Below are 459288 nucleotides of genomic sequence, written 5' to 3'. Positions count from 1 at the left end.
CTTCACCGCGTGTGCCTCCCGCTCGCCCCGCTTGCACGGGCTTCTGACGCAGTACCTGTCGCATCGACATGACGCTGGACACTCCTTCCCGTTTGGCCCTTCGTCACCAGCTTCGGACTCATCGACCTGTCCTGTGACTACTACGGCCTCTGCTGACTCCTCGCTCCGGCTCGACGCCGTCACCCTTTCAGGCATGAGGCGAGGCCTCCCCAGGTAAGAACGCACTCCTTCATCGCACAACCGCCGCATCTACGCCACTTCACCTTGGTCACGAGAGCTTCGCGGTTTTTCGCCCGCTCGCCCTGCTCGGCAGCGCCTTCTATACGGTTCTTGTTCATCGGCTCGCGATTTACGCTCCACGCTTCCTCCCCACATCCGGTCGCCCTCGTGCAGTTGCGCTTCACTTCATTCGCTGTGACCAGCTTATGGCGGGACTTACACCCGCAGGAATGCGCCCATGCTGGGCGCACGAAACAGAAGAGGCATGGCCGCGACTCGCGGCCATGCCTCTTTTTCATCGCGCTACGCGTGCGAAGCGCACCTCAGTGCATGAAGGTCAGCGCCACCGTATCCGGCCCGCTCGGCCGGCCAAGCAGGTTCAGCAGGCCGGCGAGGTTGTCATGCTGTTCCGGCGCGGCGCTCGCCGTGCCACGAAACGACGTCGATGCGGCCGACACCGTGCCGCTGCCGGTCAGCGTCAACGGGCCCTTGATCGTACTCAGATCGAGCGCCGACGACTTGCCCTGCGCCTGAAACCTGACCCGGTACGACCCGAGCGGCTTCACGAGCGACACACGCGAGCTGACGTCGGCGAGCGTCATCGTCAGTTGGCCGAACGCTTCGCCGTTGAAGCTGCGCCAGTCGGTCCACGACAGCTGCACATTGCCCTGCAGATCGAGCGTGTTGAATGGCGCGCCCAGCCCCGCGAGCAGCGACGCCGGCACTGCGAGCACGCCCGGCGTGACGGTTGCGCCGCGCGGCGTCACATCGACCGTGATCGGGTCGGGCATTGCGTCGCTATGGCGCATGACCATGCGCACGCGGCCGGTGAAAAGCGGCCAGAACGCGGTGCGCCACTCGATCCGCCCAGGCAGCAGCGTCGCCGCGCTCAAATCGGAGCCGGCGGCCAGCATCAGCGTCGCCGAGCCGTGCCACAGCGAGCCCTCGGCGTCGACGAGATTGACGTGTCCATGCGTTTGCCGCGCGAATTGCGGCGTAATCCAGGCGGCCGGCAGCAACGCGAGCGTCACGGCCGCCGCCGACAAAACGGCGACCACCAGCCACGGCAGCGCCCTACGCAGGCGCCACATCCAGTAATTCATGCGAGATCCTGTACCGAGCGGCGCGTCGTTATTTCGCGGTCGACGGTTGCAGCGCGACCGTCAGATCCACCTGGCCGTCGTCTTTCAGCGCGGTGATGTGCGCCTCGGAGACCTGCACCTTGAACTGCTTGCGAACGTCATCGACCCACGCGGTCCAGGCCGGGAACGCGACGTTTTTCATCTGCACCTGCACCGCGTTGCCGACGAACTGCACCTGCGTCGCGGCGAGGCCGTGTTCGCCGAGCGACGCGGAGAGCGCGTCCTTCAGCGCCGCGCCGGTCGGTGCGACACCTTGCGCGGCCGCCGACAGCGATCGCGCCTCGTTCGCTTGCGCGGTCATCTGCGCGAGCTGCCGCTGCAGGCTGGGCAGCGATTGACGCAGATGCGCGCGGCCTTCCTGCGCGGGCGCCCACAGCACCGACCACGCGATCGCCACCGCGAGCGCGGCACCGCCCCAGGTCAGCAGCGCCTTTTCGCGATCGGTGCGCTGGTCCCAGAAGCCAGCCCATGTTTGAGCGAGTTCAGCTTTCATTGTCCGTTCCTGATGGTCCACTTGCCGGTGCTGCTGTCGATCGCGCCGGTCAGGCCGTTGCGCGCGAGGCGCTTGGCGAAGTCGGGGTCGACCTTGATCGCGGGTTTGAAGGTCACGTCGAGGCGGTGCTCGTGGTAGTCCAGCGCGGCGATGCCGTTGACCGGTAGCGGCGCCAACGAGCGCGCGAGGCCGTCGGCAAGCGACAGGAAATCCTCCGGCGACAGTTCGCCCGCCGCGACGCGCAGCTGTTGCAACTGACGCGCCATCTGATCGGGCGCATCGAGCACGACGGTCGTCTTCGGGAATGTGTTGAGCAGCAGCTCCGTCATCTGCTGGTTGATCGCGTCGCGCTGACGCGCGAGCAGCAGCCACTGCACGTTCGCGCCGATGATCGCGACGACCAGCGCGGCGACCGCGAGCAGGATCGGCAGACGTAGACGCCGCAGCGTCGCGCGATCGAGGCGCCACGGCTGCGACGCGAATTCGAACTGGCACAGGTCGAAGCGGCATTCGAGCGCGCGCCGAGCGAGCTGCTCGAACGGCAGCGGACTCGCGCCGTGGATATGCGAGGCGAGCCGCGCGGGACTCGTCGTCGGGTGGCTGGGCTCGTTACCCGGCACTTCGGTCAGCATGTACAGCGACACCGGCGCCGCCCCTGCCAGCGCGGAGAGCGTCGCGTTCACCGCATTGGCCGGGGCCGCGAGACCCTCGCCCTGCACGCCGCGCGCAATCGCCAGTTCGACGCGCGGCACGCCGCTGTCGACCGCGCCTTCAACCAGCAGCGCGGGCGCGGTCTGCACGACCGCACCGAGCACCGCGGCCACCATCGGCACGATGGACGGCGCTTCGGGCGCGACCACCGGCGCGACGCCCGGCAGCGACGTCGCGACGCTCGCCGCGCCAGCCAGCACCGGCTCGCGCGCCTCGGCGGTTTCGTCGACGTTCGCGGCGGCTTCGGTCACCGGCGCCGGCGGCAGGCAACGCGTGACCGGCACCGCGCGCAGGCTGCGATGACCGGCCGCCGTGAACGCCTCGCAGATGAAACGGAACCAGCCGCGATCGATGATCGCGAGCAGGTGCCGGCCTTCCCCAAGCCCCTGCGGATCGACCGCGATATGACAGGTCTGCGGGTCCTGGATCAGTTGATCCTCGACGATATTGGGCAGCGCCTGGCGCAGCTTCGGGCCGCGCAGCGGCGGCAGCGTCGCGGGCATCAGCAGCAGGTCGCGCGCGGCGACCATCAGCACCGTCGTGTTCGCGCGCGGCAGCAGCGCGAGCGCCGAGCGGCCGGCGCGCTGCGTGCGCCCGGCCTTATCGAGCAGCACGAACGGTAGCTCGGGCAGTTGCCACTCCTGCGAGGGCACCGCCGGATCACGCGGCGGCAATAGGACGATCAGCGTGCTCAAAGGCCACTCTCTCTGTGGATTGCGTTATTCATAGTTGGTCTTGTACCCGCACGATACGCGTAGTGTGAGTCAGCGGATCGCGATAGACGAGCGTCGTGCGATCCACTTCGGCGCGCTCGTGCTGCACACTGCCGTGGACTAAAAAGTAGCTCGAATTGACGTCGAACTGATTCGGATCGATCGACGCCGATTGCACGCCGGCGGCGGTCAGCGCGAGCTGCACGTCGCCGGCGTTGCGGAAAAACACGGTCTGGCGCCGCGCGACCAACGCCTGCGCCTGCGACACGGTCATGCCCGGCACCACCGCCGCGATCACTTCGGCCGACGCGGTGTTCATGTTGATCGCGGTGACGGTCGGCAGCACGGTGACGAACGGCCGCAGCTTTGCGACGATCTCCGGCGTGTAGCCCGGAATGTCGAGCAGCGAATCGACGCCCGTCATTAGCAGCGGCGCGACCGCCACGTTGTCCTCGCCGTCCTCGATGCCGGGCTGGTTCGTGAAGTTGCCACCCGTCATACCGCCGCCGCCGACCTGCGGCGAGCTGCTGATCGACGTGCCGGTCTGAAAGCGCGTCGCCGATTGCGACAGTCCCGCGCGCACATGCAGCGCGGTCACTTTGGCGAGCTGCCCGCTCAGGCCGAGCGACACCAGCAGGCGCTGATACGCGGCCATCTGCTCGGCGCTGATTTGCGTCACGCCGGGCGCCGGACTCGCGACCAGATTGCGCAGATTGAATCTCGACTGGGCGTCCTCGATCGAGCCCGACAGGTACGTGGCCGCGCCTTGCTCAGCGCGCACCTCGCCGATCTGGCCGAGAAAATCCGACAGCCGCGTTTTCGCGATCGGCACGCCCCACAAGCCGCCCAGATACGTGATGCCCGCCGACGTATCGCCCTCGGAGCGCAGGATCAGCCGGGTCCAGTCGAGCGCGCCGCGCGCGACCCATTGCGCCTGCGACAGCAGCCGCTGATTCTCGATGCGGCGGATCTGCACCTGCTGGCGCCACAACATGCCGGACACGAGGATCGCCGACAACGCGACGACCAGCAGCGCGCTGATGATGGCCGCGCCCCGCTCGCGTGCACGTGCGCGCGAAGCGGATGCGGACTTCTTCGGCCATGAGGAGGAGAACGTCATGTCATTCTCCGACCAGAAAAACACGCGTGATCGGCCGTGCGAGCGACGTCGCGCCGATGCTGACCTGGAGCCCTGTCACCGAGCGCGGCATCGGCGCGTTGCCGAGCTGCGGCACCTTCAGATTGTTGACGGCCTGGTTCATCGCGGTTTGCACGTCGTTCATCTGGATGGTCCAGCCGAGCTTTGGCACGTACATGCGCGCCGAGATGGAGCCGACGCCGCCCATCAGCGGCACCGCGCTCCAGCCTTCGTCGCTGCCGTGCAATGCGCGCCGCAAGTCGCCGACGTTGCCGATCGGCGGCGACGCATAGCGCACCACGCGGCCGTTCGAGATCTGATAGCGCACCACCTGCAGACGCGGCGCGGCGCCCGGCAGCACCATGTGCCGCACGATCTGCAGCGTGTTGCCCGACACCGAGACCGCGGTCTGGCTGGCTTCGTCGTCGCTGGCGGCCTGCCGCGCGTCGATGCGCATCTGATCGAACAGCTGCGCGAACACCCGCTCGTCTTCCATCGCGTTCGTGATCGTCGTGCGGGCGCGGATGATCTGATCGAGCCCGCGCCACGACAGCACGGCGATCACCGCGAGGATCGCGATCGCGACCAGCAGTTCGATCAGCGTGAAGCCGCGCGCGCCGTAACGGCGGCGGCGCTCACAGCGAGCGGTTGGCTTCATTCGCGACCACCGTGACCATCTGGGCGAGATTGCCGGATTGCCCCGGCATCGTCACCATCACTTCGACACGGCGAAACACCGGATTCGGCGTCGCCGTCACATGCTCGGTACAGCGCAATTGCAGATTGCCTTGCGAGCAATCGAAGCTCGTCGAGCCAATGTTCGGCCATGCATGCTTCAGATGCAGGTCCGCGAGCGCGTTGTCCGCGCTCCAGCCGGCGAGCAGACGCCGATGCAGATCGGCTTCGCCGCTCGCCAGACTGCCGACCGCGCGCAGCGACGCGGCAAGCGCGACCGCGATGATCGCGAGCGCGACCAGCACCTCGATCATCGTGAAGCCGCGCTGGTTGTGGCACGCGATAGCGCGCATGTTGAAGAGAGAAGAGGCATGGGCGGGCCTGCCATAACGACGCATCCGCATGTCAGCGCACCTCGTAGCGGCCATTGCCGGTACTGACGATCGTCGCCTGTCCGGCCGCCGAAAACAGCGTGACCTGCACCGGCACGTCGATCGCCTCGGTACCGAACACGATGCGATCGGCATGTGAATCCGAGCCCGGGTAACTGATCGCGACACTGGTCACGCCGCCTTCCCACTTACGCGGCCCGAGCAGATCGTCACGCAGCGGACGCCAGCCGTCCTGGGTGCGCTGATCGAAACGGAAGCCGCCCTCGAACGGCTGCCACGCGATCGGCCGCGCGCGCACTTGCGCTTCGTCGCCAGCCGATTCGAACAGCAGCGCGAGACGCTGCGCTTCTTCGTTCAGATCGGTGCGCGGATTGCGGGTCATCGTAAGCGCGGTCAGCGACACGAGCAGGCCCGCGATCACGAGCACGACCATCATTTCGAGCAGCGTGAAGCCAGCCGCGCGGCCGCGGCGTTGCCGGTAGCGCGGCCGCGAAGCCGTACACGGGGTGTCCACGGGGGACTTGCAAGCGGACGTGCGCATAGTGCCGGCCATCGACGATCAACGAATATTCAAACAGCAATGCATCGGTGAAACACGCGCGCTTCGTCGCGCCATGCAAATTGCGGCGTGGCGGGCAGGGCGCCCGGTGAGACCAGCGGCCAACCCTGTGCCAACGAGGGTGCGTGCGTGAACATCATCGAGCCTGGCGGATGCTCTGTTCAGCGTGCTTATTGCCAGGACCCGACGTCGGAATCGTTGCCTTCGCCGCCCGGTTTGCCATCGGCGCCATAGCTAAATACATCGATCTCACCGTGCACGCCCGGATTCAGATACTGATACGCGTTGCCCCACGGATCGTTCGGCAGACGCTCGAGATAGCCGCCGTCCTTCCAGTTGTTCGGCACCGGGTCGGTGGACGGTTTTTCGATGAGCGCGCGCAGGCCTTGCTCCTGGGTCGGATAGCGGCCGTTGTCGAGACGATAGAGCTTCAACGCCTGCATCACGGTGCCGATATCCTGCTTCGCGGCGACGCGCCGCGCTTCGTCCGGACGGCTCATGATCTTCGGCACGATCAGCGCGGCGAGAATGCCGAGAATCGCGATCACGACCATGATTTCGATCAGCGTGAAACCGCGTTGACGGCGGCCGCGTGAACCCGCGTTGTCAGCGCGGCGAATGGTCGACAGTTGCATAGCTTGCTACCTCTTTTCAGATGAAATTTTTGGCTCGGGTTGTCAGATTGAATACGCCGGGCCGGTCATTTTAATGTCATGTAGTTGAAGGCTTTCAACCCACCGCAATTTTCACAATAGTCCGTACAATGTGCGCATGAACGCCATCCAAATCCGCCTCCTGTCGCTCGCGCTGTTCGCCGTTTTCTGCGCGACGCTCACGTACTGGGTCATCACGCTCACCACGATGTCCGGCGCGCCGCTACCGGCTGCCGCCGCACACGCGCAGGTCTCGACCGAGCAGGCCGCGACGCTGTTCGGCGGACAGCTCACGCGCAACGTCAATCAGGACATCCATCTGTTCGGCATCCTCGCGTTGAGCGAAGGCGCCGCGGCGATCGTCAGCGTCGGTGGCGAGCCGCCGCACGCGGTGTCGCTCGGCAGCACGCTGATGCAAGGCACCAGGCTCTCCGAAGTTCGCGCCCGCTCGATCATCATCGACCGCAACGGCGCCCACTCGGAAATCTTCCTGCCCGCCAACTCCAGCGGTCCCACCATTTACGTGCGCTGAAACCTGAAGCGGTTGCGCGGCTGATACGGCATGCCGCGCAAATCCTTTCTTTTCCTTCCTCGCGGTACGGCCACCGCTACTGCACGAGGTTGTTCAGTTCGATGATCGGCAGCATCACCGCAAGCACGATCACGAGCACCACACCCCCCATCGCCAGAATCAGCAGCGGCTCGAGCAGGCTCGTCAGGAACATCGTGCGGCGCTCCAGCTCGCGCGCTTCGCCGTCGGCTGCGCGATCGAGCATCGTCGTCACGTCGCCGGTCGCTTCACCCGAGCGGATCAGGTGCACGAGCACCGGCGGAAACGTCTTCGTGTTGCCGAGCGCGCGCGACAGCGACGTGCCTTCGCGCACCCGCACGATCGCATCGTCGATGTTCTCGCGCATTGCGTTGTTGCTGAGCGTATCGGCTGCGGCCTGCAACGCGCGCAGAATCGGCACGCCCGCCGCGGTCAGAATGCCGAGCGTGCTGGCGAAGCGCACGGTGTTATAGCCGCGCACCAGCTTGCCGAGCAGCGGCGCGGTCAGCAGCCAGCGGTCGAAGGCGAGACGCGGCCCCGGTTGCCGGAGCGTCGCGCGCACCAGATAGACGACCACGATCACGCCGATCAGCATCGCCCACCACCAGTGGCGCACGAAACCGGACAGCGCCATCATCACGATCGTCAGAAACGGCAGTTGCTGCTTGGTGCTCGCGAACACGTTGACCACCTGCGGCACCACATAGCTGAGCAGGAACGTGACGATGCCGAACGCGATGATCGTGACGATCGTCGGATACGTGAACGCCAGCACGATTTTCTGCTTCAAAGCATTGCGCTGCTCGATGTAATCGGCGAGCCGCGACAGCACCAGGCCGAGCTTGCCCGTGTGTTCGCCGGCCGCGACGAGCGCCCGGTAGATCTCGGGGAAATCCTTCGGATGCTGCTGCAGCGCGTTGGCAAGCGAATGACCGCCGAGCACTTCGGCGCGAATCGCCGCCATCAGCTCGCGGATGTAGTCGCGCTCCGACTGCTCGGTCAGCACCGAGAGCGCTTCGTCGAGCGGCAGGCCCGCGATCAGCAGACTCGCGAGCTGCCGCGTCAGAATGGCCTGCTCGCGCTGCGACAGACGACGCCCGAGCGCGAGCCGCTGATTGCGCTCGCCGCGCGTGCGCGACGCCGCCGGTTCGACGACCAGCGGCGTGAGTCCCTGCGAGCGCAGGTTGGTGCGCGCGCCGCGTGCACTGTCGGCGTCGAGCACCCCTTTTTGTGCCTTGCCCGCCGCGTCGATCGCTTCAAAACGGAATGCCGGCATGCGCTTATGCTCCGCCCGTCACGCGAATCACTTCTTCGAGGGACGTCAGTCCCGATGCGAGCCAGCGCTCCGAATCCTCGCGCAGCGTGCGCATGCCCTGGGCGCGGCCCGCTTCGAGAATTTCGGCATCGGCCGCGTTGCGGTGGATCAGCGAGCGGATCGTTTCGTCGATCAGCAGCAGCTCGTAGACGCCGCGCCGTCCCGCGTAACCGGATTGCCCACAACGGTCGCAGCCGACCGGATGCCAGCGCTTGCTACCGTCTTCCTCGGTGCGCTCTTCGCGGCACACCGGGCACAGTCGCCGCACCAGCCGCTGCGCGAGCACGCCGAGCAGCGACGAGGCGAGCAGATACGGCTCGACGCCCATGTCGGTCAGACGCGTGACGGCCGATGCCGCGTCGTTCGTGTGCAGCGTCGCGAGCACCAAGTGGCCGGTCAGCGACGCCTGCACCGCGATTTGCGCGGTTTCGAGGTCGCGGATTTCACCGATCATGATGATGTCCGGGTCCTGACGCAGAATCGAGCGCAATGCGCGCGCGAAGCTCATGCCGATCCGCTCGTTGACCTGGGTCTGGCCGATGCCGGACAGGTCGTATTCGATCGGGTCTTCCACCGTCATGATGTTGGTGGTTGCCGTCTCCAGTCGCGACATCGACGCATACAGCGTCGTCGTCTTGCCTGAGCCGGTCGGACCCGTCACGAGCACGATGCCGTGCGGCTTGCCGATCAGCTTGTCGAACTGGCGGAGCGTGTCGGATGCCATGCCGAGCGCTTCGAGATTGAGCCGCGCCGCGTCTTTTTCGAGCAGACGAAGCACCGCGCGCTCGCCGTGGCCGGTGGGCAGCGTCGATACCCGCACGTCGACCGGACGACCGCCGACGCGCAGCGTAATGCGGCCGTCCTGCGGCAAACGTTTTTCCGCGATGTCGAGCTGCGCCATGATCTTGATCCGCGAGATCAGCGCGCCGTGCAGCGCTTTTTTAGGCCGCACCACGTCGCGCAGCGTGCCGTCGACGCGAAAACGCACCACCGACGCATTCTCGAACGGCTCGATATGAATATCCGATGCCTGCTCGCGTGCGGCTTGCGTGAGCAGCGCGTTGATCATACGGATGATCGGCGCGTCGTCTTCCGATTCGAGCAGATCCTCGACCTCGGGGATGTCCTGCATCAGCCGCGACAGATCGACTGCGCCTTCGACTTCGCCGACCACCTGCGCGGCGCTGCCGTCCTGGCGCGCATAGGCCTGGTTGATCGCCTGCGCGAGATCGTCGGCGGGCACGCGCACGACCGACACCACGCCGTAGTTGCGTGCGATTTCGGCAAGCGCGGCTTCGCTCGTGCGCTCGCTGATCCAGACTTCGAGGCTATCGGCATGCTGATGCGCGACCAGGATCTGGCCGCTGCGCGCAAAACCGTATGGCACGAGCCGGGCGGCAAGCGGGGACGGTGCCGCGCGCTCGCCGGCCGCGGCATCGCCGTTCAGCGGACGTTGCGAAGGCGCGGTTTGCGCGGGCATCTGCGTCACGGACGCGCTCCCGGCGACACCGTGCTCGACACCGGGCCGCTTGCCGGCTCGACGACGGCCGGTTGCGGCATGGTTTGCGGCATCGTCTGCGGCACGGGTTGGATCGTGGTCTGCGCGCCAGCTTGCGGCACGGCCTGCGGCGGTACCTGTTGAGGAACCTGTTGCGGTGCCTGCTGCGGCATCATCTGCTGGCGGCGCATCTGGTTCAGGTCGAACAGGTTCATCGCCGGCACCCCGCCCTGGCTCGGGCCGAGCGGCATCGGCGGCACGACCGGATCGTCGCGATCCCTCATGATGTTGTTGTCCTGACGGTACGCGCCCTGCACACCCTGGATGTAGTCGTAGCGGTTTGCCGTGACGGCCTGCGTGGTGTCGCGGTCGGCGAGAATGACCGGGCGCAGGAACACCATCAGGTTAGTCTTGTTGCGCGTCTTCTGCTCGGAGCGGAACAGCTGGCCCAGCCAGGGAATGTCGCCAAGCAGCGGCACCTTGCTGTTGCTGACCTGGTAGTTGTCCTGCATCAGGCCGCCGAGCACGATGATCTCGCCGTTATCGCACAGCACGGTCGACTGGATCGAACGCTTCGTGAATTCCGGGCCCGCCGGGTTCGTCGCCGCGTTGTTCGTGCCGTTCACGATCGCCGAATCTTCCGTGTAGAGCAGCAGCTTCAGGATGCCGCCGTCGGTAATCTGCGGCTTCACGTGCAGCGTCAGACCGACGTCGACCCGGTCGAACGTGTTGAACGCCGCGCTCGTCGTGCCGCTCGTCAGGTTCGAGTACGAACCGGTCTGGATCGGCACGTTGGTACCGACGATGATCTTCGCCTCTTCGTTGTCGAGCGTGATCAGGTTCGGCGTGGACAGCACGTTCGCGTCTGCGGTCTGCGACAGCGCCTGCAGCAGTGCGCCGAGACCCTGCACGCCGAAGATGTTGTGGATCCAGCCGACGTTCAAGCCTTGTTGCAGGGCCTGGCTGCCTAGCGCCGTCGCGAGACCGCCGGTCGAACCAGCCGCGGCCGCCGCGGCCGTCAGGTTGATGATGCTGTTGCCCGAGCCAGTCGCCAGGTTGGTACCGGCAAACAGGTTGCCGTTCGCGACCTGCCACTGAATGCCGAGGTTGCCGCTCGTATTCGAGTTCAACTCGACGATCAGTGCCTCGATATACACCTGCGCGCGACGCGCATCGAGCTGGTCGATCACCGCGCGCAAGTTGCGGTACGTCGCTTCGGGCGCGGTGATGATCAGCGAGTTGGTCGCGGGATCGGCGGTAATCATGCCGCCGCCCTGATCCTCGCTCTTTTCCTTGTCGCCGCCGAGAAAGCCGCCGGTATTACTGTTCGAGCCCGAAGCGCCGCCGCCCATCGGCGAGTTCATCGAGCCGCCGCCGAGGCCGCCCGACGGCAACGGCGGCGTACCCGACGAGCCCGTCGAATAGCCGCTGTTCGACAGACCGCCACCGCCACCACCACCGCCGCCGCCGCTCGTGTTCTGGTTGAACGAGTTGGCCTCGTTCGCGCCGCCTGACGAACCCTCGCCGCCGCCCTTGCCGAGCATGCTGCGCAGCGTGCGCGCGAGCTTCGTCGCGTCGGCATTGCGTAGCGGCACGACGTGGATGTTGCCCGGCATCGTGGTCGGCATGTCGAGCTGCTTCGCGAGTTCCTTGGCCGCCGCGAGGCGTGCTGTGTTCGACGCGCGCATCAGCAGCGAGTTGGTGCGCGGATCGGACGAGATCGACACCTTGAGCGTCGCGTCCGTGCTGCCGATCGAGCCCGGATCGAGCATCTTGTTCATCTGCTGCGCGATGTCGATCGCATTCGCGTTCTTCAGCGGCACGACTGCAACCGCCTGGCCGGCCGCGCTATCGACACCCGCGATGATCTGGGCGATGCGCCGCACGTTGTCTGCGTAGTCGGTGACGACGATCGTATTGTTGGAGGGGTAGGCCGCGACCGTGTTGTTCGGCGAGATCAGCGGACGCAGTACCGGCAGCAAATTGTTGGCCGACTCATTCCTCAGCGTGAAGACCTGCGTGATGACCTGGTCGCCGCGCGCCGTCGGCGCGTTGCCGACGTAGGTCGGCACGCCTTGCAGCTTGGCGTCGGCCTCGGGCACCACTTTCAGCACGCCATGATCCTGCACGAGCGCGAAACCCTGCATGCGCAGCGCGGACTGCAGGGTTTTGAGCGCCTGATCCTGAGGCACCGAATTTTCGGACACGAGGTTCAGTTGCCCCTTCACCCGCGGATCGACGATGATCGTCTTGCCGGTCGCCGCGCCGATCGCCTTCGCGACCTGGTCGATGTCGGCGTTGACGAAGTTGAGTGTCACCTGCGCGTGTGCAGTTTGCGCGGTGATCAGTCCAGCCACCAGCAGCGCCGTTGCCACCCGACGCAAAGCCATACAATTTCTTCTCATGGGATGTGATATCGATGCCGGCAGCCTCTGCCACCGACGGTCATGCGATGCGGACCCGGCGGCAAGCTACCGCCCGGTCGGTTTGTGAGCCGGCCCTAAAAGCGAGTTTCGCTTCGAGTTCCGGCGTCCCGAGGTCCGAAAAAATCGAACAGTAACAGCTTTTCATGTCGGAATTGAAACAAAACAAGGGGCCCCATGCGAATTCATGAAGATCGCAGAGCGGTTATTAAAATGAAAGCTAGCCAGCACCGTACACTCGCGCCATTACCCGGCTTTGTACGGTCTTATGTCGGTTAGCCAACTTGACGAAGGTCGGACTGCCGGTATGATACGAGCCGTTCGACCCACTGTTATGTGTTTGCTGACGCGGGTTTTCCCCGATGCTCGACAAACGCCCGGCCAGCTTGCCGTTGCGGCCGAAACGCGGCCGGCGAACTGCCTTACCGATTCTTACCCCAGGTTTGCTTAGTCCTATTGACCGATGAAACGTCCGCTCGTCACCGTTGCCGCCACGCTCGCGCTGCTCGCCGCGGCCGGCTCCGCGCGCGCCGACTGCTTCGATGAAGCGGCGAAGTATCAGAAGGTCAATCCGCTGATCTTACGGGCTATTGCGTGGCAGGAGTCGCACAACCGGCCGGATGCCCAGCACAAGAACGCGAATGGCTCGACCGACTACGGTGTGATGCAGATCAATTCGGTGCATCTGCCGGTGCTCGCCCAGTACGGGATCTCGCAGGGCACGCTGATGGAGCCGTGCAAGAACGTTTACATCGCGGCGTGGCATCTGCGCCGGCAGATGAACAAGTACGGCAATACCTGGCAGGCGGTCGGAGCATACCACTCGGAGACGCCCACGTTGCGGGACAAATACGCGCAACAGATCGCTGCGATTCTGCGCAGCTGGAAGTTGATGCCCGCGCAGTAAGCCATTCCAACGCTGTCGCTCGCACGAGCCGCACGCATTTTAATGCACAATGCGACTTCGTGCTTTTGTCGCGCCGTCGCAGCGACGACGACGATTTGACCCCGCGCGCGGCACGCCTTCCAATCTTCCCGTATTCGTACCGCGATGAACCAGCCGCTATTGCCCATCACCGTGCTCTCCGGTTTTCTGGGCGCCGGCAAGACCACGCTCCTGAAGCACATCCTCGCGAACCGCGCCGGTTTGCGCGTCGCCGTGATCGTCGACGATCTGGGCGACGCCAATATCGACCCGACGCTCATGCGTAATGCGGCCGAACTGTCGGGCGTCGACGAGCAGATCGTCGAACTCAAGAATGGCTGCATCTGCTGCACGCTGCGCGACGATCTGCAAAGCGAAATCCGTCGCCTCGCCGGCGAAAAGCGCTTCGACGCGCTCGTGATCGAATCGAGTGGCATCGCCGAGCCTATGTCGATTGCCGAAACCATCACATTCGATGGCGACGACCGCCTCTCGCCCGGCGAAGTCGCCCGGCTCGATACAATGGTCACGATCGTCGATGCGTTCAACTTCCTGCGCGATTACGCGTCCGCCGATGCGCTCTCCGAACGCGGCGTCAGGGTCGACGAAGACGACGACCGCATGATCGTGGAATTGCTGATCGAGCAGATCGAGTTTTGTGACGTGCTCGTCGTGAACAAGATTGATCTCGTCAGCGCGGACGAACTCGCGCGTTTGCAGCGCATCCTCGCGCGCCTGAACCCGCGTGCGGTGCAGCTCGTGAGCCGCTTTGCCGAAGTGCCGCTCGATCAGGTGCTGAACACCGGACGCTTCGATTTCGACGAAGCGTCGAATGCGCAGGGCTGGCTCGCGGCGCTCGAGCACAAGCACGAGAATCAGCACGGCGATCAAGATGGCCACGTGCATCACAGCGAAGCCGACGAATACGGCGTCGGCTATTTCGTCTATCGCGCACGCCGGCCGTTTCATCCGCAGCGACTGTGGGAGCTGCTGCATCAGGAGTGGAAGGGTGTACTGCGCAGCAAGGGATTCTTCTGGCTCGCGACCCGCAACGATATCGGCGGTTCGCTATCGCAGGCCGGTGGCGCTTGCCGGCACGGCCCCGCGGGCATGTGGTGGGCCGCGCAGGATCGCAGCGAGTGGCCGGAAGGCGACGACGAGTTGGCCGCCGAAATCGCCGCCGACTGGTACGGTGCGCCGGCCGATATGAGCATCGGCGATCGTCGTCAGGAGTTCGTGCTGATCGGCGTCGACATCGACCCCGCCCTCTGGCGCGCGAGGTTCGACGCCTGTCTGCTCACCGACGACGAATACGCGCTCGGGCCGCAAGCCTGGCAGCAGTTCCCCGATCCGTTCCCTGCATGGGAGTTCGACGACCACGATCATGACGACGAGCATGATCACCACCATCATCACGGGCACGGCGACGACTGCGAGCATTGCGGACATGACCACGGCAAGAATGCGCATCGTCATGACTGAACGAAGCACGCCTCGCATTTGAGCCGCACGCATGGACGAAAAAAACCCGCCACTGGCGGGTTTTTCTCACGGGTGTCAACTGCCCGGCAGCAATCTGCTTAGCGCTTGTTGACTGCGTCCTTGAACGCCTTGCCTGCCGTGAACTTGACGGTCTTGGCAGCCGGGATCTTGATGGTTTCGCCGGTCTTCGGATTACGCCCCGTACGCGCTGCGCGCTTGCCCGAACCAAAGCTACCGAAGCCGATCAACTGGACCGCCTCACCCTTCGACACAGACTTCTTGATCACTTCAAGCAACGTGTCCAGCGTTTCACCGGTTTGAGCCTTGCTGGCGCCCGTCTGTCCTGCGACAGCGTCGATCAGTTCCTGTTTGTTCATTAAGGTTCCTTTCTGAGTTTAGGTTGATACGAACAGCGCGACCGCGCCGATTATACGTGCGCGCACCGCGCCGTCGAGCAGCTGCGGCCCCGATCCTGAAGATCTCCCACGCCGGACAGGACACTGTTCGGCGGCCGTGCTGCCGCTCCCTTCGCGGCGCTTGCTATGATAGCGCAGCGCAAACCCAATCAGGATAAGGGTTTCGAGGAATTGCACGGTTTTCGGGCCGTTCTTGCAAGGAAATCGAAAATTCGCCCCTCAACACCCCTAAACGAGGGCTGAAACCCAGTCCTGGCGGGGGTTAGCGTTGGTTTTTGCCAACGCAGCAAAGCGTCTGAAAGCGTCCTGATGGGTCTTTTGCGGCGACTCGCGCGCGGCGCGCGCCGACTCCAACCATCGAACCCGCTCTTTCGAGCGATCTTTTGAGCGTGTTTTCCCGTCGCGCATGACCGATCCGTTGATCCCCGCCGTCCTCGCTTTCCGCGACAACGGCAGCCCCTTCTCACCGCACTACGACGACATCTATCACAGCGCCGTCGGCGCGCTCGAGCAGGCTCACTACGTCTTTTTGCGCGGCAACGAATTGCCCGAAAGATGGCAGAGCCGTCGAACCTTCACCGTCCTCGAGACCGGCTTTGGCATCGGCATCAACTTTCTCGTCACTTGGGCCGCGTGGCGCGCCGATCCTGCACGCTGCGAGCGGCTGCATTTCGTGTCGACCGAGAAGCATCCGTTTAGCGCCGCCGATCTGCGCCGCGTCCACGCATCGACGATCTCCGATCCGCTGATCGCCCAACTCGCGGACACGCTCGCGAACGCATGGCCGATGCTTGTGCCCGGTACGCACCGGCTGGAATTCGAAGGCGGCCGCGTCGTGCTGACGTTGATCTTCGCCGATGCGCTCGAGAGCCTGCCCGCATTGCGGCTGCGTGCCGATGCGTTTTATCTCGACGGTTTCGCGCCCGCGAAAAATCCCGAGCTGTGGAGCCCGGCGATCTTCAAGGCGCTCGCGCGGGTCGCCGGCGATGACGCGACCTTCTCCACCTATAGCAGCGCAGGCGACGTCAAACGCGCGTTGACGCAATGCGGCTTCGAGTATCGCAAGGTCGACGGCTTCGGCTGGAAACGCGCGATGCTGGTCGGCCGCTTCGCGCCGCGCTGGCGTGTGCGCCGTTATGAACCGCCCGCGCCGTACGGGCACGATGAACGACACGCTGTCGTGATCGGTGCGGGGCTGGCCGGCTGCGCAGTGATCGAGCGGCTTGCGGCACGCGGGTGGCGCGTGACTTCGCTCGAGCGGCATGGGTCGGTTGCACAGGATGCGTCAGGCAATCCGGCCGGCGTATTTCACCCAATGATTTCGCGCGACGACAGCGTTGCGTCGCGCGTCACGCGAGCGGGCTTTCTGTACGCGCTCAATCGTTGGACCGCACTCGAAGACGCAGGGCATCGACTGGCCCGCGGCGATCGTGGCCTGCTCCAGATCGCCGCGGACGACGACGAAGCGCGCGCGATCGGCGACGCTATCGCCACGTTTCGCTATCCGTCCGACTACGTGACGCCGGTCTCCGCGGCCGATGCAGCACAACTCGCCGGCATGCCGCTCGCGCGTGGCGGCTGGTTCTTTCCGCGCGGCGGCTGGATCGATCCCGCCTCTCTTTGCGCGGCGCAATTCGCATCGGCAGGCGGCTTGCTCGAACGACGCTTCGGCGTCGACGTCGCGCGGCTCGAACGTTGCGGCGATCAGTGGACCGTCTTCGATATCGAGGGAAAGGAGGTCGCGCGAGCGCCGGTCGTAATCGTCGCCGGCGCCCATGAAGCTGCGCGCATCGCTGGCTTGCGTCATGCGCCGACCCGTAGCATTCGCGGCCAGTTGAGCTTGCTGCCGGCGGGCACCGTCGCAGCGCTTGCGCTGCCGGTGATCGGCGAGGGCTATGCCGTGCCACTTGCGAACGGCGTCACGCTGACAGGCGCGACCTATGAACTAGACGACCACGACACGTCGCTGCGCGCGGATGGTCATCGCGAGAATCTCGAGCGCGTCGCGCAGATGCTGCCATCGTTCGCAAGCGCGCTCGATGACGCGTCGCTGACCTCGCTCAGCGGACGCGTTGCGTTTCGCTGCGTGACCTCGGACCGCATGCCGATGATCGGCCAGTTCGCCGACGAAGCCGCTGCCGCACGAGATGCAGCTCGCCTGCGCGGCGCATGGCCGCTCGATCTGCCGCGCGTCGACGGTCTATACGGCGCATTCGCTTATGGTTCTCGCGGGCTGGTATGGGCCGCGCTCGGCGCTGAATTGATCGCGTCACAGATCGAAGGCGAACCGTGGCCGCTCGAACGCGGTCTCGCCGAAGACATCGACCCCGCACGTTTTCTGCTGCGGTCGTTGCGGCAGGGGACGATCGGTTAACCGGCTTCGACCATTGCGGCGTTAACGCCCGGCAGGTTAACTCCGCCCGCGCTGTAAACCACGTTAACCGACACGCCCGCTTATCCACCGCACCCTGTGGATAACCGCGCAGTTAACCGGCGCAAGTCGTGTGGAGCCGTTGTGGACGTAAACGGGGTAACTGGGACATCGCGAAAAAGTCCGAAAAGTTGCTCGCGTATACCGGCCGCCGCCGCACATGCTGTACATCCGGTTATGCGGCCGACAACTCGATGATTCATTTCGGTAAACACGGGTTATCCACAGAAAACGAGGCAGCTTGTTAACTGTTACTACGTATACATACGGTAAACCAGTAAACAGCAAAGACGGCAGCTAACGCCCCGCCTATCGGGCTAGAAGATTTCGTTCGAGCTCGCGTAAACGGATCACTCGATGCGCTCCGTTAACCCGGGGGAGAGCACCAAAAAACGCGGACGAAACCGCACACCAAAGTCACACACGCGAACGTAACGCAAGGGAGCGGATTCGCCGTTCGCGACGTTGTCGAAATTGACGCGATACCTCGAAAAAAGGTCGCTTTTTCCGTTCAGTATAAAAATAACGTACTTTTTTACCGTTTTGCCAGCGAGTTAACGTCTTTTCGGTTAACGCGGAACAAGCTATGGCACAATCCCGGTTCTTTTCCGCGTCGTGCCACCGCATCTGACGGCACGCGCAGCAATGGAACGGTGCCGGTCAAACAGAATCTGATTCAAGGTCGACGGCGTTCCTTCACCGTGCCTGTTGCTACTGCCGCATCCCGTGAATGTGCCCGACTCCGTGCGGTTTTTTGCGGCCGCGGCGCATTCCGATCATCCGATCATTGAAACCTCGCAACGCTGACCTCGCGAAGCGCTTGCGACAACGAGCGCTCTCGGTTCGCTCGTGCCACGGCGTGCGTGTGCGCCGGTTCGTGTCGTCTGCCGTTGCTGCCAAGGAGAACCCATTACGATGAATTCGGCGTTTTCGTTTCTGCCAGCGTGGCCGCTTTCACCCGACGCCATTTTTTGGGCAGGTCTCGCATTGCTTGTCGCTGGTCTGTGCGGAGAGCTTTGCTTTCGCGCGTGGCGCTTACCGCGCATTTCCGGCTATGCGGTGATCGGCCTCATAGCGGGCGGGGCCGGCTTTGGCGTGATCGATGCGGATTCCGCGAGCGCCGCGCGGCCGCTGCTCGACGTCGCGCTAGGCCTGTTGCTGTTCGAACTGGGCAGCCGGCTCGATCTGCGCTGGATCCGCCGTAATCCGTGGCTGATTCTGTCGAGCGTCGCCGAAGCCACGCTGACTTTCGTGCTGGTGCTGCCGGTGCTGCTATTCCTGCACGTGCCGCTGATGGTCGCGACCGTACTCGCTGCGATCGCGATGGCGACATCGCCCGCGATGGTGATCCAGCTCAAGACCGAACTGCGCGCCGAAGGCCAGGTCACGCAGCGTCTTCTGACCTTGACCGCGCTGAACAGCATGTACGCGGTCGTGATCGAAAAGCTCGTATCGAGCTGGCTGCATCAGGAGGTATACGGCAACGTGTTCGCAACGATCCTGCAGCCGTTGTACCTGCTGGTCGGCTCGCTCGTGCTCGCATATCTGCTCGCGCGCACCTGCACGTTCTTCTACCGGCGCCTGAACATGCACGACGAGCATTCGTTCGTCGCGCTGTTCGGTCTCGTGCTGCTCGCGATCGCGGTCGCGCATCTGTTCAAGCTATCGACGATTCTCGCGCTGCTCGCCGCGGGCATCATCGTGAAGAATCACGAAGCGCGTCCGCAGTTGTGGCCGCAGCATTTCGGCACCGCGGGCTGGCTGCTGACGGTGATTCTGTTCGTGCTGACGCTGACGTCGTTCGAATGGAGGCACATTGCGTTGGGCGGAGTCGCGGCGCTGGGCCTGATCGTTGCTCGCCTCGTCGCGAAACTGGTCGGCGTGCTGGCTTTCGCGAAGCCGAGCGGCCTGAACCTGAAGCAGGGCATCGCACTCGGCCTGTCGTTGTCACCGATGTCGGCGCTCGCGTACCTGCTCGTCGACGACACGTACAACCTGTATCCGAGCTTCGATCCGCAACTGCGCGCGATCGTCATGTGTTCGATTTTCGTGCTGCAGATCCTCGGGCCGTGGCTCGTCTATCGCAGCCTCGCGCTCGTCGCCGAGCGGCGCGAGGGGTGAGCGTGAAACGCGCGTGGTCTGCCAGGCGCGTTTCACGAACCCGACTTTTCAAAACCTTCGCCTCAAACGACCTGACTCAGGGGACGCCATGTCACTCGAACCCTTCATCGATTCGAAACCGTTCACCTTCGGTATCGAGCTCGAAATGCAGATCGTCAATACGCACGACTATGATCTGACCAAAGCCGGCACGGATCTGCTGCGCCTTATCAAGGATGAAAAAATCCCCGGCAATATCACGCCGGAAATCACCGAAAGCATGATCGAGCTGTCGACCGGCATCTGCACGTCGCACGAACAGGCGGTCGCCGATCTGCGCAAGATTCGTGACACGCTGGTATCCGCGGCCGACCATCTGAACGTCGGTCTGTGCGGCGGCGGAACGCATCCCTTCCAGCAATGGAGCGAGCGGCAGATCGTCGATACGCCGCGCTTTCAGTATCTTTCCGAGCTGTACGGCTATCTCGCGAAGCAGTTCACGGTGTTCGGCCAGCACGTGCACATCGGTTGCCCGAATCCGAACAGCGCGCTGTATCTGCTGCATTCGATGTCGCGCTTCATCCCGCATTTCATTGCGCTGTCCGCGTCGTCGCCTTTCGTACAGGGTGTCGATACCGGATTTCATTCGGCACGACTGAATTCCGTGTTCGCCTTTCCGCTGTCGGGCCGCGCGCCGTTCGTGCTGACGTGGGACAGCTTCGAGGAGTATTTCTCGAAGATGGTCCACACGGGCGTGGTCAACAGCATGAAGGATTTCTACTGGGATATCCGTCCGAAGCCGGGGTTCGGCACGATCGAGGTTCGAGTGATGGATACGCCGTTTTCGGTGGATCGCGCCGCGGCGATCGCCTGCTACATCCAGACGCTGGCTCGCCATCTGCTGCTCGACAAGCCCATCACGCCGCAGGAAGACGACTATCTGGTCTACACGTTCAACCGTTTCGAAGCCTGCCGTTTCGGACTCGGCGGCACCTGCATCAATCCGCAAACCGGTGAACGAAAGACGATTTCCGAAGATATCCTCGAAACGCTCGAACAGATCGGATCGCATGCGGAAGCGCTCGGCTCGGTCAATGCGCTGGCCGAAGTCGGCGCGATCGCGCGTGGCCAGGTCAACGACGCGACGTGGCTGCGCAGCGTGTTCGCGCAGGAAAAGTCCTTGCACGAAGCGGTCCGGCAGCAGTGTTTGCAGTGGCGCGCCTAGTCGCGAAGATCTCATGAAAGCGTTTGCGTGCGCCTAGGTACGCGACGTTCGGACGAAAACCCGCCATGCGCGGGTTTTTTTTCGTAAAAAAATTTTTAGGACTTTTCGTCCGCGCAACCCTTCAGGTTTGTCGAAAGTTTACGTATACCAGCCTAGGAGCAGTGAGCAGGCGTTGCCGAAGTCTGTGGACAACTGAATAAATACCTGCAAAGTCAATGCTCTGGGGAATTGATAACCGGGTCGATAAAAGACGCTCCGGCCACGCCTGGCAGGCGCAACCGAGGAAACGCTCGACACGCTGCAAGTGCTTGTTGCAAAACGGTACACAGGCTGTCCAAACGTTTTCCCCTGCTTATCCACAGCTCGCGCTGGATAAGTTAGCTGTACGATTTGCAGGTCTCGCATAGAATGTCGTTTTTTTGCCGCCTTCGGCTTCAAAGGCGGTGTATTTTTGAGATAGTACAAACGGCTTCATCTGCGGTTGGACGAAGCTACCCACACACGCAACGGGCGTACCCCGGCAGACAACGGCCGGCATCGCACCCCAGCGGTAAATAAACGAATCGAAGATTATGAGCGAAGGCGTATACGGAGAACAGGCAAACGGGCGAGTGACCCACAGCCTCTTGCGATTGAGCACGGCGATGCGAAGCCAGGCTTGGGAATGGGCGGAAGGCGCGGGCCTGACGCCGACCCAGGGCGAAATCCTCGTGCTGTTGATGCAACGCAAGGGGCCGATGCGTCTCGGCGAGATCGCGCGCGAAACGGCGCTGACCGCCGCGACCACTAGCGATGCGGTCAGCACGCTCGAGACCAAGGGTCTCGTCGAAAAGCGTCGCGCACTCGACGACGGTCGCGCGCTCGCGGTACGCCTGACCTCGCGTGGCCGCACCGCTGCCAAACGCGCGGCGCAATGGCCGGACTTCCTGTCCAAGGCGGTCGGCACGCTGCGCGAGGACGAACAGTCGGTGTTCTATCGCACGCTGCTCAAGACCATCTATCAGCTCGAAGCGCAAAACACGATTCCGTCGCATCGCATGTGCCTGAGCTGCACGCATTTCCAGGCAAGCAAGAATCCGAAGAAGACGCCGCATCACTGCGCGCTGCTCGACCTGAACATGTCGGATACCGATGTGCGTCTCGACTGCTCCGTGCATGAAACGGCGGACGTCGCCACCCAGAAGAAGACCTGGAAGATCTTCGCCCAATAACCGGCGTCTTCCGGAACAATCCGCTAACATGACCTGGCCGGCCAAGGCGGGCGGTGTACGCCGCCTGCTTGCCGGCTGGTGCCGTGCAAGGACAAAGTCGTTGGCGGCAAGTCGTTAGTCAACCTGAAGATAGGGCAGGCCGATGAATCGGGAAGTACTCGCCATCCGCCATGTGCACTTCGAGGATCTGGGCAGTCTCGAGCTCGTGCTCGGCGAGCGCGGGCGTCCGGTCCGCTATCTCGATGTCGGCGTCGCCCGTATCGAGGCCCCCAATCCGGTTGCCGCGTCGCTGATGGTCGTGCTGGGCGGCCCCATCAGTGCCACCGACGACGCGCTGTATCCCACGCTCGCGCCGCTGCTGTCGTTGATCGAGAAGCGCATCGCGGCCGGTTTGCCGACACTTGGTATCTGCCTTGGCGCACAGCTGATCGCCCGGGCGCTCGGTGCGCGCGTCTACCCCGCGGCTCAGGCCGAACTTGGCTGGGCACCGCTTACGCTGACCGATGCGGGCCGCGCCTCGCCACTGCGTCATCTCGATGGCGCTCATACGTCGATGCTGCATTGGCACGGCGACACCTTCGATCTGCCCGCCAACGCGACCCGTCTGGCATCGACTCCGGCCTGCGAGAATCAAGCCTTCGCATGGGGAGATCACGTGCTGGGCTTGCAGTGTCATCCTGAGATCCGCACCGATCGGTTCGAACCTTGGCTGATTGGCAATGCCAATGAACTGTCGGGTCACGGCATCGACGCGCGTCAGTTGCGCGCCGACACCGCACGATACGGTCCCGCGCTCGAAGCCGCCGGGTGCCGCATGTTCGGCGAATGGCTCGATCAGGTCGAGACGAAAGTCTGAATGGCTCGCCGAATGGCGACGTAAGTGGCCAGCGAGGTGCCCCCGTTTCTGCAGCAAACCGCGCGCGGTGCTATGCTCGATCGCTCTCGGGCTTTCACTGGACGTAATCCATGAGCGCGCTTTTTTCTCCGCTCACGCTGCGTAGCGTGACGCTTCCCAACCGTATCGTCGTCTCCCCGATGTGCCAGTACTCCGCCGAACGCGGCGAAGCGAGCGCATGGCACATGATTCACCTCGGCGGTCTCGCGCTGTCCGGCGCGGGCATGCTGTGCATCGAAGCGACCGCCGTCGAGCCGGATGGCCGCATCACCCCCGGCGATCTCGGTTTGTGGGACGACGCGACCGAAGAGGCGCTCGTGCCAGTGCTGGCCGCAATCCGCAAGCATTCGCACATCAACGTGACGATGCAACTGGCACATGCGGGGCGCAAGGCATCGAGCCATGTGCCGTGGGAGGGCGGCCAGCTGATTCCGGTGTCGCAAGGCGGGTGGCTGCCGCATGCGCCGTCGGCGCTGCCGCACAAGCCGGGCGAGGAGCCGCCGCTTGCGCTCGATGTCGCCGGCCTGCACCGGATTCGCGAGGCGTTCGCCGCGTCCGCGCGGCGCGCCGCGCGTCTCGGCATCGATGCGCTCGAAGTGCATGCCGCGCATGGCTATCTGCTGCATCAGTTCCTGTCGCCGATCGCGAATCAGCGGACCGACGACTATGGCGGCTCGCTGGAAAACCGCATGCGTTTCCCGCTCGAAATCTTCGACATCGTGCGGGCCGCATTCCCTGCCGACAAACCGGTCGGCGTGCGAGTGTCGGCGACCGACTGGGTCGAAGGCGGCTGGACGCTGGAAGACACGATCGCGTTTGCGCACGAGCTGGAAAGGCGCGGCTGCGACTGGATCGACGTGTCGTCGGGCGGTGTGTCGCCGCTGCAGAAAATCCCGCTGGAGCCGGGCTATCAGATTCCGTTCGCGAAGGCGGTCAAGCACGCAACCGGTCTGGCGACGATCGGCGTCGGGCTCATCACCGATCCGCTGCACGCCGAGCAGCTGATCGAAGCGGGCGATGCCGACCTGATCGCGCTGGCTCGCGCGCTGCTCTATAACCCGCGCTGGCCGTGGCATGCCGCCGCCAACCTCGGCGCGACCGTCGAAGCGCCGCCGCAGTACTGGCGTTCACAGCCGCGCGACCAGAAAGCGCTGTTCGGCGACATTACGTTCGGTCAACGGTGACGCTCGTCGCACGTTGAACACACGCATCGGCTGACGGTTGAAGGAAGCCGTCCACAGCGTGTAGGATGCCGGTTGTGGCGCGATGCGCGTCGCAAGTCGACGCGGCGCTCGCAGGGCGCCGCGTTTGCTATTCGCGTCAGAAAAAGCCGCGCGCGAGACGCGCCTGACGATTGCCAGACTTGATTCTCCAGTTCTTCACAAGGATTCATTCAATGAATTCACGCAGGATCGCCGTGCGCCGTTCGGGTGTGCACGGCAAAGGCGTGTTTGCTCTCGAACCGATCGCGGCGGGCGAACGACTGATCGAATACAAGGGCGAGCGGATTACCTGGAAAGAAGCGTTGCGCCGTCATCCGCATAATCCGGCTGAACCGAATCACACGTTTTATTTCGCGCTGGATAACGGCAAGGTTATCGACGGCAAGGTGAACGGCAATAGCGCGCGCTGGATCAATCATTCATGCGCGCCGAACTGCGAAGCCGAGGAAATCGACGGACACGTGTACGTGCATGCGCTGCGCGATATTGCGGAGGGCGAGGAAGTCTTTTACGACTATGGCCTCGTGATCGACGCGCGGCAGACGAAGAAGCTGAAAAAGGAATACGAATGCCGTTGCGGCGCGCGTAAGTGCCGCGGCACGATGCTGGCGCCGCCGCAAAAGGGCAAGGGCGGCGGCAAGTCGGCAAAAGGTGCCGACAAGCCGGAAAAGTCCAGCAAATCTGCGAAGAAATCAAAGAAGAAATGAGCCAGAAATGAGCCACGCGCCGGCGCGCGGCGTTAGCTGTCTGCGCTGATCGAAGCGCCAAGGCGAACGCTGCCGCGGCAGCCCGGCAAACCTTCTACAAATCGACCGGCGCCGAGTGCGCCGGTTTTTTCGTGGCGCGTCGCTCGTTGGCATCGCTGGCGGTGGCTGCGTCTGCCGACGCACTGGGCGGCAGCAACGGAATCCGCACGATAAAGCGTGCGCCACCCTCCGGCGCGTCCTCGTAATGCACGCTGCCGTGATGCAGCACCATGATGTCGTGGACGATCGCAAGGCCCAGACCCGCGCCGCTGTCGACCCCCGCCTCGGCCTGCCCGTCGCCGCGGAAGAACCGCTTGAACAGGTCCGCCTGCTGCGAACGCGGCACGCCAGGCCCGTTGTCTTCGACGATGATCTCGGCCATGCGCAGATCGTCGATCAGGGTCTGCGAAACCGTCACCGTGATGCGTCCGCCGTCGGCCCGCGAAGGTGGCACATATTTCAGCGCGTTATCGAGCAGATTTGCGATCACTTCGTGCAGCAGTACCGGGTTGCCGCGCGCCATCAACGGGTCGTCGTTCGACGGATCGTCGAGGCGCTGGAAGCCGAGGTCCACGTGTACCGCTAGCGCGCGCGGCACCCATTCGGCGCCCGTGTCGAAGGCGAGCGCGGCCATGTCGACATTGACGAAGCGGGCCGCCTGTTCGCCCGGCTCGGCGCGCGCGAGCGACAGCAATTGATTCGACAGCCGCACCGCGCGATCGGCCGCGGCGCGCAGTTCGTGCACGGCGGCGAGCGTCTGCTGCGGATCACGCGCGACGACCGCCTGCTCCGCATGCAGCTTCACCGCGGTGAGCGGCGTGCGCAGCTGATGCGCGGCATCGGCGATGAATTTGCGTTGCGCATCGAGGGCGGCTTTCAGACGATCGAGCAGCGCGTTCAGCGCGCCGGTCAGCGGACGGATCTCGACCGGCACATAGGTTTCGTCGACCGGCTCGAGCGACGTGTGCGTTTGCCGGTTCAGCGAATCGGCGAGCGCGGTCAGCGGATTGAGCTGCTGATTGACGACGCGCCACACGATCACCCAGCCGGCAAGCAGCAGTAGCAGCAACGGCATCATGATCGCGATCAGGAACTCCGCGGCGATGCGGTAGCGGTGATGCACGGGCTGCCCGACTTCGACGACGATCGGATTGCCGCTCGGCTGGTCGACGCGCACCTGAGCGACCCGCACGGTCACGCCTTCGTGCTGCGTCTCGAATACGTACGCGTAATGCATGCGGCGCACGTTGGTGCCTTGCAGCGGCAGATTATGGTCGCCGGCGATTTCGCTGTCACCGGTGCTGATCCGGTAGACCAGATGTTCGACCGGGTCGGAGAACATCGCTTGCGCGAGCGGCGGCACCGTGATCGGCGCTTCCGGTCCGGCAATCTGGATCTGTTTGGAGATCGCGGTCGCGAGGTCCGCGAGCGAACGATCGACCACGTGCTGCGTGTACTGCCAGGCGAGCCAGTAGGCGATCAGGCCGCTCATCAGCGCGAGCAACGACAGGGGAGCAGCGAGGCGCCGCAGCAGCGTGCGGCGCAGACTATTGGCGGCCGGCTGGTGCATGATCGTAGGCGCGGGAAAGTTGTGACTGCGGTGGAAACTGCGGTAGCAACGGCGCGAAGCGCCTTGAGACAGTCCGAGGTCCGGCCCGACGCGCAGCGGGCACAGCCGATGCGCGGCGCCGGCGCGGCGCCGTTAGGCCGCGACGCAATGCGCGGCCTTCACGACGGTCATGCGGCCTGGCGGATTTCCTGCAACAGATAGCCAAAGCCACGCACGGTGACGATTTCGACACGGCAGTTCTCGAGCTTCTTGCGCACACGGTGCACGTAGACTTCGATCGCGGTATCGCCGAGATCGCCGCCGAAGTGCGTCAGGTGATCCTGCAGTTGCGCCTTGCTGACGACGCGGCCATGACGCAGCAGCAGCATTTCGAGCACTGCGAATTCGCGCGGCGACAGTTCGAGCGGTTTGTCGTCGTTGAAGATGCGGCGGTCGACGCCCGACAGCCGCACACCGCCCAGTGACACTTCCGGACGCGGCATGTCGCCGTGCGGACCGCTGCGGCGCATCACCGCGCGAATGCGCGCTTCGAGCTCAGCCGGTTCGAACGGTTTCAGCATGTAGTCGTCCGCGCCCGAGTTCAGGCCTTGCACGCGGTCGTTCAATTCGTCGCGCGCGGTCAGGATGATCACCGGCGTGTGACGGTTGCTCTGGCGGAAACGCGACAGCAGTGTCATGCCGTCGATGCCCGGCAGACCCAGATCGAGGATCACGAGTTCGTGGCGGTTTTGCGTGAGGGCCTGTTCGGCAAAGATGCCGTCATGGACCATGTCGACGGTGAAGCCGGCTTGTTCGAGACTGCTTTGGATGCCGCGTGCGATGGGGCGGTCATCTTCGATCAGAAGGAGTCGCATGGATTTCGCTCAAGTACAATGGGTTTAGGCGTTTTGGCAAGCGGTTCGCCGGGGCGCCTGCAACACAGCCAGCGTGCGACGCGGCGGCAGAGGCCCCGCGAAGCAGCTGTCGAGCCGACTCGAAGCGCCGTGCCAGTCATCACGAAGTCATGTCCGAGATCAGCATTCACGAACTGGAAGCCGCGATCAACTTCTGGCGCGCCCGCTCACCTTCGAGCGGCGACGAACACGTTCTGTGCAAGGAGGCAAGCGCGCTCTCCAAGCCGTATGCGCTGCTGATTGTACAGCGTCAGCAGTCGCTATCACTCGATCGTTTTGACCCGATTGCAAGGCAGGCCTGGGAAGCTTACGTTCAACTTAAGAATAGCCTGTAGAACTGAAGGTTTGCCTAGGGTATTGCCTGCATTGTCCTTTCATTGTGGACCGATTACGCGGCGAGTTGTATATAAACGCGCGTCAGGGCCCGTAATTATTTGTATACGTAGTAACACTGTCGATGAATGTCGCAAGCGCGATGTCGCGTTCGGTCACGCCGTTCGCTTCATGGGTGGACAGCGTGATATCGACCTTGTTGTACACGTTGAACCACTCCGGGTGATGATCCATTTCCTGCGCCTTGATCGCCACGCGTGTCATGAAGCCGAACGCCTCGTTGAAGTCGGCGAATTCAAAGGTGCGGCGAATCGCGTCACGCTGCGCCACGCTTTCCCAGCGAGGCAGTTTCGCCAGTTGCTGGGTGCGCTCGGCGGAAGTCAGTTTCTGAATCATGGTGTTACCTCGTTGGTCGAACACGCTCGCCGGCGGGCGGGCGAAGCCGTTATTTTTTCACGGTTGCGCAACGCTCGCCGCGCGCCGGGCGAGGGCGGGTCGGTCTAAGGCGGCTTGGCGTTCAAACGTCGCCGCTGGTTTGCCATCCCTCGCGGGTTCCGCGCGAGATCACGCGGTCGCCATCGAGTACGTCGCCCGCTGCGTAGGCCGGTGCATTGGCGAGCTTCGTCAGCAGCGGCGCGAAGTCGGTTTGTGCGACGCGGAACAGTTGCGCGAAGTCATCGATGACGAAGTAGGTTTGCTGGAATGTATCGATGCGGTAACGCGTGCTCAGCACGCGTTCCAGCGCGAAGCCAAGCCGGTTCGGCGCAGCGCTTTGCTGGCTGTATACCGTCTCGGCCTTGCTCGAGACGATGCCGGCACCGTAGATCTTCACGCCGTTCGGACTCGCGGCATCGCGGATCAGCCCGAACTCCACTGTGTACCAATAGAGCCGCGCGAGCAGCGGCAGTGCGCCCGCTTCGTTGGCAGCGAGCGCGGCGCGGCCGTACGCGTGCATGTAGTCAGCAAACACCGGGTTGATCAATAGCGGCACATGGCCGAACAGATCGTGAAAGCAGTCGGGCTCCTGCAGATAGTCGAGCTGGTCGGGGCGGCGCATCCACCACGTGACTGGGAAGCGGCGATTCGCCAGGTGCTCGAAAAACGCCTGATCCGGCACAAGGCCGGGCACGGCGACGATGCGCCAGCCGGTTGCCGGCGTGAGCGTCGCGTTGACGTCGTCGAAAGACGGCACGCGCTCGGACGGCAAGCCGATACGTTCGACGCCCGCGAGGAATTCATCGCAGGCACGGCCTTCGAGCAAGGCGGTTTGGCGCGCGTACAGCTGTTGCCAGACCGCATGGTCGACCGTGCCGTAGCGCTCGAGCGGCTGGTCGATCGTAAAGTCGGCGTGGGTCTCGAGACCTGCGTCGAACTGTTCTTTGAGTTTGGCGGTGCTGGCGGCGGACATGGCGAGCTTTAATAGAGGAAAGCGCAGCAAATCGATATATGCGAGTGTAGAGCGGAGCGGACGCGGAAGGGGCGCAAGATGGGCGTGAAAACGCAGGCCTATGCCATAATCGTGCATTAACTGGCCAATTGATGCGGGATATCACCATGCTTGAACTCGACCACTTCGATCTCGCACTGCTCGACGTGCTGCAGCGCTTTGCCCGTGCCACGCATCAGCAACTGGCAGAGCAGGTGCCGCTGTCGCCGTCGCAGATCGGGCGACGCCTGCAGCGGCTGGAACAGGTCGGCGTGGTGGATGGCTATCGCGTCGTGCTGCGGCCCGAAAAGCTCGGCCTCGGCGTCACCGCTTTCACGAGCCTGAAGCTGAAGCATCACGGCGATTCGATCATCGAGCAGTTTCAGCAGCAGATCGACGTGCTGCCCGAAGTGCTGGAATGTCACGCGGTCGTCGGCGATGCGGACTATCTGCTGCGCATCGTCGCGCCGGATCTGAATTACCTGTCGACTTTCGTGATGAAGAAGCTGATGCGCGTGCCGGGTGTCGATAGCGTGCGCTCGAATATCGTGCTGACCACGTTCAAACGCAACGGGCCGTTGCCGCTGGGGCATCTGGCGCCGGGGGCGGCACCGGTTTGAAGGTTTGAGGCGGTTGCCGGCGGTGTCGACCGGCAGGAAGAGGGAGCCGCGCGTGTCGCGCCGCGGCCCCTACAGAAACGCGATCTTTATGCTGCTCGCTTAGGCTCGTCGTCGGCATTCAGCAGATCGACATACGCGACCGGCACCAGATCCGCTTCGGATACGCCGAGGCTCTTGAACAGCGCTTCCGCTTCGGCGTGGCCGCCTTCGTCGTCGTCGTCCTGCGCGAGCACCACTTCGAGTTCGATGAAATCGCCGAGACCGTCGACGCGATCGAGATGAATCCGAGTGCGCCCGCTCAGATACACGTGACGCTCTTTCGAGACGATGCCGCGGGTGGTCAGCGCGGTCGCGAGCAGCGCATGCATCGCTTCGGGATTCGTGACCGGACTGCGCGTGTAGTACGACGCCTTCGGGCCGTCGCGGTCGTCGCGCTGGTAGAAGATCAACTCGGCTGGCGTGCCGTCGTCGAACTGGCGCAGCTTCAGGCGGCCGCGCGGCACGTCGTAGAAAAAGTCCTGCTGGCGAAAGATCAGCGGCGCGTCCGTCGCGAGCTGCGCGGCGCGCTCGCGAAGTTGGTCGAAATGCTGGGCGCGGGCTTTGATTTCGATGTTGCGTGCCATGTGGGCTCCTGTGAATGGGCGGAGTGATCGATGGATTCCGGGGCTGCTGCTGGTGTTGCCGGGGAGAAGCCGCGGGGAAGTACGAAGTCAGACGGAACGGAAAGCGATACGAGGGCGCTGCGCGAGCGCAAACCGACAATCTAGCAAAAACTCCGTGACGGAGTGCTTTCAGCCCGGGCGCTAGGTGGGAGAAGGAGGGGCATTAGCGGGACTCATATCGCAGCGCGTCAGATCGTCCTCGCTCAAATCGTCCACTGCTGTTCGATAAGCTTCAAGGCCGCCGCGATCGCCGGTTCGTCCTTGCGCTCGTCGAGCGTGATGAAGCTCAGCTGCGTCGGCACGGTGATGCCATCGACGATCGTCAGCGCGTGCGCATGCGCCTCGGCGATTGCGGTTGCGTCGCGCGCGAGCGTGAGACCGACGCCCGACTTGACCAGATCGAGCATCGACGGCTCCTGGTCAACTTCTGCCACCTTGACCGGTTTCACGCCCGCCTCGCCGAAACAGCGCGACAGCAGCCGGTTGTGCGCGGACGCCGGCGGCGTCCAGATCCACGGCAGCGCCGCGAGCGAGCGCCAGTCCCGCGCACCCTTCACGCGATCTTTCCAGCCCGCAGGAGCGAGCACGCGATACTGGAAGTGGGTGAGCGTGACCGCGTGAAACGTGGCGCCGTCGCGGGTGTCGTCGTCGGAGGGCAGGCCGATGTAATAGCCGACGTCGAGTTCGCCTGCGCGAATCTGTTCGCGCACCCAGCCCGACATGCCGTGGCGCAGCGCGGTTTCGATCTGCGGCCAGGTCTCGACGAGCTGCTTCAGGAAGCCGCCGAGACGCAAAAACTCGGGGTCGAGAATGGTGCCGATGCGCAGGCGCCCGCGCACTTCCTGGCGCAGCGATTGCGCCGCGCGCTTTACGTCGGCCGCCGCGCCCAGCGCGCGTTCAGCGTGCGGCAGCAGCGCCTGGCCGTCGCGCGTCAGCGCGAGCCCGTGGGAAGTCCGCGTGAACAGCGTCACGCCGAGCGTCTCCTGCAAGTGTTTGACTTGCAGGCTGACGGCGGGTTGGGTCAGGTGCAGCTGCACCGCGGCACGCGTGAGGTTGCCCTCGCGTGCGACGGTGACGAAAGCCCTAAGCAGAGTCAGATCCATATCCTGATATTAGCGCGGCTTATAGCGCAGTTGAGCATTACTCATTGGATTTGTCGCTCGTAGACGCCGTACGCTGAGCGTTGAGCATGCTTCGGCGCGCGGTATCGAGCGCGAAGCGGAAGATTTCACAGCAAAGAGGAACGAGATGAGCGAGACATATTCCGACGCAACCGCGCAGGACGACACCGCACGCAGCGCGGCGGGCGCACACGCGCTGAGCCATTTCATCAACGGCAAGACCGTCGAAGGCACGAGCGGGCGCTTCGGCGACGTCTTTAATCCGGCGCTCGGCAGCGTCAGCGCACGCGTGCCGCTCGCGAGCGTCGCCGAGGTGGACGCTGCTGTTGCCGCGGCCAGAGGCGCGTTTCCCGCCTGGAGCGAAACCGCGCCGATCAAGCGCGCGCGGGTGCTGTTCAAGTTCAAGGAACTGCTCGACCGCCATCACGACGAACTCGCGGAACTGATCACGCGCGAGCACGGCAAGGTGTTTTCCGACGCCAAAGGCGAAGTGATGCGCGGCATCGAGATCGTCGAATTCGCGTGCGGCATCCCGAATCTGCTGAAAACTGATTTCACCGATCAGATCGGCGGCGGCATCGACAACTGGAATCTGCGGCAGCCGCTCGGCGTGGTCGCCGGCATCACGCCGTTCAATTTCCCGATGATGGTGCCGTGCTGGATGTTCCCGGTCGCGCTCGCGTGCGGCAACACCTTCGTGCTCAAGCCGTCCGAACGCGATCCGTCCGCATCGATCCGGCTCGCCGAACTTCTCAAGGAAGCGGGCCTGCCGGACGGCGTGTTCAACGTCGTGCACGGCGACAAGGTCGCGGTGGATGCGCTGCTCGCGCATCCCGAGGTGAGCGCACTGTCGTTCGTCGGTTCGACCCCGATCGCCGAATACATCTACACGGAAGGCACGAAGCACGGCAAGCGCGTGCAGGCGTTGGGCGGGGCCAAGAATCACCTCGTCGTGATGCCCGACGCCGATCTCGATCAGGCCGTCGACGCACTGATCGGCGCCGCCTACGGTTCGGCCGGCGAGCGTTGCATGGCGATTTCGGTGGCGGTCGCGGTGGGTCATATCGCCGATGAGCTGATCGAGCGTCTGACGCCGCGCGTGAAGAACCTGAAGATCCTCAACGGCATGGAAGCGGCGGCCGAGATGGGGCCGCTCGTCACCGGCGCGCATCGCGACAAGGTGGTCGGCTATATCGACGCTGGCGTCGCCGCGGGCGCGAAGCTCGTCGTCGATGGACGCTCTCATCAGGTCGTGGGACACGAGAAGGGCTTCTTCCTCGGCGGCACGCTGTTCGACGACGTGTCGCCCGACATGAAGATCTACCGCGAGGAAATCTTCGGGCCGGTACTGTGCGTCGTGCGCGTGCCAGACTTTGCCTCGGCGGTCGAGCTGATCAACGCGAATCAGTTTGCGAACGGCGTGTCGCTGTTCACGTCCGACGGCGGCATCGCGCGCGCGTTTTCCCGGCAGATCGAGATCGGCATGGTCGGCATCAACGTGCCGATTCCGGTGCCGATGGCCTGGCATTCGTTCGGCGGCTGGAAGAAGTCGCTGTTCGGCGATCATCACGCGTACGGTGAGGAAGGCGTGCGGTTCTACACCCGCTACAAGAGCATCATGCAGCGTTGGCCCGACAGCATTGCGAAGGGCGCCGAATTCACGATGCCGGTCGCCAAATAAGCTGGCGGCTTTGCGCCGCGTCAAGTCGGCGAACGCGCGAACAAAAGAGTAAAAGCGAATAAAAGCGCGTCGCGGCGTAAGCGTGGAGGCGATCGAGCTTCCACGCCTGCGCTGCGAAAAATGCTTAGGAGACTGAACGATGGGTCATACCGACAGTACGCCTCGCGCCGCACGGCGGCTCGAAGGCGAGTTCGACTACATCATTGTCGGTGCGGGCACTGCGGGCTGCGTGCTGGCGAACCGGCTCACCGAAGATCCCGACATCCGCGTGCTGCTGCTGGAAGCCGGCGGGAAAGACGACTATCACTGGATTCATGTGCCGGTCGGCTACCTGTATTGCATCGGCAATCCGCGCACGGACTGGCTGTACAAGACTCAGGCAGAGCCGGGTCTGAACGGCCGCGCGCTGTCCTACCCACGCGGGCGTGTGCTCGGCGGGAGTTCGTCGATCAACGGCATGATCTATATGCGCGGTCAGCGTGAAGACTACGACGAATGGGCCCGTGTGACGAACGACAGCACGTGGTCATGGAACGCGGTGCTGCCGGTCTTCAGGCGCAGCGAGGATCATCACGGCGGCGCCAACGAAGCGCACGGGGCAGGCGGACCCTGGCGCGTCGAGAAGCAGCGGCTCAAATGGAAGATCCTCGAAGAGTTCGCGCAAGCCGCGCAGCAAACCGGCATTCCCGCCACCGACGATTTCAATCGCGGCGACAATACCGGCGTCGGCTACTTCGACGTCAACCAGAAGCGCGGCATTCGCTGGAATGCGTCGAAGGCGTTTTTGCGGCCCGCGTTGAAGCGGGGGAACCTCACGGTTATTACCGGTGCGCACACGCAGCGCGTCGTGTTCGACGGCCGCCGCTGCAGGGGAGTCGAATATCGTGGCGGCGACGTCGAGTATCTCGCCAAAGCGCGTTGCGAAGTGATCCTTTCGGCCGGCGCGGTCAACTCGCCGCAACTGCTCGAATTGTCCGGCGTCGGCAATGGTGCGCGTCTGCAGAATCTCGGCATCGAGATCGTTCAGGATCTGCGCGGCGTCGGCGAAAATCTGCAGGACCATCTGCAACTGCGCATGGCGTATCAGGTGCAGGGCGTGCGCACGTTGAATACGATGTCCGCGCACTGGTGGGGCAAGCTGATGATCGGCATGCAGTACGCGTTGTTTCAGAGCGGACCGATGTCGATGTCGCCGTCGCAACTCGGCGCGTTCGCGAAGTCCGATGCCGACGATCGCTCGCTGTCGCGACCCGATCTCGAGTATCACGTGCAGCCTTTGTCGCTCGACCGCTTTGGCGAACCGTTGCATCGCTTCAATGCGTTCACGGCGTCGGTGTGTCAGCTGCGCCCGACGTCGCGCGGCAGCATTCATATTGCGTCGGCCGATTCTTCCGCGCCACCGTTGATCGCGCCGAACTATCTGTCGACCGACTATGACCGCCACGTCGCCGCGAACGCGCTACGTCTGACGCGCCGCATCGTCGCGGCGCCCGCGCTCGCGCGCTATCAGCCGCGGGAGATTCTGCCGGGCCTGCAGTATCAGAGTGAAGAAGAATTGCAGCAGGCCGCGGGCGCGGTCGGCACGACGATCTTCCATCCGGTCGGCACCTGCCGCATGGGCACGACCGACGATCCCGCCGCGGTCGTCGACAACCGGCTACGGGTTATCGGAGTCGAGGGCTTGCGTGTCGTCGATGCATCGGTGATGCCCAACATCACGTCGGGCAACACCAATTCGCCGACGCTGATGATCGCAGAACGCGCGAGCGACATGATCCGCGAGGATCGTCGCGCGCGCGTGAGCGGCAGCATCGCAGCGCAAATGGGTGTGGCTGCGTCGATGTCGCCTGTGTGACATTCAACGGGCGATGGAAACTGAGCGGATCGGTCATGTTTTCCGCCGCATTCATGAAACATGCTAACCGCGTGCCAGGTGCGCACGGCGCGGGCCTCGTTCACTAAGTGCAAATCCCAATGAATGCGCTGCATCATTGGGGCGACAATGGCAGCCATGCTGCGTGCCGCGCCATGGATCACCGTCCGGATTGGTGCAGCACGCCAACGAGCGGCCAGGGGTGCCGCCAACATAACAAGTCGCGCAGAACTTCGCGCGGAAAGATCGTAGTGCTTCGCCTTACTCCGTATGGAAGGGAACATGATTCTCGGCGATACGATTCTCGAAACGCGCGGCCTCACCCGCGAGTTCAAAGGCTTTGTCGCCGTGAACGGCGTGAACCTGCGTGTGCGCCGTGGCTCGATCCATGCGCTGATCGGGCCCAATGGAGCGGGCAAGACCACCTGCTTCAATCTGCTCACCAAATTTCTTGAACCCACCGCGGGTCAGATCGTTTTCAACGGGGTCGATATCACCGGCGAACGTCCGGCGCAGATCGCGCGGCGCGGCATCATCCGTTCGTTCCAGATTTCCGCGGTATTTCCGCATCTGACGGCATTGCAGAACGTGCGCATCGGGTTGCAGCGCTCGCTCGGCACCGCGTTTCACTTCTGGAAGAGTGAGCGTACGCTGCGGCGTCTGAACGATCGCGCGATGGATCTGCTGACTCAGGTCGGCCTGACCGATTTCGCCGATGTGTTGACGGTCGAGCTCGCCTACGGCCGCAAGCGCGCGCTCGAAATCGCGACCACGCTCGCAATGGAGCCGGAACTGATGCTGCTCGACGAGCCGACGCAAGGCATGGGTCATGAGGACGTCGATCGCGTGACCGCGTTGATCAAAAAAGTATCGGCGGGCCGCACGATCCTGATGGTCGAACACAACATGAATGTGATCGCCGGTATCTCCGACACGATCACCGTGCTGCAACGGGGTGAAGTGCTCGCCGAGGGCAGCTACGCGGAAGTGTCGAAGAATCCGCTCGTGATGCAAGCCTACATGGGCAGCGCCGACGCGGCGCTCGCCGGAGCCCACGCATGAATACGACGGTCGAGCGCGAAGGCCTCGAAGCGAACGAAACAAAAAGCGGCGCGCCCGCGCTGGAAATCGCGGGACTGCAAGCCTGGTACGGGGAATCCCATATTCTGCACGGCGTCGATCTGTCGGTCGGCCGTGGCGAGGTCGTGACGCTGCTCGGGCGCAATGGCGCGGGCCGCACCACGACGCTGCGCGCAATCATGGGCCTGACGGGCCGCCGTACCGGCTCGATCCGGATCGGCGGACGCGAAACGATCGGCCTGCCCACGCATCGCATCGCGCATTGCGGCATCGGCTATTGCCCCGAAGAGCGCGGCATTTTTTCGAGCCTGTCGTGCGAGGAAAATCTGCTGCTGCCGCCGCCCGTTGGCGATAAGGCGCACATGATGTCGCTCGAGGAAATCTACGCGATGTTCCCGAATCTGCACGAGCGGCGCATGAGCCAGGGCACGCGGCTCTCGGGCGGCGAACAGCAGATGCTCGCGGTCGCGCGAATTCTGCGTACCGGCGCGAATCTGCTGCTGCTCGACGAAATCTCGGAAGGGCTCGCGCCCGTGATCGTGCAGGCGCTCGCGCGGATGATCATCACGTTGAAGGCGCGCGGCTACACGATCGTGATGGTCGAGCAGAACTTCCGCTTCGCCGCGCCGCTCGCGGATCGTTTCTATGTGATGGAGCACGGCATGATCGTCGAGCATTTCGGGGCTGGCGAGCTCGAAGGCAAGATGCCGGTGCTGCACGATTTACTGGGCGTATAGAGAAGGGACACACACGCGCCCGACTGCCTCTGATAACCACAAGCGAAGAACCAGGAGACATGCATGAAAAAGAATCCACTCGCGCGAATCGCCTCACTCTGTTTCGCGGTCGCCGCCGGCACCGCACTGACGCTGGGCAACGCGCAAGCGGCCGACGATGCCGTGAAGATCGGCTTCATCACGGATCTGTCGGGACTGTACGCGGATATCGACGGGCAGGGCGGTCTTGAAGCGATCCGGATGGCAGTCGCCGACTTCGGCGGCAAGGTCAACGGCAAGCCGATCACGGTGCTGTACGCGGATCACCAGAACAAGGCGGACATCGCGGCGTCGCGCGCTCGCGAATGGTTCGACCGCGATGGCGTCGACGTGGTGATCGGCGGCACCAACTCGGCGACCGCTCTGTCGACGAACACCGTCGCGGGCGAGAAGCACAAGGTCTACATCAACGTCGGCGCGGGCGCCGATACGCTGACCAACGAGCAATGCACGCCTTACACGATCCACTACGCATACGACACTACCGCGCTCGCAAACGGCACGGGCTCGGCGGTTACAAAGCAGGGTGGCAAGACGTGGTACTTCCTGACCGCCGACTACGCGTTCGGGAAGGCGCTCGAAAAAGCGACCTCGGACGTCGTGAAGGCGAATGGCGGTCAGGTGCTCGGCTCGGTGCGTCATCCGCTGTCGGCGTCGGACTTCTCGTCGTTCCTGTTGCAGGCGCAGGCGTCGAAGGCGCAGATCCTCGGCCTCGCGAATGCGGGCGGGGACACGATCAACTCGATCAAGGCCGCGAAGGAATTCGGCATCACGAAGACGATGAAGCTCGCTGCGCTGCTGATGTTCATCAATGACGTGCACAGCCTCGGTCTCGAAACGACGCAGGGTCTCGTGCTGACCGACAGCTGGTACTGGAACAAGGACGCCGACACCCGCAAGTGGTCGCAGCGCTACTTCGAGAAGATGAAGAAGATGCCGTCGAGCCTGCAGGCCGCCGATTACTCGGCCGCGATGAACTATCTGAAGGCGGTGCAGGCAGTCGGCTCGACCGATCCGGACAAGGTGATGGCGCAGCTGCGCAAGACCAAGATCGACGACTTCTACGCGAAGGGCTACATCCGTCAGGACGGCAGCATGATCCACGATATGTACCTGATGCAGGTGAAGACGCCGGCCGAATCTAAGGAGCCGTGGGACTACTACAAGATCATGGCGACGATTCCGGGCGATCAGGCGTTCACGACCAAGGCGCAGACTCGCTGCGCGCTGTGGAAGTAATAGCGGACGGGCGGGATGCGGTCGAGGACCGCGCCGACCTGAGAGAACCGCCGGCGCTGCAGCGATACGCGCTGGCGGGTAACCGTTTCAGATGCCGCACGCGATGGGCAGTGTCGCCGCTCGCCGCGTGCCGGCCGGATCGTGCGTTACCGATCTCACCTTGACGATGGCTTGAAGGGCTAAGGGCTTCAATGGACATCTTTGGCGTTCCGCTGCCGGCGATGCTGAGCCAGCTTCTGCTCGGGCTCGTGAACGGCTCGTTCTACGCGATTCTGAGCCTCGGGCTGGCTGTGATTTTTGGCCTGCTCAACGTGATTAACTTCGCGCATGGCGCACTATTCATGCTCGGCGCGATGCTCGCGTGGATGGGGCTTTCGTATTTCAATTTGCCGTACTGGGTGATGCTCGTGCTCGCGCCGCTGATCGTCGGACTCGTCGGCGTCGCGATCGAGCGGTCGATGCTGCGCTGGCTTTACAAGCTCGATCATCTGTATGGCCTGTTGCTGACGTTCGGCCTCACGCTCGTGATCGAAGGCGTGTTCCATTCGATCTACGGCTCGTCGGGCCAGCCGTACGACGTGCCGTCGGCGCTGTCGGGCGCGACCAATCTCGGCTTCATGTATCTGCCGAACTATCGCGCGTGGGTGGTCGTCGCGTCGCTGATCGTGTGCTTCGTGACATGGTTCGTGATCGAGAAGACACGGCTTGGCGCGTATCTGCGAGCGGGTACCGAAAACCCGAAGCTCGTCGAGGCATTCGGCATCAACGTGCCGCTGATGATCACGCTGACCTACGGCTTCGGCGTCGCGCTCGCGGCGTTTGCCGGCGTGCTCGCCGCACCGGTGATTCAGGTCTCGCCGCTGATGGGCCAGCCGATGATCATCACTGTATTCGCGGTGGTCGTGATCGGCGGCATGGGCTCGATCATGGGCTCGATTCTGACCGGGCTGATGCTCGGCGTAATCGAAGGACTCACGCGTGTGTACTACCCCGAGGCGTCGGCGACCGTCGTCTTCGTGATCATGGCGCTCGTGTTGCTCGTGCGTCCGGCGGGTCTTTTCGGCAGGGAAAAATGATGCAGAGAAAAGTGCTCTACGGTCTGCTGCTGATCGTGCTGCTCGCGGTGCCGGTGCTCGGCATCTATCCGCTCTTCGTGATGAAGGTGCTGTGCTTCGCGCTGTTCGCGGCCGCCTTCAATCTGCTGATCGGCTATACGGGCTTGCTGTCCTTCGGCCATGCGATGTTTCTCGCGTCGGCCGGTTACGTGACCGGCTATGCGATGCAGACGCTCGGCTTTTCGCCTGAGCTCGGCGTGCTGAGCGGCACTGCGGCGGCGACGCTGCTTGGCCTCGTCGTCGGCTTCTTCGCGATTCGCCGTCAAGGCATCTACTTTGCGATGGTGACGCTCGCGCTCGCGCAGATGGTTTACTTCGTGTTCCTGCAGGCGCCGTTCACGCACGGCGAAGACGGTCTGCAAGGCGTGCCGCGCGGGAATCTGTTCGGTGTGTTGAGTCTGTCGTCGGATGTCGCGCTGTATTTCGTCGTGCTCGCGGTGATCGTCCTGGCATTCCTGCTGATCGTGCGGATCGTGCATTCGCCGTTCGGCCAGGTGCTCGTCGCGATCAAGGAAAACGAGCCGCGTGCGGTGTCGCTCGGCTATGATACCGACCGTTTCAAGCTGCTCGCCTTCATTCTGTCGGCCGGCATCGCGGGTCTCGCGGGTTCGCTGAAGGTACTCGTGCAAGGCTTCGAAACGCTGAGCGATGCCTATTGGACGATGTCCGGCCTCGTGATCCTTATGACGCTGGTGGGCGGCATGGGCACGTTGTTCGGGCCGCTGCTCGGCGCCGCACTGATCGTGTCGCTCGAAGACAGGCTCGGCGATATCGGCTCGGCGCTCGCGTCGATGACCGGCATCGACTGGTTCCGCTCGCTCGGCGAATCGGTGACGATCGTCACGGGGCTGATTTTCATCGCGTGTGTGCTGGCGTTCCGGCGCGGCATCGTCGGCGAGATCGTCGCGCGCGTGCGACCGTTACGGGCTTGAGATTGACTGTATGATGCCGGCCGGGAGGGCGCATGCTTGATGCAGTGCGATACGCGATTGCTTCGACGTCCGATGTAATCGCGGCTTGGGCTGAAGGTCCGGTGGATCGGGGACTGGAGCGAACCTGCGGCAAACCGTGTGACGAAATGCGCGCAGCGCGCCCCAATCCGGTGCCGCAGTGCACCACTAGGGTAATTGCTAGTTGTGACTGCAGGGGTGGTCGTTTAATCTTCATCCAGTTCTGATGCACCACGAATTTGCAGGTGGAGAACGAGGAGACAATTGAGGCACTAAGTGCCCAGAAGAAAGCGCTGTTGGATTGATATCCAACAGCGCTTTTTTATTTGTGTTTTTCGAATTTCTTGATGCGATCTCCTGCTTATTTCGCGCGGTATTTTTTATTCCTCGGCAGCCGCAGCAGCTAAACATCACAAGCCTTCGAAACGCTTGCAGCACGGCGCTTGCGTCCGCTAAACTCGCTATTCACCGACCACTGGGTTGGCAATTAAATCCGTGGATTTAATTGCAATTGAACAACGGGTTTAATAGAGGAGCAGGATGAAGTCGGCATTGCGTTGGATCAGCGCGGCATTGGTCGCCACAGGGGTTTCGGCTGCATGGAGCGGCCATGCATTTGCGGATGTGAAAATCGGCGTCACCGTGTCGGCAACAGGGCCGGCCGCATCGCTTGGTATTCCGGAAAAGAACACGATTGCGCTGCTGCCGGAGGAAGTAGCGGGCCAGAAGATCGACTACATCGTTCTTGACGACGCAACCGATTCCACTCAGGCGGTCAAGAACGCCCGCAAGCTCACTAGTGAAGACCACGTCGATGCATTGATCGGCTCGACCGTCGTGCCGAACTCGCTCGCCATGATCGACATTGCGTCAGAAACCTCCACGCCGATGATCTCCCTGGCCGCGGCTGCGGGCATCGTCGAACCGATGGACGCGAAGCGCGCATGGGTCTTCAAGACGCCGCAAAACGACATTCTGATGGCCACGGCGATCGCGCAGCACATGGCCAATCACGGCGTGAAAACGGTCGCGTTCATTGGTTTTTCCGACGCGTACGGCGAGAGCTGGTTCAAGGAATTCAGCAAGGCCGCTGACCTCGCGAAGATCAGGATCGTCGCGAATGAGCGCTTCGCGCGCAACGACGCGTCGGTCACGGGTCAGGTGCTGAAGATGATGTCGCAGAACCCGGACGCGGTGCTGATCGCCGGTGCGGGCACGCCGGCCGCATTGCCGCAGAAAACGCTGAAGGAGCGCGGCTACAAGGGCAAGTACTATCAGACGCACGGCGTCGCGAACAACGACTTCCTGCGCGTGTGCGGCAAGGATTGCGAAGGCACGTGGCTGCCCGCCGGCCCGCTACTGATCGCCGAGCAACTACCCGAGACGAATCCGGTGAAGAAGAGCGCGCTCGCGTACAAGCATGCATATGAAACGGCGTACGGCGCGGGTTCGGTGTCGACGTTCGGCGGTCATGCGTGGGACGCGGGTTTGCTGCTGCAGCGTGCGATCCCGCTCGCGTTGAAGAAGGGTCAACCAGGCACGCTGGCATTCCGCGACGCGCTGCGTGCCGCAGTCGAAGGCACGAAAGATTTGCCCGCGTCACACGGCATCTTCAACATGAGCGCGAACGACCACGCCGGTCTCGATCAGCGGGCGCGCGTGATGGTGCAGATCGTCGACGGCAAGTGGAAGCTCGCCGGCGACTGAGCGAAGGCTCTGCGCCACGGGACCTCATCGAAAAGACGCGTGCAGTTGACGCGTCTTTTTTATTACCCGGGCCAGGTGTCTGCAGCGCGCAAAAGTGTGGTTTCGGTGCTTCAGGACAAACCCGCATTTAGCAAACGCTCTCTTGACCGTCGATAATGCAGAACGCAAGCTACTAACATATTAGTGGTTTGTGAAGGTCCGGTTGGAAATAAAGCCGCGGCAAACAAACGCGGCGTACGACGCGAATGCGCACTCGCGCGACGCGAGAGGAGCGGTAGCCGACAAAGCGGGGAAGGTGTGCGCGCCGAGCAGGGAAAACCATGCTTGGCACACCTGAACTCGCTCACTAGATTCAGACACCCGGCCATGCAAGCCGGTTTATAGATAGGCGCTTTTGAAGGCGTTTGGAGACTCGCAATGAAAAAGACAAGGCATTGGGTACGCACCGGCATCGCGATGGCGCTGATGTGCGGCGCGGGGGCGGCATTCGCGCAGGTGAAGATCGGCGTCACGTTGTCGACGACGGGGCCGGCAGCGTCGCTCGGAATTCCTGAGAAGAACACGATCGCGTTGTTGCCGAAGGAGATCGGTGGCAAGAGCGTGCAGTACATCATCCTCGACGACGGTTCGGACACCAGCAAGGCCGTGCAGAACACGCGCAAGCTGATCGACGAAGACCACGTCGACGCGATCATCGGCTCGACCGTCACGCCGAATTCGCTCGCGATGCTCGATCCGGCTGCTGAGGGCAAGACGCCGGTGATCTCGCTCGCGGCGTCGGCAGCGATCATTCAGCCGATGGATGCGAAGCGCGCATGGGCGTTCAAACCGCCTCAGAACGACAGCCTGATGGCCGACGCGATCGCCGATTACATGCAGCACCACGGCGTGAAGACGGTCGGCTTCATCGGTTTCTCGGACGCCTATGGCGACAGCTGGAATACGACGTTCGATGCCGTGGCTAAAGCGCACAACCTGAAGATCGTGTCGAACGAGCGCTTTAACCGCACCGACGCTTCGGTGACGGGCCAGGTGCTGAAGACAATGGGCGCGAATCCCGACGCGGTGCTGATCGCGGGCTCGGGCACGCCGTCGGCGCTGCCGGCCAAGACGCTCAAGGAGCGTGGCTACAAGGGCAAGATCTATCAGACGCACGGGGTCGCGAACAACGACTTCCTGCGGGTATGCGGCAAGGATTGCGAAGGCGAACTGCTGCCGGCTGGTCCGATCCTCGTCGTCGATCAATTGCCGGATTCGAACCCGGTGAAGAAGTCGTCGGAAGCCTATAAGAACGCCTATGAGAAGGCTTATGGCGTGGGTTCGGTGGCGACCTTCGGCGGTCACGCATGGGATGCCGGCCAGATGTTGCAGGCTGCGATTCCGGTCGCGCTGAAGACCGCACAGCCAGGCACGCCCGAGTTCCGCGTGGCGCTGCGCAACGCGCTCGAAAACATCAAGGAACTGCCGGTGTCGCACGGCATCATGAACACCACCGCGAACGACCACAACGGCCTCGACCAACGCGCGCGCGTCATCGTGCAGATCGTCGACGGCAAGTGGAAGCTGCAGAACGACTAAGACGATCTACAAAAACAACTAGCGGTACGCGCCTCTCGCGCAAACTGCGGCGTATGACGCCGCATTGCCATTGTGTTCGACGAGAATGGCATCGACCGCCGCGCCGTGACCCGGCGCGGCGGTCGTCTTTTCAGACATTGCTGATCGATGGCCGGCTACGCGCCGCGCCGTCACGACTGTTTCCCGGTTTTTCGATTTCGACGCTTCAGGACGAGGAAGTATGGATCTATCAATTGCGGCGATCCTCGCGCAAGACGGCATCACGACCGGCGCGATCTACGCGCTGCTCGCGCTTGCGCTGGTGCTGGTGTTCTCCGTCACGCGGGTGATCTTCATCCCGCAAGGAGAGTTCGTTTCGTACGGCGCGTTGACGCTCGCCGCACTGCAGACGCAGAAGTTTCCTGCCACGTGCTGGCTGTTGATGGCGATGGGCGCAGCATGCTTCGTCGTCGAGACGGTGGCCGTTTTGCGGCATGCCGAGCGGCGTCGTCATGCGGCGCGCACGCTGCCTGTGCTGGCAGGGAAGTATCTGCTGTTTCCGATCGCGGTCTACGCGCTCACGCGCGGCATTTTTTTGCAGCCGCTGCCGATGATCGTGCAGATCGCGCTGACACTGCTGATCGTGATTCCGATGGGTCCGTTCGTTTATCGCCTTGCCTATGAGCCGATCGCGGAGGCGGCCACGCTGCTGCTGCTGATCGTCGCGGTGGCCGTGCATTTCGCGATGGTCGGTCTCGGCCTCGTGATGTTCGGCGCCGAAGGCTCACGCACCAACGCGTTTTCCGATGCGACATTCAACGTGGGCACGTTGTCGATCTCCGGACAGAGCCTGTGGGTGATCGGCACCGCGGTCGTGCTGATCGGTGCGCTGTATCTGTATTTCGATCGCTCGATCTCGGGCAAGGCGCTGCGCGCGACGTCCGTGAACCGGGTCGGCGCACGGCTCGTCGGCATCGGCACGACGCAGGCGGGACGCCTCGCGTTCACGCTTGCAGCGGGCCTCGGCGCGCTGTGCGGCATCCTCGTCGCGCCGCTCACGACGATCTACTACGACTCGGGCTTTCTGATCGGTTTGAAGGGCTTCGTGGGCGCGATCATCGGCGGTCTGGTCAGCTATCCGCTCGCGGCGGCCGGCTCGATTCTGGTCGGTCTGCTGGAGTCGTATTCGTCGTTCTGGGCCAGTGCTTACAAGGAAGTGATCGTGTTCACGCTGATCATCCCGGTGCTGCTGTGGCGCAGTCTTGCGAGCCCGCATGCCGAAGAGGAAGAGGAGTGACACGATGAAACGGATCATGCAAAAGAAGTTCTTCTGGTTGTTCCTCGTGGTGCTGTTCGCTTTGCCGGTTCTGCCGCATCCGATTCATGTGCCGGAGTACTGGGTCACGCTGCTGAACTACATCGGTCTCTATTCGATCGTTGCGATCGGCCTCGTGCTGTTGACCGGTATCGGCGGCATGACGAGCTTCGGGCAGGCCGCGTTCGTCGGCATCGGCGCTTATGCAACGGCGTATCTGACGACGAACTTCGGCGTGTCGCCGTGGCTCGCACTGATCGCCGGCGTAATCGTGACAGCGCTGATCGCGCTGATGCTCGGTCTGGTGACGATGCGCCTGTCCGGCCACTTCCTGCCGCTCGGCACGATCGCGTGGGGGCTCGCGCTGTTCTACCTGTTCGGCAATCTGGAAATGCTCGGCAAGTACGACGGCATCAACGGCATCCCGGTGCTGAATGTTTTTGGGATCAACCTCGAGTCCGGCCGCCATATCTACTACCTGATCTGGGTGGTCGTGCTCGGGGCGGTCGTTTCTGTTCAGAATCTGCTTAATAGCCGTCCGGGTCGCGCAATTCGTGCGCTGCGGGGCGGCGGGCTGATGGCGGAGGCAATGGGCGTCAACACCGGCTGGATGCGCGTCGTGATCTTCGTCTATGCGGCGGTGCTGGCGTCGGTGTCGGGCTTTCTGTACGCGCACCTGCAGCGCGCGGTGAATCCGACGCCGTTCGGGCTGAATCACGGCATCGAGTTTCTGTTCATGGCGGTGGTGGGCGGCGTCTCGCACGTGTGGGGCGCGGTGCTCGGCGCGGCGATCCTGACGGTGCTGCAGGATTATCTGCAGACGCTGCTGCCGAAACTGCTCGGCGAGAATGGCAACTTCGAAGTGATCGTGTTCGGCATCATCATGGTGCTGTTGCTGCAGTATGCGCGGCAGGGCGTCTGGCCGTTCGTCGCGCGCTTCTTCCCGCGGGGCCCGCGGGCGCATCTCGCGGATCACGCGGACCCTCTGCCGCAGCGGAACAAGCCGCAAGCCGGCGAAGACCTCCTGACGGTGAACAAGGCACGCAAGCAGTTCGGCGGCCTCGTTGCGGTGAACGATGTGAGCTTCGAAGTCAAAGCGGGGCAGATCATCGGGCTGATCGGACCGAACGGCGCGGGTAAGTCGACCACGTTCAATCTGGTGACCGGCGTGCTGCAGGCGACGAGCGGCGAGATCACGTTCCGCGGCGAGCGCATCGATGCGCTCAGTTCACGTGAAATCGTCAAGCGTGGTATCGGCCGGACCTTCCAGCATGTAAAGCTGCTGCCGGGTATGACCGTGCTCGAGAACGTCGCAATTGGCGCGCATCTGCGTGGCCATGCGGGTGTGTGGCGCAGTGTCGTGCGGTTGAACAGCTCGGAAGAGGCGCGGTTGATGGCCGAAGCCGCTCGGCAGATTCGGCGGGTCGGCCTCGAACAGCATATGTATGACGAAGCGGGCAGCCTCGCGCTGGGTCAACAGCGGATTCTCGAAATTGCACGCGCGCTGTGTTGCGATCCGACTCTGCTATTGCTCGACGAACCGGCCGCTGGTCTGCGCTATCAGGAAAAGCTGCAGCTCGCCGATCTGCTGCGCAAGCTGAAGGCGGAAGGGATGAGTGTGCTGCTCGTCGAGCACGACATGGATTTCGTGATGAATCTGACGGACCGGCTCGTAGTGATGGAGTTTGGCACGCGAATCGCTGAAGGCCTGCCGCAAGAAGTGCAGCAGGATCCGGCGGTGCTCGAAGCGTATCTGGGTGGGGTGGAATGATGGACAACACGACAACGACCGGCGTGGCGGCAGCGGGACCGATTCTCGAAGTGGACCGTCTGTCGGTCCGTTACGGCAAGGTCGAGGCGCTGCACAATGCGGCGATCAAGGTGCGGGCGGGGCAGATCGTCTCCGTGATCGGTCCGAACGGAGCGGGGAAGTCGACGCTGCTGAATGCGACCATGGGCGCGCTGCCGACGTCTGGTCATGCGAAAGGCGCGGTTTTCTATCAGGGAGAGGACGTCAGCGCGATACCGGTGGAAAGGCGGGTCGCACTTGGTATGTGCCTGGTGCCGGAAAAGCGCGAGTTGTTCGCGTCGATGAGCGTTGAGGACAATCTCCTGCTTGGCGCCTACCGACGCAAGCGGGCAGGGGAGCGCAACTTTCTCGATCAACTGGAACCGGTGTTCGAACTGTTCCCGCGGCTGAAGGAGCGGCGCAAACAGGCGGCGGGCACGCTTTCGGGCGGCGAACGGCAGATGCTCGCGGTCGGCCGCGCGCTGATGGGCAAGCCCGATCTGCTGATGCTGGACGAGCCGAGCCTCGGTCTTGCGCCGTTGATCGTGAAGGAAATCTTCCACATCATCAGCGCGTTGCGGCAGACGGGCGTCGCGACGCTGCTGATCGAGCAGAATGCGCGGGCTGCGTTGCAAATCTCGGACTACGGCTACGTGCTGGAAACCGGAGAGCTGGCGCTGGAAGGGCCGGCGACCGACCTCGCGCAAAATCCTCGGGTGATCGAAACCTATCTCGGCTTGGCTAAAAAAGTCGCATAAGCGCGCACCGTTTTCGGCGATCGCTGTCTTTCGAAGCGGTGTGTTTCACGTGAAACACACCGCTTTTTTCTTGTTTCACCATTCGGACGAAATTCGGGCCGAAACTTAACCCGTTATAATTCGCCCATACATTTTCCTTTGAAGGCTCACGCGACGATCTGGCGTGAGATCCCGCGATGCTTTTTCCCACAGAATTTGACGTAATCGTCGTCGGCGGCGGTCATGCCGGCACCGAAGCCGCTTTGGCGTCGGCGCGCATGGGCAATAAAACGCTGCTTTTGACCCATAACATCGAGACCCTCGGTCAGATGAGCTGCAATCCGTCGATTGGCGGCATCGGCAAAGGCCATCTGGTCAAGGAAGTCGATGCGCTTGGCGGCGCCATGGCGGCTGCCACCGACGAAAGCGGCATCCAGTTCCGCATCCTGAATTCGTCGAAAGGGCCGGCGGTGCGCGCGACGCGCGCTCAGGCCGACCGCGTGCTGTACAAGGCGGCGATCCGCCATCGCCTCGAGAATCAGCCGAATCTGTGGCTGTTCCAGCAGGCCGTCGACGATCTGATCGTCGAGGGCGACGGCGTAGTCGGCGCCGTCACGCAAGTCGGCATTCGTTTCCGGTCGCGCGCGGTGGTGCTTACGGCAGGCACGTTCCTCGACGGCAAGATTCACGTCGGCTTGAATAACTACACCGGCGGCCGCGCGGGGGACCCCGCCGCGGTCTCGCTGTCGGCTCGGCTGAAAGAGCTGAAGCTGCCGCAGGGCCGGCTGAAGACGGGTACGCCCCCGCGGATCGATGGCCGCACGATCGACTATTCGCAGCTCGAAGAGCAGCCGGGCGATCTGGACCCGGTGCCCGTGTTCTCGTTCCTCGGGCGGGTCGAGCAGCACCCACGCCAGGTGCCGTGCTGGGTCACGCATACGAATCAACGGACACATGACATCATTCGCGGCGGTCTCGACCGTTCGCCGATGTACACGGGCGTGATCGAGGGAGTGGGGCCGCGCTATTGTCCGTCGATCGAGGACAAGATTCACCGGTTTGCGTCGAAGGAATCGCATCAGATCTATCTCGAGCCCGAAGGTCTGACCACTAACGAGTTCTATCCCAACGGGATTTCCACGAGCCTGCCGTTCGACGTGCAGCTCGAACTGGTCCGATCGATGCGCGGTCTGGAGCATGCGCATATCCTGCGGCCCGGCTATGCGATCGAGTACGACTATTTCGATCCGCGTGGGCTGAAGGCATCGCTGGAAACGAAGGTGATCAGTGGCCTGTTCTTCGCGGGGCAGATCAACGGTACCACTGGCTACGAAGAGGCGGCAGCGCAGGGCGTTCTGGCCGGCATCAATGCCGGTCTGTTCGTGCAAGGCAAGGAAGCATGGTGCCCGCGTCGCGACCAGGCTTACCTCGGCGTGCTCGTCGACGATCTGGTCACGCGCGGGGTGTCCGAGCCGTACCGGATGTTTACTAGCCGTGCGGAGTACCGTCTGAGCTTGCGCGAAGACAATGCGGACATGCGGCTGACGGAGATCGGGCGCGAACTGGGTGTGGTCGATGACACCCGCTGGGACGCCTTCAGTCGCAAACGTGACGCTGTTTCACGTGAAACACAGCGCTTGCGTTCAACGTGGGTCAATCCTAAGACGTTGCCTGCGGAAGAAGCGACCGCATTGCTCGGCAAGCCCATTGATCACGAATACAGTCTCGCGGACCTGCTGCGTCGTCCGGGTGTCAGCTACGACGGCGTCTGCGCGCTGCGTGACGGCACTTGTGGCGCGCCCCAAGCACTGGCGGAAGACCCGGTGCTGCTCGCGCAGATCAAGGAACAGATCGAAATCGGCGTCAAATATCAGGGCTACATCGACCGACAGGCCGGCGAGATTGAACGCAACGAGGCCCAAGAGAACACCCGTCTGCCAGAAGGGCTGGACTATACCGAGGTGCGTGGACTGTCGTTCGAAGCTCGCCAGAAGTTGATGCAGTTCCTGCCGGAGACGATCGGCCAGGCGTCGCGTATTTCGGGCATCACGCCTGCCGCGATCTCGCTGTTGATGGTCCATCTGAAGCGCGGCCTCGGGCGTCGCGCGTCGAAACCCGCCGAACCCGGCGCCGACAGCACGCCGGTGGTGCAATGACGGCAGCGCAAAGGGGAAGCGATCAGCAGGCGTTGGTATCATTGCTGGCGGACGGCGTCCGTGAACTCGGGCTCGAACTCAGCGACGCGCAGCAGCGCAAGCTACTCGATTACGTCGCGCTGCTCGCGAAGTGGAACAACGTCTACAACCTGACGGCAATCCGCGATCCACGGCAGATGCTGATTCAGCACATCCTCGATTCGCTGTCGATCGTGCCGCACCTGGCGCCGCGTGGACCGTCGTCGGTGCTCGACGTGGGCTCGGGCGGGGGCATGCCGGGCATCTTGCTCGCGATCGTGCTGCCCGATTGGACCGTCACGACGAACGACATCGTCCATAAGAAGACGGCATTTCAAGCGCAGGCGAAGGCCGAACTGGGTCTCGCGAACCTGTCGGTCGTGACCGGCCGGGTGGAGACGCTGCAGCCTGGCGCCGAAGTACCGGCAAAGTTCGACGTAATCGTCTCGCGCGCATTCGCAGACCTCACGGATTTCGTTACACTGGCCCGTCATCTGGTTGCGGAGCAGGGCGCGATCTGGGCGATGAAGGGCGTGCGACCGGATGCCGAAATCGCGCGTCTACCAGCGGGTGCCCACGTGGAACAGATCATCCGGCTGAATGTGCCGTTGCTCGACGCCGAGCGGCATGTGATCGAGGTGCGAGTGGACACCGAAAGCTAACGGCCGTCGCGGCCTCTAAGCAATCTCAACGATTTTCACTTCATCCAAGCAGCAAAAGGGACACACCAACGATGGCAAAAATCTTCTGCGTTGCGAACCAGAAGGGCGGTGTCGGCAAGACGACCACCGCAGTCAATCTGGCCGCGAGCCTGGCAGCGCAGGGACAGCGAGTCCTTCTCATCGATCTGGACCCGCAAGGCAACGCCACGATGGGCAGCGGTATCGACAAAGCCGAATGTACGAACACGGTCTATGAGGTCCTCGTGGACAGCGTGTCCGTGGCCGATGCGCGCGTGCGACCCGAGGCGGTCGGATACGACGTGCTGCCCGCGAACCGTGAGCTCGCGGGCGCCGAGGTCGAGCTCGTCAGCATGCAGAATCGCGAGCGTCAACTTAGGACGGCGCTCGCCGTGGTCGAGGGCGAGTACGATTTCGTGCTGATCGATTGCCCGCCGGCTCTGTCGTTGCTGACGCTCAACGGACTATGCGCCGCGCACGGCGTCGTCATTCCGATGCAGTGCGAATACTTCGCGCTCGAAGGGCTGTCCGACCTCGTCAACACGATCAAGCAGGTGCACGCGAACCTGAATCGCGACCTCAAGGTGATCGGTCTGCTGCGCGTGATGTTCGATCCGCGCATCACGTTGCAACAGCAAGTCTCGGATCAATTGAAAGAGCACTTCGGCGACAAGGTGTTCGACGCAGTGATTCCACGCAACGTGCGATTGGCCGAGGCGCCCAGCTACGGGCTGCCCGGTGTGGTGTTCGACAGGGCGTCGCGAGGCGCGCAGGCGTACGTGCAGTTCGGCGTCGAAATGATTGAGCGGGTGCGCGCGCTGAATGACGCGCCCCAGGCATCCTAAGCGGATCGAGGAAGCACGATGAACGCAGTAGCAAGAAAGAAGGGACTTGGCCGCGGTCTGGAGGCATTGCTCGGCGGCACCGCGGATATCACTGAAGCAGCGGTGATCGACGGCGCGCCGAATGTACTGCCGCTCGGCAAGATGCAGGCCGGCAAATACCAGCCGCGTACGCGCATGGACGAAGGCGCGCTGCAGGAGCTCGCGGCGAGCATCCGCGCGCAAGGGCTGATGCAACCGATTCTCGTGCGTCCGATCGCGGCGGATCGCTACGAGATCATCGCGGGCGAGCGGCGTTTTCGCGCGGCGCGACTCGCGGGCCTCGATGAGGTGCCGGTGCTTGTGAAGGACGTGCCCGATCAGGCCGCCGCGGCGATGGCGCTGATCGAAAACATCCAGCGCGAGGATCTGAATCCGCTCGAAGAGGCGCAGGGCATCCAGCGCCTGCTCGACGAATTCAATTTCACGCATGAGCAGGCGGCAGAGTCGGTGGGTCGTTCGCGCAGCGCGGTGTCGAACCTGCTGCGGCTGCTGAATCTCGCGACGCCGGTACAGACGATGTTGCTTGCCGGCGATCTGGACATGGGTCACGCTCGTGCGCTGCTCGCGGTCGATGCCGCGACGCAGATCACGCTGGCCAATCAGGTAGTCAACAAGCGCCTGTCTGTGCGCGAGACCGAAAAGCTGGTCGCGATGACCACGAAGGTGACGCCGGCGGTCAAGGCGCGCGCGAACCCGGATGGCGGCCGTGACACTCGGCGGCTAGAAGAGGAACTGTCGGACCTGTTGTCGGCGACAGTGAAAATCAAGCTCGGCCGACGCGGTCGCGGCCAGGTGCTGGTGGATTTTGGCGATCTCGATGCGTTGGAAGGCATTCTTGTCCGCTTGCGCGGGAACGCGAACGTCTGAGTGCAGAATGGCGCTCGAAGGGGGAAACGGCTGGCGGCCTGTGCATGAGCACTGCCGCGAGTTGGATTACTCAGTGCCAGCAACTATCGTGGATTCCAAAACAACCGATGCAAAAATAATCAGTAATCCTAGTTTCAAACCTTCGACGTCGACGCGGTAATCATCCTTACGAGCCGCTATCGCAAAGCGGCTGATCATCATGAAAGCCGCGGCGAGAATGGCTCAGTTCAATTGAAGAGCCGTTCCGTTTAGCCCTTAAAAAAGCGGCATTTGTTGCATTTTCGAGACGTCCGTCAGAGCGTCGAAACGTCCTGCCAAAGAGCTTCGATCCACGCGACTACCCACTCGGGTTTCGCGGTCCCCCGTCCACCTTACATTTGACGTGATTCGTGTCGTTAGCATACGTTTTACCGCATCGTGAAGGCACGTTTCACGCAGTTATAGGTTGGCCTAAAGTCTTGAATTGCCTGCAACTATCGCTTACAATCGCCCGGATTTAATTGCACGGCAACCCCGTAAGCGCTGCGTAAACTCGCGGGCTGAACGAGACTTTCGGAACATTGCGATGGCGGTTAAAACGTCGAATCTGTCGCCGGAAAATGGTGACGACAGACACCGCGCTGAACGCTCCGCACCCGAGACATCCGCCAGTCGGCAGTTCGATCCGGCCGAAGCGTGGGATGACGCGCAGGAAGATAACAATATCGTTCCGCTCACGCGGGCCGAGGCGGAAAAGCTGTTTGGTCCCGGCGTGGGTCGTCCATCGCGCGTGACGCCGTTCAGGGTCGTCGCAGCGCAAATGGTTTTGTCCCTGGTTGCAACGCTGTTGTGGTGGCTGTTCTATAAGCCGCCGGGCGCTGCTGCGCTGTCAGCGTTCATGGGGGGAGCGATCTGCTGGGTGCCGGGTGCATTGTTCGCGGCGCGATTGAAAAAGCTGGGCGGCGCCGAGACCGTGACGAGCTGGATGATCGGTGAAGCACTAAAGATGGGGACAACGATTGCGATGTTTGTCGCAATCGCCTTCTGGTATCACGACGTACGTTGGATTCCGCTGCTGGTGACCTACCTCATCGCGTTGAAGACTTACTGGATCGCCTTGGCGTGGCGCTAAGGTAGCAGCACAAAAAATAGCAGCAAAAAGAATTTAAGGCCGGCGCCTAGCGCTGGCACGGGTGTGCGGACGAGACAGGGCCTGCACCCGGCGCGTTCCCGCAATACGGCGGGAACGGCCTCGAACGATTTTCGACAATTTGGGTGGCTTTAACGATATGGCAGCTAGCGAAGGCACGCGCGCAATGGATCCGTCCGAGTACATCGCGCACCACTTGCAGAACTTTTCCACCGCACACCAGACGTCGATTTTCGACATCCATGTGTGGAATCTCGACACCCTTTTCTGGTCGATCGTGTGCGGTCTCGTCACGATCCTCGTGCTGCATCTGGCAGCCCGCAAGGCAACGTCCGGCGTGCCGGGCCGCTTCCAATGCGCGATCGAAATGCTGGTCGAGATGGTCGAGGATCAATCGAAGGCCATGATCCACGGCTCACGCACCTTCATCGCGCCGCTTGCGCTGACGGTGTTCGTCTGGGTCGCGCTGATGAACTCGCTCGACTTCATTCCCGTCGACCTGCCGGGCCGCTTGATCGGCTGGCTTGGCCTCTCCGAAGTCATTCCGCACCACCGCCTCGTACCGACCGCCGACCTGAACGGCACGATCGGCATCGCCCTCGGCGTGTTCGTGCTGATGATTTACTACAACTTCAAGATCAAGGGCGCGGGCGGCTTCGTGCATGAACTGCTGTCCGCTCCGTTCGGCGCGCATCCGCTGCTGTGGATCCCGAACCTGGCACTGAACATCATCGAGTTCGTCGCGAAGACGGTCTCGCTCGGCATGCGGCTCTTCGGCAACATGTACGCGGGCGAACTGTTGTTCCTGCTGATTGCCCTGCTCGGCAGCATCTGGAGCTTCGGCGCGGACACGACGGTGCTTGGCTTCATCGGCCACGTGGTCGCCGGCACAGTGTGGTCAATCTTCCACATCCTGATCGTTCTGCTGCAGGCGTTCATTTTCATGATGCTGACGCTGGTGTACATCGGCCAGGCACACGACGCGCACTAACCTGCGTTGTCGGCAAAGAATCGTAGTTTTTTAAATCCCAGTTCCAACCAGTTCTAAAAGACTTTTCACAAAGGAGTGATCATGCAAGCTTTCATCGCCAACATCCAGGGTCTGACCGCCATCGGTATCGGCATCATCATCGGCCTGGGTGCTATCGGCGCCTGTATCGGTATCGGTCTGATGGGCGGCAAGTACATCGAAGCATGTGCCCGTCAGCCGGAACTGATGAACCCGCTGCAAACCAAGATGTTCCTGCTGGCTGGTCTGATCGATGCGGCGTTCCTGATTGGCGTTGGTGTGGCAATGCTGTTTGCGTTCGCGAACCCGCTGCTCTCGAAGCTGGCAGGCTGAGGTTCCTCGGAGGTTTGCGCCTGAGCTATAACAGGTAAAGGCGCAGGGCGGAACGGGTACTGGGGCGCTGATCGAGCAGAATCGATGAGCGCCTTGCCGTTTCACTTTCCGAACAAGCAACGTTTAAGGAAACACCGTGAATCTCAACGCAACCCTGTTTGCGCAAATGGTCGTGTTCCTGATCCTCGCGTGGTTCACGATGAAATTCGTGTGGCCGCCGCTGATCAACGCCCTCGACGAGCGCGCGAAGAAGATCGCCGACGGTCTGTCCGCCGCGGAAAAGGGCAAGCAGGAACTCGAAGCCGCTCATAAGCGCGTCGACCAGGAATTGGCTCAGGCTCGCAACGATGGCCAGCAACGCATCGCGGACGCTGAAAAGCGCGCTGTCGCAGTCGCCGACGAAATCAAGGCTCAGGCTCAGGTGGAAGCCGCCCGCATCATCGCGCAGGCGAAGGCCGACGCGGAGCAGCAAGTCGTGAAGGCGCGCGAAGCGCTGCGTGGCGAAGTCGCTGCACTCGCTGTGAAGGGCGCTGAACAGATCCTGAAGCGCGAAGTCGACCAGGCAGCCCACGCTGACCTGCTGAATCAACTGAAAGCCGAGCTCTGATCATGGCCGAACTTGCAACCATCGCCCGTCCGTACGCGGAAGCGCTGTTTGGCGTGGCCGAAGCTGGTGACATCGCCGCCTGGTCCACGCTCGTGCAGGAGCTGGCACAGGTTGCGCGTCTGCCCGATGTGCTGTCGATCGCCTCCAGCCCGAAAGTGAGCCGCGCCCAGGTTAGCGATCTGCTGCTGGCCGCGGTCAAGTCGCCGCTCAAGGACAACGCGCAAGCGAAGAATCTGGTGCAGATGCTGGTGGACAACCATCGCCTGCAGCTGCTGCCGGAAATCGCCTCGCAGTTCGAAGAGTTGAAGAACGCCCGCGAAGGAGCGGCGGATATGCTGGTCGTCAGCGCATTCCCGCTCGAAGGTGCGCAGTTGAACGAACTCGTCGCAAGCCTCGAACGCAAGTTCAAGCGCAAGCTGAAGCCGACGGTCGAAGTCGATCAGTCGCTGATCGGCGGCGTACGCGTGACGGTCGGCGACGAAGTGCTCGATACCTCGGTCCGCGCGCGGCTCGCCAGGATGCAAACGGCCCTGACGGCCTGAAGCGCTTCGCGCTTTAGCGGCTGGCACGCAACAGAATTGACTATCAGGAGCGAATAATGCAACTCAATCCCTCTGAGATCAGCGAGCTGATCAAGAGCCGGATCCAGGGCCTTGAAGCGAGCGCAGACGTTCGCAACCAGGGCACCGTGATCTCCGTGACCGACGGTATCGTGCGTATTCACGGTCTGTCGGAAGTGATGCAGGGCGAAATGCTCGAATTCCCGGGCAATACCTTCGGTCTGGCACTGAACCTCGAGCGCGACTCGGTCGGCGCCGTGATTCTGGGTGAATACGAACACATTTCGGAAGGCGACATCGTCAAGACGACGGGCCGCATTCTCGAAGTGCCGGTTGGTCCGGAACTGCTCGGCCGTGTGGTCGACGCGCTCGGCAACCCGATCGACGGCAAGGGCCCGCTCAATGCGAAGATGACCGACGCAATCGAAAAGATTGCACCGGGCGTGATTTGGCGTAAGTCGGTTTCGGAACCGGTCCAAACCGGTTTGAAGTCGATCGACTCGATGGTGCCGATCGGCCGTGGCCAGCGTGAGCTGATCATCGGCGACCGTCAGTGCGGCAAGACCGCAGTCGCCGTCGACGCGATCATCAACCAGAAGGGCAAGAACCTCGTTTGTATCTACGTCGCGATCGGCCAGAAGGCTTCGTCGATCATGAACGTGGTGCGCAAGCTCGAAGAATCGGGCGCGCTCGAATATACGATCGTCGTCGCCGCTTCGGCTTCGGATTCGGCCGCGATGCAATACCTCGCGCCGTACGCCGGCTGCACGATGGGCGAGTACTTCCGCGATCGCGGCCAGGACGCGCTGATCGTTTACGACGACTTGACCAAGCAGGCTTGGGCATACCGTCAGATCTCCCTGCTGCTGCGCCGCCCGCCGGGCCGTGAAGCTTACCCGGGTGACGTGTTCTATCTGCACTCGCGTCTGCTCGAGCGTGCTGCTCGCGTCTCGGAAGAGTACGTCGAGAAGTTCACCAACGGCGAAGTGAAGGGCAAGAGCGGTTCGCTGACGGCGCTGCCAGTCATCGAAACGCAGGCAGGCGACGTGACCGCATTCGTTCCGACGAACGTGATCTCGATTACGGACGGCCAGATCTTCCTTGAAACCGACCTCTTCAACGCAGGTATCCGTCCGGCAATTAACGCTGGCGTGTCGGTGTCGCGCGTGGGTGGCGCGGCTCAGACGAAGGTCGTGAAGAAGCTGTCGGGCGGTATCCGTACCGACCTCGCGCAGTACCGTGAACTCGCAGCGTTCGCGCAGTTCGCATCGGACCTCGATGAAGCGACCCGCAAGCAGCTCGAGCGCGGCCGCCGCGTGACCGAACTGCTGAAGCAGCCGCAGTATCAGCCGCTGCAAGTGTGGGAACTGGCTGTATCGCTGTTCGCGGCGAACAACGGCTATCTCGACGACCTCGAAGTTGCTCAAGTCCTGCCGTTCGAGAAGGGCCTGCGCGATCACCTGAAGTCGAGCCATGCTGACCTGGTCAAGCGTATCGAAGATACCAAGGAACTCTCGAAGGACGACGAAGGCCTGCTGCACACGGCCGTCAAAGACTTCAAGAAGTCCGGCGCTTATTGATCCGCGAGTGATCCGCAAGGCATAAACGGACCTTGAAGCGGCGCGGGCCGCATGCGAATGCTCCCGCGCTGCTTCGATCAAGGAGCAAGCAATGGCTGGAATGAAGGAAATTCGCGGCAAGATCAAGAGCGTGCAAAACACGCGCAAGATCACAAAAGCGATGGAGATGGTGGCCGCATCGAAGATGCGCCGCGCTCAGGAGCGCATGCGCGCTGCTCGCCCGTATGCCGACAAGGTCCGCGACATCGCCGCGCACATGAGCCGTGCGAACCCGGAGTATCGTCACCCGTTCATGGTGTCGAACGAAGGCGCGAAGGCGGCCGGCATCATCCTCGTCACGACCGATAAAGGTCTGTGCGGCGGGATGAACACCAACGTGCTGCGCGCGTCGCTGCAGAAGTTCAAGGAACTGGAAAGCCAGGGCAAGACGATCGAGGCAACCGCGATTGGCAGCAAGGGTCTGGGCTTCCTGAACCGTCTGCAGGCGAAGGTCGTGTCGAACGTCGTGCAACTGGGTGATACGCCGCATCTGGAAAAGCTGATCGGCGCGGTGAAGGTCCAGCTCGACCTGTTCTCGGAAGGCAAGATTTCGGCGGTGTACCTCGCGTACACGCGCTTCGTCAACACGATGAAGCAGGAGCCGGTGATCGAGCAGCTGCTGCCGTTGTCGGCGGACCAGTTCGAGCGCACAGAAGAAGACGGTACGACGCCGAGCACGCAGTGGGACTACATCTACGAGCCGGATGCGCAAGCAGTGGTGGACGAACTGCTGGTGCGTTATGTCGAAGCGCTGGTCTATCAGGCCGTCGCTGAAAACATGGCATCGGAGCAGTCGGCCCGCATGGTCGCGATGAAAGCCGCTTCGGACAACGCCAAGACGGTCATCAGCGATCTGCAGCTCGTCTACAACAAGAGCCGTCAGGCCGCGATCACGAAAGAACTGTCGGAAATCGTCGGTGGAGCGGCGGCCGTCTGACCTCGGTCAGACAGGTCGTTGCGTGTGCGCCCGAGTGGCGCACCCATCGGAGAAACTGCGCCTTTGCGCGAGTGAAGAATTGAGTATCTAAAGGAAAAGCGATGAGTACTACTGCTTTGGTAGAAGGCAAGATCGTACAGTGCATCGGCGCGGTGATCGACGTGGAATTTCCGCGTGAATCCATGCCGAAGATCTACGACGCGCTCATTCTCGAAGGTTCGGAGCTGACGCTCGAAGTCCAGCAGCAGCTGGGCGACGGCGTGGTCCGTACCATCTGTCTGGGTGCATCGGACGGTCTGCGCCGCGGCACGATCGTCAAGAACACGGGTAATCCGATCAGCGTGCCGGTCGGTAAGCCGACGCTCGGCCGTATCATGGACGTGTTGGGCCGTCCGATCGACGAAGCCGGCCCGATCTCGAGCGAAACCACGCGTGCGATCCACCAGAAGGCTCCGGCGTTCGACCAACTGTCGCCGTCGACCGAGCTGCTTGAAACCGGCATCAAGGTTATCGACCTGATCTGCCCTTTCGCGAAGGGCGGTAAGGTCGGTCTGTTCGGTGGCGCCGGCGTGGGCAAGACCGTGAACATGATGGAACTGATCAACAACATCGCGAAGGAACACGGCGGTTACTCCGTGTTCGCCGGTGTGGGCGAGCGTACCCGCGAAGGGAACGACTTCTATCATGAAATGAAGGACTCGAACGTTCTCGACAAGGTCGCGCTGGTGTACGGCCAGATGAACGAGCCGCCGGGCAACCGTCTGCGCGTCGCGCTGACCGGTCTGACGATGGCCGAGCACTTCCGTGACGAAGGCCTCGACGTGCTGTTCTTCGTCGACAACATCTACCGTTTCACACTGGCCGGTACCGAAGTGTCGGCACTGCTCGGCCGTATGCCGTCGGCAGTGGGCTATCAGCCGACGCTGGCTGAAGAAATGGGTAAGCTGCAAGAGCGCATTACGTCGACCAAGACTGGCTCGATCACGTCGGTTCAGGCCGTGTACGTCCCTGCGGACGACTTGACCGACCCGTCGCCGGCGACGACCTTTGGCCACCTGGACGCAACCGTCGTGCTGTCGCGTGACATCGCTTCGCTCGGTATCTACCCCGCGGTGGACCCGCTCGATTCGACCTCGCGTCAGATCGACCCGCACGTGATCGGCGAAGAGCACTACTCGATCACGCGCGGCGTGCAGCAAACGCTGCAGCGCTACAAGGAACTGCGCGACATCATCGCGATTCTGGGCATGGACGAACTCGCGCCGGAAGACAAGCTCGCTGTGGCGCGCGCTCGTAAGATCCAGCGTTTCCTGTCGCAGCCGTTCCACGTCGCGGAGGTGTTCACGGGTTCGCCGGGCAAGTACGTGCCGCTGAAGGAAACGATCCGCGGCTTCAAGATGATCGTTGAAGGCGAGTGCGATCACCTGCCGGAGCAAGCGTTCTACATGGTCGGCACGATCGACGAAGCCTTCGAAAAGGCCAAGAAGATCCAGTAAAGGTCGGGTGTAACGAAGCAGGCGCGGGCCTCGCGCATCACAACTACCAAGACGGTGGTGTTGCGCAAAGCCGGCGTCTCTGATTACGCTCAACCTGCCTTGCATGGGACGGGAGTCAGCACTAAAGCGCTAACTCTCGTCGACAGGAGTCGACACATATGGCAACCATTAAAGTAGACGTCGTCAGCGCGGAAGAGGAAATCTTCTCGGGCCAGGCGAAGTTCGTCGCGCTGCCAGGCGAAGCGGGTGAACTCGGCATTCTGCCGGGCCACACGCCGCTCATCACGCGGATCCGTCCGGGTGCGGTGCGCATCGAAGTTGAAAATGGCGAAGAAGAGTTTGTCTTCGTCGCCGGCGGCATCCTCGAAGTTCAGCCGGGCGCAGTGACGGTTCTCGCCGACACCGCGATCCGCGGCAAGGATCTCGACGAAGCTAAGGCCGAAGACGCACGCAAGCGTGCGGAAGAGGCGCTGCAGAACACGGGCTCCAACCTCGAGTACGCGACCGCACAGGCGGAGCTCGCATACGCGACGGCGCAGCTCGCGGCAATCCAGCGTCTGCGCAAGCTGCGCGGCCAGCACTAAAGCAGCACGTAGAAGAAGAAAGCAGCCCGCGCGGCTGCTTTTTTTTGATATCTGGTTGACGTTTACGTAAAGGTCGGCAAAATCCACGAGGTTGGAGACATAGGTGCCGGTCGGCGCGCTGCGGTGCGGGTAAGACTTGATGCCGGCCCGGTACTCGCGGGTGCACAATCGATTTCAAATTCATTTCAATAGAGCGCGCTTGCGCTCACGGAGACAACACCATGGCAACGCATAGCTCGGGTGAAGGTGCGCTCATCGAACCCGCGGATGGACTGTCGTATGTGCGCGGGTCGACTGAAAATCCGTTGAGCGAAGCGACCGTCGGCGAGTTTCTGCGCGACACCGCCGCGCGCTTTCCCGATCGACCGGCCGTGGTGTTTCGCGAGCAGCGCATTCGCTGGACATGGAGCGAATTCGCGCAAGAAGTGGACGTGCTGGCGTCCGGGCTGCTTGCGCTCGGAATCGCGAAGGGCGATCGTGTCGGCATCTGGTCACCGAACCGCGTCGAGTGGCTGCTGACGCAGTTCGCGACCGCGCGTATCGGCGCGATCCTCGTCAATATCAATCCGGCGTACCGGCTCGCGGAGCTCGAATATGCGCTGAACAAGGTCGGTTGCAAGGCAATCATCACCGCCGAGCGCTTCAAGACGTCGATGTACCTCGAGATGCTGCAGGAACTTGCGCCCGAACTCGCGACGCAGCCGCCGGGCGAATTGCATGCCGCGCGGCTGCCGGAGCTGCGCTACGTGATCCGCATGTGCGACACGGAGACGCCAGGCATGCTGAGCTTTTCCGACGTGATCGAGCGTGGCCGTGCGTCGTTCGACGCCGCCCGGCTCGATGCGATCGGCGTGACGCTGTCGTGCCGTGAACCAATCAACATCCAATTCACCAGCGGCACGACGGGCAATCCGAAAGGCGCGACGCTGACGCATCGCAACGTCGTGAACAACGCGCGCTATATCGCGATGGCGATGCGGCTCAGCGAGCAGGACGGCCTGTGCATTCCAGTGCCGTTGTACCACTGCTTCGGGATGGTGCTGGCGGTGCTCGCATGCGTGTCGGTCGGGGCGAACATGGTGTTCCCGGGCGAGGGCTTCGATCCGGCCGCGACGCTTGCCGCGACTGCCGAGGAAAAATGCACCGCGCTGCACGGCGTGCCGACGATGTTCATCGCCGAACTCGACCATCCGACCTTCGCCTCGTACGACTTCTCGCGGCTCCGCACCGGCATCATGGCGGGCTCGCCGTGTCCGATCGAGACGATGAAGAAGGTCGTCTCGAAGATGCACCTGAGCGAGATCACCATCGCCTATGGCATGACGGAAACCAGCCCGGTCTCGTTCCAAAGCTCGACGACCGATCCGCTCGACAAGCGCACGACGACGGTCGGGCGCATCCAGCCGCACCTCGAAGTGAAAATCGTCGATCCGCTCGGCAATATCGTCCCGGTTGGCGAAACCGGCGAGCTATGCACGCGCGGCTACTCGGTGATGCTCGGTTACTGGGGCGACGAAGCGAAGACGCATGAGAGCATCGTCGACGGATGGATGCATACGGGCGACCTGGCGACGCTCGACGCGGAAGGCTATTGCAACATCGTCGGCCGGCTGAAGGACATGCTGATTCGCGGCGGCGAAAACATCTATCCGCGCGAGATCGAGGAGTTTCTGTTCCGCCACCCGAAGATCCAGAGCGTGCAGGTCTTCGGCGTGCCCGATACCAGGTATGGCGAAGAAGTATGCGCGTGGATCGTGCTGCGGACGGGCGAACAGGCAACGGCGGAAGAGATCCAGCAGTTCTGCCAGGGACAGATTGCGCACTACAAGGTGCCGCGCTATATCCGCTTCGTCGACGAACTGCCCATGACCGTGACCGGCAAAGTACAAAAATTCGTGATGCGTGAAAGCATGATCAGCGAATTGAAACTCAGGGAGGACAAGACGGCATGACGCTGCCGCGGCACTCTTCGCAGCCAACACCAGCAACAGGTGAGGAGTAGGACTGTGGTTGCGCGGCGAGGATTCGTCGCGCGCAAACGTTTGAGCAGACGAAAAAAAAGCGGGCCTGGAGCCCGCTAAAAACCACACGCTACGGGGTTAGCGCGAGGAGACCAATGATGGGACGGTCATGCCGACGACCCTGCGTCGGTTACGGCCCCAGCAGGGATGCCCCCTTCACAGGGCTTCGGCAACCGCCGACCGGCAAGTGCATCGTATCCGCTCACACCACGCACACAGCCACATCCGTGTTGAAACCGTTGAGGGCATTGTGGGCGAATTAACTTACGAAGGCGGTAACAAAGTGTTTCAGGTTGTAACGCCCGCCGGATAAGGCGTTGCGGGATTTATTGCCAAAACAAAGCGGTTGAAAGGTAATTTTTACCGATACCTGCGACGCAATTCAAGCCGCAGGTTTGATGCCACTCGTGGCGTACATTGCAGTAAAAATCCGGTCACTCATCCGCGGGAAATGGTTGCATCTGCAGCTTTTGACCGACGGACTTCTTGTGAAACAGGTACTACGACCCTGCCCCGAAATATCTCGCAAGTCGGCGAAAATCAACGCTGCAATGCAGCGACGCGATGGCGCTTGCGCCACTAATAAAAAGGGGCGCATGTCAGCCTTATAGCGCTGATCCGGCAGTTATTACAGCCGCACAACGTCGCCCCTCGTTACATCCTCGCCGATGCGACACCTTCAGCCCTGCACAAGCCGCCCTTGCCGCAACCAGTTAGCAGTTGACGGCTTGCCACGGACACGGTCGGCTTACTTCAACCACTTGTCCGCAATGGCCTGATACTCGCCGGTCGCTCGAGCGAGGTGCAGCCATTGATCGACGTATTGCTGGAACGCGACGTCGCCGCGCGGCACCAGCCATGCCTTCTCGCCGTACTGGAACGGCTTGTCCGGATGCACCGAGCATAGGCCGGGATTGAGCTTCTGCTGCAGCAGCGTTTCCGACGCATCCGTTACCATCACGTCCGCTTTGCCGGCGAGAATCTGCTTGAAGATCGTCACGTTGTCCGGATAAACGGTCAGGTTCGCGTGCGTGAAGTATTGCTTCGCGAACTTCTCGTTGGTGCCACCCGGGTTGACGATCACTCGCGTGGACGGTTGATCGATCTGCGCGACCGTCTGATATTTGTTGACATCGTCGCAACGGACGATCGGCGTCTTGCCGTCGATCATGTAAGCCTGAGTGAAGAACGCATGCTTCTGGCGCTCGAGCGTCGGCGACACGCCGCCGATGCCGATGTCGCACTTCGCGACGAAGTCGTTCATCAGGTTTGACCACGACGTCTTGACGAACTCGACCTTCACGCCGAGCGACTTCGCAAGCGACTCAGCCATGTCGATATCGATGCCCTCGAACTGGCCATCGCCTTTGTAGAACGAGTACGGCTTGTAGTCGCCGGTAGTGCAGGCGCGTATCGTGCCGCGGCTGATGATGTCGTCGAGCCGGGACGGCGCGGCCGCGGCGCTTTGGGCGTTGGCCATGCCGACATGCATCAGGACGCCGGCGAGCGCGCCGAGCATTGCGAGTGCTGCCTTCTTCATCCAGTCTCCTATGGTGTGTAGTGTGTAATTCATCGGTAAAGCTGTGGGATAGTAGCTTGGCAGCGCGGGCTTGAACATCGGCCGTTCCGCCAGGGTGAGCCGGGCAGCAGAAGACAACGAGCCGGTAGCAGTGCACGCAGTGGCGCACGGCAGCGGGCGGAGGTGCGCCGGAGCTGCACTCCGCCCGCTTCCCACGACGCGCCGTCGCAACATCGATTGCCCCGCGATGCGCGATGTCCGAGGCCGCCTCCGGTAAAATGCTCCTTTGCCCTCAGCTCTCCAGTCGCACGCAACGTGGCCCATCAACTCCTGAACGACACTTTCCTGCGCGCGCTGCTGCGCCAGCCCACCGACTACACGCCGATCTGGCTGATGCGGCAAGCTGGCCGCTATCTGCCGGAATACAACGCCACGCGTGGGCGCGCGGGCAGTTTCCTCGGTCTTGCGAAGAATCCGGCTTTCGCGACGGAAGTCACGCTGCAGCCGCTCGATCGGTATCCGCTCGACGCCGCGATCCTGTTCTCCGACATCCTGACCGTGCCTGACGCGATGGGCCTCGGCCTCGATTTCGTCAACGGTGAGGGGCCGAAATTTGCCCGTCCGGTGCGCACCGAAGACGACGTCGCGCGCCTCGCGGTGCCCGACATCGACGCCACACTGCGCTACGTGACCGACGCCGTGCGCGAAATCCGCACGGCGCTGAAGGACGCCCAAGGCCGGCAGCGCGTACCGTTGATCGGCTTCTCGGGCAGTCCGTGGACGCTCGCGTGCTACATGGTCGAAGGCGGCGGCTCGGCGGACTTTCGCACGGTCAAATCGATGCTGTACGCGCGTCCCGATCTGCTTCAGCGGATTCTCGACATCAACGCGCGCTCGGTCGCGGCATATCTGAACGCGCAGATCGAAGCCGGCGCGCAGGCAGTGATGATTTTCGACACATGGGGCGGAGCGCTCGCCGATGGCATCTATCAGCGCTTTTCGCTGCGCTACATCGAGCAGGTGGTCAGTCAACTGAAGCGCGAGCACGATGGCGAAAAAGTGCCCGTGATCGCCTTCACGAAGGGCGGTGGCCTGTGGCTTGACGACATCGCCGCGAGCGGTGTGGACGCGGTGGGCCTCGACTGGACCGTGAACCTCGGCAAGGCGCGCGAGCGTGTTGGTGGCAAGGTGGCTCTTCAGGGCAACATCGATCCGTCGGTGCTGTTTGCACCGCCTGCCGCGATCCGCATGGAAGCGCGCGCGGTGCTCGACAGCTTCGGCAATCATCCCGGCCACGTTTTCAATCTGGGGCACGGCATTTCGCAGTTCACGCCACCGGAGCATGTTGCCGAGCTGGTGGACGAAGTGCATCGTCACAGCCGCGCTATCCGTAGTGGTGCACATACGCCCGCGTGAGATTGTAATCGTTACCGTTTCGTGTTGCGTTGCAGCGAATTGGGCTCTGGGTCTAAGGACCGCAGTTCCGCGAAGAGGCCGTCAGATGGTGGTCTTACGAAAGTCAAGAGTTGACTTATGCACACTTCGCACGCTGCGGCGCAGTAGAGGGTTTAATCGTGGCCCGACCCTTGCACATACCCGGTTCATTTGATCTGAGCCTTGTCGGGCAAGGCTTTGCGGGGAGCGGGATGAAATGTGCGGAATCCCACAAAAGGCCGTCGCCACGCCGTTTGCGGCCCGTCGAAGCGAAGTTCTCAACAAAGTTATCCACAGGGCCACGAGCCGAGCGCAATTGTTCAGCCGAATCCAAAACTTAGCGGTGAAATTAAGGTTTTACTTTAACTTCGACGGGTTCGTGTCCCGCGCGAGCCACCCCGCGCCGCGATATGGCATCGTGCCCGCTCGTCCGCAGCGCCTCGCCGAGTGAACGAAGTGTTCGTCCGCGTCGCCCTCGATCATCCGCTGCCGACCCTGTTCGACTATCGCTGCGGCACATCCGAGGCGCCTGTCGTGGGCACGCTCGTCAGCGTTCCGTTCGGCAAACGGCACGTGGTGGGGCTGATCTGCGAAGTGGCCGCCCACAGCGAGGTGCCCGCCGAACGCCTGCGGGATGTGGATAAGGTCTGCTCGTCGTGTCCGCCGGTGTCGGCACATTGGCTTGCACTCGCCGCGTTCGCCGCGGACTACTATCAACGCGGTCTCGGCGAAGTGGCGTTGCCCGCGCTGCCGCAGGCGCTGCGCGACGCGTCGCGCTGGTCGCGGCTGTTCGCGCCGGAAGAGCGCTATCGGTTGACGGCCGAGGGCCGCACGGCGTTGCCTGACGCGTTGCCGGCCCGCGCGACGGCGCTCCGAGCGCTTGCGCAAGCACTCGCGCAAGCCGACTTCCTGCTCGCCGCCGACGCCCGCGCGCTGCATCCGAAGGCGCTGGCGACACTCGACACATGGCAGACCGCTGGCTGGGTGACGCTCGACGTGATCGATGCCGCCGCTGTGCCCGCCGCGGCGGCGCTGCCGGACGCACCCGCGCCGGTCCTGCCGACCCTCACCGACGAGCAGGCGAGTGCCGTCGAAGCGATCCGCGACGCCGGCGGCTTCGCGCCGTTCCTGCTGCACGGCGTGACGGGCAGCGGCAAGACGGAGGTGTACCTGCGCGCGCTTGCCGCGATTCTGGCCGCCAAGCCTGATGCGCAAGCGCTCGTGCTAGTGCCGGAGATCAACCTGACGCCGCAGTTCGAGGCGGCGTTCCGCGCCCGCTTCGCCGCGCTCGACGCCAGCGCGATCGTCACGCTGCATAGCGGCCTCGCCGAAGGCGAGCGCGCCCGCAACTGGTTTGCCGCGCACACCGGCCGAGCGCGCATCGTGCTCGGCACGCGGCTCGCGGTGCTCGCGTCGCTGCCGCGGCTGGCGATCATCGTCGTCGACGAAGAGCACGATCCCGCCTACAAGCAGCAGGAGGGCTTGCGCTATTCGGCGCGCGATCTCGCAATCTATCGGGCGAAGCAGCTCGGCGTGCCGGTCGTGCTCGGCTCGGCGACGCCGTCGCTCGAGAGCTGGTGGCAGGCCGATCAGGGCCGCTACAAGCGGCTCACGCTGTCGCGCCGGGCCGTCGCCGACGCCGCGCTGCCGGCCGTGCGCCTGATCGATCTCGAAGACGAGCGCCGCCGCGGGCGGGCGTCGATCGAAGGCTTGTCGGGTCCGTTGATCGCCGCGATGAAGGCGCGGCTCGAACGCGGCGAACAGAGCCTCGTGTTCCTGAACCGTCGCGGCTACGCGCCGCAACTCGCCTGCGACGCGTGCGGCTGGGTGGCCGGTTGTCCGCGCTGCAGCGCCTACGTCGTGCTGCACAAGCCCGAGCGCGCGCTGCGCTGCCATCACTGCGGCTGGGAGTCTCGTATCCCGCGTTCGTGCCCGGAGTGCGGCAACGTCGATATCGCACCGCTCGGGCGCGGCACGCAGCGCGTCGAGGAAACGCTCGCGAGCGCGGTTCCGGGCGCCCGCGTGCTGCGTATCGATGCCGACAGCACGCGCCGCAAGGGCAGCGCGCAGGCGTTATTCTCGGACGTGCACGCGGGCGAGGTCGATATTCTGGTCGGTACCCAGATGATCGCGAAAGGACACGATTTCCAGCGCGTGTCGCTGGTAGGCGTGCTGAATGCCGATACCGCGCTGTTTTCGCATGATTTCCGCGCGAGCGAACGCCTGTTCGCGCAGCTGATGCAGGTGAGCGGCCGCGCGGGCCGCGCCGGCCTGCCGGGCGAAGTGCTGGTGCAGACGCGCTATCCGCGTCACGCGCTGTATCACGCGCTTGGCCGTCACGACTACGTCGGCTTCGCCAACTCGACGCTCGCGGAGCGACGTGACGCGCACCTGCCGCCGTTCGTCTACCAGGCGCTGCTGCGCGCCGAAGGCCGCACGCTCGAAGCGGCGCTCGCGTTTCTGCAGCAGGCCGCCGCCGAGCTTGCGCAGATTCCTGCCGCCGAGCGCGTCACCGTCTACGACGCTGTGCCGCTCACGATCGTCAAGGTGATGCATGTGCATCGCGCGCAACTGCTGATCGAAAGCGCGTCGCGCGCTGCGCTGCAGGCCACGTTGCGCGCGTGGCAGCCCCTGTTGCGCGCACTCAAGGGCGTGTTGCGCTGGAATCTCGAAGTCGATCCGCTCGACATCTGACGCCACGGCCCAGGTTACGCCGGCCTTACTTCTTTGAGTCATATCCATAGAGCGAATGATCGTTTCGCTTTGTGATAGCGCTCGCCTATATTCGCCAAATCGGCGCATTTTGCGGCTAAACAACAACTACTTCGCGCCGATACCACTCAACTTTCTCGGGGCATCTGCAATGAGCGACACCCATCATCCCGCACCGGCGGGCGCCGCACCGGGTCATCGGCAAGGTACACAAGATGCGCAAACCGCACGAGGCAGCGGCTTTTTGCTGACCGAAGATTGGCTCGCTGCTGGCGTTGGCCTCCTCGTGATCGTGATTGCGTGGGCGCTGTTCGCGTCGGGCAGCAGCATCAAGTGGCTCGCCGTCGCGCCGGCCAAATGGTCGAGCGTCTCACAGGCTGCGCAGGACATTGGCAAACATTTACCTAACTACCTCGCGCTGTTCGCGACCTTCGCGGTGCTGTTCGGCGCGAGCGTCGCTCTGCTCAGGCAGCGCGTCGGCGCTTTTCTCGCGGCGTTCGTCGTCGTATTCGTCGCTTCCGCGCTGATCCTGACGCTCGGCGCGTGGGTCGACGCGTCGAGGTACAACCTCGAACCGCCGCTGGTTGCGCTCGCCTTGGGGCTGCTCGTGTCGAACCTTTTCACGCTGCCGCAGTGGCTCGGGGCGGGGTTGCGCGTCGAGTTTTACATCAAGGTCGGGATCGTGCTGCTCGGCGCGACGCTGCCGTTCACGCTGCTCGTGTGGGCCGGGCCGGTTGCGGTCGTACAGGCGAGCATCGTGTCGTTGGTGACGTTCTTCGTGATCTTCCTCGTTGCGCGGGCGTTCGGGCTCGATCGGCGCTTTGCCGCCGTGCTCGGTGTCGGCGGCGCAGTGTGCGGCGTGTCGGCAGCTATCGCGATTGCCGGCGCGGTACGGGCGAAGCGCGAGCAGGCGTCGGTCGCGATCACGCTGGTCGTGCTGTGGGCAGTCGTGATGATCTTCGTGCTGCCGTTCGTGTCGCGCTCGCTCGGACTGTCGACGGCCGTCGCCGGCGCCTGGATCGGCACGTCCGAATTCGCCGACGCCGCTGGCATCGCCGCCGCCCAGGCCTATGGCGATTTCGCGCGACACGCGGGAAGCGCGATCGCCGGCGCGCCGGAAGCGTCGTTGCAGGCGTTCACGCTGATGAAGGTGGTCGGCCGCGACATCTGGATCGGCATCTGGGCGTTCGTGCTCGCCATCGTCGCGACAACGCGTTGGGAAGCGCAGGACAGCGGCGTCACCGCGCGCGCGAATGCCGGTGAGATCTGGGCGCGTTTCCCGAAGTTCGTGATCGGTTTCGTGATCGCGTCGGCATTGGTCACGTGGATCGCGAGCCATTATTCGCTCGCCGATTACCGCAAGGTCGTCACGCCGGAGTTCGTCGCGCCGATCACGGTGCTGCGCACGTGGGCGTTCACCTTCTGCTTCCTGAGCATCGGTCTGACGACGCGCTTCCGCTCGCTTGCCGCGACCGGTCTGAAGCCGTTCCTCGCGTTCGCGGCGGGCGTGGTGGTCAATATCGCGATCGGCTATGCGCTGTCCGCGCACGTGTTCGCGTCGTACTGGAACAGCCTCGGATAACGCCCGTGAAGATTTCAATGGCTCGTGGAGTCGGCGCAAACCCATACGCGGGCGCCGTAGAGCGCCGCGGCGCGGCGGACGTGCCATGCTGTGCCGGATGCCGGCATCGCGTGAGCGACCGGGATGCGCTCGAGCAGCGTATTCCCGGGCTTGTCGCGTTCAGTTCGGGGTTCGGCGCGAGCGTTGCCGATAGCAGGCTGTGTCGTCTGCACGACCAGCTGGTTTCACCCGGCGACGTCTGTGCGCAGTTCGAGTCGGTTGCGCCGTCACTGGCGCCGCGCTGACCCAAAGGCGATCTTCAGGCGCCAAGCCCCGCGCGCCAATCGGATCGCAAATTCCCACATCCGCGCGCTTCCGGCTCTATGAGCCGTCGCGCGGGCTCCCTGCCTCTCAGTCGTTCAGCGCGTTTCGCGTGTCGCCCGTCGATCCACGCGAGGCCGCGCCTGCCTGTTTGCGCTCCTCTTCGCGCTGATTCGAGCTTCTGGTCGCGCCTCGAATGAAAAATACCGCACAGGCCGCGCACATCACCCAGATGCCCAGTATTACCAGCCACTTTTCCATCACACCAACCCTCGGGAACCCCGTTTATCTTTTCTGCGCGCCCTGAAACCGACGTTTCGGGCCGTCCATCGTCGTGCTTCTGTATATCGGCGCGCGAAGTCGTTTGATAAGGCTTATTTCAAAAAGAATCACGCCAGGGAAAGTACCGATCGAAAACACCCCGCTCCGGCTCTCGCGCAACTCCCGGAAACCCCCGCCGCATAAGGCTCGCGACGTGGTGCAACCAAGCTGTCGAATTGGTTGCACCTTTTTATTTGTAGGCGTACGATTCGCCCAACTTTTAGTCTTTCGCCAGGCTCACGCCCGGTACCAAAGAAGGAAACATGGCTAGCACCACCCTTGGCGTCAAGGTCGACGACCTCCTGCGTTCCCGGCTCAAAGATGCCGCCACCCGCCTCGAGCGCACCCCGCACTGGTTGATCAAGCAGGCGATTTTCGCCTACCTCGAAAAGATCGAGCACGGTCAGTTGCCGGCCGAACTGTCGGGCGCAACCGGCACGGCCGATCTCGCCGACGGCGCGGCGGTCGAGAACGAGGAAGATGGCGCGTCGCATCCGTTCCTCGATTTCGCGCAGAACGTGCAGCCGCAGTCGGTGCTGCGCGCGGCGATCACCGCCGCGTATCGCCGCCCGGAACCCGAGTGCGTGCCGTTCCTGCTCGGCCAGGCGCGTCTGCCGGCCAACCTAGCGGGCGACGTGCAGGCGATGGCCGGCAAGCTTGTCGAAACGCTGCGCACGAAGAGCAAGGGCGGCGGCGTCGAGGGGCTGATTCACGAATTTTCGCTGTCAAGCCAGGAAGGCGTCGCGCTGATGTGCCTCGCCGAGGCGCTGCTGCGCATTCCCGACCGGGCGACCCGCGACGCGCTGATCCGCGACAAGATCAGCAAGGGTGACTGGAAATCGCATGTCGGCCAGGCGCCGTCGCTGTTCGTCAACGCGGCGACCTGGGGTTTGATGATCACCGGCAAGCTGGTGACGACCAATAGCGAGACGAGCCTGTCGTCGGCGCTGACGCGGCTGATCGGCAAGGGCGGCGAGCCGCTGATCCGCAAGGGCGTCGACATGGCGATGCGCCTGATGGGCGAGCAGTTCGTCACCGGCGAGAACATTTCCGAAGCGCTCGCGAACAGCCGCAAGTACGAGGCGCGCGGTTTCCGCTATTCGTACGACATGCTCGGCGAAGCGGCCACCACCGAGGCCGACGCGCAGCGCTACTACGCGTCGTACGAGCAGGCGATCCACGCGATCGGCAAGGCCGCCGGCGGCCGCGGCATCTACGAAGGCCCCGGCATCTCGATCAAGCTGTCGGCGCTGCATCCGCGCTACTCGCGCGCGCAACAGGAACGCACGATGAGCGAGTTGCTGCCGCGCGTGCGTTCGCTCGCGATCCTCGCTCGCCGCTACGACATCGGCCTCAATATCGACGCCGAAGAAGCCGACCGCCTCGAACTGTCGCTCGATCTGCTCGAAGCGCTGTGCTTCGATCCGGAGCTGCAAGGCTGGAACGGCATCGGCTTCGTCGTGCAGGCGTATCAGAAGCGCTGCCCGTTCGTGATCGACTACATCGTCGATCTGGCTCGCCGCAGCCGTCACCGCATCATGGTGCGGCTCGTGAAGGGCGCGTACTGGGATACGGAAATCAAGCGCGCGCAGGTCGATGGCCTCGAAGGCTATCCGGTCTATACGCGCAAGGTCTATACCGACGTGTCGTACCTCGCCTGCGCGAAAAAACTGCTCGGCGCGCCCGATGCTGTCTATCCGCAGTTCGCGACGCACAACGCGCACACGCTGTCGGCGATCTATCACCTCGCCGGCAACAACTACTACCCCGGCCAGTACGAGTTCCAGTGCCTGCACGGCATGGGCGAACCGCTGTACGAAGAAGTCACCGGCCGCGACAAGCTGAACCGCCCGTGCCGCGTGTACGCGCCGGTCGGCACGCATGAGACGCTGCTCGCGTACCTCGTGCGCCGGCTGCTCGAGAACGGCGCGAATACCTCGTTCGTGAATCGGATCGCCGACGAATCCGTCGCGATCAAGGACCTGGTCGCCGATCCGGTCGAGGAAGCGTCGAAGATTGTGCCGCTCGGCGCGCCGCACGCGCGCATTCCGTTGCCGCGCAATCTGTACGGCGCCGAGCGGCTCAATTCGATGGGCCTGGATCTGTCGAACGAGCATCGGCTCGCGTCGCTGTCATCGGCGCTGCTCGCGAGCGCGCATCATCCATGGCGCGCCGCGCCGATGCTCGAAGACAACCAGATCGCCGTCGGTGCTGGGCGTGACGTGCGCAACCCGGCCGACCATCGTGATCTCGTCGGCACCGTCGTCGAAGCGACGCCGGAGCACGTGAGCGCAGCGCTCGGCCATGCGGTGGCCGCCGCGCCGATCTGGCAGGCGACGCCGGTCGAGGCGCGCGCCGATTGCCTCGCGCGTGCCGCCGATCTGCTCGAAGCGCAGATGCACACGCTGATGGGTCTCGTGGTGCGCGAAGCGGGCAAATCGCTCGCCAACGCGGTCGCGGAAATCCGCGAGGCGATCGACTTCCTGCGCTACTACTCGACGCAGATCCGCGACGAGTTTTCGAACGACACGCATCGGCCGCTCGGTCCGGTGGTCTGTATCAGCCCGTGGAATTTCCCGCTGGCGATTTTCATGGGCCAGGTGGCCGCCGCGCTCGCGGCCGGCAACACGGTGCTCGCGAAGCCAGCCGAGCAGACGCCGCTGATCGCGGCTCAAGCGGTGCGGATTCTGCGCGAAGCGGGCGTGCCGGCGGGCGCGGTGCAGCTGCTGCCGGGCAATGGCGAGACGGTCGGCGCCGCGCTGGTCGCCGATCCGCGCACGCGGGCGGTGATGTTCACCGGTTCGACCGAAGTCGCGCGTCTGATCAACAAGACGCTGTCCGGCCGGCTCGATCCGGATGGCAAACCGATCCCCCTGATCGCCGAAACCGGCGGCCAGAACGCGATGATCGTCGACTCGTCGGCGCTCGCCGAGCAGGTCGTCGCCGACGTGCTGCAATCGTCTTTCGACTCCGCTGGTCAACGGTGTTCGGCGTTGCGCGTTCTATGTCTGCAGGACGATGTTGCGGACCGCACGCTCGAAATGCTGACCGGCGCGATGCGCGAACTCGCGCTCGGCAACCCGGACCGGCTGTCGACCGACGTCGGCCCGGTGATCGACCTCGACGCCAAGCGCGGCATAGACGCCCACATCGCGGCGATGCGCGACAAAGGCCGCAAGGTCGAGCAACTGCCGCTGCCGGAAGGCGCGACGCAAGGCACGTTCGTGCCGCCGACGCTGATCGAACTCGACAGCATCGACGAGCTGAAGCGCGAAGTGTTCGGCCCGGTGCTGCACGTGGTGCGCTATCGCCGTAGCCAGCTCGACAAGCTGCTCGAACAGATTCGCGCGACCGGTTACGGTTTGACGCTCGGCATTCACACGCGCATCGACGAAACGATCGCGCACGTGATCAGCCGCGCACACGTGGGCAACATCTACGTGAACCGCAACGTGATCGGCGCGGTGGTCGGGGTGCAGCCGTTCGGCGGCGAAGGGCTGTCGGGTACGGGGCCGAAGGCCGGCGGCGCGCTGTATCTGCAGCGCCTGCTCGCGACCCGTCCGGCTGGTTTGCCGAAGTCGCTCGCGCAGGCGCTGGTGGTCGAAGTGCCGCAGGCGGCGCAGGCAGCAGAAAAGGGCGACAATCCGGCGGCCGCGTTGACCGCATTCCGCGATTGGCTGATCGACGAGCGCGAGCCGCAGCTTGCCGCGCGTTGTGACGGCTATCTGTCGCATGTGCCAGCGGGCGCAACCGCGGTACTGTCTGGGCCGACCGGCGAGCGCAATACCTACACGCTGGGCCCGCGCGGCACGGTGCTGTGCATCGCATCGACGGCGAGCGGCGCACGCGTGCAGTTCGCGGCGGTGCTGGCTACGGGAAATCGTGCGTTGTTCGAAGGCGCGGCGGGGGAACAATTGGTCTCGCAATTGCCGGCGTCGCTGAAGGCGCATGCGAGCGTGAAGAAGAGCGCCGACGCGCCATTCGACGCCGTGCTGTTCGAAGGTGACAGCGACGAACTGCTCACGCTCGTGAAAGAGGTCGCGAAGCGCGCGGGGCCGATCGTGTCGGTGCAGGGCGTCGCGGCCCGGGCGCTCGCGAGCGGCGACGAGGACTACGCGCTCGAGCGTCTGCTGACCGAGCGCTCGGTCAGCGTGAATACCGCGGCGGCAGGCGGTAATGCGAATTTGATGACGATCGGTTGAGCGAACCTCGGCGATTTCTTCAATAGAAAGGAAGCGGGCACGGCGACCCCGACACCGCTTCATCCACACCTGGTATCAAGGAGAAGCTATGCAACACAAAATGAAACAGCTGGCAGGCGCAGCTCTGGTTGCCGCTATGTCGCTGGCGGGGACGGCCAACGCTCAATCGACGGAAGACGTGAAGGTCGGCTTCGCCGGTCCGATGACGGGCGCACAGGCGCACTACGGCAAGGACTTCCAGAACGGCATCACGCTCGCGGTCGAAGAGTTCAACGCGACCAAGCCGGTGATCGGCGGCAAGCCGGTTCGCATCGTGCTCGACTCGGCCGACGACCAGGCCGACCCGCGTACCGGCACGACGGTCGCGCAGAAGCTCGTGGATGACGGCATCAAGGGCATGCTCGGCCACTTCAACTCGGGCACGACGATTCCGGCCTCGCGCATCTACGCGAACGCGGGCATTCCGCAGATCGCGATGGCGACCGCGCCGGAATACACGCAGCAGGGCTTCAAGACCACCTTCCGCATGATGACGTCCGACACGCAGCAAGGCTCGGTCGCTGGCACGTTCGCGGTGAAGAACCTCGGCATGAAGAAGATCGCGATCGTCGACGATCGCACCGCTTACGGCCAGGGTCTTGCGGATCAGTTCGAAAAGGCAGCGAAGGCGGCCGGCGCGACGATCGTCGATCGTGAATACACGAACGACAAGGCCGTCGACTTCAAGTCGATCCTGACCAAGCTGAAGTCGTCGAACCCGGATCTGATCTATTACGGCGGCGCGGATTCGCAAGCAGCGCCGATGGTCAAGCAGATGAAGCAGCTCGGCGTGAAGGCGCCGCTGATGGGCGGCGAAATGGTCCACACGCCGACCTTCATCAAGCTCGCCGGCGACGCGGCGAACGGCACGGTGGCTTCGCTCGCCGGTCTGCCGCTCGAAGAAATGCCGGGCGGCAAGGCGTACGTCGAAAAGTACAAGGCGCGCTTCAACGAAGACGTGCAAACGTACTCGCCGTACGCGTTCGATGGCGCGATGGCGATGTTCACCGCGATGAAGAGCGCGAACTCGACCGATCCGGCCAAGTACCTGCCGGTGCTCGCCAAGACGTCGAAGCCGGCCGTCACGACGGCCAACCTCGCGTACGACGAGCGCGGCGATCTGAAGAACGGCGGTATTACGCTGTACAAGGTCGTCGACGGCAAGTGGACGACGCTGCAAAGCGTGGGCGGCAAGTAAGTTTCTTGCTGAACCACGTAAGCCACAAAAAACCCCGCTTGTGCGGGGTTTTTTGATTGACGGCGGCGCAATTTCACTCCCCCCGCATCTTCCTCCCCTGCTCACGAATCATATCGAGCGTCGCCGCGGGCGTGCTCGCCTCCTGCGGCATCCGGATCTCGATCACGGCCGGCAGCTGCGATTCGATCGCGCGCTGCAACGCCGGCAGAAAATCCCCGGTACGTTCAACGGTCTCGCCATGCGCACCGAACGAACGGGCGAATGCCGCGAAGTCCGGATTCGTGAGACCGGTGCCATGCACGCGATGCGGATAGTGCCGCTCCTGATGCATGCGGATCGTGCCGAAATGGCTGTTGTTGACGACGATGAACAGCACGCGCAGGTCATACTGCATCGCGGTTGCCAGCTCCTGCGCGGCCATCATGAAGCAGCCGTCGCCGGCGAGCGCGACCACCGCGCGTTGCGGATACAGCGACTTTGCCGCGAGCGCCGCCGGCACGCCGTAGCCCATCGCGCCGCTCGTCGGTGCGAGCTGCGAACGGAAGTGTCGATATGAGAAATGCCGATGCAGCCACGTCGCGTAATTGCCCGCGCCGTTGGTAACGATCGCGTCCTCGGGCAAATGCGCGCGCAACTGCTGGATCACTTCACCCATCTGCACGTCGCCGGGAACCGGACGCGGCTTGCGCCATTCCAGATACGCGCGATGCGCTTCTTCAGCGGCACCCGCCCAGGCGAGCTTGCCGGACGACGACGGTTCCAGCTCTGCGAGCATCGCCGCGAGTTCAGGCATGCCGGAGACGATCGGCAGATCGGCCGCATAGACGCGCCCCAGTTCTTCCGCGCCCTGATGCACATGCACCAGCGTCTGTTTCGTCTTCGGGATATCGAGCAGCGTGTAGCCGTTGGTCGTCGCTTCGCCGAGGCGCGGACCGAGCGTGAGCAGCAGGTCCGCATCGCGAATGCGCTGAGCGAGCGCGGGATTGATGCCGAGACCGACGTCGCCCGCATAGTTCGGATGCTCGTTGTCGAAGGTGTCCTGGAAGCGGAACGCGAGGCCGATCGGCAGCTGCCAGTTTTCGATGAATCGCCGCAGGTCCGCGCATGCGGTCGTTGTCCAGCCGCTGCCGCCGGCGATCACCATTGGACGTTGCGCGCCTTCGAGCAACTCGCGCAGCTTCGTGATCTGCGCTGCCGATGGCGACGCCGCCACGCGTTGATAAGCGGGCGCGCCAGGCACCGCGTCGCAGGCATCGCTCAGCACGTCTTCGGGCAATGCCAGCACTACAGGCCCCGGCCGCCCCGAGGTGGCCGTATGAAACGCGTGGCTCAGATATTCGGGGATGCGCTTCGGGTCGTCGATCTGCGCGACCCACTTCGCCATCTGACCGAACATGCGCCGGTAGTCGATCTCCTGGAACGCCTCGCGATCGAGATGTTCGCGCGCACACTGGCCGATCAGCAGGATCATCGGCGTGGAGTCCTGAAACGCGGTGTGCACGCCGATCGACGCATGCGTCGCGCCCGGTCCGCGCGTGACCAGCGCGACACCCGGGCGGCCGGTCAGCTTGCCGACCGCTTCGGCCATGTTCGCGGCCGCGGCTTCGTGACGGCAGACGATCGTCTGGATGCGCCCGGTTTCGTCATGCAGCGAATCGAGCACGGCGAGAAAGCTTTCGCCGGGAACGCAGAAAACACGTTCGACGCCGTGCGTGAGCAACGCATTGACGACGAGGCGCGCGCCGGTCGTGCGTGCGGTATGGGAAGCGGAATGGGCAGCGGGAGCATTCGGCAGCGACATTGCGAAGAAGCCTCCTGGCAGTGCGTGAGTGCGTTGGAATGGAGCCGCATCGGCGGAACCTGCAACAGCGGCCGATGGGCGATTTGACAGCTTACGCCGAGCACGTGGGCGTTGTCATGGCGCAGCGCAACTGTTCGATCGGCGTAGGCGCAACGCGGTTGCCCAAATGAAAAACGCGGGCCACAGGGCCCGCGCTTTTCCGATTCCATCGCATGCAATTGGATGCCGCGCTCAACGCCTCAACACTCGACGATATTCACCGCGAGGCCGCCGCGCGACGTTTCCTTGTACTTGGTCTTCATGTCCGCGCCGGTTTCGCGCATCGTCTTGATCACCGAATCGAGCGACACGTAGTGGCTGCCGTCGCCGCGCAACGCCATGCGCGCGGCATTGACCGCCTTCACCGATGCCATCGCATTGCGCTCGATGCACGGAATCTGCACCATGCCGCCAACCGGATCGCAAGTGAGCCCGAGGTTGTGCTCCATGCCGATTTCCGCGGCGTTCTCGACCTGCTTCGGCGTGCCGCCCATCACGGCGGCCAGCGCGCCCGCGGCCATCGAGCACGCGACGCCGACTTCCCCCTGGCAGCCGACCTCCGCGCCGGAAATCGACGCGTTCAGCTTGTACAGGATGCCGATCGCGGCGGCCGTCATCAGGAAGTCGATCACGCCCTGCTCGTTCGCGCCCGGCATGAAGCGCGTGTAGTAATGCAGCACCGCCGGAATGATGCCGGCCGCACCATTGGTCGGTGCGGTGACGACGCGCCCGCCCGCGGCGTTCTCTTCGTTGACGGCGATCGCGTACAGGTTGATCCAGTCGACCATCGACAGCGGATCCTGCAGTGCGCGCTCAGGGTTGCCCGTCAACGCGCGATACAGCTGCGGCGCGCGCCGCTTCACCTGGAAGGGGCCGGGCAAGTGACCATCGGCGTCGGGATTGTTGATGCCGCACCCGCGTGCGACGCATGATTGCATCACGTCCCAGATCTTCAGCAGACCCGCGCGCGTTTCTTCCTCGCTGTGCCAGACTCGTTCGTTTTCCCACATCAGCTGCGCGATGCTCTTGCCACTCGACGCGCACAGCGCGAGCAACTCATTGGCGGTACGAAACGAGTGCGGAAGCTGATCGACGGCGCTCAGCACCTTCGTGTTCGGCGCGCCAGCCGTCACGACGAAGCCGCCGCCGACCGACAGATAGGTCGACTCGCGCAGCGTCGCGCCTTGCGCATCGAACGCGAACAGCTTCAGGCCGTTCGGATGCTCGGGCAATGCCTGGCGATAGAACGCGATCTGCTCTTTCTGCACGAAAGGCACCTCGTGCGTGCCGAGCAGCGCGAGTTTGCGCGACGTGCGCACCGCTTCCAGCCGTTGCGCGATCGTGTCGGGATTCACGGTGTCGGGCGCATCGCCCATCAGACCTAGCATCACGCCGCGATCGGTGCCGTGCCCCTTGCCGGTCGCGCCGAGCGAGCCGTACAGCTCTGCTTTCACCGCTGCTGTGGAATCGAGCAGCCCGTCGCGCTCGAGCCCCTGGACGAACATCAGCGCCGCGCGCATCGGCCCGACCGTATGCGAGCTCGACGGACCAATGCCGATTTTGAAGAGATCGAAGACGCTGACTGCCATGTACTGCTCCCTGCGTATAGATAAGAGTTTAGCGCGCCGCCAGCGGCAGGCACACGGCGAGCCACGCGGGCGGCGTCGGTGCGAGCTGCAGCGCGACTGGCGTAAAGCGTCCATCGAGACGCGCCGCCAGGTGAAACAGTTCCGCCGCGTTCTTCGGATCCCACCGACCCGAATAACCGGGCAAGCCGGCCTCGCGACGTTTTGCATCGAACGCGACGTTCGAATGCACGAATTCCTCATGCGTCTGGGCGCCCATCGCAAAGGGCACGAGCCAGTTCAGCGCGGCGAGCAGCGTCGCGCCGTTCGCGCCCTTTTCCTGTAGCCAGTTGCGGTTGTGGCGGCGCGCGGCGAGCGCGGCCGTCACCAGCGGTTGCAGATCGTAGGTGACGTAGTGCAGTGCATCACGCTCGCCGAAGTCGATTGTCGAGCCGTCCGGCGCGATGTTGTCGCCGATATGCTCGACGAACAGCCGCTGCGCCGCGTTGATCATCTTGCGATTGTCGAGCGTGAACGCAGCCATCGCGATCAGCTTGATGCGGTGGCTTTGCCAATTGTTGCGGAACGTGCCGGTGAGCGGCCGCGGCTGCGCGTCGATCTGCGCGATATAGCCGTTGGCGAACTTCGTCAGAAACGCCATCGCCGCGTTGCGCGTTTTGACGGGCAGCGCACTCGCGGTCATGTCATACGCGAGGATCAGCCCTTCGAAACCCGTTTCGTCGATCGGATTGAAGCTCGGCTGATAGGTCGTGACCCACGCATACAGCAGACGATCGACGAGCTTCAGGAAGCGGTCGTCGCTGGTCGCGCGCCACGCGAGCGCGGCGTCGCGCAGCAGGTCGAGATCTTTCTGCGCTTCGACGCTCTGATCGTAGATGCCCTCGTGCGGCAGCGTGCCTTCGGTGTGCAGTTTCGCGAGCGCATGCGGCTGCTCGTTCAGATGCGCCTGCACGTTGGCGACGAGCGCCTTGACGCCGGGATCGGCATTGGTGCGCTCGCTCGTTTGCAGCGCCGGCGCCGCGCAAAAATTCATCGCGGCTTGCGCTTCGCGCAGCGGCAACAGCACGGCCGCACCGGCCAACAGCACAGCGTAAGCCGGTCGCCACGGACGGACACCCGCCGCCTCGTCCCGGCTTTGCATCAATCGCACCTTTCGCGCCATGCGAAACTCCTCGTTAGGCTGATTCGGTGTGTGATGTTAGCCGGTTGCGGCTTTCAACAACAGGATCGCGCGCGCACGCTGATGGACCTTCGCAGCGCCGCGCGTGACTTCCCTTGACTCACTCTTACTCGTAATCGGCGATCGGCACGCACGAGCAGAACAGGTTGCGATCGCCGTACACGTTGTCCGCACGACCGACCGGCGGCCAGTACTTGTTCGCGATCAGCGTCTTCAGCGGATACGCAGCGGTCTCGCGCGCATACGCATGCTTCCAGTCGTCGGCGATCACGACCGCCGCGGTGTGCGGCGCGTGCTTCAGCGGATTGTCCTCGCGGTCCGAGCGGCCTTCCTCGACCGCGCGGATTTCCTCGCGGATCGCGATCATCGCCTCGATGAAGCGATCGAGCTCTTCTTTCGACTCCGATTCGGTCGGCTCTACCATCAGCGTGCCCGGCACCGGGAAGCTCATCGTCGGCGCGTGGAAGCCGTAGTCGGCGAGGCGCTTGGCGACGTCGTCGACGGTGATGCCGCTCGTGTCCTTGATCGGACGCAGATCGAGAATGCACTCGTGCGCGACGAGACCGCCGGGGCCCGAGTACAGCACCGGATAGTGCGGCGCGAGCTTGTTCGCGACGTAGTTCGCGTTGAGGATTGCGGTTTCGGTCGCGGCCGTCAGGTTTTTCGCGCCCATCATCGCGATGTACATCCACGAGATCGGCAGGATCGACGCCGAGCCGTACGGCGCGCCCGACACCGCGCCGATGCCGTTCTCCGCGCGCTGATAGCCCGACGAAGTCTGGTTCGGCAGGAACTGCGCGAGGTGCGCGCCGACCGCGACCGGACCGACGCCTGGTCCGCCGCCGCCGTGCGGAATGCAGAAGGTCTTGTGCAGGTTCAGGTGCGAGACGTCGCCGCCGAACTGGCCCGGCGCGCACAGGCCGACCATCGCGTTCATGTTCGCGCCGTCCACGTACACCTGGCCGCCGTGCGCATGCACGATCTCGCAGATTTCGCGGACGTTCTGTTCGAACACGCCGTGCGTCGACGGGTACGTGATCATGATCGCCGCGAGCTTATCGGCGTGCTGCGCGGCCTTCTTCTTCAGGTCTTCGATATCGACGTTGCCCTGCGCGTCGCATGCGACGACCACGACCTGCATGCCGGCCATCTGCGCCGACGCCGGGTTCGTGCCGTGCGCCGACGCGGGAATCAGACAGACGTTGCGATGCGCTTCGCCGCGCGACGCGTGATATGCGTGGATGATCAACAGACCCGCGTACTCGCCCTGTGAGCCCGCGTTCGGTTGCAGCGATACGGCCGCATAGCCTGTCGCGGCGACCAGCATCTCTTCGAGCTGATCGATCATCTCGCGGTAGCCGACGGTCTGTTCGGCCGGTGCGAACGGATGGATCTGGCCGAACTCGGGCCACGTGACCGGCAGCATTTCCGACGTCGCGTTCAGCTTCATCGTGCACGAGCCGAGCGGGATCATCGAGCGATCGAGCGCGAGGTCCTTATCCGACAGGCTGCGCAGGTAGCGCAGCATTTCCGTTTCCGAGTGATGACGGTTGAACACGTGATGCGTGAGGTACGCGCTCGTACGTTCGAGCGCGGCCGGCACCGACGCGGTCTTCGATGCGCTCAGCGCGGCGTCGAGCGCGTCGACTTGCGGCACGTCGCTCTTGAAGGCCGCTTGCGCGAACACCGCGAGCAGGTCGGCCAGATCCTGGCGCGTGGTGGTTTCGTCGATCGACAGGCCGACTTGTGTCGCGCTCACGTGGCGCAGGTTGATGCGTCTCGCCGTGGCCGCGTCGTGCAGCGCTTGCGTGCGTGCGCCGGTGTCGAACGTGAGCGTGTCGAAGAAAGTTTCGTTGACGAGCTTGTAGCCGAGTTGCTTCGCGCCTTCGGCGAGCAGCGTGGCGATGCGGTTCACGCGCAGCGCGATCGTCTTCAGGCCGCGCGGCCCGTGATAGACCGCGTACATGCTCGCCATGATCGCGAGGAGCGCCTGTGCGGTACACACGTTCGAGGTCGCCTTCTCGCGGCGGATGTGCTGCTCGCGCGTTTGCAGCGCGAGCCGCAGCGCCGGGTTGCCTTGCGCGTCGACGGTCACGCCGACCAGCCGTCCCGGCATCTGCCGCTTGAATTCATCGCGCACCGCGAGGTATGCGGCATGCGGGCCGCCGAAGCCGACCGGCACGCCGAACCGCTGCGTATTGCCGACGGCCACGTCCGCGCCCCATTCGCCCGGCGGCGTCAGCACCGTCAGCGCGAGCAGGTCGGCGGCGACGACCACATGGCCACCCGCCGCGTGGATCGCTTCGGTCAGTGCGCGGTAGTCGCGCACGTCGCCGTTCACGCCCGGGTATTGCAGCAGCACGCCGAAGGCGTTGGCGTTGGCGGCTTCGGCGGCCGGGCCGACCTTCACTTCGATGCCGACCGGCGTCGCGCGCGTCTTCACGACTTCGATGGTTTGCGGCAATACGTCGTCGGCGACGAAGAACACGTTCGACTTCGGTTTGCCGACACGCTGCAGCAGCGTCATCGCTTCGGCGGCGGCGGTCGCTTCGTCGAGCAGCGATGCATTCGAGATCGCGAGGCCGGTCAGGTCGGTGACCATCTGCTGGAAGTTCAGCAGCGCTTCCAGACGGCCTTGGGAAATTTCAGGCTGATACGGCGTGTACGCGGTGTACCACGCCGGATTTTCCAGCACGTTGCGCAGGATCACCGTCGGCGTATGGGCGTTGTAATAGCCCTGGCCGATGTAGGAGCGGAACACCTGGTTCTTGTCCGCGAGTTCGCGCAAGGCCGCGAGCGCTTCGGCTTCGCTCTTCGGTTGCGCGAAGGGGCCGAGCGGCAGCGCTTCGGTGCGGCGGATCGTCTTCGGGATGACGGCGTCGATCAATGCCGCGCGCGACGCGAAGCCGATTGCTTCGAGCATCGCTTGCTGGTCGGCCGTATCCGGGCCGATATGCCGTTCGGCGAAGGCGTCGTGCACTTCGAGCGCGGCGAGCGAGAGAGGAGTGCGGTTCATCAGACGATCCGGGTGTTCGAGCTTCATGGGTGTTCCTGGCGGCGCGGCGCGCGCCGTGGTGCGAGCGCCGCGCCTGACGGTTAAAACGAAAACTGAATCAGGCAGTGAGTCAGGTCGTAACTCAGGCGCCGATCGACTTCGCGTACGCGTCGGCGTCGAGCAGACGCTCGAGCGACGCGTCGGCGGCCGGCTTGATCTTGAACAGCCAGCTGTCGTACGGCGTGCTGTTGACGGTGTCCGGCGAGTCGCCGACGGTCGTGTTCGCTTCGATGACTTCGCCCGAAACCGGCGCGTAGATATCGGAAGCGGCCTTCACCGATTCGATCACGGCGACGGTGTCGCCCGCGGTCACGGACTTGCCGAGTTGCTGGACTTCGAAGAAGACGATGTCGCCGAGCGCTTCCTGCGCGTGGTCGGTGATGCCGACCGTCAGCGTGCCGTCCGCTTCGGTGCGGACCCATTCGTGCGATTCGGTGTATTTCAGATCGGCCGGGATGCTCATTGGATGCTCCTGAACGGTATGTTCGGTAGTGGTTTGAATGTAGGGGCGTGCGCCGGCCGCTTAAACCGCCAGCACCTTGCCGTTGCGCACGAACGGCAGTTTTACCACGCTTGCGGGGCAGGCTTTGTCGCGAATCTGGACATGCACAGTGTCGCCCGGCTGCACGCCTTTCGGCACGCGCGCGAAGGCGATCGATTCCTGCATGGTGGGCGAGAACGTGCCGCTGGTGATTTCGCCGTCGCCGTGCGGCGTGATGACCTTCTGATGCGCGCGCAGCACACCGGCGGCCTTGCCGTTTTCCTTCAGCAGGATCAGGCCGACGAACGCGGCGCGCGAGCCGCCGGCTTCGAGGCTGCTTTTGCCGATGAAGTCGCGCGGCGAGGTGAGGTCCACGGTCCATGCGAGACCGGCGTCGAGCGGCGAGACATTGTCGTCCATGTCCTGGCCGTAAAGATTCATGCCGGCTTCGAGGCGCAGCGTGTCGCGTGCGCCGAGACCGGCCGGGCGCACGCCTTGGGCGGCGAGCGCATTCCACAGCGCTTCGACATGCTTAGCGGGCACGATGATCTCGAAGCCGTCTTCGCCGGTGTAGCCGGTGCGCGCGACGGTCAGCTCGCCGAACGGCGTGCCGTCGACGCGCGCGGCGTTGAACGGCTTCAGCGCTTCGGTCGCGGCGCGCGCGGCCGGCACGGTTTGCCAGGCTTTTTCGCGCGCGTTCGGGCCTTGCACGGCGACGATCGCCAGATCGCGGCGCGGCGTGATGGTGAGGCCGAAACCACCTTCGGCGTTGAGCTGGCCGAACCAGGCGATGTCTTTGTCGGCGGTGCCGGCGTTGACGACCACGCGGAAGTGGTCTTCGCCGAAGTAATAGACGATCAGGTCGTCGATCACGCCGCCGTTCGGATTCAGCATGCAGGAGTAGAGCGCGCGACCCGGGGTTTGCAGCTTCGCGACGTTGTTCGCGAGCGCGTATTCGAAGAACGCGCGGACGCGCTCGCCGGTGAAGTCGACCACGCACATGTGGGACACGTCGAACATGCCGGCGTCGGTGCGCACCGCGCGATGTTCCTCGATCTGCGAGCCGTAGTTGACGGGCATGTCCCAGCCGCCGAAGTCGACCATGCGGGCATTGAGCGCACGGTGAGCGGCGTGGAGCGGGGTGTGTTTGAGTTCGGTCATGGGGCCTCGGGCGTCTCGCGGAACAAAAAAGGCCATGCGGCGCACTGCCTCGCGGCCGTGTGCCTGCGAGCGTGGTTCTGCATGACCCCTCTGTCCTCGATACCTGAGAGATTGCGCCGCCGCGACGGGCTCAATGAGCTCGATTCGTCGCGGTGAAACGCGCGCCCCTTCGGTGGGCAGCCTGCCTGCGGTGCACGACGTGCGACGCGGATGGCTACTGCCGCTCTCCAGAGTGCGAAAAAGCCGCCGGAAGACGGGTTTTTCGACGCGGTCGGTCCTTTTGCCTGAGAGTTTGCGGGTGTGCCCCTTCGGCGGCGCGGCCTGCGATTTTTCGCTTGCCAGCACGCTCTCCCGACGCGTGCGGCGAATGTACGCGACGGGCCGGGGCTTGTCAAATAAAGGGCCGGGAGCGCAGTGAGGGCGACTGCGACTGTTTCGGGGTGTCAAAAAGAAAAGCGCGGAGCGTATGCCCGCGCTTTTGAATTGCTCGTCCCGGCGCTATCCGTCACCGCACCATGAGTGGTAGTGGGTGCTCACCCGCTGCTCGCTTGCCAACTCGGTTTGCCGGCTTGCTCGCCGACTCACTCGCCGATCGCGTGAGCCGCATTGTCCAGCTCCTGGTTCAGCACGCGCTGTTCTTCCGCGGACAAACCGCCGCCATGCTGCGTGGCCATGTCGTGTGCTTCCTGGCGGATCGTCTCGAGGCGGTGATGCAGCGCGGCGCCTTGCGGCGGCGGGTAATAGCCCTGATTCACGCGAGTGTCGATACGGCGCGCGAGATTGTCGATGCGGCCCTCGACCTGATGCAGGCGCTGGTCCGCGATCTGCTGCGGAGTGGGGCTCGGGCGCGGGGCCGGCGGCGGCGTTACCACGCAGGCGGCGACGGAGCCGAGCAGCGCGCATGCAACAAGGGCACGGATGATTCGAGACATGGATTCTCCCGGAGTCGTTGTCGTATCGATTACTACCTCGCTAGCAACGGATGACGAGGAACGCCCGCTGACTCGGCAGCGGGCGAATTTGTAACGTTATGTTCCTTTCTGGAACGTCAGGAAAGCCCCGCGCCGACGGCCTACGCGGCGCGAAAGGTCATCCCGTTTTCGGTACACAGACCGCGCGAGCACGGTGCGACGCACAGCGATGCAAGGCTCAGCGAATGCGCTCGAACGGCAGCCGCACGCCCTGCTCGGAGCTGCGCGCGGCCAGTTCGATGATCGTCATGACGTCGACCGCGTCGCGCGTGCTGACCGGGAATGCGACGCCGTTCTGGATCGCGTCGGCCAACGCAATGTAGAAGCCTGCGTACTCGCCGTTGCGGGTCGGCAATTCGCGCTCGACTTCCTGGTCGCCTTCGAGCACGCGCAGCACGCCTGGCGTGTTGCCGGCGCCGAAGCCTGCGTCGCCGGGGCGCAGGCCGGCTTTCAGCTGATCTTCCTGGGTGTCGAGGCCGTGCTTCACATAGCTGCCGCGCGTGCCATGGATCGCAAAGCGCGGTCCCGGCAATGCGGTCAACGCGCTTGCATGCAGCACGACCTCGAACTCCCCATAGCCGAGCTGGATGTGCACGTAGTCGGGGGCGCTTGCGTCGTCGCGATGCGTGCGCACCGTCGCCGAGACGGTCTGCGGTGCGCCGAAGAGGGCGAGCGCCTGGTCGATCAGATGCGGACCGAGATCGAACAGCAGACCGCCGCCGCGCGTCGCGTCCTCGCGCCAGCGCTGACGCACGCCCGGCCGGAAGCGGTCGAAATGCGATTCGTAGTGCGTGACGCGACCGAGCTCCACGCGCGCGAGCAGATCGCGCACGGTCAGAAAATCGCCGTCCCAGCGGCGGTTGTGAAAGGGTGCGAACAGCTTGCTGCGGGCGAGCGCGATATTCGCGAGAGTGTGGGCGTCGGCGGCGCTCAGCGTGACAGGCTTGTCGACGACCACGTGCTTGCCGGCTTCGAGCGTGCGGCGCGCGAGGTCGAAGTGGGTGTCGTTGGGCGTCGCGATCACGACGCAGTCGATGTCGTCGAGCGCGAGCAGCGCGTCGAGATCCGGGACGATCTTCGCGTGCGGATAGTCGGCGTGCGCGCGCTCGGATTGCCCGGTCGCAATCGCGGCGACGCTCGCGCGTCCGCAATGTTCGATCACCGGTGCGTGAAACGTCGCGCCGGCGAAGCCGTAGCCCATCAATCCAACCTTCAGCGATGCGGACATGCGATTCTTCCTGGAGGAACGGCGCGCCGCCTTGCCACCGCGGCGGCGGCGCGCAATCTCATCATTGTGGCATTTGCGGGCTGGACCGGGGGCTGAGCATCACCCCATTGCGGGGTCCATCGCGGTTGTCCATGTTAACATCGCACCTCTCGCGCGCATCGAGCCGCGCAGCATGCCCCGGGCCTTCGGCCGGCGCTTCCCGCCAGTCCGACCTCAGCGGCCCTCAACCGTATTACCCATCCACAAACGATGTCCGCAGGCCTGAACCCCGCTCAAAGTGAAGCGGTCCGTTATCTCGACGGTCCCTGTCTCGTGCTCGCCGGCGCCGGCAGCGGCAAGACACGCGTGATCACGCAGAAAATCGCGCACCTGATCGAAGCGAAGGGCTTCGAGCCACGCCACATCGCCGCCGTCACATTCACGAACAAGGCCGCGGCGGAAATGCGCGAGCGCGTCGGCAAGCTGCTCGAGGGCAAGACGCTGACCGCCCCGGGCAAGGAAGGCCGCAAGGTGCCCGTGAACCAGCTGACGGTGTGTACCTTCCACTCGCTCGGCGTGCAGATTTTGCGGCAGGAGGCGGAACACGTCGGCCTGAAGCCGCAGTTCTCGATCATGGATTCCGACGACTGCTTCGGCATGATCCAGGAACAGGTCGGCTCGACGGACAAGGGCTTCATCCGCAAAATCCAGTCGATCATCTCGCTGTGGAAGAACGGCCTGATCATGCCCGAGCAGGCGATCGCGACCGCATCGACCGAGGACGAGCACCAGGCGGCGATCGTCTATCGCAACTACGTGGCGACGCTGCATGCGTATCAGGCGGTCGATTTCGACGATCTGATCCGCCTGCCCGCCGAACTGTTCGCGAGCAACGAGCAGGTGCGCGACCGCTGGCAGAACAAGCTGCGCTATCTGCTGATCGACGAGTATCAGGACACCAATGCGTGCCAGTACGAACTGGTGAAGCTGCTGGCCGGCAAGCGCGCGGCGTTCACGGCGGTCGGCGACGACGACCAGGCGATCTACGGCTGGCGCGGCGCGACCCTCGAAAACCTCGGCCAGCTCGGCAAGGATTTTCCGAATCTGCACCTGATCAAGCTCGAGCAGAACTACCGTTCGACGGTGCGCATCCTGACCGCCGCGAACAACGTGATCGCGAACAACCCGAAGCTGTTCGAGAAGAAGCTGTGGTCCGAGCACGGCATGGGCGACACGATCACGGTGACGGGCTGCAACGACGAGGAGCACGAGGCGGAGTCGGTCGTGTTTCGGCTGTCCGCGCACAAATTCGAGCGGCGCGCGAATTTCCGTGACTACGCGATCCTGTATCGCGGCAACTTCCAGGCGCGCATCTTCGAGCAGGTGCTGCGCCGTGAACGGATTCCGTACGTGCTGTCGGGTGGCCAGTCGTTCTTCGACAAGGCCGAGATCAAGGACATCTGCGCGTACCTGCGTCTGATCGCCAATGCGAACGACGACCCCGCGTTCATCCGCGCGATCACGACACCGCGTCGCGGCGTCGGCAATACGACGCTGGAGGCGCTCGGCGCGTTCGCGGGCCAGGCGAAGGTGTCGCTGTTCGAGGCGGTCTACATGGGCGGCATCGAGGCGCGGCTGTCGCCGCGTCAGATCGAGCCGATGCGCGCGTTCTGCGACTTCATGCAGCGCCTGACCGACCGCGCGGAGAAGGACGCGGCAGGCACGCTGCTCGACGAGCTGATGGAAGCGATCCACTACGAAGCGTATCTGTACGACGCGTTCGATGAACGCCAGGCGCAGGCGAAGTGGCAGAACGTGCTCGAGTTCATCGAGTGGCTGAAGCGCAAGGGCACGAAGGAGGAGCCGGCGGCCGGCAGCGAGGCGACCGGCTACGACACCGCCGACGGCCTCGGCGACACCGGCAAGAACCTGCTCGGCCTGATCCAGACGGTCGCGCTGATGTCGATGCTCGAAGGCCGCGAGGAAGATCCGGATGCGGTGCGGCTGTCGACCGTGCATGCGTCGAAGGGGCTCGAGTATCCGCACGTATTTCTGGTCGGCGTCGAGGAAGGCATCATGCCGCATCGCGGCGGCGCGGACGACGAGCCGATCGACGACGCGCGCATCGAGGAGGAGCGCCGGCTGATGTACGTCGCGATCACGCGCGCGCAGCGCAGCCTGCATCTGAACTGGTGCAAGAAGCGCAAGCGGGCGCGGGAAACGATCGTCTGCGAACCGTCGCGCTTCATCAACGAAATGCTGCTCGACGATGCGCCGCCGCCGACGCCGGAAGAAGCGCCGATGTCGCCGAAGGACCGGCTCGCGAGTTTGAAGGCGCTGTTGCAGAAGGCGTGAGCGGGCGGCGCTTCAAGTGGCGCCCGGAACGGTTGCTTGTCCTTGCGCATAAACAATCCCTGCATCGCGTTAGCGCATGCAGGGATTTTTAGTTTAGCGGCCGATGCCGCCCGTTTTACTTCACCGCGCTGACCATATAGTCGACCGCCGCCTTCACGTCCGCATCCGATGCATTCGAGCCGCCCTTCGGCGGCATCGCGCCCTTGCCGTGCAGCGCGTAGTTGTAGACCGTGTCCATCGAGTCCTTCAGGCGCGGCGCCCATGCTTCCTTGTCGCCGAACTTCGGCGCGTTCAGCACGCCGGCCGCGTGACAAGCCTGACATACCGACTGATACAGCGCCTTGCCGGCCTGCGAAGCATCCGCGCTTTGTGCGCCGCCCGCTGCCGGGGCGGGAGTCTGCGGCACGCTGGCCATGGCGGCCATCGCCGCGGCGGCTTGGGCCGCGCCTGCATCCGATGCGGCTGCCGTGCCGGATGCCGCAGCGGCACCCGATGCCGCCGCCGCGCCCGCCGCCGGCTGCGCCGGCTCGGGGAAGCTCGCGCCCGAATTGTTCGCCATATAGACGACCGCGCGCGCGATCTCGAAGTCGCTGTAGTCGTCGGGGCTGGTGCCGCCGCGCGGCGGCATCGCACCCTTGCCGGACAGCGCGGTGTGCCACAGCGTGTCGAAGCCTTGCGCGATGCGCGGCGCCCAGTCGGCGGTGTTGGTGAATTTCGGCGCGCCTGCGGCACCCGACGCGTGACACGCCGAGCAGACCGCCTTGTAGACTTCCTCGCCGGTCTTGTAGACGCGCGGGGCGTTGGCGTCGCGGATCTCGACCTGGGCGATCGGATGGATGCGGGAGGTGACTTCGGCTTCGGAGAGGGAGTCGGTGCCGGCGCCGGTGCGTGTCGAATTATCGACGTAGACGGCGAGCAGAACGATGATGATGATCGGCACAGCAAACCCGGCGATGACCGCGGCGATGAGCTGTGCTGGGGTTTTGATCGGGGCTCCGTGTGGTGCTTCGCTCATGCTTGTCTCGTCTCCGTGGGTATGTGAGCGGTACAGCGCGACGGCAACTTCTTGTTCTTTGTCAGCCACGGACGATTATAGACGCAAGGTTTCGGCGGCGGCGAGGGGGCCTGGAGGGTGTTCAGCAGGCGTTTACCCGGATCGGCATGCACGATGACAGGGCTCGGGGAAGACGCTGAGGCGGGCGTCGGAGGCCGTCCGGTGGACGGTTCGGCTGAAACCGGGTATGCTTGCGGTCTCTCGCGTTGGCGTCGAGTCCATTCTGGTTGTCGCGCTTTCGTGTTAAGTCCCCGCAGTTTGTAGTGATGCGCCCGTAGCTCAATGGATAGAGTACTGCCCTCCGAAGGCAGGGGTTGCTGGTTCGATCCCAGCCGGGCGCGCCAAGAATTTTTCCCCCTAAAGTTCATAGTCGGCTGTGAGTTTTCGCCACAGATGTCGTTAACGACACCCGTGGCTACCACAATAAGTCCAGAGCTAGACTCGTCGGTCGTGTCGTTCCAAATCTGGACGAGCTGTCCTCCCCTTTCCGCTTGACCCCGCGATTTTCACACCTGTTGTAGCGAACGCTTCCAGATGAGCTTTCTGCACGCGCCGGTAACTCCCAAGCATTACTCTTCCTCTCAATCGTCCGAGCACCCGCCTTCGTGAGGGATATACGCCCGCTGTGCGGAGCGCGTTGTACTCACTCAAATATATGTTGTTGAAGGTCTCTGTCGCCTCCCGGCGGAGAGACTCGGACAACTCGCGGCCGTGTCTGACCAAAAACTCCTGTTGCTTGGGGAAATTCTTCTTCAGAAACTTCAGCGAAATCCCAACGGCCCGTGCCGCTTCGGTTGCGTTAGTCGCCCTGCCGCTGCGAATCAATGCGTCAAGTTCTGCTCGCAAGTCTTCTTTCGGTCGTCGGGCCCCCGTCCCCCCGTGTTGAATCAAGCGACGGCGTTGCTCGCTCGGCGCGGGTCGGAGCGAAAGCATCACGCTGTTTCCGAGCAGAATGTCAGCGATTGCGCAGCCGCAGCAGTACGCGGTCTGTACTAGGCGCGGAAAGCTCATCTGCACGCTACCTTTCACCCATCCGTGGACTTGGGATTTGCTGATACCCAGATGAGCTGCGAAGCTCGCTGACTTGCCATCGAATAAAAGTTTAATTGCATGAGTGAGAAATGCAGACTGAGCGGTGGCCGAATAGCCTGCGTTGGGAAAATAGACGGCGTCGTCGAGAAGCTCTGCAATAAGGCGAGACGTTTCGACCTCGAAGTCCGATGCCGGTATATGCACTGGCGCCTCTCCGATTTTGTACGGTGCCGCAGCCTCGTGAGCGAGGCGCCCGTTCTCCCGTTTCGATGTGCGGCGTCGCTTCGCTTGAGGTCGGCTGACGAGTTGTAGGCGATGCAACGGGCACGCCTTCGCTGCGTCAATGCTCCATAACAGTCGCTCGTAGCAGTCGCGGTCTAGCCGCGCGTCATCTTCGTGGCAACCGGGGCAAAAGCGCTCCTTCTCAGACAGCAGCACAAATTCGGACACGAGGCTTTTGAGTGGCAACAAGGTACAAAGCTGCAGGTTGTTGCGATGGGTAAGGTAGTTCAGGGTTTGAGCCCAGTGATTCGCCTGTTCCGTCAAGCTCGAGACATTGAGGTTGTATGCCGCTCGGCCGATGTCCCGACTCATTCTGGCGCCGCTCACGCGCAAAAGCTCTTCTGCTGTAGGTCCAACGATTGTGTTGGTGAGTGACCAGCGCGTCATGTCGTGGGCTTCGCACAAACGATTAAGGTAGCTGCCGAGGCTCTCGCGGTCTTCTCCCGAGCACCCGTAGGGTGCGAGACTAGCGAGTATCGACCGGGGCGGCGCGTCCTCCGGCCAGCCGCCCGGCAACCTCCCGCGAAACGGAGATGTCATTGCCATAGCGCTCCTTGAGTTCCGCCGTGATTGTTCTGGTGCCTGCTTTCGCCAAAGCTGCGCGATTTTGCCTTCTCGCGAATCTTCTTGGCACCGATGCGGACGCGCATTTCCGCCGCGGACGGGTAAGCAATGGGCTGCGACATCGAAAGATATGGCTGGATATTGTCCTCGCCCGCCAATGTCTCAGCCGCAACGGTCTCGTACTCGGCGGCGCTCGGTAGCGCATCCCAGACGTACTCATCTTTCCACGAGTGACTGCCGTCGTAGGCACACCGGGTGACTGCCTCAATTAGCGCGCCTGCTGCATAGCCCGGCATACCAAGGTGGGCATAGAAGAGTTGCTCCGTGTACTTCTTGAGGTCAACCTTGAACGGCAGGGGAATATGCACTTCGAATTCCTTGATGAACTGGGTGAAGGCGTCGAAGTCTTCCTGATTGTCGCGATACCTGTCGAAATGAACCACACCGATGCGGCGCGCAATTTGTCCGCTTGCGTGAACAAGTTTCTCCCACCCGTAGGCGCCCACCAGAAGCAAGTTCATGCCGCTGCGATTCGCGAGAGATTTGAGCAGGTTCCCGTATTGAAGCGGCTCGGTCTTGGAATCGGTGAAATGCACAGCCTCGTCCAATATCAGATGCCGTACATTTCTGAAGCGCATCCCCTTCTCGAATCGCAGCCGCAGATTCCGGACCCTGTAAGTGTTTTCGTTGATTTCGCCGACCCCTCGATTTTCTGGAGTCAACAACTGAAGGTCCTCGGACAGATGTTGATAGAACAGCTTCCAGTTGAATTCCTTTCCGTCCGCGGCGTCGATTTCGCTCAGGATAACCGGAATTACGCCGGGATTTTCACGAATTTCAACCTCGTAAAGTTTGAGCAATGCCTCCGTCTGTAGCGCAGCGAACGTGGATTTACCTACGCCGGATGGGCCAGCCACGATGGTGAGAGAGAGGCCTGCGCCAGGAAGCATGCGTCGTTTAACCTCATCTATCACCTTCTCCAGATTGCGATGCATAAAGCGCAGGCCTTTGAGGTGCGCACCTTTGTCATCGGGGCTTCCGTGCAACGCTTGTTCAAAGCTGATTGAGTTCATATGCACCTCTTGGGTTAGACGGGACGAGATGTGGGAAGGCTGTCGTAGTTCATCTTGAGGCGTCCCCGGGCTGGCTTCGTCACAGGGATGCGCATGACGCTGTCGTCATCTGGCGGTCCCGGTTCCGCAGGCGTGATGATGGGTACATCGATGCTCGCTGGAATTGCGGCGGGTAAGTCGCCAACGAGAAGTGTCTGGCCATAGACCTGGCGTGTCGCAGCGGTAAGAGAAGCCGCATCAGGAAGCGCGTGGTCGCTGATAACGGCGTACAGCACCTTCTCGAGGTTCTCATCGGGTTCACCACGCATCCGCATCCGGACCTCATACATGACATACCCCCACTCCACATACGTGAGCTTGCGGTACTTCATGAGCAGCTTTGACTGACACCGAACCCACTTTCCGTTAAGGAGCGCGTAGACGATGCTCACGTCCCACATATCTACAAGGACTTCAAGGTTTTGCGGCCGTACTTCCTTGTCAGCAAACTCATCGGCCCAATACCAAATGTACGAAATCTGCACACCCCATCCCCTTATCGAGCTTTCGCGTTGTCCCCTTTGACGGCGGAATACATGTCAGGATGTAGAAATACGAATCGTATGACGTCAATCGTGCCAAACGGCGACCGGTAGCCGCGAAACGAAGATTCATGTATTCGATAGGGGCGTGGTCATGCGCGGGGTGAACCCGCAGGTTGTAGTCCCGGTAGAAATATTCATCGAGGAGCCCGTGCAACTGAGCGAAGGTCAATAGGTCTGCCCGAATCGGGTCTACTGACCGGGTTACCGTTCGAACGTTGCGCAGAGCCTTCGTGTTACCGACCAGGTTGTGGATGAGTTCGGTATTGGTTGTGCCGAACAGTCGCTCCATGACGCCGCCGAACCGGGACTTGTGCGCCGGGCGGAACTGCAGCGTGATGTACAAGAGGTCGCAAAGTCTGTCGAACGCTGCTGAGTGAAACTCCTTCCCGTTGTCGACGACGATAACTGACGGCGTGCGCCGGAATATCCTCACCATCGCGCGAATCGCCATCATGCAGCTGACTGTACTCGGTGCATGAATCGACAGATAGAAGCCGAGGACCGCTCGGGTCTCAGCGTCCATGATGAGAGTGAGCCATGGCCGCTTTCTGAAAATCCTCCCGCCTTTGCCTCGAATCGCGATGAAGACATCCAGCTTTGTGTGGTCGATGTGAACACGATGGAACGGGCGGCCGCCGTTTATCTTGTCCTCCAGATGGAGATACCACGTCGCAGGTTCCTCGTTGTAAGCGACTCTCCCTCCCTGGCGCGCCTTGATGTCGATGTATTTTTTCCTTCGCTCATAAAACGTCTTCCGTGAGACTAGGTCCACCTTGGCCGAGAGACTCAGCTCCCTATATTTCCGGTATGACGCCCGCCCTCCAGGGTTCGTCGGATTGTTACCCCATTCCGTTGCCGTGCGAATCATGTCTAGCTGACTTTCGGTCACCTGACACCGCCCACCACTTCGACGTTTCGGGGTGGCAGCTCTTCTTCGCGCGGGCAATGACTCACCGGCCGCCCGCACCGCCTTGCGTATCCGCTGAATTTGCCTAGTTGAGAGGTTGCACCGCACTTGCTTACCAGCCTCAAGGTCTCGAACCATGAGGAAGCGGTTCTTTCCCTCGGCGATTTGATAGTCGGTCAACCCGTCAATTTGCGACAGACGCTCGTCGGTCGACGACTGCGAGGAAAGCAGAATGATTTCGCGTTGGAATGTCGCACGCTCGAATTCTGCTACGGGCATGAGACCGCCGTTGCGCGACTGCTGGTCAAAGTAATGGACGGTGTTCGCGCTGACGAGCGACACCGCGTAAACCTCAGGGCGGCCGGCGAGCATGAACTCGGTTCCTATCTCGACATCGAACGCAATCTTGTCGCTGACAGCTTTGGGGGCAGGCCGATTGAACTGAAGTGCCTCGAGCTGGGCGGGGGAGTTACACAATACGACGTCTTGTGGCTCGCTCAGGTCGTCATACTCAAGGTCGACAAACAGACGTTGGTCTGCAATCGCCTTGTACACATCGTCGACAAGAAACGCATTCGGCGGAGTCTCGACAAGGAGCGTTTCGTTCCACGGTGTCTGCTCCGGATATGCGTGGGTCAATAGCAGGCCCAACGTCATGGGGCAGGAATCGCGGGTTATCCGCTCAATTGCCTGCCATGCGCTGTCGCTTAATGGCGCGCATTTGTCGCTCAGAAAATCCTCGAGGAATTCGAGATTGGTCACGAAGACGGCGCCGTTCTCGCTTCCTGACCGAAGGCAAAACGTGAACCCTATTTCGCCAAAGAATTTTTCACGCTCAGGGCATCGCCATGTCCCATCATCGTCCTTGAAGAATCGCCGTGGGTACTTCTCGGCAAGTTTCTCAAGGTCTCTCTCGCTCTTCCATTCGTCCACGTAGACACCGTAGGGCGTGATTCGCAGGATGTCGGGCGTATAGGGCGTAGGCGCCTGGTATACAGTGAAGGTGCCATCGGACAGCTTCCGCTCGGTTTCGACGCTCAATCTGACCTGCGACGGCTGACAGTAGAACTCGCGGGTCGTCCCGTCGAAGTCGTAACGGACGACGGCGCCATACTCGGGCTTGCGACTTTCCGTCGCCATGCGTCTGCGCATCTTTCGTGAACTGTAATGAGAGACGACATTCCCAACGCGAGACTTCACCTTTCTGGAGGGGGAATTCGCGCGAGTATCCCAGACGTATTCCTGTCCCTCGACAGGCGTTCCCCATCGTTCAAATTCTTGCCGCAACTCTGCGTCCGTATATGGCGGTAGCGCGGTCCCGATGGGACATTCGAGAGACCAACGGTTTTCCATCTGCTTCCATTTGGAATCGACGGGGATGGTGGTCGGAATATAGATAGGCATGTTTAGCTCCTGGTCTGAGTAAGGTCGCTGCACGTGGGAGGCATCGGGAACCAAAGCTGTTGCAGCCTCTTTTGGGCCTGTCGGTAGCTCTCAGTGCCGCGGATTTCCGCTTCCTGACAGCGTGTGAAACGCGTGCTGTTCGGGGACCGGTCCGAAGTCGCCTCGATTCGAGAAGGGCGCAGACGCACACGCAATTGCTCCCAGTCGTCCGGTATCTTCGTGAGGAGCTTTATCTGCAGTGCGGTTTGCCGGCTTATCTTCTGCGCCGCAAGCGACGAGACGAGCCACGCGTTGATGGCGCACTCCACATCCTTGCGCCGCATGGAGGAAAGGCGGAGGCGAAGCCATTGGAATTGCTGCTGAGATGAGACGAGTCGAAATTTGCTACCTGTACGAAAGACCTCTGACCAGGTCTTAACAAGGTCACCATTGAGTCTCCATCCTGGTTGACGAGCGACTTCAACGCTCACTACGTCCAGCTCGAACACGGTTCCGTCTTTCGCGACCTGAAGCTTCGCAGCCTGTCGTTCAGTGTCCTCGTGCGACGAGCGGATACTCGTCTTCGGCGCAAGCGGTGCGGCGACGGGTTTGCGCAGCAGGGTTGGGGAACACAGCCGGCGGATGCTGTCCGGACAGTGCTCTGGCCGTCGGTCATTGCTCTTAGCAGCGCTGGCTTGCTTGGACGCGGCCAGAGTGAGTATCCGTCTGGTCTTCGCGGGTTGCGGAACGTTGGATGAAGTGTTGCCACTACACGGTGCGGTGAGCTTCGGGAAACTGTTGAGCCGAACGATGAGGTCTGACAGTTCATTGCCGAAGTTGGATTCACTGACTTGCATCTTCATGAATTTCCTCGAGAGTCAAAAGTGAAGGCGCGGCCAGACCCCTCGCGCCAGTCCGTTAGCTGGTTGCGATAGACGTGCGTCGGCTCTCGCCGGCAATCGATGTCGGCGACGGAATCAGGAGTCCGGCTTACTCCGCGCTAATTAATGAGCAGCGGTCGGCAGGCGCTCCAGACGTTCTGATAGCCGAGTCTGCCAGGGGCATTGAGAGGTAAAGGAGGACTGCGGAAGGGGCCAAACGGAGGGGGGAGGGGACTACGAGAACAGCGCTGATGCGGTTGCGGGAAATTGGGGTGGGATGTCTGGCGTTGTCGGGACCAACGCCGGTCGAGTATTGGCACTCCCGGTCGACTGGAGTTTGGCGGGTTTGGGCAAAGATGTGCGAAGTTCGGGCTCATTTGCTGTCGATTCCACGTTTCTTACGGACGTGAGAGGACCTTGACACCCGGTAACCCCCGTGAGAGCATCACGAGTGCTAGGCGTGGACTCTTTCGGGAGTACACCGGGGCCGCGGTTCAAGTTCGCTTGGGCTTAGCGGCCTCTTCCTTTTTGTACGACAGAAAAGAAGCAAGGCGGTCCGCGTCACCCATCGGGCAATATTTTCAACTCTGCAATTTTCGCGTCGAGTCACCTCCTTAGCTTCCGTTGGGCGATGCAAAATTGTATGTCGGTGCCTGTCGCAAGAGAAGAGATTTTTTGCGAGATTCGGCTTCACTACGTTCACGTTAGCATGTCTCAAATCGGCTCGCAGGACAACTTGTGCACGTATAACGTGAAATAAGAAATATCCTTACGTATAAGGCTTTTCCAGCGAATCGCAAGTCCAGTAATACTCTCGTGCCCATCTCATCAGATGAAGGTTGTAACGCGAGAATTTGAGGAGCTTATTATTTCGGATGACTGATTAACTGACCGAAGGCTATCGCTCGTTTTAAGGAGACGCAATCGCCTCTCAACACTTCGTTGTGCCGCCCGACTCCCTAGACCTTCACATGGGTCTAGGAGTAGAAGGTTCGGTTGGAAGTCACGGCGGTATCGTGCATGATTGTGGTCAAGAATCATCCACGGCCGGGAACGCTGCCGAGCAATGTGAAATTCAGTTTCCTCGCGCCGGGTGGGAATGCTTCCATACGTGTCGATGTGCTGAATGGTGCTACCGCTAACGCGGGCAGCGAGCGTCGTAGGGAGGAGGTCCTTGCATGCATCGAGGCCGAGGTAAAAAGTCCACCATGTGTTGAGGACTATCGCGACCTCGTCGTAGCCCTCCAGTGCATTCGCCAGAAGTTCCGCATATTCGAGAGCGTTATGCCCTGGCGTTAGTAGCGAAGGAATGCACCCGTTCTCGTAGAAGACCTGGTCTGGGTGCAGGACGCCATCGAAGTTAAGGTACAAAATCATGGCACCTCCTCTGACAGGACCTAACTTCGACTGCGAATTAGTCGGAATTCAGGAGTTGCTGAAGCGCAGACTGGAACCTGTCGAGATTGCTGGACGAAGTCGAACTCACTGTTATCGACCTCTCCACATACTCGAACGGGATGCTCATCGGGTCTGCATCAATGATGGTCACGCGCTGTGGATTCCGACGAGCAATGTCCGACCGCAACAAGTCAACTTTGCTTTGTGTGCTATACGACCGTCGATGCCTTCGGTTGCCTCGCATGGTTGCGCCAATTGTCTTCTGCGCTAATTCAAGCGGCAGGAGGCGACGAAGCGTACAGTATCCGTAGTCCACAACCAGCCAACTGTTGAGCACAATCGCAAGGTCGGTCCGGTCGAGCACAGTCTTAACCAAGCACCGAAAGAGGATGCTTTGCGGTGAGGACTCTCTCGTGGGTTGACGTGACGGCGAGGTACGAAGTAGCCTGGGAAACAGAATGCGTTCGGCGCCCAAGTACAGGATTGAGTTCATGGTGAAGTTTGGCGGCAGAGGACCGAGCTCGACTCCTGCCCCTGAGTATCGCGAAACCTTGAGCAGCGTCAGCGGTCGGTGCGAAGGGTTTGTCCGGATTTAGGTCTTTGACTTTTAGACAAACCGCGTGGGTTATCACATACAAAACATAGTTCATGTCAACGCGAAATCAAGCAAAAGTTAGCGACCTTGCCAATGGCCCGTGGGAGAAATTATCTTCGCGCGCCATACGGGTGATGCTGACTCGTCGAGACGTAAGCTATGGCCAACTTGTCGAGGCACTGGCCACGATTGGGATTACGGAGTCGGAGCGGTCGATAGAGGGCAAGGTCCATCGTGGCAGCTTCCGGCACACATTTTTCCTTCAGGTTCTGACGGTATCTCGCTCTTTGTATCCCGAACAGTGGGCCCATGCGCTCCAAGGGAAAATGGAATGGGAAGCCCGAGCCGCAGCCGTTTTGCGCGGAGAACTGTCGCTTCAACCCTGGCTGGACTGGATGAAGCTCTCCAAGCGTCTTGGAGAGATAGGCGTCTACGTGGAGCCCGAGCCGTTACGCGTGCAGATTGAGGATGGGTCTTTTTCGACCGCACTGTTTCTTCAATGCGCGACTGTTTGCCGTTTTGCGGGTGTTCATCTGTTTCTCGACCAGTTCGATTTGAACGAGGCCGCCTTAGCTGGCGCCTCCCCGGCCTGAGTCGATTCTCGACAAACTCCTTGCGCTCTTCCGTAACCGTTCTATATTCCCCCGTAGGGAGCAAATCGCGTGGGTTAGCCCATGCGGGACGCGTAAGGAAAAAGTAAAAATATAAACTGTCTTACGTAGCGTTCACGCCGGTACTCAAGCGGGTCGGTAGGGTCCTTGCTCACCGTCGAGTTCACGCCTTAGGTTTGTCTCGGCGATTGCTCGCTTGTATCGGCCTGAGATGTCGGGAGATGGCGATGCCAGTCTGGATAGTCGCGCCGGTGAGCGAAGAGCCTCGGTTGTCATTGGTTCAATGGAAAATTCTCGAAACCGCCGAAGGGACCCGGCATTTTGCCGGACAAGACGTGCGTGACCTTACCGGCCGTGTTAGTACGGAGGTCCTTCAATTCGACCCGGCTTCAAGGCGCGGAACCACGCGGTCTGGTCGCGTGTATCAGTTGGTTGGACCTCATGGCTGGTCTGACAACGCTCAATATTTGTGGGAGCGCTTCTGCGCAGTAAACAACGTGACGTCCTATGTGGACGTCACCAAACAGATGCTCGAGGGAGGCGAAAGTGACGACACCCATGGAACGGACTAAAGCCGTTAAAGACACGCGCGAACTTCTTGAGTTGCTTGCGGCGTCTTGCGAGGTCACGGTGCCCGGCCTTATTCAAACAGTCGCAACTCGTCTACTGAGACACTACCCGTTGGATGTCGACCTCGATGTATCCGCTTTGGCGTTGCCATCTTTGTGGGCTTCGCTGAACCCACCGAGTGCGAAATTGAGCGGCCACGACGACACCTGAGCGTCGAGAGTACTCACTTGAATAGGAACGGCGATGTCAACGTCTGCACGTGGTTCCACGGACCATCGTTCGCTCGACGACGCTCGGCTTCAATACGTGCTGCGCCGCGCCGCGGTGGCGGCAATCCTGTTCGACTGTACGTCGGCGCGAGCGCTTCTCGACTTTCCTGATGCAGAAGTCGGGCGACTCTTCAAAATCCAACTCGCTCAGGTCATTGGTCTGTCAACTGCGTTGCACCCGGACCTCTGTTCGATTCCCGGGGAACATGAGAAGCAGCTCAGTCGCGCCAAACGTGGCTCAAAACGGCGAAGGTCGGAATCCGAGCATTCGATTGATAGGTCCGCGTCTAACGCGGCGCGTCATTCCCTTGTTGGCGAAGGCAAGTTGCTGCGTACCGCAGTTATCTGCGAAGCCTTGGGTATCACTGAGCAGAGACTGGGCAAGGACGTCGCCGCAGGTCGCATCTTCAGCGTTGACGTTGAGACCACTCCCTACTACCCAGCATTTTTCGTAGCGAAAGAGCTTGACCGTCGCGACTTGGCGAAGGTCGTGCGGAAGCTGGGTGAACTGACTGACTGGGGCAAGTGGAAGTTCTTTACCGAGCCAAACGCGTCGCTCGACAATCTCACGCCGCTTCGGGCGCTCATGGATGGCGGCGTGAAGCAGGTCTTGCGGGCCGCCGCGGCCTTTGCCAAGCGGTGAGAGAAGTTCTTGTCAGTAGCTCGGTCGAAACTTTCACGTCTCCCGCCTTTTCCTCGGCGAGAAACCTCGAATGCATGCCGGAAAGCGTCTAAATAAACTGGCTTGCGATTGACAACGCTGTGTTCGGCGCCGCGCTTCGGACGGGAACCTCTGAGAACTGGTACCGTCGGCCTTGCCGCGTCATCTGTAACCCTCGCGGGTACCCGCGAATCGTCTACGCCGAAGCTGATGACCGAACGCAGTTCGAGAACGAAGCGTTCAATCCACTTCTAGTCATCGATGTTTGAACCGAATCGCCGTCGTGAGGAGTAAATCCATGAATATATCGAGCTGCTTCTTTGCTTCAAAGCCGCCTGGCGAGTTGCTGTTGTTCTGCTGTTGCCAAACTGCGCCGATTCAACAGGCAGAGAGCTTCACGACGCTGCGCTGATGGCAGACCAGTGAAGCAGGTTTGCGAAGTTCTCGGCGTGAAGCGCTGCAACATAGCGGCCAGACCGTCGCGTCGGGCCACATGGCGGACGGCTTCGCCGGGTTCGGGGCACGTTGCGCAATGAGCTCCTTGCGGCTTGGCTGCTGCTGTTCAACGGCGCGCTCATCGGCCGCCGCGGCAGCGGAACTCGAAGCCGTCCGCGCCTATCGCGTCATGCGCACGCGCGGGCTGCTGATGAAGCACCGACCGGTCCCACCCCGGCCGCAACGCCGGCAAAGGGGCACCCTGGCAGCCGGCCGCACTGGGCGGCGACCGCGGCGCGCTACAGCGGCAGCATAGCGCGCGACGTGATGCTGGCTGCGGTAAAACGTCGCTCGGCAATGCGTTGCGTACCCATCCAAAATCGAGTGGTTGAGCGATAAGGGCTCCGGCTATAGGGCCGACGAGAGAGGCGAAGGTTTGCGACGGACATCGGACTGAGGCCATCGACCCCGCCGGTTTGCAGTCGGCAACGTAACGGCATGGCCTAGCCTGGTGAAAATTATAAGGCGGGATTGGTTTGCCTTCGTTGATTTGTAGCGGAAACGGCCCCGCTCTCTTTGCCTCGAAAATCGCCCATACTTTTTGCGCAGAATCCTCAGCGTCTACTTCCTCGTCTTATCACGCCTTTGGCGAGCTTTCGCCGGACGTCCTCTGCTTCGTGGGTTGGGCTGCCGTGCTGTCCTTGAAGCACCACGAATCATTGCCGTTTTCCACGATATCGCGGTGATGCGTGAATCGGGTCCAAAGGTGGATTAGGGTCCGATTCACCGTCTACCAGCCTTCAGGTGCTGCTCTAGGAATTCAACGAAGACCCGAACCTTGGCTGACAGATTCAGCCGTTCGGGATAAATAGCATAGATGTCAGCTGCCGGAAGTGACCAGTCTGGAAGGACGCGCGCCAGCGCCTTCGTGTCAAGATAGGGCTGTACGTCCCACTCCGAGCGAACCAAGATGCCATGCCCATCTACTGCCCACCGCAAGGTTGCTTCGCCGTCGTTGCTGCTCATGGCCCCATGCACCTTCACCAGGACATGCCGCCTTCCTTTTGTGAAATGCCAAGTCCCGTAGGCAGTGTCATTTTCCCTTAGTACGATACACGAGTGGCTTCGAAGGTCGTCGGGCGAACTCGGCACGCCATGCTTCTTAAGATATTCGGGCGATGCACACACGAAGCGTCGGTTCATCGCCAACTTCTTGCCGACGACCCGCATGTCAGGCAATTCACCGAACCGAATGCCAATATCAAAGGCGAACTCCGCCAGATTCATAGGCCTGTCGGTCAAATCCAGTTGGACGTCGACCTTCGGATACTCGATACGGAATTTCGAAAGTGCCGGCGCGATATATCGACGGCCAAATCCAAAGGTCGCGTTGACTTTCAACAAGCCTTGTGGTGAGTCACGGCTGCTCGAGACCATACGTTCGACCTCGAGCATTTGTTCCAACAAACGGGACCCATTGCTCAAATAGAGTTCGCCTTCTTGCGTGAGCGCCAGCCGCCGGGTCGTCCGATTCAACAGCTTCACACCCAGCCTCCGCTCTAGCTGGGACAGACGGTTAGAAATCGCCGGCGGCGTGACCCCTAAATCTCGCGCCAGAGCGGAGAGACTTCCTTGGGTCACTAGCTTCGCGAAGAAATCGATGTCAGCAATGGGGTCCATCTTTAAATCCAGCTTAAGAATGGGTTAAGACAGACTTGATTCTACCGTCAAGGGAGCCGAATTACACTTCCTGCAACGCTCTGGTCAAGAGCCCCCAGTACTCGGAGAGAGACGATGTCCCAGACGCTCTACCGGAAGATTGTGGATAGCCACACTGTCTTCCACGTCGATGAGCAGCACGTGGCGCTCTACGCCGACCTGCACATCATGAACGAATACACAAGCCCGCAAGCTTTCGCGGGCCTCGCACAAAAAGGGCTTGCCGTCCGCTGCCCCGAGAAGCAGATGGGCATCGTCGACCATGTCATCCCCACGCATCCTGTTTCAGTCGACAAGCGCACAATCTTCATCGACGCCGCTGCCAACCAAGCGGCGAATTTCAGGCGCAATTGTCAGAAGCACGGAATTCACCTTTTTGACGTCAAAGACCGCGAGCAGGGCATCGAACACGTCGTGGCACCCGAGATTGGGTTGATTCGACCCGGCATGGTGGTGTTGTGCGGCGACAGTCATACAACGACCTACGGCGCGCTCGGAGCACTGGGGTTTGGAATTGGTACATCGGAAGTCGAACATGTACTCGCAACGCAAACGCTCGTCTATCGCGTCGCGCGGGACATGCACATCATCGTAGATGGCGAGTTGCCTGTCGGCACGACGTCGAAAGACCTCGTGCTCTACATCATCTCGAAGATTGGCGCGCAAGGCGCACGGGGATTTGCTGTCGAGTACTCGGGTGCTGCAATTGACTCGCTTTCCGCTGAAGCGCGTATGACACTCTGCAACATGACGGTCGAGGCGGGCGGACGAGGTGCCCTCATCGCGCCCGACGCCATCACCGTCAAGTATGTGACAGAGCGCATCAAGGATGTCTCCAGGGACGACATTGCTGCTGCGTCGAAACGGTGGCTTGCATTGAAATCCGATGCAAACGCCGCGTTTGACGTCACCCATCGCTTCGACGCAAGGGAGGTAGCACCCTTTGTAACGTGGGGAACAAGCCCGGACCAGGCGATTCCGGTAACTGCACGCATCCCCGGCCTCCCTGCTGATGCCGTCGAAAGTCAGAACGCAGCAAAGGCATTGAATTACATGGGTCTCGACGCCGGACAAGCCATCGATGGGCTTGCCATCGACCACGTATTCATCGGCTCATGTACCAATGCACGTATCGAAGACCTGCGCGCGGTTGCCGACATCGTTCGCGGCCGTAAAGTTGCACCTTCGGTTCGAGCCATGGTGGTGCCTGGCTCGGGCATGGTTCGGGAGCAAGCTGAACGTGAGGGCATAGCCTCCGTGTTAATTGACGCCGGCTTTGAATGGCGTCAGCCCGGTTGCTCGATGTGCCTTGCGATGAACGACGACATCCTCGAACCGGGCCAGCGCTGCGCTTCGACCACGAATCGCAATTTCGAGGGCCGCCAGGGGCGGGGTGCACGTACCCATCTTATGAGTCCCGCCATGGCCGCTGCTGCAGCGCTTGCCGGCCGCATCGTCGATGTGCGCAAGGAGCCTTTCCATGCCTAAAAATACTTCGCTGACCGGCATCGCGGCGCCGCTGCCGTTGAACAATCTCGATACCGACCAAATCATGCCAAAACAATTTCTCTTTGGTATCGATAAGTCGGGACTGGCGCGCGGTGTTCTCTACGACCTGCGGACCGATGCGGCGACCGGCACGCCTCGCCCTGACTTCGTACTTAACCGCAAGGAGTACCAAGGTGCGCGAATTCTCATAGCCGGAGCAAACTTCGGTTGCGGCTCCAGTCGCGAACACGCGGTGTGGGGCCTTCAACAGGCGGGCTTCGATGCTGTTATCGCGCCAAGCTTCGGCGAAATCTTCTACTTCAACGCATTGAACAATCGCCTGCTGCTAGTGATGCTCGACCCACGCGTCGTGGCTGAGCTGACGGCGCTTGCAAGCGACCCCACGTCGAGCACGCTGACAATCGATGTCGAGCACCAGTGCGTAATCACGGCAGATGGTTCGATGAAGTACGGCTTCGATTTGCCAGCCCGGCAGAAGCACATGTTCATCGAAGGGTTGGACATGATTGGGATGACACTGAGCGACAGCGATTCCATCAGCGAGTTCGAAACCAAACACTACGCTACTCATCCCTGGATGAAGATTGACCTTCCGAAGCAACAAAAAGTAGCTCGATAAGAGACGTCGCAGCGTCCTATTCCGAGGGCCTTTCGCTGACCGGGATGCCGATGCACCCGGGCAGGCCCTGAGCGCCCAAATCCATCAGGAGACAATTATGGAAACGACTTCCGTGCGCACTTGTCTTGCGCCGTCGGGCTTACTCGCAAAAATCAAAAACGTTCAGATTGGCGGGATGCCTATCTTAATGTTCGCGGCACTCGCGCTGGTGACTATCCTCGCAGCAGCAACAAAGAAGCTCCCGAACGACATGATAGGCGGCTTCGCCGTTCTTATGCTCTCAGGGCTTTTACTCGGTGATATTGGGCGCAGAATCCCGCTTTTCAGACATATTGGTGGCCCGGCTATTCTTTGCCTCTTCGTGCCTTCCGCGCTTCTCGGTTATAAGCTGATGGATGATGCCTCGCTGAAGGCCATCACCACGACGATGAAAACCGCTAACCTCCAATATCTTTACATTGCATGTCTGGTTGCCGGCAGCATCCTCGGCATGAACCGAAAGATTTTAATTCAAGGCTTCCTCAAGATGTTCGTGCCATTGCTGATTGGGACCGTCACCGCGATTGCGGCTGGCATTCTCGTCGGCTTGATGTTCGGCTACGACCCAAAACATGTGTTTTTCTACATCGTGATGCCGATTCTTGGTGGAGGCATCGGTGAAGGTATTCTCCCGCTATCCATCGGGTACTCAGAACTCACTGGCGCCGCACAAGGACATTTGATTGCAATGATGGTCCCTGCAGCGCTTATCGGTAACGTGATTGCAATCTTGGGCAGCGGTATCCTTAAACGCTTCGGTGAAAAACACACCAAGTACAGCGGCGAGGGCACGCTCGTGAAGACTGGAGAAGACCGAGCTCTTCTCAAGGAGCAGAAGTCTGAAGCGCCGTTGGACCTGCGTCTCATGGGCTTTGGTCTGTTGTTGGGTTGCACACTGTTCATCCTCGGAGCGCTTCTTGCGCCGCTTACAGGCATCCCGGGACCGGTGTTAATGATTATTGCCGCGGCCCTATTGAAGCTTGCCAAAGCGATTCCGCAGTCGATGGAAGTAGGTGCATATCAGATATACAAGTTCATGTCGACAAACCTGACTTTCGCCATCCTCGTCGGACTGGGGACGCTATTTGTATCGTGGGACAAGTTGGTCGGCTCGTTTTCGATGGCGTACTTCATCATCTGTGCGGCCACCGTCATCGCGATGATAATTTCGGGCTTCTTCGTGGGCGCGTGGCTAAAAATGTATCCGGTAGAGTCCGCCATCATCACTGCTTGCCACAGCGGTCTCGGTGGGACGGGCGACGTCGCTATTCTGTCGTCATCGAACCGGATGGGCCTGATGCCCTTCGCACAGATTTCAACGCGCATCGGTGGTGCTGGCATGGTCGTGTTCGCCACGCTGATGATGAAGTGGTTCGCCTGAGTGTCGTAGAGTTGACACCTGCCGTACGACCTTGCTCGCTTCTTCTCTGCGTTCCCAAGCGTGTGCATCACGTTGGAAGAGCGGCTGAGCCACGACATCGTCGGCGCCGTTGTGGCCGGTCGAGCGGCTTTTGGGGGGGCATCGGAAGCTGACCACCCGGCCCTGCGATTCGTACCGTACAAGAAGGACCAGTTGGTCTTGCTCGCGCGTGTGGCGCATGCGCTCGCGAAGCAGAGTCAAGTCAGCTTCGAGGCTTGCCTCGGTCAACCGTTCATTAGCCTGCAATCAGGGGCCGCGTAACACACCTTCCCGATGAATCATGCCAATGCGCTTGATTGACCGCTAGACGTTCGCGTGCAGGTATCAGGTTATCGTGCTATCGCTAGGCTGGTATGGTCTGGAGCCGGAATCGGAATTGTTCCACGAACCGAAATTGAAGCATCCGATGAAGGAAAGGTCTCGGTCATCCAGCTGACCGAACGTTGGTCTCAACGCAATCTGCACGTATGCGTTCGGCGCAATCCGGCGGAGAAAAGCGTCTATCGCGACCGGCTGGTCGACATGCTGTGGAATCCGTCTGAATGACCCATCGAAAATGCTGCTGTTGATGTGTTCTGCAATCACACGAACTTGTCTTCAACGTGAGACCTATTCAACGGCGCCTGGTTTGGACCTCGTCGTTGGCCGGCCATAAGCGCTTTTCGCGCATGCTACGACAGAATCAACCATCGGATGATGGCGGCTGGGATTCCAGGCAAGAGCGGCGGTGACAACCATGACGCGCTCCTTCAAAGGACGAATAACGACATTCTCCGAGGTCAGCTTCTGCATTGACGCGGGAACAAGGGCGAGGCCTTGGCCGCATCCGACAAACGCAATCTGCGACATCACCGACCGCACCTCATGCAGCACTCGGGGAGCGAAGCCGTGCGACTGACACACCGCCGTCAGAAAATCGAAGTATGCGGGACTGACTTGACGCGACGACATTATCAAAGACTCGTCGGCGAGTGACCGCAGCCGAACCCGAGGAACATCCGCAAGCGGATGGCCGCGCGGAACGGCAACGGCGAGTCGGTCCTCTGCCAAAGGCAGCGTCGAGATTCCGCGACCGACGTTGCCGTCGAGCCTCACAAACGCAACGTCAAGCTCTCCAGCTTCGAGAGCTGGTATCGCCTCGACACTATCAATCTCCCGGATAAACACCGTAAGGTCTGGATGCTCCCGTTTAAGTGCTGCCAGGACTGCAGGCACCGTTTCTAACATAGCGGACGTAATCGCGCCGACCTGCAGGACCCCAGTTTGCCCTGCAGCAACTTCGCGTACCACCCGCTCTAGCCTCTCGACTTGGTCGGCAAACTGCCGAACTGCCGGCAGGATGGCGGCGCCCGCGGCGCTCAGTTGGGTACCACGACGCGACCGGTCAAATAACGATAGTTTCAGCGATTGCTCTAGCACCTTTATCTGCTCGGTCAAAGGCGGCTGCGACATGTTCAATCGCGCTGCGGCCCGCCCGAAGTGCTTTTCCTCTGCGACCGCCAGAAACATCCAAAGCTGACGAATAAGGCGGAAATCGATGGTGGTCATGGTCGCGGTCCCCACGTATGACGTTTGCAGCGAAATCGCTGATTGGCAAATCGTATCAGACAGATACCGTAATGCGAATTTACAAATCAAGCGTCGGAGCCGACCATTCTGTCATCGCGCAAACGGACTCATTCCCATGAATTACGCAATTCTTGAGCGACTCGCTTCTCTCGACACGAACACCGTCTCCGATGCACTTGATTTTCTAGGCATCGCTGGCGCGACGTTCGGCCTTCGGCCCCTTTGGGATTGTCCCAAGATTGTTGGCCGTGCTAGCACCATTCAGCTCGGCCCAAAAACGGATGTCGCTCCGACGGTTCATCTCATTTCGCCGGTCATTGACGCAGTCACGACGGACGACCGCGTTCTCGTAATCGGCGGTGGCCTTGAGGGAGTCTCCTGCTGGGGCGACATCCTCGCCAACGCTGCGGTCGCCAAAAAAGTCCGCGGCTCGATTATCGACGGAGTGAGTCGAGACATTGAAGGTAGCGAAGCCGTCGGCTACCCGGTGTTCGGTCGCGGTGTCACGATGATTAGCGCCCGTAATCGAGTCATCCAGGTCGACTCTGGAAAGCCTGTTCAAATTGCCGGCGTCACCGTCCATGAAGACGATTTCGTAATTGCTGACCGCTGCGGCACCGTATTCGTGCCGGCCGCGCGAATCGACGACGTCCTCGACCTTGGCGAGCGAATCGTGCGTCGTCAGGACGGGATGGTCGCAGCCGTTCGGGCCGGGCGCTCAGTCGCAGAAGTCATGCACGACAAAGAATTTGAGGCCATCCGGGCTCAGTAACCATCCCTTTGGAGTTCCCTATGACGAATCCCAAAAAGGCAAGCGCCGAAGACCGCGAGCTTATCGAACTGTTCGCGGGCCTCGATACGCCCGGCGTCTCAGATGCGTTGGACAAGCTGGGCATCCACGGACAGGCGCTCGGTATTGCTCCGCTTGCCGATTACACCGAGGTCGTTGTCGGACCAGCGTTCACGGTCAAATACGTTCCCGCGAGCGTGCCGCCCGGCACGGTCGGCGACTTTATCGACGATGTCGCGCAAGGCGACGTCGTCGTTATCGACAACGATGGCCGGACAGATTGCACCGTCTGGGGCGACATCATGACCCAATACGCAGGACTGCGGGAAATAGCCGGAACTGTGATTGACGGAGTGTGCCGTGACGTCAATAAGGCGTTGGACGACCGTTACCCTCTGTTCACCGCTGGTCGCTTCATGAGAACTGGCAAAGACCGCGTTCAGGTCGAGTCGGTGAATTCGACTGTCGGAATTGGCACCGTACGTGTCGCCTCACGCGACATCGTGGTTGCCGACGCGAACGGCGTGGTCATCGTTCCTCGAGCCCGTGCGCGTGACGTCGCCGCCACGGCGCGTCAGATTGAGGAGACGGAGTCGCGCATTCGAGACCAGCTCGCGCAAGGAAAGACACTCGGCGAGGCACGGGCAGCTTTGGGTTATCACACACTCCAGAGGAAGGATTGATGGCTACGACCACAATGTACGACGAGAGCATCCTCGAGCGAGCCCGAAAGTTGGGGACCTCGACGCTTTATGAAGCATCCGGCCTCTCAACCGCTGCGGTCGACTCCAACATTCGAACGGTGTGGCAAGGCGCATCCATTGCCGGCGCCGCTTATCCTCTCGAATGTTCGCCTGGCGACAATCTCTCTATCCATATTGCTATGGAACGTGTGCCCCGGGGCAGCGTTCTCGTGGTATCAACGGGGGGATTCATCTCCGGCTACTGGGGCGAGGTTTTGACTGTCGCGGCTGAGGCCGCCGGTGTGGTCGGACTGGTTATCGATGGTGGCGTTCGCGATATCGCTGCCTTGGTCGCACGGCGCTTCCCGGTATTTACGCGAGGTGTCTCGATGCGTGGAACGATTAAGGCAAGCTCACCTTCGGTGGGTCGACCAATCAGTTTTGCTGGTACGCCTGTCGGTCTTGGCGACCTGGTCGTCGCTGACGACGATGGGGTTCTCATTCTTCCGGCCGACCACGCACTGCGCACCGTTGACGATGGGCAAGCTCGCGCCGACAAAGAGGCCAAGATGATGAGCGAGCTTCGCGATGGTCGTAGCACGCTTGAACTCATGGGTTTGACACGATGGCGGGAGGCGCGATGATTACGGAAACTGGCAGGTTGAATCGCTTCCTTGCTGCCGCTCGGCCGTCGGCGACCTACAAGGTGATAGACCGCGTGGCCGCACGGCGCGCCAGCGGTGCGGCCATCATCTCGTTAAGCGCGGGAGAGCCGGATTTCGACACACCCGAGCACGTACAGGAAGCTGGCATTGCTGCTATCAGGTCAGGTCAAACTCGTTACACTCAAGTCGCCGGCCTTCGGGCGCTCCGTGAAGCGATTGCGCGGAAATTTGCACGCGAGAACGGCATGGAAGTGGAGTGGCAAGACACGCTTGTCTGCAACGGTGGCAAACAAGTGATTTTCAACGCGCTTGCGGCCACGCTCAACGAGGGTGACGAAGTCGTCATTCCCGCGCCCTACTGGGTCAGTTACCCGGAAATCGTCCAGCTATGCGGTGGTACTTCGGTCATCGTGCCGTGTTCAGGCGACACGGGGTTCAAACTCACGCCTGACGGTCTGCAATCTGCCATCACGTCGAAGACGCGGTGGGTAATTCTGAACTCACCGTCTAATCCGACCGGCGCAGTATATAGCCGCTCCGAGTTGCGAGCGCTCGCAGAGGTACTGCTCGGGCATCCCGATGTCCTCGTCCTGTCGGACGACATCTACGAGCACTTGATTTTCGACGGTCTGCAGTTCACGACCATAGCTCAGGTCGAGCCCCGGTTGCGCGAGCGCGTGCTCACGATGAACGGCGTTTCGAAGGCGTATGCAATGACCGGATGGCGCATTGGATACGGTACCGGTCCGCGTTGGCTCATTGACGCCATGGAGAAGTTGCAAGGGCAGCAGACTTCTGGAGCATCGAGCATCTCGCAACACGCAGCGCTCGCTGCCCTAAACGGCCCTCAAGACTTTATCCTGCGTTCGCGGTCTCTGTTTCAGCGACGCCGCGACCGGGTCGTTGAAGAACTGAATCAGGCACCGGGGTTGGAGTGCCTTTTGCCGCAGGGTGCGTTCTATGCGTTCGCCTCCTGCGAAGGTCTCATCGGAAAGAGAACGCGCGCGGGTACGCTACTGGACGACGACGAAAGGGTGGTCAATGCCCTGCTCGACGAGGCCGGAGTGGCGACCGTCCACGGTAGTGCGTTTGGCCTCGCCCCGTATCTTCGCATTGCGTACGCGCTTGATGACAAGTCGCTGGTCCGCGCCTGTGGTGCGATTCGTAATTTCTGCGGCGGGCTCGAAGGCTAATCAAAGTTCAGATAGTCGTGCGCCCAAACCCCATTCAACACAACTGGTTCAGGAACCGGTCACCATCCTTAAACGTATGACACGAGAATTCAATCGGTCGCTGATTCCCATGTCGGTGCTCGGAACCGAAGTGACAGTTTCGGCTTTGTCGCGCAAAGGCCCGAAGACACCGCTGATGTTCTTGCACGGATTTGGTTCCACGAAGGAAGACTATGCTGACATAGGTCGATATGCTGAGTTTGATGGGCGCGCCTTCGTAAGTTATGACGCACCGGGCTGTGGAGAGACTGACTGCACCGACCTCAGCAAGGTGAACATTCCATTTCTCCTGGACACTGCGATAGCAGTCGCAGACCATTTTGGCTTCGACCGTTTCCACCTCGTGGGCCATTCAATGGGCGGTCTGACAGCGCTCATGCTTGCATCGCGTCTACCTCAACGCGTCATCTCATTCACCGATATCGAGGGTAACATTGCGCCGGAGGACTGCTTCCTGAGCAGGCAAATCCATCAATATCCGTCGGACAATGCAGCCCAATTCTTCGAGGATTTCATCGAGCGTGCACTGTACGCCCCAGCGTACGCCAGCGCCTTGTACTCGGCTAGCCTTCGTCACAAGGTGCGAGCTGAGGCCGTGCCGGGAATCTTCAAATCGATGGTCGACCTGTCGGATAACGGTGATTTGATGCGCAGGTTCCTTGCGTTGCCGTGCCCTCGTATGTTTATGTACGGAGAGCAAAACGCAGGCCTCTCGTATTTGGAGCACATCGCAAGTCAAGGTGTGGAACTGGCAGAGATACCCAATTGTGGCCATTTTCCGATGTACTCGAATCCGGCTGTGATGTGGAAGTCTTTAGCCGACTTCATTCAACGGTCGGAGCCCTGATACTGGGGTAATACAGGGACAAACGGCGACCACCCAGCGGAAGGGCGCACCTGGCCGGTTCGCTCGCCGCGCAAGTTCGACCACGCAAGTCGGTTAGGCTGCCCAAGCAGCCCCCCGGACGTACGGGAACGTCACACGCGCCCGGCATAGTCCGCTTGGCGGGTTACGATGGTCGTCGCTTTAGACAGGCGCATAAGGTGCCTGCAAGGACCGCATGTACCGGTCCGATTCCTGGCACGCCAGTTCCGCAACAAATCTGATGGCATCAGATGCGCGATTTTCGAGGTAGCTGACAACCAGGCCTTGTAGCGGCAAAGGATGGTCGCTCGAGATGATGCGCAATTCTCCGCTCTCGACCTCGCGACGTACCGGTGGAAGAGGCACCATCGCATTCCCGAAACCACAGCGAACGAGCCGAGCGATGGCAGCAATCGAGCTGACGCAATGCACCTTGCCAAGCGGCATGTCGGCGCGTCGATAGAGGTCTTTCAGAACAAGGTATGGCTGCGAGCCTCGACTCAAAGTAATCGTCGGCCGGCTCAGAATGAGTGAAAGGTTGTTGTCGAGTTCGGGCGAAGCATCCGAACGGCCAACCCATCCCATCGTCATCGGCAGACAAGCCGTGCTTACGATTCCGTCTCCAATCATCTGGTCGGTTTGAAGCGCGATGTCCACGTCTCCGTCGCGCAAACTGCGGTGAAGTCGTTCGGTGGATTCTGAACTCAACTGGAGCTCGATACCCGGATACGACTGCTGCAGATGTTGCATGAAGGGAACCAACCACGTGTGGACGATGCTCTCAATCGCTCCAATTCGAACGCTGCCCAGCAGGTTTTGGTCGGTCCTGCCGAGGCGGAGTATATCCCTCTGAAGCTCAAGCATCCGTTCGCCGTAGCTGATGAGTCGTAAGCCAACGGGTGTCAACCGCAGTTCACCGGGCCCACGGTCAAACACCCGCGCATCCAGCTCCTCCTCAAGCGATGCGATTCGGTTTGATATCGCGGCTTGCGTAACGTGCAAACGCTCTGCCGCCGCCCGGAAGCTTCCTAGCTCAACGACGAGAAGAAAGCTCTCGAGAAAACGGGTGTTCATCGTGGTCTCCGTGTGAAGCATTCGTTTAACGTCGCTGACCCATCACCTTCGGTCGCCGAAAATGCGGCGTCAATTCTGAATGACGGAACTCCTAGATACGCCGTGCGTATCTCCGGCGTCCTCTTCGCGGTGTAGTCGCAAAAGAAAAATCTATCAGGCACCCCAAGAAATTCCCGTTTGCTCGGGAGTTATTGGCTGACGACGATGGGTTATCCCAAGCGAAGAAGGAGCGAGACGAGATGAACTCAGTTTCACCCTACGGAATGTTGTTCGTCGCAGCCGACATCAACGCGGAAGACGAGGCCGATTTCAACGCTTGGTATGACCGCGAACACATTGAGGAGCGCGTGCGCATGCAGGGCGTCATTTCTGCGGCACGTTACGCTGCCGTGAGCGGCAGCCCCAAGTACCTGAGCTTGTATTGGGCGGAATCGATTTCTCCATTCGCGTCCGCCGCCTACGCTCATGCTTTTCAAAACCAAAGCGCCTGGTCGCAGAAGACGTTGCCGAAGATGCTCGCGCCCACGCGTCGCATTGGCGAAGTGAGCGCCGGTGTAGGTCAAGGCAGCGGCGCATATGTGGCCGTAGTCTCTTTGAACATCCCCGATGACCCGCATGCGTTGACCGACCGCTGCGCTGAGATTGGCGCGCGCTTGTCGGAAGACCCCGGTTTTGTGCATTCGTATCTGCTCTCGCCGAAAGACGAACTCAGTCGTCCGCTGCCGCAAGAGGACCTCGCGACACGTCGCATGTACCCTATCTTCATTGTCGAAAGCAGCAACGCACGGTCGAACGAGCAAGCGCTTGAGTTTGCTTCACAAGCGCTCGACGGCCTGCCTTCGACAGCCGCGCGTTACTCACTCACCTGGAAACTCTCTGCTACGGAGCTGGCGTGATGGAAAACACGAGCGCTATCGTTGATACCTCACTCGAACATTCGAGCGCAGAGCTGAGAAAGCGGCCCCAAATGAGCAAGCTTGCTGCCGCGAGCTCTATTGGGACTACGCTTGAGTGGTACGACTTCACGGTCTACAACCTCATGGCGGCGTTGGTGTTCAACGCAGTTTTCTTCCCTTCGTTCGACCCGCTTTCAGGAACCATCCTCGCGTTTTCAACGTACGCGGTTGGTTACCTCTCCCGTCCTTTTGGTGGGCTTGTTTTTGGCCACCTTGGTGACAAGCTCGGTCGCAGGTTCGTGCTCGTCGCAACGCTCGTTCTGATGGGCGCGGCCACAGGCTTGATGGGATTGCTGCCTACCTACAACGTATGGGGCGTATGGAGTCCGGTTCTGCTCGTGGCCCTGCGCTTCTTTCAAGGTGCAGCAATCGGTGGTGAATGGGCAGGAGCCGTTCTGCTTTCGATGGAGCATGGAAGGCCAGACCAACGTGGCAGAAACGCGTCGTTCGCGCAAATGGGACCGGCTTGTGGGACTTTGCTCGGCGCTGGATTCATCACCGTCGCAACACTGAGCATGTCTGCGGAGTCGTTCCAGAGCTGGGGGTGGCGCATTCCTCTTCTGTCCAGCGCGGTGCTTGTGATGTTCGGCCTGTGGTTGCGTCGAGGGGTCGATGAGACTCCGATGTTCAAGGACCTTGAGCGCCATCAACATAAGGTTGAGTTGCCTATCAAGGAAGTGGTCGTCGGTTACTGGAAGCGCTTGCTGATTGCCGGTAGCGTTCGCATTGGTTCGGACATCGTATACGGACTGCTGGTGGTTTTCACGCTGACCTATGTGACAGAAGTGCTGCGCCTCCCTCGCTCTCTGGCACTCACGGCAACGATGCTCGGTGCTGCGCTTCATGCCGTGTGTGTCCCGCTCTTCGGTGCCCTCTCCGACAGGCTCGGCCGACGAGTGGTCTACGGAGCAGGTGCTGCGTTCTCGATTGCCTGGGCATTTGCATATTTTGCATTGATGCAAACGCGTGAGCCGATTTTCATCTGCCTCTCAGTCGTGGTCGGAATGTTCTTCCAGGCGATGATGTACGGCCCACAAGCCTCGTTCGTAACGGAGCAATTTCCGACGCGAGTGCGATACGCCGGGGCGTCGCTCGCCGCAACATTCGGTGGGATTATTGGTGGTGGGTTCGCGCCGCTTGTCTTCGCAAGCCTCTACAAGGCATACCACTCGTCGGCTTACGTTGCTGTCTACATCTCGGCCGGTCTTCTGGTCACAATCATCGCGCTCGTGGCAGCTAAGGAAACTGCCGGCAAGCCCTTGGAAGAGTGACATATGGAAGACCAAACGCTAGATATCGGTCTTGAAGCGGCAACCGGCGCCGGACCATCGAGCCGTACGCCTGGCGCAGCGGAGCTTGCTCCCGCTCGTAACCGCACCCCTCGGTTGACTGCGGCAGGAGCTGGTGCACTGTTGTTTGACCCCGGGACAGGAGTCTTCGACGCAGAGATGCAGACTCACCTTCAGGCGCTGGGCAAGCGGCTCAATGCGTCACTTTGCCGGGCAGGCGGCGTTGAGGTCGTCTTGGGCGTGAACAACCTGCTGGTCATCTTCAACCCGCTTGAGATGCATCCCGACAAAGCGTCCGATGTCTTGCTGAGCCTCTGGGAGACGACCGACGCGGAAGCCGTCGTGGACCGGACCATCGAAGTACCGGTCATTTACGGCGGCGCCGCAGGCGAGGACCTCGTGACACTCGCGTCGGACGCCGGGCTCAGCATCGATGAATACATCCGACGCCACAGCGATGCGACGTACTCGGTTGCATGTATCGGCTCAATGCCGGGATTCGCGTACATGACGGGACTCCCGCCTGAGCTGGCGGTGCGGCGCAGGAAAGTGCCCCGAATGAAGGTCGACGAGGGAACTGTAATCGTCGGCGGTTCGCAGGCGGGTGTCATGCCGTGCACGGCTCCGTCAGGTTGGCATTTGCTGGGCAAGACCGATAGCCGGCTATTCGACCCGCAGCAATCACCACCGTGCCTGTTCGAGCCTGGTGACAAGGTCCGTTTCGTCGTCAAAGGAGTGGAACCATGATTGAGGTCCTTAGCAACGGCGCGCCGAATCTCATCCAGGACGCCGGACGGCGCGGTCACCTCGGATTTGGTGTGAGCCGCTCTGGGGCGATGGATTCGTTAGCGCTCGGCGTGGGAAACGCACTGGTTGGCAATGAGCCCGGCGAGGCTGCTATTGAAATCAGCCTCTTCCCCTTCCGAGCAAAATTCGAGCGCGACCAGGATTTCGCTGTCACGGGAGCCGATTGCCTTGTCCGGTTAGACGACGTGCGACAAGCTCCATGGTGGGGACGAACCGCGCGGGCAGGTCAGACGCTCATCGTTGAGCGGCCTAAACGTGGCGCCCGGGCTTACCTCTGCCTCGGCGGCGGAGTGGACGTCCCTTCTGTTATGGGCTCGCGCTCTACTGACCTCAAAGGTGCGTTCGGCGGGTTCGAAGGACGTGGACTGCGGCGCGGCGACTCGGTCAAGGTGAGTGCTGGTGCGCGAAGCGCGAATCGCAGCGTTGGACTTGGCGTTGTCCCGTCGGAACTTCCATCCTTCTGGACCGAGTTGTCATCGGGTGTGGTGAGCGTGCGTGTTTTGCCGGGGGCGGAGTATCAGGCGTTCACGGAGGACGCAAAGAGGGCCTTGGCGGACTCGGAATTCGAAATAACACCGGAATCTAACCGAGTCGGATACCGATTGAGCGGCTCCGCGCTGCCCCTGTCTCGTTCAATGGAACTGCTCTCACACGGCATCGTTCCCGGGACCATTCAGGTGCCACCATCTGGTCAGCCCATCATCCAGCTCGCGGAAGCAAACACATGTGGCGGCTACCCGAAGATTGCCACAGTGTTTGAGGCAGACCTATGGAAGCTCGGCCAGGCGCCTATTGGTTGCCGCATCCGTTTCGTCTTGTCGGACGTCGAAGAAGCGGTGGAAGCGTTGCGCCACCGGACCGCCGAACTATCGAAAGTTCAGCAAACGCTGGCCCTAATGTCTCAACGAGGCTAAAGACCCCAACAAAACAGGAGGAGCCTGAACCATGAACGCTTCGAACAAGTCTCTCCATATTGACCTCAATTCCGACATGGGCGAGGGATTTGGCGCATGGCGCATGGGCGATGACGAAGCCATGCTCGACATCGTTTCGTCGGCCAATGTCGCTTGCGGCCTGCATGCCGGTGACCCGGAAATCATGGCGAAGACTTTCGCTTCTGCCAAAGAGCGCGGCGTGAACGTTGGCGCCCATCCCGGTTTCCCGGACCTCTGGGGGTTCGGTCGCCGCATCATCCCCTTCACACCGGGAGAAATCGAACGGCTGGTCGCCTACCAGATTGGTGCCGCCCAAGCCTTGTCTACCTATGCCGGCAATCCCATCACATACGTCAAGGCACACGGGGCACTTGGCAATCTGACGCAGACACACCACGATGTCGCCACCGCCATTGCGCGCGCTATCAAGGCCGTAAATCCGGAGCTCGTTTGCATGACGTTTGCCGGCGCCCTTATGCAGCAGGTCGCGAGCGACATGGGACTTCGCGTGTGCTGCGAGGTGTTCGCCGACAGGGCCTATGATGAGGAAGGACATCTGGTTCACCGCAAGAAGCCAGGCGCGGTATTGCACGACGTCGACGAAGCAGCCGCCCGGATGCTTCGTATGGTTCAAGGCGCTGGCATCGAGACCGTTTCGGGCCGGCTGTTGCCCGTAAAAATCGACACCATCTGCGTGCACAGCGACACGCCTGGCGCCATTCAGATGGCTGCCGAAGTGCGGCGTGTCCTTGAGGGCGCGCGTGTGACCATTAAGTCGTTTGTTTGAGGCTGGACGCATGGACCATGACAAGCTGAAGCGACTGTTGCAGATGCTGCAAAGTACGGCGGTTCGCGAATTGGAATTCGAGGAAGGCGACCTGAAGATAAAGCTCACCCGAAATTCGGTGAGCGACCCAACAGCAGTGGGTACGGCCGCTGCGGCAGTCACGGCGAATCAATCGGGCGTCGTGTGCGCGCCGACCGTTGAGCAGCCTTCCAGGCAGACCCACATGATTGCTGCGGGCTTGACTGGTACGTTCTATCGCGCGCCTGTGCCGGACCAGGCTCCATTCGTCGCGGTCGGAGATTCAGTTGCAGAGGGTCAGACGTTAGCAGTCGTCGAGGCCATGAAGCTTCTCAACGCCATCGAGGCGGACCGCGCCGGACGGATAGTCAGCATCCTCGCTGAGGATGGTGCGACGGTCTCGCCGGACACTGAACTCTTTGCAATTGAACCTCACGAGGTGCCGCATGTTTGACACCGTTCTCATCGCAAATCGCGGCGAGATTGCATTGCGTGTCCTCAGGGCTTGCAAGGCACTCGGACTGAAGACCGTTGCAGTACATTCGGAAGCCGACTCGAATCTTCGGCATGTCAGCCTGGCTGACAAGGCCATCTGCGTCGGCCCAGCTCCTTCACCCGGGAGCTATCTGCAGAAGGGCGAAATCCTCCTTGCCGCACGATTGACCGGCGCCGGCGCTATTCATCCTGGCTATGGCTTTCTTTCAGAGAGCGGGGACTTCGCGGAGGCGGTCGAGAACGCGGGCTTGACGTTCGTCGGTCCGAGCTCCTCTGCCATACGGCTGATGGGTGACAAGGTCAGCGCGAAACGTGCGATGACTGCATCCGGGGTGCCGTGCGTACCAGGCTCCGATGGTGCATTGCCGGAGAGCGGCGCCGCAATCGATGAGATTGCCGCGCGGGTCGGTTACCCGCTCATCGTGAAGGCATCCGGCGGTGGTGGCGGCCGAGGGATGAGAATCGTTCGGCACCCGTCCGAGCTTCGTCAGTCAGTGGCTATGACGCGAGAGGAAGCGGGTCGAGCGTTTGGGAATCCGACCGTCTACCTTGAACGCTTCCTCGAGAAGCCTCGGCATGTCGAGATACAGGTGCTTGCGGACAAGCATGGCAACGCTGTCTGGCTCGGCGAGCGCGACTGTTCAATGCAGCGCCGCAACCAGAAAATCATCGAGGAGTCGCCCGCGCCCGGGGTGGACCGCGTGGAGATTGCCCGCATTGGCGCCTTGTGCGCGAAGGCTTGTATTGATGTCGGATACACAGGAGCTGGTACTTTCGAGTTTCTCTACGAAGACGGCAAGTTCTTCTTCATCGAAATGAACACTCGCGTCCAGGTCGAACATCCCGTTACCGAACTGGTGACGGGAGTAGATATCGTCGGGGAGCAGCTGCGCATAGCATTGGGCGAGCCTCTTTCCTTCCAGCAGAGCGATGTTCGATTCGAGGGGCATGCAATCGAATGCCGCTTGAACGCTGAGAATCCGTGGAGCTTCATTCCTTCCCCCGGAACGGTGACGAACTGGGTTGCGCCTGGCGGTCCTGGCGTTCGCGTGGAGTCTCATATGTACTCAGGCTACACCATTCCTCCGAACTACGACTCGCTAATCGGGAAGCTGCTTACTCATGGCTCTACACGTGAGCAAGCTGTAGCTCGGATGCGCGTCGCGCTCGATGAAATAACGGTCGCTGGAGTCGATACGACGATTCCGCTACACCGCGAACTGATGCAGGAGCCTGGTTTCCGAGAGGGCGGCTTCGACATCCACCACCTGGAACGTCTCATCGAAGGTGATGTCTTCTCCGAGGGGAAGCAAGGATGACACTTGACGACATCAACCTCGTTTTGGTTGCTCTCAAGGCGACAGACGTGACCAATTGCGAGATTGTGGATGGCGTGTCGACATTGCGTCTCAGTTTCGACCGTCAAGCACGCTCAGCCCCGGTTCGTGAGACCAGCGAGACCGCTGTGCATCCCGCCCGGGTAAAGCAAGAGACTCTTCTAATCAGAACTCCCAATAGCGGTGTGTTCCGGCATTCGCATCCGCTTGATGACCCGGGAAACAATAATAGGGCCGTACAACTCGGCCAGCACGTCGGCTATGTCGAAATCGACTCCGTCTACTGCGCCATCGTGTCGCCGGCTAACGGTACCGTGAACCGAGTTCTTCTGCAGGAGTGCGAGGTTGCGGGATACGGTCAGCCTGCTGTTGAGCTGGACGTGCACGGCTGGGACCCACGGTAGCAGGAATGCTTGGTTCGCTTCCCAACCAGAACCGGCGTTGGTTCGCGGGAATCGGAGCTACCAAGCCCGGATTCCTCAAGTTCCTTAGTGGGCAGCAGGCCCCGCAATAGCTGTGGATAGGTTGCGCTGACAGTCGCATTCCGGCCAACGGACTGGAAGGTCTGCGACCAGGCGAGTTGTTCGTCCACAGGAATATGGCCAACGTGGTATCGCCGTTCGACTCGAACTGTCTCGAGTGCTTGCAGTATGCGGTAGACGTTCTAAGGTACGTCATATCATGGTCGTAGGTCATCTCGGTTGGGGCGGCGTTCAGGCTGCGCTCACCGGCTCACCGGGACTCATGTGGGGCTTGCAGACAACTGGATTCTGTATGTCGCGACGCTCTCGGTCGGCATCGAACGTTGAGTGGCAGCTTAGACATCCGCGGCTCGGCGGACGGGGCGTGCAAGCTCAGGTTGACGAGCAGGCCCAGAACGTCTGCATGACGACGGTTATGCAAGACGCCTGGTCGAGAAGGCCAAGCGTCGAGGTGCACGCCTTTGGTCTATTCACTGGCGGACGGTCTCCTTCATAGCTCGGTCTCGATTTCGACCTGCCCAAGTCGCCGGAGCCCAATTACTTCGACGCGTGTCACGTATCGCGCTACCTACACTGCAAAGTAACAGCGAAAGGAGATGACATGACAGCCGCCACAACGACGACTCCGGCCGAGTTTCGGCTGCGTGTGGGACTCCACGACGGTCCGACTTCCGGATATTGAAGGATGTTAAAGGCGATACACGCGTTCCGCGTTGTCGTGAAAGAGCGCGGCTCGTTCACTCGTCGAGAAGTCTTTCGTGATGGATTTGAAGGCGTTGAATATGTCGTCGTAGCTGCTGAACAGCTTATCGACTGGAAAGTTGCTCGCGAACATGCATCGCCCGACGCCAAACGCCTCAATCGCATGCAAAACGAATGGACGGATGCTGTCGACGGTCCATTTCCAATCGCCCATTCCGAGGCCCGATATCTTGCAGAAGACGTTAGGAGCGTTAGCAAGAAGCGTCATGCTTCGCTTCCAGGCGTGCACCTCTTCAGCAAGCCTGTCGACGGGCATGCCCGTGTGGTTTAGGACGACAGGGGTATCAGGGAAGTCTCGCGCCAGAGCTGTCGCTTCCTCCATTTGCGTGTAGTAGAGCTGCAGGTCGAATGACAGGTCGTATCGCTTCAATAAAGCGTAGCCGGCGCGCCATTGCGGGTCACTCATCAAATGAGGGCTGTCGATAAATGTCTTAACTGGGTCGCTATGGAAGTTCAGACACTGCCGGATTCCGCGAACATTTGGATATTGAAGATGCGCTTCGAGCACTTCCTGCAAGTTCGGAGATGACAAATCTGCAAATCCGACGATGCCGTGCGGGTAGCCATGCGTGTCAGCAACGCTCTGCAACCAGCGCGTCTCCGCGACCGGGTCATTGTGGTCATACTCGACTTGCAGGTGAACAGTTTTGACGACGTTCTGATTTTTGATATCGGCGAGGAAGTTTTCGATGAGGTAGTCGGTGCGAATCGCCGAATAGTCTCCGAACACGCGCTTGAGCATGGGACCTTGCAACCATGGATAGTTGCCGGTCTTCAGGTCGTACAGGTGGTGATGCGGGTCAATGATGGGAAAATTGTCCATGATGCCTCCGGAGCTGTTCTTGGTGGACATTCGGTGCCACCCATAGGTTGGGCGGCCCTTAACATTGCAGACGTTAATAACTACCGGCCGACGGAGGATAGACCCGCTTCACGGTTGCTTGCATGCTCGGTTGGTCGATGGACTCCTTCGTAACGAGCGGCTCTTTCAGGGCGAGCTCCTGAGTCGTCGGCTTCTTGTTGAGAGCGTTATAAACTTGCGTCGTTGCGTCGACACCTTGACCGACTGCTTCCTGAAGGAAGATTCCCTGGATGGCGCCCTCACGCAGAAGGCGAATCGTCGTTGGACTGCCGTCGGCAGTGACAACGGCCACCTTTCCCGTCAGTCCTCGAGTCTGCAGCGCTTTCGCGGCACCGGTGGCTGCTTCGTCGTACATGCCATAGATGGCCTTCACGTCGGGATGCGCAGTGAGGATGTCGTTCGCCTGAGATACCGCCTCATTTACAGTCAAACCATGGGTCTCAAGGACTTGAACAAGGTCGCAACCGTCGGCTGCGAACGACTCTTTAGCTCCCTTCATGTACTTCTGTGCATTCTCGCGGTCTTGCGGCAGCGAAAGCATCGCAATCTTGTTCCCGCCGCGCTCCTTAGCCAATTTGCACACATAGGAGCCCTGCGCCTTGCCGGTCTCGTAGTTGTTTGCCGTCACCGCAGACGTGAAGTCCGTCTGGCCCGCCTGCGGTCCAATACCCGCAAAGGCAATCGGAACCGATTTTTCCTTCAAGAGTCTGAGAACGGGCGGCGTGCTTGTCGAGCTAACCGGTCCCATTACAATTGCGCTGACTCCTCGGGTGAGGGCGGTCTTGACATTGTCCATCTGCTTAGCAGGCGAGTTCTCCGACGTTAACTCGACGTAGTTCATGCCAAGTTCCTTCGCGCGTTCCTTGACGCCGTAGGCGACCCACTGCCAATACGAAATATCGAGAGACGGTGCGATGTAGGCCACCGTCTGCTTGGCTTGCGCGAATGCTGACTGTGAGGCAAACGTCGCGAGAGCCATGGCAGTGCACGCGACGAATTTCGTCAGGCGGGCTCCGCTGTTGCCGTTGTTCCTGAGGGCGAGCGCTTTCATTCCTGTCTCCTTGCTAAGTTTGTGCAGCCGACTTATCGCCGTGCCTTGGTGACGCGGTCGACGAGAACCGCGATGAGAATGACGACACCGGTCACGGTGCCTTGCCAAAAGCTGTTGACGCCAATCAGGTTCGCGCCGTTTTGGATGATGGTTATCATTAGCGCACCGAGAAGCGCACCAATAGCTGACCCTGTTCCGCCGAAAAGGCTCGCACCGCCAATCACGACCGCCGCAATTGCTTGTAGCATCAGGCTTGACCCCGCAGTCGCTTCAGCATTGCTGATGTAGGAAATGCTCACAATCCCCGCGAAGGATGCGAGCACGCCCGAGAGAACATAAGCAGACAGACGAACGCCATTCACAGGGATGCCGATGACTTTTGCTGACGAACTGCTGCTGCCGACGGCATATAACCAACGGCCGGCTACCACCTTGCGCAAGCAGAACTCGATGACGATGAGCAGCGACGCACACCAAAGTACGTAGTTCACGATTCCCGGGACAAGTGTTCCGGAATTCAAAAGCCAGTAGTTGGAGTCGGTGATTGGCAGTGAGTGGCCGTCCGTGACGATGAATGAAAGGCTTCCGGCGATGGCATAAGTGCTCAGCGTAACCACGAACGGCGCAAGCCCCACGAAGGTGACCAACGCGCCGTTGATTGCGCCAATCACAAGTCCTACCGCAAGGCCGGCAACGCTGCTTGCAACGCCTCCCAGGCCGTGCGACATAGCAAGGCCGGTGACCATCCCGGTTAAGGAGAAGACAGAGCCGACGGACAGGTCAATGCCACCCGTGACAATCACGAGGAGGACGCCAAACGCCATAATGATGAGCGGTGCAGCCGCTTGCGCAACGTTAGCGATGTTGCCGCTCGACAGCGCAGCCGGAACCACCGCCCCCACCGCCAGCTCGATGACGACGATGGCGATTGCGATGGCGATTTCAGTTCTGTACGTTGACAGCACGCGGCGGACCCCGCCGCCGGGGTGACGTGCTTCGCTTCCAATCGAGTCTGTGACGGTCTTCATGATTGTCTCCGTGTCTAATCTTTTGATTCCGCAGCTCCGGCCCGTCAGGCGGCCATGCCAGTTGCGTTAGCTAGATTCGTTTCGTTCACGTCGGCGTGACGAAGGACCCCGGTGGGGCGTCCCGATAAGTCAAAAGCTAGTACTGTGTCGCAGAGTTCGACTAACTCAACGTACTCTGTGGACCACCAAACCACAGACGTGCCTTGCGCAGCCAGCTTTCGGATGAGTGCATAAATCTCGCGCTTCGTACGGATATCTACGCCGCGAGTCGGCTCTTCGAGAACAAGGAGGTGCGGCTTTAGAGCGAGCCAGCGCGCCACAAGGATTTTTTGTTGGGTGCCACCACTAAGCGTTGCAGGCAAATCCCAAAGGGAATCCGCACGAATCCTCAACGCATCGAGCAGGCTTTGTCCCTGTTGAACTTCCTTTGCTCGCGTGATGGCTCTGCGCTCGACAACCCTGCGGGCTGCCGCCAGGTTGTCGATGATGGGTAGCGTTGCCAGGATGCCCTTGTTCGCCCGGTCTCCGGAGATGTAGCCCACACCAGCACGGGCGGCCGACGACGGACTCTGATGTGTAACCACCGCTCCGGCGCGTTCGACGTCCCAGTGCGTATTCCGAACTTGGCCGGTGAGGGCCTCGATTAAACCCAAAGGTCCGGTAGGCGCACCAGCTAGACCAATAATGGCCCCAGCACCTATCTCAAGGTTGATTTCGTCGAGCTTGACAACAAGCGGCGCCACTACGTTTCTGCTCGCACCCCTCGTCGCAGCTTCGTGTTGCACCTGTACGGCGTTGTCAGCTTCATGTTCCGCGCGTTGGTCTGGCTCGACGTTTTGTCCCATGAATTCGACGATTTCTCGGTCGGTGATGGCGCCCAGCGAAACACGGTCGACAGCCGTCTTGCCGTCGCGAATGATGGTGCAAACGTCCGCAATCTGACGAATCTCACGCATTCGGTGAGAGACGAAAAGAACTGCGAGTTTTGTCTCTGATATGAGTTTGCGAATGACGGCGAATAGCCGCCCCGTTTCGGCCGCCGTTAAGTTGGCCGTCGGCTCATCGAGGAGCAATAGCTTCGCACCGGAGCGGAGGGAACGAGCGATTTCGACTAGTTGCCGCTCGTGCAGGGTCAAGTCGCCCACGACGCGTCCGACGGACTCACGAGCAAACTGAGGGTCTATCAAAGAAAGCGCTTCAATCGCGAGTGTGCGCGACGCTCGCTCGCTGTACGTGCCAAGAGCACGATTTAGGCGAGGCATCGCGATGTTTTCGGCGACTGATAGATGCGGGAGGAGCGCGAGCTCTTGATTGACCACCGCAATCTCTCCCGTCTCCATTGGGGAAACGGTGAGACTGTCAAGTTTGCGGCCGGCGAACTCTAGCGTGCCACTGTCGCGCTGGTGTTGCCCGGAGATAATTTTGATGAAGGTCGACTTGCCTGCACCATTGCCGCCGAGAAACGCATGCACTTCTCCAGCCGCAATGGACAAATCAAAACCCTTCAGAACCTTGGTAGGCCCAAAATTCTTCACGATTGAACGCGCAACCAACAAATTCTGCTGTTGAGGCATTTCGTGTCTCCGTCGCGAATGGACGCGAGCGAACGTCTCCGAGCGCTTGCCGGAGCGTTGCATGCATCGAGATAGAAGGCGGAAAAGGTGCCGTGGCTTCAGCTGGGAAGAACTATCGCTTCTCATCCAACTACGGACAAGGCAGCGTCAACTGTTTTCTACTGGGATGGGCGCCGGCGCGTTACCCGCCATACTGCGTGCTCAGGGCGGAGTCGCGGAATCGCAAGGAAGGACCGATAATGCATAGATGTCTCCTGCACAGTTGTTGCACTGCGCAATGTTTATATAAGCGATTACCCGATGTATCGCTGGGCTGACACGAAGCGTTGGTTATGGTGTTCTGCGCCCCGCCGTTGGCAATCAGAATGGCAGCGACGACCGTCTCAAGGCAATGCAGTTTTCTTCAACTGCGACTGAAATAAATTTGACGATGCGAATCCCTCCCCTGAAATCCATCATCGCGTTCGAATGCATCGCTCGGACAAAGAGCGTCAACCGTGCTGCTGAGGAACTCGACCTCACGGCGTCCGCGGTAAGCCACCAACTGGGCAACCTGGAAACGATGGTTGGACAGCCCCTGTTTCAGCGAACCGGGCGTGGACTCATCCTCACGCCGACCGGTGAGCGCTATCTGGCCGATGTAACGGGCTCCCTGGCTGACTTGAGTCGAGCAACTGAAAGGGCATCTAGCCGGAAGGAAGTTGACATCCTGCGCGTGCACTCGAGCCCAAGCTTCGGGCTCATGTGGCTGTTGCCAAGGCTGTCTTTCTTTCAGGAGACGAATGGAGACGTTCAGCTGAACGTCGCGTGCTCCTATGAGGACGTCTCCTTCTCCAACGGCTATTACGATATCGATATACGCCATGGCTACGGCGGATGGAGCAACCTCGAGGTGAAAACTGTCCGAGGAGAGTTCATCGCTCCGCTGGCCTCGCCTCAGTATCTCGAGCGTCACCCGCTGTCTGCTCCTGAAGATTTGCTCAATCATCGGCTCATCTACTCAGAAACACCGCTCGTTCAATGGAGACAGTGGTTCGGACGTCACGGGGTAGCCGGTACTAACAAGACGTTTGATTTTTCTTTTGACCGTTCGTACATGTCCATCGAAACGGCCTCGCTTGGGCTTGGAATTGCGCTCGAAAGCACGATGATGGCTTCGAAGAAAATCCGCGAAGGCGCGCTCGTCCAGATTTTCGACAGAAGCTACTCCGTCGAAGTTGCAGCGCACCATCTCGTTTACCCGGGGCAGAATGCGGAGTTACCGCGCGTCGCTAAGTTCTTGTCGTGGATTGAGGACGAAATAGAGCGCAGCAGACGTCCGGCCTAGGGAAAACACCAGCATTCTGAAAATTTCTCAGCTTCGGTTGAAGGAAACTGCGTTGATGCAATGGCTGTCGGCGGACAAACTTCGTCATACACCAAGTTCATCAACGGAGACATTCACATGTTGCTCGAGAATCAAGTTGTCGTCGTCACGGGCGCCGCATCCGCTCGCGGCATCGGCAAGGCTACGGCCAAGGTCATGGCCGCCCAAGGCGCACGCGTTGCCATTCTGGACTTGAATCAGGCCGACGCAGAGAGCGCGGCGCGTGACCTTGGCCAAGGGCATCTTGGGCTGGCGTGCGATGTCACTGACAAAGAGGCGTGTATCGCTGCCGCCGATGCAGTCGCGGCGAAATATGGCCGCATCGATGCGCTCGTGAACAACGCGGGTATCACTCAGCCTATCAAGACGCTTGAAATTACACGCGGGAACTTCGACGCAGTGGTCGGCGTGAGCTTGCTGGGTACGCTGTACATGTCACAGGCAGTCATTCCGCACATGAAGAAGCGGCAGAATGGCAGCATCGTGTGCATGTCGTCGGTTTCCGCGCAACGCGGTGGCGGCATCTTCGGTGGCCCGCATTACAGCGCTGCAAAGGCGGGCGTTCTTGGTCTCGCAAAGGCCATGGCACGGGAGTTCGGCGCCGACCATATCCGCGTGAATTCAATCACGCCTGGTCTTATCCAAACGGATATTACTGGCGATAAGTTGACCCCTGAGATGCGTGCGGACATCATCAAAGGGATTCCTCTTGGCCGCCTAGGTGAAGCCACTGACATCGCCAATGCATGCCTGTTCCTCGCGAGCGGTCTGTCGACCTACTTGACCGGCATTACGCTCGACGTGAACGGCGGCATGCTCATTCACTGACTTAAGCCGCGTGCGCCTGCCGTCAAGGCGCACGAGACGACGCACTCGGATGAACCGAGGCGTAGGGCCTTTTCAAACGGCACCAACGGCTTGCCGCCGAGCTCAGTCTTGGCTGAGTATGGCCGACAGGAGACAACCCGTGAAATCGAAACTCGCTGCGCCAGGATATGGCGCTGGGCTTTCTGCGTCCAGCGATGCAACGACCTTTGAGGCGAAGACCTATGCAAAGGTCGCGCGAAGACTCATTCCGTTCTTGATGCTTTGCTATCTCGGAGCTTACCTCGACCGGGTGAACGTGGGCTTTGCGAAACTGCAGATGCTCAACGACCTCCGTTTCTCCGAAACGGTGTACGGCATCGGAGCGGGCATCTTCTTCCTCGGCTACTTCCTTTTTGAAGTGCCCAGCAACATCATCCTGCACAAGGTAGGCGCGCGCAATTGGCTCGCCCGTATCATGCTGACCTGGGCTCTGATTTCTGCGAGCTTCGTGTTCGTAAAGTCGCCGACTGTCTTCTACATTCTGCGTTTCTTGCTGGGCGTTGCAGAGGCGGGGTTTGCGCCGGGCGTCATCTTGTACCTCACGTACTGGTTCCCTTCGGCCAGGCGCGCGAAGGCTCTTTCTATGTTCTTCATGGCAATTCCGTTGGCCGGAATAGTCGGGGGGCCGCTGTCCGGCTGGATTATGCACGCGTTCCAAGGCGTGCAGGGGCTGGCGGGGTGGAAGTGGCTCTTCATGCTGGAAGCACTCCCTTCGCTAGTTCTTGGCTTCGCAATCATTCTCTATCTCGATAACGGAATCGCCAGCGCGAAGTGGTTATCTGACGACGAGAAGTCTTTGTTGAAGCGCAATGTGGAAAACGACCGGATGCAGACGACGGAGCATGTGTCCATCCGTTCCTTCATTGGCGACCGTCGTCTGTGGTTGATGGCTGCGATTTACTTCTGTGTTGTCCTTGGGCAGTATGGCCTGACGTTCTGGCTCCCGACCATCATCCGTCGCACTGGCGTTGCTGACCCGCTGTGGGTAGGCATCTTGACCGCGATTCCGTATATCTGCGCCATCGTCGCACTGCCCATTCTTGGTACCAGCGCCGACAAACGTCGTGAACGCCGACTCCATTTGGCTATTCCGATGTTGGTATCGGCTGCGGGGTTCGCAACACTGCCGCTGCTTGGAAGCATAGGCGCCTCGATTGTATGTGTAAGCGTCGCAGCGGCAGGCATTCTGGCCTCGTCGTCGCTCTTCTGGGCTTTACCTACTGCGGTCCTGGGTGGCATGTCTGCCGCAGCCGGTATTGCAGCCGTCAATTGTTTCGCCAATCTTGCCGGCTTCTTCTCGCCGGCCATCGTCGGATGGCTCAATGACCTCACAGGAAAAGCGACCGCAGGCCTCATCTTCATCTCTTCAGCTGTCGCGCTTGGAGCGGTGCTGGTTTTCTTCGTGCCCGCCAAGACCGTCAATCGTTGAACCCAATCCTTCTAAGGAGACAAGCAAATGAGCACTCCCGTTATCGAGGACTTGTCGCTCGCTGAGCGTGCATATCGAATCCGGCGCAACGCCCTGCTGATGGGCGAGGTGCAAGGCCAAGGCTACATCGGACAAGCGTTGGATATCGCCGACGTGCTGGCCGTATCGTACTTCGGCGCAATGAACTACCGTTCAGCGGAGCCTGACTGGGAGGAGCGCGACCGCTTCCTTCTGTCCAACGGCCATTACGCCATCGCGCTCTACGCGGCTCTTTTTGAGGCTGGCATTCTGCCGCAAGAGGAGCTCGAAACGTACGGTAGCGACGACAGCCGACTGCCGATGTCGGGGATGGCCAGCTACACCCCGGGCATGGAAATGTCGGGCGGCTCACTTGGGCAGGGATTAACCATCGCGGTCGGCCGTTGTCTGGGACTGAAGCGCAAGGGTTCGAAGTCGTTCGTCTACACGTTATTTTCCGACGGCGAGCTTGATGAGGGAGCTATCTGGGAAGGCCTGTTGTCTGCAGCCCACTGGAAGCTGGACAACCTCATAGCGATGATTGATGTCAACAACCAGCAAGCCGACGGGCCGTCGACGCAGGTTATGGCCTTCGAGCCCCTCGTTCCAAAGCTGGAGGCCTTCGGTTGGCACGTGCAACGTGTCAATGGCAATGACATCGATGCCGTCAAGGCAGCGTTTGACAACGCCCGGAATTTGAAGGAAGCGAAGCCGCGCATTATCGTATGCGATACGAAGATGGGCTGTGGCGTGCCGTTCCTTGAGGAGCGCGAGAAGAACCACTTCATTCGTGTGGATGCACATGAATGGAAGCTGGCACTGGAAGCACTTGATGAGACTTTCGCAGGGAGAAAAGCATGAGCTCGGTCATCGATAAAAAGCCTCGCCTCAAGACGTCAGCGATGATTGCGTCCATCGCTGGGGAAGGGCAGGTTACCCGTTCGGCACCCTTTGGTCATGCACTTGTCGACCTCGCAAGAACGAAGACGAACGTCGTCGGAATGACTGCGGACCTCGGTAAGTACACCGACCTGCACATCTTCGCCAAAGAGTTCCCCGACCGCTATTATCAGATGGGGATGGCCGAACAGCTGCTAATGGGGGCGGCCGCTGGTTTCGCTCATGAAGGCGCTCAGCCGTTTGTCACCACGTACGCCGTATTCGCGACGCGCCGTGCTTACGACTTCATTCACCAGACCATCGCGGAAGATGACCTTGACGTCAAAATCGTCTGCGCGCTGCCCGGCCTGACGACAGGTTATGGGCCTAGCCACCAGGCTGCCGAAGACCTTGCGCTTATGCGAGCAATGCCTAACATGACGGTTATTGACCCCTGCGATGCGCTCGACATCGAGCAAATGGTGCCAGCAATCGCTGCTCACAAGGGGCCGGTATATGCGCGTCTTTTGCGAGGCAACGTGCCGGCGGTACTGGACGAGTACAACTATCAGTTTGAAATCGGCAAGGCGAAGATGCTTCGCGACGGCAATGACGTGCTCATCATCTCGTCAGGCATTATGACGATGCGGGCGCTCGAGACTGCGAAAGCGCTTGAAACGGACAAGGTCGACGTGGCCGTTCTTCACGTTCCAACCATTAAGCCGCTCGACACTGAAACAATCATTCGTGAGGCGAAGCGAAGCGGGCGCATGGTCGTGGTCGCAGAGAACCACACGGTCATTGGCGGACTTGGCGAAGCCGTTGCCACGACTCTGTTGACGTCTGGCGTCTCGTGCGCCTTTAGGCAGGTTGCGCTCCCGGACGCGTTCCTCGACGCTGGCGCTCTGCCGACGCTTCACGACCGCTACGGCATCTCGACGAACGTCATGGCAGACAACATCAAAAAGTGGCTGGAGTAAAGCCACCACGGAAAGCCAGCGAATCGCGACCGACAAAAGTGCCTGAGCGAAATGCAAGCTCGAAGACCTGCAGCGAACCGTGCCTCAGCCCCGAGACTCGCGAATCTTTCCTGGCACTTACCCTCCTGTAGCGGCGTGACCGCCGTCACAGGAGCACGTAGCTGACCTTGCTGTCCCGCGTCGCTCTGAACTTGACCGACACCGGTTGCCCAAGCCTGATTTTTTTGCGTCCGGCTGTCATGACAACATGCGAAATCTCCACGGCAATTTCCTTCTCCGACAGCAGCCCTCCAAACGCGTGAACGTCGAGCAGTTGGGCGAGACGCATTGCCGTGGGTCGACTCACGGATATTGACCGCAGCAGCGACTCAACCTCATGTTCTGTCTGTGGCTCGACTGTTGCGGTCATCATGCTGCCAGCCGAGATGTGTCGAAGTCCTGCAAGCTGGTGCACGCGGTCGATGTCCTCCGCCGTTATGTCGAGTTCCTTCGGCATCGTGATGTCGATTGGCGACTGGTGCAGAATCACACGCATCTCTTCGACGAAGTCCAGCAGTCCATAGCCAAGGGAAGCCATCGGCAATTTGCCGTGGCCTGCTGCAAGTCTTTGTCCTTCGACCTCAACGACTATGTCAACTTGCAATCCCAGACGAGCGGCGTCTCGAAGTTTTCGCAACTGGTCAAAATACGGGAGTACCTTAATTCCTCGCCCGACCCAGCGCTCGAAGGTTGGTGTGGCTGTAACATGGAAGCGCTGGCCGTCAGAGGTAACCGAAAGCGCCAAACAGCCGCCGAAGAGCTGAGCGTCGCAGGAGAAACCTTTGTTACCTGAGGACAGTGTTGCTGAACCCTGGTCAAGAAACTCAAGTTCCTTCTTTTTCTTTGAGGCGACGGAGAGCTTGACGACGGCATGACAATTCAACGGGTTGGATATTGAGACATGTCGCGTTTGCCCGTTGAGGCCGTCGAGCAACGGCGTCCCATTGAACGTGATGTCTTTGCCGTCAAGGGTCACGCGTTGTCCGTACTCGTACAACCGCTGCATCAGCTGTCGAGTCTTGGCATTATCGCGAAGGTTCATCGAGACGTTCACGGGTCCGTCGACAGGTTCAATGCTGAACGATGGAACAGAACCGTCGTGGGCGATTGTTACCCTGAACCGCGGGTCCAACTCCTCGAGCGACCGTGCAATGGCGGTCATCGTTGTTCCCACGCGTGAGAGCGCGTCACGCGCCGACAAAACGTTGACTCTGTCTGCGAGAGACGCAGCGGCATCGAGCATCGACGGCTTGTTTATGCGTAGGAGCGCCCGCGCTTCGGCTGTTTTCTTCCATTGCACAAGTTTGTCGACGGGGTAGCCTTCCACGTCTCGGTCGATGAGTGCTGCACAATTGCGACAAAGCCAGATTCCGTTGTTGAACGCGGACCGCTCCGCCGACGTCAGGGCGGCGTCGTATCTGGGGCCGCCGGGCGCAGCCGCGGTGATGTGTGCCGCTTCCCCTGTGGTAACGAAGCCTTCAGGGCCCGCCTTGGGGCCAACAGTTTGATTCCTGCAATCTGGATTTGAACATGCGAAGGCAACGCGACGTGCTAGTTTTTCGACGACGGTCTTGTTGAAGTTATCGCGTGGCATACGTTGTTAGTGGCTGGAAGCGTCAGCTACGTTAGCAGACGCTCTCTAAACGCTCAACTTGACCCCGGGGCAAGAAGCTAGGTACGGGCCGCCGTCGCTGCTGCTCGGGCACCGAAAGGTCTAAAGTTCCGAAGATACCGCGCCGTTATTCGTATTGCCAATATGCGAGCAAGTGCAATGGGCGAAAAGCTATCGGCGACCAGAATGACCGCCATCAACAGTTAGATACGCAATTCCCCTTAGCTATTTGATAGTCAGCACAGAAATCACTATGCGGACGTCCCTTTGTCCTTCGATTCGGCGTAAGCAAAGGCGAACCACAACGGGCCTGCCCGATGGAAAGCAACATGGCTAAGTGACTTATCGTGAATTCAGCGTGCCCCGGATTGGGACCTCAAAAAGGTGGACGTAGCGACAAACGGTTAACGCTCCCTCATGTAATCAGAAATCGAACAATTGAAATGCTTCTACCTAATGTAACCAGCCTATCCGAAGCTCTTGACGCTTTGAAGATGGAATCTAAGAAGTACATTGTTCACGGCACAGTCGACGACGTTCTCAAGCAAGGATTCTGGCTGGCAAAGCCCCAATTGCGTGCTTCAAACGCAGCGTCCTTGCGACGGGTTGAAAGGGCTGACCACGTCGTGAAGTCGATTGAAGCGGCGCGTACGCCTTGGAACCGACTTTGGCTCCGCAAGCGGTATTTGAAAGCATTGAAAAGACAGGCCGACGGAAAAATTGAACGGTCGAAATACGCCAAGGTTGCGAACGAAGCATTCAGCAAATACAAGAGTGCGAATCGCCAAAGTGCTGTGTTCAAAGTAGAGCAGTCGGACAAGAGCGTCGAGAGTCTCCACGAAGTCTCAGCGCTCGAGAAGAAGTTGAATGCTCTTGTGTCCCTATACACTGATGCGATTTTGAGGTACGGAAATACGGCGCTCGGATTCGAGTACGTCGAGCCGTCCCCATTTACCGGACAAATGCGACTCGACTTGGCCCGAGTGAGGTTAGAATTGGCAGAGTTGGAAGCATTCGCCCAGAGCGAAATGCCAAAGCGCATTGCCCAAGCAAGCATCTCAAAGAAAGCTCTCGCAATTCACGATGAGTTTCTCGCGCTTAACGGTGCGCGGCATGTGAGCGGCTCTGATAGCGCGACGTTTGCGAAGGCATCGGCCGCGGGTATTGTGGGCCAACTTAAACCGGCTGCAAGGCCGCCGGCAACCACTCCGCAGGAGCAGTTGTCACTAGCCTTCAAGGCGGCGGTGAGAGCCGGTAGCTTCCAGCGGCCAGAAGCATGGATTGCATTTTGGACTGCCATCAAGGCGACGAGCGACTATCACGCCAAAGCATACGGCGCCGGTTATGCTGAAGACGCGTTCGCTGTAGACTGGTGCAATGCTTGGGAACAACAGATTCGTGCATGGGGACCGAGTTTGTGCTCCGCACTTGGAATGCCTGATGGATTTGTACATGCGGTGCGCGGGACATTTCTCAACAAGAAGGCTGAGACAAGGACGGGCGCAGACATCATGCTAGCGCTCTGCACGAAATTCGGTGACTCCGTCCGTGTGCGCCTTGCATTTATCCAATTCAAGAGGGATGAACGGAAGACGGATAAGATTGACGTTTGGCAGGACGCGGTGCGGCAGTTTCAGTGCCTGGAAAAAATGCATCGACCGGACCTCGGTAGCTTTTCTATGCACGCGCTACTTTCCGTGCGCAACTGCGGTCTCGCCGCAATTCCCGCGGTGGCAGTTCCGAAGTCCAAAGCGGCGATAAATCGCGGTTATGGGTGGCACGAGGAGACGTCCGCGACCAAATGGACGGCAGCTGGATGTGACGTTGACTGGCGTGAGTGGGGTGAATGTTTCCCGACATTGCTAACCGGAGCGTTGTGCGGGCGAGTCACAGCGTCGTTTGATGGCGTAAAGGCGGCGTTCAAGTGGCTGAGTGAGGAATCGGGCCTGAGCTCAACTGAACTGCCGCCCTACATGATTTTTCAGGCAATCGGCGAGAATGCTCGCGCGCTGACCAAATCAATGGAAATGGAGGCCGAGCGTTGGGCAAAAATCCTAGGTATATCCCTGGATGGCCCCTCGCACGGGCTGTCAATGTAAGCGGACGTTACTTGCTCGAGTTGACAGGGTTGACCTGTAACTACCGTTCGAACAAGTGGTCGGGCCGCAGGAAACGAAAAAATGCTGACGTGTTGTGTCGCAGTGCTGGTGTCGCTTAATGTGGCCAAGGGAGGCAACCTTTCGCCTCAAGTCCCTCGACCAAAGTCTTTGATGCGGAACTCGGAACGGCGATTATTAGGAGGTTCTCAGCGCGAGTCACGGCCACATATCCAATGCGCCCTTCTTCGGTCCCCATGCCGCCGAGCAACTTGTTCAAATCGGCCGTTCTCGCGAGAAAGAAGACAGCGGGGATACCTTCCCCTTTCGCCTGATGGACCGTATCAATTCTGATGGCGTTTGCGTCGGCTTGGGCCAAATCCGTCTTCCACATAGGTTCGTTGCCGACCTTGGCTAACGTCACATTGTTAGACCAAGTCGCAGACCTTCGGTACGCGGTTCCCGACTCGATTTGGTCAAGTAGTTTCGCGAGGCGTTTCTTCAACTCAGGATGCCACTTCGATTTTGCCGGTAAACGGGCATCCGGGAGGCCCGTCGCGGCATTGCGCACAAAACCCCAAAGCAGCCGACGCAATGCTCTAACGTCGCCAACGCTCGATGTATCGAGCAAATCGCGGTGCAAGCTGGTCCCAGGCGTTGCTAGAAGTTTGAGTAGGCCGACGACGGCATTTTCAAACGACGTTGCCATGTCGAGCGCACGGTCGCGCGCTAGTGCGGCGAGAGCAAATTTTTCAGTCGCCCCTTGCCCAACTATTCCAGCGCTACCTCGGAGCCTGTCTACCACTGAGGTGGCTCGGGACAGAACGATACCCTCCGAAAAAGAGTATCGGTTACTTTCCAAGATGACCTTGAATGTTGCAAGTGCCTCTTCGAGGTTGGACTCGTCGTAACGCAAATAATAACATCCGTGTGTCCGGTCGCACTCGGTACGAAACGGAGTAGAAACGGTTGCGGCGAACGAATTCGATGCCGTCACAATCGCTCCCATCGAGCGCCGATTCTGAGAGAGTGGAAAGCTGACGGTGCCATCGGCCGTTGCGTAGTCGCGGAGATAGGTGCCATCGGCGCCAGCAAAATCGTAGATACCTTGGTTGGGGTCGCCAATCAGACTAACTACAGTTCCTCGACTTGCAAGCAGCGAAATCAGGATGCCATGCAGCGGGACAATGTCCTGGGCCTCATCGACCAGCAAATGCGGGAATCGTCTTGCGAGTGCCTCCAGCAACCGCCTCTCACGAGCCAGGGTCAACATAGACCAGTATCTGGCAAGCTCATACGTATAAGCGCCCATCCGCCCGACCTTGCGGATAGCGGTCCGTGCAATTTCGCGCTCGACGACTATCGGAGGCCTTCCTTCGGATTGCACCGAATATTCAAAGTCACCGCTGTCTAACCATCTGATTCGAAGCTCGCTAATGTTGTGCGGATACTTTCCGTCATAGATACGTGCGCCGTTGAGAAAAGGCTCATTACCGGTCACGAAAAACGGAACCCTTGACGCCTCCATTACGCGGGCGCCGTGAGGGCGGAGGATGTACGTGGTCAGAAATGAGTCTGCGGTTTCTATGAGAACACGGTTTGCCCACGTGGGCATGCCGATGCTGAGTTCTCTGTATTTCTGACGAAACGTCTCGACTGCCACGTTGGAATACGAGAACAGCGCCATATGGCCACGTGATTCTGAGAGCCGCTTGCGTATCTCTAACAGTCTCCGTACGGCTGTGGCAGTCTTTCCGCTGCCCGGGCAAGCAATCACGCATTGCGGCGATAGGTCAGCGTTGATGATGTCGGATTGTTCCTTTGTCGGGGTAAACTCCATGTCATTCCGCCATGACGAATTTAAGAGCTTGCTCGATGTACGGCGGGACGTTCATGGGAAGTCCATCTGCCGTAATTGCTTGGGCGAGGGACTGGGCAAACGCTCCCTTTTGAACATTTGTTCTGCCACTTCTGCGTTCGAACATCCCTTTGAAGAGGAGCTTTGCTTTCTCTTCTTCGGGTGCGCCGTTCACCTCTTCTGTGAGTTCCTTCGCAATTACCTTGTGAAGGTCCGCGAGCGCGGTGAGCATGGTGTTCCGGCTCGAACCGTCCATTGCAAGGTCGTATTCGAGAGTCTTTTGCGCAAAGAACGGCTGCACAAACTTGTTCGCGAGCGCGGCAATGCCTTTCGCCGTATCCGACATCGCCAGAATCTCACCGGCCTTCGGATATCCTCCCGGCGGGTCACCGTCGGTCAGAATCGCGACTGGAATCTGGAGCCGAGTTTCGCCAAACAACGGAATGAACGCATCAAAGTTTAGGCCCTCGGTGCTGATTACGCTTATCGCATGCTTAGTCAGGTCGTAGCCGAGTTTGGATGCAAGAGCCTCAAACATGAATAACTCGGCGGCCCCCTCGACAAAAACAATCCTGCGAGCAAAGAAAATCTCTGCACGGGTGACGTTCAGATAGCGTTGAAGCTTTTCCTTCTTCCGTTTCTCGAACGTGACTTCTCGAGGAAAGAATGCCGCAGTCGCATCGGGTGTATGGTAAATGCATCCGATGGCGTCGATATCGGCTAAGGCGGCGAAATTTGGAGAGTGGCTCGTGACGAACACCTGAACCGGTTTTTCGCCAGCTGCGGGCTTCTCCACCGAGTTCAGATAATCCAGCAAGACAGCCTGTAGCTGTGGATGAAGGTGCGCTTCTGGTTCTTCGACTATCAGCGCGCAGTAGGCTGCCTCTTTGCTTAGGGACAATTCCGACAGAACAACCGCCATATATATGAGGTTGTTGAAGCCAAGACCGTTCTGTTCTATCTCGAAGTTTTCAACAGCGAGCGAGAGGCGAGCGGCAACCCGCTGAAAGTCGCTGGGGCTGAGGCTCACAGCGAGCTTTTGGCTTAGAACCGCCCCCAGCATCTCGACGTGGCGTTTGGAAACGGCTTCCGCTGTGTCGGCGATGGGCTTCGTCTTCTGAAGCTCATCGTCGAGTTTGCTCAGGGCCTCCACAACGTCTTTTGTGTGAGGCCGAGTCCGACAGTCGATGTACGAGCCGCGACAGTTGACTTTCCCTGCTGGGACGTAGCCCTTGAGCAGGGTCGCGCAACGGCTGAAGATACACCGCTCTGAGGTCTTCCAGCATCTCTGTTGTGACGGGATTTTCCGGCGGATTCAACCGGTCGATGCAACACAATGAACGCTGCATGAGCGGCGGGAGTGTTGCAAATGAAACAGCGACACCGGATTTACTACAGCGAGAAGCAGAAAGCGCTGATGTGGGAGCGCTGGCGAAAGGGTGAGTCTCTCGAGCATATCGCCCAGCTCTTCGATCGCCACCACTCGTCCGTGCAGCGGATCATCGGCGAAGCCGGTGGAATCCCGCCGGCAAAGCGACATCGTTCGCGGCTGGCGCTAACATTAGCCGAGCGGGAAGAGATATCGAGCGCGCTTGTTGCTGGCGATTCGATCCAGTCAATCGCCAGTCGGCTTGCGCGGGCTCCCTCTACCATCTGCCGCGAGATCAAACGCAACAGTGGGCAGGATGGCTATCGGGCAAGTCACGCCGATCAGCTTGCCTGGGATCGGGCGCAGCGGCCCAAAGTCTGTAAGCTGGTCGAACACCGGATGTTGGCACGCATCGTGGCAGACAAACTTCAACTGGAGTGGTCGCCCGAGCAGATCGCGGGATGGCTCAGGCGCGCGTACCCGGACAACGAGGATTACCACGTGTCACACGAGACCATCTACCGCAGTCTCTTCATCCAGGCCCGTGGTGTCTTGAAGAAGGAATTGCTCGAACATTTGCGGCGTACCCGGGTCATGCGGCGTTCCCGCCATTACACGCAGAAGACGGGCGACCACGGCAGGATCCGCGACACGGTGTCGATCAGCGAACGTCCAGCCACGATCGAGGACCGCGCAGTGCCGGGACATTGGGAGGGTGATCTGCTTTGCGGCAGCGGGAGCAGCCAGATTGCGACGCTCGTCGAGCGCCAGACACGCTATGTGATGCTGGTGAAGATTGCCAGCAAGGACAGCGAGGTGGTTGCCGATGCGCTCATCAAACATGCCTGCAAATTGCCCCAGGAACTCTACAAATCGCTAACCTGGGATCGCGGCACTGAGATGGCCAGCCACAAACGCTTTACTGTTGCCACGGACATTGCCGTCTACTTCTGCGACCCACAACATCCCTGGCAGCGTGGGTCGAACGAGAACACGAATGGACTGTTGAGGCAATACTTCCCGAAAGGTACCGACCTGTCGGTGTATTCACAGACCAGGCTCAATGCTGTGGCGAGACGGCTCAATGAACGTCCGAGGAAGACACTGAATTACGAAACGCCAGCCGAGCGGTTTAACCAAACTATTGCATCGACCGGTTGAATCCGCCCCTCGTGACTGCCACACCAGCGTTTTATCTTTAATCGGCCGCCAAGGTCGGCGCTGGCGTACCGCACGCTCAAATGCGCCTCGTATTCCAGGCCCGTTGCGGTAGTGACGGGACGCAGGGCGGTCAGAAAGTCAGCTTCCTCGTCGGCGGAAAGGCCTCGGAAAACATATTCGAATGAGGCTTCCGCTGAGCGTACACCACCTTTGCTTACATGAAGGTCGTATTCCGAGAGGCGAAGCGCCCCTTCTTCACCAGTCGATAGCAGCACTCGCAAGGCATCAACAATGGCTGTTTTGCCGGCGTTGTTCGGCCCGACCAGGACGTTTAGGCCTTCCCGAAAGCGCATCTCGAGATGCTCGAGACGACGGAACCCTTTGATGACCAGTTTTGAAAGGTACAAACGTAACTCCGCGGTTATGACACGATACGGCTCTTCCGATAATTCGAATCTGTCCTATCTGCCTATGGAAGGCATGCTTCCCTGATGCGTTGTAATGCGGCCATCTTGGTCGGCTTGTCTTCCGCGTCTATCAATTTTTGAGTGGCTTCCATTAGGGCATCGTTCTCGACTATTTCTTCGTCCCAGCCGAACTCACGTAGTCTTCGGTTCAGCTTGCACGCGCCGATTGTGAAATGTCCTTTTGCCGAGCGGTCGATATAGAACCCTCGATAGATGAGAATGTGCTCATCGTATTCATCGAAGTGCGGCTGGACAATAAGGAAGCCGTTAGACGACCGTGGGTATGCCTTTCGGTTCTTCCGAGGTGTCACAGTGTCTGGCTCTATCTGCGAGACTTCCTGTTCGCGTTTGATTTCATTGCAGTCCGCGCATACCACGCATAGGTTCTTCGGTTCAAATATGAACTGTGGATACTTGGACTTAGGGGCAATATGCTCCACATGGCAGTTCGCCGCGGAAGTCAACGATACGTCTCTCCGGCAATATGCGCATCTTCCTTTCTGGACCTTCCGATAGTGCCTGCGAATGAAGGAGCGCAGCGGTTCAAGGTCGGCGCTGCTCCAATCCTTGTATGTAAAAGTCGCATCGTCTTTCTTTTTTTGGACAAGTGCGACCAGCTCATCCGAAAGTGCGACGGGCTCGTTGATATCACTCATACTGACGACGCATTTCTTGAAGCGTAAGAATAAGGTCCAGGATAGGGTCGTCCTCGTTCAAGAGGTGAACCATCTTCTCGAGCTTTTCCATCGTCTCAAGAGCACCGGAGTCAAAACTTCTCTTTTTCGAAACGGATGAAAAAAGAGTCAATGCTGTTCTACTTAAATATTCGTTTCGGTATCCCGGCGCACCGAATACCTCAGCAAGCTGATAGTCGATGGACTTGTGAGAGTGACTTCCAGCAGGGGTTGCGACGCCGGTTTCCATAGACATGACGTGGCAGTTTCCGGCAGGAAGCTGCGCGACGATTTGCGGCGAATGAGTCGCTATGACGAAGTGGCAGTCGTTGAAATGGCTGAACGTACGGTACAAAAGATGGATGTATTTCTCTTGCCATTCGGGATGCAAGCAGACTTCCGGCTCATCTATGCAGATTAGAGAGCCATCCTTTATCTGGCTACCGATGCCAAGGAGCGTCAAAACAACGGCTTGCTCACCGGAGCTCGCGTCATTGATGTGGAAGCTTTCGCCCTTGTCCTTTTTAATCAGCACGACATCTCTCAGCCGCAATAGTCCCACGCGCAGAAGTAGCAGAATCTCCTGCAACCTAAGGCCGCCTGCGTCCCGAAAATCGAGATGTCCGCTCTCACCTAAGTCCACGTCCAAGCCTTGCTGGTCAAGTCGGAGATGAATTGGTTTTTTCCGTTGGGAGACTGGTCTAGCTTGAATCAGTTCTATCGCTCGGTGAACGTCGTCGGGCGTTGCGTCTAGCAAGAGACGATATGCATGGCCGATTTCATGGGGAGCTGGCATCGGTCCTCGTCGCATGCGCTCTTCGAGCGTCGCGCGCGGGTCGCGCGATTGTGCAAAGCTCGTTCAGTAACGTCTCCGGGAGCAACTGAAAAGAGATGTGGATAGCAGGTCTGTAAGACAAGTATTCAAGTACGCCAGCGATTGCGTGCGCTTGAGCTGGGTTGCTTTCTGCTGAAAGAATTAGCGTGCTAACAATCTTTGAGAGATATGCTAGGCTTAGATTCGAGCTGGACAATCCTCTAAGGCCCAAATAGCTATAGCCTGGGATGACTGCTGTGCGCCTTGGCAATGGAAACGGGTCGAATGGACTTGTCGAAACGCTAATGATGCGCGATGGTTTGCGGGACGCGTCAAGGCGGCCTATCGGCTCATAACGGTCAACACGTTCGTTGCGGTCCCAGTGGTCACTAGATAGCATGCCTCCCAGCAGATTGACCACAAGTGACCGTAGGAGGCGGCTTTTTCCAGTTCCGTTTTTGCCTACGATGACGGTGTAAGTGTTGCTGCCAGGAAATTTTCCGTGATGGCGGTGCACGAATTGGAAGCGACCGGCGGTCGACGAATATTCAGTGAGCACGAAGTCCCCGATGTTCTATGTGCTATCAACGCTGTGTACAATCCCTAAGCCACTATGCCTCAACGGACGGCGCTGACTTAGCTGCCGAGCCACTAACGCAGAGTTTGTCACGCAGGGTTCAGATTCAGTTGTCAAATATTGTTTGGTATCGAAAAAGTCGCTCGAGACTTCGCCGGAACCACTGTCCTTCCCGTTACGGATGTTCGGGTACGTAGCTCTGTTGTTACAAAAGGTCCGTACCGTCGTCCACATCAATATCGATGATGGTCTCCGGCGCGACGATGGTTGCGATAGGAGTGTAGATGTCGGTATCGATTTCGTCGGCGACCTTCAACGACACCACGAGCGCGTAGCGAGCTTTGTTATCCCATTGTCGTGCTTCCTTCCAGTCTTTCCACCAACCGCCGACAGGAAATACCGCAATCTGCGATTTCGTAGCGAGCTGCGCCGCCGTCCCGACCCAGACATCCGAGTGCATGGACCCGCGCGCCCGCAACTGTGCGCCATACTTCCACTGGGAAACGTCGGGGTCGCCAAATGCGCTGTCGTCAATCTCCATCCGCTCTAGCCTGTTGATACGGGCCTTGAACTGGTTCGCGTCCTCGGTCGCGCCTTTGACAGCGAAGCGCAGCGCATAGGACTGGTAGCGGAACTTGCTGAGCCAGCCGCGCGAACTCGGGTTCGGCTCGATAAAGTAGGAAAGCGTGATGCGCAGCTCGACTTGAGCCTCGCCTAGTTGCAATAGCTCATCGACTGGCCAAGGCAAGTCGTGCAGCTGCATCTCGCCCAACACAATCGAGCCGCCGGGCTTGCGAAAATACGGATTGAACTGCCGCTGAACAACGAGTGTCGGCCGATGCACGGTCGAATATTCCGACTGGACCGGGCTCACCAGCCCGTATCCAAAGGTCCGGAGAAGCCTGTCCTTGTCGAGCTTCTTGGGCTCCTGAGGAAGCGTTGCATGCATGCCTTTCGTATGCTCGGCACCATGCACGACGAGAGCCCGAATCGTTTCCGGCCAGTACTCCGGGTACCGTGCACGGAGGTGTGCGCAAATCCTCGCAACTTCTGCGGCCGCAGCGCTGGTGTCGCCTGTGTCTGCGAACAGATTCTTCGCTGGGGTGTTCGAAGTCGTCAACAGGCGAAGTGACTCCGGGCCTACCGTCACGTGGATGCCGCCGTCGAGCGACCCGTTTCCGCCTTCCGCGACCACGTCCGGCTTGAATGGCCAAGGTGTCTTGCTCCACAACACCGAAGTGGTCGATGCCGGAGAGAGCAAACCCGCCTCGGCAATTGCCTTGAGTGTTGCATGCTTTTTGACATCGATATCCGTCAGCGATGTAGCCGCACCTACCGTGAGCGCGTTCCAGGCCTGCCCTGGATTCTGGACCGGGCTCAATGCATTACTTTCTGGATACGCACCCCACTCAGTCCACTGGACATTGCCGGCAGAAAGAACGAAGAGTCTGGGCACGCGGAGCGTGTCTTCGTCTTCCTCGTCGGCCGACCCACTTACGTCGATAGGCGAGCGGCCAAACGCGAGTTGGTCGACCGTCGCGGACCACTCCGAGGGAGCACCAAGGAGGTGGCCAACCGATGTCGTCATCATCGCGAAGACGCGTGACCTGTCAGGGACATCGACCTCGACCCGTGCAACGGATTCCGCGGTAACGGCGCCCCACAGGTGGGGCGGCGTTCCCCCGTCGGGTGGCAGAATCTTGACGGATTCAAGGCGATGCGGGATTTCGAGTTCATCTCCAATTTGCAAGGCCGTGGTCAGGTCACCATAGAGGGCGATGCCCGCCATCTCGCTACCATGGCCTGCATGGTCATGCTTCTGCCAGTCGGGATTGTGGGTGTGAAGGTCCGCTTCATCGAGAGCTGGCGCCAATAGTGGATGCGCGTGGTTGACGCCGGTGTCAAGGATGCATATATGAGGCGCGTCCTCGTCGGTGGTGAAAGCGACTCGTTCGAGAAGGTTTTTGACCCAGTCTGCCTGTTCCGCTGGCGTCATGTCACTGAGGAAGAACTCTGCGGTTGGCTCGACAAATCGGATTTCGGCGATAAGGTCGAGCAGGGCAACGCCCTGCTCGATTGCAGCGCGAGTCGCATGCGCTGCAACGACTACGCGACCAGGAAATCGAACGAAACCCTGTTCGACATTGATGCCGACCTTCGCGGCCTCATCTCGAAACTCGGCTACGACGTCGGCGAGTGCACCAGCCGTGTGTCGCAGCCAAATCTGGAACCAGTGCGGTTCTTCGTCCGCCGGCGGGTCTGCGGCATCTGTCCACAACTCCGTGAACGCGGCGCGGCGGATGTTATCAATCGCATTTACGAGAGCCGCATGCTAGGGAGCTGTCCCGTTGCGATTGTCTTTCTGTAGGTATTCCGAAACGCGTTTTACGAACGCGGACAGCTTGCCATCCGGAACGTGCAATACGGCGACGTCTGAGTTCGGGTGAGCAAGAACCGTCAGCAGTTCAATGCCAGCAGACTTCCATTCGACCTTTCCATAATCGAATGAGCCGCGCGGGCTGAACTCGACGGCGATGGACATGCCACGTCGCTCGGGTAACCCCAAGGCTTCACGAGTCTCCTCGAGTTCGACGATGGTGCCGGAAATCTCTTCAAGCTGAGCCAACAGGCGCTGGCCGTGTGCTCCCCGGTCCCTCTGCGGCGCATTCTCGCGCTGAACGGACAAGGGTGAGCGAAATTCAAGCGACGTCACGAATCCTTCAATGGACAGGTGACTTTTAAGTTCGTCCGCCATTCTCTCAGGCTCTTCATATAGTTTTATTCGCCTGAGAGTCTAACGCAAGATTTCCCGATTAACTCATCGGGGATGTTGTTTTTACGGATGTATGTTGTGGCCGTGTGCGCGCTCTTCCAAATGCCTGATGACGCTCGCTTCACTTACCGTTTTCTCGCCTTCCATAATCGCGTCTTTCAATGCGTCGAGACACGCCTTGACGATGTCTGCGTGCGACTCACCCTTGCCGATATGGGCGAGACGGCGATAGTCGATGTCCGACGTTCCGAAGACGCCTAAGCTGTTTCTCAGCAGCGTTTCAATCTGGTGCTCGTCAGGGGCCTCGTACTTGATGACGTCGTCGAATCGTCGGAAAAGCGCCGTGTCGAGGTCTTTGCCGTGGTTCGTCGCTGCAATCAGGAGGCTGTCCGACGCATCCTGTTCGATGAGCTGCAAGAACATGTTCAACGTGCGGCGCATCTCGGCTACATCGTGCTGACTGCCGCGCTGGAGCCCGAGCGAATCGAACTCATCGAAGAAATAGACACCGCGGGTCGACTTTAGCGCCTCGAAAACTAACCGGAGCTTGGAGGCGCTTTCGCCCATGAACTTGGTGATGAGGCTATCGAACCGCGCCGTGAAGAGCGGCAGACGGAGCTCGCCGGCCAAGGCGGCGGCGGTCATCGTCTTACCGGTACCGGGTGGGCCGACCAAAAGCAACTTTCGACGAGGGCTCAGGCCGTGGCTGTGCAGCTGCTCGTGGTGGCGTTGCTCCCGAAGGACGCGATTCAGTTTTCCGCGGACCGCCTCCGACAGGACCATCTGCTGCAGATGCTCTTCCGGATACTGCACTGTCAGCAGCTCGGAAAGCTCGCCCTTCGGTTGAGCCAGCGGCGTCGGACGTTGCACGCCCTTGCTTTGAACTGAGGACAGCCCAAGCTTTCTGCCTGCCTTGGCCGCATCGACGAGGTCGCGCAGTTCTGCCGCCAACTTTGTGTGGCCCCGATGAGCCTCGTCCGCAGCCATCTGCATAGCAACCGCGTAGAAATGCTCGTGGTTGTCACCAGCATATGCGCGCAGTAGTGCTTTTACTTGGTCAGAACGGGCCATTGGAACCTCAAAAGTCTCGAAACGAAGTATAGACTTCAAACTGGAGGAATATTGCTATTATAGCAATATGATTGTGACTACAGCATTTTCAACGAATGTTCCCACCTCGAAGTCAAGGCGAACTCCTGCGATGGGCGCGCGGCGAAAGCACCCAGGCTGAGTTCGCGACGGTGACCGGTGTCCACAAATCGACCCTCTCCCGATACGAGTCAGAAAAGCTGGGAGCGCCGACGCACCTCATCAACTTCTGTCTCGCGCGCCTCGCGGATTATGTAAGTGACCACTCACATACAGAGATAGGGCTTGAAGGCGCGCTGGATAACGCGAGACGAACGGTTGTGTTGCTCGAAGGGCTCGCGCAGAAATAACGCCAATACTGTGTATATATACAGTATTGGCGATTTGTGCCATCATGGGTTTCGGCGCGTTTAAGAAGGCCTACCTATATAGGAGATGACACAGCCTTCAATTCATTCGCAAGCGTCGGGACCGACGCAGGAACTCATGGGCGTCCTGTTGGCAGACGCAGCGGTCGATGTCGAGCTTGTAAGCAGGGAGTTTGGACTGACTGATGCCATGAGCGAGCGGCTGAGGCGAGCGCTCGACCGGCTGGAGTGCGTCGCGGGTATCTTGCAGGCAATGCGCTGCACGGCGGACGGCTGTGACTGGGCCGGGGTGCTCGATGCTTCGAGGTGCGCTATTGAGGAACTGGCGGCAAGGTGGCCGCAAGACTATCCGGCCGACGCGGTCGAACGGCTGATACTTGGGGTCTGTGAGCAGGTGACCAACTGAGATGTGGGTTCGTTGTTGCGACAATAGCAACTGAAGGTAAGGAGCGCGCCATGGCCAAATCAACTATGACATCCAAGGGACAGACCACGGTCCCTGCAGAAGTGCGGGCGGCACTTCACGCTGGACCGGGCACCCGCCTCGAGTGGCATCTGACGCTAGACGGTGACGTCATCGTGCGCGCGAAAACTCTGTCGCTTTTGGACCTGGCTGGGTCGGTGAAGGCGGATAAGCACGTGGACGTCGAGGACATGAATCCCTGGAGTAGCTGACGGCCTCCGTGGATACGAATGTGCTCGTTCGGTATCTCGTTCGTGATGACGAAAGTCAGTTTGAACAAGCGCGGCAGCTAATCGAACAAAAGATTCACGGGGTGTAAGCCTTTCGAAAGGACAGATTTTGTTGATTTATTAATAAAATCAATCAGTTATGTGCGACATCCGTAGGGTGCAATAACCAGAGATGCGACATCTGTAGGTAAATCGCCCCGCCAGCCATCCCGAAAAGCGAGTCCGCCAACCCCCTGGATAGCGTCTGGAAGCACCGAATTTTGGTTCCAAGCTGCGCTTGGCGACATGAGTAGGGTGAAAACGGCGACATCGGTAGCGTAAAAGCACATCGGCGGTCGATTGCGCGGGCAAGGCACGCTCGTCAATCCGTTCCCGCGCTGCGCTTCGCCAAAATCTCCCCGGTAATCAAATCGAACACACGATCGGCGCGCGCATCGCCGTCGGCCTGCGCGCGGGCGAGCAACGCCGCGCCGGCCCCGCGCAGCGTCACGCACGACGCATGAAGCGCCGACGCCAGGTCCTCGATCGCCCCCGTCAAACACGACCCATTACCGCCGATTCTTCTGATTCAATGGACTGGCAGAGGAATTGGCGAGGATTTGACCGTCAGTTCGGGGGTTTGTTTGAGCCCAATCCGATTTAGTCTCATCCTCATCTGTAGCGATCCCCTGATCGGCCCCCCTTCCCGGCAAAGTAGAAACTCATGAATCGCCAGCTGCAATTATTTGCCAAGCTCAACTCGCCGTACTACGTCTATGCGCCGGATTTCACGCTTGCATCCGGCGGCATTCGCGCGATGCACTACCTGTGTCATGCGCTCAATCTGGCAGGCGAAGAAGCCTACGTCACGACCGACAAGGTGTCTCCCGGTCTGCGCACGCCCACGCTCACGCTCAAGGAGGTCGAGCGTCATCGCGCCGAAAATCGCGAGCCGATCATCGTTTATCCGGAGGTCGTGAGCGGCAACCCTGCCAACGCCCGCCACGTCGTCCGCTATCTGCTGAATGTGCCGGGCTTTCTGCATCAGAAAGGATATACGTGGGGCGCCGACGACCTCATTTACGCGCATGGAAGCTGTGTCGTTCCTGCGGGTATGGAAGCGGATCTGCTGCAACTGCCGCTCATCAATACGAGCATTTACAACCGCGACGGCGTCGACGATACGAAGCGCTCGGGCAGTCTGGTCTTCATTAATCGCTATTTGGGCCGCGGGGGGCAACTCAGTCCGATTACGGAAGGGTGCACGGAAATATCGTTCCGTGTCGTGCGGCGCACGCCCGAACAGCTTGCCGCGCTTTATCGGTCGGCCGAATTCCTCTACACGTACGAGCCCTCGACAGCCTGCTTCGAGGCGATGCTGTGCGGATGCCCGGTCGTGTATCTGCCGAATAACGTCATGCTCGACATGCCGCCGCCGAGCTACCTGACCGATGTCGGTTCGGCGTGGGGCAATTCGCCCGAACAGATCGAGCATGCGCGGCGCACGATCGATCGCGTTCCCGAGGTCTACGAGCAGGTCAATCAATCGTTCCTGCGCGAACTCGAAGCTTTCATCGATCGGACCCAAGCGCGTGTGCGCAAAATCGCGTCCGCGCAAGCCGCGCAAGCCGCGCAAGCCGCGCAAGCCGGCCTGATTCCCGCAAAAAAGCGCGTGATTTTGTTGTCGGCCGATCCCGCAGGCGCCACCGCGCCGCTCATGCGCCTCATCAAGCCGCTGGGTCTCGCGCCGGACGACTGGGAAGTCGTGTCAGGGTTGCAGGACGGTCAGGTCAACGTCGACCTTACAAATCCGCCGCAACTGATTGTGCTTCAACGGGCCATCGTCGGCATGTTCTCGCTCGATGCGCTGAAACAGTTGTTCCGTCTCGGCATCCCCATTGTCTACGATACGGACGCGCGTTTCGATGCGCAGAGCGAGCAGTTCAAGGCATCGATCGACTATGCCGTGCAACATGCCCATGCGGTAATCGTGGCCAATGAGCAATTGGCCGACGCGTATCGCGCGATCTCGTCGCGCGTGCATGTCGTACCGAGCCAGGTGGTATTCGAGCTCTTCGAGCATCCGGTTCGCGCGGCCGCGCCGGTGGTTCGTATCGGTGTATTCAGCAATTCGCTGGAAGCGTCGAATTTCGCGGTGCTCGACAAAGCGCTTCGCAAGATTCATGACCGTTACGGCAACCAGGTCAAATTCGCGTTCGTGGGCGAGACATCTCCTGCGGGCTGGGGTGCAGGCCGGGGCGCCCGGTTCGTCAAAGTCGCGCCGACGCTCGACGAGCGCGCGCGTCAACTGCATGAGCTCGAGCTCGATATCGCGCTTGTGCCGCTCGACAATACCGCTTTCAATGAAAGCGGCTCGACGGCGTCGTATCTGGAATTCTCCGCGGCCGGTATGGCCACCATCGCGAGCGCGCGCGCGGCGTATGGCGCGGCGATCCAAAACGGTTACGACGGCTTGCTGGCGAACGACACCGAGCAAGACTGGATCGATGCCATCGGCAAATTGATCGAGACGCCGTCGCTGCGCCGGCAACTGGCGCATACGGCGCAGGCCAAGGTGCGCAGATGGCATTCGCTGCGCGAATTGCCCGCGTCTTTGGAAGGCGCGCTAATGAGCGCGTTGGGTGTCGAACAACCCGAGCCGCCGTCGCAAACGGAGAGTGCGTCGGAAATCGTGCGCGGCGTGCTTGTTCTCGATCCCGAAGGTTGCGGCGAGCAGATCGACCGGACCTTCGGTTATATCGACTCCACGCCGTACAGGGATTTGATTCGTGTTGTGCTGACTACTCAGCAGGACATCCTGCCGGAATGGACGACGAAACTGCGATATCTGAAAGCCGCCAATCCGCGGGAATACGAAGCCGCCGCCGCTCAACTGCTCGCGCTGCCGACTTTCGATTGGGCGCTTGTGACCGAGGCGGGAACCATTCAAGCGGGAATGCAAGTGCAATGAAAAAAGTTGCCATCGTCCAATCCAACTACATTCCGTGGAAAGGATATTTCGACATGATCGCGGCCGTCGACGAGTTCATTCTCTACGACGACATGCAATACACGCGACGCGACTGGCGCAATCGCAATCAGATCAAAACGCCGCAAGGCGTTCAATGGCTAACGGTGCCCGTGCGCGTCAAGGGCCGTTACGACCAGAAAATCAATGAAACGGAGATAGACAGCGATACGCCCTGGGCCGGCAATCACTGGAAGGCGTTGACGCAGAACTACCGCCGGGCGCCGCACTTCGAAGAAATCGCGGCTTGGCTTGCGCCGTTCTACGAGGAGAAATCGTTCGTCTTGCTTTCGGATTTCAATCGAAGTCTGATCAGCGAGATTTGTGGGTATCTAGGCATCAAGACGCGTATTACGAGTTCGTCGGATTACGTGCTGGCGGATGGCAAAACGGAGCGGCTGGCCGATCTCTGTGCGCAAGCTGGGGGGGCGACCTATATCTCGGGGCCGGCGGCGAAAGACTACGTCGACGAGAGCATTTTTCAGAATGCCGGAATCGAATTGCAGTGGTTCGAGTACGCCGGGTATCCCGAGTATCCGCAGCAGTGGGGAGAGTTCACGCACGGCGTGACCATCCTGGACCTGCTGTTCAACTGCGGGAAATCCTCGGCGCAGTATATGAAGTACGTCGCGTCGTGATGTCGGAAGACGGGAAAACTGAAACCATGTTCGTCGAACGCACTGTCCCCACCGGCCGTTACGGCATAACGGAACAGGTCCAGGGAACCTCCGAAGCAGAACTCGCGGCCGAAAGCCTCCGCAATGTCGGCTATGCCGTTCTCGACGCCGGATACGACGCCGCCGGTTTGCAGGCATTGCAGGCGGAATTCGAACGAGTGCGCCACGCCTATATCGATCATTTCGGCGAAGACCGCCTGCGCCGTCTGAACGAGTTTCATACGGTGCGCTCGCCGCTGACGCTCGATAGCCGCTCGTTCCTCGACCTGGCCTTGAATACGGCGCTACTCGATACGCTCAGGTGCGCCATCACCGGAACGTTCATTCTGAATCAGCAGAATGCACTGGTGAATCCGCCTGGAGAGGCGTACAGCCAGGCCGCGTGGCACCGGGATTTGCCGTACCAGCATTTTGTGGCGTCGCGTCCGATCGCCATCAACGCGCTCTTTTGCGTCGACGATTTCACGAGCCAGAACGGTGCGACCTTTATTCTCCCGGCCTCGCACAAGTCCGAGAAATTCCCGAGCGACGAATACGTGCGCCGCAATGCGCTTCAGGTCGAAGCCAAAGCCGGCTCGTTCATTCTGCTGGACTGCATGCTTTACCACTGCGGCGGCATCAACAGTTCGCCATTGCAACGCCGCGCGGTGAATCACGTATTCACCATTCCGTACCTCAAGCAGCAGATCAATATTCCAGCCAATCTGGCTTCGGCGGCGTTGACGCCCCGGGATCAGGCGATCCTAGGCTTCGGTCATCAGGAGCCCGCCTCTGTCGATGCTTATTTCGCGCAGCGCGAATCGCGACAGTAATCAGGAAAAAATATGACCCGGAATAACGACACGATTCGCGCCGAAGTGGCGAAGTACTACAGCGGCAAGCTCAGCGAGCACGGGGAAAGCCCGCGCGGCGTTGACTGGAACGGCGAGGAAGGCCAGACGCTGCGATTCGTCCAGCTTTCCAAAGTGATCGCCCCAGATCGACAGTTTTCGATCAACGATATCGGCTGCGGGTACGGCGCGTATTACGACTTTCTGTCGACGACGCATCGCGATTTCAGTTATGTCGGCACCGACATCAGCAACGACATGGTGGTCGCCGCACGCAATCGCCATGCCGAAGCCGATAACGCGAAATTCCTGTTTACCGAACGCCCCGCCGAGCCGGCCGACTATAGCGTGGCGAGCGGCATTTTCAATGTGCGGATGGAGCGCACGGACGGCGAGTGGCTCGACTACGTCAAAGCAACGCTCGATGTGATCGCCGAATCCAGTCGTGAAGGTTTCTCCTTCAATTGTTTGACGTCGTATTCCGACCGCGACAAGATGCGCGACTACCTCTATTACGCCGACCCGGCCTGGGCATTCGATTTCTGCAAGCGCCGCTATTCCCCGCACGTCGCGCTGTTGCACGACTACGGTTTGTACGAGTTCACCATCCTCGTAAGGCAGAAACCATGAAGAAACCCTTGGTGATTTTTGGCGCCGGTGACATTGCTGAGCTCGCGCACTTCTACTTCACGCACGATTCGGATCGTGAAGTCGCCGCGTTTACGGTCGACGAGGCCTGGATCGACAAGCCGGTGTTCTGCGGTCGGCCGGTGGTGGCGTTCGAATCGCTGGCCTCGACTTACCCCGCTGACAAGTACGACATCTTCATCGCTCTGAGTTATTCGAAGCTCAATGCGATTCGCAAAGAGAAATATCTGGCGGCGAAGGCAATGGGTTATGGCATCGCCAGCTATGTCAGCTCGCGTGCGTATGTGCCGGACCCCAACCGGATCGGCGAGAACTGTTTCATCCTCGAAGACAACACGATCCAGCCGTTCGCCACGATCGGCAACAACGTGACGCTCTGGAGCGGCAATCATATCGGCCATCACTCGCAGATCGGCGATCACACCTTCGTGGCTTCGCACATTGTCGTGTCGGGCGGCGTAAAGATCGGCGAGCAGTGTTTTATCGGTGTCAATGCGACGCTTCGCGATCATATTCAGATCGGCGATAGATGCGTGGTTGGCGCCGGCGCCATCCTGTTGGCCGATGCCGAAAGCGAAGGCGTCTATATCGGCCAGGCGACGGAACGTTCGCGCGTTCCCAGCACAAGGCTCCGCGGGATATGAACAGGACGCAACGGTGGGAGAAGCAGCGAATGATCTTCTGCCCGCCCGAAACAGGCGTGCATCCCAAACTGCGTTCGCACGCGGCTAATCCGCTGCCTTTGCAGCTGGACGGCGACGTCTATCGCATCTTCTATAGCGGCCGCGATGAGCAAAATCGCTCGTCGGTCGGCGCGGTCGATGTCGATATTGTCCGGCGCGAGATTGTCGCGACGCATCGCGAGCCATTCCTGATTCACGGCCCCTCAGGCAGTTTTTATGCCGCCGGCGTGAGTATCGGCAATTGCTATGTCGCGAACGGCATCCGCTACATGCTGTTCATGGGCTGGCAAAACCCCGAAGGCGGACATTGGCGCGGAGATATCGGCCGGGTGCCCGTTACCGACGATCTGATGCTCGACGAAAGTCGCGTCGAAATGCTGATGGGCTCCGATGCCTGCGATCCCGTCAGCTTGTCGTATCCGTGGGTGATGGGCGCCGAGGGCGGCGGTTTGCAGATGTGGTACGGCTCCACCGTGACGTGGAATGCCGGTAACGGTGAAATGCTGCACGTCTTCAACTACGCCACCTCCGACGACGGCGATCAGTGGGTCCGTCACGGTCAGGTCGTGCCGCATCAACTCGGCACGGCACAGGCGTTTTCTCGCCCCACCGTTTGTCTGCATCCGCAAGGCGGCTACGAGATGTGGTTTTCGTATCGCAGCGGCAGCGGCACGCCTTATCAGATCGGTTATGCAAAAAGCGCCGACGGCAAAAACTGGGTGCTCGCGCTCGACGAAGTCGGCATCGAGCCGTCACCGCAAGGTTGGGACGCCAACATGATCGAGTACCCGTACGTGTTCGATCATAAAAACGAACGATACATGCTTTACAACGGCGACCGGTTCGGAGCGACTGGATTCGGACTCGCAATTCTGCGTCGAGACTAGAGTCATAAAATGAAAAAGATCCCGTTCAATCAGCCCCATATGGGCGGCAAAGAGCTGTTCTACATTGCACAGGCTCACATCAACGGAAAACTGGCCGGCGACGGCCCGTACACCAAGCGATGCCACACCTGGCTGGAAACGACGACCGGCTGCGATAAAGCGCTGCTCACGCACTCGTGCACCGCGGCGCTCGAAATGGCCGCGCTGTTGCTGGATATCCAGCCCGGTGACGAAATCATCATGCCGTCTTATACCTTCGTATCGACGGCCAATGCGTTCGCATTGCGCGGCGGCATTCCGGTATTTGTCGATATTCGGGAAGACACGCTCAATCTCGACGAGCGTCTGATTGAAGCCGCAATCACGCCGCGTACGCGCGCGATCGTGCCGGTGCATTACGCAGGCGTTGCGTGCGAAATGGACACGATCATGGAGATCGCGCAACGCCATAATCTCAAGGTGGTGGAAGACGCCGCGCAAGGGGTGATGGCGACGTACAAGGGGCGGGCGCTCGGCAGCATCGGCGACCTCGGCACCTACAGTTTCCACGAAACGAAAAACGTGATTTCGGGCGAAGGCGGTGCATTGCTGGTCAATCGGCCCGAATACGCCGAAGCCGCGGAAATCATCCGTGAAAAAGGCACGAACCGAAGCCAGTTTTATCGCGGCCAGGTCGACAAGTACACGTGGCAATCCATCGGTTCGTCGTTTCTGCCCGGCGAGCTGATTGCCGCTTTTCTTTGGGCCCAGCTCGAAGAGGCCGAGCAGATCACGAAAACGCGACTGGAAAACTGGTCGCGCTATCACGCCATGCTGGAGCCGTTCGAGGCGAAAGGCATGCTGAGGCGGCCTGTCGTTCCGGAGCACTGCCAGCACAATGCGCATATGTATTACGTGCTGGTCGAATCGCTCAGCGAGCGACAGCGTGTTCTGGAACGGCTGCGTCAAAACGGGATCGATGCGGTCTTTCACTACGTGCCGCTGCATTCTTCGCCTGCGGGGCTGCGTTATGGCCGCACGCACGGCTCGCTCGCGGTGACGGAATCGCAGGCGAACCGGCTGATCCGGTTGCCGCTTTGGTTCGGCATGACGGAGGACGACCAGCAGCAAGTGACTCGCGCATTTGCTGCGTTCCAGATTCGAGAACGGAATTTCGTCGAGGCAGTATAGAGTCCCGCAGGTTGAGCCTAATTATGAAAAGAATGGTAATTCCGGCTCAAATTGCGTGTTGAATTCCGGCGTCGGAAAAGAGGGCGAGGATCGAGAACGAGGCGGCTTTGCCGGCGGTCGCAGCCGAATGCGAAGGCGCCCGAACATGAGCGGGGGACTCACGCGGACGAAACCGGGATGATCGTTGGGCATATGCCGCCAGGGAGATCGCCAGACGGCGGTGCGCGTCGCGCACAGGCCTAATTAATTGTCTGCTCACTGCACCGCAAGCGCGGCGTTGATGTCACGCGCCGAACCACGCAGCGCAGGCCTGTCGCACGCGCTCCGCGACAGCGGGCCACGGTTCATCCAGCCCTCGCCTGAACAGACGAACTGTATCGGGATACCACGGCGAGTCGTCGCGGCCGTGCATCCAGCGCCAGTCCACGTCGCGTGCCGGCAAGAGCACCCAGCATGGTTTGCCGAGCGAGGCTGCCAGATGTGCTGTCGACGTGTCCACGCAGATCAGTAGATCGAGTTGCGAGATGACCGCAGCCGTGTCGGTGAAGTCTTCGAGGTCCGCGCCGAGAGGCAGGATCGGGAGGCTCGCAGGAAATGACAGCGCTTCGTCTTCCCCCGCGCCTTTTTGCAGGCTCACGAACTTCACGTCCGGCAGGCTCCACAGCGGCGCAAGTGCGTTGAGCAACGGTAGCGACCGGTGCACGTCGTTGTGGTGTTTCGGGTTGCCCTTCCACACGAGACCCACGCGGTGTCCCGCGCCCAGAGCGGCAAGGCGCGCGCGCCAATGGGCGACGCGCGACGGGGCCAAGGTGATGCGCAGGGGCGGCGGAATCGTGTCGAGCGTCGTGCCTAGATACAGCGGTGCGCTGAGCGCGCTGGTCCAGCAATCGAAATCGCCGGCACGCGCGGAGGCTTCGTCATGAGTGAGCACGGCGTCGACTCCATCGACATCGGCGAACAGGCGTTGTAGCGGTGCCATACAGGCAAACGCGACGTGAGCGGCGCCCTGAGCCTTCAAGAGGCGCAGATAGCGCCCGAATTGCAGCATGTCGCCCAGTCCATCCTCCTGCCAAACGAGCAGTGATTTGCCGGCGAGCGGCTCGCCTCGCCAGCGCGGGCACCGCAGCATCGACTGCGAGGCGTGATGCGCGAAGTCAGGCATGTGGTAGCGGCATTCGTAGAGCAGAAAGCCTTCCTCGAAGCGGCCCATGCTGATGAGCAGCGTGGCGAGACGGAACTTCGCGTCGCCGTAGTCGGGGCGCAGTGCGAGCGCGCGGCGATAGGCGGCTTCGGCTTGCTCCAGGTCGCCGAGTTCTTTCACGATGCTGCCGATGTTGAAGTGGGTTTCGGCGATATCGGCGCGCAATGAGAGCGCGTGGCGAAACGCCGTGAGTGCCTCGGGGAGGCGAGCTTGCGCCAGCAGCGTGCAGCCCAGGTTATTGGCCGCTTCGACACGGTTCGGCGCGAGCCGAAGCGCGTCGCGATACGCGGATTCGGCATCGGCCAGTTTGTCCAGGGCGTGCAGCACGCAACCGAGGTTGTAGTGCGCCTCGGCGAACGCGGGGCGCAACGCAAGCGTCTGCCGGTAGGCGTTTTCCGCCTCGGGCAGGCGCTTGAGTTCGGTGAGCACACAGCCGAGGTTGTTGAGCGCGTCCGCGTAGGCCGGCCGGATCTGAAGCGCGAGCCGGCAGGCCAGCTCGGCTTCGCGAAGCCGGCCGCGCGTCCTGTAAATGGCGCCCAGGTTGTTCAGTGCCTCGGGGTATTGCGGGTGCGCGAGCAGAGCCTGCCGATACGCTTCTTCAGCCTCTTCGATCCGGCCGCGTTCGCACAAAAGATTGCCGAGGTTGTTGTTCGCCTTCGCAAATTGAGGATTCGCGGCGAGCGCTGTGCGATAGGCCGCCTCCGCTTCGTCGAGGCGGCGCTGCTCGTGAAGCACGATGCCGAGGTTGTAATTCGCGTCGACGTGATTCGGGCGAAGAGCGAGCGCCACGCGGTACGCGGCCTCGGCGGTGTCGTGCCGTCCGAGACGGTGCAGGACAATGCCGCGATTGCTGTGGACATCGGGATCCTCGGGGCGTATCGCAGCAAGCAGTCCATAAACCGCTTCCGCTTCGGCAAGCTGGTTGAGGGGCGCGAGCATCGCTCCGAGGCCCAGATACGCATCGGCGAAATCCGGCTTCGCCTGAATGCAGCGCAACCATAGAGCTTGCGCGTGCGCGGGCTGCCCCGCACCCGTCGCGCACACGGCCGCGAGGTTGAGCGCATCGGCGTGCTGCGCGTCCTCGGGGGTGGCCTCCGTGCCGACCAGAGGCGCAAGCAGCGCCAGTGCGTCGGCGAACTGTCCGGTGGCGCTCAGGGCGGTGGCTTCGCTCAGAATGTGCTGGCGCGTGGGGGCGAGTGGGCTCGTAGCGGTCACGGTGGGCGTGGGGGAATCGTGGATTTGCAGCTTAAGGTATGAGCTCGCGCGGTGGCGGCCCGAATTGAGCGCGAAGCGCGGTTCAATTCGACCGATGACGGGCAGCGCGGGCTTTGTATTTCGAAGCCGTAAGGTCGGGCGCACATCGAGCGCGATCCGCGACGCATCAGCATTGCGACGCGAAAGAGGTCATCGACGCCCCCGAGCCTCAAACGGCGGAAACCCGAAGGACGAAGCCCAGGTTCCCCCGATCTCTAATGACGTGTCCCCCGCGACGCGCTGACGTAGGAAGGGGGCAGGGGCGTATCAACAAGTGGCTAAAGTTTTCCCGGGTGGGGTCGTAATCACAAACAAGGCGGCCAACCAACGAACCGCTGCCGTTACTGGGCCGAGGGCCCCATCAGGAGAATTTCAATGCTCGGAATCAACAGCAATATCAACTCGCTCGTCGCGCAACAGAACCTGTCTGGTTCGGGTAGCGCGCTGTCGCAGGCGATCACGCGCCTGTCGTCGGGCAAGCGCATCAACAGCGCAGCGGACGACGCAGCAGGTCTTGCGATCTCGAACATCATGCAGACCCAGATCAACGGTCTGAACCAGGGTGTGTCGAACTCGAACGACGGCACTTCGATGGTGCAAACGGCATCGAGCGGCCTGGCGTCGCTGACGAACAGCCTGCAGCGTATCCGCCAGCTGGCTACGCAATCGGCGAACGGCTCGATGACCGACGATGACCGTGCAGCGCTGCAGAAGGAAGTTGCACAGCAAGTTTCGGAAGTCAACCGTATCGCGTCGCAAACGACGTTCAACGGCATGAACCTGCTCGACGGTACGATGGGCAACGTGTCGTTCCAGGTCGGCGCGAACGTTGGCCAGACGATCAGCCTGAACCTGACGCAAGACATGTCGGCTGCGAAGCTCGGCAACGGCGTGCCGGTAAAGGGCAATACGCTCGGCACACTCACCAACCTGTCGCTGGACTCGGCCGGTGCTGCTACGACTGGAACGGCCACGATCACCTCCATCAACGTGCTCTCCGACGGCAGCGGTGGCTTCACGTTCACGGATCAGAACAACCAGGCACTGACCAGCGCTGAAGTCTCGGGTGTGTTCGGTGCGGCAGCCAGCAGCTTCAACGGCACCGGTGCGGCTATGACGCTTGCGGATGCCGCCGTGAGCTCTGCGTCCGCCTACCAGACTGCGCTCAGTACCGCCAAGGCAAATCTCGCCGCTGGCACCGGATCACAAAGTGCCGTCGACGCAGCTCAAGCTGGACTCGACAACGCCAATGCAATTGCTCAGATCAATGCGTTCAACACGCCGTCGACTGTTGCGAAGATCGACATCAGCACCCAGAGCGGCGGCAGCATGGCGATGGAATCGATCGACAACGCGTTGAACACGCTTAACAGCCTCCAGGCAACGCTGGGCGCGGCACAAAACCGCTTCAGCGTCATTGGCTCAACGCAGCAAGCGCAATCGACGGACCTGTCGAGCGCACAGTCGTCGATCCGGGACGCGGACTTCGCGCAAGAAACGGCTAACCTGAGCAAGGCGCAAGTGCTTCAGCAAGCCGGTATCTCGGTTCTGGCACAAGCGAACTCGCAACCGCAGCAGATCCTGAAGCTCCTCCAGTAAGGCGCTTCCCGTTGCAGGCATCCGGCGCGCGGCTCGATGCGCGCCGGACGCAAACCCGTCGGGAGGCTTGCCTCCCGATTGTCTTTTCCTGCGTTACCCCGCTTGTTAAATCGCTTTAACCGGCATTGCCGACGCTCGGAGCCTTCTCATGTCCACCGTAACCGGATCCACCACCAGCGCGATCGCAAGTGCAGTCGCCACCACGACCGCAAGCGCCAACGCCACGGTGCAGGCAGCCGCCCAGTCGATCATTAGCGGCTCGACCAATTCGTCGATGGACACAAGTTCGCTCGTCAGCGCGCTCGTCAACGCCAAGACCGCCGGCCAGGCCGCGACCATCGCTGCCGAGCAGACCGCGGACAACACGCTGATCTCGGCATACGGCACGCTATCCGCGGCACTGTCCGCGTTGCAGGCAGCCGCCGGGCCGCTCAGCGACGGCGCGACGCTCAACTCGTTCTCCACCACCCTGAGCGGCAGCGGTGTGACTGCAACCGCCAGCACCGGCGCGGTGGCGGGTTCGTACTCGCTCAATGTGGCGCAGGTCGCCACGTCGCAAGTACTCACCTCGGCGGGCTACGGTTCGGCCACGAACCTGGCTTCCGGCGCGGCCACGATGACCCTGACGGTCAACGGCAAGAGCAGCACGATTTCCCTGAATAGCTCGAACAGCTCGATCGCCGGCATTGCATCGGCGATCAATTCGGCAAACGACAATCCCGGCGTAGTGGCGACCGTGGTGACCGGCGCGGACGGCGCGCACCTCGTGCTGCAATCGGCCTCGACCGGGGCGTCGAGCGGCATCAGCATCACTGTCAACGATTCGAATAAGGATGCGAGCGGCAACGCCGATGCCCTGAACCAACTCGCGGTGACGACTACCGCTGGCAGGTCGATCTCCAGTGCGAGCGACCTCACGGGTACCGATAGCAGCGGCAAAGCAATCAACCCCAGCCAGTCGACCATTACCGGCACGGGCTGGACCCAGACGCAAGCCGCCGAGGATGCGTACTTTACGCTCGGCGGTGTCGGCGTAACCAGCTCCTCGAACACCGTGACGGCGGCCGTGTCCGGCGTAACGCTGAACCTCACGGCAGCGGCGGTCGGCACCACGCAGACGCTCACGATCGCGCAGAACACCAGCGCAGAGTCCTCGGCGATCAACAATTTCGTCAGCCTCTACAACACGCTCGTTACGACGATGGGATCGCTGACGGCGTACAACGCGAACTCGACGTCGCAGGGCGTGCTGATCGGCGATTCTACGGTGAACATGATCCAGAATCAGCTCGCCAAGATCGTGGGCAGCGGCGTGGGCAGCGGCACCTCGAAGACGACGCTCGCCGCGATCGGCATCACGCTCCAGGCGGACGGCACCCTCTCGGTCGACAACACGACGCTCAGCAATGCGCTCCAGAACAACCAGTCGGCGGTAGCCTCGCTGTTCAACCCGACGAACGGCATCGCCGCGCAACTGGACGACAGCATCACGACCTACACCTCGTCCGGCGGCATCATCCAGAACCGCACGGATGCGATCAACAGCGAGCTGACGAGCCTCTCGAATCAGAAGACGACGCTCACGGCGTGGCAGGCCCAGCTCACTAGCATGTACACCGCGCAATTCACGGCGCTCAACACGCTCATGGCGACGATGAGCAGCAACTCGCAATACCTCACGCAACTGTTCGGTGGCGCCAACAGCGCAGGCGCGCTCGCCACGAACAAGAAGTGAGCGCAACGAGGAGCGAGTCATGCAGAACGTTGCAACGATCGAGCGCATCTGGCAGATGACGAAAGAGCTCGAACTGGCGGTCGCTGTCGGCGAGTGGGAGCGTGCCGCGCAAATCGCGGACGAGCGCTCGCCGCTCTTGACGGCGCTCGGCGCACCCCAGCCGCAGGAGGTCATGGCGCGGCTCAAGGCGATCCACGAGATCGACAGCCGAATTGTCGAGGCCGCGCAGGCCGCGCAGCAGGCGCTGGGCGCCGAGTATCAGGCGAGCATGCAAGCGAGCCGGAACGCCGGGCAGTATCTGAACATGGCGCGGTACTGAAGCTGCCCTAACGTTCCATCGCGCCGTTCGCGGCGCGCGCGCTTCCCGGCCCGCCTTGTGCGGGCTTTTTCTCGCCTTTCCGTTGCTCTGACTTGAGAACGGACCGTTTTCGCAATCACTTCAGGCAAGAAAGAAGGAGTTCACGACTGCCCAAAACCCTTTGCGCTGCCATCGTTCTTCTCATTGAGGCTGAGTTTCACGCTGGATTCCCCGCGTATTCCTCGTAATCGAAGCCAAATTGGCGGCTGTTTTGACGCTAGCTCGGACCATCGGCGCAATTGTCCGCCCCCCATAATTTCATCGTTCCGACTTCCTGCCGCACACGCGCGCCTTCGTCATGACCGCTTTTCCTATTCCGGCCGACACCGTCCCGTTTGCCTCCGAACTACAGCAGAATCACGACATCGCGCTCGCCATGCAGAGCGCGATCGACCATCATCAGAAGCAGGAATATGGTGAGGCCGCAGCGCTCTATGCATCTGTCTTGGAGGTCGCGAGCGATCACACCGACGCGCACTACCACCTCGGCGTGCTGTTCATGCAAACGGAGCGGCCCGCCGAGGCCGTGCCGCATTTCGAGACGGTGCTCGGGCAGGTGCCGCAGAACGGGCAGATCTGGGTCTATTACATCAACGCCCTCGTCGCCAGCAAGCAGACCGAGGCGGCGCGGATCGCGCTCGACGTCGCGCGCCAACAAGGCCTTCCCGATGCAGCCGTCCGGACGCTGGGCGCGCGGATTAACGGGGAAAATGAGCGGCTCATGTCTGATCCGGAGGGCGAGGCAACCGCTCCGCAGGCCGACGCGAGCGGTTGCAACGCACCTGCTCTGGCACCCGAGACGGACGAGCGCGTGAAAATCGATACGCGCCGAGCAAGCCTCAAGGAGATGCGCCAATACCAGCACTTGTTGGAAAGCGGGAAACTCGAAGCTGCGCTGAAGATTGCCCGCAGACTGACGCAGCAATACCCTGCGCACGGCGAATGTTGGTTCGAACTTGGGCGTGTCCTGCAACTCACGGGACGCTTCAACGAGTCCGTCGAGGCGGCCGAGCATGCCGCCCGCTTGCTGCCTAAACACATCCTCGCCCAGACAATACTGGCAGACCGGCTCATTGTCACTCGCCAGTATCAGCGTGCCGAGGCGCATTGCAGACAGGCGCTCGAAAAATACGCCGAGAATGCTTCACTGCACCGCAACTTGGGCTCTGCCTTGCTGGAAATGGGCAAATTCGCCGAGGGGATTGGCTATCTCCGCCGTGCCGTGGAGCTAGCGCCGAACGATGCATACGAATTCGACTCGCTCGCCTGCGCGCTGGGCAAGCATGGACTGTACGACGAAGCCGAAACCGCCTTTCGCCGCGCACTCGAACTGGCTCCGATGCAGTCAGTGACACACAGCAACCTGCTGTTCTACCTGATGCACAAGCCCGACCTCGATGCAGCAGGCGCATTCGCGGAGTTCCGCGCGTTCGCGGCACGTCACGAAGCACCGCTGAACACGCGTCGGCCCCGGCACACCAACGACCGTGACCCAGCGCGGCGTTTGCGGATTGGCTTCGTTTCGGGCGACCTTATCAATCACCCGGTTGCGTATTTCTTCCTGTCGGTGCTGGAGCACCTGGCGCGCGACCCTAGCTTGTCATTGCACATCTATTCGAACTACACGGTGACTGACAGCTTCACCGAGGAGATTCGCGCCCATGCACAGACTTGGAGCGAAATCTTCGGCATGAGCGACGACACGGTCGCACAGAAGATCCGTAACGACGGCATCGATATCCTTATCGACCTGTCCGGCCATACCGGCCGCAACCGACTCCTGACCTTCGCACGCAAGCCGGCGCCGGTCCAGGTGAGCTGGATCGGCAACCCAGCCACGACCGGTCTCGATTCCGTCGATTACTACCTGTCGGACCGGTTTGTCACGCCGCTTGAGCAGTTCGAGAGCTGGTTCTCCGAAAAACTCGTGTTCCTCTCCGCGCTCGCGCCGTTCAAGCCGCATCCGCAAGCGCCCGAAGTCAACGATCTGCCCGCGCTGACGAACGGCTTCATCACGTTCGGCAGCTTCAGCCGGATCGTCAAGATCGGCCCCGAAGTTGTGGCGCTCTGGGCGCGGGTGCTACGCGAGGTGCCGGATTCGCGCTTGCTTATCGGTGCGATTAGCGAGCCGGAGCAGATCATCAAACTGACCGGACTGCTCGCGGGCGAAGGCATCGACGTGAGTCGCCTCAGCTTTCTGAAGCGTGGAAACGTCGTGCACTACCTGCAGCAGCACCATCTGATCGACGTCTGTCTCGACACGTTCCCCTTCGGCAATTCGACCACGACCATGCAAGCGCTGTGGATGGGCGTGCCCACCATGACCCTGCCCGGCGTTTCGATGGCGAGCCGCAGCAGCACGGGGTGGCTTTCGCACCTCGGGCTTGACGCGGCCTTCGTCGCGCGGGACAAGGACGACTTCGTGCGCAAGTGCGCCGCGCTGGCCGCCGACCCCGAAGCGCTCGCGGTAGTGCGGCGGGAGCTTCGCGACTACTGCAGGCAGTCGGTCCTTATCGATGCGGGTATGATCGCTCATGCCGCGTCGCGCGCGTTTCGCATCATGTGGCAGCGGTGGTGCGATGGGCTCAAGCCTGAGCATTTCGAGGTGCTAGCGGATGTCAGCAATGCGCACAATGCAGGGCGGCATTCATAAAACTCCAGCGGTGTTCTGAAAATGCTCGAGGCGCGCGCGAGCAATTGCGTCATCTTTTGTGCCATGCATCGACTGCGTTCAGGCACGAGGCGTGCAGCGTAGCCGTCGGTCCCGGCTGCAACCTGGTGCAAGGCGGCGTATGCTCAACGGTCCCGGCATCGTCCCAAGCAGTTCGCTCACGCCATTCCGTCCACCCCAGTCTGGAGCCATCATGGAACTACGCAGGATCGGCACTTCCTCGTTGCAGGTCGCCCCGCTGATGTTCGGCGGCAACGTATTCGGCTGGACGGCCGATGAAGCCACCTCTTTCTCGATCCTCGATGCGTTTGTCGAAGCCGGACTCAATTTCATCGACACCGCCGATGTCTACTCGGCCTGGGTGCCCGGCAACCAGGGCGGGGAGTCGGAGACGATCCTCGGCAAGTGGTTCCGGCGAAGCGGCAAGCGCGAACGGATCGTGCTCGCGACCAAGGTGTCGAAGCATCCGCAGCGCAAGGGGCTGTCGGCGGCAAATATCCAGGCGGCCGTAGAAGACTCGCTGCGCCGCCTGCAAACCGATTACGTCGACGTCTATTTCTCCCACGACGACGACTCCGCGACGCCGCTCGCTGAAACGCTCGGTGCGTATCAGAAGCTGATCGAGGCGGGCAAGGTGCGCGTGATCGGTGCGTCTAACTATAGTGGCGCGCGCGTCGAGGAAGCGCTTGCGGTGTCGCGCGAGCACGGGCTGCCCGAGTATCAGTTGCTGCAACCCGAATACAACTTGTACGACCGCGCGCAATACGAGGGCGACAACGAACCGGTGGCGCTGGCGAATCATCTCGGCGTGGTGGTCTATTACAGCCTCGCGAGCGGGTTCCTGTCGGGCAAATACCGCAGCGAGGCCGATCTGGCCGGCAAGGCACGCGGGAGCCGGGCCGAGAAATACCTGAACGGGCGCGGCCTACGGATTCTCGGCGCGCTCGACCGTGTCGCGCAACGGCACGGCAGCACGCCGGCCCCGATCGCGCTTGCATGGCTGATCGCGCGGCCGAGCGTTACGGCCCCCATTGCGAGCGCGACCTCGGTCGAGCAGTTGAAGAGCCTGATCGCAGCTGTCCACCTGTCCCTCACCGCCGACGATATCCGTGAACTGGACGAAGCGAGCGCCTGATAAGGCGGGCGCCTCGATCGCCCACGCGAAGGCCATCGGCGCCAGGGAAAAGCCTGGCGCAATCGGTAAACCCCTGGTAGGATGGAGAGTTTCCTGATATCATCGGGAGTGAATTGAGATCTTTGCCTGTTTCGTCAGTGTTCTTCATTGATGAAAGGTTGGCGAAACGGCAACAGACGCGGCTTTTGCATTACGTCTGTCCGCGTTCCGCGGTGAACTCCCCACCTCTCTTTTCCGGCCTCCGTGGCCGCTTTGCCTCTCGCTTCATTCGTGGTTTGGCCGGGGTTGTTTATGAGCCTCGCGTTTGCCTGTTACTGGCCATGAATCGGAGTGACCGGAGTGCCGGTGCGTAAGTGGTGACCTGAGCGGTTACCGCCAAGCAATTAAACCCGTATCTAGTGATTGAGTTAGGAATTACATGACGACGATTCTTCTGAAGGAAAACGAGCCGTTCGAAGTGGCAATTCGCCGCTTTCGTCGCGCAATCGAAAAGAATGGCCTGATCGCTGAACTGCGTGAGCGCCAGTCGTACGAAAAGCCGACTACGGCTCGCAAGCGCAAGAAGGCAGCAGCTGTTAAGCGCCTGCACAAGCGTCTGCGCAGCCAGATGCTGCCGAAAAAGCTGCACTAAGCACGCTTTTACGTACGCCGAACGGCGGTGTGAGCTTCGACAGAAGCCACACCGCCGTTTTGCTTTTGCGGCATCGGATTTGTGCGCCGCCGGGGCAGCCGTTACGCCGCGTTCCTCAGCCGCTCGGCCGACAGTCCGAATTCGCGCGCGATCGAGCCCAGCCGGTCGTGCCACTCCCACGTGCCGAACACGTCGTGCACGTTTTGCAGGCAACTGAGCAGAGCGATGGTCACGGGGTCATACACGTTGATGCGGGCGCGCAGCAGCGCTTTTTTCAGCGCGGCCACGCCGACATCCATGTAAGCGGGCACTTCCGTCGGTGGTTTGCCGATGAAGCGCACGGGCACGCCTTCCATCGCAGTCACATAGTCGCGCGGCTTGATCAGGTTGCCGACCGGGCATCCGCCACAATAGCCGCGGTAGGCGCCGCCACCCCTCGGTAGCAATGCAGCGCGTTTCTGTTCGAACAGATGCGTGACGGACCGATCGTATATGTCCTGATGCGTCAGGAAGCGAAGAGTTTTCATGGTTGGTCTCCCGCGTCCGAGGCGGTAGTTATTTGTTGTTGAGCGCACATCGAGCGAGCGCATGGCGATGAGTATCCACCGTGCGCCGTCCGACGAAGGACCGACTACGAGCATGAAAAAAAGGCGCCAATTCGCGAGTTTGCGCGTCCGACGGACCCCTTGGCCTTACCCCGCCTTACGACGACGCCCCTTCTTGCCCAGCGACGCGCATCGCTCACGGCACATGCAAGTCGTCTCATGATCGTTGACCATGCCAACCGCCTGCATGAATGCATAGCAGATCGTCGACCCGACGAATTTGCAGCCATAACGCTTGAGCGCCTTGCTCAGCGCGTCCGATACTTCCGTCGACGCAGGCGCATGCTTATACGAAGCCCATTCGTTCTGAATCGGCGTGTCGTCGACGAATGACCACACGAAGTTCGCGAGCGAGCCGTGTTCGGCCCGGATCTGCAGCACGGCGCGCGCGTTCTGGATCGCCGCCTCGATTTTGCCGCGATGCCGCACGATGCTCTCATCGGCGACGAGCGCGTCCACGTGCTTCGGCGTGAAGGCAGCGACCTTGTCGATGTCGAAGTCCGCGAAAGCACGGCGGTAGCCGGCGCGCTTGTTGAGTATCGTCGACCACGACAATCCGGCCTGAGCGCCTTCGAGCACCAGCATTTCGAACAGGTGCTGGTCGTCGCGCGAGGGTACACCCCACTCGGTGTCGTGGTACTGTGCGAGCGCTTCGCTCGATACCCAGTTGCATCGTTGTGTCACTGTCGCGCTCCCGCGTGGTCGTATCGATCGCCAGCATAGCGGAAGCGGTGTACGCCGCAAGCTGGCCAATCGGCTAATTGCGCGATTCAAACTGACCTGCCACGCTAAGCGTTATTCACCCACAGAACTGATTCGATTCGATGAACCACGACTTCTTTCTGATCGGCGTCGACGGCGGCGGCACCGGCACGCGCGTCGTGCTCGCCGATGCGCAGGGCCGCGAGCTGGCGCAGGCGGCAAGCGGACCATCGGGCCTCGGGCTCGGCATCCCGCGCGCATGGCAGTCCATTCAGGCCGCCTGCGGCGAAGCGTTCGAGCGAGCCGGCATCGCGCTGGACTGGTCGCGCTGCGTGCTCGGTTGCGGACTTGCGGGCGTCAACAATCGCGACTGGCTCGCCGAGTTTCACGAGCACGCGCCGCGACTGGCCGGACTCGCCGTCGAATCCGACGCCTACACGACCTTGCTCGGCGCGCACGAAGGCGCGCCCGGCGTGATCGTCGCACTCGGCACCGGCAGCGTCGCGGCCTCGCTTGCGAACGACGGCGAGTTCCGCATGGCCAGCGGCTACGGCTTTCCGTCAGGCGACGAGGCGAGCGGCGCGTGGCTCGGCCTGCGGCTGATCGTGCACGCGCAACAGGCGCTAGACGGCCGCGCTGCCGTCGACGATCTCGCGCATGCGTTGCTCGCGCATACCGGCACTCAGGATCGCGACAGCCTGGTCGTGTGGCTGTGCGCGGCTAATCAAACTGCCTACGCGCGGCTCGCACCGATCGCGATCGAACACCGCGCACATCCGTTCGCGGCGCGCCTGCTCGGCGAGGCTGGCGTCGAAGTGGGCAAGATGATCGCCGCGCTGGACGCGACGGGCGCGCTGCCGGTCGCGCTATGCGGAGGCCTCGGCGCGCCGCTGCGCGAGTACGTGCCCGAGGCGTATCAGGCGCGCCTGCGCGAGCCGCGGGCGGATTCGGCGCATGGCGGCTTGCAGCTGGCGCGGCGCGAGGCGCAGCGGCTGGCTTGACGAGACCTGTAAAATATCGGCTTTGACGCTGCCTCGACGGCTCAGCCGCCGGACTCACCATGTATAAAGTCATCGCCACGGATCTCGACGGCACACTGCTCAACGCCGACCACCAGGTCGACCCGTTCACGGTCGCCACGGTGCGCAAGCTCGAAAGCGACGGGCTGCAGTTCGTGATCGCCACGGGGCGGCACTACTGCGACGTCGCGGGCATCCGCGATCTGCTCGGCATCAATCCATACCTGATCACGTCGAACGGCGCGCGGGTTCACGCGCCTGACAACACCGTGATTCACGCCGACGATCTGCAGCCCGCGATCGTCCAGCGTCTCGTGCAGCCAGAAATTGTCGGCGCGCATGGTCGAGTGATCGTCAGTCTGTTTGCTGACGAGGCGTGGCTGATCGATCGCGACGCGCCCCATCTGCTGGAATTTCACCAGGACTCTGGCTTCACGTACGAAGTGACCGACCTGCCGAAGCACAATGGCGTCGACATTGCGAAGGCACTCTATATTGGCGATCCCGCCGATCTCGCGCAGGTGGCCGCCAATCTGGAACGCGAATTCGGCGAGCGACTATACGTGACCTATTCGTTGCCGGATTGTCTCGAAGTGATGACCGCGAATGTGTCGAAGGGGCGCGCGCTGCAGATCGTGCTCGAGCGACTCGCTATCGACGCGTCGCAGTGCGTCGCGTTCGGCGACAACATGAACGATATCGATCTGCTCGAGACGGCCGGCCATCCATTCATGATGAACAACGCCAACCCCGATCTGATCACGCGTCTGCCGCATGTGCCGCGCATCGGCAACAATTTCGAGGCGGGAGTTGCGCATCATCTGCGCAAACTGTTTGCCCTCAACGACGAACTGGCGTCCTGAACCGCAATTACTCAAATTGAAAGCGGCCCGCATCCACACTCGCGTGGATGCAGGCCGCAGGAGTTGCTCGCTAATCGCGAAGCTCGAAACGTGTGGCACTCCGCTTAGGCCCGTCAATCCCGCCAGCCGCGGTGCTCACCGCGATAGTCATGGCCCCAGCGACGATTGTCGTGACCCCAGCCGCGGTCATCGCGGTGATAGTCGCGGTAGTAGTAGTCGCCGCGCGGGTAGCGATGTTCCCAGCCGCCGTAATACACCGGCTCCGGCGCGGCGTAGACGCGCGCGGGCGCCGCATAAACCGGAGCGCCGAGCGATAGGCCGACGCTCAGATCCGTATGCGCCTGCGCGACACCGCATGCGCCCGCCGCGAGTCCGGCAGCAACCAGCAAGTGAGTGACGATGCGCTTCATGTTGGTCTCTCCTGTGAGGCGACGTAGGTTTGTCGCACAGGACCAATGTACGCACTCGAGCCGGGGAGGACTGCGACCAGATGTTACGGACTGCAAGCATCGTCGAAGTCAGCGAAGGCAGGCGGAAAGAACTCGCGGACGTTGCGCGCAGACACCTTACTTCGCTGGCAGCCGCGCCCCACGGGGCTTTGCGGCCGGACAATCCAGGCCGGCAGGCGGCGCGTCGCACACGCTTGCAGCTTGATGCACCGGCCCACGTAATCGTGGCTTACATCTGTATTACCCTATTAATCCGCCGCAGGCGCCGAAGCGGTCGAACTGGCGGAAGAGGCCGCGCCTGCCGAAGACGCCGACACCGCCGGCAACGCAGCACAAGGGCAATCGGTCGCCCGGCCATCGAGCCCTTCGCGGTCATGCTTGAAGCTCGCGCGCGGCATGTCGTTCTGCCAGTCGAGCCGGACGATGTAAATGCTGTCGAAGTCGTCGCTTTGCCATTTCGGCACGTCGGCCGCGCGACCGCCATGCGCGCTCAACAGCTGCCGCAACAGCTTCTCGATCAGCTTGTGCTCCCACGCAATCACGATCAGCTTGCCGCGATTAGCCGGGTCGACGAGCGCGTTGCCGAGCTGGTCGACCTGCGCAAAGCCGTACGGCGTTTGCACCGGTAGCTGGAATTGAATCGCGGTCGGCTCGATCGTCGCGAGCGGGCGCACGTAATAGTACCGATGACCGCCGTCGTCTTTTTGCTGGCCGGGGTCCGGCGCGTAGATCGCATCGGGTTTGCCGAATTTGGCGGCGATCACCGCCGGCAACGCGAGCGCTCGGTTGAGCCCCTGGCAGTCTAGCTGGCCGTAGCCTTGCGCAGGCTTCTCGCCATGGCGAACGAATACGAGGGTTTCGATATTGCCGCCCGCCCCAGCCGTGGCGGGGTCTGCGGTTGCGACGACAGTCGCCGTGTTCGTCGCCGCGGACGCGGCCGGCAACGTCAGCGCGCTCGCGCACAAGCCGCCGAGCGACAGTGCGACGCCTTGCAGGAATCCGCGGAAACGGTTCATCGAAAGCACCTGTGCGAGGCTGGGAAGTCGCCCGATTCTAGCAGCGGTGCTCTCCGGCACGCGGCCGCCGCGCATTGATATCGCATTGGCGCTCGCAATGAGTAATGGGCGCCGGGGCGCCCATTCATGCGACCGACGCGTCGAACCAGCCGTCAGTCGAGCGCCAGCTTGCTCGCATCGCTGCAGCGATCCTCGGCGATCAGCGGATAGACGACTCCCGCGATCACCGCACCGATGATCGGCGCAGCCCAGAACAGCCACAGCTGATCGATCGCCGCGCCGCCGACCAATAGCGCCGGCCCCGTCGAGCGCGCCGGATTGACCGACGTGTTGGTGACCGGAATCGAGACCAGGTGGACCAGCGTCAGGCACAGGCCGATCGCGATGGGCGCGAAGCCGGCCGGCGCGCGGCGATCAGTCGCGCCGAGAATTACGAACAGGAAGAAGCCCGTCATCACCACTTCGCAAACGAAGGCGGCGGCGAGCGCATAGTGCCCCGGCGATTGCTCGCCATAACCGTTCGTCGCGAAACCGCTCGCGACCAGGTCGAAGCCCGGCTTGCCCGACGCGATCAGCGACAGCACGAATGCACCGAACACCGCGCCGACTACCTGCGCGGCGATATAGGGCAGCAGATCGCGCACCGGAAATCGTCCGGCGACGGTCAGGCCGACGCTCACCGCCGGATTCAGGTGGCAGCCTGAAACGTGGCCGATCGCAAAAGCCATCGTCAGCACGGTCAGGCCGAAGGCCAGCGACACGCCGACGAAACCGATGCCCAGACCATGAACCGGCCCGGCGAAGTTGGCGGCGAGGACCGCGCTGCCGCAGCCTCCGAGCACGAGCCAGAAGGTGCCGAACAGTTCGGCAACGAGGCGCTTTGACAACTGCATGTTTGGTGATCCTAAAAAGAATTGGCACTTCAGAAGCACGCATCGGAAACCGCGAGTACGTACGTTGAGCGCGCAATTCTAGGTAGGCAGCGCCAAATCAGGTGTCAAGGATTGTCAATCTGGACAGAATTTATAAACTATTACGAGATAAAGCGCATGTTTTACAATTCACACGCTTTAATAATTATCAGAGGAAAATTCGCTAAACCGGTATTAGTGGCCATTGCGAATTTCTATAATTGCAGCTAGTCTGCGGTCGAATGAGTTCTAGAAAGGGGAGAACCGAATGTCTCAATATGCAGACCTCAAGGCGCAGATAGCCAAATTGCAGGCACAGGCAGAAGAAGCGCGACGCACGGAAATCGACAATGTCGTTGCCGACATCCGCCAAAAGATCGCCGAATACGGTCTGACCGCGCAGGATCTCGGTTTCGCGGTCGCCGCCAAGCGCGGCCGCCCGCCCAAGAAGACGCCGCTGCCGGCAAAATATCAGGACCCCAAGTCGGGCAATACATGGAGCGGGCGCGGCAAGCCGCCCAAATGGATCGTTGGCAAGAATCGCGAGCGCTTTCTGATTGGCTCGGCCTGATCTCCGCTCGAGGTGACGCGGTGCAAGCGGTCTGAAGGTTTTTTGCCGCTTCGGCTTAATCGCTACGCGCTAATCCGCGGTGGAAGCGCCACCATCGCAGTATTAAAAAAGCCGCCCATACAGGGCGGCTTTTTCGCGTCCGGCGGCGAGAATGACTTCGTCTTCCGGTCCTGCAAACGATACCGATGCCGGATTCGTCCGCTATTGGGCGTTATAAGCGAAGGTTCACAGCGCCGCTTCAAAGCGGACCGAAAACGGCCGGCCGTAAAAGCGCCGGCCGTTTTCAAGCGCGCTTAGCCGACCGCGACCTGGCGCAATACCGGGCGCCGCGACGTTTCAATCAAGGCCGAATAGCCGTCGACATAGTTCTGCGCCATCGTTTTCGAACTGAAGCGGCGTTCGAACTGTGCGCGGATTTCGGTGCGCGACAGCTCGTCCAGACGCTGCAGAGCCGCTACCGCGCCTTGCACGTCCTCGACGATATAGCCGGTCACGCCGTGGTCGATCACCTCGGGCACCGAGCCGCGGTTGAACGCGATAACCGGCGTACCGCAGGCCATCGACTCGATCATCACGAGGCCGAACGGCTCGGACCAGTCGATCGGGAACAACAGCGCTTTCGCTCCCGACAGAAACTCGGGTTTCTGCGCCTCGTTGATTTCACCGACGAACTCGACATGCGCCATCGACAGCAGCGGCTCGATTTCGCGCTTGAAGTACTCCATGTCGACCTTGTCCACCTTGGCGGCGATCTTCAGCGGCAGACCGCTTTGCGCGGCGATCTTGATGGCTGTATCGACGCGTTTTTCCGGGCAGATGCGGCCGAGGAACGCGAGGTATTCGGGCTTCTTGTGAGGCTGCGGCGTCAACAGCTGGTCCGGCAGACCGTGATAGATCGTGCTGAGCCAATTGGCCTGCTGCAGCGGCAGACGCTGCGAATCCGAAATCGACACGACCGGCACATGCGAGAACGCGTCGAACACCGGCTGCAACTCCGGCAGGTCCAGACGGCCGTGCAGCGTGGTCACGAACGGCGTGTCCATCGTCGTGAACAGCGGAAACGGCATGTAGTCGAGATGGAAGTGCAGCACGTCGAACTCGTGCGCGACCTTGCGGACCTTTTCCATCATCAGCACGTGCGGCGCCAATGCATCGCGAATCGTCGGATCGAGGCGCAGCGCGCGCGGCCAGCACGCCTCGAGATTGGCGGACGTGACCGAGTCGCCGCTCGCGAACAACGTGACGTCATGGCCGAGGTCGACGAGCGCTTCGGTCAGATACGACACGACACGTTCGGTGCCGCCATAGAGTTTCGGAGGGACAGCTTCGTAGAGCGGCGCGATTTGTGCGATTCGCATGCGTTTTCTCCTGTATCGATTGGAGTTAGCGCGAGGGGCGCTGACCCGAATCCCATGCAGATTTTTGATCTCACCGGGGCTTCGCACGACGGCGGGACCGCTCGAGGTACGTAGCCCTAACGGGCGGTTGGGCGCGGTTTCTCCCCGCCCGAAGGGTGGTCCGAAATAGGTATCGGGTAATCCCTTAGCCTCCATTATCGGGATCGACCGCGGTAATTCGAGTCATTTTTCAAACGCTTAATGTTGTTACAGCGCGAAACATGGACCGTTACAGCCTGGATACACAGTCCAATCGCAACCGTCCCATGATCGGCAAACGCAATTGCGCCGACTCAATCGAGCGCGCCACAGGGCGAAATGCACCGTAGCAAGCAGCGGACCCGGGGGTCGGATGAATGGAAAACGCGGGTAACGGAGGCGGATGGCAGGCGGGTGAAAACGTCTTATAATTCTTTTTTCACCGTTTTACGGTGCGGTGGTGAAATTCTAAAAACTCACCAACCGGTACACGCCGCAGCCGTAAATATTCCCAGCGCGCATCATCGGTCCCGCCCAGCGCCTCAATTCGTCCCAATTTGGGACTCGCCGCACCCTGACTTGTAGGAATTATTCCTACACAAATGACGGATTAATCCGTCATCCCGGTGGGGTGTCTCTCCGATTTTCGGCTGTGCCCCCTTTCGAGACAATGCTTGCAAGACCAGAGACGAGTCGATTCGCGCGGGTTAAGCGCGCGCGTTCGAGCAAACGTTTCCGCAAAAAAAATCGGCCTGACCAGCCGGGCATACGAACGGGGGAATCATGAGCACGACCAGCCACATGCTCAGTGAGATCAGAGAAGTCAACCTGTCCTATCTGCTGCTCGCCCAGCGTCTGCTGCGCGAAGACAAGCCGATGGGCATGTTCCGCATGGGTATTTCGGACCAGCTGGCCGACGTGCTCGCCAACCTGTCGTTGGCGCAGACCGTCAAGCTCGCGGCGTCCAACCAGATGCTGTGCCGCTTCCGCTTCGACGATCACGCGGTACTGTCCGCCCTCGCGGACAAGGACAAGTCGAGCGCGATCGCGCAAGCTCATTCGGCCATCCTGATGGCGAGCCAGCCGGTCGAGCAGCTCGGCTGATGGCCAGTAAGAGCGTCGTACTCGAAGCCCAACAAATCACCCTCGCGATCGAGCTGATCGAACTGGGCGCGCGTCTGCAATTGCTGGAGGCTGAAACCAGCCTGTCGCGCGACCGGCTCATCAAGCTGTACAAGGAACTGAAAGGGGTGTCGCCGCCCAAGGGCATGCTGCCGTTTTCGACCGACTGGTTCATGACCTGGCAGCCGAACTTTCATTCATCGCTGTTCTACAACATCTACCGTTTCATGGCCGGCTACGGCGGCTGCCGCGCGATCGAATCGATCGTGAAGAGCTACCGGCTGTATCTGGAGCACGTGCAGTTGCACGACGACGAGCCGGTGCTCAGTCTCACGCGCGCGTGGACGCTGGTGCGCTTCTTCGACTCGGGCATGCTGCAGCTGAGCGCCTGTCGCCGCTGCGGCGGCCACTTCGTCGCGCACGCGCACGATCCGCAGCACGCGTTCGTTTGCGGGCTGTGTCAGCCGCCGTCGCGCGCGGGCAAAACGAAAAAAGCAGCGCAAACGCGGGCCGAGCGGCAAACCGCCGTCGCCGGAATCCCGGCCGGAGTGCCGCAGGTGGCCGACACGCGGGCTCACGAGGTCCGCCGCACCGCTCCCACGCTCGACACCCTCGCCACCGCCGAAGTTTGAGCGGCGCACGTTGAGGCAGCGCAAGCCTCTGGTTTACACCGGACGCGAGCGCCGTCTTTTTCCCCAAAGTTTTCCGCCTCGGTGCCGTAAACCTGACTAACGACGGTGACCGTCGCATTTTTGTGAGGGCTCGGCAGTGCTGATATTCGTGGGAACACTCGTGACGCTGTTGTCCGTCTTCGGCGGTTACGCGCTGGAAGGGGGCCATCTCGGCGCGCTGCTGCAACCCGTTGAGGTGCTGATGATCGCCGGCGCCGGACTTGGCGCGTTCATTCTCGGTAACGGGATGAAGACGATCAAGGCGACACTGCGCGTCATTCCGACCCTGTTCAAGGGCGCGAAGTACAACAAGGACGTCTACATGGAGCTGATGGGGCTCCTGTACGTGCTGCTCGCGAAAGCGCGCAAGGAAGGCACGCTGACGCTCGAAGCCGACATCGACGATCCGTCGAAGAGCCCGATCTTCACGCAGTACCCGAAGATCCTCGCCGACAAGCACATCATCGAGTTCCTGACCGACTACCTGCGGCTGATGGTCGGCGGCAACATGAATGCGTTCGAGATCGAAAGCCTGATGGACGAGGAGATCGAAACGCACCATCAGGAAGGCGAGGCGCCCGCCCAGGCGCTGAGCAAGGTCGGCGACGCGATGCCGGCGTTCGGTATCGTCGCCGCGGTGATGGGCGTCGTGCACACGATGGCCTCGGCCGACAGGCCGCCCGCGGTGCTCGGCGAGATGATCGCGCAGGCGCTGGTCGGCACCTTCCTCGGCATTCTGCTTTCGTACGGGCTGATCGGACCGCTCGCGAGCGTCGCCGAACAGCGCGTGACCGAGTCCACCAAGATGTTCCAGTGCATCAAGGTGACGATCCTCGCGAGCCTGAACGGCTACGCGCCGGCGATCGCGGTCGAGTTCGGCCGCAAGGTGCTGTTCTCGACCGAGCGCCCGTCGTTCGCCGAGCTCGAAGAGCACGTGCGCCGCGTCAAGGCGAAATAAGGCGGCGACGGGAACCGAATCGATGAGCAGCAAGGACAAAGACCGCGCAATCGTTGTCAAGCGCTCGGCACCGAGGAAGCACGGTCATCACGGTGGCGCATGGAAGCTCGCCTACGCGGACTTCATGACCGCCATGATGGCGTTCTTCCTGCTGATGTGGCTGCTGAGCTCGGCCTCGACCGTGCAGCTGAAGGGCATCGCCGAGTACTTCAACCAGCCGCTAAAGATCACGCTGTGGGGCGGCGATCGCAGCGCCGAAGACTCGAGCATCCTGAAGGGCGGCGGGCGTGACATCTCGACCGACGCGCAGGGCGTGACCCGCTCGACCGACGGCAGCAGCAACCGCGCCGAGCGCACCGCGTCGCGCAACAACGAAGACTCGGTGAAGCAGCTGCAGGGCGAGCTCGAACGCCGCGAGCAGGTGCGCCTGCACGACCTGCAGGTCAAGCTGATGGCCGCGATCGAGGCGAACCCGGTGCTGCGCCAGTTCAAGCAGCAGATCCGCATCGACTCGACCCTGACCGGCCTGCGCATCGAGATCGTCGACTCGCAGAAGCGGCCGATGTTCGCGACCGCGCGCGACGTCGTCGAACCGTACATGCGCGACATTCTGCGCGAGATCGGCCACACGCTGAACGACGTGCCGAACCGCATCATCGTCCAGGGCCACACCGACGCCGTGCCGTACGCGGGCGGCGAGAAGGGCTATAGCAACTGGGAGCTGTCGGCCGACCGCGCGAACGCGTCGCGGCGCGAGCTGGTCGCGGGTGGCATGGACGAAGCGAAGGTGATGCGCGTGCTCGGCCTCGCGTCGACGCAGAACCTGAACAAGGCGGACCCCCTTGATCCGGAGAACCGTCGCATCAGCATCATCGTGTTGAACAAGAAGTCCGAGGCGGCGCTCGATCACGACGATTCGACGACGACCACGCTGTCGGACGACGCAGCCGGCTCGAAGCCGCTGCTGCAAAAACTTGCGCAGCCGGTGACGGCTGCACCGAAGTTGCCGGCGGCGGCGCCGCCGGCAAAGTAACAGACCGCGGCCGCCGGGCCGGGGCCCGCGCCCGAGCGGCGCGCCCCGCCAGGGCGGCCCAGTGTTTAGCGCAGCGAGGTTTTCATGATCAGGCACATCCTGGCAGTCGACGATTCGGCATCGATGCGGCAGATCCTCGCCGCGACGCTGACAGGCGCCGGCTATGAGGTCACGCTCGCGGCGGACGGCAACGAAGGGCTCGAAAACGCGCTCGCGATGGCGTTCGATCTAGTGTTGACCGACCAGCATATGCCCGGCAAGACCGGTCTCGATCTGATCACCGCGCTGCGCGGAAATCCAGCCTACCAGGCGACGCCCATCCTCGTCCTCACGACGGAATCGGGCGAGCCCTTCAAAGAGGCGGCGCGCGCAGCGGGTGCGACCGGCTGGATCGAAAAGCCGCTCGACCCGGACATGTTGACCGAGCTGGTGGCGGCGCTGGCCGAACCGGACCCGGATTGATCCGCGCATTCAATACCTTTAGACACAGTACAGATAGCTCTCGACGCGCCTCTCCGGCAACTCACGCCAGACAGGCACTCTCGCGGTGAACCAGGCATGACACTCGACATCACACAGTTCTATCAGACGTTCTTCGACGAAGCGGACGAACTGCTCGCGCAGATGGAGCAATTGCTGCTCAATCTCGACGTGGCCCGCCCGGACCCCGAAGACCTCGCGGCGATCTTTCGCGCCGCGCATTCGATCAAGGGCGGCGCGGCGACCTTCGGCTTCACCGCGCTCACCGAGACCACGCACATTCTCGAGTCGCTGCTCGATCGCGCGCGCAATAACGAGCTGGTGCTGCGCAAGGACATGATCGACACGTTCCTCGAAACCAAGGACGTGCTTTCCGGCCAGCTCGCCGACTACCGCGCGAGCGCCGAGCCCGACGCCGAGGTGGCGCGCGCGATCTGCGCGAAGCTCGAGCAGCTGCACGCGGAAAGCCGCATGGGCGGCGCGCCGGCAGCGGCAGCCGTCGAGCCCGCGCCGGTCGCGGCGCAGGCGGCAACCCAAACAACAACAGCAACAACCGCGGTACAGCAGCAAGGCGGCACCCCGCCCGAGCACGTCGTCGAACAGGCGGTGCAAATGGCGGGCGAATGGATGGACGGCGAACCGGCACAGACCGGGCAAGCCGCGGGCACGGACGACAGCGCCGGCCCACATCTGAAAATCACGCTACGGGGCGTGGGAGAGAAAGACCAGGAACTGCTCGCCGAAGAGCTGGGCAACCTGGGCAATATCGTCGGGCAGGTCAAGAGCGGCGGCGATCTGATGCTGTGGCTCTCGAGCGACGTACCCTCCGACGACATCATCGCCGTGTGCTGCTTCGTGATCGACGAAAGTCAGATCACGATCGGCCGCGGCACCGCGCCGGCGGACGACGCGCAGCAGGGCGAACCTGGAACGCCCGCCGCTGCCGCCGCTCCGGCACCGGCGCAAAGCGCGCCTGTCGCCCCCGCCGCTCCCGCGGCGCAAGCGCAGGCGCAGCCGGTCGTTCATGCGGAGCAGCCGGCATCGTCGGCTCCGGCGGCTCACGCCGCGGCGCCCGCAAGCGCGGCCAGTCACGCCGACAGCATCGAGCCGCCGCCAGCGCCGCCCGCGGCGGCTCCGGCGGCAGCCAAACCCGCTTCGGCCGGGTCCGCCGAACACGACCGCAAGGCGGCCCGCCCGGCCGCCGCGGCGGCGAGCGGCGAAGGCAGCTCGATTCGCGTCGGCGTCGAGAAGGTCGATCAGCTGATCAACCTGGTCGGCGAACTGGTGATCACGCAGGCGATGCTCGCGGAGACCACCAGCACGTTCGATCCGGCGCTGCACGACCGGCTCTTCAACGGCATGGCGCAGCTCGAGCGCAACGCCCGCGATCTGCAGGAAGCGGTGATGTCGATCCGCATGATGCCGATGGATTACGTATTCAGCCGCTTCCCGCGTCTGGTGCGCGATCTCGCGGCGAAACTCGGCAAGGAGGTCGAACTCGTCACCTTCGGTCAGGCGACCGAACTCGACAAGAGCCTCATCGAACGGATCATCGATCCGTTGACGCACCTCGTGCGCAACAGTCTCGACCACGGCATCGAAACCGTCGAGGCGCGGCGCGCGGCGGGCAAGGATTCGACCGGTCAGCTGGTGCTGTCGGCGGCCCACCATGGCGGCAACATCGTCATCGAGGTCAGCGACGACGGCGCGGGCCTGCGCCGCGACAAGATTCTCGCGAAGGCGGCCAAGCAGGGCATGCAGGTCAGCGAAACGATGACCGACGAGGAAGTCTGGAACCTGATCTTCCTGCCGGGCTTCTCGACCGCCGAGCAGGTCACCGACGTGTCCGGCCGCGGCGTCGGCATGGACGTGGTGAAGCGCAACATCCAGTCGATGGGCGGTCACGTCGAGATCACGTCGCACGCGGGCAAGGGCAGCACCACGCGGATCGTGCTGCCGCTCACGCTGGCGATTCTCGACGGCATGTCGGTGAAGGTCGGCAACGAGATCTTCATCCTGCCGCTGAACTTCGTGATGGAGTCGCTGCAGCCGCAAGCCGAAGACATCTACACGGTCGCCAACGGCGAGCGCGTGGTGCGCGTGCGCGGCGAATACCTGCCGCTCGTCGCGTTGCACGAGGTGTTCAACGTGTCGGAAGCGAAGCAGGAGCCGACCCAGGGCATCGTCACGATCATGCAGACCGAGGGACGGCGCTTCGCGATGCTGATCGACGAACTGGTCGGCCAGCAGCAGGTGGTCGTGAAGAATCTGGAAACGAATTACCGCAAGGTACACGGCATTTCCGCGGCGACCATTCTGGGCGACGGCAGCGTCGCGCTGATCGTGGACGTCGCGGCGCTGAACCGCGAAACGCGTCATGCGCATGGGCATGCGCAGGCGATGAGCCTCGCGTGACGCATGCAGCAAACGCCGCAATGACAGACATCGCAACACATCTTCAACTCAATTCATCCCAACCGTTTGGGGGCTAACGTGGCAGAAGTCCAATCCATCAATTCGAGCGTCGCAAACGCGAGCGGTACGAATGGCCGCCGCGACGCGCAGGCGGACGCCGGCGGTCAGGAATTCCTCGTCTTCACGCTCGGCGCGGAAGAGTACGGCATCGACATCCTGAAGGTGCAGGAAATCCGCGGCTACGACAACGTGACGCGCATTGCCAACGCGCCCGAGTTCATCAAGGGCGTGATCAACCTGCGCGGCATCATCGTGCCGATCGTCGATATGCGGATCAAGTTCCATCTGGGCCGCGTCGAGTACGACCATCAGACCGTCGTGATCATCCTGAACGTCGCGCATCGCGTGGTCGGGATGGTCGTGGACGGCGTGTCGGACGTGCTGACGCTGGCGATCGACCAGATCATGCCGGCGCCGGAATTCGGCGCGACGCTGACGACCGAATACCTGACCGGCCTCGGTACGGTCGACGGCCGCATGCTGATCCTGATGGACATCGAGAAGCTGATGACCAGCTCCGAGATGGCGCTGACCGAGACGCTCGGCGTCTGACGGCATGCAGCAACGGAACCCGGCACAAGGAGCATCAACATGCTGAGCAGGTGGTCGATCCGCACGTCGCTGACGATGGTGGGGATTCTTCTGGTGACGCTGACCGTGGCGGTCGGCGCGCTCGGGCTGACCGCGCTGAATCGCGCGAGCGGCTCGCTCGAACGCATCGCGCGCGGCGAACTGGTCGCGATTCATGCGCTCGACGACGCGTCGGCGTCTCTGCTGCGCGCGCGCATCGCGATCGAACGCTTCAACACGCTGACGGCCGCCGGCAAGGCGGACGAGGCGAAGAAGGCACTCGATCGCGCGCAGGAGCTGCTCGGCAAGAGCAATCAGAGCTGGCAGGCGTATCTCGACGCGCCGAAGCACGGCGTCGAGCAGCCCTTGCTCGACGATGTGCTCGCCAAACATACGACGGTGATGCACGACGGCGTCGACGTCGAATTCGCCGCGTTGAATGCGAACAATCTCGACGCGTATCACGCGGTCGCGGACACCAAGATCAGCCCGATGTTCATCGCCTACGACGCGGCGGCCGCCGCGGTGATCCAGGCGCTGCAGCGGAGCGTGGCCGATCAGGAGGCGAGCGCGCAGTCGAACACATCGCTGATGATCACGCTGATCAGCGTGATTACGGTGTTCGCGCTGCTGGTGGTGGTCGGCATCAGCTTCGCGCTGCGCGGGCTCATCGTGCAGCCGCTGAAAGACGCGACCGCGTGCTTCGAGCGGATCGCCGCGGGCGACCTGTCCACCCCGGTCGAGGCATTCAGCAACAACGAAATCGGCCGCCTGTTCGCGGGCATCAAGCGGATGCAGGAAAGCCTCGCGACGATGCTGCGCGCAGTGCGCAGCGGTACCGAATCGATCGACACCGGCGCGCGCGAAATCGCGATGGGCAACACCGATCTGTCGCAGCGCACCGAGCAGCAGGCGGCGTCGCTGCAGGAAACCGCGTCGAGCATGGATCAGCTGACCGGCACCGTGCGGCAGAACACCGAGAACGCGCGCCAGGCGAGCCAGCTCGCCGTCAACGCGTCGGACATCGCGACGCGCGGCGGCGAGGTGGTGAGCCAGGTCGTCACGACGATGCAGGAAATCGCGACCAGTTCGAACAAGGTCGTCGACATCATCGGCGTGATCGAGGGCATCGCGTTCCAGACCAACATCCTCGCGCTGAACGCGGCGGTCGAAGCCGCGCGCGCTGGCGAACAGGGCCGCGGCTTCGCGGTGGTCGCGGGCGAAGTGCGCAGCCTCGCGCAGCGCAGCGCGAGCGCCGCGAAAGAGATCAAGGAGCTGATCGGCGATTCGGCCGACAAGGTGAAGAGCGGCTCCGAACTGGTCGGCCGCGCGGGCACGACGATGGACGAAATCGTCCAAGCGGTGCGTCGCGTGACCGACATCATGGGCGAGATCAGCGCGGCGTCGGAAGAGCAGTCGAGCGGCATCGAGCAGGTCAATCGCGCGGTCGTGCAGATGGATTCGGTCACGCAGCAGAACGCGGCGCTGGTCGAACAGGCGGCCGCCGCGGCGGCGTCGCTCGAAGACCAGACGCGCCAGTTGCAGGCGGTGCTGAGTGGCTGGAAGGTGACCGGCGGCACACCGGCGCGTCAAAGCGCACCGGCGACGCCGCGTTCGCAAGCCTCCGCGCAGTTCGCCAAGGCCGCACCGCAAGCAGCGAGCGCGGCGACGCCGGTGAACCCGGCCGGCGCGAGCAGCGAAGCGAAGGCAACCGCTGCGGCCCCGGCCCAGCACGAGGCAGCCGCACGAGTCGAACCGGCACTGAAGTCCAGGCCGGCCGCAGCAGCGGCTCGCGCGACGACCGACACGCCCGCGCGCGCCGCTCCGGCGAGCACGGCGAAGGCAAGCTCGGACGCGGACTGGGAAACGTTTTAGGCAACGGCAGAGTGATATGTGGTCAACCGGCATCGCGCCCGCGGATGGGCGAAGCATCGAAGCACGCGCAGCACGCGTGTCGCGAGCCGGCCGTATGGCGATGGTACTCGCGGGAGGGCGCGACCCCGCGAAGACAATTCCTACCTCCCAGCCAGTCCGGCTGGGCGGCGAGCGTGATGGCTCATATCGCAGACAGGAATTTTGATGATGGCAACGCGCGCAACACAACGCCCCGTGCGGGCGGCACCTGACGGCATCGAGCCGGCCAGGTCCGTCGAGACGGGACGCGATTTCGAATTCACGGCGGCGGATTTCGCCCGCATCCGCGATCTGATTCATCGCGTGGCGGGCATCTCGCTGTCGGACCACAAGCGCGACATGGCGTATAGCCGCCTCGCGCGACGCTTGCGGGCGCGCGGCATCGATACGTTCCGCCAGTATCTCGATCTGCTCGAAGCGGAAAACGATCCGGCCGAGTGGGAAGCGTTCACCAATGCGCTGACCACCAACCTGACCGCGTTCTTCCGCGAAGCCCATCACTTTCCGATCCTCGCCGAGTTCGTGCCGCGCCGGTCGCAACCGGTGTCCGTGTGGTGCTCGGCGGCATCGACCGGCGAGGAGCCGTACTCGATCGCGATGACGCTGATCGAGGCGCTCGGCGAGACCGGCGCGCGCCAGGCGTCGGTGCTCGCGACCGACATCGACACCCAGGTGCTCGCGAAGGCCGAGGCCGGCGTCTACCAGTTCGATCAGGTCAAGCACCTGTCCCCCGAGCGCCTGAAGCGCTTCTTCCTGAAGGGCACGGGTGCGCATGCGGGGATGGTCAAGGTGCGTCCCGAAGTGCGCGCGCTCGTGCGCTTCGAGCAACTGAACCTGACCGATCGCGATTACCAGTTGCGCACGCAGTTCGACGCGATCTTCTGCCGCAACGTGATGATCTATTTCGACAAGCCGACGCAGGCGCAGGTGCTGGCGCGCTTCGAGCCGCTGGTGAAGCCGGGCGGCCTGCTGTTCGCCGGTCATTCGGAGAACTTCACGTACGTGACGCAGGCGTTTCGACTGCGCGGCCAGACCGTCTATGAACTGACGCGCGACACCAGCGGCGCGCGCGCGCCGTCGCGCGCGAACGCGCATGACGCACATCAGGCGAGCGGGGTGGCCGCATGAGCAGCACGCTGCCGATCGCTACCAACCTGTACTACGACAACCACTTCCAGCGCCCCGGCGTGAAGCTGTTGCCCAACGAGTTCTACACGACGAGCGAAGACATGGTGCTCGTGACCGTACTCGGCTCGTGCGTCGCGGCCTGCATCCAGGACCGCACCGCGGGCATCGGCGGCATGAATCACTTCATGCTGCCGGACGACGGCGCGGACGTCGCGCAGGCCGCGTCGGACTCGATGCGCTACGGCGCGTACGCGATGGAAGTGCTGATCAACGAACTGATCAAGGCGGGCGGCCGGCGCGAGCGCTTCGAGGCCAAGGTGTTCGGCGGCGGCGCGGTGCTCGCGGGTATGACGACGATGAACATCGGCGACCGCAACTCGGAGTTCGTGCGCCGCTATCTGGCCACCGAAAAGATCCGCATCGTCGCCGAGGACCTGCAGGGCTCGCATCCGCGCAAGGTCGCGTTCATGCCGCGCACCGGTCAGGTGATGGTGAAGAAATTGCGCTTGCAACAGGAAGCGGGCGTCGCCGAGCGCGAACAGGCGCTCGTGCGGCAGAGCGCCGAAGCGCGCGCCGAGCGGCTCGCCGCGGCGCGCAGCCGGGTCGAGCTGTTCGCGAAGCCGGCCGCCGCGCGGCCGAAAATCGAACTGTTCGGCGCGAGCCCGCGCCCGACTTATTCCAACAACGCCAGAACCACAGAGGAGGCGTGAGCGCTGTGCAAAAGATCAAGGTATTGTGCGTCGACGATTCGGCGCTGATCCGCAGCCTGATGACCGAGATCATCAATGGCCAGCCGGACATGACGGTGGTGGCGACGGCGCCCGATCCGCTCGTCGCGCGCGAGCTCATCAAGCAGCACAACCCGGACGTGCTGACGCTCGACGTCGAAATGCCGCGCATGGACGGCCTCGATTTTCTCGAGAAGCTGATGCGTCTGCGGCCGATGCCGGTCGTGATGGTGTCGTCGCTGACCGAGCGCGGCAACGAAATCACGCTGCGCGCGCTCGAACTCGGCGCGGTCGATTTCGTGACCAAGCCGAAGGTCGGCATTCGCGACGGCATGCTGGACTACGCGGAAAAGCTCGCCGACAAGGTTCGCGCGGCGGCCCGCGCGCGCGTGCGCCAGGCGGCGCCCGCGCAGCAGGCCACCCAGGCGGCGCACGCGCCGGTCGGCTCCGCGCCGCTTTTCAACAACCCGCTGCTGAGTACCGAGAAGCTGGTCATCGTCGGTGCGTCAACGGGCGGCACCGAGGCGATTCGCGAAGTGCTGGTGCCGCTGCCGCCCGATGCGCCCGCGGTGCTTATCGCGCAGCACATGCCGCCGGGCTTTACGAAATCTTTTGCGCAACGCCTCAATGGTTTGTGCCGGATTACCGTTAAAGAAGCAGAGCACGGCGAGCGGGTGCTGCCGGGGCACGCATACATCGCGCCGGGCCACGCGCATCTGTTGCTCGCGAGGAGCGGTGCGAACTATATTGCGCATCTGTCCGACGACCCGCCGGTGAACCGGCATCGTCCGTCGGTCGATGTGCTGTTCCGCTCGGCCGCGCAGCACGCGGGCAAGAACGCGGTCGGCGTGATTCTGACCGGCATGGGGCGCGACGGCGCGGCCGGTCTGCTGGAGATGAGAAAGGCGGGTGCCTACACGCTGGCGCAGGACGAGGCGAGCTGCATCGTGTTCGGCATGCCGCGCGAGGCGATCGCGCTCGGTGCGGCCGACGAAATCGCCTCGCTGCCGGACATGAGCCGGCGCGTGATGGCGCGTTTGTCGTCGATGGGTGACCGCGTTCAGCGGGTATGATGCGTGCCGGATGGAATGACGCGGTTCAACGCCGCAACATGGATCAAGCAAAGGGAAAGAAATGGATAAGGGAATGAAGATTCTGGTGGTTGACGATTTTCCGACGATGCGCCGGATCGTCCGCAACCTGCTGAAGGAACTGGGCTACTCGAACGTCGACGAGGCGGAAGACGGCGCGGCCGGTCTCGCGCGTCTGCGCAGCGGCAACTACGAGTTCGTGATCTCGGACTGGAACATGCCGAACCTCGACGGCCTCGCGATGCTGAAGGAAATTCGCGCCGACGCGAGCCTCGCGCATCTGCCGGTGCTGATGGTGACGGCCGAGTCGAAGAAGGAAAACATCATCGCGGCGGCGCAGGCCGGCGCGAGCGGTTACGTCGTCAAGCCGTTCACGGCCGCGACGCTCGACGAGAAGCTCAACAAGATCCTCGAGAAGATGGCGAAAGCCGGGAGCTGACGTGACGCCGCCGACCCAAACGCCTGGCGCCGAAGCGGGCAGCGATAGCGGCGACTTCGCGTCGGACCGCATCCTTGCCCGTATCGGTCAACTGACGCGCACGTTGCGCGATTCGATGCGCGAGCTCGGGCTCGACAAGCACGTCGAGCGCGCGGCCGAAGCCGTGCCCGATGCGCGCGACCGGCTGAAGTACATCGCCAACATGACCGAGCAGGCCGCCGAGCGCGTGCTGTCGGCGATCGACATCGCGAAGCCGATCCAGGAGCAGTTGCAGAAAGACGCGTGCACGCTCGACGCGCGCTGGGAGCAGTGGTACGCGGCGCCGATCGAACGCGAGGAAGTGCGCGCGCTGATGAACGACACGCGCACCTTCCTGCGCGGCGTGCCCGACTCGACCAGCGCGACCAACTCGCAGCTGATGGAGATCATGCTCGCGCAGGACTTCCAGGATCTGACCGGCCAGGTGATCAAGAAGATCACCGAGGTCGTCTATCTGATCGAGCAGCAGCTGCTCGGCGTGCTGGTCGAAAACATCGCGCTCGAACGGCGCGAGCAGTTCGCGGCGCACGCGGCGGCTCTGAAGGCCGAGGTGTCGTCGACGGGCAGCCCCGAGCATCTGCTCAACGGTCCGCAGATCAATCCGGAAGGCAAGACCGATGTGGTCCAGGATCAGTCGCAGGTCGACGATCTGCTTGCGAGCCTCGGTTTCTGAGCAAACGATTCGGCCCGGCAAGCGCGCCGGGCTGGTGCTTTCTCCGCGATTTATGCCAAACACGCGGTCAATCGGCACCGACTCCACATCTTCTTTACGATTTCCTGCTAGTAATAGCCGGTAAATCGCACGTGCGGGCGCACCTTGCGCCGGCTGAAAGAATCCGCAGGCATACTACGAGGTCAAAGCGGTACGGCACCCGGCCCGCGCAACGCCGGGCAGTCGCGTGGTGAGGGGATCCCTCGGCATTGCGGCCACGGTGGCGCCGTATCATCTGCCTATAAGCGGCCGCTTCGCGTAACCGGCGAAGCGCACCGCGGCCCGGGAGGAGCTTCTCATGTGGAGTCGTATTCGTCGCGCCGGAGTTACGGCGCTCGTGTTGCCATGTTCGTTACTGGCCCTGACGGCCGCGCAGTCAGCCCATGCGGCGCTGGGCAGCGCGCCGCTTACCCCACCGTCCGACGCGTCGGTGTCGTCCCGCGTGGTGCAGCCCTCCAGCGGATCATCGCAAAGTGTGATGCGTTCCCAAGCGAGCGGGGCATCGTCCACCTCTTCCACACCTGCTTCCTACACGGTACGCGAGACCACGTTTGGCAACGGCACCGTGGTGCGCGAATATCTGAGCACGAGTGGCGCGGTATTCGGCATTGCGTGGCGTGGTCCGCAAATGCCCGATCTCAATGATCTGCTCGGCAGTTATTTCCCGCAGTACGTGGCCGGCGTGAAGGCCGCTCGGGCCGCGCGCGGCAACGCGCGGGGGCCGGTCGCCGTGAACGACAGCGACATCGTGGTCCATTCGGGCGGCCATATGGGCGCGTTCAGCGGCGTCGCGTGGCTGCCGTCAGCGCTACCGGCCGGCGTCAGCGGCTCCGACATCCAGTAACGGCGAGGACGACGATGCGAATCATGCTCACGACCGCGAATCTGAAAGGCTGGATGCAGGCCGCCCTTGCCGTGCTGCTGACGGCGACGCTCGTTGCCTGCGGAGGAGGTGGCGGTAGCGATGACAACTCGAACAATGGCGGCGGCACGTCGAACGGACTGAACGGCGGTTCGCTGCCGCCCAGCCCGACCCAGCAGCCGATTTCCGCGAACGCGTCGAACACGGTGCCGATCACGGTCGGCCGGGGCGCGGCCGGTGTCATCAACATCCCGACCGTCAGCGTGACGATCTGCGCGCCGGGCTCGACCGCCAACTGCCAGACCATCAACAACATTCAGCTCGATACCGGCTCGTTCGGCTTGCGCGTGGTCAGCTCGGTACTCAATTCGACGCTGCTCGGCGCGCTGCCGGTCAGCACGATCGGCGGCAACGGCGCGCAGCTCGCCGAGTGCGCGACGTTCGCGGACGGCTTCACGTGGGGCTCGGTGCGCACCGCGCTCGTGACGATCGGCGGTGAAACGACGACCGGCGCTATTCCGCTGCAGATCATCGGCGACAAGCCCACCAGCACGGTACCCACGCGCGGCTGCGGCAGCGGTTCGCCCCAAAACACGGTCAGCGATCTGGGCGCCAACGGCATTCTCGGCGTCGGCACCGCGCCGACCGATTGCGGCGCGACCTGTGCGAACCCGGTGACCGCGGTGACCTACAGCAACTACTTCGCCTGCCCGAACGGCACGTCGTGCAGCCGCACCGCGGTGCCGCTCAACCAACAGGTGGCCAACCCGGTCGCGAACTTCCCGCTCGACAACAACGGTGTGATCGTACAGATGGCACCCGTGTCGGACTTCGGGCAGGCGTCGGCGACCGGCACGCTGGTGTTCGGCATCGGCACGCAGGGGAACAACCCGCTCGCCGCTGCGCAGGTCTTCACGACCGACCCGTTCGGCGACCTCAACAACAGCACCTTCAACGGCGCGACGGTCCAGGCGTTCCTCGATTCCGGCTCGAACGGCTATTTCTTCACCGATAGCTCGATCGCGCTGTGCGGCAGCCAGTTCGCGGGCTTCTATTGCCCGTCGTCGGCGCAAACCCGCACGGTCACGCTGGTGGGATTGAACAAGGTGTCGGCGGTCGCGAGCATCGGCATTCTGAATGCGCAGACGCTGTTCGCGAACGGCAGCAACTTCGCGTTCAACAACCTCGCCGGTCAGATCGGCGGCAACGCCAGCTTCGACCTTGGTCTGCCGTTCTTCTACGGCCGCCATGTGTACTACCACCTCGATCAGACCGCGAGCGGCGGTCCTTCCCCATTCGTCGGCTACTAAAGCCGCACGTCTATCCGATGCCGGACGGCGCGCGTGAGACACGCGCGAGCCGTCCGGTCATCCGTCGAAATACCCCCGTTTCTCCTTCTTTATCCGCCGATCGGCGCTTGCGTCGAGCAGGAATAATCGCTCTCACTGGAAAGAGGCGCCGTGCCTCGGCCGACTGGAGAGCTATGTGGCAGAGGACAGCGACCTCGAAAAAACCGAATCCGCCACCCCTCGGCGCCTGCAGAAGGCGCGCGAGGAGGGGCAGATCGTACGTTCGCGGGAACTGTCGACCTTCGCGCTGCTCGCGGCCGGGTTCTACGGTGTATGGGGCATGTCGGGCAACATCGGCGACCATCTGCAGAACATGGTGCGTGCGTCGCTGATGTTCAACCACGCGAGCGTGTTCGACACGAACCGCATGCTGATCGGCGCGGGCACGGCCGGTCGCGAAGGACTGTATGCGCTCTTGCCAGTGCTCGGCGTCACCGGACTGGCCGCGCTGCTCGCACCGATGGCGCTGGGCGGCTGGCAGCTGTCGGCGAAAGGGCTCGAGCCCAAGTTCAACCGGCTGAACCCGATCGAGGGCTTCGGCCGGATGTTTTCGATCAACGGACCGATCCAGCTCGGCATGTCGCTCGCGAAGACGCTGGTGGTGGGTCTGATCGGCGGCACGGCGATCTGGAATCGCCACGAGCAATTCCTCGCGCTCGCGACGCAGCCGCTCGAAGTCGCACTCGCCAACTCCATGCATCTGATCGCGGTGTGCTGCGGCATGACGGTGGCCGGCATGTTCGCGGTGGCCGCGCTCGACGTCCCGTATCAGCTGTGGTCGTTCCACAAGAAGCTGCGCATGACGAAGGAAGAAGTGAAGCGCGAGCATCGCGAGAGCGAAGGCGATCCGCACATCAAGGGCAAGATTCGCCAGCAGCAGCGCGCGATCGCGCGGCGCCGCATGATGGCGCAAGTGCCGAAGGCCGACGTGGTCGTCACGAACCCGACGCACTTCGCGGTCGCGCTGCAATACACGGACGGCGAGATGCGCGCGCCGAAGGTGGTCGCCAAGGGCGTGAACCTCGTGGCCGCGCGGATTCGCGAAATCGCCACCGAAAACAACGTGCCGCTGCTCGAAGCGCCACCGCTCGCGCGGGCGCTTTATCACAACGTCGATCTGAATCGCGAGATTCCGGGGCCGCTCTATGGCGCGGTCGCCGAAGTGCTCGCGTGGGTCTATCAGTTGCGCCGCTTCAAGGCCGAAGGCGGCGACGTGCCGCTCGCGCCGACCGAACTGGACGTGCCGCCGGAACTCGACAAGGGCGGCGTGTCGGACCAGGACGCCGCCGAAGAAGCCGCCGACACGCTGAACCCGACCGCCGACCACGCCAACGACGCCACTAGCGGCGACAACAACGGAGCCTCCGCATGAACGCTCGCGCCGGTTTCCTCGCCCGACGGCCGGATGCGCTGAGCAGCACCAACCTGCGCGCCCTCGCCGGGCCGGTGCTGATCTGCATGATCCTCGGCATGATGATTCTGCCGTTGCCGCCGTTCCTGCTGGATCTGCTGTTCACGTTCAACATCGCGCTGTCGGTGATGGTGCTGCTCGTCAGCATGTACACGATGAAGCCGCTCGACTTCGCCGCGTTCCCGAGCGTGCTGTTGTTCTCGACGCTGCTGCGGCTGTCGCTGAACGTCGCCTCGACGCGGGTCGTGCTGCTCGAAGGCCATACCGGCCCCGATGCGGCCGGCCAGGTGATCGAGTCGTTCGGCCACTTCCTCGTCGGCGGCAACTTCGCGGTCGGTATCGTCGTGTTCGTGATCCTGATGGTGATCAACTTCATGGTGATCACCAAGGGCGCGGGCCGGATCGCCGAAGTGTCCGCGCGCTTCACGCTCGACGCGATGCCCGGCAAGCAGATGGCGATCGACGCCGATCTGAACGCCGGCCTCATCAACGAAGAGCAGGCGCGTAAGCGTCGCACGGAAATCTCGCAGGAAGCCGAGTTCTACGGCTCGATGGACGGTGCGAGCAAGTTCGTGCGCGGCGATGCGATCGCCGGTCTGCTGATCATGGTGATCAACATCATCGGCGGGCTGATCGTCGGGATGGTCCAGCACGACATGAGTTTTGCCGCGGCGGGCAAGAACTACACGCTGCTGACGATCGGCGACGGCCTCGTCGCGCAGATTCCGTCGCTGGTGATTTCGACGGCGGCCGGCGTGATCGTGTCGCGCGTCGCGACCAACGAAGATATCGGCACGCAGCTGACGGGGCAGCTGTTCACGAACCCGCGCGTGCTGATGATCACGGGCTGCATTCTCGTGCTGATGGGCCTGATCCCGGGCATGCCGCACTTCGCTTTCCTGATTCTGGGCGGCGGCCTGATCCAGCTCGGCCGCACGATGAAGAAGCGCAACGAGGAGCGCAAGAACGCGCCGGCGCTCGTCGACGTCGCGCCGGCCGCGCTCGCGCCGGTCGAAAACGCCGAGGCGAGCTGGGACGACGTGACGATGATCGACACGCTCGGCCTCGAAGTCGGCTACCGGCTGATTCCGCTCGTCGACAAGAATTCGGACGGCGAGCTGCTCAAGCGGATCAAGAGCATCCGCAAGAAGTTCGCGCAGGAAATCGGCTTCTTGCCGCCGGTCATTCATATCCGCGACAACCTCGAATTGCGGCCGAACGGTTATCGGATCGCGTTGAAGGGCGTCGAGGTCGGTTCGGGTGAGGCGTACCCGGGCCAGTGGCTCGCGATCAACCCGGGTCAGGTGTCGGCCGCGCTGCCGGGCACGCCGACCCAGGACCCGGCGTTCGGCCTGCCCGCGATCTGGATCGATACGAACCTGCGCGAGCAGGCGCAGGTGTACGGCTACACGGTCGTCGATTCGAGCACGGTGGTCGCGACCCACCTGAATCACCTCGTCGTCACGCATGCGTCGGAGCTGCTCGGCCGCCGCGAGGTGCAGTCGTTGGTCGAGCGGATGCAGAAGGACACGGCGTCGCTGGTCGACGATCTGGTGCCGAAGATGCTGCCGCTCACCACGCTGCAAAAGGTGCTGCAGAACCTGCTCGAAGAAGGCGTGCCGATCCGCGACATGCGCACGATCCTCGAAGCGCTCGCCGAGCACGCGACCAAGATCACCGACCCGCACGAGCTGACCGCCGCGGTGCGGCTCGCGCTGGGTCGCGCGATCACGCAGCAGTGGTTCCCCGGCACCGCCGACATGCAGGTGATGGGCCTCGACGCGAACCTCGAACGGGTGCTGTCGCAGGCGCTCTCGACCGGACCGAACCCGGGTCTCGAACCGGGTCTCGCGAACACGCTGCTCAGTGAAACGCAGAAGGCGATGATGCGTCAGCAAAACCTCGGCCTCGCGCCGGTGCTGCTCGTGCAGCACGCACTGCGGCCGATGCTCGCGCGCTTCCTGCGCCGCAGCCTGCCGCAGCTGAAGGTGCTGTCGTATGCGGAAGTGCCCGATACGCGCAACGTCAAGGTGGTGAACCTGATCGGCGCGCACGGCTGATACAGGCCGCTCGCTCGTGACTGTCGATACGACGCAAACCGGCGCTCCAGTGGGGCGCCGGTTTTTGTTTGCGCTTGCGATTCCGTCTGTCGTTGGATCGGTAAAAACGCCTTTGCGGGCCTCCGCAGGCGGTATGCCTGCCGTGTGTCCATCGCGCGAATTGCCCGCCTTTAACGGTCTTTATCCATCGATCGTCGCCCGACGCGTTTCGCAATAATTGATCGCAATGGGAAGCGGTGTATTGCCGGTCCGTCAGTCCGTATACCTCATCGGGGGTCCAGCTTGAACATTCGTAAATTTGTCGGTGCTACCAGTCGCGATGCGTTGCGTCTCGTTCGCGAAGCACTGGGCGCCGATGCGGTCGTGCTGTCGAATCGGACGATGGACGACGGCAGCGTCGAAATCGTCGCGCTCGCCGATAGCGATCTGGCCGCGATCACGCCGAAGGCGCGCGAAGGCGCGGCATCGACGGCGGCCCCGCGAGGCTTGTCCGCGGCGCCGATGAATCCGTATGCGAGTGCCATGCCGGACGTGTTTTCGTCGGTGTTCGGCGCGAGCCCGGAAGCGGGTGCCGAAGCGATGCCGGCGATCGAGCCTGCGAAGGCAGCCGCGGATTCGATGGGCGGCCCGGCGAACAGGACGGCGCTCAATTCTGCGCTCAATTCCGCAGTCGGCCAGGCGGCCGACATGCTGTCCGCGACTGAAGCAGCGCCGGCCTCGTTACCCGCCGGTTCGTCAGTTGGCCCGGCGATGCTGGGCGCGAGCGGCGCGTCCGCGGCCATCGCGACGAGCGCCGCGCCCGTCGCGAGCCAGCCCGCTGCCGCCGCGCCTTCCGGCGCGAGCGCCCGCGCCGCATCCACGCGCCTGTCGAAAGACATCCGCGCGGATCTGCTGAAGGCCGCCGGCGTGCCGGTACCGCCGGCCGTCGCAGCGAGCGAGGCCGCCGCGCCGCGCACGATGGCCGAATCGAATCCGTGGCTGATCGATCACGCGCGCCGCATCGCGGCCGAGCAGCAGCAACAGGACGGCCAATACAGCGCACGTCCCGCCGCGATGACGCCCGCCGTCGCGACCGCCAAAGGCCTCGGCAACGCGGTCGACGCGCGGCCGGTGATCGACACGCCCGACTGGGCGCGCGAAGCGGCCGAAGTCGCCGCGCGCCGCAGCGCGCAGAAGATCGCGCCGGCGTCCCCTAGCGACGAGGGCCGCACGCCGGCCGCCGTCGCCGAAGCGATCAAGGGGCGCATGGAGCAGGTCGTCCGGGACACCGTGATGAACGAGCTGTCGTCGATGCGCGACATGATGGAAGAGCAATTCGCGGGTCTGATGTGGGGCGATCGACAGCGCCGCAGTCCGGCACGCGCCGCGCTCACCAAGCATCTGTTCGCCGCGGGCTTTTCCGCGCAGCTCGTGCAGATGCTGGTCGACAACATGCCCGAAGCCGTCGACACGATGGACGGCGGCATGGACTGGGTGCGCTCGGTGCTCGAATCGAACCTGCCGGTGATGGAGAACGAAGACGCGCTGATGGAGCGCGGCGGCGTGTTCGCGCTGATGGGGCCGACCGGCGTCGGCAAGACGACCACCACCGCGAAGCTCGCCGCGCGCTGCGTGATGCGCTTCGGCGCGAGCAAGGTGGCGCTGCTGACCACCGACAGCTACCGCATCGGCGGTCATGAACAGCTGCGCATCTTCGGCAAGATTCTCGGTGTTTCCGTGCACGCGGTGAAGGACAGCGCCGATCTGCAACTCGCGCTCTCTGAATTGCGCAACAAGCACATCGTGCTGATCGACACGATCGGCATGAGCCAGCGCGACCGCCTCGTGTCCGAGCAGATCGCGATGCTGAGCCGCGCCGGCCAGCCGGTGCAGCGTCTGTTGCTGCTCAACGCAACGAGCCACGGCGACACGCTGAACGAAGTCGTGCAGGCTTATCAGCGTGCGCCGGACCAGCATCCGCTCGCCGGCTGCATCCTGACCAAGCTCGACGAAGCGACCAACCTCGGCGGCGTGCTGGATACGGTGATCCGCTACAAGCTGCCGGTGCATTACGTATCGACCGGACAGAAGGTGCCGGAGAACCTGTACGTCGCGACGAAGAAATTCCTGATCAAGAGCACCTTCTGCATTCCGCGCGACAACTCGCCGTTCGTGCCGCACGACGACGACATCCCTGCTTTGCTGTCCTCGCTTTCCGCACGTTCGACGGCCGAGCTGCACGAGGTTCGCTTTGGATAAGTTCGGTTCAGATCAAGCCGAAGGGTTACGGCGGTTGCTCGCGCGCGGCGGTGCGCGCGTGATCGCGCTGGCGGGTGCGTCGTCGCGCGTCGGCAATACGACAGCGGCGGTGAACCTCGCCGCGGCGCTCGCGCAGCAGGGCAAGGACGTGCTGGTGATCGACGAATGCGTCGGTGAGAACTCGGTGAGCGCAATGCTTGGCGGCTTGCGCGGCGCGGGCAACTTCGCGGCGGTGATGCGCGGCGACACGCCGGTTGACTTCGCCGCCGCGCGTCACCCGCTCGGCTTTTCGGTGCTGGCCGCGTCGCGCAACAACCGCGAGGGTCACACGGAGGCCGAACTCAGCGCGCTGCTCGGCGGCTCGGCCGACATCGTGCTGATCGACGCGCAGCTCGACGTCGAAGGGCATCTGTCGCCGCTCGCGAAGCAGGCGCACGACGTGATGATCGTCGCGCGCATGTCGGGCGAGGCGATCACCGACGCTTATGCGTGCATCAAGCGATTGCACTACGCGCACGCGATCGCGCAGTTGCGCGTGCTCGCCAATCACGTGCAAAGCGCCAACGACGCGCAAGCCGCGTTCGCGAAGCTCGCCGGCGTGGCCGGCCGTTACCTGACCGTCGCGTTGGAATGCGCCGGCTGCATCGCGGCCGACGTGCGCATGGCGCGGGCGCTCGAGCTGTCGCGCTGTGTGGTCGATGCGTTTCCGTCGACCCCGGCCGCGCGCGACTTCCGCCATCTCGCCGCCGAATTGCAGTACTGGCCGATGCGGCCAGCGATGTCGTCGCAAACGCCCTGGCGGGCGCCTGCGACAGTTACAGCGGCGCACCACGCCGACCAACCGTCCGCGCATCACGCTTAAAAGGCGTGCACGAAGGATAAGGGGAGCACGATGTACAACGCTCAGGGAAAGATTTCTCAGGCCGACGTTCTGACGAAATACGCACCGCTCGTGCGTCGACTCGGCTTGCAGCTTGTCGCAAAAATGCCGGCGAGCGTCGATCTCGACGACCTGATCCAGGCCGGCATGATCGGCTTGCTGGATGCCGCCGGCCGCTACAAGGAAGACCAGGGCGCACAGTTCGAGACCTATGCCAGCCAGCGGATTCGCGGCGCGATGCTCGACGAGCTGCGCAGCAACGACTGGTTGCCGCGCAGCCTGCGCCGCACGTCGCGCGAAGTGGAATCCGCGGTGCACAAGGTGGAGCAGAACCTGGGCCGCTCGGCGAGCGAGGCGGAAGTCGCCGAGCACCTGCAGATGCCGCTCGACGAATATCAGTCGATGCTGCAGGACCTGCACGGCAGCCAGCTGATCTACTACGAAGACTTCGACCGCTCCGCCGACGACGAGCCTTTTCTGGACCGCTACTGCGTCGATCATTCCGATCCGCTGTCGGCGCTGCTCGACGACAGCTTGCGCTCGGCGCTCATCGAAGCGATCGACCGCTTGCCGGAGCGTGAGAAGCTGCTGATGTCGCTGTACTACGAGCGCGGCATGAATCTGCGCGAGATCGGCGCGGTGATGGAAGTCAGCGAATCGCGCGTATGCCAGTTGCACAGCCAGGCGGTGGCACGCCTGCGCGCCCGGTTGCGCGAAATGGCCTGGGCGAACGCCGAAACGAACTGACGCGACCGCGGGGCAGGCCGGCGATCTTCAAGCGCTGCCGTTCAGAAGCGGCGGTGCGGCGATGCCGATGCACGCCGGTGCCGCCCACCGTTGCTCAAGCGTCCGCCATCTCATGCTCGGCGGCGAGCGCGAGAAACGCCGAGCGCGACATGCCGCGCGCCTGCGCATACGCGTCGATCTCCTGCACCAGCACCTCGGGCAACGAGATATTGATGCGAACCGCCTTCTTCAACGCCGGAATATTGCGCGTTGTCACGAACCCCCATGTGAACCCCTCGAACTCGGGATTGCGCCGATGCTCGCCGAGCGTGAGCGGCTCGGGCAGCGGCAAGCCTTCGTCGAGCAAGGTTTCGAGATGCGATTCGATCGCCTCTTTCGCGTTCACATACGCTTGTTCGAGCGTGTCGCCCGCGGAGTAGCAGCCCGGGATATCGGGCACCACGACGCCGAACGCGTGCGTGTTGTCTCCGGGTTCGATGGCGATCGGAAAGATCAGATGCTTCATTTGAGCCCCGCCTGTTTCAGAATGCTGTTCAGAGTGCCGGCCGGCAAATCTTGTTTCGGATGGGGGACGGTGACGAGCCCCCGCTTTCCCGCGTGCCTGAAATGATGATGACTGCCCGCTATGCGGACGAGCTGCCAGCCATTTGCTTGAATCAATTTGACGACCTCGGCACTGTTCATACCCTCCATTATACACACACCTACACAAAATCACTGGCAGACAAGATTTCGCCCGTCGATGCTCGGCCCCCCTCGAAGCCGCGGCGTCTGAGAAACCTCGAACGAAGTCATCATTTCAACGTGATGAGGTCGATTGGCGCCAGCTAGCCGAACGGCTAACGCGGCGTGGAATGCGGAGGAAAGTGGGTGAAAAAGCGGTGGCGAAAAATCAAAAGGCCCGTCATCGACGGGCCTTTTAATTCATTTCGGATATTGCCCGATTGCGGGCCGGACAGGCGGGCCGATCAAAGTCCCGAATAAGCCGGAACTCGTCCATCCGGCCCATACAGATTCGTCTTGCGCGGCACGTTGACTTGCAGCGCTTTTAGCGCGCGCTGGTTGTAGTCCATCCGCACGCGGATCAGCTCGCCGTTGTTGGTGTTGACGCGCCGAGCGCGATCCGCGGCTTTCTGCAGCAGCTTCCATTGCGTCGCGATGCGCGCGTCGGTGCTCGCCGCGAGTTCCATGCCGGACCAGCCGGTCGGAAAGCCGAGTTCGGTCAGGTGTGCGTCGCGCGCGGCTTCGAGCCTCGCGAGCACGCCGATCAGTTCGGTTTTCTTCTCGACGATCGCTGGCAACTGCTCCATTGGCGAGACCGCCGTCAGTGCTTTGGTTTCGAGAGTGAGGATCGAGGCGAACGCTTCGACGGTCGAATATTCTTCGATCAGGGTAGCAACCAGGGCGTCTTTCATGTCAACAACTCGCTACGCACACCGGCTCGCGAACGACGCGCGAACCGCGTTGGTCGAACGCCGCCCGGCAGATCACCGCGCGGCGCAATGCCGATCAGTTGCCGGTCGACGAGGTTTTGTTCTGCAACAGATCGCGCGCCGTCTGCAGTACGCCGTCGGCGATCTTGCCGGAGTCGATCTGCAGCGTGCCGTCCTTGATCGCCTGCTTGATCGACTCGACGTGCGCGGTGTCGATGTCGGCCGAGCCGGACGCCGCGAGGCTGCGCAGATGCTGCGACAGACCCGACAGGTTGACGCTCGTGTCGCCCGACGCGCTGCTCGCGGCTCGCGCGGCCGTGCCCGTCGCGCCCTGCGTGGCGCTGGTTGCCGGCGTGGCTTCGCCGCTCTGCTGTGAACGGGACAAAGCGTCTTTCAACGACGGCAGATTCGAAGAGGTGGTGGGATCGACTTTCACGATTGGCTTCCCTTACGATTTGATCCTGATAACGGCAACTGCTGATCAAAACTTTAGCGCAATCGCTCGACCCCCGGCCCGCCGGCAGGCGGCCATCTGCCCCTTTCAATACCCGTCTGTCTGCTCCGGCCACCGCGGCGCCAGCAGCTGCGACGGTGCTCGTTGCCACCAGTCCGCTCACATCTGGATCTCGACCGTGCCGCCGTCCTTGACGATGCCGGAGATGATCTGGCCATTTGCGGTTTTCACGCGCACCTGCTGACCCGGCGACGCGTTGTTCATCGCGCTGCCCTCGGACGAAATCGAGAAACCGTCGCCGGCTGCGACGACCCGTACGGTCTGGCCGAACACCACCGCCGACGCGCTCTTCAGCATGTCGCGGCGCAGCGGCATGCCGCCCGGGATCCGCACCAGCGAGACCGATCCGACCGCCTGCGACGGGTCGGTGACGATCGCCTGCGGCAGGCCGGTCAGGTCGCCTTCGCGCGCGACGAGGTCGGCGGCCGTGAGCACTTCGCCCGGCGCCATCGCGCGGGCGGCGAGGTAGTAGGTTGCATGCAGCGAGATGTGCGCCTGCAGATAAATGGTCCACGGCCGCTCGCCTGCGCAGCGCACGCCGACGGTGAGCCGCCCCCACAAGCGCCCGCCGCTCGGCATGAACGGTTCGAGCGACGTGCACGCTGCGAGGCCGCGCGCAAACGCGGACGCGACCGTGATGTCGACCTTGCCGGGCAGGCCGACGGCCTGCTGTTTCAGGAACGCGAGCGCGGCTGCATGAATCGCTTCCGGGTCCTGCTGGCCTGGCAGCGGCGCGGGTGCGGCAGCGGTCTGCGGCGTTCTCTGTGCAATGGCGGTGGACGTGTTGGCGGCTGGTTGGCGCGCGCCGGGCGACGTCGCGGGCGCTTTCACACTTGGCAGACGCGCCGGCTGGCCGACAGCGGCCGCGAGCGGCTTGCCATTCGCGCCGAACTCGGGCGGCTCGCCGCGTGCCGCGAGACTGTCGAAGCCATCGCCTTGCGGCGCATTGGCGGCGACCGCGCGCGAATTCGCGGCGCCGGCGGCCGGGCCCGCTTCGACATTCACGCGCGCGACGCCCGACGCTCCCGTGCTGGCAGCCGGAGGAATCGTCACGACGCCGTTGGCGTCCGGTTTGAAGTTGGTGCGAATGATGGCCGGCGCGGCGGCTGCGGGCTCGCCCGCGCCCGGAATGACGATCGCGCCGCTAGCGCTCGCCGCACGCCCGAACGTATCGGTGTCGCGCGACGCGGGTGCGCGGCCGAGCGACTGCGCGGTCGCCGCCGCGAGCGAAGCCGCCGACGCGCCGCGCTGCGCCGGCGTCTGAATCCGTTGCGCCAGATCGTTCAGCGCGGCGGGGTTGTTCTCGGCGGGCCCCGGAATCACGATCGGGCCAGCCGCATCCTGCGCCTTGGTCGTAGCCGGCAGCAACACGATGCCGCCCGCAACCCATACGGCGACGTTGATCACCACCCGCGTCAGGCAACGCGCAACGCACCGCGAGATAGAGCGCGGCAGCGGTTGCGCGAGCACACCCTCCGAACCATCGACATGCTCATCGGCCCCCGCACCACCCACGCGACGCCTCGTCGTGCCGCCCGCACGCTGCGGCAAGGTGTTGGTGGGCTGGTCCATCGCGGGTCTCCATCGAATGCCTCGGTACGCCTTGCATTCTAGTGAGCACCCCTTTCGCGCAAACGTTGAATAGAAGCCCCCTTTCCCGGTTATTCGTCCGATTGCCCCTTGCGCCCGGCCAATAAGATGCATCACATGCAAAAAGGCCTTCGCACCCACGGCGTGTCTTTCACGATGCGCACACGGGACGGCCTTGGAAACGTTCTCGGGAGATTCCGATGCTGGACAAACTCGATGCCGAATTCGCGTTCGGCCGGCAGGCGCTGGATGTACGCGCATACCGGCAGGAACTGTTGTCGTCGAATATCGCGAACGCCGACACGCCCGGCTACAAGGCGCGCGATATCGACTTCGCGTCGTCGCTCGCCGGCGCGCTGAAGAAAACGGGCCGCAGCACCGCCGGGCAGGGCGCGTCGAACAACACGACGCTCGCAATGGCGCAACCCGCCGGCGTGACGAGCGGCATGTCGATGAACACGACCGAGGCCGGCCACATGAGCGGCAAGGCCAGGCTGACCCCGACGGGCGGCAGCCCCGACGACTACGGCAACCTGCAATACCGCATGCCGCTGCAGCCGGCGCTCGACGGCAACACGGTCGACGTCGACGTCGAGCGTGTGCAGTTTGCCGACAACACGGTGCACTTCCAGTCGGGTATGACGGTCGTGTCGAACCAGATCAAGACGATGCTGTCGGCGATCACGTCGGGCTCGTCGTAAGCCGGGCACGAGTACGCCGCACGAGCAGGGCGCATAGCAGCTGAACACAGGCAGCATGCACGCACGAACAGAAACGCTACGGGACTTAACGTGAAGCCGGTGCGAACCGGCAGGAGAGGTCAGGAAACATGCCATCCCTGATGAATATTTTTGGTGTCGCGGGTTCCGCGATGTCGGCGCAGTCGGAGCGACTCAACGTGACGGCGTCGAACCTCGCCAACGCGGACAGTACGACGGGCCCCGACGGTCAGCCGTACAAGGCCAAGCAGGTCATATTCGCGGTGAACCCGATCGGCGGCGCGCGCACGCGCTCCGGCCAGCAGGTCGGCGGCGTGCGGGTGACCGGCGTGGTCGACGATCCGTCGCCAATGAAGACCGCGTACGACCCGGGCAATCCGGCCGCCGACGCGAACGGCTACGTGACGCTGCCCAACGTCGACCCGGTGCAGGAGATGGTCAACATGATCTCGGCCTCGCGCTCGTACCAGGCCAACGTCGAAACGCTGAACACGGCCAAAACCCTGATGCTGAAAACGCTCACGATCGGAACCTGAGGAGAGAGCCTTTGACCACCAACACCACGATCGGCAGCAACGGCACGACCGTTTCGCAGACGCTGCTCGACACGATGAACGGCACGAACAGCAGCTCGACGAACGGCACCTCGGGCACCTCGGCCTCGGACCTGCAGAACACCTTCCTGCAACTGCTTGTCGCGCAGCTGAAGAACCAGGACCCGACCAATCCGATGGACAGCTCGCAGATGACCTCGCAGCTTGCCCAGATCAGCACGGTGCAGGGCATCAGCAACCTCAATACCTCGCTGACCTCGCTGTCGACGCAGCTGTCGGCCAGCCAGCAGGCGCAGTCCGCGCTGCTGATCGGCTCGACCGTGCTCGCACCGGGCAACTCGGTCACGGTGTCGAGCGGCAAGGCGAACGAGTTCGGCGTCACGCTCGCGAATGCCGTGAGCGACCTGCAGATCGTCGTAAAGAACTCGGCCGGCACGATCGTCAACACGCTGGATCTCGGCAAGCAGTCGGCCGGCACGGTTCCGGTTGGCTGGACACCGACCGACACGGCAGGCAACACGCTGCCCGACGGCACTTACACGATTACCGCGACCGGCACGATCAACGGCCAGCAGGCGACGGCCACCACGCTCACCAGCGCGACGGTCCAAGGCATCGTCCAGCAGAGCAGCGGCACGCCGGGCCTCGTGCTGTCGAACGGCACGACGGTCGGCCTGACCAGCGTCGCCGCGATCCTGTAATCCGGATCCATCCAGTTACGACTTTCCAGATACGGAGTACGTCATGAGCTATCAAACAGGTTTGAGCGGTCTGTCGGCGTCGTCGAGCGATCTCGACGTGATCGGCAACAACATCGCCAACGCCAACACGGTCGGTTTCAAGAGCGGCACCGCGGAATTCGCCGACATGTACGCCAATTCGGTCGCGACCGCGACGAGCCAGCAGATCGGCATCGGTACGAAACTCTCCGAAGTGCAGCAGCAGTTCTCGCAAGGCACGATCACGACGACGAACCAGGCGCTGAACGTCGCGATCAACGGTAACGGCTTCTACCAGCTGTCGGACAACGGCACGCTGGTGTATTCGCGCAACGGCGTGTTCCAGCTCGACAAGAACGGCTACATCACGAACGCGCAGGGCTTGCAGCTGATGGGTTATGCGGCCAGTAGCTCGGGCATCATCAACACCGCGCAGACCGTGCCGCTGACCGTGCCGACCGCGAACATCGCGCCGCAGGCGACCACCTCGATCACCGCGGGCCTGAACCTGAACGCGCAGGGCGACATCATGCTCGGCGCGCCGATCGTGACGCCCGGCGCCGGGAACAGCGCAGGGCTGAGCACGACCGGCGCGACGATTACTAACGCGGCCGCGGGCAGCAACACGGACACGTACACGATTAACTTCACCGACCCGACCCACTATACGGTCACGGTCGGGGCCGGCACGCCCGGCGCCCCGCAGACCTTCACTGCGGGCACGGCGATCACGCTCGGCAACGGCGAGAGCATCACCTTCAGCGGTACGCCGACGGCGGGTGACAGCTATACGGTTGCGCCGAACCCAACCACGTTCAACCAGGCCAGCTCGACGACCTACAACTACTCGACGAGCACGACGGTCTACGATTCGCTGGGCGGCTCGCAGACCGTCAACATGTATTTCGCGAAGACGGGCTCGGGCACGTGGAACGTGTACGCGGGCCCGTCGAACGGCACCGCTTCGCTGATCGGCACCGCGAACTTCAATTCGTCGGGCACGCTGGTCAGCACGACCGACGCGACGACCGGCCTCGCGACCGCGACGCTCGGCGCGTTCACCATGTCGCTGCCGAACACCGACGGTTCGAGCACGCCGCAGAGCGTCACGCTGAACATGGCTGGCACCACGCAGTACGGCGGCAAGAACGGCGTGAACAGCCTGTCCACCAACGGCTACGCGGCGGGCCAGCTGACCAGCTTCACGGTCGGTGCCGACGGCACGCTGACCGGCAACTACTCGAACGGCCAGACCGCGGCGCTCGGCCAGATCGTGCTCGCGAACTTCGCGAACCAGAACGGTCTCGTCAACCTCGGCAACAACGAGTACGGCCAGACGTCGGCCTCCGGCGTCGCGCAGATCTCGACGCCGGGTTCGACCAATCACGGCGTGCTGCAAGGCGGCGCGGTCGAGAACTCGAACGTCGATCTGACGAGCGAGCTGGTCAACCTGATCACCGCGCAGCGCAACTATCAGGCGAACGCGCAGACGATCAAGACCCAGCAGGCCGTCGACCAGACCCTGATCAACCTGTAAGCCAACGGGACCTCTTCATGGATCGGCTGATCTACACCGCGATGTCGGGCAGCGCGCAAGCGCTCGAACAGCAGGCGATCGTCGCGAACAACCTCGCGAACGCGTCGACCACGGGCTTTCGCGCGCAGCTCGAAACCTACCGCGCCGTGCCGATGTCGTTCGGCGACGGCAGCACGATCAACGACAACACGACCCGCACCTTCGTGCTGTCGTCGACACCGGGCGCCGACTACACGCCGGGGCCGATCCAGCAGACCGGCAATCCGCTCGACGTCGCGATTCAGGGGGCCGGCTGGCTGTCGGTGCAGACCGCCGACGGCAACGAGGCCTACACGCGCGCGGGCAATCTGCACATCGACGAAAACGGCCAGCTCGTGAACGCGACCAATCAGGTCGTGCTCGGCAACGGCGGGCCGGTATCGGTGCCGCCGGGCGCGCAGATCACGATCGGCAAGGACGGCACGGTGACGGCATTGACGCCGGGCGATCCGCCCACCGCGGTCGTCACCATCGATCAGCTGAAGCTCGTCAATCCCGATCCGCAGTCGATCACGCGCGGCGATGACGGTCTGTTTCGCACCGCCGACGGCAACCCCGCCGACGCCGATCCGACCGTGACGCTCGCGCCGGCGTCGCTCGAAGGCAGCAACGTGAATCCGGTGAGCGCGATGGTCTCGATGATCACCAACGCGCGCCAGTTCCAGATGCAGACGCAGTTGCTGCAAAACGCCGACAAGAACGATCAGTCCGCCAACCAGATTCTCAGCTTCAGCTAACGGATTGCCACGGGGTGCCCTACGAGGCTCGCCCCGAGACCAGGAGAACCATAAGTGAACCGCTCACTCTATATCGCCGCCACCGGCATGAATGCGCAACAGGCGCAGATGGACGTGATCTCGAACAACCTCGCGAACGTCAGCACCAACGGCTTCAAGGGCTCGCGCGCGGTGTTCGAGGATCTGCTGTATCAGACCATCCGCCAGCCGGGTGCGAACTCGACGCAGCAAACCGAGCTGCCGTCCGGCATTCAGCTCGGCACCGGCGTGCAACAGGTCGCGACCGAGCGTCTGTACACGCAGGGCAACCTGCAGCAGACCGGCAACTCGAAGGACGTCGCGATCAACGGCGCGGGCTTCTTCCAGGTGCAGATGCCCGACGGCCAGACGGCCTACACGCGCGACGGCTCGTTCCAGACCAACGCGCAGGGTCAGCTCGTCACGGCGAGCGGCTACCAGGTGATTCCGGCGATCACGATTCCCGCCAACGCGACCTCGCTGACGATCGGCAGCGACGGCGCGGTGTCGATCACCGTGGCCGGATCGAGCAATACGCAGCAGCTCGGCACGATGCAGCTCGCGACCTTCATCAACCCGGCCGGCCTCGACTCGAAGGGCGAGAACCTGTTCGCGGAGACGGCGTCCTCGGGCGCGCCGAACGTGGCGCAACCGGGTCTGAACGGCGCGGGCACGCTCAACCAGGGTTACGTGGAAGCGTCGAACGTGAACGTCGTGCAGGAGCTGGTGAACATGATCCAGACGCAGCGCGCGTACGAAATCAACAGCAAGGCCGTGACGACCTCCGACCAGATGCTGCAGACCTTGAGCCAGATGCCGGTTTGAGGACTGGAAATTTAAGGCGGTAAACGATGATGTCGCATTCCACTCGCACTCCGGTTCATTCGCGCACGGCCGTCGCGCTCGTGCAGCTCACGCTGCTCGCCGCGCTCGGCGGCTGCGCGCTCGTGCCGAAGCAACCGAGCATCCAGCAGCCGATGACCGCGCTGCCGCCGGTGCCGCCGCAGGCACAGGCGCCGGGCTCGATCTACAACCCGGGCTTCGCGGGCCGTCCGCTATTCGAAGATCAGCGGCCGCGCAACGTGGGCGACATCATCACGATCGTCATCGCCGAGAACATCAACGCAACGAAGAACTCGGGCGCGAATGCGAGTCGCAATGGCAGCACGAACTTGAGCGTGCCGACCGCGGGCTTTCTCAGCGGGCTGTTCGCCAAGACCAACCTGAGCGCAAGCGGCGCCAACGGTTTTGCCGGTACTGGCGGCGCGAACGCGTCGAACACGTTCAACGGCACGATCACCGTGACTGTGACCGGCGTGCAGGCCAACGGCAATCTGATCGTGAGCGGCGAGAAACAGATGATGATCAATCAGGGCAACGAGTTCGTGCGCTTTTCGGGTGTCGTCAACCCCAACACGATTTCGAGCCTGAATGCCGTGTACTCGACCCAGGTCGCCGACGCGAAGATCGAATACTCCGCGAAGGGCTACATCAACGAAGCGGAGACCATGGGCTGGCTGCAGCGGTTCTTCCTCAACGTGGCGCCGTGGTGATCATGGGTACTGTTTTCAACACGCTGTCGCGCGCGGGCCGCGCACTGATGTTCGTCGTGCTCGCCTGCGCGGCGCTGCCGGCCGCGACGCCCGCGCATGCCGAGCGCCTGAAGGACCTCGCGCAAATCCAGGGCGTGCGCGACAACCCGCTGATCGGCTACGGCCTCGTGGTCGGCCTCGACGGCACCGGCGACCAGACCACGCAGACGCCGTTCACGACGCAGACGCTCGCGAACATGCTCGCGAACCTCGGCATCTCGATCAACAACCAGGCGGCCGGCTCGAGCAACTCGCAGTCGTCGCTGTCGAACATCCAGTTGAAGAACGTCGCCGCCGTGATGGTGACCGCGGTGCTGCCGCCGTTCGCGCGGCCGGGCGAAGCGATCGACATCACCGTGTCGTCGCTCGGCAATGCGAAGAGCCTGCGCGGCGGCACGCTGCTGCTCACGCCCCTCAAGGGCGCCGACGGCCAGGTGTATGCGCTCGGCCAGGGCAACGTCGCCGTGGGCGGCGCGGGCGCGAGCGCGAACGGCAGCAAGGTGCAGGTCAACCAGTTGGCCGCGGGGCGCGTCACCGGCGGCGCGATCGTAGAGCGCGCGGTGCCGACCGCGGTGTCGCAGGCGGGCATGATGCAGCTCGACCTGAACGACATGGACTACGACACCACGCAGCGCGTGGTCGCGGCGATCGACAACGCGTTCGGCAGCGGCACCGCGACCGCGCTCGACGGCCGCACCATCCAGCTGCGCGCGCCGGCCGATCCGCAGCAGCAGGTGTCGTTCATGGCGCAATTGCAGAACCTCGAAGTGCGCCCCGGGCAGGCGGCCGCGAAGGTGATCCTGAACGCGCGCACCGGCTCGATCGTGATGAACCAGATGGTCACGCTGCAAAGCTGCGCGGTCGCGCACGGCAATCTGTCGGTCGTGATCAATACGCAGCCGGTGGTGAGCCAGCCGGGCGCGTTCTCGAACGGCCGCACGGTGGTCGCGCAGCAGTCGCAGATCCAGATGAAGCAGGACAACGGCTCGCTGAAACTCGTGAACGCCGGAGCGAACCTCGCCGAAGTGGTGAAGGCGCTCAACGCGCTCGGCGCGACGCCCGCGGATCTGATGTCGATCCTGCAAGCCATGAAAGCAGCCGGTGCCTTGCGCGCCGAGCTTGAAATCATCTAAGGAGCACACGAGATGAATTCCGATCCGACCAATGGCATCAACTCCGCCGGCGACCTGACCAGCCGGTTTGCGCTCGACGTCCAGGGCTTCGGCGCACTGAGCGCGCAGGCCAAGGCTTCGCCGCAAGCCGGCATGAAGATGGCCGCGCAGCAGTTCGACGCCGTGTTCACGCAGATGATGTTGAAGAGCATGCGCGATGCGACGCCGCAGGACAGCCCGTTCGATTCGCACGACACGGCGACCTTCACGTCGATGATGGACCAGCAGATGGCGCAACAGCTGTCCAAGCGAGGCATCGGCGTCGCCGACGCGATGCTCAAGCAGTTGATGCGCAACCAGGGCATGCAGGTGGGTGGCGCGAACGGCGCGGGCGCGGCGGGTGGTCTCGCCGGCATGGCCAACGCGCTCGGCGGCGGCGTCGGCGGCGTCGGCGGCGTCGGCGGCGGCGGCGACGAAGGCCAGAGCGCCGCGCTCAACGCGCTCGCGCGCGCGTACGGCAACGCCCAAGCCAACGGCCAGCTCGCGCTGGGCCGCGGCTACTCGGCCAATAGCGCGCTGACGCCGCCGACGCGCGGCGACGGCAGCTCGCCGAAGGTCGATGCGTTCGTCGACAAGCTCGCCGCGCCGGCGCAGGCCGCGAGCGCGGCGACCGGCATTCCGGCGCGCTTCATCATCGGTCAGGCCGCGCTCGAATCGGGCTGGGGCAAGAGCGAGATCAAGAAGGCCGATGGCTCGACCAGCCACAACGTGTTCGGCATCAAGGCGGGCAACGACTGGACCGGCAAGACCGTGTCGACGGCCACGACCGAATACGTGAACGGCAAGCCGCATCGCACGGTCGAGAAATTCCGCGCGTACGACTCGTACGAGGAAGCGATGACCGATTACGCGCGCCTGTTGAAGAACAATCCGCGTTACGCACAGGTGCTCAATTCGTCGCGCGACGTGAACGGTTTCGCGAACGGCATGCAGCGCGCCGGTTATGCGACCGACCCGCATTACGCGAAAAAGCTGCTGTCAATCATGCAGAAAATGGGCTGATTGAACGCCGGAAATGGGGCGGATACGCTTTTAACGTTTGCGCGAACTTTTCCGGCGAATATTTAAATTGAGCCCCTAAATTTTGGCTCCATGCTGCCGCTAACGAGTTAGACCCGATACCGGAACAGCGCTGCAAGGTCCGGTCGAACGCGTGTGCTGCGGCTTTGCATGAAGACCCTCAGAGTCGATGGCTAGGCCCTGGCACGTGCCCGCAAGAACATGCTTACCGGCAAGCCCATGGATATGAACCAGTCGAACGGCCTGATTGACACGAACGGTCAGCCGCACGTCCCGCAAGACGAGAGCCCTTCCGATTTCGGCCGCCGCAATCCGCTGGAAATCGGCGTGCAGCTGCGCAATATCGTCAATCGCGGCGATTTCCTCACGGTCGAATCTGCGGGCGGCCAGCTCGTCACGCGCCTGCTCGATGTCGACGTGCGCGAGCGCACCTTCACCTTCGATTGGGGCGCGCTCCCCGAGCAGAACAAGGGGCTGCTCAGCGCCCCGCGTTGCCAGTTCCACGCGTCGCCCGACGGCGTGCGCGTCGAGTTCGCGACGCCGACGCCGCGCGAGACGCGCTTCGAAGGAATGCCGGCGTTCGAGGCCGACTTCCCCGAGGTGCTGTTCTACGTGCAGCGCCGCGAATACTTCCGCGTCGCCGCGCCGATTCTCGACCCGTTCATGTGTACGGGCCGTCTGCCCGACGGCGACACGTTCCGCTTCGAGGTGCACGACCTGTCGCTCGGCGGCGTCGGCATGCGCACGGCCGACCTGCGCGTTGCCGAACTGCCGATGGGCGCCCGCCTGATGGACTGCGAGCTCACGCTGGGCGCGCTCGGCCGTCTGTCGCTCGATTTGCAGCTCGTGTCGCATCGCTCGCTCGCGATGCCGAACGGCACGCAGCGCTATCAGCTCGGCTTCCGTTTCCTGTCGCTGCCGGGCAGCGCGGAAAACACGCTGCAGCGGCTGATCACCCAGCTCGAAATGAAGCGCCGCTCGCTCGCGCGCTGAGCCGCGAGCCGAACGCGCGGCGGCCGTGCGCGAGACGCGCGGCACCGCGCGAACGTTTTTTGGCCGGCGAAGCAAACGTTGCACAAGCAGTGGACGCAATCGCGCGGCAACATCGCGGCGAGCGCAAACGAGGTGGAATGGCCCTCAATTTTTCGCACCACGGGCCGTTAAAGAGGATGTTCCACTAACACGGTGGCATGTCTGCGATGCCGCCCTTCAGGATGACGCATGTCCAGCAATCTGTTGAATATCGGCCTTAGCGGACTCAACGCGGCCCAATGGGGTTTGACGACGACTGGTGAGAACATCAGCAATGCGTCGACGCCCGGCTATACGATGGAAACTCCGGTGTATTCGGAGGTGGGCGGCAACTATACGGGCTCCGGCTACATGCCGATGGGCGTCTCCACCGACACCATAACGCGCGCGTATAGCCAGTACCTGACGACCGAGCTCAACAACGCGCAGTCGTGGAGCAGCTCGCTCAGCACGTACAACACGATGATCAGCCAGCTCAACAACCTCGTCGGCAGTCCGACTGGGGGGATCGCGAGCGCGATCAGCGGTTACTTCACGGGGCTGCAGAACGTCGCCAACGACGCGTCGAGCGTGGCGACGCGACAAACCGCGATCAGCGACGCACAGACGCTCGCGAACCAGATCAACGCGGCTGGCCAGCAATACGACCAGTTGCGCGCGAGCGTCAACACGCAGATGAGCGACGCGGTCACGAAGATCAACACCTTCACGGCGCAGATCGCGTCGCTGAATACGCAGATCACGCAGGCGAGCAGCCAGGGCCAACCGCCGAACCAGCTGCTCGACCAACGCGACCTGGCGGTGTCGAACCTATCGCAGCTGATCGGCGTGTCGGTCGTGCAGGACAACGGCAGCTATAGCCTGTTCATGTCGAACGGACAGCCGCTCGTGCTGGCCGGCAACAGCTTCAACCTCGGCACGGCGACTTCGTCGGCCGATCCGACCGAGCTGTCGGTCCAGTATCTCGGCCAGGTTGGCGCGAAGCCCACCCCGACTCCGCAGACGCTGTCCGACAGCAGCGTGTCCGGCGGCACGCTGGGCGGCCTGGTGCAATTCCGCTCGCAAACGCTCGATCCGGCCGAGGCGCAACTCGGTGCGATCGCGACCAGCTTCGCCGCGCAGGTCAATGCGCAGAACGAACTCGGCCTGACGCTGAACGGCACCGCGGGCGGCGCGCTGTTCACCGTCGGCTCGCCGACCGTGTACGCGAACTCGCAGAACAGCGGCACCGCGACGCTCGGCGTCTCGTTCGCCAACGCGAGCCAGCCGACCACGGGCGACTACACGCTGTCGTACAACGGCAGCGCCTACACGCTGACCGACAACCAGACGGGCAGCATCGTCGGTTCGGCGGCGGCCCTGACCAACCCGATCGGCGGCCTGCAGTTCTCGGTCGCGAGCGGCACGATGAACGCCGGCGACTCGTTCACTGTCGAGCCGACCCGCGGCGCGCTGAACGGCTTCGCGCTGACCACCACGGCGGGCTCGGCGATCGCGGCCGCGGCGCCGGTGCTCGCGTCGGCGTCGACGTCGAACACCGGCAGCGCGACGATTACGCAAGGTACGGTATCGGCCGGCTACAGCGCGCCGACCAGCGCGTCGAAGATCATCTACACCGCGGGCACCGGCCTCACCGGTTTCCCGATCGGCTCGGTGGTGACGGTCGCCGGCTCGCCGTCCACGTCGTACACGATCAACACGGCAGCGGACGCAGTGCCGTACTCGCCGAATTCGGGCGCGACGCTGACCATCACCAACCCGACCAACTCGACGAACGCGGGCGTGATGAACAACGTGACGGTCACGATCAGCGGCACGCCAGCCAACGGCGACTCGTTCACGATCGGACCGAACACCGGCGCGACCAACGACGGCCGCAACGCGCAACTCTTGTCGAACCTGACGAAGGCACAGGTGCTCGCGGGCGGCACCGCGACCCTGACGAGCGCGTACGCGAGCTACGTCAACAACATCGGCAACCAGGCCACGCAGATCCAGGCGATGGCGACGACGCAAACCTCGCTCGTCACGCAGATCACGTCGGCGCAGCAGTCGGTGTCGGGCGTCAATATCAATGAGGAAGCGGCTAACCTGCTTCAATACCAGCAGCTCTATCAGGCTAACAGCAAGGTCATCCAGACGGCGCAGACGCTGTTCCAGACTTTGCTTGGCATCTTTTCGTAAGGCGTTGAACCATGCGAATTTCTTCCCAGCAGTACTTCAGCATGAACGTCGCGAACATGAGCAATCAGCAGGCTCAGTTGTCGCAGATCTATCAGGAAATTTCGAGCGGCCAGAGCCTCACCACGCCCGCCGACAATCCGCTCGGCGCCGCGCAGGCCGTGCAGCTCAGCTCGACGGCGGCCGCGCTGTCGCAGTACACGACGAACCAGACCGCGGCGCTCACGTCGTTGCAGGCCGAGGACTCGACGCTGTCCACCGTCATCACGACGTTGCAAAGCGCGAACACGCTGGGCCTGCGCGCCGGCAACGGCGCTTTGAACGACGCCGACCGCACGGCGATCGCCGCGCAGCTGACCACGCTGCGCGACCAGCTCCTCACCTACGCGAATGCGACCGACGGCTCCGGAAATGCGCTGTTCGCCGGCTTCCAGAATTCGACCCAGGCCTTCACGACCGATGCGGCCGGCAACGTCACCTATACGGGCGACACCGGCTCGCGCACCGTGCAGGTCACCGATAGCAACGCGGTCGCGACCGGCGACAATGGGCTGGCGGTGTTCATGAGCGTCGGCGCGACCAACGCGCAGTCGATCGCCTCGGGCAATTCGGCCAATACGGGCAGCGGCGTGATCGGCGCGGTGTCGGTCAACGATCCGACCAACGCGGGGAATGCGGACGCCTACCAGATCCAGTTCAGCGGCAGCGGCAGCTCGCTCACGTACACGATCACCGACACGACCACCAACGCCCCGGTTGCTACGGCCCAGCCATACACGTCAGGCTCGGACATCACGATCGCCGGCCAAAAGGTCCAGATCACAGGCACACCGGCCGCCAACGACACATTCACCGTGCAGCCGGCCAACCAGGCGGGCACCAACGTATTCGCGAACCTGAACGCGATGATCACCGCGCTCCAGCAGCCGGTGAACGGCAACCCCGCGGCCGCGGCGACGCTGCAGAACGCGTTGAACACGGGCCTGTCGCAGCTCGGCAACACGCTGGACAACATCACCGCGGTGCAGGCATCGGTGGGCGGCCGCGAGCAGGAAGTCAAGGCGCTGCAAACGGTCACACAGACCAACTCGCTGCAAACGCAAAGCAATCTCGCGGACCTGACGCAGACCGACATGGTCTCGACGATCAGCAAGTACACGATGCAGCAGGCGGCCTTGCAGGCTTCGCAGCAAGCGTTCGTGCAAATCCAGAACATGTCGCTGTTCCAGTACATCAACAACTGATGCCGCTTCGGCGGCGCAATAAAAAAACCGGCGCGATGAACTCGAGCCGGTTTTTTTTATGTCCGGGATTTTCCGGGTTATTTCAGCGCCGCCGCGACCCGTCCCATCTCATCGATGCCGCTATCGAACAGCCGCACGAAGAACGGGATCATGTTCGGCAGCATCAGTTGCACGAGCAGCAGACCGACCAGCATCGTCAGCGAAAAGCCGATCTGGAAAACGCCGATCTGCGGCGCCGCGCGATTGAGAATGCCGAGCGCCAGGTTGGCGATCAGCAGCGCGACGACGACCGGCAACGACAGCAGCAGCCCCGCCGAAAAGATCGAGCTGCCCCAGTTCGCCAGCGTCTGCCAGCCGTGCGGCGCGAGCAGGTTGGCCGACACCGGCACCGACTGGAACGTCGTGACGAGCGCGGCGATCATCTGCAGATGACCATCGACGGCGAGAAACGCCAGCGTCGCGATCGTCGTCATATAGCGCGAGATCACGACGCCCGAGCCGGTCGCCTGCTGGTCGAAGAAGGTCGCGAAGCCGAGACCCATGCCGAGGCCGATGAAGTAGCCGGTTGCGTCGATCGCCTGGAACACGATCTGCATCGTCACGCCGAGCGCGACGCCGATCAGGAACTGGTTGGCGAGAATCCACACGCCGTCCGCCGAAAACACGGTGACCTGCGGCAGCGCGCCGATCGTCGGCGCGACGATGATCGTCGTGAACGCGGCGAGGCCGATTTTCACGCGCGAGGGCAGCGACGTATTTCCGAACACCGGCGCGGTCGCGATCAGCGCGGCGATGCGCGCGAACGGCCACAGGAACGCGGTCAGCCAGACGTTCAGTTGCGCGTAGGTGACCGTGAACATGGAGCGGGGAGGGCGGACGTGCGAGCGGCGCTCAGTTGACGAGCGTCGGAATGCTGGTGAGCGTGTGGCGCAGATAGTCGAGCATCGTGGTCAGCATCCACGGACCGACGATCACCAGCGTGGCCGCGATCGCGAGCAGCTTCGGGATGAACGACAGCGTGCTCTCGTTGATCTGCGTGGCCGCCTGAAACAGGCTCACGACCAGACCGACGACGAGCGCGACGAGCAGCAGCGGGGCGGCCATCATGAGGCCGATGTACATGGCGTGGTGGGCCAGCGTCATGACTGCTTCGGGTGTCATCGTGGGTACCTCAAGAACGAGGAGTCGAAAATAATCAGACGAAGCTCTGCGCGAGCGAGCCGAGCAGCAACTGCCAGCCATCGACGAGCACGAACAGCATCAGCTTGAACGGCAGCGAGATCGTCGCCGGCGACACCATCATCATACCCATCGACATCAGCACGCTCGCGACCACCATGTCGATGATCAGGAACGGAATGAAAATCGTGAAGCCGATCGTGAAGCCGGTTTTCAACTCGCTCGTCACGAACGACGGCACCAGCAGCGACAGCGGCACGTCTTCGGGCCCCTGCATCGGCGCCGCGTGCGAGATGCGCGCGAACAGAGCGAGGTCGCTTTCGCGGGTCTGACGCAGCATGAAGGTCTTGAACGGCGCGACGCCGCGCGAGACCGCCTGGTCCATCGGCAGCGTGCCTTCCGAAAACGGCTTGTAGCCTTCGTTATAGGCCTTATCGAGCACCGGCGACATCACGAAAAACGTCAGAAACAGCGCAAGACCGACGAGCACCTGGTTCGGCGGAGTCGTGGTCGTGCCGAGCGCCTGGCGCAGCAGCGACAACACGATCACGATGCGCGTGAAGCTCGTCATCATCAGCACCATCGCGGGCAGGAACGACAGCATCGTGAGCAGCAGCATCGTCTGCACGCTCAGCGAGTAGGTCGTGCCGCCGTTCGGGCCGGGGCTCGTCGTGAAGGCCGGCAGGCCGGCGGTTTGCGCGAACGACAGCGTCGGCAGCGCGACCAGCAGTGCCGGCAGCGCGAGTCGAAGCGCTGCGGGGAGCGCGCGCGCCGCACCGCGCATTAGCGTGAAGAAACAACCTGACTGCCTGAAACTGACCTGCATTACCGATCCCCGCCGCGGTGCGCGTTGAAACGTTTGCCCACTTCGCCCTTCAGGGCGTCGCGAAAGCGTTGACCAAAGGTGCCGGAAAGCGGCGCGGCCGAAGGGACAACCGTATCGGCTGCGACGGAACCCGCCGGCATCGTATGCAGCAGCCGCACGTTGCCGGGCGCGGCGCCGAGCACGAGCCACGTATCGCCGATCTCAACGACCGCGACGCGCTCCTTGCCGCCGAGCGAAGCGCCGCCGACCGTCTTCACGAGGCCGCCGCGCTGGCCCGGTTGCAGGCCGAAGCGTCGCGCGAGCCATGCGCAGCCGAACACGAGGCCGATCACGACCGCGAGCCCGACGAAGGTTTGCAGCACCGCGCCGACGCCGAGCGCCGGCACCGCGCTACCCGCGCCGACACCCGAGGCGATCTTCGCGGCGTTGTTGACCGCGTTCATGTCGGCGGCGTGCGCGACGCTGGACGCGATGAGCGCCGCGAGCAACACGCCGCGACCTGCCAAACGTTTCATCGATTGAGTTTCCGGATGCGTTCGGACGGCGTGATGATGTCGGTCAGCCGGATACCGAACTTGTCGTTGACGACCACCACTTCGCCCTGCGCGATCAGACAGCCGTTGACGAGCACGTCCATCGGCTCGCCCGCCATGCCGTCGAGCTCGACGACCGAGCCCTGTGCGAGCTGCAGCAGATTGCGGATCGCGATCTTGGTGCGGCCGAGCTCGACCGTCATCTGGACGGGGATGTCCAGGATCATGTCGATATCGTTGTGCGTCGTGGTCGGTTCGACCTTCGACAGCGGCTGGAACACACCGGCCGCGGCCGGGTTGACCTCGGCGTTGCCGTTCTGCTCGGCGAGCGCGCTGGCCCAGTCGTCCATCGCCGCGTCGTCTTCCGCGGCGGACAGCGCGCCGGCGGCGAGTTGCTCGGCGGCCTCGAGATCGCTCTCGGGCTTTGCGTTCAGGTCACTCATATCCACCTTCCTTCATCGTGTCGGCTGCGCTGATCATCTTCTGGACCCGCAACGCGTACTGACCATTGAAAATTCCGTAGCCGCATTCCATCACCGGCACGCCGTCGACTTTCGCAGTGATGTGCTCGGGGATGTTGATCGGCAGAACATCGCCTTTGCGCATGTTCAGGATCTGTTCGAACGTGACCGGCACCTGCGCGAGGTCGGCGGTCAGCTGCACTTCGGCAGCCTGCACCTGCTACGACAGCACGCGCACCCAGCGGCGGTCGACGTCCATCGCTTCGCCCTGGATCGGCGAGGACAGCACGTCGCGGATCGGCTCGATCATCGAGTAGGGCATGCAGATGTGCAGCGTGCCGCCCGTCGAGCCGAACTCGATCGAGAACTGCGTGACGATGACGATTTCGTTCGGCGTCGCGACGTTGGCGAACTGCGTGTGCATTTCCGAGCGCACGTATTCGAACTGCAGCGGGCGCACGCTCTTCCATGACGCGGTGTAGTGCTCGAACGTCAGATTGAGCAGCTTCGTGATGATGCGCTGCTCGGTCTGCGTGAAATCGCGTCCTTCGACGCGCGTATGAAAACGCCCGTCGCCGCCGAACAGGTTATCGACCACGAAGAACACGAGGTTCGGATCGAACACGAACAGCGACGTGCCGCGCAGCGGCTTCACGTGGACCAGGTTCAGGTTGGTCGGGATCGGCAGATTGCGCGTGAATTCGCTGTACTTCTGCACCTTCACCGGGCCGACGGAGATTTCCGCCGAGCGCCGCATGAAGTTGAAAATGCCGACGCGCAACAGGCGCGCGAAGCGGTCGTTGATGATTTCGAGGCCCGGCATCCGGCCACGGACGATGCGTTCCTGCGTCGCGATGTTGTACGGGCGTACGCCCGTGCGATCGTTTTGCTCGGATTCCGTGTCGGATTCGCCGGTGACGCCCTTCAGAAGGGCATCGACCTCCTCCTGGGACATGAACTCTTCGTGGCTCATTGCTTTTCCTCGTGCGTCCCGTGGCGATTGATGATGGCAGCGCTGGACAAGGTCACGTCACTGCACGACGAACTCGGTGAACAGCACGTCCTGCACGCGGATCGGTGCGGCGCCCCGCTCGGTCGGCTCGGTGATCAGCGTCTTTAGCTCTTCGGCGAGCGCGCGCTTGCCTTCGAGCGGCGCGAGTTCTTCGGGGTGCTTGTTCGACAGCGCGAGCAGGATGCGGCTGCGCACTTCCGGCATGTGATCGGTGAGCGCCTGCTGGGTGCCGGCGTCGCCGAGCTTCAGCGTGAGGCCGATGCGCAGGAAGTGTTGCTGGCCGTCGTTCGATTGCAGGTTGACGGTCATCGATTCGAGCGGGAAGAACAGCGGCGCGGCGGACAGCGCCGGCGCGGCTTCGGCCGAAACGGCGACGGGTGCGCGCTTCGACATGAAGAACCACATGCCGGCACCGGCAGCGCCCGCTGCGATCAGCGCAATGAGGACGATCAGGATGATGCGCTTCATGGGGCCCGGCGAGGCGGGCGCGGCTTGTTGCGGGGCGGTCGTGGTTGCCATTTGGTTTGCCAGCCTGGTGCTGGCGTAGTAAGGGTTAGGGTGATTGTTGTTGATTTGCCTGCGGCGCTATGGGTCGAAAAGAAGGGCTATTTCTGGCTATTTCTGGCTGTTTCTAGTTTTTGGTTGTTTTTCTTGGCTTTGTTCTTTGTTTTGTTGGCCTTTCCTTGCTTTGTTATCGGTCTATTAGCGTTGCCCCTGTGCGGGGCGGCACCTACTTTCTTTGCTGCTGCAAAGAAAGTAGGCAAAGAAGACAGCTTTAAACCGCTAGCTCTTAAGCGGGTCCCTCGGTGTGCGTGAGGTAGTGGTGCATCTGGAATCCGTGCTCTCGCACATTCCGCGCTAGTGACAAGGCAGTCATTCTTCCGGCGGCGTCATGCGCGCCGAAGCCCCGCTCCAAAATCACCGGTTGTTTCAGCGCATCGCCGAGGCGCAGCCAACGGCCCCGCTGCGCGGGCCAAACCATTGGTTTCCCAGGCAGACTCGTCCGCGACGCACGTAGTGCGGAGTGGGAAGGATGATGCTTTGTCACGAACGGGGAATGTGCGGGGGCACGGATTCCAGATGCACCACTACCCCTGCCAAGCCAGGGGACCCGCTTATGAGCTTGCGGTTTGAGCTGTCTTCTTTGCCTACTTTCTTTGCAGCAGCAAAGAAAGTAGGTGCCGCCCCGCACAGGGGCAACGCCAATAGACCGATAACAAAGCAAGGAAAGGCCAAGAAAGCCAGAACAACGAAAAAGAAGCGCCCGCCTCGCTCTAGGCAAACGTATCGACTAATCCAACCTGCTGCCGCACGGCAACATTAGCGATGGCATCGCTGGAGTCCCCCGAGCCGTCCCCTGCAAGGGAGCCACCACTACCACCACCGCCTCCCTTCCCATTCCCCCCACCCGCGCCAGCGCTCTGCTGCTGCTGTTGCCCGCTCTGCCGGGCAAACCCATCACTCACACTGGCACTGCCAAGCCCAATCCCATTGGACTCCATCGCCTCGCGAAGCTTCGGCAACGCCGCCTCCACTGCCTCCCGCACCGACTGGTGTTCCGACACGAACAGCGCATGCGCATGGTTATCCGCCACCTGCAACACGACCTGCAACGGCCCCAGATCCTTCGGATTGAGCGTCAGCTCAGCACTCTGCGAATGCGCATTCGACAAGAACACCACCTTCTGGCTCAGCGCTTCTTCCCACGCGCTCGTGCCGACCTGCGGTGTCAACGCGTTCGCGGCTGCGGCAGCACTCGCGTTGCCGGTGGTCTGCACCGCCGCCGTCGTGCTGGCGGCGTTCGCTGCCGCTTGCGCCGCGGCCAGCGCGGTGTTCGCCGCCTCGGACGCGCTGCGCGCCGAGGCAACGTTGTCCGCCTGACCGTTCGTCGCGGCCGCGGCACTCATTGCGTCGGCGGCCGACTTCGCTGTCGACGGATCGGCCAGCGCGGTCGCGGCGGCCGTTGCGGTCGCCGGCGTCGTATGGGTGGTCGAGGCGCCCTTGCCGGTGCTGGGCGTCTTGTCGTCCGCGGTGCCGTTCAGGTCGTTTTTCGGGTTGCTAAGGCCGCGTACCGCGCTCGATACGCTCGCGGCCTTCGCAGCCGCGCCGCTTGCGAGCGCCGCCCCAGGCACCGCGCCCTGGCCGCTCGATAGCGCGGACAGCGCACTTTGCAACGCATCCTGCAGCGACTTCGGATCGACCGCGCCTTTCCCGCTCGCCGTGGCGGCCGTGAGCGCGCTCGTGGCCGTGCCGGCCAGCGCGCTCACCGCGTCAGCCGCGGAGCTTGCGGCATCGGTCGCGGTGGTCGCGTTCGCATCGGCGTTGTTGACGGGGGCCTGTGCCTGCGCTTGCGCTTGCGCCTGGGCCTGGGCGGCAGCCGCCGCGGCGGCGAGCGCGCCGGCGTCGGTCTGCGCCTTGGTGTCTTGCTGCTTCGTCTGCGTCGTGGTCGACTGGCTGTTCGATGCCTGCTGCGTGGGCGTGGTCGACGTAGTGGACGACGATGACGCGCTGCTGCTCGACGCGTTGCTCGTCGTGCCGCTGGCGTTCTGGCTGCTGCTCGCGCTCTGCCGCGAAGGAGCGGGCGCGGCTGCGCTGGGTCCGCTGGGCGCGCGCGGTGCCGAGGCTTGCGATGCCGTCGCTGAACTGGTTTGCTGTTGATTCGCGCTGTTCTGCTGGTCGATGCTTTGCTGCAAGGTCTGCGCGAACGGGGTCGAGCTGGCGGCGTTCGAGGCTGCGTTGCTCGACCCATTGCTGCTCGCGTCGAGCAGCGTGCTCAGTTGCGAACCGATCTGTGAAAGAAGCGACATAAAGAATCCTGTGAATCGGTCAAACGGGTGTGCCGTCAGGCATTAACCGTGAGGCGAGGCCTCACGCGCCGTCGGCTCGCATGCGCAGACTTCGCGCCGCGAATTCGTCGGCGTCGCGCTGTTCGCGCCGCGCCGCAACCTTCGCCTCGGCCGCCTCGCCGCGTGCCTGCAGCACTTCGTACGAGCCGAGCTTCTGCTTCTGGCGCTGCCAGTCGGGCTTCGCCATCTCGACGCGCGCGCTCGCCGCCGCGAGCAGGTTGCGCTGCTGCTCGATCGCTCCGTCGAGCGTGTCGAGGAACGCCTGGAAGTTGCGCATGTTGCCGGCGGGCATGCCCGACTGCGCGCTCTCGGTGAAGCGTGCGTAGTATTCGTTGCGGTACTGCACGAGTGCATCGAGTTGCGCCTGTACGTCGTTGCGCTCGCGCTGCGCGCGGCCGAGCCGCTGCGCGGCGGCGTCCACGTCGTCCTGCGCGAGACCGATCAGCGTCTTGATCGGGAAGTGTTTCGACATCGTCAGCCTCCTCGGCCCTAAGCAAACAGCGCGTTCAGCATGTCGATGCTCGGCTGGAAGTTCGCGCACTCGCGAAAGCCTTGCTGCAGGAACGCTTCCATCCGCGGATACAGCGCGATCGCGCGATCGAGCAGCGCGTCGCGCCCGGCCGAATAGGCGCCGACGTTGATCAGATCGCGGTTGCGCTGATAGCGCGACAGCATCTGCTTGAACATACGCGTTTTATTCAGATGGTTATCGTCGATCAACGCGGTCATTGCCCGGCTAATCGACGCTTCAATATCGATCGCGGGGTAGTGGCCGGCTTCGGCGAGCGAGCGCGACAGCACGATGTGGCCGTCGAGAATCGCGCGCGCCGAGTCGGCGATCGGGTCCTGCTGGTCGTCGCCTTCGGTGAGCACCGTGTAGAACGCGGTGATCGAGCCGCCGCCCGCCGGTCCGTTGCCGGTGCGCTCGACCAGCGCCGGCAGCTTCGCGAACACCGACGGCGGATAGCCCTTGGTGGCGGGCGGCTCGCCGATTGCCAGCGCGATCTCGCGCTGCGCCATCGCGTAACGGGTCAGCGAATCCATCAGCAGCAGCACGTGCTTGCCCTGATCGCGGAAGTATTCGGCGAGCGAGGTCGAGTACGCGGCGGCCTGCATCCGCAGCAGCGGCGACACGTCGGCCGGCGCGGCGATCACGACCGAGCGCGCCAGACCTTCCTCGCCGAGAATCTGTTCGATGAACTCCTTCACTTCGCGGCCGCGTTCGCCGATCAGGCCGATCACGATCACCTCGGCGCTGGTGTAGCGCGCCATCGTGCCGAGCAGCACCGATTTACCGACGCCCGAACCCGCGAACAGCCCCATGCGCTGACCACGGCCGACGGTCAAGAGCGAGTTGATCGCGCGCACGCCGACGTCGAGCACCTTGTGAATCGGCTCGCGATTGAGCGGATTGATGACCGGCGCGGAAAGCGGCGCATCGGTTTGCGTGCCGAGCGGGCCGAGCCCGTCGAGCGGACGGCCCGATGCGTCGAGCACGCGGCCGAGCAATTCCCAGCCGACCGGCAGACGCTTCGCGCCGGCGAGCGGGTCGGCGATCGGCGCGCTTTCGAGCGGAAACACGCGCGCGCCGGGCAACAGGCCGATCACCTCGGTGGTCGGCATCAGGAACAGCTTGTCGCCGGAGAAGCCGACCACTTCGGCTTCGGCCATCGGCAGCGAACTGCCGGGCGGCAGCTCGATCATCACTTCGGCGCCGACCGACAGACGCAGCCCGACCGCTTCGAGCACCAGACCGGCCGCGCGCGTCAGACGTCCGCACGCGCGCAGCGGCTTGGCGATCGCGTTGCGCGCGCGCAGCGCGTCGAGCTGGCCGCGCCATGCCTGCACGTGCGGATTGCTGTCGAGCGCGGGATCGTAGGACGGTGCGTGCGGGGCGTGAGCGGCGTGGTCCGTCGCGGCGGACGGGCGGCTCACCGCCGCGCCTGTTGCGAGATGCGCACTCGCGGGAGCGTGCAATGCCGCATCCGGTGGCTCCGGAAACCCGGACGAATCGACATCGGCCAGCGCCTCGGCGCCGAACGACGCCAACGCGAGCTCGCGTTCGAGCGGCGTCAGGTCGCTCGCGCGGATCTCGTCGAGTGTCGGCTTCACCACGTGCTCACCTTGCCGAGCGCGGCGGCGACGCGCTGCCAGCGCGTGTCGATGCCCGCGTCGACCTCACCGGTGCCGGCCTGCGCGCGGCAACCGCCACGCTCCACCGCTGCATCGGTGCGCACGGTCCAGCCGCGCGTTTGCAATTCTTCAAGCAGATATGCCTCGACCACCGGCAGATCGGCGGGACTCACGATCAGCGCCGGCGCGCCGGAGAGCGCGGGCTCGGCCGCGAGCACCTCGCGCGCGGCCGCGATCAACGCGGTTGGGTCGTGCTGCACGTGCTGGCGCACGACCTGCTGCGCGATGTCGAGCGCGAGTGCGATCAGCGTTTCGGAGATCGCGTGCTGCGCGCCATCGAGCGCGGTCTTGAAAGTTTCGGCGAGCGCGGCGAGCCGCATCGCTTCTTCGCGCGCCTCGGTCTGGCCCTGCGCGAAACCCTGCGCGTGCCCCTGGTCATACCCCGCCTGATAGCCGAGCGCCTGGCCGGCCACGTGACCGGACGCGACGCCCTGCGCATGCGCGGCTTCGCGGCGGCGCTCCAGTTCGGCTTCGAACGCGCGCTCGTCGAACTCGGGTTCGGCCGGCGGGGGCGGCGGCGGGGCCGGGTCGAACGACGCCATCTCCCAGCGCTGGTAAGCCGAGAGGCTGTCCTTTGCCGGGGCGTTCGAATCAGACATATGCGTCTTCCGCCTTGCCGCCGATCACGATCTGCCCGCTCTCGGCCAGGTTGCGCACGATCTGCAGGATGCGGCGCTGCTGCGTTTCGACTTCGGACACGCGCACCGGGCCGCGTGCGTCGAGGTCTTCGGCGAGCAGCTCGGCCGCGCGCTGCGACATGTTCGACAGGAACTTCTGACGCAGCGCGGGCGCCGCGCCCTTCAGCGAAATGATCAGCGCCTCGGATTCGACTTCCTTCAGCAGCAGCTGGATCGCGCGGTCTTCGAGTTCGAGCAGGTTCTCGAACACGAACATCTGATCGATGATCTTCTGCGCGAGCTCCGCGTCGTACTGGCGCACGTTCTCGATCACGCCTTCCTCGTGGTTGCTCGACATGAAGTTCAGAATCTCGGCCGCCGTGCGGATGCCGCCCATCGGGCTGCGCTTCAGGTTGTCGCTGCCCGACAGCAGGCCGGTCAGCACGTCGTCGAGCTCGCGCAGCGCGGCCGGCTGGATGCCGTCGAGCGTCGCGATCCGCAGCAGCACGTCGTTGCGCAGGCGCTCCGGGAAGCACGACACAATCTCCGAGGCCTGATCGCGGTCCAGATGCACGAGGATCGTCGCGATGATCTGCGGATGCTCGTTCTTGATCAGTTCCGCGACCGCCGACGAGTCCATCCACTTCAGGCCTTCGATGCCGCTCGTGTCGCTGCCCTGCAGGATCCGGTCGATGATCGCGCCGGCCTTGTCGTCGCCGAGCGCCTTGGTCAGCACCGAGCGGATGTAATCGCTCGAATCGAGCGACATGCCGGTGTGCTGCTCGGCCTCGCGCACGAACTCCTGCAGCACCTCGTCGATCTGCTCGCGGGTGACGTTTTTCAGCGCGGCCATCGCGACGCCGATTTTCTGGACCTCACGCGGGCCCAGAAACTTGAACACCTGCGCCGCCTCTTCCTCGCCGATCGACATCAGCAGCAGCGCGCTCTTCACTACGCCTTCAGCGCTCATCGGACACCCAGTTCTTGACGACGGTTGCTACGATCTTCGGATCCTGACGCGCGATGTTGCGCGCGAACTCCAGGTTCCGCTCGTACTTGTGCTTCGCGTTTTCGAGCGCGAGCTTCTCGCTATCCGCTTCGATTTCGACCACCGCGCCGTCGCGCTGCTCGGCCGGGATGCCGTCGAGCAGCACCGGCTCGTCGGGCGACATCAGCGCGGGCACCGGCTCGGGGGGCGGCGGGAAGGCGCGGCGCAGCGCCGGCTTCACCATCACGAAGTAGAGGAACAGGGCCACCGCGCCGATGCCGAGGTACGTCGCGATCTGCTTGTAGAGCGCGAGCATGTCCGGGGTGCGCCACCACGGCAGGTCGGCGTTCGGATCGAGGTCGGTGGTGAACGCGCTGTTGACCACGTTGACCGAGTCGCCGCGCGACGCGTCGTAGCCCATCGCGTCCTTCACGAGCTGCGTGATCTGCGCGAGCTTGTCGGCGCTGACCGGCTGCATCGTCACGTGCCCCTTCGGATCGACGACCCGCAGATAGTTGACGACCACCGCGACCGTCAGCCTGCGGATGCCGCCCATCGGCTGGTCGATGTGACGCACGGTCTTGTCGAGCTCGTAGTTGGTGGTCGAATCCTTGTGATCGCTGATCGGCGTCGTGCTCACCGAGCTCGCGCCGTTGCCGGCCACGATCGGCGCGGAGGCCGGCTGCGGCGGCTGGTTCGACAGCGCGCCCGGCACGCCCGAGGCGCCGCCCTGCGACATTTCGGTGGCGCTGCTCGTCTGCTGGCTGCGGATCGCAGCGTCCTGCGGATTGGCGTTCGGGCCGTACTTCTCCGAAGTCTGCTCGCTGTGCGAGAAGTCGATGTCGGCGCTGACCTGCGAGCGCGCGTTGCCGGCGCCGAACAGCGGCGCGAGGATCGTGTCGATGCGCTGCTGCGTGTTGCGTTCGATCTGCTGGCGGAACTTCAGCTGGGTCGCATCGAGGCCGCTGCCGTTGGTTGGCTGCGTGAGCAGGTTGCCGTCCTGGTCGAGGATCGTCACGCCGCGCACCGGCATTTGCGGCACCGCCGACGCCACCATGTGCGTAATCGCGACCACTTGCCCTTCGTCGAGCACGCGGCCCGGGTACAGGTTCACGAGCACCGACGCCGACGGCGGTTCCTTGTCGCGCACGAATACGCTCGGCTTCGGAATCGCGAGGTGCACACGCGCCGATTTGACGCTCGAGATCGATCCGATCGTGCGTTCGAGTTCGCCTTCGAGCGCGCGCTGATAGTTGATCTGTTCGTCGAACTGGCTGATGCCGAACTTCTGGTTGTCCATCAGCTCGAAGCCGACCGAGCCGCTCTTCGGCAGTCCCTGCGAGGCGAGGCGCAGGCGGGTCTCGTGGACCTGCTCGGCCGGCACGAGGACCGCGGTGCCGCTTTCGGACAGCTTGTATGGGATATTGGCCTGCTGCAGCGCGGCGATGATCGAGCCGCCGTCGCGGTCGGACAGATTGCTGTAGAGCACCTTGTAGCTAGGCGCGCGCGACCACAGGAACAGACCGGCGACGACCGCCACCAGCAGCGCGACCGCGAACACGAGCGGGGCGCGCGGGTTGCCGCGCATCTGCGCGAGTCCGGACAGACGCTGGCCGAAATTGCCGCCGAGACCTCCGAGGCCGCCGAGGCCACCGAGGTCGGCCGTGCCGCCGGCCGGGCCGCTCGCGGTCTGAGCGGCTGCGGGCTGCGCGCCGGCGAGCCCCATGCGGGCGTCGGGGTTGATCAACGAGTTGGCTGACGAATCCATGCGTCGGGTTTCTCCGGGGGATGCCTTGGCGTTCTGCCGTGATGCCGCGCCGGGGCTCGGCGGACGGACAGAGACTTTCACCTTTGAAATTATCCGCAGCGCCGCTCAACCCGATTGCTTGAATAGAGCCGGGTTTCCCCCCTAGTTTCGGGACTTTCCGCGAGGGGCCGCTGCTATGCTTTCGTCCAGATCGATACACCTTCCGGTGCTCCGATCGCCTATCCAACGGAGAAAAAGATGACCATGCCCGTGAACGCGCTATCGTCGGCGCTGCAACAGATGCAGGCGATGGCGGCGCAGGCGGCCGGCGGCGCGAGCCCCGTGGCGGAGCAATCCGGCGCGGCGACGCCGACCAACTTCGCGGCGGCGCTGAAGGCCTCGCTCGACAAGATCAGCAGCGACCAGCAGAAGGCGATCGGTGAGTCGCAGGCGTTCGAACTCGGCGCGTCCAATGTGTCGCTGAACGACGTGATGGTCGATATGCAGAAGGCGAACGTCGGCTTCCAGTTCGGACTGCAGGTGCGCAACAAGCTGGTCGCCGCGTACAACGACATCGCGCAGATGTCGATCTGAGCGGGATCGCCTGGGACTGCATGAAGGATTGCCCGAAGGTCCGCATGAGTCCCGTCCGACGATCCGGCAAGCCGCTGCCGGCGCTTGCGCCGACGGCTTCGCGCCGCGTCTTCCGTGCCCGCCCAGCGGCGCTTTCGATCCTCCTTGCACCGGACTAAAGCTTTGTCGTCGCGCATCCGATAACCAAATTACATGTCAGCGATTGGCGCGGCGACGCGCCAGCGCGGCCACGCCACGACTTAACCGCAGCCAGTATCAGAGGAGGAGCGCCGATGTTTTCCCAAGGACACGCTGGAGCCAACGCGTACGCGCGTGTCGGTATCGAGACATCCGTGATGGGCGCAAGTCCGCATCGTCTGATCGTGTTGCTGTACCAGGGTGCACGCCAGGCGATCGCGCAAAGCCGCCTGCATTTGCAGCAGGGCAACGTGGCAGAGCGTGGCATGGCGATCAGCAAGGCGATCCGGATCATCGAAAGCGGGCTGCAGGCGTCGCTCAACCTCGAGGTAGGCGGCGAAATCGCCGAACGGCTCAATGCGTTGTACGACTATATGGCGCGTCGGCTGTTGCAAGCCAATATCAATCAGAGCGAGGCGATGCTCGTGGAAGTGGACCGACTGCTCGCGACGCTCGAAGAGGCATGGATCGGGATTGCCCCGGAGATCGCGCGGATGGCGGCACAGCCAGCCGCGGAAAGCCTGAGATGACATCGAACGCAGAATATTTTGCCCGCTATGAAGCGGTCGCCGCGCTGTCCTGCCGCATGCTGATCGCGGCCCGCCGTGCACTGTGGGACGACCTGGTGCACTTGCAGGAAGAGTATCGGCATCTGGTCGAAGCGCTGCGCGAAGCCGACGTGGGCGTCAAGCTCGACGAGGCCGAGCGCCTGCGCAAGTACGCGCTGATCCGCCAGATCCTCGCCGACGACGCCGCGATCCGCGACCTCGCGAATCCGACCATGGCGCATCTGTCGGCGCTGTTCGCCGGCCGGCCGACGCGTGTGCTCAAGGAGCTGTACGGGGCGCGCTGAGTGCGCGCGGGCACGCGGGTGAGCAGGCGCCACACCGTGCGCATCTGAAGGATCGCAGCAATCAGAGCATCGCGCGCGTTGCCGCCGATGCGACCAAGGAACCGGTATGAACGGAATCGATTCGGCCCTCGCTTCGGTGCTGTCGAGCCGGATCGACAGCCTGCTCAACATCGCGCCGGGAACCGCGACCACCTCGCAGACCGGCGCAGCCGGCGTCGATACCAAGGTTCCCGCGGCGCCAGCGAACGCGACGCCCGCGCCGCAGTCGTCCGCGCAAACCGCGCTGTCGGCTGTCGCGCTGACGCTGAATGCGATCGCGCACTCGGGCGGCGAGGCGACACCGGCGGTGCTCGGCCGCGAGCCGATCTGGGCGGCCGCGCCGGCGCTCGACGTCGCCATCGAGAGCTTGCCGCTGACCAATGCGGGCGCCGCTACTGGCGATTCCGCCGCTTCCGCGAATATCAATACCAACCCCAACGCTGCTGCCAACGCAACCGCGGCTACCACCGCGAGCGTGGCGGCCACCGAAGTGCCGGTCGCGGCGCTCGCGGCCGCGCTGCAAAAGACAGTGGCTGACAGCGGCCTGTTCTACGAGGCGCATCTCGCGGCGTGGCTGGTCGGCCAGCGTTCGCCGGCTCAACTGGCGAACGAGGCACAGAATCAGCTCGTCGCAGATTCTCAATTGCCCCCCGGCTGGAGCGCCGACGCTGGCGATGCGAGCACGCGGTCCGCTTCGGCGAACGGAGCCTCCGAGGCGACGCCACGCGGCGCGCCGACCGGCACACCGAACGGCACACCGGCTGGCACGCCGAACGCTGCCGACAACAACCCTGCCTCGCACGCGATGCCGTCGATCCTGACCGCGCAGGCCGCGCGCCTCGTCGCGGGCGAGCTGCTGGCCAGTTCGGTGTCCGATCTGAACGGCCAGTCCACGCATACGGCGCCGCACGGCGCGGCGTCGCAGGCGGCCGATGCCGGTCCATCGCAGAGCGCGCAGGCGATGGCGGCGGCGGTGCATCCGGCGACGGTGTCGCTCGTGCGCCAGCAGCTCGATCTGCTTGCGACCGGACAGTTTCGCTGGACCGGCGAGGCGTGGCCCGGCGCGCGTCTGGACTGGACCATCGAGCAGGATGGCGACGAATGGGACCGCAGCGGCGGCGGCCTCGCGAGCGAGGACGATCAGCCGTGGCGCACGCGCCTGACGCTGTCGCTGCCGTCGCTCGGCACCGTCGATGCCGAGCTGACGCTGGTCGGCACGCGGCTGAGCGCGCGCGTACAGGCGAGCCCGCGGGGCGCCGCGCGGCTCGCGACGCAGGGGGACGGTTTTCGTCAGCGGCTCGCGGCGGCCGGGATCGAGTTGCAGGGATTGACGATTCGGGAGATTGGCGGCGGTGCGCCAGGTGCTGCTGCGGCTGGCGCCTCGGCGGCTGGGGCGCAGGCGGCGGGCGCGTATGCACGGTCGGCGTCGGCGGCTGTAACCGAGTCGGCGGCGGCGAGCACCGCTCCGCGCGACGACTTCGATTGGGATATCTGATGAGCCGCACCCATCGTCGCAGCGCGGCTGCGCTCGTTTATGACGCTCATGGCGGGGAGCCCGCGCCGCGTGTGGTCGCGAAGGGGTATGGGCTGCTTGCCGACATGATCGTGCAGCGCGCGAAGGAAGCAGGGCTGTATGTGCACGAAGCGCCCGAGATGGTGTCGCTGTTGATGCAAGTCGATCTGGATGCGCGGATTCCTCCGGAGCTTTATCAGGCTGTTGCCGAGTTGCTGGCCTGGTTGCATCGGCTCGAGAGTGGGGCCGATGTTGAGACGGCTCATGAGGGGGGGAGCGCTGGCCCGCAGGATGTGGTGGATGTCGTTGCTACTGATGTGCCTGGCGGCACGGGCGCTGTGGATCATTGACGGTGCGGGATTGTCCTTTTTGCAGGGCGGGGCGCTTTTTTGTTTTTGTTCTTGTGTGAGCCTGTCAGAAATTTTGTGTTCAAGGCATAACATGTACCCAAAGGAGCATGTATGCCAAGCAAACCAAAAGCAGGGTCTGCGCCCCCGCCTGAGCTGCCCGCGATTCCAGAGGAGCTCATCGATGAGTTCGTGAAGGGTCCGATGACGGCGGAAGCGGTGCAGGCAGCCTCGATGGCGTTCAAGAAGGCGCTGATCGAGCGTGCGCTGGGCGCCGAGCTAAAACATCACCTGGGCTATCCGAGCGGAGGCCAACGCCCGCCGGAGTCGACCAACCAGCGCAACGGCAGGAGCGGCAAGACCCTGTTGACGGAGGACGGCCCGTTGCGGGTAGACATTCCGCGCGACCGTGACGGCAGCTTCGAACCGATCCTGATACCACGGCACGAACGCCGCTTTACCGGCTTCGACGACAAGATCATTGCGATGTACGCGCGAGGCATGACCGTGCGTGAGATACAGGGCTTTCTGGCCGAACAGTACGGCACCGAAGTATCGCCGGAGTTCATCAGCTGTGTCACCGATGCGGTGACTGAGGAGATCACAGCCTGGCAGGGCCGTCCGCTCGAGCCAATGTATCCGGTGGTGTTCTTCGACGCGCTGCGTGTGAAGATCCGCGACGAAGGGATGGTGCGCAACAAGGCGATCTATCTGGCGCTGGGGATCCTGCCCGACGGCACGCGTGACATTCTCGGACTGTGGATCGAGAACACCGAGGGCGCGAAGTTCTGGATGAAGGTCTTCAGCGATCTGAAGACACGCGGCGTGCAGGACATCCTGATTGCCGTCACCGACGGACTGAAGGGCATGTCCGACGCGCTTGAAGCGGTCTTCCCGGCGACCACGCTGCAGACCTGTATCGTGCACCTCATCCGCAATTCGCTCGACTATGCCGGCTGGAAGGAGCGTCGGGAGCTGGCCGCAGCCCTGCGTCCAATCTACACGGCGGCCAGTGCTGCTGCAGCCGAGGCGGAGTTGCTTGCCCTGGAACGGGGCCCGTGGGCAAGCAGGTTCCCGACGGTCATGGCAGCCTGGCGCCGCGCATGGGTTCGCGTGATTCCGTTCTTCGCGTTTCCGCCTGAGGTGCGCAAGGTCATCTACACCACGGATGAAATACACAAGCCCTCACGCCGTACTTCGCTCGTTCGCTATGTCCGCGCTTCCGGCCACCGTATCGGCGCGCTGTCTGATTTGGGGCGCGACTGCTTCCATCGGTTAAACAGTCTCTGATAGGTTCGCTCGGACTGCTCGGCCATGGCTCGCTCCTGCTGGCGGACGCTCTTCAGACTGTAGGCGGCAGCCGAACCTTTGCGCGAGCCATGCTGCGCCGGCATTCCAGCCTGCAGTTCCAGCGCGCGCAGCTTGTGCGCGGTTAACGCGGGACGATCCCACGCGAACGGTTCGCCACGTGTCATCACATACCAGACGATCACGGCGAGCTTGCGAGCGGTCGCTACGACGGCAATTTGTTGGCCGCGGCGATCGCGCACGCGCAGGAAGAAGGCGCGCAGTGGCCCGGGCGCCTGCGTGGCGCCCCAGGCAGCCTCGACCAGCATCGCCCGTGCGTAAGAGCGGCCGCGCTTGGTGATGTGGCCGTGCCTGGCCGGTGTTGGGCCGGATTGATAGACCGACGGATTGAGCCCGAAGTAGCTCACCAGCTTCTCCGGATTCGGAAACCGCTCGATGTCGCCGATGGCCGATAGCAGCCCGATCGCCACCGTGGTATTGACGCCGGTAATCGTCAGCATCACGCGTAGTCGCGCGTCGTCGATGGTCGCTTGCGCGAGTGCCTGCTCCACCTCACGCAGATCTTCGCCGAGGCGGTCCAGTTCGCGCAGTCGCTGCTCGATGCCCAGGCGTTCATCCAGCGGCAGCGGTTGAACGCTGAGCCATGCACGCCCCTTCCTGCCAAACAGATCGGTGGCAGGACACCGCTCGATCAGATGCGCCGCCAGCACGGCGTGAACCTCGTTCTTCAGCCGCGTGCGTTGCCGCACCAGCTGCGAACGGCGCGAGATCTGCCGACGCAACGCCAGCGTGCGCTCGTCTGGCATCCAGACTTCCGGCAGAAAGCCGCTTGCATACAGTTGTGCCAGCACGGCCGCATCGATCTTGTCCGTTTTGACGCGGGCTTCGGCGATCAGCCGGACTTGCAGCGGATTCGCAATCGCCACACGCGCGACGTGACGGCGGAGCACGTTGACGATGGCGGCAGTGTTGCCGGTTGCCTCGAGCACCACGTGATCGGTGGCACGTAGGTTCTCGGCAAAGCGTTCCAGCTGGTCGCGTCGCAACCCGGTACGGCCGCCGGCATGCATCAGGCCATTCTCCAGGTACGCGATCTCGGCCACGGAGCGCGAAACATCAAATCCCACGATTCGCATAACCGTCTCCCGTATCAGATCACTGTTGGGAGCCGGTGGGGCAGCACGACAACTACGGATTCGCGCTCACAGCGCAACCGGGCGGGTCGCAGGGGCGGCCAACTACTAACACGAGCTCGCGGCTCATCATGTAACAACGGCCTGCCCACCCGAAGTGCTCCCCAGTGCCCCTGTCCCGGATGGTCACACCATACGCTCAAACCGCTGGGCGCGGGAACGCGAGGCACCGGCTATATCATGCCGGTTACCAATTCGCTGGAGAGCGTGAATGCACAGCTGCGCAAGATCATAAAGACGCGCGGACACTTCCCGTCCGATGAAGCGGCGACCAAACTGCTCTGGCTTGCGCTGCGCAAAATCACCAGCGACTGGCACCGTGCGGCCCACGACTGGAAGGCCGCCATGCGGCAGTTCGCGATCCTCTACGAGGATCGCTTCACACGACCCAACAGCTAGAATGAAATTGATCGCCTGCCACGCCTGAAATGTTCAGACGCCTTGCACACAAAAATTCAGACACTCCCGGTTCGTTGAACGCGGCAGGCTACACGCTGCAGGCGGCGCCACCCGACGCCGCAATCTCCCGCGCAGCCTTCGCCCCTTCGACCTGCAATAGCGTCGGCAGCGACACGCCATTCTTGGCCGCCGTCACCTCCGCCAGAATCGACACCGCAATTTCAGGCGGCGTCCTGCTGCCGATATAAATGCCGACGGGCCCATGCAAACGGGCCAGTTCGGCTTCCTTCAGATCGAACTCCTTCAGGCGCTCGCGCCGCGCTTGATTGTTGCGGCGCGAGCCGAGCGCGCCGACATAAAACGCCGGCGTCTTCAATGCTTCCATCAGCGCGAGATCGTCGAGCTTCGGATCGTGCGTGAGCGCGATCACCGCGCAGCGCTCGTCGAGCTTCATGTCGATCACGGTATCGTCCGGCATCGTGCGGACGATCTTCGTGCCCGGCACGTCCCATTCCTCGGTGTATTCCTCGCGCGGATCGCAGACCGTCACCTGATAATCGAGCCCCACCGCGATGTGGCACAAGTAGCGCGACAACTGCCCGGCGCCGATCACGAGCATCCGATAGCGCGGACCGTGGATCGTCAGCAGACGCTCACCGTCGAAATGCACGCCGTCGGTCGCCTGCGCGTTGTCGAGCCGCACCGCGCCCGTCGCCATGTCGAGTTCGCGGGCGACGAGCCGGCCGTTTTCGACCGCATGACACAGCTCGGCGATGCCGCTTTGCCGTGTCAACGGTTCGAGCACGAGCTGGATCGTGCCGCCGCACGGCAGCCCGAAGCGATGCGCTTCCTCGGCCGTGATGCCGTACTTCACCGCTTCCGGATGCGTCTGCTCGATGCCCCGTTGCCGTACGCGGTCGATCAGATCGTCTTCGATGCAGCCGCCCGACACCGACCCCACCACGAGGCCGTCGTCGCGCACTGCGAGCATCGCGCCCTCGGGACGCGGCGACGAGCCCCACGTCTTCACGACCGTCACGAGGAGCGCGCGATGTCCGTCCTCCAGCCAGCGGGCGCTGGTTTTCAGAACTTCGAGATCCACGCTGTCCATGATTTCTTCCCCTTCTTTGCTTCGTCGCCGGACTCTCCGTCCGCGGCGTCGTTCGATTCCGCTTGCGCAGACGCTGACGCGGCTTCCGCCTCGGTAGCCACCGAAGCGTCGCCGTCCGTTGCTTCACCAGCGCTATTCTCACCCGAGAGCTGGGCGCTGAAGCGCTTGAAAAACTCCCCGGCAATCTTGCGCGCCGCACCGTCGACGAGCCGCGAGCCGATCTGCGCGAGCTTGCCGCCGACCTGCGCGTTGGCGGTGTAGGAGAGCTTCGTCGCGGCATCGCCGTCGGCCTCGAGCGTGACCTGCGTATTGCCCTTCGCGAAGCCGGCTGCACCGCCCTGGCCTTCGAACACGATCGTGTAGGCGTTCGGTGCGTCGATGTCGGTCAGTTGCATGCGCCCCTTGAAGCGCGCCTTGACCGGGCCGACCGCCGCGCTCAGCGTGACCAGGTACGCGTTTTCGCCGTCCGGGTCGATGCTTTCGCAACCGGGGATGCACGCGCGCAGAATTTCGGTGTCGTTCAACGCGTCCCACGTTTGCTGCTGCGCGACCGGCAGCGTATGAGTTTCGCTCAATTCCATGACGTTGCTCCTGCGAGTGTCGTCGCGGCGACGGCGTGGCGAGGCGTGCGCGTCAATTGCGCGAGATCGCGGCCGAACGCTGCGAGACTGTCTAGATTATGAACCGGACGATGCGCGTCGACATACGGCAGGATCGCCTGCACGCCGCGCGCCTTGGGAGTAAAACCGCTGAACCGCAGCAGCGGATTGAGCCAGACGATGCGATGCGCGAAACGTGCGAGACGTGCCATTTCGGCATCGAGCACGTCGATCGCTTCGTGATCGAGACCGTCGGTGACGAGCAGCACCGTTGCACGACCGGTGAGCACGCGGCGCGCCCAGCGTCGGTTGAATTCGGCGAGCGCCGCGCCGATGCGCGTGCCGCCCGACCAGTCGACCACCTGATCGCTGAGCGTCGCGATCGCGACATCGGGATCGCGTTCGTGCAATGCGCGCGTCGCGTTCGTAAGCCGCGTGCCGAACAGAAACACCTGCAGACGTTCGCGCGACTGCAACAACGCGTGGCAGAAGTACAGCACCGCGCGCGAGTAGTTGCTCATCGAGCCGGAAATGTCGAGCAGCAGCACGAGCGGCGGCTTGCGCTCGACCCTCGCGCGATACTTCCACACGGTCCAGTCGCCACCGGCGCGCACCGCGTGCCGCGCGCTCGCGCGCAGGTCCGCATGGGTGCCGTGCGAGGCCGCCTTCAGGCGCCGCGTCGGTTCCATGGCGAGCGGCAGCCGCTGGCCGCGGATCAGATGACGCAGGGTGCGCCATTCGTCGGCGCTCAGTGTGTCGAAATCGCGATGACGCAGCCGCTCCTCCGCGCTGAACGTCAGCTGTGCATGCAACTCGTGCTGCTCGGTTTCCTGCGGCGCATTCAGATGCGGCGACGGCGGCATGCGTACCGCGAGCGCATCGGCGAGACGGTTGTTGCGCTTCGGCGGCGGCAGCCCGTCGCGCACTTTCGGCAGCAGCAGCGCGCGCAGCTTGCCTTCCCAATCGGGGTCGCGCCAGAACAGATCGAATGCGGCATTGAAGAGCTCGCGTTCGTCGGGCGCGGTGACGAGCAGCGCGGCAAGCGCGGCGCGCACGTCATCGCGGCGGCCGAGATCGATCCACTGCAACGCGGCGAGCGCGTCGACGGCCTGTGCGGGCGACATCGGCAAACCGGCGCCGCGCAGCACGCGCACGAAATGAACGACGTTGCGCGCGAGCATGGGCGCGGACTGCTGGTTCGCGCCGTCGTGTCTGCCTATGCCGATGTCGTTCGCCATGCCGACGACCCTCACCCGGCCAGACACTGCGCGATCTGCGCGGCATCCACGCGCGCGAGATCGTCCTGATACTTGAGCAGCACCCCGAGCGTGTTCTGCACCGATTGCGGATCGAGCTCCGTGACCGACAGCGCTTCGAGCGCGCGGCACCAGTCGATCGTTTCGGCGATGCCGGGCGCCTTGAACAGGTCCATGCCGCGCAGCCGATGCACGAAGTCGACCGCGCGCCGCTGCAATTGCGCCGACGTTTGCGGCGCGCGCGCGGCCACGATCTCGAGTTCGCGCTCGCGATCCGGATAGCCGATCCATTGATACAGACAGCGGCGCTTCAACGCGTCGTGCACTTCGCGCGTGCGGTTCGACGTCATGATGACGAGCGGCGGCTGTGCGGCGCGCACGGTGCCGTATTCGGGAATCGATACCTGGAAATCCGAAAGCAGTTCGAGCAGGAAGGCCTCGAACGGTTCGTCGGCGCGGTCGATTTCGTCGATCAGCAGCACGCGTCGCGCGCCGGGATGGTTTTCGTCGGGCATCAGTGCCTGTAGAAGCGGACGCTTCAGCAGGAATTCGCCGCGATACAGCGTGTCGTTGTCGGGGCGTTCGCCGCTCGCTTCGGCGAGCCGCAGCGCCATGATCTGGCGCGGGTAGTCCCACTCATAAAGCGCGCTCGCGGTGTCGAGGCCTTCATAGCATTGCAGCCGCAGCAGCGTGGTGCCGAGCATGCCGGCCGCCGCTTTCGCGAGCTCGGTCTTGCCGACCCCCGGCTCGCCTTCGACGAACAGCGGCCGCTCCATGCGCAGCGCGAGATACAGCGCGGTCGCGAGTTCGCGGCTCGCGAAATAGCGCTGGGCGGCGAGTTGGGCGAGGGTGTCGTCGATCGAAACCGGCTGCATGATGGTCCTGAGTCTGCGCGACAGGCCATGACACGGCGCGGCGCGAGTGAAGAACGCAATGGACGCGAACTCGGCGTCGAACTCTGGCGCCGGCTCGCGAAAGGAACGAAGCCGGCTTGCGCGCGCCGTGATGCGCACGAACGCAAGCCGGGCCGCCTAGCGAGTATCGCTAGGCATTTGCCTTCGTGACCGCGCGCGCGGCGAGCAGCGGAATCAGATGCGCGCGATACGCGGCGCTCGCGTGCATGTCCTCATTGAGCCCGTCGGGCGACACGCTGACCGCGCGTGCCGCCTCGGGCGTGAAGTTTGCCGACAGCGCGCTTTCGAGCTCGGGCACGCGAAACACCGACGACGCCGCGCCCGTCACCGCGACCCGCACACCGCTCGCGGACTTCGCGACGAACACGCCTACCAGCGCGAAGTGCGAGGCCGGATTGCGGAATTTCTCGTACGCGGCACGCTCGGGCACCGGAAACTCGACGGCGACGATCAGCTCGTTGGGCGCGAGCGCGGTCTCGTACATGCCGACGAAGAAATCGCCCGAGGCGATGCGCCGCCGGTCCGTGACGATCGTCGCATCCAGGCCCATCGCCGCGGCCGGGTAACACGCGGCCGGATCGTTGTTCGCGAGCGAACCGCCGATCGTGCCGAGCGCGCGCACCTGGCGATCGCCGATGTTCGAAGCCAGCTCCGCGAGAGCGGGCAACACGCGCCGCACGTCCGCGTGGTCGGCGACGTCGGCGTGACAGACGGCCGCGCCGATCGTCACTTTGTTCGCGTCGACGCTGATCGTCTTGAGCGCGGGAATGCGCGTGACGTCGATCAGCTGCGACGGTTGCGCGAGGCGCAGGCGCATCGTCGGCAGAAGGCTCTGGCCGCCGGCGAGGAACTTCGCTTCGCTGTCGGCGGTGAGGGCTGCGGCGGCCGCTTGCGGATCCGTCGCGCGTTGATACTCGAATGAATACATGTCGAATGCTCCGCTCAGGATCGTTGGGTCAGGCTTGCTTCGCCGCTTGAATCGCGGACCACACGCGATGCGGTGTGGCCGGCATCTGCAGATTGGTCACGCCAAGCGGCGCGAGCGCGTCGATGATCGCGTTGATCACGGCCGGCGGTGAGCCGATCGCGCCCGCTTCGCCGCAGCCTTTGACGCCGAGCGGGTTGTGCGTGCACGGCGTGCCCTTCGAGGTCTCGACCGTGAAGTCGGGCAGATCGGACGCATGCGGCATCGCGTAGTCCATGTACGAGCCGGACAGCAGCTGGCCGCTGTCGTTGTCGTACACGCAGCGCTCGAGCATCGCCTGGCCGATGCCTTGCCCGAGCCCGCCATGCACCTGGCCTTCGACGATCATCGGATTGATCACGTTGCCGAAATCGTCGACCGCGGTGAACTTCTGGATGCGGCTCTCGCCGGTGTCCGGATCGACTTCGATCTCGCAGATGTACGCGCCCGATGGATACGTGAAGTTGGTCGGGTCATAGAACGCGCTTTCTTCGAGGCCCGGTTCGAGCACGTCGAGCGGATAGTTGTGCGGCACGTAGGCGGCGAGTGAAATTTCCGCGAACGCCTTCGTGCGGTCGGTACCCGCCACGCGGAACACGCCGTTCTTGAACTCGATGTCTTCCGCCGACGCTTCGAGCAGATGCGCGGCGATCTTCTTCGCCTTCGCTTCGATCTTGTCGAGCGCCTTCGAGATTGCCGAGCCGCCGACCGCGATCGAACGCGAGCCATACGTGCCCATGCCGAACGCGATGCGGCCGGTGTCGCCGTGCACGATCTCGACGCTGTCGAGCGGAATGCCGAGGCGATCTGCGACCACTTGCGCGAAGGTCGTCTCATGGCCTTGGCCATGACTGTGCGAACCCGTGAACACGGTGACCGAACCGGTCGGGTGCACGCGAATCTGGCCGACCTCGAACAGGCCCGCGCGCGCACCGAGCGCGCCCGCGATGTTCGACGGCGCGAGACCGCATGCCTCGATGTAGCACGAGTAGCCGAGGCCGCGGCGCTTGCCGTTCTTTTCCGATTCCTGCCGGCGCGCGGCGAAGCCTTCGACGTCCGCGAGCGTCAGCGCGCGCGACAGAATCGCGTTGTAGTCGCCGGTGTCATAGGTGAGGCCGACCGGGGTCGCGTACGGGAACTGCGTGATGAAGTTGCGGCGGCGAATTTCCGCGGGGTCGAGCTTCATCTCGCGCGCCGCGGCTTCGACCAGACGCTCGACGACGAACGTCGCTTCCGGCCGGCCCGCACCGCGATACGCATCGACGGGAACGGTGTTGGTGAAGACCGCCTTCACTTCGGCGTAGATCGCGGGCGTTGCATATTGGCCGGCGAGCAGCGTCGCGTACAGGATTGTCGGCACGCTCGACGCGAACGTCGACAGATAGGCGCCCATGTTGGCGATCGTATGCACGCGCATCGCGAGGAACTTGCCGTCGGCGTCCATCGCGAGCTCGGCCTTGGTCACGTGATCGCGGCCGTGCGCGTCGGAGAGGAACGCCTCGGAGCGCTCGGCTGTCCATTTGACCGGCCGGCCGATCTTCTTCGATGCCCACGTGAGCGCGACGTCTTCCGCGTACAGGAAGATCTTCGAGCCGAAGCCGCCGCCGACGTCCGGCGCGATCACGCGCAGCTTCGATTCCGGCAGCGACAGCACGAACGCGGCCATCAGCAGCCGCTCGACGTGAGGATTCTGATTCGCAACGTACAGTGTGTAGCTGTCGTCCTGCGCCGAATAGCTCGCGTTGACCGCGCGCGGTTCGATCGCGTTAGGCACGAGGCGGTTGTTGACGATGTCGAGCGTGGTCACGTGCGCGGCTTTCGCGAACGCGGCGTCGGTCGCGGCCTTGTCGCCGTGGCCCCAGTTGTAGCAGACGTTGTCGGGCACTTCGTCGTGCACCGCCGCCTGACCCGGGTCGGCCGCATGCGCGGTATCGACGACGGCCGGCAGTTCTTCGTAGTCGACCTCGATCAATTCGGCCGCATCTTTGGCGGCCTTGATCGATTCGGCGATCACGAGCGCGATCTGGTCGCCCACATGTCGCGCCTTTGTATGCGCGATCACCGGATGCGGCGGCTCGTTCATCGGCTTGCCGTCGGTGCTGTGGATCAGCCAGCCGCACGGCAGTCCGCCGACCTTCTCCGCCGCGAGGTCCGCGCCGGTGAAGATCGCGACCACGCCCGGCGACTGTCTGGCCGCGCTCGTGTCGATGCTGTTGATCTTCGCGTGCGCGTGCGGCGAGCGCAGGAAGACCGCGTAGGTTTGCTGCGGCAGCACGATGTCGTCGGTGTACTGGCCTTTGCCGGTCAGGAAGCGATAGTCTTCCTTGCGTTCGACGGCGGCGCCGATCAGGCTCTGTGTATCGGGTGCGTTCATCGTCGGCTCCTCAGGCGGTTGCGCCGGTGGCATTCGCGCCGGCATTTGCGCTCGATGCTGCGGACGCCTTCATACCCGCGGCGCCTTCGAGCACGGCCTTGACGATGTTGTGATAACCGGTACAGCGGCACAGATTGCCGTCGAGCTGTTCGCGCACTTCGTCGCCGGTCAGATCGGGTTGACGCTGCACCAGCGACACCGCGCTCATCACCATGCCCGGCGTGCAGAAGCCGCATTGCAGACCGTGGCAGTGTTTGAACGCGGCCTGCATCGGATGCAGCGCGCCATTGGGCGCGAGCCCTTCGATGGTCGTGACTTCGGCGCCATCGGCTTGCGCGGCGAGGATGTTGCAGGACTTGATCGCGCGGCCGTTTAGATGCACGGTGCAGGCGCCGCATTGCGCGGTATCACAGCCGACGTGGGTGCCGGTCAGACGGAGTTGATCGCGCAGGAACTGGACAAGCAGGGTGCCAGGGTCGACTGAGGCGCTCACGGGTGCGCCATTGACCGTCAGACTGATGCTGATCGCCATGAAGCTGTCTCCTTTGTCGACCGCGGTTAGCGCTTTAGCGCTTACCGCGGTCCCATGCGGTTTAAACGCGATTGATCGGAGCGAGCGCTTCGGCGTATCGATCCCCGCCTCCACGCTGACCACGATCCCATGCAAGATAGTTGCTGTGGGTGAGACCGGACCTGTGATTGTTGTTGCCCCTGCTTTTGCTTCGACTGCGAGTGACTGCGGTTCGCGAGGTCCGATGAGGGTGCTGCGGGTTTTACGAGTCTGCCGAAAAGTAAAGCACAAATCGCGCGGACGCGCTATGAGGGGAAGTGTGTCGGCGCGCGCGAGCGCACGTAGAGAAGATGGGGGCCACGGAACGGGACGCCGCAAAGACAAGCGCCCCGTCTGCAGGGCATGACGGGGCGCTTCGATAGATCAGCGGAAAGCGATGCCGCGCTCGCGAGCATTCAGCTCATTGGCGCGGCCTCGTCGAAAACGGCGCTTTACTTTGCCAGTTTCGAATGACGGCGCGAGTAGCCGAAATAGACGACCATGCCGATCGCGAGCCAGATCAGGAACGCGCCCCACGTGATGCCTTGCAGGTTCAGCATCAGGAACAGGCACGATGCGACCGCGAGCACCGGCACGACCGGTACGCCCGGGCAACGGAACGCGCGCGGCAGCTCGGGGTGGGTCTTGCGCAGCACGAGCACCGCGATCGACACCATCGAGAATGCCGCGAGCGTGCCGATATTGATCAGTTCAGCCAACACATTGAGCGGCACCAGCGCGCCGATCAGGCCGAAGAAGATGCCGACGAGCCACGTTGTGAAGAACGGCGTCGCGAAGCGCGCATGCACTTTCGACAGCTTCGCGGGCAGCAGGCCGTCGCGCGACATCGCGAAGATCACGCGCGTCTGACCGTAGGCCATCACGAGAATCACGGTCAGCATGCCGAGCACGGCGCCGAGGTCGATGAAGCCCGCGACCCAGTTTTGCCCCGCGAGCTGCAGCGCGTACGACACCGGGTGCGAAATGCCCATGAACTTCTCGGACGGCACGATGCCGGTGACGACCGCGGCCACGGCCACGTACAGCACCGCGCACACGCCGAGCGACGCGATGATGCCGATCGGCAGATCGCGCTTCGGGTTCTTCACCTCTTCCGCCGCCGACGACACCGAGTCGAAGCCGATGAACGCGAAGAACATCACCGCGGCCGCGCCGAACACGCCGCTCCAGCCGTGCGGCATGAACGGGTGCCAGTTGGCCGGCGTGACGTGAAACACGCCGACGCCGATCACCAGCAGAACGACCACGACCTTGATCGCCACCATGATGTTGTTGATGCGCGCGGATTCGCGCACACCGACCGACAGCAGCGTGGTGATCGCCATCATCACGAGGAAGGCGGGCAGGTTGAACAGCGTTTCCTGTCCGGGGACGGCGCCGGGGGCCGCGGTCAGCGCCATCGGCAGCGACACGCCGAAGCCCGACAGCAGCGACTGCAGATAGCCGGACCAGCCGACCGACACCGCCGAGGTCGCGAGGCCGTACTCGAGCATCAGGTCCCAGCCGATGATCCACGCGGCCAGCTCGCCGAGCGTCGCGTACGAGTACGTGTAGATCGAACCGGCGACCGGAATCGTCGATGCGAATTCGGCATAGGCGAGCGCGGCGAAGCCGCAGGCGATCGCCGCGATCACGAACGAGATCATCAGCGCGGGGCCGGCCTGCAAGGCGCCCGTGCCGGTCAGCACGAAGATGCCGGTGCCGATGATCGCGCCGACGCCGAGGAAAGTCAGGTCGAGTGCGCCGAGCGCCTTTTTCAGGCCGGCGGTCTGAGCGCTCGCCGCAAGCATGTGCTCGACGCTCTTTTTGCGAAACAGGGACATTGGCGTGGGTCTCCAGTGGTGCACGCGTGTTGCGCGCCGAATGTCGGGAAAACCCGCAATTCTAGCGGATGCGTGCCACTGGGCCGGTTCAAGGCGGCACTTCGTGGATTAGGGCGATGGGCGGAAACTCCCGCCAGGAGGGGGCTTCGGCGTGGTCTTGCGGTGCCGCGAGCCGGCGGCAGTCAAGCTTTCACTGAATAGCCGATGGACGGGGACGGAATTTCTTCGTTTGCGTCGGCGCCGCGGTCGGGTCGGGCGACTGCGGCACAAGGCCGCAGGCACGGGAGGTGGCGCTTGCTCGCCTAGCCGGCCATCGCGGGATTCAGATCGACGAGGCGGTTGCTCATCACATAGAACGTGAGCTCGGCGTTGTTGCGCAGCTTCATCTTGTCCAGCAGCCGCGTGCGGTACACGCTGACCGTCTTCACCGACAGCGACAGCGTGGCCGCGATATCGGTGAGCCGTTTGCCCGACGCGAGCATGCACAGCGTCTGGTACTCGCGATCGGACAGCTTTTCGTGCGGCAACTGCTCGCCGTCGAACGACACGTAGTCGGCGAGCGCCTCGGCCATCTCGGGGCTCACGTACTTGCGGCCCGCGGCGACCTGCTGGATTGCGCCGATCATCTGCGCGGCGTCGACCGTCTTCGACAGATAGCCGGACGCGCCGGCCTTGAGCGCGCGCACCGCGTACTGGTCCTCGCGGTACATCGAGAACATCAGCACCGCGACGCGCGGCGCCTTGCGCTTAAGGCGCTTGAGCACCTCGACGCCATTCATGTCGGGCAGCGAGATATCGAGCAGCACCACGTCGAAGCTGTGATGGACGACCGAGTCGAGCGCTTCGGAGCCGCTTTGCGCCTCGGCGACCTCGCGCGCGACGCCGCGATCGAGCAGCAGCTGGCGAACGCCTTGGCGGACCACCGCGTGATCTTCGACGATCAGGATGCGCAGGCTCATGGTCGCGTGCTCACGATTGCAGCGCGCGCCGGGCGGCGCGCGAGGCGGTGGCTGCCAACAGCGCGTGCCACGCGAAGCGGGCCTGGATCAAGGTGCCGCGCGGGGCGACGGCGCCGTTGCTGCGAGTGCCGCCGTCCTCGCCGCGACCAACCCGCGCGCGCCGCGCGCCGACCCGCAACGTGCCGTCGAATGCGGCGCAGCGCGCCTGCATGCCGGCGAGGCCGAAATGAGCGCCTGGTTCTTTCTGGCCACCGCGTTCGCGCGCGCCGCGCGGCAGGCCGATGCCGTCGTCGCTGACGATGAGCCTCAGATGACGCGCACCCGTTTCGAGGCGCACATCGGCGCAACTCGCGCGTGCGTGCTTCGCGACGTTGTTCAGTGCTTCCTGCGCGACGCGGAACACGGCGAGCGCGGCATCGGCGGGCAGGCGCGCAAGGCGCGCGTCGTCGGTGCAGGCGAAGGTGGTGCGCAAGCCGGTGCGCGTGGAGAAGTCGCGCACCCAGCACTTCAGTGCGCCGGCGAGGCCCGTCTCGAACGACGGCGCGTGCAGTTGCGCGATGGCCTCGCGGCTCGCCGCGTGCACGGCGTCGAGCGAACGGTTCGCGACTGCCAGCGCGGCCGCGCATTGCGGCGGCGCGTCGGCGGGCAGCCAGGTTTCGATGCCGGCGAGCGCGAAGCGCGTCGCGGTCAGCTCGGCGCCGACGCCGTCGTGCAACTCGCGCGCGACGTGGCGGCGTACGCTTTCCTGCGCGTCGACCAGTTCGGCCGACAGCTCGCGCACCCGCGCGCGCAGCCGCTCGATCTCGCGCGCGGCGTGCGACGGCATGTCGAAGCCATCACGCTGGGCGGCCGAGGCCAGCGCAGCGTTGAACGGGACGGCAGTCGACGTATCCATGAATTTCCCTCTCAGGAAGCGGAGTGGACAGCGAAGCGGGCGCGCAGACGAAATCAGCGCCTACGAATCACGAGGTTTCGCGTCGGATGAAACACGATGGCCCAACGTAACGAAATTTACATTCAGTAACAACTCGGGTTGACGATGTTCAGTGCATGAATTCGCCTGATCTCGCGGCGCGATGATATCCCAAAAAGATTAAAAAAGCAGTCGCACCAAGGGTTAGCGCGTGGTTTGTAGAAATTACTTGATGTTTGTCATGCGTCCGCCGTGTCAGAGGAATTCTGACAGCGAAGGTGATTTAGCGGGGGGCAATTTGTAACGGAGCAACAAAAAAGGAGCCCGGAGGCTCCTTTTGTGGAATTCGCGGCGCGTGGGCCGCGAGAGGGAATGACGGTTTAGCCGACGAAGGCCTTTTCGACCACGTAATGACCCGGCTCGTTGTTGCTGCCTTCCTTGAAACCGGCGTCTTCGAGCAGCTTGCGCGTGTCGCGCAGCATGTGCGGGCTGCCGCACAGCATGACGCGGTCGTTCTCGAGCGAGAAACCCGGCACGCCGAGGTCGGCGAACAGCTTTTCGGTTTCGATCAGCTCGGTGATGCGGCCGCGGTTCTGGAACGCTTCGCGCGTGACGGTCGGGTAGTACAGCAGCTTTTCCTGCACGAGCTCGCCGAGGTGTTCATGCGCCGGCAGGTGCTCGGTGATGTATTCCTTGTACGCGAGTTCGTCGACGAAACGGCAGGTGTGCGTGAGCACCACGCGCTCGTAGCGGTCGTAAATGTCCGGATCCTTGATGATCGACATGAACGGCGCGAGGCCCGTGCCAGTGGACAGCAGCCACAGCGTCTTGCCCGGCAGCAGGTTATCGGCCACCAGCGTGCCGACCGGCTTCTTGCCGATCAGCACTTCGTCGCCGACCTTCAGATGCTGCAGACGCGACGTGAGCGGACCATCCTGCACCTTGATGCTGAGAAATTCGAGGTGTTCTTCGTAGTTCGCACTCGCGAGGCTGTAGGCGCGCAGCAGCGGCTTGCCGTCGACCTGCAGGCCGACCATCGTGAACTGGCCGTTTTCGAAGCGGAACGACGGATCGCGCGTGCAGGTGAAGCTGAAAAGCGTATCGGTCCAGTGATGGACGCTCAGGACGGTTTGTGAATTCAGGTTGCTCATGGCTTCTTGGATAGTGCGAAAACAAAGGCGGCCAGTCGTCTGAGCCGGCCGGCACGGCAAGGGCGATGCTGCGCTGATCCGTGGTCGGGACTCCCGCGCAATCCAGCATTTTACCGTGCCCGCCGGGCGGGGCCGCAGCGCGGCGCTCGAGCGTGGTAAAGCGGGTTGCCAAACCGGGAAGCGGCGGCGCCGGCTTGCTGGCGCCGCGAAGTACGTTGGCGTGAGTGCGGCCGTGCTTCAGCGGGGTACGGCGATTCGGCGAACGCCGCGCAGGGCGGCTGCCATTGGCTGTCCGGCAGGCGTGAAAGCAACGCGCCGCGTGGGCAACAATTTCAAGATGATACCCAAACGCGGCGTGCGCTGCAGCATTGACCTTGCTAGTAAGGCTGGCAAATGGGGCGGAACCGTCCCGGCGCCATCGGGATCGCCTCGCGTTCGGCTACCGGTTGCACGGCGCGATTTTTGGGGGAATACGCCTTACGTCACCTCGTTTACGCAGGACGCGAGTCGCGCGAAGCAAGGCAGTGCGGTGGGCTGCGCGACTCGTCCTGGCGGCTGCGACCGCCCCTGCGAGTAGGAGGTGTCAAATGGAAACTTCTCGTGCGATGTCTGCATTCGGTTCATATGCAGACTTCAACGGATTGGTGATACGGGCACGCGCATCGCGCCGCTTACGTCGTGCGGTGTGTCGAGCCGGTCTGCTGGTTTTATCGTTGGGGGCGGTCGGGGCCGGGGCGCAGCAGGTGATTTTGCCGCCGCAGTCCGTGACCTCGTCGACCGTTCCGTCCAACGGGGATGTCAATCCGTATGGCATGGCGTTCGTGCCTTTCGGCGTGCCGTCCTGGAGCATGCTCAAACCCGGCGATGTGGTGGTGTCGAACTTCAATGCGCAGTCGAACCTGCAGGGAACCGGTACGACGATCGTCAAGCTCGTGTCCAATAGCAATCCGGTGACCTTCTTCCAGGGAAGCAATCTCGGCCTCACGACGGCGCTCGCGGTGCTCCGAAGTGGCTTCGTGCTGGTGGGCAATGTGCCGACAACGGATGGCAAGAACGTCGTCCCTCCGGGCTCGCTGCTCGTCATCAATCCGCAAGGCGGGCTCGTCACGGAACTGAAAGATAAGAAGCTGCTGGACGGCCCCTGGGATCTCACCGTGATCGACGGGGGGCAATTCGTCCGGGTCTTCGTCTCCGATGTGCTGAACGGAAAGGTCGCGCGGATCGATCTTGCGATCGGGGAGAACGGCGTTCAGATGCTGCCTAGCTCGACCATCATCGCCTCAGGCTATCTGCACCGCACCGATCCGGCGGCACTGGTGGTCGGCCCGACCGGACTGGCATACGACCCAACTCATGACGTGCTGTACGTCGCCTCGACCGGTGACAACGCGGTGTTCGCCATCTATGGCGCCGCGGGCGCGAATCACGATGGCGGCGTCGGCCGGATGATTTACCAGGACAACAAGCATCTGCACGGTCCGCTTGCGCTGGCACTCGCACCCAACGGGCATCTCATCACCGCAAACGGCGACGCGGTCAACCCCGACCCGAATCAGCCCAGCGAAATCGTCGAGTTCACCGTCGACGGACAATTCGTCGCCCAATTGCAGGTCGATCCTTCGCCGGGCTCGGCGTTCGGCCTCGCCTTCGGCCTCGATAGCAACCGCCACCTGCAGTTCACGGCGGTGGACGACGCCACCAACACCGCGACGGTCTGGACGTTGCGCACGAACAATCAATAAGGAAACCGAGGACGACGATCGGGGACGTCCTGACGCGTCGGGGACACGTCACGGTCACACGGTTTCACGGCGGGTCTATCGGTACACAGATATGGGTCGGGGGCGGCGATTGTAGCGGCAAGCCTCAGTCAAATAAGCAAAATCTGTCCGATGGCATCGATGACGCCAATTCGCGGGTGCTGCTTGCTCACGCCGCCGCCGCCCGCCTTTTTTCACGCTGTTTCAACACGCGCGCCTGCAGCACGATCACGAGCAGAAGGAACACGCCGCGAATCACCGATTGCCAGTACGCGGACAGACTGATGAAGCCGAGCCCGTTCTCGAAGTTCAGCAGATTGAACACGAGGCCGAGCAGCAGCACGCCGGCGATCGTCATCGCGACGGAACCTTCGCCGCCGGTCAGCAGCGTGCCACCGAGCACGACCGCCGAGATCGCGAACAGCTCCCAGCCGACGCCTTCGTTCGGCTGCCCCGCGCCGAACTGCGCGGCGAGAATCACGCCCGCCATGCCGGCGAGCAGCCCGCTGACCGCATAGGCCATCACCAGCGTGCGGTCGACGTTCAGCCCCATCAGCCGCGCGGCCTCTTCGCTGCCGCCGATCGCGAGCGAGTGCCGCCCGAAGCGCGTGCTGCGCAGCGCGAGCCAGCCGGCCACCGCGGCGACCAGTGCGACCAGTCCCGGAATCGGTAATCCAAACAGGTCGCCCTGACCGAAGTTGCCGAAGTTCGAATCGGCCGCGATCGAGACCGCGTCGTTCTTGCCCAGCAACAGCGCGACGCCGTGCGCGCCGAGGCTCGTCGCGAGCGTGACGATGAACGGCAGGATCTTGAGCCGCGTGATGATGATGCCGTTCAGCACGCCGACCGCGAGGCCGGCCACGCAGCCCGCCAGCACCGCGACCCAGCCGCCGTAGACGCTCGTCAGCGCGGCGACCACGCTCGCGAGCGCCGCGACCGTGCCGACCGACAGATCGATGCCGCCCGTGATGATCACGAAGGCCATGCCGATCGAGATCAGCGCGAACATCGAGTTGTAGCGCCAGAACGATGTGATGTTGTACGCCGAGCCGAAGTGGTCATAGCGCACGAGGCCAAACACGACGAGCGCCGCGAGCGCGAGCAGGATGGGAAGATTCTTTTTCATCGCATCGGATCCGCAAAAGGTTGTCAGCGCGAGCGCCGCTGCACATAGACCGCCGCGACGATGATGCCGGCCTTCACGACGAGCGCGGCCGCATCGGGAATGCCGTGCGCGAGCAGCGTATAGCGCAGCAACTGGATGATCAGCGCGCCGATCAGCGTGCCGCCGATATACGCCTTGCCACCCGTCAGCGCGGTACCGCCGACCGCGACCGCCGCGATCGCATCGAGTTCGACGCCCAGCCCCACGACGTTCGCGTCCGACGACGAATTCACCGAGATCGAGATCAGCCCCGCGAGGCCCGCGAGCGCCGCGCACAGCGTGTACGCGATCATCTTGACGGCAGCGGTCGGCACGCCGCACAAATACGCGGCTTTCTCGTTGCCGCCGGTGATCAGCAGATACTGGCCGAACAGCGTCTTGCGCACGACCCACACGAATACGCCGACCAGCGCGAGCATCAGCAGCACCTGGAACGGCACGCCCGCGATCTTGCCGAGCGCGATCCATTGAAAGGCTGGCGTGTTGAACGCTTGCAGGCTGCCGTCGGTGACGACCTGCGCGATGCCGCGTCCGGCGATGAACAGCACGAGCGTCGCGACGATCGGCTGCACCGATAATCGCGTGACGAGCAGGCCGTTGAACACACCGCACAGGGCGGCCGCCAACACCGGCAGCACGAACGCGAGCGCGATGCCGAGCGGTCCCGCGATGTTAAGGAACAGCATCGGCGCGAGCGCGCCCGCAATCGCCATCGACGCGCCCACCGACAGATCGATGCCGCCGGTCGCCACGACCAGCGTCATGCCGATGCCGACGATCACGATCGTCACGACCTGCGTCATGTTCACGTTGAAGGTCTGCAGCGACCAGAAGTGCGGCGTGAAGATCAGGTTGAACAGCACCATCCCGAGCAGCACGATCACTTCGCGCTGCATCGCGAGATGGCGCCACTTCTGCACGGTGCTCGCGGACCGTGCGGGCGGCGTATCGGTCGATTGCATCATGGTGTCGGCGCCCTGCGCAGCGGCTGCCGGCGCCTCGCCGCGCAGCGGATTGGAATGCAGCTTAAGCGCCATGACGGTCGCCCTCCAGCGCGTCTTCGATGTGTGCCGATCGCGCGGCTTGCGCGAGCGCCGATTGACCCTCGCTGCCGTAGGCGATCGCATCCATGATCGCGGTCTCGCTCATCTCGGCTCCGTTCAGTTCGGCGACCGTGCGGCCGTCGCGGATCACCACCGCACGGTCGGCGACCGCGGTCAGCTCTTCGAGCTCGGAGGCCGACAGCAGCACCGCGAGCCCCGCGTCGCGCAACTCGCGCACGATCTTCGCGACGTCGGCTTTCGCGCCGACGTCGATGCCGCGCGTCGGCTCGTCGAGCAGCAGCAGCGCGGGTTCGGCCGCAAGCCAGCGCGCGAGCAGCACTTTCTGCTGATTGCCGCCTGACAGTTCGCGGATCGGCTGATCGGCCGAGCGCAGCTTGATGCCGAGCGACGCGATGAAGCGATCGACGATCGCCTGCTGCTTCTTCACGTCGACGATGCCGTTCTTCGCGAGCGTGCGCAGGCAGACCAGCGTCAGGTTGTCGCGCACCGACAGTTCGGGGACGATGCCTTCGCCCTTGCGGTCTTCGGTCAGGTACGCGAGGCCGCGCGCGATGGCGTCCTGCGGCGATTTCAGCGCGACCGTCTCGCCGTCGATCGCGAGCGAGCCTTGCGCCAGCGGATCGGCGCCGAACATCAGCCGCATCGTTTCGGTGCGGCCCGAGCCAAGCAGGCCGGCCAGACCCACCGCCTCGCCCGCGTGCACGTCGAGCGATACGCCGTTGACCTTTGGCGGCGCGCCGAGCTGCGTAGCGCCGATCACCTGCTTGCCGCGCTTCGCGAGATTCGCTTCGCGCGCGGCCGGCTCGTCCTGCACGACCGCGGCGAGCGAGCGGCCGAGCATCGTGGTGACGAGCTGCAGCTTGTCCATCTCGGCCATCGTGCTTTGCGCGACCGTCTGGCCGTCGCGCATCACGGTCACGCGATCGCACAGCGCGTACAACTCGTCGAGCCGGTGCGACACGAAGATCACCGCGCGGCCGTCGTCGCGCAGCTTGCGCACGACGGTAAACAGCAGCTCGACTTCGCGCTCGTCGAGCGACGACGTCGACTCGTCCATGATCACCATCTTCGCGTCCGACGAAACCGCGCGCGCAAGCGCCACCATCTGCTGGATCGCGGTCGAGTATCGGCCGACCGGCTTTTTCGCGTCGATCTGCAAACCGAACGAATCGAGCAGCGCAGCCGCGCGCTGCTGCACCGTGCGCCAGTCGATCAGACCGAAGCGGCGCGGCTCGCGGCCCAGAAAGATGTTTTCCGCGACCGAGCGGAGCGGCACCAGGTTGATCTCCTGGTAGATCGTGCTGATGCCCGCTTCGCGCGCCTGCTTCGGCGTGCGGAAATCGACCTCGCGGCCTTCGAACCGCACGCTGCCCGTGCCGCGCCGATAGGCGCCGGTCAGGATCTTGATCATTGTCGATTTGCCGGCGCCGTTCTGGCCGATCAGTGCGTGCACTTCGCCGGCTGCCACGCTCAGATTCGCGCCGCGCAACGCGGGCACGCCGCCGAAGCTGATGCCGATGTCCTGCATCTCGAGCAGCGGCGAACGGGAATGGGGGGAGGGTGGCGTCTCTTTGCCAGATTCCGTCACGGGAGTTCTCCTGATGCGGATGCTGCCGATATTGCCGACTGCGCTGTTGCTGGCGACGCGGTCAAGCCGCTCCAGCGCGCCCGGCCCATGTTACGCCCGCATAAAAGCGAAGCGACGGTCCGTCGGTCACGGGCGCGTCGCTTCGAAGCCTTCCGGCCACCCGCCCGACGAGGAGACATTCATAGAAGGCGGGTGACTTCCTGCTACAACGCTGAAGGGAGTGCCCGGGAACATACCGCCCCGGGGCACATCCCGATGCTTGCGATCAATAGCCGTACTGCATGTTCTGCTGCACGTTTTCCTTGTCGTAGAAGCGGTCGGATACCTTGACCCAGGTCGGGATTTTTTCGCCCTTCGCATAGCGCTGCGCGACGTCGCACGCGAGCGGGCCGAAGAACGGGCTCGATTGCACGCTCGCGCCGAGCTCACCCGCCGCGATCGCGTCCATGCCGCCCTTGGTGCCATCGATCGTGACGATCTGGATGTCCTTGCCCGGCTGCTTGCCGGCCGCCTTGATCGCGGCGATCGCGCCGAGCGCCATTTCGTCGTTGTGCGCGTACACGGCGGTCACGTCCGGATGCGCCTGCAACAGCGTTTCCATCACCTTGCGGCCGGTGTCGCGCGCGAAGTCGCCGCTTTGCGACGCGATGATCGTCATGCCGGTATTCTTCGCGATCACTTCGTCGAAGCCCTTCTTGCGATCGTTCGCGGCCGACGCACCCGTCGTGCCTTCCAGCTCGATGATCTTCGCCTTGCCGCCCGTCGCCTTGACCAGCCAGTCGGCGGCGCGGTGACCCTGATCGATGAAGTCCGAGCCGATGAACGTGATGTAGTCGCGGCCCGCCTTCGCGACCGACTGGTCGACGTTGCGGTCGACGAGGATCACCGGAATGCCGGCCTTCTTCGCCTGCAGCACGACCGGCGCGAGCGGTTTTTCTTCACGAGGCGGGAATACCAGCAGATCGACGTGCTGGGCGATCATGCTTTGAATGTCGGAGACCTGTTTGGAGTTGGAGCCGTTGGCGTCGGTCATCACGACCTGCCAGCCGCACTTCGCGGCGATGTCCTTGAAGCTCCTGGTTTCCGCGAGACGCCACGGGTTGTTGCTTTCAGTCTGCGCGAAGCCGACCTTCAACGGGGTCTTGGTCGCGAGCTTCGGCAACGCGTCGTCGGCATGCGCGGCCACCGCGCCGACACCGATTGCCAGAGCCAGCAGCGAAGCTGCGAGCGGACGAATCTGCTGCTTGCGCGCGTGCATGCGCGACTGCGTAATGAGCGACGCCATGTCTTCCTCCAGTAACCGGTGGACGGTGTATTTTTTGTGCTGCTCGGGATTGTCTTTGCCCAGCCGGGGACCCGGCGCTGTTTCAACGGCGAGGATGCGGTTGGCTATGACCCACCGGTGCGCGTTCTTCCCGACCCGACGTGCCGATTATTCCACTCGGAATTATTATCGGTCAATCACTAATAATATTAATTGTCGCCGGTTTCGCCTCGGTAATTACCCTGACCGAGGCGCGTTCGACCAGTGGTCCGTCGAGCTTCACCGTGCGATGGCGCACCGGTGCGCCGGCCGCGCGGTTGTGCTCTTCCTGCAGCAGCGTCTCGACGGCCCAGCGGCCGAGTTCGTAGTTGGGCAGCACCACCGTCGACAGCGGCGGGTGTGTGTGACGCGCGATTTCCTGGTCGTCGTAGCCGAGCACCGACACGTCCTCGGGCACGCGCAAGCCGAGTTGCTTGAGCGCCTCGATCGCGCCGATCGCGGTCAGGTCGTTCGCGCAGAAGATCGCGGTGGGTGGATTGGCTTCGCGCATCAGCGACAGCGTTAGCTCGAAGCCGAGGCCCGAACTCCAGTCGCCGTCGCGCACCAACTCGGGTGCGAACGGCAGATCGGCGGTCGCGAGCGCGGTGCGGTAGCCCTTCAGCCGGTCTTTCGCGGCGTCCTGCCACGGTTCGCCGTTGATGTAGCCGATGCGCCGGTGGCCGGCTTGCAGCAGATACTCGGTCGCCAGATGGCCGCCCGCGACCTCGGCCGGCACCACCGACGAAAACGTGGTGTCGCCGGTGTAGCAGTTCAGCAGCACGGTCGGCACCTGCGACAGCGCGGCCGGCGGCGCGACCTTGCGCGTGTAGACGGTCGCGTGGATCACGCCGAATACGTGCGGATTGGTGAGAACAGTATCGAGTACCTGCTTTTCGATGTCGGCGTTGCCGTGCGTCGAGTAGACCGCGAGCATCTTGCCGCTCGCGTATGCAGCGTCGCGCGCGCCGTCGATGTTGACGACAGGATGAGGGCTCGTCGAGATTTCGTCGGCCAGATAGACGATCAGATTGCGCTCGTCGCTCGATGCCGCGACCGGTTCGCGCAGCGACAGCCGGTAGCCGAGGTCGTGCGCGGCTTTCAGCACCTTATTGCGGGTTGTCTCGGAGAATTTCGCGCCGGCCGCGTTGTTGAGCACGAGCGAGACGGTGGATTGCGACACGCCGGTGAGCTTGGCGATGTCGGTCATGGTGGGACGGCGTTGAGTCGATTTTTTCATTGTGCGGGCCGCGTTGAGGCGGCGCTGAAGCAGGGGAATGCCAGTGGCATCATGCTGCTGACGGTACCACTAATAATATGCGCGCGGCAACGCGCGCTAACCCGCCATTTGGGAATTGAGCTTACGCTCCGTTACTGCCCGTTTTTGAGCGACGTTATTACTAATAATATTGACCATTGGTGCGATGTCGTGCGATTCTCGCTCGGGGCGACTGCCGTAGTGCGCCGGCCGCGGGGTGCGCGGCACATCAAAGGAGATCTGAATGCACGTTTCTGTTGCCGCTTTCCGCTCGCGGTTTCGCCTCGTCTGACTATGCGCGACGTTTCCCTGAATCCTGCCCCGCCGCGCGAGGCATATGCCGTGACCCGATCGGCGGCGCAGCTGTCGTGGCTCGACGATCCCGCGATTGTCGCGCGCCTCGTTACATTGTCCGCCGGCGCATTGCGCGCGGTGCTCGCGCCGGACATTGGCGGCGCGCTCGCGGCGTTCTACGAGGTCACGCCGGAAGGTGCGTTGCACTGGCTGCGGCCGGCGCTGCCGGAAGCGTTCGAAGCGCGCGATCCGCTGCGCATGGCGAGCTTCCCGCTGTTCCCGTACTGCAACCGGATTCGCGATGCGCGCTTCGCGTTCGACGGCGCGACGATCGATCTCGGCGGCAACGACCCGCATTTCGCTCACGCGCTGCATGGCAACGCGTGGCGTCGTCCGTGGCGCGTCGGCGCGCGCAGTGAAAGCGCGGTGGACTTGCACTTCGAGCACGAGCCCGATGCGAGCGTGACCGGCGACTGGCCGTTTCGCTATCGCGCGCGGCAGCGTATCGAGTTGCGCGGCGGCGCGCTCCACATCACGATGTCCGCGCGGAATCTCGCCGATCGGCCGATGCCGCTCGGCATGGGCCATCACCCGTACTATCCGCGCACCGCGGCGACGCGCATCCATGCCGACGTGCAGGCGATGTGGCACGCCGACACCGATGTGCTGCCGACGCACCTCGGCCCGCATCCGGCCGTCGACGCGCTGCGCGCGGGCATGTCGCCCGACGCGTTCGATCTCGACAACAACTTTTCGAACTGGTCGCGCGTGGCGACGATCGCGTGGCCCGACGAGCGCCGCAAGCTGACGATGCGTGCCGAAGCGCCGTTCGATCACCTGGTCGTGTTCGCGCCGGCCAACGATCCGCAGCTATGCGTGGAGCCGGTCACGAATACGACCGATTGCTTCAATGCGGTTGGTACACAAGAGCACGTCGGCGGCTGCGTGTTGCAGCCGGGGGAAGAGATCGAAGCGGCGTTGAGCTGGACACCGCATCGCGAGTGATGGGGGCACGCGCTTTCCGTCGGCGAAAGCGCAATGACCGAAAACGTTTACTCCAGCCGCAACTTCGCCATATACGGCAAATGATCCGACAGCCACGCGGTCTCCTGCGTCGGCTGGATCCATTCGACCGGCTGCATGCCGCGCACGAACATCTTGTCGAGCGACAGCGCCGGCGAGAACGCCGGGAACGTGCGCGCCGGTTCGCCAAGCAGCGTCGCGACTTCCTGCAAGCCGTGCTCGCGAAAGAGCGGCACCGAGTCGTTGCGCCAATCGTTGAAGTCGCCGGCCAGCACGAGCGGACCGTCCGGGGCTTCCTTCGCGATCCAGTGCGCGATCCAGTTCATCTGCCGCAAGCGAGCCGGACGCGTCAGCGCGAGATGCGCGCACAGCAGCGTGACGAGCCGCCCGCCGAACGTCGCACGCGCGACCAGCAGGCCGCGCTTCTCGAAGCGGTGCGCGGAAATGTCCCAGCGGCCGCCGAGATCCAGCGGATGCGGCGAAAGAATTGCATTGCCGTGCCGCCACGACGGCTTGAACACGTTAGGGCCGAGCGCGACTTCGAGTTCGAGCGCGCGCGCGATTTCGGTTGCCTGACAGTGCCAGACGTCGGTCAGTGGATCGTCCATCGGTGCGCCGAAACTGCTTGCCAATACCGGCGACGGCATGCGCCGCGCCATCGCTTCCTGCAGGAAGTACGCGTCCGCGTGAGTCGATTGAACCCAGCGCTGCATCGCCTGCCAAGCCTGAAAACCGAGCGGGGTGCGGCCCTTGTGCAGGTTCCAGCTCACAGCGACGAAATCGTTTGGCGCGAGGCTCTCGCGGATCAATTCTTCTGGGTTTCGCATGCCGCGTTATCCACGTGTTCTGTTTGAGCGCGCTGGTCAGGCGCGCGGTTCCTGTCAGTTTGGATTGTTGCCGCCAGTCGCGGCGCCATTGCCGCTCGTGCCGCCATTCGTACCGTTGGCATTCGCACCGTTGCTCACGACGCTTGCGCGCACGCGGTACACGAGGTTCGGATCGCGATCGACGATCGTCCAGCTCGCCCATTGATCCGGAGGAACAACGAGACCGGGATGGCTCGCGCTCACCTGGCGCGGCTGCGGCGGCAGCTTGCAGCCGATGTCGGTGCGCGCCGCGCTGTTGTCCTCGAGCGTTTCCTGCGTGTCGATCGAAAACATCACGCCCTCGGGATCGACGCGCAGCGGCGACACCGTGATCGTGCGCGACAGATCGATGCTGCCGGCCGGCTGGTCCTTGCAGCCGACCTTGTGTTGCACGACCTGGTGATGCGTATCCGTGCGCGCCTGGCCGACGGTAGTGGTGCCGTCGAACGAATCGATCTGCTGGCCATCTTTCACTACCTGCAATTGCCATTGCACGACCTGCTGCGCCGGCCGTTGTTGCGCGTGGGCGAGCAACGAAGCGCCAAGCAGCATGGCCACGATACTGGTTTTCCACATAAAAGGTTCTCCGCTCACGCGTCGGTTGCGGGGTTGCCTTGCCTCTCGCCGCAGCAGGTCAGAGAGCAATCTTACCCCCGATGGCCGCAACGATTTCTGACACGGTCGACGAGGGCCGGTTCAGCAACAATCCATTCCAGATAAGGCGCGGAATGCCAGCGATGGTTAGCAGCAGAGCCGCGCGACTGCTGGCTTGCACGCGTTTGTGTCCTCGCTACACTGGACTGGAATCGGCGCTCACAAGGCGCCGCCGCTGCAGGATCAGCCAGACGGGGTGAGCGATGACGACAGCAATGGTCAAACAGGAAATCGCCGTGGCCTCGTTCAGCCGGGTGTATGACCTCGATGAGGTCGAAAGCGCGCTGAACGGTCTCGGCGAGGGCGCGAACGAGGCGCTGCGCGCCACCTACGAAAAGATGCTGAAAACCGGCAATCTGCGCTTCTGCGTGAAACCGAACCGGATGCCATCGATCGACGATCTGATCGACGCACTGCCCAATTTTTCCTCACCACTCGACGACATTCGCAAGCAGGTCGCGCTGTGCCTCGAAACCGAGGATCGGCTCGAACTGATGCCGATCCTGCTGCTTGGCGAACCCGGCATCGGCAAGACGCATTTCGCGAAGCAGTTGGCGCGCCTGCTCGGCACCGCGTACCACTACGTCGCGATGAGTTCGCTGACGGCGGGCTGGATTTTGTCGGGCGCGTCGTCGCAATGGAAGAACGCGAAGCCGGGCAAGGTGTTCGATGCGCTCGTGAACGGCAGTTATGCGAACCCGGTGATCGCCGTCGACGAGATCGACAAGGCGACCGGCGATTCGCAATACGACCCGCTCGGTGCGCTCTACGCGCTACTCGAACACGACACCGCCCAGAGCTTCGTCGACGAGTTCGCCGAGATTCCGATTAATGCGGGCAACGTGATCTGGATCGCGACCGCCAACGACGAACGCGCGATCCCCGAGCCGCTCCTGAACCGCATGAACGTCTACGAGATCCCGCCGCCCGACCACGCCGGCGCGCGACGCATCGCGCAGTCGATCTACGACGAAATCCGCGGCGCGCACAACTGGGGCCTGCGCTTTCCTGAGTCGCTCGGCGACGCGACGCTCGATGCGCTCAAGCGGGCATCGCCGCGCGAGATGCGCCGCGCGATCCTGAACGGCTTCGGCGCGGCGCGCATCGCGGGACGCGACCGGATCGAACCCGCCGATATCCGGCTCGGCTACGGAAACCGGCGAAAACCGATCGGATTTTGACGTTTTCGGCCGGTTTTTTGCACCAAACTCCCGCTTTTCGTCATTCGGGTGGCTGTCGCGGCAATTCGTACAATGTGTGTGGTGAATGCAACGGCAATTGTTGCTGTTTTCGACGTGGATCGTCGGATCAAGCCAGTTTGGGCCGCCATCACCTGGTCGATGCGCACGAGCGTTTGTCAGTTCTGTCTGTACCGAGTCGTACAATTTTCCGTGGGGGTGATAAAAAGACATAAGCAGACCCAGCGGACAGATACGTTCGACAATGAACGGAACGCGGCGGCGAGGTGCCGTTCCTGTCTTCCTTCCATCGGCTGAACGAGGCAGCGCGCGGCGCGATGCGCCGCGTCAACGGATATGGATCAAATCGAATGTGTAGTGATCGGTGCCGGCGTGATCGGCCTCGCGACGGCGCGCGCTCTCGCGGCGCGCGGGCGCGAAGTGATCGTGCTGGAGGCCGCCGACGCGATCGGCGTGGGCACGAGTTCACGCAACAGCGAAGTGATTCACGCGGGCATCTACTATCCGCGCGGATCGCTGAAGGCGACGCTGTGCGTGCGCGGCCGCGAAATGCTGTATGACTACTGCGCCGAGCGCAACGTGCCGCATTCGCGCTGCGGCAAGCTGCTCGTCGCGACGTCGCGCAACCAGATTCCGCAACTCGAAAGCATCATGGCCAAAGGGCGCGACAACGGCGTGCTCGACCTGATGCGCATCACCGGCGATCAGGCGCAGGCGCTCGAACCGGCGCTCGAATGCGTGGAGGCGGTGTTTTCGCCGCAGACGGGGATCGTCGATAGTCATCAGTACATGCTCGCGCTGCAAGGCGATGCCGAGCGCGACGGCGCCGTGTACGCGTTTCATGCGCCGGTCGAGGCGATCGAGGCTCACAACGGCCGCTTCACGATCGCGGTCGGCGGTGCGGCGCCGACCACGATCAGCGCCGCCTGCGTGATTAACAGCGCGGGTCTGCATGCGAACGCGCTCGCGCGCAAGATTCGCGGGCTCGACCCGCGCCACGTGCCGCCGCTTTACTTCGCGCGCGGCAATTACTTCAGCATCTCGGGGCGCGCGCCGTTCAGCCGCCTGATTTATCCGATGCCGAACGAGGCCGGCCTCGGCGTGCATCTGACGCTCGATCTCGGCGGCCAGGCGCGTTTCGGTCCCGACGTCGAGTGGGTCGACGCGATCAATTACGACGTCGATCCACGTCGCGCGGAGTCGTTTTATGCGGCGATTCGCGCGTACTGGCCGGCCTTGCCCGATAACGCATTGCAGCCGGCTTACGCGGGGATTCGTCCGAAGCTTTCAGGTCCTGGTGAACCCGCCGCCGATTTCGTGATTCAGGGGCCGGCCGCGCATGGCGTGCGGGGGCTCGTCAATCTGTTCGGCATCGAGTCGCCGGGTCTGACGGCATCGCTGGCGATCGCGCAGCGGGTCTGCGAGCTGGCGGGGCGCGCGTAAAGCCGCGGTTACACCGTACCGAACTGCTTATCTCCAGCATTTGGAATATCACCGGAGACGGCTTCGTTGCTATCCTTGGCGAACGCTGTCATCAGAACGGCGTTGATTCCAATATAAATGGAGTGAGTCCCCATGAGATCTTCCCGTCGTACGTTTTTGATCACCAGCATCGGTGTGGCATCGACACTCGCACTGTCGCGCCAGGCGTTCGCCGACGCGCCGAAAGTCTCCGAAACCGATCCGACCGCGCAGGCGCTTGGCTACAAGGCGGACGCGAGCAAGGTCGACAAGGCGAAATTCGCCAAATTCCAGCCGGGCCAGCAATGCAGCAACTGCAGCTTCTTCCAGGGCAAGGCAGGCGATGCCTACGGCGGCTGCCCGATGTTCGCGGGCAAACAGGTCGCGGCCACGGGCTGGTGCAGCGCCTATAACAAGAAGACCTGATCGAGCCTGTGTTCGATGTGCAGGCTTTGCGCGGGATGCGCGGCGACATTGCTGCGCATCCCGCGACTGCGTGCATCGTGGCGTTTTGCGCCGCATGCGGATTGCAGCGCGCCGCTGGATGTTTTAGCGGCGCGCTTTCATCAATGGCGGGCGCCTGTCGAACCACGGCCGTGCCGCCTCGAGTTGCGCGGCGAGTCTGAACAGCGTCGCTTCGCCGCCGACACGCGCGGCGAACTGCACACCGATCGGCAGCCCCCGCGCGTTCCAGTACAAGGGCACCGACATCGCCGGCTGGCCACTCAGGTTGAACAGCTCCGTGCAGCCGGCCCACGCGAATGCCTTGTTCGACGCTTCGAACAGCAGTCTCTTCATCAATCGTTCCAGCGGCATCGTGGTGACCGCGCGCATCTGCATGCGCTCGACCGAGCTCGGCCGCATCTCGCCGATCTTGATCGGCGCGGACGCGAGCGTCGCGCACAAGAGCACGTCGTAGCGGTTCAGCAGATCGGTCAGACGTGCGGTGATGCGCCGCTGTTCTTCGAGCGCGGCCGGCAACCCCTGTTCGCCGATCTTGCGGCCGACATGCGCCATCGCCCACGTCGAAATTTCGAACTCGGCGCGCGCCGGCTTGTGCCCGGTGATGCGCTCCGCGTTCAGCACGAGGTCTTCGGCAGTCACCGACCACAGCGTCAGGAACGCATGACGGACCGCCGCGAAATCGACGCCGAGCGTCACCGGCTCCAGACGATGGCCGAGTGAGCTCGCGAGTTGCGCGGCGTCGTCGAGCGCGGCGCGGGCATCGGCCGATAACGACGGCGCGAGCATCGGCTCGGTCACGTAGGCGATCGTCAGGGGCTTACATGGCTCGCGGGTCGCGCCGAGAAAGGTGCCGGGGGCGCCGGCCGGCCGTTCGGCGTTGCCCGCCAGCAGGTCGAGCAGCAATGCGCTGTCGCGCACGCTGCGCGATACGGCGTGATCGATGCCGAGTTCGCCGGCACTGGCCTGCGCCGCGCGCGGCACGCGACCGCGAGACGGCTTCAGGCCGAACAGTCCGCAGCATGACGCCGGAATCCGGATCGAGCCGCCGCCGTCCGACGCATGCGCGAGCGGCACCACGCCGGCGGCGACCGCCGCCGCGGCGCCGCCGCTCGAACCGCCCGGCGTGTGATCGAGATTCCACGGATTGCGGCACGCGCCGAATAGTTCGGGCTCCGTATAAGGCATCTGGCCGAGCTCTGAGGTGCTGGTCTTTGCGAAGATGTTCAGACCCGCCGCTTTCGCGAGCGCAACGACCGGCGCGTCCTGCGTCGGAATGAAGTGGCGGTAGTGTCGGCTGCCCATGGCCATGCGCAGCCCCGCCACGGGCGCGCCGAGATCCTTGATCAGGAACGGCACGCCGGCGAGCGCGGCGTGAGCGGAGGAGTTCTCCGTTCCGTTCACACCGTCGACGCTTTTCGCGCGATTTGCGTCGTCGCGTGACGCGCGCTGGCGGGCCGCATCGTAGTCCTTCAGGACGACTGCGTTGATGGCCGGATTGACGGCCTCGGTGCGCGAGATCGCGACGTCGATCAGTTCGCGCGCGCTAACCTGGCGTGTGCGCACGAGTTCGGCGAGGCCGATGGCGTCATGAGCGAGATAGTCTGATAGCACGTCGGTTGAGCCCTCGCGGTCGGTTGGCATGCTGCGTCGAATTTGCGGCCGGCCATGCACGCGCGACAGCGTCGTTTCGCTCGATTTCGCGTTTGCTCCGCTCGGCGTCGCGCATGTGAAAAGACGGCGTGTCGGCTGACACGCCGTCTTCCACAGAGTACCTGAGTTGAGCGCCGACGTGACTGATGTGAATTCGGATGCTCACTCTATATGCGTGAGCTCCGCGAATTACATCCGCTCGCCGAGGAACGTCAGCGTGCGGCCATGCGCCAATGCCGACGCGTGCTGGTTGTAGGACGCACGATCGGAGCAGTTGAAGCCGTGATCCGCGTTCGGGTAGATGTTGAATTGCACGTCGGCGCGACCCGCGAAGCGCTCCTGAATCTGGCCGATGTCCGACGGCAGAATATGCGCGTCGAGCTCGCCGTAGTGGAACTGCATCGGCACTTTGACGTTCGCGGCCTTGTCGAGATGGTTGTGGATGCCGCCGCCGTAGTAGGCGACAGCGGCGTCGACCGAACCGGCCGCCGCGGCGAGATAGGCGAGACGGCCGCCGAAGCAGTAGCCGATCGCCGCGACCTTGCCGGTCACTTCCGGCAGCGCACGCAAGGCGGCCGCGGCGGCGCCGATGTCGGCGACCGCGTCGTCGACTTTGGTCTTCTGCATCAGTTCGATGCCCTTTTCGCGATCCTTGCCCTCATACGTCAACTCGACGCGCGGCTGCACGCGCCAGAATACGTCCGGGGCGAGCGCGACATAGCCGTCCTGCGCGTACTGATCGGCGACCGAGCGAATATGGCTGTTCACGCCGAAGATTTCCTGAATGATGATGACGGCCGGCCCCTTGCCGCCCTTCGGCAGCGCGAGGTAGCCGCCGAAAGTGTCGTTGCCGGCCGGGATGTCGATCCATCGGGAAGTCGTGCTCATGTTGTTCTCCATTGACTCGCGCGAACGCCGCGCGAGGTCGGTGTGTACGAAACGCTCAAGGCCACGCGGCCCTGCAACGGGCGATTAGTTTGCCATCAAAAGAACCGGCTTGCAGTGAGGCGGGACGGGGACTTCGCGGCCGATGCGGCAGCCGCTCGCGCACTATGCGCCTGACTTTCGCGCACAGCTGGAGGCACTGATCGAATTGCGTGGGGCGGTCGCCGGCTTTACGTTCGGGCCGTTATCGGCGGCTGACGTCGAGCGTTTGCATGCAAAGCGGCAGCTATGTAGTTGGGACTGCGACGCATGTGCCGAAGGTGTCGCGTGGCGCGATGCGGGCGCCGATGCCGTCGCCCGCGCAGGGCGCAGAAGCAGGCGCGCATCGCGGCACGTTCATCGGCGTATTCGAAGATGCGCTGGTCGGCATGATGGCGCTCGTGCCGCAACTGGTCGACGCGACCGGGCTGCCGGTGCTCGCGGCCGGCGGCATTATGGACGGTCGCGGCATCGTCGCGGCACGCGCGCTCGGCGCGCAAACCGCGATGATGGGCATCGCATTTCTGACCACCCGCGAGAACGCGATCGCCGAGGTATGGAAAACCCGCGTGCGCGGCATGTCCGATACGCCGACCACGGTGACGCGCGCGATCACGGGCCGTCACGCGCGCGGCATCCGCAATCCGTTGATGCAACGTTTGCGCGAATCGGCGGAAAGCACCGCGCCGTATCCGGTGCAAAACGCGTTGACGCAGGCGCAGCGGCAAAGCGCGGCGCGCCGAAGCAATCGGCGCGACTGAACTGATGACGCAGCTCGAGCGGGAATGGCGAGCGCCCTCCGCGCGAATCGCCGAGTTCATGCGTTGATTGCGTGGCCGATTTAAGACTGATTTAAGTTTTTTACCGCTGTCACATTCCTGTGCTGCACGCCACATTTTTGAGTTGAAAAACCCTTCGAATCTTATGTGACAGAACCCGGAAAAAGACTAAATCCGCGCCTGCGGAGAAACTTCCCAATTAGCGGAAACCCGCATGGGCTGGGGCTTTTCGGCTCGCTCACCCAGGCCGCGAGCGGCTCGCGTACGAACTGCGCTATTAGTGTTGTTCCCACTTTCTCAAAAAATTCCCGCAAATTAATTTGTTGGCCTACACTTGCGCGCAAGTACGGTTTGCCAAACTGTCACAAACAGTCCGGTAAACGTGCTGGCCAAGTGCATGAACGATGCAACCGGCGTGGTCGTCCACGGGACTGAGCGACACGTGTAGGGGAAGCGGGGCACAGGGCGATTACGTTGTTTTGACCGAAACTGGAGACTTACATGAACATCAAAATTCAAAAGCTGTTGCCGATCAGCGCTGCCGCTCTGCTGTTCGCGACGTTGGCAACATCGGCCGCAGCCGACACGGTCGTCAAGATCGGTCACGTTGCGCCGTTGACCGGCGGTATCGCTCACCTGGGCAAGGACAACGAAAACGGCGCGCGTCTCGCCGTCGAGGAAATCAACGCGAAGGGTCTGACGATCGGCGGCCAGAAGGTCACGCTGCAACTGGACGCGCAGGACGACGCGGCCGACCCCCGTACGGCTACGCAGGTTGCGCAGAAGCTCGTCGACGACAAGGTCGTCGCCGTGGTCGGCCACCTGAACTCGGGCACCTCGATCCCGGCATCGAAGATCTATAGCGATGCGGGCATCGTGCAGATCTCGCCGTCGGCAACGAACCCGGCCTACACGCAGCAAGGCTTCAAGACGACCTACCGTGTCGTCGCGACCGATGCTCAGCAAGGCCCGGCACTCGCGAACTACGCGGCCAAGGGCATGAAGGTGAAGAGCGTCGCGATCGTCGACGACTCGACCGCTTACGGCCAGGGTCTGGCGAACGAGTTCGAGAAGACGGCGAAGGCGCTCGGTCTGAACGTCGTGTCGCACGACGCGACGAACGACAAGGCCGTCGACTTCCGCGCGATTCTGACGAAGATCAAGGGTGAAAATCCCGACGCGATCATGTACGGCGGCATGGACGCAACCGGTGGCCCGTTCGCCAAGCAGGCGAAGCAGCTCGGCCTGCGCGCGAAGGTGCTGGCAGGTGACGGCGTGTGTACCGACAAGCTGTCGGACCTGGCCGGCGACGCAACCGACAACATCGTCTGCTCGGAAGCCGGCATGGCGCTCGAAAAGATGGCGGGCGGCAAGGCGTTCGAAACGAAGTACGAGAAGCGCTTCGGTCAGCCGATCCAGATTTACGCGCCGTTCACGTATGACGCGGTATACATCATCGTCGACGCGATGAAGCGCGCTAACTCGACCGATCCGGCGAAGATCCTGGCAGCGATGCCGGCGACCGACTACAAGGGCGTGATCGGCGAAACGACGTTCGACTCGAAGGGCGACCTGCAGCACGGCGTGATCTCGCTGTACAACTACAAGCAAGGCAAGAAGACGCTGCTCGACGTCGTCAAGATGTAAATTCGGTGTGATCGAAGGCGGCGTTTGCGCCGCACTTCGATTCGCTGCTTGAGAGGCACGTGGGCCGCGAGGCTTGCGTGCCTTTTCTTTTGATCACCGCGCCTGTCAGATCTTCAAACGCCGCAGCACCTTCGGCCCGGCGAAGGCGATCATCGCGGCGCACACCGCGACGACCGACAGCCCGATCGTCAGATTGGTCACCTGCGCGACGGCGCCGATGATCACCGGTCCGAGCAGCAAGCCGAAATAGGCCAGTCCCGCGACGTGCGCGAGCCCCTCGGCCGCGTGGATACCCTTCACGCTCGCCGCCGCCGCGAACAGCACCGGCATCATGTTCGCGAGGCCCAGGCCGATCAGCGCAAAGCCGGCGAGCGCGGCCACCGGATTCGGCAGCAGCAGCGCGTCGACCATCCCGGCGCAGGCGAGCGTCGCGCTGATCATCACGAGCTGCGGTGCGCCGAAGCGGGCGCGCACCGCGTCGCCGGCAAAACGGGCGGCCGCCATGCCGCCGGAGAACGCCGCGTAGGCGGCGCTGGCGAGCGCTGGCGTCGAGAGCACGACATCGCGCATATAGACCGTGGCCCAGTCGTACATCGCGCCTTCGGCAATCAGTGCGACCAGCGCCATCGTGCCGAGCGCCCATAGCGCCGGCGAGCGCCAGCGGCTCGCACGCGGCGTCGCGGCATCGGGATGCTCGGCGTGCGGCACGTGCGGCAGCACCGACGGGCATGCGAGCACCAGCACGAGCGCGCTGGCCGCCGCGGCGAGCGCGAGATGCAGCGCCGGCGCCATGCCGCGAGACAGCAGCGCCCCGCCGACCGCCGCGCCGAACATGCCGCCAAGGCTGAACATCCCGTGCAGCGACGACATGATCGGTTTGCCGAGCGCCTTTTCGACGGCGCTCGCTTCGGCGTTCATAGCGACGTCGAGCGTGGCCATGCCGGCGCCGAAGACGGCCAGCACGACCAGCAGAATCCAGTACGCCGGCACGACCAGAATCAGCGCCGCGCAGGCGGCCATCGCGAGTCCGCCGGCCAGGCAGGCGCGGCGCGTGCCGACCCGCGCGATCCACGACGCGTTGGTCACCATCGCGCCGATCGATCCGCCCGCCACCGCGAACAACGCGAACGACAGCATCGCCGGATCCAGATGGAAGCGGTCGCGCACCGTCGGCACGTGCACGCCCCACGACGCGTACATCATGCCGGCGATGAAAAACAGCGCCATCGTGGCGATCCGTGCGCGTTGGCGTGCAGTGACGGACAGGTCGCGATGGGCGGCCGGGAGGACGGCGAATTCGGAGGCGTGGTGATCGGGCACGGAGGTCTCGGGGCGGAGGGCGCGAGAAAGCGCATTGAAAGCGGATCTCCGATTTTATCGAAGCGTGGTGGCTAACGCTTGGAGCCGTGGGATCGGGCGCATACGATTGATGGGCAGTGGATGCAACGAAGCGGGATTGCTGGATGTCATGCTTTGGTGCGCCGCAGTTGTCTTTGAAATGCTGCGCGTGACGGCTTTTGCGCCGCTCACCGCTGTCCGTTCGTTTTTTCTTTCACCGAGGAACGCTCAGTTGAACATTCCCGCTCACGCTCCGCTGCATCTGCTGCACACGGCCGCGGTCGGCACGCTCGCCACGCACGCTCGCCAGCCCGAGGGCTTTCCGTATCCGTCGGTGCTGCCGTTCGCGCCGGACGCGCAGCATCGTCCGACGATCCTCGTGAGCCGGCTCGCGGAGCACACGCACAATCTCAACGCCGATCCGCGCGCCGGTTTCCTGGCCGTCGACGCACCCGATGGCGACGTGCTGGGCGGCCAGCGCGTGACGCTGCTCGGCCGTTTCGAGCCGGTCGACTCGAGCCCGGAACTGTTGCGGCGCTACCTGCGCTATCACCCGGACGCGGAGCGCTATCTGGCGTTGGGCGATTTCACCTTCTGGATCATGGAGATCGAGCGGCTGCGCTACATCGGCGGCTTCGGCGCGATGGGCTGGCTCGACGGCGCGGAACTCGATCCGCTGCCACCGCTTGCCGCCAGCGAGGAGGACGCGCTGATCGCGGAGTTCGGCCGCCGGCTCAGTCGCGCGGGCGACATCGAATTGCTGGGCGTCGATCGTTATGGCGCCGATCTGAAACGCAACGGCGTGCGCCGCCGTTTCGCATTCGATGACGCGCGGTCCGATTCCGGGACATTGCATGCGGCGCTCGAAGTCTGCATCGAGCGGCATGCGAATTAAGCATTTATCGTTTATCGAAAAACAAGCCTGCGCCAGTCGCGAGGGAGGGACACTTGTATCAAAAGGCGTGCTTATTCCAGTCAAAGCTTTCATGCCGTGAAATGTTTCATGTGCAATGGGCGCCTCGGGTCTCATTTTCTGATAGTTGAATCGGATCAATATGCGAATCGGCGGCATTTTTTCAGCGGCGTGCGAAATCAGCGATTTGAAAGGCCGTAGTCCGACCCAGAAGCGGCGCAGGAAACTTTTTGAAACGAATTTAAATTAATTTTTTCCAGGCGCTTATCCAGCCTTTCTATTTTGTGTTAATCTCGCCATCAAATTCCGAGGCATGAAACCTTCAAAGGCGAGTCGGCATAAGACCGGCGTCATTTATCCATACCACAAGGGAACCTATGTCTTCCTACAAGGAACTACTCGCGCAGCGCGAGAAGCTCGAAAAGCAGATTGAAGAAGCGAAGTCGCGCGAATACGCGGAAGTGTTGAATGAAATCAAGCAGAAAATGGCCGACTATGGCATTTCGCTGAGCGAACTCGGCGGCGGCCGCGCACCCAAGGGCGCTAAAGCGAGCCGGCCGCGCGCAGGCGTCGCACCTAAATATCGCGATCCCGAAAGCGGCAGCACGTGGTCCGGTCGCGGCAAACCGCCGCGCTGGATCGCAGGGCTTGATCGCGAAAAGTTTCTGATCCAGAAGTAATCGCGATCCGGCGGACGGTAAGGGTTGCCTGCACGTAATGCGAATACTGGCAATCCACCGCGTTTATAGCCTGCTGCTGAATCTCAGAAAGCCGCGCACCGTTCAGGGCGCGGTTTTGTCATTTGCGGCGCCCGTTTTCTGGCGCATGCACTTCAGGCAACTGGAACGCGAATGCTTTTCGTTTCGATAAGCGACTGATTTAAAAAGGTTTTTTCTTGGGCTTCCCTGCGCAAGCGAATTGTGGCGGGTACAATAACAACAATTAACCTTTCCGCCTTTTCAGCATGTCGTCCGCCGCGATCGCCCAAACCGCCGAGAAACAACGCGTTGCACGCAAGAGTACCTTTGCGAGTATTGCGGTCAATACCGTATTGATGACGCTGCAAATCATCATCGGCACGATCGCGCACTCGCAGGCGCTGGTTGCCGACGGTATCCATTCGCTCGCCGATCTGATTTCCGATTTTGTCGTGCTGATTGCCAATCGGCATAGCGGGGCCAAACCCGACGCCGATCACAATTACGGTCATAGCCGTTATGAGACGGTGGCGTCCTTATTTCTCGGCGCGCTGCTGATCTCGGTCGGCGTCGGTATGTTGTGGCGCGCCGGTACGCGGCTCGCCGATCTACAAAATATCCCCGCCGTGCATATCAGCGCACTCGCGGTCGCGGCGCTCGTACTGGTCTCGAAGGAAGCGCTGTTTCGCTACATGCTGAGCGAGGCGAATCGGGTGCGTTCCGCGATGCTGATCGCGAACGCATGGCACGCCCGTTCGGACGCGGCGTCGTCGCTGGTGGTGGGGATCGGCGTGGTCGGCAGTCTGGCCGGCTTGCGGTTGCTCGACCCGATCGCGGCGGCTATCGTCGGCTTCATGGTCGCGCGCATGGGCTGGACCTTCGGTTGGGACGCGCTACAGGATCTGTCGGACCGCGCGCTCGACGAAACCGCCGCCGCCGACATGCGCGCGCTGCTGATGTCCACCCCGGGCGTGCGTGACGTGCACGAAATGCGCACGCGCAAGACGGGCGATTTCGCGCTCGTCGACGCGCATATCCTCGTCGATCCGATGATTTCGGTGTCGGAAGGTCATTACATCGCGGAGTCGGCGCGTCTGCGTGTGCTGACCGACAAGCGCGTGCTCGACGCGCTGATCCACGTTGACCCGGAAAACGACGCGCTCGCGCATCCACCGGTCGATCTGCCACCGCGTGAGCGCGTGACCGCCGAGGTCGACGCGGCGCTGGCTGCCGGTGGCCTGCGGGCCGCTGCGGTGAATCTGCACTACCTGAGCACCGGGCTCGATGTGGAGGTTGTGTTGCCGGCGGCGGGGTCTGCTGAAGGGTGTACTGCGGAGGGCGCCGAAGCCGCTCGTCTGCTGGAGAGCGAGGCGCAGTCGCTCGGCCGCGTCGATCTGGCGGCGCTCAAGCGTCGTCTCGGCGCACGCAACCTCGACGTGCTGCTGCAACGGGATATCTCTGCCGCGCAAGGCGGTTCGACGGCGGAGCTCAAGACCGGCGCGGCCCCCGCCGGTCGGTCAACCGCCAGCGAGCCTCACAACGCCGACTGAGTTTGGCGAGTTTCGGACGCCCGAAACCGCGAACTTCCATGCCGCCCGCGGCAGCGGCATCCGTCACAACGGCAACTGCGTATCAAACTTGATTTCGCGCAGGACCACGCTCGTGCGCACCTGCGCAACGGCCGGAATCTTGAAAATGCGTTCGTGCAGAAAGCTGTCGTACGCCTTAATGTCCGGCGCGACGATCTTCAGGATGTAATCGGATTCACCGGTCGTGCTGTAGCACTCGGTCACTTCAGGGCAGGTAGCGATTTCCCGCTCGAACTGCTCGACGCCGCCTTCGGTGTGACGCGTCAGATGGATATGCGCGAGCGCACACACGTGCAAGCCGAGCTTTTCGCGATCGAGGAGCGCGGTGTAGCGCTGGATCACGCCCGACTGTTCCATATCCTTGATGCGCCGCCAGCACGGCGTGCTCGACAACCCGACCTGGTCGGAGATTTCCTGCACGGAACGGCGTGCGTCGAGCTGCAGCAGGCGCAGGATCTTCTGTGAGAACGTATCGAGTGTCAACTGCGCCTCCGTTAGCGTCGCCGTATCAACGAATGGTAGAGGGCGCGAAAACGAAACGCAATGTAAAACGGCTCTCGCGAGCGAGATTGCCTAATTTACCGGGTCCGGAGCGGCGTTTTGCCCTGAGCCGTCCCCATCATCCTTGCCGTCCCCCGGCAGCTCGGGCTGACGCGCGCGCAAGTCCTTCAGCATGTTGCAAAAGAGGGCACCCTGCTCGATGGCGTCGTCGAGTGCGACGTGCGTGTGCGGATGCTCGTCGAACCAATGTTTCGGAAAGCGCGGCTTGATGTTCTTGCGGTACGGCAGGCCGGTCATCGCGAACGCGAGCGTCTTGATATCGAGCGCCGACCACGAGAACGGGCAGCGGCCGACGAAGCGCATCATGTACCAGAACATATAGGTGAAGTCGAAGCCAGCCGGCATCGCGACGAACACCGGCTTGCCCGGCAGCGCCTCGACCCAGTCGACATAGGCGCTCAGGGCGGCCTCGGGCTTCTGCAAATCCTGGCGGCAAGCCGCCCATGCTTCCGGCTGGGTCTTCCACCACGCTTCCTGCACTGGATGCGGCGCCGCGCCTTCGAGTAGTTCGAGATTCGCCGAGAACGTCGCGATCAGCCGCTTGTCCTCTGTGTACGCGGCGGATGCAAAGCTCAGCATCGAATGCGGGCCTGGAATGGGGCCGTCCGCTTCGACGTCGGTACTGACATAGATTTCGCTGCTCATGCGCCCACTCCGTCGGCGACGTAGGGATTCGTGCGGCGCTCGGCGCCGAACGTCGAGGTTGGGCCGTGGCCCGGCACGAACGTGACGTCGTCGCCGAGCGGCCAAAGTTTGTCGCGGATCGAGCGGATCAGGTCCGCGTGGTTGCCGCGCGGGAAATCCGTGCGGCCGATCGAGCCGGCGAACAGCACGTCGCCGACCAGCGCAAGCCGGTGCGCGCGGCTGAAGAAGACCACGTGGCCCGGCGTGTGGCCGGGGCAGTGGTAGACCTCGAAGGTTTCGTCGCCGAACTGCACGGTGTCGCCGTCTTGTAGCCAGCGGTTCGGCACGAAGGCATCGGCGGCCGGGAAGCCGAAGCGCGTGCTTTGATCCGGCAGCTTGTCGAGCCAGAAGCGTTCGTCGGGATGCGGACCTTCGATCGGGACGCCGTAATGGCCGGCGAGCGTCTTCGCGCCGGCGCAGTGATCGATGTGGCCATGGGTCAGCAAGACCTTCTCGACGGTCACGTTCTGCCGCGCGATCTCACGTTGGATCACGTCGAGGTCGCCGCCCGGATCGACGACGGCCGCGCGCCCCGTGGTCTCGCAAACGAGCAACGAGCAGTTCTGCTGGAACGGCGTGACTGGGATCAGGGTGACTTTCATGGCTGGAACGACGCGCTGGAAAAACGTTGATTGTACCGGCCTCGCGACAGTCTCCGTCGCCGATGCGACGAGGCTTACGCATGGCACTGTTGCGCCTGTGGTAGGGCCATTTTTGCGATAAATGTGAAGATTGATCAAGGATTGGGGGCGCTCGCCATCCCAAAATTTTTTTTTGGGTATAATGGAGTCCATGCACAAGAGTTGTGCAGCCACAAGGCGACGCATCCCCACAAAACGGGGACGCCGCTCGCTATTCAAGTAAGGGCTGTCGGCATGCCGATGGCCATCAAGTATCGATGCGTTCGATGCACACGTCTTGCCCAGCCAGGCGCCGCGCGCCTGCTACGGAATTAACCTCCGTGACGCTGGGTGGGGCCTACGCCGCCGTTCCTGCGCGCTGAGTTGCGCGCGCAAGAACGTGTTTGCCACGTTCAATTGGCGGCATGTGGGGTCTGGTCAGGCTGCCGGGGACAGGTTGCGCCAGACGTGAAAATTAACCGTGCGGTAGCGGCTGAGTCAGCCGTATCCGGGCTTTGACGTACTGCGCTTTTTCGCGCGGCGCGTCGTCGTCCCTACCGCCGGAGCCGCAAGCAACATGCCCAGCAGTTTCGCGGGTGACGCGGCTCGACTATGTGTTTGCACGTCTTATGAAAACTCGGCTATCCCGTGGTCTAGGGACTCTTTTTGCCTTTTTTGTACTGGCCGGTTGCGCCACGCCTCCTGGCGCGAGCGACACGTCCGCGAACGACACGCCGCAACGTACGAAGAACGTGCACCTGAGTTCTTTCGGACCTCAATCGTTCGGTAGCGCGCCGGCCTCGAGCCCGAGCACGTCGAACGCGCCTGCGTCGTCGCTGGCTGATGCGAAGCCGCTCACCGACGATGGCGTCGATGTGCCGGACTTCCATCAGATCGGACGCGCGTCGTGGTACGGGCGCTTCTTCCACGGCCGCCGCACCGCCAACGGCGAGCGTTACGACATGCACGCCCTGACGGCCGCGCATCGTACGCTGCCGCTCGGCTCCTACGTGCGCGTGACCAATCCGGCCAATTCGCGCTCGGTGATCGTACGGATCAACGACCGCGGTCCGTACGCGCGCGGCCGCGTGATCGACCTGTCGATGGCGGCCGCCGGCATGCTCGACATGCGCCACAGCGGCACCGCGCGGGTCAAGATCGAAGGGCTCACGCAGCAGGAAGCGCGCGCCGAGCTGAACGAGACGCTCGCGTCGAACTCGGATTCGAACAAGTGATGTGACGTGACGCGCCGGTGATGCCGCGTCGGCAGAACCAACCATCTGTAGACAAGCGAAGGGCCGCGATATGCGGCCCTTTTCTTTTTCGTGCGCCCAGCATGGGCGCATTCCTGCGGGTGTAAGTCCCGCCATAAGCTGGTCACAGCGAATGAAGTGAAGCGCAACTGCACGAGGGCGACCGGATGTGGGGAGGAAGCGTGGAGCGTAAATCGCGAGCCGATGAACAAGAACCGTATAGAAGGCGCTGCCGAGCAGGGCGAGCGGGCGAAAAACCGCGAAGCTCTCGTGACCAAGGTGAAGTGGCGTAGATGCGGCGGTTGTGCGATGAAGGAGTGCGTTCTTACCTGGGGAGGCCTCGCCTCATGCCTGAAAGGGTGACGGCGTCGAGCCGGAGCGAGGAGTCAGCAGAGGCCGTAGTAGTCACAGGACAGGTCGATGAGTCCGAAGCTGGTGACGAAGGGCCAAACGGGAAGGAGTGTCCAGCGTCATGTCGATGCGACAGGTACTGCGTCAGAAGCCCGTGCAAGCGGGGCGAGCGGGAGGCACACGCGGTGAAGCTGCGTCTATGCCCGTGAGCGACGAAGCCTGTTGCCCGCGCCATGAATCCGGGGACACAGGGTCAGCGCTGCTGATGGCGGCGCTGACGAGAGAGAACCTGAAGCAGGCATTCAAACGGGTACGGGCCAACAAGGGAGCCGCTGGCGTGGACGGTCTGGACATTGACCAGACGTCGCGCCATCTGGTGACGGCGTGGCCGGCGATCCGTGAACAGTTGCTGAAGGGGACGTACCGGCCCAGCCCGGTACGGCGGGTGACGATCCCGAAACCGGACGGAAGCGAGCGCGAGCTTGGCATCCCGACGGTGACGGACCGGCTGATCCAGCAGGCGCTGCTGCAGGTGCTGCAACCGGTTCTGGACCCCACCTTCAGCGCGCACAGCTATGGTTTCCGGCCCGGACGGCGTGCGCACGATGCGGTGCTTGCCGCGCAGTCGTACGTGCAGTCGGGCCGGCGAATCGTGGTGGACGTTGATCTGGAGAAGTTCTTCGACCGGGTCAACCACGACATCCTGATCGACCGTCTACAGAAACGTATTGGGGACGCCGGGGTGATCCGGCTGATCCGGGCGTATCTGACGAGCGGCATCATGGATGGCGGTGTGGTTCAGCAGCGCGAACAGGGCACGCCGCAGGGCGGGCCGCTATCGCCGTTGCTGGCCAACGTGTTGCTCGACGAGGTGGACAAGGAACTGGAGCGGCGCGGTCACTGCTTCGCGCGCTATGCCGACGACGCGAACGTGTACGTTCGCAGTCGGCGCGCGGGCGAACGGGTGATGGCGTTGCTGCGGCGGCTGTACGGGCGACTGCGTTTGAAGGTCAACGAGACCAAAAGCGCAGTGGCCAGCGTGTTTGGACGCAAGTTCCTGGGCTACAGCTTCTGGGTGGCACCCGGACGCGAGGTCAAGCGCCGCGTGGCGGACAAACCGCTGGCGACGTTTCGGCAACGCATCCGGGAACTGACCGCTCGTTCATGCGGGCGCAGCCTGCGGGAAGTGGTGCGACAGGTACGCGCGTACCTGCTGGGCTGGAAGGCGTACTTCCGTCTGGCGCAGACACCGAAGGTCTGGCGTGAGCTGGACAAGTGGTTGCGTCACCGACTGCGCGCAATCCAGCTCAAGCAGTGGAAGCGCGGTACGACGATGTACCGCGAACTGCGCGCGATGGGCGCCGCCGTTGATGTGGCGCGACGGGTGGCGGCCAACGGCCGTCGCTGGTGGCGCAACAGCGGCAGGCTGCTAAGCAGACTGTTCACGGTGGCGTGGTTCGACCGGCTGGGTTTGCCCCGTCTCTCATGACCTCAACTTCCCGAACCGCCCGGTGCGGACCCGCATGCCGGGTGGTGTGGCAGGGGCGCAGCCCGATGGCTGCCCCCTATGCCGATTGCCGCTTTGCCCGCCAGGCTTGGCCTTCAGGTGTCGGGCTCGTCTTCCTTCAGTGCGAGCGCGCGCGTGTACAGCGCATTGCGCGATGCGCCCGTGAGCGCCGCCGCGACCTTCGCGGCGCTGCTGACCGTCAATTCTTCCAGCAGGATGCCGAGCAGCGCGTCGTGATCGTGCTCGCCGGACGCTTCGGGCGACGCGCCTTCGACCACCAGCACGAATTCGCCCCGTTGCCGGTTCGCATCGGCGGCGAGCCACGCTGGCCCTTCGGCCAGGGTGCCCTGGTGCAGCGCTTCGTGTAATTTCGTCAGTTCCCGCGCGATCAGCAGACGGCGCGTGCCGCCGAACGCATCGGCGAGCGCCTGCACCGTCTCGACGATTCGGTGCGGTGCTTCGTAGAACACCATCGCGTGAGGATGTTGCGCGAGCGCCTGCAAGGCGGCGGCGCGCGCCTTCGGCTTCGGCGGGAGGAAGCCGAGGAACGAGAACGTCGCGACCCAGTCGCCGGTCGCGCTGAGCGCGGTGGCGAGCGCGCTCGCGCCGGGCAGCGGGACCACCGTGAAGCCGGCCTCGCGCACCGCATCGACGAGCTTGGCGCCCGGGTCAGAGATGCCCGGCGTCCCCGCGTCCGACACGTAGGCCACGCGCTCGCCGGCCTGCAGATACTCGATCACGCGCTGCGCGGCGGCGCGCTCGTTGTGCTGATGCACGGCGACGAGCGGCTTCGAGATGCCGTAGCGCGCGAGCAGCTGACCGGTGTTGCGGGTGTCCTCGGCGGCGATGCGATCCGCGAGTCCGAGCACGTGCAGCGCGCGCAGCGTGATGTCGGCGATGTTGCCGATCGGCGTGGCCACCACATACAGCGCGGCGGCGGGGTACTGCTGCCCTTGCGCGAGTTCGGAGAGAGGAGTCATGACACGGAAGACACAAACAGACGGAACGAGGCCGACATTGTGCCATGTGGGCTTGCGCGAGCAGGGCGCGGCGAGGACTGCGCAAAAGACGCCCATCAACGCCAGCCCAAAAGCCGCTCACAACTTTTCCTGCGCGCACCAGTCCAAATCCGTCGGCGCCGCTTTCGAAGCACGCGCACAAGAATTTTTGCAGCGTCAGCGTCTGTGCTTCGTCGCACGCAACGTGACGTGTCGAGGCGGCGAGATCGATCTCGTCATGAGCGATCGCGACGGCGCGCTGGTGTTCGTCGAAGTTCGCGCGCGTGCGCAGCGGCATTACGGCGGTGCGGCCGCGAGCATCGGTTGGCAGAAGCGGCAGCGCATCGTGCGGGCGGCGCGCCACTATCTCGCGACTCGCGCCGCGACGAACCGCGCCCCGCGCGACGAACCCGCGTGCCGTTTCGACGTCGTCGCGTTCGAGAGCGGCAGGCTCGTGTGGTTGCGCGATGCGTTTCGCGCCGACGAACTCTGACGGCTCACGCGGACAACGCGCGTGAGTGCGATAAACTTGCGCTCGCGTGCCGCGCGAGCTCATCGGCGGCCACAGCCTGGCAGTATGACTTCACAACACGGCCGCAGAGTGCGGTCCATTCGCGGTAGAAGATAGAGACTCGATGTCAGTCGAACGCATCCAACAACACTTCCGCGACAGCGCGGCAGTCAAACTCGAAGCCCTCGAAACCCTGTCGATGCCGATCGCCGCCGCGATCGACACGATGTTCGCCGCGCTCGCCAACGGCAATCGCATCCTCGCGTGCGGCAATGGTGGTTCGGCCGCTGACGCGCAGCATTTCGCGGCCGAGCTGATCGGCCGCTTCGAGCGCGAGCGGCCAGGCCTGCCGGCCATTGCGCTCAGCACCGACACCTCAGTGCTCACCGCGATCGCCAACGACTATTCGTTCGAACAGATTTACGCGAAGCAAGTCTGGGCTCTGGGTCAGCCCGGCGACGTGTTGCTCGCGATCACCACATCCGGCAATTCCACGAACGTGCTCGCCGCGATCGAAGCGGCGCACGAGCGCGAAATGATCGTCGTCGCACTGACCGGCAAGGGCGGCGGACGCGCGCAGGAAGTATTGAGCGACACCGACATCCACGTATGCGTGCCGTCCGAGCGCACCGCGCGCATCCAGGAAGTGCACCTGCTGACCATCCATTGCCTTTGCGACGGCATCGATGCCATGTTGCTCGGCGAAGACTGAGACTGATTTCGAAGGAGAGCTAGTTGATGAGCGCATTCCGCATCAAGAAGACACTGGTGAGAACCGTGCTCGTGGTCGGGTTCGCGGCGGGACTGTCGGCCACGCTGCAAGGCTGCTTTCTCGCCGTCGGGGCCGCGGCGGGTGGCGGCGCGCTGATGGCGACCGACCGTCGCACGCTCGGCGCGCAGACCGAGGATCGCGAGATTCAGGTGAAGGCGCTGTCGCAGATCAGCCAGAATCTGCCGGACTCCGCACACGTGAACGTCACGGTGTTCAACCGCCGCGTGCTGCTGACCGGCGAGGTCGCGGGCGAAGTGTCGAAGCAGCGTGCCGAGAGCATCGTGCGGAACCTGAACAACGTGAATACGATCGTCAATGAACTGGCGATCATGCCGGCGAGTTCATTCTCGTCGCGCACCAACGACACCTACCTCGAAACGCGCGTGAAGACCGCGCTGATCGCCGAGAAGAACATTTCGGCGAACAACTTCAAGGTCGTGGCCGAGCGCGGCAACGTCTATCTGATGGGCCTCGTCACGATGGATGAGGGCAAAATCGGCGCTGATGTCACGAGCCGCGTGCCTGGGGTCGTGCAGGTCGTCAAGGTGTTCCAGTACATCCAGCCGCAGGAAGCGGAGGCCGCTGCTGCCGCTACCGCGACGGCGCCGGTGCCCGCCTCGCAGCCCGAGGTTAGTGAGCCTACTGTCGGCGCGATTCCCGATTCGGGGGTGAGCGCGCGGCCGCTCGATCAGCAGGCGCCTGCGCCAGTCAATTCGTCGACGGCGGTGCGGCCGGGTAATCCGAAGGCGGTGCCTTGATGCGGGGTGTGACGCGTGGGGGTGTTGTCTTCGCGCTGGTGGTCGGTGCGATGGCGGGCATGATGACGTCGGTTGCTTGCGCGGCTGAGGCCGCACTACGCGGCCAGCAGGTCGCCGCGGCGAATGCGTGCATGGGCTGTCACGCGGTGGATCGCAAGTTGGTTGGTCCGTCGTTTCAGCAAATCGCCGCGAAGTACAAAGGCGACGCGCAGGCGCCGGCCAAACTCGCTCGCAAGGTGAAGGACGGCGGCTCCGGCGTATGGGGCATGATTCCGATGCCGGCCCATCAATCGATGAGCGATGCAGATATTCGCACGGTGGTTGATTGGGTGCTCGCCGGCGCGCCGTCCAGATGAGGTTTTCCCGGAGCGGGAGGCTTGGCAAAAGGGAAAATGGCTGTGCTAGAATTATTTTCGTTGGGGGGGTAGCTCAGCTGGGAGAGCGTCGCGTTCGCAATGCGAAGGTCGGGAGTTCGATCCTCCTCCTCTCCACCAAACTGAAGTCTGACGAAATCCAGTGAAGGCCGGAAGCTCCTTATTCCATAAGGCTTCCGGCCTTTTTTACGTCCAGGTTCGTCCAACGACACCTGTGGCATTTTAGCGAAAGTCGGGGCAGCATATGGGGCATGGGCCTCTGCCTCCGGCCCGGGATGCCCCCAAATGGCCCTCACCGATGTCGCCGTCCGGAACGCCAGAGCCACTGGCAAAATCCAGCGTATCTGGGACGGGGGCGGCCTGTATCTCGAGGTCACGCCAGGCGGGTCGAAGCTCTGGCGGCTGAAGTACCGTTTCGACGGCAAGGAAAAACGGCTGTCGTTCGGACGGTATCCGGAAGTCAGTCTGAAAGACGCACGGGAAAAGCGTGACGAGGCGCGCAAACTCCTGGCGGACGACACTGACCCGAGCGAGCACAGGAAGGCCACCAGGGCGGCGCGGCTCGCCAGTGCGGCCAACAACTTCGAAGCCGTCGCGCGTGAATGGTTCGAGCGCATGATGGCCGACAAGGCGAAATCGCACAAGGACAAGGTCCTTGCGCGGCTCGAGAATGACCTCTTCCCGTGGGTCGGCAAACGCCCCATATCGGAAATCACCGCCCCCGAGATACTTGCATGCCTGCGGCGAATTGAGCAGCGCGGTGCCCGCGACACGGCGCATCGCGCGATGCAGAACTGCTCCGCGGTTTTCCGGTACGCCGTGATTACCGGGAAGGCGCAGAGCAATCCGGCCGAGCATCTCCGAGGTGCCCTGCCACCAGCAAGACCCGGGCACTTTGCTGCTGTAACCGAGCCCGAGATGGTTGGCCCGCTGCTGCGCAAGATGGACGATGTGGACGCCACCTTTCCCGTCAAGTGCGCGCTCAGGCTGGCGCCGTATCTGTTTTGCCGGCCAATCGAATTGCGTTCGATGCGCTGGAATGAGGTCCATCTCGACGCGGCGGAATGGCGCTATATCGTGCGCAAGACGCAAACGCCGCATCTGGTCCCGCTGGCATCCCAGGTCGTCGCCATCCTGCGCGAGCTGCAGCCGCTGACGGGGCGGTGGGACTACGTCTTCCCGGGCCGACACGACAAGACGCAGCCGATGTCGGGCAACACCGTGAACGTTGCCCTGCGACGCGCAGGTATCAGCACACGTGACGAGCAGACCGGGCACGGCTTCCGGGCCATGGCTCGCACCATCCTGCACGAGCGGCTCGGCATCCGGCCAGAAGTCATCGAGCATCAGCTGGCGCATAGACCCCCGACCCGCTCGGCACCGCCTACAACCGCACGAAATTTCTCGAGGAGCGGAGAAAAATGATGCAGGAATGGGCGGACTTTTTGGATGAACTTCGCGAAAACTCGGTTGAAACTGGTGATAAGTTACCATAAATTCGCCTAAATCGTACAAAAAGCACTTGACGGTGCGGAGGGCGGCCGGCGATACTTCCTCCGTCGTCACTGGACGACAGGCGGCCGGTAAGCCCTGCTCCAGCCGCTTCCAGGAAAAATTGAGGCAGTATCTGCACGGCCGGTCCGTGCATTGAGGACATATCTCCTGGGGCTGTTCGCTTTACATGGAGATAGTCACATGCAAACCTTGCATGACTCCGTAATGCGCTCGACGAATGTCGTGGCGCTGTTCCCTGTTCAACATCCGGTTGCAGTTGAGCGCGGTGCTCGCCGTCCGCTCACGGACGTCGCCATCAAGAACGCGAAGCCGCGTAACAGACCGTACCGGATGTACGACTCGCTGGGCCTGTACCTCGAGGTGACCACCGGGGGGGCGAAGCTCTGGCGGCTGAAGTACCGCTTCGCGGGCAAAGAGAAGCGAATCTCGTTAGGCAAGTACCCGATAACCGGCCTGGAGAAGGCGCGGAAAAGACGGGACGCTGCGCGCGAGCTCCTCAGCGATGGCGTGGACCCGAGCGCCGATAGACAAGCCACCGAGGCCGCGAAGCTCGAAAATGCCGCGAATACCTTTGAGGCCGTCGCCCGCGACTGGTTCGAGCGGTTGATGTCCAGCAAGGCAAGGTCGCACCGGGACAAGGTGATTGCGCGTCTCGAAAACGACATCTTCCCGTGGCTGGGCAAGCGGCCCATCGCGGACATCACCGCCCCCGAGGTGCTGGCCTGCCTTCGACGCATCGAGGACCGCGGCGCCAAAGACACCGCACACCGGGCGAAACAGAACTGTTCTCAGGTATTCAACTACGCCGTCGCCTGCGGCCGGGCGCAGAACAACCCCACAGTACACCTGGGCGGCGCGCTGGCACCGGCCAGGCCCGGTCACTTTGCGGCCGTGACCGACCCGGCGGACGTCGGCCCCTTGCTTCGTGCGATGGAGGCGGTCAGTGCAACATTCCCGGTCAAATGCGCCCTGAGGATTGCGCCCTACGTCTTCTGTCGGCCGGGCGAGCTCCGGACCATGCGCTGGAAGGACATCGACCTGGACAGGGGGGAGTGGAATTACATTCCGGAAAAGCGGGAAGCGGATGCTGGCGCTGGTTCCCATCCTGTTTTTCATCTGGTTCCGCTGGCGACGCAGGTCATCGCCATCTTGCGTGAGTTGCATCGGCTTACCGGACGCCACGAGTACGTCTTCCCCGGGGTCGCGGACAGGAAGAAGCCAATGTCTGGCGGCACAGTGAACGCTGCCCTACGTCGCGCGGGTTACAGCACTCGCACGCAACACACGGGGCACGGCTTCCGCGCGATGGCGCGGACCATCCTGCACGAAGGTCTGGGCTTCGCACCGGAGGTGATTGAGCATCAACTTGTAGAGCGTCAAGCATAAAGTCCGGCCGTGTTGCCTCACGGGATGATGTTACTCCCGGGTAATTGTCAGTCTCTGGTTGTTTGCGATGACGGCTGGCGCTGCGTAGCGGCGCCAGCCGTCATCGCGTCGGCATCGCCGAGTATCCGCGTCACCAGTTCTCTGGCACGGTTCGATCGCCATGCCTTCACGCGGCGCTGCAAGGTGCGCAGCTGCGCGCCGGAATACATGGTGGGAGCCATTGAAGTGAGACGCTCATGGAGCTTTTGCGCGGTAATGCCGGGCTCCGCTTCGAGCCACTGCTGTATCTTCGGCCAGGTATGCTCGAACGGATCTTCCCGGGTACGCCAGTCATGGGGGACGCGCGCTTTTCGATGATGCGTCGGCCGGACCTCTCCGGCCTGCCACGCCGTTCCAAGACTCACCAGGAAATCCGCGAGTGGAACTTGACCGGATGGCTTTGTCTCTGTCGGCGCCGCTCCGGAAGCACTGCATTCGGCGACACGCTGCTGGGCCTCGCGCATTCGACGTAAGAGATCCAGTGGGTCGAGCGCTCTGAACTGGGCGCGCAGTCTGCGTTTGGTTGCCTCTGACACCGAAGCAGAACGCAGCACGCGCTCGAGCGGCGTCAAGGGCGCCTCATAGCGCTTTGTCACCTTCGCGCCGTGACGGGTCTTCGATTTCAGCTTGAATGACGGCTGGAAGAAGTTGATGTACAGCCGCGACACCTCGTAGAGGGAAGCAAGGGTTGCCGTGGCTTCGAGGCCGCGTAACCTGCCATAGCCAACGAGGCGACGCACGATGGCGCCATTCTTTTGCTCGACCCACGCCTGATCGTTTTTCTTGTAGGCACGTGAGCGTCGCGCCGCGGTGCTGGCACGCGTTGATCATCGCGTTCAGGTTGCCGGCGCCGTCGCGCGAGATGATCAGCGGCTGGCGGCCCGCCCGCATCGTCAGGAAATCGTTCTTGTTGGCGATCTCGCTTTCGTGGCACGCATATATCCAGGCCTTCTCGAAGATGTGCTCCATTTCGAGCGAGAACAGCTCGGGCTCCGCAAACATTTCGCGGGCAATCCGGTACACCCCTTCCGCCGGGCGAAAGTCCAGACAGCCGCTAACGAATTCGCGCCATTCGGAGGCGCTGCGCTTCTCGCTCATGATGTCTCCCTCCTTGTGTCCAATCGTTTGAACGTGACAGGCTCGATTGAATACCCAAGTGAAGAGGCCAACTATCCAGCCAATATGCATTTGCTATCCGAATAATCTGGATGGCGCCTGGATAATCTGGCGATCGGGCGCAGACCCCCGCGGGCAAGAATCTGCCTATGCAAACGTTTGCCAATGCGTCATGTCTGTTACGCTAACGTTTTCGTAGGTCGCGTAATTGACGGTATTGCCGGGACGCGGCCACCTCTTCACGCGCGACTTTCAGCGCAAGTCAAAAACCAAAAACGCATGGTGACGCGCGGACCGAACAACGTGATTGCGATCAGTGTCTTGCTGGCCGGCGCGATCCTCGCGATCGCCGTGTCGCTGCTCGCACAGATGCGCGAAGACGCGTTGCGGCGCGCGCAGGACTCCATCGGCAACATATCCCTGCTGGTCCAACGCGACGTGTCGCGCAATCTCGAGATTTACGACCTGTCGCTGCGCGCGGTGATCGACGGACTCAAGCAGCCGGGCGTGCTCGATCTGCCGCCGGCGATCCGCCAGATGGTGCTGTTCGACGGCGCGATCAGCGCACAGGACATGGGCTCGGTATTTGTGCTCGACGAGAACGGCAACGTGCGTTTCGATTCACGCGCGTGGCCGCCACGCGAACACAGCCACGCTGACCGCGATTACTTCAAGGTTCAGCGCGCTTCGCCCGACGTCGGCCTGTACATCAGCCGCCCGTTCAACCAGAGCGGCACCGACGAGGACCTGCGCATCGCGCTGAGCCGGCGCATCTCGAGACCCGACGGCAGCTTCGGCGGCGTGGTGGTCGGCACGCTGCGGCTCACGTATTTCCATCGGCTGTTCGACGGCATGAAGCTCGGGCCGAGCGGCTCGATGGCATTGATGCTCAGCGACGGCACGATGCTGATGCGCCGTCCCTACGATCCGAAAACGATCGGCATCAACCTGACCGGCACGGCCAACTTCTCGCGCTTCGTCAAGCATCCGAGCGGCGACTTCTTCGGCACCGCGGCGATCGACCGCGTCGAGCGCTGGTACGCGTTCCGCCACATCGACGGCTTTCCGCTGATCCTCGACGTCGCGTTGTCCACGCGCGACATCTACGTTCAATGGCGGCGGCGCGCATGGATCATCGGCACGCTGATCGTCGCGCTCGACGTGACGATCATCGCGCTCGCGATCCTGTTCTCACGCCAGTTGCGTCTGCGCCGCGCGGCCGAGGAAGAGCTGCGCGAACTGGCGCGCACGGACGGGCTGACCGGCCTGAACAACCGCCGCACGTTCGAGGAGCACGTGATCGACGAATGGCGACGCGCGCAGCGCAACGGCAGGCCGCTGTCGCTGCTGTTGATCGATGTCGACAACTTCAAAGGCTTCAACGACCTGTACGGTCATTCGGCCGGCGACGAAGCGCTGATCGGCGTCGCGCGCTGCATCGCGCAGAACGTGCGGCGTCCGGGCGACACGGCCGCGCGGTTCGGTGGCGAGGAGTTCGCGGTGCTGCTGCCGGACACGGATGCGGCGGGCGCGCAGCGGATCGCCGAGCAGATTCGCGCGGCGGTGCAGGCGCTGCAATGCCGCCATGTGGCCAGCACGCATCACGTGCTGACGGTGAGCGCGGGAGCGGCCACCGCTCAGGGCGCGGCGTTCGCGACCAGCCGCGCGCTGGTCGACGCCGCCGACCAGGCGCTGTATCGCGCGAAGGATGCCGGTCGCAATCGGGTGATGGCGTACGGCGCGACGATGGGCGACTCTTCGCCGGCCAGCGCCGCTGTGACGCCGGATATCGACGCGCGCGGCGCGGAGTGACGCGCACCCGAGCCGTGCTTGTCAACCCGCTTCATGGCCTGCTTCATGGCCTGCTTCATGGCCCGCTTCATAGCCTGCTTGCCAGCCCTTATCGCTCTCCGTAAACTCGCGCGTAACTTCGCCGGACCCACGCCGCAGCGCGTGATCGGCATACACCACGCCGACCCTGAGGAGAATCCCCGCGATGGCCGCATCCTATTTCCCCCGCTGGCGCCGCCAGCCTGCCGCCGCCGAGGGCGGCATCGTCGGCATCGACGAACGGCTCGGCTGGCCGCAGATGTTCGCGATGGGCGTCCAGCACGTCGTCGCAATGTTCGGCTCGACCGTGCTCGCACCGCTGCTGATGGGCTTCGATCCGAACCTGGCCATCTTCATGTCGGGCATCGGCACGCTGCTGTTCTTCGTGCTCGTCGGCGGGCGCGTGCCGAGCTACCTCGGTTCGAGCTTCGCGTTCATCGGTCTCGTGATCGCGGTGACCGGCTACGGTGGACACGGCGCGAACCCGAACATTCCGGTCGCGTTGGGCGGCATCATCGCGTGCGGTGTTGCGTACGGGGTGATCGGGCTGATCGTGTCGGCGGTCGGCACGGCCTGGATCGAAACGCTGATGCCGCCGGTCGTGACCGGCGCGATCGTCTGCGTGATCGGTCTAAATCTCGCGCCGATCGCGGTGCATGGCGTGAGCGGCAGTAATTTCGAATCGTGGATGGCGCTCGTCACGGTGCTGTGCGTCGGCGCGGTCGCGGTGTTCACGCGCGGCATGCTGCAGCGTCTGCTCATCCTGATCGGCCTGCTGCTCGCCTACGTCATCTACGCGATCGTCACGAACGGCCTCGGCATGGGCAAGCCGATCGATTTCTCGATCGTCCAGAACGCCGCGTGGTTCGGCATGCCGCACTTCATGTCGCCGGTGTTCGACCCGCACGCGATGACGCTGCTCGCGCCGATCGCGGTGATCCTCGTCGCCGAAAACCTCGGCCACATCAAGGCCGTCAGCGCGATGACGGGACAGAACCTCGACCGTTACATCGGCCGCGCGTTTCTCGGCGACGCGCTCGCGACGGTCGTATCGGGCTTCGCGGGCGGCACCGGCGTGACCACATACGCGGAAAACATCGGCGTGATGGCGGTCACGAAGATCTATTCGACGCTGGTGTTCGTGATCGCCGCGTTGATCGCGCTCGTGCTCGGCTTCTCGCCGAAGTTCGGCGCGGTGATCCAGACGATTCCGGGGCCGGTGCTGGGCGGCGTGTCGATCGTCGTGTTCGGGCTGATCGCGGTGACGGGCGCGCGCATCTGGGTCGTCAACAAGGTCGACTTCTCCGATAACCGCAATCTGATCGTCGCGGCCGTCACGCTCGTGCTCGGCGCCGGCGACTTCTCGCTGAAGCTCGGCAGCTTCGGGCTTGGCGGCATCGGCACCGCGACGTTCGGCGCGATCATTCTGTACGCGCTGTTGAGAAGGAAGCCGACGCAAGGGCCGGTGGCCTGAGCGTCTCTCATCGGCACCGGCATTTCAAGCGCCGGTGCCGAGCTTGATCCAGCAGCGAACTCCTACCTTTTGCGCGCGGTCAGCGCCGTCTCCGACAGATCCACCTCGCGCATCAGCTTGTTCATCGTCTCGTCGTTGATGCGCTGGGAGTCGCGCAAATCGAGCAGCGTCTTGCGCTCGGCGCGCATCGCCGCGAGCTTCATGCGGAATTCGAGCGCATCGGCACGGCGCGCGAGTTCGCGTGGCGCCTGGTCGTCGTCGAGTGATGCAAGGCGGCGGCGGTACAGGTCCATCACGCGCGCGGTCACATCGGTCGCATAGGCCTGAGCCGATTCCTCGAGGTCCGCGCACTCGGTGTCGTGCAGATGATCGATCGCGCGAATCGCCGATTGCGCGGCCAGCGTGCGCGCGAGCGCTTCTTCTGCCGCATGCGGGTCCTTGCCGCGCCGCCAGCCGCGCAGCAGCAGCGGCAACGCGACGACCGCCACCAGCAGCGACAGCAGGATCACGCCCGACGCGATGAAGATCGCGAGGTCGCGTCCCGGCAGCGGCGTGCCGTTAGGCAGCACCTCCGGCAGCGACAGCACGCCCGCGAGCGTCACTGCGCCGCGCACGCCGGCTACCGTCGTCACCGACACCATGCGCAACCCCGGCACCGCGTTCGCGACACCGTGTTTCGTCGCGCCGCGGCTCGCGAACCAGCGCAGCAGCCACACCCACGCGAAGCGCATCGCGTATAGCGCGAGCGCCACCGCAACGATATAGCCGATCAGCAGCACGACCTGCGCGTCGTTGGTTTCGTGCGCATCGAGCAGCGCGCGGCCGAGGATGTGCGGAAACTGCAGGCCGAGCATGATGAACACCATGCCGTTGAACACGAACTCGATCATCGTCCACGTGCTCGTGGCCCGCACGCGTGAGGCGACCTGCCACTTTTCCGTGATGCTCGCGTAATTCATCATCATGCCGGCGGAGACCGCGGCGAGAATTCCCGACAGCTCGAAGCGCTCGGCGGTCAGATAGGCGGCGAACGGAATCAGCAGCGTCATCACGACGCCCGGCGCGGGATCGCCTTCCTCGGTGAGATTCAGGAAACGCGCGGACACGAAGCTGAACACCGCACTCACCGCTGCGCCGACCGCGAGGCCGCCTACCGCGATGACCACGAAGCTCACCGACGCCGCACGCAGCGAGAACGCCCCGGTCAGCGCAGCGGCGATCGCGAACTTCAGCGCGACGAGGCCCGACGCGTCGTTCATCAGCGCCTCGCCTTCGAGGATATGCATCAGCTGCCCAGGAATCTTGCCCTTGCCGGCGATACCCGACAGCGCGACCGCGTCGGTCGGCGACAGCACTGCGGCGAGCGCGAACGCGACCGGCAGCGAGATCTGCGGCACCAGCACGTGCACGAAGTGACCGACGACCAGCACCGTCATGAACACGAGACCGAGCGCGAGCATCAGGATCGCGCGGCGCGCCATGAAGAACTCGCGCTTCGGAATGCGCCAGCCATCCGCGAACAGCAGCGGCGGAATGAACAGCAGCATGAAGATCTCCGGATCGAACGCGACGTGCAGATCGAGGCGAGGCCATGCGAGGATCGCGCCGATCGCGATCTGCACGAGGGGCAACGGCAGCTTGAACGGCAGCGCGCGGGTCAGCACACCGGACGCGGCGACGGCCAGTAGCAGGATCAGAACGGTGAAGACTATTTCCATCGTGAATTCCGGGTGGATGAAGGGGGCCATCCGCGCACCGCATCGGTGCGCGCCACGCCCCCGGGCGGCGCACGAACACTGTCGCCGGTGCAATCTTTCGGGCGAATTACAGCACAGTGTGCGCCAGCGTGCGCATGGACCTTGCTTAACCGGTAACGATGACGCACATTTGAGAGACGGTGTCGGTCTAGTTGCCGTTCGCGTTCTGACCGGCCGGTTCTCGCGTGAGAGGATTGCATGACGACTGCGCAACAGGACAGGGCGGCAAGCGTGCCGCACGGCTTCGAGGTCGAGGTGACCTCGGGCCTTCGACGCTATTCGGTGCAGCACGGCGAACTGACGCTGACTAGCGTGTTCCAGCCGATTTTCAGTTTGTCGCACCTGCGCGCGGTTGGCTACGAGGGCTTGCTGCGCGCGCACGACGCGCTCGATCGCGCGGTGTCGCCGCTCGACGTATTCGGCGAGGCCGCGCGCCTCGGCGACGCGCTGCAGATCGACCGGCTCGCGCAGACGTTGCATCTAGAGAACTTCAAGGTGCTCGGCGCGGAGCGCGAATGGTTGTTCCTGAACGTGCATCCGGGCGTGCTGACCGACCCGTATCTCGCGGCCGCTTTGCTGGCCAATCTGCGGCGGCTCGATCTGTCGCCGCGGCGTGTCGTGCTCGAAGTGCTCGAGCAGCGCGCCGAAGATCTCGATCGACTCGCCGACGCGGTGCGCGAGTTCCGCGAGCGCGGCTTCCTGATCGCGCTCGATGATTTCGGTGCCGGCCATTCGAACATCGAGCGGATCTGGCAACTGAATCCCGATATCGTGAAGCTCGACCGCATCATGCTGTCGCACGCCGCGCATCGCGCCGACATGGCGACGATCCTGCCGGGGCTCGTGTCGCTGCTGCATGAGGCGGGCAAGCTCGTGCTGATCGAGGGCGTCGAGACTGAGCACGAAGCTCAAATGGCGCTCGCCTGCAATGCGGACTTCGTGCAGGGGTTTTTCTTCGGCCGGCCGAGTCCCGGTATTGCCGATGCGATCCACACGGCGATTTGCATCGGCGAAGTCACCGAGCGTTATCGCGCGCAGGCCGAGGCGCGCGAGCGGCGCAGCGCGATCCGGCTCGCGCCGTATCTGCGCGCGTTCGAGCGCGCCGCGGAGCGTCTCGCCGCCGGAGAGCCGCTCGACGAGGTGTGCTGGAATTTCCTCGCGCTCGATCACGCGGCGCGCTGTTTTCTGCTCGATGCGAAGGGCCGCCAGGCTGGCCGCAACGTCGTGCTGCGCGCCGATCGCGCGGCGCACGAAACGCGCTTTCTGCCGCTCGCCGACGCGCAGGGCGCGAACTGGCTGCGTCGGCCGTACTTCAGCGTCGCGATCAATGCGCCGGAGCGCGTGCACGTGACGCGGCCGTATCTGTCGATCAACGAGGCGTTGCCGTGCGTGACGCTGTCGGTGGCGACGCGCGTCGGCAGCGAGACCTGCGTGCTGTGCGGCGATATCGATTGGGTCGAGGACGAACGCGGCGCGCGCATCTGACATGATGTCGTTTTAATCGAAATCAGCCTGCGCTCATGTCCGTGCTGCTCGAAGTGATTGCCACGACCGTCGCCGATGCGCGCGCTGCCGCGCAAGCCGGAGCCGACCGTCTCGAACTCGTGACCGCGATGGGCGAGGGCGGTCTGACGCCGAGTGTGGGCTTGATCGAGGCGGTGGTAGCCGCGGTCCGCATCCCCGTGAACGTGATCGTGCGGCCGCATAGCCGCTCGTTCGTCTACGACGCCGACGATTACGCGGTGATGCTGCGCGACATCCGTGCGGTGAAGGCGGCGGGCGCGAACGGCATCGTGATCGGCATGCTGGATGCCGAGCGCGCGATCGACCGTGAAGGTCTCGCGCGCGCGTGCGAAGCTGCCGATGGACTCGCGATCACGTTCCATCGCGCGTTCGATGAAGCGCGCGATCTGCGCGAAGCGCTCGATGTATTGCTCGGTTTCGACGCGGTGACGAACGTGCTGACGTCGGGCGGAAAGCCGTCGGTGCTGCAGGCGCAAGCCGTGGTCAGCGAGCTGGTGCGGCAGGCTGAAGGCTCGCCGTGCACGGTGCTCGCCGGTGCCGGCTTGACGGTCGATGCGGTCGCGGACTTCGTGAGCAACACGCACGTCGAGGCCGTCCATTTCGGCTCCGGCGTGCGGGTGAACGGCAACGGACTCGCGCCCGTCGATCCGGCGAAAGTGATGCAGGTGAGGGCGCTGCTCGACGCGACGTAAAACCGAGCAGCGCAACGAACGTACTTACTTCGCGACCACCACCGGAATGCCGCGCAATTGCCCGGCGCCCTTCATTTCCTCGAGCGACTTCTTCACCGCGACACCCGTCGCAGCATCGATGCCGAGGCGCGCGGCGAGGTCGCGTTCACCACGCTTGACCCCCGCCAGATTCGCCAGCTTCACGTGCCCATAACCGCGTACGCGCGCATGCAGTTCAGCGAGTTTCGCGACGTCGTCGAGATGGCTCGCGTCGAGTTTTGCCAGCGCGCGTTGCAGCGTGGTTTCGTAATCGCTCGCGAGTTCGCGCTCCATCTTGCGCTCGAGTGTGCGGCCGAACGGATCGAGCGCCGTGCCGCGAAGACCTCGCCATTTCGCGAGCAGGCCGAGCACGGGCCACATCCACTGACCATAGGTCTTCTTCGTGGGCACGGCGCCGGGCTGCGCGCGCGTAAGCGTCGGCGGCGCGAGGTTGAAGCGGATCGTGAAGTCCTTGCCGGCAGCGCCCTCGAACTGCGCTTCGAGCGCTTCGCGGAACGCGGCATCCGTATGCAGACGTGCGACTTCGTACTCATCCTTCACCGCGAGCAGCCGATAGAACGTCGTCGCGACTGCACGTGTCACCCGCTCGCTCGTCTTATCGACGGCCGTTTCCGCGCGGCGAGCCGTATCGACTAGCGTGCGATAGCGCTTCACGTAAGCGGCACCGCCATACGCGAGCAGACGTGCTTCACGATGCGCGATCAGCTCGTCGAGCGTATCGACCCGCACGCCCGGCTTCGGCGCATGGCGCGACTGCCACAGCGATTCGAGCGCGGCCGGATCAGCCGCGGCCATGCGCCCGATCGAAAACGCGAGCTGGTTCATCTGCACGGCGACGTTGTTCAGTTCGATCGCGCGCATCATCGCGGCGAACGATACCGGCACCAAACCGAGCTGCCACGCGAAACCGAGCATCAGAATGTTCGCGCCGATCGTGTCCCCGAGAAAACGCGTAGCGAGCGCTTGCGCGTCGCACGTCGACATGCGCTCTGCACCGGCCGCGTGACGCATCTTGTCGATCAGCGCGTCGGCATGCAGCGTCGCGTCCGGGTTCTGCACGAAGCTCGCGTTCGGAATCGCATGCGTGTTGACGACGATGCGCGTGCGGCCATGCCGCACCGTCTGCAGCGCATCGGCGCTCGCGCCGACCACCATGTCGCAGGCGAGCAGCACGTCGGCCTGCTGCGTGTCGATGCGCACCTGGTTCAGCCATTCGTCGCGCGCGGCAAAACGCACGAACGACAGCACCGCGCCGCCCTTTTGCGCGAAGCCCATGAAGTCGAGCACCGACGCGCTCTTGCCTTCGAGGTGCGCGGCCATGCTGATCAATGCGCCGACCGTCACGACACCGGTGCCGCCGACTCCGGTGACGAGGATGTCGTACGGCGCGGCATCGAGTGGCGTCGCGGGAATCGGCAAGGCGTTGACTTGGGCGGCGAGCGCCTGCGGATCGAAGGCGACGCCCGCGGCCTTTTTCAGCGTGCCGCCTTCGACGGTGACGAAGCTCGGGCAAAAGCCGTTCACGCACGAGTAGTCCTTGTTGCACGACGACTGATCGATGCGGCGCTTGCGACCGAGCGCGGTTTCCACCGGTTCCACCGACAAACAGTTCGACTGCACGCCGCAATCGCCGCAGCCTTCGCAGACTTCTTCGTTGATGAAGAGCCGCTTGTTCGGATCGGGGAACTCGCCTTTCTTGCGACGACGGCGTTTTTCGGCCGCGCAGGTCTGGTCGTAGATCAGCACGGTCACGCCGTCAGTGTCGCGCAACTCGCGCTGCACCGCGTCCATCTCGCTGCGATGGTGAAACGTCGTGCCCTGCGGAAACTGGCCGTGATGGCCGTCGTATTTCTCGGGCTCGTCGCTGACCACGACGAAACGCGACACGCCCTCGGCTTCGACCTGTCGCGCGATCTGCGGCACGGAGATGCTGCCGTCGACGGGCTGGCCGCCCGTCATCGCGACCGCGTCGTTATAGAGGATCTTGTAGGTGATCGTCGCTTTCGCCGCGACCGCCTGGCGGATCGCGAGAATGCCCGAGTGAAAATAGGTGCCGTCGCCGAGATTCTGGAATACGTGGCGGGTCTTCGTGAACATCGAATGCGCGGCCCAGTCGACGCCTTCGCCGCCCATCTGAATCAGCCCGGTCGTATCGCGCTCCATCCACGACGCCATGAAGTGACAGCCGATGCCGGCCTGCGCGATCGAACCGTCCGGCACTTTCGTCGACGTGTTGTGCGGACAGCCGGAGCAGAAGTACGGCGTGCGCTTCACGCTGTCCGCCGCGTTCGACAGGATCTGCGGCGCGACCAGATCGACGACGCGTTCGCGGCGATCGAGCGCCGGCTTGTGCTTCGCGAGCCAGTTCGCGAACACCGGCAGGATGCGCGACGGCCGCAATTCGCCGAGCGACGACAGCAGCAACGTGCCATCTTCGGCGTGCTTGCCGATCACGACCGGCCGCGTGCCTTGCGTGCGGTTGTACAGATAGTCCTTGATCTGCTGCTCGATCACGGGGCCCTTCTCTTCGATCACGAGCACTTCGGACAGGCCCGATACGAACGCGTCGATGCGTGTCATCTCCAGCGGAAACGACAGCCCGACCTTGTAGATGCGCACGCCGGCCGCGTCGAGATCGGCGACCGTCAGATCGAGCCGGCGCAGCGCTTCCATCAGATCGAGATGCGCCTTGCCGCACGTGACGATGCCGACGTTCGCGTGCGGGCTCGGCGCGATCCATTTGTCGATGCTGTTGATGCGCGCAATCCGGCGCACCGCGTCGAGCTTCGCGTGCAGACGCGCTTCGATCGTCAGGCTCGGCAGATCGGGCCAGCGGTTGTGCAAACCGCCGGCTGGTGCTTCGAATTCCTGCGGCGGTGCCCATTCGGTTTGCAGCGCGTCGAGATCGACGGTCGAGCCCGATTCGACGGTCTCCGAAATCGCCTTGTAGCCGACCCACGCGCCCGAGAAGCGCGACAACGCCCAGCCGTACAGGCCGAATTCGAGCATGTCCGCGATGTTCGACGGATTCACCACCGGCATATGCCACGCCATCATCGCGAAGTCGCTCTGATGCGGCATCGACGACGACACACAGCCGTGATCGTCGCCCGCGACCACCAGCACGCCGCCGTGCGGCGACGAGCCGTACGCGTTGCCGTGCTTCAGCGCATCGCCCGCGCGGTCGACGCCCGGGCCCTTGCCGTACCACATCGCGAATACGCCGTCGACGGTGCGCTCGGGATCGGCTTCGACGCGCTGCGTGCCGAGCACGGCGGTGCCGCCGAGTTCTTCGTTGATCGCGGGCAGAAAGCGGACGTCGCTCGCAGCGAGCAGTTTTTTCGCCTTCCACAATTGCTGATCGACCATGCCGAGCGGCGAGCCGCGATAGCCGCTGATGAAACCGGCGGTGTTCAGGGCGCGGGTTTTGTCGAGCGCACGCTGCATCAGAGGCAGGCGCACGAGCGCCTGGGTGCCGGTCAGAAAGATCCGGCCGCGCGTCGCGGTGAGATTGTCGGAAAGCTTGTAGTCGGCGAGAGCGGGCGTGCCGTCGATGGGCAGGCGAGCGGTCATGGGGGAGTCTCCAATGTTCTGGCTCGGCGCGCGGGTGGTGGGGTCACCGATACCGCGCAGCGAAAGAGACTCTATTTTTTAGCGCTCGCGGGAGTGAATTATTGCTTCTTTAATCGGGCGTGCGCGAATGGGCGCGATGACTCGCGCGTTTCGGCCCGCTTTTGAGCCGGATTTGCCATGCGGCGGCGCGCTTCGGGTATCCCCTGGGTATCGTGGGGCGTCGAATGGGACTGTGGCTATTGCTACTGCGCGGTGTTCGCCGCGATGTCGGGTTGGAGCGGCGCCGCATCGAGCGGCACGATCTCGTCGAAGTGCGAATAGTCGATGTGGCTCACGCCGTCTTGCTCGCTCATGATGTCGACGAACCGGTGCTGCCAGACGATCTGGTCGCAGGTCCACATGTGGCGCGCCTGCATGGTTTGCGACGTCGATTCGTCGATGCCTTCGAGGGTGAGCAGCAGCGACACATCGCGGCCCTTCAACGATTCGGCGTTTTCGCCGAACAGCGGACTCGCTTCGTCGATGATGTGCATCAGCGTCCAGCCGAGCTTGAACACCGGGTGCTGGTCGCGTACCAGCGTGAGGTCGTAGAGCTTGCGCAGCGTAAAGCCTTCGATCGACGTCTCCAGACGCATGATGCGCAGCCGCGCGCGTGCCTCGGCAATCACGTTCTGACGCGCGTTGGCCGAGCGCACCATCAACGTCATGCGGCCGTCGATCGGCCGGATCACCGCATAGCGCGCGAACATGATCTTGGCGTGTGGCCGCGAAAAGCGCGCGAAGATCAGCCCGGTCGCCAACGCGATGCTGGACATGCCGATGAAGATTTCCAGCGTCGCGATCCAGTGCGCGTAGACGGTTTGCGGATGCATGTCGCCGTAGCCGACCGTGGCGAGCGTTTCGACGCTAAAGAAGAACGCGCCGCCGAAGCCCTTCGGAAACAGATTCGCGATCGGAGCGTCGCCGAGCATGTAGAGCATCGCGAACACGGTGTTGAGCAGCAGGAACAGCAGCGCGAGCGACACGAAGAACACCGGCCAGCGCACGCCGAGCGCGCGGTGATACAGGTCTTGCCACAACGGTGTCGGCATGCCGTGCGCGATCACCACGCGATCGTCGAGACGCATTTCGCGGCTGCCGCGTGGGCGGCGCCTCGGCGCGCTCGTGTCGGTGTCGGGGTCGCCGAGCGTGGAAAAACGGTCTGACGGTTCGGTTGCCATCACGCGCTCGTGGGGATCAATACAGGCACAGCGTAGCATGGCGCGAGAGGGGGTAGAGAGGGGCGAAGCGGCGCCGTTGCCTTGCAGTTTTGCGAATGACATTCAGCATTCCGACGTTATATGACAAGGCTCATGTAGTTGACTGGACCGTGCCGATCAGCTTGATTTACCTCGTCACTAGCATGGTAGTGACGAGGGTTATTTTTATTCGGAAAAGCTATCTCAATTTAAATTGTTTTCGAGATAATCAAATGTCTTGGTTTGTTTTTTTAATTTGCTGTACCATTCCGAAATCAAAATATGATTGAAATAATCTGATATGTCGTGGGATAAGACCGCTGCTGTTAACTATTTGCACTCGAATGCAAGACCAGTGAGCCGTGGAGAATGCGCCCGGTACGTTAGAGAAGCAATTGAGCGAGGCGGAATTGTATTGGCTCGCACCCGGTCCGCGAAAGACTACGGGCTTTCGTTGGCTCACGCTGGGTTTCGTGCGGTATCGACAGCCTCTCCCCAAAAAGGCGATGTAATCGTGATCGACGGCATCCATTTGCATCCGCACGGACATATGGCAACGTACGATGGACAATACTGGATTTCCGATTTCAAGCAGTGGCGTGGCTTCTATCCCGGTTCCGATTACCGGTCCGCACGACCGGATTACAAGATCTATCGCCACGATTGAGGTTGCATCCATGAGAAAATATCTGGCGATTTTTATCGCCGCGCTGTTGCTGATTTTTAACGGCACCTCATATGCAGGAAACGCGACCCACGCCGAACAAGCAACTCCCGAGACCCGCGTAAGAGATTTCTACGCATGGTTCATTCCGCGCCTGGCCGCAGACCGCGACTATCCGATCATGGACAAGGAGATATACAGGCACGTTGCAAAACCAACCGTCGATTTATTACGAAAGCAATATCAGGCCAACAAATTCTCCGAAGATGCGGAGTACTTCACGAAAGTGCAAGACTTCGACGAGAAAGATTGGGCCGGGCATATAGCGGTGCATCCAGTCTTCATGCTCGACAGCGTGGCGCTCATGGCTGTTACGTTCGGCTTGAAAGACAAACAGACCAATATCGTGTTTTTGCGCCAGGAAAACGGAATCTGGAAGATCACCAAAGTCGTCGACACGCTCGACTATCGCTGACAGCTCAGCGTTATCTTGCGTGGCGACGCGCAGCGCTCAAGGCCGCCACGGCGAATCTCGACGCGACCTCAAAAAGCGCGTCGACAACCGCTTACGGAAACACGTGCGGCTTCGGAATCCCCGCGCCGTGCTCGATATCGTCGACGGCCTGCCGATGCGCGCTTTCCACCGCTTCGGCCTGCTCGGCAAAGCCCGCGTCGCCGCCGACCGTGGTCCACGGCTTGACGGGCTTCTCGCGATGACGGATTTCGTATTCCGCGTCCCAGCGCGCGCCGCTCAGCTCGAGCGGACGAACGTGAATCGAATACACGCCGTATTGGAACAGCTGTTCAGACATGATCGCCTCCAGCCGGCCGACCCCGCAGCGGTGCGCCAATGCGCGAGCACGCTGCTGCGCCTTGGTTCGGCCTACAGTTCGATTTCCCCGAGGATTCGATGTGCGAGCGCTTTGGCTTCTTCGAGCGCTTCTCCCGGCGTCGACGACGTCGAGTCGACTTCGTAGAGCGTGGTCTCCTGATCTTCGCTGGGTTCGCCCTCGTCGCGCGCGAGGGTGACGACACCTTGAAAGGCGTCCTGTGCGACTTCTCTTATCGACGCAGTGGCCGTGTAGATCCCTTTTGTGTAGGTGACGTCCTCCATGGCCTCGCTCCTTTTCGCAAAGGTTTCGATATTTTCATCCTAGCACGGCGTGGCGGGATCGGTTCCCGCCCAGGCCGGCTTCGCGCCGCGCGACGTGCTCGACATCCGTCACGCTACGCGCGCCCCAAGGCAGCAGAATTACAGCGCCGCGTTTTACAGCAGCGCGACCACCTCGTCGAGCGTCGGCGCGTGCGCGCCGGCATGGCCGCAAGCCGCAGCGCCTGCGGCGAGCGCGAATGCGAGATGCTCGGGCCACCGGCGTTGCGGCGCGCTCATCAGGCTGAACAGCAGACCGCCGATCGACGCATCGCCCGCGCCGACCGTATCGACTACTTCGACGCGCGGCGGCTTTGCCTCGATCACCGCGGCGCCGTCGAGCAGCATCGCCGTGTCGGGGCCGCGGGTGACGAGCACGGTGGCGGCCGGATTCATCGCGCGCAATTGCGCGAGCGCGGCGGCTTCGTCGCTGGTCTTGAAGAACATGCGCAAGTCTTCGTCCGATACCTTGATCAGATCCGCGAGCGCGGCCATCTGGCGCAAGGTCGGCTCGTAGCCGTGCTCCATCAGATTGCGATAGTTCGGATCGAAGCTGATCTTCACGCCGTGCGAGCGCAACTCGGCGGCGAGCGCCGCGAGCGTATCGCCGAGCGGCTGACGCACGAGGCTGATGCCGCCGAAGTGCGCCCATTTCACTGCGTTCATCCAGCCGGCCGGTAGCCTGGCTGGATCGAACGCGAGGTCGGCGCTGTTCTCGCCCATGAAGAAGTACGCGGGAGGATGCGTCTGATGCACGATCGCGAGCAGCGGCGGGTGCTCGACGCGCTGCAGGAAGCGCATGTCGAGCCCGGCGGCGACGCTCGCGTCCCACAGCTCGTCAGAGAAGTTATCGACGCCCAGCGAGCCCGCGCACGCGGTCGGCAGGCCGAGCCGCGCGACGCAGCGCGCGACGTTCCAGCCGGCGCCGCCCGGACGCGACAGCCAATGCGATGCTCCGGTGCGCACGAGGTCGGTGAGGATGTCACCGGCGGACACGAAAACGGGGAGGTCGGTGGTCGCGCTCATTGTGCTTTCTCCGCTGAAACCGCTGCGGCGGGCGCGGTCGATCCTGCAGACGCGTCTTCGCCGAGCGCATGGGCGAGCACTTCGTAGCACGCGCCCATCGTGTGATAGTCGGTCTTGCCGGCCGGGCTCTTTTCGTCGCTGTACTTGCGGTTGTCGCAAGTCAGGATGCGATACCACGCGCCGTACTTGTGGTCGACGAAATGCGTCCAGCTATAGCGCCAGATCTCGTCGTACCAGTCCCAGAAGCGCTCGTTGCCGGTGCGCTTGCCTAGCAGCGCGGCGGCCGCGAACGTCTCGGCCTGCACCCAGAAGTACTTGTCGTGATCGCACACGGTGCCGTCGGGGCCGAAGCCGTAGTAGAGGCCGCCGTGGTCTTCGTCCCATGCGTGCGTCATCGCGGCGTCGAACAGTTCGATCGCGCGCGGCAGCAGCCACGGCAGCGGACGGAAGCGTTCGAGAATCAGCAGCAGCTTCGCCCATTCGGTTTGATGGCCCGGCTGGAAGCCCCACGGACGGAAGATGTTCGAGCTGTCTTCCTCGTTGTAATGCCAGTCGACCGACCAGTCCGCGCGAAAGTGCTCCCACACGAGTCCTTGCGACAGCTTCGCCTGGCGCAGCGTGATGTTCGACGCGACGCGCTCGGCGCGATCGAGATACACCAGATGACCGGTCGCCTCGTGCGCGGCGAGCAGCGCCTCGGTGGTATGCATGTTCGCGTTCTGCCCGCGATACGTGCTGACGCGCCAGTCGGCCGATGCGTCGTCGGCATAGAGGCCGGCGGCGGGGTCCCAGAAGCGGTGCTCCATCAGTTCAAAGGTCGCGCCGATCATCGGTTTCGCTTCTTCGATGCCGGCCATCGCCGCATGCGAGTATGCGAGCAGCACGAACGCGAGGCCGTAGCAGTGGCGCGTCGCGTCGAGCGTGCGTTTTCTGCCGTCGCGCCATTCGATTTCCCAGTCGTAGCCCTCGTGCTGCGAGTCCCAGTGCGCGTCGCGCAGAAAGCGCAGGCCGTGCCGCGCGTATTCGAGGTGCTTCGGGTCGCCGAACTGCCGGTACGCCATCGCGTAGTTGAACACGTAGCGGCAACTGCTCACCAAATGGCGCGTGGTCCGGTTGTAGACCGAACCGTCGTCGCGGAAGAAGTGGTAGAAGCCGCCGCTCGGGTCGAGCACGTTCGGCGCATAGAAGCGCAGCGTGTCCTCGATGTGCGCGAGCAAAAACTCGCGCTTGCGGAAGCTGGCGACCGGCGGCGCCTTCACGACGTCGGTGAGAGGGTGATGCGGATCGGTTTTCGTCATGGCGTTTTCACCAAAGTACTGGCACGGGCAACGAGTTGAACGGGCAAGCGGACTTCGAGTTCGGCGGGCGAGTCTTCGAGCAGCAGTTCGACGCCGCGTCGGCCGAGCGCTTCCTTGTCGACAGCGATCGTCGATAGCGGCGGGGTCGAGTGGGCGGCGGCGGGAATGTCGTCGAAACCGATGATCGCGATGTCGTCGGGCACGCTCAGACCGCGCGCGAGGCATACGCGCAGCGCGGCGAGCGCGGCGGCATCGTTGAATGCGAATACGGCGTCGGGGCGCGGGCCCGGCGCGTCGAGCAGGCGCTGCATCGCGCGCGCGGCGCCGGTGTCGGGATCGAGCCCGGCGTCGATGGTCACTTCGAGCGACGGGTCGAACAGCAGCCCCGCTTCGAAGAACGCGCGCCGGTAGCCGAGCGCGCGCTCGGCGATGCTGAAGTGCGCGAGCGAGCCGCCGATGAACGCGACGCGCTTGCGCTGCTGCGCGAACAGATGGCGCATCGCGAGGGTGGCGCCGCCGGCGTTGTCGAGATTGACCGAGCGCAGGCCCGGCGACCATAGATCGATCAGCACCAGTGGGCGTTGCATCGCGACCAGCGTGGCGAGCGTTTCGGGCTCGACGAAGCCGGCGATCGCGACGGCGTCGGGCGCGTGCAGGCGCATCTGGTGAATCACGTCCTCGGTCGGCCCGGCGGTGAGCACCGACGGCACGATGCCGCGCTCGCGGCACGCGTCTTCGACGCCGTGCAGCACGTGCGAGAAAAACGGGCTCGCGGCGAAGTTGTTGTGCTGACGATGCAGCAGGAAAGTCAGGCGACGGATGCGCGGACGCAGCTGCGCCGAATCGTAGCCGAGTTGGCGCGCCGCTCGGACGACGCGTTCGCGCGTGGCCTCGGAAAGGCCCGGCTGATTTTTGAGCGCGCGCGACACGGTGCCGATCGAAACGCTGGCCGCGCGGGCGACGTCGCGGATGGTTGTTGCCATCGAATGAAGCTGCCGCGCAAGGCGAGGCAGCACGGGTTCAGGTCGGGCGATTGTATAGTAAAACGCTGCCAAAACAGCCCGCAAAACGTCCGAGCAACACCGGTAAATACCCGTATTTTATGGAGTTGTCTGAAGTTAAAGTGTTTAGTAAAAAAGACTAAACAATAGGTGGGCCGCCGTTTTCGACGTTCATCCAGAATCGTCCTATGCCATCCGGCCGAGGCGACAGCGAGAGCGTTTGCGCGTGAAATAGCGACAACGGCCAATGAAGCGCCAAAAGAAAAAGCCGCCCGAAGGCGGCTTGCTTCACACGATCAAAACGACGCTCAGGGAGGGCGCTTATGAATGTCCTGTTTGCATTGCGTGTGCGTTCAACGGCGCGCGACGGCGGCGGCGGGTCGCCGCGCCGCCGCCTCGCTCTCGCCGCTGAGGTCGCGGGCGCCCCAGCGCTGCGCGAGCGCGGCGCAGACCATCAGCTGGATCTGATGGAACAGCATCAGCGGCAGCACCACGGCGCCGACCGCGTGCGACGCGAAGATCACCTTGGCCATCGGCACGCCGGCGGCGAGGCTCTTCTTCGAGCCGCAGAAGATGATCGTGATCTGGTCCGCGCGGTTGAAACCGAGCCGCTTGCTCGCGAAGATCGTCATGCCCAGCGCGAGCGCGAGCAGCACGCAGCTCACCACGACGAGGCCGCCGAGCGCAGAAAGCGGAATCGTGTGCCACAGGCCTTCGGTGACGGCCTCGCTGAACGCGCCGTACACGACGAGCAGGATCGAGCCCTGGTCGACGAACTTCAGCACGCCGCGATTCTTCTCGATCCACTTGCCGATCAGCGGGCGCAGCAGTTGGCCGGCCACGAACGGCACGAGCAGTTGCAGCACGATGTTGCCGATCGTATGCCACGGCGAAGTGCCGCCGCTCGCGGCCTGATTCGTCACGATGAGGCTGACGAGTGCTGGGGTGACGAAGATGCCGAGCAGGCTCGAGGCGGACGCGCTGCATACCGCGGCCGGCACGTTGCCCTTGGCAATGGACGTGAACGCGATCGACGACTGGACCGTCGATGGCAGCGTGCAGAGGAAGAGGACGCCGGCGTAGAGCGACGGTGTGACCAGCGGCGAAAGGACCGGTTTAAGCGCGAGGCCGAGCAGCGGAAACAGCGCGAACGTGCTCAGCAGCACCACCAGGTGAAGGCGCCAGTGCGTCGCGCCCGCAATGATCGCCTCGCGTGACAGCTTCGCGCCGTGCAGGAAGAACAGCAGGCCGACCGCGATGTTCGTCACCCAGTTGAATCCCACCGCGGCCTGTCCATGAACGGGCAGCAGGCTGGCGAGGATCACGGTGCCGACGAGGCACAGCGTGAAGTTATCGGGAAGGAGTTTCGGACGGGCCATGTCGCAATCTCAATTCAATGACGCGGTGTAAGCACGGGACGGGCCTGTCAGGGCGCGGTGCGTGCCAATGTGAAACGACTATTGTTGTCGAAAGTCGATTGAAAACGCAAATTCATTTGCCGAATCGATTAATGAAGTTTGCGCATTGACCCGCGCGGCGCACCCGATTTCAGTATTGGCGACGTGCTTCCTCGCCACAAATCGTTTACCCATTGACGTTGCAGGCGGCGTTTATTTGCAACAAACGGCGCTTGCGTGAGGGAGGAAAAAAGGCCCCTTGGCAAGCCGCAAAGACGCCCCCGCACAAGGGCTCCAGCGCGGAAAAACGCCGCAGTAACAGGGTGTTACATCCACCGACGAGACCTAACACTTTTTGGCTCGACACCCTCTGCCCACGACCATAAATTACTCAGTCAAAGGCCGCAGGGATGCCCTGCGCCGCGGCAGGCACGCGGCGCATTTCTCCTCCCGCAACAGGTCCATCGCAGCTCGAACGGTGGATTTCAGGCAAGTCTTCGGGCGTGAGAGTCACAAGGTGGACGGGTTGTCGAGAACGAGGCACTGGGTGTGGGGCGCGGTTATCGCCGTGCTGTGCTCGTTCGCCTATGCGAAGGGGCAAGGTGTGCCGCATGGCGGCGGTGCTTATTCGCACCAGGCTGGGGGCCACGCGCCGCGCATGGAGATGCGCGGCGACGGCCATTACGCCGGCCCGGGCGGTGCGCCCGCTCCGCGCGGCTCGCGCAATGCGACGGCTTGGCGTGACGCACGCGCGCAGCGCGGCAATCCGAACATAACGGACGCCAATTTCGGTTATGGCTTCGGCAGCTACAAGTCCGGCATGCGCCGTGTCGGCGATCCGTCCAGCTATGCCGGCGCGATCACGCCGGTCAGCGCGGAATCGCGTCCGGTGCCGCATCCCCCGTCCAACATGCCGATGCGCAACGGTTCGATCCGCGCCGACGTCGCCCGCTACAACGAAGAGCGCGGCGCCGCGCGTCCGATGCAACGTCCAGCCGACGATCCGCGGCAACCAGGCGGTTCACCCTATCGCAATTAGCTGAGCGCGATTTACCCGATCGTTTCGCGCCATGTGGGCCACGTTCGCCGCTACCTGAACGGGTGAGCCTGCCGGCTTTGCACACAACGCGACCGCATATCGCCTGTCGCAAAACCCGTCCTCCGAATCCCTTCCCGCGATCCCTTGCGCGCCTTCCGCCGCGCCCGAGCGCCCAATCTGACGTTTCGACGCCACACTTTTTTGAAAACGCTCGGCATCGAAGTATCTGTCAGCGTCAAATCTTGGCATTCTGCCGCGTCGCGTCATCGGCCCGTCATTCAAGGCGCTCCCACACGCTGTGGCGCGCCGTTCGCCGCATGCCGCATTGCGTTCGAGGCGCCGGCCGCAGTCCGCTCAAAGTGTCGTATCAAGCCGATAACCGACCAAACTAATCAGACCGATATACCCGCAATAAGCAGCGATATTTTTGTTTATAAAAATGGTCCGCAAAGATGGACCCGCCCCGATTGACTCGACGATCGAACGGATAACAACAACCTTTCGCGCGAGCGCCCCCTTTCGCACAGCCACACCTTTTTGACAAAGATTGGAGAACCCATGAACACAAGCCTCAGCAGCGCGCTGAAGACTACTCTCAAGACCACCGCATGCGTCGCCGCGCTGGCGAGCGCATCGTCGGCGTTCGCGCAATCGAGCGTGCAGCTTTACGGCCAGGTCGACGAATGGGTCGGTGCGCAGAAGTTTCCGGGTGGCAAGACGGCGGTGGTCGTGTCGGGCGGTGGCATGTCGACGTCTTACTGGGGCTTCAAGGGGACCGAGGATCTGGGCAACGGCTACAAGGCGATCTTCACGATCGAAGGCTTCTTCCGCGCGCAAACCGGCGAGTACGGCCGCTTCACCGGTGACACGACGTTCTCGCGTAACGCGTACGTCGGTATCGAAGCGCCGTGGGGCACGGTGACCGCCGGCCGGCTGACGACGCCGCTGTTCGTGTCGACCATCCTGTTCAACCCGTTCGTCGATTCGTACGTGTTCTCGCCGATGGTCACCCACGTGTACCTCGGCCTCGGCACGTTCCCGACTTACACGACCGACCAGGGCGTGACCGGCGACTCGGGCTGGAACAACGCTGTGTCGTATGCGACGCCGAACTTCAACGGCCTGTCGGCGACGGCGATGTACGCGCTCGGCAACACGACGCAGAACGGCGCGAAGAAGTGGAGCGGCCAGGTGCTGTACTTCCACGGCCCGTTCGCGGCGACCGCGGTGTACCAGTACGTGAACTTCAACAACGTGCCGGGCGACCTCGGCAGCTTCGAAACCTCGGGCGTGCCGGGTCTGCGCAGCCAGAGCGTCGCGCAGGCGGGCGTGTCGTACGACCTGAAATTCGTCAAGCTGTACGGCCAGTACATGTACACGTACAACAACCAGCAGGTTACGAGCTGGCACGTGAACACCGGACAGGGCGGCGTCACGGTACCGTTCGGGCCGGGCTCGGTGATGGCGTCCTACGCGTATTCGCGTAACGGCGGCGGTTCGAACCAGACGCGCCAGACGGCGGCGGTCGGCTACGACTATCCGCTGTCCAAGCGCACCGACGTCTATGCCGCGTACATGTATGACCACATCACCGGTCAGTCGAGCGGCAACACGTACGGCGCGGGGTTGCGCGCGAAGTTCTGATCCCGGCCAACGGTTTCACCGCAAAGCCCGCGTTCCGCCCGGAACGCGGGCTTTGTCGTTTTCACCGCAGTCGAAGACCGGATGTTTGCTGCCGTTCCTTTGATAAACCAGGCAAAATGACGTCGATTGATTCCTGAAGCGAGCGACTGAGATGGACACCCTCGTCAGCATGAAAGTATTTCGCCACGTGGTCGAAGCCGGGAGCTTCGTCGGTGCGGCGGAGAAGATGGAGATGTCCGCCGCGATGGCGAGCAAGCACGTGATGCATCTGGAGCAGCAGCTCGGCGCGCGGCTCCTGAACCGCACCACGCGCCGCGTCGCACCGACCGAGGCGGGCCGCGAGTACTACGAGCGGCTCAGTCAGGCGCTCACCGAGCTCGACGAGGCCGGCCAGGCGGTCGGCGCGGCGAGCGTCGTGCCGCATGGGCGACTGCGGGTGTCGTCGCTGTCGGCGTTCGGCCTGAATCACGTGATGGCCGCGGTCGCGGACTACGCCGAGCTGTATCCGCAGGTCACCGTCGATATGACGCTGTCCGATCGCGTCGTCGAGCTGATCGATGAGGGTTTCGACGTCGCGATTCGCGCGTCGCCGGGCGGGCTCAAGTCGTCGTCGCTGATCGCGCGGCAGATCGCGACTGCTCACCTGGTGCTGTGCGCGTCGCCCGCCTATCTGCGCAAGCATGGCACGCCGAAGCGCGTCGCCGATCTCGCGCGCCACAACTATCTGCAGTACGCGGGCGTGTCGGCGCTCGAAGTCGCGACCGGCGACGCGAGCTCGCGCGTGCGCCTGTCGGGCAACCTGATCGTCAATCAGCTCGAGGCGCAGCGCGTGGTCGTGCTGCACGGCGCGGGCATCGCGATGCTCGGCACCGAGGTGATCGGCAGCGATCTCGCCGAAGGGCGGCTCGTGCCGCTGCTCGTCGACGAAGTGCCGCCGCGCGAGCTGCCGATCCACGTCGTCTACACGAGCCGGCGGCATCTGTCGGCCAAGGTCCGCTCGTTCGTCGATTTTCTGGCGGAGCGGTTCGCGAACGAATCGCTGTGGCCGTCGCTCGATGAGATCAAGGGGTTGGCTGTGCGGTAGCGTTTCCCGCAGCACCTAACAGACGCCGCCAATCGGCCGCCCGGCGCCCCGGCGCCGTCTTACCCCGTTTCTATATACTGACTGTCAACACCCATCAGTTAAATGAATTGGGGGAGACATGACCGATCTGTCCACGCCGCAGCGTGCCGGCAGCCACGAACTGCCCGCGGGCCGGCGCCTGCGCTTCGTCACCGCCGCCGCACTGTTCGACGGCCACGACGCGTCGATCAACATCATGCGGCGCATCCTGCAGGCGAGCGGCGTGGAGGTGATCCACCTAGGCCACAACCGCTCCGTCGCCGAAGTCGCGACCGCCGCGCTCAACGAGGACGCCGACGGCGTCGCCGTGTCGAGCTACCAGGGTGGTCACAACGAATATTTCCGCTATCTCGTCGAGTTGCTGCGTGCGCGCGGCGGCGAGCGCATCAAGGTGTTCGGCGGCGGCGGCGGCGTGATCGTCCCCGAGGAGATCGCCGCGCTGGAACGCGACGGCGTCGAAAAAATCTACTCGCCGCACGACGGCCAGCGGCTCGGCCTGCAAGGCATGATCGACGATATGATCGCGCGCTGCGTCGAAGGCGCGCGCGCGGCCGATGCCGCGCGCCCGACGCCGGTGCGCGAATGGCTCGCCGAACTGGCCGCGCGGCCGTTGCCGCTTTGCGTCGAGGTTAATGCTCCGCACGGCCGCGCTGCCCCTGGCTCGTACCCCGCCGATCCCGCCGCGCCGATCTTCCGCCGCCTCGCGCAACTGATCAGCGCGTTCGAAACGAACACCGTCGACGCCGCCGCACGCGACCAGCTATCGACACTCGCGCAGACCACGCGGGTTCCCGTGCTCGGCATCACCGGGACCGGCGGCGCGGGCAAGTCGTCGCTGACCGACGAGCTGATCCGCCGTTTCCGGCTCGACTACGACGACACGCTGAACATCGCCGTGCTCGCGATCGATCCGTCGCGCCGCAAATCCGGCGGCGCGCTGCTCGGCGACCGGATCCGCATGAACGCGATCGGCGATTGGGGCGGCGGCGCACGGGGCGACGCCCGTGTGTTTATGCGCTCGATGGCCACGCGCGAGGCGTCGACCGAACTCTCCGACTCTCTACCCGCCGCGCTGATGCTGTGCAAGGTCGCGGGTTTCGATCTGATCGTCGTCGAGACTTCGGGGATCGGTCAGGGCGATGCGGCGATCGTGCCGTTCGTCGACGAATCGCTGTACGTGATGACGCCGGAGTTCGGTGCCGCGAGCCAGCTCGAGAAGATCGACATGCTCGACTTCGCGAGCTTCGTCGCGATCAACAAGTTCGATCGCAAGGGCGCGCAGGATGCGCTGCGCGATGTCGCGAAGCAGGTGCAGCGCAACCGCGCGGACTTCGCGACATCGCCCGATGCGATGCCGGTGTTCGGCACGATCGCGTCGCGCTTCAACGACGACGGCGTGACCGCGCTGTACCTGCGCATCGCCGCAGCGCTGCGCGCCCACGGTCTGCGCGACGGCGGCGCCCGGCTGAGTGCTCCCGAAGGTTTGCGCTTTTCGAGCAACCTGCACGCAATCGTGCCACCCGCGCGCGTGCGCTATCTGGCCGACATCGCGCAAACCGTCCGCGGCTATCGCGAGCGGGCCGACGTGCAGGCGCAGATCGCGCGCGAGCGCTGGCAACTGATCGAGACGCGCCGCATGCTCGGCGAAGCGGGCCACGACGCGTCATCGCTCGACGCGCTGATCGAGCAACGCAACACCGCGCTCGGCGAGCGCGAACGCAAGCTGCTCGATGCGTGGCCGCGAACGGTGGCCGCCTATACCGGCGACGAACACGTGGTGCGCATCCGCGAACGCGAAATCCGCACCGCGCTGACGGTCACGACGCTGTCCGGCTCCGCAATCCGCAAAGTGTCGCTGCCGAAATTCGTCGATCACGGCGAGATCCTGCGCTGGCTGATGCTCGACAATCTGCCCGGTTATTTCCCGTTCACCGCTGGCGTGTTTCCGTTTCGCCGCGAGAACGAGGACCCGACGCGCATGTTCGCGGGCGAGGGCGATCCGCAGCGCACCAATCGCCGCTTCAAGCTGCTGTCGGAAGGTATGTCGGCCAAACGGCTATCCACCGCATTCGACTCGGTGACGCTGTACGGCGAGGAGCCGCACGAGCGCCCGGACATCTACGGCAAGGTCGGCAATTCGGGCGTGTCGGTCGCGACCCTCGACGACATGAAGACGCTGTACGACGGCTTCGACCTGTGCTCGCCGGAAACGTCGGTGTCGATGACGATTAACGGCCCCGCGCCGACGATCCTCGCGATGTTCTTCAACGTCGCGATCGACCAGCAGATTGCTTTGAAAGAGCAACAGCAAGGCCGTCCGCTGAGCGAAGCCGAACTCGCCGCAACGCGCCGTGCCGCGCTCGAAAACGTGCGTGGCACCGTGCAAGCCGACATCCTGAAGGAAGACCAGGGGCAGAACACCTGCATCTTCTCGACCGAATTCAGCCTGAAGGTGATGGGCGACATCCAGGCGTATTTCGTCGAACACGGCGTGCGCAATTTCTATTCGGTGTCGATCTCCGGCTATCACATCGCCGAGGCCGGTGCGAACCCGATCTCGCAGCTCGCCTACACGCTCGCGAACGGTTTCACGTACGTCGAGGCGTATCTCGCGCGCGGCATGTCGATCGATGACTTCGCGCCGAATCTGTCGTTCTTCTTCTCGAACGGCATGGACCCGGAGTACACGGTGCTCGGCCGCGTCGCGCGGCGCATCTGGGCGATCGCGATGCGCGAGCGCTATGGCGCGAACGAGCGCAGCCAGAAGCTCAAGTATCACGTGCAGACGTCGGGCCGCAGCCTGCACGCGCAGGAGATCGATTTCAACGACATCCGCACGACGCTGCAGGCGCTGATCGCGATCTACGACAACTGCAACTCGCTGCACACCAATGCGTTCGATGAAGCGATCACGACGCCGACCGAGGAATCGGTGCGCCGCGCGGTCGCGATCCAGCTGATCATCAATCGCGAATGGGGGTTGGCGAAGAACCAGAATCCGAATCAGGGCAGCTTCGTGATCGACGAGCTGACCGATCTGGTCGAGGAAGCGGTGCTCGCCGAGTTCGAGCGGCTCACCGAGCGCGGCGGCGTGCTCGGCGCGATGGAAACCGGCTATCAGCGTGGACGGATTCAGGACGAGTCGATGCTGTACGAGCATCGCAAACATGACGGCTCGTATCCGATCGTCGGCGTGAATACGTTCGTGAGCGCGCATCCGCATGAAGCGCCGCGTCCGCTGGTGCTGGCGCGTTCCACCGACGCGGAAAAGCAGAGTCAGCTGCGGCGGTTGCGCGATTTCCAGACGCGCCACCGCGACGCCGCGCCTGAGGCGCTCGAACGCCTGAAGCGCACGGTGATCGACGACGGCAACGTGTTCGCGGTGTTGATGGACGTGGTGCGCGTGTGTTCGCTCGGGCAGATCACCCATGCACTGTTCGAGGTGGGCGGGCAGTATCGGCGGAATATGTAGGCCGCGAGGGGCGGCCCGGCCCGCCCCCGTTCAACACCTCAGCGCGCGATGCCGAGCCGCGCCTTCGCGTCGTCGTATTCCTTCTTCAGACGCCGCACGAGTTCGGCGACGTCGGGCACGTCGTCCATCAGGCCGACGCCCTGGCCCGCGCCCCAGATGTCTTTCCACGCCTTCGCCTTGTCGCTGCCGAAGTTCATCTTGGTCTTGTCCGATTCGGGCAGCGCGTCCGGGTCGAGCCCCGCGTTCTGGATGCTCTCGCGGATGTAGTTGCCATGCACGCCGGTGAACAGGTTCGTGTAGATGATGTCCGACGCCTTCGCGTTGATGATCGCCTGCTTGTAGCTATCGACCGCATGCGCCTCTTTGGTCGCGATGAAGCGCGTGCCCATGTACGCGAGGTCCGCGCCCATCGCCTGCGCGGCGAGAATCGAGCCGCCGTTCGCGATCGAGCCCGACAGCACGATCGGGCCGTCGAAAATGCGCCGCACCTCGCCGACCAGCGCGAACGGCGAGGTGGTGCCCGCGTGGCCACCCGCGCCCGACGCAACCAGAATCAGCCCGTCGACACCAGCGTCCAGCGCCTTCTGCGCATGACGCAGATTGATCACGTCGTGCAGCACGATGCCGCCATAGCTATGCACCGCATCGACGATCTCGCGCGCCGGCGCGCGCAGGCTGGTGATGAAGATCGGCACCTTGTGCTCGACGCAGACGCGCACGTCGTGTTCGAGCCGCGCATTCGACTGATGAACGATCTGATTGACCGCGATCGGGCCGATCACCGCATCCGGGTTCGCGGCCCTGTGCTCGGCGAGTTGCGCCTGGATCTGCGTGAGCCACTCGTCGAGCAACTCGGCCGGACGCGCGTTGAGGGCAGGGAACGAGCCGACGATACCGGCCTTGCACTGTGCCAACACGAGTTCGGGATAGCTGACGATGAACATCGGTGAAGCGACGACGGGCAGCGCGAGGTTTTGCAGAACGGCGGGCAGTGCCATGGTGCGAATCTCCAGATTGGGCCAACCGGTGCGGCGCGCGCCCGGCGAATAGATGAGTTTAGCGGCGGCACGCGGCTTGCGGCAGGCCGAGCGGCGAATGCGTGTGGCAATCGCACGAAACCGGCATACCGCAGTCGCGGCAAACATTTAAGAACGATCGTTCGATTATAGGCTAAGTGGACGAGCACCGGCGCGTTAGGGCCATTTGAACGGTTCGAAGGAGTATTCAGGTTCCATGTCTGCGGGGGTTATCCCACCTCGCACGGACTTGTCGGCCTTCTACAATGCACGGACCTGAATCGATCAACGAGACGTCATGGCCTTCGAAAATTTCACGCCTTTTCGCGTCGCCGTGGGCGATGTCGATATTTTCGGAGTGAAGGGCGGCGCCGGGCCGCCTCTGTTGCTGCTGCACGGCCATCCGCAATCGCATCTGATCTGGGAACGCTGCGCCGCGCCGCTCGCACAGCACTTCACGGTGATAGCAACCGATCTGCGCGGCTATGGCGCGTCGGGCAAACCGCCGAGCGATGCGACGCACATGCCGTACTCGAAACGTGCGATGGCCGCCGACCAGGTCGCGGTGATGCGCCACTTCGGCTTCGAGCGCTTCCTCGTCTGCGCGCACGATCGCGGCGCGCGCGTCGCGCACCGGATGGCGCTCGATCACGCCGATGCGGTCGAGCGTTTGATGCTGCTCGATATCGCGCCGACGCTCGCGATGTACGAAGCCACCGACCGAACGTTCGCGACGCACTACTTCCACTGGTTCTTCCTGATTCAACCCGAGCCGCTGCCCGAAACGTTGATCGGCGCGAATCCGGCCGCCTATGTCGACGCGGTGATGGGCGGACGTCACGCGGGCCTCGCGCCGTTCGATCCCGCCGCGCTCGACGCCTATCGGGCAGCGCTCGCCCAACCGGGCGCGGTGCACGCGATGTGCGAGGACTATCGCGCGTCGGCGAGCATCGACCTCGAGCATGATCGCGCCGATATCGAGCGCGGCATCAAGATCGGCTGTCCGCTGCGCGTGCTGTGGGGCGACAAGGGCGTGGTCGAAAAATGCTTCGATGCGCTCGACGAATGGCGGCATGTCGCGCGCGACGTGAGCGGCCGCGCGCTATCGTGCGGACACTATCTGCCCGAGGAAGCCCCGGACGAACTGGTCGCCGAGATGCTGTCGTTTTTCGAGGCGGTCGAAAAATAAGCGCTGGGCCGCTTCGCGCGGCCTTCGTTCGACCTTTCTCAGCCGAGCGGCGGCAGACGTCGTGTGACCGGCGTCGACTTGACGATCGCGGTGCTGGTCTCCGCGCGCTCGGTCACTTTCGACAGGATCTCGTCGAGTTGCTCGATCGAATGCAGGTACAGGCGGCAGATGAAACAGTCGTCGCCGGTTACCTTGTCGCATTCGACGAACTCCGGAATGCGCCGGATTACTTCTTCCACCAGATGCAACTGGCCCGGCAGCGGCTTCACGCGCACGATCGCCTGCAGCGTGAAGCCGAGCGCGCGCGGATCGATCTGCACGGTGAAGCGTTCGATCACGCCCTGCGCTTCGAGCCGCCGCACGCGCTCAGCCGTGCTGGGCGCCGATAAGCCGACGACGCGCGCGAGTTCGCTGACCGGCTGGCGCGCGTCCTGCGCGAGCGCGGCGAGCAGTGCCCGGTCGGTGTCGTCGAGTGCGACCGGCGTGATCGAAGCAAGGCGTTTGCTCATAGTGGCCTTCGTTTATGAGGTGAAAAAGCAGTAACGCTTAAGTTTAGCCATGTATTCGCGTAGGTGGATTAATTACACTGCCAGTTATGCAGTCATCAATCCGGGATCGAACCATGGCTTCAAACAAGGCTTCAGCAACGACCGCGAGCAGTTCGTCCAGCGACATCCGCCGCGGCGCGGCCGAGATGAGCATTGCGATGCTGATGTCGGGCACGATCGGCTGGCTCGTCGTGTCGTCGCAGCAAAGCCCCTTTAACGTGGTGTTTTTCCGCTGCATTTTCGGCGGCGCGACGCTCGCGCTCGTGTGCGCCGTGCTCGGCCTGTTCCGCCGCGAGCTGTTTTCGTGGAAGATGCTCGGCCTCGCGTTACTCGGCGGCGCGGCGATCGTCGTGAACTGGGTGCTGCTGTTCGCCGCATATTCACGCGCGTCGATTTCGATGGCGACGGCCGTCTACAACACGCAGCCGTTCATGCTGGTCGGGCTCGGTGCGCTGGTGTTTCGCGAGCGCATCAGCACGTCGACGATCGCGTGGCTCGTGGTCGCGTTCGTCGGGCTCGTGTTCGTCGTGAAGGTCGAGCCGGCCGTGCTCGCGGTGCCGGGGCAATATCTGGTCGGCGTCGCCTATGCGGTCGGCGCGGCGGCGATGTACGCGGTGTCGTCGATCATCACGAAGCGGCTGAAGGGCACGCCGCCGCATCTGCTCGCGCTGATCCAGGTGTCGCTCGGCGTGCTGTTGCTAGCACCGTTCGTGCGCTTCGACGCACTGCCGGCAAGCGGTGTGCAGTGGCTCGAACTGGTCGTGCTCGGCGTCGTCCATACCGGTCTCATGTACGTGCTGCTGTATGGCGCGATCCAGAAGCTGCCGACGTCGATGACGGGCGCGTTGTCATTCATCTATCCGGTGGTCGCGATCATCGTCGACCGGATTGCGTTCGGGCAGACGCTCGCATGGATTCAGGTGCTTGGCGCCGCGCTGATTCTGCTGGCAGCGGCGGGCGTGAATCTCGGCTGGCGGATCGTGCCGCAGAAAAAGCGCTTTTCGTCCACGTGATACGGCTCTTGCCAGGGATTCCGGAATAAGCGCGCGCATTCGAACGCCTAACGCGGCTTGATGACAGAATGTGTATGCATTTGTAAAACGCGGTGTCAAATTTCTGTAGGGAAATCACCGATGCGTTGCGAATATTCGCTCGCGTATCATTGATGGCGACGCTGATCACGTCCACACAGATGTTCCGCCGCTCGCCTTGTCGAGCGGCTTTCTTTTTGTAGGTACGGTTTTGGTTCCGGTGCGCGTTCCAACTGCACCCGACTGCACGGGCCAATCACACGTTCAACGCCGGGCGAGAATGCGCGTGCCGTCCACTTCGAGCGGTCCACCGTTTGCCGCGAGCTCCCCGATCATTCCCTTCAGCATCGCTGGCCATTCGCTGCGTGGCTTCAGCATCGACGCGGCGGCGCGCATCACGGATGCGTCGTCGAGCATGCGCAAAAGCGTGTCCACGCTCATCTCGCGGACTTCGAGCAGCTTGAATACGATTAGCACCTTCAGCGCGTTCCTCGCATTGCGCGCGGGGTCGGCACGCAACCACGCGACGCGCGACATCGCGCGTTCGAGCGCCGGTTCGACATGCGTGAACGGCGCGCCGTGGCCAGGGATGACCACGCGCACGTCGAGTGTCGCGATCATGTCGAGCACGGCCTGCTGCTCGGCAAAGCCGCTTTCGCCTTCGAGTTCGGGAAAGATCACGCCGAAGCCGTTTTCCCATAGTGCGTCGGCGCTGATCAGCAAGCGTTCGTCCGCGCAATAAAGCATCAGCGAATGCGGATCGTGGCCCGGCGCGCCGAGCACCTGCCAGTCGAGCGCGCCGAGCCGCAAGCGCGCGCCGGGCGCGAGCGTGCCGGTGAAACCGAAGCGCTCGCAGGTTTGACCGGTCGCGCGAAAGCTGAGGCGCGTTTCGTCCCAGTCGCGTACGGCATCGGCTTCGGATGACGGGATCAGCGTGCGACACGGCCATGTGGCCTGCAACAGCGTGTTGCCGCCGCAGTGATCCGAATGCAGATGCGTGTTGACGATCAGATCGAGCGGCCGCGTGTGCAGCGCATTGCGCACCAGCGCGACCGTCTGCGAAGCGTGCGTCGCATAGCCGGTATCGACGAGCGCCGCGCAGGTGTCATCGACGAGCAGCACGTTGTTCGACGACAGCCAGCCGCGCTCGAACACCTGGATCGATGCGGGCAGCGCGATCATGGTGCGGCCGTTTTCGATTGCGTGTGCTCGAGCACGTCGGGCTTCGGCATCACGAGGATCGTCGAGGTGCCCGTAAGCATCAGCTCGCCGCGCTGATTGACCACCGTGCCTTCGAGGTAGGTCAGGTCGCCGCTCAGGCTCGGCTTCCAGTGAGCGTCGCGCACACGCCAGGTTATCGTCAGCGTGTCGTGCGCCTGCACTGCCTTCTTCAGCTTGATATCGAATTCGAGGCCGAGTGGTTGCGCGTAAGTCGAAAAATGCGTGGCGAGGAGCGCCATGAAATACGCGGTGGGTTGCGTGCCCGACGCGATCAGCCCGCCAAAGCGGCTTTGCGCGGCATACGCTTCATCGTGATGCAGCGGGTTCAGATCGACGACGAGCGTCGCGAACGATTTGATCGAATCCACCGACAATTCGACCGTCGAACTGAACGTCTCACCGAGCGTGACGACGCGCGGTGCGGCTTTCATTGCTTCTCCTTCGCCGTCGATGCCGTGCGGCTAGCGATGAACTGCGCGTGGCGCGCTTCGATCGAGTCCCATACCGCGCGCTTATCGTCGTCGTTGAAGGTCGACCAGCCGGCGATTTCATCGATCGTGCGCAGGCATCCTTCGCACCAGCCCGTCGACGCATCCATCCTGCACACGTTGATGCACGGCGACGGCACACAGACGCCGGCGGCTTTTTGTTCGTAAGGCTTACTGCTCGCCATCGTGTTCAGGCCGGCTCGCGCAACGCGACATCGGCGACCGGCGCGCCGGTCAGCGCAATCAGCTCCTGCGCGGTGAGATTGAACACTGCATGCGGATGACCAGCGGCCGCCCACAGGCTCTCCAGCTCGAGCAGATCGGCATCGATCAGGGTGACCGGTTCGGTCGCATGGCCGACCGGGCACACACCGCCGATCGCATAGCCGGTTTTTTCACGCACGAACTTCGCGTCCGCGCGGCCGATCTCGCCGACCTGCGCGGCCACCTTCTTTTCGTCGACGCGATTCGCGCCGCTCGCGATCACGAGCACTGGGGCGTCGTCTTCGCGGCGCCGGAACAGGATCGACTTCGCGATCTGTGCGACCGAGCAGCCAAGTCCAGCGGCCGCTTCGGCGGACGTCTTGCCGGTTTCCGGCAGCATCACGATTCGCCCCGCGTGACCGCGTTCGCGCAGCAGCAGCGCGACGCGGCGTGCCGAGTCGGGCAGCGCGGCGAGATCGTCGGAGTCGAAGGACGCGAGGTCGTTCATCGTTGGAGATCCTGATTCAAAATGGATGGAGCGTTTATACGCAGGAATTCGCTTCGCTGCGCGCCTTCGCGAGCAGCGCCTTGCCGGCGCGCGACACGTTGGCCCGGCCGATCGCGTTCGAAATGAAGTCGCCGATCTCGACCACCTGGGGGAGGTCGATGCCGGTCTCGATGCCGAGGCCGTTCATCAGATACAGCACGTCTTCGGTCGCGACGTTGCCGGTCGCGCCCTTCGCGTACGGGCAACCGCCGAGCCCCGCGACCGACGCATGAAAAATCTCGATGCCTTCGAGCAACGCAGCGTAGATGTTCGCAAGCGCCTGGCCGTAGGTGTCGTGGAAGTGTCCCGACAGATGCTCGCGCGGAAACACTTCGGTCACCGCCTCGAACACCTCGCGGGTGCGCTTCGGCGTGCCGACGCCGATCGTGTCGGCGATATCGATTTCGTCGCAGCCGAGCGCCGCGAAGCGCTTGACGACATCGACGACCGACGCGACCGGCACCTCACCCTGATACGGACAGCCGAGCGCGCACGACACGCTGCCGCGAATCCGCAGGCCATGTTCTTTCGCCGCTGCGGCAACCGGCGCGAAGCGCTCGATGCTCTCGGCGATGCTGCAGTTGATGTTCTTCTGCGAGAACGCCTCGCTCGCCGCGCCGAAGATCACGATCTCGTCGGCGCGCGCCGCGAGCGCGCCTTCGAAGCCCCGCAGGTTCGGCGTCAGCACCGAGTAGATGGTGCCGGCGCGGCGCTCGATGCCGGCCATCACATCAGCGCCGTCGGCCATCTGCGGCACCCATTTCGGCGCCACGAACGACGCCGCTTCGACGTTGCGAAAACCCGCCGCCGACAGCCGGTTGATCAGTTCGATCTTGGTTGCGGTCGGCACGAATTCCTTCTCGTTCTGCAGCCCGTCGCGCGGACCCACTTCGACGATTTTCACTTGTTGCGGTAAGGCCATGATGTGTCTCCGATCCGATGCGGTTTTATCGCAGTCCCATCCAGGACGGGTGCCGCCGCATTGCTGTGATTCAGTTCAGCGCGCACGTCTGCGACGCGCGCGGGTGTGGGAATTCACTTAGTAGCCGCGCTCCAGCCGCACGACGCCGCTCACCTGCTCGCCGCGCATCATCGCGCCGATCTTGTCCGCGACCTGCACGACGCTGTCCTCGCGCAATGTCAGCGCCGACGTGTGCGGCGTGATCGTGATGCGCGGCTCGCGCCAGAACGGATGATCGGCGGGCAGAGGTTCCTCGCGGAACACGTCGAGCGTCGCGGCGGCGAACTGGCCGCTCGCGAGCGCGGCGAGCAGATCCGTTTCCACTAGATGCGCGCCGCGCGCGACGTTGATCAGATACGCGCCGCGCACGAGCTTCGCGAAGACTCGCGCATTCAGCACGCTTTCCGTGTCGGGTGTATGCGGCAGCAGGTTGACGAGCACCTTCGCGCCGTCGAGGAAGCTATCGAACTGGGCGTCGCCGGCGAACGTCGCGATGCCGTCGATCTGCTTCGCGCTGCGGCTATAGCCGCGCACCGGCAGGCCGAACGAAGCGAGCGTTTGCGCGACCTGCGTGCCGAGCACGCCGAGACCGAGCACGCCCACCGTGAACGTTGCGCGCGGATGCGGCTCGAGCACTTTCCAGCGGCGCTCGTCTTGCAGCATCTGATATTCGTCGAAGCGACGCAGATAGCGCAGCACCGCATGCGTTACGTACTCGGCCATCTGCGCGCCCATGCCGGTATCTTCGAGGCGAATCAGCGGCACCTCGGGCGGCAACGTGCCGGGGTGCGCGCGTTCGAGCGCGAGAATCGCATCGACGCCCGCACCCAAATTGAAGATCGCGCGCAGCGTAGTGCGGCCGGCCAGCATCTCGCGCGGCGGACGCCAGACCACCGCAAAATCGGCTGGCGCGTTGTCGCCGGGCTGCCATCCGCGCAGCTCGGCCGCGGGCAAGGCGCGCGCGAAGTCGTGCAGCCAGGCGGCGGCTTCGGTGTGCGGGGCGTAGAAGAGTATTTTCATGCGGTACGGATTGCGGCGGCGTCGACCTGAGCATCAGCGGGGCGGACTGTCAGCGCGCCTCGGCGATGGGGCGACGCGAGCGGCATCGGGTCTCCTCCCGTTGAAATAGGCTTCATTCTACTTTTTTGACGCAAATCGCGCGCGTCTGCGCACGGGCGTGCGTTTCGCGATGCGTGTGGTCGCGGGCGTCGAGTTCGCACGTAACGGCGCATTTCCTCGTTTGCCCCATAACCAAAGCACAAAATGTTGGTTCATCGACGCGCGACCGAGCGGGACAATGATCGCCCGGATTCCCTGCGCAGCGAGACACGCACATGCTTTCATGCACCAGATCGAGCTGGCCGCCGCGGCTCGTCACCGTTCCCGGCCTGCACGGCAGCGAAGGCGCGCACTGGCAAACATGGCTGGAGCGGCAGTTCGCGCGCTCGTTGCGCGTCGAGCAGGCCAACTGGGACGCGCCCGATCTCGCGCTATGGGCAAAGTCGTTGCGCGATCTGCTCGCACGCGAACGCGGTCCGTTCGTGCTGGCCGCGCACAGCTTCGGCTGCCTTGCGACTGCGCATGCGTTGCAGCAGGGCGCGCTCGCCAGCGACGTGGTCGGCGTGCTGTTCGTCGCGCCCGCTAGTCCGCGCAAGTTCGACTTCGCGGGACCGTTCGACGCGCGACGTGTGGGCGTACCGTCGATCCTGATCGGCAGCGAAACCGACCCGTGGATGACGCTCGCCGACGCGCGCGATCTCGCCCAGCGTTTCGGCAGCGCGTTCGTCAATCTCGGCGATGCGGGGCATATCAACACGGCAGCGGGCTTCGGTCCGTGGCCGCGCGCGAAGTACTTCATCGATACGCTCGTGCATTGCGCGGCGCCGCTGCGCTTTCGCGAGGAGGCGATCGATACCGCGCAGCATGCACTTTTGTGAACACCCCGCTGCGGCGCGCGCGAGGTAAGCAATCCGTTAGAATCCCGAGTCACGCCGCGTATGCGCGGCTACAGGTTTTATCATCGACGACGGGGAAACAATGAAGGGCATCACGGGGACATCAAGCCGGTTCAAAGCGGGCGTCACGGCTGGCTTCACACTGATTGCGCTCGCGTTCGGCGGCGTCTCGACGGCGCATGCGGATACGTCGCTACTGAACGTGTCGTACGACGTGACGCGCGAGCTGTACAAGGACATCAACGCGGGCTTCATCGCGGACTACAAGCAGAAGAACGGCGAGACGGTGTCGCTGCGGCAGTCGCACGGCGCGTCGAGCGCGCAGGCGCTGTCGGTGCTGCAGGGGCTGCAGGCCGACGTGGTGACGATGAATCAGCCGAACGACATCGACCTGCTCGCCGAAAAGGTCCACCTGGTCCCGGCCAACTGGCGCGCGCGTCTGCCGGACGATAGCGCGCCCTACACGACGACGATGGTGTTCCTCGTGCGCAAGGGCAACCCGAAGCACATCAAGGACTGGGACGATCTCGCGAAGCCGGGCATCCAGGCGGTGATCGCGAATCCGAAGACGTCGGGCAACGGACGTTATACGTATCTCGCCGCATGGGGTTATCGCAAGCAGAACGGCGGCACCGATGCGCAGGCGCTCGACTTCGTGAAGGCGATCTTCCGCAACGTGCCGGTGCTCGACACCGGCGGTCGAGGAGCGACGACGACGTTCACGCAGCGCGGTATCGGCGATGTGCTCGTCACGTTCGAGAACGAAGTGTCGCTGATCGATACGGGTGTCGGCGCGGGCAGCTATGAAGCGGTGTATCCGTCGCTGAGTCTGCTCGCGGCGCCGCCGGTATCGATCGTCGATAAGGTCGTCGACAAGCGTGGCACGCGCAAGCAAGCGCAGGCATATCTCGACTATCTGTGGTCGCCGGCCGCGCAGGAAATCATCGCGCAGCATCATCTGCGTCCGCGCGACAAGAACGTCTTCGCGAAGCACGCGGCCGAGTTCAAGCCGATCAAGACGTTCACGGTCGAGCAGATGTTCGGCAGCTGGCAGACGGCGCAGGACACGCACTTCTCCGATGGGGGGACGTTCGATCAGATTATTGTTGATCGGAAATAAGCTTCGCGTTTAGCGTAAAAAGAAAAGGCTGCCTCGCAAAACGAGGCAGCCTTTTTTATTCCCGCACGCTTAGCGCATGCGAGTTACCGATGCAGCGACTCCGCGACTCAATTCGCCGCGCCGTGAACCCCATGCCCATGCGCACACCCATGCTCGCAGCCACTCTGCTCGACCGGCATCTGCTGCGCAGCCTCAGCGCGAATGCCCAGCCGCGCGAGCAGCTTGCGGTCCGCTTCCGCCTGCGGGTTGCTCGTGGTCAGCAACTGGTCGCCGTAGAAAATCGAATTCGCGCCCGCGAGGAAGCACATCGCCTGCAACGCCTCATCCATCTGTTCGCGGCCGGCCGATAGACGCACCATCGCGCGCGGCATCGTGATGCGCGCAATCGCGATCGTGCGCACGAATTCGAACGGATCGATCGGTTCGGTGCCGGTCAGCGGCGTGCCTTGCACCTGCACCAGATTGTTGATCGGCACCGATTCCGGATACGGCTCCATGTTCGCGAGCTGCGCGATCAGCCCCGCGCGTTCGCGGCGCGATTCACCCATGCCGACGATGCCGCCGCAACACACGTTGATGCCCGCGTCGCGCACACGCTCGAGCGTGTCGAGGCGATCCTGATAGGTTCGCGTCGAAATGATCTGGCCGTAGAACTCCGGCGACGTATCGAGGTTGTGGTTGTAGTAGTCGAGGCCCGCATCGCGCAGCGCTTGTGCCTGATGCGTTTCGAGCATGCCGAGCGTCACGCAGGTTTCGAGGCCCATCGCCTTCACGCCGCGGATCATGTCCTTGATCGGCTCGAGGTGGCGGTCCTTCGGATTGCGCCACGCGGCGCCCATGCAGAAGCGCGTCGCGCCGTTGTCCTTCGCGAGTTTCGCTGCGGCGAGCACTTCGTCGACCGGCATCAGCTTGTCGGCTGCGAGACCGGTGTCGTGATGCACCGATTGCGGACAGTACGCGCAATCTTCTTCGCAGCCGCCGGTCTTGATCGACAGCAGCGTCGACAGCTGCACCGCATTCGCGTCGAAATGCTCGCGATGGGTTTGCTGCGCGCGAAACAGCAGGTCGTTGAACGGCAATTCGTACAACGCGACGATATCGGCGACGCGCCAGCGCGCGAGCGGCTTCGCTTCAGTGGCGGCGGCGCTCGTGTCGGCGCTGCCCGCTGCGATGTTCAGTTGTGTCATGTGATCGATCCTCGTGTACGGATGAAATGGGGTTCGGCGCTGCTGGGCAGCGATATGCCGCGCGCAATTGGCGCAGCGTTTGCAGAAGCCGACGAATGTCGAGCTGTTCGGCCGCAAGTTCCGGCGACAGCGGGCTGATATGCGGCACGATTCCGAGCAGCGGTGCGTCGTACGCTTGCGCGAGATGCGCGCGAATCGACGCGATGTTTTCGTCGGCGAAGGTCATATCCGGGTCGATGCGATTGGCGACCCAGCCCGCGAGCGTGAGACCGCGCGCGGCGATCGCTTCGGCGCTCAGCAGTGCATGGCTGATGCAGCCGAGCCGCATGCCGACCACCAGCACCACCGGCAGCTTCAGCGCGACGGCGAGATCGGCGGTGTCCTGCGTCGCGGTCAACGGCACGCGAAATCCGCCGACACCTTCGACGACGACGACCTCGGCGAGCTTCAGCGCTTCGCGATGGCACGCGACGATGTGGTCGAGATCGAACGAGACGTTTTCCAGCGCCGCAGCGATGTGCGGCGCGGCCGGTTCCTTCAGCAGATACGGCGTGCGCATCGCGGGCGGCAGCAGCACGCTCGACGCGGCATCGAGTTGATCGGCGTCTTCGTTGTGCAGCACGCCGTTCACTTCGAACGCGCCCGCCGCGATCGGCTTCATCGCGGCCGCTCGCAGACCTTCGCGCACGAAGCCGCGCAATAGCGCCGACGACACGAAGGTCTTGCCGATTTCCGTATCGGTGCCGGTGACGAACAGCGACAGTGCGCCGCCATCGTTATTCAGGTTGCTCATGCGGCGCGCGCTCCGACTTGTTTCAAGGCGGCTTCGAGCCGGTCGAGATCCGCATGCGAGTGCGCGGCCGACAGCGAGATGCGCAGGCGCGACGTGCCGGTGGGCACGGTCGGCGGACGGATCGCGGGGACCCACAGCCCCGCGCGATCGAGCGACGCGGCGATGTCGAGCGTCGCGTCGTTCGCGCCGATGATCAGCGGTTGAACGGCCGTATGCGAATCGACGGGCAGCCACGGTGTCGCCTTCAGCATCGCGCGGGTGCGCTCGATCAGTTGCCGCAGATGCGCGCGGCGCGCATCGCCTTCATCGCCGCCGATGATGCGCAGGCTCGCCGACACGGCATGCGCGGCCGCCGGCACCGACGCGGTCGTGAAGATATACGGACGCGCGCGCTGCACGAGCCATTCGATCACGGTTGCGTGCGCGGCCACGAACGCGCCGGAAACGCCCGCCGCCTTGCCGAGCGTGCCGATCGAGATCAGATGCGGCGAGCGCAGCGCGGCTTGCGCGATCGCGCCGCGGCCTTGCGGACCGAGCACGCCGAAGCCGTGCGCATCGTCGACGATCAGCCACGCGCCGTGCCGCTCCGCGAGTTCGAGCAAACGCGGCAGCGGCGCGATGTCGCCGTCCATGCTGAACACCGTGTCGGAGACGATCACCTTGACGTCCGCTTCGGACGCTTCGAGCATCGCGCTCAACGCAACCATGTCGCAGTGCGGATAGATCTGCACATCGGCGCGCGACAGCCGCGCACCGTCGATCAGCGATGCGTGATTGAGCGCATCGGAGAACAGCGTCGTGCCGCGGCCCGCGAGCGCGGTCAGCGTCGCGAGATTCGCCATATAGCCGGTGCTGAAATACAGCGCGCGGGCATCGTCGACGAAGCCGCCCGCGAATGCCGCGAGATCGTCTTCCAACTGCGCATGCGCGCGCGAATGACCGCCGAGCAGATGCGAGCCGCCGCTGCCCGCGCCATACAGCCGCGCGCCTTCGGCGATCGCCTCGATCAACTGCGGATGCGCGGCGAGGCCCAGGTAGTCGTTGCTCGCGAAGCCGATGATTTCACGGCCGTCGACCGTCATGTGCGCGGCGCAGGGTGTGTCCGCGGTGCGGCGGCGGCGACGCAGGCCGCGTGCGTCGATTTCCTTCAGGCCTTCGGCGAGTGTGTCGAGCAGATGCATCAGCGGGCCTCCGCGAGCGTGGCGTCGAAGGTGTCGCGTGTGCGCGCGGCGAGCAGCGCGAGCTCTTCGTCGTCGAGAATGTACGGTGGCATCAAGTACACGGTGGTGCCGATCGGGCGCAACAGTAGCTCGCGTTGGAGCGCGTTTTCGAAGAAGCGGCGCGAGAATGTTTTGGCTCGCTGGGGATCGTCGATCACCGCATCGAACGCGAAAATCGTGCCGCGCTGACGCAGATTGCGTACCTGCGCGTGCTCGGCGAGCGGCGCGAGCGCGGCCTCGAGCTTTGCCGATTTGCGGGTGTTGGTGGCGAGCACGTCGTCGCTCGCGAACAGATCGAGCGTAGCGAGCGCGGCGCGGCACGCGAGCGGATTGCCGGTGTAGGAATGCGAGTGCAGGAAGCCGCGGGCGGTGTCGTCGTGATAGAAGGCCGCGAAGATCTCGTCGCGCGACAGCACGATCGACAGCGGCAGATAGCCGCCGCTGATGCCTTTCGACAGACACAGGAAGTCGGGCCACACGCCTGCCTGTTCGGATGCGAAGAACGTGCCGGCGCGGCCACAGCCGACCGCGATTTCGTCGGCGATCAGATGCACGCCGTACTGGTCGCACAGCGCGCGCAATCCGGCGACGTACGACGCGTCGTGCATCGCCATGCCGGCCGCGCACTGCACGAGCGGCTCGACGATCAGCGCGGCGATGCGGTTCGCGCGCGCCTCGAACAGCGCGCGCACATTGTCGAGCGCGCGGCGCGCGACGTCGGCGGCGGTTTCGCCCGCTTGCGCGAGCCGCGCATCGGGCGACGCGACGACATGCGCGTGACGGATCAGCGGATCGTACGCGTCCTTGAACAGCGCGACGTCGGTCACGCCGAGCGCGCCGATCGTCTCGCCGTGGTAGCTGTTGGCAACGCAGACGAATTCCTGCTTGTCGGCGTAGCCCCGGTTGCGCCAGCTGTGAAAGCTCATCTTCAGCGCGATCTCGACCGCCGACGCGCCATCCGATGCGAAGAACGCGTGGCCGAGCGTGTTGCCGGTCAACGCGTGCAGACGTTCGGCGAGCTCGACGGCGGGTTCGTGCGTGCAGCCGGCGAGCATCGCGTGTTCGAGCGTATCGAGCTGATCTTTCAGCGCCGCGTTGATGCGCGGGTTCGCGTGACCGAACAGATTGACCCACCACGAACTGATCGCGTCGAGATAGCGATGACCCGCGCGATCGTATAGCCATGCGCCTTGACCGCGCGCGACGGGGATCAGCGGCAGACGTTCGTGGTGCTTCATCTGCGTGCACGGATGCCATACCGCGCGAAGGCTGCGGGCGACCCAATCTTCAGGGGCGACCGTGGGGGCTGCTGAATTTTCCAAAGAGGTACTCCGAGGTGCTTTTTTGCCACGCACGCGTGAGGGTGATTCCAGTCCCTTTTTGAAAGGCGTTTTCGTTTTTCCGCAGACCTATTGCGGTCGCGGGGAGCGAGCCTTGGCGAGTGCGCGGGGTCGAGATTAGCGGTTTATTTCGCCGCGCGCATCAGGTGCGAAACGCACGTCTTTCGCGCTGGCGTCGAGGTTTGCCGCTGTTCGATGCAGCTCGTTCGACTTCGGGATCGAAGCTCGCCAATCGACGGAGATAGCGACGTCAAAGTAATCGGCTATTACTGGCGAGAATTTGTGGTGAAGAGGTGCTTTTGCACATGCGCGCCGCGCGAACGCTCGTAGCTCTCATCGTGCAACGGCGGCCCGAATGCAAAAAGGCCTGCTGAATCAGCAGGCCTTCGACACGTCGGAACCGGACTCGAATCCGGATGCTATGCGTACCTCACTCCCGGCTCGCAATCGCTTTACGGCTATTCGCATCGGCATCCCCCGCATCCGCCGTCTGCGAGTTCTGATTGCCCCACACGACCGAATTATCGACCGCATACAGCCGGCACGGATCGGAGCTCTGCTTCTGGCAATTCGCCACCGCCACCGACATCGGATCGTCGCCGCCCTCGGCCCACGACCACGCGCCCGAATCCGACACCGCGAATGCGCGGCTCGGATACTGATGCAGGAAGTTGCGATAGCCATTGCGGCCCTCGTTGTCGAGGAACGGCACCGCGTCGACCGCGTCGAGCGCGGCGAAGCCGGTTGCCTTCGGCGCGGCCGGATCGGCGACGTGATACTGCACGGCCGTCGGCATGCCGGCGCGCGCGAGGAACGCTTCGACGGCCGGCCACCACACGCGCACGCCGTCGCGATCACCGACCAGCCGATGCGCGTCGTTCTTGTACTTGCCGAAGTCGACCATCTTCACGCTCGCGCCATGCGCGCCATACGCGGCGTACATGCCGGCGACGAGCGGCGCGTTCCACACCGAATCGTTATCGCCATAGAGCCACAGCGACGGCACCGTGGTCTTCTCGCCATACGCGCCGAATGCGCGCGTCAGATTGCCTTGCCAGTCCTCGCAGGCGTCCTGGCGCAGGCCGCCCGAGAAATTGATCAGCGCGCGCACGCCGGGCGCCGCTTCGGTGCCGTACGCAATCGTCGCGAGGCCGCCATGCGAGGTGCCGGCCACCGCGATGTGCGTCGCGTCGACATAAGGTTGCTTCGACATGTAATCGATCGTCGCGGCAACGTCGCCGGCCTGGCCGAGGCCATTGCGTTGGACGTCGCAGCCGTCCTGCTCGTACACGCCGCCCGAGTGGCCGAAGCCTTGGCGGTTCGGCGCGACGACCACGTAGCCGCGGCGTACGAATTCGCGCGCGAACGGCAGCGGGTCGCTGCGTTCCTGTGTGCGCGGATCGCCCGGAATCTTGCCGTGGTTGAACACGATCATCGGGAACGGGCCGGGGCCGTCCGGCTTATAGATCGTGGTTTCCAGCGTGACAGTGCCGGCGGCGTCGACCGGCACGCGGATGATCTTTTCGTTCAGGTGAGCGGTGGGCAGGTAGACATCGTCGTCGAGCGCGAGGCGCGGCACGCGGGCACGCGACAGCGGTCCCTGGGTGTCGCTGGACGGCGTTGCGTTGTGTGCCGAAAGCGACGAGTAGGCGAGCGGATCGGCGTGCGCGATCGCGACTGCACACGTGGCCGCGGCGCAGATCGCCGCACACTTCGTCAGAACCTTGCTCAACACCATTGACGCACCTGCTCGAAAGACCTGTCCTGAACTCCGTGCTGTCCGGTTGCCAAAAACGCTGCTGACGTTCAGCTTTCGTTCGCGTTTTCGACACAAACAGACTCACTCACGTGCGTAGTGCGCAAAGCGCACGCACGCAAATCGAGATCGCACGGGATGAACCCAACGGCTGACGCGACCCCACGCGCCGAGGATGAGCGTCACTCGATGCTGCCGGAGTCTGCGCGGCGCGCTTTCGATCAGCGGCCGGTCAGGCTTCCTTTGCATCTTGCGGAACGGGTGTGACCCGCTCTCGCAATGTGACGTCATGAAACTACGGACTCATCCTGGCACGACAATTTTGTTTTGTGCAATCAAGGAGAACCCGCGACGAAAAAATTGCTGCATGCCGAATGAGGCCTCAAAGCCTTGCCAGGCAAGGGCCGGGGACAGGTGGCGGGAAGCGCCGGGTAAAGGTCTGTAAGTGCTGTGGTGCGAGGCCAACGAAGAACCCTGCGCGAGTGGATCGAAAAAAAGGCCCTGTCAGAGGGCCTTTTATGAGTTTTGTAGAGAGCGAACGAAAGACATGAGAAAGCTGCGATGCGTAATGCAGCGATTACTTAATCAGTGCTTGCTACTCATCGACATCGCCATCGACATAACGCCAGCGGCCATCATCGCCACGCAGGAAGCGGCTCAATTCATGCAACCGATGCGCACGTCCGCCCACTTTGTAGCGGGCGATGAATTCGACGGTCGCGTGATCGGCATCGCTTTCGGCGAACGCTTTGATCTGCAGTCCGAGCCACCGCGGCGCGTCGGGTGGGGCGGGATCGACGTCGAGAGCGGCGGGGCAGGTGCGGGGGTCCCACGTCGCGCGCAGGTAGTCGGTTGCGCCAAGCACGTACGCGCTATAGCGCGAGCGCATCAGTTCGAGCGCGCGCGGCGCCGCTTCGCCGCCGTCGATGTAGCGGCCGCAGCATTGCGCGAAACGCGGGGCCTTCGTCGCGGTGCCTCCGCGTGCATCAGGCGCGGCGCCGCCGCATGGACAGTCGACAGGTCTTTGCAGTGACAACAATGGCTTATTCATTGAAATTTCAGTTGAGCGCGCGAGCGATCAGGATCTTCTGGATATCGCTCGTACCTTCGTAGATCTGACACACGCGCACGTCACGGTAAATCCGCTCGACCGGGAAGTCGGTGAGATAGCCGTAGCCGCCGTGAATCTGCAACGCGGCCGAGCAGATGCGCTCGGCCGCTTCGGAAGCGAACAGTTTCGCCATCGCGGCTTCGGTCAGGCACGGTTGGCCCGCGTCCTTCAGCGACGCCGCGTGCCAGATCAATTGACGCGCGGCTTCGAGTTGCGTGGCCATGTCGGCGAGACGGAACTGCACCGCCTGGTGCGAGATCAGCGGCGCGCCGAAGCTCTCGCGTTCTTTTGCGTAAGTCAGCGCCGCTTCGAACGCGGCGCGCGCCATGCCGACGCTTTGCGCGGCGATGCCGATGCGCCCGCCTTCGAGCCCCGATAGCGCGATCCGGTAGCCTTCGCCTTCCGCGCCGATCAGGTTCGCGGCCGGCACACGGCAGTCCTCGAACACGATCTGCGCGGTGTCCGACGAATGCTGACCGAGCTTGTCCTCGACCCGCGCGACCACATAGCCCGGCGTGCTGGTGGGCACGATGAACGCGCTGATGCCGCGCTTGCCGGCGGTCTTGTCGGTGACGGCCATCACGATCGCGACGTCGCCGTTCTTGCCGCTCGTAATGAACTGCTTGACGCCGTTGAGCACGTACGCGTCGCCGTCGCGCGTCGCGGTGGTGCGCAGCGCCGACGCATCCGAGCCCGCTTGCGGCTCGGTCAGGCAGAACGCGCCGAGCATCTCGCCGCGCGCGAGCGGCGTGAGCCAGTCGCGCTTCTGCGCGTCGTTGCCATAGGTGAGCAGGATGCTGCACACCGGGCAGTTGTTCACCGAGATCGCGGTCGACGTGCCGCCATCACCCGCCGCGATTTCTTCGAGGATCAGCGCGAGCGCGAGCGCGTCCATGCCGGCGCCGCCATACGCGTCGGGCACCAGCACGCCATAGGCGCCGAGCTCGGCGAGCTGCCGGTGCACGTCGCGCGGAAAGGTGCGTTCGCGATCCCATTGCGCCGCGTATGGCGTGATCGCTTCGCGCACGAAGGTGCGCAGTGCGTCGCGCACCATCAGGTGATCCTGGTCAAGCACCATGAGTGTGTCTCCGAGCCGATGATCCGATGCAACCTGGTCGTCTACCAGTCGAGCTGCGTACCGTCGTGCTGAACGAAGCGGCCGTGGAACGCGTCGCGCGATGCCGCCGCCTGCGCCAGCACCTCGCGCATGCCCGCGACGCTGCGCGCCGGATCGAGCGCGGCCTGCGCGCCACCCATGTCGGTGCGCACCCAGCCGGGATGCAGCGACACGCAGGTCGCGCGTTGCGCGTCGAGCGACGCGAGCTTCAGCACGGCGTTCAGCGCCGCCTTGCTGGTGCGATACAGCCAGCCCGTCGTGCCGCTCGCTTCGGCGATGCTGCCCATGCGGCTCGAAATCACCGCGAGCACGCCGTCCGTTTCCTCGACGAGCGGCAGCAGGATCGGCAGCAGCTGCATCGGGCCGCGCACGTTCGTGTGCATCACGTGATCGAAGTCTTCGGCGGTGATCGTCTCGATGCCTTCGGTGCGCGGACCGTACACGCCCGACACCACGATCGCGACGTCGAGCCGTTCGCCGTCGAGCTTCCAGCCGAGCGCTGCGATCTCTTCGGGCGCGGTGACGTCGAGCATGAAGGTTTCCGCACCGAGCTCGTTGAGCGCGTCGAGCGCTGCGCCGTCGCGCGCGGTCGCGAGCACGCGCCAGCCGCTCTTTCTGTACTGCCGCACGAATTCCTGGCCGATGCCACGCGACGCACCGACGATCAACACTGTTTTCATCGTATTCCTCGAAGTTTGGTCAACGCTTCAGATCAGTTCGATACCCATCGCGGTCGCCTCGCCGCCGCCGATACACAGCGTCGCGACGCCGCGCTTCAGACCGCGATTCTTCAGCGCGCCGATGAGCGTAACCAGGATGCGCGCGCCCGAGGCGCCGATCGGATGGCCTAACGCGCACGCACCGCCGTTCACGTTGACCTTGTTGTGCGGCAAATCGTGCTCTTTCATCGCGGCCATCGTGACGACCGCGAATGCTTCGTTGATCTCGTACAGATCGACGTCGCCGGCGCGCCAGCCGTTCTTCCCGAACAGCTTGCGGATCGCGCCGACCGGCGCGGTGGTGAACTTCGCGGGCTCCTGCGCGAACGTCGAATGACCGACGACGCGCGCGAGCGGTGTCACGCCGAGCCGCTTCGCGGTCGACTCGCGCATCATCACGAGCGCGGCCGCGCCGTCCGAGATCGACGACGAGTTCGCCGCCGTCACGGTGCCGGTCTTGCTGAACGCGGGCTTCAGCGTGGGGATCTTGTCGAGGTTGGCCTTGAACGGCTGTTCGTCGCGCGCGATCGTGACGTCGCCCTTGCGGGCCGCCACCGTAACCGGCGCGATTTCCCAGTCGAACGAGCCGTCCTCGTTCGCGCGCTTCGCGCGGTTCAGCGACTCGACCGCAAACGCGTCCTGCGCCTCGCGCGTGAAGTCGAACGACGCCGCGCATTCCTCGGCGAACGTGCCCATCAGACGGCCTTTGTCGTACGCGTCTTCGAGGCCGTCGTAGAACATATGGTCGATTACCTGGCCGTGGCCCATGCGCATGCCGCCGCGCGCTTTCGGCAACAGATACGGGGCGTTCGTCATGCTTTCCATGCCGCCCGCGACGATTACGTCGAGCGAGCCCGCGGCCAGCATGTCGTGCGCGAACATCGCCGCGCGCATGCCGGAGCCGCACATCTTGTTGACCGTCGTGCAGCCGGTGGCGAGCGGCAGACCCGCGCCGAGCGCGGCCTGGCGCGCGGGCGCCTGGCCGAGGCCGGCGGGCAGCACGCAGCCCATCACCGCTTCGTCGATCTGCTCGGGCTTCAGACCCGCGCGCTCGACGGCCGCCTTGATCGCGACCGCGCCGAGTTGTGGCGCGCTCAGCGACGCGAAGTCGCCCTGAAAGCCGGCCATCGGCGTGCGCGCCGCGCTGACGATCACGATCGGATCGGCATGGATACCACTTTGAATTGCGTCACTCATGTTTGAGCTCCTTGGTCATAGCTTGGATGGCTACCGCCGCGCGTGGCCTGCTGCGAATCCTCGTGAGATTCATCAAGCCACGCGCACATTCGGCTGGTTCGCCTCTGCATCGGCTGCGTCGGCGAACCGCTCCGGATAACGCACGCAGAAGCGCACGCTCTGGTCGTACGGGAAAAAATCGGGCAACTCGCCCTTCAACAGAAAATCCTTGTATCGCTGCCACAGCTGGGGCTCGAAGAAATCCGCGTGATGCCGCATGAACGAGCGGCGCACACGCGGATCGCCAAGCAGGAACGTGCCGTACGTCTCCGGGAAAATATCGTGCGGACCGACCGGGTACCACGGCTCGTCCGACATTTCGTCTTGCTCGTTGCGCGGCGCCGGCACCGCGCGCACGTTGCAGTCGGTCAGGTATTCGATCTCGTCGTAGTCATAGAACACGACACGGCCATGCCGCGTCACGCCGAAGTTCTTGTACAGCATGTCGCCGGGGAAGATGTTCGCCTGGATCAGCTCCTTCACCGCGTTGCCGTATTCCTTGATACCGTGCTCGATGTCGTCGTCGTTGCCGTTCTGCAGGAACAGATTGAGCGGGATCATGCGTCGCTCGATGTACATGTGGCGAATCACGAGGTTCTCGCCGTCGTATTCGATCAGCGACGGCACTTCCTTCTCGAGTTCGCGCAACAGCGTTTCGTCGAGCCGCGCGAGCGGCAGCGCGACGCTCGAATATTCGAGCGTGTCGGCCATGCGGCCGAGCCGGTCGTGACGTTTGACGAGCAGATACTTCTGCTGGATCTGCGCTCGCGTGGTTTCCTTCGGCGGCGGAAAGTTGTCCTTGATCAGCTTGAACACGTAGGGGAACGACGGCAACGTGAACACGAGCATCACGAGACCCTTGATGCCGGGCGCGACGATGAAGCGGTCGCTCGAATGCTTGAGGTGATGCAGCAGATCGCGATACAACAGATTCTTGCCCTGCTTCTGCAGACCCAACGACGTATAGATTTCCGCCTTCGGCTTGGCCGGCATCACCGTGCGCAGAAACTCGACATACGCGGACGGCACTTCCATGTCGACCAGAAAATACGAGTGCGAGAAGCTGAAGATGATCAGCAACTGCTCGCGCTTGAGCAGCACGGTGTCCAGCGCGAGCACGCCCGGTTTCACGTGACGCAGCGGCACCGCGAACGGCAGCAGCGTGTCGCCGTTGATGATCCGCCCGACGATATACGCAGCCTTGTTGCGATAAAACAGCGACGACAGCACGTGAATCTGGAAATTCGCCGCTTCGTCGAACACGCCGAACGCTTCGCGAATCGACTGCACCGCACAGGCGACGTCGCGTGTCAGATCCTCGAACGGCGGATCGAGCTGGAAGTTCGTGACGACCCGCTCCAGCGTTGCGGCAAGTCCGTCCGTGCCGGGGTAATACGCGCGATAGGTCGGCTTCGCGGCCGGTTCGTCGTTCTCGATGTATTCGGTCGAAATCGCCGGGCGCACGAAAATGAAATCGTTGTTGAAGTACGAGCGGTGCAGGATCTTGCAGGAAACCGAATTAAAGAAGGTTTCCGCGCATTCGGGCTGACGGTGCGTGGTCAGAAGACCGATGTAGTGCAGCTTGATCTGCTGCCACACTTCGCTGTCGATGTTCTCCGCGTCGTATTCGTCTTCGAGCAGGTGCACGCATTCCTGCACGCGATCGTCGTACGACGCGATGCGCTCGCGCGCGAGCTTTTGCAGGCCGTGCCAGTCGCCGGCTTCGAACAGCGTCTTCGCATGGATCGCCGCGTCGCGAAAGATCCGGTAGTGACGGTCGAACCCTTCGAGCATCGTCTGCGCGACGTCGAAACCGATTTGCGACGATAACAGTTTGGGGAAGTGATTCATCACGCGCGCTCCGCAAACGCCGGTCAGAGTCAGGCAGCTTCAGGCAGGTTTCGCGTCGTGCCTCGTGCCATCGAGCAACGCGCGCGCCTGCGCTTCGTACTGCGCGAGATCTTCGAGCGTCGCGTCGAGATCTTCGCGCTGACGTTCGAGCACTTCGCGGTGACGCGCGACCGTCGCGAGAAACGCGTGCAATTGCGGCACGGTGTCGGTCGGCGACTCGTAGACGTCGAGCAGGTCACGGATCTCCGACAGCGTGAAGCCAAGCCGCTTGCCGCGCAGCGTGAGTTTCAATCGCGTGCGGTCGCGGCCGGAATAGACACGTCGCAAGCCGCTCGAACCCTCGCGGCTCGGCGAGAGTAAACCCTGGTCTTCGTAGAAGCGGATTGCGCGTGGCGTGACGTCGAATTCGCGCGCGAGTTCGGTGATCGTGTATTGCGTATTCATCGGGACATCTCGTGGCCGCTTGGCCGGCACAAAACCGGATTGGACGATAGAATCGACGTTTACGTTATCGTCAACCTGAGCGGAACGCAACTACAACCAGGCCGACCGGCATCGCATACGTGGCCCTGCCGGAGAGTCGTCGGAGGAAGACAGTCCCCATGAATTCACTCGAACACCAACTCCAATACCCGTTCAACGACACGATGCCCGACTCGGGCCGCACGATGGAAGTCGCGCCCGGCGTGCTTTGGCTGCGCATGCCGCTGCCGTTTGCGCTCGACCATATCAACCTGTGGCTGCTGCGCGATGAGATCGACGGTCAGCAAGGCTGGACCGTGGTCGACTGCGGCATTACGTCGGACACGATCAAGGCGAATTGGGAGAGCGTGTTCGAGTCGGCGCTCGACGGGCTGCCGGTGCTGCGCGTGATCGTCACGCATTGCCATCCGGACCACATCGGCCTCGCGCACTGGGTGTGCAGCGGCGGCGAGAAAAAACGGTGGGACGCGCGGCTGTGGATGACGCTCGGCGAATACATGCAGGCGCGCGTAATGGCGACGGGCGACGGTTCGAACGCGGGCGGCGAGGCCGCGGCGCGACACTTCGCGCGGCATGGTCTGAACGACGCGGAATCGCTCGACAAGCTGCGCAATCGCACGAGCTATTACTCGAGCCTCGTGCCGGCGATTCCGGGGCAATACCGCCGATTGCGTGAAGCCGAGGACGTGAGAATCGGCGGCAGGACGTGGCGCGTGGTGACAGGCTTTGGCCACTCGCCGGAACACTGTGCGCTGCACTGTGCGGAAACCGGCACGCTGATTTCGGGCGATATGGTGCTGCCGCGCATTTCGACCAACGTGTCGGTGTTCGATATCGAGCCTGAGGGCTCGCCGCTCGAACTATATCTGGAGTCGCTCGGTCGTTACGAGACGATGCCTGAAGACACGCTCGTGCTGCCGTCGCATGGCAAGCCGTTTCGCGGCGTGCGCACGCGCATTCAGCAACTGCGCGAGCATCACGATGCGCGGCTCGCCGAAGTGCGCGAAGCGTGCGCGGAAAAGCCGCGCAGCGCCGCCGATATTGTGCCGCTGATGTTCAAGCGCCAACTCGATATCCATCAGATGACGTTCGCGATGGGTGAGGCGCTCGCGCATTTGCATCTGCTGTGGCGGGCGGGGGAATTGAAGCGGGCGCAGGATGCGGATGGGGTGATCCGGTTCGCGGCGGTGTGATCTCGGCCGTTTGCTGCGGGTGGAGAAGCGCGGACGAATAGGTCCGCGCTGGGCGAAGGCACTGAGCGGCGCAACGATGCTGGGTGTCCTCCCATGCGAATTACTTCAAGGCATGTCAGATGCAGCGTTGCGTAGTTGCTCGGGCCGCCGGTTGTTGAGTTCGAAAACGCAAGCTAAACGGCTGATTTCGTGCGCATTGCCGGCTGCACCACCGGTCAGCGAAGCTGCGAAGTCGCATTGAGACTCACGGTACAGAGCGAATTTTCTGTTTGATGCGGCGAGGTTTGCCCTGGCCTGGTTGACGTACTTGTCGTCTTCATCCCATCTGGCGAGGGTGCCAGCCATCTTCTCCTCGGCTCGTCTGAGGGTCTTCTTACTCGCCTCTGCTTTTTCTGCCAGACAGTCCCGCATCCCCGCTTGCGAGAACGCGCTGCATTCCTCGCGCAAGGCCCGCTCGCTTGCGACGGGAACCGCTGAGGCTGCAAGCACCATTGTTGGCAGGCAGGCGGCCAGGGCGAAACAGATCAGCTTTATCGAACGCATAGCGAAACTTAAAGACATGTAAAGAATATATTGAGACGGTATGCGATCGTGCATCAGATGCTACGATCCGAAGCTCGTCTTTAGTAATGGAAAAATTGCGGGGTACTGATGTTTTTCAGTCGGAGCATTATGTACGTAACGGAGGCGCGGGAATTCTCTCTGGCTTCCTGGTGGAGCTTGGTCTCCAGGCGACCCCTGACGCGCGAGGAGCACAACGAAGTAGCGCAAGCGTTGAAAACCGCGCACGAAGATTATGTGACGTGGACAAGTTCCCTACCGTGGAGGTCGAGTAATGCGGATATACATAGCCTGCGGCACCTTCTGTCCCGAACGAACGGTATAAACCTGCGGATTGACTTGATGAGCGACCACGAGGTGGCGCGGGCAATCTTTGGGTATCTTCAACAAGGCAAGCTGATATTTGTTCCGCCGCCTTTGGAGGTCAAATGGCACATCGAAGAGGTCAAGACGAAATGCAAACGCCTGCACCAAAGAGATGATCTGCCCATACCCAATCAAGTATTCGCGAAGGCCGAGATCACGCGTACTGATCTGCCTGCTTTGCTTAATCCGATTGCGCCATCGCCTGTAGCTGACATTATGGCTACTGAAGTCGGCGAAGATATTGACCGACTTGTTCGCAAGTCTCCGGGTTTATTGGCTGATATAAAAAGGCTTGGGGGAATCCGGTTGGCAGATCGAGAATGGCAAGCCGCATGGGGGCTCATATACCAATCGCTACAACAAGGTCATCACCCTGGACGGAGATCTCCTCAGCCGCCCAAGCGCATATGTGCAAGTCTTATCCCACGAGGTCGGACATGCGGCGTACTCCTATGACGAGGATGTCTCATCAAAGGCGGCCTATGTGAAGGGCAAGCTCGAAGACGAGGCTGCAGCAACGATGAGCAATATTCGCGCGCAGCGGGAGAATCTTGCCAACCATGGCCCGAACATTGGCGTTGCTGGCGCAAACAGTGCAGCTTACAACGCCGCATACGACAAGTACTTGCAGGACGGAAACGCCGCGGCCTGCAGGGCAGCAATCGGGACTGCATTCGGCGACGAAGTCACGTCGAACACGGGACAGAGGTACGCAGATTACTATGGAAGCTGGTATTACAAAACTTCCGCGTTCCGGTAATCGGACCGGGGTGCTTGCAGCACTGTGCCTGGCGGGATGGTTTGGCGGATGCAGCCTCGCGGCTGGACAATACGGAAAGGATTCACAGATGACTCAACCGGACATGACACTGTGGCAGACCATCGACTCTTTGGTGCAGCAAATTCCATTCACTAAGGAAAAGGTCGAAAGCGTGCTGGCGACTGACCTTGTCGGCAGAGATACCAGCAGAGAGTCAATCCAAAATACCGCATTCCAGTTTTATGTCGGCGGTCCTGCGAAGATGGCAGATGGTGTCGTGATCGGCAATGTGGATTTACGGGTCCGGCACACTGGAGGGCATCCTGGTTTTCTTGCGCTCGGGAGATTGAGCGGCGAATGCGTCACGCTCGCGATGGTCCGTGCGCATTACAGCAACCTCAAGATTACCGACTCTCCGCGCGGACATTCACTGGATGAAACCACGGCATATTCAGCTTTTCTGCCGTGGGGAACCTTGTCCTTCGCTTTCGCTGAACGTAATCGTGATTGTCTCGAAGGGGTATCGGTCGATCCAATAATCGCCGCAGCAGACAGCGCGGTGAAGTAACGGGCGAACTGTATCGGCCGGAAACGCTGGACATAAAAAAGCCGACCCGTGAAGGTCGGCTTTATTCTTTTCCGGTTTCAACCGCAGCACAAAATCACTGCACCACCACCGCCCCAAAGTTCTGCCGTCCAAACGGACTCACGTGATACCCGCTCACGTTCGTACGCGTGATTGCGGCCGCGGTCGGATAGCCGAGTGGAATCCACAGCGCTTCATCGTGGATGATCTGCTGCGCGGCTTCATACGCTTTCGTGCGCTTGGCGATATCCGACGTTGCTCTGCCGTCGGCGATCAGCTTGTCGAGATCCTGATCGCAGAAGCGCGCGAAGTTGATGCCCGACTTGACCGCGTTGCAACTGAAGAGCGGCGACAGATAGTTGTCCGGATCGCCGTTGTCGCCGGCCCATCCCATGAACAGCGAGTCATGCTGGCCTTGCTTCGCCTGCTTGATCAGCTCGCCCCATTCGATCACCTTGACGTCTGCCTTCACGCCGATCTTCGCGAAGTCGGCCTGCAACAGTTCGGCACCGGCCTTCGGATTCGGATTCAGCACGCTGCCGTTCGGACGCACCCAGATGGTCGTTTGGAAGCCGTTCGGAAAACCCGCGTCGGTGAGCAACTGCTTCGCCTTCGCCGGGTCGTACGGCCAGCCCTTGATCGAGTGGTTGTAGCTCCACGTATTCGGCGGAAACGGGTTCACGGCCGGCGTCGCGGTGTTGTCGAACACGGTCTTCAGATACGTCGTGCGGTCGAACGCCATGTTCAGCGCGGCGCGCACCTTCTGGTTGTCGAGCGGCTTCTGCTGCGTGTTCAGCGCGACGAAGGCCGTCATGAACGCGGGCGTCTGCACGATCGCGAGCGACTTGTCCTTCTTCGCGTCGGCGAGATCCTGCGGCTTCGGCGACAGTGCGATCTGGCATTCGCCAGCCTTCACCTTCTGCGCCCGCACGGTTGCGTCCGGCGTGATCGCGTAGATCAGACGCTCGATCTTCGGCTTCGGCCCCCAGTAGGTGGGGTTCGCGTCATAACGGATCACCGCGTCTTTCGTATAGCTCTTCAGCACGAACGGCCCGGTGCCGATCGGCTTCGCGTTGAGGTCGACCTGCTTGCCGGCCTTCAGCAACTGGTCCGCGTACTCGGCCGAATAGATCGACGCGAAGCCCATCGACAGGATCGACACGAACGTCGCGTTCGGCTCGTTCAATTCGAACTTCACCGTGTTGTCGTCGACCTTGGTGATCGACTTGATCAGCTTCGGCAGCCCCATCGATTGCGCGTGCGGGAAGCCGCTCGCGCCCGCCACCTTGTGCCACGGATTGCTGTCGTTGAGCATGCGGTCGAACGTGAAGATCACATCGTCGGCATTCAGCGCGCGGGTGGGCTTGAAGTAGTCGGTGGTCTGGAACTGCACGTTCGGACGCAGGTGGAACGTGTAGGTCAGGCCGTCGGGGCTCACTTCCCACTTGTCGGCGAGCGCGGGCACGACCTTCTTCGCGGCTTCATCGAACGACACCAGCGAGTTGAAGATCACGTCGGCCGATGCATTCGTCGTGACGAGCGAATTGAACTGCACGACGTCGAAGCCGTCGGGGCTCGATTCGGTACAGACAGTCAACGGTTTGGCGAGCGCGAGCGCGGGCGCCGTGAGCAGGATGGCGGCTGCGAGCAGATTGAAGCGCATAGGATCTCCGGTAACGAGCGCAGTCAGGCAGTGCGTCTGGTTGTGTTTATGGCGGCGATGCGTGAGCGGGCAGGAGAGCGCTCCCGGCGCGCGCGTCGCCACGATTGTGATACGTTCCCGGCGCCGCCATACAGGTCGGGCGATCCCGGCCTGAAGCCGAGATGCCTGCCTTCGAGGCCTGGCCGGCGGCGCGCCTTCGCGAAAGCTTATCGAAGGGCCATTATGGCGACAACAATTTAATCGACATATCCATATGGGGCGGCGCGGCTGCGTTGCGGCATCAGGCCGCCGTGGCCTGGCGCAGCAGGTAGCCGATGCCATCGATTGCGCGCACGCCGTACCACGACGTCATTTCCCCATCGATCAGCTCGATGCGCTTGCCGGTGAACCGCGGATCGCGCGCGAGCGCATCGCGATGCGCGGCCGTGAAGCGGTACGGCTCGCTCGACAGCAGCACGCGCTCGACTTGCGCGAGCCATGGCGCGGTGTCGAAGTCGAGCGTGGGGTAGCGCGTGGCGCCGACGCTGCCGCCGTGCACGTTGGGCAATGTGTGCCAGTTCACGAGACGCAGCATCGCGGCGATGTACGTGTCGCGCGCGACGCTCATCCACGGTTCGCGCCAGATCAGGTACAGCACGTTCTGAGCGGCGAAGGTGTGTGCGGCGGCTTCGCGCAGACGCGCATCGAGCGCGCCGCTCAAGCGCCGCGCTTCTTCTTCACGTCCAAAAATCGCGCCGAGCAGCTCGTACAGCGCGAGGTTGTCGCGCGGCGTCTGTGGATGAGTGACGACGATGTGCGGCACGAACGCGCGCAATTGCTCGACGGTGTCGCGTTCGTTTTCGTCGATATTGACGATCAGGTGGGTGGGGCGCAGTGCGCGGATCGCGTCGACTTTGACGGCTTTCGTGCCGCCGATCTTCGGCACCGCGCGGACCTTGTCGAGAGGATGCGCGCAAAAGCCGGTGCGCCCGACGATCTGCCGCTCAAGCCCGAGCGCGAACAGGGTTTCGGTGAGGCTCGGCACCAGCGACACGATGCGCGCATCGGCGCCCGCGGATTCGTGCGCGACGCCGGCTGCATCGACCGCACGGGGCTGCATGGCTTACTCGGTGGCGGCGCGCGGCTTGCGCGGCGCGCGTTCGAACACGCGATCGTAGAGCCAGCGCGGCAGCGCGTGCAGCAACATCGCGGCCACGCGCATCTGCCACGGAAACACCGCGAACGAGGTCTGCCGTTCGACCGCCCGCGCGACCTTCGCCGCGAAGCGGTCGGCGTCCATCAGGAACGGCATGTTGTACGGATTGTGCTCGGTCATCGGCGTGCGGATATAGCCGGGCGCGATCGTCACGACACCGACGCCGAACGGCCGCATCTCGACGCGCAAAGCTTCGAGATACTTCAGCGCCGCCGATTTCGACGCGCTGTACGCGCCCGAGCCCGGCAAGCCGCGCACACCGGCGACGCTCGCAATGCCGACCAGCGTGCCGCGTTTCGTGTCGGCCATCGCGGCGGCGAACGGCTCGAACGTCGCGATCATCCCGAAGTAATTGATGTCCATCACCTCGCGAAACGTGCGTAGATCGCCGTGACCGGTCAGCGCGCCGCGGCTGATGCCGGCGTTGGCGATCACGACGTCGGGCAGGCCGTGCTCGCCGATGAAGCGCGCGGCCGCATCGGCGAGCGCTTCCGCGTCGCGCACGTCGAGCGCATAGATAGAGACAGTGTTCCGGGGATGGGACTGCTGGAACGCGGCGAGCGCGTCGCCGCGGCGGGCGACGAGGCCGAGAATCGCGCCGCGCCGTGCATATTCGCCGGCGAGCGCGAGGCCGATGCCGCTCGAAGCGCCGGTAATGAAAACCTTCAGTGGAGAGGTCATACCGGCGCCTCGTGATTACATCTTTTTGGCGCGGACTTGCGAGACGAGGTAGTCAAGCACCTGGATCGTGCCCGGCAGGGTGCCGGTCGCGGCCGGGCCAGTCAAATACTTGCCCTGCACGGCGAGCGTCGGCACGCCGTCGATCTTGAACCCGTCGAGCAGTTTCTTGTCCTTTTGCAGCGCGCTTTGCGTCGAGAACGAGTTGTACGCTTCCATGTACTTCTTCGGATCGACGCCGAACTTCGCCAGGAATTTGGTCTGGTCTTCCGGCGTCAGCAGATAGTTCTTGTTGACGTGGATTTCGTTGAAGACCTTCGGCGTCAGTTCGTTCGCGAGGCCGAGCGCGTCGAGCGCGTGGAACATCTTCGAGTGCGGGATGAAGTCGTCGCGGAAGGCGACCGGCACGCGGCGGAACACGACGTCCGGGGCCTGCTTCTTGACCCATGCTTCGAGGAACGGGTTGAATTCATTGCAGTGCGGGCAGCCGTACCAGAAGAATTCGATGACTTCGATCTTGCCGGCCGGCACGTCGGTAGGTTGCGGCGTGGCCAGCACGGTGTAGTCCTTGCCGGCGACCGGCGCGGTCGGCGACGCATGCGCGCTCGCCGCGATCAGGCCCAGCGAGAGAAACAGGATGCTCAGCAGTTTTTTCATGTCGTGTAGACCCAGATAAGGCGGTAGCGCGGCGACGCCATGCGAAAGGCCCGTCACCGCTGGTGGGATTCGGTGTGGTCGCCCGCCACAATACAGGTCGAAGCGGCCATCGTGCTTGTGACTCGCGCGTCGCGCCGATAGTTCGACGCGCCGCGCGAGCCGGCATTACCGTTTATTTATTGTTTGGTGAAGCGGATCACGGCGGTATCGACACCCGCGTCCGACAGACGCTGACGGCTCGAATTCATGTCCTCGAACTTCGAGAACGGCCCGATGCGCACGCGGTAGTACGTGACGCCGCCGGCATCGCGCTGCGTGACCTTCGATTCGAAGCCCTGGAACGCGAGGCGCGCGCGCTGCTGTTCGGCATCGGCGGCGGTCTTGTACGCGCCGACCTGCAGGAAGTAGCCGGTGTTCGCGTCGCCCGGTGCGGGTGCGGGGGCGGGCGCGGCAGCCGAGCCAGGCTTGACGTTGGCCAGGGTGGTCGTGCTCGGGCTCTTCGGCGCCGAGCCTGCCGCAGTGGCGGCCGGCGCGCTCGAGGTCTGCGGCTTCTTCGCCGGCGCGGGCGCGACGATGCCGCCGGTGCCGTTTTCCTGCGCGGGGCTCGGTGCGACCGCCGTGCCGTTGTTATTCGCATTGCCGCCCGACGGCGGCACTTCGACGATCTGCGGTTCTTCGAGCATGCCCGACTGGGTCTGCGCGTTGGTCTGACCCGGCGCGGTGTTCGGCGGCGCCGGTTGCGCGGCCTGCGGCACCGGCTGACCCGGCGTCTTGCCTTGCAGCGGACGGTTCGGGTCGTATTGCGCCTGGCTCGCGCCGTTGTCGGTCGGCGCCGGCGGCGCGACCTTCGACACGAACGGCGTAGGCGCACGGGTGATATACAGCGCCACCACCACCGCGATCGCCAGGCCGACGATCAGGCCCAGCACGATGCCGAGAAAAGTGCCCCCGGTTTGCTTCGATTGCTTTGTTGTGCGGCGTGGTTTTGCCATCGTACGAATCACCTGCAAAAAGAATCCAGGAACGGCCGCCGATTATAGCGACGGCCGCGCGCATATTACGCTGGAGGAGTTACATCTTGACGGGAGCGGAGACGCCGATCGTCGCGAGACCGTTGGCCAGCACCTGGCGCGTGGCCGCGAGCAGCGCGACGCGAGCGTTGCGTTCGGCCGCATCGTCGACCAGCACGCGCTCGGCACGATCATTGTAGAACGAGTGAAATTCGCCGGCGAGTTCTCGCAAGTAGAACGCGACCGCGTGCGGCGCGAGCTCGTCGGCGGCGTGCTGCAGCATGTCCGGGAATTCGGCGAGCTTGTTGAGCAGCGCCATTGCGCGCTCGCTCGTGAGTGGCGCGACATCTACGCTCGCGAGCGTGCTCTCGTCGAAGCCGTAGCGCGCGTTGCATTCGGCGATCACCGAGCAGATGCGCGCGTGCGCATACTGCACGTAGTGCACCGGATTCTCGTCGTTCTGCTTCAGCGCGAGGTCGATGTCGAACACGAACTCGGTGTCCGCCTTGCGCGAGATCAGGAAAAAGCGCACCGCATCGCGGCCGCGGCGGATGGTTTCCTCGTCGATCAGATCGACGGCCGCTTCCGAGCCCGGCGTCGCGCCGCCCGACCATTCGATCAGGTCGCGCACCGTCACGTAGCTGCCCGCGCGCTTGGAGATCTTCACCTCTTCGCCGTTGCGCATGACCGTGACCATCTTGTGCAGGATGTAGTCGGGGTAGCCCTTCGGAATGCCGATGCCGAGACCCTGCAGACCGGCGCGCACTCGCGCGATCGTGCCGTGGTGATCCGAGCCCTGCACGTTGATGACCTTGGTGAAGCCGCGCTCCCACTTCGCGACGTGATAGGCGACGTCCGGCACGAAGTACGTGTAGGTGCCGTCGGTCTTGCGCATCACGCGGTCCTTGTCGTCGCCGTCGTCGGTGGTGCGCAGCCACAGCGCGCCTTCCTGCTCGTAGGTCTTGCCCGCGGCGATCAGCGCGTCGACGGTTTTCTCGACCCGGCCTTCCGTGTAAAGCGACGATTCCAGATAGTACTGGTCGAACTTCACGCCGAACGCCTGCAGGTCCATGTCCTGCTCGCGACGCAGATACGTGACGGCGAAGCGGCGGATCGCCTCGAGGTCCTCGACGTCGCGCGCGCCGGTGACGGGCTCGCCGTCGCTCGCCTCGACCGTGACGCCGTTCAGATAGTCCTTCGCGATGTCGGCGATGTACTCGCCGTTGTAGGCCGACGCGGGCCAGCCTTCGTCGCCGGGGGCGAGGCCGCGTGCGCGTGCCTGAGTCGACAGCGCGAGCGTTTGGATCTGGACGCCGGCGTCGTTGTAGTAGAACTCGCGATGCACGTCCCAGCCCTGCGACTCGAGCACGTGCGCAAGCGCGTCGCCGAGCGCGGCCTGGCGGCCGTGGCCGACGTGCAACGGGCCGGTCGGGTTGGCCGACACGAACTCGATCAGCACGTGCTTGCCGGCGTCGCGCCGCGAGCGGCCGTACGCGTCCTTCTCGGCGAACACGGCGGCGATCGCGCCTTGCTTGGCCGCGGCCGTGAGGCGCAGGTTGATGAAGCCGGGACCCGCCACTTCGGCGGTCTCGATCAGGCCTTTGGCCTGCGGATTGACGAGCAGCGCATCGACGATCTGTTGCGCGAGCTGGCGCGGATTGGCGCGCAGCGGCTTGGCGAGCTGCATCGCGACGTTGCACGCGACGTCGCCGTGCGCGGCGACTTTCGGGCGCTCCAGCGCGATGGCGGGCGAGACGAAAGCGGCTTCGGTCGCGCCTTGCGTGGCGGTCGCGACCTGCTTCACCGTGTCGGCGAGCAGTGTTTCGAGTGTGTGTTTATGTGCGGGCAGCATGCTTGTTGCAAGTCCAGTGAGGCAATCCGGTAAGGCGGAAGAGGCGCCGGCCGCGGCCGGTGTCGCAAGCGTGAAGCGCGGCCGCGCTTTGCGGCGCTGATGGCTGCGCCGCTGGCAGAGCATCCCCGAGGCGATGCGACCACTCGCAACGCAAGCAGCGCAACGCGGTGGACTCCGCACGGCGGCTTGCCGTTACGCAGGCTCGCGCGGTATGCGGATTGCGGCCGATGATTCGACGCCCCCGGGTTGCCCGCGTGCGCGATGCTCGTCGAGCCGCGCCGTACGTGGCGCTGGGCGGCGTGCTTTTCCGTTCAGACGGATTTTAGCAGGTGCTAATATGTTCAATGAGTTGCCCGCGAGGGGTGTGGCCGCCGCGCCTTGCCGGCGCCACGTCAGGCGCGCGCAGTTGCCGCCCTTGGGACGCTCGTGCGCTCACCCGACATAACGAAAAAGGGAACAGTCATGCTGATTACTTTCAAGTGCCACGCCTGCCCGGACGTGATGATGCTGGAGAATCTGGCGCAGTATCTGGTCGGCATTGTCGGCAAACGCCTTGGGCAGCGGGGCGTCATTACTCACGACGAACTGGGCCCGGCCATCGAAAAACTCGAAGCGGCGATCACGTCCGACAAGCAGGAGCGCGCCGAGCACGAGGGTCATTTCCACGAGGGCGAGGACGGCCGCGATCGTCACGAGATTCCGCCCGGTCTCGCGCAGCGCGCGTATCCGTTCCTCGACATGCTGCGCGCGGCGCAGAAGGAAAACGCGGATATCGTTTGGGGGATCTGATTTCTGGCGGGTTCCGAGCGCCGCGGCCCGGACTCAGAAAGTCTTCATAAGCGCTCTGGTGGCGCACCAAAGAAAAGAGCCCGCTCGACGCGGGCTCTTTGTCATTCAGAAGGTTTTATCCGCCGTGCCGCTCATTGGCTCTCGGAGGCCGCCGACGCTGCCGCGCCCTTCTTCATCTTTTGCTTCTTCGCCTTTTTGACATGCGTCTCGGTGGGGGGCGAGTAGGAACTGACCGAGCTCGATCCGCCCGGCGCGGCGGGTTGCGCGAGCGCCACGGAAGCACCCGCGGCCAGTGAAACAGCGGTCAATAACAGCGTCAGCTTCTTCATACGATTTTCTCCGTTGACGGTTGCAATCTCGGTGAGCCGGCGCGTTGTGCTCGCGCCTGACGGGATGAAAGTCGACTCAGTCTACAAAGCCGAAATTGCCGTGGCGCCAAATATTCAGTCTTTCGGACTCGATATAGTCGCGCATGCGCGGCCCGGGCCGCACGGCCGGACCACGCGTCGTTTCACGCTCAAAGCAACGGCGCCAACGCGCGCTCGGCGTCCGCTTTCGAGAGCGACATCCGCTGTGCATAGTCGTCGAGCTGATCCGCGCCGATCTTGCCGACCGAGAAATAGGTGCTGTCCGGATGCGCGAGGTAGAAGCCCGACACGCTCGCCGCCGGCAGCATCGCCAGCGATTCGGTCACGCTCATGCCGATTTCGTTCGCCTGCAGCACCTCGAACATGTCTCGCTTGACGAGGTGATCGGGGCAGGCCGGGTAGCCCGGCGCCGGGCGGATGCCGCGGTATTTTTCGGCGATCAGTTCGTCGTTGGACAGGTTTTCGCTGTTCGCGTAGCCCCACAGGTCGCGCCGCACACGCGCGTGCATCGCTTCGGCGAACGCTTCGGCGAGCCGGTCCGCGAGCGCCTTCAGCATGATCGCGCTGTAGTCATCGAGATCCTTCTCGAACTGCTTCTCCTTGACGTCGACGCCAAGACCCGCCGTCACCGCGAACATGCCGATGTAGTCGGCGACGCCCGAGTCCTTCGGCGCGATGAAGTCGGCGAGCGACCGGTTCGGTCGCATCACCCCGTCGACCACCGGCCGCACGCTCTGTTGACGCAGATTGCGCCAGGTGAGCGCGACGTCGGTGCGCGATTCGTCCGTGTAGATTTCGATGTCGTCGTCGTTCACCGTGTTGGCCGGCAGCAGCGTGATCACGCCGTTGGCCTGCAGCCAGCGGCCCTGGATCAGACGCGCGAGCATCGACTTGCCGTCGGAGAACACGCGCCGCGCCGATTCGCCGACGATCTCGTCGTTGAGGATCGCCGGATACGGGCCGGCGAGATCCCACGTCTGGAAAAACGGACCCCAGTCGATATAGTTCGCGAGTTCGTTCAGATCGAAGTTCTTGAACACGCGCCGGCCGATGAACTTCGGCTTGACCGGCTGATAGCCCGCCCAGTCGATCTTCGTCTTATTGGCGCGCGCTTCGGCGAGCGTGACCATCGGCTGCGCTTTTTTGTTCGCGTGCTGATCGCGGATGCGGTTGTAATCGGCGTTCAATTCGTCGATGTACTTTGCTGCGCCCTCGTCGGACAGCAGGCTCGAGGCGACCGACACCGAGCGCGATGCGTCCGGCACGTAGACCACCGGACCATCGTACTGCGGCGCGATCTTCACCGCGGTGTGCACGCGCGAGGTCGTCGCGCCGCCGATCAGCAGCGGAATCTTCTTCACGCGGAAGTAGTCGTCGCGCTGCATTTCCGACGCGACGTAGGCCATCTCTTCGAGACTCGGCGTAATTAGGCCCGACAGCCCGACGATGTCCGCGCCCTCGACCTTCGCCTTAGCGAGGATCTCGTTGCACGGGACCATCACGCCCATGTTGACCACTTCGAAGTTGTTGCACTGGAGCACGACCGACACGATGTTCTTGCCGATGTCGTGCACATCGCCCTTGACGGTCGCGATGATGATCTTGCCCTTCGCGCGCACATCGCCGCCGGCCGCCGCGAGTTGGCGCTTTTCTTCCTCGATGAACGGGATCAGATGCGCGACCGCCTGCTTCATCACGCGCGCCGACTTCACGACCTGCGGCAGGAACATCTTGCCTTGGCCGAACAGGTCGCCGACGATGTTCATGCCGTCCATCAGCGGGCCTTCGATCACGTTGATCGGACGGCCGCCCTCGGCGGCGATCTTCGCGCGCACTTCCTCGGTGTCTTCGACGATGAACGTGGTGATGCCGCTCACGAGCGCGTGCGCGAGACGCTTTTCGACCGGCTGGTTGCGCCACTCGAGGTTCTCTTCCTTCTTCGCGGCGCCGCTCTTGAACTTGTCGGCGATTTCGAGCAGACGGTCGGTACCGTCTTCGCGGCGATTCAGCACGACGTCTTCGACGCGCTCGCGCAGTTCCGGATCGAGCTCGGCATACACGCCGAGCTGACCCGCGTTGACGATGCCCATGTCCATCCCCGCCTGGATCGCGTGATAGAGGAACACGGTGTGAATCGCCTCGCGCACCGGGTCGTTGCCGCGGAACGAGAACGACACGTTCGACACGCCGCCGCTCACCTTCGCGTACGGCAGGTTCTGCTTGATCCAGCGCGTCGCCTCGATGAAGTCGACTGCGTAGTTGTTGTGTTCCTCGATGCCGGTCGCGATCGCGAAGATGTTCGGATCGAAGATGATGTCTTCGGGCGGGAAGCCGACTTCGTTGACGAGGATCTCGTACGAGCGCCGGCAGATTTCCTTCTTGCGCGCGAACGTATCGGCCTGGCCCTGTTCGTCGAAGGCCATCACGACGCTGGCCGCGCCGTAGCGGCGAATCAGCTTCGCGTGGTGAACGAACTGCTCCTTGCCTTCCTTCAGCGAGATCGAATTGACGATCGCCTTGCCCTGCACGCACTTGAGCCCCGCCTCGATCACGTCCCACTTCGACGAGTCGATCATGATCGGCACGCGCGCGATGTCCGGCTCCGACGCGATCAGATTCATGAAGCGCACCATCGCCGCTTTCGAATCGAGCATCGCCTCGTCCATGTTGATGTCGATGACCTGCGCGCCGTTCTCGACCTGCTGGCGCGCGACGGCCAACGCCTCGTCGAACTGATTGTTCAGGATCATTCGCGCGAACGCTTTCGAGCCGGTCACGTTGGTGCGTTCGCCAACGTTGATGAAGAGCGTCCCGGACGTGACGTTGAACGGCTCGAGGCCGCTAAGGCGCATGGTGTGATCGGTCATGGCGTATGTGCGAGTCGGGTGCGTGCGTTAAGGGGCGTGCTGGGCTTCGGGGTGAAGTGCGTCAGTCCGGCTCAGGCCGCGTCGCGATACTGGCTCGGCCACTTGCGCGGCTTCAGCTCGGCGAGCGCCTTCGCGATCGCCGCGATGTGCTCGGGCGTCGTGCCGCAGCAGCCGCCAGCGATGTTCACGAGTCCCGCTTCGGCGAATTCCTTTAGCAGGCCCGAGGTATCGGCGGGCAATTCGTCGAAGCCGGTGTCGCTCATCGGGTTCGGCAGACCAGCGTTCGGATAGCACGACACGTAGGTGTCGCACAGCTTCGCGAGCTCGGCGATATACGGGCGCATCAGCGCCGCGCCGAGCGCGCAGTTCAGGCCGAACGTGAGCGGCTTCGCGTGACGCAGCGAATTCCAGAAGGCCTCGACGGTCTGGCCGGACAGAATGCGGCCCGAGGCATCGGTGACGGTGCCCGAGATCATGATCGGCAGACGCTCGCCGGTGTTTTCGAACAGTTCGTCGAGCGCGAACAGCGCGGCCTTCGCGTTCAGCGTGTCGAAGATCGTTTCGACGAGGAACAGGTCCGCGCCGCCGTCGAGCAGCGCTTTCGCCTGCTCGTAGTACGCGGCGTGCAGTTCGTCGAAGGTCACATTGCGGGCGCCCGGATCGTTGACGTCCGGCGAGATGCTGGCGGTTTTCGGCGTCGGGCCGATTGCGCCGGCGACGAAGCGCGGCTTGTCCGGGGTCGCGTATTTATCGCACGCGGCGCGCGCGAGCTTCGCCGATTCGATGTTCATCTCGACGGCGAGCGACTCCATGCCGTAGTCGGCCTGCGCGACCGTGGTCGCACCGAACGTGTTGGTCTCGATGATGTCCGCGCCTGCCGCCAGATATTGCTCGTGAATCTCCGAGATGATCTGCGGCTGGGTGATCGACAGCAGTTCGTTGTTGCCCTTGATGTCGCGCGCGTAGTCCTTGAAGCGTTCGCCGCGATAGCTGGCTTCGTCGAGCTTGTAGCGCTGGATCATCGTGCCCATCGCGCCGTCCAGGATCAGGATGCGCGAGTTCAGCAGCGCGGGCAGCGCTGCGCCGCGGGTATAGGCGGGCTCGGAACGGACTGGCGTGATGGATTGAGCAGGCTGGGTCATGGCGGACGAGGGCTTGCGCCGGCGTTGGCGGAAAGCCTGTCATTGTAGCCGCTGCCGCGCGGATGCGCCCGGCGAGCGGGAGACGGGTCTGAGGCGCGGCCGGCAAAATCGACCGATAGGAATGCGTCGCGCCAGCAATTCAGAACGCGCTAACAAACGAAGCAATAAAAAATAGCCCGGCAAGCCAAAGCCTGCCGGGCCGTTTTCGTTGCCGCCGACCGCAAGATGGAACCCGCCGCAAAAGCCGCGCGGTACGGTCGGTTGATGTCGCCTGAGCGCCAGCTGAACCCCTCCGGTCAATGCAGAACAACGGGTTGGTGCATCAAGCTGTCGAATTGACCGAGGAATTCGTCGACCTCGTCGAGCGTCGGCTCGCCTTCGATCAGCTTTTGCACATGCTCGCGAAAACGCGCCGCCATTGCACCGTCGATGTAGATTTCGCGCTGCATGTTCTTGTCGACAATCTCGTAGCCGCCCGACTTCATGGCCAGCTGACCTTCCTGCGGAGGAAACTCGACGACACAGTAGTTAGGGCTGTTATAGATCATTTGCATGGCGACACTCCTTATTTCCGTTGGGCTCCTGCCCTTTTCTGCAACATAGGTGGAGCGTGGGGGATGGAATTCAAGGGGTGGGTCCGGACGACGCAAGTAAAAAACTCCGGACCTGACGGTTAGACTCGCCGCTCCAGAAACGATTCAAGCAACGCGGCAAAACGGTGAGATTGCTCGACGGGCGCGAGATGCGCGGCATCCAGCAACTCGAAGCGGGCGCCCTCGATCGCCTCCGCTATTGCCTGCGTAGCAGCAGGGGGCGTGCCCGTATCGTGACGTCCGGCCACCGTCAGCGTAGGCACGCGGATCGCGCCGTGTTTGCCGCGCAGGTCGAAGTCGCGCAGCGCCTCGCACGCCATCGCGAAGCCTTCCGGCGGGGTGCGCGCAAATGCCTCACGGATCGGCTCGACCGCTTCGGGATGCCGGGCCTGAAAGTCGGGCGTGAGCCAACGCGCGATGGTCGACGGTAGCAGCGCCTCCATGCCGTCGCTGCGAGCGGTGTGGGCGCGCTGATTCCACAACTCGCGGTTTTCGGGCGGCGTGCCGCCGGTGCTGTCGGCGATCGTCAGCGTGTCGAGACGCGATGGATGGTCGAGCGCGAATTGCTGCGCGATCATGCCGCCGAGCGACAGGCCGACCAGGTGCGTCGTCGGCGCGCCGAGCGCATCGAGCAGTTGGGCGAGATCGTCGGCCAGATCGCGCATGCCGAACGGCTCGCGCGCGACCGCGCTGTGGCCGTGGCCGCGCACGTCGTAGCGCAGCACCGTGTAGTCGTCGCGGAAATAGCCGGCCATCTGATCCCAGATGGAAAGATCACCGCCCAGCTGATGGATGAACGTGAGCCACGGGCCGCCGCCTTCGTTGCTCAGCACATAGCGTGTGTCGATACCGTTGATGTTCACTTGCATGCAGACTCCTTTGAAGGAAACGCAGTGAAAAAGCGCGGTGGGTCGCCCCGTTCGCGCAAACGGAGGCTCCATTGACGTGCGAGTCAGTGTTGCAAAGTAAGTTTCGCCGATCTCGGGCGGTTCTGCTCGTGACACTGTGTCACGACCAGTGTCACGGTTTGATGATTGTTGGAGCGGTTGAATCGACCGGTGCTGCGGGGGCGGGCTCGGGCGTTACTGCCGATGCGTCGGCTGGCGACGGCGCTGGCGTTGCAGGGCTCTTGGCGGAGGTAGCGGCGGGCATGGCATCCTCCGCCGGCGCCCCATCGACATTCAGCTTGCCGCGCCACACCAGCTCGAACTGGGTACCGTTCGGCTCAGTCTGCAGAATGCGCGCAGGCAGCCAGCCGAGCGACGGCGCAAGCCACACGTCGATACGGCGCTGGTCGCCATCGTGCCGCGGCAGACGTTTGAAATGACGCGTCTGCAGATAGCCCTGCGCGGCGCGGATCGTTTCGTCGCCGATCGTCTCGATCGGCCAGTTCTCGCCGCTATCGGAATCGACGACGAAAAACTGTCGCGTCACGCCAGGCTTATAGGCGTCAGGATCGCCGCGCACGAGGCTCGCGAGCTGCATCACGACGCTGAAGCGGTCCTGCGCGCCGTCGGGCAACGGCAACGAGGCGGGCGTGCGCGTGAAGCCGATCTTCTTGTCGCTGCGATTGAAAATCGCGATGTCTTCCGCGCGACGGCCACGCTTTTCGCTGTACTGCGCCGGCGCGAGGCCAAACGCATCGATCCCGCCGTGGCTTGAAAACACGAACGGGCCGACGAACGGCAGCGGCACCGATACGACCATTTCGTAGCCTTGCCCATTGCTCGCCCAATGGATCGTGCCGGGCGCGTTGCGCACGCCGTTGTAGAACGTGTCGTAGTCGAGTTCGCCCGACGGCGGCACCGAAAACTTCAGGCCCTGCGACGCTTGCGGCGCGCTGGCCGCGCCAGCGGCGCTCGCGGCGGCGCCGCTGGCATTGGCATTGACCGGCGCATTCGCGCTCGCGGCGGCGGGCGGCGCGCTTGCCGCGACCTCCGATGCCGGCGTGGCCGCCGGCTCGGTCGGCTTGGCCGGCTGCAACGCGCTCAGCACATGCTGCTCGCGCGGCGCACGCGCCGCGGGCTTGCGTGTAGGCGCGGGCGGGTGCGGTGCCGGCGCGGCCGGTTTTGGCGCCGGTTGACGCTGGACCCTCTCGGGCGTCAGCAGCGCGACCTGCACCGGCACATGCTCGCGATTTGCCGGATTCAGATCCATTCGATTGCGCTCGAACCATTGCGCCGCGATCCAGTGCAAGACCGCCACGGCCACGAGCACCGCGATCCAGCGCCCCGCGCGCGCGCCGCGTCCCGGCCCGCTGCCCAAAGCGGGAAGGCGATCATGACGGCGGCTGGCGGAAGCAAAATCCATCGGCGCTTGAATCGGTGAGAGCTTGAAAGGTCTGGCGCGTATCAACCGTTGTCGCTACGCGGTGTCGCGCTATAGCCGAGTTCGTACGACAGCTTGCGCGCGCATTCGCGCAGCGCGGTATCGATTTCGCCACCCCAGCGGATATCGAACGCGCCTTCATGGCCGAGCGCGACGAGAGCGAGCGCGAGGTCGCCGGTCGAATCGAACACCGGCATCGAAAACGCGTGGATCGTCGGCAGCAGCATGCCTTCGACTCGCGCGGCCTCGTGCTCGCGCACTTCAGCGAGCACCTTGTCGACGTCTTCGCGGGTGCGCGGCGCGCCGCTATGCGACGAACGCCGCGAGTCGGCCAGCTCGCGCTCGATCATCGCGTCGGTCTTGCCGGATGGCAGGTAGGCGGCGAACAGCAGACCGGTCGCGGAACTGAGCAAGGGCATCACGTCGCCGAGTTTCAGCGATGCCTTGGCCGGATAGCTCGACTCCATCCAGTGCACCATCGTCGGCCCCTGATTACCCCACACCGCGATGCCGACCGTCTGATCGAGCCGGTCGCGCAACTCGGCGAGCGCGATGCGCGCGAGCTTCACGCCGTCGACCCGCGCGAGCCGCGCGAGCCCCAACTGCAACGCGAAGCCGCCGAGTTCGTAGCGGCCCGACAGCGGGTCCTGCGCGACCACGCCGAGACGCAGAAAGCTGACCAGATAGCGATGCGCCTTCGCCGGACTCATGCCCGCGCGCTGCGCGAGATCGCGCAGCATCATCGCGCGCGGCTCGCGGGTCAGCACGTCGAGCAGCCTGAACCCGACCTCGATCGACTGGATGCCTGAGCGCAGTTTTTCTTCGCCGGGTTCGCCGGCTTCGTCATCGGCGCCGGTTGCGTCGGTGGCATCGGCGGGTTCGAGCAGTTCGTCGGCGGACGCGGGGTCGGTGCGGGTGCGGATCGTGCCGGAGCGGGCGTTGGCGGACATGTGCAAAGGGCGCGGGCAGCGCGTTCGGTAATCGAAAAAGGCGCGTAACGGCGATGGTGGCAGTGACAACGACGACGAACACGCACATCTTGGGCCGCGCCGATTCACCATCGTAGAATAGATTCCTTCCATCGTCACTAACACACGGTTCACAGCTCTATGAAACTTGCCTCGCTGAAGGACGGCACGCGCGACGGTCAACTGATCGTCGTGTCCCGCGACCTGCACACGGCGGCCATCGCCGACGCGATCGCGCCCACGCTGCAGCGCGTGCTCGACGACTGGGCCTTCTACGCGCCGCAACTGCACGACCTTTACGATGCGCTGAACCAGGGCCGCGCGCGCAACAGCTTTTCGTTCGACGCCAAAGAGTGCATGGCGCCACTGCCGCGCGCGTTCCAGTGGGCCGACGGTTCATCGTACGTGAACCATGTGGAACTCGTGCGGCGCGCACGCGGCGCGGAAATGCCGCCCGAATTCTGGACCGACCCGCTGATGTACCAAGGCGGCAGCGACGACTTCATCGGCCCTCGCGATGACATCGTGTGCGCATCGGAACAGTACGGCATCGACTTCGAGGCCGAAGTCGCGGTCATCACCGCTGACGTGCCGATGGGCGCAACGCCCGAGCAGGCGTTGCGCGGCGTGCGGCTGGTGACGCTCGTCAACGACGTGTCATTGCGCCAGCTGATTCCAGCCGAACTCGCGAAGGGCTTCGGCTTTTTCCAGAGCAAGCCGGCCACGTCGTTCGCGCCGGTCGCGGTGACGCCCGACGAGCTCGGCGAGCATTGGCGCGAAGGCCGCGTGCATCGGCCGATGATCGTCCACTGGAACGGAAGGAAAGTCGGCCAGCCCGACGCGGGCACCGATATGGTGTTTCACTTCGGTCAGCTGATCGCCCATGCGGCGAAGACGCGCAATCTGCGTGCTGGTTCTATCGTCGGTTCGGGCACGGTGTCGAACAAGGACGCGAAGCGCGGCTACTGCTGTATCGCGGAGAAGCGCTGCCTCGAAACGATCGAGCACGGCGCGCCGCAAACGGAGTTCATGAAGTACGGCGACACCGTGAAGATCGAAATGTTCGACGACGCGGGCAAGTCGATTTTCGGTGCGATTGAGCAGAGCATCGCGCCGCTCGAATGAAGCGCGGCGCTCACGCGGCAATGCGTTGACGCGGCGGCACGCGCGAAAGGGTTTCGCCCGATGCCACCGCCCGCGCGCGCGGCTACACTGACTGGCGCGCCGGCTGGGACGGCGCCAATGTCAGATAGCGTGCAGCGACGCATCGGTAGCACATCGGCACTACATCACAACGAAAACCCCGACGTGAGGAGACAGCATGCCGCGATTGAACTTCCCCGCAGCTGGACATCGACGCGCTGATGCGTCACTCGTTCAAGCGCGCACGAGCGCGCGTGGCTCGTATCAACGCGGCCGGCGCTTCGCGCGGCGCGCCGCGACGCTGTGCGCCGCGCTCGTCTGCGCGTTGCCGCTGACATCGTTCGCGCAGGTGAAGATCGGTCTCGTGTTGTCGCTGACCGGGCCTGCCGCATCGCTCGGCATTCCCGCGCGCGACACGGTCGCGCTGCTGCCGAAACAGATCGGCGGGCAAACCGTCGAGTACATCGTGCTCGACGATGCCTCGGACACGACCCAAGCCGTGCAGGACACCAAGAAACTCATCAGCGAAAATCATGTCGACGCGATCATCGGCTCGTCGATCACGCCGAATTCGCTCGCGATGATCGACGTGGTCGCCGAGGGCGAAACGCCGATGATCTCGCTCGCGTCGTCCGCGAAAATCATCGAACCGGTCGATGCAAAACGTCGCTGGGTCTTCAAGACGCCGCAGACCGACGCGATGATGGCCTCGGCGATCGCCGAGCATGCGAGCGGACACGGCGTGAAGACGATCGCGTTCATCGGCCAGGCCGACGCGCTCGGCGAGACGTTCTACGCCGAGGTCGCGAAATTCGCGCAACTGCATCACATCGACGTGGTCGCGAGCGAACGCTTCAATCGCACCGATCCGAGCGTGACCGGCCAGGTGCTGAAGATTCTCGCGACTCACCCCGACGCGGTGGTGGTCGGCGCGGCCGGCACACCTGCCGCGCTGCCGCCGAAAACGCTGCGCGAGCGCGGCTACAAGGGCGTCATCTATCACAACCACGGCGTCGGCAATAACGACTTCCTGCGTGTGTGCGGCGCCGATTGCAACGGCACGTTCCTGCCCGCGAGCCCGGTGCTGGTCGCCGCGCAATTGCCGGCCGACCATCCGGCCAGGCGCCTCGCGCTCGAATACATCGCGCGGTTTGAGGCGCAGCACGGCGCGGGCAGCGTGTCGGCGTTCGGTTCGTACACGTCGGACGCGGACGCATTGCTCGAGCACGCGATTCCGCTCGCGTTGAAGAGCGGCGCGCCAGGCACGCCGGCGTTTCGCCGCGCGCTGCGCGACGCGCTCGAAGGAACCCGCGGTCTCGCGGATACCAACGGCGTCGTCAACATGAGCGCGGCCGATCATCTCGGGCTCGATCAGCGCGCGCGCGTGATGGTCGAAATCACTAATGGCAAGTGGCTTTATCAGCCGCATTGAACGGGTCGCGACGTTCCGCGCGCGACTGAACGAATCACCTATGGACCGCTCACCATGACTCAGTCATCGCAACCGAACGACGCGTACTACGCGCACTACCAGTCGCTGCGTTTGCAGCGTCATCCGCACGGCGTGCTCGAAGTCGTGATGAGCGGCGAGGGCGCGAACAAGAGCGGCCTCGCGACCGCGGACGCACGCATGCATTACGAACTCGCGGAAATCTGGCGCGACATCGATCGAGATCCCGACACGCGCGTCGCGATCATTCGCGGCGAGGGCAAGGGCTTTTCGGCAGGCGGCGATCTGCAGCTCGTCGAGGACATGGCGAACGATTTCGAGGTGCGCACGCGGGTGTGGCGCGAAGCGCGCGACCTTGTCTACAACGTGATCAACTGCGGCAAGCCGATCGTATCGGCGATGCACGGGCCGGCGGTCGGCGCGGGGCTCGTCGCGGGGCTGCTCGCCGATATCTCGATCGCGGCGAAGACGGCGCGCATCATCGACGGGCATACGCGTCTCGGCGTTGCCGCGGGCGATCATGCGGCGATCGTCTGGCCGCTCTTGTGCGGCATGGCGAAGGCGAAGTACTACCTGCTGCTGTGCGAGCCGGTGAGCGGCGAGGAGGCGGAGCGTATCGGGCTCGTGTCGCTCGCGGTCGACGAAAGCGCGCTGCTGCCGAAGGCGTTCGAAGTCGCGCGCAAGCTCGCCGACGGGTCGCAGACCGCCATCCGCTGGACCAAGTACGCGCTGAACAACTGGCTGCGCACGGCGGGGCCGGCGTTCGATACATCGCTCGCGCTGGAGTTCATGGGCTTCGCGGGGCCCGATGTGCGCGAGGGCTTGAGCTCGTTGCGCGAGCGGCGCGCGCCGGATTTTGGCGCGGGCCGTCCGCGTCACGGCGAACCATCGTGATGTCATACCCCAAACGGTATGATCGAATCAACGCGCGCCGCATCGCGCGCTCTACCTGTCATCCAGTACCGAGGCGACAACCATGACCGACACCACTGGCTCCGCGCCGCCCTTTCCCGGCTTTCCCGGTTTTCCGCCCGCTGAAATGCTCGATCGGATGTGGAGCATGATTCGGCTGTCGCCGTTCGGCGCCGCCATGACGGGCGCGCAGCCGGGGGGCGGCACGAGTCCGTCGCTGTCGATGATGTCCGACATGATGGCGCCGCTCACGAGCGTCGAGGAGCTCGACAAGCGCATCACCGACATGCGCGCGGTCGAGCAATGGCTGAAGCTGAATCTGAGCATGCTGCAGTCGGCGATCCAGGCGCTGGAAGTGCAGCGCGCGACGCTCGCGACGCTGCGCGCGTTCGGCGCGTTCGCGCAGACCTCGATGTCGCAGGCGGCGGCTGCTGCAACGGGTGCGGCCGCGACTGACGCGCCGAGCCGCGCCCCGAGCCCCGCGCCGGCGCCGAGCTGGACGAGGCCCGCTGAGCCAGCCCCCGAAAGCGCCCCTCCAGCAGACAGCGACGAAGAGCAAGCGCCGGCGGCACCCGCTTTCGATGCATCCGCATGGTGGAATCTTCTGCAATCGCAGTTCAACCAGATCGCGCAGTTCGCGATGACGCAGCCGTCCGTCGCAGTCGCGGCGGCGGGTGGAGGCACGCAGGGCAAGGCGGAGTCGTCGAAGGCTGCGGATGCGTCGGGCGGCGATCCGTCGGGCGGCGATCCGTCCGGCGCCGGTGCGCAAAGCGCGAAGCCGGCCGCCAAGCGGCCGGCCGCGAAGCGCGCCGCGACATCGGCCAAACGCGCGTCCGGCGAGGGCAGGAGCGCGGCAACGCCGAAAAAGTCGACGTGAGCGGGGCGGTGCGGGCAGCACGCTCGCGCTCGGTGCGACTGCGCAAGCAATATCAGAAGCAGCGGCGGTCAGGTCCGCACTTCCACCTTCTGGCCGCCGCGAATCAGTGCCCCATGCCAAAGACAACCCGTCGCCTACGTTTTTGCCGTATGCCAACGCCGGCGATTTCTTCCCGCGCGAATTGCCGACTTTATTGAGAGAAGTCAATGCCATAGCGCGCTCGCACCGCTTCTGTCACGGGTTTGGCCGGAGGCGCGTGCTATCATTGTGTAAGCTTGATCTGGCTTTGGGGCTTGCGCCGAAAACAACCAATCCCACCGCCCTCTCGTCATTCGCCGCCGGCGCTACCGGTGCAGGGCTGGACGGTGCGGTTGTCGACCCGGACTGGCTCGACCTCAGGCAAAGGGTATTCCTCACCCACGGTTGGCCGCGGCGCCCGATTCACGCTCCAGGCGCCAATACAACAGCCCGGACTTCTTTGCTGCCCGATGCTTCTGGGCGGCCGGTTAACGCGTAAAATTGAATGCTTGGCCGATAAACGGCATGTCCGTTCGTCGCAGGTAAAAACGGCTACACGTAGCAGCAACAGACACACACAGTATGTGCAGAACAGGGGTGGGACTATGAACACCATGCTTTATCCGGAACTTTATAAATCGCTCGAATCCGTTCGATGGGACATGGAGAAGGACATTCCCTGGGACAAATTCGATGCATCGCTGTTGACCGACGAACAGGCCGCGACGATCAAGATGAACGCGATCACCGAATGGTCGGCGTTACCCGCCACGGAAATGTTTCTGCGTGACAATCATCACGACAGCGATTTCTCCGCATTCATGAGCGTGTGGTTCTTCGAGGAGCAGAAACACTCGCTGGTGCTGATGGAATACCTGCGCCGCTTCAAGCCGGAACTGGTCCCGACCGAAGAGGAACTGCACGCGGTGCGCTTCGAGTTCGATCCCGCGCCCCCGCTCGAAACGCTGATGCTGCACTTTTGCGGCGAAATCCGCCTGAATCACTGGTATCGCCGCGCTGCCGAATGGCACACCGAACCGGTCATCAAGCACATCTACGAAACCATCTCGCGCGACGAAGCGCGCCACGGCGGCGCGTATCTGCGCTACATGAAGAAGGCCATGGCGCAAACCGGCGACATCGCGCGTGCCGCATTCGCGAAGATCGGCGTGCTGATGGCGTCGGCGCGTCGCACCGAAAAGCCGCTGCACCCCACCAACCTGCACGTGAACCAGGCGCTGTTCCCGCGCGACACGATCCAGTCGCGTCTGCCGGATCCGGAATGGCTCGAGCGCTGGCTCGACGAGCAGATCCGTTTCGACGACGGTTGGGAAAAGAAGGTTGTCGAGCGCATTCTGCACAACCTGTCGCTGCTGTTCGAACGCACGTTCACCACCGCGCAGGAACTGAACCGTTATCGCAAGGAAGTGGTCGCGCGTCTGCAAGCGGCCGAACAAAGCCCGGCGCAGCAGCAACCGGCGTAACGGCTCGGGCGGTTTCAGCACCGTTCAAATGGCGGTCCGGCAAGCGTGAGCTTGCCGGACCGTTTTCCTTTGAGCCGCCCAGCGTGTATCGTGGCGGCACCCGGCATTGCTCTTCCCGCAACTCCGTAACTCCCCAACTCTGTGACCGTGCGATGACCGCCATCTTTGAACGCAAGATTCTGACGCGCGATGCCCTGGTGAAGCTGCGTCCTTCGCTGCGCGCGCCCGTCGTATTTACGAACGGCGTGTTCGACATCCTGCATCGCGGTCACGTGACCTATCTGGCCGACGCGAAGGCGTTGGGCGCGTGTCTGATCGTCGGTGTGAATAGCGACGCATCGGTGCGGATGCTCGGCAAAGGCGACGACCGGCCGATCAACAACGAGGCCGACCGCATGGCCTTGCTCGCGGCGCTGGAAAGTGTCGACTACGTGGTGGGCTTTGGCGAGAAAACGCCGGTCGAGCTGATTTCCGCGCTGCGCCCGGACGTGCTGGTGAAAGGTGGCGACTACGACATGGACGCGCTGCCCGAATCGGCGCTAGTGCGCGGTTGGGGCGGCAAGGCGCTCGCGATTGCGTTCGAGCACGATCGCTCGACCACTGCGCTGTTGAAGAAGGTGCGCACACAGGGTTGATGCCGCGCATTGCCCCGCGAACGCACGGCGCAATGCCGAACCTCTAACTGACCGCGTCGCTCACCTGATTACTGCGGCAACTCCGATGTTGAAATCGGCGCCTGCGGCGCCGGTCCGCCGACCACTGCCTGGTCGGCCGCATCGGCGGCGCTGACCGGGCGCACCTTCAGCCAGTTCGGATGAATCTGGCGGTTCAGATGACCCGGCTCGCGTCCGCTTGCGGTGGGTATCGGGCCGAAGGCGCCACGCAGCGCGACGAAAGCCAACACGTTGACAAAAATCAGAATGGCGATCGGCCAGCGAAGCATTGTGGGTATTTCCAATCCAGAAAGAAGTGGAGCGCCGGGTCCGAGAGCGAAACATGGCCGCACCCGTCCGGCAGGCAATCAGCCGCCTTCGCGCGCCGTATCCTCGGCGGCGATCAGCGCGAGCCCCGACAGTACCAGCGAATCGTGGCGAGTATGCGGCACCTTCAGCGCGCTCGCCACTTCGTCGGCGGCGCCGCCGCTGACCACGAGACGCACCGGCAACTGCCACTCATCCTGCAGATCCCGCCACATCCGCTCGATCAATCCGGCCTGCGCCAGTGTGCAGCCCGACGACAGCGAGCGCGGCGTATCCGTCGCGAAGAACGGACCGCGACGGGCCGCGTCGGCCGTATCGGCGCCATCGAGCAGACCACGCGCGTGCGCGGCGTCGAGCGTCGGCAGTTGCGCGGTGTGCTCACCAAGCGAGCGCATCATCAGCGACCAGCCGGGCGCAATCAATCCGCCGATAAACGCGCCGTCCGCGCGCAACGCCTCGAGCGTCGTCGCGGTGCCGAAGGTCGCGAGCAGCAGATGTTCGCCGGGAAAGGCCGCGTGCGCGCCGATCATGCCGCACCAGCGGTCGCTACCGAGCGAGTGCGGTGTCGAATAGCAATTGGTCACGCCGCATTGCTGAGCGCTGGCGCGGACCGTCGTGAGCGGCAGTTGCGGCCAGCGCGCTTCGACGAGCGCGGCGAGGTGCGCCGCGATCTGCGCGCCCGCGACGTTGGAGAGCCACGCGCCGCATGGCGCCGGCAAGTCAGCCCAACCAGTTTGCGAAGCAGGCTGCGCGCGTGGTCCGGCAACGTCGTGATGCGCGAGCGCACCGCTCGCCAACTGCGTCCCGTCCGGCTGCACCAGCGCCCACTTGATCCGGCTATTGCCCGAGTCGATCAGCAGATAAGGCGCGCGCCGCGTCATGCCGCACCGTCGGCGAGGCGCAGCGACACGTCGCCGGTTGCGATGCTCTGGCGCCCTTCGGCCGTATCGAGCAGCAACTGGCCGCGTTCGTCGACGCCCGCCGCCACCCCACGCGCGAGTTCTTGACCATGCTCGAGCAGCACCACCTCGCGGCCCGCGTATGCATGCACGCCGTTCCAGCGAGTCTGGAACGGTGCGAAGCCTTCGGCGCCGAACCGCTGCAGCATCGGTTCGAGCGCGTTCAATTCGGCGGCCAGCGTATCGGTCAGATTCGCGTTCGGCAGCGCGCGCTGCAACGCGGTCGGCACGGTGCCGCGCGCCTGCGGCGGTACCTCGGCGTTCAGCGCGCCGACCTTCGCCGCGAGTTCGTCGGCGCCCTTCACGTTGGTGCCGATGCCGATCACGACCGCACTCGCGTCGTCGGTGCTCCACGCGGTTTCGATCAGGATGCCGGCGAGCTTGTCGCCTTCGAGCAGCACGTCGTTCGGCCACTTCAGCGCTATCTGTCCGGGACCCGCGACCGGCAGCGAACGCAGCCCGTCGACGAGCGCGACGCCCACCGCGAGGCTCAAGCCCGCGAGCCCTTCGAGCGGGCGCGGCAACACGCACGCGACGGAAAACAGCAGCGCGTTGCCTGGCTCCGCGTACCACGGCCGGCCACGACGGCCGCGCCCGGCGGTCTGCAGATACGCGACGCGCACGATCGGCCGCGGCAGCGCGTTCGCGTGTCGCGGTAGTGCTTTCATGTGGGCCATCAGATCGGCGTTGGTCGAACCGGTTTCTTCGACGATTTCGATCGGCCAGTCATGCGCATGCGCGCCGAACAGTTTGACCGCGCGCTCGCGATCGATGCGCCAGTCGGCCGATGCCGACGACGAGGCCGCGGCCGCACTTGTCGCAGCGGGCGGAGAGGCGGGAGTCTTGGAGGCATTCATGCCTCGTATTGTAGCCACAGCAAACCCTCCCGGGACTCGAATGCGGACCGCCGAGGAAGCGACGCGGACCGATGCACATCCTGGCGGACCGGCGGCCGAGCCTTCGCTACAATGGCCGCTAATCCGATAACCAGATTCACGCGATCCTTGAACTACGACACTCCGCCCGGCCTTGAAGTCGCGGCCGGCAGCCAAGGCAAGATCGTCCGTCTCTCGGGCCAGTGGACGGCGCTCGCGCTCGCGCGCGATCGCGACACCGGGCACGTGATTCCGCAACTGCGTTCGCTGACCGGTGCACAGGGCATCGGCGGGTGGGACCTGTCGCGCGTCGACAGCATGGACCACGTCGGCGGCCAGGCGCTGTGGCGCGTATGGGGCCGCAAATTGCCGCCGGGCACCGCGCTCACGGACACGCAGCGGGACATCTTCGAGCGCATCGCGCTGCTCGACACGGTGCGCGAGAGCGCCGAACCGGTAACGCGCTTCGATCCCTTCACGCGTCTCGGCCTTGGCATCTTCTCGTTCGTCGAGCACATGCAGGGCGGCGTCGCGATGCTCGGGCGTTTCGTGCTCGATCTGCTGGCGATCCTGCGCAAGCCGAAACTCACGCCGTGGACCGAAATCTCCGCGAACATCTACAACGCCGGCGCCCGCGCGCTGCCGATCACCGCGCTCGTCGCGTTCCTGATCGGCATCGTGTTGAGCTATCTGTCGGCACAGCAATTGCGCATCTTTGGCGCGAACCAGTTCATCGTCAATATTCTCGGCCTCGCGGTGATTCGCGAACTCGGTCCGGTGCTGTCGGCGATTCTGGTGGCGGGCCGCTCGGGCTCGGCGATCACCGCGCAGATCGGCGTGATGCGCGTGACCGAGGAACTCGACGCGATGCGCGTGATGGGCATCCCGCACGGCTTGCGGCTGATCCTGCCGCGCGTGATCGCACTGGCCGTCGCGATGCCGCTGCTCGTGATGTGGACCAACGTGATCTCGTTGACGGGCGGTGCGCTCGCCGCGAAGCTCGTGCTCGGCATCGACATGAGCTTCTTCGCGCGGCAACTGCCCGTCGTCGTGCCGATCGCTAACCTGTGGATCGGGCTTGGCAAGGGCGCGGTGTTCGGCATGCTGATCGCGATCGCCGGCTGTCATTTCGGCTTCCGTATCAAGGCCAATTCGCAGAGTCTCGGCGAAGGCACGACGACCTCGGTGGTCACATCGATCACCATCGTGATTCTCGCGGACGCGGTGTTCGCAATCCTCTTTCAGAACGTGGGGCTCGGATGATCGCGCCACTAACCGAAGCCGTACGCGGCCAACCCGTACCGTCGATCGCCGAGCCGGTGATCGAGGTGATCGACATCACCAAGCGCTACGGCCGCAACATCGTGCATCAGCATCTGAGCCTCGACGTGCGGCGCGGCGAGATCGTGTCGATCGTCGGCGGCTCGGGCTCCGGCAAGACCACGCTGGTGCGGCAGATTCTCGGCCTGGAGCGGCCGTCGCGGGGCACGATCAAGCTGTTCGGCGAAGATCTCGCCACGATCTCGCCCGAGACCGCGCTGCTGATGCGCAGCCGCTCCGGCATGCTGTTCCAGCGCGGCGCGCTGTTCTCGTCGCTGTCCGTGTTCGACAACGTCGCGCAACCGGTGCGCGAGCTCGGCAAGGTGCCCGAAGACCTGCTGCGCGACATCGTGATGCTGAAGCTCGAAATGGTCGGGCTGCCGTGCAAGCACGCGTCGAAGATGCCGTCGGCGCTGTCGGGCGGCATGATCAAGCGGGTTGGCATCGCGCGCGCGATCGCGCTGGAACCCGAACTGCTGTTCCTCGACGAACCGACCGCCGGCCTCGACCCGCAGGCATCCGACGAATTCGTCGAGCTGATCTCGGGGCTGCATCGCGCGCTCGGTCTGACGGTCGTAATGATCACGCACGATCTCGACACGATGGTCGCGCTGTCGACGCGCGTGGCCGTGCTCGCCGATCGGAAAGTGCTCGTCAATGCGCCGGTCGAGGAGGCCGCGGGCGTTGACCATCCGTTCATCCGCGAATATTTCCTCGGCCTGCGCGGGCGCCGCGCGCTGCAGGCGCTGCCGCCCGAGCGTCGCGCGAAGCTGCCGCGGGCGGCGCTCGAGCCGGCGTCGTCCGAGTTGTCGCTGTGAGGCCGGCCGCCGCGAAGCGGGCCGCTATGAACCAGGAAAACTGACAATGGAAAACAAAGCACATGCGTTCTGGGCCGGACTCTTCACGGTCGTGCTGACGGCGGCGATCGCGCTGGCCGCGTATCTGTTCAATGTCGACCGCACCGTGCGGGTGCCGTACGACCTGATCGCGCGCACCAATGTGACCGGCCTCTTTGCGGACGCGGCGGTGCGCTTTCGCGGGCTCGACGTCGGCCGCGTACAGTCGATCAAGTTCGATCCGACCCATCCGGGCCAGATTCTGATCCGCATCATGGTCGACGAGCACGCGCCGATCACGCATTCGACGTTCGGCAGCCTCGGCTTGCAGGGCGTGACCGGCATCGCGTTCATCCAGCTCGACGATACCGGGCGCGACCTGACGCCGCTGCACTCGTCGGCGCACCAGGTCGCGCAATTGCCGATGCGCCCCGGTCTGCTCGATCAGTTGCAGCAACGCGGCGACGTGCTGCTGCGCAAGCTCGAAAAAGTCACCGACAACGTGAACGACATGCTGTCGCCCGAAATGGTCGAGCAGCTGCATGAGACGGCGGCGAGCATCGCGCAGGCGGCTTCGGGCGTCGCGACGCTGACTCGGGAAATGGCGCCGGTCGCCAGCAAGCTGCCCGGCACGATCGACCAGCTGAACCACACGCTCGCGTCGACCAACCAGATGATCACCGGCCTGAACCGTCCGGACGGGCCCCTCGAGCGCAATCTGAACAAGGTCGGCACGGCCGCGCAGCAGGCCGGCGATGCGCTCGCGCAGATGAACACGACGATTCAGGACCTGTCCGCGCGGGTCGGCTTCGAGACGCTGCCGCGCGTCAATTCGCTGACCGAGGACGTGCGCTCGGCCGCGCAATCGATCGATCGCGCCGCCGACACCTTCAATACCAATCCGCGCAGCGTGCTGTTCGGCGCGCCGCGTGCGGCGCCGGGTCCGGGCGAGGCCGGCTTCGCGTGGCCCGCCGCCGCCGCGCCCGCAGCCCCCGCAGCCCATTAAATTCGCAGGCTAGAACAAAGGAAGATGCCCATGTCACGCTCGATTCACCGACTGTTGTCCTCGCGCGCCGCGCTCGCGGCGCTGCTCGCGTTCGGCGTGCTGGCGGCGGGCTGCGCGGGCACGTCCGCGGTCGTGTCGGACGTCCGCTACGATTTCGGACCGCCGCCGCAGAGCGCCGCCGCGAGCCGGCTGCCGGCCGTCAAGGTGCTGGAGGTCAGCGCGCCGTCCGTGCTCGAATCGGACCGGCTGACGTACCGGCTGAGCTACGCCGATGCGCAGCAGACGGCCGCCTACGCCAACAGCCACTGGACGATGATGCCGTCGCAACTGCTGACGCAGCGCCTGCGCAACGTGCTGAGCGAGCGGGGCACCGTGTTGACGGGCGCGGACGGCGTGAGCGCGCCGGTGCTGCGCGTCGATCTGACCGAGTTCGAGCAGGTGTTCGCCAGCCCGACCGACAGCCACGGCGCGATCACCGCGCGCGCCACGCTGATGCAGGGCGGCAAGGTGGTCGGCCAGCACACCTTCGTCGCGCGCGCGCCCGCGCATTCGGCGGATGCGGCCGGCGGCGCACGGGCGCTCGCCGCGGCCAGCGACGACCTCGTCGCGCAGATCGCCACGTGGCTCGGCTCGCAGGCGCTGGTCGCCGCGCAATGACGGGCGGGCAGCGCACGCAAAGGAGCGCCGCATGAGCGAACGCCCCTGGCTGCGCCGCCCGTCGACGCTGGCCCGTCGGGCGCTGCTGCTGTACGCGGCGCTGATCGTGTACGGATCGTGGTATCCGTTCTCGGGGTGGCGCTCGCTCGGCATCGCGCCGTTCGCCTATCTGTTCGATCCAATGCCGCAGTACCTGACGGCATTCGACGTCGTCACCAACGTGCTCGGCTATATGCCGTTCGGCGCGCTGGTGGTGCTTGCGGTGTATCCGCGCTGGCGCGGCACGCTGGCCGTCGCGCTGGCGTTCGTGTTGGGCGGACTGCTGTCGGGCACGATGGAAGCCGTGCAGACCTATCTGCCGACCCGCGTCGCCTCCAATCTCGACCTTGCCGCCAACACGCTCGGCGCGCTCGTCGGTGCGTCGATGATGTCGCCGTTGACCGGCGCGCTGCTCGATCGCGGCCTGCTCAGGCGTCTGCGCCTGCTGTGGTTCGAGCGCGGCCATGCGACGCTCGCGTGCGTCGTCGCCGCGTGGCCGTTCGCGACGATGTTTCCGGCGCCACGTCTGTTCGGTCTCGGCAACTGGCCGCGCGCGCTGTGGCTGAGCGTCGATCCGGCCACCCAGGACGCGCTGCTCGCGTGGACGCCGTCTGCATGGCACGTCGGCGCATGGCCGGCGGCGGCCGCCGCGTGGCTGGACGACGACACGTGGGAAGCGCTGATCACGACGCTGAACCTGTTCGCGGCGCTCGCGCTTGCGTCGCTGCCGATGCGCCGTCATGCGCCGCGCGTGCGCCTGCTGCTCGTGTTCATCGTCACGACCTTGTGCGTGAAGGCCGGCGCGACGTTCCTGCAATCGCAATCGGGCCTCGCGTTCGACTGGGCGACGCCCGGCGCGTTGCTCGGACTCGGGTGCGGCACCGTCGCGGCGCTCGTCGCACTGCCGCTGCGGCGGCGCGTGCGCGCGACGCTCGCGGGCGTCGCACTCGTCATCGCACTCGTGTTCGTCAATCTGCTGCCGGTGAATCCGTATTTCGACGCCGTGCTCGCCGACTGGCGGCAGGGGCGCTACCTGCATTTCAACGGGCTCGCGCGCTGGCTCGCGTGGATGTGGCCCTATGCGGCGCTGGTGTGGCTCGCGTTCGCGGTCGAGCGGGCATGGCTGAAGCGGCGCGCGAAGCCGGCCTGACGTGCTTGCGGGCCGGCCGCGAGGCTCCGGCGCCTGCACAGCGCGGTCGCTATAATCGTCCGCACGACGGGCGCTGCGGCATACCGGATGCCGACGGCGCCACTGCACTTCCTTTCAGGCTCGCCTCCAGAACATCATGGATTCCTTCTACAAGCACCACGTTTTCTTCTGTCTGAATCAACGCGACCCCGGCGCCGAGCGTCCGAGCTGCGCGAACTGCAACGCGCAGGCGATGCAGGAGTACGCGAAAAAGCGCGTGAAGCAACTCGGTCTCGCCGGTCCCGGCCAGGTGCGCATCAACAAGGCCGGCTGCCTCGATCGCTGCGAACTGGGCCCGGCGCTCGTCGTGTATCCCGAGGCGGTCTGGTACACCTACGTCGACGAGAGCGACATCGACGAGATCGTCGAATCGCATCTCGTGAACGGCAAGATCGTCGAGCGTCTGAAGATCGATCAATAACGCAAACCACGAAACGGTCCACAGGCATCCCGATGAACGTCAACACGAAGAAGTATCTGATCGACGGCCCGGTCGGCAAGATCGAGGTCGCGCTGGACCTGCCCGACGACGTGCGCGATAAAAGCGCCGCGCCGCGCGGCATTGCGCTCGTCGCGCATCCGCATCCGCTGTTTGGCGGCACGCTGGACAACAAGGTCGCGCAGACGCTCGCGCGCACGCTCGTGCAACTGAACTACGTCACCTACCGGTCGAATTTTCGCGGCGTCGGCCAGACCCAGGGCGAGCACGACGCGGGCGTCGGTGAGCGTGACGATCTGCGCGCGGTGCTAGAGCACATGCGCGCCGATCCGGACTATGGCGATCTGCCGCTCGTGCTCGCGGGCTTTTCGTTCGGCACCGTGGTGCTGTCGCACGTCGCGGCGAAGCTGCGCGACGAAGGCAAGGAAATCGAGCGCATCGTGTTCGTCGGTACTGCGGCGAGCCGCTGGGACGTCGCGCCGGTGCCCGAAGGCACGCTCGTGATTCACGGCGAAGTCGACGAGACCGTTCCGATCCAATCCGTGTTCGACTGGGCGCGGCCGCAGGAACTGCCGGTCGTCGTGATTCCGGGCGCCGAGCACTTTCTGCATCGTAAGCTTCACATCCTGAAGCGCATCATCGTCGACGCCTGGCGCTGAAAACGCGCGACGCGCGTTTTGCGGGGGACAGGTACGCGCAAACGTGTGCAAATCGACGACACATGCGCGAAGTTGACCAGGCAGCGCGCGTATAATGAGCGCTCTTTTTTTGGGCACAGCGCCGCCCAGCCGGCAGAATCGCGCGCCGCGGAGTCATTTCGCGGGAGGGCGCGGCCGGGTGCTCAGCGCTGTGCTCGCGAACCGATTGCGTCGCCATCAGTCCAACGGGCGCCCGCCGTTTTACGGCCAGATGCCCCGCCGACCGGCTCCCCCAACTCCGCGCTGTCGCGCAACGTATTTTTCCGCACCAATCGACCCTATGCGTTTCTCCTCCTCTGGCCGCACGTCCTTCCCGTCTCTCGTTTCTTTCGTTCCCACTTCGCTCAATCGCGCCATCGCCGCCGGTCTCGTGCTGCCGGCCACGCTGGTTGCAAGCACCGCGTTCGCGCAGGTGCCGCCGCCGGGCGTCAACGCGCGCTCGTGGGTGCTCGTCGATGCGACCAGCAACCAGGTGCTCGCGTCCGCCAATGCCGACGAACGCGTCGAACCGGCATCGCTGACCAAGCTGATGACCGCGTATCTCGTGTTCGAAGCGCTCGCCACGAAGAAGATCACGATGGATCAGAGCATCGAGCCGAGCGAAGCCGTGCGGCGCGTGCGCAACGACGAGTCGCGCATGTTCATCGAGGCGCTCAAGCCGGTGACCGTGCACGACCTCGTGTACGGCATGATCGTGCAGTCGGGCAACGACGCGGCGATCGCGCTCGCCGAACTGGTGGGCGGCAGCGAGGCGCAGTTCGTCGACATGATGAACAAGGAAGCGCAGAAGCTCGGCATGAAGAACACGCATTTCGCCGACGTGAACGGCATGCCCGACCCGCAGCACTACACGACCGCGGGCGATCTCGCGATCCTGTCGGCGCGCCTGATCCGCGACTATCCGGACTACTACAACATCTTCTCGGTCAAGGAATTCACGTACAACAAGATCAAGCAGCCGAACCGCAATCGTCTGCTGTGGATCGATCCGAGCGTCGACGGTCTGAAGACCGGTCACACGCAAGCGGCCGGCTACTGCCTGATCGCGAGCGCGAAGCGTCCGCTGCCCGGCACGACCGACGCGTCGCGCCGTCTCGTCTCGGTGATGATGGGCGAGACCAAGGAGCACGACCGCGTGCAGGACAGCCTGAAGATGCTGAACTACGGCTACACCGCCTACGACACGACGCGTCTGTACAAGGCGAACCAGGTCGTGGCCACGCCGCGCGTCTACAAGGGCTCGCAGGACAGCGTGCAGGTCGGCGTGAAGAGCGACCAGTACATCACGCTGCCGAAGGGCGCCGGCGACAAGGCCAAGCCGCAGATCGAACTGAACGATCCGCTGATCGCGCCGATCGCGAACGGCCAGCAGATCGGCACGGCCAAGCTCGTTGCCGACGGCAAGGTGCTCGCGCAATTCCCGGTGGTCGCGCTGCAGCCGGTGCCGCAAGCCGGCGTGGTCGGCCGCGTGTGGGATTCGCTGATGCTGATGTTCAACAAGAAGAAGTAAGGGCTACGTCGCAATGACCGCTGTCTCCGAAGTTTCGCCGGACCCGATCGTTTATCTGAACGGCGAGCTGGTGCCGTTGTCCGAAGCGCGCGTCCCGGTGCTCGACCGCGGCTTCATTTTCGGCGACGGCATTTACGAAGTGGCGCCGTTGTACGCGCACGCGAGCGGTCGCCGCACCGCGTTTCGTCTGAAGCAGCATCTGGCGCGTCTGGCGCGCTCGGTCGGCAAGATCGGCATCGCCAATCCGCTCGACGACGCCGGTTGGCGCGAGCTGATCGAACGCGTGGTCGAGGCCAACGAAACGGACGGCGGCCTGCGTGCCGATCAGGACGCGATCGCGTACATTCAGGTGACGCGCGGCGTCGCGAAGCGCGGTCACGCGTTTCCGGCCGGCGTGAAGCCGACCGTGTTCGTGATGGTCACCGCGCTGAATCTGCCCGGCGCCGCGCAGCGCGCGAGCGGTGTTGCGTGCGTGAGCGCGGAGGATCGTCGCTGGCTCAATTGCGACATCAAGTCGGTGTCGCTGCTCGGCAACGTGCTGATGGCGCAATACGCGGCCGAAAACGACGCCTTCGAGACGCTGCAGTTCCGCGATGGTTTGCTGACCGAAGGGTCGTCGTCGAACGTGTGGGTCGTGAAGGATGGCGTGCTGGCCGCGCCGCCGCGCAGCAACAAGATTCTCGAAGGGATCCGCTATGGGCTCATCGAGGAGCTGACGGCCGAATGCGGCATCCGCTTCGAGGCGCGCGACATCACCGAGGCCGAAGTGCGCGCGGCCGATGAAATCATCGTCAGCTCGGCGACCAAGGAGGTGCTGCCGGTCACTCGGCTCGACGGCGCGCCGGTCGGCGCGGGCAAGCCGGGCGCGGTGTTTGCGGCGCTGTATGCGGCGTATCAGCGAGCCAAGGCGGCCGAAGCCGCCGCGGCGCAAGAAGGAGTAGAGAATGAATCCCGAGAACGACTCACTGTTTGAATTCCCCTGCGATTTCCCGATCAAGATCATGGGCAAATCGCACCCCGAGTTTGCCGCGACGATCGTCGAAGTGGTGCGCGAGTTCGATAGCGAGGTCGATGCGTCGCGCGTCGAGACGCGGCCCTCGAGCAGCGGCACTTACACGGGGCTGACCGTCCACGTGCGCGCGACGAGCCGCGCGCATCTCGACGACATCTATCGCGCGCTGACCGGCCATCCGATGGTCAAGGTCGTGCTGTAACACCGCGCGCGTTTTTCACCTCACGGCGTGACGCGCAACGCGTCCGCCGTCGCCCCCTGCGCCGCGAGGCGTGCGCTCGCCTCGGGCCCCGCCGCGCAGGCGAGATCGAACAACTGCCTGAAGCGCGCCACCTCGTCGAACACCCAGTCGCGAAACGCCTTGACTCGCGCAGTCTCCAGCGTCTGCGGCAGGCAGACCAGATAGTATTGCCACGGGCTGGGCCCATCCACATCGAAGAGCCGCACGAGCCGGCCCGCTGCGATTTCGTGCATCGCGAGCGAGCGGCGCGTCAGTGCGACCCCCTGGCCGTCGACGGCCGCCTGCAGCAGATTCGACGAATCCTGATACAACACGCCACGCTTCGGCTCCGGCCAGTCGGTGAGGCCGGCGGCGTCGAACCATGGGCGCCATAGCTCGTCGTCGGAGCGCAGCAGCGGGACTTTGGCGAGATCGGCCGGAGTTTGAGGCAGCTTGCCGCCGTTGAAGTTGGGCGAGCAGGCCGGGAAGAAAATCTCGTCGAGCAGCAGCTCCGCGTGCAGTCCGGGATATTTGCCGAAGCCGAAACGGATCGCGACGTCGACGTCGTCGCGCGCGAAGTCCGTCAGCGCATTGGTGGTCAGCAACTCGAGATCCCACTGCGGATTCGCCTCGATAAAGCTGCCGATGCGCGGCGTCACCCAGCGCGCCGCGAACGACGACAGCATCGATATCACGAGGCGCCGCTCGCGGTCGCCGGCGCGGATCGCGCGGGTCGCGTCGGCGAGTTCCAGCAGCGCGGCGCGCACCTGGGTGGCGTAGCGGCGGCCGGTTTCGGTGAGGCGCACGCGCTTGCCGTCACGCGCGAACAGCGACACGCCGAGCTCGGCCTCGAGCGCGCGGATCTGGTGGCTGACCGCGCCGTGCGTGACGAAGAGCTCGTCGGCGGCGCGCGAAAAGCTCTCGTGGCGGGCGGCGGCTTCGAACGCCTTGATCGCGTTCAGGGCGGGGAGTTGACGCAGGTCCATCGGAATATTTCTCACATAGACGTGAAAATTGATCGTTTTGCCCAAGTCCTTGCTGCACCTAGGATTCTAGTCAGGAAACCATTTTTGGCGAGGGCCTCATGCGAGAAATTTCCTCTAGCATTGCATATGAAATCCGCACTGGCGACACGCTGCCGCTGAAGGTCGCGCGCAGCACGAAGCTGACCGTGCGCGGCGGCGCGGTGTGGGTCACGCGCAGCGACGACACCAAAGACTACTGGCTGCAGCCCGGCCAGACACTGCATCTGCGGCGCGGCGAGCGGCTCTGGCTCAGCGCCGAGGGCGCCACGTTCGCGAAGGTCACGTTCTCGGTGCCGACCCGCTGCGACAAGCGCGCGCTGAACTGGTTCGCGCGCATCGGCGAGCGCTGGATGATGCGCATACGCGGCGGCTGGCGCACCGTTTGAGCGTGGATGCGGCGGCAACGCCGTGACTTGCGATGGGGCTGGCGGCACGCCGGCCCCGCTGTGTCGAGTTCCCCGTCCCCTCGGGCGCGGTTTCCGAGATTTCGGTAAACTCCCGGGATCATGTGCGCCACCCCGGTTTCTCCGTCTCCTCTAGCAGCCATCGAGCCGCCCACGCTGCGCTGGCTCGGCCGCGAACCCTACCAAGTCAGTTTCGACGCAATGCGCGCGTTCACCGAAGCGCGCACCGCCGACACACCCGACGAAATCTGGCTCGTCGAACATCATCCCGTCTTCACGCTCGGCCAGGCCGGCGATCCGGCACACCTGCTTGCGGCCGACAGCAGCATTCCGCTCGTCAAGGTCGACCGAGGCGGGCAGATCACCTATCACGGGCCCGGCCAGGTGGTCGCGTATCTGCTGCTCGACCTACGCCGGCGCAAGCTGATGGTGCGCGAGCTGGTCACGCGGATCGAGCAGGCCGTGATCGACACCCTGGCGGCGTATAATCTCGCCGGAGAACGCAAGGCGGGCGCCCCTGGCATCTACGTGGCGCCCGGGCCCGAGGCCGGGCCGCATGCGGGCGCCAAGATCGCGGCGCTTGGCCTGAAAATCCGCAACGGTTGCAGCTATCACGGCGTGAGTCTGAACGTGAACATGGACCTGCAGCCGTTTCTCGCGATCAATCCATGCGGCTACGCGGGGCTCGAGACAGTCGACATGGCGACGCTCGGCGCCGCCGCCGGCTGGGACGACGTGGCCCGTACCCTCGCAGCAAGTCTCACCGCAAACCTCGACGGCAATCCCGCGGCCGTCGCCCAACCGCAGGCCGGTGCGCTCACCGCCTGACTGGATCGAACGAATGACTGACGTAACCGCGAACTCCGCAGCAGCCCCCCCCGCGCCCGAAGGCGTGCCGGCCCCCGCCGCCTACGACGCTACCGCGAAGCAGAAAGCGCAAGCCAAGACCGCGCGCATCCCGATCAAGGTCGTCCCGATCGAAAAGCTGAAGAAACCGGACTGGATTCGCGTGAAGGCGGCCACCGGCAACTCGCGCTTCTACGAGATCAAACAGATCCTGCGCGAGCACAATCTTCACACCGTGTGTGAAGAGGCGAGCTGCCCGAACATCGGCGAATGTTTCGGCAAGGGCACCGCGACCTTCATGATCATGGGCGACAAGTGCACACGCCGCTGCCCGTTCTGCGACGTGGGCCACGGCCGTCCCGATCCGCTCGACGCCGACGAACCGGCCAACCTCGCGCGCACCATCGCCGCGCTGAAGCTGAAGTACGTGGTGATCACCAGCGTCGACCGTGACGATCTGCGCGACGGCGGTGCGGCGCACTTCGTCGAATGTATTCGTCAGACGCGCGAGCTGTCGCCGGAAACGCGCATCGAGATTCTGACGCCGGACTTTCGCGGCCGGCTCGACCGCGCGCTCGGCATCCTGAACGCGGCGCCGCCCGACGTGATGAATCACAACCTCGAAACGGTGCCGCGTCTGTACAAGGAAGCGCGTCCGGGTTCGGACTACGCGCATTCGCTGAAGCTGCTGAAGGACTTCAAGGCGCTGCATCCGCACGTCGCGACCAAGTCCGGCCTGATGGTCGGCCTCGGCGAAACCGAAGAGGAAATCCTGCAGGTGATGCGTGATCTGCGTGATCACGACGTCGACATGCTGACGATCGGCCAGTATCTGCAGCCGTCGGAGCACCATCTGCCGGTGCGCGCTTACGTGCATCCGGACACCTTCAAGATGTACGAGGAAGAGGCGTACAAGATGGGCTTCACGCACGCCGCGGTGGGTGCGATGGTTCGTTCGAGCTATCACGCCGACGTGCAGGCGCATGGAGCCGGCGTCGTCTGACGCGCTGGCGCCTCGCCGCTGTTGCGTCGCTTCACACCCGCAAAAACGAAAAAGCCCGCCGATGTGCGGGCTTTTTTTTGAACCGTTCATCTATCAGTAAGGAAACGACACGTGGCAACTGGGATCGATCGCGGCACCTCCGCACAATGGCCTTATCCGCGGCTGATCGCGCACCGCTGCGGCGGCACGCTCGCGCCGGAAAATACGCTGGCCGGTTTCGACGCCTGCGTGCGCTACGGCTATCGCATGGTCGAATTCGACGCGAAGCTGTCCGCCGACAACGCACTGTTCCTGCTGCACGACGACACGCTCGATCGCACGACCAACGGCCACGGGCCTGCTGCCATGCACACGTGGCAGCAACTTGCCGCTCTGGATGCCGGCGCGTGGCGCGGCGCCGAGTTCGCCGGCACGCGGCTGCCGACGCTGGCCGACGCGGCCGGGCGTTGCGCGCGCGACGGCATCGCCGCGAACATCGAGATCAAGCCGTGTCCGGGCCGCGAAGTCATCACCGGCACGCTGGTCGCGCAAGGCGCGCTCGAGCTTTGGCAAGGGCGGACGCCGCCGCTCCTGTCGTCGTTTTCGTTCGACGCGCTCGCCGCCGCGCGCGCGGCCGCGCCGTCGCTGCCGCGCGGCATGCTGTTCGAGCAGGTGCCGGCGGACTGGCTGAGCATCGTGCGTGAGCTCGACTGCGTATCGCTGCACGCGAGTCACCGTTATCTGAGCGAGCCGCTGGTCGCGCAGATCCGCGCGGCCGGGCTGCGCGTGCTCGCCTACACGGTGAACGATCCGGCGCGCGCGCGGGTGCTGGAAGAATGGGGTGTAGACATGATTTGCACCGACCGGATCGATCTGTTGAGCTGAAGTCGCGCTCGCGAGCTTCAAACCCCTGCGGGTTTTCCCGCAACCGCGCGCGCCCACGATTCCGGATTCCCCGACAGCACTCGTCCGGATTTCCGGAATCCCGGACGGCACGCGCCGCGCCTTGCCCAAAAACCCATAAAAATCAAGGCTCTCAGTCTGAATTCAAACTGGCATCGAGCTTGCAATTTAAAACGCGTGGCCGCCACGGCCCGACAAAAAAGCAAGGAGACAACGATGTCCGATTTCCCTTCCCGGTATTTCTGAATTCGTCGTCTTTGCAGCGGCCCGCTATCGTGCGCGCACGTGACGATGTTTCGTTTGCGTGTCGCGCGTCGCGGCAAGTCATTCGCTCATATCCCTCGCAGGAACCATCGTGAAGAAACCTATCCATAAAGTGCTGTACGTCCAGGTGATCGTGGCGATCATCATCGGCATCGTACTCGGACATTTCTACCCGAATCTCGCCACCGACATGAAGCCTCTCGGCGACGGCTTCATCAAGCTGATCAAGATGGTGATCGGACCGATCATCTTCTGTACGGTCGTGACGGGCATCGCCGGCATGGAAGATATGAAGAAGGTCGGACGCGTCGGCGGCAAGGCGCTGTTGTACTTCGAAATCGTCTCGACGTTCGCTCTGGTGCTCGGCCTCGCCGCCACGCACCTGCTGCGACCCGGCGCCGGCTTCAACGTCGACCCGGCCTCGCTCGATAGCCGCGCGGTCGCGTCGTATGCCGCGAAGGCGCACGGCCAGTCGACCGTCGACTTTTTCATGCACCTGATTCCGGACACGCTGTCGTCGGCGTTCGCCCAGGGTGAGATCCTGCAGATCCTGCTGATCGCGCTGCTGTTCGGCGCCGTGCTCGCGACGGCCGGTGAGAAGGGCAAGCCCGTCACGAACTTCATCGAAGGGCTCTCGCACATCCTGTTCGGCATGGTGCGCATCATCACCAAGCTCGCCCCGATCGGCGCATTCGGCGCGATGGCCTTCACCATTGGCAAGTACGGCATCGGCTCGCTGCTGCCGATGCTCAAGCTGATCGGCACGTTCTATCTGACCTCGATCGTGTTCGTGGTGGTCGTGCTCGGCGCGATCGCACGCATGGTGGGCTTCAACATCCTGCGTTTCGTCGCGTACATCAAGGAAGAGATGCTGATCGTGCTCGGCACGAGCTCGTCCGAAGCCGCGCTGCCGCAACTGATGCAGAAGCTCGAAAATCTCGGCTGCTCCCGCTCGGTGGTGGGCCTCGTGGTGCCGACCGGCTACTCGTTCAACCTCGACGGCACCAACATCTACATGACGATGGCGGTGCTGTTCATCGCCCAGGCGACCAACACCGACCTCTCGTGGGGCCAGCAGCTGACGCTGCTCGCGGTGACGATGCTGACCTCGAAGGGCGCGAGCGGCGTGACCGGCGCGGGCTTCATCACGCTCGCGGCGACGCTGGCCGTGGTGCCGACGATTCCGCTGTCGGGCATGGTGCTGATCCTCGGCATCGACCGCTTCATGAGCGAGTGCCGCGCGCTGACGAACATCGTCGGCAACGGCGTTGCGACGGTCGTCGTGTCGGCCTGGGAAAAAGAGCTCGATCACAGCAGGCTGAACAAGGTGCTGCGCGGCGATGTGGCGGTCAAAGAGCCGGCCGGCGTTTGAGCCGCGCCTCGCCAACCCTGTCGTGACCCGCGCGGACGCCTAAGCATGAAACCGGCGTCCGCGCATCCTTCCGAGGCGTCTGTCGTCGCTCCGGTGTTCCCGGAGCTTGCGACGCTTACCTCTGGCGGCGATCCCTTGCCGCCCTATGCCACAATGTCCGATGCCCATCGATCGGACTTTGCCAACGTGACCCGCCGCCTGCTGATTCTCTTCGCGCTCGCAGCCGGGCTCGCGGCGGCATGCTGGCTCACCTACAGCCTTGCGTGGAAAAGCGGTATCGACACGCTGCGGCGCAACGCCGCCGTGCGCGCCGAGCGCACCGCGAGTGCGCTCAGGAGCACGCTCGAGCGTTACGAATCGCTGCCTTACCTGCTCGCCGAGCATCCAATCGTGCAGGACGTGCTGATCGATCCGACTCCCGCCAACGTCAAGCGCGCGAACCTCTATCTCGAAGACCTGAACCGCCACGCGCGCGCGACGGTCACCTACATCATTTCGCTCGACGGCTACTGCGTCGCCGCCAGCAACTGGCGCGGCCCGGGCAGCTTCGTCGGCGCGGGCTATCAGTTCCGGCCGTATTTCGTCGATGCGATGAATGGCGGCGTCGGCCGCTTCTTCGGCATCGGCACGATTTCGCAGGCGCCCGGCTACTACATCTCGCAACCGGTGCGGCGCGACGGCAAGATCGTCGGTGTCGCGGTCGTCAAGCTCGATCTCGAATGGTTTCAGGGTGTCGACGTGTCCGAGCCGCTCGTGGTCACCGACGATCATGGCGTGATCTTCCTGTCGTCGGTGCCGGCATGGAAGTACCACACGATCCGGCCGCTGCCCGGCCGGATCGCCGATTCGATCTACCAGGCGCGCCAGTACGCGCAGCAGCCGCTCGAGCCGCTGCCGGTGACGGTCGAGCGCATGCTCGAAGGCAATGCGCAGATCCTGCGCATCGGCGGCGGGCACCTGGCGCCGCGCTACCTCGCGTCGCGGCACGCGATGGGCGAGCCGGACTGGCATCTGATCACGATGTCGCCGGTCGATCCCGTCGATGCCGACGCGCTCAAGGCGACCATCGTCACCGGCTTCGGCTATGTGTCGCTGGTGCTGCTCGCGTTCTACTGGCGCATGCGGCGCGCGCGTGTGCGCGAAGTGATGCGCAGCCGCGCGCTGCTGCAGAAGGCGTATGCGGAGCTGAACCAGCGCGTCGCCGAGCGCACCGCGGATCTGTCCGAGGCGAACCAGCAGTTGCACAAGGAAGTCGCCGAGCGCACCCGCGCCGAGCAGGAGCTGCGCGCCGCCCACGACGAACTGATCCAGGCGAGCAAGCTCGCCGCGCTCGGCCAGATGGCGGCCGGCATCACGCACGAGCTGAACCAGCCGCTCGCGGCACTGCGCAGTTTCTCCGACAACACGCGCGTGCTGCTCGAACGCGGCGATCAGGCATCGGCGCGCGAGAATCTCGAAGCGATCGCGGCGCTTACCGAGCGCATGGGCAAGATCACCAACCAGCTGAAGCTGTTCGTCGGCCGCGCGCGGCCGCGCAGCGCGCGCGCGTCGATCGTGCGGGCGCTGCGCAACGTCGTCGCGCTGCTGCAGAAGCGTCTGCAGGGCGTCGAGCTCGAATTCGTGCTGATCGATGCCGAGGTCGACACCGACGTTGGGCCCGCCGCGGCGGCAGGCGGCGCGCGCGCACCGCTGAATCTCGCCGACGATCATCCGGAGCTGGTCGCGAACTGCGACGATCTGCGGCTCGAACAGGTGCTGATCAACCTGCTCGGCAACGCGCTCGACGCAACTGCCGGCATGAACCCGCCGCGTATCACGGTCGAGGTCGAGGCAAGCGCCGCGAACCTGTCGATCGCGGTCGGCGACAACGGTCCGGGCATTCCCGACGACGTGTTGCCCCACCTGTTCGAACCGTTCTTCACCACCAAGGAAATGGGCCAGGGGCTCGGCCTCGGCCTCGCGATTTCGTCGTCGATCGCGCGTGATTGCGGCGGCTCGCTGGTCGCGCGCAACGCGCCGCAAGGCGGTGCATCATTCGTATTGACGCTGCGTCGCGCGCGCGTGCAGACCAGTCCTTCGCACGATCCGCTGACGGCGGGCTCCTGAATTCACACTGACGCATCACCCGGAACACGCAATGAACGACGGCCTGCAAGTGCTGTATATCGAAGACGACGAACTGGTGCGGCGCGCGAGCGTGCAGAGCCTGCAGCTGGCCGGCTTCGACGTGGTCGGCCATGCATCGGTCGAGGCGGCGGCGAAGCTGATCAGCGCGGACTTTTCCGGTGTGATCGTCAGCGATATCCGGCTGCCCGGCGCGAGCGGCCTCGATCTGCTCGCGCAGTGCCACGAGCGCGCGCCCGACGTTCCGGTGATTCTGGTCACTGGCCATGGCGATATCTCGATGGCCGTGCAGGCAATGCGCGACGGCGCCTACGACTTCATCGAAAAGCCGTTCGCATCCGAGCGGCTGATCGAAACGGTGCGGCGCGCAATGGAGCGCCGCAAGCTCGTGCTCGAAAACCTGGCGCTGCGCCGTGAGTTGGCTGGGCAGAACGCGGTCGCGCCGCGCATCATCGGCCGCAGTCCGGCGATCGAGCAGGTGCGGCGGCTGATCGCCAACGTCGCGCCGACCGATGCGTCCGTGCTGATCAACGGCGATACCGGTGCAGGCAAGGAGCTGATTGCACGCAGCCTGCACGAGCTGTCGCCGCGGCGCGACAAGCCGTTCATCGCGGTGAACTGCGGCGCGCTGCCCGAGCCGATGTTCGAATCGGAGATGTTCGGCTACGAGCCGGGCGCGTTCACCGGCGCGGCCAAGCGGCGGATTGGCAAGCTCGAACATGCGTCGGGCGGCACGTTGTTTCTTGACGAGATCGAGAGCATGCCGCTCGCGCTGCAGGTCAAGCTGCTGCGTGTGCTGCAGGACGGCGTGCTCGAGCGGCTCGGCTCAAACCAGCCGATTCGCGTCGATTGCCGTGTGATCGCGGCCGCGAAAGGCGATATGGCCGAGCATGTCGCGGACGGCTCGTTCCGGCGCGATCTGCTGTACCGGCTCAACGTGGTAACGATCGCGCTGCCGCCTTTGAGCGAGCGTCGCGAGGACATCGTGCCGCTGTTCGAGCATTTCCTGCTCGATGCGGCGGTCCGTTATCAGCGGCCGGCGCCGATGCTCACCGATCGCCAGCGAGCGAGCCTGATGCAGCGCGACTGGCCGGGCAATGTGCGCGAGCTGCGCAATGCCGCCGACCGCTTCGTGCTCGGCATCGCCGACGAACCGGTGCTGTCGTTCGACGAAGACGACGGGGCCACGCATCCGCTAAAGGAGCGTGTCGAGCAGTTCGAGCGCGCGATGATCGCCGAGGCGTTGGAACAGGCGGGCGGCGTGGTCGCTGTCGCGGCGGACCGGCTGCAGCTCGGCAAGGCGACGCTCTACGAGAAGATCAAGCGATATGGCCTTGCGGCCAAAGGAGAGGGGGAGCGGTGAGGAGGGCGCCGCCGGCGAGAGATTGCGCCGGCGCGTTGCGGATCTGCGTGACCTGGCTTAGGCCGCGCCAGCTTTTAGCGCTTTCGCGAGCAACTGGTCGAGTTCCGCGAACTGCGGCTCGCCGACGTAGCGCTTCAGGATCTTGCCGTCTTTATCGACGACGAAGGTGGTCGGCGTGAGCTGCACGTTGCCGAACTGCTTGGCGGCCGAGCCGTCGTCCATGGCCACCTTGAACGGCAGCTGACGCGTTTGCGTGTAGTTGGTCACGTACATCGGCGCGTCGTAGTTCATCGCCACCGCGACGAATTCGAGGCCCTGGCCCTTGAAGCGGTTATAGGTCTCGACCATCTGCGGCATTTCCTTCATGCAGGTGTCGCAACTCGTTGCCCAGAAATTGACCAGATAAACCTTGCCTTTCAGGTCCGCGGTCGTGAGCTTCTGTCCCGAAAGCAGTGTGAAGGTCGCATCGGGCACGCGCTGCTGTCCAGCAAATGCGAAGTAACCGGCGACGGCGAGCGCAATGGCCACGGCCACCGCGATCAGATAGCGAAGCGGGTTCGTGCGCCGGGCGGCGGTCGGTGAATTGGAACTCATGGACGGAACCTCGTGGTCGCGCGTGGCGCGGAACAATGGGTCGGTGCAATGGCGCTCGGGCCGGTGCTGAAGAGCTTTTCTATTGTAGCTGCAATGCGGCGGCTGCGCCGAAATGGCCGGAGGGCGCGGCTTTGCCGCGACGGGCCGGCAGCCGATCAGCGGATAATGGCGTTTTATGCAGCGCAAGCCCGATCTCTTCCGCCCCATGCTCCAAACTGTTCTTCGCGTCTGCCGCTCAGTTGCCCGCGTTTCGTGCCGTGTTCCGTTGATCAGCCGAATTTCCGCCCGTCTTGCGGACGTCGTCCAGCCGGCGGGCCATTTCCTCCGCGCTTTCACGCGACCCGGTCACGCCCGTACCGTGCTCGGCGCGGTGACGGCCGCGTTGACCCTCGGCGTCGCGCTCAGCGCCTGCTCGCCGACCTTCGACTGGCGCACCGTGATGAACAACGACAAGGGCTACACGGTCGACTTCCCGGCCAAGCCGGGCAACGACCAGCGCGCGGTGCAGATCGACGGCACACCCATGCAGATGGCGATGCAGACTGCCGAAGCGGGCAATGCGGTCTTCGCGGTCGGCACCGTGATGCTGCCCGACGATAGCGACGCGACGCAGCGCGCGGCACTCGATTTCCTGCGCTCGGGACTGGCGCGCAACGTCGGCGCGACGCCCGATGCGCACGCGGTGCAGATCCCGCTGGCGGCGGGCGGCAAGATTCCCGGGCAGGAAATGACGGTGAGTGGCGCCGCGGGCGCCAAACACGAAACGCGCACCGTGTATGCGCGGCTCGTCGCGCGCGGCCGGCACGTGTACCAGGCGGCGATCATCGCCGATCAACCGCTGCCGCAAGACCAGGTGGACCAGTTTTTTTCGTCGTTCCAGCTATATTGAGCGCGGTATTTTTGGCCGAACGGACGCGCCTCAGAACGCCAAATGCAGTGAAAGTTCCTTCGCAGGTTTGCGAGCTAATTACCGGTTTACGTTGAGCTTTTTGAGTTACGCGCACAACCTGTGGATAACTCTGTTGAGAAGTCGCCCTCAAAGGCCGCAAAAGCCCATCAGACGGGCCTTTCGCCAAAATCAACGAGCGTAGGGCGTTTTAAAAACATCAATGAAATCAATGGCTTCGCGAGATGCCTGTCTGCACGCTTTCGAGTTGTATCAAAATCTAACAGGATCGTGGGCGTGTGAATAAGTCAAGTCTTGACAGTAGATTTTTCTACTCATAACGAGCCAAAAGCGCGGCGGTATTGGATTGCCTCGGCGACCTCCGCCGCGCTCGGCATCGCCGCCCCGGCTAGATCCGCGACGGTGCGCGCGACCTTCAACACCCGGTAATACGCGCGCGCCGACCAGCCAAAGCGCTCGCCGGCTTCGCGTAACAGTGCCTCGCCCGCCGCGTCCGGGCGGCACACATCGTCGACTTCGCGCCCGTCCAGCTCGCGGTTGGTCTTGCCTTGCCGGGCCAGTTGCCGTTCGCGCGCAGCGCTCACGCGGTGTGCGATCGCCGCGCTTGCTTCGCCGCTGGTGGCGGCGCGGGCCGCGAGTTCGGTGGCGGTCAGTGCTGGAATTTCGAGCTGGATGTCGATGCGGTCGAGCAGCGGTCCCGACAATTTACGCAGATAGCGCGCCGCAACTTCGGGCGTACAGCGGCAGCGCCCGCCCGGGTCGCCGCGCCAGCCGCACGGGCAAGGATTCATTGCGGCGATCAGTTGGCAGGCGGCGGGGAAGTCCGCTTGCCAGGCGGCGCGCGAAATCGTGATGCGGCCGGCTTCGAGCGGCTCGCGCAGCGTTTCGAGCACCACGCGATCGAATTCGGGAAGCTCGTCGAGAAACAGCACGCCCAGATGTGCGAGCGTGATCTCGCCAGGCTGCGGCGGGTTGCGTCCGCCGACCAGCGCCGCCGCGCTCGACGAATGGTGCGGCGCGCGAAACGGCCGCTGCCGCCACTGCGATGGCTTGAAGCCGATGCGGCTCGCCGACAGCAGCGCGGCGGAAGCGAGCGCTTCATCGTCGGTCATGGGCGGCATCAGGCCGGGCAGGCGCGCCGCGAGCATCGACTTGCCGGCGCCGGGCGGCCCGATCAACAGCACGTGATGGCCGCCGGCCGCCGCGACTTCGAGTGCGCGCCGAGCAGCGCGCTGGCCGATCACATCGGCCATGTCCGGCGCTGGAGCGGCGGCGTGCTCGTGGAGCTCGGGTGCGGCGACCGGGCTAAGACGCGCGTCCGGCGCGCCTGCGAGGTGCGCGCATAGCGACGGCAGATCGGCGGCGCCGTACACGTCGACCCCCGGCACCAGCGCCGCTTCGGCCGCGCTGGCGGCCGGCAGGTAAAGCTGTGGGGTGTGGAACGGCTGCGCGGTTATTTGATCGAGGAAGGCAGGCAACGCGGAACGCGTTTCAGATGATGCGTCGGCTTCTGCGCCGGCGGCGTCTGCGCTCGCCAGAGCGCCGCGCGCGGTACCGCATGCCATCGCGAACGCGCCGCGCATCGGCCGCAGCGCGCCGGTCAGCGACAACTCGCCGGCAAACTCGCGGTGGAGTAGCGATTCGGCTGGAATTTGCCCACTCGCGGCGAGGATGCCGAGTGCGATAGGCAGATCGAAACGACCGGATTCTTTCGGCAGGTCGGCGGGCGCGAGATTGACGGTGATGCGGCGGACCGGGAAGTCGAAACCGCAGTTCTGCAGCGCCGCTCGAACGCGCTCACGGCTCTCGCGCACTTCCAGGTCGGGCAGGCCGACGATCGAAAAGGACGGCAGTCCATTGGCGAGGTGAACCTCGACGGTCACTTCGGGCGCACGGCCAGCGGCCGGCGCGCGGCTGCGCACCACGGCAAGCGACATATTCCCTCCCGTCGGACAGCGCGCTCACTTCGCGCGCAAATCCCCTAAAACGCTGATGACGTCACGGCCCGCTTGCCGGTGATGTGCGGCACTGCGCAGCGCGAAGGCTGCTAGCAGCGCTTACGGCGTCTGCGTGAGCGGCAGCTTCTGTTCGAGCTCGGCGACGCGGCGCTCGAGTTCTTCGAGGCGCGCGCGCGTACGCACGAGCACTTGGGTCTGCGTATCGAATTCCTCGCGCGTGACCAGATCGAGCTTCGAGAAGCCCTGCGACAGCATTGCCTTGACGTTGCGTTCGACATCCTTGGCCGGCGAATTCTTGAACAGATCGCTGACGCGAGCCTGGAAGTCGTTAAAAACGTCGTTCGGTTGTTTCATCGTGTTCCCCTTGGTGCACAAAAATTGTGCATGTTTCATTGCGCCCGTCCTCCGTTGCGGCGAATGGGCGATCCTGGTGCGCGCGGCTCCTTCGCTGCCGCCGCCGCGTGAGCGCGTTTGGTGCGCGCCTCGCGTTCAGAACGTTCGGACACTCTAGCAACGATCCCCCCGCCGCGCCACCGCCGGCCGCGCCGCTGGCCGTTCGGACAAGGCCGTCTGGGCGCGCTGCGCCACCCGCGCGACGCGCGGTCTGACACAACATGGCATAGGAGTTGCTGTTACTGCCGCGCGCGCACTGCCAGGGCACTTTTACCGGAAGCGCAGGAGACCGCGGTCACGGATACGCAACGGGGCAGCAACGGTTCAGCAACAACTAGCGAGGATTTTATGAAACTCATTACCGCAATCATCAAGCCGTTCAAGCTGGATGAAGCGCGCGAAGCCCTGTCGGCGATCGGCGTATCGGGCATCACGGTGACCGAAGTCAAAGGCTTCGGGAGGCAGAAGGGCCACACCGAACTGTATCGGGGTGCTGAATACGTGGTCGATTTTCTGCCGAAGGTGAAGATCGAAGCAGCGGTATCGGACGACATCGTGGACCAGGCGATCGAGGCGCTCGAGCGCGCCGCGCGAACCGGCAAGATCGGCGACGGCAAGATCTTCGTCACGCCGATCGAGCAGGTGATTCGGATCCGCACCGGCGAGACCGGCGCGGACGCACTGTAAAAGACCAGAGCAAAGCGACACGGATCGCGACAAGAGGAAAACCAAGATGCGCAAACTCATGATGTCCCTGCTGATTGCCGGCTCGCTGCTCGCGGCCGGCGTCGGCACTGCCCTGGCGGACGACGCGTCCGCTCCCGCGGCCGCCTCCGCCCCCGACACGACCGCGAGCGCGCCGGCACCGGACGCCTCCGCAGCGGCCGCTGCCCCGGCTGCCTCGGCTCCCGCCGCCGATGCGTCCGCCGCGCCAGCCGCAAGCGCGCCGGCCGCCACCGACGCGTCGGCCGCCGCTGCCGCCGCGCCGGCAGCGCCGACCGCCCCGTTCTCGGTCGATTCATCGAAGATCAACTCCGGCGACACCGCGTGGATGCTGACCTCCACCGCGCTGGTGCTGTTCATGACGATTCCGGGCCTCGCGCTGTTCTACGGCGGCATGGTCCGCAAGAAGAACGTGCTCGCGACGCTGATGCAAAGCTTCGCGATCACCTGTCTGGTGACGATCGCCTGGACCGTGGTGGGCTACAGCCTCGCGTTCACGCCGGGCAACTCGTTCATCGGCGGCTTCTCGCGGGTGTTCATGACGGGCATGAACTACATCAAGGGCGATAAGGCCACGACGCTGACCGTCAGCCACCTCGCGCCGACGATCCCCGAGACGGTCTACTTCGTCTATCAGATGACCTTCGCGATCATCACGCCGGCGCTGATCACCGGTGCGTTCGCGGACCGCATGAAGTTCTCGGCGATGCTGGTGTTCATGACGCTGTGGTCGATCCTCGTCTACTCGCCGATCGCGCACATGGTGTGGGAACCGAGCGGCTGGCTGGCTACCGCGGGCATCCTCGACTTCGCGGGCGGCACGGTGGTGCACATCAACGCGGGTATCGCGGGGCTGGTCTGCTGTCTGGTGCTCGGCAAGCGCGTCGGCTACGGCAAGGAGGCGATGGCGCCGCACAACCTGACGCTGACGCTGATCGGTGGCGCGATGCTGTGGGTCGGCTGGTTCGGCTTCAACGCGGGTTCGGCGGTAGCGGCCGACGGCCGTGCCGGCTTCGCGATGTTCGCCACGCAGGTGGCGACCGCCGCGGCGGCGCTCGCATGGATGTTCGCCGAATGGGCGGCCAAGGGTAAGCCGTCGGTGCTCGGTATCGTGTCGGGCGCGGTCGCGGGTCTGGTGGCGGTGACGCCGGCGTCGGGCTTCGTCGGCACGGTCGGCGCGCTGGTGATCGGCATCGTCGCCGGTGTGGTCTGCTTCTGGTCGGCCACGTGGCTCAAGCACAAGCTCGGTTACGACGATTCGCTCGACGCGTTCGGCGTGCACTGCATCGGCGGGATCATCGGTGCCCTGCTGACCGGCGTGTTCGCGGTCAAGGATATCGGCGGCTTCGACGGCAACGTGATCCTGCAGGCGAAGGGCGTGCTGACGACCCTGATCTACAGCGGCGTGGTGAGCTTCGTGCTGCTGAAGATCATCGACATGGTGATCGGCATCCGCGTGACCGAAGAGCAGGAGCGCGAAGGCCTCGACGTGAGCCTGCACGGCGAGAAAGTCGAATAACGAAGAACCTGTTCCGCCGCGGGCCCGCGCTCCCGGGCTCCTCACAGTCAGGAAAAAGTTAAGCGCAGCAAAGAGTTCGCCCGCCTTCATGGCGGGCTTTTTTCTTGCTGATCGGGTTGCGAACGGTAATTTTCCGCGCCTATCATCGAGATAGGGAGAATGCATTCGAGTCTGCTTGCGAATGGAGAAACCGTCCCCAAATGGACAAAGCATTTGCTCTACAATCTTTTTTCTCCAGTCTGCGAGTGATCAATGGTTCCGCACCTAGTTACGGCGTTAAACGGCCCGCTGCTCGACCTCGAGCGGAAGATCCTCGACGCCACGCCCGCTATCGAACGCTGGTTCCGGCTTGAATGGCAGGAGCACACGCCGCCGTTCTATTGTTCCGTCGATCTGCGTAACGCGGGCTTCAAGCTCGCGCCGGTCGACACCAACCTGTTTCCCGGCGCCTTCAACAATCTGCCGCAGGAAGTGCTGCCGCTCGCGGTGCAGGCCGCGATGGCGTCGATCGAAAAGATCTGCCCGGACGCGAAGAATCTGCTCGTGATTCCGGAGCGCCACACGCGCAACGCGTTCTACCTCGAAAACGTCGCCCGGCTCGCGTCGATCATGCGCCAGGCGGGCCTGAACGTACGCTTCGGCACGCTCGACGAAACCATCAACGGCCCGGTCACGATCGCGCTGTCCGACGGCCAGAAGCTCGTGCTCGAACCGCTCGAGCGCTCGCAGCGGCGCCTGGGGCTGAAGAACTTCGACCCGTGCTCGATTCTGCTGAACAACGACCTGTCCGGCGGCATTCCGCCCGTGCTCGAAAATCTGCACGAGCAGTACCTGCTGCCGCCGCTTCACGCGGGCTGGGCAGTACGCCGCAAGTCGACGCATTTCTCGTGTTATGACGACGTCGCGAAGAAGTTCGCGAAGATGGTCGAGATCGATCCGTGGATGATCAATCCATACTTCGCGCACGTCGAGGGCGTCGACTTCCAGCAGCGCACCGGCGAGGAAGCGCTGGCCGATGCGATTGACGGCGTGCTGAAGAAGATCGCGCGCAAGTATCGTGAGTACGGCATCTCCGAAAAACCGTATGTCGTGATCAAGTCCGATGCGGGCACTTACGGCATGGGCGTGATGACCGTGCACGACGCGTCGGAAGTCGCCGCGCTGACGAAGCGCGAGCGCACGCGCATGGCCGCGACCAAAGACGGCCTCGAAGTGCACGACGTGATCGTGCAGGAAGGCGTGTATACGTTCGAGCGCATCGGCGAGGAAGTCGCCGAGCCGGTCGTCTACATGATCGACCGCTATGTGGTGGGCGGCTTCTATCGCGTGCACGGCAGCCGCGAGCGCGACCAGAACCTGAACGCGCCGGGCATGCACTTCGTGCCGCTCGGCTTCGAGCACACGGCGCTGCCCGATGCGCACGCGAAGCCCGGCGCAGCGCCGCCGAACCGCTTCTATATGTATGGCGTCGTGGCGCGGCTCGGGTTGCTGGCCGCATCGGTCGAACTCGAAAAGACCGATCCCGAAGCGATCCAGGTCTAAACCACCTCGCGCGGCAGGATGGCGGCATGCGTGCCGCCATCGCCGTCTTCAAAGACTATATTGACGAACAATGTCACGCCCGTCAGGGCGCACCGGGACTTTCATGGACATTCTTTTCATCGCCGATCCGCTCAGCCAATTCAAGATTTACAAAGACTCGACCTACGCGATGATGGCCGAAGCGGCGCGCCGCGGTCACACGGTGTACACCTGCGAGCCGAAGCATCTGGCGTGGACGGGCGGCGATGTCGAGGCGAACGTGCAGCGCATTGCGATCACCGGCGATACCGCCGATCTGCATCGTGACGTCTGGTTCGCCGCCGATGCCGCCGCGCCGCGAGCGCTTGCAAGCTTCGGCGCGGTCGTGATGCGCAAAGACCCGCCGTTCGACATGGAATACGTGACGTCGACGTGGCTGCTCGAGCTGGCCGAGCGTGGCGGCGCGCGCGTCTTCAACAAGCCGCAGGCCATTCGCGATCATTCGGAGAAGCTCGCGATCGGCGAGTTCGCGCAGTTCGTCGCGCCGACGCTGGTCACGCGCGACCCGGCGCGTCTGCGCGCGTTCCACGAACAGCACGGCGACGTGATCCTGAAGCCGCTCGACGGCATGGGCGGCATGGGCGTGTTCCGCGTGAAGGCGGACGGTATGAACCTCGGCTCGATCGTCGAAATGCTGAGCCACGACGGCGCACGCTCGGTGATGGCGCAGAAATTCATCCCCGAGATCAAGGAGGGTGATAAGCGCATCCTGCTGATCGGCGGCGAAGCGGTGCCGTACTCGCTCGCGCGCATTCCTCAGGGAAATGAGGTGCGCGGCAACCTGGCGGCCGGTGGACTGGGTGTCGCGCGGCCGCTCAGCGAGCAGGATCGCAAGATTGCCGATACGCTCGCACCGGTGCTGGCGGCGCGCGGCTTGCTGTTGGTCGGACTCGATGCGATCGGCGACTGGCTCACCGAAGTCAACGTCACGAGCCCGACGTGTTTCCGCGAGATCATGGATCAGACCGGCTTCGACGTCGCCGCGATGTTCGTCGACGCGTTGGAGCGCGCGGTCGGCTGACGCGCCGACTCTAGCGGCCTTGATTGCCCGGCCGCACCCCCAATCTGGGTAGTAAATCCGCACCAGGCGCGCCGTCGGGATTAGCGCGAAAATGAGGCTGCTACAATGCCCGCTCGCCCGACGATGCATTCCCGCCCCCGCGACGCACGGCCGGTCCGGGGCGATGGCGAACCGGGCTCGAGTCCCGGTCCACGGTTTTGGGGCCGTTCTATTGCAGTAAGGCTGACATGGCAGGCATTCTGATCATTGCGCACGCTCCATTCGCCACCGCGTTGCGCGATTGCATTTCCCACATTTATGGCGGTTTGCCGGCGCGTATCGGCGTGATCGATGTGTCGCCGGATTGCGATCCCGCGCAGGTCGTCGCGTTCGCGAATTCGGAAGTCGCGCGGTTGAAGGAAGAGAATGGCGCGCTCGTGCTGACCGACATGTTCGGCGCGACACCGGCCAACATCGCGGGCCGGCTTGCCACTGAGCCGAATGTGCGCGTGCTGTGCGGCGTCAATCTGCCGATGCTGGTGCGTGCGGTCTGCTATCGCGCGACGCCGCTCGACACGCTCGTCGACAAGGCGCTCGCCGGCGCGACCAAGGGCGTGCACGCGATCGGACCGGCGACGCCGGAACCGGTCGCGGCGGCAGCCTGCCCGGTCGATTGCCTGCCGGCGCTGCCGCCCGACGCGGCGCCCGCTGACTGTGTTCCCGCGTTGCCGGCGGATGCCGATCTGACGCAGAAGCCGGACGCGCCCGGCCTGTAACTCGGGCTGGTTCGTAGGCAGGCTTCGACGGATTCAAGCGGTATCGCAACGGCGCCTGGCGCATTGCAGCCGCTTTGCAGTTTCACTTTTCACCATTTCATTCACCCGCGCTTCGGACCATCACATGCTGCAACAAGAAACGACAATTGTGAACAAGCTGGGGCTGCACGCGCGCGCGTCGGCCAAGTTGACGCAACTCGCGGGCAACTACCAGGCGGAAATCTGGATGAGCCGCAATGGCCGCCGTATCAACGCGAAGAGCATCATGGGCGTGATGATGCTAGCCGCGGGTATTGGCAGTACCGTGCTGATCGAAACGGAAGGTACCGACGAACAGGAAGCGATGGACGCGCTGTTGAAACTGATCGCCGATAAATTTGGCGAAGGTCAATAACGCCGCGCGCTTTGCGTTCGCCAAACCCAAAAATGCCGCGGCTCAGTCCGCGGTTTTTTTTTCGCCGCCGACATTTGAATATCGGAAGAGGCCCGCTGTTAATCGACATTAAGGGTTGTAGAAGCGGCGCGAAAGCCGCAGGGAAGAATGCGTGAGGCGACATGGGGCGGCATGCGCGCATGGCGACACGCGTTTTCAATGTTTAAACCATATATTTTTGCGCGACGCGTATAGAGCGAAGTTTGGTCGGATATGAGGCACCTGATTGCGATAATTCGTGCTGCGCTGCACACACCGCCGACGTACTTCAAAAAGGCGCGGAATTTATAATGCCAGGTACAGTCTGAGAGCATTGCAGCGGTTTGCCGCGGCATTACACAACTAGAGGAGGTGCGCGTGTCATTCACGCTGCATGGAATTCCCGTGTCACGCGGTATCGCCATCGGGCGGGCCTATCTGATCGCCCCGGCAGCACTCGACGTAGACCACTATCTGATCGAACCCGCCCAGATCGAAGGGGAGGTCGGGCGCTTTCGCGCGGCCCAGCAACGCGTACATGAAGAACTCAACGTGCTGCGCGCCGATCTCGCCGCGGATGCCCCCAGTGAAGTGGGCGCGTTCATCGACGTTCACACGATGATTCTGAACGACGTGATGCTCGTTCAGGAAACCATCGACCTGATCCGCACGCGCCGCTACAACGTCGAGTGGGCGTTGACCGAACAGCTCGAAAGACTCTCGCGCCATTTCGACGATATCGAAGACGAATACCTGCGCGAACGCAAAGCCGACATCGAACAGGTCGTCGAGCGCGTGCTGAAGGCGCTCGCGGGTGCACCGGGCATCGTCGACAACGTGCATGGCGCGTGCGATGAAATGATCGTCGTCGCGCACGACATCGCGCCGGCCGACATGATGCAGTTCAAGACGCAGACCTTCCAGGGCTTCGTCACCGATCTCGGCGGACGCACGTCGCATACCGCGATCGTCGCGCGCAGCCTCGGCATTCCGGCCGCGGTCGGCGTGCAGCATGCGAGCGCGCTGATCCGCCAGGACGATCTGATCATTGTCGACGGCGACCACGGCATAGTGATCGTCGACCCCGCGCCGATCGTGCTCGAGGAATACTCGTATCGGCAAAGCGAGAAGGAGCTCGAGCAGCGCAAGCTGCAACGGCTCAAGTTCTCGCCGACGCAAACGCTGTGCGGCACGCGCATCGAACTGTGCGCGAACATCGAGCTGCCGGACGATGCGCGCGCGGCAATCGAATCGGGCGCGACCGGCGTGGGTCTGTTTCGCACCGAGTTCCTGTTCATGAATCACAAGGACCGGATGGCCGAAGAGGAGGAGCAGTTCAGCGCGTATCGTCGCGCGGTCGAGCTGATGAACGGCTTGCCGGTCACGATCCGCACGATCGACGTCGGCGCCGACAAACCGCTCGATTCGATGGCCGGCGGCGACGGCTACGAGACCGCCGTGAATCCGGCGCTCGGTTTGCGCGCAATTCGCTGGAGCCTGTCCGAGCCGCAGATGTTCCTCACGCAGCTGCGCGCGATCCTGCGCGCGTCGGCGTTCGGCAAGGTGAAGATCCTGATCCCGATGCTCGCGCACGCGCAGGAAATCGACCAGACGCTCGATCTGATCCGCGAAGCCAAGCGCCAACTCGACGACGCGGGCATTGCTTACGATCCGAACGTGCAGGTCGGCGCGATGATCGAGATTCCGGCCGCCGCGATCGCGTTGCCGCTGTTTCTGAAGCGGCTCGATTTCCTGTCGATCGGCACCAACGATCTGATCCAGTACACGCTCGCGATCGATCGCGCGGACAACGCGGTCGCGCATCTGTACGACCCGCTGCATCCGGCCGTGCTGCATCTGATCGCGTTCACGCTGCGCGAAGCGAAGCGTGCGGGCGTACCGGTGTCGGTGTGCGGTGAGATGGCGGGCGATCCGGCGTTGACGCGTCTGTTGCTCGGCATGGGTCTGACCGAGTTTTCGATGCATCCGAGCCAACTGCTCGAGGTCAAGCAGGAGGTGCTGCGCTCGCATCTGAAGACGCTCGAAAAGCCCGTGGCCGACGTGCTGGCTTCGTTCGAGCCGGAAGAGGTGCAGGCGGCGCTCAAGCGGGTCGCGCTGGTGTGAATCCGACGCGCTCGCTCGCGCCCGTTGAACGAAAAACGCCGCATATGCGGCGTTTTTCTATTGCGGCGTCAATCGAGCGGGCAGCGGGGAACCCCCTCAAGAGCCGTGCACGTGGCCGCACACCGGGCAATCCGGCTGACGTCCGATGCGCATCGTGTTCCATTCCATCCGCAGAGAATCGAGCATCGTCAGGCGGCCCACGAGCGGCGTGCCGATTGCGCCGATCACCTTCAGCGCTTCGGCCGCCTGCATCGAACCGATGATGCCGACCGTCGGCGCGAACACGCCCATCGTCGAGCAGGCGACTTCCTCGAACGGCTGGTCTTCGGGAAACACGCATGCGTAGCATGGCGACGCTTCGTCGCGGAAATCGAAAGTGCTGATCTGGCCGTCGAAGCGCAGCGCCGCGCCCGACACGAGCGGCACGCGATGCTGGACGCACGCGCGGTTGATCGCGTGACGCGTCGCGAAGTTGTCGGTGCAATCGAGCACGACGCTCGCGTGCGGCACCTCGCGATCGAGCCATGCATCGTCGACGCGCTCGGCCACCGCGTTGATGACGACCTCGGGATTGATCTGCGCGAGCGTGTCGCGCCCGGACTCGACCTTGCTGCGCCCAACCGACGCGCTGACGTGCAGGATCTGGCGCTGCAGATTGGTCAGGTCGACGGTATCGGCATCGACGAGCGTCAGACGGCCGACGCCCGCCGCCGCGAGATACATTGCGGCCGGCGAACCGAGTCCGCCCGCGCCGACGATGATCGCGTGGGCATCGATAAAACGCTGCTGCGCCTCGATGCCGATTTCGTCGACGAGGATATGGCGGGAGTAGCGAAGGAGTTGATCGTCATTCATGGCGGGCGCGTGGGGTGTGTCGCAATGTCGCGGTGTCGCGCAACGAGAGGCTGGCCGAGGGGCCGCGGCGCGCATTCGTGGCTGTTATTTTAATCGCGCGGGAAGGGTGGCTGCTGCGGCTTGCCGTGAGACGCCGCCGGTTGAGCGGCGGCTTGTGCTGAAACTGCTGCGGCGTGTCTTCGCAGACTATCGTGCTGCGAAGACACGCGCGGGCTGGCTGCTTATTGGCCAGCTTATTTGCCGGCTTACTTGCCAGCAGGAGCCGGTGTCGAAGCCGGAGCCGGTCCCGATGCGCCCGGCACCGGTTGCGTCGGCTTCACCGCGACCGGCGCGGAGGCCGACGTGCCCGGCTTGTTCTGCGCGAGACGGCGTTCCATCAGCGACTTCGATTCCTGAACCGGCTTGCCTTCGAGCTTGCCGACCGCCTGTTGCAGCATGAAGTCGTCGTTCGAACCGAACTCGACCGGCTTGCGTTCGCGTTCCTTCTGACGCTGTTCCGGCGTCTTCTTGTCGTTCTGCTCTTCGAGCTGACGAAGCTGCTCCATGCGCTCCGACTCGCGTTGCTCGGCTTCCTTCTTCTCGTTCGGATCCTGCGTGTTCGCAAGGTGATTCGAGTAGTCGACTTCGCGGGTGACGAGCGCGTCGTCCGGATCACCGTCCGCGTATTGATCGACCGGAAGGTCGGGGCGGATGCCCTTGTTCTGGATCGAACGGCCGCTCGGCGTGTAGTAATACGCGGTGGTCAGGCGCAGCGCGGTGTCCGCCGTCATCGGGCGTACGGTCTGCACTGAACCCTTACCGAACGTGGTCTTGCCGAGAATCAGCGCGCGGTGCTGATCCTGCAGCGCGCCCGCGACGATTTCCGATGCCGACGCCGAGTACGCGTTGGTCAGCACGATCATCGGCACGGTCTTGAAGATGGCCGGGACGTCTTTCAGCGGATCGCTGTCGAACGATTGCAGACGGTAGTTATCGTAGGTGTCACGATAGATCTGCTTCGAATCCGGAATCTGGCCGTTGGTCGACACCACCACCGAATTCGGCGGCAGGAATGCGCCCGCGACGCCGACCGCGCTTTGCAGCAGACCGCCGCCGTTGTTGCGCAGGTCGAGGATGAGGCCCTTCAGGTTCGGCTCCTGGCGCGCCAGATCCTGCAGCTTGGCCGCGAGATCGGGCGTGGTGCGTTCTTGGAAGCTCGTGATGCGCACGTACGCGAAGCCCGGCGCAACGATCTTGCCCTTCACCGACTGCACCTTGATGAGCGCGCGCGTGACGGTCAGCGGGAACGTGCGGTCGTCGGTCTTGCGGAAGATGGTCAGCGTGACCTTGGTGCCCGGCTCGCCGCGCATCTGCTTGACCGCCTGGTCGAGCGTCATGCCGCGTACGGGCTTGTCGTTGATGCGCGTGATCAGGTCGCCCGGACGGATGCCGGCGCGGAACGCGGGCGTGTCTTCGATAGGCGAAATCACCTTGATCAGGCCGTCTTCCGACGAAATTTCGATGCCGAGGCCCGCGAAGCGGCCCTTGGTCTGCTCCTGCAGCTCTTCGTAATCGGTCTTGTCGAGGTACGACGAGTGCGGGTCGAGGCTCGACACCATGCCCTTGATCGCGGCGGTGAGGAGCTTCTTGTCGTCGACCGGTTCGACGTATTCGTGCTTGATCTGCCCGAACACTTCGGCGAAGAGCCTGAGCTGGTCTAGCGGCAGCGGGGCGACCGCGGCGCTAGCGGGTTGCTGGGCCGAGGCGGAGAATTGCAGGGTGGCAAGGACACCGGTAGCAAGGCCCGCGGCAATCAGGCCGATATTTTTCAGGTTCTTTCGCATAGAGTCTGTTGCGGTCGGAAGCGCGTGGCAGCGTCGATTAAGATTGGACGGACAAGTATAACTGCACACCCGCCTGGTCAGGGCGCGGTGCAGGCAATCGTGCTTCGACAGTACGGGAAGGTCCTGGTTCTTGCGAGCCGGTCCGCGAATGGCAGGCCGTACGATACGCCGCGCGGCGCAATACAGTATTTCCTGCCGGGCCGGTTGTCTCCGTGCGGCCCCGCGCCTTCCCGTGGCGTGGGGTCGCGGCGGCAAACGCTCGATCAGCCCGCCTTGCCCTGGCTTGCGACCGCGGCTTGCGCCTTCGCGATCGCGTCCTGGTCGCCGAGATAGTAGTGCTTGATCGGCTTCAGATCCTCGTCGAGTTCATAGACGAGCGGCACACCGTTCGGGATGTTCAGGCCGACGATGTCGTTATCCGAGATGTTGTCGAGATACTTGACCAGCGCGCGGATCGAGTTGCCGTGCGCGGCGATCAGGATGCTGCGGCCCGACTTGATGGCCGGCGCAATCGACTCGTTCCACAGCGGCAGCACGCGCGCGACCGTGTCTTTCAGGCACTCGGTCAGCGGCAGTTGCTCGCGCGGCACCTTGGAGTAGCGCGGATCGGTGTACGGCGCGCGCTCGTCGGTCGGCTCGAGCGCGGGCGGCGGCGTGTCGTAGCTGCGACGCCAGACCAGCACTTGTTCGTCGCCGAACTTGGCGGCCGTTTCGGCCTTGTTCAGACCCGACAGCGCGCCGTAGTGGCGTTCGTTCAGGCGCCACGAATGCACGACGGGCAGGTACATCAGGTCCATCTTGTCCTGCACGTGCCACAGGGTGCGGATCGCGCGCTTGAGCACCGACGTGTAGGCGATGTCGAACGTGTACCCCGATTCCTTGAGCAGCACGCCCGCCTGCTGCGCCTCGAGGTTGCCCTGCTCGGTGAGGTCGACGTCGACCCAGCCGGTAAAGCGGTTTTCCTTGTTCCACGTCGATTCGCCGTGGCGGATGAGAACGAGTTTGTACATGTGAGTTGCCGGTCGGTAGTGAGGAAGCGGTCTCGCGCTGTGCGGCGCCTTCGGCGGCGCATCGCCATCGCGTCAAACGGTTATTTTATAATGCTCGGGTTGACCTTTTCGATTTCTCTCTTTCCGGCGGATCTTCCGTGAAGTTTTTCACCGAATACACAAACCTTGTCCTGATCGCAATCGTCCTTATCTCCGGTGGGTTGCTGCTGTGGCCGACCATCAGTCGGCGTGGACGTGGCGGCCTGTCGGCCGCTGAAGCCACCCAACTGATCAACCGGCGCAACGCGGCGGTCATCGATCTGCGGTCGTCCGCCGATTACGCCAAGGGGCACCTGCCCTCGGCACGGCATTTCGAATTCGCGGAGTTGCAGGCGAAAGTTGCGCAACTCGCGAAGAACAAGAGCAACCCGGTGCTGCTGGTATGCCAGACCGGCCAGCAGTCGAACAAGGCTGCGCGTATCGTGCAGGAAGCGGGATACGCGGAAGTCCATGTTCTCGAGGGCGGCGTCGACGCCTGGCAGAAAGCCGGTATGCCGGTTGTGAAACAAGGAGCAGCCAAGTGAACAAAGTGATCATGTACAGCACCCAGGTGTGCCCGTATTGCCAGATGGCCGAGCGTCTTTTAAAGTCGCGCGGCGTCGAGCACGTTGAGAAAGTACTGATCGATAAAGACCCGGCCCGTCGTGAGGAGATGATGACCCGGACCGGTCGTCGCACGGTGCCGCAGGTGTTCATCGGCGAGACGCATGTCGGCGGCTATGATGACCTTTCCGCGCTCGATCGCGCGGGCGGTCTGACGCCGCTGCTCGAAGCAGCCTGAGTTCGCGCGTTTCGCGCCGCGCGAGCGGGCGGACCACTCGTAAGCCGGCGCGTGCGCGCTCCTCGTGGAGCCGGCGAGCCGGCGCAATAATCTGGCGGCCCATGCGTGCATCGGCCGCCGCCACGCATACCTATCAGGAATCACCATCATGTCCGACGAGAATAACCAGCCGTTCTTCAACATCCAGCGCATCTATCTGAAGGACATGTCGCTCGAGCAGCCGAATTCGCCGGCAATCTTCCTCGAGCAGGAAATGCCGTCGGTCGAAGTCGAAGTCGACGTGAAGGCCGAGCGCCTCGCAGAATCCGTGTTCGAAATCCTCGTGACGGGCACGGTTACGGCCAAGGTGTCGGACAAGGTCGCGTTCCTGATCGAAGCGAAGCAGGCCGGCATTTTTGACATTCGCAACATTCCTGCCGAACAGATCGATCCGCTCGTTGGCATCGCCTGCCCGACCATCCTGTTCCCGTACCTGCGTTCCAACATCGCCGACGCGATCACCCGCGCCGGTTTCCCGCCGATCCACCTCGCCGAGATCAACTTCCAGGCGCTGTACGAGCAGCGTCTCGCGCAAATGAGCGCGGCCCAGCAGGGCGACGGCGCGGCGCAAAGCGGCGTCACGCATTAAGGCGCCGCAGGCAGTGCCGGCTATGAAGGTCGCCGTTCTCGGCGCTGGCGCCTGGGGCACCGCCCTCGCCGGCCATCTGGCCTTAAGGCACGACACGGTGTTGTGGGCGCGCGAGTCCGCGCTCATCACCGAGCTTTCCACTTCGCACGAAAACGCCCGCTATCTGGCGGGCGTCGCGTTGCCGCCCGCGCTTCGCTACGAAGCGGATCTCGGTGCGGCGCTCGATCACGCGCTCGCCGACGCTGCGCTGTGCGTGGTCGCAACTCCCGTGGCTGGCCTGCGCGGTCTGTTGCGCGCGATGCGCGATGCCGGCAAGGTGCCCGCGCATATCGTGTGGCTGTGCAAGGGTTTCGAGGCGGATTCGCACTTGTTGCCGCATCAGGCGGTCGCGGCGGAATTGCCCGAGCATGCGAGCAACGGCGTATTGTCCGGGCCGAGCTTCGCGCGCGAAGTCGGGCAGGGACTGCCGGTTGCGTTGACGATTGCGAGTTCGTCGGCGGCGTGCCGCGAACGCACGGTCGCGGCGTTCCATCACGGCGCGATGCGCATCTATACCGGCGACGACGTCGTCGGCGTTGAAGTTGGGGGCGCGGTGAAAAACGTGCTCGCCATCGCGACGGGCATCGCCGATGGCCTCGGCCTCGGCCTCAATGCACGCGCGGCGCTGATCACCCGCGGACTCGCCGAAATGTCGCGTCTTGGCGTGACGCTTGGTGGGCGCGCGGAAACCTTTACCGGGCTGACCGGGCTCGGCGATCTGATTCTGACCGCGACCGGTGATCTATCGCGCAACCGCACCGTGGGCCTGCAGCTCGCCACCGGCCGCACGCTCGACGACATCCTCGGCGGCCTCGGTCATGTGGCCGAAGGCGTGCGCTGCGCGAAGGCGGTCCTGTCGATCGCGCGCGCCCACGCAATCGAAATGCCGATCACCCAAGCGGTCTGCGCGGTGCTGTTCGACGGCGTGGCGCCGCGCGATGCGGTCAGCGCGCTGCTGCGGCGCGATTCGAAGGCCGAATAAAGTCTTTTCTTTCAGCCGTTTAGCGCATATTCGCGTTGAACGGCTGCCTCACCTGGCTGTCCACTTCGTTATCGAGACTCGGGTCAGCGAGGTTTCCATGCCCACCTTCAATCTCAGTCACGGCACGTGCACGCTCGAAGCGCGCGTGGTCGATATCACGACGCTCGCCGTCGATGCGATCGTCAATGCCGCGAATACTTCGCTGCTCGGCGGCGGCGGCGTGGATGGCGCGATTCATCGCGCGGCCGGCAAGGAGTTGCTGCGCGAATGCGAAACGCTCGGCGGCTGCGCGACCGGCGACGCCAAAATCACCGCCGGCTATCGGCTGCCCGCGAAGCATGTGATCCATGCGGTCGGTCCAGTGTGGCGCGGCGGCGCGCATGGCGAAGCCGACCTGCTCGCATCGTGCTATCAGCGCTCGCTCGAAGTCGCGCGCGAGAAGCAGTGCACGAGCATCGCGTTTCCCGCGATCAGTTGCGGCATCTACCGTTTCCCCGCCGACGATGCGGTCAGCATCGCGGTCGGAACCGTGCTCGACACATTGCCGCGCACACCCCACGTGAAGCACGTGACGTTCGCGTGCTTCGACGACGCGATGTTCGCGCGCTACGCGGTCGAGCTCGAACGCCGTCAGGCGCCGCCCTCGAAGCCGGCCTGACGCCACGCTTCGAACACCACGACCGCCACCGTATTCGACAGATTCAGACTGCGATTGCCAGGACGCATCGGCAGACGCACGCGCTGTTCGTTCGCAAAGCGCTCGAGCACCGTGTCGGGCAGGCCGCGCGTTTCGGCGCCGAACACGAACCAGTCGCCCGGTTGAAACGCGTGGTCGTGAAAGCGCCCCGAGCCGCGCGTGGTGAACGCGAACATGCGCGACGGGTCGGGTGTTTCTTTGACGATGAACGCGTCCCAATCGGCGTGCACGTTCATTTCCGCGTACTCGTGATAGTCGAGGCCGGCGCGCCGCATCTTGGTGTCGTCGAGAGGGAAGCCGAGCGGCTCGATCAGATGCAGCCGGGCGCCGGTATTCGCGCACAGGCGAATCACGTTGCCGGTGTTGGGCGGAATTTCGGGTTCTACGAGAACGACGTTGAACATAAGGGGACCACGTAAAAGCTAGTTTTTCGGAGTGCGCAGCGCGACGAAGTTCGTGACCCGCCGCGCGCCGGCGTCCTTCAGCGTGTGCGCGAGCGCTTCGAGCGTCGCGCCGCTCGTCATCACGTCGTCGACGATGCCGACGTGCAGGCCGCGCACCGGGCGCGCGACCCGAAACGCGCGGCCGACTTTGTGCCGACGCGCATCGAGATCGAGGCGCGATTGCGGCGCGGTGTTTTGCGTTCGTTCGAGCAGCGTCGCATCGCTGCGCACGCCGAGCGCCCGGGCGAGCGGCCGCGCGATCTGCCAGGCCTGGTTATAGCCGCGCTCGGCCAGCCGGCGACCGGCGAGCGGGACTGGTGCAATCACATCGGGCCGCTCGGCCGCGTCATGCCAGTTGTCCTGAGCAAGCCGCTCGAGACGTTGCGCGAAATCGCGCGCAAGCATCAGCCGGGCGCGGAATTTCAGGCCGACCGCCAGGGTATCCAGCGGCGCGCGATAGTCGGCGAGCGCGAAGCTGGCGTCGAACGGCGGCGGCTCGGCCGCGCAATCCGCGCAGCGATACCGCGCCTGAGCGGCCCAGCGTGACGCCGGCAACGGCACCGCGCAAACGGTGCAGCGCAGGCGGTTCTCGTTCCAGTAGGCCGCGTCGCACCCGTCGCACAACGTCTTATGCGACATATTGCCGCATAACGCGCACAGGTTCGGCAGCGCGACGTTCAAAGCGCGCGGCCATGCCGAATGCAGACCGCGCGCAAAACGCGCGACCTGATTTCGACACGACGAAGAAAAAGACTGGAATCGCACGAGTGAGTGCCGCTGAATGCCGTTCACGCTGAATGGTGGGGAACGAACGAGTATACTTCGAGCTCACGCCAGCACGACACACATGTCCCCAACATCCGCTCAATCTGGCCGTCCGGCCTACGATTCACGGCGCCTCAGGCGTATTTTCGACCGTCGCGCCGCTTCTTTCGACGAGGTTGCATTCCTGCCGCGCGAGATCGCGCAGCGCATGCGCGAGCGTCTCGATTACATCAAGGTGGCGCCCTCGAGCGTGCTCGATGCCGGTTGCGGCGCGGGCGAAGACATCCCCGCATTGCGCGCGCGCTTTCCCGAGGCGCCGGTGTTCGGCGCCGACCTGTCGCACGGCATGCTGCGCCGCGCGCTGCGTCACGATGCCGGCGACACGAGTTGGCGGCGCTTTCTTCCCGCCTCGCTCGGCAAGGCGCTCGGCGCGCGTGGCCCGCGCTTCGCGCAAGCCGATTTCTCCGCGCTGCCGTTCGCGGCCGGCGCATTCGAATTCATCTGGTCCAACCTTGCGCTGCACTGGCACTCGCGGCCCGATCTGGTCTTTCCCGAATGGCAGCGGGTGTTGAAGGTCAACGGCCTGCTGATGTTCAGCACGCTCGGCCCCGACACGCTAAAGGAATTGCGCGGCGCCTACGCCGAGATCGAGGCCGCGCACGGCGTCGCGTCGCGCAAGCATGTGATCGACTTCGTCGACATGCATGATCTCGGCGACATGCTCGTCGAGGCCGGCTTCGAGATCCCGGTGATGGACCAGGAGACGCTGACGATCACCTACAAGTCGCCCGAGTCGCTGCTCGCGGACGTGCGCCGCTGGGGCGCATACCCGTTCGAGCGCGATGCGCATGACGGCGCGCTTGCGCGTCGGTTGCACAAAGCCCTGCTCGCCGCGCTCGAAGCGCGCCGGCGCGCCGACGGCACGATCGCGCTGACCTTCGAGGTGATCTACGGACACGCATGGAAAGCCGTGCCGCGCACCACGGCCGAAGGACATGGCATCGTGCGGCTCGAGGACATCGGACGAGGTCCGGGCAAGCGTGGGTAGCAGATTGCGGCGCGGTCATCAACTGCTTGCCGACGGTGCGATTGACGTGTTGCAAAAGCGGTAAAGAGGACATCCGTTATGCCTGGGATTTGCCCTTCGAAAGAGCCGCAAAATGCCGGGCAAAATGGCGCGAAGGCTTGTCGCGCCGGGCTTGCGGGCCGATCGGGGCTTGCTTGTCGATGCTATGGATCGCGCCTATAATGCGTCAGTTTGTCGCCCGACGTTCCCACATTTGGGGTGGCAAGCCCGAGGCGCAGGGCTGCAAAATGAAGTGATGCAGTAGGGGTTGTCGCCGTCGCGAGTGATGCTGTAAACAGTGACACGAGCGGCGGCCGCGAAATGCATCCGGAAGTAAAAGGAGGCAGGCCGGACGCGACGATTCGCAGGAGGCAGCGATGGGCGCATCAGATCATCTGCTGGCGGATTCAGAGCCGGTCCTCAGGGACTGGACCATGAAGCGCAACTGTTCGATATCGCCGCGGCAGTTCGTCTGTCTGTACGTGTCGCTTGCGTTGTTCTCGTTGGCAATTGCATTCATGCTGGTTCTGGTCGGTGCCTGGCTGGTGTTGCCGTTCACCGGAATCGAGTTGCTGGCGGTAGGTATCGCGTTTGCAATATATGCGCGTCATGCTGTCGATTACGAGCGCATCCGGTTGTTTCCGAACCGGCTCGTGATCGAGCAGGTCAGCGCCGAGCAGATTACGCAGTTCGAATTCAATCCGCGCTGGGTGCGGATAGAGCCGGGCGCAACGCCGCGCGATCTGATCAAGCTGGTCTCGCGCGGGCAGACGATCATGATCGGGCAACATCTCGCGCAAAATCGGCGCGCGCAGTTCGCAGGCGAACTGCGTATGTGGCTGGCACGTTGTTAGATGGTGCCGGACGCGCGGCGTTCAAGGGGGCGCGACACGCTGCCAGCGGGGTCGAGGGGTTTGAATGGAAAATTTGGGTAAGGAAGCTATGAAAACAATCAAGCGAGCGCTCATGAGCGTGCTGGCGACGAGCGGACTGCTTTTCGCCGGTGCCGCCCTGGCAGTGGGCGATGCTCCGGGCGGCCCTGCCGTCAACGCGATCAATCTCCAGCCGCCTGCATCGCGAATCGCTCAGGAGCTGTTCGACCTCCACATGTTCATGCTGCTCCTTTGCACCGTGATTTTCGTCGGTGTATTCGGTGTGATGTTCTATTCGATCTTCGCGCACCGCAAATCGAAGGGCCACCAGGCAGCCAATTTCCACGAAAGTACCACCGTCGAAATCATCTGGACGATCGTGCCGTTCATCATCGTCGTGTTGATGGCGCTGCCCGCCACCAAGGCCGTCGTCGCGATGAAGGACACCTCGAACGCCGACCTCACGATCAAAGTCACCGGCTACCAGTGGAAGTGGGGCTACGACTACGTGAAGGGTCCGGGCGAGGGCATCGGTTTCCTGTCCACGCTCGCCACGCCGCGCGCGCAAACCGAAGGCCGCGAGCCGATCTCCACGCTGTATCTGCAGGAGGTCGACAACCCGCTCGTGGTGCCGGTCAACAAGAAAATCCGCATCATCACCACCGCCAACGACGTGGTCCACTCCTGGTACGTGCCGGCCTTCGGCGTGAAGCAGGACGCGATCCCCGGCTTCGTGCGCGACACGTGGTTCAAGGCTGACCGCACCGGCACGTTCCGCGGCTTTTGTACTGAGCTGTGCGGCAAGGAACACGCGTTCATGCCGGTCGTCGTCGAAGTTCTGTCTGACGACGACTACGCCAAGTGGGTCGACACTGAGAAGAAGAAAATGGCCGCCGGCCAGGACGATCCGAACAAGACCTACGCGATGGCCGAGCTGATGGAGCGCGGCGGCAAGGTCTACGCGGCGAACTGCGCAGTCTGCCACCAGCCGACCGGCAAGGGCGCGGGCGCATTCCCGGCGCTCGACGGCAGCAAGATCGCCAACGGTCCGATCGGTCAGCACGTGAGCCTCGTGCTGAAGGGCAAGAACGCGATGCCTTCGTGGGCGCCGACGCTGAACGACGTCGAAATCGCTTCGGTGATCACGTACGAACGTAACTCCTGGGGCAACCACACGGGCGACATCCTGCAGCCGAAGCAGGTCACCGACGCGCGCAACGGCAAGCTGCCCGAAGGCGGCAACCATCTGGCCGAGGCGGGTGCCGCGGCAAGCGGCGCGGCGGCGGCATCGGGTGCGGAAGCGGCTTCGGCGCCGGCTGAAGCGTCGGGCACTGACGCAGGCGCGACGGCTGCCAATAGCGCCGAGGCCACTCTGCCGGCGAGCGTCTACTTTGAGACCGGCAAGAGCACGCTGCCGGCCGACGCGAAAGCGGCGGTCGACGCGGCCGCGGCCTACGCGAAAGCGCATCCGGACGCGAAATTCACGCTGTCGGGCTTCACCGACGCAACCGGCTCCGCCGACGTCAACGCGAAGCTCGCGAAGAGTCGTGCCGAGGCCGTTCGCGACGCACTGAAAGCAGCCGGCATTGCCGAAGACCATATTATTTTGAAGAAGCCGGAGACGATCACCGGCGGCACCGACGCGAAGGAAGCCCGGCGCGTTCAGATCAGCCCGGCAGCCTGACGTGTTCATGGTCAGCACCGCAGAATTCGCTTTAGGAGATATTCATGTCTAGCATCGGACACGATGTAGTCGCGGGCCACGAGCACGTGCACGGCGACCATGCCCACGAAACGCCGCACGGCTGGCGCCGTTGGCTGTTCGCCACCAACCACAAGGACATCGGTACGCTGTACCTGATCTTCTCGTTCACCATGTTCCTGTCCGGGGGCGTGATGGCGCTGATGATCCGTGCCGAACTGTTCGAGCCGGGCCTGCAGATCATGCGTCCTGAGTTCTTCAACCAGTTGACCACCATGCACGGGCTGATCATGGTGTTCGGCGCGATCATGCCGGCGTTCGTCGGCTTCGCGAACTGGATGGTGCCGCTGCAGATCGGCGCATCGGACATGGCTTTCGCGCGGATGAACAACTTCAGCTTCTGGCTGCTGCCGGTCGCGGCGGTCCTGCTGGTCGGCTCGTTCTTCTCGCCGGGCGGCGCGACCGCCGCGGGCTGGACGCTGTACGCACCGCTGTCCACGCAGATGGGCCCGGGCATGGATTTCGCGATTTTCGCGGTCCACCTGATGGGCGCGTCGTCGATCATGGGCGGTATCAACATCGTCGTGACGATCCTGAACATGCGCGCACCCGGCCTCACGCTGATGAAGATGCCGATGTTCGTCTGGACGTGGCTGATCACCGCGTACCTGCTGATCGCGGTGATGCCGGTTCTCGCGGGCGCGATCACGATGGTGCTGTTCGACCGTCACTTCGGCACGTCGTTCTTCAATGCGGCAGGCGGCGGCGACCCGGTCATGTACCAGCACATCTTCTGGTTCTTCGGCCACCCCGAGGTGTACATCATGATCTTGCCGGCGTTCGGGATCGTCTCGCAGGTGATTCCGGCGTTCTCGCGCAAGCCGCTGTTCGGCTATAGCTCGATGGTGTACGCAACCGCGTCGATCGCGATCCTGTCGTTCATGGTCTGGGCGCACCACATGTTCGTGACCGGCATGCCGGTGACGGGCCAGCTGTTCTTCATGTACGCGACGATGCTGATCGCGGTGCCGACCGGCGTGAAGGTGTTCAACTGGGTCGCGACGATGTGGCGCGGTGCGCTGTCGTTCGAAACGCCAATGCTGTTCGCGGTGGGCTTCCTGATCGTGTTCACGTTCGGTGGCCTGTCGGGTCTGATGCTCGCGATGGCACCACTCGACATCCAGTATCACGGCACTTATTTCGTGGTCGCGCACTTCCACTACGTGCTGGTGGCGGGGTCACTGTTCGCGCTGTTCTCCGGGTGGTACTACTGGGCACCGAAGTGGACCGGCTGGATGTACAACGAAACGCGCGGCAAGATCCACTTCTGGGCGTCGATGTTCTTCTTCAACCTCGCGTTCCTGCCGATGCACTTCGTCGGTCTCGCGGGCATGCCGCGTCGCTATGCGGACTACCCGGCACAGTTCACCGACTGGAACCAGGTGATCTCGATCGGCGCATTCGGCTTCGGTTTGTCGCAGGTCTACTTCCTGTTCGCGGTGGCGCTGCCGGCTTACCGTGGTGGCGGTGAGCTCGTCGAAGCGGGCGATAAGCCGTGGGACGGCGCAACGGGCCTCGAGTGGACCGTGCCGAGCCCGGCTCCGTTCCACACGTTCGAGCATCCGCCTACCGTCGAATAAGCGTCATCCGGCGAAGTGCCGGGTTCCGGCGGCGCGACACATGCCGCTACCGGGACTGGGCGCTTCGCGAGGCGGCTGCAGTCGGGCGGTCTCACCAGTCAAGAACCGTATTCAGAAAGTCGAGCATGACGCGCAATCCACAGGAAAGACGTACGCCGGAGCAGATTCTCACGGGCAACAGGCGCATAGGGTTGGTGATGTTCGCAATCGCCGCGGTGTTTTTCGCGAGCATCATTCTGAAGCAGTGCTGGTTCAGCTAACACCGCAGTCGCAGTCCGTATGCAGGTTTGTTGAGGATTCAGATGTCGACGCAACCGCCGGCCGAGGCCGACCGCTCTTTCAACCGTTCGATGCTGATCAAGCTGTTCGTCGTCGCTTTGATGATGTTCGGTTTCGGTTTCGCGCTGGTGCCGATGTATCGCGCGATCTGCCAGATCACGGGCGTGAACAACCTCGTGCAGCGCGACGTTTCGGCGCGCGAGGCGAAGAATACGCAGGTCGACATGAGCCGCACGATTTCGATCGAATTCGATGCGAACGCACGCGGCCTGTTGGGTTTCAAGCCGGAGCAGCGCAGTCTGGACGTGCATCCGGGGGAAGTGACGACCGTCATGTACGACGTCAGCAACGAGCAGTCGCGCACGATCCGTGCGCAGGCGATTCCGAGCTACGCGCCGAAGCAGGCGACCGAGTACTTCAGGAAGATCGAGTGTTTCTGTTTCACGCAGCAGACGTTGAACGCGAACGAAACGAAGCGGATGCCGGTGGTGTTCGTGGTCGACCCGAAGTTGCCGAAGGACGTGAAGACGATCACGCTGTCGTACACGTTTTTCGAGTTGAACACGCCGGCGGCGGCAAGCGCGGATGACGCGGCGCCGAAGGGGAATGCAGTGAACAACGCCGCAGCCACTCCCGCGAAGCCGGCCTGAAGCAGCTTGGACGGCGCGAGCCGCGGACGAACGAAGGAAGACGAAGCGAGATGAACGATAACGGCGGCAGTCCGCGCAAGAGCAGTTTCGGTCAGTCGATGCGCGCGGTGTTCTGGTCGTTTTTCGGCGTGCGCAAGCGCCGCGATCTCGAGGCGGACGCGACGCAGCTGAACCCGCTGCATGTGATCGTGGCGGCGCTGATCGGTGCGGCCGTTCTGATCGGGGTACTGATTCTGGTCGTGCGCCTCGTGGTCGGTTGAGGCAGTAGCAGGGCACAGCAGCACAGAAGAGCCCACGAATTAGAGAGAAGCGGTGCGGTATCGACGCGCCGCCGAAGATACAGCCGGAGATTCCGGAACAACTGGACTGAAGTGGAGAATCAAGAATGAGCGGTCAAAACGAGAGCCCGTACTATTTCGTACCGCATCCGTCGCGGCATCCGATCAGCGCCGCTACCGGGTTGCTGGTCATGCTCGGATCGCTTGCGGCGTGGATCAATGACCACACGTGGGCGCCGCTCGGCGTGCTCATCGGTCTGTTGTGGCTGCTCTTTACGCTGTGGCACTGGTTTGGCGACGCGATCGCCGAGTCGGAAGGCGGCATGTACGGCAAGAACGTCGACCGCTCGTACCGCTGGAGCATGAGCTGGTTCATCTTCTCCGAAGTGATGTTCTTCGGCGCATTCTTCGGCGCGCTGTTCTATGCTCGCGAAATCGCGATGCATCAGTTGGGCAGCCTCGACTACAAGCTGATCTGGCCGGACTTCACGGCGGTGTGGCCGAACAACGGCCCGGCCGAACTCGTGGGCACCTACAAGTCGATGCAGCCGTGGCCGGTGCCGACCATCAACACGGCGCTGCTGCTGTCGTCGGGTGCGACGCTGACGGTGTCGCACCACGCGCTGCGCGACAACCATCGTAAGAAGGCGATCGCGTGGCTCGCGGCGACCCTCGTGCTGGGCGTGTGCTTCCTGTTCCTGCAGGGTTTCGAATACTTCCATGCATACCACGAGCTGAACCTGACGCTGGCTTCGGGCATTTACGGTTCGACGTTCTTCCTGCTGACCGGCTTCCACGGCTTTCACGTGTTCCTCGGCGGCACGATGCTCGCCGTCGTGCTGGTGCGCCTGATTCGTGGCCACTTCACGCCGGAACATCACTTCGCGTTCGAAGGCGCGGCTTGGTACTGGCACTTCGTCGACGTCGTGTGGCTCGGTCTGTACGTCGTCGTGTACTGGCTGTAATGCAGTCAGACCCGCGCGCGCCGCACGTCGGCGCAGGCGCGGGACGTGCGCAACACCTGTCAGGCGGCGCGCACGAGCAGTATGCAAGGATGAATGCGGCGCCGCCCTCGACCTGTCAGGGCGGCGTTTTGTTTGGTGGCGGGAAAATTTTTGCCGCCGACGCATTGCGCCGGCGACTTATCCGCGAGCGTCAGCGCCCGTACGGAATCCCGGTCGACTGAATCCAGCCCATCCAGTGTGCGAACAGGATGAACAGGAACAGCGAGATCGACAGGCCCACCCGCGTGGCGAGCGACCAGACCATCCGCTTGGTCTTGCCTTTGTCGTGCATCATGAAATACAGCGCCGACACCATGCTGGCGATGATCAGAGCAAAGGCGATGGGAACGATAATGTGCATGGAACCAACTGAAACCGGAAAGCGCAGTGGCAAGACACTCATTATCGCACCGCGCGCGGGCGTCTGCCGCAGGTTCCCGGCGGCCCTGCACGCGATGACGGAGTACCTGCAATGAAGTTTCGCCTGATTCCCGTGCTGCTGATCCTGCTGGTCGTCGTCGTGACGGTGCGGCTCGGTTTCTGGCAGCGCGATCGCGCGCATCAGAAGGAAGCGCTCGAGGCGCGCATCACGCAGTTCGAGAACGCGCCCGCGCTGCCCGTCAGCGCGACGCCGCTCGCGCTGAAAGACGTCGAGTTTCATCGCGTGAAGGCGCGCGGCAGTTTCGTCGCGGACAAGGTCGTGTACCTCGATAACCGTCCGTATAACGATCAGCCGGGCTTTTACGTCGTGATGCCTTTTAAACTCGCCGACGGCGGCTATGTACTCGTCAATCGCGGCTGGCTGCCGCGCAACCTGAGCAATCGCGAGACCATCGCGCCGTATACGACGCCGTCGGGCGAGGTCGAGATCGAAGGGATTGCGCGAGCCGACGCGTCACGCGCGTTCGAGCTCGGCGAGGGCGGATCGGCCGCGCATCACCTGATCCGGCAGAATCTCGATGTCGCCGCGTACGCCGCGGAAACCGGATTGCCGCTGCAATCGTTCGTGATCCAGCAGATCGGCGACACTCACGACGGCCTGGTGCGCGACTGGCCCGCGCCGACCACCGGCGTCGAACGCAACTACGGCTACATGCTGCAGTGGTGGGGCATGGCCGCCGCTGCGCTCGCGTTCGGTCTGTATGCGGCGCGCCGCGCGGGCAAAAAAGAACACGCGCCGGGCGCGTGAAGAACGCAAGGCACGGCTCGCCGCCGTTCAAACATTGAAAGAGGTTCTGTAGTGTCGACTCATACTCCCCGTTCGCCGGAAGTTGGCAAACCCGCTGACAAACCCACCGGCAAACCCGCCGCGGCCAGGCCGATGCCCGGCCAACCGAACGGCCCGGGTTCGTGGCGGCGCGGCCGCTGGGTGCTGCTGCTCCTCGCGGTGATCTGCGCGGCGCCGATCGCGATCTCGTACTTCATGTACTACGTCATCAAGCCGACCGGCGGTAGCACGAACTACGGCACGCTGATCGACCCGCAACGGCCGATCCCCGACTCGCTCGTGGTGACCGGCGAGGACGGTAAGCCGCTGAAGCTCGCGTCGCTGCACGGCCGCTGGCTGATGATCTCGGTCGACAACAGCGCGTGCGACAAAGCTTGCGTGACAAAGCTGTACTTCATGCGACAAATCCGCGCAGCGCAGGGCCCGGAACGCGAGCGCGTCGTGGAGGTGTGGCTGCGCACCGATGCGGACAAGGTCGCCGATGTGATACAAACCGCCTACCCCAACACCGACATGCTGATCGCCGATCCGGCGCAGGTTGCCGCGTGGCTGCCCGCCGACACCGGCACGCAGATCACCGACCACATTTACCTGGTCGATCCGAACGGCAATCTGATGATGCGTTTTCCGAAAGACGCGAACCCGAGCAAGATCAAGGGCGACCTGACCAAGCTGCTCAAGTGGTCGACCATCGGCTGAAGCCGCAACCTGGGTAAATGAGATGTTCGTATTGCAACTGGGCCTGATCGGCTTGTGTATCGCGTTGCTGCCGCTGTCCTACGTATGGGTCAAGGCCGACGACAACAAATTCCGCAAGCTGGTCTGGCTCACCACCTTCCTGACGCTCGACCTCGTGATGTTCGGCGGCTTCACGCGCCTCACGGATTCGGGCCTCGGCTGCCCGGACTGGCCCGGCTGCTACGGCACGTCGTCGCCGTTCATCGCGCACGCGGCGATTTCCGCCGCCTACCAGGCGATGCCGAGCGGCCCCGTCAGCATGACGAAGGCGTGGATCGAAATGATCCACCGCTACTTCGCGATGGCGATCGGCGTGCTGATCATCGCGCAAACGGTCATCGCGTGGACGGCGCGCATCAAGCGTCGTCCGCTGCATGTGTCACCGTGGTGGCCGACTTCGCTGCTGCTCCTGATCGTCGTGCAGGGCGCCTTCGGCGCGTGGACCGTGACGATGAAGCTGCAGCCGATCATCGTGACCACGCATCTGCTGCTCGGCCTCGCGCTGCTCGGCACGCTCGGCTGGCTCGCGGCGCGCTTGACGCCGCTGCCCGCCTACGAGCCGGAGGCCGCGCGCTGGCGCGCGGCGGCGCTCGCGGTTCTTGGTCTGCTGGTACTGCAGATTGCGCTGGGCGGCTGGGTCAGCACGAACTACGCGGTGCTCGCGTGCACCGACTTCCCGACCTGCAACGGCCAATGGATTCCGCCGATGGACTTCGCGCACGGCTTTCATCTGTGGCGCGCGCTCGGCATGACCGGCGACGGCGACGTGATCACCCAGGATGCGCTGGTCGCGATTCACTGGACGCATCGCACGTTTGCGTTCGCCGTGATCGCGTATCTGGTGTGGTTCGCGGTGAAGATGCGCCGTTTCGAGTCGCTGCGGCGACCCGCCAACGGCGTGCTGCTGGTGGTGCTGATCCAGTTCATCACCGGCTTGTCGAACATCGTGCTGCAATGGCCGTTGCCGATCGCGGTCGCCCATAACGGCGGGGCCGCGATCCTGCTGCTATTGCTCGTTATGTTAAACTTTCGGATCGCTTATAGCCGTCCCGGCCGCGCTGCGATCCCTGCGCGCGAAGCCGCGCCAGCGTGACTCACATGGACAGCACAACACTCTCCCAATCGCCCGGCAGCCGGGTCTCCCAATATCTCGCACTGACCAAGCCGCGTGTTACGCAGCTCGCGGTATTCTGCGCGGTCATCGGCATGTTCCTGTCGACGCCGGTTATGGTGCCGTGGACCGTCCTGATCGGCGGCACCGTCGGCATCTGGCTGCTGGCCGGCGCCGCGTTCGCGATCAATTGCCTCGTCGAGCAGCAGATCGACGCGAAAATGCGCCGCACGTCGTGGCGTCCGTCGGCGCGCGGCGAAATCACTACCCCGCAAATCCTGCTGTTCTCGGCCGTGCTCGGCGGCCTCGGCATGTGGACGCTGTACACGTTCGCCAATCCGCTGACCATGTGGCTGACGCTCGCCACGTTCGTCGGCTATGCGGTCATCTATACGCTGCTGCTGAAGCCGGCCACGCCGCAGAACATCGTGATCGGCGGCGCGTCGGGCGCGATGCCGCCGGCGCTCGGCTGGGCAGCGGTCACGGGCCACGTGCCCGGCGACGCATGGATCCTCGTGCTGATCATCTTCGTATGGACGCCGCCGCATTTCTGGGCGCTCGCGCTGTATCGCCGCAAAGACTACGAAAACGCCGGCCTGCCGATGCTGCCGAACACGCACGGCGAAAAGTACACGCGACTGCATATCCTGCTCTACACGGTCATTCTGTTCGCGGTCACGCTGATGCCGTTCATCTCCGGCATGAGCGGCGTCGTGTATCTCGCGGCGGCGGTGCTGCTGGGCGCCGTGTTTCTCGCGTATGCGTGGAAGATCTACCGGGAGTATTCAGACGAGCTCGCGCGCAAAACCTTCCGTTATTCGATCGTCTATCTGTCGCTGCTGTTCGCCGCGCTGCTGATCGACCACTATGCGCGCGTCGTAATCGGCGCGTAACACCATGCTCAACAACCGCTTTGCGCGCGTCGCGCGCGCCGCTGTGATCGCTTGCGCGCTCGGCGCGGCGTTGGGCAGCACACTGCTGATGACCGGTTGCGGCAAGCAGCCGCCGGCTTTTACGAATCTGGACATCACCGGCAACACACAATTCGCCAGCGATTTCTCATTGCCCGACACGTCCGGCAAGATTCGCACGCTTGCCGACTACAAAGGCAAGGTCGTCGTGCTGTTCTTCGGCTATACGCATTGCCCGGACGTCTGCCCGACGACGATGGCCGAGCTGTCACAGGCGTTGCAGCAACTCGGTCCGGAAGCCGCCAAGAGGGTGCAGGTGCTGTTCGTCACGCTCGACCCCGAGCGCGACACGCCGCAGTTGCTCGCGCAATACGTGCCGGCGTTCAATCCGAGCTTCGTGGGCTTGCGTCCTGCCAGCGAAGAGCAACTGGCGAAGCTCGCGAAAGACTTCCGCGTCTACTACGCGAAGGTGCCGGGCAAGACGCCCGACAGCTACACGATGGACCACACGGCCGCGAGCTATGTGTTCGACACGGACGGCAAGCTGCGTCTGTTCGCGCGCGATGGTCAAGGCGCGACGCCGTGGGTGCACGACTTCAAGCTTCTGCTCGATTGACGCGCATCGCATGCGGCTTTTTTATCGCGACGCCGCTCACGTGTCCCCGCATCGATCTCCTCTTCGCAACTCGCGCTCAAACCGGCGTCGGCAAATTCAGCCCCGGCGCGACACGCGTTGCCTTGAACTCCGTCACCTCGTAGCGCGCGAGCTGTTGCTCGGCGAACGGATCGCTCGCGAGAATGCGATCCAGCCTGTCGCGCTCTATACCCACCGCGATGATGATGCCGCCGTCGCGCGGCACTTTCGGGCCGGCCGCGACGAAGATGCCCGCGTCGAACTGCGTTGCGAGAAACGCGCGATGTGCGTCGAGCGCGTCGTCGATACGATCGAGCGGGGCGGTGTAGATCAGGTTGATTAGATACATGGTCGTTCTCAGTGGCGGTTGAGTGGGCCGTGCGAGGCCACGGCTCCAGATTATCGGTTAGCTGCGGTTTTGCGTCGCGCTAGCCTGCGCGCTCGCGCTATGCATATCCATATGCGCTAAGGGTATTTTCCAACTTGCCGCTCGTATGAAACAATTTTGGGCTTGGCCGACGGCGCACCGGCACGAACCGGAGCGCCGCCCATTTTCATCCGACTCCGGCATCCATCGGAGCCATCGACTCAAAAAGTCGAACCGCAACAGCGAGAAACACATGCAGCGCAGAAATATCCTCAAAGCCCTCACCGCAGTCGTCGCCGGCGCGGCGATCCTCACCAGCTTCGGCGCGCACGCCGACGACAAGGTCATCAAGGTCGGCACGATCGGCGGTCCGGACGCGCAGATCTGGGAAGTCGTCACCAAGGTTGCGAAGCGCGAAGGCCTGAACGTAAAGGTCGTCGAGTTCAACGACTACATCCAGCCGAACGCCGCGCTCGACGCGGGCGACCTCGACGCCAACAGTTTCCAGCACCAGCCGTACCTCGATAGCCAGATCAAGCAACGCGGCTACAAGCTCGTCAACGCGGGCCTCACGTACATCTCGCCGCTCGGCGCGTACTCGAAGAAGCTGAAGTCGCTGAAGGACCTGCCGCAAGGCGCGAAGGTCGCGGTGCCGAACGATCCGTCGAACGAAAATCGCGCGTTGCTGTTGCTGCAGGCGCAAGGCCTGATCAAGCTGAAGGACGGCGCGGCCACGGGCGGCAACAACGCGACGCCGCTCGACGTCGTCGACAATCCGAAGAAGATCAAGTTCGTCGAGCTCGACGCCGCGCAACTGCCGCGTTCGCTCGCCGACGTCGATGCCGCCGTCATCAACACGAACTTCGCGCTGGCCGCCGGCCTGCAGCCGACCAAGGACGCGATCGCGCTCGAAGACATCCACAGCCCGTACGCGAACCTGATCGCCGTGCGCACGAAGGACAAGGAGCAGCCGTGGGTGAAGAAGCTGGTCGCCGCGTATCAGTCGGAAGACGTGCGCCAGTTCATCAAGACGCAGTTCAAGGGTTCGATGGTGCCGTCGTTCTAAGCGACGCGTTCGGCGCGATCACACGCGCAGTCGCATAGCATCGAGAAAAGCACGCGCCGCACAGGCGCGTGCTTTTTTTATAGCTCCAACTCCCATCTTTCGATCATCAGATCGTGGCCGAAGCGGCGCTGCGTCGCGCTGTCGGCCAGCTTGAACCCAGCGCGCTCGCAAAGCCGCCGCGGCTCCGCCAATCCGTTCGCGGTGGTCAGCGTCAGCTTCGTGTAGCCCGCGCGCCGCGCGAAGCGCACGCATTCGCTGATCAGCTGCGTGCCGATGCCGAGTCGCCGCACGTCCGGTTCGACCCACAGCAGGCGTATGCCAGCGACCGTCGTCGAGACCCCGACGAGGCAAACCGAGCCGACCACCAGACCTTCCTGTTCAGCGATCCAGCACTTCTCGCGCAGTGGGTCGTTGCGCTGCGCGTACTCGGCGACGACGCGCGCGAGCAAGCCCTCGAACGTGTGATCCCAACCGTACTGCGCGGCGAACCACTGCGCCTGCCGATGCACGAGCCAGCCGCATTCGCCGGCGCGCGGCTGACGCAGCACCACGAGCTCATGCTTCGGCTGGTCGCCGAGCAGCCGCTCAATCAGCTTCATCGCGGCGATCAACTGCTCCTGCGATAGCGCGCTGAGTTTGTCGAGCAGGCCGAGTGCTTCGTGGATGGCGGCAGCGTCGAGCGGCGCGTAGGTTGCGTGGCCGTGCTCGGTGAGCGCGATCAGCGACTGGCGCGCGTCGGTGTCGGACGGGCGGCGCGAGATCAGGTTGCGTCGCTCGAAACTGGTCAGCAAGCGGCTCAGATAGCCACTATCGAGTCCGAGCGCGCGCCCGAGCACCGATGCGGTCTGCGCACGGGCACGCGATAGCTCGTGCAGCACGCGCACTTCCGTCAGCGAGAACTCGCTTCGCGCCAGATGCTCGTGCAGGGCGCCGATGCACTGGGTATAGAAGCGATTGAAATGGCGGACGGCCTGAGCGCGCCGCAGCGCCTCGGAATCAGTCAAGGACGGCTCCCCCGAAACTTTTTGTGGTCGGTACAGCGCACTATATCGGCACGACCCTTATTTACAAAGCCAGTCCATCGCAGCCACGCGCCAAGTGGTATTAAACAGGTATTGATCATTGAGAGTGTTTTGATACCACTAAAGGCCGTTCGCCGCTCGCTGGTATCGCCGGTTGGTCCGATTCGGGAAAGTCCTGGTCTGCGAATCCCTTTCTCATCAGCCCGCAAAACTGCCTCTGAGCCTTATCTGATAAGGCTTTCCGGTGGTATCGACCGGCATGGTACCAGTCCGTTGACTGGTATTATGTTGGTTATATAATGGGCTCTCATTTTTCGAGGCCGTGCTGCTCGCGGCGTCCTTGGAGCCCCATGGAAACTCGCTGGTCCGCATTGATGCCTGACGTGCGCAACGTCACGCCGCTCTACCTGCAGCTCGCGCGCAACCTGGCGACGGCGATCCATTGCGGCGTCTGGTCGGCCGGCGAGGCTCTGCCTTCCGAGCGCACACTGTCCGACGCGATCGGCGTATCGCGCATCACCGCGCGCAAGGCGATCGAACTGCTGGTCGAGCAGGGGCTGATCCGGCGCTCGCGCGGCGCCGGCAGCTTCATCACGCCGCGCGTCGAAGACCCGCTGTCGCGTCTCACCGGCTTCACGAAGAAGATGCAGCAGCGCGGTTTTCGCCCGGATTCGGTCTGGCTCGAACGCGACGTGCGCGCTGCCAATCGCGACGAGCTGCTGCACCTCGGCCTGTCGCCGGGAGCGGCTGTCGCGAGCCTGCGGCGGCTGCGGCGTGCGGACGGCATCGTGATGGCGGTCGAGCATTCGGCGCTGCCGGTCGCGATCGTGCCCGATCCGCTCGTGATCGGCGACTCGCTGTACAGCTATCTCGAGCAACGCGGCGCGGCTGTGGTGCGCGCGCTGCAGCACTTCCGCGCGGTCAACGCGTCGAGCGAAATCGCCGCGCTGATGGACATCGAACCGCGCACCGCACTGCTGGTCATTACCCGTATCGGCTACAGCGCGGATCAGCGCGCGATCGAGCTGACCGACACCTATTGCCGCGACGACTACTACGACTTCGTCGCTGAATTGCGCACCTGAATTGCGAGGGCCGCATAGGCCGCAGGTCCGGCGAACGCATTTTTGCCGCATACGCATCACGCACCAGAGAGACTTATGCTGACCGGAAACATACTCACCACCGAAGGGTGGATCCACGGCACGCTCGAATACGAAAACGGCCGCATCACGGCGCTGTCAGGCGAGCGGGTCGATCCGTCGACGAACGACGCGCCGTACATCCTGCCCGGCTTCATCGATCTGCACGTGCATGGCGGCGGCGGCGCCGACGTGATGGAAGCCGGCGACGCGATCGAAACGATCACGCGCACGCATGCGCGCTACGGCACCACGAGCCTGCTCGCCACGACGATGACCGCGCCCCGCGACGAACTGATGAACGTCGTCGCCGGGCTCGGCACCGTCACGCGGGTGCGCACGCCGGGCTGCGCGCGCGTGCTCGGCGTACATCTGGAAGGACCGTATATCAACCCCGGCAAGCTCGGCGCGCAGCCCGACGCGGCGGTATCGGCGGTGTTGGACGAGGTGCTCAAGTATCTGTCGATCGCGCCGATCCGCGTCGTCACGCTGGCGCCCGAGATCGCCGGCCACATGGAGATCATCTCCGAGATGGCGGCGCGCGGCGTGCGCGTGCAGCTCGGCCATTCGCTCGGCACCTACGACGACGCGGTCGCCGCGCTCAAGCACGGCGCGTGCGGCTTCACGCATCTGTTCAACGCGATGTCGCCGCTGCATCACCGCAACCCTGGCCTCGTCGGCGCAGCGCTCGCGCACGCCGAGTACGCCGAAATCATTCCCGACCTGCTGCACGTGCATCCGGGTGCGATCCGCACCGCGCTGCGTGCAATACCGCGCCTGTATGTGGTGACGGACAGCACGTCGGCCACCGGCATGCCCGACGGCGAGTATCGCCTCGGCAGCCAGCACGTGACCAAGTGTCTCGGCGGCGTACGTTTGGCCGACGGCACGCTCGCGGGCAGCACGCTGACGATGGATCAGGCGCTGCGCAATCTTGTCTCGATCGGCCTGCCGATCGCCGATGTATCCCACCGTTTGTCGCGCTACGCCGCCGACTATCTCGGTATCGAAGACCGCGGCCGCATCGCGCGGGGTGCGTGGGCCGACGTGGTCGTCTTCGACCGCGAGCTGGCGCTTAGCGCAACCTACGTCGAAGGAGAAGCCATTGTCGAATATGCTTAAAGAAGCGCTCGCGTCCGCCGCAACGGTCGCCGAGCAGCTCAAGGACACCTCGCGCGTCGCGGCGCTCGCCGCGAAGCTCGCGCAACAGCCGCGCCACGTCGCGCTGACCGTCGCGCGCGGCAGCTCCGACCACGCCGCCAGTTACTTTGCATCGCTGACGATGAGCCGCCTGGGCGTGCCGGTCGCGTCGCTGCCGATGTCGGTCGCGACGCTGCAGCAGGCGCCGCTGCAGGTGCGCGATCAGCTTGCGCTCGCGTTTTCGCAATCGGGCAAGAGCCCCGACCTCGTCGGCACGATGAACGCGTTGCGTGCAGCCGGCGCGCTGACGGTCGCCGCCGTCAACGCACCGAGCTCACCGCTGGCCGACGCCTGCGAGTGGCATCTGCCGCTCGTCGCCGGTCCCGAACTGAGCGTCGCGGCGACCAAGAGCTACATCGCGATGCTGTCGATCTCCGCGCAGCTGGTCGCACATTGGCAGAACGACGCCGAGTTGCTCGCTGGACTAAATACGCTGCCCGACGCGCTGGAACGCGCGGGCCGGCTCGACTGGTCGATGGCCGTCAACGAGTTGCGCGGCATCGAGCGGATGATCGTGATCGGCCGCGGCCTTGGCCTCGCGATCGCGCAGGAGGCCGCGCTGAAGCTGAAGGAAACTTCCGGCATCCAGGCCGAAGCGTTTTCGAGCGCGGAAGTGCGTCATGGTCCGATGGAACTGATCGATCGCGACTATCCGCTGCTCGTGTTCGCACCGCGCGGGCCAGAGCAGGCGGGTCTGCTGCAACTCGCGCACGACATGCGCGCGCGCGGCGCGCGCGTGCTGCTCGCGGCACCCGACGACGTCGCGGACGCTTCGCTGCCGCTCGTCGCTACCGCACACGCGGCGCTCGATCCGATCGCCGCCATCCTGTCCTTTTACGTGATGGCCGCGGATCTTGCCGCCGCGCGCGGGCGCAATCCGGACGCGCCACGCCATCTGAACAAAGTCACCGAAACTCACTGACGAGAACGACGATGCGACGTGTCGAGAAGTCCAACCTGATGAGCCATTCCGAAGATCACATTGTTTTGCTTGCACCGCTGACCGGCCCGGTCGTGCCGCTTGCGAAGGTGCCGGACCCGGTGTTTGCGGGCGGCATGTTCGGCGACGGCATCGGCGTCGATCCGCTCGAGGGGCGGCTCGTCGCGCCGTGCGACGGCGTCGTCACGCATCTCGCGCGCACCGGCCACGCGGTGACGCTCGAGAGCGCCGAAGGCGCGCAGATTCTGCTGCATATCGGTATCGACACGGTCGGGTTGAACGGCAAGGGCTTTGCGCCGATGGTGGGGCAGGGCGCGCAGGTTCGCGCCGGTGACGTGCTGATCGAGTTCGATCAGGATCAGGTCGCGCTGAATGCGCCGAGCCTCGTGTCGGTGATCGCGGTTGCGAATTCGGAAGCGTTCGAAATCATCGAGCGGGCGCCGGACGGTCACGTCAAGGCAGGCGAAACGCCGCTGCTGGTGCTGCGCGCGCGCGAAGGCGTCAGCCATGACGCGGTGCGCGAGGCGTGCGCCGCGCAGGTGATGGACGAAGCGCGCCGGCAGATCACGCTGACGCACGCGGGCGGTCTGCATGCGCGGCCCGCGGCGCGAGCGCGGGAAGCGGCGCGCGGCTTCGACGCGCGCGTCGAAGTGCGCTACGACGGACGCAAGGCGCCGATCGAAAGCGTCGTGGGTCTGCTCGGACTCGGTGCCGGCGAAGGCGCGAGCGTCGAGTTGCTCGGCGTCGGTCCGCAGGCGCAGGCGGCGGTCGATGCGATCGCCGATGAACTGACGCGCGAAGCGCACGGTGACGTGGAACAGAAACCCGCGCGGCCGGCGACAGCACCGGCGAGCGTGGTTGCCACGCCCGCCGCGGGCGAGCCGCTCGCGCCGAATACGCTCGCTGGCGTATGCGCGGCGCCGGGCGTCGCGGTCGGCAAGCTGGTGCGCTGGGACGACGCGGACGTCGATCCGCCGGAGCAGGCGAGCGGCACGTCGGCGGCGGAGAGCCGTCTGCTCGACAAGGCGATCGCGACCGTCGACGCCGATCTCGACACGATCGTGCGCGATGCGTCGCAACGCGGCTCGGTCGGCGAGGCGGGGATTTTCGCGGTGCATCGCGTGCTGCTCGAAGATCCGACGCTGCTCGACGCCGCGCGCGATCTGATCAGCCTCGGCAAGAGCGCGGGTTTTGCGTGGCGCGAGGCGATCCGCGCGCAAATAGACATCCTGAGTAATGTCGAAGACGCACTGCTCGCCGAGCGGGCCGCCGATCTGCGCGACATTGAAAAGCGCGTGCAGCGCGCGCTCGGCTACACGAGCAGCGCGGCCCGCACGCTGCCGGACGAGGCAGTGCTCGCGGCCGACGAATTCACGCCGTCGGATCTGTCGTCGCTCGATCGCACGCGTGTGACCGCGCTCGTGATGGCGCGCGGCGGCGCGACCTCGCACGCGGCGATTCTCGCGCGTCAGGCGGGCATCCCGGCGCTGGTCGCGGTCGGCGACGCGTTGCATGCGATTCCCGATGGCACGCAGGTGGTGGTGAACGCGAGCACCGGCCGGCTCGAATTCGCGCCGACCGAACTCGACGTCGAACGCGCCCGGTGCGAACGCAGCCGCCTCGCCGACGTGCGCGAAGCGAATCGCCGCACGTCGCAACAGGCAGCGGCGACCTCCGACGGCCGCGCGATCGAAGTGGCCGCCAACATCGCCACACTCGACGACGCGAACGCCGCGGTCGACAACGGCGCCGACTCGGTCGGCCTGCTGCGCACCGAGCTGCTGTTCATCCACCGCCCGGCCGCGCCGAGCGCGGACGAGCATCGCCACAGCTATCAGGCGATCGTCGATGCGCTGCGCGGCCGCACCGCGATCATCCGCACGCTCGATGTCGGCGCGGACAAGGAAGTCGACTATCTGACGCTGCCGCCCGAGCCGAACCCCGCGCTCGGCCTGCGCGGCGTGCGCCTCGCGCAGGTGCGCCCCGATCTGCTCGACGACCAGCTGCGTGGCCTGCTCGCGGTGCGTCCGATCGGCGCCGTGCGCATCCTGCTGCCGATGATCACCGACGCGGGCGAACTGATCCGCATCCGCAAGCGTATCGACGAACTCGCACGCGAAGCGGGCAGCACCGAGCCGGTCGAAGTGGGTGTGATGATCGAAGTGCCGTCGGCTGCATTGCTCGCCGATCAGCTCGCACAGCACGCCGATTTCCTGTCGATCGGCACCAACGACCTGACCCAATACACGCTCGCGATGGACCGCTGCCAGCCCGATCTCGCGGCGCAGGCGGACGGCCTGCATCCGGCGGTGCTGCGGCTGATCGCGGCGACCGTCGAAGGTGCAGCGAAGCACGGCAAATGGGTCGGCGTGTGCGGCGCGCTCGCCGGCGACCCGCTCGCGATGCCGCTGCTGGTGGGCCTGGGTGTGACCGAGCTATCGGTCGACCCGGTCTCGGTGCCCGGCATCAAGGCACGCGTGCGTACGCTCGACTATCAGTTGTGCCGTCAGCGTGCCCGCGATGCGCTCGCGCTCGACTCGGCGCAGGCGGTTCGAGCCGCAAGCCGCGCGACGTGGCCGCTCGATTGACGGATTAATCAATTGGAGAACCCGCACGCCGTGCGTCCGGCAGTACGGCTGCCTTCACGCGCGGCGCGCTTCTCCGCATCGCTGCACTACTCACCGAAGAACGTACCCCCGAGACAAAACTGGAGATACCGATGGATGCAAATCCGTTTCTGAAGATACAGCGCCTGGGACGCGCGCTGATGCTGCCGATCGCGGTGCTACCGGTCGCCGGCCTGCTGCTGCGGCTCGGCCAGCCCGACGTGTTCAACATCAAGATGATCGCCGATGCGGGCGGCGCGATCTTCGACAACCTGCCGCTGTTGTTCGCGATCGGCGTGGCGGTCGGCTTCGCGAAAGACAATAACGGCGTCGCGGGTCTGGCTGGCGCGATCGGCTATCTGGTGCAGATCGCGGTGATGAAGGACATCAACGACAAGCTCAACATGGGCGTGCTGTCGGGGATCATCGCGGGGATCGTCGCGGGGCTGCTGTACAACCGCTACAAGGACATCAAGCTGCCCGACTACCTGGCGTTCTTCGGCGGCAAACGCTTCGTGCCGATCGTGACAGGGGTGGTCTGCGTGGTGCTAGGGATCATATTCGGCCACGTGTGGGCACCGGTGCAGAGCGCGATCGACCTGGCCGGCCACTGGCTCACGACGGCCGGCGCGCTCGGCGCCTTCGTGTTCGGTGTGCTGAACCGCTTGCTGCTCGTCACGGGCCTGCATCACATCCTGAACTCGCTGACGTGGTTCGTGTTCGGCAGCTTCACGCCGGCCGGTGGCGCGGCGGTCACGGGCGACCTGCACCGCTTCTTCGCCGGCGACCCGACCGCGGGCACCTTCATGACCGGCTTCTTCCCGGTGATGATGTTCGGCCTGCCGGCCGCGTGTCTGGCGATGTTCCACGAGGTGCCGAAGGAGCGTCGCGCAGTGGCCGGCGGCCTTCTGTTTTCGATGGCGCTCACGTCGTTCCTGACCGGTGTGACCGAGCCGATCGAGTTCAGCTTCATGTTCCTCGCGCCGGTGCTGTATGCGATCCACGCGCTGCTGACGGGGCTGTCGCTCGCGATCTGCTCGGCGCTCGGCATTCACCTCGGCTTCACGTTCTCGGCGGGCTTCATCGACTACGTGCTGAACTTCGGTCTGTCGACGAAGGGCTGGTGGGCGATTCCGCTCGGCCTCGTGTACTCGGTCGTGTACTACGGTCTGTTCCGCTTCTTCATCCGCAAGTTCAACATGGCGACGCCGGGTCGTGAGCCCGCCGCTGCTGAAGAGCAGGTCGAGTCGTTCGCGGCGGGTGGTTTCGTCGCGCCGGCGGCCGGTGCGGCCGTGCCGCGCGCGCAGCGTTATATCGCGGCGCTCGGCGGGGCGGCGAACCTGTCGGTCGTGGATGCATGCACTACGCGTCTGCGTCTGTCGGTCGTCGATGCGGACAAGGTCTCCGACAGCGAACTGAAGTCGATCGGCGCGCGTGGCGTGCTCAAGCGCGGCGCGAATAACGTGCAGGTGATCATCGGACCGGAAGCGGACATCATCGCCGATGAGATGCGTACGGCGATCGCGCAGGGGCAGGGCGACGCAGTGAAGGCGGCTGCTGCTGTAGCGGCGCCGGCTGCTGCCGCGCCGGTCGCGCGAAACGTTGGGCACACCGATGGCGCGCAAGGCGGTCCGCTCGACCCCGATCCGCTGCGCTGGCTCGCCGTGTTGGGCGGCGCGGGCAACGTGGTATCGCTCGATGCGGTGGCGGCGACGCGTCTGCGCGTGGTCGTGCGCGATCCGTCGGCGGTCGATCGTCAGCGTCTCGCGACGCTCGATACGGCATGGGTGTCGACCGACACGTTCCATATCGTCGTCGGCGAGGCCGCGCAGCGCTATGCGCAGAAGCTGGCCGAGCGCCTGTCGTCGCAAGGCGGTGGGGCGGGCGCGGCGCCGGTGCCGGCTTGATCGGTTGATGGCTGTCGGCGATTGTTGAGATAAGAAAGCGGCACCTTTTCCCAAGGTGCCGCTTTCGCGTTTACGACCAAAGCGTGCCGCCTAGCGAGTCACCTGTTTTGCCGAGCGCGCCAACTCGCGCGATTCGAGCCACATCACATTGACGACACCGAACGCCAGTGCGACGCCAACGCCGAGAATCCAGCTGAAATACCACATCACGAACTCCTGTTTTCCTGTTGGAGCATGGTGCCGCTCAATACATCGAATGGTGGTTTTCCTTGATCGCCGCGGCGGTCACCTTGCCGCGCATCACGCGATACACCCAGCCGGTATAGAGCAGGATGATCGGCAGGAACAGGATCACCGCGAACAGCATGATCTCGAGCGTCATCTGGCTCGACGTCGAATCCCACATGGTCAGGCTGCTGCGGCCGTCGAGTGATGAAGGCATGATGAATGGGAACATCGCGAAGCCCGCGGTCAGGATCACGCCAACGACCATCAGCGACGTCGACAGAAACGCCGTCGCCTCGAAGCGCGAGCGCGCGAGCAGCACCGCGAGCACCCCGCCGACGAGACCCGCGAGCGGCGCGATCGCCGTCCACGGATAGAGCGCGTAGTTGTTCAGCCACAAACCCGGCGCGCCGATCACGGTCTTCATCAACGGATTGGAGACCGCGTCGAGCGGCGGCATGTCGACGATCTGATAGCCGCCGATCATCGTCGCGACGAGCGCGCCCGCGACGAGAAACAGCACCAGCGTGCACAGCGCCGCGAGCCGCAGCGCCTTCGACGCGCGCTCGTGAACCTCGCCATCGGTCTTCCACTTGACGAACGCCGCGCCGTGCGCGGCCAGCATCGACACGCTGACGAGACCCGTCAGCAGCGCGAACGGATTGAGCAGGCCGAAGAAGCTGCCGTGATAGGTGACGCGCAGATCGGTGTCGAACGAGAACGGCACGCCTTGCAGCAGATTGCCGAACGCGATGCCGAACACCAGCGCCGGCACGAAGCCGCCGATGAAGAGGCCCCAGTCCCACGCGTTGCGCCAGCGCGGATCCTCGCGCTTGCCGCGATAGTCGAAGCCGACCGGGCGGAAGAACAGCGCGAACAGCACCAGCAGCATCGCGAAGTAGAAGCCCGAGAACGATGCCGCATAGGCGAGCGGCCACGCCGCGAACATCGCGCCGCCTGCGGTCACGAACCAGACCTGGTTGCCTTCCCACGTCGCGCCGACCGTGTTCACGACGATGCGGCGCTCGGAGTCCGTTTTGGCGATGAACGGCAGCAGGATCGCCGCGCCCATGTCGAAGCCGTCGGTGAGCGCGAAGCCGATCAGCAGTACACCGATCAATACCCACCAGATCAGTTTGAGGGCTGCGTAGTCCATATGGCTTATTCCTCTGAGGCGGTGTGGCGGCGCGTCACGCGGCCGTGTTCGACAGCGGCTGCGACACCTGCTGCTCGATCTCGTGGTGATAGCGGCCCGTATGCAGCGACGAAGGGCCGAGCCGCGCGTACTTGAACATCAGCATGATCTCGATGACGAACAGCCCCGTGTAGAACAGCACGAAGCCGGCGATGCTCAGATACAGATCGCGCGGCGTCAGCGTCGATGCGGCCAGGTTGGTCGGCAGAATGCCCGCGATGCTCCACGGCTGGCGGCCCATTTCCGCGACGATCCAGCCGAGTTCGGCGGCAAGCCACGGCAGCGGAATCGCGATGACCGCCCAGCGCAGGAACCAGCGACGCTTTTCGAGCAGCAGCGTGCGCTGCGCGCAGAACCAGAACGCGAGCACGAAGGTCGCGAGGAACAGCAGGCCCAGGCCGACCATCATGCGGAACGAGAAGAACAGCGGCAACACTGGCGGAATCGTGCTCTTTGCCGCGGCCGCGATCTGCTCTGGCGTCGCATCAGTGACGTTCGGCGCGAAGCGCTTGAGCAGCAGGCCGTAGCCGAGATCGTCCTTGTACTTGTCGAACGCGGCGTGCGCTTCGTCGCTCGAGTCGCCGCCTTTCAACTTCTGCAGCGCCGAGAAGGCGAGCATGCCGTTCTTGATGCGCCCCTCGTTTTCGGCGATCAGGTCGCGCAGGCCGACCACGGGTTCGCTCAGCGAGCGCGTCGCGATGATGCCGAGCGCGTACGGCACGCGGATCGCGTAGTCGGTGCGCTGCTCCTTTTGGTTGGGAATACCGAATACCGTGAACGGCGCCGGCGCGGGCGCGGTTTCCCATTCGGATTCGATCGCGGCGAGCTTGACCTGCTGGACTTCACCGGTGCGATAGCCGGATTCGTCGCCGAGCACGATCACGCACAGCGCCGACGCGAGGCCGAAACCGGCGGCGATCGCGAACGAGCGCAGCGCGAATTCGGTGTCGCGGCGCTTCAACAGATACCACGACGACACCCCGAGGACGAACATCGCCGCGGTCACGTAACCGGCCGACACCGTGTGCACGAACTTCACCTGTGCGACCGGGTTGAAGATCACCGCGCCGATGCTGTCGAGCTCCATGCGCATCGTCTGGTAGTTGAACTTCGCGCCGACCGGATTGTTCATCCAGCCGTTGGCAACCAGAATCCACAGCGCCGACAGGTTCGATCCGAGCGCGACACAGAACGTGACGATCAGATGCTGCACTTTCGACAATCTGTTCCAGCCGAAGAAGAACAGACCGACGAACGTCGATTCGAGGAAGAACGCCATCAGTCCTTCGACGGCGAGCGGCACGCCGAAAATGTCGCCGACGTAATGGGAGTAATAGGCCCAGTTGGTGCCGAACTGAAACTCGAGCGTGAGGCCGGTCGCGACGCCCATTGCAAAGTTGATGCCGAACAGCTTGCCCCAGAACTGCGTCATGTCCTTGTAGATCTGCTTGCCGGTCATCACGTAGACCGACTCCATGATGACGAGCAACCAGGCGAGGCCGAGCGTGAGCGGCACGAACAGAAAGTGATAAAGCGCCGTGATGGCGAACTGGAGCCGCGACAGTTCTACGACTTCGCTAACGGGCATGTTGATCACCTCCGGACGGATGCGGGGCGGGCACCGACAGCAGCGCCTGCGCGACCTGCCGAGGCGGCAGCATCATGTGCTCCGCCTGCGGATGACTGAAGAATGTGAACTTGATCGCCAGCAGTAGAGCGAACTTGATGGCGAGGATGATGGCAATATCGCGCGCCGGCGTGGGACCGCGCACCCACCTGGTGAACCCGCCGCGCAAGCGCGACCGGACAGTGCTGCTGCGATTGAGGGCTAGGGTCATGATCGGTCGAAAGACGACTTCACGCCGGAGAGTCCGGCCGGATCCAGACCGCCCTTGCCGTCAGGCAGTCTGGCGAATGCATGCCGATTGTAGGAGGGGGAACCTCGCGCGCTCAGAGTTAGCCATGCGGCATCAGGTCGCGAAACTTGCCGCGTCTGTGCAGTATTGCTACCGGACTTGCGATACGTCAAGAAAGGCTTACCGGCCTCGACAGGCCGGCTTGGGGATAGGCCGACGCGAATGCGCGCCGGCCGGGGGGCGCACGAATGGGCGAAAGGAATGAAAAAGCCCCGCCGTCTTGCGAGGGCGGGGCTCAAGCGCGATGGCCGCTAAATAGTACGCGACCGGCTACCGTGCGTCGCTTTTACCGATCTCTTGGGCAGGACACATTCGACGCGCGCATGGCTTCGACGCATTTACGCGTATTCGGTCAGCGCGCCGCGCATCTTCTTCATCGCGCTGGCTTCGATCTGCCGGATACGCTCGGCCGACACGCCGAACTCGTCGGCCAGCTCGTGCAGCGTGGAGCCGCCCGAGCCGTCGTCGGCCACCTTCAGCCAGCGCGCTTCGATGATGCGGCGGCTGCGCGGATCGAGCGCGTCGAGCGCGCTTGCGATGCCGTCGCTTTGCAGCCGGTCGCGCTGACGCGAAGCCAGCACGGCGGTCGGCTCGCTATGCGAGTCGGCCAGGTAGGCGATCGGCGCGTACGACTCTTTACCGTCTTCGACCTGACCTTCGAGCGCGATATCGCCGCCCGACAGACGCGTTTCCATCTCCGCGACCTCTTCGCGCTTCACGTTCAGTTCCTTCGCGAGACCTTCGATCTCGTCCGGCGTGAACGCGCCGAGGCCCTGCTTGTGGCTGCGCAGGTTGAAGAACAGCTTGCGCTGCGCCTTGGTCGTGGCGACCTTCACCATGCGCCAGTTGCGCAGGATGTATTCGTGGATCTCTGCCTTGATCCAGTGCATCGCGTACGACACGAGGCGTACGTTTTGCTCGGGATCGAAGCGCTTGACCGCTTTCATCAGGCCGATGTTGCCTTCCTGGATCAGGTCGGCGTGCGGCAACCCGTAGCCCAGGTAGTTACGCGCGATCGACACGACGAGTCGCAGGTGCGACAGCACGAGGCGGCGTGCGGCCTCCAGATTGTCGTGTTCGCGCAATTCGGTGGCGAACTGGCGTTCTTCCGCCGGCGTCAGCATTGGAATCCGGTTGACCGCCTGAATGTAGGCGTCGATGTTGCCCAGTTGACCGGACAGCAGCGAGGAATGCGAGAGCGCCAGTGCACCTGCCGGAGCGGCCTTAGCCGACGACGGGCTCAAAGTACTCGGAAGGGTCATTGCATGGCTCACGTGTGAAGCTCCTTTGGAATCAGACAATAGCGTACTCAGTAAACGACTCCAGCGATGGATGTTAGCACTCAGATCTGCCGAGTGCTAATACTTAGAGGTCGCAGGGGTATCCAAGTTCCCGAAAATCCTATTGAATCTTGACTTCTGATAGCCATCATACGCTCTATTTGCGCTGTGTGTTGAGCCCGTACAAATTACCGTTCGAGGCGGCTACAGACTCATGATCGACTGACGTCGTCCGATTTCAGGGAGAATAATTGCCGTTCGGGCGCATTAACTGGAACATACTTGCCCCGGAATCCATGCTTAGAATAAAGGGGGCGCTCGCTTAATAGTCATCAGTATGGGGGGCCGAATGAACAAGAAGAATCTTGTGGTCCGTAGACTTACTCTAAAAAGTGCGTTGGCCGTTCTGCTGCTGGGTGCGGCGGGCGCCTCCCGGGCTGACCGGTTCGGCGTGCAAGTGGCCGCCGGCGTCGGTGATCGTCTCGTCAAGAGGCTCGATCTCGGCGCGGTCTGGGACCCGAACCTCACCTGGTGGCAGATCGGCGACTGGCATTTCGCGCTGATCGGCGAGGCGCACGTCGCGTGGTGGCACACCGATGAAGGAAACGTTCACGACAACATCGGCGAGATCGGCGTGATGCCGGTGATCCGCTTCGTCAAGTCGTCGGGTTCAGTGCGGCCATTCATCGAGGTGGGTGCCGGTGTCGGATTGCTGACCAGTCCGCGCATTTCTTCCGACTTCACGTTGGGCACCGCGTTCCAGTTCACCGAGATGGCGGGCGTTGGGCTGCAGTTCGGCGCTCATCAGCAGTATGCCGCCGGCTACCGCTTCCAGCATGTTTCCAATGGCGGTATCAAAGAGCCGAATCCTGGTATAAATTTCAGCCAGCTATATTTGCAATATCACTTCTGACCGTGGCCCCTTGTGGCTCGCGGTGTTCGAGGGGCTCTGCAATGGCGGCAAAGATGATCGAAGCGATTCGCGGGCTCGAGCGAGAGCGATTTCGCGCGATGGTCGACGGCGACGGGCAGTCGCTCGACACGCTGCTCGCGGACAACGTGAGCTACGTTCATACGAACGGCAAACGCGAGACGAAGCGACAGTTCATCGACGGGATCACCGCGGGGCGCCGTCGTTATCGGCAAATCGAAGTGCAGTCGCAGGAAGTTTTGCCGGCCGGGCGCGAAACCTACGTGGTCACGGGACGCGCGCTGATCGAGATGGAAGCGAACAACGGCGCGCTGCTGTTCCCGATTGCTTATACCGCGATCCACACGCACGAAGACGGCCAGTGGCGGCTGATCGCATGGCAGGCGACGCGTTGCGCGCTGGAGTGAGATTCTCATCGCGCGGGCGCGCCTCGTGAGCGCGCCCATCCTGGCGGCGGAATGCTGGGTGCGCACTCCTCCGCCGCAAGCTCAAGTCGGATTTACGCGATTACGCAATCCTCAGCTTTATCGCGGCTGTTTGCGCCGTATTCATCGCGCTCGGCATCTGCGTCGCGCGGCTCGCGTGTGCCGCGCATCGCCACTTCTCCCGCATATGGATGCCGCGCGGCCACGGGAAGCCCCGTGCAGTGCTCCGCCACACGCCGGATCGTCGCGAGATCCGAGAAATCCAGACCGCTGTCGATACCCATCGTGTCGAGATTCATCGCGAGCGTGACGAGATCGACGTTGCCGGTGCGTTCGCCATTGCCGAACAGACAGCCTTCGATGCGATCCGCGCCCGCCAGCAGCGCGAGCTGCGCCGCGGCCACCGCGGTGCCGCGATCGTTGTGCGGATGCACCGACAGCACAATGCTGTCGCGGTAGCCGAGGTTGCGGTGCATCCATTCGATCTGGTCGGCGAATACGTTCGGCGTGGCCGCTTCGACGCTCGCCGGCAGGTTGACGATCATCTTGTGATGGCGCGTCGGCCGCCACATTTGCGCGACCGCGTCGCACACCTCGCGTGCGAACGGCAGCTCGGTCGTGTTGAAGGTCTCGGGCGAGTACTGGAAGATCCAGTGTGTGCCCGGCCGCGCCTGCGCATGTTCCTTGATGACGCGCGTGCCTTCGACTGCGAGCGCCTTGATCTCGTCCTTCGATTGCTGAAACACGATGCGCCGGAACGACGGGCAGATCGCGTTATACAGATGCACGATCGCGCGCGGAGCGCCGTCGAGCGCATCGAACGTGCGTGCGATCAGCTCCGCGCGCGACGGCACGAAGACCTCGATCGTGACGTCGTCGGGAATGCGCCGCTCGTCGATCAGCTTGCGCACGAAGTCGAAATCGGTCTGCGACGCCGACGGAAAACCCACTTCGATTTCCTTGAAACCGATCGCGACCAGCATCTCGAAGTACTCGAGCTTCTGCGCGGCGTTCATCGGTTCGATCAGCGCCTGGTTGCCGTCGCGCAGGTCGGTGCTCATCCAGACGGGCGCGGCGTCGATCGTGCGACTCGGCCACTTGCGACCGGTCAGGCGCACGGCGGGAAAAGGGCGGTACTTTTCAGCGGGATTGCGCAACATGGTGAAGTGCCTCATTCGTGGTGTCGTCGGCGGAGGTTGGGACGTCGAGCGGTTGGCCGACTGTCACGCATGCACGATGCGGATGCCCGAGGCAACGTGCATTTGATCCTCTCGCTTCGTCCGCGCGGTAAACGGACGAATACAAACGACGACAAGATTGTGGAGAACTACGACGGGGTGAAGCGAAACTGCGGGAACTACCGGGAGGACCGCCGACGGCAACCGGAGCTGCCAGCGCGCGGCGCTACGCGTGACTTACGCCAGGCGTAGCGATATGGGCCGCGCTAGGCGGCCGGAGATAATTCGGAGGGTGTTCGGAAGGGAACGCATGGGGCCAAATGTATGACGGCGTGTGCTGGCCTGTCAACCCGCGACCGTCAGGCCGCCGTCTTCGCGATATCGACGATCAGCTCGACCTGCCGTTCGATCGCGCCAGGCGCCGGTGCTTCGCCGCGCAGCACGGCGTCGATCCAGGCGGCCGTGGTCGCGGCGTCGCGCGCTTCGGGCAGCTCGACTTCGGGCGCATCGGGCGACGAGCGCTCGTGCGGCAGCCGCGTCTCGCAGATGCCGTCATGCAGCCAGTCGACCTGCACCTGGCGGCGCGTATCCGCCACCGCCTCGCCTTCGGTGCCGCGCGCGAGCAGCGCACCGCCGACGGCCGCATCGGGATGCGTGATGAACAGCTGCGTAAGGCTGTCGCGATACGGCGGATGCGTGTAATTCACGAGCCGCAGCCCCGCGGGCGCGAATGGCTGCAGCAGCTTCACCAGCGTATGCGTCGAGTTGCGCACGCCCATGCGCCGGCGCAGCGCGAGCAGGCGCGCGAGCTTGGGCGCGAGTACGTCGATCGACGCGAACGCGACGCGACGCTCGGCGAGACCCGCTTCGATCTGCGCGTGCGACTGCGCATGGGCGATGCGCAGATGCGTGAAGATTTCCGCGCTCGTCACGCGACCCGGATCTTCGGTGACGCCGTGGACGAGCACCGGCACGCCTTCGCGCGCGAGCAGCAGCGCAAGCAGCGGCACGAGGTTCGGCTGCTTGCGCGCGCCGTTGTACGACGGAATCGACACGGGCCGAAACGCGCCGTGCGGCAGCCGCACCGGCTCGAACGACGTATGCGCTGCGGCCAGCATCGCGGCGAGTTCGTCGGCGGTTTCGCCTTTCACGCGATACGCGAGCAGCACCGCGCCGAGCTCGAGCTCGGCGACGCGGCCGTCGAGCATCGCGGTGTAGAGCGCGCGGGTGTCGTCGGCGGTCAGCGCGCGGGCGCCGTTCGGGCCGCGGCCGATTTCCTTGATGAAGCGGGCGCAGGGGAAGGGAGAAGTCGTAGTGGTCGAGTCGGTCATCGTGCGCAGAGGGCGGGTGGCGTGCCGCGCTTGGGCGTCGGCTACGGCATTCGGGAAGCTATTCGGTGTGAGTATCGCATCTATGGCGAGCGGGCGAACAGCGGCGCAGCGGGCACGCGATGACGCGCGACCGCCCGTCTGACACGCACCCGCGCCGTGCCGCGCGTTACACTCGATGTTTCTCGCCGCCTCGGCGGCGCCCATCGAAAAACGGAGAACGGGATGAGTTACGTGTTTGCACCCGCACCGCAGGTCGCGGTGCCGGTCGTCGGGTCGAGCGAGCAGTTCGCGGTGCGCCGCATCTATTGCGTGGGGCGCAACTACGAAGCGCATGCGCGTGAAATGGGCCACGACCCGGACCGCGAACCGCCGTTCTTCTTCTCGAAGCCGGCCGATGCGGTCGTCTACGTCGCGCCGGGCACGACCGGCGAATTCCCGTATCCGTCGCAGACGAAGAACGTCCATTTCGAAATGGAAATGGTCGCGGCGATCGGCGAGGGCGGCAAAGACATCCCCGTCGAGCGCGCGCTCGACCACGTCTACGGCTATGCGCTCGGTCTCGACATGACGCGTCGCGACCTGCAAGGCGAAGCGAAGAAACTGGGCCGTCCCTGGGATACCGCCAAGGGCTTCGATCACTCGGCGCCGTTGGGCCCGATCCATCCGGCTTCAGCAGTTGGTCACATCGGCAAGGGCGCGATCTGGCTTTCGGTGAACGGCGAGGACAAGCAGCGCGCGGACGTGTCGCAACTGATCTGGTCGGTGGCCGAGACGATCGCATATCTGTCGACGCTGTTCGAACTGCGGCCCGGCGACCTGATTTTCACGGGCACGCCGGAAGGCGTCGGCGCGGTCGTGAAGGGTGACCTGATGAAGGGCGGCGTGGACGGACTCGGCGAGTTCAGCGTGCGCGTCGTCTGAGACGGCTTGCGAGCAGGTGGAGGAGGCAGACAACATGAAGCTCTACAGCTATTTCCGTAGCTCGGCGTCGTATCGTGTGCGCATTGCGCTGAACGTGAAGAACCTGTCGTACGACTATGTGCCCGTGCACCTCGTGCGCGAAGGCGGCGAGCAGCTGAAGCCCGAGTATCGCAAGATCAACCCGGACTGCATCGTGCCGACGCTCGCCGACGGCAGTCATTTGCTGCCGCAGTCGCTCGCGATCATCGAGTATCTCGAGGAGACGCATCCGGAGCCGCCGCTGCTGCCGAAGGCGCCGCTCGATCGCGCCTATGTGCGCTCGGTGGCGCTGCAGGTCGCGTGCGAGATTCATCCGCTGAACAATCTGCGCGTGCTGCGCTATCTGAAGCACACGCTGCGAGTCGACGACGACGCGAAGGACGCGTGGTACCGGCACTGGATCGATGCAGGCTTCGCGACGCTGGAGGCGCATCTCGCCGGCGAGGCGCGCACCGGCAAACTGTGTTTCGGCGACACACCGACACTTGCCGACGCGTGCCTGATTCCGCAGGTTTTCAACGCACAGCGCTTCAAGGTCGACACCGCAAAGTTTCCGACGATCCAGCGCATCTACGACCACGCGATGCAACTCGATGCGTTCGCGCGCGCCGCGCCGGGCGTGCAGCCGGATGCGGAGTGAGCGCGGGATCGCGTGACACGGCGACGGCCGCTCGAAACGAAAAAAGGGCACTCTGTGGAGTGCCCTTTTCCTTTTGTTCGCCGCAAGCGGCGAGCGCCGCAGCGCTCACACGTTCGCGCGATCAGCCGCCCAGCAGCGCGTCCGAAAACTCCTCCGCGCTGAACGGCTGCAGATCCTCGACCTTTTCGCCGACGCCGATGAAGTACACCGGAATCGGCCGCTGCCGCGCGATCGCCGCGAGGATACCACCCTTCGCCGTGCCGTCGAGCTTGGTGACGATCAGGCCGGTGAGGCCGAGCGCGTCGTCGAACGCCTTGACCTGCGTGAGCGCGTTCTGTCCGGTGTTGGCGTCGATCACGAGCAGCACTTCGTGCGGCGCGCCGTCCTGCGCCTTGCCGATCACGCGCTTCACCTTGCGCAGCTCTTCCATCAGATGCAGCTGCGTGGGCAGGCGGCCGGCCGTGTCGGCCATCATCACGTCGATCTTGCGCGCGCGCGCGGCGCCGACCGCATCGAAAATCACAGCGGCCGGATCGCCGCTTTCCTGCGCGACCACGGTCACGTTGTTGCGCTGGCCCCAGACGGCGAGCTGCTCGCGCGCGGCGGCGCGGAAGGTGTCGCCGGCGGCGAGCAACACCGACTGGTGAAAGCTCTGCAGATGCTTCGCGAGCTTGCCGATGCTGGTGGTTTTACCCGCGCCGTTGACGCCGGCGATCATCATCACGAGTGGCTGCGCGCGGCCGAGCATTAGCGATTTTTCGAGCGGCTTCAGCAACTCGACGAGCAGCGCGCGCAATGCGGTTTTGACCTGCTGCGGGTCCGTCAGGCGTTCGGTGCGCACTTTCTCGCGCAGCGATTCGAGCAGGAATTCGGTCGCCTCGACGCCGGCGTCCGACATCAGCAGCGCGGTTTCGAGTTCCTCGTACAAGTCCTCGTCGATCTTCGTGCCGACGAAGATGCCGGTCAGGTTCGAACTGGTTTTCGCGAGGCCGCTCTTCAGGCGCGTGAGCCACGAGCGCTTCGCGCCGGCGTCCTGCACGGGCGGCGGGACGATTTCGACGCTGTCGAGGTCGGCGTCTTGCGGTTCGGGCTCCGGCTCGATGATGGTCGTGACCACAGGCGGAGCGGGGGGCGCGGTAGGCGTGACGGGTTCGACGGGCGCAACCTCGGCCGCGTGCGTCGCGTCGTCTTGCGCCGCCAGCGTTTCGTCTGCGGCGGTATCGGACTCTTTCGAACCCTTGAATCGTTTGAAAAAGCTGAACATGATCTGACGTATGGGAGAGCGCGACGATGCGCGCAGCCGGCACGGGACCGGCGAAGCGGTGGGCAGCGCCGGGATGCGAAAGGGCGGGCGCTGGCAGCCGCACATTTTATCAGGCGTGCCGCGGCGCGTCGTATTGGCCGGTCGGCCAGGCTGGACGCGCGCCGCCCCTGTGGTAACGTGGGCGCTCCGGCCCGCGCGCATCGGCGTCGCGGGCATATTCACCACCTAGCTGAAACTGCACGATACTGCATGCCTCGTTTAGCACCTTCACGCGCCGCTGGCGCTTCGTCCAAAGGCGGCAAGCCGCATGCCATTCGCATCATCGGCGGCGACTGGAAACGCACGCCGCTGCCCGTGCTCGATCTGGACGGCTTGCGCCCGACGCCCGACCGCGTCCGCGAAACGCTGTTCAACTGGCTCGGCCAGCGCCTGGACGGCCAGCACTGTCTCGATCTGTTCGCCGGCAGCGGCGCGCTCGGCTTCGAGGCCGCGTCACGCGGCGCGGCGCGCGTGCTGATGGTGGAGCGTCATGCGCGCGCCGCCGGCCAATTGCGCGCGAACCAGCAGCGGCTCGATGCACACGTGATCGAAATCGCCGAGGCGGACGGCCTGCGTCTTGCGGCGAGCCTCGCGCCAGGCTCGTTCGACGTCGTGTTCCTCGATCCACCGTTCGATGCCGACCTGCTCGGCAAGGCGCTCGCGGTGGCCGTGCCGCTCGTGCGCGCCGACGGCTATCTTTATGTCGAGGCCGGCGAAGCGCTCGAACCGACCGCTCATCAGTCGCTCGCGGGCTGGGAGGTCGTGCGGCAGGGCAAGGCGGGCGCAGTGCACTTTCATTTGCTGCAGCGCGAAAATAAGGAATAATGCGCGTTCCAAAAAAGGGCCGGGCGGTTTATCGTCATCCGCGCCGGTGCCAAATGCGTCGCTTGGACGTGCCCTTTTGTCTGAAAAGAGGAGAAGTCTCATGGTAGTCGCCGTGTACCCGGGCACGTTCGACCCGCTGACGCGCGGTCACGAGGACCTCGTTCGGCGCGCGTCGAGCATTTTCGACACGCTGGTGGTGGGTGTGGCCGACAGCCGTGCCAAGAAGCCGTTTTTCACTCTCCAGGAGCGCCTCGCGATCGCGCACGAGGTGCTCGGCCACTACCCGAACGTCCAGGTGATGAGCTTCAAAGGGCTGCTGAAGGACTTCGTGCGGAGCAACAACGCACGGGTGATCGTCAGGGGTCTGCGCGCGGTATCGGACTTCGAGTACGAGTTCCAGATGGCGGGCATGAACCGCTATCTGCTGCCCGACGTCGAGACGATGTTCATGACGCCGTCCGATCAGTATCAGTTCATCTCGGGCACGATCGTGCGGGAGATCGCGCAACTGGGCGGCGACGTCAGCAAGTTCGTATTTCCGTCGGTCGAAAAATGGCTGAAGGAGAAAGTCGCGTCGCTGGATCCGCAGGGCGGTGCCCAGGGGGCGTGAGCCAGAGTCGCGCGAATGGCCGGTTTTGACGGATCATTTAACCGACGCAGTGTAATGTCAGCTACCCTTCGCGGCCTTGGCGAATGCCTCGGCAAGTTTGTCGAAGTGTCGGAGGGCGGCGGGCGTTAGCTCGACCTGTTTGCGGCGAGCATCTTCGGTGTCGTTGAGTAGGAGCCAGCCTTTTTCGCGCATTGACGTGATGCGGGCATGCAAGGTGGCCGGAGACCCGAGCGCGCTTTGGGCCATCATGTCTCGAACCGACAGGCGTTCGTTTTTTTGCCTCATGCGAGCTACGAACTCCAGGATCTTTTCTTCGAGCGGATCGAGCGCGGGAAGTGAGGGAAGACCTCGCAGTGCCTCGGTCAATTGAAGAAATCGAAGATAGATATCAGCAGGGCGGGTCATGACCATCGCTCCAACGAAAACGCCGCTCACCCGAGCGCGAAAAGCGAACCTTTGATACTGCCCAGCGGAAACCGGGCCTCTTTATTTTATCTCCATGTCTAGCTTGGGCGGGCGCTGACGGCACTTCAGGGGCGCGATGGCGACACGCTCATATCGCCTCTCTACGGAGTGCGTATGGCCCTATGGTCGTCGACCAGGGGGCGAAGGCCGTACGGTGCTACGTGCTCATAGAGGATCGGCCAATCGACAGCGAGTAGCGGAATCGTCGGGTCTTTCCGGCACCAGTACGCGACAAACTGCGCCCAGCTCCCGAGGAATATTCCTTCGCCGGAACTCAGCAGACACGGAGGGCGCGCGACCGGCGGAGCCAGCATCCGCGGCATTCCCGCCGCGAGGATTTCAAGGGCGTCCGACGATTCGCGTGACGCCAGCAGACTGTCCTCGGTGCCGGCCAAGTATCGACGTACTTCTTCGGCTACGCGTGTGCTGCGAAGCTCCAGGTAAGAAGCCCGGATTTCATCGAGTACGGAAGTGGGCACACGCGAATAATTGGAGTCCCCCAGTCTTTCCAATGCGGCGCGCCTGACGAAGTGAGGAAGCGCCCCCAACGTTGTTTCGCTGCCGAGCAACGCGTCCTGAAAGACCGAATAGCGCGCGAGCCATGGAGCAGGCGCGCGGCCCACGGGGCGGCGTGCAGATGCCCACCGGTTCGACCGGCTAGCGCTTTCCGTTCCAGTCTGCTCTCTCAGGTTCATTGCTATAAAAAACATATCGATATGGACGTGACTCTACACTCTTGTCGAGCCCGGCATAAAGCTATACATGGGTTTTCGGTCGCATCGCTCCGAACTTAAGGGCTCCGCGAAATTTTTCCGTGAGCGTCGCGATGACGCTGACCTAAAGCCTGCTGCCTGTCCTCGCGAAATGCCATATATGCACGCTATGATGCCTTCGGCAAAAGCAACCGAGGATGGCTCACCGCAATGTCTAGCTTACGTTTGCATTTTTGGTCGATCGTTGGGACTGTGATCGCGTTCCTGGTGTCGCTGTGGATCAATCAGGAACTGTTCGCGCACACGTCTTTCGTGCGAGGAGTCAACTGGGTTTACCTGCCGTCTGGTGTTCGGCTTCTCAGCACACTGCTGCTTGGATTCGATGGTGCGATTGGCCTGCTGCTTGCCGGACTGATTACCGACTTTCTCTACTGGTTTCCGCATGACCCGGTGCGTGCAACAGCAGGCGCGTTGCTTGGATCTTTGGCGCCGTATCTGGTGTACCGATTTGCGCTCGAGTATTACGATCTGCGCGCATCGCTGACGAACCTGACGCCGAAGCGGCTTCTCGTTCTGGCTGTCGCCTATTCGGTGGCAAATCCGCTGTTTCATCACCTGTGGTTCGCGCTGACCGGTACGACGAAGAACTGGTTCGAGAGCTTCTTCACGATGTTCGTGGGCGATCTGACCGGCGCGCTGATCATGCTCTATGTGATGAAGTGGCTGCTGGCCTTGTTGCCGAAACAGCCCGGCAATTCCAGTTGGCAACCAAATCGACCTAGCCAGGCAGCACAGTCGCCCATGATGCTGGCGCGGGATTGCACGACCGTGCGGAGGCGAAAAAGCTATAATGTGTTGTTTTATCTAGCAAAGTTGGTGGCAGCATGGCCCTGATGATTACCGACGAGTGCATCAATTGCGACGTCTGCGAGCCCGAGTGCCCGAACGACGCGATTTCGATGGGTCCGGAAATCTATGTGATCGATCCGAAGAAGTGCACCGAGTGCGTCGGTCATTTCGACGAGCCACAGTGCATCCAGGTGTGCCCGGTCGAGTGCATCCCGCGTGACCCTAATCACCTGGAAACGCCCGAAGGTTTGATGGCGAAATATCACGCGTTGCAGGCCGCCAAGGGCACCTGACGTGCGCGGGTGACGCGCAAAAGAAAACGGCGAAGGCCTGCGGGTCTTCGCCGTTTTTTTGCGGCCGCGTTTCGGTTATCCGATGTAAGCGCTGAATATACCCCGCAACGCGTCGAGCAGGATATCGCATTCGGCATCGGTGCCGACCGAGATCCGCAGATGCTGGTCAATCCGCGGTGCGTTGAAGTGCCGCACGAAAATTTCCTTTTCCCGCAGCCGCGACGCGAGCGTCGCTGCGTCGTACCCTTGATGCCGCGCAAACAGCAGATTCGCGGCCGACGGCACCACCTCGAAGCCGAGCGCGGTCAATTCCGCCGCGAGCCGTTCACGGCTCGCGATCACCTTCGCGCAGCATTCGCGAAACCACGCGTCGTCTTCGTACGCGGCGGTGGCGGCGGCTTGCGCGAGGCGATCGAGCGGGTACGAATTGAAGCTGTCCTTCACGCGATTGAGCGCATCGATCAGCGCCGCATCGCCGAACGCAAAGCCGACGCGCATGCCGGCGAGCGAACGTGACTTCGACACGGTCTGCACGACGAGCAGATTCGGATAGCGGTCGATCAGCGCAATCGCCGACTCGGCGCCGAAGTCGACATAGGCTTCGTCGATCACCACGACCGAATCAGGATGACTCGCGACGAGGCGTTCGATTTCCGCCAGCGGCAGCGGCCGGCCGGTCGGCGCGTTCGGATTCGGAAACAGGATGGCGCCATTGGGCACCGCGTAGTCGTCGACGTTGATCGCGAAGTTCCCATCGAGCGGGACGGTGCGGTAGTCGACTTCGAACAGCTTCGCGTAGGTTGGATAGAAGCTGTACGTGATATCGGGAAACAGCAGCGGCTTGTCGTGCTTCAGCAAGGCCTGAAATGTCAGCGCGAGCACTTCGTCCGAGCCGTTGCCCGCGAATACCTGGTCGGCGCGGATACCGTGATACGCGGCGACCGTTTCGCGCAGCTTGCGTGCGCTCGGATCGGGATAGCGGCGCAGTGTGTCGGCCGTATCGCCAAGCTCGCGGCGGATCGCGTCGAGCACGCGCGGCGACGGCGGATACGGATTCTCATTGGTGTTCAGCTTCACCGGATGCGCGAGCGCGGGCTGCTCGCCCGGCACGTACGGCGTCAGACGGTGAACGATGTCGCTCCAGTAGCGGCTCAAGCGATTCTCCTCGCGGTTGCGGGTTTCGATGGATGTGGCGCGCGTCAGCTGTTGTTGCGATGCAGTTGCATCATTGCGCGTTCGAGCTCGCCTTTGATGATCTGCGGCATCACCGCGAGCGCGCGCTCGATCGACGCGTCGATGACCTCTTGCTCTTCTCGCCGCGGCGGCTTCAGCACATAGTTCGCGACGTCCGGCTTCGCGCCAGCGCGCGCGGTGTCGGGAATCAGGTCGCGCGGATGGCCGATGCCAATCCGCAGCCGCCAGTATTGCTGCGACGACAGATGCGCGCTGATGTCCTTCAGGCCATTATGCCCGCCGCTGCCGCCGCCGAGCTTCAGCTTGACGCTGCCGGGCGGCATGTCGAGCTCGTCGTGCGCGACGAGTATCTCGTCGGGAAGAATCTTGAAGAATTGCGCAAGCGCGACGACCGATTGACCAGAACGGTTCATGTAGGTCTGCGGCTCGAGCAGATGCACTTCCTCGCCATGCAACCGCGCCTTCGCGTAAAAGCCGTGAAAGCGCCGTTCGTCGTGCAGCGTTGTGCCAGCCTCGCGCGCGAGTTGATCGACCAGCCAGAAGCCGGCATTGTGACGCGTCGCGGTGTATTCGGCGCCCGGATTGCCGAGCCCGACGATCAGCTTGATCATGATTGCGTGAGTCCACCAGGTCCGGAAGTGAAACGCTCCGGACTAAAAAGGCCGAAAAAAAACCCGCCAGGGCGAACCTCGGCGGGTCACATCGACCGTTTCATCGGAAACGGATCGAGAGGATTGCTTGCTTCGAACCGAAAGGCTCTTAAGCAGCCGGCGTTTCGCCGCCTTCAGCAGCAGCAGCGTCTTCAGCGATGGCGCCAGCCGGGATCGTTGCAGCAGCGACCACCGGGTTTTCCGCGTCGACGTGGGCGACGAGCGCCACACCTGCCGGCAGCGGGATGTCCTTCGCGTGAACCGATTGACCGGCTTCGATCTTCGCGAGGTCGACTTCGATGAATTCCGGCAGTGCCGACGGCAGGCACTCGATTTCGATTTCGTTGATGACGTGCGAGATCACCGCGCTCGACAGCTTCACTGCCGGGTTGGTTTCCTGGTTCAGGAAGTGCAGCGGCACCTTGGTGTGCAGCTTCTTCGACGCGTCGACGCGCTGGAAGTCCACGTGCAGCACGAGCTGACGGAACGGGTGGTATTGCACGTCGCGCAGCAGAACCTGTTGCGACTTGCCTGCCACTTCCAGATCGAGGATCGACGAGTGGAAAACTTCTTTCTTCAGCGCGTGCCACAGGGCGTTGTGATCGAGTTCGATCAGTTGCGTGTCAGCACCAGCGCCATAAACGATACCCGGGGTCTTGCCCGAGTTACGCAGGCGGCGGCTCGCACCCGTACCTTGCTGGGAACGCTCGAAAGCGACTACTTTCATGTTGAATCTCCAATGCACTGCCCGCGACCAGGCAGTAAAAACAGGGCCTCGAAGCCGTAATGGCTGAGGCCCGGGACAGCGGCAAGAACCTTCGTCCGTTCATGCCGATTGTGCAAAAACGCCGCGTGTCGCATGAAGCGGTACGCGGCGTCTTCGCAAATGCTTAACTTTCAGCGAACAGCGACATCACCGAATCGCCGCGGCGGATGCGGGAGAACGTTTCGGCCAACAAACCGGCGCTCGTCAGCGAACGGATCTTCGCGCACGAACGGGCTTCTTCGCCGAGCGGGATCGTGTCCGTGACTACGAGTTCGTCGAGTGCGGAGGCGGCGATACGCTCGCCCGCGCCGCCCGACAGAACCGGGTGGGTGGCGTAAGCGAATACCTGCTTCGCGCCGCGTTCCTTCAGAACCTGCGCGGCCTTACACAGCGTGCCTGCGGTGTCGACCATGTCGTCCATGATCACGCAGGTGCGGCCTTCGACTTCACCGATGATGTTCATCACTTCGGCGACATTCGCCTTCGGACGACGCTTGTCAATGATCGCGAGATCGCAATTGAGTTGCTTCGCCAATGCACGGGCGCGAACCACACCGCCGACGTCCGGCGAAACAACCATCAGGTTGTCGTAGTTCTGCTTGCGCAGATCGCCAAGCAGCACGGGCGTTGCGTAGATGTTGTCGACCGGGATGTCGAAGAAGCCTTGAATCTGGTCGGCGTGCAGATCCATCGTGATGATCCGCTCGACGCCGGCGATTTCCAGCATGTTCGCCACGACCTTCGCCGAGATGGCGACACGCGCCGAACGCGGACGACGATCCTGGCGGGCATAACCGAAGTAGGGGATGGCTGCGGTGATCCGGCCAGCGGATGCGCGCTTGAGCGCATCGACCATGATCATCAGTTCCATCAGATTATCGTTAGTCGGCGCGCACGTGGATTGCAGGACGAAGACATCCTTGCCGCGCACGTTTTCCTGAATCTCGACCTGGATTTCACCGTCCGAGAAACGGCTAACCATTGCTTTGCCGAGGGGGATACCGAGGTTTTTGACGACTTCCTGTGCAAGCGCGGGATTTGCGTTGCCAGTAAAAACCATCAGGCCGTCATGGCTGCTCATCATGCACCTACTTCAGGCTGGGGGGCGGGAGAATGTGAATTACTGCGGCGAACTACAGCGAACTACGAGAATTTTTTGGCAGGGGAGAAAGGATTCGAACCTTTGCATGCCGGAATCAAAATCCGGTGCCTTAACCAGCTTGGCGACTCCCCTACACTGACTTTGAGCTCCGCCGAACGTGGAGTTTCGTTCGACGATGCAAAACTTATGACGCGAAAGCAAAGAGTGGATGCTGATCCAAGCCCGCGGCTACTGCACTGTTCCATTCGCCGGGCAGCTTGGCTTGCGCCGCTTCTGCTTCAGCTTTGCTACGGAACGCTGCAAAAACACTGGCACCCGACCCGGACATCCGCGCTGGCGCGATGTTCTCAAACCACCGCAACACTTGCGCTACTTCCGCGTACTTTCCTACTACAACCTGCTGCATGTCATTCCGACCGAAGCTTTCTGGCCAATCGGTGTTGCAGCTGTGTTCTGCAGGAAAGTCCGTAATTATGAGAGGCTTTGTATCTCTTGTCAACGCTTTTTCGGAAAAAATCGCTGCAGTTGGAACCTGCACCCTCGGCGTCACTACCAGAAAGTGACGCGGCGGCAATTGTACAACGTCTAATGATTCTCCGACACCCTCTGCGAACGCATTTTTTCCAAATACAAAGAAGGGCACGTCCGCGCCGAGCTTCAACGCAAGATCCTGCAACTCCTGACGCCGCAGATCGAGCTTCCACAGACGATTGAGCGCGAGCAGCGTCGTCGCCGCGTCGGAACTGCCGCCACCGAGGCCCGCGCCCATCGGCAGGCGCTTGTCGATTTCGATATCGACACCTTCGTGAGAGCCCGTATGCGACTTCAGCAACGTCGCGGCCCGTACCGTCAGGTCATGCTCGGGCGGCACGTCGGCGATTTCGGTGCGGCGCGTGATGAGACCGTCATCGCGTCGTGTGAAGTGCAGCGTGTCACCCCAGTCGAGCAACTGGAAGACCGTTTGCAGCGTGTGATAACCATCCGGCCGACGGCCGGTGATGTGCAGGAAGAGATTGAGTTTCGCTGGCGCGAGACAGTCGCGCAGCGAATCGGTTGTTTCGATCATGAGTGAAGGCTACATGCGCCACGGTGGCGCCAAACGGGTAGCAAGGTTACGTGAGCGGATGCCGGGACAAAAGCCCCAGCAACGACGACTCACTGATCCAGCACGAGCTTGATGTCGAGCGGCGGCTCCGAGCGACTCAGATTGACGCGCTTCACGCCGGTGGCTGGTGCATCGGCATAGGCGACATAGTCGATCGTCCAGCCATCCTGGGTGATCTGCTTCAGGCGCGACGGTTGATCCGGATCCTTCTCGGTCTGCGCGCGCGAGGTCGGCGCCGGCGACGGCTGCAGCCAGTAGCGTAATCCTTCGACCGGCAGCGCGAAGCCGAGCGCGTTCTGCATCAGCGTCGACACGTTATCGGCGGTGAGCGGCTGGCGGTTCGGCAACTCGAGCGTCGCCGAAGCCGGCGACGAGGTCACGATGGCCAGCGTCTGGCCGAGCGGATTGCGCAATTGCAGCGTGACGGTGTCGCCGGTTTCCTGCCACGAGAAATTGCCGTAGGCGTTGCGCTGCTGGCCGTTCTGATCGTTGTACTGAACCGCGAAGCGGCCCTGATACGAGCGGCTCGTCTGCGCGGTGACTTCGGTCGCGGCGTTCGATGTGGACGGCCCCTGCGGCTTTACGGACGCGCAGCCGGCCAATGCGACAACCGCTGCCGCCGCGCAACCAAGCGCGATGCCGCGCGGCGCCACGGAAAAAGAAATCAAACGGGAAAGACGCATCAAAGATCGTTTACCTGAAGACGTTGCAACGTTTTGACGAGAGTCTCGTTGTTGGGTTCGAGCTTGCGCGCCTCGCGGAACGCGGCGCGCGCCTGTTCCTGTTCGCCGGCTTTCCACAGCACTTCGCCGAGGTGCGCGCCGATCTCTGCGTTCGGCTGGAGGCTGTATGCCTTGCGCAGCAGCTTGATCGCATCAGCCGTGTTACCCATCCGGTACTTGACCCAGCCGACGCTGTCCATGATGAACGCATCGTTCGGGGCAAGCGCCGAGGCCTTCTCGACCAGCATGTCTGCCTCCGGCAGGCGCTGGTTGCGATCGGCGAGCGAATAGCCGAGCGCGTTATATGCCTGCGGATTGTCCGGCTGCGTCTGGATCAGCTTGCGCAACTGCGCTTCCATGACGTCGTAATGGCCGGTTTTTTCGGCGGCCATCGCGTAGTCGTAGGTGAGGTCGGGGTCGTCGGGAAAGTTCGCCGTGGCTTGCTGCAGACGCGCTTCGGCCTCCGGGTAGCGCTTCGCGTCGAACAGGATCGCTGCATCGGTGCGTGCGATCAGCGCCACGTCACGCGGATCCGAGGTCTGCAAGTTGGCGAGCAACTGGCGCGCCTCTTCGGTCTTGCCCTGCTTCGCGAGCAGTTGGGCGCGCGTGATCTGCGCGGCCAGATATTGCTGACTCGCCGGCGAGATCTTGTTCAGCCAGTCGCTCGCGGCCGCCTCATTCTTCTGTTCGAGCGCTAGCTGCGCGAGATAGATGTAGGCCTGGCCCGCATCGGCGCCCGGCGTCTTCTCGGCCTGCTGCGCGTATTGGATCAAATAGGCCTGCGCGTCGGGGAGATTCTTCTGCTGGATCTTGATCAGTGCGAGCGCCATCAACGGCGTCAGGTCGTTGGCGTTTGCCTTGCGCATGATCTCGAACTGCTTCTGCGCGTCGTCGAGACGGTCGCTCGCGAGATACATCTGCGCGAGCGCGAGCCGCGCGTCATGCGATTTCGGATTCTGCTGCACGTACTTTTCGAGCGACGCGATGCCTTCCTTGCGCTCCTCCGGGCCCATTTGCGACAGCACCAACGCTGCGGGCAGATAGTCGGGCTTGATCGTGAGCGCCTGCTCGAGCGACTTTCGCGCACCCGGCGCGTCGTCGGCCAGCAGCTGCTGGCGCGCGACGGCCAGTTGCGCTTCCGGCCGCTTCATATCGTTCTTCAGCAGGTCCTGCAACACGTGCAGGCCACCGACGCGGTTCGGGCCGCGCGACAACAGCAATTGCAGCGCGAGGATCGCGCTGCCGCGATTTTCCTCAGGTACCTTCGCGAGTTCCTGCGACAGGATCGGCGACGCATCGTCGGGCCTGCCGGACAGCACGAGCAGCGACGCGTCGAGTTGCGCGGCGCGTTCCGAACCGGGCGCGTACTGTTGCCACAGTTGCGCGGCGGCGAGCGCGTCCGACGGGCTCTGCGCGGCCAGCGCGATTTCGGTGGCGCGTTGCGCCATGCGCGGGTCGTGCGTGTCGCGCGCGAGCGCGAGGTAGGTCTGATAGGCCGGCGCCGGCTGATCGCGCTGTAGCGCGATCTCGGCGGCCAGCACCTGGAAGACGATCTGGCTTGACAGCGGCACCCCGGGCAGCGACTTTTCGTCTTCCGGGGTTGACGGACCCAGCGGGTCCGGCATCGTGACCGACGTGTCGTCGGAATCTGGCGACTGGTCCTGCGCATGCGCGGGCACGGCGGCCAGCGCCCACAATGCGAGCGCACCTGCACCAAGGATCCGGCGCGCGGACACGGCGAGCGGCACGTTGGACACACGCGCGCGGCGCTTTGAAAGCAGCTTCACGAAGGACACGTTCATGGAAATCCGTTCAATGTTTCAGTCGATTGTAACGCGCTCGCTACAATACGCGCACAACCACTCACGCAAGTAGCAGACCAATCAGCCATGCCAGAGTTGCCAGAAGTCGAGGTTACCCGACGAGGGATCGAACCGTATGTGTCCGGGCGCAAGGTTGAGCGCGTGGATGTGCGGACGGCTGCGCTGCGCTGGCCGATTCCGGCCGACCTTGCGAAAACCTTGCGTGGCCATGTGGTGCGCAAAGTCGAGCGACGCGGCAAGTATCTGCTGTTCGAAATCGACGCAGGGTGGTTCATCGTGCACCTCGGCATGACGGGCACGTTGCGCGTTCTGCGTCATGTGCCGCATCCGCCGGCCGCGGCGAAGCACGATCATGTGGACTGGATCTTCGACGACTTCATCTTGCGCTATCGTGATCCGCGCCGCTTCGGCGCGGTGCTGTGGCATCCGCGCGAGGAAGGCGACATCCTCGAGCATCCGCTGCTCGCGAGCCTTGGCGTCGAGCCTTTCTCGCCGGCGTTTTCAGGCGCGCTGATGCATCGGTTGACGCGCGGGCGCAAGGTGTCGGTGAAGCAGGCTCTGCTGGCGGGCGACATCGTGGTGGGCGTGGGCAATATCTACGCGTCGGAAAGTCTCTTTCGCGCGGGCATCCGGCCGACCACCGCGGCGGGCCGCGTGTCGCTCGTGCGTTATGAACTGCTGGCCGATGCCGTGCGCGTGACACTCGCCGCCGCGATCGACAAGGGCGGCAGCACGCTGCGCGATTTCGTCGGCAGCAACGGCGAAAGCGGCTATTTCCAGCTCGACTACTTCGTCTATGATCGCGCGGGCCTGCCATGCCGTGTGTGTGGAACGCCAATCAAACAGATCGTGCAGGGACAACGCTCCACGTACTTCTGTCCCACTTGCCAGCGTTAAATTCTCGATGCCTTCCCGCCTGACTCCAACGACCGCCGCGCGCTCCAGCGCGTCCGGCGCCACGTCCGCTTTCACGCCGATGCCTGATTTTTCCGCGCGTCTGATCGCCTGGCAGCGCCAGCATGGCCGCCACGATCTCCCGTGGCAGAACACGCGTGACCCGTATCGGATCTGGCTGTCCGAAATCATGCTGCAGCAGACCCAGGTCTCGACGGTAATACCGTACTACGCGAAATTTCTCGCGCGATTCCAAGATGTCGCCGCGCTCGCCGCGGCGCCGTCCGATGACGTGATGGCACTGTGGGCCGGCCTCGGTTACTACACGCGCGCGCGCAATCTGCATCGCTGCGCGCAGGTCGTCGTCGAGCAGCATGGCGGCGCGTTTCCCGCGTCGGTCGACGAGCTCGCCGAGTTGCCCGGCATTGGCCGCTCGACGGCCGCGGCGATCGCGTCGTTCGCGTTCGGCGCGCGCGCGACGATTCTCGATGGCAACGTGAAGCGGGTGCTCGCGCGGGTGTTCGGCGTCGAAGGTTTCCCGGGCGAGAAGAAAGTCGAGAACGCGATGTGGACGCTCGCGGAATCACTATTGCCGTCGAATGCGTCGAACGCGGAGGTCAGCGCCTACACGCAGGGCTTGATGGATCTCGGCGCGACCTTGTGTGCGCGCGGCAAACCCGACTGTACGCGCTGTCCGTTCGCGCCGGACTGCGTCGCCAACGTCAGCGGACGTCAGCGGGAATTGCCGACCGCGCGCCCGAAAAAAGCGGTGCCGACGCGACGCACATGGATGCTGGTGCTGCGCGACGGCAATGCGGTGATGCTCGAGCGACGGCCGCCGTCGGGCATCTGGGGCGGTCTATGGAGTCTGCCCGAAGCCGCCGACGAAGCGACGCTCGCCGAGCTGGCGCGCGTGTTCGGCAGCGATGGCGAAGTGTCGGCGCTTGCGTCGTTCTCGCACGTGTTCACGCATTTCAAGCTCGACATCGAACCGCGGCTTGCCGAGCTCGATCGCGGTGTCGGCGCTCTCGCCGCGCTCAACGATGCGGACACCGCCTGGGTTGCGCTCAGCGATCTGGATTCGTTCGGCGTGCCGGCGCCGGTGCGCAAGCTGCTCGCCAGTCTGCATGGTTCGTTGATCTAGCGGAAGGACGACTTCAGGATTTCACAGCAATTGATGCTGCTGCATGTAGTGATGCACGACGTCGATGCGCGCGCCGGCGTCGGTCAGTTCCATCAGCTTTTGCCGCGCGCGCAACGCGATTGGCAGAACCTCCGCGAGACGGTTGGACACCCACGACGGATCGTCCAGCCGGAACGGTTCCGCGAACGGCAGGCTGTCCGGATCGCGTTCGCGGATCGTCGCGATAATCCGCTCGAGCACTTCCGCGCACGCGCCGAATTTGGCCAATAGCTCATTGCCTTCGAGCGGCAGGTCGTCGGCGAGCGGCTCGGCCATGCCGACCAGCAGACCGCTCGCTTCGACGCGATGCGACAACAGGCGAAAGCGCTTCGTGCCGCGTGCGCGAATTAGCAACATGCCGAAAGCCTCGACGTCGCATTCGTCGATTTCGGCGAGACAGCCGATCGTTTCGGGCACCGAAGGTTCTTCCTCACGCGCGACTTCGGCGCCGCTTTTCAGCATACACACGCCGAACGGTGTTTTTTCGCGCAGGCAGTCACGCGCCATGTCGAGGTAGCGCGCTTCGAAGATCTTTAGCGGCAGCAAGCCATCGGGAAATAGCACCGTATGCAGCGGAAACAGCGGCAAATCGGCGTACACAGTAGGCGTAGAGGACATGGCGCAACGCTTCGGGTTAAGGCCGCGCGATGCGGCCGGTTAAGCCACCAGCTTCGATGATTCGCCGACGTCGACCGGCGCATCGCGGTGCCGCACGATCACATTCGCCGATGTTGCGAGACGCGCGGCGAGCGTCTCCGCGATGAATACCGAGCGGTGCTGGCCGCCCGTGCAACCGATTGCGACGGTCAGATAACTGCGATTGTCGTCGCGGAAATGCGGCAGCCACTTGGACAGATACTTCTCGATGTCGTCGATCATCTCGTGGACGACCGGCTGCGCATCGAGAAAGTCCATTACAGGTTTGTCGAGGCCGGTGAGCGGCCTCAATTCATGATCGTAGTATGGGTTCGGCAGCGTGCGTACGTCGAATACGAAATCCGCGTCGAGCGGTACGCCGCGCTTGAAGCCAAACGACTCGAACATCAGTACGAGCCCTGCGTCCTCCTGTTCGATGAAGCGCTTGACCCATGCGCGCAGCACGTTCGCGCGCAGATTGCTCGTGTCGATCTGATGGCCGAATTCGGCAAGTCCCGCGACCAGTTCACGCTCGCGTTCGATCGCTTCGGCGAGCGACGTGAGCAGGCCGACGTCCGCGTCGTGCGCGGGCGAGCCGGACAACGGATGGCGGCGACGCGTTTCGGAAAAGCGTTGAATCAGCGACTGCGTGCTCGCGCTCAGAAACAGCACGCGCACGTCATGCGAGCGCTTGAGGTCGCGGATCATTGCGGGCATTTCGTCGAGCGACGAACCGGAGCGCGCGTCGATCGCGACCGCGAGACGGTCCTGGCCGTCAGCGGCGAGGTAGGTGGCGAGTTGCTGCAGAAAACGCGGCGGCAGATTGTCGACGCAGTAATAACCCGCGTCTTCGAGCGCGTTCAGGGCAACCGATTTGCCGGAGCCGGAGATACCGGTGATCAGGATTATGCGCATGGAGTCGTCGAAAGCGTAGATTTCATCATAGCATCTGGCCTCCATGCGCGTGCCCGCGTCCTGCCTTCCGCCGGGCGCTTCATGGCGCTGTGATCGGCTTCAGATCAGCTTGCCGGGAAACTGGCTATCGGGATCCTGCATGGCGAGTCGTTGCCGATCCATGAAATCGCGCAGCGTGTCGATACCGCGCAACTGCAGGATCGTATTGCGCACGGCCGCTTCAACCAGAACCGCGAGGTTGCGGCCTGCGGCCACCTGGATCGTCACCTTGCTGATCGGCAGGCCGAGCACGTCGACGGTCTGGCTTTCCAGCGGCAGTCGCTGGAATTCGCCATCGGGGCGGCGCACCAGTTGCACGATCAGCTTCAGTTTCATTTTCCGGCGCACCGCCGTTTCGCCGAAGATCGTCTTGATGTCGAGCAGTCCGAGGCCGCGCACTTCCAGCAGGTTCTGCAGCAGCGGCGGGCAGCGTCCTTCGACGAAGTCCGGGCCGAGGCGCACGAAGTCGACTGCGTCGTCGGCGACGAGACCGTGGCCGCGGCTGATCAGTTCGAGCCCGAGCTCGCTCTTGCCGAGACCCGAGTCGCCGGTCAGCAGCACACCCATGCCGAGGATGTCGAGAAACACGCCGTGCAGCGTCGCGCGCGGCGCGAGAATGCGCGACATGTAAAGTCGCAGACTGTCGATCACCGCGGCCGCCGAGGTCGGAGTCGTGAACAGCGGCGTCGACGAGCGCGTGCAGCGCAGCACAAGCTCAGGCGGCGCAGCGACGCCGCCCGCGACGACGAGAAACGGTGGCTCGAGCGCAATCAGCTCGGCCATGTGGCGCGAGCGGTCTTCATCGGTCTGACGTTTGTAGTAGTCGATTTCCGCATCGCCGAGCACCTGGATCCGGTTCGGGTGGATCAGGTTCAGGTGGCCGACGAGGTCGGCGCTCGAGGTGGCATTGGCGACCGATTCCGAAGAGAAGCCGCGCTCCCAGCCTTCATGCCCCGTGAGCCAGCTGAGTTTCAGCATGGCGGCGTTGTCGTCGAAAATGCTCTGGGCGTTGATGCTGGACGTATCCATGAGTCAGTGACTCCAGTGTTAGCCGCTTGCCGGGCCTTACCTGCGTGTGTGCGCGCGTATCTACTACCGCCGCCGTTGCATCAAGGTTGCCACTGAGTAAGCAGGCGATGCAACGATTCGCGGTCTTCTTCGGTGTGCAGCCGCTCGCGGGCGTCGCGATCGGACAGCAATTGCGCGATCTCGGAAAGAATTTCGAGGTGCTGTTGAGTGGCCTGCTCGGGGACGAGCAGGAAGATCAGCAGCGAGACCGGCTGGCCGTCCGGCGCTTCGAAGGGGATGGGTTCCGCGAGTCTGACGAATGCGGCGAGCGGTTGCTTGAGGCCCTTGATCCGCCCGTGCGGAATCGCGACGCCTTCGCCGAGCCCTGTCGAGCCGAGTCGTTCTCGCGCAAAAAGATTGTCTGTGACGGTACTGCGGGCGATGCCGTTCTGGTTCTCGAAGATCAGGCCCGCTTGCTCGAACACGCGTTTCTTGCTGGTGACCGATAGTCCGATGACGACGTTCTCGAGGGGAAGAAATTTGGCTAAACGATTCATGTTGACAGGCGAAAACGTGGCCTGAGTTCTCCCCAACGGGGCGGTTGAGTGACGTTCCATTCGTTCGATGCTGGCGAAGACGGACGGTGGAGTCGATCGCGAAAGCGTGAGATTTCGACCGGCCGTACTTCATCAGAACTGGCTTGACCCCGATGGTAACCGGAACATTATAGAACAGGGTGACAGCCGATGGTGCGGCGCGCCATCTATGCATATCAGGTTTTTCACCGCTTGCGGTGCGGAATATGTCGCGCTGCGCAAACGTCTGCGGGAATGGTTGAGCCTGGCTGCGGCGACGGGGCGCCGGCGCAGTGCGCAAGCCGGGCGCTGAAACGAAAAACCGCCCGGTTGTGGGCGGCTTGACGAGTCCCAGAGAAATCAGCAATTCCCTCTAGTTTCTCCTATTGCGGCGGCACGTCCAGTTGCGGCGCCGGCTGATACTTGATCGCTTCGTGCTGATGGCCTTGCAGGCGATCCTTGTGGCGTATCACCTGTCTGTCGAGCTTGTCGATCATCAGATCGATTGCAGCGTACAAATCACTGTCACAACTCTCGACGAAAATATCCTTGCCCTTCAGGTGGAGGTTGATTTCCACCTTTTGGCGCTTCTCCTTTTCCTTATGGTTGTCGACCGAGAGGACCACACTGCCGTCGATGACCTGATCGAAATGTCTTAGCACCCTGTCCAGTTTGGTGATCACGTATTCGCGCAACGCAGGCGTTACTTCGAGGTGGTGTCCACTGATCTTGAGATTCATAGTGCTTCTCCAAGCTAATGGCCGCTTGGTCCGCACAATGACAAAGGTCCGGTCGATCTGACGGCTTGCCTGTGTCGCCCCCCGGTGACGGACATCTGGCAGGTCGCAGCGGCCGGCCTGTCCGCCAGGTGCGGAGCGGCCGGTAAATGCCCGCTGCAAAACGCGGCGGGCTACAGAGACTTGCGCAGGTTGACTGCCGGGATTTTGAGCGCCTCACGGTATTTCGCAACGGTACGACGTGCGACCACGAAGCCCTGTTCCGCCAGCAGTTCGGCTATGCGACTGTCTGAAAGTGGCGATTTCGGGTTTTCCGCTCCTATCAGTTGTTTGATCAGCGCGCGAATGGCCGTGGAGGAGGCCGCGCCGCCGGTGTCCGTCGAAACGTGTGAGCCGAAAAAGTACTTGAATTCCAGCGTTCCGAAAGGGGTCAGCATGTATTTACCGGTTGTCACACGCGAGACAGTCGACTCGTGTAGGCCCAGCGTATCAGCTATTTCCCGCAAAACCAAGGGGCGCATGGCGATTTCGCCGTGCACAAAAAAGCTCTTTTGACGCTCGACAATCGCCTGCGCAACTCGCAGGATCGTCTCGAAACGCTGCTGGATGTTTTTGATCAGCCAGCGTGCTTCCTGGAGTTGCTGGCGCAACGATCCGCTGCCCGGATCGCCCCGGTTGTTGCGCAGAATATTCGCGTACAGATGGTTGATGCGCAGCTTCGGCACCACCTCGGGATTCAGCTCCGCCTGCCAACCCTGTGCCGTTTTCCGCACCATGATGTCGGGCACCACGTAGTCCGCTTCGGCCTTGCCGTAGGCGGCGCCAGGAAATGGTTCAAGCGAGCGGATGAGCATGTGCGCGTCACGCAGCTCGTCGTCGCTGGCCTTTAGGTGCTTGCGCAGCCGCGTGAAATCGCGCGCGGCGAGCAGTTCCAGGTAATGGCCGACAATGTCTAGCGCGAGCGCGCGCGTGGGCGATGGATCGAGCCGCAGCAACTGCAGCTTCAGACATTCGGATGCCGAGCGCGCGCCGACGCCGGGCGGGTCGAAGCTATGCAGCAGCGCAAGCGCGGCGTTCAGTTCGTCGACATCGACCTCGAGTTCTTCGGGCAGGTCGGCCAGCACTTCTTCGAGCGTGGCGGCGAGATAGCCGTCGTCGTCGAGCGATTCGATCAGGAACGTGATGAGCGCGCGGTCTCGCGGGCTCGCCTGGGTGACGCGCAGTTGCGCCATCAGGTGGTCGCGCAGCGAAGTGCTCGATTCGTGGATTTGCAGCGGGGGCAGGTCGTCGTCATCCGACGCGGTGCCGGAGCGGCCGTAGTCGTCGAGGTTCCATTGCGACGAATCGCCGCCGCCGTCGCCCGAGAGACCGTTGTATTCGTCGACACCCTGCGGCTCGCCGCTTTCGGCGCGCTCGCCGTTGCCCTCGGAGGAGGCCGAACCGTTGCCGGCCATCGGGTCGGCTGGCGCCGAGGAGCCAGGCGTCTGGGCAATCACGGAACCGTCGGCCGCAACCCGCAACGGGCTCGCGATCCACTCGTCTTCGTTTTCGAGGAGCGGATTCTGCGAGATCGCCATGGCGACTTCCTGCTGCAATTCGAGCGTCGACAACTGCAGCAGCCGGATGGACTGTTGCAGTTGCGGCGTCAGCGCAAGATGCTGCGATAGGCGGAGTTGGAGGCTGGCTTTCATGGCAAGTTGAGATTCATTGTAGAGAGTTTGCCACGACCGCGATACCTTGCGGCACACGCAATTTTTGGGTACGCCGAAATGGCGCGCCGCGCGGCGCCAGCCTGCGCCGCCGGAAAACGGATGTGCGGGTGCCGCAAAAACGGCGTTCCCGGTCCCGCGAGCCGCGAGACCGGGAACGCCGTGTGTGCTTACATGCGGAAGTGCTCGCCCAGATAGACGCGCCGCACGCTTTCGTTTTCGATGATGTCGCTGGGCGCGCCGGCGGCTAGCACGCTGCCGTCGCTGATGATGTACGCGTGATCGCAGATGCCGAGCGTTTCGCGCACGTTGTGGTCGGTAATCAGGACGCCGATATTGCGCTGCTTCAAGAACTTGACGATTTTCTGGATTTCCAGCACGGCGATCGGGTCGACGCCGGCGAACGGTTCGTCGAGCAGAATGAAGCTCGGATTGGTTGCCAGCGCGCGCGCAATTTCAACCCGACGACGCTCGCCGCCGGACAGCGACAGCGCCGGATTTTCGCGCAGATGCGCGATCTGAAGCTCGTCGAGCAGCGCTTCGGTGCGCGACGTGATCGCGTCTTTGCCGAGACGCTTGCCATTTTCGTCGTGCTGCAATTCCAGCACCGCGCGGATATTCTGCTCGACGGTCAACTTGCGGAACACCGACGCTTCCTGTGGCAGATACGACAGGCCGAGCGACGCGCGCTTGTGAATGGGCAGCAGGCTGATCGACTTGCCGTCCAGATCGATTTCGCCGGCGTCGAGCGGCACGAGTCCGACGATCATGTAGAACGACGTGGTCTTGCCGGCACCGTTCGGGCCGAGCAGGCCGACCACTTCGCCGCTCTTCACGTCGAGCGACACGTCCTTGACGACCGTGCGCGAGCCATAGCGCTTTTTCAGATTGCGCACGACCAGCGAACTGCTGGTGCCGGCCGGCTTGCGATGGGGGAGCGGCGTGATTGTGCTGCTGACGGTGCTCACTGGTTCGGCGCTCCCTGGATCGAATTGGACGGCGTGAGCGTGGCCGACGCGCCGGTCAGCGGCGCGGCGCCGGCGTTGCGCGGCGACAGCATCGCGCGCACGCGGCCGGTCGGGTTGCCCGGACCGGCGACGTCCTTGCCCGCCTTGGCGGTGTAAAAGTCGTTCTGGCCGTCGTAGGTGATCACGCTGCCGTGCACCTGGTCGAGCAGCGTCGTCATGCTCTGCAGGCGGCGCACCGTCGCGTTGGTGGTCAGCGTGGTCAGGTCCTGCTTGCCGTCGTAGTCGATGCGGATGGCCGTACCCTCGATGTATTCGTCGAGCCCTTCGCGCTTCTGGCGGAAATACGACAGATTGTTGCCGCTCGAGGTGCCGGTCGCGAACTGGTAGCCCTGCGGGTCTTGCGACACTTCGACGCGATCGGCCTTGATCAGGATCGTTCCTTTGGTCGCCACCACGTGGCCGGTAAAGATGCTGACCTGCCGCAGGTCGTCGTAAGTCATGTTGTCAGCTTCGATGTTCAGCGGCTTGTCCTTGTCGGCGCGGTCCGCGTGCGCGAGCGGCGCGAAGCCGACGAGCGGCAGCGCGACGACGAGCGCAGCAAGTGCGGCGCGGCACGCGCAAAGCGCGCGGGAACGGCCGGTATCAAAACGGGGGAGCGATTCGTTCATGCAGTCACGCCTAGAATGGATTACCCGGTATGCGTTGGCTTAGTGGCCGGAATCGGACGCGGCGATTGCGCCTCTTACATTGCCGAACAATTGCATAAACCGGGTGACATTGTTGTATTTCATGCCACTGGCAGTCATCACCGACATGCCGCGCTGAAGTTTAACTGGCTTTTCAGTCTCGATCACATCGTCGTTGACGAGGACCCTGAAATGCTCGGAGTCGGCCTGCATCTGCGGATCGCCGCCGCCGGGCGCGCGCAGGATGCGGGCGTTCTGGTACAGATTGACGATCGACGCATCCGCGTTGACCGTGCCGGTATCGCCGGTCGCGGTCACGATCGGCTTGCCGGGCTGGAACGCGCGCATCGCCGGCTTGACGAGGTCGCTCATTTCGTCGTCCTCGTAATGGATCAGCGACTGCGCGGTCAGCCGGTACTGCGTCGCGCCCGACTGGTCGAGCTCGGACACCGAGAAGTTGTCCGCGAAGTAGTCCGGCGTGTGCTCTTTCGGGCGCGCCACGTTGTCGGTCTTGCGCGGCAACGTGGCTTGCAGCAGCCACCACGTGATGCCGGCGAGCGCCGCCATCGCGATGAGCGGGATCAGCGAAGTCAGGCGAAACTGGTTCATCCCACGAGGCCCCGTTGCTCGCCGCTGCACGCCGCCGCAAGCAGTGCTTCATATTTCTGCTGCGCGCGCAGCAGCGTGTCGACCACTTCGCGTGCCGCGCCGTGGCCGCCGCGCGCCTCGCTGACCCAATGCGCACGCGCGATCACTTCGGGATGCGAATTGGCCGGCGCAGCCGCGAAGCCGACGCGCAGCATTACCGCGAGATCGACCCAGTCGTCGCCCATGTAACCGCATTCCTCGGCGGTGAGGCCGGTTTGCCGCAGCAGGTCGGCGAACGCCTGCGGCTTGTCCTGCACCCCCTGGTAGACGTGCGTGATGTTCAATTCTTTCACCCGCGCCGCCACGATGCCGGACTGGCGCCCGGTGATGATGGCCGTTTCGATGCCGGCCTGGCGCAGCAGCTTCATGCCGTGGCCGTCCATCGAGTTGAAGCCTTTCATCGTGTCGCCTTCCGCCGTGAACAGCAGGCCGCCGTCGGTCAGTACGCCGTCGACGTCGAAAATCATCAGCTTCACACGGCTTGCGCGTTCGGTAGCGGTAGGGGGAGCAACTGCCATCAGATCACCTTCTTCGAAAACAGGTCGTGCATGTTGAGCGCGCCGATTAGCTTGCCCGATTCGTCGACGACCAGCATCTGATTGATGCGATAGCGCTCCATCAGTTCCACGGCTTCGACCGCGAGTTGATCCGGCCCGATCGTGCGCGGGCCCGCGGTCATCACCGAACCGATCGGCAACTGGCGAAAATCGCCGTCGCGTTCGAGCACGCGGCGCAGGTCGCCATCCGTGAAGATGCCCGTCACACGGCCTTCCTGGTCAACAACCGAGGTCATGCCCATGCGTTTCGCGGTCAGCTGGAAGAGGGCATCGCTGACGGTCGCCTCGGGTGTGACCTGCGGCAACTGGTCGCCGGTGCGCATGACGTCGCGCACATAGGTAAGCAGGCGTCGGCCGAGCGCGCCGCCCGGATGCGAGCGCGCGAAGTCGTCACGGCCGAAGCCGCGCGCGTCGAGCACCGCGACTGCCAGCGCGTCGCCGAGCGCGAGCGCGGCGGTGGTGCTGGCGGTGGGTGCGAGATTCATCGGACAGGCTTCCTTCGCGACGCCGGAATTCAGATGCACGTCCGCGAGTTGCGCGAGGCTGGAGCCCGGGCGGCCCGTCATCGCGATCAGCTTCGCGCCGATCCGCTTGATGAGCGGCAGGATTGCCATCAGCTCTTCGGTTTCGCCAGAATTGGAGAGCGCGAGGAACACGTCGTCGGCGGTGACCATGCCGAGGTCGCCGTGGCTCGCTTCCGCCGGATGCACGAAGAACGCGGGTGTGCCGGTGCTTGCCAGCGTGGCCGCCAGCTTGCGGGCTATGTGGCCTGATTTGCCGATGCCGGAGACGACCACGCGTCCACGGCAGCCCAGGATGAAATCGACCGCGCCGACAAAACTGCCGTCGAGCTGGTCGCGAAGCGCGCGCACGGCGTCCGCTTCGATGTCGAGTACGTCGCGAGCAAGCGTGAGTGCCCTGTCGCCATTGATTTTCGCTATCATGCGCGGAGTATAGCAAAGGCGCCTGTTCGCCGCGCCGGGCCTACTGTGCCGGGCCGCTGTCTTCGTCGGCCTGCCGATAGTCTCATTTGCAGCTGCTTTGGCGTTCGTTAGCAGCTTTTTGCCGGCCCTATCCATCATGTCGCACGGTGTCTCTCGTGCGCGGTTCCGCTGACGAACGAGGACGCTTCACCCATGCGTTTTTGCCGATGATTTCCCCGCTCGAAATGACGCTGTTTCTGTTGCTGGCATCGGTGGCGGGCGTGGTGATCTTTCGCTTCCTGAATCTGCCGCCGATGCTCGGCTATCTGACGGTCGGCATCGTCGTCGGGCCGCATGCGTTCGGGTTGATTCCCGATTCGGCGGGCGCGCAGAACCTCGCGGAATTCGGCGTCGTGTTCCTGATGTTCTCGATCGGGCTGGAGTTTTCGCTGGCCAAGTTGCGCACGATGCGCCGGCTCGTGTTCGGACTCGGCTTGCTGCAGGTGATCGGCACGGTCGCGGTGGCGGTGTCGCTCGGCTTCGTGCTGGAGCGCTGGGTACATATCACGTGGCAGGCGTGCGTCGCGCTGGGCGGCGCGCTGGCGATGTCGTCGACGGCGATCGTCAGCAAGATGCTCGCGGAGCGGCTCGAGATCGAAACCGAGCACGGCCGCAATATTTTCGGCGTGCTGCTGTTCCAGGATCTCGCGGTGGTGCCGCTGTTGATCATCATTTCGGCGCTCGGCGGGCGCTCGGAGAATCTGGCCAGCGCGCTCGGCATCGCGGCGATCAAGATCGTCGTGGCCCTCGCGCTGCTGCTGATCGTCGGCCAGCGCTTCATGACGCGCTGGTTCAACGTGGTCGCGCGGCGCCGCTCGCAGGAACTGTTCATCCTCAATCTGCTGCTGGTGACGCTCGGCGCCGCGTTCATCACCGACAAATTCGGGCTGTCGCTCGCGCTCGGCGCGTTCATCGCCGGCATGCTGATCGCCGAGACGCCGTACCGGCATCAGGTGGAAGAGGACATCAAGCCGTTTCGCGACGTGCTGCTCGGGCTCTTCTTCGTGACCACCGGCATGCTGCTCAATCCGCGCGTGATCTGGGAGCATCCGCTCGTCGTGCTGGCGTTTTTCGTCGGCCCCGTGTTGCTGAAGATGGTCATGATTACCGGCCTCGCGCGGCTTTTCGGCGCGACCCCGGGCGTGGCGATGCGCACCGGCATCGGTCTCGCGCAGGCGGGTGAGTTCGGATTCGTGCTGTTGAACCTGATCCTCGACCGGCATCTGGTCGACGCGACCCTGTTGCAGACGATTCTTGCCGCGATGCTGCTGTCGATGCTCGCCGCGCCGTTCATGATCCAGAACGCGGACCGCGTCGTGCTGCGGCTGTCGTCGACCGAATGGATGATGCAGTCGTTGCAGATGACGCGCATCGCGACCCAGAGCCTGAAGCAGAGCGGCCACGTGATTATCTGCGGCTATGGGCGCGCCGGGCAGAACCTCGCGCGCATGCTCGAGCATGAAGGGCTCTCGTATGTCGCGCTCGACCTCGATCCCGACCGCGTCGCGGCGGCAGCGGCGGCTGGTGAATCGGTCGTGTTCGGCGACGCGGGGCGGCGCGAGTCGCTGCTGGCCGCGGGCCTGCATCGCGCGGCCGCGATCGCGATCACCTACGCGAACACGCCGTCGGCACTGCGCGTGCTGCACAACATTCACGAGATGGAGCCGACGCTGCCGGTCATCGTGCGTACCGTCGACGACGCCGATCTGGAGAAACTGCTCGCCGCCGGCGCGACCGAGGTGATTCCGGAGATCGTCGAGGGCAGCCTGATGCTCGCGTCGCATACGCTCGTCGTGATGGGCGTGCCGATGCGCCGCGTGGTGCGACGCGTCGAGGAGATGCGCGACGAACGCTACTCGCTGTTGCGCGGCTATTTCCACGGTGCCGACGACATCGACGACGACGACGGTCACGAGCAGGTGCGGCTACAATCGGTGCCGGTCGACGAGAGCTCCGACGCGGTGGGCCGTACGCTCGCCGAGGTGGGCCTGTACGAACTCGGTGTCGAAGTGACCGCGATCCGCCGGCACGGCATCCGCGGCGTCGAACCGGACCCGTCGACGAAACTGCGCGCGAGCGACATCGTGGTGCTGCGCGGTCTGCCCGAGCAACTGGCGCAAGCCGAGGAGCGGCTGTCGCAGCATCGCCGCGCCGCCGCGGCCTGAACCCGTGAACCCGGACCGTTCTGGCGGGCGACCCTGATTCAAGCTTTTCACCGGACCTGCCGAGGTCCATCCGGAGACATCATGTCCAACGCGCTCGCGAGCGCGCCGCTCGATGCGGCCGACTACCTCAGAAGTCACATTCGCACGGTGCCCGACTGGCCGCAGCCGGGCGTGCAGTTCCGCGACATCACGCCGCTGCTGCGCGAGCCGAAGTCGCTGCGCGTGCTGATCGACCTGTTCGTGCAGCGCTATATCGATGCGAAGCTCGATTACATCGCCGGGCTCGATGCGCGCGGCTTCATCATCGGGCCGATCGTCGCGCACGAACTGAGCCTTGGCTTCATCCCGATTCGCAAGGAGCGGGCAAGCTGCCGTACAAGCGGATCTCGCAATCGTATGAACTGGAATACGGCACCGCGACCGTGGAGATTCACGAGGATGCGTGCGAGCCGGGCGACCGCGTCGTGATCATCGACGACCTGATCGCGACCGGCGGCACGATGATGGCCGGCAAGCTGCTGCTCGAGCGGCTCGGCGCGGTCGTCGTGGAAGGCGCGGCGATCGTCGACCTGCCGGACCTGGGCGGTTCGAAGCTGCTGTGCGAGGGCGGTCTTGCCCTCTATACAGTGACGAGTTTCGGCGGTCACTGAGCCGGGAGGCCGTTACAGCGCGCGGTCGGGTTTTTCGCCCTACCAGCTGTTAAAGCCGTACGAGCCGCACAAGCTCCGTTGGCCGCACCAGGCCAACCGGGTTCCACGACATGGCTCACCGCCAGGGCTCATCAGCCGCCCAACCAGAAGGCCACCACGATGCCCAATTTCCTGCTGTTTCTCGCCACTTCGATTGCGATCACCGTGGCGCCCGGCCCCGACAATCTGCAGGTGCTCGCGCGCGGCATCTCCCAGGGCCGCGCGGCCGGCCTCGTCGCCGCGCTCGGCTTTGCCGCCGGCATCACCTTTCATACGACGCTCGCGGCGCTCGGCGTTGCCGCGCTGCTGCGTTCGTCGCCGCTCGCGTTCGAAGCGATCAAGCTCGCCGGCGCCGCGTATCTGGTGTGGATCGGCATCAAGGCGTTGCGCAGCCAGGGACTCGCGACCGCCCACGAGCGTGCGCCGCAGCCGCTTTCGGCAGTGTTTCGCCAGAGCGTGCTCGGCAATCTGATGAATCCGAAGGTCACGCTGTTCTTCGTCGTGTTTCTGCCGCAGTTCGTGCAACCCGGCGGGGCGCAGAGCGTGACCGTGCAGATGCTGGAGCTCGGCGCGCTGTTCATGCTGCAGACCGTCGTGGTGTTTTCGCTGTTCGGCGTGTGCGCGGGGATCATCGGCAGCTGGCTCAGACGGCGGCCGCGTGTCGGCCTGTGGCTCGATCGCGTGGCTGGTGCGACGTTCATCGCGATCGGGATTCGCGTCGCGCTGCGCGACTGACGCGCGTCACGCGACCCCCTGTTTCCGCTTTGCCAGGTTCGCCACGACGGCGGACAGTTTGGAGTTTTCGATGACTTTGCCTTGCATCATCGCCGCGCGCCGCTTCGACGCGAACGCGCATCGGCCGTTTCTGATCGGCGCCGAACAGGTCGGCTGGATTCGCGAGCGCGACGTGCCGCTGCTCGCGCGCTGGCCCGACGTGTTCGAGATTACGAACAACGGCGTGACGCTCTGCGCGACCTTCGATACCGTCGATTTGCGCAGCGCGGCGCTCGCTTCCGTGATCGGCGCGCTCGCCGCCGATGGCCGTATCCCCGGCTGGCGCAACGAAACCTACGCGATCCGCAACGCGTTCGACGCGCCGCCGCTCGCGTATATCGAGCGCGCGGCGTCGCGCTTCTTCGGCACGATGACGTACGCGGTGCATCTGAACGGCGTCGTAGAATATGCGGATGGCGGGGCGTCCTTTGGCGGAGCGCCCTTTGGCGGTGCGCCCTCTGGCGGAGCGCCCCGTGGCGCGCCGCAATTGTGGATCGCGCGCCGCAGCGACACGAAGGCCACCGATCCCGGCATGCTCGACAACGTCGTCGCGGGCGGGATCGGCTGGGGCTTCGGCATCGCCGAAACGATCGTCAAGGAGTGCTGGGAAGAAGCGGGCATTCCAGCGGAGATCGCGGCGAGCGCGGTCGCGGGCCGCACCGCGCATGTGCTGCAATCGCTGCCGGAAGGCACGCAGGCCGAGCAGATTTTCATCTACGACCTCGCGCTGCCAGCCGACTTCGCGCCGCGCAACCAGGACGGCGAAGTGGGCGAACACCGGCTCGCGCGCATTGACGAAGTCGCGCGCTGGATCGAGGAAGGCGCGCTGACCGTCGATGCCAGCCTCGCGACGCTCGATTGCCTGCTGCGCCGCCGCTGGATCGACGAGGACGCGTGCGAGGGCATCGACGCGCTGTTCGCGCCGCCGTCGCTGGGCTAACTGACGCTCATCGGTCAGGCCCGCCCGCGCAGCCAGTACCCACTGAAACAAACCACGCATTGAAGAAGGGAGTCACCGAGGTCATGTCGACCGATCACAGCTTTATCCTCAAACTGTCGTGCGCCGACCGGCCCGGCATCGTTCACGCCGTGTCGGGCTTTCTGTTCGAGCGGGGCAGCAATATTCTCGACTCCGCGCAGTTCGGCGACAGCCGCACCGGCGAGTTCTTCATGCGCGTGCATTTTCAGCAGGTGGGCGGCGATCCGGGACTGGACGCGCTGCGCGCGTCGTTCGTGGCCCTCGCCGAGCAGTTCGGCATGAGCTGGGAGTTGCACGACGCGAACGTGAAGCCGCGCGTCGTGATCATGGTGTCGAAGATCGGCCACTGCCTGAACGATCTGCTGTTCCGCTACCGCACCGGTCAACTCAACATCGAGATCCCGGCGATCATCTCGAACCACAAGGAGTTCTACCAGCTCGCCGCGAGCTACGACATCCCGTTCCATCACTTCCCACTGCTCGGCGGCACGCCCGAAGCGAAAACCGCGCAGGAAGCGCGCGTGCTCGAAGTGATCAACGAGCATCAGGCCGACCTCGTGGTGCTCGCGCGCTACATGCAGATCCTGTCGCCGAACCTGTGCGAGGCGCTCGCCGGCCGCGCGATCAACATCCACCACTCGTTCCTGCCAAGCTTCAAGGGTGCGAAGCCGTACTACCAGGCGTTCGACCGCGGCGTGAAGCTGATCGGCGCGACGGCTCACTATGTGACGACCGATCTCGACGAAGGTCCGATCATCGAGCAGGAAGTCGAGCGCGTCGACCACAGCATGACGCCGGAGCAACTGACGGCGATCGGCCGCGACGTCGAGTGCGTGACGCTCGCGCGCGCGGTGAAGTGGCACGTCGAGCACCGTGTCGTGCTGAACGGCAGCAAGACGGTGGTGTTCCGCTAAAAATTGCGCCGGTAACACCGCGCCGGCCGAGGCCGGCGTGGCGCTTTCCCCGCTTGTATTACGAACGCGCTGCCGCGCTGCCCGTGCTTTTCCCGGGATTCGCGTTTTGCGCGGAACGGCGGCGCGCGCTCAGTTTCTTCAGCCAGATCAGAAGGCCCGTGACGCTCAGCACGGCCACCGCTAACCCCACCGCGCTGATCAGAATCCGCCCGCCGAGTCCGAGAATGCGCCCCGAGTGCAGCGGATACTGCATCTGCAGGAAGATGTCGCCGGCCGTGCCGTGGCCGGGAATCCGCGTGGCGAGCCGCTTGCCGGTGGCGGCGTCCCAATACATCCATGGGTTGCCGAGGCCGGTGTCGCCGTGGTCGTTGCCGGCCGTGTAGAAGCCGACGCCGTACGTATGCATGAATTCGGCGTAGTAGAGCCCGCCCGGTGGCGCGGCGACATGCATCTCCTTGCCGGCTTGCTCGGCGAGCTCGACGATGCGCTCGCGGCTCAGCACCTGATCGCCCGGTTGCGGCGTGCGCAGGATTTCGGGGTCGCTGAACGGATCGGGCGTCACTGTCGACAGTCGTGACACGATCGGCCGCACCACCTGCGACGACAGATTCATCGAAATCGACGTCAGCGCGACGATCGCCAGCAGGCCCCAGATCCATACGCCGCCGGAGCGGTGCAGATCGAACGTCAACGCATAGCCGCCGCGTTTCAGGCGGAACGCGAACGACTTGCGCCAGGCCTTCAGGCTCGGAAACGACAGGCACAGCGCAATCACGCTATCGAACAGCCACACGATGCCGACGATCCCCATCAGCCACGTGCCGATGTCAATGCCGCCGATGAACGGCAACTGCAGCGTGTAGTGCAGCTTGTAGATGAACGGAATCAGGTTGAGCCGCGCGAGCGACATGGCGCCCCATTCACGGCGTCCCTGGATCTCGCCGGTGACGGGATCGACGGCGATCTGGTTGAAGTCGAGCGGGTAGGGCTGCTTCGTCGCCGGGTCGGTGCGCGGCAGCACCATCATTTGCAGCGCGTGACCCGGTTCGACCTCGAGCGGCAGATAGGTCACCCGAAGACGCGGATCGGCGGCTTCGACGCGATTCGCCAGTTCGAGCCCGGACAGCGTCGGCCCGGCCGTGCGAGCCAGGTAGAACGACGGGTTCAGCGCGGCATCGAGCTCGTGGTCCCACGCGATGATCGCGCCCGTAAGTCCCGCGACAAACAGAAACAGTGCGGTCGCGACGCCGAACCAGCGGTGCAGGCGGACGAGCTGGCGTCTCATGCGAGAGCCAGGGGGAATCGCGGGCGGGAAACCAGGTGAAACGTCACGATGCGGACTGATTGTAAATAGGAATTGTTCGCATCTTAGGGGGTAGTGCGGTCGGCTGCAAGTTTTCTGTCAGCAGCAGGCGACGATGCCGCTTCGCTTTCGTCGCCTGACTGGACTGCTGGGCGGTGCGTGCTGAGGAGCGTTAGTGAGTGCTGACTTTGAAGCTCACCCTAGTCCCGCTCACACCAACCGCAAATAAATCAGCTCCCGCTTGATGTACGCATAAAAAATCGGCGCGGCGATGACCCCGGCGATACCGAACGCTGCTTCCATCACCAGCATCGCGATCAGCAGTTCCCACGC

General features: G+C 63.4%; 422 protein-coding genes, 3 tRNA genes, 13 pseudogenes and 2 riboswitches (2 of these 440 cut by a window edge). Of the genes and pseudogenes, 242 read left to right on the top strand and 196 right to left on the bottom strand.

Annotated elements, in window-relative coordinates; all coding sequences use genetic code 11:
- The 10 genes and pseudogenes from QFZ94_RS30565 to gspG all read right to left on the bottom strand — a co-directional run.
- A pseudogene (locus tag QFZ94_RS30565) lies at positions 1-70 on the bottom strand (reverse transcriptase domain-containing protein) (its annotated part extends 653 nt beyond the left edge of the window); the annotation flags it as partial.
- 109 nt (positions 71-179) lie between these two features.
- Entirely contained in the window at positions 180-338 is a 159-nt protein-coding gene (locus tag QFZ94_RS30560) for a hypothetical protein (RefSeq protein WP_429456375.1), read from the bottom strand.
- A gap of 204 nt (positions 339-542) precedes the next feature.
- Positions 543-1322, bottom strand: coding sequence for a type II secretion system protein N (locus QFZ94_RS30555; protein ID WP_368584840.1), 780 nt, complete (start codon positions 1320-1322; stop codon positions 543-545).
- Between the two features lie 28 nt (positions 1323-1350).
- Positions 1351-1854 carry a type II secretion system protein M gene (locus QFZ94_RS30550; RefSeq protein ID WP_368584841.1) on the bottom strand — a complete coding sequence of 168 codons (504 nt, stop codon included), beginning with the start codon at positions 1852-1854 and terminating at the stop codon, positions 1351-1353.
- Positions 1851-3260, bottom strand: coding sequence for a type II secretion system protein GspL (gene gspL, locus QFZ94_RS30545; RefSeq protein WP_429461484.1), 1410 nt, complete (start codon positions 3258-3260; stop codon positions 1851-1853). The genes QFZ94_RS30550 and gspL overlap by 4 nt, the downstream gene beginning before the upstream one ends.
- A 28-nt stretch (positions 3261-3288) precedes the next feature.
- Positions 3289-4398 carry a type II secretion system minor pseudopilin GspK gene (gspK, locus tag QFZ94_RS30540; RefSeq protein ID WP_429461482.1) on the bottom strand — a complete coding sequence of 370 codons (1110 nt, stop codon included), beginning with the start codon at positions 4396-4398 and terminating at the stop codon, positions 3289-3291.
- A 1-nt stretch (position 4399) separates the two neighbouring features.
- Positions 4400-5074 carry a PulJ/GspJ family protein gene (locus QFZ94_RS30535; protein WP_429461480.1) on the bottom strand — a complete coding sequence of 225 codons (675 nt, stop codon included), beginning with the start codon at positions 5072-5074 and terminating at the stop codon, positions 4400-4402.
- Entirely contained in the window at positions 5052-5444 is a 393-nt protein-coding gene (gene gspI / locus QFZ94_RS30530) for a type II secretion system minor pseudopilin GspI (RefSeq protein ID WP_368584884.1), read from the bottom strand. Before gspI ends, QFZ94_RS30535 begins: the two co-directional genes overlap by 23 nt.
- A gap of 52 nt (positions 5445-5496) precedes the next feature.
- Positions 5497-6036 (bottom strand): GspH/FimT family pseudopilin, encoded by a 540-nt coding sequence (locus tag QFZ94_RS30525; RefSeq protein ID WP_368584845.1) that lies wholly within the window; start codon positions 6034-6036, stop codon positions 5497-5499.
- Positions 6037-6212: 176 nt separating this feature from the next.
- Positions 6213-6677 (bottom strand): type II secretion system major pseudopilin GspG, encoded by a 465-nt coding sequence (gene gspG / locus QFZ94_RS30520; protein WP_013090996.1) that lies wholly within the window; start codon positions 6675-6677, stop codon positions 6213-6215.
- Between the two features lie 136 nt (positions 6678-6813).
- Here gspG and QFZ94_RS30515 point away from each other — a divergent pair, with 136 nt between their 5' ends.
- On the top strand, positions 6814-7227 hold the full coding sequence (locus QFZ94_RS30515) for a type II secretion system protein N (protein ID WP_429461477.1): 414 nt from the start codon (positions 6814-6816) through the stop codon (positions 7225-7227).
- Between the two features lie 76 nt (positions 7228-7303).
- Here the strand turns inward: QFZ94_RS30515 and gspF are convergent, their stop codons facing one another.
- From gspF to gspD, 3 genes are read right to left on the bottom strand one after another with little or no spacing between them, the layout of a single operon-like run.
- Positions 7304-8521: a type II secretion system inner membrane protein GspF gene (gene gspF, locus QFZ94_RS30510; protein WP_176380597.1), complete on the bottom strand. Its 1218-nt coding sequence runs from the start codon at positions 8519-8521 to the stop codon at positions 7304-7306.
- 4 nt (positions 8522-8525) lie between these two features.
- A complete protein-coding gene (gspE, locus tag QFZ94_RS30505) occupies positions 8526-10040 on the bottom strand; it encodes a type II secretion system ATPase GspE (protein WP_429461957.1) in 1515 nt (504 codons plus the stop codon).
- Between the two features lie 5 nt (positions 10041-10045).
- Positions 10046-12448, bottom strand: coding sequence for a type II secretion system secretin GspD (gene gspD, locus QFZ94_RS30500; protein ID WP_429461474.1), 2403 nt, complete (start codon positions 12446-12448; stop codon positions 10046-10048).
- Between the two features lie 496 nt (positions 12449-12944).
- Here gspD and QFZ94_RS30495 point away from each other — a divergent pair, with 496 nt between their 5' ends.
- On the top strand, positions 12945-13388 hold the full coding sequence (locus QFZ94_RS30495; protein WP_013090991.1) for a lytic transglycosylase domain-containing protein: 444 nt from the start codon (positions 12945-12947) through the stop codon (positions 13386-13388).
- 144 nt (positions 13389-13532) lie between these two features.
- Complete coding sequence (locus QFZ94_RS30490) at positions 13533-14888, top strand: GTP-binding protein (protein ID WP_429461472.1); 1356 nt, start codon at positions 13533-13535, stop codon at positions 14886-14888.
- A 98-nt stretch (positions 14889-14986) separates the two neighbouring features.
- Here QFZ94_RS30490 and QFZ94_RS30485 read toward each other — a convergent pair whose 3' ends face one another.
- On the bottom strand, positions 14987-15265 hold the full coding sequence (locus QFZ94_RS30485) for an HU family DNA-binding protein (protein WP_013090989.1): 279 nt from the start codon (positions 15263-15265) through the stop codon (positions 14987-14989).
- Between the two features lie 18 nt (positions 15266-15283).
- Positions 15284-15481 (bottom strand): hypothetical protein, encoded by a 198-nt coding sequence (locus QFZ94_RS30480; RefSeq protein ID WP_429461470.1) that lies wholly within the window; start codon positions 15479-15481, stop codon positions 15284-15286.
- Positions 15482-15710: 229 nt separating this feature from the next.
- Between QFZ94_RS30480 and mnmC the strand changes: the two genes are divergently transcribed.
- From mnmC to QFZ94_RS30445, 7 genes are all read left to right on the top strand, one after another.
- Positions 15711-17678: a bifunctional tRNA (5-methylaminomethyl-2-thiouridine)(34)-methyltransferase MnmD/FAD-dependent 5-carboxymethylaminomethyl-2-thiouridine(34) oxidoreductase MnmC gene (gene mnmC, locus QFZ94_RS30475; protein WP_368584849.1), complete on the top strand. Its 1968-nt coding sequence runs from the start codon at positions 15711-15713 to the stop codon at positions 17676-17678.
- Between the two features lie 972 nt (positions 17679-18650).
- Positions 18651-19856, top strand: coding sequence for a cation:proton antiporter (locus tag QFZ94_RS30470; protein WP_368584850.1), 1206 nt, complete (start codon positions 18651-18653; stop codon positions 19854-19856).
- A gap of 88 nt (positions 19857-19944) precedes the next feature.
- On the top strand, positions 19945-21060 hold the full coding sequence (locus QFZ94_RS30465) for a YbdK family carboxylate-amine ligase (RefSeq protein WP_368584851.1): 1116 nt from the start codon (positions 19945-19947) through the stop codon (positions 21058-21060).
- A 572-nt stretch (positions 21061-21632) separates the two neighbouring features.
- Entirely contained in the window at positions 21633-22271 is a 639-nt protein-coding gene (locus QFZ94_RS30460; protein WP_176109905.1) for a MarR family winged helix-turn-helix transcriptional regulator, read from the top strand.
- A gap of 142 nt (positions 22272-22413) precedes the next feature.
- The gene (locus QFZ94_RS30455; protein ID WP_429461466.1) at positions 22414-23127 is read left to right on the top strand and encodes a glutamine amidotransferase; all 714 of its coding nucleotides are present in this window, start codon (positions 22414-22416) and stop codon (positions 23125-23127) included.
- Positions 23128-23237: 110 nt separating this feature from the next.
- Complete coding sequence (locus QFZ94_RS30450; RefSeq protein ID WP_368584853.1) at positions 23238-24350, top strand: NADH:flavin oxidoreductase/NADH oxidase; 1113 nt, start codon at positions 23238-23240, stop codon at positions 24348-24350.
- A 212-nt stretch (positions 24351-24562) separates the two neighbouring features.
- Positions 24563-25096, top strand: a complete 534-nt coding sequence (locus QFZ94_RS30445; protein WP_368584854.1) for an SET domain-containing protein — start codon at positions 24563-24565, stop codon at positions 25094-25096.
- A gap of 94 nt (positions 25097-25190) precedes the next feature.
- Here QFZ94_RS30445 and QFZ94_RS30440 read toward each other — a convergent pair whose 3' ends face one another.
- Positions 25191-26705 (bottom strand): sensor histidine kinase, encoded by a 1515-nt coding sequence (locus tag QFZ94_RS30440; protein WP_410851212.1) that lies wholly within the window; start codon positions 26703-26705, stop codon positions 25191-25193.
- Between the two features lie 167 nt (positions 26706-26872).
- On the bottom strand, positions 26873-27559 hold the full coding sequence (locus QFZ94_RS30435; protein ID WP_013090980.1) for a response regulator: 687 nt from the start codon (positions 27557-27559) through the stop codon (positions 26873-26875).
- Positions 27560-27708: 149 nt separating this feature from the next.
- Here QFZ94_RS30435 and QFZ94_RS30430 point away from each other — a divergent pair, with 149 nt between their 5' ends.
- Positions 27709-27933 (top strand): DUF3717 domain-containing protein, encoded by a 225-nt coding sequence (locus QFZ94_RS30430; protein WP_013090979.1) that lies wholly within the window; start codon positions 27709-27711, stop codon positions 27931-27933.
- A gap of 82 nt (positions 27934-28015) precedes the next feature.
- Here the strand turns inward: QFZ94_RS30430 and QFZ94_RS30425 are convergent, their stop codons facing one another.
- The gene (locus QFZ94_RS30425) at positions 28016-28351 is read right to left on the bottom strand and encodes a 4a-hydroxytetrahydrobiopterin dehydratase (protein ID WP_429461462.1); all 336 of its coding nucleotides are present in this window, start codon (positions 28349-28351) and stop codon (positions 28016-28018) included.
- A 97-nt stretch (positions 28352-28448) separates the two neighbouring features.
- The gene (phhA, locus tag QFZ94_RS30420; RefSeq protein ID WP_429461460.1) at positions 28449-29339 is read right to left on the bottom strand and encodes a phenylalanine 4-monooxygenase; all 891 of its coding nucleotides are present in this window, start codon (positions 29337-29339) and stop codon (positions 28449-28451) included.
- A 146-nt stretch (positions 29340-29485) separates the two neighbouring features.
- Here phhA and QFZ94_RS30415 point away from each other — a divergent pair, with 146 nt between their 5' ends.
- Positions 29486-29977 carry an Lrp/AsnC family transcriptional regulator gene (locus QFZ94_RS30415; RefSeq protein ID WP_429461458.1) on the top strand — a complete coding sequence of 164 codons (492 nt, stop codon included), beginning with the start codon at positions 29486-29488 and terminating at the stop codon, positions 29975-29977.
- 86 nt (positions 29978-30063) lie between these two features.
- On the opposite strand, the gene QFZ94_RS30410 is transcribed toward QFZ94_RS30415, so the two are convergent.
- Together QFZ94_RS30410 and QFZ94_RS30405 are read right to left on the bottom strand one after the other, a co-directional pair.
- The gene (locus tag QFZ94_RS30410) at positions 30064-30600 is read right to left on the bottom strand and encodes a class IV adenylate cyclase (protein WP_429461456.1); all 537 of its coding nucleotides are present in this window, start codon (positions 30598-30600) and stop codon (positions 30064-30066) included.
- A 242-nt stretch (positions 30601-30842) separates the two neighbouring features.
- Positions 30843-31742 (bottom strand): LysR family transcriptional regulator, encoded by a 900-nt coding sequence (locus QFZ94_RS30405; protein WP_429461454.1) that lies wholly within the window; start codon positions 31740-31742, stop codon positions 30843-30845.
- Positions 31743-31887: 145 nt separating this feature from the next.
- On the opposite strand from QFZ94_RS30405, the gene QFZ94_RS30400 reads away from it, so the two are divergent.
- From QFZ94_RS30400 to QFZ94_RS30275, 26 genes are all read left to right on the top strand, one after another.
- Complete coding sequence (locus tag QFZ94_RS30400; protein WP_429461452.1) at positions 31888-33441, top strand: CoA-acylating methylmalonate-semialdehyde dehydrogenase; 1554 nt, start codon at positions 31888-31890, stop codon at positions 33439-33441.
- Between the two features lie 139 nt (positions 33442-33580).
- Positions 33581-35296, top strand: coding sequence for a GMC family oxidoreductase (locus tag QFZ94_RS30395; protein WP_429461450.1), 1716 nt, complete (start codon positions 33581-33583; stop codon positions 35294-35296).
- A gap of 300 nt (positions 35297-35596) precedes the next feature.
- The gene (locus tag QFZ94_RS30390; RefSeq protein WP_018418872.1) at positions 35597-36376 is read left to right on the top strand and encodes an ABC transporter ATP-binding protein; all 780 of its coding nucleotides are present in this window, start codon (positions 35597-35599) and stop codon (positions 36374-36376) included.
- Positions 36373-37131 (top strand): ABC transporter ATP-binding protein, encoded by a 759-nt coding sequence (locus QFZ94_RS30385; protein WP_429461448.1) that lies wholly within the window; start codon positions 36373-36375, stop codon positions 37129-37131. The genes QFZ94_RS30390 and QFZ94_RS30385 overlap by 4 nt, the downstream gene beginning before the upstream one ends.
- A 63-nt stretch (positions 37132-37194) precedes the next feature.
- Entirely contained in the window at positions 37195-38409 is a 1215-nt protein-coding gene (locus tag QFZ94_RS30380; RefSeq protein WP_429461446.1) for an ABC transporter substrate-binding protein, read from the top strand.
- A 191-nt stretch (positions 38410-38600) separates the two neighbouring features.
- Complete coding sequence (locus tag QFZ94_RS30375) at positions 38601-39485, top strand: branched-chain amino acid ABC transporter permease (RefSeq protein ID WP_368584865.1); 885 nt, start codon at positions 38601-38603, stop codon at positions 39483-39485.
- Entirely contained in the window at positions 39485-40456 is a 972-nt protein-coding gene (locus tag QFZ94_RS30370) for a branched-chain amino acid ABC transporter permease (RefSeq protein WP_429461444.1), read from the top strand. Before QFZ94_RS30375 ends, QFZ94_RS30370 begins: the two co-directional genes overlap by 1 nt.
- 558 nt (positions 40457-41014) lie before the next feature.
- Entirely contained in the window at positions 41015-42181 is a 1167-nt protein-coding gene (locus tag QFZ94_RS30365; protein ID WP_429461442.1) for an ABC transporter substrate-binding protein, read from the top strand.
- A gap of 417 nt (positions 42182-42598) precedes the next feature.
- Complete coding sequence (locus QFZ94_RS30360) at positions 42599-43759, top strand: ABC transporter substrate-binding protein (protein ID WP_368584867.1); 1161 nt, start codon at positions 42599-42601, stop codon at positions 43757-43759.
- Positions 43760-43979: 220 nt separating this feature from the next.
- The gene (locus QFZ94_RS30355; protein ID WP_368584868.1) at positions 43980-45035 is read left to right on the top strand and encodes a branched-chain amino acid ABC transporter permease; all 1056 of its coding nucleotides are present in this window, start codon (positions 43980-43982) and stop codon (positions 45033-45035) included.
- A gap of 4 nt (positions 45036-45039) precedes the next feature.
- Positions 45040-46824, top strand: coding sequence for an ATP-binding cassette domain-containing protein (locus tag QFZ94_RS30350; RefSeq protein WP_368584869.1), 1785 nt, complete (start codon positions 45040-45042; stop codon positions 46822-46824).
- The gene (locus tag QFZ94_RS30345) at positions 46824-47600 is read left to right on the top strand and encodes an ABC transporter ATP-binding protein (protein ID WP_429461439.1); all 777 of its coding nucleotides are present in this window, start codon (positions 46824-46826) and stop codon (positions 47598-47600) included. The genes QFZ94_RS30350 and QFZ94_RS30345 overlap by 1 nt, the downstream gene beginning before the upstream one ends.
- Before the next feature lie 176 nt (positions 47601-47776).
- Positions 47777-49735, top strand: a complete 1959-nt coding sequence (mnmG, locus tag QFZ94_RS30340) for a tRNA uridine-5-carboxymethylaminomethyl(34) synthesis enzyme MnmG (protein WP_429461437.1) — start codon at positions 47777-47779, stop codon at positions 49733-49735.
- Positions 49732-50415 carry a 16S rRNA (guanine(527)-N(7))-methyltransferase RsmG gene (gene rsmG, locus QFZ94_RS30335; RefSeq protein ID WP_429461435.1) on the top strand — a complete coding sequence of 228 codons (684 nt, stop codon included), beginning with the start codon at positions 49732-49734 and terminating at the stop codon, positions 50413-50415. The genes mnmG and rsmG overlap by 4 nt, the downstream gene beginning before the upstream one ends.
- A 71-nt stretch (positions 50416-50486) precedes the next feature.
- Entirely contained in the window at positions 50487-51278 is a 792-nt protein-coding gene (locus QFZ94_RS30330; RefSeq protein ID WP_410851202.1) for a ParA family protein, read from the top strand.
- 18 nt (positions 51279-51296) lie between these two features.
- On the top strand, positions 51297-52184 hold the full coding sequence (locus QFZ94_RS30325) for a ParB/RepB/Spo0J family partition protein (protein WP_129956626.1): 888 nt from the start codon (positions 51297-51299) through the stop codon (positions 52182-52184).
- A 565-nt stretch (positions 52185-52749) separates the two neighbouring features.
- A complete protein-coding gene (locus QFZ94_RS30320) occupies positions 52750-53295 on the top strand; it encodes an ATP synthase subunit I (protein ID WP_429461433.1) in 546 nt (181 codons plus the stop codon).
- A gap of 157 nt (positions 53296-53452) precedes the next feature.
- Positions 53453-54304 carry a F0F1 ATP synthase subunit A gene (gene atpB, locus QFZ94_RS30315; protein ID WP_013090956.1) on the top strand — a complete coding sequence of 284 codons (852 nt, stop codon included), beginning with the start codon at positions 53453-53455 and terminating at the stop codon, positions 54302-54304.
- Positions 54305-54385: 81 nt separating this feature from the next.
- Positions 54386-54655, top strand: coding sequence for a F0F1 ATP synthase subunit C (gene atpE / locus QFZ94_RS30310; RefSeq protein ID WP_007180033.1), 270 nt, complete (start codon positions 54386-54388; stop codon positions 54653-54655).
- Between the two features lie 136 nt (positions 54656-54791).
- Entirely contained in the window at positions 54792-55262 is a 471-nt protein-coding gene (locus tag QFZ94_RS30305) for a F0F1 ATP synthase subunit B (RefSeq protein ID WP_013090955.1), read from the top strand.
- A 2-nt stretch (positions 55263-55264) separates the two neighbouring features.
- Positions 55265-55804, top strand: coding sequence for a F0F1 ATP synthase subunit delta (locus QFZ94_RS30300; protein WP_429461430.1), 540 nt, complete (start codon positions 55265-55267; stop codon positions 55802-55804).
- A 56-nt stretch (positions 55805-55860) separates the two neighbouring features.
- Positions 55861-57402 (top strand): F0F1 ATP synthase subunit alpha, encoded by a 1542-nt coding sequence (gene atpA, locus QFZ94_RS30295; protein WP_018432453.1) that lies wholly within the window; start codon positions 55861-55863, stop codon positions 57400-57402.
- A 91-nt stretch (positions 57403-57493) separates the two neighbouring features.
- Positions 57494-58378 carry a F0F1 ATP synthase subunit gamma gene (atpG, locus tag QFZ94_RS30290; RefSeq protein WP_368584877.1) on the top strand — a complete coding sequence of 295 codons (885 nt, stop codon included), beginning with the start codon at positions 57494-57496 and terminating at the stop codon, positions 58376-58378.
- 101 nt (positions 58379-58479) lie between these two features.
- Positions 58480-59874: a F0F1 ATP synthase subunit beta gene (gene atpD, locus QFZ94_RS30285; RefSeq protein ID WP_176109931.1), complete on the top strand. Its 1395-nt coding sequence runs from the start codon at positions 58480-58482 to the stop codon at positions 59872-59874.
- 158 nt (positions 59875-60032) lie between these two features.
- Positions 60033-60458, top strand: coding sequence for a F0F1 ATP synthase subunit epsilon (locus tag QFZ94_RS30280; protein ID WP_008917918.1), 426 nt, complete (start codon positions 60033-60035; stop codon positions 60456-60458).
- A gap of 221 nt (positions 60459-60679) precedes the next feature.
- A complete protein-coding gene (locus QFZ94_RS30275) occupies positions 60680-62410 on the top strand; it encodes an AMP-binding protein (protein ID WP_429461428.1) in 1731 nt (576 codons plus the stop codon).
- A gap of 817 nt (positions 62411-63227) precedes the next feature.
- Here QFZ94_RS30275 and QFZ94_RS30270 read toward each other — a convergent pair.
- Positions 63228-64019: a transporter substrate-binding domain-containing protein gene (locus tag QFZ94_RS30270; protein WP_429461426.1), complete on the bottom strand. Its 792-nt coding sequence runs from the start codon at positions 64017-64019 to the stop codon at positions 63228-63230.
- Between the two features lie 294 nt (positions 64020-64313).
- Here QFZ94_RS30270 and hemE point away from each other — a divergent pair, with 294 nt between their 5' ends.
- The 4 genes from hemE (at position 64314) to QFZ94_RS30250 (ending at position 70010) form a co-directional block, all read left to right on the top strand.
- On the top strand, positions 64314-65414 hold the full coding sequence (hemE, locus tag QFZ94_RS30265; RefSeq protein WP_429461424.1) for a uroporphyrinogen decarboxylase: 1101 nt from the start codon (positions 64314-64316) through the stop codon (positions 65412-65414).
- A 465-nt stretch (positions 65415-65879) separates the two neighbouring features.
- Positions 65880-68126 carry a primosomal protein N' gene (locus QFZ94_RS30260; protein ID WP_429461422.1) on the top strand — a complete coding sequence of 749 codons (2247 nt, stop codon included), beginning with the start codon at positions 65880-65882 and terminating at the stop codon, positions 68124-68126.
- Positions 68127-68295: 169 nt separating this feature from the next.
- Positions 68296-69726, top strand: coding sequence for a YeiH family protein (locus QFZ94_RS30255; RefSeq protein ID WP_429461420.1), 1431 nt, complete (start codon positions 68296-68298; stop codon positions 69724-69726).
- A 110-nt stretch (positions 69727-69836) separates the two neighbouring features.
- A complete protein-coding gene (locus QFZ94_RS30250; RefSeq protein ID WP_429461418.1) occupies positions 69837-70010 on the top strand; it encodes a hypothetical protein in 174 nt (57 codons plus the stop codon).
- A gap of 106 nt (positions 70011-70116) precedes the next feature.
- On the opposite strand, the gene QFZ94_RS30245 is transcribed toward QFZ94_RS30250, so the two are convergent.
- Positions 70117-70287, bottom strand: a complete 171-nt coding sequence (locus tag QFZ94_RS30245) for a hypothetical protein (RefSeq protein ID WP_429461416.1) — start codon at positions 70285-70287, stop codon at positions 70117-70119.
- A 323-nt stretch (positions 70288-70610) separates the two neighbouring features.
- Here QFZ94_RS30245 and putA point away from each other — a divergent pair, with 323 nt between their 5' ends.
- Entirely contained in the window at positions 70611-74549 is a 3939-nt protein-coding gene (gene putA / locus QFZ94_RS30240) for a trifunctional transcriptional regulator/proline dehydrogenase/L-glutamate gamma-semialdehyde dehydrogenase (RefSeq protein WP_368585617.1), read from the top strand.
- Positions 74550-74637: 88 nt separating this feature from the next.
- Positions 74638-75786, top strand: coding sequence for a branched-chain amino acid ABC transporter substrate-binding protein (locus QFZ94_RS30235; protein WP_368585618.1), 1149 nt, complete (start codon positions 74638-74640; stop codon positions 75784-75786).
- Positions 75787-75859: 73 nt separating this feature from the next.
- Here the strand turns inward: QFZ94_RS30235 and QFZ94_RS30230 are convergent, their stop codons facing one another.
- The 8 genes from QFZ94_RS30230 to QFZ94_RS30195 all read right to left on the bottom strand — a co-directional run bounded on the left by QFZ94_RS30230 (position 75860) and on the right by QFZ94_RS30195 (position 87288).
- Positions 75860-77587, bottom strand: coding sequence for a thiamine pyrophosphate-binding protein (locus QFZ94_RS30230; protein ID WP_429461413.1), 1728 nt, complete (start codon positions 77585-77587; stop codon positions 75860-75862).
- Positions 77588-77826: 239 nt separating this feature from the next.
- Positions 77827-79215, bottom strand: coding sequence for an L-serine ammonia-lyase (locus QFZ94_RS30225; RefSeq protein ID WP_176109942.1), 1389 nt, complete (start codon positions 79213-79215; stop codon positions 77827-77829).
- Between the two features lie 28 nt (positions 79216-79243).
- On the bottom strand, positions 79244-80374 hold the full coding sequence (locus QFZ94_RS30220; protein ID WP_429461411.1) for an alginate lyase family protein: 1131 nt from the start codon (positions 80372-80374) through the stop codon (positions 79244-79246).
- Between the two features lie 124 nt (positions 80375-80498).
- A complete protein-coding gene (gene gcvP, locus QFZ94_RS30215; RefSeq protein ID WP_429461409.1) occupies positions 80499-83435 on the bottom strand; it encodes an aminomethyl-transferring glycine dehydrogenase in 2937 nt (978 codons plus the stop codon).
- A gap of 94 nt (positions 83436-83529) precedes the next feature.
- Positions 83530-83910 (bottom strand): glycine cleavage system protein GcvH, encoded by a 381-nt coding sequence (gene gcvH, locus QFZ94_RS30210; protein WP_368585623.1) that lies wholly within the window; start codon positions 83908-83910, stop codon positions 83530-83532.
- 60 nt (positions 83911-83970) lie between these two features.
- The gene (gcvT, locus tag QFZ94_RS30205) at positions 83971-85089 is read right to left on the bottom strand and encodes a glycine cleavage system aminomethyltransferase GcvT (RefSeq protein WP_368585624.1); all 1119 of its coding nucleotides are present in this window, start codon (positions 85087-85089) and stop codon (positions 83971-83973) included.
- Positions 85090-85169: 80 nt separating this feature from the next.
- Positions 85170-85330, bottom strand: a riboswitch (glycine riboswitch).
- A 21-nt stretch (positions 85331-85351) separates the two neighbouring features.
- A riboswitch (glycine riboswitch) is annotated at positions 85352-85453 on the bottom strand.
- 217 nt (positions 85454-85670) lie between these two features.
- Positions 85671-86021, bottom strand: a complete 351-nt coding sequence (locus QFZ94_RS30200; RefSeq protein WP_368585625.1) for a hypothetical protein — start codon at positions 86019-86021, stop codon at positions 85671-85673.
- 217 nt (positions 86022-86238) lie between these two features.
- Complete coding sequence (locus QFZ94_RS30195) at positions 86239-87288, bottom strand: oxidoreductase (RefSeq protein ID WP_429461406.1); 1050 nt, start codon at positions 87286-87288, stop codon at positions 86239-86241.
- Positions 87289-87537: 249 nt separating this feature from the next.
- On the opposite strand from QFZ94_RS30195, the gene QFZ94_RS30190 reads away from it, so the two are divergent.
- Entirely contained in the window at positions 87538-89622 is a 2085-nt protein-coding gene (locus tag QFZ94_RS30190; protein WP_176109948.1) for a UvrD-helicase domain-containing protein, read from the top strand.
- A gap of 115 nt (positions 89623-89737) precedes the next feature.
- Here the strand turns inward: QFZ94_RS30190 and QFZ94_RS30185 are convergent, their stop codons facing one another.
- Entirely contained in the window at positions 89738-90637 is a 900-nt protein-coding gene (locus QFZ94_RS30185) for a c-type cytochrome (RefSeq protein ID WP_368585627.1), read from the bottom strand.
- Between the two features lie 307 nt (positions 90638-90944).
- Here QFZ94_RS30185 and QFZ94_RS30180 point away from each other — a divergent pair.
- Positions 90945-91020: transfer RNA gene (locus tag QFZ94_RS30180), tRNA-Arg, on the top strand.
- A gap of 91 nt (positions 91021-91111) precedes the next feature.
- Here QFZ94_RS30180 and QFZ94_RS30175 read toward each other — a convergent pair.
- The 6 genes from QFZ94_RS30175 to QFZ94_RS30150 all read right to left on the bottom strand — a co-directional run bounded on the left by QFZ94_RS30175 (position 91112) and on the right by QFZ94_RS30150 (position 98759).
- Positions 91112-92530, bottom strand: coding sequence for a TniQ family protein (locus QFZ94_RS30175; protein WP_429461404.1), 1419 nt, complete (start codon positions 92528-92530; stop codon positions 91112-91114).
- Complete coding sequence (locus QFZ94_RS30170; protein ID WP_429461402.1) at positions 92527-93627, bottom strand: ATP-binding protein; 1101 nt, start codon at positions 93625-93627, stop codon at positions 92527-92529. The genes QFZ94_RS30175 and QFZ94_RS30170 overlap by 4 nt, the downstream gene beginning before the upstream one ends.
- A 14-nt stretch (positions 93628-93641) precedes the next feature.
- Entirely contained in the window at positions 93642-94151 is a 510-nt protein-coding gene (locus tag QFZ94_RS30165) for a hypothetical protein (RefSeq protein ID WP_429461400.1), read from the bottom strand.
- Positions 94117-96522 carry a DDE-type integrase/transposase/recombinase gene (locus tag QFZ94_RS30160; protein ID WP_429461398.1) on the bottom strand — a complete coding sequence of 802 codons (2406 nt, stop codon included), beginning with the start codon at positions 96520-96522 and terminating at the stop codon, positions 94117-94119. Before QFZ94_RS30160 ends, QFZ94_RS30165 begins: the two co-directional genes overlap by 35 nt.
- 2 nt (positions 96523-96524) lie before the next feature.
- A complete protein-coding gene (locus tag QFZ94_RS30155; RefSeq protein WP_429461396.1) occupies positions 96525-97364 on the bottom strand; it encodes a hypothetical protein in 840 nt (279 codons plus the stop codon).
- An 846-nt stretch (positions 97365-98210) separates the two neighbouring features.
- Positions 98211-98759: an HAD domain-containing protein gene (locus QFZ94_RS30150; RefSeq protein WP_429461394.1), complete on the bottom strand. Its 549-nt coding sequence runs from the start codon at positions 98757-98759 to the stop codon at positions 98211-98213.
- 669 nt (positions 98760-99428) lie between these two features.
- Here QFZ94_RS30150 and QFZ94_RS30145 point away from each other — a divergent pair.
- From QFZ94_RS30145 to QFZ94_RS30125, 5 genes and pseudogenes are all read left to right on the top strand, one after another.
- Positions 99429-99968: a DUF6471 domain-containing protein gene (locus tag QFZ94_RS30145; protein ID WP_429461392.1), complete on the top strand. Its 540-nt coding sequence runs from the start codon at positions 99429-99431 to the stop codon at positions 99966-99968.
- 239 nt (positions 99969-100207) lie between these two features.
- The gene (locus QFZ94_RS30140; RefSeq protein WP_429461390.1) at positions 100208-100558 is read left to right on the top strand and encodes a hypothetical protein; all 351 of its coding nucleotides are present in this window, start codon (positions 100208-100210) and stop codon (positions 100556-100558) included.
- The gene (locus QFZ94_RS30135) at positions 100494-100766 is read left to right on the top strand and encodes a BPSL0761 family protein (protein ID WP_429461388.1); all 273 of its coding nucleotides are present in this window, start codon (positions 100494-100496) and stop codon (positions 100764-100766) included. The genes QFZ94_RS30140 and QFZ94_RS30135 overlap by 65 nt, the downstream gene beginning before the upstream one ends.
- Positions 100767-100799: 33 nt before the next feature.
- Positions 100800-101468 (top strand): hypothetical protein, encoded by a 669-nt coding sequence (locus QFZ94_RS30130; RefSeq protein WP_429461386.1) that lies wholly within the window; start codon positions 100800-100802, stop codon positions 101466-101468.
- Between the two features lie 525 nt (positions 101469-101993).
- A pseudogene (locus QFZ94_RS30125) lies at positions 101994-102468 on the top strand (IS3 family transposase); the annotation flags it as partial.
- Positions 102469-102704: 236 nt separating this feature from the next.
- Here QFZ94_RS30125 and QFZ94_RS30120 read toward each other — a convergent pair.
- Positions 102705-103601, bottom strand: coding sequence for a LysR family transcriptional regulator (locus QFZ94_RS30120; RefSeq protein ID WP_429461384.1), 897 nt, complete (start codon positions 103599-103601; stop codon positions 102705-102707).
- A 114-nt stretch (positions 103602-103715) separates the two neighbouring features.
- On the opposite strand from QFZ94_RS30120, the gene leuC reads away from it, so the two are divergent.
- The 4 genes and pseudogenes from leuC (at position 103716) to QFZ94_RS30100 (ending at position 107773) form a co-directional block, all read left to right on the top strand.
- Positions 103716-105128, top strand: coding sequence for a 3-isopropylmalate dehydratase large subunit (gene leuC / locus QFZ94_RS30115; protein ID WP_429461382.1), 1413 nt, complete (start codon positions 103716-103718; stop codon positions 105126-105128).
- Positions 105121-105768: a 3-isopropylmalate dehydratase small subunit gene (leuD, locus tag QFZ94_RS30110; RefSeq protein ID WP_429461380.1), complete on the top strand. Its 648-nt coding sequence runs from the start codon at positions 105121-105123 to the stop codon at positions 105766-105768. The genes leuC and leuD overlap by 8 nt, the downstream gene beginning before the upstream one ends.
- Before the next feature lie 97 nt (positions 105769-105865).
- Complete coding sequence (locus QFZ94_RS30105) at positions 105866-107188, top strand: 2-hydroxycarboxylate transporter family protein (protein ID WP_429461378.1); 1323 nt, start codon at positions 105866-105868, stop codon at positions 107186-107188.
- A gap of 18 nt (positions 107189-107206) precedes the next feature.
- A pseudogene (locus tag QFZ94_RS30100) lies at positions 107207-107773 on the top strand (LysR substrate-binding domain-containing protein).
- Between the two features lie 63 nt (positions 107774-107836).
- Here the strand turns inward: QFZ94_RS30100 and QFZ94_RS30095 are convergent.
- Positions 107837-108775, bottom strand: coding sequence for a LysR substrate-binding domain-containing protein (locus tag QFZ94_RS30095; protein ID WP_429461376.1), 939 nt, complete (start codon positions 108773-108775; stop codon positions 107837-107839).
- 136 nt (positions 108776-108911) lie between these two features.
- Here QFZ94_RS30095 and QFZ94_RS30090 point away from each other — a divergent pair, with 136 nt between their 5' ends.
- The 5 genes from QFZ94_RS30090 to QFZ94_RS30070 all read left to right on the top strand — a co-directional run bounded on the left by QFZ94_RS30090 (position 108912) and on the right by QFZ94_RS30070 (position 113013).
- Complete coding sequence (locus QFZ94_RS30090; RefSeq protein ID WP_429461374.1) at positions 108912-109568, top strand: RraA family protein; 657 nt, start codon at positions 108912-108914, stop codon at positions 109566-109568.
- Positions 109569-109588: 20 nt separating this feature from the next.
- Complete coding sequence (locus QFZ94_RS30085) at positions 109589-110269, top strand: RraA family protein (protein WP_429461372.1); 681 nt, start codon at positions 109589-109591, stop codon at positions 110267-110269.
- A complete protein-coding gene (locus QFZ94_RS30080) occupies positions 110269-110913 on the top strand; it encodes an RraA family protein (RefSeq protein ID WP_429461370.1) in 645 nt (214 codons plus the stop codon). Before QFZ94_RS30085 ends, QFZ94_RS30080 begins: the two co-directional genes overlap by 1 nt.
- Complete coding sequence (locus QFZ94_RS30075; protein ID WP_429461368.1) at positions 110910-112127, top strand: pyridoxal phosphate-dependent aminotransferase; 1218 nt, start codon at positions 110910-110912, stop codon at positions 112125-112127. Before QFZ94_RS30080 ends, QFZ94_RS30075 begins: the two co-directional genes overlap by 4 nt.
- A gap of 109 nt (positions 112128-112236) precedes the next feature.
- Complete coding sequence (locus QFZ94_RS30070) at positions 112237-113013, top strand: alpha/beta fold hydrolase (protein WP_429461366.1); 777 nt, start codon at positions 112237-112239, stop codon at positions 113011-113013.
- Positions 113014-113193: 180 nt separating this feature from the next.
- Here the strand turns inward: QFZ94_RS30070 and QFZ94_RS30065 are convergent, their stop codons facing one another.
- Positions 113194-114105, bottom strand: coding sequence for a LysR family transcriptional regulator (locus QFZ94_RS30065; RefSeq protein ID WP_429461364.1), 912 nt, complete (start codon positions 114103-114105; stop codon positions 113194-113196).
- Between the two features lie 239 nt (positions 114106-114344).
- Here QFZ94_RS30065 and QFZ94_RS30060 point away from each other — a divergent pair, with 239 nt between their 5' ends.
- From QFZ94_RS30060 to QFZ94_RS30020, 9 genes and pseudogenes are all read left to right on the top strand, one after another.
- Positions 114345-115001, top strand: a complete 657-nt coding sequence (locus QFZ94_RS30060; protein ID WP_429461362.1) for a hypothetical protein — start codon at positions 114345-114347, stop codon at positions 114999-115001.
- On the top strand, positions 115001-116332 hold the full coding sequence (locus QFZ94_RS30055; protein ID WP_429461360.1) for an MFS transporter: 1332 nt from the start codon (positions 115001-115003) through the stop codon (positions 116330-116332). Before QFZ94_RS30060 ends, QFZ94_RS30055 begins: the two co-directional genes overlap by 1 nt.
- Positions 116333-116335: 3 nt before the next feature.
- Complete coding sequence (gene pxpB / locus QFZ94_RS30050; protein ID WP_429461358.1) at positions 116336-117097, top strand: 5-oxoprolinase subunit PxpB; 762 nt, start codon at positions 116336-116338, stop codon at positions 117095-117097.
- Positions 117094-118071: a biotin-dependent carboxyltransferase family protein gene (locus tag QFZ94_RS30045; RefSeq protein WP_429461356.1), complete on the top strand. Its 978-nt coding sequence runs from the start codon at positions 117094-117096 to the stop codon at positions 118069-118071. The genes pxpB and QFZ94_RS30045 overlap by 4 nt, the downstream gene beginning before the upstream one ends.
- 31 nt (positions 118072-118102) lie before the next feature.
- Positions 118103-118879, top strand: a complete 777-nt coding sequence (locus QFZ94_RS30040; protein ID WP_429461354.1) for a LamB/YcsF family protein — start codon at positions 118103-118105, stop codon at positions 118877-118879.
- Between the two features lie 10 nt (positions 118880-118889).
- Positions 118890-119351, top strand: a complete 462-nt coding sequence (gene accB, locus QFZ94_RS30035; protein WP_429461352.1) for an acetyl-CoA carboxylase biotin carboxyl carrier protein — start codon at positions 118890-118892, stop codon at positions 119349-119351.
- Entirely contained in the window at positions 119344-120711 is a 1368-nt protein-coding gene (gene accC, locus QFZ94_RS30030) for an acetyl-CoA carboxylase biotin carboxylase subunit (RefSeq protein ID WP_429461350.1), read from the top strand. The genes accB and accC overlap by 8 nt, the downstream gene beginning before the upstream one ends.
- Positions 120708-121133, top strand: coding sequence for a hypothetical protein (locus QFZ94_RS30025; protein WP_429461348.1), 426 nt, complete (start codon positions 120708-120710; stop codon positions 121131-121133). The genes accC and QFZ94_RS30025 overlap by 4 nt, the downstream gene beginning before the upstream one ends.
- Before the next feature lie 110 nt (positions 121134-121243).
- A pseudogene (locus QFZ94_RS30020) lies at positions 121244-121707 on the top strand (carbonic anhydrase).
- A gap of 192 nt (positions 121708-121899) precedes the next feature.
- On the opposite strand, the gene QFZ94_RS30015 reads toward QFZ94_RS30020, so the two are convergent.
- From QFZ94_RS30015 to QFZ94_RS30000, 4 genes are all read right to left on the bottom strand, one after another.
- On the bottom strand, positions 121900-122796 hold the full coding sequence (locus QFZ94_RS30015) for an amidohydrolase family protein (RefSeq protein WP_429461346.1): 897 nt from the start codon (positions 122794-122796) through the stop codon (positions 121900-121902).
- Positions 122797-122869: 73 nt separating this feature from the next.
- The gene (locus QFZ94_RS30010; RefSeq protein ID WP_429461344.1) at positions 122870-123886 is read right to left on the bottom strand and encodes a substrate-binding domain-containing protein; all 1017 of its coding nucleotides are present in this window, start codon (positions 123884-123886) and stop codon (positions 122870-122872) included.
- A gap of 32 nt (positions 123887-123918) precedes the next feature.
- Entirely contained in the window at positions 123919-124914 is a 996-nt protein-coding gene (locus tag QFZ94_RS30005; RefSeq protein WP_429461342.1) for an ABC transporter permease, read from the bottom strand.
- A gap of 44 nt (positions 124915-124958) precedes the next feature.
- A complete protein-coding gene (locus tag QFZ94_RS30000) occupies positions 124959-126488 on the bottom strand; it encodes a sugar ABC transporter ATP-binding protein (protein WP_429461340.1) in 1530 nt (509 codons plus the stop codon).
- 430 nt (positions 126489-126918) lie between these two features.
- Here QFZ94_RS30000 and QFZ94_RS29995 point away from each other — a divergent pair, with 430 nt between their 5' ends.
- From QFZ94_RS29995 to QFZ94_RS29975, 5 genes are all read left to right on the top strand, one after another.
- Positions 126919-127815 carry a LysR substrate-binding domain-containing protein gene (locus QFZ94_RS29995; protein WP_429461338.1) on the top strand — a complete coding sequence of 299 codons (897 nt, stop codon included), beginning with the start codon at positions 126919-126921 and terminating at the stop codon, positions 127813-127815.
- Positions 127816-127932: 117 nt separating this feature from the next.
- Positions 127933-128682 (top strand): SDR family NAD(P)-dependent oxidoreductase, encoded by a 750-nt coding sequence (locus tag QFZ94_RS29990; protein WP_429461336.1) that lies wholly within the window; start codon positions 127933-127935, stop codon positions 128680-128682.
- Between the two features lie 139 nt (positions 128683-128821).
- Positions 128822-130150, top strand: coding sequence for an MFS transporter (locus QFZ94_RS29985; protein WP_429461334.1), 1329 nt, complete (start codon positions 128822-128824; stop codon positions 130148-130150).
- 27 nt (positions 130151-130177) lie between these two features.
- Positions 130178-131029 (top strand): transketolase, encoded by an 852-nt coding sequence (locus QFZ94_RS29980; protein ID WP_429461332.1) that lies wholly within the window; start codon positions 130178-130180, stop codon positions 131027-131029.
- On the top strand, positions 131026-132027 hold the full coding sequence (locus QFZ94_RS29975; protein ID WP_429461330.1) for a transketolase family protein: 1002 nt from the start codon (positions 131026-131028) through the stop codon (positions 132025-132027). The genes QFZ94_RS29980 and QFZ94_RS29975 overlap by 4 nt, the downstream gene beginning before the upstream one ends.
- Before the next feature lie 145 nt (positions 132028-132172).
- Here the strand turns inward: QFZ94_RS29975 and QFZ94_RS29970 are convergent, their stop codons facing one another.
- Positions 132173-133660, bottom strand: a complete 1488-nt coding sequence (locus tag QFZ94_RS29970; protein ID WP_429461328.1) for a hypothetical protein — start codon at positions 133658-133660, stop codon at positions 132173-132175.
- Between the two features lie 512 nt (positions 133661-134172).
- Between QFZ94_RS29970 and QFZ94_RS29965 the strand changes: the two genes are divergently transcribed.
- Positions 134173-135777 (top strand): hypothetical protein, encoded by a 1605-nt coding sequence (locus QFZ94_RS29965; RefSeq protein ID WP_429461326.1) that lies wholly within the window; start codon positions 134173-134175, stop codon positions 135775-135777.
- Positions 135778-135892: 115 nt separating this feature from the next.
- Here QFZ94_RS29965 and QFZ94_RS29960 read toward each other — a convergent pair whose 3' ends face one another.
- Together QFZ94_RS29960 and QFZ94_RS29955 are read right to left on the bottom strand one after the other, a co-directional pair.
- Positions 135893-137614 carry a UvrD-helicase domain-containing protein gene (locus QFZ94_RS29960; protein WP_429461323.1) on the bottom strand — a complete coding sequence of 574 codons (1722 nt, stop codon included), beginning with the start codon at positions 137612-137614 and terminating at the stop codon, positions 135893-135895.
- 1 nt (position 137615) lies between these two features.
- Positions 137616-138785, bottom strand: coding sequence for an ATP-dependent nuclease (locus QFZ94_RS29955; RefSeq protein WP_429461321.1), 1170 nt, complete (start codon positions 138783-138785; stop codon positions 137616-137618).
- A gap of 216 nt (positions 138786-139001) precedes the next feature.
- Between QFZ94_RS29955 and QFZ94_RS29950 the strand changes: the two genes are divergently transcribed.
- Entirely contained in the window at positions 139002-140162 is a 1161-nt protein-coding gene (locus tag QFZ94_RS29950; RefSeq protein WP_429455971.1) for an IS30 family transposase, read from the top strand.
- On the opposite strand, the gene QFZ94_RS29945 is transcribed toward QFZ94_RS29950, so the two are convergent.
- The 6 genes from QFZ94_RS29945 to QFZ94_RS29920 form a co-directional block, all read right to left on the bottom strand.
- Positions 140111-140569: an ATP-dependent nuclease gene (locus tag QFZ94_RS29945; protein ID WP_429461319.1), complete on the bottom strand. Its 459-nt coding sequence runs from the start codon at positions 140567-140569 to the stop codon at positions 140111-140113. The genes QFZ94_RS29950 and QFZ94_RS29945 overlap by 52 nt on opposite strands.
- Positions 140570-140631: 62 nt before the next feature.
- Positions 140632-141285, bottom strand: coding sequence for an HNH endonuclease (locus QFZ94_RS29940; protein ID WP_429461317.1), 654 nt, complete (start codon positions 141283-141285; stop codon positions 140632-140634).
- A complete protein-coding gene (locus QFZ94_RS29935) occupies positions 141278-142099 on the bottom strand; it encodes an AAA family ATPase (protein ID WP_429461315.1) in 822 nt (273 codons plus the stop codon). The genes QFZ94_RS29940 and QFZ94_RS29935 overlap by 8 nt, the downstream gene beginning before the upstream one ends.
- An 800-nt stretch (positions 142100-142899) precedes the next feature.
- Positions 142900-144972 (bottom strand): S8 family peptidase, encoded by a 2073-nt coding sequence (locus tag QFZ94_RS29930; protein ID WP_429461313.1) that lies wholly within the window; start codon positions 144970-144972, stop codon positions 142900-142902.
- Between the two features lie 54 nt (positions 144973-145026).
- Positions 145027-145449 (bottom strand): hypothetical protein, encoded by a 423-nt coding sequence (locus tag QFZ94_RS29925; RefSeq protein WP_429461311.1) that lies wholly within the window; start codon positions 145447-145449, stop codon positions 145027-145029.
- A gap of 81 nt (positions 145450-145530) precedes the next feature.
- Positions 145531-146538: an AAA family ATPase gene (locus QFZ94_RS29920; protein ID WP_429461309.1), complete on the bottom strand. Its 1008-nt coding sequence runs from the start codon at positions 146536-146538 to the stop codon at positions 145531-145533.
- 95 nt (positions 146539-146633) lie between these two features.
- On the opposite strand from QFZ94_RS29920, the gene QFZ94_RS29915 reads away from it, so the two are divergent.
- From QFZ94_RS29915 to QFZ94_RS29905, 3 genes are all read left to right on the top strand, one after another.
- Positions 146634-146906 carry a helix-turn-helix domain-containing protein gene (locus tag QFZ94_RS29915; protein WP_233832812.1) on the top strand — a complete coding sequence of 91 codons (273 nt, stop codon included), beginning with the start codon at positions 146634-146636 and terminating at the stop codon, positions 146904-146906.
- 136 nt (positions 146907-147042) lie between these two features.
- Positions 147043-147330 carry a hypothetical protein gene (locus QFZ94_RS29910; protein WP_429461306.1) on the top strand — a complete coding sequence of 96 codons (288 nt, stop codon included), beginning with the start codon at positions 147043-147045 and terminating at the stop codon, positions 147328-147330.
- A 50-nt stretch (positions 147331-147380) separates the two neighbouring features.
- The gene (locus tag QFZ94_RS29905) at positions 147381-147599 is read left to right on the top strand and encodes an AbrB/MazE/SpoVT family DNA-binding domain-containing protein (protein ID WP_429461304.1); all 219 of its coding nucleotides are present in this window, start codon (positions 147381-147383) and stop codon (positions 147597-147599) included.
- 379 nt (positions 147600-147978) lie between these two features.
- Here QFZ94_RS29905 and QFZ94_RS29900 read toward each other — a convergent pair whose 3' ends face one another.
- On the bottom strand, positions 147979-148155 hold the full coding sequence (locus tag QFZ94_RS29900; RefSeq protein WP_410852130.1) for a hypothetical protein: 177 nt from the start codon (positions 148153-148155) through the stop codon (positions 147979-147981).
- Between the two features lie 165 nt (positions 148156-148320).
- Here QFZ94_RS29900 and QFZ94_RS29895 point away from each other — a divergent pair, with 165 nt between their 5' ends.
- The 7 genes from QFZ94_RS29895 to rffA are packed head-to-tail and all read left to right on the top strand — an operon-like array spanning position 148321 to position 155519.
- Positions 148321-150567: a glycosyltransferase gene (locus QFZ94_RS29895; protein ID WP_429461302.1), complete on the top strand. Its 2247-nt coding sequence runs from the start codon at positions 148321-148323 to the stop codon at positions 150565-150567.
- Positions 150564-151262, top strand: coding sequence for a WbqC family protein (locus QFZ94_RS29890; protein WP_429461300.1), 699 nt, complete (start codon positions 150564-150566; stop codon positions 151260-151262). The genes QFZ94_RS29895 and QFZ94_RS29890 overlap by 4 nt, the downstream gene beginning before the upstream one ends.
- A 26-nt stretch (positions 151263-151288) precedes the next feature.
- Positions 151289-152113 carry a phytanoyl-CoA dioxygenase family protein gene (locus QFZ94_RS29885; protein ID WP_429461298.1) on the top strand — a complete coding sequence of 275 codons (825 nt, stop codon included), beginning with the start codon at positions 151289-151291 and terminating at the stop codon, positions 152111-152113.
- A 12-nt stretch (positions 152114-152125) separates the two neighbouring features.
- The gene (locus QFZ94_RS29880) at positions 152126-152761 is read left to right on the top strand and encodes a class I SAM-dependent methyltransferase (protein ID WP_429461296.1); all 636 of its coding nucleotides are present in this window, start codon (positions 152126-152128) and stop codon (positions 152759-152761) included.
- Complete coding sequence (locus tag QFZ94_RS29875; RefSeq protein ID WP_429461294.1) at positions 152758-153423, top strand: acetyltransferase; 666 nt, start codon at positions 152758-152760, stop codon at positions 153421-153423. The genes QFZ94_RS29880 and QFZ94_RS29875 overlap by 4 nt, the downstream gene beginning before the upstream one ends.
- 56 nt (positions 153424-153479) lie before the next feature.
- Entirely contained in the window at positions 153480-154349 is an 870-nt protein-coding gene (locus QFZ94_RS29870) for a hypothetical protein (RefSeq protein WP_429461292.1), read from the top strand.
- A 9-nt stretch (positions 154350-154358) separates the two neighbouring features.
- Positions 154359-155519 carry a dTDP-4-amino-4,6-dideoxygalactose transaminase gene (gene rffA, locus QFZ94_RS29865; RefSeq protein WP_429461290.1) on the top strand — a complete coding sequence of 387 codons (1161 nt, stop codon included), beginning with the start codon at positions 154359-154361 and terminating at the stop codon, positions 155517-155519.
- A gap of 283 nt (positions 155520-155802) precedes the next feature.
- Here the strand turns inward: rffA and QFZ94_RS29860 are convergent, their stop codons facing one another.
- Complete coding sequence (locus tag QFZ94_RS29860) at positions 155803-157935, bottom strand: tetratricopeptide repeat protein (protein ID WP_429461288.1); 2133 nt, start codon at positions 157933-157935, stop codon at positions 155803-155805.
- A gap of 414 nt (positions 157936-158349) precedes the next feature.
- Here QFZ94_RS29860 and QFZ94_RS29855 point away from each other — a divergent pair, with 414 nt between their 5' ends.
- The 6 genes from QFZ94_RS29855 (at position 158350) to rpsU (ending at position 166103) form a co-directional block, all read left to right on the top strand.
- Positions 158350-159573: a flagellin gene (locus QFZ94_RS29855; RefSeq protein WP_368585637.1), complete on the top strand. Its 1224-nt coding sequence runs from the start codon at positions 158350-158352 to the stop codon at positions 159571-159573.
- 148 nt (positions 159574-159721) lie between these two features.
- Positions 159722-161308, top strand: coding sequence for a flagellar filament capping protein FliD (gene fliD, locus QFZ94_RS29850; protein WP_429461286.1), 1587 nt, complete (start codon positions 159722-159724; stop codon positions 161306-161308).
- A gap of 19 nt (positions 161309-161327) precedes the next feature.
- On the top strand, positions 161328-161627 hold the full coding sequence (locus tag QFZ94_RS29845; protein WP_429461284.1) for a flagellar protein FliT: 300 nt from the start codon (positions 161328-161330) through the stop codon (positions 161625-161627).
- Between the two features lie 337 nt (positions 161628-161964).
- Positions 161965-164319, top strand: coding sequence for a tetratricopeptide repeat protein (locus tag QFZ94_RS29840; protein ID WP_429461282.1), 2355 nt, complete (start codon positions 161965-161967; stop codon positions 164317-164319).
- A 211-nt stretch (positions 164320-164530) separates the two neighbouring features.
- On the top strand, positions 164531-165472 hold the full coding sequence (locus QFZ94_RS29835) for an aldo/keto reductase (protein WP_429461280.1): 942 nt from the start codon (positions 164531-164533) through the stop codon (positions 165470-165472).
- A gap of 418 nt (positions 165473-165890) precedes the next feature.
- Positions 165891-166103, top strand: a complete 213-nt coding sequence (gene rpsU / locus QFZ94_RS29830; RefSeq protein WP_006050883.1) for a 30S ribosomal protein S21 — start codon at positions 165891-165893, stop codon at positions 166101-166103.
- A gap of 101 nt (positions 166104-166204) precedes the next feature.
- On the opposite strand, the gene QFZ94_RS29825 is transcribed toward rpsU, so the two are convergent.
- Complete coding sequence (locus tag QFZ94_RS29825) at positions 166205-166630, bottom strand: hypothetical protein (RefSeq protein WP_368585642.1); 426 nt, start codon at positions 166628-166630, stop codon at positions 166205-166207.
- 165 nt (positions 166631-166795) lie between these two features.
- The gene (locus QFZ94_RS29820; RefSeq protein ID WP_429461278.1) at positions 166796-167392 is read right to left on the bottom strand and encodes a DNA-3-methyladenine glycosylase I; all 597 of its coding nucleotides are present in this window, start codon (positions 167390-167392) and stop codon (positions 166796-166798) included.
- A gap of 140 nt (positions 167393-167532) precedes the next feature.
- On the opposite strand from QFZ94_RS29820, the gene QFZ94_RS29815 reads away from it, so the two are divergent.
- Both QFZ94_RS29815 and QFZ94_RS29810 read left to right on the top strand, forming a co-directional pair.
- On the top strand, positions 167533-168411 hold the full coding sequence (locus QFZ94_RS29815) for a BadF/BadG/BcrA/BcrD ATPase family protein (RefSeq protein ID WP_410852142.1): 879 nt from the start codon (positions 167533-167535) through the stop codon (positions 168409-168411).
- Positions 168412-168470: 59 nt separating this feature from the next.
- Positions 168471-169292: a Cof-type HAD-IIB family hydrolase gene (locus tag QFZ94_RS29810; protein ID WP_176109960.1), complete on the top strand. Its 822-nt coding sequence runs from the start codon at positions 168471-168473 to the stop codon at positions 169290-169292.
- A 113-nt stretch (positions 169293-169405) separates the two neighbouring features.
- On the opposite strand, the gene QFZ94_RS29805 is transcribed toward QFZ94_RS29810, so the two are convergent.
- The 3 genes from QFZ94_RS29805 to aqpZ form a co-directional block, all read right to left on the bottom strand.
- Positions 169406-169702 (bottom strand): PXPV repeat protein, encoded by a 297-nt coding sequence (locus QFZ94_RS29805; RefSeq protein WP_429461275.1) that lies wholly within the window; start codon positions 169700-169702, stop codon positions 169406-169408.
- 287 nt (positions 169703-169989) lie between these two features.
- Positions 169990-170757, bottom strand: coding sequence for a histidine phosphatase family protein (locus tag QFZ94_RS29800; RefSeq protein ID WP_429461273.1), 768 nt, complete (start codon positions 170755-170757; stop codon positions 169990-169992).
- A 152-nt stretch (positions 170758-170909) separates the two neighbouring features.
- Positions 170910-171650 carry an aquaporin Z gene (gene aqpZ / locus QFZ94_RS29795; protein WP_429461271.1) on the bottom strand — a complete coding sequence of 247 codons (741 nt, stop codon included), beginning with the start codon at positions 171648-171650 and terminating at the stop codon, positions 170910-170912.
- Positions 171651-171936: 286 nt separating this feature from the next.
- Here aqpZ and QFZ94_RS29790 point away from each other — a divergent pair, with 286 nt between their 5' ends.
- The gene (locus QFZ94_RS29790) at positions 171937-172239 is read left to right on the top strand and encodes an H-NS family nucleoid-associated regulatory protein (protein WP_013090908.1); all 303 of its coding nucleotides are present in this window, start codon (positions 171937-171939) and stop codon (positions 172237-172239) included.
- A gap of 293 nt (positions 172240-172532) precedes the next feature.
- Here the strand turns inward: QFZ94_RS29790 and QFZ94_RS29785 are convergent, their stop codons facing one another.
- Complete coding sequence (locus tag QFZ94_RS29785) at positions 172533-173597, bottom strand: glycosyltransferase family 4 protein (RefSeq protein ID WP_152852578.1); 1065 nt, start codon at positions 173595-173597, stop codon at positions 172533-172535.
- A gap of 801 nt (positions 173598-174398) precedes the next feature.
- Here QFZ94_RS29785 and flhD point away from each other — a divergent pair.
- The 20 genes from flhD to QFZ94_RS29685 all read left to right on the top strand — a co-directional run bounded on the left by flhD (position 174399) and on the right by QFZ94_RS29685 (position 196522).
- Positions 174399-174719 carry a flagellar transcriptional regulator FlhD gene (gene flhD, locus QFZ94_RS29780; RefSeq protein ID WP_176109964.1) on the top strand — a complete coding sequence of 107 codons (321 nt, stop codon included), beginning with the start codon at positions 174399-174401 and terminating at the stop codon, positions 174717-174719.
- A complete protein-coding gene (flhC, locus tag QFZ94_RS29775) occupies positions 174719-175369 on the top strand; it encodes a flagellar transcriptional regulator FlhC (protein WP_410852147.1) in 651 nt (216 codons plus the stop codon). Before flhD ends, flhC begins: the two co-directional genes overlap by 1 nt.
- Before the next feature lie 136 nt (positions 175370-175505).
- Positions 175506-176366 carry a flagellar motor stator protein MotA gene (gene motA, locus QFZ94_RS29770; RefSeq protein ID WP_368585652.1) on the top strand — a complete coding sequence of 287 codons (861 nt, stop codon included), beginning with the start codon at positions 175506-175508 and terminating at the stop codon, positions 176364-176366.
- A 22-nt stretch (positions 176367-176388) separates the two neighbouring features.
- Positions 176389-177399 (top strand): flagellar motor protein MotB, encoded by a 1011-nt coding sequence (gene motB / locus QFZ94_RS29765; RefSeq protein WP_013090903.1) that lies wholly within the window; start codon positions 176389-176391, stop codon positions 177397-177399.
- 84 nt (positions 177400-177483) lie between these two features.
- Positions 177484-177861, top strand: coding sequence for a response regulator (locus QFZ94_RS29760; RefSeq protein WP_176109968.1), 378 nt, complete (start codon positions 177484-177486; stop codon positions 177859-177861).
- 96 nt (positions 177862-177957) lie between these two features.
- Positions 177958-180294, top strand: coding sequence for a chemotaxis protein CheA (gene cheA, locus QFZ94_RS29755; protein ID WP_368585653.1), 2337 nt, complete (start codon positions 177958-177960; stop codon positions 180292-180294).
- Positions 180295-180372: 78 nt separating this feature from the next.
- Positions 180373-180906: a chemotaxis protein CheW gene (locus QFZ94_RS29750; RefSeq protein ID WP_368585654.1), complete on the top strand. Its 534-nt coding sequence runs from the start codon at positions 180373-180375 to the stop codon at positions 180904-180906.
- 39 nt (positions 180907-180945) lie between these two features.
- Entirely contained in the window at positions 180946-182799 is a 1854-nt protein-coding gene (locus QFZ94_RS29745; RefSeq protein ID WP_429461267.1) for a methyl-accepting chemotaxis protein, read from the top strand.
- Between the two features lie 204 nt (positions 182800-183003).
- Positions 183004-183966 (top strand): CheR family methyltransferase, encoded by a 963-nt coding sequence (locus QFZ94_RS29740; protein WP_368585656.1) that lies wholly within the window; start codon positions 183004-183006, stop codon positions 183964-183966.
- Positions 183963-184676, top strand: coding sequence for a chemoreceptor glutamine deamidase CheD (gene cheD / locus QFZ94_RS29735; RefSeq protein WP_368585657.1), 714 nt, complete (start codon positions 183963-183965; stop codon positions 184674-184676). The genes QFZ94_RS29740 and cheD overlap by 4 nt, the downstream gene beginning before the upstream one ends.
- A 5-nt stretch (positions 184677-184681) precedes the next feature.
- A complete protein-coding gene (locus tag QFZ94_RS29730) occupies positions 184682-185767 on the top strand; it encodes a protein-glutamate methylesterase/protein-glutamine glutaminase (protein WP_429461955.1) in 1086 nt (361 codons plus the stop codon).
- A 61-nt stretch (positions 185768-185828) separates the two neighbouring features.
- Positions 185829-186224 carry a chemotaxis response regulator CheY gene (gene cheY / locus QFZ94_RS29725; protein ID WP_368585658.1) on the top strand — a complete coding sequence of 132 codons (396 nt, stop codon included), beginning with the start codon at positions 185829-185831 and terminating at the stop codon, positions 186222-186224.
- 1 nt (position 186225) lies between these two features.
- Positions 186226-186936: a protein phosphatase CheZ gene (cheZ, locus tag QFZ94_RS29720; protein WP_176109974.1), complete on the top strand. Its 711-nt coding sequence runs from the start codon at positions 186226-186228 to the stop codon at positions 186934-186936.
- A gap of 337 nt (positions 186937-187273) precedes the next feature.
- Positions 187274-187819: a DUF2844 domain-containing protein gene (locus QFZ94_RS29715; protein WP_368585659.1), complete on the top strand. Its 546-nt coding sequence runs from the start codon at positions 187274-187276 to the stop codon at positions 187817-187819.
- Between the two features lie 14 nt (positions 187820-187833).
- Positions 187834-189147 (top strand): DUF3443 domain-containing protein, encoded by a 1314-nt coding sequence (locus QFZ94_RS29710; RefSeq protein WP_429461264.1) that lies wholly within the window; start codon positions 187834-187836, stop codon positions 189145-189147.
- 175 nt (positions 189148-189322) lie between these two features.
- Positions 189323-190558: a flagellar biosynthesis protein FlhB gene (gene flhB / locus QFZ94_RS29705; protein WP_429461262.1), complete on the top strand. Its 1236-nt coding sequence runs from the start codon at positions 189323-189325 to the stop codon at positions 190556-190558.
- On the top strand, positions 190555-192657 hold the full coding sequence (gene flhA, locus QFZ94_RS29700) for a flagellar biosynthesis protein FlhA (RefSeq protein ID WP_410852152.1): 2103 nt from the start codon (positions 190555-190557) through the stop codon (positions 192655-192657). Before flhB ends, flhA begins: the two co-directional genes overlap by 4 nt.
- A 282-nt stretch (positions 192658-192939) precedes the next feature.
- Positions 192940-194895, top strand: coding sequence for a flagellar biosynthesis protein FlhF (gene flhF, locus QFZ94_RS29695; RefSeq protein WP_429461260.1), 1956 nt, complete (start codon positions 192940-192942; stop codon positions 194893-194895).
- On the top strand, positions 194888-195757 hold the full coding sequence (locus tag QFZ94_RS29690; protein WP_368585664.1) for a MinD/ParA family ATP-binding protein: 870 nt from the start codon (positions 194888-194890) through the stop codon (positions 195755-195757). The genes flhF and QFZ94_RS29690 overlap by 8 nt, the downstream gene beginning before the upstream one ends.
- Before the next feature lie 30 nt (positions 195758-195787).
- Entirely contained in the window at positions 195788-196522 is a 735-nt protein-coding gene (locus QFZ94_RS29685; protein ID WP_368585665.1) for an RNA polymerase sigma factor FliA, read from the top strand.
- A gap of 94 nt (positions 196523-196616) precedes the next feature.
- On the opposite strand, the gene QFZ94_RS29680 is transcribed toward QFZ94_RS29685, so the two are convergent.
- From QFZ94_RS29680 to flgA, 5 genes are all read right to left on the bottom strand, one after another.
- Positions 196617-197027, bottom strand: a complete 411-nt coding sequence (locus QFZ94_RS29680) for a type II toxin-antitoxin system HicB family antitoxin (RefSeq protein WP_013090887.1) — start codon at positions 197025-197027, stop codon at positions 196617-196619.
- Positions 197024-197206 (bottom strand): type II toxin-antitoxin system HicA family toxin, encoded by a 183-nt coding sequence (locus QFZ94_RS29675; protein ID WP_429461257.1) that lies wholly within the window; start codon positions 197204-197206, stop codon positions 197024-197026. Before QFZ94_RS29675 ends, QFZ94_RS29680 begins: the two co-directional genes overlap by 4 nt.
- A gap of 284 nt (positions 197207-197490) precedes the next feature.
- A complete protein-coding gene (locus QFZ94_RS29670; protein ID WP_368585667.1) occupies positions 197491-197937 on the bottom strand; it encodes a flagella synthesis protein FlgN in 447 nt (148 codons plus the stop codon).
- Positions 197938-198031: 94 nt separating this feature from the next.
- Complete coding sequence (flgM, locus tag QFZ94_RS29665) at positions 198032-198391, bottom strand: flagellar biosynthesis anti-sigma factor FlgM (protein ID WP_368585668.1); 360 nt, start codon at positions 198389-198391, stop codon at positions 198032-198034.
- Between the two features lie 177 nt (positions 198392-198568).
- A complete protein-coding gene (flgA, locus tag QFZ94_RS29660) occupies positions 198569-200041 on the bottom strand; it encodes a flagellar basal body P-ring formation chaperone FlgA (RefSeq protein ID WP_429461254.1) in 1473 nt (490 codons plus the stop codon).
- Positions 200042-200259: 218 nt separating this feature from the next.
- Here flgA and flgB point away from each other — a divergent pair, with 218 nt between their 5' ends.
- The 12 genes from flgB to flgL all read left to right on the top strand — a co-directional run bounded on the left by flgB (position 200260) and on the right by flgL (position 212623).
- Positions 200260-200760, top strand: a complete 501-nt coding sequence (gene flgB / locus QFZ94_RS29655; RefSeq protein WP_368585670.1) for a flagellar basal body rod protein FlgB — start codon at positions 200260-200262, stop codon at positions 200758-200760.
- Between the two features lie 128 nt (positions 200761-200888).
- Positions 200889-201314, top strand: a complete 426-nt coding sequence (gene flgC / locus QFZ94_RS29650) for a flagellar basal body rod protein FlgC (RefSeq protein WP_013090881.1) — start codon at positions 200889-200891, stop codon at positions 201312-201314.
- Between the two features lie 11 nt (positions 201315-201325).
- Positions 201326-202033: a flagellar hook assembly protein FlgD gene (locus QFZ94_RS29645; RefSeq protein WP_368585671.1), complete on the top strand. Its 708-nt coding sequence runs from the start codon at positions 201326-201328 to the stop codon at positions 202031-202033.
- A 43-nt stretch (positions 202034-202076) separates the two neighbouring features.
- The gene (locus QFZ94_RS29640) at positions 202077-203588 is read left to right on the top strand and encodes a flagellar hook-basal body complex protein (RefSeq protein ID WP_429461252.1); all 1512 of its coding nucleotides are present in this window, start codon (positions 202077-202079) and stop codon (positions 203586-203588) included.
- 17 nt (positions 203589-203605) lie between these two features.
- Positions 203606-204364, top strand: coding sequence for a flagellar basal-body rod protein FlgF (gene flgF, locus QFZ94_RS29635; protein ID WP_368585673.1), 759 nt, complete (start codon positions 203606-203608; stop codon positions 204362-204364).
- A 54-nt stretch (positions 204365-204418) separates the two neighbouring features.
- On the top strand, positions 204419-205207 hold the full coding sequence (gene flgG, locus QFZ94_RS29630; protein WP_429461249.1) for a flagellar basal-body rod protein FlgG: 789 nt from the start codon (positions 204419-204421) through the stop codon (positions 205205-205207).
- A 29-nt stretch (positions 205208-205236) separates the two neighbouring features.
- A complete protein-coding gene (gene flgH / locus QFZ94_RS29625) occupies positions 205237-205935 on the top strand; it encodes a flagellar basal body L-ring protein FlgH (RefSeq protein WP_429461247.1) in 699 nt (232 codons plus the stop codon).
- Positions 205936-205937: 2 nt separating this feature from the next.
- Positions 205938-207107: a flagellar basal body P-ring protein FlgI gene (locus tag QFZ94_RS29620; protein ID WP_429461245.1), complete on the top strand. Its 1170-nt coding sequence runs from the start codon at positions 205938-205940 to the stop codon at positions 207105-207107.
- Between the two features lie 12 nt (positions 207108-207119).
- On the top strand, positions 207120-208148 hold the full coding sequence (flgJ, locus tag QFZ94_RS29615; RefSeq protein WP_429461243.1) for a flagellar assembly peptidoglycan hydrolase FlgJ: 1029 nt from the start codon (positions 207120-207122) through the stop codon (positions 208146-208148).
- Between the two features lie 237 nt (positions 208149-208385).
- On the top strand, positions 208386-209159 hold the full coding sequence (locus tag QFZ94_RS29610) for a flagellar brake protein (protein ID WP_429461241.1): 774 nt from the start codon (positions 208386-208388) through the stop codon (positions 209157-209159).
- A 228-nt stretch (positions 209160-209387) separates the two neighbouring features.
- Positions 209388-211382, top strand: coding sequence for a flagellar hook-associated protein FlgK (gene flgK / locus QFZ94_RS29605; RefSeq protein WP_429461239.1), 1995 nt, complete (start codon positions 209388-209390; stop codon positions 211380-211382).
- An 11-nt stretch (positions 211383-211393) separates the two neighbouring features.
- Positions 211394-212623 carry a flagellar hook-associated protein FlgL gene (flgL, locus tag QFZ94_RS29600; protein ID WP_368585679.1) on the top strand — a complete coding sequence of 410 codons (1230 nt, stop codon included), beginning with the start codon at positions 211394-211396 and terminating at the stop codon, positions 212621-212623.
- A 77-nt stretch (positions 212624-212700) separates the two neighbouring features.
- Here flgL and fliR read toward each other — a convergent pair whose 3' ends face one another.
- The 7 genes and pseudogenes from fliR to fliL all read right to left on the bottom strand — a co-directional run bounded on the left by fliR (position 212701) and on the right by fliL (position 217153).
- Positions 212701-213483 carry a flagellar biosynthetic protein FliR gene (gene fliR, locus QFZ94_RS29595; protein ID WP_410852513.1) on the bottom strand — a complete coding sequence of 261 codons (783 nt, stop codon included), beginning with the start codon at positions 213481-213483 and terminating at the stop codon, positions 212701-212703.
- 31 nt (positions 213484-213514) lie between these two features.
- Positions 213515-213784 carry a flagellar biosynthesis protein FliQ gene (gene fliQ / locus QFZ94_RS29590; protein WP_368585681.1) on the bottom strand — a complete coding sequence of 90 codons (270 nt, stop codon included), beginning with the start codon at positions 213782-213784 and terminating at the stop codon, positions 213515-213517.
- Between the two features lie 34 nt (positions 213785-213818).
- Entirely contained in the window at positions 213819-214586 is a 768-nt protein-coding gene (fliP, locus tag QFZ94_RS29585) for a flagellar type III secretion system pore protein FliP (protein WP_368585686.1), read from the bottom strand.
- A gap of 41 nt (positions 214587-214627) precedes the next feature.
- Positions 214628-215143 (bottom strand): flagellar biosynthetic protein FliO, encoded by a 516-nt coding sequence (gene fliO, locus QFZ94_RS29580; RefSeq protein WP_429461236.1) that lies wholly within the window; start codon positions 215141-215143, stop codon positions 214628-214630.
- Positions 215140-215604 (bottom strand): flagellar motor switch protein FliN, encoded by a 465-nt coding sequence (gene fliN, locus QFZ94_RS29575; RefSeq protein WP_368585683.1) that lies wholly within the window; start codon positions 215602-215604, stop codon positions 215140-215142. Before fliN ends, fliO begins: the two co-directional genes overlap by 4 nt.
- Positions 215597-216595: pseudogene (fliM, locus tag QFZ94_RS29570) on the bottom strand (flagellar motor switch protein FliM). The gene fliN and the pseudogene fliM overlap by 8 nt, the downstream one beginning before the upstream one ends.
- Positions 216596-216652: 57 nt before the next feature.
- Complete coding sequence (gene fliL, locus QFZ94_RS29565) at positions 216653-217153, bottom strand: flagellar basal body-associated protein FliL (RefSeq protein WP_429461234.1); 501 nt, start codon at positions 217151-217153, stop codon at positions 216653-216655.
- Between the two features lie 39 nt (positions 217154-217192).
- Between fliL and QFZ94_RS29560 the strand changes: the two genes are divergently transcribed.
- Positions 217193-217450, top strand: a complete 258-nt coding sequence (locus QFZ94_RS29560; protein ID WP_429461232.1) for a hypothetical protein — start codon at positions 217193-217195, stop codon at positions 217448-217450.
- Positions 217451-217908: 458 nt separating this feature from the next.
- On the opposite strand, the gene QFZ94_RS29555 is transcribed toward QFZ94_RS29560, so the two are convergent.
- From QFZ94_RS29555 to fliF, 6 genes are all read right to left on the bottom strand, one after another.
- The gene (locus QFZ94_RS29555; RefSeq protein WP_429461230.1) at positions 217909-219441 is read right to left on the bottom strand and encodes a flagellar hook-length control protein FliK; all 1533 of its coding nucleotides are present in this window, start codon (positions 219439-219441) and stop codon (positions 217909-217911) included.
- A gap of 61 nt (positions 219442-219502) precedes the next feature.
- Positions 219503-219952: a flagellar export protein FliJ gene (fliJ, locus tag QFZ94_RS29550; RefSeq protein ID WP_013090850.1), complete on the bottom strand. Its 450-nt coding sequence runs from the start codon at positions 219950-219952 to the stop codon at positions 219503-219505.
- 17 nt (positions 219953-219969) lie between these two features.
- Entirely contained in the window at positions 219970-221595 is a 1626-nt protein-coding gene (gene fliI, locus QFZ94_RS29545; RefSeq protein WP_429461228.1) for a flagellar protein export ATPase FliI, read from the bottom strand.
- The gene (gene fliH / locus QFZ94_RS29540; protein ID WP_429461226.1) at positions 221589-222272 is read right to left on the bottom strand and encodes a flagellar assembly protein FliH; all 684 of its coding nucleotides are present in this window, start codon (positions 222270-222272) and stop codon (positions 221589-221591) included. Before fliH ends, fliI begins: the two co-directional genes overlap by 7 nt.
- Positions 222265-223260 (bottom strand): flagellar motor switch protein FliG, encoded by a 996-nt coding sequence (gene fliG / locus QFZ94_RS29535; protein WP_368587564.1) that lies wholly within the window; start codon positions 223258-223260, stop codon positions 222265-222267. The genes fliH and fliG overlap by 8 nt, the downstream gene beginning before the upstream one ends.
- Positions 223250-225046: a flagellar basal-body MS-ring/collar protein FliF gene (fliF, locus tag QFZ94_RS29530; RefSeq protein WP_429461224.1), complete on the bottom strand. Its 1797-nt coding sequence runs from the start codon at positions 225044-225046 to the stop codon at positions 223250-223252. The genes fliG and fliF overlap by 11 nt, the downstream gene beginning before the upstream one ends.
- Before the next feature lie 237 nt (positions 225047-225283).
- Between fliF and fliE the strand changes: the two genes are divergently transcribed.
- From fliE to QFZ94_RS29500, 6 genes and pseudogenes are all read left to right on the top strand, one after another.
- Positions 225284-225619, top strand: coding sequence for a flagellar hook-basal body complex protein FliE (fliE, locus tag QFZ94_RS29525; protein WP_368587566.1), 336 nt, complete (start codon positions 225284-225286; stop codon positions 225617-225619).
- 272 nt (positions 225620-225891) lie between these two features.
- Positions 225892-226326, top strand: coding sequence for a flagellar export chaperone FliS (gene fliS / locus QFZ94_RS29520; RefSeq protein ID WP_013090844.1), 435 nt, complete (start codon positions 225892-225894; stop codon positions 226324-226326).
- On the top strand, positions 226323-226649 hold the full coding sequence (locus QFZ94_RS29515) for a flagellar protein FliT (protein WP_368587567.1): 327 nt from the start codon (positions 226323-226325) through the stop codon (positions 226647-226649). Before fliS ends, QFZ94_RS29515 begins: the two co-directional genes overlap by 4 nt.
- Positions 226650-226755: 106 nt before the next feature.
- Entirely contained in the window at positions 226756-228183 is a 1428-nt protein-coding gene (locus QFZ94_RS29510; RefSeq protein WP_429461221.1) for a flagellar hook-length control protein FliK, read from the top strand.
- Positions 228183-228551, top strand: coding sequence for an EscU/YscU/HrcU family type III secretion system export apparatus switch protein (locus QFZ94_RS29505; RefSeq protein WP_368587569.1), 369 nt, complete (start codon positions 228183-228185; stop codon positions 228549-228551). The genes QFZ94_RS29510 and QFZ94_RS29505 overlap by 1 nt, the downstream gene beginning before the upstream one ends.
- Positions 228552-228662: 111 nt before the next feature.
- A pseudogene (locus QFZ94_RS29500) lies at positions 228663-229778 on the top strand (IS256 family transposase); the annotation flags it as partial.
- On the opposite strand, the gene QFZ94_RS29495 reads toward QFZ94_RS29500, so the two are convergent.
- Complete coding sequence (locus QFZ94_RS29495) at positions 229757-230992, bottom strand: IS110 family transposase (protein ID WP_429459802.1); 1236 nt, start codon at positions 230990-230992, stop codon at positions 229757-229759. The pseudogene QFZ94_RS29500 and the gene QFZ94_RS29495 overlap by 22 nt on opposite strands.
- A 246-nt stretch (positions 230993-231238) precedes the next feature.
- Here QFZ94_RS29495 and QFZ94_RS29490 point away from each other — a divergent pair.
- A pseudogene (locus QFZ94_RS29490) lies at positions 231239-231448 on the top strand (transposase); the annotation flags it as partial.
- A gap of 88 nt (positions 231449-231536) precedes the next feature.
- Here QFZ94_RS29490 and QFZ94_RS29485 read toward each other — a convergent pair.
- From QFZ94_RS29485 to QFZ94_RS29435, 11 genes are all read right to left on the bottom strand, one after another.
- Complete coding sequence (locus QFZ94_RS29485) at positions 231537-232559, bottom strand: XdhC family protein (RefSeq protein ID WP_368583252.1); 1023 nt, start codon at positions 232557-232559, stop codon at positions 231537-231539.
- A complete protein-coding gene (locus QFZ94_RS29480; RefSeq protein WP_368583253.1) occupies positions 232532-233140 on the bottom strand; it encodes a CoxG family protein in 609 nt (202 codons plus the stop codon). The genes QFZ94_RS29485 and QFZ94_RS29480 overlap by 28 nt, the downstream gene beginning before the upstream one ends.
- Entirely contained in the window at positions 233131-234396 is a 1266-nt protein-coding gene (locus QFZ94_RS29475; protein ID WP_429461218.1) for a vWA domain-containing protein, read from the bottom strand. Before QFZ94_RS29475 ends, QFZ94_RS29480 begins: the two co-directional genes overlap by 10 nt.
- A gap of 11 nt (positions 234397-234407) precedes the next feature.
- Positions 234408-235289, bottom strand: coding sequence for an AAA family ATPase (locus QFZ94_RS29470; protein ID WP_410850722.1), 882 nt, complete (start codon positions 235287-235289; stop codon positions 234408-234410).
- A 169-nt stretch (positions 235290-235458) separates the two neighbouring features.
- Complete coding sequence (locus tag QFZ94_RS29465) at positions 235459-236256, bottom strand: FAD binding domain-containing protein (protein ID WP_429461215.1); 798 nt, start codon at positions 236254-236256, stop codon at positions 235459-235461.
- Positions 236257-236284: 28 nt separating this feature from the next.
- Positions 236285-238666: a xanthine dehydrogenase family protein molybdopterin-binding subunit gene (locus QFZ94_RS29460; RefSeq protein WP_429461213.1), complete on the bottom strand. Its 2382-nt coding sequence runs from the start codon at positions 238664-238666 to the stop codon at positions 236285-236287.
- 10 nt (positions 238667-238676) lie between these two features.
- The gene (locus QFZ94_RS29455) at positions 238677-239198 is read right to left on the bottom strand and encodes a (2Fe-2S)-binding protein (protein WP_368583258.1); all 522 of its coding nucleotides are present in this window, start codon (positions 239196-239198) and stop codon (positions 238677-238679) included.
- Positions 239199-239668: 470 nt separating this feature from the next.
- Positions 239669-241060 carry an amino acid permease gene (locus QFZ94_RS29450; protein WP_429461211.1) on the bottom strand — a complete coding sequence of 464 codons (1392 nt, stop codon included), beginning with the start codon at positions 241058-241060 and terminating at the stop codon, positions 239669-239671.
- 302 nt (positions 241061-241362) lie between these two features.
- A complete protein-coding gene (gene rqpR / locus QFZ94_RS29445) occupies positions 241363-242019 on the bottom strand; it encodes a response regulator transcription factor RqpR (RefSeq protein WP_176109785.1) in 657 nt (218 codons plus the stop codon).
- 10 nt (positions 242020-242029) lie between these two features.
- Positions 242030-242914: a sensor histidine kinase gene (locus QFZ94_RS29440; RefSeq protein ID WP_429461209.1), complete on the bottom strand. Its 885-nt coding sequence runs from the start codon at positions 242912-242914 to the stop codon at positions 242030-242032.
- 398 nt (positions 242915-243312) lie between these two features.
- Entirely contained in the window at positions 243313-244083 is a 771-nt protein-coding gene (locus QFZ94_RS29435) for a ferredoxin--NADP reductase (RefSeq protein WP_018436901.1), read from the bottom strand.
- A 605-nt stretch (positions 244084-244688) separates the two neighbouring features.
- Between QFZ94_RS29435 and QFZ94_RS29430 the strand changes: the two genes are divergently transcribed.
- Positions 244689-245825, top strand: a complete 1137-nt coding sequence (locus tag QFZ94_RS29430; RefSeq protein ID WP_429461953.1) for a hypothetical protein — start codon at positions 244689-244691, stop codon at positions 245823-245825.
- A 187-nt stretch (positions 245826-246012) separates the two neighbouring features.
- Here the strand turns inward: QFZ94_RS29430 and QFZ94_RS29425 are convergent, their stop codons facing one another.
- The 5 genes from QFZ94_RS29425 to QFZ94_RS29405 all read right to left on the bottom strand — a co-directional run bounded on the left by QFZ94_RS29425 (position 246013) and on the right by QFZ94_RS29405 (position 252170).
- Positions 246013-246969, bottom strand: a complete 957-nt coding sequence (locus QFZ94_RS29425) for an ABC transporter permease (RefSeq protein WP_429461207.1) — start codon at positions 246967-246969, stop codon at positions 246013-246015.
- A 23-nt stretch (positions 246970-246992) separates the two neighbouring features.
- Positions 246993-247973, bottom strand: coding sequence for an ABC transporter permease (locus tag QFZ94_RS29420; RefSeq protein WP_410850752.1), 981 nt, complete (start codon positions 247971-247973; stop codon positions 246993-246995).
- Positions 247974-248034: 61 nt separating this feature from the next.
- Positions 248035-249600, bottom strand: coding sequence for a sugar ABC transporter ATP-binding protein (locus QFZ94_RS29415; RefSeq protein ID WP_429461951.1), 1566 nt, complete (start codon positions 249598-249600; stop codon positions 248035-248037).
- A 325-nt stretch (positions 249601-249925) separates the two neighbouring features.
- Positions 249926-250945, bottom strand: a complete 1020-nt coding sequence (locus QFZ94_RS29410; RefSeq protein ID WP_429461205.1) for an ABC transporter substrate-binding protein — start codon at positions 250943-250945, stop codon at positions 249926-249928.
- A 172-nt stretch (positions 250946-251117) separates the two neighbouring features.
- A complete protein-coding gene (locus QFZ94_RS29405) occupies positions 251118-252170 on the bottom strand; it encodes a LacI family DNA-binding transcriptional regulator (RefSeq protein ID WP_429461203.1) in 1053 nt (350 codons plus the stop codon).
- A 342-nt stretch (positions 252171-252512) separates the two neighbouring features.
- Here QFZ94_RS29405 and QFZ94_RS29400 point away from each other — a divergent pair, with 342 nt between their 5' ends.
- The gene (locus tag QFZ94_RS29400; RefSeq protein WP_429461201.1) at positions 252513-253517 is read left to right on the top strand and encodes an aldose 1-epimerase; all 1005 of its coding nucleotides are present in this window, start codon (positions 252513-252515) and stop codon (positions 253515-253517) included.
- A gap of 47 nt (positions 253518-253564) precedes the next feature.
- Here QFZ94_RS29400 and QFZ94_RS29395 read toward each other — a convergent pair whose 3' ends face one another.
- Positions 253565-254362: an endonuclease/exonuclease/phosphatase family protein gene (locus tag QFZ94_RS29395; RefSeq protein ID WP_176109779.1), complete on the bottom strand. Its 798-nt coding sequence runs from the start codon at positions 254360-254362 to the stop codon at positions 253565-253567.
- Between the two features lie 54 nt (positions 254363-254416).
- Positions 254417-254977, bottom strand: coding sequence for a hypothetical protein (locus QFZ94_RS29390; RefSeq protein ID WP_429461199.1), 561 nt, complete (start codon positions 254975-254977; stop codon positions 254417-254419).
- 281 nt (positions 254978-255258) lie between these two features.
- Between QFZ94_RS29390 and QFZ94_RS29385 the strand changes: the two genes are divergently transcribed.
- Both QFZ94_RS29385 and QFZ94_RS29380 read left to right on the top strand, forming a co-directional pair.
- Entirely contained in the window at positions 255259-256236 is a 978-nt protein-coding gene (locus QFZ94_RS29385) for an AAA family ATPase (protein WP_429461197.1), read from the top strand.
- Between the two features lie 354 nt (positions 256237-256590).
- Positions 256591-257697 (top strand): NAD(P)/FAD-dependent oxidoreductase, encoded by a 1107-nt coding sequence (locus QFZ94_RS29380; protein WP_368583267.1) that lies wholly within the window; start codon positions 256591-256593, stop codon positions 257695-257697.
- An 8-nt stretch (positions 257698-257705) separates the two neighbouring features.
- On the opposite strand, the gene QFZ94_RS29375 is transcribed toward QFZ94_RS29380, so the two are convergent.
- Positions 257706-257831 carry a hypothetical protein gene (locus QFZ94_RS29375; RefSeq protein WP_368583268.1) on the bottom strand — a complete coding sequence of 42 codons (126 nt, stop codon included), beginning with the start codon at positions 257829-257831 and terminating at the stop codon, positions 257706-257708.
- Between QFZ94_RS29375 and QFZ94_RS29370 the strand changes: the two genes are divergently transcribed.
- Positions 257830-258141, top strand: coding sequence for a high-potential iron-sulfur protein (locus QFZ94_RS29370; protein ID WP_368583269.1), 312 nt, complete (start codon positions 257830-257832; stop codon positions 258139-258141). The two genes, QFZ94_RS29375 and QFZ94_RS29370, sit on opposite strands and share 2 nt — an antisense overlap.
- Positions 258142-258264: 123 nt before the next feature.
- On the opposite strand, the gene QFZ94_RS29365 is transcribed toward QFZ94_RS29370, so the two are convergent.
- Positions 258265-259821: an amidase gene (locus QFZ94_RS29365; protein WP_429461194.1), complete on the bottom strand. Its 1557-nt coding sequence runs from the start codon at positions 259819-259821 to the stop codon at positions 258265-258267.
- A gap of 198 nt (positions 259822-260019) precedes the next feature.
- Entirely contained in the window at positions 260020-260718 is a 699-nt protein-coding gene (locus QFZ94_RS29360) for a dienelactone hydrolase family protein (protein ID WP_013088117.1), read from the bottom strand.
- A gap of 139 nt (positions 260719-260857) precedes the next feature.
- Here QFZ94_RS29360 and QFZ94_RS29355 point away from each other — a divergent pair.
- Positions 260858-261582 (top strand): annotated as a pseudogene (locus QFZ94_RS29355) (NAD(P)H-dependent flavin oxidoreductase); the annotation flags it as partial.
- A 452-nt stretch (positions 261583-262034) separates the two neighbouring features.
- Positions 262035-263180 (top strand): branched-chain amino acid ABC transporter substrate-binding protein, encoded by a 1146-nt coding sequence (locus QFZ94_RS29350; RefSeq protein WP_429461191.1) that lies wholly within the window; start codon positions 262035-262037, stop codon positions 263178-263180.
- 105 nt (positions 263181-263285) lie between these two features.
- Here QFZ94_RS29350 and QFZ94_RS29345 read toward each other — a convergent pair whose 3' ends face one another.
- Positions 263286-264500, bottom strand: a complete 1215-nt coding sequence (locus tag QFZ94_RS29345; RefSeq protein WP_368583272.1) for an MFS transporter — start codon at positions 264498-264500, stop codon at positions 263286-263288.
- A 250-nt stretch (positions 264501-264750) separates the two neighbouring features.
- Between QFZ94_RS29345 and QFZ94_RS29340 the strand changes: the two genes are divergently transcribed.
- The 3 genes from QFZ94_RS29340 (at position 264751) to QFZ94_RS29330 (ending at position 267679) form a co-directional block, all read left to right on the top strand.
- On the top strand, positions 264751-265413 hold the full coding sequence (locus QFZ94_RS29340; protein ID WP_429461189.1) for a HugZ family protein: 663 nt from the start codon (positions 264751-264753) through the stop codon (positions 265411-265413).
- 395 nt (positions 265414-265808) lie between these two features.
- On the top strand, positions 265809-266111 hold the full coding sequence (locus QFZ94_RS29335; RefSeq protein WP_008921239.1) for an H-NS family nucleoid-associated regulatory protein: 303 nt from the start codon (positions 265809-265811) through the stop codon (positions 266109-266111).
- 284 nt (positions 266112-266395) lie between these two features.
- The gene (locus tag QFZ94_RS29330; protein ID WP_429461187.1) at positions 266396-267679 is read left to right on the top strand and encodes a cation diffusion facilitator family transporter; all 1284 of its coding nucleotides are present in this window, start codon (positions 266396-266398) and stop codon (positions 267677-267679) included.
- Between the two features lie 63 nt (positions 267680-267742).
- Here QFZ94_RS29330 and QFZ94_RS29325 read toward each other — a convergent pair whose 3' ends face one another.
- The 3 genes from QFZ94_RS29325 to QFZ94_RS29315 all read right to left on the bottom strand — a co-directional run bounded on the left by QFZ94_RS29325 (position 267743) and on the right by QFZ94_RS29315 (position 269565).
- The gene (locus QFZ94_RS29325; protein ID WP_012431468.1) at positions 267743-268201 is read right to left on the bottom strand and encodes an Lrp/AsnC family transcriptional regulator; all 459 of its coding nucleotides are present in this window, start codon (positions 268199-268201) and stop codon (positions 267743-267745) included.
- A gap of 90 nt (positions 268202-268291) precedes the next feature.
- The gene (locus QFZ94_RS29320; RefSeq protein ID WP_368583275.1) at positions 268292-268924 is read right to left on the bottom strand and encodes an exonuclease; all 633 of its coding nucleotides are present in this window, start codon (positions 268922-268924) and stop codon (positions 268292-268294) included.
- Positions 268921-269565: an MBL fold metallo-hydrolase gene (locus QFZ94_RS29315; protein WP_429461184.1), complete on the bottom strand. Its 645-nt coding sequence runs from the start codon at positions 269563-269565 to the stop codon at positions 268921-268923. Before QFZ94_RS29315 ends, QFZ94_RS29320 begins: the two co-directional genes overlap by 4 nt.
- 647 nt (positions 269566-270212) lie before the next feature.
- Between QFZ94_RS29315 and QFZ94_RS29310 the strand changes: the two genes are divergently transcribed.
- The 3 genes from QFZ94_RS29310 to ltrA all read left to right on the top strand — a co-directional run bounded on the left by QFZ94_RS29310 (position 270213) and on the right by ltrA (position 272676).
- Positions 270213-270818, top strand: a complete 606-nt coding sequence (locus QFZ94_RS29310; RefSeq protein WP_429461182.1) for a septal ring lytic transglycosylase RlpA family protein — start codon at positions 270213-270215, stop codon at positions 270816-270818.
- Between the two features lie 222 nt (positions 270819-271040).
- Complete coding sequence (locus QFZ94_RS29305) at positions 271041-271199, top strand: hypothetical protein (RefSeq protein WP_429456375.1); 159 nt, start codon at positions 271041-271043, stop codon at positions 271197-271199.
- Between the two features lie 109 nt (positions 271200-271308).
- Positions 271309-272676: a group II intron reverse transcriptase/maturase gene (gene ltrA / locus QFZ94_RS29300; protein WP_429456418.1), complete on the top strand. Its 1368-nt coding sequence runs from the start codon at positions 271309-271311 to the stop codon at positions 272674-272676.
- Positions 272677-272789: 113 nt separating this feature from the next.
- Here the strand turns inward: ltrA and rsmI are convergent, their stop codons facing one another.
- On the bottom strand, positions 272790-273674 hold the full coding sequence (gene rsmI, locus QFZ94_RS29295) for a 16S rRNA (cytidine(1402)-2'-O)-methyltransferase (RefSeq protein WP_429461180.1): 885 nt from the start codon (positions 273672-273674) through the stop codon (positions 272790-272792).
- 37 nt (positions 273675-273711) lie between these two features.
- Between rsmI and QFZ94_RS29290 the strand changes: the two genes are divergently transcribed.
- The 7 genes and pseudogenes from QFZ94_RS29290 to QFZ94_RS29260 all read left to right on the top strand — a co-directional run bounded on the left by QFZ94_RS29290 (position 273712) and on the right by QFZ94_RS29260 (position 279008).
- A complete protein-coding gene (locus QFZ94_RS29290) occupies positions 273712-274185 on the top strand; it encodes a YraN family protein (protein ID WP_429461949.1) in 474 nt (157 codons plus the stop codon).
- 142 nt (positions 274186-274327) lie between these two features.
- Positions 274328-274915, top strand: a complete 588-nt coding sequence (locus QFZ94_RS29285) for a phosphoheptose isomerase (protein ID WP_429461178.1) — start codon at positions 274328-274330, stop codon at positions 274913-274915.
- Positions 274916-274941: 26 nt separating this feature from the next.
- Positions 274942-275733, top strand: coding sequence for a BON domain-containing protein (locus QFZ94_RS29280; protein WP_429461176.1), 792 nt, complete (start codon positions 274942-274944; stop codon positions 275731-275733).
- On the top strand, positions 275733-276089 hold the full coding sequence (locus tag QFZ94_RS29275; RefSeq protein WP_368583281.1) for a c-type cytochrome: 357 nt from the start codon (positions 275733-275735) through the stop codon (positions 276087-276089). Before QFZ94_RS29280 ends, QFZ94_RS29275 begins: the two co-directional genes overlap by 1 nt.
- A 62-nt stretch (positions 276090-276151) precedes the next feature.
- A tRNA-Ala gene (locus tag QFZ94_RS29270) sits at positions 276152-276227 on the top strand.
- 165 nt (positions 276228-276392) lie between these two features.
- Positions 276393-277603 (top strand): annotated as a pseudogene (locus QFZ94_RS29265) (tyrosine-type recombinase/integrase).
- Between the two features lie 199 nt (positions 277604-277802).
- A complete protein-coding gene (locus tag QFZ94_RS29260; RefSeq protein WP_429461174.1) occupies positions 277803-279008 on the top strand; it encodes a tyrosine-type recombinase/integrase in 1206 nt (401 codons plus the stop codon).
- A gap of 47 nt (positions 279009-279055) precedes the next feature.
- On the opposite strand, the gene QFZ94_RS29255 is transcribed toward QFZ94_RS29260, so the two are convergent.
- Both QFZ94_RS29255 and QFZ94_RS29250 read right to left on the bottom strand, forming a co-directional pair.
- A complete protein-coding gene (locus tag QFZ94_RS29255; protein ID WP_429461173.1) occupies positions 279056-279715 on the bottom strand; it encodes a hypothetical protein in 660 nt (219 codons plus the stop codon).
- A gap of 124 nt (positions 279716-279839) precedes the next feature.
- A pseudogene (locus tag QFZ94_RS29250) lies at positions 279840-280145 on the bottom strand (Rieske 2Fe-2S domain-containing protein); the annotation flags it as partial.
- Between the two features lie 297 nt (positions 280146-280442).
- Here QFZ94_RS29250 and QFZ94_RS29245 point away from each other — a divergent pair.
- Entirely contained in the window at positions 280443-281975 is a 1533-nt protein-coding gene (locus QFZ94_RS29245) for a sensor domain-containing diguanylate cyclase (RefSeq protein WP_429461171.1), read from the top strand.
- Positions 281976-282159: 184 nt separating this feature from the next.
- Positions 282160-283467, top strand: coding sequence for a solute carrier family 23 protein (locus QFZ94_RS29240; protein ID WP_368583284.1), 1308 nt, complete (start codon positions 282160-282162; stop codon positions 283465-283467).
- A 62-nt stretch (positions 283468-283529) separates the two neighbouring features.
- Here QFZ94_RS29240 and QFZ94_RS29235 read toward each other — a convergent pair whose 3' ends face one another.
- Positions 283530-285185 (bottom strand): Na+/H+ antiporter, encoded by a 1656-nt coding sequence (locus QFZ94_RS29235; RefSeq protein ID WP_429461168.1) that lies wholly within the window; start codon positions 285183-285185, stop codon positions 283530-283532.
- Positions 285186-285422: 237 nt separating this feature from the next.
- Here QFZ94_RS29235 and QFZ94_RS29230 point away from each other — a divergent pair, with 237 nt between their 5' ends.
- Together QFZ94_RS29230 and QFZ94_RS29225 are read left to right on the top strand one after the other, a co-directional pair.
- A complete protein-coding gene (locus tag QFZ94_RS29230; RefSeq protein WP_368583286.1) occupies positions 285423-286709 on the top strand; it encodes an EAL domain-containing protein in 1287 nt (428 codons plus the stop codon).
- 35 nt (positions 286710-286744) lie between these two features.
- Positions 286745-287440 (top strand): copper homeostasis protein CutC, encoded by a 696-nt coding sequence (locus QFZ94_RS29225; RefSeq protein ID WP_429461166.1) that lies wholly within the window; start codon positions 286745-286747, stop codon positions 287438-287440.
- Between the two features lie 24 nt (positions 287441-287464).
- On the opposite strand, the gene QFZ94_RS29220 is transcribed toward QFZ94_RS29225, so the two are convergent.
- Positions 287465-291052: an indolepyruvate ferredoxin oxidoreductase family protein gene (locus QFZ94_RS29220; protein ID WP_429461164.1), complete on the bottom strand. Its 3588-nt coding sequence runs from the start codon at positions 291050-291052 to the stop codon at positions 287465-287467.
- 242 nt (positions 291053-291294) lie between these two features.
- Positions 291295-292272, bottom strand: a complete 978-nt coding sequence (locus tag QFZ94_RS29215; protein WP_368583289.1) for an ion channel — start codon at positions 292270-292272, stop codon at positions 291295-291297.
- Between the two features lie 581 nt (positions 292273-292853).
- Here QFZ94_RS29215 and QFZ94_RS29210 point away from each other — a divergent pair.
- On the top strand, positions 292854-293429 hold the full coding sequence (locus QFZ94_RS29210; RefSeq protein WP_429461163.1) for a DUF3828 domain-containing protein: 576 nt from the start codon (positions 292854-292856) through the stop codon (positions 293427-293429).
- Positions 293430-293520: 91 nt separating this feature from the next.
- Here QFZ94_RS29210 and QFZ94_RS29205 read toward each other — a convergent pair whose 3' ends face one another.
- From QFZ94_RS29205 to QFZ94_RS29180, 6 genes are all read right to left on the bottom strand, one after another.
- A complete protein-coding gene (locus QFZ94_RS29205) occupies positions 293521-293766 on the bottom strand; it encodes a hypothetical protein (protein WP_410848257.1) in 246 nt (81 codons plus the stop codon).
- 71 nt (positions 293767-293837) lie between these two features.
- Positions 293838-294068: a hypothetical protein gene (locus QFZ94_RS29200; protein WP_176383813.1), complete on the bottom strand. Its 231-nt coding sequence runs from the start codon at positions 294066-294068 to the stop codon at positions 293838-293840.
- Between the two features lie 153 nt (positions 294069-294221).
- Entirely contained in the window at positions 294222-295130 is a 909-nt protein-coding gene (locus tag QFZ94_RS29195) for a carbohydrate kinase family protein (RefSeq protein WP_429461161.1), read from the bottom strand.
- A complete protein-coding gene (locus tag QFZ94_RS29190; RefSeq protein ID WP_429461159.1) occupies positions 295127-296428 on the bottom strand; it encodes an AGE family epimerase/isomerase in 1302 nt (433 codons plus the stop codon). The genes QFZ94_RS29195 and QFZ94_RS29190 overlap by 4 nt, the downstream gene beginning before the upstream one ends.
- Positions 296425-297411 (bottom strand): LacI family DNA-binding transcriptional regulator, encoded by a 987-nt coding sequence (locus QFZ94_RS29185; protein WP_368624069.1) that lies wholly within the window; start codon positions 297409-297411, stop codon positions 296425-296427. The genes QFZ94_RS29190 and QFZ94_RS29185 overlap by 4 nt, the downstream gene beginning before the upstream one ends.
- Positions 297412-297782: 371 nt before the next feature.
- A complete protein-coding gene (locus tag QFZ94_RS29180) occupies positions 297783-298808 on the bottom strand; it encodes a bile acid:sodium symporter family protein (RefSeq protein ID WP_429461157.1) in 1026 nt (341 codons plus the stop codon).
- A gap of 535 nt (positions 298809-299343) precedes the next feature.
- Between QFZ94_RS29180 and QFZ94_RS29175 the strand changes: the two genes are divergently transcribed.
- From QFZ94_RS29175 to icmF, 4 genes are all read left to right on the top strand, one after another.
- Positions 299344-299865, top strand: coding sequence for a hypothetical protein (locus tag QFZ94_RS29175; protein ID WP_368583359.1), 522 nt, complete (start codon positions 299344-299346; stop codon positions 299863-299865).
- Positions 299866-300423: 558 nt separating this feature from the next.
- Positions 300424-301509: a porin gene (locus QFZ94_RS29170; protein WP_368583295.1), complete on the top strand. Its 1086-nt coding sequence runs from the start codon at positions 300424-300426 to the stop codon at positions 301507-301509.
- Between the two features lie 151 nt (positions 301510-301660).
- A complete protein-coding gene (locus QFZ94_RS29165) occupies positions 301661-302593 on the top strand; it encodes a LysR family transcriptional regulator (RefSeq protein WP_368583296.1) in 933 nt (310 codons plus the stop codon).
- Between the two features lie 118 nt (positions 302594-302711).
- Entirely contained in the window at positions 302712-306104 is a 3393-nt protein-coding gene (icmF, locus tag QFZ94_RS29160; RefSeq protein ID WP_429461154.1) for a fused isobutyryl-CoA mutase/GTPase IcmF, read from the top strand.
- Positions 306105-306142: 38 nt separating this feature from the next.
- Here icmF and QFZ94_RS29155 read toward each other — a convergent pair whose 3' ends face one another.
- The gene (locus QFZ94_RS29155; protein ID WP_429461152.1) at positions 306143-307102 is read right to left on the bottom strand and encodes an NAD(P)H-dependent flavin oxidoreductase; all 960 of its coding nucleotides are present in this window, start codon (positions 307100-307102) and stop codon (positions 306143-306145) included.
- A 316-nt stretch (positions 307103-307418) separates the two neighbouring features.
- On the opposite strand from QFZ94_RS29155, the gene QFZ94_RS29150 reads away from it, so the two are divergent.
- Positions 307419-308309: an alpha/beta fold hydrolase gene (locus QFZ94_RS29150; protein ID WP_410848252.1), complete on the top strand. Its 891-nt coding sequence runs from the start codon at positions 307419-307421 to the stop codon at positions 308307-308309.
- Between the two features lie 38 nt (positions 308310-308347).
- Here QFZ94_RS29150 and QFZ94_RS29145 read toward each other — a convergent pair whose 3' ends face one another.
- Entirely contained in the window at positions 308348-308818 is a 471-nt protein-coding gene (locus QFZ94_RS29145) for an Lrp/AsnC family transcriptional regulator (RefSeq protein ID WP_368583300.1), read from the bottom strand.
- A 113-nt stretch (positions 308819-308931) separates the two neighbouring features.
- Here QFZ94_RS29145 and QFZ94_RS29140 point away from each other — a divergent pair, with 113 nt between their 5' ends.
- Positions 308932-309870: a DMT family transporter gene (locus QFZ94_RS29140; RefSeq protein ID WP_429461149.1), complete on the top strand. Its 939-nt coding sequence runs from the start codon at positions 308932-308934 to the stop codon at positions 309868-309870.
- Positions 309871-310152: 282 nt separating this feature from the next.
- Here the strand turns inward: QFZ94_RS29140 and QFZ94_RS29135 are convergent, their stop codons facing one another.
- The 6 genes from QFZ94_RS29135 to QFZ94_RS29110 all read right to left on the bottom strand — a co-directional run bounded on the left by QFZ94_RS29135 (position 310153) and on the right by QFZ94_RS29110 (position 314329).
- Positions 310153-311070: an MBL fold metallo-hydrolase gene (locus QFZ94_RS29135; RefSeq protein WP_429461147.1), complete on the bottom strand. Its 918-nt coding sequence runs from the start codon at positions 311068-311070 to the stop codon at positions 310153-310155.
- The gene (locus tag QFZ94_RS29130) at positions 311067-311540 is read right to left on the bottom strand and encodes a MaoC family dehydratase (RefSeq protein ID WP_429461145.1); all 474 of its coding nucleotides are present in this window, start codon (positions 311538-311540) and stop codon (positions 311067-311069) included. The genes QFZ94_RS29135 and QFZ94_RS29130 overlap by 4 nt, the downstream gene beginning before the upstream one ends.
- A complete protein-coding gene (locus tag QFZ94_RS29125) occupies positions 311537-311782 on the bottom strand; it encodes a DUF1289 domain-containing protein (RefSeq protein ID WP_429461143.1) in 246 nt (81 codons plus the stop codon). Before QFZ94_RS29125 ends, QFZ94_RS29130 begins: the two co-directional genes overlap by 4 nt.
- A 5-nt stretch (positions 311783-311787) precedes the next feature.
- Positions 311788-312309: a YbaK/EbsC family protein gene (locus tag QFZ94_RS29120; RefSeq protein WP_410848248.1), complete on the bottom strand. Its 522-nt coding sequence runs from the start codon at positions 312307-312309 to the stop codon at positions 311788-311790.
- Between the two features lie 34 nt (positions 312310-312343).
- Complete coding sequence (locus QFZ94_RS29115; protein WP_429461141.1) at positions 312344-313270, bottom strand: hydroxymethylglutaryl-CoA lyase; 927 nt, start codon at positions 313268-313270, stop codon at positions 312344-312346.
- Between the two features lie 117 nt (positions 313271-313387).
- Positions 313388-314329 carry a 2-hydroxyacid dehydrogenase gene (locus tag QFZ94_RS29110; protein ID WP_429461139.1) on the bottom strand — a complete coding sequence of 314 codons (942 nt, stop codon included), beginning with the start codon at positions 314327-314329 and terminating at the stop codon, positions 313388-313390.
- A gap of 314 nt (positions 314330-314643) precedes the next feature.
- On the opposite strand from QFZ94_RS29110, the gene QFZ94_RS29105 reads away from it, so the two are divergent.
- Positions 314644-315246 (top strand): RBBP9/YdeN family alpha/beta hydrolase, encoded by a 603-nt coding sequence (locus QFZ94_RS29105; protein ID WP_368583308.1) that lies wholly within the window; start codon positions 314644-314646, stop codon positions 315244-315246.
- 100 nt (positions 315247-315346) lie between these two features.
- Positions 315347-316384, top strand: coding sequence for a sulfate ABC transporter substrate-binding protein (locus QFZ94_RS29100; protein WP_429461136.1), 1038 nt, complete (start codon positions 315347-315349; stop codon positions 316382-316384).
- A gap of 107 nt (positions 316385-316491) precedes the next feature.
- Here QFZ94_RS29100 and bioB read toward each other — a convergent pair whose 3' ends face one another.
- From bioB to QFZ94_RS29045, 11 genes are all read right to left on the bottom strand, one after another.
- Complete coding sequence (gene bioB / locus QFZ94_RS29095) at positions 316492-317571, bottom strand: biotin synthase BioB (RefSeq protein ID WP_429461134.1); 1080 nt, start codon at positions 317569-317571, stop codon at positions 316492-316494.
- Positions 317516-318364 (bottom strand): dethiobiotin synthase, encoded by an 849-nt coding sequence (bioD, locus tag QFZ94_RS29090; RefSeq protein ID WP_429461132.1) that lies wholly within the window; start codon positions 318362-318364, stop codon positions 317516-317518. The genes bioB and bioD overlap by 56 nt, the downstream gene beginning before the upstream one ends.
- Positions 318361-319545: an 8-amino-7-oxononanoate synthase gene (bioF, locus tag QFZ94_RS29085; RefSeq protein ID WP_429461130.1), complete on the bottom strand. Its 1185-nt coding sequence runs from the start codon at positions 319543-319545 to the stop codon at positions 318361-318363. The genes bioD and bioF overlap by 4 nt, the downstream gene beginning before the upstream one ends.
- Complete coding sequence (bioA, locus tag QFZ94_RS29080) at positions 319545-320906, bottom strand: adenosylmethionine--8-amino-7-oxononanoate transaminase (protein ID WP_429461128.1); 1362 nt, start codon at positions 320904-320906, stop codon at positions 319545-319547. The genes bioF and bioA overlap by 1 nt, the downstream gene beginning before the upstream one ends.
- A 448-nt stretch (positions 320907-321354) precedes the next feature.
- Positions 321355-322662 (bottom strand): dienelactone hydrolase family protein, encoded by a 1308-nt coding sequence (locus QFZ94_RS29075; protein WP_429461126.1) that lies wholly within the window; start codon positions 322660-322662, stop codon positions 321355-321357.
- Positions 322663-323275: 613 nt separating this feature from the next.
- On the bottom strand, positions 323276-323731 hold the full coding sequence (locus QFZ94_RS29070; protein WP_429461124.1) for a YchJ family protein: 456 nt from the start codon (positions 323729-323731) through the stop codon (positions 323276-323278).
- 7 nt (positions 323732-323738) lie between these two features.
- On the bottom strand, positions 323739-324869 hold the full coding sequence (locus QFZ94_RS29065) for an acyl-CoA dehydrogenase family protein (RefSeq protein ID WP_429461122.1): 1131 nt from the start codon (positions 324867-324869) through the stop codon (positions 323739-323741).
- A 41-nt stretch (positions 324870-324910) separates the two neighbouring features.
- Positions 324911-325588: an SDR family oxidoreductase gene (locus QFZ94_RS29060; RefSeq protein ID WP_368583317.1), complete on the bottom strand. Its 678-nt coding sequence runs from the start codon at positions 325586-325588 to the stop codon at positions 324911-324913.
- A gap of 27 nt (positions 325589-325615) precedes the next feature.
- Positions 325616-326824, bottom strand: a complete 1209-nt coding sequence (locus QFZ94_RS29055; RefSeq protein WP_429461120.1) for an acetyl-CoA C-acetyltransferase — start codon at positions 326822-326824, stop codon at positions 325616-325618.
- Between the two features lie 72 nt (positions 326825-326896).
- On the bottom strand, positions 326897-328714 hold the full coding sequence (gene aceK, locus QFZ94_RS29050; protein WP_429461118.1) for a bifunctional isocitrate dehydrogenase kinase/phosphatase: 1818 nt from the start codon (positions 328712-328714) through the stop codon (positions 326897-326899).
- 39 nt (positions 328715-328753) lie between these two features.
- A complete protein-coding gene (locus tag QFZ94_RS29045; protein ID WP_018436808.1) occupies positions 328754-329158 on the bottom strand; it encodes a MerR family transcriptional regulator in 405 nt (134 codons plus the stop codon).
- A 158-nt stretch (positions 329159-329316) separates the two neighbouring features.
- Between QFZ94_RS29045 and QFZ94_RS29040 the strand changes: the two genes are divergently transcribed.
- Complete coding sequence (locus tag QFZ94_RS29040) at positions 329317-330390, top strand: MBL fold metallo-hydrolase (RefSeq protein WP_429461116.1); 1074 nt, start codon at positions 329317-329319, stop codon at positions 330388-330390.
- Between the two features lie 105 nt (positions 330391-330495).
- On the opposite strand, the gene QFZ94_RS29035 is transcribed toward QFZ94_RS29040, so the two are convergent.
- Positions 330496-330951 (bottom strand): lysozyme inhibitor LprI family protein, encoded by a 456-nt coding sequence (locus tag QFZ94_RS29035; protein ID WP_429461114.1) that lies wholly within the window; start codon positions 330949-330951, stop codon positions 330496-330498.
- A gap of 658 nt (positions 330952-331609) precedes the next feature.
- On the opposite strand from QFZ94_RS29035, the gene QFZ94_RS29030 reads away from it, so the two are divergent.
- Both QFZ94_RS29030 and QFZ94_RS29025 read left to right on the top strand, forming a co-directional pair.
- Positions 331610-332077 carry a hypothetical protein gene (locus tag QFZ94_RS29030; RefSeq protein WP_429461112.1) on the top strand — a complete coding sequence of 156 codons (468 nt, stop codon included), beginning with the start codon at positions 331610-331612 and terminating at the stop codon, positions 332075-332077.
- Between the two features lie 88 nt (positions 332078-332165).
- The gene (locus QFZ94_RS29025) at positions 332166-332645 is read left to right on the top strand and encodes a hypothetical protein (RefSeq protein ID WP_429461110.1); all 480 of its coding nucleotides are present in this window, start codon (positions 332166-332168) and stop codon (positions 332643-332645) included.
- 94 nt (positions 332646-332739) lie between these two features.
- On the opposite strand, the gene QFZ94_RS29020 is transcribed toward QFZ94_RS29025, so the two are convergent.
- From QFZ94_RS29020 to argS, 6 genes are all read right to left on the bottom strand, one after another.
- Positions 332740-334326: an ABC transporter substrate-binding protein gene (locus QFZ94_RS29020; protein ID WP_429461108.1), complete on the bottom strand. Its 1587-nt coding sequence runs from the start codon at positions 334324-334326 to the stop codon at positions 332740-332742.
- Positions 334327-334606: 280 nt separating this feature from the next.
- The gene (locus QFZ94_RS29015; protein WP_429461106.1) at positions 334607-335425 is read right to left on the bottom strand and encodes a helical backbone metal receptor; all 819 of its coding nucleotides are present in this window, start codon (positions 335423-335425) and stop codon (positions 334607-334609) included.
- A gap of 3 nt (positions 335426-335428) precedes the next feature.
- Complete coding sequence (locus QFZ94_RS29010) at positions 335429-336202, bottom strand: SDR family oxidoreductase (RefSeq protein ID WP_429461104.1); 774 nt, start codon at positions 336200-336202, stop codon at positions 335429-335431.
- A 15-nt stretch (positions 336203-336217) separates the two neighbouring features.
- Positions 336218-336856, bottom strand: coding sequence for a thiol:disulfide interchange protein DsbA/DsbL (locus tag QFZ94_RS29005; RefSeq protein WP_176109704.1), 639 nt, complete (start codon positions 336854-336856; stop codon positions 336218-336220).
- A 176-nt stretch (positions 336857-337032) separates the two neighbouring features.
- Positions 337033-337848, bottom strand: a complete 816-nt coding sequence (locus QFZ94_RS29000) for an SPOR domain-containing protein (protein WP_368583328.1) — start codon at positions 337846-337848, stop codon at positions 337033-337035.
- A gap of 79 nt (positions 337849-337927) precedes the next feature.
- Positions 337928-339718, bottom strand: a complete 1791-nt coding sequence (argS, locus tag QFZ94_RS28995; protein ID WP_410848230.1) for an arginine--tRNA ligase — start codon at positions 339716-339718, stop codon at positions 337928-337930.
- 462 nt (positions 339719-340180) lie between these two features.
- Between argS and QFZ94_RS28990 the strand changes: the two genes are divergently transcribed.
- Positions 340181-340507 (top strand): DUF1840 domain-containing protein, encoded by a 327-nt coding sequence (locus QFZ94_RS28990; protein WP_013088219.1) that lies wholly within the window; start codon positions 340181-340183, stop codon positions 340505-340507.
- 131 nt (positions 340508-340638) lie between these two features.
- On the opposite strand, the gene QFZ94_RS28985 is transcribed toward QFZ94_RS28990, so the two are convergent.
- The 7 genes and pseudogenes from QFZ94_RS28985 to QFZ94_RS28955 form a co-directional block, all read right to left on the bottom strand.
- Entirely contained in the window at positions 340639-340836 is a 198-nt protein-coding gene (locus QFZ94_RS28985; protein WP_368583330.1) for an acid-shock protein, read from the bottom strand.
- 188 nt (positions 340837-341024) lie between these two features.
- A pseudogene (gene metH / locus QFZ94_RS28980) lies at positions 341025-343751 on the bottom strand (methionine synthase); the annotation flags it as partial.
- 62 nt (positions 343752-343813) lie between these two features.
- On the bottom strand, positions 343814-344884 hold the full coding sequence (locus QFZ94_RS28975) for a homocysteine S-methyltransferase family protein (RefSeq protein WP_176383760.1): 1071 nt from the start codon (positions 344882-344884) through the stop codon (positions 343814-343816).
- 296 nt (positions 344885-345180) lie between these two features.
- Positions 345181-345438, bottom strand: a complete 258-nt coding sequence (locus QFZ94_RS28970) for a BTH_I0359 family protein (protein WP_013088223.1) — start codon at positions 345436-345438, stop codon at positions 345181-345183.
- A 119-nt stretch (positions 345439-345557) separates the two neighbouring features.
- Complete coding sequence (locus QFZ94_RS28965) at positions 345558-346346, bottom strand: alpha/beta fold hydrolase (protein WP_429461101.1); 789 nt, start codon at positions 346344-346346, stop codon at positions 345558-345560.
- A gap of 151 nt (positions 346347-346497) precedes the next feature.
- A complete protein-coding gene (locus QFZ94_RS28960) occupies positions 346498-347787 on the bottom strand; it encodes a DUF3108 domain-containing protein (RefSeq protein WP_429461099.1) in 1290 nt (429 codons plus the stop codon).
- A gap of 41 nt (positions 347788-347828) precedes the next feature.
- On the bottom strand, positions 347829-348893 hold the full coding sequence (locus tag QFZ94_RS28955; protein ID WP_429461946.1) for an IclR family transcriptional regulator: 1065 nt from the start codon (positions 348891-348893) through the stop codon (positions 347829-347831).
- 21 nt (positions 348894-348914) lie between these two features.
- On the opposite strand from QFZ94_RS28955, the gene QFZ94_RS28950 reads away from it, so the two are divergent.
- From QFZ94_RS28950 to rfaE2, 6 genes are all read left to right on the top strand, one after another.
- The gene (locus QFZ94_RS28950) at positions 348915-349898 is read left to right on the top strand and encodes a fumarylacetoacetate hydrolase family protein (RefSeq protein WP_429461097.1); all 984 of its coding nucleotides are present in this window, start codon (positions 348915-348917) and stop codon (positions 349896-349898) included.
- A 196-nt stretch (positions 349899-350094) separates the two neighbouring features.
- Positions 350095-351348 carry an ABC transporter substrate-binding protein gene (locus QFZ94_RS28945; protein ID WP_429461095.1) on the top strand — a complete coding sequence of 418 codons (1254 nt, stop codon included), beginning with the start codon at positions 350095-350097 and terminating at the stop codon, positions 351346-351348.
- A gap of 54 nt (positions 351349-351402) precedes the next feature.
- Positions 351403-352260, top strand: a complete 858-nt coding sequence (locus tag QFZ94_RS28940; protein WP_176122253.1) for an enoyl-CoA hydratase/isomerase family protein — start codon at positions 351403-351405, stop codon at positions 352258-352260.
- Between the two features lie 82 nt (positions 352261-352342).
- A complete protein-coding gene (locus QFZ94_RS28935; RefSeq protein ID WP_429461093.1) occupies positions 352343-353155 on the top strand; it encodes a PhaM family polyhydroxyalkanoate granule multifunctional regulatory protein in 813 nt (270 codons plus the stop codon).
- A 623-nt stretch (positions 353156-353778) separates the two neighbouring features.
- Positions 353779-354657: a ferritin gene (locus QFZ94_RS28930; protein ID WP_013088232.1), complete on the top strand. Its 879-nt coding sequence runs from the start codon at positions 353779-353781 to the stop codon at positions 354655-354657.
- Positions 354658-354809: 152 nt separating this feature from the next.
- Entirely contained in the window at positions 354810-355292 is a 483-nt protein-coding gene (rfaE2, locus tag QFZ94_RS28925; RefSeq protein ID WP_152851779.1) for a D-glycero-beta-D-manno-heptose 1-phosphate adenylyltransferase, read from the top strand.
- Positions 355293-355360: 68 nt separating this feature from the next.
- On the opposite strand, the gene QFZ94_RS28920 is transcribed toward rfaE2, so the two are convergent.
- The 3 genes from QFZ94_RS28920 to QFZ94_RS28910 form a co-directional block, all read right to left on the bottom strand.
- Positions 355361-355600 carry a hypothetical protein gene (locus tag QFZ94_RS28920; RefSeq protein ID WP_368583336.1) on the bottom strand — a complete coding sequence of 80 codons (240 nt, stop codon included), beginning with the start codon at positions 355598-355600 and terminating at the stop codon, positions 355361-355363.
- Positions 355601-355678: 78 nt separating this feature from the next.
- Positions 355679-356518 (bottom strand): type III pantothenate kinase, encoded by an 840-nt coding sequence (locus QFZ94_RS28915; protein WP_429461091.1) that lies wholly within the window; start codon positions 356516-356518, stop codon positions 355679-355681.
- The gene (locus QFZ94_RS28910; protein ID WP_429461089.1) at positions 356515-357453 is read right to left on the bottom strand and encodes a biotin--[acetyl-CoA-carboxylase] ligase; all 939 of its coding nucleotides are present in this window, start codon (positions 357451-357453) and stop codon (positions 356515-356517) included. The genes QFZ94_RS28915 and QFZ94_RS28910 overlap by 4 nt, the downstream gene beginning before the upstream one ends.
- A 147-nt stretch (positions 357454-357600) precedes the next feature.
- Here QFZ94_RS28910 and QFZ94_RS28905 point away from each other — a divergent pair, with 147 nt between their 5' ends.
- The 10 genes from QFZ94_RS28905 to QFZ94_RS28860 all read left to right on the top strand — a co-directional run bounded on the left by QFZ94_RS28905 (position 357601) and on the right by QFZ94_RS28860 (position 366379).
- Entirely contained in the window at positions 357601-358734 is a 1134-nt protein-coding gene (locus QFZ94_RS28905; RefSeq protein ID WP_368583339.1) for an MlaE family ABC transporter permease, read from the top strand.
- On the top strand, positions 358731-359609 hold the full coding sequence (locus tag QFZ94_RS28900) for an ABC transporter ATP-binding protein (RefSeq protein WP_368583340.1): 879 nt from the start codon (positions 358731-358733) through the stop codon (positions 359607-359609). The genes QFZ94_RS28905 and QFZ94_RS28900 overlap by 4 nt, the downstream gene beginning before the upstream one ends.
- Positions 359610-359655: 46 nt before the next feature.
- Positions 359656-360633, top strand: a complete 978-nt coding sequence (locus QFZ94_RS28895) for an MlaD family protein (protein WP_368583341.1) — start codon at positions 359656-359658, stop codon at positions 360631-360633.
- A gap of 30 nt (positions 360634-360663) precedes the next feature.
- Positions 360664-361290 carry an ABC-type transport auxiliary lipoprotein family protein gene (locus QFZ94_RS28890; RefSeq protein WP_368583342.1) on the top strand — a complete coding sequence of 209 codons (627 nt, stop codon included), beginning with the start codon at positions 360664-360666 and terminating at the stop codon, positions 361288-361290.
- A 31-nt stretch (positions 361291-361321) separates the two neighbouring features.
- Complete coding sequence (locus QFZ94_RS28885) at positions 361322-362479, top strand: VanZ family protein (RefSeq protein ID WP_429461085.1); 1158 nt, start codon at positions 361322-361324, stop codon at positions 362477-362479.
- Between the two features lie 136 nt (positions 362480-362615).
- Positions 362616-362939, top strand: coding sequence for a (2Fe-2S) ferredoxin domain-containing protein (locus QFZ94_RS28880; RefSeq protein ID WP_013088242.1), 324 nt, complete (start codon positions 362616-362618; stop codon positions 362937-362939).
- Between the two features lie 32 nt (positions 362940-362971).
- Positions 362972-363616 (top strand): alpha/beta hydrolase, encoded by a 645-nt coding sequence (locus QFZ94_RS28875; RefSeq protein ID WP_429461083.1) that lies wholly within the window; start codon positions 362972-362974, stop codon positions 363614-363616.
- Between the two features lie 319 nt (positions 363617-363935).
- Positions 363936-365165: a D-alanyl-D-alanine carboxypeptidase family protein gene (locus QFZ94_RS28870; protein WP_429461081.1), complete on the top strand. Its 1230-nt coding sequence runs from the start codon at positions 363936-363938 to the stop codon at positions 365163-365165.
- 13 nt (positions 365166-365178) lie between these two features.
- Entirely contained in the window at positions 365179-366138 is a 960-nt protein-coding gene (locus tag QFZ94_RS28865; RefSeq protein ID WP_429461079.1) for a D-amino acid aminotransferase, read from the top strand.
- Positions 366110-366379 carry a DUF493 family protein gene (locus QFZ94_RS28860; protein ID WP_013088246.1) on the top strand — a complete coding sequence of 90 codons (270 nt, stop codon included), beginning with the start codon at positions 366110-366112 and terminating at the stop codon, positions 366377-366379. The genes QFZ94_RS28865 and QFZ94_RS28860 overlap by 29 nt, the downstream gene beginning before the upstream one ends.
- 20 nt (positions 366380-366399) lie before the next feature.
- On the opposite strand, the gene QFZ94_RS28855 is transcribed toward QFZ94_RS28860, so the two are convergent.
- Positions 366400-367383, bottom strand: coding sequence for a transcriptional regulator GcvA (locus tag QFZ94_RS28855; protein ID WP_429461077.1), 984 nt, complete (start codon positions 367381-367383; stop codon positions 366400-366402).
- 98 nt (positions 367384-367481) lie between these two features.
- On the opposite strand from QFZ94_RS28855, the gene QFZ94_RS28850 reads away from it, so the two are divergent.
- The 7 genes from QFZ94_RS28850 to QFZ94_RS28820 all read left to right on the top strand — a co-directional run bounded on the left by QFZ94_RS28850 (position 367482) and on the right by QFZ94_RS28820 (position 375680).
- Positions 367482-367808, top strand: coding sequence for a DUF2917 domain-containing protein (locus tag QFZ94_RS28850; protein WP_429461075.1), 327 nt, complete (start codon positions 367482-367484; stop codon positions 367806-367808).
- A gap of 120 nt (positions 367809-367928) precedes the next feature.
- On the top strand, positions 367929-368654 hold the full coding sequence (gene lipB / locus QFZ94_RS28845; RefSeq protein ID WP_429461073.1) for a lipoyl(octanoyl) transferase LipB: 726 nt from the start codon (positions 367929-367931) through the stop codon (positions 368652-368654).
- Positions 368655-368667: 13 nt separating this feature from the next.
- Complete coding sequence (gene lipA / locus QFZ94_RS28840; RefSeq protein WP_429461071.1) at positions 368668-369675, top strand: lipoyl synthase; 1008 nt, start codon at positions 368668-368670, stop codon at positions 369673-369675.
- 111 nt (positions 369676-369786) lie between these two features.
- A complete protein-coding gene (ugpQ, locus tag QFZ94_RS28835; RefSeq protein ID WP_368583350.1) occupies positions 369787-370539 on the top strand; it encodes a glycerophosphodiester phosphodiesterase in 753 nt (250 codons plus the stop codon).
- Between the two features lie 373 nt (positions 370540-370912).
- Positions 370913-372193: a dicarboxylate/amino acid:cation symporter gene (locus tag QFZ94_RS28830; protein WP_368583351.1), complete on the top strand. Its 1281-nt coding sequence runs from the start codon at positions 370913-370915 to the stop codon at positions 372191-372193.
- Between the two features lie 45 nt (positions 372194-372238).
- Positions 372239-374299: a sensor histidine kinase gene (locus tag QFZ94_RS28825; RefSeq protein WP_429461068.1), complete on the top strand. Its 2061-nt coding sequence runs from the start codon at positions 372239-372241 to the stop codon at positions 374297-374299.
- Positions 374300-374330: 31 nt separating this feature from the next.
- Complete coding sequence (locus QFZ94_RS28820; protein ID WP_429461066.1) at positions 374331-375680, top strand: sigma-54-dependent transcriptional regulator; 1350 nt, start codon at positions 374331-374333, stop codon at positions 375678-375680.
- Positions 375681-375737: 57 nt separating this feature from the next.
- Here the strand turns inward: QFZ94_RS28820 and QFZ94_RS28815 are convergent, their stop codons facing one another.
- Positions 375738-376274, bottom strand: coding sequence for a TlpA disulfide reductase family protein (locus tag QFZ94_RS28815; RefSeq protein WP_410848215.1), 537 nt, complete (start codon positions 376272-376274; stop codon positions 375738-375740).
- 205 nt (positions 376275-376479) lie between these two features.
- Here QFZ94_RS28815 and QFZ94_RS28810 point away from each other — a divergent pair, with 205 nt between their 5' ends.
- Positions 376480-377163 carry a hypothetical protein gene (locus tag QFZ94_RS28810; protein ID WP_368587205.1) on the top strand — a complete coding sequence of 228 codons (684 nt, stop codon included), beginning with the start codon at positions 376480-376482 and terminating at the stop codon, positions 377161-377163.
- Between the two features lie 332 nt (positions 377164-377495).
- Here the strand turns inward: QFZ94_RS28810 and QFZ94_RS28805 are convergent, their stop codons facing one another.
- Together QFZ94_RS28805 and QFZ94_RS28800 are read right to left on the bottom strand one after the other, a co-directional pair.
- On the bottom strand, positions 377496-379118 hold the full coding sequence (locus QFZ94_RS28805; protein ID WP_429461063.1) for a YifB family Mg chelatase-like AAA ATPase: 1623 nt from the start codon (positions 379116-379118) through the stop codon (positions 377496-377498).
- 120 nt (positions 379119-379238) lie between these two features.
- Positions 379239-379493, bottom strand: a complete 255-nt coding sequence (locus QFZ94_RS28800) for an accessory factor UbiK family protein (protein WP_026228952.1) — start codon at positions 379491-379493, stop codon at positions 379239-379241.
- 387 nt (positions 379494-379880) lie between these two features.
- Here QFZ94_RS28800 and QFZ94_RS28795 point away from each other — a divergent pair, with 387 nt between their 5' ends.
- From QFZ94_RS28795 to ptsP (QFZ94_RS28765), 7 genes are all read left to right on the top strand, one after another.
- Positions 379881-380219 carry a P-II family nitrogen regulator gene (locus tag QFZ94_RS28795; RefSeq protein WP_006048089.1) on the top strand — a complete coding sequence of 113 codons (339 nt, stop codon included), beginning with the start codon at positions 379881-379883 and terminating at the stop codon, positions 380217-380219.
- A 46-nt stretch (positions 380220-380265) separates the two neighbouring features.
- Positions 380266-381774, top strand: coding sequence for an ammonium transporter (locus QFZ94_RS28790; RefSeq protein WP_429461061.1), 1509 nt, complete (start codon positions 380266-380268; stop codon positions 381772-381774).
- A gap of 252 nt (positions 381775-382026) precedes the next feature.
- Positions 382027-383316 (top strand): glutamate--cysteine ligase, encoded by a 1290-nt coding sequence (gshA, locus tag QFZ94_RS28785; protein ID WP_018434736.1) that lies wholly within the window; start codon positions 382027-382029, stop codon positions 383314-383316.
- Positions 383317-383419: 103 nt separating this feature from the next.
- Entirely contained in the window at positions 383420-384376 is a 957-nt protein-coding gene (gene gshB / locus QFZ94_RS28780) for a glutathione synthase (RefSeq protein WP_368587207.1), read from the top strand.
- Positions 384377-384603: 227 nt separating this feature from the next.
- The gene (locus QFZ94_RS28775) at positions 384604-385131 is read left to right on the top strand and encodes a PTS sugar transporter subunit IIA (RefSeq protein WP_368587208.1); all 528 of its coding nucleotides are present in this window, start codon (positions 384604-384606) and stop codon (positions 385129-385131) included.
- Between the two features lie 124 nt (positions 385132-385255).
- The gene (locus tag QFZ94_RS28770) at positions 385256-385525 is read left to right on the top strand and encodes an HPr family phosphocarrier protein (RefSeq protein WP_013088266.1); all 270 of its coding nucleotides are present in this window, start codon (positions 385256-385258) and stop codon (positions 385523-385525) included.
- A gap of 396 nt (positions 385526-385921) precedes the next feature.
- The gene (gene ptsP, locus QFZ94_RS28765) at positions 385922-387667 is read left to right on the top strand and encodes a phosphoenolpyruvate--protein phosphotransferase (protein WP_368587209.1); all 1746 of its coding nucleotides are present in this window, start codon (positions 385922-385924) and stop codon (positions 387665-387667) included.
- Between the two features lie 96 nt (positions 387668-387763).
- Here the strand turns inward: ptsP (QFZ94_RS28765) and QFZ94_RS28760 are convergent, their stop codons facing one another.
- The 3 genes from QFZ94_RS28760 to gpmA all read right to left on the bottom strand — a co-directional run bounded on the left by QFZ94_RS28760 (position 387764) and on the right by gpmA (position 391355).
- On the bottom strand, positions 387764-388522 hold the full coding sequence (locus QFZ94_RS28760) for a HesA/MoeB/ThiF family protein (protein ID WP_368587210.1): 759 nt from the start codon (positions 388520-388522) through the stop codon (positions 387764-387766).
- Positions 388523-388767: 245 nt separating this feature from the next.
- A complete protein-coding gene (locus QFZ94_RS28755) occupies positions 388768-390345 on the bottom strand; it encodes a S41 family peptidase (protein WP_368587211.1) in 1578 nt (525 codons plus the stop codon).
- A 263-nt stretch (positions 390346-390608) separates the two neighbouring features.
- Positions 390609-391355: a 2,3-diphosphoglycerate-dependent phosphoglycerate mutase gene (gpmA, locus tag QFZ94_RS28750; protein ID WP_429461058.1), complete on the bottom strand. Its 747-nt coding sequence runs from the start codon at positions 391353-391355 to the stop codon at positions 390609-390611.
- Positions 391356-391492: 137 nt separating this feature from the next.
- Between gpmA and QFZ94_RS28745 the strand changes: the two genes are divergently transcribed.
- From QFZ94_RS28745 to QFZ94_RS28725, 5 genes are all read left to right on the top strand, one after another.
- The gene (locus tag QFZ94_RS28745; protein WP_368587213.1) at positions 391493-391918 is read left to right on the top strand and encodes a rhodanese-like domain-containing protein; all 426 of its coding nucleotides are present in this window, start codon (positions 391493-391495) and stop codon (positions 391916-391918) included.
- Positions 391915-392175 (top strand): glutaredoxin 3, encoded by a 261-nt coding sequence (grxC, locus tag QFZ94_RS28740; protein ID WP_013088272.1) that lies wholly within the window; start codon positions 391915-391917, stop codon positions 392173-392175. The genes QFZ94_RS28745 and grxC overlap by 4 nt, the downstream gene beginning before the upstream one ends.
- A 148-nt stretch (positions 392176-392323) precedes the next feature.
- The gene (gene secB / locus QFZ94_RS28735) at positions 392324-392803 is read left to right on the top strand and encodes a protein-export chaperone SecB (protein ID WP_176109659.1); all 480 of its coding nucleotides are present in this window, start codon (positions 392324-392326) and stop codon (positions 392801-392803) included.
- Positions 392804-392825: 22 nt separating this feature from the next.
- Complete coding sequence (locus QFZ94_RS28730) at positions 392826-393824, top strand: NAD(P)H-dependent glycerol-3-phosphate dehydrogenase (RefSeq protein WP_429461055.1); 999 nt, start codon at positions 392826-392828, stop codon at positions 393822-393824.
- Between the two features lie 97 nt (positions 393825-393921).
- Complete coding sequence (locus QFZ94_RS28725) at positions 393922-394482, top strand: O-acetyl-ADP-ribose deacetylase (RefSeq protein WP_410848205.1); 561 nt, start codon at positions 393922-393924, stop codon at positions 394480-394482.
- Here the strand turns inward: QFZ94_RS28725 and trmL are convergent.
- Both trmL and QFZ94_RS28715 read right to left on the bottom strand, forming a co-directional pair.
- Positions 394455-394925, bottom strand: coding sequence for a tRNA (uridine(34)/cytosine(34)/5-carboxymethylaminomethyluridine(34)-2'-O)-methyltransferase TrmL (trmL, locus tag QFZ94_RS28720; RefSeq protein ID WP_429461053.1), 471 nt, complete (start codon positions 394923-394925; stop codon positions 394455-394457). The genes QFZ94_RS28725 and trmL overlap by 28 nt on opposite strands.
- Before the next feature lie 18 nt (positions 394926-394943).
- Positions 394944-395729: a phosphoribosyltransferase family protein gene (locus QFZ94_RS28715; protein ID WP_429461051.1), complete on the bottom strand. Its 786-nt coding sequence runs from the start codon at positions 395727-395729 to the stop codon at positions 394944-394946.
- 82 nt (positions 395730-395811) lie between these two features.
- Here QFZ94_RS28715 and QFZ94_RS28710 point away from each other — a divergent pair, with 82 nt between their 5' ends.
- The 8 genes from QFZ94_RS28710 (at position 395812) to QFZ94_RS28675 (ending at position 403181) form a co-directional block, all read left to right on the top strand.
- Positions 395812-396777, top strand: a complete 966-nt coding sequence (locus QFZ94_RS28710; protein WP_429461049.1) for a methyltransferase domain-containing protein — start codon at positions 395812-395814, stop codon at positions 396775-396777.
- A 395-nt stretch (positions 396778-397172) separates the two neighbouring features.
- Complete coding sequence (locus QFZ94_RS28705; RefSeq protein ID WP_368587219.1) at positions 397173-397649, top strand: DUF2244 domain-containing protein; 477 nt, start codon at positions 397173-397175, stop codon at positions 397647-397649.
- A gap of 64 nt (positions 397650-397713) precedes the next feature.
- Positions 397714-399351, top strand: coding sequence for a cytochrome c oxidase subunit II (coxB, locus tag QFZ94_RS28700; protein WP_410848201.1), 1638 nt, complete (start codon positions 397714-397716; stop codon positions 399349-399351).
- A gap of 44 nt (positions 399352-399395) precedes the next feature.
- A complete protein-coding gene (ctaD, locus tag QFZ94_RS28695) occupies positions 399396-401009 on the top strand; it encodes a cytochrome c oxidase subunit I (RefSeq protein WP_368587221.1) in 1614 nt (537 codons plus the stop codon).
- A 125-nt stretch (positions 401010-401134) separates the two neighbouring features.
- On the top strand, positions 401135-401269 hold the full coding sequence (locus QFZ94_RS28690; RefSeq protein ID WP_368587222.1) for a cytochrome oxidase small assembly protein: 135 nt from the start codon (positions 401135-401137) through the stop codon (positions 401267-401269).
- A gap of 42 nt (positions 401270-401311) precedes the next feature.
- Entirely contained in the window at positions 401312-401938 is a 627-nt protein-coding gene (locus tag QFZ94_RS28685; protein WP_410848199.1) for a cytochrome c oxidase assembly protein, read from the top strand.
- A 50-nt stretch (positions 401939-401988) separates the two neighbouring features.
- Positions 401989-402198: a DUF2970 domain-containing protein gene (locus tag QFZ94_RS28680; protein ID WP_018419310.1), complete on the top strand. Its 210-nt coding sequence runs from the start codon at positions 401989-401991 to the stop codon at positions 402196-402198.
- Positions 402199-402323: 125 nt separating this feature from the next.
- On the top strand, positions 402324-403181 hold the full coding sequence (locus QFZ94_RS28675; protein ID WP_429461046.1) for a cytochrome c oxidase subunit 3: 858 nt from the start codon (positions 402324-402326) through the stop codon (positions 403179-403181).
- A gap of 190 nt (positions 403182-403371) precedes the next feature.
- On the opposite strand, the gene QFZ94_RS28670 is transcribed toward QFZ94_RS28675, so the two are convergent.
- A complete protein-coding gene (locus QFZ94_RS28670; RefSeq protein ID WP_008921867.1) occupies positions 403372-403581 on the bottom strand; it encodes a twin transmembrane helix small protein in 210 nt (69 codons plus the stop codon).
- 111 nt (positions 403582-403692) lie between these two features.
- Between QFZ94_RS28670 and QFZ94_RS28665 the strand changes: the two genes are divergently transcribed.
- The 5 genes from QFZ94_RS28665 to QFZ94_RS28645 are packed head-to-tail and all read left to right on the top strand — an operon-like array spanning position 403693 to position 407824.
- Entirely contained in the window at positions 403693-404409 is a 717-nt protein-coding gene (locus QFZ94_RS28665) for an SURF1 family protein (RefSeq protein WP_429461043.1), read from the top strand.
- Between the two features lie 51 nt (positions 404410-404460).
- Positions 404461-405147 (top strand): SCO family protein, encoded by a 687-nt coding sequence (locus QFZ94_RS28660; RefSeq protein WP_368587225.1) that lies wholly within the window; start codon positions 404461-404463, stop codon positions 405145-405147.
- Positions 405148-405169: 22 nt separating this feature from the next.
- Positions 405170-406279, top strand: a complete 1110-nt coding sequence (locus tag QFZ94_RS28655; protein ID WP_429461041.1) for a COX15/CtaA family protein — start codon at positions 405170-405172, stop codon at positions 406277-406279.
- A 5-nt stretch (positions 406280-406284) separates the two neighbouring features.
- Positions 406285-407190 carry a heme o synthase gene (gene cyoE / locus QFZ94_RS28650; protein ID WP_429461039.1) on the top strand — a complete coding sequence of 302 codons (906 nt, stop codon included), beginning with the start codon at positions 406285-406287 and terminating at the stop codon, positions 407188-407190.
- A gap of 4 nt (positions 407191-407194) precedes the next feature.
- Positions 407195-407824, top strand: a complete 630-nt coding sequence (locus QFZ94_RS28645; protein ID WP_410848195.1) for an SCO family protein — start codon at positions 407195-407197, stop codon at positions 407822-407824.
- A gap of 76 nt (positions 407825-407900) precedes the next feature.
- Here QFZ94_RS28645 and QFZ94_RS28640 read toward each other — a convergent pair whose 3' ends face one another.
- On the bottom strand, positions 407901-408191 hold the full coding sequence (locus QFZ94_RS28640) for a YciI family protein (protein ID WP_368587228.1): 291 nt from the start codon (positions 408189-408191) through the stop codon (positions 407901-407903).
- 271 nt (positions 408192-408462) lie between these two features.
- On the opposite strand from QFZ94_RS28640, the gene QFZ94_RS28635 reads away from it, so the two are divergent.
- Complete coding sequence (locus QFZ94_RS28635) at positions 408463-409275, top strand: MetQ/NlpA family ABC transporter substrate-binding protein (RefSeq protein WP_429461036.1); 813 nt, start codon at positions 408463-408465, stop codon at positions 409273-409275.
- A gap of 77 nt (positions 409276-409352) precedes the next feature.
- On the opposite strand, the gene QFZ94_RS28630 is transcribed toward QFZ94_RS28635, so the two are convergent.
- Positions 409353-410279, bottom strand: coding sequence for a bifunctional helix-turn-helix transcriptional regulator/GNAT family N-acetyltransferase (locus tag QFZ94_RS28630; RefSeq protein ID WP_429461034.1), 927 nt, complete (start codon positions 410277-410279; stop codon positions 409353-409355).
- Between the two features lie 368 nt (positions 410280-410647).
- Here QFZ94_RS28630 and QFZ94_RS28625 point away from each other — a divergent pair, with 368 nt between their 5' ends.
- From QFZ94_RS28625 to nagE, 5 genes are all read left to right on the top strand, one after another.
- Positions 410648-411382: a GntR family transcriptional regulator gene (locus QFZ94_RS28625; RefSeq protein WP_013088293.1), complete on the top strand. Its 735-nt coding sequence runs from the start codon at positions 410648-410650 to the stop codon at positions 411380-411382.
- 75 nt (positions 411383-411457) lie between these two features.
- A complete protein-coding gene (gene nagA, locus QFZ94_RS28620; RefSeq protein WP_410848192.1) occupies positions 411458-412561 on the top strand; it encodes an N-acetylglucosamine-6-phosphate deacetylase in 1104 nt (367 codons plus the stop codon).
- Positions 412545-413561: an SIS domain-containing protein gene (locus tag QFZ94_RS28615; protein WP_410848191.1), complete on the top strand. Its 1017-nt coding sequence runs from the start codon at positions 412545-412547 to the stop codon at positions 413559-413561. The genes nagA and QFZ94_RS28615 overlap by 17 nt, the downstream gene beginning before the upstream one ends.
- A gap of 38 nt (positions 413562-413599) precedes the next feature.
- Positions 413600-416167 (top strand): phosphoenolpyruvate--protein phosphotransferase, encoded by a 2568-nt coding sequence (ptsP, locus tag QFZ94_RS28610; RefSeq protein WP_429461944.1) that lies wholly within the window; start codon positions 413600-413602, stop codon positions 416165-416167.
- A 131-nt stretch (positions 416168-416298) separates the two neighbouring features.
- Positions 416299-418092, top strand: coding sequence for an N-acetylglucosamine-specific PTS transporter subunit IIBC (gene nagE, locus QFZ94_RS28605; protein WP_429461031.1), 1794 nt, complete (start codon positions 416299-416301; stop codon positions 418090-418092).
- A gap of 90 nt (positions 418093-418182) precedes the next feature.
- Here the strand turns inward: nagE and cydX are convergent, their stop codons facing one another.
- The 5 genes from cydX to rpoH form a co-directional block, all read right to left on the bottom strand.
- Complete coding sequence (gene cydX, locus QFZ94_RS28600) at positions 418183-418299, bottom strand: cytochrome bd-I oxidase subunit CydX (protein WP_368584405.1); 117 nt, start codon at positions 418297-418299, stop codon at positions 418183-418185.
- 37 nt (positions 418300-418336) lie between these two features.
- Positions 418337-419473 carry a cytochrome d ubiquinol oxidase subunit II gene (cydB, locus tag QFZ94_RS28595; RefSeq protein ID WP_368584406.1) on the bottom strand — a complete coding sequence of 379 codons (1137 nt, stop codon included), beginning with the start codon at positions 419471-419473 and terminating at the stop codon, positions 418337-418339.
- A gap of 34 nt (positions 419474-419507) precedes the next feature.
- Entirely contained in the window at positions 419508-421100 is a 1593-nt protein-coding gene (locus QFZ94_RS28590; RefSeq protein ID WP_429461029.1) for a cytochrome ubiquinol oxidase subunit I, read from the bottom strand.
- A complete protein-coding gene (cydP, locus tag QFZ94_RS28585; protein ID WP_429461027.1) occupies positions 421090-421350 on the bottom strand; it encodes a cytochrome oxidase putative small subunit CydP in 261 nt (86 codons plus the stop codon). Before cydP ends, QFZ94_RS28590 begins: the two co-directional genes overlap by 11 nt.
- A 416-nt stretch (positions 421351-421766) precedes the next feature.
- The gene (rpoH, locus tag QFZ94_RS28580; protein ID WP_429461025.1) at positions 421767-422702 is read right to left on the bottom strand and encodes an RNA polymerase sigma factor RpoH; all 936 of its coding nucleotides are present in this window, start codon (positions 422700-422702) and stop codon (positions 421767-421769) included.
- A 355-nt stretch (positions 422703-423057) separates the two neighbouring features.
- Between rpoH and QFZ94_RS28575 the strand changes: the two genes are divergently transcribed.
- Both QFZ94_RS28575 and QFZ94_RS28570 read left to right on the top strand, forming a co-directional pair.
- Positions 423058-423621, top strand: coding sequence for an acyloxyacyl hydrolase (locus QFZ94_RS28575; RefSeq protein ID WP_429461023.1), 564 nt, complete (start codon positions 423058-423060; stop codon positions 423619-423621).
- A gap of 41 nt (positions 423622-423662) precedes the next feature.
- Positions 423663-424046: a nuclear transport factor 2 family protein gene (locus tag QFZ94_RS28570; protein WP_013088304.1), complete on the top strand. Its 384-nt coding sequence runs from the start codon at positions 423663-423665 to the stop codon at positions 424044-424046.
- Positions 424047-424237: 191 nt separating this feature from the next.
- Here QFZ94_RS28570 and QFZ94_RS28565 read toward each other — a convergent pair.
- Together QFZ94_RS28565 and ybiB are read right to left on the bottom strand one after the other, a co-directional pair.
- Positions 424238-425224: pseudogene (locus QFZ94_RS28565) on the bottom strand (2-isopropylmalate synthase); the annotation flags it as partial.
- A gap of 377 nt (positions 425225-425601) precedes the next feature.
- Entirely contained in the window at positions 425602-426573 is a 972-nt protein-coding gene (gene ybiB, locus QFZ94_RS28560) for a DNA-binding protein YbiB (RefSeq protein WP_429461021.1), read from the bottom strand.
- 222 nt (positions 426574-426795) lie between these two features.
- Here ybiB and QFZ94_RS28555 point away from each other — a divergent pair, with 222 nt between their 5' ends.
- Together QFZ94_RS28555 and maiA are read left to right on the top strand one after the other, a co-directional pair.
- Entirely contained in the window at positions 426796-427494 is a 699-nt protein-coding gene (locus tag QFZ94_RS28555; protein ID WP_368584412.1) for a fumarylacetoacetate hydrolase family protein, read from the top strand.
- Positions 427495-427528: 34 nt separating this feature from the next.
- On the top strand, positions 427529-428173 hold the full coding sequence (gene maiA, locus QFZ94_RS28550; protein ID WP_410848187.1) for a maleylacetoacetate isomerase: 645 nt from the start codon (positions 427529-427531) through the stop codon (positions 428171-428173).
- 121 nt (positions 428174-428294) lie between these two features.
- Here maiA and ftsY read toward each other — a convergent pair whose 3' ends face one another.
- A complete protein-coding gene (gene ftsY / locus QFZ94_RS28545) occupies positions 428295-429437 on the bottom strand; it encodes a signal recognition particle-docking protein FtsY (RefSeq protein WP_429461018.1) in 1143 nt (380 codons plus the stop codon).
- A gap of 249 nt (positions 429438-429686) precedes the next feature.
- Here ftsY and rsmD point away from each other — a divergent pair, with 249 nt between their 5' ends.
- Positions 429687-430301: a 16S rRNA (guanine(966)-N(2))-methyltransferase RsmD gene (gene rsmD, locus QFZ94_RS28540; protein ID WP_368584416.1), complete on the top strand. Its 615-nt coding sequence runs from the start codon at positions 429687-429689 to the stop codon at positions 430299-430301.
- A gap of 100 nt (positions 430302-430401) precedes the next feature.
- Positions 430402-430911 (top strand): pantetheine-phosphate adenylyltransferase, encoded by a 510-nt coding sequence (gene coaD / locus QFZ94_RS28535; RefSeq protein WP_368584417.1) that lies wholly within the window; start codon positions 430402-430404, stop codon positions 430909-430911.
- A 57-nt stretch (positions 430912-430968) separates the two neighbouring features.
- On the opposite strand, the gene QFZ94_RS28530 is transcribed toward coaD, so the two are convergent.
- Positions 430969-431316 carry a winged helix-turn-helix domain-containing protein gene (locus QFZ94_RS28530; RefSeq protein ID WP_368584418.1) on the bottom strand — a complete coding sequence of 116 codons (348 nt, stop codon included), beginning with the start codon at positions 431314-431316 and terminating at the stop codon, positions 430969-430971.
- A gap of 983 nt (positions 431317-432299) precedes the next feature.
- On the opposite strand from QFZ94_RS28530, the gene QFZ94_RS28525 reads away from it, so the two are divergent.
- Together QFZ94_RS28525 and QFZ94_RS28520 are read left to right on the top strand one after the other, a co-directional pair.
- Positions 432300-432983 (top strand): hypothetical protein, encoded by a 684-nt coding sequence (locus QFZ94_RS28525; RefSeq protein ID WP_429461015.1) that lies wholly within the window; start codon positions 432300-432302, stop codon positions 432981-432983.
- Positions 432974-433231, top strand: a complete 258-nt coding sequence (locus QFZ94_RS28520; RefSeq protein ID WP_090802933.1) for a YfhL family 4Fe-4S dicluster ferredoxin — start codon at positions 432974-432976, stop codon at positions 433229-433231. The genes QFZ94_RS28525 and QFZ94_RS28520 overlap by 10 nt, the downstream gene beginning before the upstream one ends.
- Positions 433232-433306: 75 nt before the next feature.
- On the opposite strand, the gene hisC is transcribed toward QFZ94_RS28520, so the two are convergent.
- The 8 genes from hisC to QFZ94_RS28480 form a co-directional block, all read right to left on the bottom strand.
- Positions 433307-434386: a histidinol-phosphate transaminase gene (gene hisC, locus QFZ94_RS28515; RefSeq protein ID WP_429461013.1), complete on the bottom strand. Its 1080-nt coding sequence runs from the start codon at positions 434384-434386 to the stop codon at positions 433307-433309.
- Between the two features lie 44 nt (positions 434387-434430).
- Positions 434431-435036 carry an aminoacyl-tRNA hydrolase gene (gene pth / locus QFZ94_RS28510; protein WP_429461011.1) on the bottom strand — a complete coding sequence of 202 codons (606 nt, stop codon included), beginning with the start codon at positions 435034-435036 and terminating at the stop codon, positions 434431-434433.
- Positions 435037-435184: 148 nt separating this feature from the next.
- Positions 435185-435802: a 50S ribosomal protein L25/general stress protein Ctc gene (locus tag QFZ94_RS28505; protein ID WP_013088318.1), complete on the bottom strand. Its 618-nt coding sequence runs from the start codon at positions 435800-435802 to the stop codon at positions 435185-435187.
- A gap of 163 nt (positions 435803-435965) precedes the next feature.
- Complete coding sequence (locus QFZ94_RS28500; protein WP_008921698.1) at positions 435966-436922, bottom strand: ribose-phosphate pyrophosphokinase; 957 nt, start codon at positions 436920-436922, stop codon at positions 435966-435968.
- Between the two features lie 76 nt (positions 436923-436998).
- Positions 436999-437075, bottom strand: a tRNA-Gln gene (locus QFZ94_RS28495).
- A gap of 52 nt (positions 437076-437127) precedes the next feature.
- A complete protein-coding gene (ispE, locus tag QFZ94_RS28490) occupies positions 437128-438009 on the bottom strand; it encodes a 4-(cytidine 5'-diphospho)-2-C-methyl-D-erythritol kinase (RefSeq protein ID WP_429461010.1) in 882 nt (293 codons plus the stop codon).
- Positions 438010-438098: 89 nt separating this feature from the next.
- Positions 438099-438731 (bottom strand): lipoprotein insertase outer membrane protein LolB, encoded by a 633-nt coding sequence (gene lolB / locus QFZ94_RS28485; RefSeq protein WP_429461008.1) that lies wholly within the window; start codon positions 438729-438731, stop codon positions 438099-438101.
- The gene (locus QFZ94_RS28480; RefSeq protein WP_429461006.1) at positions 438731-440572 is read right to left on the bottom strand and encodes a tetratricopeptide repeat protein; all 1842 of its coding nucleotides are present in this window, start codon (positions 440570-440572) and stop codon (positions 438731-438733) included. Before QFZ94_RS28480 ends, lolB begins: the two co-directional genes overlap by 1 nt.
- Positions 440573-440659: 87 nt before the next feature.
- Between QFZ94_RS28480 and mutM the strand changes: the two genes are divergently transcribed.
- Positions 440660-441490, top strand: a complete 831-nt coding sequence (gene mutM, locus QFZ94_RS28475; protein ID WP_429461004.1) for a bifunctional DNA-formamidopyrimidine glycosylase/DNA-(apurinic or apyrimidinic site) lyase — start codon at positions 440660-440662, stop codon at positions 441488-441490.
- 7 nt (positions 441491-441497) lie between these two features.
- Complete coding sequence (gene mutY / locus QFZ94_RS28470; protein WP_429461002.1) at positions 441498-442631, top strand: A/G-specific adenine glycosylase; 1134 nt, start codon at positions 441498-441500, stop codon at positions 442629-442631.
- 21 nt (positions 442632-442652) lie between these two features.
- Here the strand turns inward: mutY and QFZ94_RS28465 are convergent, their stop codons facing one another.
- From QFZ94_RS28465 to kdsD, 11 genes are all read right to left on the bottom strand, one after another.
- Positions 442653-443288 (bottom strand): LON peptidase substrate-binding domain-containing protein, encoded by a 636-nt coding sequence (locus QFZ94_RS28465; RefSeq protein WP_013088324.1) that lies wholly within the window; start codon positions 443286-443288, stop codon positions 442653-442655.
- A gap of 39 nt (positions 443289-443327) precedes the next feature.
- Entirely contained in the window at positions 443328-444221 is an 894-nt protein-coding gene (gene rapZ, locus QFZ94_RS28460; RefSeq protein WP_041734268.1) for an RNase adapter RapZ, read from the bottom strand.
- 99 nt (positions 444222-444320) lie between these two features.
- Complete coding sequence (gene hprK, locus QFZ94_RS28455; protein ID WP_008921706.1) at positions 444321-445289, bottom strand: HPr(Ser) kinase/phosphatase; 969 nt, start codon at positions 445287-445289, stop codon at positions 444321-444323.
- 80 nt (positions 445290-445369) lie between these two features.
- Positions 445370-445885 (bottom strand): PTS sugar transporter subunit IIA, encoded by a 516-nt coding sequence (locus tag QFZ94_RS28450; protein WP_013088326.1) that lies wholly within the window; start codon positions 445883-445885, stop codon positions 445370-445372.
- 341 nt (positions 445886-446226) lie between these two features.
- Entirely contained in the window at positions 446227-446583 is a 357-nt protein-coding gene (gene hpf, locus QFZ94_RS28445; RefSeq protein ID WP_008921708.1) for a ribosome hibernation-promoting factor, HPF/YfiA family, read from the bottom strand.
- A gap of 170 nt (positions 446584-446753) precedes the next feature.
- Positions 446754-448271: an RNA polymerase factor sigma-54 gene (locus tag QFZ94_RS28440; RefSeq protein WP_368584512.1), complete on the bottom strand. Its 1518-nt coding sequence runs from the start codon at positions 448269-448271 to the stop codon at positions 446754-446756.
- Positions 448272-448459: 188 nt separating this feature from the next.
- Positions 448460-449236, bottom strand: coding sequence for an LPS export ABC transporter ATP-binding protein (gene lptB, locus QFZ94_RS28435; RefSeq protein WP_176110652.1), 777 nt, complete (start codon positions 449234-449236; stop codon positions 448460-448462).
- A 17-nt stretch (positions 449237-449253) separates the two neighbouring features.
- The gene (gene lptA, locus QFZ94_RS28430) at positions 449254-449925 is read right to left on the bottom strand and encodes a lipopolysaccharide transport periplasmic protein LptA (protein WP_410848179.1); all 672 of its coding nucleotides are present in this window, start codon (positions 449923-449925) and stop codon (positions 449254-449256) included.
- A gap of 39 nt (positions 449926-449964) precedes the next feature.
- Entirely contained in the window at positions 449965-450552 is a 588-nt protein-coding gene (gene lptC, locus QFZ94_RS28425; protein ID WP_429460999.1) for an LPS export ABC transporter periplasmic protein LptC, read from the bottom strand.
- Entirely contained in the window at positions 450549-451109 is a 561-nt protein-coding gene (locus tag QFZ94_RS28420; RefSeq protein ID WP_429460997.1) for a KdsC family phosphatase, read from the bottom strand. Before QFZ94_RS28420 ends, lptC begins: the two co-directional genes overlap by 4 nt.
- Complete coding sequence (gene kdsD / locus QFZ94_RS28415) at positions 451109-452092, bottom strand: arabinose 5-phosphate isomerase KdsD (protein WP_368584431.1); 984 nt, start codon at positions 452090-452092, stop codon at positions 451109-451111. The genes QFZ94_RS28420 and kdsD overlap by 1 nt, the downstream gene beginning before the upstream one ends.
- Positions 452093-452298: 206 nt before the next feature.
- Between kdsD and QFZ94_RS28410 the strand changes: the two genes are divergently transcribed.
- The 5 genes and pseudogenes from QFZ94_RS28410 (at position 452299) to purU (ending at position 457652) form a co-directional block, all read left to right on the top strand.
- Positions 452299-454296, top strand: a complete 1998-nt coding sequence (locus tag QFZ94_RS28410) for a cation:proton antiporter (protein WP_410848267.1) — start codon at positions 452299-452301, stop codon at positions 454294-454296.
- Between the two features lie 81 nt (positions 454297-454377).
- Positions 454378-454946: pseudogene (locus QFZ94_RS28405) on the top strand (adenine phosphoribosyltransferase).
- A 159-nt stretch (positions 454947-455105) separates the two neighbouring features.
- Positions 455106-455720, top strand: coding sequence for a LysE family translocator (locus QFZ94_RS28400; protein ID WP_176109611.1), 615 nt, complete (start codon positions 455106-455108; stop codon positions 455718-455720).
- Positions 455721-455790: 70 nt separating this feature from the next.
- Positions 455791-456699 carry an NUDIX hydrolase gene (locus tag QFZ94_RS28395; RefSeq protein WP_429460994.1) on the top strand — a complete coding sequence of 303 codons (909 nt, stop codon included), beginning with the start codon at positions 455791-455793 and terminating at the stop codon, positions 456697-456699.
- An 83-nt stretch (positions 456700-456782) separates the two neighbouring features.
- Complete coding sequence (purU, locus tag QFZ94_RS28390; protein ID WP_368584436.1) at positions 456783-457652, top strand: formyltetrahydrofolate deformylase; 870 nt, start codon at positions 456783-456785, stop codon at positions 457650-457652.
- 58 nt (positions 457653-457710) lie between these two features.
- Here purU and QFZ94_RS28385 read toward each other — a convergent pair whose 3' ends face one another.
- Together QFZ94_RS28385 and QFZ94_RS28380 are read right to left on the bottom strand one after the other, a co-directional pair.
- Positions 457711-458937 carry a PepSY-associated TM helix domain-containing protein gene (locus tag QFZ94_RS28385; protein WP_429460992.1) on the bottom strand — a complete coding sequence of 409 codons (1227 nt, stop codon included), beginning with the start codon at positions 458935-458937 and terminating at the stop codon, positions 457711-457713.
- Positions 458938-459165: 228 nt separating this feature from the next.
- Positions 459166-459288, bottom strand: partial view of an AI-2E family transporter gene (locus QFZ94_RS28380; protein ID WP_368584438.1) — the end only. 963 nt of this gene lie beyond the right edge of the window; only the last 123 of its 1086 coding nucleotides appear in the window; its start codon lies off the right edge, out of view; the stop codon is at positions 459166-459168.

This window comes from Paraburkholderia sp. JPY465 (assembly GCF_050436725.1).
Taxonomy (GTDB): Bacteria; Pseudomonadota; Gammaproteobacteria; order Burkholderiales; family Burkholderiaceae; genus Paraburkholderia; species Paraburkholderia youngii.
The sequence above is the reverse complement of the archived record's forward strand: the minus strand, read 5'-3'. Positions and strand labels throughout refer to the sequence as shown.

Coding starts and splice junctions, on each gene's coding strand:
- QFZ94_RS29510 (WP_429461221.1), top strand. CDS start 226,756: ATGAACGGAATCGATTCGGCCCTCGCTTCGGTGCTGTCGAGCCGGATC.
- QFZ94_RS29395 (WP_176109779.1), bottom strand. CDS start 254,362: ATGCGAAACCCAGAAGAATTGATCCGCGAGAGCCTCGCGCCAAACGAT.
- QFZ94_RS29990 (WP_429461336.1), top strand. CDS start 127,933: ATGTTGCTCGAGAATCAAGTTGTCGTCGTCACGGGCGCCGCATCCGCT.
- QFZ94_RS29180 (WP_429461157.1), bottom strand. CDS start 298,808: ATGGCCCGTCCGAAACTCCTTCCCGATAACTTCACGCTGTGCCTCGTC.
- QFZ94_RS29315 (WP_429461184.1), bottom strand. CDS start 269,565: ATGAAAGTCACCCTGATCCCAGTCACGCCGTTCCAGCAGAACTGCTCG.
- QFZ94_RS29220 (WP_429461164.1), bottom strand. CDS start 291,052: ATGACCGCTCGCCTGCCCATCGACGGCACGCCCGCTCTCGCCGACTAC.
- QFZ94_RS29890 (WP_429461300.1), top strand. CDS start 150,564: ATGAAAAAAGTTGCCATCGTCCAATCCAACTACATTCCGTGGAAAGGA.
- rfaE2 (WP_152851779.1), top strand. CDS start 354,810: ATGACCGCCATCTTTGAACGCAAGATTCTGACGCGCGATGCCCTGGTG.
- fliF (WP_429461224.1), bottom strand. CDS start 225,046: ATGGATTCGTCAGCCAACTCGTTGATCAACCCCGACGCCCGCATGGGG.
- QFZ94_RS29420 (WP_410850752.1), bottom strand. CDS start 247,973: ATGATGCAATCGACCGATACGCCGCCCGCACGGTCCGCGAGCACCGTG.
- QFZ94_RS29840 (WP_429461282.1), top strand. CDS start 161,965: ATGACCGCTTTTCCTATTCCGGCCGACACCGTCCCGTTTGCCTCCGAA.
- QFZ94_RS30070 (WP_429461366.1), top strand. CDS start 112,237: ATGTCGGTGCTCGGAACCGAAGTGACAGTTTCGGCTTTGTCGCGCAAA.
- QFZ94_RS28675 (WP_429461046.1), top strand. CDS start 402,324: ATGAGCGGTCAAAACGAGAGCCCGTACTATTTCGTACCGCATCCGTCG.
- QFZ94_RS30535 (WP_429461480.1), bottom strand. CDS start 5,074: ATGAAGCCAACCGCTCGCTGTGAGCGCCGCCGCCGTTACGGCGCGCGC.
- QFZ94_RS29125 (WP_429461143.1), bottom strand. CDS start 311,782: ATGGCGAGCAGTAAGCCTTACGAACAAAAAGCCGCCGGCGTCTGTGTG.
- QFZ94_RS29165 (WP_368583296.1), top strand. CDS start 301,661: ATGGACACCCTCGTCAGCATGAAAGTATTTCGCCACGTGGTCGAAGCC.
- rffA (WP_429461290.1), top strand. CDS start 154,359: ATGAAAAAGATCCCGTTCAATCAGCCCCATATGGGCGGCAAAGAGCTG.
- QFZ94_RS29115 (WP_429461141.1), bottom strand. CDS start 313,270: ATGGCCTTACCGCAACAAGTGAAAATCGTCGAAGTGGGTCCGCGCGAC.
- QFZ94_RS28590 (WP_429461029.1), bottom strand. CDS start 421,100: ATGCCCGTTAGCGAAGTCGTAGAACTGTCGCGGCTCCAGTTCGCCATC.
- QFZ94_RS30190 (WP_176109948.1), top strand. CDS start 87,538: ATGTCCGCAGGCCTGAACCCCGCTCAAAGTGAAGCGGTCCGTTATCTC.
- rapZ (WP_041734268.1), bottom strand. CDS start 444,221: ATGCGCATAATCCTGATCACCGGTATCTCCGGCTCCGGCAAATCGGTT.
- QFZ94_RS30095 (WP_429461376.1), bottom strand. CDS start 108,775: ATGACCACCATCGATTTCCGCCTTATTCGTCAGCTTTGGATGTTTCTG.
- QFZ94_RS29715 (WP_368585659.1), top strand. CDS start 187,274: ATGTGGAGTCGTATTCGTCGCGCCGGAGTTACGGCGCTCGTGTTGCCA.
- QFZ94_RS30130 (WP_429461386.1), top strand. CDS start 100,800: ATGTCAACGTCTGCACGTGGTTCCACGGACCATCGTTCGCTCGACGAC.
- QFZ94_RS29225 (WP_429461166.1), top strand. CDS start 286,745: ATGTCCGTGCTGCTCGAAGTGATTGCCACGACCGTCGCCGATGCGCGC.
- QFZ94_RS28770 (WP_013088266.1), top strand. CDS start 385,256: ATGCTGCAACAAGAAACGACAATTGTGAACAAGCTGGGGCTGCACGCG.
- QFZ94_RS28920 (WP_368583336.1), bottom strand. CDS start 355,600: ATGCTTCGCTGGCCGATCGCCATTCTGATTTTTGTCAACGTGTTGGCT.
- hprK (WP_008921706.1), bottom strand. CDS start 445,289: ATGGATACGTCCAGCATCAACGCCCAGAGCATTTTCGACGACAACGCC.
- fliE (WP_368587566.1), top strand. CDS start 225,284: ATGACCATGCCCGTGAACGCGCTATCGTCGGCGCTGCAACAGATGCAG.
- QFZ94_RS29150 (WP_410848252.1), top strand. CDS start 307,419: ATGGCCTTCGAAAATTTCACGCCTTTTCGCGTCGCCGTGGGCGATGTC.
- QFZ94_RS30255 (WP_429461420.1), top strand. CDS start 68,296: ATGAGCGACACCCATCATCCCGCACCGGCGGGCGCCGCACCGGGTCAT.
- QFZ94_RS30455 (WP_429461466.1), top strand. CDS start 22,414: ATGAATCGGGAAGTACTCGCCATCCGCCATGTGCACTTCGAGGATCTG.
- QFZ94_RS29680 (WP_013090887.1), bottom strand. CDS start 197,027: ATGAAGCATCTGATCTTTCCGATCGCCATCGAACCCGGAGACAACACG.
- fliJ (WP_013090850.1), bottom strand. CDS start 219,952: ATGTCGAAACACTTCCCGATCAAGACGCTGATCGGTCTCGCGCAGGAC.
- QFZ94_RS29740 (WP_368585656.1), top strand. CDS start 183,004: ATGATGGCAACGCGCGCAACACAACGCCCCGTGCGGGCGGCACCTGAC.
- fliH (WP_429461226.1), bottom strand. CDS start 222,272: ATGTCTGATTCGAACGCCCCGGCAAAGGACAGCCTCTCGGCTTACCAG.
- gspG (WP_013090996.1), bottom strand. CDS start 6,677: ATGCAACTGTCGACCATTCGCCGCGCTGACAACGCGGGTTCACGCGGC.
- QFZ94_RS28500 (WP_008921698.1), bottom strand. CDS start 436,922: ATGAGCAGCCATGACGGCCTGATGGTTTTTACTGGCAACGCAAATCCC.
- QFZ94_RS29280 (WP_429461176.1), top strand. CDS start 274,942: ATGAGCGCATTCCGCATCAAGAAGACACTGGTGAGAACCGTGCTCGTG.
- QFZ94_RS29310 (WP_429461182.1), top strand. CDS start 270,213: ATGAAAACTCGGCTATCCCGTGGTCTAGGGACTCTTTTTGCCTTTTTT.
- QFZ94_RS29200 (WP_176383813.1), bottom strand. CDS start 294,068: ATGGAGGACGTCACCTACACAAAAGGGATCTACACGGCCACTGCGTCG.
- QFZ94_RS29245 (WP_429461171.1), top strand. CDS start 280,443: ATGGTGACGCGCGGACCGAACAACGTGATTGCGATCAGTGTCTTGCTG.
- QFZ94_RS29145 (WP_368583300.1), bottom strand. CDS start 308,818: ATGAGCAAACGCCTTGCTTCGATCACGCCGGTCGCACTCGACGACACC.
- QFZ94_RS28690 (WP_368587222.1), top strand. CDS start 401,135: ATGACGCGCAATCCACAGGAAAGACGTACGCCGGAGCAGATTCTCACG.
- QFZ94_RS29975 (WP_429461330.1), top strand. CDS start 131,026: ATGAGCTCGGTCATCGATAAAAAGCCTCGCCTCAAGACGTCAGCGATG.
- QFZ94_RS30380 (WP_429461446.1), top strand. CDS start 37,195: ATGAAAAAGAATCCACTCGCGCGAATCGCCTCACTCTGTTTCGCGGTC.
- QFZ94_RS30200 (WP_368585625.1), bottom strand. CDS start 86,021: ATGTCTCGAATCATCCGTGCCCTTGTTGCATGCGCGCTGCTCGGCTCC.
- QFZ94_RS29240 (WP_368583284.1), top strand. CDS start 282,160: ATGGCCGCATCCTATTTCCCCCGCTGGCGCCGCCAGCCTGCCGCCGCC.
- ltrA (WP_429456418.1), top strand. CDS start 271,309: ATGTCGATGCGACAGGTACTGCGTCAGAAGCCCGTGCAAGCGGGGCGA.
- ftsY (WP_429461018.1), bottom strand. CDS start 429,437: ATGTTCAGCTTTTTCAAACGATTCAAGGGTTCGAAAGAGTCCGATACC.
- QFZ94_RS29005 (WP_176109704.1), bottom strand. CDS start 336,856: ATGAAAAAACTGCTGAGCATCCTGTTTCTCTCGCTGGGCCTGATCGCG.
- QFZ94_RS29965 (WP_429461326.1), top strand. CDS start 134,173: ATGGAATCTAAGAAGTACATTGTTCACGGCACAGTCGACGACGTTCTC.
- QFZ94_RS29410 (WP_429461205.1), bottom strand. CDS start 250,945: ATGGCGTCGCTCATTACGCAGTCGCGCATGCACGCGCGCAAGCAGCAG.
- coxB (WP_410848201.1), top strand. CDS start 397,714: ATGGAAAATTTGGGTAAGGAAGCTATGAAAACAATCAAGCGAGCGCTC.
- QFZ94_RS28795 (WP_006048089.1), top strand. CDS start 379,881: ATGAAACTCATTACCGCAATCATCAAGCCGTTCAAGCTGGATGAAGCG.
- QFZ94_RS29610 (WP_429461241.1), top strand. CDS start 208,386: ATGGATATGAACCAGTCGAACGGCCTGATTGACACGAACGGTCAGCCG.
- QFZ94_RS29375 (WP_368583268.1), bottom strand. CDS start 257,831: ATGGGGACTCACTCCATTTATATTGGAATCAACGCCGTTCTGATGACA.
- QFZ94_RS28555 (WP_368584412.1), top strand. CDS start 426,796: ATGAGTTACGTGTTTGCACCCGCACCGCAGGTCGCGGTGCCGGTCGTC.
- QFZ94_RS30345 (WP_429461439.1), top strand. CDS start 46,824: ATGGACAACACGACAACGACCGGCGTGGCGGCAGCGGGACCGATTCTC.
- QFZ94_RS30005 (WP_429461342.1), bottom strand. CDS start 124,914: ATGAAGACCGTCACAGACTCGATTGGAAGCGAAGCACGTCACCCCGGC.
- QFZ94_RS28850 (WP_429461075.1), top strand. CDS start 367,482: ATGCGAGAAATTTCCTCTAGCATTGCATATGAAATCCGCACTGGCGAC.
- QFZ94_RS29060 (WP_368583317.1), bottom strand. CDS start 325,588: ATGAAAACAGTGTTGATCGTCGGTGCGTCGCGTGGCATCGGCCAGGAA.
- QFZ94_RS29970 (WP_429461328.1), bottom strand. CDS start 133,660: ATGCCACGCGATAACTTCAACAAGACCGTCGTCGAAAAACTAGCACGT.
- QFZ94_RS30495 (WP_013090991.1), top strand. CDS start 12,945: ATGAAACGTCCGCTCGTCACCGTTGCCGCCACGCTCGCGCTGCTCGCC.
- cydP (WP_429461027.1), bottom strand. CDS start 421,350: ATGACCCTAGCCCTCAATCGCAGCAGCACTGTCCGGTCGCGCTTGCGC.
- gspI (WP_368584884.1), bottom strand. CDS start 5,444: ATGCGCGCTATCGCGTGCCACAACCAGCGCGGCTTCACGATGATCGAG.
- flgK (WP_429461239.1), top strand. CDS start 209,388: ATGTCCAGCAATCTGTTGAATATCGGCCTTAGCGGACTCAACGCGGCC.
- rqpR (WP_176109785.1), bottom strand. CDS start 242,019: ATGAGCCTGCGCATCCTGATCGTCGAAGATCACGCGGTGGTCCGCCAA.
- bioF (WP_429461130.1), bottom strand. CDS start 319,545: ATGCATCTGCTCGACACACTCGCCGAAGGCCTGAAGGAAATCGACGCA.
- QFZ94_RS29670 (WP_368585667.1), bottom strand. CDS start 197,937: ATGAAAGACGCCCTGGTTGCTACCCTGATCGAAGAATATTCGACCGTC.
- QFZ94_RS28665 (WP_429461043.1), top strand. CDS start 403,693: ATGAAGTTTCGCCTGATTCCCGTGCTGCTGATCCTGCTGGTCGTCGTC.
- QFZ94_RS30390 (WP_018418872.1), top strand. CDS start 35,597: ATGATTCTCGGCGATACGATTCTCGAAACGCGCGGCCTCACCCGCGAG.
- fliN (WP_368585683.1), bottom strand. CDS start 215,604: ATGAGTGACCTGAACGCAAAGCCCGAGAGCGATCTCGAGGCCGCCGAG.
- QFZ94_RS30460 (WP_176109905.1), top strand. CDS start 21,633: ATGAGCGAAGGCGTATACGGAGAACAGGCAAACGGGCGAGTGACCCAC.
- QFZ94_RS29405 (WP_429461203.1), bottom strand. CDS start 252,170: ATGACCGACATCGCCAAGCTCACCGGCGTGTCGCAATCCACCGTCTCG.
- pth (WP_429461011.1), bottom strand. CDS start 435,036: ATGATCAAGCTGATCGTCGGGCTCGGCAATCCGGGCGCCGAATACACC.
- QFZ94_RS29640 (WP_429461252.1), top strand. CDS start 202,077: ATGAGCTATCAAACAGGTTTGAGCGGTCTGTCGGCGTCGTCGAGCGAT.
- QFZ94_RS30140 (WP_429461390.1), top strand. CDS start 100,208: ATGGCGATGCCAGTCTGGATAGTCGCGCCGGTGAGCGAAGAGCCTCGG.
- QFZ94_RS28760 (WP_368587210.1), bottom strand. CDS start 388,522: ATGAATGACGATCAACTCCTTCGCTACTCCCGCCATATCCTCGTCGAC.
- QFZ94_RS28645 (WP_410848195.1), top strand. CDS start 407,195: ATGCTCAACAACCGCTTTGCGCGCGTCGCGCGCGCCGCTGTGATCGCT.
- QFZ94_RS29505 (WP_368587569.1), top strand. CDS start 228,183: ATGAGCCGCACCCATCGTCGCAGCGCGGCTGCGCTCGTTTATGACGCT.
- QFZ94_RS30225 (WP_176109942.1), bottom strand. CDS start 79,215: ATGGCAGTCAGCGTCTTCGATCTCTTCAAAATCGGCATTGGTCCGTCG.
- leuC (WP_429461382.1), top strand. CDS start 103,716: ATGTCCCAGACGCTCTACCGGAAGATTGTGGATAGCCACACTGTCTTC.
- gcvP (WP_429461409.1), bottom strand. CDS start 83,435: ATGAAGCTCGAACACCCGGATCGTCTGATGAACCGCACTCCTCTCTCG.
- bioB (WP_429461134.1), bottom strand. CDS start 317,571: ATGACACAACTGAACATCGCAGCGGGCAGCGCCGACACGAGCGCCGCC.
- QFZ94_RS29555 (WP_429461230.1), bottom strand. CDS start 219,441: ATGTCGCTTCTTTCACAGATCGGTTCGCAACTGAGCACGCTGCTCGAC.
- gcvH (WP_368585623.1), bottom strand. CDS start 83,910: ATGAGCATCCCGGCCGATCTGAAATACACCGAATCGCACGAATGGGTC.
- QFZ94_RS28910 (WP_429461089.1), bottom strand. CDS start 357,453: ATGAATGCCTCCAAGACTCCCGCCTCTCCGCCCGCTGCGACAAGTGCG.
- QFZ94_RS28900 (WP_368583340.1), top strand. CDS start 358,731: ATGATCGCGCCACTAACCGAAGCCGTACGCGGCCAACCCGTACCGTCG.
- QFZ94_RS28520 (WP_090802933.1), top strand. CDS start 432,974: ATGGCCCTGATGATTACCGACGAGTGCATCAATTGCGACGTCTGCGAG.
- QFZ94_RS29185 (WP_368624069.1), bottom strand. CDS start 297,411: ATGGCAACAACCATCCGCGACGTCGCCCGCGCGGCCAGCGTTTCGATC.
- QFZ94_RS28870 (WP_429461081.1), top strand. CDS start 363,936: ATGCGTTTCTCCTCCTCTGGCCGCACGTCCTTCCCGTCTCTCGTTTCT.
- gspK (WP_429461482.1), bottom strand. CDS start 4,398: ATGACGTTCTCCTCCTCATGGCCGAAGAAGTCCGCATCCGCTTCGCGC.
- QFZ94_RS28970 (WP_013088223.1), bottom strand. CDS start 345,438: ATGCAAATGATCTATAACAGCCCTAACTACTGTGTCGTCGAGTTTCCT.
- QFZ94_RS30065 (WP_429461364.1), bottom strand. CDS start 114,105: ATGAACACCCGTTTTCTCGAGAGCTTTCTTCTCGTCGTTGAGCTAGGA.
- QFZ94_RS28725 (WP_410848205.1), top strand. CDS start 393,922: ATGCCCACCTTCAATCTCAGTCACGGCACGTGCACGCTCGAAGCGCGC.
- QFZ94_RS29925 (WP_429461311.1), bottom strand. CDS start 145,449: ATGGCGGACGAACTTAAAAGTCACCTGTCCATTGAAGGATTCGTGACG.
- QFZ94_RS29010 (WP_429461104.1), bottom strand. CDS start 336,202: ATGACCTCTCCACTGAAGGTTTTCATTACCGGCGCTTCGAGCGGCATC.
- QFZ94_RS29815 (WP_410852142.1), top strand. CDS start 167,533: ATGAACCACGACTTCTTTCTGATCGGCGTCGACGGCGGCGGCACCGGC.
- QFZ94_RS30145 (WP_429461392.1), top strand. CDS start 99,429: ATGTCAACGCGAAATCAAGCAAAAGTTAGCGACCTTGCCAATGGCCCG.
- QFZ94_RS29480 (WP_368583253.1), bottom strand. CDS start 233,140: ATGGAATTGAGCGAAACTCATACGCTGCCGGTCGCGCAGCAGCAAACG.
- QFZ94_RS30325 (WP_129956626.1), top strand. CDS start 51,297: ATGAACGCAGTAGCAAGAAAGAAGGGACTTGGCCGCGGTCTGGAGGCA.
- fliD (WP_429461286.1), top strand. CDS start 159,722: ATGTCCACCGTAACCGGATCCACCACCAGCGCGATCGCAAGTGCAGTC.
- QFZ94_RS29195 (WP_429461161.1), bottom strand. CDS start 295,130: ATGAGCGCGACCACCGACCTCCCCGTTTTCGTGTCCGCCGGTGACATC.
- fliS (WP_013090844.1), top strand. CDS start 225,892: ATGTTTTCCCAAGGACACGCTGGAGCCAACGCGTACGCGCGTGTCGGT.
- QFZ94_RS30550 (WP_368584841.1), bottom strand. CDS start 1,854: ATGAAAGCTGAACTCGCTCAAACATGGGCTGGCTTCTGGGACCAGCGC.
- aqpZ (WP_429461271.1), bottom strand. CDS start 171,650: ATGCAGTTGTCAAAGCGCCTCGTTGCCGAACTGTTCGGCACCTTCTGG.
- QFZ94_RS28625 (WP_013088293.1), top strand. CDS start 410,648: ATGGAAACTCGCTGGTCCGCATTGATGCCTGACGTGCGCAACGTCACG.
- QFZ94_RS29045 (WP_018436808.1), bottom strand. CDS start 329,158: ATGAATACGCAATACACGATCACCGAACTCGCGCGCGAATTCGACGTC.
- gcvT (WP_368585624.1), bottom strand. CDS start 85,089: ATGACCGAACTCAAACACACCCCGCTCCACGCCGCTCACCGTGCGCTC.
- QFZ94_RS30160 (WP_429461398.1), bottom strand. CDS start 96,522: ATGCCTATCTATATTCCGACCACCATCCCCGTCGATTCCAAATGGAAG.
- rsmI (WP_429461180.1), bottom strand. CDS start 273,674: ATGACTCCTCTCTCCGAACTCGCGCAAGGGCAGCAGTACCCCGCCGCC.
- QFZ94_RS29915 (WP_233832812.1), top strand. CDS start 146,634: ATGTTCCCACCTCGAAGTCAAGGCGAACTCCTGCGATGGGCGCGCGGC.
- QFZ94_RS30060 (WP_429461362.1), top strand. CDS start 114,345: ATGAACTCAGTTTCACCCTACGGAATGTTGTTCGTCGCAGCCGACATC.
- mnmG (WP_429461437.1), top strand. CDS start 47,777: ATGCTTTTTCCCACAGAATTTGACGTAATCGTCGTCGGCGGCGGTCAT.
- QFZ94_RS28710 (WP_429461049.1), top strand. CDS start 395,812: ATGTCCCCAACATCCGCTCAATCTGGCCGTCCGGCCTACGATTCACGG.
- maiA (WP_410848187.1), top strand. CDS start 427,529: ATGAAGCTCTACAGCTATTTCCGTAGCTCGGCGTCGTATCGTGTGCGC.
- QFZ94_RS30150 (WP_429461394.1), bottom strand. CDS start 98,759: ATGATTTTGTACCTTAACTTCGATGGCGTCCTGCACCCAGACCAGGTC.
- QFZ94_RS30280 (WP_008917918.1), top strand. CDS start 60,033: ATGGCAACCATTAAAGTAGACGTCGTCAGCGCGGAAGAGGAAATCTTC.
- QFZ94_RS30405 (WP_429461454.1), bottom strand. CDS start 31,742: ATGGATCTGACTCTGCTTAGGGCTTTCGTCACCGTCGCACGCGAGGGC.
- QFZ94_RS29450 (WP_429461211.1), bottom strand. CDS start 241,060: ATGTCCCTGTTTCGCAAAAAGAGCGTCGAGCACATGCTTGCGGCGAGC.
- QFZ94_RS28705 (WP_368587219.1), top strand. CDS start 397,173: ATGGGCGCATCAGATCATCTGCTGGCGGATTCAGAGCCGGTCCTCAGG.
- QFZ94_RS30445 (WP_368584854.1), top strand. CDS start 24,563: ATGAATTCACGCAGGATCGCCGTGCGCCGTTCGGGTGTGCACGGCAAA.
- accB (WP_429461352.1), top strand. CDS start 118,890: ATGGACCATGACAAGCTGAAGCGACTGTTGCAGATGCTGCAAAGTACG.
- cheD (WP_368585657.1), top strand. CDS start 183,963: ATGAGCAGCACGCTGCCGATCGCTACCAACCTGTACTACGACAACCAC.
- QFZ94_RS29475 (WP_429461218.1), bottom strand. CDS start 234,396: ATGGCGAACGACATCGGCATAGGCAGACACGACGGCGCGAACCAGCAG.
- QFZ94_RS29130 (WP_429461145.1), bottom strand. CDS start 311,540: ATGAAAGCCGCACCGCGCGTCGTCACGCTCGGTGAGACGTTCAGTTCG.
- QFZ94_RS29285 (WP_429461178.1), top strand. CDS start 274,328: ATGTCAGTCGAACGCATCCAACAACACTTCCGCGACAGCGCGGCAGTC.
- QFZ94_RS29440 (WP_429461209.1), bottom strand. CDS start 242,914: ATGGATACGTCGACTGCCGTCCCGTTCAACGCTGCGCTGGCCTCGGCC.
- QFZ94_RS28790 (WP_429461061.1), top strand. CDS start 380,266: ATGCGCAAACTCATGATGTCCCTGCTGATTGCCGGCTCGCTGCTCGCG.
- QFZ94_RS29935 (WP_429461315.1), bottom strand. CDS start 142,099: ATGCCAGCTCCCCATGAAATCGGCCATGCATATCGTCTCTTGCTAGAC.
- QFZ94_RS28860 (WP_013088246.1), top strand. CDS start 366,110: ATGAATCCCGAGAACGACTCACTGTTTGAATTCCCCTGCGATTTCCCG.
- QFZ94_RS29100 (WP_429461136.1), top strand. CDS start 315,347: ATGAAGGGCATCACGGGGACATCAAGCCGGTTCAAAGCGGGCGTCACG.
- QFZ94_RS29055 (WP_429461120.1), bottom strand. CDS start 326,824: ATGAGTGACGCAATTCAAAGTGGTATCCATGCCGATCCGATCGTGATC.
- QFZ94_RS28635 (WP_429461036.1), top strand. CDS start 408,463: ATGCAGCGCAGAAATATCCTCAAAGCCCTCACCGCAGTCGTCGCCGGC.
- QFZ94_RS28670 (WP_008921867.1), bottom strand. CDS start 403,581: ATGCACATTATCGTTCCCATCGCCTTTGCTCTGATCATCGCCAGCATG.
- QFZ94_RS30230 (WP_429461413.1), bottom strand. CDS start 77,587: ATGTCGCTGCCGAATGCTCCCGCTGCCCATTCCGCTTCCCATACCGCA.
- gshB (WP_368587207.1), top strand. CDS start 383,420: ATGGACATTCTTTTCATCGCCGATCCGCTCAGCCAATTCAAGATTTAC.
- QFZ94_RS28985 (WP_368583330.1), bottom strand. CDS start 340,836: ATGAAGAAGCTGACGCTGTTATTGACCGCTGTTTCACTGGCCGCGGGT.
- QFZ94_RS29470 (WP_410850722.1), bottom strand. CDS start 235,289: ATGCAGCCGGTTTCGATCGACGACACCCTCGCCCAACTCGCCGCCCAG.
- hpf (WP_008921708.1), bottom strand. CDS start 446,583: ATGAATCTCAAGATCAGTGGACACCACCTCGAAGTAACGCCTGCGTTG.
- QFZ94_RS29000 (WP_368583328.1), bottom strand. CDS start 337,848: ATGGCAAAACCACGCCGCACAACAAAGCAATCGAAGCAAACCGGGGGC.
- QFZ94_RS29360 (WP_013088117.1), bottom strand. CDS start 260,718: ATGAGCACGACTTCCCGATGGATCGACATCCCGGCCGGCAACGACACT.
- accC (WP_429461350.1), top strand. CDS start 119,344: ATGTTTGACACCGTTCTCATCGCAAATCGCGGCGAGATTGCATTGCGT.
- QFZ94_RS30330 (WP_410851202.1), top strand. CDS start 50,487: ATGGCAAAAATCTTCTGCGTTGCGAACCAGAAGGGCGGTGTCGGCAAG.
- argS (WP_410848230.1), bottom strand. CDS start 339,718: ATGCTGCCCGCACATAAACACACACTCGAAACACTGCTCGCCGACACG.
- flhA (WP_410852152.1), top strand. CDS start 190,555: ATGAACGCTCGCGCCGGTTTCCTCGCCCGACGGCCGGATGCGCTGAGC.
- ybiB (WP_429461021.1), bottom strand. CDS start 426,573: ATGACCGACTCGACCACTACGACTTCTCCCTTCCCCTGCGCCCGCTTC.
- QFZ94_RS28885 (WP_429461085.1), top strand. CDS start 361,322: ATGAGCGAACGCCCCTGGCTGCGCCGCCCGTCGACGCTGGCCCGTCGG.
- QFZ94_RS30090 (WP_429461374.1), top strand. CDS start 108,912: ATGAATTACGCAATTCTTGAGCGACTCGCTTCTCTCGACACGAACACC.
- QFZ94_RS30370 (WP_429461444.1), top strand. CDS start 39,485: ATGCAGAGAAAAGTGCTCTACGGTCTGCTGCTGATCGTGCTGCTCGCG.
- QFZ94_RS30040 (WP_429461354.1), top strand. CDS start 118,103: ATGAACGCTTCGAACAAGTCTCTCCATATTGACCTCAATTCCGACATG.
- QFZ94_RS29940 (WP_429461317.1), bottom strand. CDS start 141,285: ATGAGTGATATCAACGAGCCCGTCGCACTTTCGGATGAGCTGGTCGCA.
- QFZ94_RS29425 (WP_429461207.1), bottom strand. CDS start 246,969: ATGAAAAAGAATCTTCCCATCCTGCTCGCGCTCGCGGCGCTCGTCGTG.
- QFZ94_RS28895 (WP_368583341.1), top strand. CDS start 359,656: ATGGAAAACAAAGCACATGCGTTCTGGGCCGGACTCTTCACGGTCGTG.
- QFZ94_RS29120 (WP_410848248.1), bottom strand. CDS start 312,309: ATGAACGACCTCGCGTCCTTCGACTCCGACGATCTCGCCGCGCTGCCC.
- QFZ94_RS28930 (WP_013088232.1), top strand. CDS start 353,779: ATGAACACCATGCTTTATCCGGAACTTTATAAATCGCTCGAATCCGTT.
- kdsD (WP_368584431.1), bottom strand. CDS start 452,092: ATGATAGCGAAAATCAATGGCGACAGGGCACTCACGCTTGCTCGCGAC.
- QFZ94_RS30120 (WP_429461384.1), bottom strand. CDS start 103,601: ATGGACCCCATTGCTGACATCGATTTCTTCGCGAAGCTAGTGACCCAA.
- fliO (WP_429461236.1), bottom strand. CDS start 215,143: ATGAAACGTTTGGCAGGTCGCGGCGTGTTGCTCGCGGCGCTCATCGCG.
- QFZ94_RS28755 (WP_368587211.1), bottom strand. CDS start 390,345: ATGCGAAAGAACCTGAAAAATATCGGCCTGATTGCCGCGGGCCTTGCT.
- flgB (WP_368585670.1), top strand. CDS start 200,260: ATGCTGGACAAACTCGATGCCGAATTCGCGTTCGGCCGGCAGGCGCTG.
- QFZ94_RS29905 (WP_429461304.1), top strand. CDS start 147,381: ATGGCCAAATCAACTATGACATCCAAGGGACAGACCACGGTCCCTGCA.
- lipA (WP_429461071.1), top strand. CDS start 368,668: ATGACTGACGTAACCGCGAACTCCGCAGCAGCCCCCCCCGCGCCCGAA.
- QFZ94_RS28855 (WP_429461077.1), bottom strand. CDS start 367,383: ATGGACCTGCGTCAACTCCCCGCCCTGAACGCGATCAAGGCGTTCGAA.
- QFZ94_RS29465 (WP_429461215.1), bottom strand. CDS start 236,256: ATGTATTCATTCGAGTATCAACGCGCGACGGATCCGCAAGCGGCCGCC.
- nagA (WP_410848192.1), top strand. CDS start 411,458: ATGCTGACCGGAAACATACTCACCACCGAAGGGTGGATCCACGGCACG.
- atpD (WP_176109931.1), top strand. CDS start 58,480: ATGAGTACTACTGCTTTGGTAGAAGGCAAGATCGTACAGTGCATCGGC.
- QFZ94_RS29485 (WP_368583252.1), bottom strand. CDS start 232,559: ATGGACAGCGTGGATCTCGAAGTTCTGAAAACCAGCGCCCGCTGGCTG.
- QFZ94_RS29415 (WP_429461951.1), bottom strand. CDS start 249,600: ATGCAGGACATCGGCATCAGCTTCGGCGGCGTGCCCGCGTTGCGCGGC.
- cydX (WP_368584405.1), bottom strand. CDS start 418,299: ATGTGGTATTTCAGCTGGATTCTCGGCGTTGGCGTCGCACTGGCGTTC.
- QFZ94_RS28730 (WP_429461055.1), top strand. CDS start 392,826: ATGAAGGTCGCCGTTCTCGGCGCTGGCGCCTGGGGCACCGCCCTCGCC.
- QFZ94_RS30275 (WP_429461428.1), top strand. CDS start 60,680: ATGGCAACGCATAGCTCGGGTGAAGGTGCGCTCATCGAACCCGCGGAT.
- QFZ94_RS30365 (WP_429461442.1), top strand. CDS start 41,015: ATGAAGTCGGCATTGCGTTGGATCAGCGCGGCATTGGTCGCCACAGGG.
- QFZ94_RS29025 (WP_429461110.1), top strand. CDS start 332,166: ATGACTCAACCGGACATGACACTGTGGCAGACCATCGACTCTTTGGTG.
- fliG (WP_368587564.1), bottom strand. CDS start 223,260: ATGAGCGCTGAAGGCGTAGTGAAGAGCGCGCTGCTGCTGATGTCGATC.
- QFZ94_RS29435 (WP_018436901.1), bottom strand. CDS start 244,083: ATGAGCAACCTGAATTCACAAACCGTCCTGAGCGTCCATCACTGGACC.
- QFZ94_RS30055 (WP_429461360.1), top strand. CDS start 115,001: ATGGAAAACACGAGCGCTATCGTTGATACCTCACTCGAACATTCGAGC.
- QFZ94_RS30045 (WP_429461356.1), top strand. CDS start 117,094: ATGATTGAGGTCCTTAGCAACGGCGCGCCGAATCTCATCCAGGACGCC.
- putA (WP_368585617.1), top strand. CDS start 70,611: ATGGCTAGCACCACCCTTGGCGTCAAGGTCGACGACCTCCTGCGTTCC.
- QFZ94_RS29190 (WP_429461159.1), bottom strand. CDS start 296,428: ATGACGAAAACCGATCCGCATCACCCTCTCACCGACGTCGTGAAGGCG.
- QFZ94_RS29135 (WP_429461147.1), bottom strand. CDS start 311,070: ATGATCGCGCTGCCCGCATCGATCCAGGTGTTCGAGCGCGGCTGGCTG.
- QFZ94_RS29205 (WP_410848257.1), bottom strand. CDS start 293,766: ATGTCTGAACAGCTGTTCCAATACGGCGTGTATTCGATTCACGTTCGT.
- QFZ94_RS30560 (WP_429456375.1), bottom strand. CDS start 338: ATGAACAAGAACCGTATAGAAGGCGCTGCCGAGCAGGGCGAGCGGGCG.
- QFZ94_RS29210 (WP_429461163.1), top strand. CDS start 292,854: ATGGACAATACTGGATTTCCGATTTCAAGCAGTGGCGTGGCTTCTATC.
- QFZ94_RS30195 (WP_429461406.1), bottom strand. CDS start 87,288: ATGTCCGCATCGCTGAAGGTTGGATTGATGGGCTACGGCTTCGCCGGC.
- QFZ94_RS30410 (WP_429461456.1), bottom strand. CDS start 30,600: ATGGCACGCAACATCGAAATCAAAGCCCGCGCCCAGCATTTCGACCAA.
- atpA (WP_018432453.1), top strand. CDS start 55,861: ATGCAACTCAATCCCTCTGAGATCAGCGAGCTGATCAAGAGCCGGATC.
- QFZ94_RS29835 (WP_429461280.1), top strand. CDS start 164,531: ATGGAACTACGCAGGATCGGCACTTCCTCGTTGCAGGTCGCCCCGCTG.
- ispE (WP_429461010.1), bottom strand. CDS start 438,009: ATGATCGAAACAACCGATTCGCTGCGCGACTGTCTCGCGCCAGCGAAA.
- QFZ94_RS28805 (WP_429461063.1), bottom strand. CDS start 379,118: ATGTCGCTTGCCGTGGTGCGCAGCCGCGCGCCGGCCGCTGGCCGTGCG.
- QFZ94_RS28525 (WP_429461015.1), top strand. CDS start 432,300: ATGTCTAGCTTACGTTTGCATTTTTGGTCGATCGTTGGGACTGTGATC.
- QFZ94_RS29235 (WP_429461168.1), bottom strand. CDS start 285,185: ATGGAAATAGTCTTCACCGTTCTGATCCTGCTACTGGCCGTCGCCGCG.
- flhC (WP_410852147.1), top strand. CDS start 174,719: ATGGCCAGTAAGAGCGTCGTACTCGAAGCCCAACAAATCACCCTCGCG.
- QFZ94_RS29960 (WP_429461323.1), bottom strand. CDS start 137,614: ATGGAGTTTACCCCGACAAAGGAACAATCCGACATCATCAACGCTGAC.
- flgA (WP_429461254.1), bottom strand. CDS start 200,041: ATGGACCAGCCCACCAACACCTTGCCGCAGCGTGCGGGCGGCACGACG.
- QFZ94_RS29020 (WP_429461108.1), bottom strand. CDS start 334,326: ATGCGCTTCAATCTGCTCGCAGCCGCCATCCTGCTCACGGCGCCCGCG.
- QFZ94_RS29800 (WP_429461273.1), bottom strand. CDS start 170,757: ATGAACCGTTTCCGCGGATTCCTGCAAGGCGTCGCACTGTCGCTCGGC.
- QFZ94_RS28385 (WP_429460992.1), bottom strand. CDS start 458,937: ATGAGACGCCAGCTCGTCCGCCTGCACCGCTGGTTCGGCGTCGCGACC.
- QFZ94_RS29140 (WP_429461149.1), top strand. CDS start 308,932: ATGGCTTCAAACAAGGCTTCAGCAACGACCGCGAGCAGTTCGTCCAGC.
- flgF (WP_368585673.1), top strand. CDS start 203,606: ATGGATCGGCTGATCTACACCGCGATGTCGGGCAGCGCGCAAGCGCTC.
- QFZ94_RS28890 (WP_368583342.1), top strand. CDS start 360,664: ATGTCACGCTCGATTCACCGACTGTTGTCCTCGCGCGCCGCGCTCGCG.
- QFZ94_RS28940 (WP_176122253.1), top strand. CDS start 351,403: ATGACTCAGTCATCGCAACCGAACGACGCGTACTACGCGCACTACCAG.
- QFZ94_RS30430 (WP_013090979.1), top strand. CDS start 27,709: ATGTCCGAGATCAGCATTCACGAACTGGAAGCCGCGATCAACTTCTGG.
- atpE (WP_007180033.1), top strand. CDS start 54,386: ATGCAAGCTTTCATCGCCAACATCCAGGGTCTGACCGCCATCGGTATC.
- QFZ94_RS29745 (WP_429461267.1), top strand. CDS start 180,946: ATGCTGAGCAGGTGGTCGATCCGCACGTCGCTGACGATGGTGGGGATT.
- QFZ94_RS29305 (WP_429456375.1), top strand. CDS start 271,041: ATGAACAAGAACCGTATAGAAGGCGCTGCCGAGCAGGGCGAGCGGGCG.
- QFZ94_RS30400 (WP_429461452.1), top strand. CDS start 31,888: ATGAGCGAGACATATTCCGACGCAACCGCGCAGGACGACACCGCACGC.
- motB (WP_013090903.1), top strand. CDS start 176,389: ATGAGCAGCAAGGACAAAGACCGCGCAATCGTTGTCAAGCGCTCGGCA.
- QFZ94_RS28820 (WP_429461066.1), top strand. CDS start 374,331: ATGAACGACGGCCTGCAAGTGCTGTATATCGAAGACGACGAACTGGTG.
- QFZ94_RS28655 (WP_429461041.1), top strand. CDS start 405,170: ATGTTCGTATTGCAACTGGGCCTGATCGGCTTGTGTATCGCGTTGCTG.
- QFZ94_RS28880 (WP_013088242.1), top strand. CDS start 362,616: ATGGATTCCTTCTACAAGCACCACGTTTTCTTCTGTCTGAATCAACGC.
- QFZ94_RS29065 (WP_429461122.1), bottom strand. CDS start 324,869: ATGGTGCTTGACCAGGATCACCTGATGGTGCGCGACGCACTGCGCACC.
- rpsU (WP_006050883.1), top strand. CDS start 165,891: ATGACGACGATTCTTCTGAAGGAAAACGAGCCGTTCGAAGTGGCAATT.
- QFZ94_RS29685 (WP_368585665.1), top strand. CDS start 195,788: ATGTACAACGCTCAGGGAAAGATTTCTCAGGCCGACGTTCTGACGAAA.
- QFZ94_RS30485 (WP_013090989.1), bottom strand. CDS start 15,265: ATGAACAAACAGGAACTGATCGACGCTGTCGCAGGACAGACGGGCGCC.
- QFZ94_RS29075 (WP_429461126.1), bottom strand. CDS start 322,662: ATGGTGTTGAGCAAGGTTCTGACGAAGTGTGCGGCGATCTGCGCCGCG.
- QFZ94_RS30220 (WP_429461411.1), bottom strand. CDS start 80,374: ATGGCGCGAAAGGTGCGATTGATGCAAAGCCGGGACGAGGCGGCGGGT.
- QFZ94_RS29810 (WP_176109960.1), top strand. CDS start 168,471: ATGTATAAAGTCATCGCCACGGATCTCGACGGCACACTGCTCAACGCC.
- QFZ94_RS28400 (WP_176109611.1), top strand. CDS start 455,106: ATGCCCAATTTCCTGCTGTTTCTCGCCACTTCGATTGCGATCACCGTG.
- QFZ94_RS28960 (WP_429461099.1), bottom strand. CDS start 347,787: ATGGATTTTGCTTCCGCCAGCCGCCGTCATGATCGCCTTCCCGCTTTG.
- cheY (WP_368585658.1), top strand. CDS start 185,829: ATGGATAAGGGAATGAAGATTCTGGTGGTTGACGATTTTCCGACGATG.
- QFZ94_RS28990 (WP_013088219.1), top strand. CDS start 340,181: ATGCTGATTACTTTCAAGTGCCACGCCTGCCCGGACGTGATGATGCTG.
- QFZ94_RS29230 (WP_368583286.1), top strand. CDS start 285,423: ATGACGACTGCGCAACAGGACAGGGCGGCAAGCGTGCCGCACGGCTTC.
- QFZ94_RS30350 (WP_368584869.1), top strand. CDS start 45,040: ATGAAACGGATCATGCAAAAGAAGTTCTTCTGGTTGTTCCTCGTGGTG.
- QFZ94_RS30360 (WP_368584867.1), top strand. CDS start 42,599: ATGAAAAAGACAAGGCATTGGGTACGCACCGGCATCGCGATGGCGCTG.
- QFZ94_RS28680 (WP_018419310.1), top strand. CDS start 401,989: ATGAACGATAACGGCGGCAGTCCGCGCAAGAGCAGTTTCGGTCAGTCG.
- mnmC (WP_368584849.1), top strand. CDS start 15,711: ATGACCGATCCGTTGATCCCCGCCGTCCTCGCTTTCCGCGACAACGGC.
- flgJ (WP_429461243.1), top strand. CDS start 207,120: ATGAATTCCGATCCGACCAATGGCATCAACTCCGCCGGCGACCTGACC.
- QFZ94_RS28965 (WP_429461101.1), bottom strand. CDS start 346,346: ATGCAAGTGAACATCAACGGTATCGACACACGCTATGTGCTGAGCAAC.
- QFZ94_RS30440 (WP_410851212.1), bottom strand. CDS start 26,705: ATGCACCAGCCGGCCGCCAATAGTCTGCGCCGCACGCTGCTGCGGCGC.
- QFZ94_RS30470 (WP_368584850.1), top strand. CDS start 18,651: ATGAATTCGGCGTTTTCGTTTCTGCCAGCGTGGCCGCTTTCACCCGAC.
- QFZ94_RS29460 (WP_429461213.1), bottom strand. CDS start 238,666: ATGAACGCACCCGATACACAGAGCCTGATCGGCGCCGCCGTCGAACGC.
- QFZ94_RS28685 (WP_410848199.1), top strand. CDS start 401,312: ATGTCGACGCAACCGCCGGCCGAGGCCGACCGCTCTTTCAACCGTTCG.
- QFZ94_RS30245 (WP_429461416.1), bottom strand. CDS start 70,287: ATGGAAAAGTGGCTGGTAATACTGGGCATCTGGGTGATGTGCGCGGCC.
- QFZ94_RS28800 (WP_026228952.1), bottom strand. CDS start 379,493: ATGAAACAACCGAACGACGTTTTTAACGACTTCCAGGCTCGCGTCAGC.
- gpmA (WP_429461058.1), bottom strand. CDS start 391,355: ATGTACAAACTCGTTCTCATCCGCCACGGCGAATCGACGTGGAACAAG.
- QFZ94_RS28505 (WP_013088318.1), bottom strand. CDS start 435,802: ATGAAAGTAGTCGCTTTCGAGCGTTCCCAGCAAGGTACGGGTGCGAGC.
- lptC (WP_429460999.1), bottom strand. CDS start 450,552: ATGAACCAGTTTCGCCTGACTTCGCTGATCCCGCTCATCGCGATGGCG.
- QFZ94_RS30515 (WP_429461477.1), top strand. CDS start 6,814: ATGAACGCCATCCAAATCCGCCTCCTGTCGCTCGCGCTGTTCGCCGTT.
- QFZ94_RS29895 (WP_429461302.1), top strand. CDS start 148,321: ATGAATCGCCAGCTGCAATTATTTGCCAAGCTCAACTCGCCGTACTAC.
- QFZ94_RS29920 (WP_429461309.1), bottom strand. CDS start 146,538: ATGGCCCGTTCTGACCAAGTAAAAGCACTACTGCGCGCATATGCTGGT.
- lolB (WP_429461008.1), bottom strand. CDS start 438,731: ATGCGTCTTTCCCGTTTGATTTCTTTTTCCGTGGCGCCGCGCGGCATC.
- QFZ94_RS30450 (WP_368584853.1), top strand. CDS start 23,238: ATGAGCGCGCTTTTTTCTCCGCTCACGCTGCGTAGCGTGACGCTTCCC.
- QFZ94_RS28480 (WP_429461006.1), bottom strand. CDS start 440,572: ATGAACGTGTCCTTCGTGAAGCTGCTTTCAAAGCGCCGCGCGCGTGTG.
- QFZ94_RS30170 (WP_429461402.1), bottom strand. CDS start 93,627: ATGAACTCAATCAGCTTTGAACAAGCGTTGCACGGAAGCCCCGATGAC.
- QFZ94_RS29040 (WP_429461116.1), top strand. CDS start 329,317: ATGAATTCACTCGAACACCAACTCCAATACCCGTTCAACGACACGATG.
- QFZ94_RS28420 (WP_429460997.1), bottom strand. CDS start 451,109: ATGGCAGTTGCTCCCCCTACCGCTACCGAACGCGCAAGCCGTGTGAAG.
- QFZ94_RS29320 (WP_368583275.1), bottom strand. CDS start 268,924: ATGAGCAGCGAAATCTATGTCAGTACCGACGTCGAAGCGGACGGCCCC.
- QFZ94_RS29015 (WP_429461106.1), bottom strand. CDS start 335,425: ATGCAGCCCCGTGCGGTCGATGCAGCCGGCGTCGCGCACGAATCCGCG.
- QFZ94_RS29980 (WP_429461332.1), top strand. CDS start 130,178: ATGAGCACTCCCGTTATCGAGGACTTGTCGCTCGCTGAGCGTGCATAT.
- rsmG (WP_429461435.1), top strand. CDS start 49,732: ATGACGGCAGCGCAAAGGGGAAGCGATCAGCAGGCGTTGGTATCATTG.
- QFZ94_RS30155 (WP_429461396.1), bottom strand. CDS start 97,364: ATGAAGATGCAAGTCAGTGAATCCAACTTCGGCAATGAACTGTCAGAC.
- mutY (WP_429461002.1), top strand. CDS start 441,498: ATGCCTTCCCGCCTGACTCCAACGACCGCCGCGCGCTCCAGCGCGTCC.
- cyoE (WP_429461039.1), top strand. CDS start 406,285: ATGGACAGCACAACACTCTCCCAATCGCCCGGCAGCCGGGTCTCCCAA.
- pxpB (WP_429461358.1), top strand. CDS start 116,336: ATGGAAGACCAAACGCTAGATATCGGTCTTGAAGCGGCAACCGGCGCC.
- QFZ94_RS30415 (WP_429461458.1), top strand. CDS start 29,486: ATGCTTGAACTCGACCACTTCGATCTCGCACTGCTCGACGTGCTGCAG.
- atpG (WP_368584877.1), top strand. CDS start 57,494: ATGGCTGGAATGAAGGAAATTCGCGGCAAGATCAAGAGCGTGCAAAAC.
- secB (WP_176109659.1), top strand. CDS start 392,324: ATGTCCGACGAGAATAACCAGCCGTTCTTCAACATCCAGCGCATCTAT.
- QFZ94_RS28950 (WP_429461097.1), top strand. CDS start 348,915: ATGAAACTTGCCTCGCTGAAGGACGGCACGCGCGACGGTCAACTGATC.
- QFZ94_RS30135 (WP_429461388.1), top strand. CDS start 100,494: ATGTGGACGTCACCAAACAGATGCTCGAGGGAGGCGAAAGTGACGACA.
- QFZ94_RS30010 (WP_429461344.1), bottom strand. CDS start 123,886: ATGAAAGCGCTCGCCCTCAGGAACAACGGCAACAGCGGAGCCCGCCTG.
- QFZ94_RS28775 (WP_368587208.1), top strand. CDS start 384,604: ATGGCAGGCATTCTGATCATTGCGCACGCTCCATTCGCCACCGCGTTG.
- flgC (WP_013090881.1), top strand. CDS start 200,889: ATGCCATCCCTGATGAATATTTTTGGTGTCGCGGGTTCCGCGATGTCG.
- QFZ94_RS28975 (WP_176383760.1), bottom strand. CDS start 344,884: ATGACCCAGCCTGCTCAATCCATCACGCCAGTCCGTTCCGAGCCCGCC.
- lptA (WP_410848179.1), bottom strand. CDS start 449,925: ATGAACGAATCGCTCCCCCGTTTTGATACCGGCCGTTCCCGCGCGCTT.
- gspE (WP_429461957.1), bottom strand. CDS start 10,040: ATGCCCGCGCAAACCGCGCCTTCGCAACGTCCGCTGAACGGCGATGCC.
- QFZ94_RS30105 (WP_429461378.1), top strand. CDS start 105,866: ATGGAAACGACTTCCGTGCGCACTTGTCTTGCGCCGTCGGGCTTACTC.
- QFZ94_RS30525 (WP_368584845.1), bottom strand. CDS start 6,036: ATGGCCGGCACTATGCGCACGTCCGCTTGCAAGTCCCCCGTGGACACC.
- QFZ94_RS29805 (WP_429461275.1), bottom strand. CDS start 169,702: ATGAAGCGCATCGTCACTCACTTGCTGGTTGCTGCCGGACTCGCGGCG.
- QFZ94_RS29825 (WP_368585642.1), bottom strand. CDS start 166,630: ATGAAAACTCTTCGCTTCCTGACGCATCAGGACATATACGATCGGTCC.
- QFZ94_RS29370 (WP_368583269.1), top strand. CDS start 257,830: ATGAGATCTTCCCGTCGTACGTTTTTGATCACCAGCATCGGTGTGGCA.
- flhD (WP_176109964.1), top strand. CDS start 174,399: ATGAGCACGACCAGCCACATGCTCAGTGAGATCAGAGAAGTCAACCTG.
- bioD (WP_429461132.1), bottom strand. CDS start 318,364: ATGAGCAACCTGAATAACGATGGCGGCGCACTGTCGCTGTTCGTCACC.
- QFZ94_RS29845 (WP_429461284.1), top strand. CDS start 161,328: ATGCAGAACGTTGCAACGATCGAGCGCATCTGGCAGATGACGAAAGAG.
- QFZ94_RS29515 (WP_368587567.1), top strand. CDS start 226,323: ATGACATCGAACGCAGAATATTTTGCCCGCTATGAAGCGGTCGCCGCG.
- purU (WP_368584436.1), top strand. CDS start 456,783: ATGTCGACCGATCACAGCTTTATCCTCAAACTGTCGTGCGCCGACCGG.
- QFZ94_RS28640 (WP_368587228.1), bottom strand. CDS start 408,191: ATGTATCTAATCAACCTGATCTACACCGCCCCGCTCGATCGTATCGAC.
- QFZ94_RS29710 (WP_429461264.1), top strand. CDS start 187,834: ATGCGAATCATGCTCACGACCGCGAATCTGAAAGGCTGGATGCAGGCC.
- leuD (WP_429461380.1), top strand. CDS start 105,121: ATGCCTAAAAATACTTCGCTGACCGGCATCGCGGCGCCGCTGCCGTTG.
- QFZ94_RS29070 (WP_429461124.1), bottom strand. CDS start 323,731: ATGAATAAGCCATTGTTGTCACTGCAAAGACCTGTCGACTGTCCATGC.
- QFZ94_RS29880 (WP_429461296.1), top strand. CDS start 152,126: ATGACCCGGAATAACGACACGATTCGCGCCGAAGTGGCGAAGTACTAC.
- QFZ94_RS29950 (WP_429455971.1), top strand. CDS start 139,002: ATGAAACAGCGACACCGGATTTACTACAGCGAGAAGCAGAAAGCGCTG.
- QFZ94_RS29365 (WP_429461194.1), bottom strand. CDS start 259,821: ATGCCAACCGACCGCGAGGGCTCAACCGACGTGCTATCAGACTATCTC.
- QFZ94_RS30435 (WP_013090980.1), bottom strand. CDS start 27,559: ATGCGACTCCTTCTGATCGAAGATGACCGCCCCATCGCACGCGGCATC.
- QFZ94_RS28395 (WP_429460994.1), top strand. CDS start 455,791: ATGACTTTGCCTTGCATCATCGCCGCGCGCCGCTTCGACGCGAACGCG.
- icmF (WP_429461154.1), top strand. CDS start 302,712: ATGACCGATCTGTCCACGCCGCAGCGTGCCGGCAGCCACGAACTGCCC.
- QFZ94_RS28440 (WP_368584512.1), bottom strand. CDS start 448,271: ATGAAAGCCAGCCTCCAACTCCGCCTATCGCAGCATCTTGCGCTGACG.
- QFZ94_RS28875 (WP_429461083.1), top strand. CDS start 362,972: ATGAACGTCAACACGAAGAAGTATCTGATCGACGGCCCGGTCGGCAAG.
- QFZ94_RS30490 (WP_429461472.1), top strand. CDS start 13,533: ATGAACCAGCCGCTATTGCCCATCACCGTGCTCTCCGGTTTTCTGGGC.
- QFZ94_RS28945 (WP_429461095.1), top strand. CDS start 350,095: ATGCCGCGATTGAACTTCCCCGCAGCTGGACATCGACGCGCTGATGCG.
- QFZ94_RS28465 (WP_013088324.1), bottom strand. CDS start 443,288: ATGTCCTCTACGCCTACTGTGTACGCCGATTTGCCGCTGTTTCCGCTG.
- QFZ94_RS30320 (WP_429461433.1), top strand. CDS start 52,750: ATGGCGGTTAAAACGTCGAATCTGTCGCCGGAAAATGGTGACGACAGA.
- lipB (WP_429461073.1), top strand. CDS start 367,929: ATGTGCGCCACCCCGGTTTCTCCGTCTCCTCTAGCAGCCATCGAGCCG.
- QFZ94_RS29785 (WP_152852578.1), bottom strand. CDS start 173,597: ATGCGAATCGCACAAATCGCGCCGCTCTACGAAGCTGTCCCTCCGAAA.
- QFZ94_RS28570 (WP_013088304.1), top strand. CDS start 423,663: ATGGCGGCAAAGATGATCGAAGCGATTCGCGGGCTCGAGCGAGAGCGA.
- QFZ94_RS29790 (WP_013090908.1), top strand. CDS start 171,937: ATGTCTCAATATGCAGACCTCAAGGCGCAGATAGCCAAATTGCAGGCA.
- QFZ94_RS29400 (WP_429461201.1), top strand. CDS start 252,513: ATGCGCGACGTTTCCCTGAATCCTGCCCCGCCGCGCGAGGCATATGCC.
- trmL (WP_429461053.1), bottom strand. CDS start 394,925: ATGTTCAACGTCGTTCTCGTAGAACCCGAAATTCCGCCCAACACCGGC.
- QFZ94_RS30355 (WP_368584868.1), top strand. CDS start 43,980: ATGGATCTATCAATTGCGGCGATCCTCGCGCAAGACGGCATCACGACC.
- mutM (WP_429461004.1), top strand. CDS start 440,660: ATGCCAGAGTTGCCAGAAGTCGAGGTTACCCGACGAGGGATCGAACCG.
- QFZ94_RS29875 (WP_429461294.1), top strand. CDS start 152,758: ATGAAGAAACCCTTGGTGATTTTTGGCGCCGGTGACATTGCTGAGCTC.
- QFZ94_RS29215 (WP_368583289.1), bottom strand. CDS start 292,272: ATGGCAACCGAACCGTCAGACCGTTTTTCCACGCTCGGCGACCCCGAC.
- ctaD (WP_368587221.1), top strand. CDS start 399,396: ATGTCTAGCATCGGACACGATGTAGTCGCGGGCCACGAGCACGTGCAC.
- QFZ94_RS30235 (WP_368585618.1), top strand. CDS start 74,638: ATGCAACACAAAATGAAACAGCTGGCAGGCGCAGCTCTGGTTGCCGCT.
- QFZ94_RS29675 (WP_429461257.1), bottom strand. CDS start 197,206: ATGAACAGTGCCGAGGTCGTCAAATTGATTCAAGCAAATGGCTGGCAG.
- flgH (WP_429461247.1), top strand. CDS start 205,237: ATGTCGCATTCCACTCGCACTCCGGTTCATTCGCGCACGGCCGTCGCG.
- QFZ94_RS29855 (WP_368585637.1), top strand. CDS start 158,350: ATGCTCGGAATCAACAGCAATATCAACTCGCTCGTCGCGCAACAGAAC.
- fliR (WP_410852513.1), bottom strand. CDS start 213,483: ATGTTCACGGTCACCTACGCGCAACTGAACGTCTGGCTGACCGCGTTC.
- QFZ94_RS28810 (WP_368587205.1), top strand. CDS start 376,480: ATGCTCCAAACTGTTCTTCGCGTCTGCCGCTCAGTTGCCCGCGTTTCG.
- QFZ94_RS29430 (WP_429461953.1), top strand. CDS start 244,689: ATGTCTGCATTCGGTTCATATGCAGACTTCAACGGATTGGTGATACGG.
- fliL (WP_429461234.1), bottom strand. CDS start 217,153: ATGGCAACCACGACCGCCCCGCAACAAGCCGCGCCCGCCTCGCCGGGC.
- QFZ94_RS30465 (WP_368584851.1), top strand. CDS start 19,945: ATGTCACTCGAACCCTTCATCGATTCGAAACCGTTCACCTTCGGTATC.
- QFZ94_RS30300 (WP_429461430.1), top strand. CDS start 55,265: ATGGCCGAACTTGCAACCATCGCCCGTCCGTACGCGGAAGCGCTGTTT.
- QFZ94_RS29910 (WP_429461306.1), top strand. CDS start 147,043: ATGGGCGTCCTGTTGGCAGACGCAGCGGTCGATGTCGAGCTTGTAAGC.
- atpB (WP_013090956.1), top strand. CDS start 53,453: ATGGCAGCTAGCGAAGGCACGCGCGCAATGGATCCGTCCGAGTACATC.
- QFZ94_RS29885 (WP_429461298.1), top strand. CDS start 151,289: ATGTTCGTCGAACGCACTGTCCCCACCGGCCGTTACGGCATAACGGAA.
- QFZ94_RS29390 (WP_429461199.1), bottom strand. CDS start 254,977: ATGTGGAAAACCAGTATCGTGGCCATGCTGCTTGGCGCTTCGTTGCTC.
- aceK (WP_429461118.1), bottom strand. CDS start 328,714: ATGAATCACTTCCCCAAACTGTTATCGTCGCAAATCGGTTTCGACGTC.
- coaD (WP_368584417.1), top strand. CDS start 430,402: ATGGTAGTCGCCGTGTACCCGGGCACGTTCGACCCGCTGACGCGCGGT.
- QFZ94_RS30085 (WP_429461372.1), top strand. CDS start 109,589: ATGACGAATCCCAAAAAGGCAAGCGCCGAAGACCGCGAGCTTATCGAA.
- QFZ94_RS29330 (WP_429461187.1), top strand. CDS start 266,396: ATGTCGTCCGCCGCGATCGCCCAAACCGCCGAGAAACAACGCGTTGCA.
- QFZ94_RS30185 (WP_368585627.1), bottom strand. CDS start 90,637: ATGAGCGAAGCACCACACGGAGCCCCGATCAAAACCCCAGCACAGCTC.
- QFZ94_RS28575 (WP_429461023.1), top strand. CDS start 423,058: ATGAACAAGAAGAATCTTGTGGTCCGTAGACTTACTCTAAAAAGTGCG.
- QFZ94_RS30555 (WP_368584840.1), bottom strand. CDS start 1,322: ATGAATTACTGGATGTGGCGCCTGCGTAGGGCGCTGCCGTGGCTGGTG.
- QFZ94_RS30080 (WP_429461370.1), top strand. CDS start 110,269: ATGGCTACGACCACAATGTACGACGAGAGCATCCTCGAGCGAGCCCGA.
- QFZ94_RS29275 (WP_368583281.1), top strand. CDS start 275,733: ATGCGGGGTGTGACGCGTGGGGGTGTTGTCTTCGCGCTGGTGGTCGGT.
- QFZ94_RS28815 (WP_410848215.1), bottom strand. CDS start 376,274: ATGAGTTCCAATTCACCGACCGCCGCCCGGCGCACGAACCCGCTTCGC.
- fliQ (WP_368585681.1), bottom strand. CDS start 213,784: ATGACACCCGAAGCAGTCATGACGCTGGCCCACCACGCCATGTACATC.
- QFZ94_RS30270 (WP_429461426.1), bottom strand. CDS start 64,019: ATGAAGAAGGCAGCACTCGCAATGCTCGGCGCGCTCGCCGGCGTCCTG.
- QFZ94_RS30395 (WP_429461450.1), top strand. CDS start 33,581: ATGGGTCATACCGACAGTACGCCTCGCGCCGCACGGCGGCTCGAAGGC.
- QFZ94_RS29455 (WP_368583258.1), bottom strand. CDS start 239,198: ATGGCGATCAGCATCAGTCTGACGGTCAATGGCGCACCCGTGAGCGCC.
- QFZ94_RS30375 (WP_368584865.1), top strand. CDS start 38,601: ATGGACATCTTTGGCGTTCCGCTGCCGGCGATGCTGAGCCAGCTTCTG.
- QFZ94_RS28865 (WP_429461079.1), top strand. CDS start 365,179: ATGACCGCTGTCTCCGAAGTTTCGCCGGACCCGATCGTTTATCTGAAC.
- QFZ94_RS29760 (WP_176109968.1), top strand. CDS start 177,484: ATGATCAGGCACATCCTGGCAGTCGACGATTCGGCATCGATGCGGCAG.
- QFZ94_RS29035 (WP_429461114.1), bottom strand. CDS start 330,951: ATGTCTTTAAGTTTCGCTATGCGTTCGATAAAGCTGATCTGTTTCGCC.
- QFZ94_RS30075 (WP_429461368.1), top strand. CDS start 110,910: ATGATTACGGAAACTGGCAGGTTGAATCGCTTCCTTGCTGCCGCTCGG.
- QFZ94_RS29620 (WP_429461245.1), top strand. CDS start 205,938: ATGGGTACTGTTTTCAACACGCTGTCGCGCGCGGGCCGCGCACTGATG.
- QFZ94_RS29495 (WP_429459802.1), bottom strand. CDS start 230,992: ATGCGAATCGTGGGATTTGATGTTTCGCGCTCCGTGGCCGAGATCGCG.
- gshA (WP_018434736.1), top strand. CDS start 382,027: ATGGTTCCGCACCTAGTTACGGCGTTAAACGGCCCGCTGCTCGACCTC.
- QFZ94_RS29350 (WP_429461191.1), top strand. CDS start 262,035: ATGAACATCAAAATTCAAAAGCTGTTGCCGATCAGCGCTGCCGCTCTG.
- cheA (WP_368585653.1), top strand. CDS start 177,958: ATGACACTCGACATCACACAGTTCTATCAGACGTTCTTCGACGAAGCG.
- QFZ94_RS30025 (WP_429461348.1), top strand. CDS start 120,708: ATGACACTTGACGACATCAACCTCGTTTTGGTTGCTCTCAAGGCGACA.
- QFZ94_RS28450 (WP_013088326.1), bottom strand. CDS start 445,885: ATGGAACGTCACTCAACCGCCCCGTTGGGGAGAACTCAGGCCACGTTT.
- QFZ94_RS30175 (WP_429461404.1), bottom strand. CDS start 92,530: ATGACATCTCCGTTTCGCGGGAGGTTGCCGGGCGGCTGGCCGGAGGAC.
- QFZ94_RS29260 (WP_429461174.1), top strand. CDS start 277,803: ATGCAAACCTTGCATGACTCCGTAATGCGCTCGACGAATGTCGTGGCG.
- QFZ94_RS28825 (WP_429461068.1), top strand. CDS start 372,239: ATGAAACCGGCGTCCGCGCATCCTTCCGAGGCGTCTGTCGTCGCTCCG.
- QFZ94_RS28410 (WP_410848267.1), top strand. CDS start 452,299: ATGATTTCCCCGCTCGAAATGACGCTGTTTCTGTTGCTGGCATCGGTG.
- QFZ94_RS30000 (WP_429461340.1), bottom strand. CDS start 126,488: ATGCCTCAACAGCAGAATTTGTTGGTTGCGCGTTCAATCGTGAAGAAT.
- gspD (WP_429461474.1), bottom strand. CDS start 12,448: ATGGCTTTGCGTCGGGTGGCAACGGCGCTGCTGGTGGCTGGACTGATC.
- nagE (WP_429461031.1), top strand. CDS start 416,299: ATGGATGCAAATCCGTTTCTGAAGATACAGCGCCTGGGACGCGCGCTG.
- QFZ94_RS28530 (WP_368584418.1), bottom strand. CDS start 431,316: ATGACCCGCCCTGCTGATATCTATCTTCGATTTCTTCAATTGACCGAG.
- QFZ94_RS28915 (WP_429461091.1), bottom strand. CDS start 356,518: ATGACGCGGCGCGCGCCTTATCTGCTGATCGACTCGGGCAATAGCCGG.
- QFZ94_RS29110 (WP_429461139.1), bottom strand. CDS start 314,329: ATGAAAATACTCTTCTACGCCCCGCACACCGAAGCCGCCGCCTGGCTG.
- QFZ94_RS29380 (WP_368583267.1), top strand. CDS start 256,591: ATGGATCAAATCGAATGTGTAGTGATCGGTGCCGGCGTGATCGGCCTC.
- QFZ94_RS29385 (WP_429461197.1), top strand. CDS start 255,259: ATGACGACAGCAATGGTCAAACAGGAAATCGCCGTGGCCTCGTTCAGC.
- QFZ94_RS29170 (WP_368583295.1), top strand. CDS start 300,424: ATGAACACAAGCCTCAGCAGCGCGCTGAAGACTACTCTCAAGACCACC.
- QFZ94_RS30385 (WP_429461448.1), top strand. CDS start 36,373: ATGAATACGACGGTCGAGCGCGAAGGCCTCGAAGCGAACGAAACAAAA.
- rsmD (WP_368584416.1), top strand. CDS start 429,687: ATGCCTCGTTTAGCACCTTCACGCGCCGCTGGCGCTTCGTCCAAAGGC.
- gspF (WP_176380597.1), bottom strand. CDS start 8,521: ATGCCGGCATTCCGTTTTGAAGCGATCGACGCGGCGGGCAAGGCACAA.
- QFZ94_RS29105 (WP_368583308.1), top strand. CDS start 314,644: ATGCTTTCATGCACCAGATCGAGCTGGCCGCCGCGGCTCGTCACCGTT.
- cydB (WP_368584406.1), bottom strand. CDS start 419,473: ATGGACTACGCAGCCCTCAAACTGATCTGGTGGGTATTGATCGGTGTA.
- QFZ94_RS29155 (WP_429461152.1), bottom strand. CDS start 307,102: ATGGCACTGCCCGCCGTTCTGCAAAACCTCGCGCTGCCCGTCGTCGCT.
- fliP (WP_368585686.1), bottom strand. CDS start 214,586: ATGCGCGGTGCGGCGCGCGCGCTCCCCGCAGCGCTTCGACTCGCGCTG.
- phhA (WP_429461460.1), bottom strand. CDS start 29,339: ATGTCCGCCGCCAGCACCGCCAAACTCAAAGAACAGTTCGACGCAGGT.
- QFZ94_RS28935 (WP_429461093.1), top strand. CDS start 352,343: ATGACCGACACCACTGGCTCCGCGCCGCCCTTTCCCGGCTTTCCCGGT.
- QFZ94_RS29335 (WP_008921239.1), top strand. CDS start 265,809: ATGTCTTCCTACAAGGAACTACTCGCGCAGCGCGAGAAGCTCGAAAAG.
- QFZ94_RS29995 (WP_429461338.1), top strand. CDS start 126,919: ATGCGAATCCCTCCCCTGAAATCCATCATCGCGTTCGAATGCATCGCT.
- flgL (WP_368585679.1), top strand. CDS start 211,394: ATGCGAATTTCTTCCCAGCAGTACTTCAGCATGAACGTCGCGAACATG.
- ptsP (WP_429461944.1), top strand. CDS start 413,600: ATGAGCCATTCCGAAGATCACATTGTTTTGCTTGCACCGCTGACCGGC.
- QFZ94_RS30015 (WP_429461346.1), bottom strand. CDS start 122,796: ATGGACAATTTTCCCATCATTGACCCGCATCACCACCTGTACGACCTG.